Below are 454367 nucleotides of genomic sequence, written 5' to 3'. Positions count from 1 at the left end.
TGCCGCCTGTAGCGAGGATGGCGATCAGCCCGCGAAACACCCTTGGGTCCTCGGGCAGCGGCGGCACGCCGAGTGAACCGACCGGACGTCGCTTCCACCACATCACCCCGGCTGACACGGCAAGCAGCACGATGCCGAGGCAGGCGGCCAGCAGCACCAGCTGGTTGGCCAGCCCGAACTCCTGGCCCATATGCACCGATATGCCCCACTCCATCCATTTGCCGCCCAGGCCGTAGTCGGCGAAACCCATGTCGATCAGCGGCTCGCCGCTGTACTGGTCGAGATGGATCACTCGTTGCTGGCTTGCGTCATCAGGATAAACCGAGCCGGTGTAGACGCCCGTCGGCTTGCTCGGGATTGCAACCGCATAACCGCGATGCAGACCCACCCGATCAAAAGTCTCGACCGCCTTGTTCAGCCCGATCGGCGTGCCCGCGGCTTCGGACGATTCCGGCAGCTTCGCCTGCTCCAGCGACCACGACGTTTTCGAGACATGGTCGAGATGCTCGCCCGACATCGGCACGTCGACGCGCACGCCAGAGGGATAGCCGAAATTGCTGCCATTGGCCCATTCGTTGACCTTCTCGCCCCAGACGCCCGACCAGGGCATGCCGGTGATGGCCAGGAAGACGATGAAAAAGCCGACGAACAGGCCGGTCACCGCATGCAGGTCGCGCCAGAACATGCGGTTTTTCGGCTTGCCGCGCACGCTGACGACGCCGCCCTTCTTGCCGCGCGGCCACCACAGATAGATGCCGGTGCCGACCAACAGGATCGACCAGCCGCCGGCAAGCTCGATCAGAAGCCGCGCGCCGTCGCCGAAATATTTCAGGCTGTGCAGGTAACGGATCGTCCACATGATGGTGCCGCGGTCGGGCAAGGCGCCCAGCACAGAGCCGCTGTAAGGATTTACAAAGACGGCCAGCTTGCCGAAATCAGGCGTCGTCAAGGTGATCTCGGCTGAGCTCTCGGGCGTTGCCGGGTCGAGGTACTTCACCGCCGCGCCGGGATAATTGGCCAAGGCCGCATCCACCATGGCTTCCGGCGACACCTTGCTCTGCTCGATTGCGACGCGCTTGAGGTCGGAATAGACAAAATTGTCGATCTCGTCCTTGAACAGATAGAGCGCGCCTGACACGGCGAGTGTGATCATGAAGGGCAGCACCATCAGCCCGGCATAGAAATGCCAGCGCCAGACGGCTCGGTAGAGGTTGGACGCGGAGCGCACGACGGCATTCTCCCGTCCGAGGGTCGTATCGGACATTGTTGTCTCCATATCAGTGGAAGCGCGAGCCGGATGGCCTGCAGATTTCGACGTCAGACGGAGAAAAGCGGAGGCGCCCTCGCCTCGGCGATGAGACCGCGTTGGCCTTGAGGTGCAGGCTGCCGTTGCTCGGCAACGACTGTGCCATCAGCCTCGGGCCGCTCAAGAATGAAGGCAAGCTGCTCGCCCGGCAGGCCGGGCGTAGCCGCGACGGCAAGCTGGCAAAGCGTGCCGCAGGGGCATTCGGCAGGGCTGCGGGCGGGCTGATCGCCGCCAGCCGGGCCCATGCCCTCCATGGTGCAGATGACGCCGAGCGGATCGGCGGCGGAGGCTGCCATGGCGCCTGATGCAAAGCCCGAGAGCAGCGCCTGGAACAACAGCATGAAGGCGATGATGCCGGCGATGGCGCCAGCCGACAGCCTGTCCCGCAATAGGAGCCGCATCCCCTTCATGCCAGCGGAATGGCACGATTCCGAGCCAACGTCACTGCGGCAGAATCGATGGCGAACCAACTCTAGCTCTCACGCTCGACGCTTCGCCCGCTGCATTCGCTCCTGTAAGCGCGCTTCAGTCACTGCTTGAAGCGGGCCGCCTCCTCCGATCCGCGCGTGGCATCGCCCGCGCTGTAGGAATGCGCCCCCGCGCCGGCGAGCTTGCCACCGTCGACGATCAGATATTCCTCGCGGATCGGCCGGCCGGCAAACCAGCACTCGAGGATTTCGCGGGTGCCGGCGGCATAGCGTGCCTGGGCCGACAGCGACGATCCCGAAATATGCGGCGTCATGCCGTGATGCGGCATCGTCCGCCACGGATGGTCCCTGGGCGCGGGCTGCGGAAACCAGACGTCGCCGGCATACCCTGCCAGCTGGCCGCTCTCGAGTGCTGCCGCGACAGCGTCGCGGTTGCAGATCTTGCCGCGCGCCGTGTTCACCAGATAGGCGCCGCGCTTCATCCTGGCGATCAACGCCGCATCGAACAGGTTCTCGGTTTCGGGGTGCAGCGGCGCGTTGATGGTGACGACATCGCAGACCGGCACCATGTCGGCCGCCGTCTTGTGGAAGGTCAAGCCGAGTTCCTTTTCGACGGCCTCGGGCAGCCGGTGGCGGTCGGTGTAGTGCAGCCTGACGTCGAATGGCTTGAGTCGCCGCAGCACGGCACTGCCGATCCGGCCGGCACCCACCGTCCCCACCTGCATGCCCTCGACATCATAGGACCGGGCAACGCAGTCGGCGATGTTCCAGCCCCCGTCAACAACCCACTGATAGGACGGGATGTAATTGCGCACGAGGCCCAGGATCATCATCACCACGTGCTCGGATACGCTGATCGAGTTGCAGTAGGTGACCTCGGCCACCGTGATGCCGTGCTCCATCGCCGCCTGCAGGTCGACATGGTCGGAGCCGATGCCAGCGGTGATGGCGAGCTTCAGGCTGGAAGCCTTGGCGATCCGCTGCGCGGTCAGGTAGGCCGGCCAGAACGGCTGCGAAATGACGATCTCGGCGTCGACGAGCTCGCGCTCGAACACGCTGTCGAGGCCGTCCTTGTCGGAGGTTACGACCAATCTGTGCCCAGCGCCTTCGACAAAGCTTCGCAGGCCGAGTTCGCCCGACACGCTGCCGAGCAGCACGCCCGGCTCGAAGTCGATGGCATCAGGTGTGGGCAATGTCTGGCCACCGGGATAGCGCTCAAGTTTCGGCAGGCCGTCCCGCGCATAGTGCTTGGGGTAGCCATCCACCGGATCGTCGTAAAGGACGCAAACGACCTTGGCCATTTCGTATCTCCCTTCGTCTGGCTGACGAGGAAGACGCTTTCAAAGGTAACGCTGCCCGAAACCTTGGCGCGGACGGCGGGGTCAACTGGCCTTCGGGATTTTTGGTGGCCAGCCGGCCTGCCGCCTGGCGCTTCCTCGTTCGAGATGTTGCGCGTTTCACGAGGTAAGATGGCGGAGCGGGCCGCGGTTTCAAGACCGCGAGCCCGGCCCGGGCGTTACTTGTCGCCGGGCTTTCTCTTGCCGCTCAGCAGCGCATAGACAGCCATGGAATTGCCATGGCCGAGGCTGAACTCGTCACGCAGCCATTCGACGATCTGTCCGGCCTTGACCGTGGGCTTGAGCTTGCCGCCGTCGGAAAAGCCCTTGGCGTCGGCGAGTGCCAGCAGTTCCTCCGGTCCCTTGCCGGTCTTGGTCTTGATGGTGTCGAGATAGGCCTGGAAAGACATTCTTTTTCTCCTCGTTGAAGCTTGAATTGATCAGGCGCGCCGGCGGTTGGCCAGCACCCCGCCGGCGATGATCGCCGCCAGTCCCACGATCGACAGGATGGTCAGCACGTCGTTGAACAGGAAGGCCGCCAGCACTACGCCGAAGCCCGTGCCCCAGTAGCCGAGCTGGCTGAAGAACACCGGCCCGCCGATTTCCTGCAGACGGAAATTGAGCAGGTAAGACGAGGCCGAGGTGGCGACCATGCAGCCGATCCAGAACAGGATGTCGCGGTCAAGGAAGACCCAGCTCGACGGCGCTTCGAAAAACGGCGCCACCAGCGCAACCATCAGGCTGGAACTCAGCAGGATACCGCAAGAGAAGGCGAGCGCCGACGAACCCTTGGGCCAATAGGCCGAGCGGATGATGTTGCCGGCGGCGGCGCAGGCCGGGATGATGATGCCGAGCAGCACCCAGACGGTCTGCGAAAAGTCGATCTCGGCCATCTGCTGCTGCACCAGTGCAGCCATGCCCGCCAAACCTATGAGGATGCCGGCGAAACGCCTTAGATACATGCGCTCGATGCCGAGCCCGGCGGCGAAGCTCATCGTCAGCAGAGGCGACAGTGAATAGACGGTCGAGGTGTAGGCCGGCCCGACGCGGTCGACGATGTAGTAGCCGAGCACGGTCGGGATGGTGAAGCTGATGATGCCGAGCACCAGATAGAGCACAAGGTGGCTGCACTGGTGCGGGATGCCCTGCCCTGAAGCCGCCAACAGCGGCAGAAGGATCAGGCCGGCGCCGACATTGGCGACCAGCGCCAGCTGGAACGGCTGCATGCCGGCATTCAGCGCCGCCTTCGAAATCATGATGCGGGTGGCGAAGACGAGGCCGCACAACGCCAAAAGAACCAGCGGCGAGCGCGCCGCATATGCCACCGGCAGCCGAAGAACTTCCTGTTGCGTCATGGTCAACCTCCAGATATCTTACGATTAAGATAAATGATGGAATTATCTTAGTGTCAAGACATCTCGACGAAAATATCGGGGAGCTGGCTGGCGACGGCCTGCTGGACGGCATCGACGCGCGCCGGGCGCAGTGGGCAAGGGAGCTGCCCCATCTCGACACGCGCGGCATGGCGATCCTCGGCCGTGCCCGCTGGATCACGCTTGCCGCCCGGCCCAAGATCGAAGCGGTCTTCGCCTCCTACGGGCTCGACACCGGCGAGGCGGACGTCGTGTTCACACTGCTGCGCTCGGGCCCGCCCTATCGGCTGCGCCCGACCGAGCTCTACAAATCCATGATGATCTCGTCGGGAGGCGCCACCAACCGCATCGTCAAGCTGCTCAAGGCAGGCCTCGTCAGGCAGGTCAGTTCGGAGGGCGACGGCCGCAGCCTGCCCGTAGAACTAACGGAAGAAGGCCTCGCCCGCGCCCGCGAGGCCTTCGAGGCCGACATGGCGGTCGAGACGCTGATGCTGGAGGGCCTGACCTGGGACGAGCAGGCGCAATTGGCGGGGCTTCTGCGCAAGCTGGCACTATCGCTCGGCAGTTCGCCGTCGATGGAATGAAGCGCTAAGCCAGCCTCAGCCTGCCTCCACCTCGCGCGGCCAGTGGCGGTGCAGCGGATCGATGACGAAGCTATGGGCATGGCCGTGGCCATGGCGATGCCCGCCTTCGACCCAATGCGGATCGTCGTCGGCCAGATCGTGGTGATGATGGCCCAGGACGTCGGGATCGGCGACAGGCCAGACGACCAGCGCCGCAACAGTGGAAGCTGCCGCAACCGTGGCCATGACGGCAAAGGCGGCTGTCAGGCCGACGGTCGCACCCAGCCAACCGGCCAGGGGATATGTGATCAGCCAGCAGGCATGGGACAGCGCGAACTGCGCAGCAAACAAGGCGGGCCGATCCTCCGCCCGCGACGAGCGCCGGATCAGGCGGCCACCCGGCGTCTGGGCCAGCGAATAGCCGAGCCCGAGCGCGAACCACAGCGGCAGCAGCCCGTCATAGCCGCGGACCAGCGTGCCACACAGCAGCCCTGCCGCGACCAGTGCGATGCCCGCCAGCATGATCGTGCGGTCGGAAATGCGGTCGAGAAACCTCGGCAGCATCAGTGCCGCCACCATCGAGCCGCCGCCATAGGCCGCGAGCGCCATGGCGGTCGCCTGCTGGTCGAGGCCGAACTCGCCCTGGACAATGACGACGGTGTTGACGATCACCATCGCACCCGAGGCGGCCACCGCCATGCCGACGGCCAGAAGCCCCCGCAGACGCGGTGTCGCCAGATAGATGCGCAGCCCGCGCGTCGTCCGCTCGTAGATGCCGCCCTGCCCTGATGCCAGCCTGCTCGGCAACTTCACTGAAACAACAAGTGCCGCGGATGCGAGGAAGCCCACCACCGTGCCGGCAAACAGGCTATGGAAGCTCACCACCGTCAGCAGTGCCGCCGCCAGGATCGGGCTGACAAGGCTTTCGAGATCATAGGCGAGCCGCGTCAGCGACAGCGCGCGCGTATAGTCCTTCTCGTCGGGCAGCACGTCGGGAATGGTCGCCTGGAACGCCGGCGTGAAGCCGGCAGACGCCGATTGCAGCACGAAGATCAGCACATAGACCTGCCACACCTCCGATACGAACGGCAAAATCAGCACCACGCCCGCCCGAACGAGGTCGAGGCAGACCAGCATCAAGCGCCGCGGCAGCCTCTCGGCAAGTGCGGCGGCAACCGGCGCGATAACGACGAAGGCGGTCATCTTGATCGCAAGCGCCGTGCCAAGCACGACGCCAGCATCGGGCCCGGCCAGATCGTAGGCCAAAAGCCCCAGCGCCACCGTGGCGAGGCCAGTGCCGACCAGCGCGATCAACTGGGCGGCGAAAAGATGGCGATAGGTGCGGTTGGACAGGATCTGCAGCATTACAGGCGGCTTTCGGCGTCTGGCAAGGCAACTCGGCGGAAGCCGGGGCCATGCTCAGAGGTACTTGGTGATTTCCTTGAACTCGTCGATCGACTGCCGCTGCTCGCGCGGCAGCGGTCCGACCGCCTCCTCGAGGCAATGGTCGAGATGATCCTGGATCAGCGTGCGCTTGGCCTGGCCGACCGCCTTTTCGACGGCATGCAACTGCTGGGCGACATCCAGACAAGGCCGCCCGGCCTCGATCATGGCGATGACGCCGCGCAGATGCCCCTCGGCCCGCTTCAGCCGCTTGAGCGTCTCAGGATGGGTAGCGTGGGTATGCGTGTGATCGGACATGCATGATTGCTATCCCCCTGGAGGGGATAGAGTCAAACAGTTTTGTTGCTTCGGCAACCTCGGTCTCGGCCGGTTCGGCAACGAAAACAGCCGGCTACGCTGAATCTGGGCATCTGGCCATGCGCCCAGGCAAGCTGGCGCTATCGCTCGCCGGCTGCAAGGCGCCAGAGTGTCCGCCGGGAATCACCATGCTGGCAGCGATGCCGAGGGGAATTGCATGAACCGCGACGATCTTGCCGCAATGCTGGGCCGACAACCGGCTGCCATGGCTCTCTACGCTACCGGCAAGGGGCTCAAGCAACCCTGGGGCATTTCGTCAGGTATGGCCGACAGCGTTGCCGGCAGGCCGCTTACGGTGGACACGCCGCTGCGGGTGGCGAGCAACACCAAGACCTTCGTCGCCGCCACGGTCCTGCGCCTGTGGGAACAAGGCCTCGTCGACCTCGACGGCCCCATCGCTCCGTTGCTCACGCCCCTATTGAACGAGCTTCTCTCGGGCGCGGGATACCGAACGGGCAAGATTTCGGTCCGCCAGCTTCTGAACCACAGCGCCGGGCTGAACGACCATGCCGACGACCCTCGCTATTTCGAGACCGTCCTTCGCGAGCCGGCGCGTTTCTGGACGCGCGAGGAGCAAGTCCGCCTCGCGGTCCAATATTCGCCACCCTTGAGCGAGGCCGGCCGCCGCTTCCGCTATTCCGATACCGGCTACATCCTGCTGGGCGACATCATCGAGCGTATCTCGGGCGAGACGCTGGCAGCCACGGTTCGGCGCCAGATGTCATTCGACTGGCTCGGCCTCACTTCGACCTGGTGGGAGATCGCGGAACCCCAGCCGGAAGAAATCGAGCCCCGAGCGCACCAGTTTCTCGGTGAGATCGACGCAACCGACGTCAGCGCGTCGATGGACCCTATGGCGGTGGCGGGCTGGTCATGTCGGCGCGTGACCTTGCCACAGTCTTCGCCGCCCTGTTCGAAGGCCGGGTTTTCGACAGTCCGGCAACGCTTCGCCAGATGCTCTCGACCGGCCCCCACGAAGGGACCGAGACCTACCGCCTCGGCATCGCCGTCAGCCGCGTCGGCGAGGCCGATTGCCATTCGCATCTCGGCTTCTGGGGAACGGCGGCCTACTATTCGCCAGCCTCGGGCATCGCCATTTCAGGTTTCACCACCAACCGTGAAGCGCGCGGCGCCATGGTGTCCATCATGGAGCAGGTACTTGCCGAGACGCCAACCTTTGCCGCCATCGCCTGAGCCTTTGCCACCTACAGCCTCATGAACGAACCACACCCCACCTCATTCGCCGACCAACTCGCCCTTGGGCAGCGCTCGTTCAAAGGCCTGCAACTGGCAGGCAACGATCTTGCGCGGCTCGATCTCAACGGCTGCGAGCTCGCCGACTGCAATCTGACCGGCGCCGACCTGTCGGCGGCAACACTCACGGACACCCGTTGGCTCAACTGCCGCATGGCCGGCGCGCGGCTCACAGCCATCGATGCGGTCGACGCCCAGTTTCACGGCTGCGACCTCGCCAATACCGACTGGACCCGTTCGCGGCTGAACGCTGCACGCTTCAGCCAGAGCAAGCTCACTGGCGCAACCTTCGCCGACTGCTCGATGAACGGCATCGAATTTCAGGCGTGCCTGCTTGTCAGCATCTTCCTCTCAGGCGTTTCGTTTCGCCGGAAGACGCTCGAAAACATCGATTTCGGCGATGCCGATCTCAGGGACTGCGATTTCCGCGAGGCGGTCTTCGACGGCTGCAGCCTGCGTGGCACGGCCCTGCGGCTCTGCAACTTCCAGAAGGCGGACCTGCGCGGCTGTGATCTCGGCCCGCTGAAGCTCAACGAGGCTGCCTTCCTGAAGGGGGCGGTGATCTCGAAAGGCCAGGCCACCGATCTTCTGCGCAATCTCGGGCTGCAGGTACTGTAGAAAGCGCCTCGGCCAAACCGCAACAGCGACGGGGCCTCACCAACCGCGAAAGCGCGGCCAATGCGCCAGCCCGCCATCCGCCGTCAGCACCTCGAAGCCGTCAAACTGGGCGGCCGTCGCGCAGGCGTGGTTGGGCAGGATGCGCAGCATCGTTCCAACAGGGATATCCGGCACCGCGCCCGACGCTCCGGGCCTGAGGGTCACGATGCCATGCTCCTGGTTGGTGCCGGTGACGATCAGCCCGCCGAGCGCCCTGCCCTCGATATCGCAGACCACGCCATACCCCTGGTCGACCTGCTGGCTCGCCGTGCCGCGATCGCGCGACAGCGCCATCCAGCCGGCATCGATCATGATCCAGCCGCGTTCCCTCTGATGGCCGATCACGGTTGTCAGCACCGACACGGCGATATCCTCGAGCCGACAAACGCCGATGCCGGCCTGGACGAGGTCGAACAGCACATAAACACCTGCCCTCACCTCCGTCACGCCGCTCAGGTCGCGGGCGAAATGTGCTGTCGGCGTCGAGCCGACGCTGCGCACCGGGCAAGGCAGGCCGACGTCCTTAAGGGCGCGCGCGGCGGCCAGCACCGCATCGCGCTCGCGCTCGGCAAAGTCGACCAGCTCGGCCTCGCTGTGCGCGCCATAGCTTTCACCGGCATGGGTGATCACGCCGCGCAGTTCCGCGCCACCCCGGGCAAGCACCCGGCCGATCTCCACCAGCGCCGGGTCATCGGGGTTCAACCCGGAGCGGTGGCCGTCGCAGTCGATCTCGATCAGCACCGGGATCGCGTGGTCGGCGGCGCGCGAAGCCTCGGCAACGGCGTGCGCCTGCGCAAGCGAATCGAGGATCACGATCGCCTCGCAGCCCCTGGCATGCAGCGCCAGAACGCGCGGCAGCTTCTGCGGTGTTATCCCGACGCAATAGAGAATGTCCTTGATGCCCGCGTCGAAGAACACTTCCGCTTCCCGCAGCGTCGAGACGGTGGCAGCCTTCGCCTTGCGCATCACGCGCCGGGCGGCGTCGACCGACTTCACTGTCTTGAGATGCGGGCGTCCGGCGACGCCGAGCCGCGCCAGCTTGTCGTCAAGGCGGGCGATGTTGCGGAGCATGATCGTCTCGTCGAGAACGAGGCTCGGCGTCTGGAGGCTCGCCAGCCTGCCGGCTGCGTTCATTGCCGCCCCCATCGCCGTATCGTTTCGCCCGTACTCTCCAGCGTCGCCTCGAATTCGGGCGACACAAGCACCGCATGCATGTGCAACTGGCCCGTGCCGACGTTGCGGAAGCCATGCCTTTGGCGCGCAGGCACGACAAAAGACTGCCCCGCTGCCATGCGGAGCGACGTGCCGTCCAGCCACAGTTCTGCGTCGCCAACAATGACCATCAGCACCTCCTCGACAGAATGATGATGCGTCGGCGCGCCGGCTCCCGGCGCCACCCATTGTTCGAAGATGCAGAGTTGATCGGCCCCGGCCTGCGCCGACACCAGCATCCGCGTGCTGACGCCTTCGCGCCATTGCTCGATGGCATGGTCGGAATGAACGACAGCCTTCAAGAGAGCGTCCCCTTGTGTCCGTAGTTCAGGCTATGCGTGGGACAGGATATTCCTCGCCGCCCCTTCCGGCAACACGGACAATACCGGGACCGCGCCAAGTCCTTGTCTCGGGTTGTCGCCATCCATTTCTTCGTGCGAATAAGCGGCGGCAGAACAAGGCGAAGCATCGATGATCAAACATGCCAGAATAGAGGACGCATCCAGCCTGGCTGCCATCGGCATCGAAGTCTGGCTCAACACCTATATTCGCAATGGCGTGAACGCGTTCTTCGCCGACTATGCCCTCAGCCATTTCACGACCACCAATTTCGAAGCCATCTTGTCGAAGACCGACAACTTCATCCTGGTGTCGGAGAACGGCATCGGAATAGACGGGTTCGTTCACATGGCGCTGGGATCGCCGGCGCCGGTCAAAGGCTGCTCCGACCTGGAAATCGTCAAGCTCTATGTCCAGCCCCGCCACCAGGGGTCGGGCGCCGGCGGCCGGCTTCTCGCGGCGGCGCTGCAGTGGTGCACGTCCACTGACCGGCCGGATGTTTGGCTCGCGGTCAACGCCGAAAACACCACGGCAACCGACTTCTACCTGAGAAAAGGCTTCGCTAACGTCGGCGACACCGAGTTCCAGATCGGCGACCAATCCTATCCGAACCACGTCCTGCGATACGCATTGGCGTAGCCGCCGACAAGAGGTGGCTGTGAAGCCTCTTCAGTGCGGGAAGTCGAGTCCCATTTCGCGGTAGCGCTCGGGGTCGTTGCCCCAGTTCTCGCGCACCTTGACGAACAGGAACAGGTGCACCTTCTGTTCGAGGATGCCACCGATCTCCATGCGCGCCGCCTGGCCGATGGCGCGGATGGTCTCACCCTTGTGGCCGAGAACGATCTTCTTCTGGCTGTCGCGCTCGACATAGATGACCTGCTCGATGCGCACCGAGCCGTCGGGCTTTTCTTCCCATTTCTCGGTCTCGACATGCGACGAGTAGGGCAGCTCCTGATGCAGCCTGAGATACAGCTTCTCGCGGGTGATTTCGGCTGCCAGTTGGCGCATCGGCAGATCGGAAATCTGGTCCTCGGGGTAGTACCAGGGGCCCAGCGGCAGGCGCCTGGCCAGGAAGTCGAGCAGGTCCTTGCAACCGGAGCCGGTCAGCGCCGAGACCATGAAGGTGCGCTCGAAATCGACCTGCTCATTGGCAGCCGAAGTCAAAGCCAGAAGCGCTTCAGGCTTCACCCTGTCGACCTTGTTGAGGATCAGCATCTTGGGCTGGCGCACGTCCTTGAGACGCTCAAGGATGGCAGCCGCGTCACCGCGGATGCCACGCTCGGCGTCGATCAACACCAGGATCACGTCGGCATCCTTGGCACCGCCCCAAGCGGTGGTGACCATCGCCGTGTCGAGCCGGCGCTTGGGCTTGAAGATGCCGGGTGTGTCGACGAAGACGATCTGGGCGCTATCGTGGGTGGCGATGCCGCGTACGATAGCCCGTGTGGTCTGCACCTTGTGGGTGACAATCGACACCTTCGCGCCGACCAGCTGGTTGACCAGGGTCGACTTGCCGGCATTGGGTGCGCCGAGAAGGGCAACGAAGCCCGAACGCGTGGCGCCGGTTTCGGGTGTGGTGGTTTCGGGGGCATCGGTCACGATGCGGTCTCCTCGTTTTTCCAGACGCCCTCGCGCACGAGCAACGCGGAGGCCGCATTCTGCTCGGCTTCGCGCTTGGAGCGGCCGGTGCCCGTGGCGGGCGTAAGATTTCCAACCCTGACGCTCACCGAAAAGACGGGATCATGGTCGGGGCCGGTGCGGCTGTCGATCTTGTAAGCGGGAACGGCACCGGCTGCCTGGTGCGCCCATTCTTGAAGCTCGGTCTTGGGGTCGCGGCGCGCGGCGTCCACGGCCTTAGCCCTCGGCTCCCAGTATTTGTGGATGAAACGCTTGGCCGCATCCAGCCCGCCGTCGAGATAGATGACGGCGATCAGCGATTCCAGCGCATCGGCGCGCAGGTTGACGCGCTTGCGCTCGGCAAGGTTGCGCACTTCCGAGCCGGCGCGGATGAGTTCGGCAAGGCCGATCTCGTCGGCGATCTGGGCCAGCGCCTCGGCGTTGACCAGCGCGTTCAGCCGGACCGAAAGCTCGCCCTCGGGCGCGTCGGGAAAATCGGCCAGCAGCATGTCGGCAACGGCAAGCCCCAGCACCCGGTCGCCCAGGAATTCGAAGCGCTCGTAGTCGACGCCGGCATGCACACTGCGCGCACTGCCATGCGTCAGCGCCCGCTGCAGGCGCTGGTGGTCGCGGAAGACATGGCCGGTGCGAAGTTGCAGCGCATCGGCGAGTTCTGTGGCGGTGAGCCGCTTTGCAGCCATGTCCTATCTGACGAAGTTGAACAGGCGCGAGCCGCGCATTTCCGACGGCCACTTCCAGATTTCCAGCGGGCTAGCGCCCCCGGCGATCGAGAAGAAAATGATGTTGGCGCGGCCGACAAGGTTCTCGGCCGGCACATAGCCGACGTTGAAGCGGCTGTCGGTCGAGTTGTCGCGATTGTCGCCCATCATGAAGTAATGGCCTTCGGGCACGACGAATTCGCGGGTGTTGTCGCCGATCGAATTCGGCGTCAGGTCCAGCGTGTCGTAGGAAACGCCGTTCGGCAGGGTCTCGCGATAGACGTCGACCGGGCGGTTTTCCTCGGTGATGTCGGGATTGTCGATCTGGCCGACCTTCACCTTGGGCACGGCGACATCATTGATGTAGAGCACGCCGTCCTTCATCTGGATGCGATCACCAGGCAGGCCGACGACGCGCTTGATGTAGTCGAGCGAAGGGTTCGGCGGGAACTTGAAGACGACGACATCGCCACGCTCGGGATCGGAGCCGAAGATGCGGCCCGAGAACAGGTTGGGCGCCAGCGGCAGCGAGAAACGCGAATAGCCGTATGCCCATTTGGTGACGAACAGATAGTCGCCCTCGAGCAGCGTCGGGCGCATGGAGCCCGACGGAATCGAAAACGGCTGGAACAGGAAGGTGCGGATCACCAGGGCCAGCAGCAGCGCCTGGACGATAACGCTTACGGTTTCGCCAAGCCCACCGGACTTTTTCTGTTTTTCAGCCACGCTCATGTCGTCCTCGATTGCAGGTCGCGATGGTATAAGGGCTCGTTCGCCCCGGGGCAATGTCTCCAGGGCCGCCAAAACCTCAAGATAGTGGCCGTTGTTCGACCGGCATCGCCTCGATGATCACAAAGGCTTGTGCGAGCGGGAAATCGTCGGTGATGGTCAGATGGACGACGGCGTAGTGGCCTGCCGGCGTGATCTTTGCCAGGCGCGCCGCGGCTCCACCGGTCAGTTCCATGGTCGGCTGCCCCCCCGGTCGGTTGACCACGCCCATCTCGGTCCAGAACACGCCTTCGGCAATACCGCAGCCCAGCGCTTTGGCGCAGGCCTCCTTGGCGGCGAAGCGCTTGGCATAGGAGGCGACACGCCCTCGCCTGCCCTCGGCGCGTTCCTGTTCGGCTTCGGTGAAGATGCGCTTGATGAAGCGCTCACCATGACGCTCGATCGATTCCTCGATCCGCCTGATGTCGATGAGGTCGCTGCCGATGCCGATGATCATCTTTTCCCCTCCGGCGCACAACGCCGCAGCTGCCGATCTCCCTCCTTGCGGGGAAGACTGCCGGCAGGCCAGAGGGGGGCGAGCGGGCTCAACAGAATGCCCTCTCAGATGTTACGGCTGCCCGGCTTGATGGCCGGGATCGCCGCCAGTTCCGGCGGCAGCTGGTCGGCCGGATAGGCCGGCACCTCATATTCGGCAAGCGCAATCAGCGGTACGCCGACATCGGTCTTGCCGGCCGAGCGGTCGATGATGCAGGCGGCAGCCACCACTTCGGCGCCGAGCTCGGTCAGACAAGCAATGGTCTCGCGGATCGACAGCCCGGTGGTCACGATGTCCTCGACGATGACGACGCGGACGCCCTTCTCGATCTCGAAGCGGCGCAGGCGGAAGGTGCCCTGCTCGCGCTCGACCCAGATCGCCGGCACATGCAAGTGCCTCGACGTCTCATAGGCCGGGATCAACCCGCCGATCGCAGGCCCGACGACATAGTCGATGTCGCCCTTGACCTCGGCGGTGATCTTCTCGGCCAGCGCCTTGCACAGCGCCTCGGTCTTGTCGGCGTGCATGAAGACACGCGCCTTCTGCAGGAACACCGGGCTGCGCAGGCCCGAGGTCAGGATGAAATGGCCTTCCAGCACGGCACCCGCCGAGCGGAAGATGTCCAGAACGTCGCTTGTCTGCATTTTGTCTTTCCTGTCTTCGTCCAGCACGGACGCCGTCACCCGTTGACGCGACGGGCGTCACTGACGCTGGCATTTTCCTTGAGCTGCGAAATCAGCCGGTTCAAGTGCTTGAGATCCCAGACCTCGAGATCGAGCAGCATTTCGGTGAAGTCGGGGGCCGTGCGCACCATCGACAGCGAGTGGATGTTGGCATCGTTAGCCGCCACCACCTGCGTGATGTCGGCGAGCGAGCCCGGCGCGTTGATCGCCGTCACCGAAATGCGCGCCGGGAAGCGCTCCTTGGAACCCTCGTCGAGATCCCAGCGGACGTCGATCCAACGTTCCGGCTGGTCGTCGAAGGCCATCAGCGACGGCGACTGGATCGGATAGATGGTTATGCCCGAGCCCGGCTGCATGATGCCGACGATGCGGTCGCCAGGCACCGCACCTTCTGGCGCGAACTTGACCGGCAGGTCGCCGCTGACGCCACGGATCGGTACGGCCGGTCCCCAGCGCTTGGGCTCCTTGCGCTGCGGCGTCGAGGAGCGCCCCGGAATCTGGAACAGCATACCCGCGGCATTGCGGATCTTCGACCAGCCTTCTTCGCGCGGCTTGGAGGCTGCGGGCGTCGCCCGCTCTTCCTTGTAGTCGGGGAAGACGGCCCGCACGACGTCGTTGGACGACAGCTCGCCGCGGCCGACTGACGCCAGCACGTCCTCGATATCCTTGCGGGCGAGACGGTGAAGCACCGGCTTCAGCCCGTCCTTGGTGAACTTCTTGCCGGCGCGCTCGAAGGCGCGCTCGAGAATGCGGGTGCCGAGCCCCGAATATTGCTTGCGGATGGCGTTCTTGGTCGCCCGCCTGATTGCCGAGCGCGCCTTCCCGGTGACGACGATCTGCTCCCAGGCGGCAGGCGGCACCTGTGCCTTGGAGCGGATGATCTCGACCTCGTCGCCGTTCTTGAGCTCGGTCATCAGCGGCATGACGCGGCCGTTGACCTTGGCGCCAACGCAGGTGTCGCCGACGTCGGTGTGGACGGCATAAGCGAAGTCGATCGGGGTGGCGCCGCGCGGCAGCGCGATCAGCATGCCCTTGGGCGTGAAGCAGAACACCTGGTCCTGGAACAGCTCAAGCTTTGTGTTCTCCAGGAACTCTTCCGGATTGTCGCCGTCGGCCAGCTGTTCGATCGTGCGCCGGAGCCAGCCATAGGCGTTGGTGTCCTTGGAGATGGTGTGACCGGCGCCATTGGCCTTGGCGACTCCATCCTTGTAGATCGAATGCGCGGCGACGCCGTATTCGGCGATCTTGTTCATCTCGCGGGTGCGAATCTGCAGCTCGATGCGCTGGCGCGAGGGGCCGACGATGGTGGTGTGGATCGAGCGGTAGTCGTTCTGCTTAGGCGTCGAGATGTAGTCCTTGAAGCGGCCGGGAACCATCGACCAGGTGGTGTGGATGGCGCCGAGCGCGCGATAGCAGTCTTCCAGATTGTCGAGGATGACACGGAAGCCGAAGATGTCGGACAGCTGCTCGAAGGACAGCGCCTTGGTCTCCATCTTGCGGAACACCGACCACGGCTTCTTCTGCCGGCTCGTGACCACGGCCTTGATGGCATATTTGTCAAACAGCGCCGACAGTGCCTTCTCGATGTCCTCGAGCACGCCCTTGTTGCGCTCGGACAGATCCTTCAGCCGCTCCGTCACCGTCCGGTAGGCTTCCGGGTTGATGTAGCGGAAGGCGAGCTCCTCGAGTTCCTCGCGCATGCCCTGCATGCCCATGCGGCCGGCAAGCGGCGCATAGATGTCCATCGTCTCTTCGGCGATGCGCAGGCGCTTGCTTTCGGGCACATGGTGCAAGGTGCGCATGTTGTGCAGGCGGTCAGCGAGCTTGACCAGGAGCACGCGCACATCTTCCGAGATCGCCAGCAGGAGCTTGCGCAGATTCTCCGCCTGCTCGGCCTTCTTGGAGACGAGATCGAGCTTCTTGAGCTTGGTCAGTCCCTCGACCAGCCTGCCGATGTCGGGCCCGAACAGTTCATCGATCTCGGCGCGCGTCGCGCTCGTGTCCTCGATCGTGTCATGCAGCAGGGCGACCGCAATCGTCGCCTCGTCGAGATGCATGTCGGTGAGAATCGCCGCCACTTCCAGCGGATGCGAGAAGTAGGGATCGCCAGAGGCGCGGCGTTGATGGCCATGCTTCTGCATGGCGTAGACATAGGCTTTGTTGAGCAGCGCCTCGTTGACGTCAGGCTTGTAGCGCTGGACGCGCTCGACAAGCTCATACTGACGCATCATGGGCAGCTTCCTGGAACTCGAAATGAATCATGCGCCGCAAGGACTTGCGACGCATGTCATAGATAAACACTGATGTGGCGGCGCGGAAGTGCCGATCAGCCGGTTTGGCGCGCGTTTTGACGCGACGCGAGACCTTTTTGAGAATTCGCCCTGCCACGCCAGATGGCCGGCAGGGTCGGACTCACGATTGGCCTTAGAAATCGTCGCTCTTTTCGGGAGCCACGAGGCTCTCGATGCCGGCGAGCAGATCTTCTTCCGACATGCGGTCGAAGTTGATGTTCTCTTCCGGCTCGTCCGCGTCGATTGCCGAAGCGGTGGCCTGGTCCGCCGGCTCGGGAGCTTCCGGCTCCGGCTCGTCGACCTCGACATGCTTCTGCAGCGAATGGATCAGGTCTTCCTTGAGATCGTCGGGCGACAGCATCTCGTCGGCGATTTCGCGCAGCGCCACGACCGGGTTCTTGTCGTTGTCGCGCGGCAGGGTGATCTGCGCGCCCTGCGAGATCTGGCGGGCACGGTGGCCGGCAAGCAACACCAGCTCGAAGCGGTTGTCGACCTTGTCAATGCAGTCTTCAACAGTTACGCGGGCCATGAAGTGCCCCTTTCATGCATGGATTTGATGGAAAGCTGACGCGTGCATTAACCCGAATGGCCGGACAGTTCAAGCACGAAGCCCATTCACGCTCTGCGTAGCCAGTTCACCCGCATGGGTCCAACCACAGTTTTTTTACCGCCCCACGACCTTACCCCTCTTGGAATGACTCACTGTGGGCGATATCTGCCGGATTGGGGCAAGGAATTCTCCGGGGACGTAAACGCTCGAAACTGGCGTATTTGGCGATACCTATTTCAACAAGGATATTTTCCTATGTTTGATTCCCGCGAAAAAATCGCACTCTTCATCGACGGAGCCAATCTCTACGCTACCTCGCGCTCACTTGGGTTCGATATCGACTATCGGAAACTGCTCGCAAGCTTTCAGAAGCGTGGTTATCTGCTTCGTGCCTACTATTACACGGCACTCGTCGAGGACCAGGAATACTCGTCGATCCGTCCGCTGATCGACTGGCTCGACTACAACGGGTTCAAGGTCGTCACCAAGCCGGCGAAGGAATTCACCGACGCGACCGGTCGGCGCAAGATCAAGGGCAACATGGACATCGAGCTGACGGTCGATGCGCTGGAGCTTGCCGATGTCGTCGACCACTATGTCATCTTCTCCGGTGACGGCGATTTCCGCACGCTCGTCGAGGCGTTGCAGCGCCGCGGCCGCAAGGTCAGCGTGATCTCCACCATGTCGTCGCAGCCGCCGATGATCTCGGACGACCTGCGCCGCCAGGCCGACCACTTCATAGACCTGATGACACTCAAGGGCGAGATCGGCCGCGAGCCGTCGGAACGACCGGTCCGCAAGGCCGAGGCTGCCGACCAGACCGCCGAAGACATCTGAGCGATGCTGTTTTCGGCCTCAGCCCTACCAGTCGATCCCGACCGGAACTGCCCATTGTGCCCGCGCCTGCACGACTTCATCGCCGGCTGGCGCGAGCGTGAGCCGGGCTGGTACAACGCGCCGGTGCGCTCCTTCCTGCCCCCGGAAGGAGAGCAAGCGGTCACGTTTCTGATCGTCGGGCTTGCACCCGGGGTGCGCGGAGCAAACCGTACCGGCCGGCCGTTCACCGGCGACTACGCCGGCGACCTGCTCTATGCAACGCTGAAGAAATTCGGAATGGCGCGCGGCGAATTCCTGGCCCGTCCCGATGACACCCTCGAGTTGATCGGCACCGCGATCACCAATGCCGTGCGCTGCGTGCCGCCGGACAACAAACCGGTCGGCGCCGAGATCAACACCTGCCGCGCCTTCCTTACGCCAACGATCCACCGATTTCCCAAGCTCAAGGCCATTCTGACGCTCGGCTCGATAGGCCACCAGTCGACCGTTCGCGCCCTTGGCGCACGGGTCGCCGCGGTTCCCTTCAAGCATGGCGGCCGTCACGACATCGGCGGCATCACGGTGTTTTCGAGCTATCACTGCTCGCGCTACAACACCAATACGGGCGTCCTGACGGAAGAGATGTTCGTCAATGTTTTCCGCGACGTAGCCGAGTTCCTACAAAAATAGAAACACGCCTGGAACCGCAAAAATGCCCGGTTGCGCGCAAGGCAACAACCGGGCAAGGGGCATTCGCGACGGAGACGGCTGGCTATCGCGTCAGCCGCATAACCGGTCAGCTGAGCTGACCGTAGCTCCGACCGACGCGGCAGTAGCGCCAGCCGGTATCCGGGCCGAAACAGGCCGGGCGATTTCAACCGCGGGCCGACTTGCCGCTGGGGTAACCTCGGCCATCCGAGGTCGAAGACGGCTTGCCCGGCTTGCTGGGACCCGCCACGATCCGGATGGTCTCGCCCTGCTTACCTGGGGCGGCATCATTCGCGCCGAACATGGCTTTGCCGGGAGGCGAGCCCTTGCTCCCAGGAGCTGAAACAGCGCCGGTCCTGCCCGGGCCGGCGGCCATTTCCATGGTTGCGCCCTCGACCTGCTCATAGCTGATCGTCGTCGAAGCCACTTCCTTGGCCACAGAAACCGCAGCATGGGCCGCAGGCGTCAGCATCAGCGCCGCCGCGGCTATCATGATCGTCCTCATCTGTCTCGTCTCCTTCACCGGCCGTCCAGCCGCATTGCGGCGCACGATGGCACCGCTCCTCGCTTGGTGCTGGACCACGCCTGCGCCATGACGCGATCTGCCCTCAAGTATGGATGCAATCCCGCGACTTGGGCATACGGCAGATGGCGTATTTCGACCGCGAAACAGACCGATGTCGCATTTTCGCCGATGAGGGGTGTTGGAGGAAATGAGACGGTACAGAAGGAAATGCAGAAAGAGCGCGCACCCCAAAGGCCGCGCTCTGTCCAGCACCCGTCATCCGTCCCTTTCGGGGCACCTTCTCCCACAAGGGAGAAGGGATATTCGCTACCCGCGCTCTTTCAGCAGCCGCCCCTTTTCGCGGTTCCAGTCGCGCTGCTTTTCGGTCTCGCGCTTGTCGTGAAGCTTCTTGCCACGGCCGATGGCGAGCAGCATCTTGGCCATGCCGCGATCGTTGAAATAGATCTTCAGCGGCACAAGCGTCATGCCCTCGCGCTCGATGCTCTGGGCGAGCTTGGCCATCTCGCGCTTGTTGACCAGCAGCTTGCGGCGGCGCCGCGTCTCATGGTTGAAGCGGTTGGCCTGCAGATATTCCGGCACGTAGGAATTGATCAGCCACAGTTCCCCGCCCTCGAACGAGGCGTAGGAATCCTGGATGTTGGCCTGTCCCAGACGCAGCGACTTGACCTCAGTGCCGCTCAAGACCATGCCGGCCTCGAGCGTGTCGAGCACCTCATAATTGAAGCGCGCCTTGCGGTTTTCCGCGGCGATCTTGTTGTTGGGGTCGGATTTCTTGCCCTGGCTCATGACGTCGCTATGTGTTTGGTGCGTCCTGCGGCTTACCCGTCTGGCCCGCATCCCCGGATGAGGAGCCACCGGCATCCGAACCCCTGCGCAAACAGCGCCTTGGCTTCAGCTGCAGTGGCTGATTTCCCTCATCGCGAGGTGCGAATTCGAAGGGCTGGCGTCGAAGGAGACACAATCCCAAGAGCGCTTACATGGCTGCGAAGTGACAATTCCGCAAGCCTTTGGGCACTCAGTTGATGAGGCCGGCGTGCTTCATCGCAGCGTCGATCTTCTCTGCTGTCGCAGCTTCGACGGTGACCAGCGGCGAACGCAGCACATTCTCGATGCGGCCGAGACGCGACAGCGCGTATTTGGCGCCCGAAGCACCCGGCTCTATGAAGATCGCCTTGTGCAGCGGCATCAGGCGATCCTGCAGCTCAAGAGCCTTGGCATTGTCGCCGGACAGGCTGGCGATCTGGAATTCGGCGCACAGGCGTGGCGCAACGTTCGAGGTCACCGAAATGGCGCCAACGCCGCCATGGGCGTTGAAGCCGAGCGCCGAAGCGTCCTCGCCCGACAGCTGAATGAAATCGGTGCCGCAGGTGATGCGCTGCTCGGAGACGCGCTCGACCTTGCCGGTCGCATCCTTGACGCCGGCGATGTTCTTGAAGTCATGGGCCAGCCGGCCCATCGTCTCCGGCGTCATGTCGATGATCGAGCGCGGCGGGATGTTGTAGATGATGACAGGCAGGGTCGTTGCCTGGGCGACAGCGGCGAAATGCGCATAGAGGCCACGCTGCGTCGGCTTGTTGTAATAGGGCGTGACGACCAGCACGGCATCCGCGCCGACGGTTTCGGCAAACTTGACCAGCCCGACGGCCTCTTCGGTGTTGTTCGAACCGGCACCGGCAATAACCGGCACGCGGCCACGCGCAACCTCGACGCACATCTTCACGACGTGGCGGTGTTCGTCATGGGAGAGTGTCGGCGACTCGCCGGTTGTGCCTACGGGGACGAGACCCGTGGTGCCCTCAGATATCTGCCATTCGACGAGTTCGCGAAAGGCTTTCTCGTCGAGACGGCCATTCTTGTCGAATGGTGTCACGAGCGCGGTAAGTGAGCCTCTCAGCATGTCGTCCAACTCCAGGGAACCCTACGGTTTCGCGGTCTTTTTGATGTCGCCGGCTTTCTAGCCGAAAGCAGGGCCGCGCACCATAGTCTCGACATCAATTTGCGGCAAGTATGGCAACGGGCAAACAGGGGCATTGGGCAAGTGGGTTGTAATGAGCGCGCTAACCTTTCGTTTACCGCCTCTTCACAACCCGGGGCTAGCCTCCAGCTACCAACCCGACGCATCGGCCCGAAAGTCGGATTCGCCTTTCGGAACAGACGGTGCGCCAATTCAAAGTGCCGGAGCATGGCTGCGCCTTCATCGGGCGCGCGGCGTGCTCCAGGATAGTCATTGTAAGAGACAGGGAATGGCAAAGTTCATTCCGGCCCTCGGGCCGCAGCGTGTTGCGATTTTCAGCGCCGTCCTTGCGCTTTCGACCGGCATTGCCTCGGCTGCCGGACTCGACCAGGGCACGACGTCGGCCATCCCCTTTGCCTCGATCGGCAAGGGCGACGCCATGCGCGCTGCCTTTGCTTCGTCCGACCAGTTGAAAAGCGGCCTCGATGCGCTGTCGGGCGGCGACATCGACAGGGCACGCGCCGTGCGCGACGCCCTGCCCGCGACCGCGCTCGACCGCCACATCCTGATGTGGGCGATTGCGCTCAATGGCGGTGACAAGGTACCGAGCGCCGACATCGCGGCCGCAGCACAGGCCCTGCCCGGCTGGCCGGGTCTGGCCACGCTTCGGCGCAACAGCGAACGCGCCATGGCGCGCGAGAACCCCGGTCCGCGTATCGTCGTCCAGGCCTTCGCCGGCAGCGAACCGCAGACGATCGAAGGCGCCATATTGCTCGCTCGTGCCCAGATGGAGCTTGGCGACGCCAAGGCCGCACGTGCCACTCTCAGCCCCTACTGGCGCAACGAGAAGCTCGAGCCTCAGCAGGAAGCAGCTGTCATCAAGGAGTTCGGCACGCTGATTTCGCAGGCCGACCATCGTTTCCGCATGGAAAAGATGTTTTATGCCGACCGGGTGAATTCGGCGCTGCGCGTTGCCGATCTTGCCGGCGCAAAGGCGCTGGCCGAGGCTTGGGCGGCCGTCATCAAGGGCGACAAGAAGTCCGCGGCGCTGCTCGAAGCGGTGCCTGCCAACCAGCGCTCGGCCGGCTATTTCTTTGCCCAGTCGCGCAACATGCGCAAGAACGAGAAGTTCGCCGACGCCGCTGCCTTCATGTTGAAAGCACCAAGGGACAAGGCAGCACTCGTCGACCCCGACGCCTGGTGGGCCGAGCGTCGCGTCCTGTCGCGCGAACTCGTCGACAAGGGCGACGTCAAGACAGCCTACCGAATCGTCGCTGCGCACTCGGCCGAAAGCCCGACGAACGCCGCCGACGCCGAATTCCACGCCGGCTGGTACGCACTGCGCGGTCTCAATGACGCCAAGACGGCAGCACCCCACTTCGCCCGTATCGCGGAAGTCGCCGGCGGACCGATCTCACTGTCGCGTGCCTATTATTGGCTCGGCCGCGCCGCCGAGGCGGGCGGACCTGGCGACGCCAAGGACTATTATGCCCGCGCCGCCACCTATGGCACGACCTTCTATGGCCAGCTAGCGGCTGAACGAATCGGCCGCAAGGCGCTCAACGTGGTCTATCCGACGCCAAGTGCAGCCGACCGCCAGGCATTCTCGCAGCGCGAGGCGGTCAGCGCCATCAGCCGGCTCGAGGGTGCTGGCTATGCCCGCTACGCCGAGATGCTCTACCGCGACCTTTCCAACCAGCTGACCAGCCCCGGCGAACTGGCCCTTCTCGCCGTCATGGCCGAAAAACAGGACAATCATTATCTCGCGCTGCGCGTCGGCAAGATCGCGGCCCAGCGCGGCATCGATGTCGGCGCGCTGTCGCATCCGGTCGGCGTGATCCCCTCTTCGGCGAACATTTCCGGTTCGGGCAAGGCGCTTGCCTACGCCATCGCCCGGCAGGAGAGCGAATTCAACGTCGCGGCAGTCTCCAATGCCGGCGCACGTGGCCTGCTGCAGCTCATGCCGGGCACGGCCAAGGACGTGGCAAAGAAGGCAGGCCTGGCCTATTCGGCCGACAAGCTGACTTCGGATGCCGGCTACAACGCCACTTTGGGCGCAGCCTTCCTCGGCGAACAGCTCGGCCGCTTCAACGGCTCCTATGTGCTGACCTTCGCCGGCTACAACGCCGGCCCCCGCCGCGCCGACCAGTGGATCGCACGTTACGGCGACCCGCGAGGCAAGGATCTGGACACCGTCATAGACTGGATCGAGCGCATTCCGTTCTCGGAGACGCGCAGCTACGTCCAGCGCGTGATGGAGAACTATCAGGTCTACAAGATGCGCCTCACCGGCGGCTACGACATCGCCGGCGACTTGGTGAACGGCCGCTGACGCCCCCTGCCCTGCCTAACCTCGCCTGGTTTGACCTCGCCCGGGTTTGACCTCGTTCGGCCGCTTCGGTAGCTAATTCGCTGACGAAGCGAGGTCAGCAGGGACGCGCATGGACAACGGTTTCTCCGACTTTTTCTATCAGTCGCATGACGGCCTGAGGCTGCATGCGCGAATCTACGGCGAGCGCAACGCGCATCTGCCCGTCGTCTGCCTGCCCGGCCTCACCCGAAACAGCAGGGATTTCCACGAACTCGCGCGCTTCCTCGCAAGCGATTCGAAAACTCGACGTCGAATCATATGCTTCGACTATCGCGGCCGCGGGCAGTCGGCCTACGACCCGAACTGGCAGAACTACAATGTTGGCATGGAAGCAGCCGACATTCTGGCAGGTCTCGCAGAGCTGGGGATCGAACAGGCCGCCTTCGTCGGGACGTCGCGCGGCGGGCTGATCATGCATGTGCTGGCCGCCATGCGTCCCGGCCTGATCGAGGCCGCTGTTCTGAACGACATCGGCCCGGTGATCGAAGCCGAAGGCCTCGCCCACATTCGCTCATACCTGCAGAACGCCCGGCAGCCCGAGACCTTCACCGAGGCGGTCGAAATGCAGAAGCAGGTTCACGGCTCAGCGTTCCCGGCATTGACAGAAGCCGACTGGCAGCGCTTCGTCCGCGCGATCTACCGCGACAAAGGCGGCAAGCCTGTAGCGGACTACGATCCGGCCCTGATCAAGACCGTGCTGGCGATGGATCTGTCGAAGCCCCTGCCGGACCTGTGGCCGCAGTTCGAGGCTCTGGCCACCGTTCCAATGTTCGCGATCCGCGGCGCCAATTCGCGGCTGCTGTCGGCGGAGACACTCGATGAGATGAGAAGCCGCAATCCGCAGATGGAGGCGGTTACAATCGAGGACCAAGGCCATGCGCCGTTGCTGGAAACAGGTGAGTTGCCGGCCACAATCGCCACGTTTTTCGACGTGTGGATGCAGTCGGAGACTGAATCCTTCGCCTGAGCGGAGTGTGTATGGCGGCACGGACTACCCGACGTAGCACTGGATAACAAAAAACCCGGCGGTTGCCCGCCGGGTTCTCTCTAAGTCAGCTTGTGAACTGATTAGAACGAAGCGTCGAGGCGCAGGAAGCCCGAGAACACACCGTCGGTGTAGTTCTCACCGTCATTGTAGTTCACGGCGAGCTTGGCGTTCAGGTTGTCGACGATCTTGTAGTCGACAACTGCACCAATGGTCCAGTCGTTCTGGCTGTTGACGAAGTCGTCGGCGAAGTACTGACCACCGGCACCGATCGCCAGCTTCTCATTGACCTGGTACTTGGCGTAGCCGCCAACCGACCACTCGTAGCCGATACCGTAGAAGCTGTCGCCGGAATTGTAGATCGCCATTGCCTGAAGCGTAAGAGCGTCAGTTGCCTTGAACGAGGCGATTGCCTTCAGAGCGTACTCTTCTGCAGTCGCGTCGTAAGCTGCGAACAGGTCAACACCACCCCAGCCCTGAGCGATCGACACCTTGCCGGCGACGTTCGGGGTGTAGTCGTAGTTGGTGTCAGCTTCTTCGAGAGCCGCGCTGACGGCAATGCCGTTGCCTGCGTCGAACGTGTAGCGAACCGAGTTGATGAAATCGCCACCAGCGGAATCAAACTCGCCCGACAGGTCGCCGTCGAACAGCGTGTCGTTGCGACCAACCATCAGACCGCCGAGTTCGAAGTAGGCGTAGCGAAGCTTCACGGCTGTGGAGTCATAAGACGTCTGGTTCGCGAACTCGACTTCAATGTAGCGCTTGAAGGTGCCGTACTCGGTCTCCGAACGCGCGTCGAGCTTCAGACGAGCGGTGGTCTTCTTCTTCCAGCCGTCATCGTTGTCGGTCCAGTTGATCTGGTAACGAACGAGGCCGCCGATCTTGAGGCAGGTCTCGGTGCCCGGGATGTAATAGAAGCCGGCGCCGTAAACGTCGCAGATGCGGACGTATTCCATGGGCTCCGGCTCAGCGACGACGACAGCGTCGGCAGCGCGAGCGCCGGAGACTGCGAGCAGAGCCGCAGCGGAGCCGAGAAGAAGGCTCTTGATGTTCATTTTCTGACCTCCAGTCAGAATCGCGGCTGGAGGCGGAAAAACAGCGTGCAGAATCGTAGTTGGCGCCGATGAGGCGTGCGATAGCGCTTTGAAATGATTTGGTTTTCTGGAGATTGTCGGCCTCGATGGCCTGGGGATGGCGGAGAGGATGGGATTCGAACCCACGAGAAGCTTTTGACCTCTACTCCCTTAGCAGGGGAGCGCCTTCGACCACTCGGCCACCTCTCCGTCGAGGCGCTGGATAAAGAAAAGGCGCGGCACAATCAATAAGGCTTTGTGCCTTTAGACGTAAAAAGAACCGAATGGAGATTCGACCAGGCGAATCTCAGCCCCCCGGGAATGTCTCGGAGAAACCCAATCCGGTCGATTCCTCTGTCAGCGGAACGTCGAGCTCGACGATTCCATATACGATTCAACCCCTCCCAGGCGCCCAAACCTTAATGACTTCTTTATAGGGGGCATCAAATCGTGTCATTTGTGCAACATCGGTTGCGGATAGATTGCATCAGGGTGCCTGTTGGCGCTGTTCGTTGTTGAACCGCCCCGGCTCATCGGTAAATGTCGGCATCGAAGAAGGAACGCGGTGCGTATCTTTTTCAAACGGGGATGGGGCAGGGAACGCTGTCCTTCAGCAAAAAATACCCAGACCCTCTTTTGAAACTTTTGACTGGAGGTCAGAAAATGAACATCAAGAGCCTTCTTCTCGGCTCCGCTGCGGCTCTGCTCGCAGTCTCCGGCGCTCGCGCTGCCGACGCTGTCGTCGTCGCTGAGCCGGAGCCCATGGAATACGTCCGCATCTGCGACGTTTACGGCGCCGGCTTCTATTACATCCCGGGCACCGAGACCTGCCTCAAGATCGGCGGCCTCGTTCGTTACGAAATCGACTGGACCGACGAAGACAACGGCTGGAACAAGACGTCGCTGGCCCGCCTGAAGTTCGACGCTCGGTCGGAAACCGAATACGGCACGTTCCGCCGTTACATCGAGTTCCAGGCTGGCATCGGCGGCGGCGGCTGGGAAGGCGACGTTTGGACCGGTCTCAAGTCTGAAGGCAGCACTGCCCTTCGTCACGCCTACTTCGAACTCGGCGGCCTGCTCGTCGGTCACACCGACACGCTGTTCGACGGCGACCTGTCGGGCGAATTCGACAAGGGCGGCGGCGACCGCGTCAACCAGATCCGCTACACCTTCGACGCCGGCAACGGCATCTCGGTCTCGGCCTCGCTGGAAGAAGAGTCGGACAACTTCGATTACGTTCCGCTCGTCGTCGGCAAGGTGTCGATCGCTCAGGGCTGGGGCTCGGTCAACCTGTTTGCCGCTTATGACGATGCTTACGGCGAAGGCGCATTCAAGGCCATCGCCAACGTCAAGGCAACGGACGCTCTGACGCTCGAAATGATCGCGACGTATGAGACCGGCCCGTCCTACTGGAGCCTGAATACCGAGTATGACGGCTACACCTGGTCGGTCGGTGGCTACCTGAAGTACCAGGTCAATGAGAAGCTGGCTGTTGGCGCTGGCGGTCAGTACTTCGCTGATCGTCACATTGGCGGCGTGCTTCCCGGCTTCCTCGATACCGACAACAACGACTGGGCGATCGGCGCTGTCGTCGACTATCAGGTCGTTCAGGGTCTCGATGCCAAGCTCGCTCTCAACTACAACGACGGCGACAGCTTCACGGACGGCTCGTTCAGCGGCTTCCTCCGCCTCGACGCCTCGTTCTAATCGACTGACGTCGTAAGCAATAAAGGCAGCCCGGGTTTCGAAAGATACCCGGGCTGTTTTTCTACCGGCGGCAAACGCTGGGATGCCAGACAGCCAAGAAGGAGAAGAGACAGCGTTGTAAGGAAGTGGGTCAGGCGCAAGGGACGACATTGCCGTCCGCCCGACGACCATACCGAAACTGTAAACGTCATCTTGTCGAGCGACACCGGCTAAGATAGCTTTTTGCGACTCTTTGCCACCGGTTGCAGGCGTATTGTGAAAAAAGCAACTTCAAAGGATCAGGTTTTGAGCGGCCACCATTCAGCCGCCCTGTTGGCAAATTGCAAAGTTACTTATAATTTTAATAACTTAAAAGAAGTAAAGTCACACAGGGTTTTAGATCTTTTTGCGTCGTACAAAGATATTTTGTGGGATGACGGGAAGCACAAATACAACGTCAGCTCCTTCCTGGGCGAGATCGACGAGATTCTTCTAGGCGAACGCTTCAGTGCATTTTCCCAGGAGACACTCGACGGCCTTATAGGCTCCCTGCGCCAACGCGGTAACAGCAACGCGACCATCAATAGGAAGATGGCCGCTTTGAGCAAACTACTGCGTAAGGCCTACAAAATGGGAGATATCCATAGCCTGCCCGAGTTCCGCCGCCAGAAAGAGCGTGCAGGACGAATCCGCTTTCTCGAGTTCGAGGAAGAGGACAGGCTGTTTGCCGCCATCCGCGCCAAGAGCGAGGATTGCTACCGCCTCTCCGTCTTTCTTGTAGATACCGGATGCCGTCTCGGCGAGGCTCTTGGGCTGATCTGGAACGACCTGCAGGAAACGCGCGTCAGCTTCTGGATCACCAAATCAGGTCGCAGCCGTACGATTCCGCTGACGGCGCGCGCCAAGGAGGCGGCGAAGTGGCTGGCCGAACGCGGGCCGCGCCCGAAAGGGCCCTTCGCCATGCTGACGCAACCGCAGTACCGAGCCATCTGGAACGAGGCTAAGGCGGAAGTCGGTCTCGGTACCGACGACCAGGTCGTGCCGCACATCCTGCGTCACACATGCGCTTCGCGACTGGTCCAGGGCGGCATCGACATCCGCCGCGTGCAGATGTGGCTCGGACACCAGACACTGACCATGACTATGCGCTATGCGCACCTGGCGACAAACGATCTCGACCGTTGCGTGGTGGTGCTGGAGAGACACTGAGCGCAAACACCCGCGTGTCCGCGTCGACTGTCGCAAGCCGCCTCTAAGGAAATCCGCTTTCTGAGCCAGCTTTACGCGACGCCAAATCCGCGGTTGAGCCCGTGATCCGCCGGCTTCACGTTAAGGCGGAAGCGGAACAGCGGGCATTGATGAACGAGCGACCGGGTCCTGCGCGCCGGTCGGCGCATGCACCATTCGAACTCCCATATTGCGTGCCATTCGGCAAAGACCCTGCACTTCAGATCGATACCATCGACTGGCAATGCGTAGGCCAAGCGGAATGGACTCGCTGGCGGCGACCGCATCAACCAGGTCCGCTACACCTTCGACGCCGGCAACGGCATCGCGCTGAGCGCAGGCCTCGAAGTTGCCGAGAACAACCAGTCCTACACCCCGAACATCACCGGCAAGGCATCGGTTGTCCAGGGCTGGGGTGGCGTCGACCTCTTCGCCGCTTACGACTCGATCGCGGAAGAGTATGCTCTGAAGGCAATCGCTCGCTTCAAGGCGACGGATGCCATCACGCTGAAGGCAATCGCCAGCTACGATTCGGCCGACAGCTTCTACGGCATCGGCTACGAGTGGTCGGTCGGCGGCGACGTCGTGTACCAGGTCAACGAGAAGCTGGCGCTGACCGTTGGCGGCCAGTACCTCGGCGATCGCTACGACACCGCTCTGGTCACGGGCTTCGCCGGCGGCAACGACTGGGTCGTCGGCGCGGTTGTCGACTACAACATCGTCCAGAACCTCGACGCCAAGCTGGCCGTCAACTACACCGACGGCGACAGCTACAAGGCAACCGACGGCTCGTTCGCCGGCTTCCTGCGCCTCGACGCATCGTTCTAATCGAACGACACGTTTAGCCAAAAGACGGCCCGGGTTTCGTCGAGACCCGGGCCGTTCTTATTGCCTCAGTATGCGCCCAAGCGCTCAAGGAGGCAGCAAGGTCGGAAGGACCGGATCGCTCCCGTAGATTTCTTCCGCCAGCCAGCCATCAATCGGCCTTGCGCGCAGCACATGTTCGGGCCTCAAAAGCCGGAAGCAATTGTCACCCATCGTACAAAGCGCATGCAAATACCGCATTTTTTGTCGTATAGGCTCAAGCACAATCAACCTTGCCGCGCTTGAACGAGATGCGGCTCTCTGCCAGCCATAGAGTTCGACACCGATGCCCGTACGGCCGCTCCTCACTCCCGTCATCCGCGCCCTGCCCGTCACCGTGCCTTTTGTCGGGCCTGAAGCACAGGAGCGCGAGCGCGGCAGGCCGTTCCGAGCGCGCATGGGCGCCAATGAAAGCGGCTTCGGCCCCTCGCCGCGCGTCATCGCCCGCATGGAACAAGCGGCGGCCGAGATGTGGAAATATTGCGACCCCGACAATTACGACCTGAAGGTTGCGCTGGCCCGCCATCTCGGCATCGGCGCTGAAAATGTTGTCGTCGGTGAAGGCATCGACGGTCTGCTCAATCTCGTCGTGCGCATGTACGCCACCGAAGGCACGCCAGTCGTCACCTCGCTGGGCGCCTACCCCACCTTCAATTTCCACGTTGCCAGCGTGGGAGGGCGGCTGGTGCCGGTGCCGTTCCGCGACGACAAGGAAGACCTGCAGGGCCTTCTGGACGCGGCAAGGCGCGAAAACGCACCGGTTGTCTATCTTTCCAACCCCGACAACCCAATGGGCAGCTGGTGGGAGGCGAACGAGATCCTGCGTTTCGTCGAACAGCTGCCGGAAACGACGACGCTGATCCTCGACGAGGCCTATGGCGAGACGGCACTGGCCTCGGCGCTGCCGCCGGTCGACATTTCCCGGCCCAACGTCGTGCGCATGCGCACCTTCTCCAAGGCTTACGGCCTCGCCGGCATTCGCTGCGGTTACGCTTTCGGCGATGCCGAGGTGATTTCCGACTTCGAGAAAGTACGCAATCACTATGGCGTCAGCCGCATGGCGCAGATCGCAGGCGAGGAAGCACTCGCCGACCAGGCCTATCTGGCCGAGGTCGTCACCAAGGTGGACGCCGGGCGCAGGCGCATAGCCAAGATCGCCACGGACAACGGGCTGAAGCCGCTGCCCTCGGGTACCAATTTCGTGACCGTCGACTGCGGCGCGGATTCGAGCTTTGCGCTCGCCATCATGCGCAACCTACTTGCCCGCGACGTGTTCATTCGCAAGCCGATGGCGCCGGTGCTCGATCGATGCATCCGCGTCAGCGTGGGCCTGGATCACGAGATCGACATCTTCGCCGAGGAACTCCCGAAGGCGATTGCCGCTGCACGCGGCGCCTGACGACAGACGTCCTCAACCAGGGATACATGTCCGGCTTCACGCGGCGTCAGGCCGCGCGAAGATACATGCGCACATCCTAATTTATTCATTCGAGCGCCGCATCATCAACACACTTCCTGCCTAGGCCGGATGTCGGGCGGACGGGGACACTGGGGGTTCAACAGCAATCAGAACCAACGGGGAGACCCTATGCCTCAGCACAGCGCCAACGAGCAGTATTTGCTCGAGCTCATCAACGCGGAACGCGCCAAGGTAGGCGCCCAGCCTCTGGCATTCGACAACGACCTCAGCGAAGCGGCCGAAGGCCACGACCAGTGGATGCTGGCGACCGACACCTTCTCGCACACCGGCTCCGGCGGCTCGTCGCCGACGACGCGCATGAAGGCGGCGGGCTATACGCTCTCCGGCTCGTGGGCGACGGGCGAGAACATCGCCTGGGCGACAACGCGCGCACCGACAGGTTATGTCGACGAAGTGAAGCTGCTTCACACCAACCTGATGAATTCGTCCGGCCATCGGGCGAACATCCTCAACCCCAACTTCCGCGAGGTCGGCCTCGGCTTCGAGGTCGGAGACTACCAGGGCCGGCAGAGTGCCTTCGTGACCGAGGATTTCGGCAAGACCGGCTCCGACCTGTTCCTGACCGGCGTGGCCTATGGCGACAAGGACGGCGACCGCTTCTACGATCCGGGCGAAGGACTGGGTGCCATCACCATCACCGCCAAGAACGCCGCGGGCCAGACCTTCAAGACCACGACATCGGCGGCCGGCGGTTATGACCTCGTGCTGAAGCCGGGCACCTACACGGTGACGTTCGCCGGCGCAAACGTCGCCACGACGACGAAGACTGTGACCATCGGCACCAAGAACGTGAAGCTTGACCTGTTCAATCCGGCGGCGAAGTCGGGAACACTGGCCGCCACCGCTTCCGCGGACAATCCCGCAGGCGACATCGCCACTGCGCCTTCGACGCAGCCCGTCACGACCGACAAGACCGTTGCGGGCAACGCCGACGCCGGCAATACGCCTGTCAGCAAGCCTGGAAATGCCTGGCTGACCGACTTCTTCAAGAACATGGATGGTTTCGGCAACGACCACCACGCAAGCCGCGCGGCGAGCAAGTTTGCAACCACGACGGACAGTCCGGCCAAACACACGGTTGCCCTTCACGGCGACCAGTTCGCCTTCGGCGCCAAGGTGGCAAATCATGTGAACGCCGAGCATGCCGGCGATCTCATCGACGGCGGCCATGTCCACCAGGCCGTCGACCAGGCAATTGCCGCGCTGCAGGCGCACATGCCTGCCGATGTAATGACCGACGCCGGCGACGCAGCGCAGGCCACTGTCGCCAAGATTTTGGCGCAGATGGCCGCCCATCAGGGCCATCACCACGGCGACGTTGTTGCCTGACGCAAGCTGACTACGGCGGCCGGCGGGCGAACACTCCCCCGCCGGTCGCGCCCCAAGGCAATTGAGAGGGATCCCCCTGACCCAATCGTTCTCGACGGCGTCCCGTTCCGGACGTTCGGAACTCGGCTCGGCACTGGCCTCGTTCCGCGGCACCTTCATCGCTGTCGCCGGCTTCAGCGGCCTCATCAACGTGCTGATGCTGTCCGGCTCGCTGTTCATGCTGCAGGTCTACGACCGGGTGCTGCCGAGCCGCAGCGTGCCGACGCTGGTGGCACTGATCGTCATGGTGGCCGTGCTCTATGCCTTCCAGGGCGTGCTCGAAACTGTGCGCGCCCGGGTGCTGACGCGCGTTGGCGCCGGCATCGATGAGTTGATTTCGGGCCGCGTGTTCGACTGCATCGTGCGCCTGCCGCTACGCATTCGCGACCGCGGCGAAGGCCTGCAGGCGCTGCGCGATCTCGATCAGGTTAGCGGCTTTCTGTCCGGTGGCGGGCCGGCCTCACTCTTCGACCTGCCGTGGATCCCGCTCTATGTCCTGATCTGTTTTCTGTTCCATCCGTGGATCGGCGTGGCGGCGCTTGCAGGCGCCATCCTCCTGATCCTGTTGACTGTTCTGGCCGACCGGCTGGTGCGGGCACCAACAAAATCGATGTCCGACCTGAGTGCCCGGCGCGGCGCGATAGCCCAGGCAAGCGTGCGCAACGCAGAGGTGCTGACCGCCATGGGCATGGGCGTGAACCTTGCCAGGCGCTGGACGAGCGCGAACGGCGATTTCCGCGCCGCGCAGGAACGCGCCAGCGACATCACCGGCGGTTTCGGCGCGGTGTCGCGCATCCTGCGAATGATGCTGCAGTCGATGGTGTTGGCGCTGGGCGCCTATCTCGTCATCTACCAGCAGGCGACGCCTGGAATCATCATCGCCAGCTCGATCCTGACCTCGCGGGCGCTGGCGCCGATCGAGGCAGCCATCGCCCACTGGAAAAGCTTCCTCGCCGCGCGCCAGGGCTGGCAGCGGCTTGACGGCCTGTTTGCCGCCATGCCCAGGGCAACAGACGCAATGGCGCTTCCCGCGCCGAAGGCGGTGCTGGCGGTCGAAAGCATCGGCGTCGCCTCCCCCGGCGACCGACGGATTCTCATCCAGGACGTCGAATTCTCACTCACGGCGGGCTCCGGCATGGGAGTGATCGGACCGAGCGGTTCCGGAAAATCGTCGCTGGCACGCGCCCTGGTCGGCGTCTGGCCGCTGATGCGCGGCAAGGTCCGGCTCGACGGCGCCGCACTCGAGCAGTGGCCGGCAGGTTCGCTCGGCCGCCATGTCGGCTACCTGCCACAGGACGTCGAGTTGTTTGCCGGAACCGTGGGGCAGAACATCTCGCGCTTCGACGACGATTCGTCGCCCGAGGCGGTCATCGCGGCGGCCGAGGCGGCCGGTGCACATGAGATGATCCTGAGGCTGCCTGACGGCTACCAGACCGAGATCGGCGATGCAGGTGCTGCCCTGTCGGCCGGCCAAAGGCAAAGGGTGGCGCTGGCGCGCGCGCTCTACCGCGACCCGTTCCTGGTGGTCCTGGACGAGCCGAACTCCAACCTCGACGCATCAGGCGAACAGGCACTGACGCAGGCGATCGAAAAGATCAGGGCGCGCGGCGGCATCGTCATCGTGGTGGCGCACCGGCCGAGCGCGCTGGCCGCACTCGACCATTTGCTGGTGCTCGGTGGCGGTCGGCAGCAGGCGTTCGGCCTCAAGAGCGACGTTGCCCGCCAAGCAATGCAGCCAGCACCGTTGCATGCCGTGGCAAACGAACGCGCAGCGGGGGCATCATGAGCCTCTTAACCAGCACATCCGCCCAGCAGGGCTTGGCGAGGACACGCCAGTTGGTCGCTTCCGCCCAAACGAGCGCCCTTGCCCTGCTCGACCGCGGCGCCACGCCAGTTGACGGGGCGAGCCCGCAGCAGCAGAGATTGCGGGCGGCTATCCGGCGCAACGTCAGGCTCGGTGGATTCGCAGCCGTCGTGCTTGTTGGCGGGCTTGGCCTGTGGGCGGCAACGAGTTCGCTGTCCGGCGCCGTCGTCGCCGGCGGACATCTTGTGGTCGATTCCAGCGTCAAGGCAGTGCAGCATCCGCAGGGTGGCGTGGTCGGCGCGCTCAATGTGCACAATGGCAGCATGGTTTCGGAAGGTGACGTGCTTGTCAGGCTCGACGACACGGTGGCCAAGGCCAATCTGGCGGTCTTCGACAACGGCCTCGCAGAACTTGCAGCGCGACGGGCACGACTGATCGCCGAACGCGACGGAGCGGCCGAGGTCGCCTACCCCGCCGAACTGCGCGACCACGCCTCGGACCCGCAAGTCGCTCAGCTGATCGAAGGCGAGAACAAGCTGTTTACGCTCAGGCAACAGGCTCGCAACGGCCAAGTCTCGCAGTTGCGCGAACGGATTGCCCAATACCGGCAGGAGATTGCCGGCATCGAGGCCCAGCAGCAGAGCAAGCAGAAGGAAATAGCGCTTGTCGATGCCGAACTGGAGGGCGTCGAGGCGTTGTGGAAGAAGAAGCTGGTGCCGCTGTCGCGCCTGTCCGAACGGCAGCGGGCGCAGGCGCAGCTGACCGGCGAGGACGGCGCATTGACCGCCACCGCGGCACAGACACGCGGCCGCATCAGCGAGACCGAGCTGGCCATCATTCAGATCGACCAGGACATGCGCAGCCAGGTTGCCGGCGAGTTGCGCGAGATCGACGCCAAGGCGGGCGAGATGCGCGAGCGCCAGATCGCCGCCGAGCAGTCATTGAAGCAGACCGACATCCGTTCGCCCCAGGCGGGCCGCGTGCACCAGCTCGCGGTTCACACAGTTGGCGGGGTGATCGCGCCCGGCGAAGCCATCATGCAGATCGTGCCGACAGCGGATGCGCTGGTGGTGGAGGCGCGCGTGGCGCCGCAGGACATCGACCAGGTGCATGTCGGGCAGCCGGCGACACTCCGGCTCTCTGCCTTCAACCAGCAGACCACGCCGGAGGTCGAAGGCGAGGTGAACAGGATATCGCCCGACCTGATCGAGGACCAGAAGGCGGGCCTATCCTACTATGCCGTGCGCATCGCACTGTCGGCACCGAGCCTGCAGCAGGCAGGTTCTCTTGAACTCAAGCCAGGGATGCCGGCCGAGGTGTTCCTCAAGACCACCGACAGGACTGTGCTCTCCTACCTGTTCAAGCCGCTGACCGACCAGGCAAGCCGCGCCTTCCGCAGCGACTGAGGCGGCAAAGCCAGTCTCGACTCTTCCGGTCATCTCTTGAATTAATTTAACGTTCGTTTTATTACTCTTGTCATCGGGAGGATGCCCTATGGCGCGCACGGCAGGTTCGGACGGCGAAAGGACCGAAGCGGCGATCCGCGACGCCTCTGTGGCCCTTATTGCCCGCCACGGCTTCGAGGCCGTGACCATGCGCCAGCTGGCCGCCGAAGTGGGCGTACAGGCGGCGGCGCTCTACCGCTATTTTCCGACCAAGGAAGACCTGTTGTTCACGCTGATGCGCGAGCACATGGAGGCGCTGTTGGCCGAATGGGCGAACTCCCACCCCGACAATGACGATCCGGTGGCGCGGCTGACGGCGTTCGTCACCAACCACATCCGCTTTCATGTCGAGCGCCGGCACGCGACGCACGTGTCCAATATGGAGCTGCGCAGCCTTTCGCGTGACAATCTGACGACGATCCTGAAGCTGCGCACGGCCTATGAGAAGGAGCTCAGGACCATCCTGCGCGATGGCGCGGAGCTGCGGCTGCTCGAAGTTGACGACACCGGGCTGACGGCTATGGCGATCATCCAGATGATCACGGGCGTGATCGTGTGGTTCCGCCCCGACGAGCGGCTTTCGGTCAATGAAGTGACCGCGACCTACCTCGCAATGACGATGCGCCTGACTGGCGCCAAGACCAATACGGAGGAACGCCATGTACGACAGGACGCTGAACTTCGGGCTCGGTGAGGACGTCGACAGCCTGCGCGAAATGGTCCGGCGCTTTGCCCAGGAGCGCCTTGCGCCGATGGCTGCCGACATCGACCGGTCCAACGAGTTTCCTGCCGAACTCTGGCAGGAACTGGGCGCGCTCGGCCTGCTCGGCATCACCGCCGAAAGCGAATATGGCGGCTCCGACATGGGCTATGTCGCCCATGTCGTGGCGGTCGAGGAAATCTCCCGCGCCTCGGCCTCGGTCGGTCTGTCCTACGGCGCGCATTCGAACCTCTGCGTCAACCAGATCAAGCGTTGGGGCACGGCGGAGCAGAAGGCGAAGTACCTGCCAAAACTATGCTCGGGCGAGAATGTCGGCGCGCTCGCCATGTCGGAAAGCGGCTCGGGTTCGGATGTCGTGTCGATGCGGCTCCGCGCCGAGAAGCACAATGACGCCTATGTGCTGAACGGCTCGAAGATGTGGATCACCAACGGGCCGGACGCCGACACGCTGGTGGTCTATGCGAAGACCGACCCCGACCGGAAGTCGCGCGGCATCACTGCCTTTATTGTCGAAAAGACGATGAAGGGCTTTTCGGTCGCCCAGAAGCTCGACAAGCTCGGCATGCGCGGCTCCAACACCGGCGAGCTGGTGTTCGACAATGTCGAGGTGCCGTTCGAAAACGTGCTGCACCAGGAAGGCAGCGGCGTCGAAGTGCTGATGTCGGGCCTGGACTATGAGCGCGTGGTGCTGGCCGGCGGGCCGATCGGCATCATGGCGGCGTGTTTGGACGTTGCCGTACCTTATGTGCATGACCGCAAGCAGTTCGGCCAGCCGATCGGAGAATTCCAGCTGGTGCAGGGCAAGCTCGCCGACATGTATTCGACGATGAATGCGGCGCGCGCCTATGTCTACGCCGTCGCCGCCGCCTGCGACCGCGGCCAGACGACACGCAAGGACGCCGCCGGATGCGTGCTGTTTGCCGCCGAAAAGGCAACGCTGATGGCGCTGGATGCAATTCAGTTGCTCGGCGGCAATGGCTACATCAACGACTATCCGACAGGCCGGCTGCTGCGCGACGCCAAGCTCTACGAGATCGGCGCCGGCACAAGCGAGATCAGGCGCTGGCTGATCGGTCGCGAGATCATGGGGGAGTGACCCTGCGCGACAATGCCGCGCAGGGCTGATTTTCAATGCTCGACAAGCGTCACCCCCCTCGCCTGCGCCCAGCGCCCAAGAATCTGCAGTTCGTCCTGCCTGGCCGTCCGGTTGCCGAAGCCGCGGACCTGGACGGCGCGGTTGCGCGGGTCGAGCTCGATCGTCAGCATGCGATCCGCCCGACCGACGCCCTTCCGCCGCAACGACCAGATGGAGGCATGGCCGGCGATGCATTTTGCGGCATAGGTCCAGACGCAGTGATGCATGGCTCGGCTTTCGGCGACGAGGTCGTCCGCCTTGGTGATCTGCACCACCGCGAACTCCTCGCCACGGGTGCTGGCCTTTCTGTCGCTTGGACGCCAGGACCAGTTGGCAAGCGGCGAGCCGGCCCAGCCGCCTTCGTCCTGACCATTGCTGCCTCGCCGGATCTCGGCCTGCCGTTGGGCAGCCCTGATGCGGGCGACCATCGCGATGTCACGGTGCCAGTCCCGCATCTGGCGCTCCAGCGAGGCCAGCGTGCGCCCGCGCAGGCTGTATTGCCGGTCGCGCTCGAGACGCGCCGCGAGATAGTCGCAGAGGTCGTCGATCTCTTCGACCGGCAGCGGATTGACGACAAAGAAGCGCGCCGCCTCCCGCCAAAAGGCAAGCTCGCCTCTCGGCGTGCGCGAGATCTTCGATCGGGCAATGCGCTGGGCGACGCCGAGATCGTCGGCATAGGTGCGTGCGATCGCCAGCCAGAAGGTCTCGCAGAAGTCGAGCACCGCCGGCGGGTTGAGGAAGCAATGGACCTCCTTGCGCGTCAGCCACTCGCCGGCGCCGGCCTTGTACAGCGACTGTCCGCCGGCCGCGGCGACATACCAGCGCTTGCGCAGCCTGATCTCGTTGGCGTCGAGGCCGCCGCCGTCGAGCCAGATGTGCTCGAGATGTGCCGCCACGGGGTAGACCGCGAAAAGATGGCGCGCGGCAGCCAGCCGCAGCCGTCCGGGGTCACGCGTCTTGAGCTGCGGATGCCAGGCGTCGCGGTGGCGGATGGCGTTGCCAAAGCCGGCGAACGCCTCGTCCAGCGCCCGCTTGAAATCGGGCGGCTGGCGAAGCGGTCGGACGACCTGCCTGAGCGTCGCTTCATAAGCAGCAATTCGTTCGCGCTCGGCTTCGTGCCGGCGCCTTATTCTGGAACGTGCCATAGCCGTTCAACCTCATCGAGAACCTGTCAGCCGGGCGCAAAGCGACAACCGGCACGGAATGTGTCGATTTCGATCGCGCTGACATGACAGACCTCCTTGGGTTGAATGGGCGGGCTACATAGTCGCAGGGATTGCAGGACGCAAGTCATGTTGACGCATGGGAATGTCGAGAGCGATACAGTGTGGCAGGGATGCATCAGGGGCCTGGCCCGATCGCGCCCGATGGTTTTACGACGGACTCAATCTCGACTCGATGCCGTTCGACCATGAGCTTGCGGGCAAGTAGCGCGCCTACACCCAGCGCCTGTCACCGGGCGGCCGCGCCTGCCCGGCGCTGGTGATATTGAAGGAAAGACGAGGAAAAATGCCGACACTTCATTCCCAGCTGTCCCCCTCCTCCGAAAGCTTCAAGGTCAATGCGGCGCGGCTGCGCGGGCTGGTGGCCGACATCAAGGAGAAGGCCCGACATGTCGAGCTCGGCGGCACGGAAGATGCCCGCAAGCGACATACTTCGCGCGGCAAGCTCCTGCCACGTGAAAGGCTGGCACAGTTGCTGGATGCTGGCTCGCCTTTCCTCGAGGTCGGCCAGTTCGCGGCGTGGGGACTCTATGGCGGCGACATCGCGTCGGCGGGCGTGATCGCCGGCATCGGCCGGGTCGAGGGCACAGAGGTGATGATCGTCGTCAACGACGCCACGGTGAAAGGCGGCACCTATTATCCGATGACGGTGAAGAAGCATCTTAGGGCGCAGGAGATCGCGCTGCAGAACAATCTGCCCTGCATCTACCTTGTCGATTCCGGCGGAGCCAACCTGCCCAACCAGGATGAGGTTTTCCCCGACCGCGACCATTTCGGCCGCATCTTCTTCAACCAGGCCAACATGTCGGCGGCGGGCATTCCGCAGATCGCCTGCGTGATGGGCTCGTGCACCGCGGGCGGTGCCTATGTGCCGGCGATGTCGGACGAGACTGTCATGGTGCGAAACCAGGCGACCATCTTTCTTGCAGGTCCGCCCTTGGTGAAGGCGGCAACGGGCGAGGATGTGAGTGCCGAAGAGCTTGGCGGGGCGGACCTGCACACACGGGTATCAGGTGTCGCCGACCACTATGCCGTCGACGATGAGCACGCCCTGGCGATCGTCAGGCGTATCGTCAAAAACCTGAATCGGAAGAAAGACATCGGGCTCGTCTTGCAGAAATCGATTCCGCCGGTTCATGCGCCGGAAGAGGTCTATGGCGTCATCCCCGCCGACCTAAGACAGCCCTATGACGTGCGCGAGGTGATTGCGCGCACGGTCGACGGCTCGGAGTTCGACGAGTTCAAGCAGAACTACGGCACGACCCTGGTGACGGGCTTTGCCCATATCCACGGTATGCCTGTCGGCATCATCGCCAACAACGGCGTGCTGTTTTCGGAGAGCGCGCTGAAGGGCGCGCATTTCATCGAACTGTGCTGCCAGCGCAAGATCCCGCTGGTGTTCCTGCAGAACATCACCGGCTTCATGGTCGGCGCAAAATACGAGGCCGGCGGCATCGCCAAGGACGGCGCCAAGCTGGTGACGGCAGTGGCGACCGCGCAGGTGCCGAAGGTGACCATCATCATCGGCGGCTCGTTCGGCGCCGGCAATTACGGCATGTGTGGCCGCGCCTACTCGCCCCGTTTCCTGTGGATGTGGCCGAACGCCCGCATCTCCGTCATGGGCGGCGAGCAGGCGGCGACCGTGCTTGCCATGGTCAAGCGCGAGGGCATTGAACGCAAGGGCGGCACCTGGTCGAAAGAGGAAGAGGCCGAGTTCCGCGCCCCGATCCTTGAGAAATACGAGCGCGAGGGACACCCGCTCTATTCGTCGGCGCGGCTGTGGGACGACGGAATCATCGACCCGGCGAGGACGCGCGAGGTGCTGGCGCTCAGCCTGTCTGCGGCGCTCAACGCGCCGGTCGGCGACACCAAATTCGGCGTGTTTAGGATGTGACGGAAGTGCCGCACCCACGTGGAGCGGCACTTCGGGGAAGGATGCAGGAGCTTTGAGCGACCGCCCGCAACATTACGGTTCAGCCAGCCGCCTGCGGCAGATAGTGCAGGATGACGCCACCCGTCTTGAGCGGCGTGGTCTTGCCGAGCTTCATGGCGAGCCCGCGGCCGGGCTTGAACAGCGGGTTGCCGGCGCCGAGCACGACGGGGGCGAGGCAAAGCCGGTATTCGTCGACGAGGCCATGGGAGAGCAAGCTGTCGAGCAGGTCGGCGCTGCCGAAGACATAGACGTCCTTGCCGGGCTCGCGCTTGAGCCGCTCGATCGCTTCGGGCACGGCACCGTCGAGCAGGCGGCTGTTGTTCCAGGCCGCCTCCTTCAGCGTGCGCGAGGCGACGATCTTTTCGAGGCCGTTCATCATGTCGGCGATGGCGCCGGTTTCCTTGGACCAGTAGCTCGCCATGCCTTCATAGGTCTTGCGGCCGAACAGCAGCGCACCGATATCGGCGCCCTGTTCCAGCGAGAAGGCCTCGAGCTCTTCACCCCAGACGCTAGTGTGGAAGGCGAGGTCCCAGGGGCTGGTCCCCTCGAAGTAGCCATCGAGGGTCATCAGGTTCCAGGCGATAATCTTGCACATGCTGGCTCCCTTATGCTTTCAAATTGCAACCGGTTGCTGGATCGCATAACCGATCCATTTTTGCAATCAGTTTTGCTTTTCACTGCCGACATCGGGTGTCAGCGTGAAGTTCGTGCACCCCATTGTGGCGCCCGGGAGGCACGGGCCGCATGACACAGCGCGTCTCGATCATCGTCGCCGACATCACCACGCTCGACGTCGACGCCATCGTCAACGCAGCCAACTCGTCGCTGTTGGGCGGCGGAGGCGTCGACGGCGCGATCCACCGGGCCGCAGGCCCCGATCTGGAGTTTGAATGCCGGATGCTGAATGGCTGCAAGGTCGGCGAAGCCAAGATGACCAAGGGCTACCGGCTCCCCGCCAAGTTCATCATCCATACGGTTGGCCCCGTGTGGAACGGTGGCAAGAGCAGTGAGCACGCGCTCCTGGCCTCTTGCTACGCCACCTCACTTCAACTCGCAGCGAAGCACGCGCTTGATACGATCGCTTTTCCGTCCATCTCGACCGGCGTCTATCGTTTTCCGGCGGAGGCGGCTGCAAAGATCGCCGTTGGCACGGTTGCCGCATTCCTGAAAGAATCGGCCAAGCCGTCGCATGTCACCTTGTGCTGCTTCTCGCCGGACGCCGCCGCTCTTCATCGCGCAGCACTTGCCGCTCTTGGGAGCGAGCATGACTAGCGCGCTCCTTTTGTTGCTTCACTTCATTTCGGGGGAATGATGTTCTCGAAAATCCTCATCGCCAACCGGGGCGAGATCGCCTGCCGTGTCATCCGAACCGCCCGCAAGCTGGGCGTGAAGACGGTGGCCGTCTGTTCGGATGCGGATGCGCGCGCACTGCACGTGGCGATGGCCGACGAGGCCGTGCATATCGGCCCCTCTCCCGTGGCAGAAAGCTATCTCCGCGGCGACGTCATCATCGCGGCTGCCAAGGCGACGGGCGCGGAAGCCATCCATCCGGGTTATGGCTTCCTGTCGGAAAACCCAGATTTTGTCGACCAGGTGACGGCGGCAGGGCTGGTCTTCATCGGCCCGTCGGCGGCCTCGATCCGCGCCATGGGGCTGAAGGATGCGGCCAAGCGGCTGATGGAAAAGGCCGGCGTACCTGTTGTGCCCGGCTATCACGGCGAAGCGCAGGAGATCGTCATCCTTGCCAGCAAGGCGCGCGAGATCGGCTATCCCGTGCTGATCAAGGCGCGTGCCGGCGGCGGCGGAAAGGGCATGCGCCGCGTCGACCATCCCGACGATTTCGCCGACGCGCTGTCGGGGGCACGGCGCGAGGCCAAGGCAGCCTTCGGCGACGACCGGGTGCTGGTCGAGAAATATGTCGACAAGCCGCGCCATATCGAGGTGCAGGTGTTCGGCGACAATTTTGGCAACGCCGTGCACCTGTTCGAGCGCGACTGCTCGGCCCAGCGCCGCCACCAGAAGGTGATCGAGGAGGCCCCTGCTCCCGGCATGACGGCCGAGCTGCGCGCGGCGATGACCAACGCCGCCGTGAAAGCCGCCAAGGCAATCAACTATTCGGGCGCGGGTACAATCGAATTCATCATCGATGCCTCGGATGGGCTGAAGCCCGACCGGTTCTGGTTCATGGAGATGAACACGCGCCTACAGGTCGAGCATCCGGTGACCGAGATGGTGACCGGCGTCGATCTCGTTGAATGGCAGCTGCGCGTCGCTTCCGGCGAAGTGCTGCCTGCAACGCAGGATGACATCACGCTCTCCGGCCACGCCTTCGAGGCGCGGCTGTATGCCGAGGATCCGGCCAAGGGGTTCCTGCCGGCGATCGGCACGCTGCACCATCTCAGCTTCCCGACGGAGGCGGCGCCCGGAACCGCATTGCGGGTTGAAACCGGCGTGCGCCAAGGCGATGCCATCCCGCCCTACTACGACCCGATGATCGCCAAGCTGGTGACGCATGGACCTGACCGCGCAACGGCGCTGGCAGCACTTGCTCAAGCGGTGCAGCGGACGGAGGTAGCGGGCTGCGTGACCAACGCCACGTTCCTCGCGGCACTCGCCACCGATGCGGACTTTGCCTCCGGCGATGTCGACACCGGCCTGATTGGCCGCAAGCAGGAGGCGCTGACGACGACTGCGGTGCCGAGCGGCCGGGCGGTTGCGCTGGCAGCACTTGCAGCAAGCGGGGCGAAGGCGCTGGAAGCGGAAAACAACCCTTGGGCCAGCCTGCCGGGCTATGCCCATTTCAACCCGATGTCGCGGCGCGTTTCGCTTGCCTATGGCAGCACCGACATCGTCGCCCACGTCGCGGCACGGCCGGACGGCCGTTTCGAGGTGACATCAGAGGGCAGCGACGGGTTTGTGCTCAAGGCCGGTGTCAACGACACTGCTGGTGCCACCGTGGCTGTGTGGCCGGGGCATGTCACCGTGTTCGAGAACGGCCGCTCCTTTGACTTCGCCATCAGCGATCCCTTCGCCCGCGCCGCCGAAATCGGCGAAGGCACGTCGAGCATGCGCGCGCCGATGCCCGGGTTGGTCAAGCTGGTGCGTGCTGCCAAGGGCGACAAGGTGAGCAAGGGCCAGCCGCTATTGGTGCTGGAGGCGATGAAGATGGAGCACACCATCGCCGCTACCCATGACGGCGTGATCCAGGAGATCGCCACCGAGGGCGCGCAGGTGACCGACGGCACGGTGCTGGTGCGCTTCGAGGACTAGCCGACAACCATTGCGTCTTGCGCATGACAGACCGGCCCGGAATTCGGTACCGATTTTCGGGCCTGTGCCTTATTGCTGCGACGCAGCAGACATCATCAGGCAAGCGCAGTGACCAATATCGACAAAAGTGACGCCCTTCCGCACCGCCAATACGAGGACGTGCTGGCCCTGCTCACCGGCACCATGCTGGTGGCGCTGGGGTTGGTGCTCTACACCCATGCGGGGCTGATAACCGGCAGTTCGGCAGGGCTTGCGCTGCTGATCCAGTATGTGACGGGCTACGGCTTCGGCACGGTGTTCTTCGTCATCAACCTGCCCTTCTACTATCTCGCGGTGAAGCGCATGGGATGGCCGTTCACGCTGCGCACCTTTGCCGCTGTGGCGCTGATTTCGGTTCTGTCGCGGCTGACGCCCGACTGGATCAGCATCGCCGAAATCAACCCTCTCTATGCCGCGGTTGCTGGCGGCGGCCTGATGGGCATGGGGCTGCTGGTTCTGTTTCGTCACCGCGCCGGGCTCGGTGGCTTCAATATCCTGGCGCTCTATTTGCAGGACAATTTCGGCATCCGCGCCGGCTACTTCCAGCTCGGCGTCGATCTCGTCATCCTGGTGGTCTCGCTGTTTTATCTCGACTGGACAAATGTCGCGCTGTCGGTGGCGGGCGCTGCGGTGCTGAACCTGATCATCGCCATCAATCACCGTCCGGGCCGCTATGTCGGCATGAGCTGACGCTAGAGCGCTTCCGCTTTTCTTCAAATCGCGGAATCCCTCTATCTCTTTGTTTTTGCGCAATTCCGGACGGAAAACCGCTGCGCACTTTTCGTGGAGTTGCTCTAGACAAGCAAAAGGCCGCGCGTGGCGCGGCCTTCGATCACAGGCGCTGAAGTGGCTCAGGCCGTCGGCTGCTTGGTCTTCCTGAGGTAGGGCAGCACGCGCTCGAACGAACCGAAACGCTTGATGGCGTCCTCGTCCGACACGGCGGCGGTGACGATGACGTCGTCGCCCTGTTTCCACTGTACCGGCGTCGCCACCTGGTACTTGGCGGTGAGCTGGATCGAGTCCAGGGCGCGCAGGATCTCATCGAAGTTGCGGCCGGTGGACATTGGGTAGGTCAGCGTCAGCTTGATCTTCTTATCGGGGCCGATGACGAAGACCGATCGCACGGTGGCGTTGTCGGCAGGGGTGCGGCCCTCGGAGCTGTCGCCGGCGCTGGCCGGCAGCATGTCGTAGAGCTTGGCGACGGCAAGCGTCGGGTCGCCGATCATCGGATAGTCGACCTTGTTGCCCGACAGCTTCTCGATATCGGCCTTCCATTTGTGATGGTTCTCGACCGGATCGACCGAGATGCCGATCATCTTGGCGTTGCGCTTGGCGAAGTCGGCCTTGAGCCCGGCCATGTAGCCGAGTTCGGTGGTGCAAACCGGCGTGAAATCCTTCGGATGGGAGAACAGGACCGCGTAGCCGTCGCCGATCCAGTCGTGGAAGCTGATCGGCCCGTCAGTGGTGTCGGCCTTAAAATCCGGGGCGGTGTCGTTGATACGAAGACTCATGTTCGGATACTCCCTTGATGGCAAACACGCCCCCGCACCAGCCGAACGGCCGCAACCCTGCCTAGAAGCGCGTTTCCGGCATTGTGCTCCAGCCCACCCAAAACGACAATGGCCGGGACGAGCCCGGCCATTGCAACAAATCCAGCTTTTGCAGAAAAAGCTTACTGCGCGATCGGCGCGTACTTGCCGTCGTGCCACTGGTTGATGTCGTAGCTGGCGTTCTTGAGATCGCCCTTTTCGTCAAAGACGACATCGCCGACAACAGTATGGATCGGCTCGCCGTTCTTGAGGACTTCGGCGACCTTCATCGGGTCGTCGGTGCCGGCGCGCTCGATGCCCTGGGCGAAGGCCTGGACGACGGCGTAGGAGAAGAGCGTGAAGCCTTCCGGCACGAAGCCGCCGGCCTTGATCTTCTCGACCGCTTCCTTGGCCTCAGGCTTGGCCTGCGGGTCGGACGGGAACACGAACATCGTGCCCTCGCCGGCAGGACCGGCGATCTGCCAGAATTCGGGCGACGCGATCGAGTCGGGCATGATCAGCTGATATTTGAAGTTCTGCTCGGCCGACTGGCGCAGCATCAGGCCAGCTTCGGGGTGGTAGCCGCCGAAATAGACGACGTCGGCCTTGAGTTCCTTGAGCTTGGTGACGAGCGCCGAATAGTCCTTTTCGCCGGCGTTCAGGCCTTCATAGAGGATTTCCTTGAGGCCGTTTTCGTTCATCGTCTTGCGGACGGCATCGGCCACGCCCTGGCCGTAGGCGCTCTTGTCATGAAGGATGACGACGTTCTTGCCGGCATACTTCTTGGCGATCCACGGGCCGATGAAGGCGCCCTGGGCGTCGTCACGGGTGTAGAGGCGCATGATCGTCGGCCAACCCTTGGCGGCGGCATCATCGGTCATGACCGGATTGGACGAGGCCGGGCTCATCATCAGCGCGCCGCTCTCGGCGTAGACAGCCGAGGCCGGAATGCTCGAGCCCGAGCAGGCGTGGCCATCGACGAACTTGATGCCGTTGGCAACGATGCGGTTGGCGACCGAAACGGCCTGCTTGGGATCGCAGACGTCGTCTTCGATCGACAGCTTGATCTGGCGGCCAAGAACGCCGCCCTTCTCATTGATGGCCTTAGCGGCAGCCTCGGCACCCTGCTTGAACTGGTCGCCGATATTGGCGAGCTGGCCGGTCATCGGACCGACGACGGCAAAGGTGATGTCCTCGGCGAAGGCCACACCGGCGCTCAGCGACAGCGCGAGCAACGCGCCAACAGTACGTTTCAGATGCATATTCCCTCCCTGTGGACGCGCCTGACGTCAGGAATCGCGCCGCTAGCCCAGATATCCAATGCTTTTCGCCTGCGCCAGTGCCCCTCTTGGAGCATGGGCAGCAAGCCATTGTGCCTGTATCGACACACATGTACGGAGACAATCACGTAACTGGCGGAATGGCAACGTCTGGCGTCAGCCACCCTGCGGCCTGAGGACGTTGGGCGAAGTCAGCCAGTTCTGGTAGCTGCGGTCGGCCTCGATGACCTTGTTCCACTGATCCCGCTCGGCCACGGTCCTGGTGGCAGCCCACTCGATCCCGGTGCCTTTCAGGCCGTTCATCTGGGACGCCTCCACCAGATAGGTGTCCGGCAGCATCTTCGGCAGGGTCTCCTGGGCGATGCCGATGTTGCTGAGCTCGACAGCCTTCCAGCCGCCTGTGGTCTTGACCAGCCCGCCCTCCGCCTTGACGCTGGCCACGACCTGCTGGGAGTTGCCTTCGATCGGCACCAGCAGGCCGAAATCGGTGAAGTTGGTGCGGGCCTCGGTCGGGCTGTAGCCGGCGAAGGTCGTCGCCCCGTCGACCATGGCCTTGAGCTGCTCGACGCCTTCGAAGGTTGCCGGGATCTCGCCCGTCGCCGTCAGGTCGATAACCTTGCCGTCGGTATCCTGCAGCGTCTTGGCGATCGCCATCAGCTTGCTGACGAGGAATGTGTCGCGCTGGTCCTGCGCCAGGGCCGCCGCCCTGATGAAGATGTCGAATTTTCGGGACGGGGAAGACATCTGGGGAGCAGGCGCGGCGGCGGGCTTCGGACCGGCGTCCGTCGATGGCAGAAGCGAGCCGAGCTCGTCGAAACAGTTGGTGCCGTCGTTGGCGAGCGACTGCTGCGTCAACGACCAGTCTGGACCGCCGAGCCTGACGGCCGAATACATGAGCCACGCCTGCCAGGACGGCGTGTTGTTGGCCAGCATCGCGTAATAGAAATTGCGGTGCGTGTCGTGTGCGGTGCGCGTTTGGGTGCAGCAATAATAGTCATGGACGATCGACGCCGGGAAATACGGACCGTCATAGTTGTCGCCGACGATCAGCTCGAACAGCCAGGGAATGGTCGCGCCATCGGTGTAGCTTCCCGCCGGCACGGTCCAGCGAAGTCCGTTCGGGTCATCGAAGTTGACAGCCTTGGTGGTCCTGAACGGCTTTGGCGAGGCATCCGTCCGGTTTTCCAGCCCGATCGGAAGATCGATGAACTTGCCATAGTAGTCCTGGGCCCAGGACATATCGGCTGCAAGCAAGAGTATGAGCGTAGTCGAACTGCGAAGCAAAGTCCTGCGCATGCCACCCCCCATTTTTGCTGATTTTGCAAAGCAAACGATAGCATGTTTCAGCAACAACGAAAAAGCCGCGCCGATCTTGTCTCGATCGGTCGCGGCTTTTTTCGTGGAGAGTTCCCGCGAGCATCTTCGGCCCGTCGGAAGTTCGCCTGCCCTGTCTAACTGCTCTGTCCAATTGGTGGGGACATGCTGGAGATCATGTCCCTGGCGCGCCTTGCCCGTCCTTCAAGCCGTCGCGCTTCTGTTGTTGGGGGCTGCCATCCCGGCGTCCCCGTTCTTCCCCCGAAGAAATCTTGTCTTGCTGGTGCATGATCCGTTCCGAAAATCCAAGCGATTTTCGGGGCATGCACTAGTGCATCGTCATCCATTCGCGCGCTTCGCGCAGCGCCTTGACGATGTCGGTCTTGGACATCGTGACCGACAGCTCCGAGCGCAGTTCAGCAGCGCGGGCCGAGCCCTTGATGGCGGCGATGTTGAACCACTTGTGGGCGGCAACCACGTCGATGTCGCAGTCGCGGCCGGTGGCATACATCATGCCCAATTCCAGCAGAATATCAGCCTGAGCGGTGGTGCCCATCGCGCCAAAGCCGGCTTCAAAGATTTCGAAACGTGCCATTTTCTTGTCCCCTGTCCGTCTCCTGGAGCGGGCCTGCCTGGGTCACCAGGAGCCGCCCTTCGATGCTTCCGAAGATGCCGGGGAGCCTTGAATCTGCCGTTAAATGGCTTGCTTAACCCGAAGAAAACAAAGTCAAAACAAAGGGTAAAGCTTGGATTTCGTTAAGGATAGGAAGCCTTGGGCTGCCTGGGATTTGAAGAAAATGCGATGAAAATTCGCCTGTCTGCGGCTAAGTCTTTGATAACCACGCCCGACATCCGCTGATGGTGGGAGATGAACTTTCGGCGGCGAAAGGGACTTTTTCGGGCCAGAAAAAAGCCGGCAACTTCCCCAGCGACACCGCTTTTGTTTTGGCGAAGGCTGCATTACGCTTACGTTTGCGTAAACGTCACGCGGGGGAGACGCCTGTGACACCAACCGGGAGGACTTCAATGTTTCGCAAGATGAGCATGGCCGTTGCGGCTACCCTGATGCTGGCGGGCGCGGCCTATGCCGATCCGATCGAAGGCAACTGGAAGACGGAAGCCGGCTCGACGGCCGCGATCGCAACGTGCGGCAGCGGCTTCTGCATCACGCTGAAAGACGGCAAGCACGCCGGCAAGCAGATCGGCACCTTCAACGCGGACGGCGGCAATGCCTATTCGGGCAAGATCACCGACCCCGCCAATGACAAGACCTATACCGGCAAGGCCTCGGTGGCCGGCTCGAACCTGAAGATGAAGGGCTGCGTGCTCGGCGGCCTCATCTGCAAGAGCCAGAACTGGACGAAGCTGTAAGATCGAATAGGGAGTAGTGAGTAGCGAATAGAGGGGAAGACCGAGGGCTTCGACGCCACGTGTTCCCTGTTCGCCACCCACTACTCCCTATTCGCTGTTTTCACGCCCTCGCTCGCTGACCGAACAGCACCTTCTGGGCTTCCTTGTCGTCGGCGAGATTGCGGCGGTGGTCTTCACCCACGGCGATGCCGCGGACAACGGCCGGACGGGCCAGCAGCGTTTCAAACCAGCGCTTGAGGTGCGGGAAGTCCTCGATGTCCTGGCCCTGGTTCTTGTACGGCTTCACCCAGCCAAGCGCTGCCATGTCGGCAATCGAATAATCGCCAGCCAGGAATTCGCGATCGGCGAGGCGCTTGTTCATCACACCGTAGAGGCGGTTGACCTCGTTGGTGTAGCGGTCGACGGCATAGCCGATCTTTTCGGGCGCATATTGCCGGAAGTGATGGGCCTGGCCGGCCATAGGGCCGAGGCCACCGACCTGCCAGAACAGCCACTGGTCGACCTCGACACGCGTGCGCTCGTCGGCCGGATAGAATTTGCCGAACTTGCGGCCGAGATATTGCAGGATCGCCCCTGACTCGAAGATGGAGATGGGCGCTGCCTTGCCGTCGACGGCCGGACCTTCCGGATCGACGATCGCCGGCATACGGTTGTTGGGCGCGATCTTCAGGAATGACGGCTCGAACTGCTCGCCCTTGCCGATGTTGACGTATTTGATCGTGTAGGGAACGCCAAGTTCCTCCAGCATGATCGAAATCTTCCAGCCGTTGGGCGTCGGCCAATAATAGAGGTCGATCGGCAAAGTCTGCGTGGTCATTCCGAACTCTCCGTGTTGTGCACTGCACAGGAGATATGTGCGGGTGGCCGGAACGCAACCCTGAGCCCCTGTTAAAGACCGTCAATAGATTTGAACCGAGGATGAACGGAGGTCTCAGAACCCGTTCAGCAGGGCTTTGGCATATTCCGCTCCATCGAAGGGGATACACCAATGCTTGCTCGTCGCTTCACCATCGTATGCCTGCTCAGCGCCCTGTTTGGCATCGCCTTCGCAACCCTCGTCGCCGAGGTGAGCCGTCCGGCCCATTCCTGGGAAATCGGCAGCGTGGTGCCCTGCGTGTTCGAAGAAAACATGAACTGCAAGCCGCCCTTGAGACACTAACCGACAAAAGAGACCGATCCGCTCCAGCACGAAAAGAAGAAACGCCGATGACCCGCCCCGCTTCCCACATCGCAAACATGGTTCGTATCGCCTTGCGGGCGGCGCTCATCCTGCTCGTTCTGGCTGCCCCCGTTCTCGCCGTGCCGCAGCTGCGCGGCGACGCCGGCAATACCATCGAAGCGCCAGCCGCACGCAAGAACGGCGTCGGTTTCGTGCTGTTGGTCAGCCTGCAGCGGGCCTGACGCGACGATTTGGCGAGGCTGTAATACGAACCTCTCCCAACCGTCACAATTGATCTCTATAATGGGTCATGGAAAAGCGAATCTATCCTGAACCCATCGAATCCATCACCACGCCGGAGCCTTATTCCCGGCAGAGCTTCACCGACGCCCATGAGGCAGTGAAGGCGCTCCAGCAGCTCTACGACCGCAACACGGCCTTCCTGCGCGACGCATTTGCATCGCTCGCGCACGGCACGCCGCCGCAGCGTTTCCGGGCCTGCTATCCTGAGGTCGGCGTCGTCACCTCGTCCTATTCGCAGGTCGATTCCCGCCAGGCTTACGGCCACATGCCGACGCCCGGCCTGTTCACCACCACGATCACCCGGCCCGACCTGTTCGAGAGCTACCTGGTCGAGCAGCTGAAGCTGATCATGCGCAATCACGGCGTCTCGGTCACCGTGTCGGAATCCTCGACGCCAATCCCGCTGCATTTCGCCTTCCTCGAGGGCACCCATGTCGACGCGGCCGTCGCCGAGCGCATCCAGCGCCCGATCCGCGACCTGTTCGATGTGCCCGACCTCGATGGTACCGACGACCACATCGCCAACGGCACCTTCGAGATTCTGCCGGGCGAGCCGCGACCGCTGGCAGTATTCACCGCCCAGCGCATCGACTATTCGCTGCACCGGCTGGCGCACTACACGGCGACCACGCCGCAGCATTTCCAGAACTTCGTGCTGTTCACCAACTACCAGTTCTACATCGACGAGTTCGTGGTGCTTGCCCGCGAGCTGATGGCCAAGGGCGGCGGCGGCTACACGGAGTTCGTCGAACCGGGCGGCGTGGTGACCAAGGCCGGAGAGAGTGCGCCATCAGAAGGCAACCCGCCGCCACGGCTGCCGCAGATGCCGGCCTATCACCTGAAGAAGGCGGGCCATGGCGGCATCACCATGGTGAATATCGGCGTCGGCCCCTCCAACGCCAAGACCATCACCGACCACGTCGCGGTGCTGAGGCCGCATGCCTGGCTGATGCTCGGCCACTGCGCCGGCCTACGCAACACCCAGGCGCTGGGCGACTATGTGCTGGCGCACGCCTATGTGCGCGAAGACCACGTGCTCGACGACGACCTGCCGGTGTGGGTGCCGATCCCACCACTGGCCGAGGTACAGGTGGCGCTGCAGGAGGCCGTCGCCGAGGTGACCGGGCTGTCCGGCTACGACCTCAAGCGCATCATGCGCACGGGCACGGTCGCCACCATCGACAACCGCAACTGGGAACTGCGCGACCAGCGCGGGCCGGTGCAGCGTCTGTCGCAGTCTCGGGCGATCGCGCTCGACATGGAATCGGCGACGATCGCCGCCAACGGCTTCCGCTTCCGCGTGCCCTACGGCACGCTGCTGTGCGTCTCCGACAAGCCGCTGCACGGCGAACTCAAGCTGCCCGGCATGGCCTCGGAGTTCTACAAGCGGCAGGTGGCCCAGCACCTGACCATCGGCATCCGGGCGCTGGAAAAGCTCGCCGAAATGCCCAATGAAAGGCTGCATTCGCGCAAGCTGCGCAGCTTTGCCGAGACGGCATTCCAATAGGGCCCGGAACGGGCACCCGATATCATCAATGAGCCGCAATTGTGCGGCCATGAAGCAGACATGACGACACCGGCCTTGCTCATGATCGCCAAGATCGCCTGTTTTTCGGCGATGCTGCTCATTTCCATTCCGCTGGTCGCCGGCTTTTTCGGCGCCTGGCATCCGGCGCTGGATTCGTTTGCGCATTTCCGCGTGCATCTGGCGGTCCTGATGATGGTCGCGGCGCTGCCGCTTCTGGCCACCTCGATGCGCTGGCCCGCGGTTACAGCACTCGTGTTCGGGGCTGCAGCCCTTGCCACGACCTCGCCTTCCATACCCGGCATAGGCTCGGTGCACGCGGCCTTCGAGCCACGCCAGGGCAACCGCCCTGTCTACAAGATGCTGCAGATGAACCTGCGCTTCGACAATGCAGAGCCGGCCAAGGTGCTGTCGCTGGTCGGGCGCATGCAGCCCGACGTGATCACCTTCGAGGAAGTGTCGAGGATGTGGACGCGCAAGCTCGAACCGCTGTTTGCGCGCTATCCCTACCGGATGATTTGCCCTTATCCGAACAATGTGTTTGGGGCAGCGATCCTGTCGCGCCGGCCCTTCGTCGAGGGCAGCGAGCCGCAATGCTACGGCGGCGGGGCACTGGCTGTCGCCAAAGTCGATTTCGGCGGTCGCGCCGCCGATGTCGTCGCCCTGCATCTCGGCTGGCCCTGGCCGTTCGAGCAATCGAGCCAGATCGATGCGCTGAGCCCGATTCTGGCCGGGCTAGACCAGAACGCCATTCTGGGCGGCGACTTCAACGCGACGCCCTGGAGCAATTCCGTCAGCCGCGTCGCCGAAGCCGGCGGCATGACGCTGATGCCCTCGGCCGGGCGCACATGGCTGACATTCATGCTGCCCGACTTCATGCGCTTTGCCGGCCTGACCATCGACCATGTGATGGCCAAGGGCGAGATTACGGTGCACTCGGTCAAGATGGGCGACGACGCCGGTTCGGATCACCGGCCGCTGCTGGTGGAATTCTCCTTCAAGGACAGCGTACCGGAGCCCGAAGACGTCGAACCGCAGACGGTGCGGCTCGAAACGCCGCCGGCGCCGCGCGGCTAGACCAAAATCTTCGCCACGAACAGAAACGGCCCGGAAGTCGATGACCTCCGGGCCGTTGAATTGTTCATTGGCTGCGGAGCAGCTTACATGTTCGGGTAGACAGGCCCCTCGCCGCCCTGCGGCGGCACCCAGTTGATGTTCTGGTTGGGATCCTTGATGTCGCAGGTCTTGCAGTGGACGCAGTTCTGCGCGTTGATGACGAACTTCGCATCCGCATGGCCGGGATCGCCGGCGATCGAATTGCCGTCGGCATCGACCCATTCATAGACGCCGGCCGGGCAATAGCGGCTCGAAGGCCCGGCAAAAACGCCGTATTCCGAACGCTTCTGAAGTTCCGCATCCTTGACCTGGAGGTGAACCGGCTGGTTCTCCTCATGGTTGGTGTTGGACAGGAACACCGACGACAGGCGATCAAAGGTCAAAACGCCATCGGGCTTGGGGTAGTCGATCTTCTTGTGCTTCGAAGCCGGCTCAAGCGACTGGGCGTCCGTCTTGCCGTGCTTCAGCGTGCCGAAGGGTGAGACGCCGAACAGGGTGTTGAGCCACATGTCGAGGCCGCCGAGGCCGACGCCGAGAATGGTGCCGAAACGCGACCACAGCGGCTTGACGTTGCGGACCTTCTTCAAATCCTTGCCGATATCGGTGGCGCGCCAGGCCGCTTCGTAGGCGGCAAGCTCGTCATTGGCGCGGCCGCCGGCGATGGCCTCCGCGACATGTTCGGCAGCAAGCATGCCCGAGAGCACGGCGTTGTGCGAACCCTTGATGCGCGGAACGTTGACCAGGCCGGCCGAGCAGCCCATCAGCACGCCGCCGGGGAACGACAGCTTCGGCACCGACTGGTAGCCGCCCTCGGTGATGGCGCGGGCGCCATAGGACAGGCGCTTGCCGCCCTCGAAGGTGCCGCGGATCGCCGGATGCGTCTTGAAACGCTGGAACTCCTCGAAGGGCGACAGATACGGGTTCTTGTAGTTGAGGTGGAGGACGAACCCGACCGCCACCATGTTGTCTTCGAGATGGTAGAGGAACGAGCCGCCGCCGGTCTTCATGTCGAGCGGCCAGCCGAAGGAGTGCTGAACGAGGCCCGGCTTGTGCTTTTCGGGCGCGACCTGCCACAGCTCCTTGATGCCGATGCCGAACTTCTGCGGCTCCTTACCGGCGCCGAGGTCGTATTTGGCGATCAGCTGCTTGGCGAGCGAACCGCGCGCGCCCTCGCCAATCAGCACATACTTGCCCATCAGCGCCATACCAGGAGCGAAGGACGGACCGTGCGAACCGTCGCGTTCGACGCCCATGTCGCCGGTGTAGACGCCTGTTACCGCGCCCTCATCATTGTAGAGCAGGCCTGCGGCGGCAAAGCCCGGATAGATCTCGACGCCGAGCGCTTCGGCCTTGGTGGCCAGCCAGCGGCAGACATTGCCGAGCGAGACGATATAGTTGCCGTGATTGCTCATCAGCGGCGGCATCAGGATGTTCGGCAGCTTGACCGAACCTGCCGGCCCGAGCACCAGGAAATGGTCATCGGTGACGGGGGTCTTGAACGGATGGTCGGCGTCTTCGCGCCAGTCGGGCAGCAGGCGGTTGATACCGATCGGGTCGACCACCGCGCCTGACAGGATGTGGGCTCCGACCTCGCCGCCCTTTTCGAGCACGACCACGGAGAGCTCGGGATTGACCTGCTTGAGCCGGATCGCCGCTGCCAGACCCGCCGGCCCAGCGCCAACGATGACAACGTCGAATTCCATGCTCTCGCGCTCGATATCGCTCATCAATCCCTCCGCGTTGGCTAACCCTGTCCCAAGGGCAATCTTTTGGCTACGCGCTGCATAGCGCATCAGTCGGAAACGTCAAACCGGACCAATCCGCACATCGGCTGTTTGGCCTAGCTGCAGCCCGTCCAAGTCGAGAATTATCTTACGTTAACGTAAAGGTCAAAATATTTCGCTTTCCGCCCCGATGTGACAGGGTAGTGTCGGCGGCAGGTTGCCCATCGCTTTTCGTCCATTGATTCTTCATGCGCCAATTCGTGCCTTGCAAGACCGGACTGAAACGCTTCAGCCCCACAAGCCACATGCTGGCGGTGGTCTCCCTTCTTATTGCGACGTGTTTGGCCGGCGAAGGTCGTTCGCAGGAAACCGCGGACGGACAGAAGCTCTGGACCAGCGGCGCCTATTCGTTTTCAGACGAGCTCGGCGGCTTCCGCATCACCTCGGTCTCGGGCATCGGCACGCGCGAGGACCCGCTTGTCATCAGGGAGGAGCTGGAGTCGTCGTCGCCGGTGACGCTGACCATCCGCACCACACGACCGATCAGGCCCTTCGACACGTCCGGGCTGTACGCCAACGGCATCATGTTCATGCGCATCGAGGCGCTCAACAACAGCGGCCAGGCATGGATCGAATTCGAGTTCGAACTGCAGGAGATCGAGGGCAAGCCGAGCGACTTCGGCGATGGCCTGTCCTTCGACCAAAGGCGCGGCGACAGCGCCAACATCTCGTCGAGCAGCTTCTCCAAATATGTCAGGGATTTCGAGCCCTATGACCGGCTGCGCTATACCGAAGGCAAGATAGACCCCGGCGAGGCCGCCGATTTCAACTTCCTGATCACCGACTACACGCCGCGCTGGCGCTTTTATATAGTGCAGGACCCGCGCATTCCGTCGTCGTGAACTTGCAAATCGGCGTCCGAACGCCGAAAAAGAGCCATGGCCTCCATTTCGGGAAATGAACGTCCGGATCTGCGCGATCTGCTCGCCTTCTATGCGGCGGCGGGCGTGGACGAGGCGTTGGCCGACGATCCCATCGACAGGTTCGCCGAAAGCGCGGCGGCGCGACAGGCAGCGCCGGCGACGCGTGCTGCCCAGCCGGGCCTTTCCCGGCCAGGCGTATCCGCTGGGAGCGACAGAACAGCTGCTGCGCCGCCGCCACGGCCCGTTGCGGCTGCGGTGCCTGATGAAGCGCAGGCTGCCGCGGCACGCGAGGCCGCCTCGAAAGCCGCCTCTCTCGACGAGTTGCGCCAGATTCTCGAAAGCTTCGACGGCTGCAACCTCAAGGCTACGGCCAAGAGCATGGTGTTTGCCGACGGCAACCCCGAGGCCGACCTGATGCTGGTCGGCGAAGCGCCGGGACGGGACGAGGATCTGGAGGGGCTTCCCTTCGTCGGCCGCTCGGGCCAGCTGCTCGACCGCATCCTCACGGCCATCGGCCTCGACCGGAAGTCGGCCTATATCGCCAACGTCATTCCCTGGCGTCCGCCCGGCAACCGCACGCCGACACCACACGAAACGGAAATCTGCCGGCCGTTCATCGAACGCCAGATCGCGCTCGCCAATCCGAAGGTGCTGGTGTCGCTCGGCGGCCCGTCGGCCAAGCTGTTGACCGGCGCGCCCGATGGCATCCTGCGGCTGCGCGGTAACTGGAAGACGCACAGGACGGCCGACGGAACGGTCATTCCGGTCATGCCGACGCTGCATCCGGCGTATCTGTTGAGAAATCCCGCCCACAAGAAACTTGCGTGGCGGGATTTCCTGGAGATCAAGGCCAAGCTGAGGGAACTCGGCGGCCTGTAGGGCGCAACCGGTTCAGGCGACGGCGACCGTACCGGCACGGCGGATTCCAATGAACTGCAATTCGGCGAAAACTGCGACGGCGAGTGCCTGGACTACCACGAAGGCGATGCCAAGAGCGTTTGGCGCAACGGCACCCGACAAGAGCAGGACGAAGCTGCCGATTACCCAGAGCATGTTCAGTACGATAATGACGGGGAGCAGGCCGCGCGGCACGCTGTCACGCCGGGCTATGACGACCAGCATGGCGACGAAGGGGATGAGCAGCAGGCCGGCCCAGAACAGCAGCGGCTCGGGCAATTCGAGAAGGCCCGCAAGCAGCGGCGCGCCGAGCAGCATCAAAAGTGCTGTGGCTCCGCTGGCAAGGGCATCAAGGTAAAGCGTGTTGCGGAGGAACATGGTGACTGTCATGGCAGGCTCCTTTGGGTTTGTCTTGGCGGAGGCTTCGCTTGCTGCGTCCGCCTTCCTTGAGGCAACATCCCACTGCGCCAGCCTTGATGCGATTACGCTTGAGGTAATAGAAACGAGAAAGTTGTCGCGCTAGATTGCAGGCATGGACACAAACACGGTCGGCGGCCTGATCCGCGAATGGCGCACAAAACGGCGCATGAGCCAGCTCGATCTGGCCATGGAGGCCGAAATCTCGCAGCGGCACCTGAGCTTCATGGAGAGCGGGCGCTCCCTGCCCTCACGTGACATGGTGCTGCACATCGCCGAGCAGCTTGCGATCCCGCTGCGCCAGCGCAACCAGCTGTTGCTCGCCGCCGGATATGCGCCGAGCTTCAGCGAAAAGCCGCTGGATCACCCCTCGCTCACCCCCGCGATGGACGCAGTGCGCATGGTGCTGAAGGGCCATGAGCCCTATCCGGCCATTGCCATCGACCGACACTGGAACCTGATCGAGGGCAATGCCGCGCTCGGCCAGCTTTTGGGTGGGGTGGAAGATGCGTCGCTGCTGGAGGCCCCTGTCAATGTGCTGCGCCTCAGCCTGCATCCGAACGGCGTGGCGCCGTATATCGTCAACCTGCATGAATGGCGAGCGCACCTGATCGAGCGGCTGAAGCATCAGAATGACATAGCCGGCGACCCGGTGCTGAAGGCACTGGAGACGGAACTGCTCGGCTATCCCGACGGCCCCCGCCAGGGCCGGCCGATCCAGGGCAACGCCAATGCGATCGTGCACCCGCTCAGGATACGTGTCGGCGACGTCGTATTGTCCTTTATCAGCACGACGACCGTGTTCGGCACGCCGCTCGACGTGACGCTGTCGGAAATCGCCATTGAATCCTTCTTCCCCGCCGATGAGGAAACGGCCGCCCACCTCAGGGCCGGACAATAGTCAGCGGCTGCCGTAGGCGGTCCAGCTCGAATGGAGCCGGATCGGGAAAGATGGTTTCCAACGCCGTCCGCATCTCGATGGCGCGGATGGCGGCACGGGCGTGATCCTCGATCTCGTCGTTGAGGCAGAAGAACTGAGGCGGTCGCTCGACCAGACGCGCCAGCGCCATGCCGAACTGGACATCGTCGCGCAGCGGGATGACATGTTCCCGGTCCAGCCGGACAAGGCGGGCGCCCGAGCTGCGGTTGCGATCACGTTCGGGAACGGCATTTATGTAGAGTATGCGTGCGAGCGCGTCGGTGCGCTGGCGGAAGCGATGGCCTGCGGTGCGGCGCAGCCAGACGCGGAAGCGGCGATGCAGCCAGTCCAGATCCTCGATGTCCATCAAGAGCGGCACGTGGGCCGGATAAGCCCATTTCCGACGGCGGAAGGCGACCGAAAGCAGCAAATTATTGAAGGCCAGCGTGTGCTGGTAGCGGTCGACGCCGAACCTGAAAGCGGGCAAGCCGCACTGCAGGGCATGCAGCCGCTTGCCGCCGTCGGCCCCGACATATTCCCCGCGATCCACCGGCTGGCCAACGAAAAAGTCGTCGTTGAAGAGCAGGAAATGCCTGGCGACGCCGGCCTGGCCGATGCGGTGCAGGTTGGCCTCGATGGCGCTCGAGCTGAACACCGGCAGCCGCTCGGGCCTTTCGAAAAAGAGGTCGTGGGTGACGAGATTGACCTTGGGATGCTCCAGATCGAGCCAGCGCGGCGCCTGGCCGTTGGTGACCAGATGGATGGTACGCACCCACGGCATGTTCAGCTGGATGGAACGCAGCGCGTAGCGCAGCTCGCCATTGTCGCGAAAACGATAGCGCGCCGGCTGTAGCCATGGCTGCCACGGCCAGCGTCGCTCGAGTTCGGCACGGTGGCCGGGATCGCTGCCATCGACCCACGGCATGACCACATCGATCGGAAACGCTTCGTCCATGCCCGCTCCGGCCACGACGCGGCCGACCTTTCGGTTGTGGAGCGGGCAGGCTCCGGTTGCTTCGTTCGCGCCTATTGCGGCGTTGTGGCCTTCTTGGCGGCGCGGCGTTCGATTCCAAGACGCCGTTCGCGCCAGATGATGAAGATGCCGGCGCCGACGACGATGACGCCGCCGACCAGTGTATGGATGGTCGGCAGGTCGCCGAAAACGAGATAGCCGACAACGATGCCCAGCAGCAAGGAACTGTATTCGAACGGGGCGACCGTGGACGCTTCGGCGTGGCGATAGGCCTCGGTCATGAACAGCTGGGCGATGCCGCCGCAGAAGCCACCGGTGACCAGCAGCGCCGTCTGTTCCCAGCTGAGCGCCTGCCAGCCGAACGGAATGCTGAACAGGGCCATGACGCTGGCGGTCAGCGAGAACCACAGCACGATCGTCGCGGTGCGTTCGGAATGGACGAGGTTGCGGACCAGGAGCATTGCGATGGCCGACAGCGCCGCACCGATGATTGCAGCCAGCGCGCCCATCGCCGCCTTGTCGCTGACGCCTTCGGGCGAAGTGAACAGCGTCAGATTGGGCCACGAGACGATCAACACGCCGACAAGGCCGATAGCGACCGCCGTCCAGCGATAGGCACGGACGTTTTCGCCGAGAATGAGGGCGCTGAAGACGACGACCAGAAGCGGCTGGGCGTAATTCAGCGTGATCGCCTCCGGCAATGGCAGCTGCGTCAGCGCGAAGAAGCCGAAGCCCATGGCGGTGACGCCGGCCAAGCCGCGCATGATGTGTCCGAAGGGCCGCTTGGTGGCGACCGCAGTGCGCAGCTCGCCGCGAAAGGCGAGAAAGGCCAGGATCGGAAAAATGGCGAAGAATGACCGGTAGAAGACGATCTGGCCGGCAGGCACCTGGCCGGCCAGCTTGATGGCCGTCGACATGCCGACGAAGATCGCCACCGAAATGACCTTGAGCGCGATGCCCGTAAGTGGCGATGACGCCGCCTGAACCACCTGATGCTTCACTGCTGCCGGGCCGCCGCGATGGAAGCCCAGATGCGCGCCGGCGTTGCCGGCATCTCGATATGGCCGATGCCGTAGGCGCGGTAGAGCGCATCGGTCACCGCATTGAGCGCGGCGGGCGTGGAGCCGATGGTGCCCGCCTCGCCTGCCCCCTTCATGCCCATGGCGTTGGTGGTCGAGGGCACATTGCGCGTCTCGAAATGAAAGGACGGCACGGTGTCGGCGCGCGGCATGGCGTAATCCATGAAGCTTGCGGTGATGAGCTGGCCGTCCTCGCCATAGACCGCCTCTTCCGACAACGCCTGACCGATGCCCTGGACGACGCCGCCATGGACCTGGCCGGCGAGCAGGATGGGGTTCACGGTGGTGCCGAAATCGTCGACGATAGTGTAGGCGACGACCTCGGTGGACCCGGTCTCCGGGTCGATCTCCACCTCGCAGATATGGGTGCCGTTGGGATAAGTTGCCTCGTCCTGAACAAACTCTCCCATCGCCTTGAGATCATCGGGGTTTTTCGCCGCGGCATGGAGGTCGGCGAAGGAGATGACGCGGTCAGTGCCGACGATGCGCGCTTCGCCATTGTCGAGGTCGATGTCGGCGGCTGCTGCCTCCAGCTCGTCGGCGGCGATCTTCTTCAGCTTCTCGGCAAGGGCTGCACCTGCGCGTGAGGCCGAGACGCCGCCGAGCGGGATCGAACGCGAACCGCCGGTGCCGCCGCCTTTGGCGAGCTGGTCCGTATCGCCCTGATGCACGCTGATTCTGGCGACGTCGAGATTGAGCTTCTCCGAGACGAACTGAGCGTAGGCCGTGGCATGACCCTGGCCGTTGGACTGGGTCCCGATGAACACGGACACCGAACCATCGGCGTTGAGTTCGACACGTGCCGGCTCGGACCCGGCGAAGGCGCAGGCCTCGATGTAGGTGGCCATGCCGATGCCGCGGATCTTTCCGCGTTGCCAGGCTTCGGCCAGCCGGTCCGGGAAGTTCGCCCAGCCGGCGCGGTCCATCGACTGGTCCATATGGGCCTCGAACTCGCCGACATCGTAGAGCCGGCCGGTCTGCGTGCGGTACGGGAACTGCTCGGGGCGGATGAAGTTGCGGCGGCGGATCTCATCGACCGAAAGGCCGAGCTCGCGGGCGCAGGCGTCGACCAGCTTCTCGACCAGAAGTGCGGCTTCCGGGCGCCCCGCGCCGCGATAGGCATCAACAGGGCAGGTGTTGGTGTAGACGCCCAGGATCGTCACATCGAGCGCCTGGATATCGTAGACGCCAGTCGACATGCTGGCGCCGATAAAGGCGATCACGGGTCCGAACTGGGAAATGTAGGCACCGGCATTGGACAGGAGATGGACGCGCAGGCCGAGGAAGCGGCCATTGCTGTCCATCGCCATCTCGGCGGTCACGACATTGTCGCGGCCTTGTGCGTCGGTGAGGAAATGCTCGGTGCGGTCGCTTGCCCACTTCACCGGGCGGCCAAGGCGCTTGGCGGCCTCCATCACCAGCGCGTGCTCGCGATAGACGAAGACCTTGGTACCGAAACCGCCGCCGACGTCGGGGGTCACGACGCGAAGCTTGTCGGCATCGATGCCGAACACCTGGCCGGTCAGGATGTTGCGCATCGAATGCACGCCCTGCGACCCCGTGGTCAGCACGAAGCGGTCTTCGTCCTTGCGCCATTCGCCGATGGCCGAGCGCGGCTCCATGTAGTTGCAGATCAGACGGTTGTTGACGAATTCGATACGGGTGACGCGGTCTGCCTTGGCAAAGGCGGCATCGGTCCTGGACTTGTCGCCGATATGATAGGTGAAGGCCTTGTTGGAGCCCAGCTCGGGCCAGACGAGCGGCGTGTCATCGTCAAGTGCGGTCGCCGTGACGGCTGCCGCGTCCTCGCCATCATAGTCGACTTCGATGAGTTCGGCGGCATCCTGCGCCAGTGCCCTGGTGTCGGCGACAACGAAGGCCACGGCATCGCCGACATAGTGGACGCGGTCGCGGCAGAGAATCGGGATGTCACGGGTTGGCGCCCGCGTGCCATCGGGCTGCTTCTGCATGACCATCGACTTGAGGTCGCCGAGATGGGCGATATCGGCCCCGGTCAGCACCAGATGGACACCCGGCGCGGCGCGCGCCGCCTCGAGCGAACCCAAGGTGAAGGTCGCCTTGGCGACGGGCGAGCGCAGCACATAACCATGCAGTTGAGAGGCCGGCGCGATGTCGTCGGTATAGCGGCCGCGGCCGGTGATGAAGGCACCATCCTCGACCCGCAATACGGACGCGCCCATTCCGAATTTCGGCGTGACGATTGTCATGATTGCCTCGTGGGATTGGTTGAGCAGCGCAGCAAATGTGCGGTCCCGGACAGTTTTGCCGAGGGGGCGTTTCGTGTAAAGAGCAGCCGCCGCATATTTATTCTGCCAACGCGCAACAGGCGTTGGACGTCGAGGAAGGCCAATCGCATGCGCACAGATACCGGACAGGTTTTTCGCCTGGAGGACTACCGACCCAGCGACTACCTGATCCCCAGGACCGAACTCGATTTCCGCCTCGGCAAGGACAGCACAAAGGCAGTAGCGCGGCTGACCATCGAGCGGCGTGACGGCGTTGACAAGCCGATCCCGCTCGAACTCGACGGCGACGGGCTGACGCTGCGCCGCATCGAGATCGACGGCGAGGCGGTGGACGCCGCCAGCTTCGACGCGACGCCCGACAAGCTGGTGATCCACAACCCGCCAGCGTCCGGCCGCTTTACGCTTCTGATCGAGACCGAACTTGCCCCGTCGATCAACGAGGCGCTGATGGGCCTCTATCGCTCGAGCAAGGTCTATTGCACCCAATGCGAAGCCGAGGGTTTCCGCCGCATCACCTACTTCCTCGACCGGCCGGACATCCTCTCCGTCTACACGGTGCGCATCGAGGCCGAGCGCGCCGAGGCGCCGCTGCTGCTCGCCAACGGCAATCCGGTCGAGCATGGCGACCTTGGCGGTGGCTGGCACTATGCCGTCTGGCATGACCCCTTCCCCAAGCCGTCCTATCTGTTTGCGCTGGTCGCCGGCGACCTCGGCTGCATCAAGGACCGTTTTGTCACCGCTTCCGGCAAGCAGGTGGAGCTCGGCATCTATGTCGAGCACGGCAAGGAGAACCAGGCGGGTTACGCCATGGACGCGCTCCGCCGCTCGATGAAGTGGGACGAAGAGGTGTTCGGCTGCGAGTACGACCTCGACGTCTTCAACATCGTCGCCGTGTCCGACTTCAACATGGGCGCGATGGAAAACAAGGGGCTCAACATCTTCAACGACAAGTATGTGCTTGCCGACGAGGAGACCGCGACGGACGCCGACTTCGCCAATATCGAGGCGATCATCGCGCATGAGTATTTCCACAATTGGACAGGCAACAGAATCACTTGCCGCGACTGGTTCCAACTCTGCCTCAAGGAAGGGTTGACCGTTTTCCGCGACCACGAATTCTCGGCTGACCAGCGTTCGCGGCCGGTCAAGCGCATTGCCGAGGTGCGCACGCTGCGCGCCCACCAGTTCCCCGAGGACCAGGGGCCGCTGGCCCATCCCGTCCGCCCCAGGCGCTATCGCGAGATCAACAACTTCTACACCGCGACCGTCTACGAAAAGGGCTCGGAAGTTGTGCGGATGATCCGCACCGTGCTGGGCGCGGAACTGTTCCGCCAGGGCATGGACCTCTATTTCGAGCGTCATGACGGCGACGCCGCCACCATCGAGGACTTCCTCAAGGTGTTCGAGGACGTGTCGGGCAAGGACCTGTCGCAGTTCGCGCTTTGGTACCATCAGGCCGGCACGCCCAATCTCAGCGTCAGCACCAACCACAATGCGGCGACGGGACAGTTCACCATCGAGATCGAGCAGTCGGTGCCGCCGACGCCTTCGGAAAGCCGCAAGCGGCTGATGCACATTCCTCTCGCCTTCGGCCTCGTCGGCGCCGACGGCAAGGACTTGGCCTATGGCGCCGTGGAAGGCGCCACCGTCGAGAACGGCGTCATCCATGTGCGCAAGCGCAGGCATGCGGTAACCTTCTCCGGCGTGACGGAACGGCCGGTGCTGTCGCTCAACCGCGGCTTCTCGGCGCCGGTCACGCTGACGGTCGAGCAGCGGGCCGAAGACCAGATGTTCCTGGCCTCGCATGACAGCGACGCGTTCTCGCGCTGGCAGGCGTTCAACACACTTTTGACCGATGCCAACATAGCTGCCTTCAAAGGCATCCTCGGCGGCAAGCAGCCGGCCTTCAGCCCAGACCTGGCCAAGCTCGCCGGCCGCATCGCCGGCGACAAGACGCTCGAGCACGCGTTCCGGGCGCTGGCGCTCGCCCTGCCCGGCGAAGCCGACATAGCCCGCGAGATCGGCAAGAACATCGATCCCGACGCGATCTTTGCCGGGCGCGAAGCGCTGGCCGGGACGATCGCCGCGACCAATAGCGGAGTCTTCTCCGAGCTTTACGCCGATCTGCTGAAGTCGGGTGCGTTCTCACCCGATGCGGCGAGCGCCGGACGGAGGGCGCTGCGCAACACGTTGCTCGACTATCTCGCCACCCAGCCAGGCGGCGCAAAGCTTGCCGCCGAGCATTTCGCCGCCGCCGCCAACATGACGGACCGCGCGGCGGGGCTTATGGTTCTGGCGCATCGCCATGCCGGCACGACGGAGGCCAAGGATGCGCTCGCGGAGTTCGACAAGCGTTATCGCAACGATCCGCTGGTGATGGACAAGTGGTTCGTGATCCAGGCAACTGCGCCGGGCGCGGGTGCGGTCGACGCCGTCAGGGCGCTGATCGAGCATCCCGCCTTCTCGATCGCCAACCCGAACCGGGTGCGCTCGCTGATCGGCGGTTTTGCCAGTGCCAACCAGACCGGCTTCCATCGCGCCGACGGCGCCGGCTACACGTTCTTCGCCGAGACGGTGCTGACGGTCGAGAAGCGCAACCCGCAGGTGGCGGCACGGCTCGCAACCGCACTCCGCTCGTGGCGGTCGCTTGAGCCCAAGCGCCAGGCCAAGGCCCGTGCGGCGTTGGTGTCGATGCAGGCCAAGGAAGGCCTGTCGGCCGACCTGCGCGACATCATCGACCGCACGCTCGCCTGATCGGCGGGCCTCAGGCCCGACAGACTGACCAAAAGCGGCGGCCTCGGCATCGGGGTCGCCGCTTTTGCTTGGTCGATCGGTTGCGGGCAAATTCGGCTGACTTTTAGGCAACTTTTAATCTTTTTCGTCCGGCCCACTGGACAAGGCGAATCAGCTTTGATTCTTTAGTGACGATTCGGATGTGCGGTTTTGCCGGATCGGCCATTTCAAAACGGGATTTCGGGGAGCCATTTATGGCAAAGGCGGACGCGTGGGGCGCGCCCGATGAGACGACTGTTGTCCGACGCAGGCAGGCGCGCGGCGCTGCCCTGTCGGGCAACGCACGTCTTTTCGCGGAACCCGCCTACCGCCGCCTGCTGGCAGCCGAACCGCTGCTGCGCCGCTCGATCCCGACGCTGATCGTCATCTTCCTGGTTATCGTCGCCGGCACCCGTTTCCTGTCGCTGATGGCCCAGCGCGACGATGTCGAGCGCAACGCCAAGGCGATCCTGTCGCTGGCCGCCGGCGAGCTTGTCAGCTCGCTGATGGTCGAGGCCAACAAGCAGGAGCCGCTCGCCGCCGCCGGCCTGGACCTGCTCGAACGCACCAGCCAGCAGGGCACGCTGAGCCGCAGCCATGTCGTTGCGCTTACCGATCAGAATTTCCGCGTCATCGCTGTGAGCCCGCAATCGACGGGCTGGCAGGGCCAGGCGCTCGACGCGATCGTCAGCGGCGGGCAGCCGCTGTTCATGTTCGGCGACCGCGCCGGCGTGATGAGCGTGCGCGTCGGCGGCCAGGACTGGTTTGCCGCAGTGAGCCTGGCAGACGGCAAACGGGCTGCTGCGGCGGCAATGATCCCGCAGGAGGCCGTGTTCGCCGAATGGCGCAAGACGGTGTCGCTGAACGTGTCGCTGTTCGTCATGACAGCTGGCGTGCTGATCGTCATCCTGTTTGCCTATTTCGGCCAGGCGGCGCGGGCACAGACCGCCGACAGCATCTATTTCGAGGCGCACCAGCGCATCGACCTGGCGCTCGTGCGCGGCAAGTGCGGCCTGTGGGACTGGGACATGGTGCGCGGCAAGATGTACTGGTCGCGCTCGATGTATGAATTGCTGGGCTACGAGGCCTGCGACGGCATGCTGTCGTTCGGCGAGGTCGCCCGTATCATCCACGCCGACGACGGCGACCTGTTCGAATTGGCCAACCAGGTGGTGGCGCGCGAGATCGACCATATCGACCGTGTGTTCCGCATGCGCCATGCCGATGGCCGCTGGGTGTGGATGCGCGCCCGCGCCCAGGTCATCGACCCGGAGGCGCCGGAAATCCAGATGACCGGCATCGCCGTCGACATCACCGAGCAGCGCCACCTCGCCATGCGCTCGGAGACGGCCGACCTTCGGCTGCGCACTGCCATCGAGAACATCACGGAATCCTTCGTCTTGTGGGACGCCAACGACCGGCTGGTGATGTGCAATTCGAAATACCAGCAGGACAACGGCCTGAACGACCGCGACGTGCTGCCCGGCACCGAGCGCGAAGATCTCGAAGAGCGCATGGTCGCCCTGATCTCCGAGCGCAGGCTGGCCACCGCCAACGGTCCGCGCGCCGGCGCCAGCTATGAGCGGCAACTGGCCGACGGCCGCTGGCTGCAGGTCAACGAGCTGAAGACGCGCGACGGCGGCACGGTGTCGGTGGGATCCGACATCACCCAGATCAAGCAGCACCAGGACAAGCTGATGGAGAGCGAACGGCGCCTGATGGCGACGATCCACGACCTCAGCCTGGCGCGGCGCGCCGAAGAGGAACGCGGGCGTGAGCTGGTCGACCTCAACCGCAAATACATGAAGGAAACCGAGCGCGCCGAGGCCGCCAACCGGGCCAAGTCGGAATTCCTGGCCAACATGTCCCATGAGCTCAGGACGCCGCTCAACGCCGTCATCGGCTTCTCGGAGCTGATGGAAGGCAAGCTGTTCGGGCCGCTGGGTTCGCCGCGCTACGAGGAGTATGCCCGCGACATCAATTCGAGCGGCAAGTACCTGCTGGGCGTGATCAACGACATCCTCGACATGTCGAAGATAGAGGCCGGCCAGTTCTCGATGGACCGCGAAGAGATCGACCTGTGCCCGCTGATCCGCGAGACTGTGCGGGTTATCTCGCTGCAGGCGGCGCAGAAGCAGATCACGCTCGAGACCCAGATCGCCGACGAGATGACACTGTTCGCCGACCGCCGCGCCATCAAGCAGATCGTCATCAACCTTTTGTCCAACGCCGTGAAGTTCACCGGTCAGGGCGGCCGAATCTCGGTGCGCGCCCGCAACGCCTCGGGGGCGCTGACGCTGTCGATCGAGGACAATGGCTGCGGCATTCCCAAGCACGCGCTGGGCAAGCTCGGCCGGCCGTTCGAGCAGGTGCAGAACCAGTTCTCCAAGAACCACGAAGGCTCCGGCCTCGGCCTCGCGATCTCACGCTCGCTGGCCGAATTGCATGGCGGCGCCCTCAAGATCCGCTCGACCGAAGGCGTCGGCACCATCGTTGCCGTACGGATCCCGGTGCGCAGGAACAGCCGCGTCATGAAAAAGGCCGCGTGACGCGGCCTTGAGAGGAGGCCCGGCGGCTGCCCGCCGGGGTGGCGTGTCGCCGCTTCAGAGCTTCATCGAGCCCTTGCCATGCGGACGCTCGTGGTGCTTGGCCTGGCGCTGGGGCATCTCGTCCTTGACCAGCTTGCCGTCGTCGTTAACGTCGAGAAGTGCAAACAGCTTCTTCTGCCTGTTCTCGATCTCAGCTTTGGTCAGTACGCCGTCGCCATTGGCGTCGTAACGCTTGATGATGCGTTCGGCCATGCGCTCGGCCCGCTTCTTGTTGTGGATCTGCTCGGCCAGTTCGCCGACAGTGATCTTGCCGTCGCCATCGGCGTCCGCCTTGGCGAAGCGGTTGTTCATCAGGGCCGCGAATTCCTCGAAGGTCACGTCGCCGCTTTTGTCGGTATCGGCCCTTTCGAAGCGTGACAGCTTGTCGTTGCGTCCAGGTCCGGCCTGCGTGGCAGCGTGCGCGGTGGCCGCAGCACCCGCAAGCGAGATGAACGCGATGGCCATCTTGAGCGTCTTCTTCATGGTCTTTCCTTCTGCATCGTTACCCCCGATGCCTTGCGAAGCCGGCGAGGCGTCCCCTCACCTCACCTACGCTTCGCACGAAGCAGACGGTCGAAATCAACTCGAGCCTTCTGCGACGTTTCCTTGAGATGTGCCTCGAGCACGCTGAAATCGGGCAAGTCCGTCGCCGCAAGCAACAGGTCGGAAAGCCCCGGCGGAACGTCGTTCCGCTCGAACGCGCCGGTGAGGCACAGCCTCGTCATTTGCATGATCGCCGAATAGAGTCCGTAGGCGTCGACTAGGTCCTGGCGCAGTTGCGCATCGGCAAAGGCGGGTGCCAGTCGATGCAGCACATCGACGGTTCCGGTCGTGCGATCCCTGCCCTCGATCCCGCCCGTCAACACGGCCACCTGGGCGATGAATTCGAGATCGATGAGCCCGCCGGGCACGAGCTTGATGTCCCAGAGGTCGTGTGGCGGCTTCTCTTCCTCGATCAGCTTGCGCATGTCGCGCGCCTCGGTCGCCACCTTCGCGGCATCTCGCGGCAAGGCTATGATGCCTGCCACTTCGGCATCGACCTCGGCGCACAGGGAGGCGTCGCCAGCGATGGGTCGGGCGCGGGTCAGCGCCATGTGCTCCCAGGTCCAGGCGTCCTCGCGCTGGTATTTGCGGAAGGACGAAATGTGCGTCGCAACCGGCCCCTTGTTGCCCGACGGGCGCAGCCTGAGGTCGAGTTCGTAGAGCACGCCTTCGGCCGTGGGCGCCGAGACGGCGGCGATCAGGCGCTGGGTCATGCGGGCATAATAGTGCGACGGCGCCAGCGGCTTGTCGCCATCCGACTCCTCGGCATGCTCGTCGTGGTCGTAGAGCAGGATCAGGTCGACATCGGAGCCGGCGGTGAGCTCTCGGCTGCCGAGCTTGCCCATGCCAAGGATGGTGACGCGCCCGCCTGAAATCCGGCCATGGCGCAGGGCGAACTCGGCCTGGACCGCGTCGAGTGCGGCTCCCACGGTCAGGTCGGCGAGATCGGAAAAGGCCTTGCCGGCGCGCGAGGCGTCGATGGCACCTGCGAGCAGGCGGACGCCGATCAGGAACTTCTGCTCGGCGGCGAAAATGCGCAGGCGATCCAGCACCTCCTCGTAGAGCCTGGTGCTTTCGAGGAAGGCCTGCAGGCGCGCCGCAAGATAGGCGCGATCGGGCAATTCGGACAGGAGTGCGGGATCGAGCAGGCCGTCGAAGACATGCGGCCTGCGCGTGATGATGCCGGCCAGCCGGGGTGCTGCTCCCATGATGGTGGCGAGCAGCTTGAGCAGTGCCGGGTTCGACTGCAGCAGCGAGAACAGCTGGATGCCGGCGGGCAGCCCCGCCAGAAACTCGTCGAAGCGCATCAGCGCCTCATCGGCCCGGCGCGTCTTGCCGAAGGATTCGAGCAGTGCAGGCGTGAGTTCGGTCAGGCGCTCGCGTGCTTCCGCCGACTGGGTGGCGCGGTAGCGGCCGAAGTGCCAGCTGCGGATGACGCGGCAGATGTCGGACGGGCGCTGGAAGCCAAGTTGATGCAAGGTGTGAAGCGTGTCGGGATCGTCGACATCGCCGGTGAAGACTAGATTTCCAACGCCAGACGACAGCTCGGGCGCCGTCTCGAACAGCGCCGCGTAGTGACCCTCGACTTCCTGGAGCGAGGACCTGAATACCCTGGAGAAGATCTCGGCGTCGGCAAAGCCGAGCATGTGGGCTATGCGCTCGATGCCCTCGTCGTCCTCCGGCAGCGTATGGGTCTGCTCGTCGGCAACCATCTGGATGGCGTGCTCGACCCGGCGCAGGAACCAGTACTGGCGCTCCAGCGCGTCGCGGGCCTCCATGGTGATCCAGCCACGCACGGCCAGTTGGTCGAGCATCGGCACCGTGGCGCGGCCGCGCAGTTCGGGGAAGCGGCCGCCGGCAATCAGTTGCTGGGTCTGGACGAAGAACTCGATCTCGCGGATGCCGCCACGGCCGAGCTTGACGTTGTGGCCCTTGACTGCCACCTCGCCGTGGCCCTTGTGGGCGTGGATCTGGCGCTTGATCGAATGGACGTCGGCGATGGCCGCATAGTCCATGTATTTGCGCCAGACATAGGGCTGCAGCTCCTTGAGGAAGGCTGCTCCCGCCGCGAGGTCGCCGGCCACCGGGCGCGCCTTGATCATCGCCGCGCGCTCCCAGTTCTGGCCGCGGCTCTCGTAATAATGCAATGCTGCGTGAACGGATATTGCCAGCGGCGTCGAACCGGGATCGGGCCGCAGCCGGAGATCGGTGCGGAAGACATAACCATGCTCGGTGCGGTCCTGCATGATGCGGACCAAGCGTCGGGTGAGCCGGGCGAACAAGTCGCCCGCTTCGAACGGTTCGACGATCGCCGGCGCCTCAGGATCGAAGAACACCACAAGGTCGATGTCGGATGAAAAATTGAGCTCGTGGGCGCCGAGCTTGCCCATGCCGAGCAGAATCCACCCGGACCCAGTGGACGGGTTGTCGGGATCGGGCAGCTTGAGCTTGCCCTGATTGTGGGCATCCCTGAGCAGGAAGTCGACTGCAGCACCGGTGCAGGCGTCGGCGAGATCGCTCAGCCTGACAACGCTTTGCGACGCATCTGCCTCGCCCGCGAGGTCGGCAAGCGCAATGAGGAAGTGCGCCTCCGACTTCAGGCGCCGCAGCCGCATCATCAGGACCGCCTCGGTGAGGCCGTCTTCGCGCAGCGTGCCGGCAATCGCCTCGCCGATGGCCTGAAGCCGTTCCTCGACGCTCTGGTCGAACAGGCGATCCAGTATCTCCGGCTGGCGGCGGGAGCTGTCGCGCATGAACTCGGAAAGGTCGAAGATCGCCGCAAGGAAGCTCTGCTGCGGCCCGCTGGCCTCGAGGAATGCGGCGAGCCGGTCGAGCCCCTCCTCCCTGGCCTGCCCGGCTAGCTCGGCCAGTTCGCTGCGGGCACGCTCGGGATCGAGCGGACTGAGCTCGACAACCGGGGCCAGCCGCCAATCGGAGGCTGCCTTGCTAGCCGCCACTTTTGCCATCTATTCGTCCTTCGTCCCCGGGAATCCCATCAGGACCGATAATCCGGGATTGCCAGGCAGAAGATCAAGCCGGCCGTTGTGAAACTTCATCACGGCCTTGGCGAGGCTGAGGCCGAGGCCTGAGCCTGGCTGCGAGCGGCTCTTCTCGAGCCGCACGAAACGCTCGGTGGCACGCTTGCGGTCGCCCTCGTCGGGAATGCCCTGGCCATTGTCGGAGACCAGCAGGCGGATTTCGCCGGCGTCGCGCTGCAGGCCGACCTTCACCTCAGGCTTCTCGCCCGAGCCGGCCGAATATTTGATGGCGTTGTCGACGATATTGGACAGCGCCTGGGCAATCAGTTCGCGGTTGCCGTTGATGACGCAGCTGCCGGCAACCGTCGCCTCCAGGCCGACGCCCATCTCTTCGGCGGCAGGCTCGTAGAGCTCGACGACGTCGCGAACCACCTCGGCGAGATCGACCTTGGCCAGCGCCTCGGCGGAATAGCCCGCCTCGAGACGTGAGATCATCAGGATGGCGTTGAAGGTGCGGATGAGCTGGTCGGATTCGGCGATCGTGCCTTCCAGCACCTCGCGATAGTCGGCCGCCGTCTTCTTGCCGGCCAATGCCGCCTCGGAACGGTTGCGCAGCCGCGTCAGCGGCGTCTTGAGATCGTGGGCAATGTTGTCGGAAACCTGCTTCAGCCCTTCGTTGAGATGGGCGATGCGGGCCAGCATGGCGTTGAGGTTTTCCGACAGACGGTCGAACTCGTCGCCGGCGCCGGTGACCGGAAGGCGACCGCTGAGGTCGCCGCCCATGATCCGACGGCTGGCTTCGGAGACGCCGTCGATGTGCTTGAGGGCGCGGCGGCCGACGAAATACCAGATCAGCAGGCCACCTAAAGCCATCATGCCGAGCGCCGCCATCAGGGCGCGCTGGACGACGCTTCTGAAGCGCTCCGGTTCGCCCAGGTCGCGGCCGACGAGCAGGATCATCTGGTTGGGCAGGCGCAGCACCACGGCGATGGCGTTGTGCCTGATGTCAGGAGACGGCTGTTCGGCAGCGGGCTCGGTCGCCAAGGGCGGACGCCTGCCGGTGTTTTCGCCATAACGTTCGTAGGAGAACGGCAGCTCGGTCCAGCCCTCGCGCTGCAGCACGCCTGGCTGGATGCTCTGGACGTTGCCCGACAATATCTGGCCATTGGGATCGGCGAGCAGGTAGAGGTTCGCGCCGGGCTGGCGCGACCGCTGCTCGACGACACGGACGAGCACGGGGATGCCGCCGCGCTGGTAGGCCGCGGCGAGGCCGAGCACTTCCTCGTTGATGGTGTCCTGGGTCTGGGCGGTCAGCATGCGGGCCGACAGCGAGGTCATGTAAAAGACCAGCAGCACCGCACAGATGGCAAACAGCAGCAGGTAGAGCGCCGAAAGGCGCGCCGCAGTTGTTTTCATGATGGCCGGCAGTCTGGGCGCCATCACCCCGCCTTGAGCATGTAGCCGGCACCGCGGATCGTGTGCAGGATCGGCTTTTCGAAGCCCTTCTCGATCTTGCCGCGCAGACGCGAGACGTGAACGTCGATCACATTGGTCTGCGGGTCGAAATGATAGTCCCAGACATTCTCGAGCAGCATGGTGCGTGTCACCACCTGGCCGGCGTGGCGCATCAGATATTCGAGCAGCCGATATTCGCGCGGCTGCAGCGTGATTTCCTGTGACGAGCGGCGGACGGTGTGGGACAGCCGGTCGAGCTCGAGATCGCCGACGCGGTAGAGCGTCTCGGATTCGCGCGCCGGTGCGCGGCGGTTGAGCACCTCGACGCGGGCAAGCAGCTCGGAGAAGGCATAAGGCTTGGTCAGATAGTCGTCGCCGCCGGCGCGCAGGCCGGTGACGCGGTCGTCGACTTCGCCGAGCGCTGAAAGGATGAGAACGGGAGTGGTGTTGCCGCGCGAGCGCAGGCCGGCGATCACCGAGAGGCCGTCGCGCCGGGGCAGCATGCGATCGACCACCATCACGTCATATTCGCCGGCATCGGCCAAAGCGAAGCCGGAATCGCCGTCGCCGGCGACATGGGCGGTATGACCCGCCTCGGCGAAGGCCTTCTGCAGGTAGTCCGCCGCTTCGCGATCATCTTCGATGACGAGAATCTTCATGCCGCCGTTATACGCGATTTTCCGGGATAGCAGAGGCGACATGTTGCGGTCCTCCAGACATTCGAGCGGCAGCGGGAGATAGGGGATCCCGCTGCCGCCTGGCCGAACGCGACGAGTGACAGACGCTTTCGGCACAGTCTCGGCCATCGCGCAGCCCGGGGGTGATGAAACCGCGCGATGGGAGAGACCGGTTACTCCATTCAGCCCTGGTTGATGGGCAATGCGACGAAGCGGTTCGAGTTCTCGCGGCTGACCTGGAAGAGGACGGCCTTGCGGCCCGCCTTTTCCGCGTCGGCAAGCGCCTTGCCGACATCAGCCGGGTTCTTGATCTCGACAGAGTTCACGGCGGTAATGATGTCGCCGGCCTGGATGCCGCGATCGGCAGCGCTGCTGGAAGGATCGACGTCGGTCACGACGAGACCGGCGCCGCTTTCATTGCGCGTGACAGTCAGGCCGAGATCGGCAAGCGAGGTGGCTTCGGAGGGCGCCGACTGCTCGTCGGCCGACGCCTTCTTGTCCGAACCTGGAAGCGTGCCGAGGTCGACGCTGATCGCCTCGCTCTTGCCGTTGCGCCATACCGTGACGTCGACCGCCTTGCCTGGTGTGACAGCGCCGATCAAACGGGCGAGCTCCCTCGGAGAGGCGACCTCCTGACCGTTGACCTGGGTGATGACGTCACCTGCCACGATGCCCGCCTTCTTGGCCGGGCCGGTGTCCTGGGCACTGGAAACCAGTGCACCCTTCTCGCCCTTGAGGCCGAGGGACTCCGCAATATCAGTGGTGACCGGCTGGATTTCCACGCCAAGCCAGCCACGCTGGACGCTGCCGTTCTTCATCAGGTCCCCGACGACCTGCTTGGCGGTCGAGGCCGGGATGGCGAAGGCGATGCCGACGCTGCCGCCCGACGGCGAGAAGATCGCAGTGTTGATGCCAACGACTTCGCCGTTGAGGTTGAAGGCCGGACCGCCCGAGTTGCCGCGGTTCACCGCAGCGTCGATCTGGAGGAAATCGTCATATGGGCCGGCGCCGATGTCGCGGCCACGGGCCGAGACGATGCCGGCGGTGACTGTGCCGCCGAGACCGAACGGATTGCCGACCGCCACGACCCAGTCGCCGACACGGACCTTGGCATCGTCGGCAAAGGAGACATAGGTGAACTTGGTGCCTGCGGCGTCGACCTTGAGCACGGCGAGATCTGTGCGCGGATCGGTACCGATCAGCTTGGCGTCGAATTCCTTGCCGTCATTGGTGACAACAGTATAGGCGGTGCCGTCCTCGACGACGTGGTTGTTGGTAACCAGGTAGCCGTCATCGGAAATGAAGAAGCCCGAGCCCTGGGCGACCGGACGCGGCTGCTGGTTGCCACGGTTGTTGCGCTTGAAGCGCTGACCGCCGTCCTGACCACCCTGGCCATCCGGGCCGCCGAACTGGCGGAAGAAGCGCTTCAGCGGATGGTTGTCGGGGAGGTTGTCAAAATTCTGCTGGTCTGAGAAGGGCGAGGAGCCGGTGTCGGCGGCCGGATCGATCCGGGCCTTGACCTGGACGCTCACAACGGCGGGCGAGACCTGGTCGACAACGTCGGCGAAGCTTGAAATCTGGGGTGCATTGACGCGCACGGCGTCGGCATAGGAGGGGATCGTCCCGCTGGTCATGGCGCCAAAGCCGATCGCACCTGCAAGGGCGACGGATGCGGCAGCGGCCATGAAGCGCTTGCGGGAACGCGAAAGGGGAGAATGTGCGCTGTTCATTGTCTCTGATCCTCTTGAGCGGGATGCTTTCCATCCGCATCCGATGACTCAAGAGATAGAGAGGCTCACATTACAGCTCCATTTCCGACGGATGAAACTTTCGTAATGTTTGAGAAAATCAGCTTTCCTTGCGCAGGATAACGTCGAGCGCATCCTGCTCTTCCTTGCTGAGTACAGTCGTTTCTTGCCGGCGACGCGAACGGGCAGACATGAAGACGAAAGCCCCGCCCGCCAGCAGGATGAGCACCGGCGCGCCCCAGAGCAGCGCGTTGCGCAGGTTGAAGGGCGGTTTCAAGAGCACAAACTCGCCATAGCGGGAGACGATGTAGTCCATCACCTGCTTGTCTGTATCGCCTGCCATGAGGCGCTCGCGCAGCAACACGCGAAGGTCGGCAGCGAGCTCCGCGTCGGATTCGTCAATGGACTGGTTCTGGCAGACCATGCAGCGCAGCTCTTCCGAGAGCAGCCGCGCCCGGGCCTCAAGCTTCGGATCGGCCAGCATCTCGTTCGGCTTCACCGCGAGCGCCGTGCCTGCAAGAAGGAGTGCGCCCAGGAAGGCAGCTGCTGCCGGCAGTTTCTTGATCATGAGGTCACCGGGCTCGCTTTGGCCTCAACCGTCTTGCGCCGTGCCGGCGCACCAACCCGCAGGCGACGGTCCATCAGCGACACGAAACCGCCGACCATCATCACCAGCGCGCCGCCCCAGATCAGCGTCACCAGCGGCTTCCACCAGACGCGCACGACAACGGAGCCGTCCGCCGTCTCGTCGCCCAGCGCGACATAGAGCTGGCTCAGCCACATCGTGCGGATGCCTGCTTCCGTTGTCGGCATCTGGCGCACCGGATAGAAGCGCTTGGCCGACATGATCTCGGCGGTCGGCTTGCCATTGTCGTCGAGCAGCGAGAAGCGGCCCTGGTCTTCGGTGAAGTTCGGGCCACGCACCGGATGCAGGCCGTCGAAACGCAGATGGTGTCCACCGATCTCCAGCACCTGCGCCGGCTTCATCACCAAGATCGCCTCTTTCTGGAACGACAGGACCGAGACGATGCCGAGCAGGGTCAGCCCAAGCCCGAGATGGGCAAGTGCGGTGCCGAAGACCGAACGCGGCAAGCCGAGGAAGCGGCGCAGGGCGATGCGCGGTGTCACATTGCCGAGACCCGACTTCAGCACGAGGTCGGTCAGCGACCCCAGAACCAGCCAGGCCGACAGGCCGGCCCCAAGGGCTGCGAAGACCGACGCGCCATCGACGAACAGGAAGGTGACGAGCACGGCCAGAAGGGCTGCGCCAAACGCAAACATCAGGCGCTGCGAGGCTGCGGCGATGTCGCCGCGCTTCCAGGCAAGCAGCGGGCCGAAGGGTACCAGCAGCAGCAGCGGCAACATCAGCGGGCCGAAGGTCAGATTGAAAAAGGGCTCGCCGACCGAAATCTTGTCGCCGAACAGGGCCTCGACCAGCAGCGGATAGAGTGTGCCGATCAAGACCGTCGCGGTTGCCGTGGTGAGGAACAGATTGTTCAGCACCAGCGCGCCTTCACGCGAGATCGGATGGAACAGGCCGCCCGCGGTGAGCGACGACGCCCGCAGCGCGAACAAGGCCAGCGAGCCGCCAATGAACAGCATCAGGATGCAGAGGATGAAGACGCCGCGGCTGGGATCGCTGGCAAAGGCGTGGACCGAGGTCAAGACGCCCGAGCGCACAAGGAAGGTGCCGAGCAACGACAGCGAAAAGGTCAGGATGGCAAGCAGCAGCGTCCAGATCTTCAGCGCCGAGCGCTTTTCCATGACGATGGCCGAGTGCAGCAGTGCCGTGCCGGCGAGCCAAGGCATGAACGACGCGTTTTCGACCGGGTCCCAGAACCAGAAGCCGCCCCAGCCGAGCTCGTAATAGGCCCAGTAGGAGCCCATGGCGATGCCGCCGGTCAGGAACACCCAAGCCATCAGGGTCCACGGCCGCACCCAGCGCGCCCATGCGGCATCGATGCGCCCCTCGATCAGCGCGGCGACGGCAAAGGAGAAGCAGACGGAGAAGCCGACATAGCCGAGATAGAGTAGCGGCGGGTGTACCGCGAGGCCGAAGTCCTGCAGGATCGGGTTGAGATCCTTGCCTTCGATGGGAGCTGGCACCAGCCGCGTGAACGGGTTGGACGTGATCAGGATGAAGAGCAGGAAAGCCGTGCCGATCCAGCCCTGGACGGCAATCACATTGGCGCGGAGCGTCGCCGGCAGATTGCCGCCGAAGGCCGCCACGAGCGCGCCGAAGAAAGCCAGGATCAGCACCCAGAGCAGCATAGAGCCTTCGTGGTTGCCCCAGGTACCGGTGATCTTATAGAGCAGCGGCTGCAGCGAGTGGGAGTTTTCCCAGACGTTGACCAGCGAGAAGTCCGACTGGACATAGGCGGCCGTCAGCACTGCGAACGACAGCGCGATCAGCGCGAAGCCGGTGACCGCCACCGGCCCGCCCACGGCCATCAGCCGGGCATCGCCCTTGTGGGCGCCATAAAGCGGCACCAGCGACTGCACCAGCGACAAGGCAAGCGCCAGGATAAGCGCAAAGTGACCCGTTTCGACCATCTCAGCCCCGCCCGCCAATCATTGAGTGGTTTCCTGTTGCCAGACGCCCTTTGCCTTCAGGCTGTCGGCAACCTCCTTGGGCATGTAGTTCTCGTCGTGCTTGGCCAGCACGCTGTCGGCGACAAACGTTCCGTCCGCAGCGAAGCTGCCCTCGGTAATGACGCCCTGCCCTTCTCGGAAAAGGTCCGGCAGGATGCCGGTGTAGCGCACCTTCACGGTCTTCTCGGAATCGGTGACGCCGAACGCCACCTCGGTCCCCTGCCCGCGCACGATCGATCCGTTCTCGACCAACCCGCCGAGACGTATGCGCTGGCCGGGCTCGAGGGTCGCCGTCTGCAGGTCGCCTGGCATGTAGAAATAGGAGGCCTTCTGGCCGAGCGCGTAGAAGGTCAGCGCCGTTGCCGCGCCCAGGAAAACCAGCGCGCCAGCAATGACAGAGAGGCGTTTCTGTTTGCGCGTCATGGCCTACTCCGTAACCTTTAGGCCAAGCGAGCCGGCCAGTTCGGTGAGCTTGCGGCCGTCGTCGCTGTCACGGCCAAGGGCCGTATAGGCGCGACCCAGCGCGTCCTGCGCCTGGTCGGTCTTGCCCAGCACCTGATATGAACGAACAAGCCGCAGCCAGCCTTCCGTGTCGCGCGGGTTCTGGCGCAGCTTCTCATCAAGCGTGGCGACCATGCCCTCGATCATCACCGTGCGGTCGCCCGCCGACATGGAAGCCGCGGCATCGATCTGGTCCTGGCTGGGCGCAGGTGCGCCGGCTGTCTGGTTCTGTTGCGGCACGCGGCCTTCCGCCTGCGCAATTGCCTGCTCGACAACCGAACGCCACGGCGAATCCGCAGGCACTCCGTCGGCCAACTGACGCCATACGATGGCCGCGTCGGCCGTCTTGCCTTCCTGGGCCAAAGCGATGCCAAGGAAGTAGCGCGCCTTGGGATTGGTCGGGTCGCTCTTCAGCGCATCCTCGAATGCCGAACGCGCGTCGGCGGTGACGATGCCGCCGGCGGCGGCAGCTATCGCTTCGCCAAGGCCGGATTCGCGCGCCGAGGACGAGCCGAGCAGCCGGATCGCATTGCGATAGGCAGTGACCGCGTCATTGGCGCGGCCCATGCGCATGTAGACAGGCGCCAGTACGTCCCAGCCACGGCCATCGGTGGGGTTGGCGACAAGATGAGCCTCGGCGCGCGCGATCAACTCGTCGACCGAGCTGTTGGCGGGATTCTGCGACAGGCGCGCGCTCAGCGGCTGCGAGGGAATGTCGGGCGAGCCGATCACCGTATAGACGCTCCAGCTCAACAGCGGCACTGCGAGCACGGCAACGACACCAACCAGCCGCGGCGCCAAGGACGGGCCGCTTCGCGGTGCGCTCGTGCCTTCGGCATCCAGCCTGATGATGCGGCGTGCGATCTCGGCGCGCGCCTGCTCGGCGTCGGGCGCGGCGATCAGGCCGCGCGCGGCGTCGCGCTCCACCTCCGCCAACTGGTCGCGATAGACCTCCAGGTCATGGCTCTTGTCGGCGTCGCCTTCGGCTTGGCGCGTCAAAGGCAGCAGAACCGCGAGGCTCGCACCCAGTGTCAGAAGAGCGGCAACAATCCAGAACAGCATGGCCATCTAAATAGCCAGCAGCCATCAAACTGCCAACATGGACGGGCTGCGGCTTATTGACGATTCAGCACTGAATTTCAGGCAATTGTAGGATTGTGCCTCAGGTCAGCGGCGACCAGCTGCCGTCGGCGTTGCGGCAGGCCGTTCCGCGCGAGGTCAGCGGAGTTCCGGTGGTGAACACCGTCTGCGAATATTGACGGCAGTCCTGCGAGCCGACGCGATAAGGCTGAGCCGCGATGACTTCGCCGGAGCGGCCATCGCCCTTCCAGCCAATCGCCTGGCCACCCTGGCCGTATTCCAGCGCGCGGTACTCCGCTTCCAGCGCCTTGCGGCGATCACTGTCGCTCAGGCCACTGCCGATCGAACCGCCGATCAGGCCGCCATTCATGGCGTTGATGTTACGCGCTGCGACCCTGCCGCTGGAATTTGCAGTGTCGGCGCCGGAGGACGACGGAATGATGCCGCCGCCGCTGCCCAGACCAGTGGTCGTGCAGCCGGAAACGGCAATCAGTCCCGCCACCAGTGCAACCCGCAGTCTCATATCCATCACCGGTCCCGAATTCGCTTCCACTTACAATGGCTTGGCGTCGCGTTAGTTTCCATCTTTGGCCGAAATGGGGCCGATTCGGCCAGCCATTTCTACTGCACTCCGCGCAGTTCGACGACAGCCTTCAAGCCGCCCATCGCCGAGCGCTCAAGCCGCAAGGTGCCGCCATACTCCTTGACCAGGTCGGCGACAATGGCGAGCCCCAGCCCGGTGCCCGGTTTTGTCTCGTCGAGACGCTTGCCGCGCTGCAGTGCCTCGCGCGCCTTGTCCTCGGGAATGCCCGGTCCGTCATCCTCGATCAGGATCGAAAATCGCGGCGGCTCCTCGCCAACAGGCACTGCCGTTTCGACAGACACCCTGACCGCACTGTGCGCCCATTTCATTGCATTTTCGAGGAGGTTGCCGACAACCTCCTCGAGATCTTCCCGCTCGCCGGCAAAGACGACGTCCGCCGGCGGCGTGGCCAGTGAAATGCCGGTGCCACGAGACAGCTTGTCCATGACGCGCACCATGCGTTCAAGCAGCGGCGTGACCGGCGTGCGATAGACGACGCTTTCGCGTTGCGCCGCAACACGCGCGCGCTGCAGATAATGATCGATCTGCTGCTGCATCGCCGCCGCGTGGTCGGCGATCAGTTGGCCCTTGGGACCACCCAGAGCACGACCCTCGTTGAGCATCACCGCCAGCGGCGTCTTCAGCGAATGGGCGAGATTGCCAACCTGTGTACGGGAACGCTCGACGATGCGCCGGTTGTTTTCGATCAACGCATTGGTCTCATTGGCAAGCGGCTGGATCTCGGCTGGAAAGCGCCCGGTCAGCCTTTGCGCCGTGCCTTCGCGCACCATGGCAAGCGCGTTGCGGACGCGTGCGAGCGGCTGCAGGCCGAGCAGGATGGCGATGGCGTTGATGGCGATCATGCCGAAACCGAACAGCGACAGGTAGGAAAACAGGCGCCATTCGAAGCCCGATATCTCGTCTTCCAGTTCGCTGCGATTGCCCATGACGCGAAAGCGCGCGATGCGGTTCTGCGAATCGAGCACAAACTCGCTCTCGAACACCTCGAGTTCCTCGCCGTTGATGCCGGCAATGCGGTAGTGGCGCTGGAACTCCGAATTGAACGGCGCCTCGTTGATGCTGGGCGAGGCGATCGGCTCGGTCATCGACGACGAACGCAGCTGGCCGACCAGCCCCTTCGACACCGGCTCCACCGACCAGTACCAGCCCGACTCCGGCTCCGAGAACCTGAGGTCACCCAGATCGGGACCGCCGGTCAGGGTGCCGCTGTCCGACACACCGACCGATCCGATCAGGTTGAACAGATGCGCCGACAAGAGACTGTCGAAGCCGCGCTCGCTGGTTTGGCGATAAAGCGAACCGATCACGGTGAAGATGAGCGCAAAGGCGAGGATCGCCCAGATCGTCGAAAAGGCGATGACGCGAAACGCCAGGGAGCGCGGGCCGAGGCTCAGCCCGTACCGCTTCCAGCGCGCCAGTCGTTTGCTGAGCTGTTCCGCCTTACGCCTCCGGCTCGCGCATGCGGTATCCCATACCGCGGACGGTTTCGATCATGTCGATGCCCATCTTCTTGCGAAGGCGACCGACGAACACCTCGATGGTATTGGAATCGCGGTCGAAATCCTGGTCGTAGAGGTGCTCGACCAGCTCTGTCCGCGAAACCACCTCGCCCATATGATGCATGAGATAGGCAAGCAGGCGGAACTCGTGCGAGGTCAGCTTCAGAGGCACGCCGTTGACATCAGCCTTCGAAGCCTTGGTGTCGAGCCGCACAGGACCGCAGGACAGTTCCGAGGAGGCGTGGCCGGCAGCACGTCGGATCAGGGCGCGCAAGCGGGCCAGCACCTCTTCGATGTGGAACGGCTTGGTGACGTAATCGTCAGCGCCAGCGTCAATGCCGGCCACCTTGTCGCTCCAGCGGTCGCGCGCCGTCAGCATCAGTACAGGCATCTTGCGGCCACCGCGGCGCCATTTTTCCACGACGCTGATGCCATCCATCTGCGGCAGACCAATGTCGAGGACCACGGCGTCATAGGGCTCGGTATCGCCGAGGAAATGTCCCTCCTCGCCGTCGAAAGCCTTGTCGACGACGTAGCCGGCATCGGTCAACGCCTCGGAAATCTGGCGGTTCAGGTCCTTGTCATCTTCGACGACGAGTATGCGCATGCTGTTTTACGACCAGTGGTAAGCTGCAGAAGATATAGGCGATTCCGGCCTTTCGGTGAAATCGCCGTCAGTTGGCGGGGACCACGACCTGCACGCGGCGCGGGCGCTGGCCGTCTTTCGCCGGCACGAGCACCACGATCACGCATACCGACTGCCCGCCCTGGTTGGATTCGGACGCCCTCGCCAAAGTACCACCATGCTCGTCGGCTACCTGCTGGCCGATCGCGTAGCAATCCGCAGCGGCTACAACATACTCGCCTTCGCGAGGCGGCATCTGTTCAGCCGCCGCCGCGCTGGCGAACAGGCCCGCCGCGCACAGCGCAGTCATGGCAGACCGGAATATGGAGCGAAGCGTTTTCATGCCGGGACTTCTAATACAGCAGTGCTGAACGTGGAATGAACAATGAGTTCATGCAATTGCTGCCATTGCAAGCCTTCTACTTGATGCCGGTCCGCTCCATGGCACTTAGCCTGCTGAGAATCGCCACAAGCCCCGAAAATGCTGTGATTGCCGGCAAGGCAGCGTCGCATCCGCTTCCGCGCCTTCGTAAAGCGCGCGCAACGCGCCAGCCTCCGTTCGCCTTCACGTCCAAGATGCCTCCCGATGACTGAAATGATGGACGTCCGCCGGAGTATCGGGTCTGCCCGCAACACTTTTTCGACGATATAGAAACACCAGATCACAGCCACGGCAAAAAGAATACATTCCTATAATTTCGCTTTTTCCGGATAGCTGTCGATGATGGCGCTGCCCCCTTGTCCCGTCGGGCAAAATCGGGGACAAGTCGTTCATGGGGCCGAGGGACGCGTGCCCTTAATTCGCCAGCAAGGCCAAATAAGTATATTCTCCAGGCACGCGTCGGACCTTTGCGCATGGAAAGCCCAATCGAACCCCGCAAGAAAAGAAGCCGTTTCGCCGCTGGGCTTCTGGCCATCGACGCCTGGCTCGATTCCACCCTCTATGAGTTGCGCTTCCGCGCCCAGCAATTCTGGGAAAGCGCGACGATCTTCTTCCGCCGCTTTCGCGTCAAAGGCTGGCGCCGCGGCGTCGTCGAGATGCTGAGCGAAGCCTTCACCATGGGCGCCGGCGGTTCGGTCGTGATGCTGGCGCTGGCCATGCCCGCCTTTCAGGAAACGGCAGGCGACTGGCGCAACCGCGACGACTTCGCCGTCACCTTCCTCGACCGCTACGGCAACGAGATCGGCCAGCGCGGTATCATCCAGCGCGATTCCGTGCCGGTCGACGAGATGCCGGACCATGTCATCAAGGCGGTGCTCGCCACCGAAGACCGTCGCTTCTTCGAGCATTACGGCATCGACGTCCTCGGCCTGATCCGCGCCATGTCCGAGAACATGCGCGCCAACTCAGTGGTCCAGGGCGGCTCCAGCATCACCCAGCAGCTCGCCAAGAACCTGTTCCTCACAAACGAGCGCACGGTCGAACGCAAGATCAAGGAAGCGTTTCTGTCGCTGTGGCTGGAATCCAACCTGTCCAAGAAAGAGATCCTGCAGCTCTATCTCGACCGCGCCTATATGGGCGGCGGCACGTTCGGCATCTCTGCTGCAGCCAATTTCTACTTTGGCAAGCAGGTCAAGGATCTCAACCTTGCAGAGGCGGCGATGCTCGCCGGCCTGTTCAAGGCCCCGACCAAATACGCCCCGCATATCAATCTGCCTGCAGCCCGCGCCCGCGCCAACGTGGTGCTGACCAATCTCGTCCAGGCCGGCTTCATGACCGAGGGTCAGGTGCTTTCGGCGCGACTCCACCCGGCCAACGTGGTCGACCGCGGCAAGCAGAAAAGCCCTGACTATTTCCTCGACTGGGCCTTCGACGAGGTCAAGAAGATCGCCGCCAAGTCGGGCGTTCATTCGCTGGTCGCGCGCACCACCATCGACATGAACATCCAGAACGCGGCCGAGGAGTCGGTCGAGTTCCACCTGCGCCAATATGGCAAGGAATATCACGTCAGCGAGGGCGCCATCGTCGTCATCGAGACCAACGGTGCGGTCCGCGCTCTCGTCGGCGGACGCGACTACGGTGCCAGCCAGTTCAACCGCGCCACCAAGGCGCAGCGCCAGACCGGCTCGTCGTTCAAGCCTTATGTCTACTCGACGGCGATGGAACACGGCTTCACGCCGGAATCGGTGATATCGGATGCGCCGATCAGCTGGGGCAACTGGTCACCGAAGAACTACACACGCGGCTATTCCGGGCGGATGACGCTCGCCACAGCTCTGATCAAGTCGATCAATACCGTGCCTGTGCGTCTCGCCAAGGAACACCTGACCATAGCGCCGATCAAGGCCATGGCCGAGGCGATGGGTGTCGAGTCCCCTGTCAGTTCACACAAGACGATGGTGCTCGGCACCTCCGGCCTCACCGTCATGGATCAGGCAACAGGCTACAGTGTGCTGGCCCAGAATGGCCTCGTCGGCACCCGTCACGGCATCACGCAGCTCGTCACCCATTCCGGCAAGTTGATCTATGACTGGTCCAAGGACGGCACGCCGCCGCATCGGGTTCTGTCGGAACAGGCGGTTTCGTCGATGAATTCGATCATGGTCCAGATCCCGGAGACCGGCACCGCGCGAAAGGCCGCCCTGCCCAACATCCGCTCGGCGGGCAAGACCGGCACCACCCAGTCCTATCGCGACGCCTGGTACATCGGTTTCACCGGCAACTACACGGCCGCCGTCTGGCTCGGCAATGACGACTTTTCGCCAACCAACAAGATGACCGGCGGTTCGCTGCCTGCAATGGTCTGGCAGCGCCTCATGGCCTACGCCCACCAGAACATCGATCTGAAGCCGATACCGGGCATCAAGAACCCGTTCGTCGATCCGGCCCAGATCGCCAAGGCCGAGGAGGCGGCAAAGGCTGGAACCGACCAGGCCGCAGCAGACGCGGCCGACCGTCCACCCGTGCTGTCGAGCACGACGACGCGGACGCTGCGCGAGATCGCCGACTTCTTCCACAACGCGCCGGCAATCGAACCGCCAGCCGAACCCGAGACGCTTTCGGCGCTGTGACCTTGCGGGCGGCCTCACAGCAGCAGTTCCCGTACCGGTTGCAGCCGTTCCCGGCTTGCCTTCCCGGCGCGAGGCAGGATATTCCTCCGCCAACTCCAGTCTGCGGCGGCTCATGCTGAAACAATCGATCCTGATAGGTCTGGCGCTAGCCATCGCCATCGGCGGAGGTGCCGCAAGCGTCGGCATGATCCTGAAGTCGCAGGAAGGCATCGGTGCCGTGTCGATCGGGCCCTGGACGGCCTTCCCGGACAGCGGCACGCCCGACGCCGATCCCTACTCCAAGGCTCGCGTGGCGCGTGACGGCATCCTCGCGCTCGGCCGCGCTGAGGGCCTCGCCTTTGTTGCCGAACGCGATTCCAGCGGCACCCATCTCAAGCGCGAATGCAGCTACCGCGTCGAAGGCGGCCTGCCGGTCGCGCGCTTCTGGACGCTCTACGCCTCGGACAAGGACCAGATGGCGCTGAAGTCGGGCATGCGCCGCGACGGCGAGCTGCATTCGCTCGAAGTGCTGCGCCAGCCCGACAATTCGGTCGAGATATCAGTCGGCGCCAAAGCCGTGCCGGGCAACTGGCTCGCGGTTTCAGGCGTCGGCGACATGAACCTGGTGCTCACGCTCTACGACACCCCGATCGCCAGCAGCACCGGCCTGTCCGATATCGAGATGCCGCGCATCGTCAGGGTCCAGTGCAATGCTTAGGCTCCTTCATGCGCTCGTCATCGGCCTTGTCGGTGCGGGCATTGCCCACATCGTCATCCTGCTCTTGGTGCCCAGTTTCTCTGAACGGGACGCCTGGTCTCGGCTTGCCATGGTCGCTGGTCCCAACAAGATCGTGCGCCTCGACCAGGAAGTCGGCGGCGCGCCGGTCGTGAAGTCTCTCGATCCGTCGTTCTTCGAGGCCGCCTGCCGCTTCGACCTCGCCGAGGGCGTCGTTCGCATCGACAATGCTGGCAAGGTTCCGTTCTGGTCGGCCTCGGTCTACGATCGCAGCGGGCAGAACATCTACAGCTTCAACGATCGCACCTCGCCGGACGGCGGCCTCGATTTCGTCGTGCTGACCCCGGCCCAGATGATCGAACTGCGCAAGGAACTGCCGCCGGAATTCGAGAAATCGATCTTTGTCGAAACGCCAATCGACGAGGGTATCGTCGTCGTCCGCGTCTTCGTGCCCGACGACAGCTGGAAGCCCGAGGTGTCGCGCTTCCTCGACGGCATCAACTGCGAGATCCAGTAACCCTGCCCGTCCGGATCAGTGTCGCGGCAGAGGATCGTTGCGGCGCGGAGCACTGGCCCGGCCGACGCGTTCGACACCAGTAACGGCGTCCTTGACGCGCTCGTAGCGAACGCCCGGAAAAATGATGATGGATGCCGAAGTTTCCGCTGATCTCGGGGATTTGCGGACGGCCGCACGGCGCGGCATGAATGACACAACGCTGCCCATGGTTGGCGATTTCCCTCTCGGTTTTACCGGAGCAAGCACGCAACGCCTCCGTCTCGATAAGGCCAGCAGAGAGTTAACGTACTGCTAACAAATCGCCGCTAAGTTTATGTTCATCTTCGGGGACATCAGAAACGCAGCGCCGTGGCCGGGGTCGCTTCCGAAGCAGTATCGAGTTGTGTCAGGCGTACCGTGTCAGCATCGGACTTCAGGCAAATCGCCATAGGGCGCGAGACCGGCAAGCCCGAGCGGCTGTTCCGGGCGGCGGTATCCGCTTTCTGCGCGTTGCCGCGTCCATCGCGCCGCGAAATCTCCCAGCTCGAAGACCTGACCCTGCCGTTGTTCGAGAACGTGTCGGTCGAGGCTCGTCGCTTCGTTGCAGCCGCCCTGTCCGAAAGCGAGTATGCACCGCCCGGCCTCGTGCGCCGGCTTTGCGACGACAGCGTCGATATCGCAGCCCCGCTGCTGATCCGCTCGCCACTTCTGTCGGACGTGACACTCATCGCCCTGATCGGCCGTCACGGGCTGCCGCATGCGCGCGCTATCTTCAGGCGTCCCAATCTCAACCCGACCATCGCCGACCTGATCCGGGTGCTTGAAAAGCCACGTCTCGTCTATCCGGAAACGTCCCCGGTGGAATCAGCTTCCCAGCCGGAACGGGGACAGGCCGCCGCGGCAGCTTCGCTCAGCCACGATCCCCTGCCCGGCGAACTGGCGGAGACCGTGCGCCGCAGATTGCGCTCGATGATGGCGCCAAACGACGGCCACGAGCTCTCGCAGCCCGAAACGATCGTCCGTCCTTCGTCCTATGAGAAATTGAAGACGACCGCCCTCACCGGTAACAATGCCTTCTTCCAGACGGCACTGGCCGATGCCCTTGAGATCGATTTCCAGACAGCCCGCGCCATCACCGAGAAGGCAGGCTATTCCTCGCTTATCGATGCACTGAAAGCGCTCGACCTGCCTGAAGAACATGCCTTCCTGCTCGCATCGGCAACCTTCCCCGGCCAATTCGCCCATGCCGAGGCAATTCGGTTGTTCCTAGACCGCTACCGCCTGCTGCACCGTGACGTTGCCCTCGACCGTGTCAGGGACTGGAAGGCAGCGGCCGTCGGCGCGCGCATCCGCAGCAACGCCGAGCGCCTGCAACGCAGGGCGGCCGGCGATCCGCCGAAAGGCGACCGGCTCAGGGCGTCGTAAGCGCCAGAAGGTCCTTGATCTCGGTCTTTCCGGCCTCGATCTCGACGACCCAGATATCGGGGTCGAAGCGCCGCTCGCGCTCCAGCCGCTTTTCGATAGCCTCACTATCGTCATTGCTGTCGAGAAGGCTGAACTGGCGTTCGTCGGGCCGTGCGGTGTCGTAGCTCGACTGCGGCGCGGGCCCGTATAGGCTTGTCTGGCCGAAGCGGTCGCGCGTCAACACGAACACGGCGCCCGCTTCGGTCGCCCCCTTGCTGATTATGGCGCCAAAGCCGCCATCGCCGAACACCCTTCGCAGAAGAGCCGATACCCAGAAATCGGTGGTTACGCGCATGTGCCGGCCCGTCGCAGTTTCGATGGGCCTCTATACCGCCCATCCGGCGACGCGGACAGGCTTGATGCGCAAGCTAATTGGTCAGGCCGATCTCGCGCATCTTGGCGTAGACAGCCTGGTCGGGTTCCCCCGTCTCGGGCAGGCCGAACAGCGCCTGGAACTCGCGGATAGCCGATTTGGTCCTGGCTCCGATCACGCCATCGACGTCGATGCCGTCATTGCCGAACGCCTTGAGTCCCACCTGGATCTTCTTGATGCGCGCATCGAGATCGACTTCCCTAGCGGGTACGGGCCGTGCTGGCGCGGAGGCCGGCGTCACCAGACTGCGCGGTGCAGGCGCCTGCGCCTGCTCCACCCTGGGCTTCGGCGTCGGCGTAATCCCGGCAGTGGTATCTCGAGCCCCGAGTTGCTGAAGCAGCGACTGGTCGATCTCGCCCGTCGCAGCTAGGCCGACCTTCTTCTGATAGGCCTGGATGGCGCTGCGTGTTGCAGGCCCGTTGAGGCCGTCAACCGTGCCGCCGTAGAAATTGAGGTCCTTCAGAATGCTCTGAACCTGCTCGACCGCAGGATTGCCCTCGGGCAATTGCGCCGTCTGCGCCGGTTCCGGACGCTCGATCTTGATCGTCGTTTCCGAGGCGTCAGGCGCCATGTCAGGAAACTGGACGGCTTCGCGGGTGGAGAAGAATGCGCCCTTGTGTGCGTAAGGCTGATACCAAAGGGCGTTGGCCGAAACATAGAACAGCGCAACCAGGAAAGCGGTCGAGCCGCCGACCAGCACCGGATTGCGCGCGATCATGCCGCCGAGAGCCAGCGCGCCGTCCTGGAGGGCGCTGCGTTCCTCGACGACCTTCCGCTTAGCTTGCTTTGCGGAGCGAGCCATCGTGCTTCTCCTTGGTCCTGCCGGCCGGAAGGCGCATCAGTTCGCCCTTCGCCTCCTGCGAGGGGCGGAAAGCCGGGCCTTCGATCGGCAAGCTGATGGTAACCGTGGTGCCCTCGCCCGGCGCGCTCTCGATCGACATCGTGCCGTCGTGCAAGGCCACCAGTCCCTTGACCAATGAGAGGCCAAGGCCAGTGCCTTCGAAGCGGCGGGTGTAGTCGTTCTGGATCTGCATGAACGGCGTGCCCAGTCGCGACAGGTCCTCCTCGGCGATGCCGATGCCGGTGTCGGACACCCAGAAATGCAGGCGCGAGCCCAACCGCTTGGCGCCGATGCCAACCCGGCCGCCATCGGGCGTGAACTTCACCGCATTCGACACGAGGTTGATCAGCATCTGCTGGATCGCGCGCCGGTCGGCCTTGATCTCGCCGATGCCAGCGGCAACTTCGACCGCCAGATCAAGCGCCTTGGCCTCGGCCTGCAGCGTCATCATCGAAGCGCACATGTCGACCGCCTCGCGGAACTTGAACGGCTCGGGATTGATGGCGTAGCAGCCGGATTCGATCTTGGAGACGTCAAGGATCGAGTTCACGACGTCGAGCAGATGCTGGCCCGATTCACGGACGATGCCGACATATTCCTTCTGGCGCGGCTCCTGGAGCGGGCCGAACATCTCGTGCAGGAGCATGTCCGAGAAGCCGATGATGGCATTCAGCGGTGTCCGCAGTTCGTGGCTCACGGCGGCCAGGAAATTGCCCTTGGCAAGTTCGGCGCTCTTAACAGCATTGGCGGCGGCGGCAAGCTCGCTGCGCAGTTCTGCCACGGTGTCGTTCTCGCGCACGACCACGACGATCGACTGCGCCTCGCCCTTCATCATTTCCAGGGCGAACGGGCGGAAGTTGTCGACGGTGTCGTTGTCGTTGAACTTGGGCAGGCGCAGGCGCAGTTCGACGCCGCGCATCTCGGCGCCGTCGCGCATGTCGGCCAGCGCGCAGAGATAGGCAACCCGGTCGGCGACATGAATACGGTCGAACAGCGCTGTACCCAGCAGCAGCTCGGGCTGCAGGCGCAGCATGGCGCGCGCCTGCTCGGAAACGTCGACGACGTCGCCATTGTGGCCGATCCGCAGGACCACCGCCTTGAGTATCTGTTCCAGAGCATCTGCGGGCGCCTTGACGTGTTCGTCCGCGCCGTTGCCGACAAACTCCATGGCCCTAACCAGATAGACCGCAGCCCAGGCAGCAGGCAGCAGCCACTGCCAGACCGATGCTGTCGCACCCTCTGCAAACGACATGCTGCCGAGCAAGCCCTGAAGCATAAGTGCCGCGACCGCGGCACAGACGCCCAACAGGGCCGCCTTGCGCGTCCGCCAAACCCAGAGTGCCTCAAGCGGCAAGGCTGCAACCAGAAGCGTTGCAGGTGACGTCAATCCGCCGGCGGCAGCGACGATTGCGGCAACCGCAACCGCGCCGCCGAGCAGCGCAGTCACGCCGATCTGGGCGGCTTTGCCTGTCGCTGCGATGCTCAGTGCGGCAAGCCAGCTCAGGCTGAAGGCAGCGAAGATCACGGCGAAGATGGCGGCAGCACCAAGATTTGCGGAGACCAGCACAACGCCGGCGCCGGCCACGATAAAGGGAGCGCCCAGCAACAGGCCGACGAGCCGCCGCTGGCGCAGCCGCTCGGAACCTTCGATCGACGGATGGACCAGCCGGTCGCAGCCGCCGGCCATCGCGCCGGAAAACTCACCGTATCTGGACATGAAAAAACTCAACGCTACGCACTCTTCCGTGGTCCGCTTTGCGGCTCTTGTCTGGTTGGTCCCCAAACTCGCATTGAGCCTTTAATGAAGCGATAAAGCTGGCTGACCAGAACCGTGGCTCACGGCGAATATCGGGACGATTGGGCCGACATTCGAGAACAGTTCTTGCCATGGTAAATGGAGGGTTATTTGCCGAGCGCCGGCAAATGATCGACCAAAACCCTGCCTGCGCGCGCCATTGCGTCCGTTTTTTAATTTAAATCAATTGCTTACAATCTAGGCCCAAAATCGCCGCCGCCAAGCAACACGGAGCCGTCGTTCAACCGTTAAACTTTGGTGAAAAGGCAACTGGAAATGCAACCGTTTGAATCAAGCGCTCCTTTCCTCGTTCGTGCCATTGTCTTCGTCGACAACAACGAGGCCGCCACAACAAGAGCGGCCCGGCTGCTAACAAGAGGCACTCCATGGGCTTTCTCATAAGGACCGCATTCTGGTTCTCGCTCGTCCTGCTCTTTCTTCCGCTCGGCACCGGCCCGGACGGAGAGAGCCGGGTGAGCCCGTTGCAAGCCCTGTTTGCCGCGCGTGAAGCCGTCGGCGACATCGCCGCAATCTGCGAGCGCAAACCCGAGGTCTGCGAGACCGGCAAGGCAGCGATGCAGACCATCGGCGAACGAGCCCGCGAAAGCGCCCGCATCGCCTACGAAGTTCTCGACCAGAATTTTGGCAAGCCTGATACCGCGACCCAGACCGGCAGCGTGCCCGCGGGCGACGATGCGCCTGCCCTGCCCGCCGAAGCGGCTCCCCTCCCGGCCAAGGCTCCGGTTCTTCCGGCCAAGACGCCGGCGCATTGATCTCAACAATCGGAATTTCCAGAATTGGCCGCTAGGCCCCACCGCAGGCGGCTTGCCTCCGCTGCCTGCGGTGTTTCTTTTTTCGTGACGGATGGCGCCCCTGCGACTATATGCAGAGCACCATGACGACCTCGATCGACACGATCCGCGACGACTTTTCCTTCCTTGAAGAATGGGAGGATCGTTATCGCTATGTCATCGAGCTAGGCGAGGCTCTTCCGACCTTCCCCGAGAGCGAGCAGACCGACGCCAACAAGGTCCAGGGTTGCGTCAGCCAGGTCTGGCTCGTCACCCACAAGGGCGACGGCAACGATCCGGCGATCCGCTTCGAGGGCTATTCCGACGCCCATATCGTGCGTGGCCTTGTGGCCATCATGCTGGCCCTGTTCTCCGGCCATCGCGCCAGCGAGATCCTCGCCACCGATGCGGAGGCGACGCTGAGGGAGCTCGGCCTCAACGAACACCTGTCGCCCCAGCGTGCCAATGGCCTGCGTTCGATGGTCAAGCGTATCAAGCGCGACGCCGAGGCAGCGCTGCACCAGCTCGCCTGAGCCTCAGCCCATCCTCGGGCTGCAAGCGCCCCCAATGCAGAACCTTGCGACTGGCGCCGGCATTGGCCTGCGGATTGTGCGCGCCAGCCCGCCCAGCGCCGACGTACCGTCCAGCCGCGCTCCATCTCCACAATTTCCAGCCTCTTGAGAAAACAAGCAAACGTCGATCAGGACGCCTGAAAGCTCGGGGCCAACCGCGCGGCATTCAGGCAAAACAGGCTCGTCGAACTAACCGACGCACGCCGGCGGGCGGCATTGCAGCTCCGCTGCGGCATCGAGCCCACCGACGCGCTGTCAGGCGAGCAGGCATCGACGCGGGCCTTGCTAAAGCGCCTCGAACGGGCGATCGAGCGCGAGGGATCAACCGCCGCTGGAGCTACGACCTCAACAGTCATATCGCACTCAAGCAGGTGCGCGACCGCCTGCAAGGCGAGGCCCCTGGCGGACCGGCGCGCCCGTCGCTCAAACCACGACGGCGACGCCCCAAAAGCAATACGGCGCCCAAGGGCGCCGCTCGCTAACGCATCGGCCCGAAAATCGAAAAACGATCTCCGGAACGCACAATGCTCAAATTCAACAGGCTAGAGCGCCGTTTGCGCGTCCGTCAGGACGTTCGGCGCTCCAAAACAGTGACGCGGGCTTTTACTTGCCCTTGCGCTTGCGCCCCAAACCCATCTTCTTGGCCAGCTGCGAACGGGCGGCCGCATAGTTCGGCGCCACCATCGGATAGCTGGCGTCAAGGCCCCACTTCTCGCGGTACTGATCCGGCGTCATGTTGTAGTGGGTCATCAGGTGACGCTTGAGCGACTTGAACTTTTTGCCGTCTTCAAGGCAGATGATGTAGTCGTCATGCACAGACCGCTTGGGATTGACGGCCGGCTTCTGCTTGTCGGCGGGCGGCGCCTCGGCGACATTTCCGACGCGGCCGAGAGCCGCGTGGACATCGGCGATAAGTCCCGGAAGTTCTCCCACCGGAACCGGATTGTTGCTGACATAGGCTGCCACCACATCGGCGGTCAGTTCGATCAGCGTTTCGTTGTTTGTTGCAGGCGTTTCGGAAGTATCCATATGCTTCAGGCCCCAATGTGACTGATTGTTTTTTTGCCCGATGTTTCGACCGGGATGCGGCGCGTTTTTGTATCGCAAACTGCCTTTACGACTCGCGCTCAGACACTTTAATGAGCCCGTATCCAATACAAGTCAATTCACTATTCTTTGCGAATCCAAGAACAATGAGCTCATCACTTCTCTAACAAATGAACCTTTTTGACGACTCTGGGCATTCGGTTGAGATCAATTCACACAACGGCGACAGATCAGCCACAGCCTCATTGCCAGCGTTAAGAGCCGGAAGGACGGTTCTTCTTATCCGCTGCCGCAATTTGGGACATATCGTCGATCACCGAGCCCTGCCACATTCGATAACCGGCTGAATAAGCCGCTTTTGCCAGAAGATGAGCAGCGATCGGCGCAGTCAGAAGAAAGAATACGACACCTGCCACAGCCCTGAGCGCCGTGGCCAATTCTCCAGTATGAACCGCCAGCGCAATCAGCATCAGGCACGATCCAAGCGTACCGGCCTTCGATGCTGCATGCATGCGCGTATAAACATCGGGAAGGCGCAGCAACCCAATGGACGCGGTCAGAGCAAACAACGCACCGACCACGATCAAGGTTCCGGCAATATAGTCGGCAATGCCGCCAATCATGCCTGCTCCTCCTCGGCGTCCTGTTTCTTGGCGTCGACACCGCCGCTGAGCACAAAACGCGCAAAAGCAACTGTTGCCAGGAAGCCGACGAGACCAAGTGCTATGGCAACATCGACATAAAGCGTGAAGCCGGAACGCACGCCAAGCACGGCAATGAAGCCGATGGCGACGGCCACCAGCATGTCGAGCCCAAGTATCCGATCTGGCAAGGTCGGCCCCTTGACCACACGCCAAACGACAAGAAGAAACGAAATGCTGAGAATACCGAGTGCGAACAGGGCACAAATACTCAGGAACGAGGCTCCCGACATCATCTGAACGCCTCCATGATCCGGCGCTCGAAGCCATTGCGGATCTCGCGGCGCGCCTGCTCGGGGTCCGAGCAATCCATGCCATGCACAAACAACGTCTGCCGGTCCTCGGACACGTCGACCGAAAGGGTTCCCGGTGTCAGGGTGATGAGATTGGCAAGCAGGGTGATCTCGAAATCACGCGTCACGGTCAGCGGATAGGCAAATATCCCCGGCTTGATGTCCATGCTAGGCGACAGCACGAGCCTTGCCACCCTGACCGAAGACAGAAGCAGTTCCTTGACGAAGAGCAAGAAGAGCAGAAGCGTCGGCCAAGGCCGGATCACGACCCGCGTCGCCGGCAGCTGATCACGCACCAGGAACAGCACCGTCCAGCCGATGGCAAAGCCGAAGACCAGGTTCGGCAGCGTGTAGCTCCCTGAGATCGCGACCCAGATAAGCGCCAGGATCAGTTCGTTGCGATAGGGGATCATTGACCGCCTCCCGCCGGGAAAACCGCCTGGACATAGGCCGACGTGTCGAGCAGCCCGCCTGCCGCAACATTGGCAGCGCGAATGAAGGGCTCAGGCGCAAATCCTATCGCCAGCATGACTGCGACAAGCGAAACCAGGGCTACGCAGCCTGCGACCGACATCTTGCCGGCGACAGCTCCAGTCGGATCAACGACCTCATTGCGCCAGAAGGCAAGGATGAACACGCGCCCGAGGGCGATCGTCGTCAGGAAGCCGCTCACCAGGATGGCGCCGGCCAGTTGCCACACGCCGGCATCGAGTGCTGCCCGCACCAGCATCACCTTGGGCCACAACCCCGAGCCTGGCGGCAGGCCGGCGACGGCCAGCGAAATGAAGAAGGCGAGCAGCGTCAGGAAAGGGCTGGCGCCGTAGAGCCCAGCCAATGAGCGAAGGGAAAAGCTTCCGCCCAGCTGCTTCATCAACCCGCCGAGCAGGTACAGTGCGGAAAGGGCGAGCATCGAATGCAATGCATAGAATATCGCGCCTGAAAGCCCGGCTTCGCTGCCGAGCGCGATGCCGGCCAGCATGATCCCGACGCCCGAAATAACCAGGAAGCCCGAGATGCGGCGGATGTCCGATTGCGCCAAGGCCCCCAGTGCACCGACAAGCATGGTCGCTACCGCGACCCAGCCGATCAGACCCGCCAACTCCGCGCGCTGGATTGCGAAGATCATCACCAGCGTGCGCAGCAACGCATATATGCCCACCTTGGTCAGCAATCCGCCGAAGAGCGCGCCAGTGATGACGGGTGGCGTATGATAGGACGCAGGCAGCCAGAAATTGACCGGAAAGGCAGCCGCCTTCATGCCAAAGGCGAGCAGGAACAGCGTCGCCAGCGTCATCAGCGGCGCGGTCTCGCCCACCTGCCCCACCTTTACCGCAAGATCGGCCATGTTGAGCGTGCCGAAAGTGCCGTAGAGATAACCCGTCGCGATCAGGAACAGCGTCGTGCCGACCAGGTTGAGGATGGCGTATTTGGTCGCCCCGTCGATCTGCGGCTTTTCTGACCCGAGGATCAACAGGCCGAAGGACGAGATCAGGAACACCTCGAACCAGACGTAGAGGTTGAACATGTCGCCGGTCAGGAACGCACCGCTGACGCCCGCCATCATCAGGAGCAGGAACGGGTAGAAGCCATAGCGCCGGCCCGTCGCGTCGACGTCCTGCACCGAATAGGCACAGCAGGCCAGCGCCACCAGTGAGCCAGTCAGCGAGAAGACGGCACCCAGCGCGTCGACGGTGAACGAGATGCCGAAGGGCGGCAGCCAGCTGCCCATGGTCATCGACATCGGGCCGTCCGACAATACGCGCCCCAGGAGCATGGCGTTGGCAACCACCATCGCCGCAAGCGCTGCGAGCGCCACCAGCGCATGCCAGCGAATGTTGTGGCGGATCATCAAAAGCAGCGCGCCGACGACGATCGGCAGCAGCACCGGCAACACGACCAGCCAGTCGCTTGCGGTCACGGGTGCCGCGATCATGGCAGCAGTCTTGTCGACCAGATCTCCTTGCACCGCCATGGTCAGTATCCCATCGGCGGCAGGCCGTCGTCGGCCGGTTCTGCGACCCGCATGCCGTCGGTGTCGTCGGTGCCGATCTCCTGGTAGGCGCGATAGGCCAGCACCAGCAGGAAGGCGAAGAACGAGAACGAGATGACGATCGCCGTCAGGATCAGCGCCTGCGGCAACGGATTAGCCACCGCGCCGGCGGGCACGTCCAGCGCCTCGGCAATCACAGGCGGCACCTCGCGGGTCAGCCTGCCATTGGTGAAGATCAAAAGGTTCACCGCGTTGCCGAACAGGGCGACGCCGAGCAGGATGCGGATGATGTGCCTAGACTGCATCAAGTAGATCGCTGCGGCAAAGAAGATGCCGACAAGGATGGCAAAGACGGCTTCCATCAGTCGTGCTCCCTGTCCTCGAGCGCCAGCGCGATCGAGGTGATCGAGCCGACGACGACCAGGTAGACGCCGATGTCGAAGACCATGACCGTCGACAGGTCGACGCTGATGCCCAAAAGGCTCGGCGAAGCCCATAGCCCGGTCAGGAAGGGCAGGCCATAAGCCAGCGACGGCAAGCCGGCGAGTGCTGCGATGAACAGGCCAAAGCCCGAGATCGCCATCGGATGGAAATAGAGCGAACGGCGCACCGCCGGCACGCCAAAGGCAATACCGTGAATGGCAAAGGCGGAAGCGGCGATCAGTCCGCCGGTAAAGCCGCCGCCCGGCTCGTTGTGGCCCCGCAGTAGCACAAACACCGAAAACATCAGCATCAGCCCGGTGAGATAAGGCGCAAGCGTGCGGAAGATCAGCGTCTGCATGTCACGCCTCCCCCGACGGGGCCTGGGCCGGCTCCGGCTTTTTCGAGCGGACGCGGATCAAGGCAAGAATGGCCAGACCGGTGATCATGACGACGGCGATTTCACCCAGCGTATCGAGCCCGCGGAAGTCAACGATGATGACGTTCACCACGTTGCGGCCATGGGCGATGGTCTTCGAGTATGTATTGAAGAACTGCGACAGCCGGTCGTCGAACGGCAATTGCGTGACCTTGAGCAGCAGCAAGGCGAAGCCCGTACCGCAGGCCACAGCAATGGCGCCATCCAGCAGCTTCTGGGCAAGCGGCCGCCGGTCGGCAGGCGCCAGCCGCAGCCGCGTCATGACAAGCGCCAGAATGACCACGGCCAATGTCTCGACCATGAACTGGGTGAAGGACAGGTCGGGCGCACCGAACAGCATGTACAGCAGGGCGATAGCAAAGCCCTGGATGCCGAGAGAGACGATCGCCGTCAGCCGGCTGCGCGCATGCACGACGGCGGCAATGCCGATGACGGCGATTGCCAGAATCGTCCATTCGTAAAAGCGGAATGATGGCCAGGCCGGCATGGCCGGCAGCTCGTCGAACATCAACATCGGCAACAGAAGGGCCGCCGCGATGGCAACGAAGGTGACCGTCAGATAGATGTCGAGGCGGCCGCTATGGACGATACGCGTGACGCCGAACGAGACGCGCAGCAGCCCACGCAGCGCGTGGTCGAACCCACGGTCCGGCCCCCAGCCGATGGCTGCGAGCACGCCGGCCATCATCGTCCGCAACCGGTCAAGACGGAGATAGGCGGCAATGCCAAGCGCCACGGTCAGCGCCGACAACAGCAGCGGCACACCCAGATGCGGCACCGTCGTGATCTCGACCTGGATCGGCTTGCCGGCGATGGCGCTGGCCATCGGCGAGGACAGCAGTTCATGCGCCACCGGAGTAGCGAGCGCCGCCACAAGGCCGGCGATACCGAGGACGATCGGCCCGAGCCACAGCGAAACCGGACCTTCATGCGCAGGCTTGGGCGTCGCCGCAGCCGCACCGACGAAAGGTCGCAGCGCAACCGCAAAGCCGATGGCAAACATCAGCGCGTTGCCGGCTACGGCCACAACGATCAGCAGCGCTTGCCAGCCTTCGGCGAGGCTGTGCGCATAGTAGATTTCTTCTTTGGCGAGGAAGCCGAAGAACAGCGGCAGGCCTCCCATCGAAAGCGCGGCAAGCATGGCGGCAGCGAAGGTGACCGGCATTGCCCGACGCAGCCCGCCCAACCTGGTGATGTCGCGGGTACCGGCCTCGTGGTCGATCAGGCCGGCGACCATGAACAGCGCGCCCTTGAACATGGAATGCGCCATCAGATAGAGCGCCGCGGCCTCCACCGCCTTGTCCGACCCCATGCCGGTCAGCATGACAAGAAGGCCGAGCGAGGCGACCGTCGTATAGGCCAGCATCAGCTTGAGGTCGGTCTGCCTGATCGCAAGCAGCGTGCCGACGGCAAGCGTAACGCCGCCGAACAGCGGCAGCACCGCTTCCCACGCCACCGTATCTCCCATAACCGGGTTCAGTCGCATCAGCAGATAGACGCCGGCCTTGACCATGGTCGCCGAGTGCAGATAGGCCGACACCGGCGTCGGCGCCTCCATGGCGTTGGGCAGCCAGAAATGGAACGGAAACTGCGCCGACTTGGTGAATGCGCCGCCAAGCACCAGTACCAGCGCCGCGACATAAAGCGGGCTCTGGCGCAGCGCATCACCTGAGGCGAGCAAGGCGGAAAGCAAGTCCAGGCCCGTCGCCTGGGTGATGACAAGCAACCCCGCAAGCAACGATAGTCCGCCAAGTCCCGTGACAAGAAGCGCCTGGAGTGCTGCACGTCGCGACGCCTCGCGCTTGTGGTCGAAGCCGATGAGCAGGAACGACGTGATCGACGTCAGTTCCCAATAGACGAAAAGCATCAGGAACGAGTCCGAGACCACCAGTCCCAGCATCGCGCCCATGAACAGCAGCATGAAGGAGAAGAACCGCCCCTGTTGCGGATGTCCCTTCAGGTAACCGCCGGCATAGATGACGATCAGCGTGCCAATCCCGGAGATCAGCAAGGCGAAGGTCAGTGACAGCCCGTCGAGAAACCAGGAAAAGCGGAGACCAAGGCTCGGCGCCCAGTCGAACCCACCAGAGATCGAATGTCCTCTGCTGACCGCGTCGAGCATCCCGGCGAAATGCAGGAATACGAGCAGAGGAATGGCGGCAAGCAGCCAGCCGGCATTGTGTTTCATCACGCGGACGAGCACAGGGGCAAGCAACGCCCCGGCAAACGGCAGCATGAGCATCAGGAAGGTCAGCGGACGGGCCCTCTTTGTATCTCACGTTGTTGTCGAAGGGCATAAACGGCCGGCAGCCGAGGGGCAAGCGTTATCGGGCCTTGTCAACGGCTGGCGCCCCGCAGCCCCTACGGAAGCTGCGACAAGATTGCTTCAACAACGCGTCAGTAGGGCGTGATGTAACGGCCATAGACCCAGCCTGTCACGTAACGGCCGTCCTGTGCGGGGTCGTGCCAGACCTGGCACCAGCTGTAGCGAACGCGCTGCTCCTGCTTCCATGCCGGCAGGTGGCCGATGTCACGCAGATCGACCCCGCCTGTGCACCTGCCAGTCATCTTGAGAACGTTGCCGTTCGGATAGGCGGCTTGCTTCTGAGAGCCATTGGACGGGAACTTGCGAATGTTGAGCGTATCGCCCCAGCGCACCTTGCCAACTTCCCAGGCAGAGAACGCTGCCGCGCGGGACTCTGCTGCAAAAACGGCGACAGTCGAGGCAATGGCCAGTGCGGCGGCAGTTTTCATGAGCATCTTCATCTTCTCCTTGGGCATGGCCGGTCCCATATTGGTTGCCGCTGCACTGCAACTCTGCTCTTGAACCCGCCCTGATCGATGTGTTCATTCGGCATTCAAGATTCAGCCCAAGATCCAGATACGCGAGACGCAATGACCCGACCCAAGATCTTCGCCGACATTCCCGCGCCGACCACCGCGCAGCGTCCGGTTTCCGACACGCGCCACGGCATCACCCGCGTCGACGAATATGCCTGGCTGCGTGCCGACAACTGGCAGGAGGTGTTCCGCGATCCGAGCCAGCTCGACCAAGCGATCCGCAGCCACCTTGAGGCCGAAAACCGCTACCAGAACAAGCTGATGGCCGACACGGCGGATCTCAGGAAGACGCTGTTTGAAGAGATGAAGGGCCGCATCAAGGAAGACGATTCCTCCGTACCGATGAAGGATGGGCCTTATGCCTACGGCTCCTCGTTCAGGAAGGGAGGCGAGCAGCCGCGCTATTTCCGCATTCCGAGTGAGGGCGGTGCCGAAGAGATCATCCTCGACGGCGACAAGGAAGCCGAGGGCCACGCCTACTTCCGTCTCGGCGGCATCGACCACTCATCCGACCACAAGCGCCTGATCTGGGGATTCGACGACAAGGGCTCGGAATTCTACACGCTGCGCGTACGTGACGTCGCCAGCGGTGCGGAACTTGACGACGTGGTCGGCGACACCGGCGGTTCGGGCTCTTGGGATGCAGCTAATGCCGGCTTCTTCTACTCCCGCCTCGACCCCAACCATCGCCCGTCCAAGGTGCTCTACCATGCACTCGGCAGCGATGCTTCGACCGACCGGCTGGTCTACGAGGAGACCGATCCCGGCTTCTTCATGAATGTCGGCGGCACCCGCAACAACGACTGGATCATGATCTCGATCAGCGATCATGAAACCTCAGAGTACCGCCTGTTCCCAGCCAGCGATCCGCTCGCCGAGCCGAAGCTTGTCGCGGCACGCGAAATCGGCCTGCAATATGACCTCGAGGAAGGCGGCGACATCTTCTTCGTGCTGACCAATGCCGACGGCGCCAAGGACTTCAAGATCATGACGGCGCCCATCAGCGACCCTCAGCGCGCCAACTGGAAGGAACTCGTCGCCCACGAACCCGGCCGTCTGATCCTGTCGGTCATGGGCTTCAAGGACTTCATGGTCCGCCTCGAGCGCAAGGAGGGCCTGCCGCGCATCGTCGTCCATGAGCGCGCCACAGGCGCCGAGCACCTCATCTCCTTCGACGAGGAAGCGTTCTCGCTCGGCCTGTCGGGTTCCTATGAATACGACACCGACATCATCCGCTTCAGCTATTCGTCGATGACCACGCCGGCGCAGGTGTTCGACTACAACATGCGCACGCGCGAGCGCGTCCTGCTCAAGACCCAGGAAGTCCCCTCGGGCCACAACGCCGACGACTATGTCACGCGCCGCCTGATGGCCCCCGCCCACGATGGCGAACTGGTGCCGATCTCGCTGATCCACCGGCGCGACACGCCGCTGGACGGCTCTGCTCCCTGCCTGCTCTACGGCTACGGCTCCTATGGCATCACCATCCCTGCCTCATTTAACACCAACTGTCTGTCGCTGGTCGACCGTGGCTTCGTCTATGCCATCGCCCATATCCGCGGCGGCAAGGACAAGGGTTACGCCTGGTATGAGGACGGCAAGCGGGCGGCGAAGCAAAACACCTTCACCGATTTCATCGCCTGCGCCCACCATCTCGTCGCCGAGCGCTACACCTCGCACGACCGCATCGTCGCCCAGGGCGGTTCGGCCGGCGGCATGCTGATGGGCGCGGTGGCCAATATGGCGCCCGATGCCTTCGCCGGCATCATCGCGGAGGTGCCCTTTGTCGACGTGCTGACCACCATGCTCGACGACACCTTGCCGTTGACGCCGCCGGAATGGCCCGAATGGGGCAATCCGATCGCATCTGTGGCGGATTACCAGACCATCGCGGCCTACTCGCCATACGACAATGTCGCCGCACTCGACTATCCGCCGATCCTGGCGGTGGCCGGCCTGACCGACCCGCGCGTCACCTACTGGGAGCCGGCCAAGTGGGCCGCCCGGTTGCGCGAACGCAAGGCAGGCGAGAGCCCGGTGCTCTTCAAGATCAACATGGATTCAGGCCATGCCGGCGCTTCGGGCCGTTTCTCCAGACTGGAGGAGGTCGCCTTCAACTACGCATTCGCGCTGAAGGTGGCGGGCATCGCCTGACCATAGGCTCCGACACCAAAATGAAACGGCCCGGAACCATAAGGTCCGGGCCGTTTTCATTGATGAATCTGCCTTGGATATCAGTCGGTAGGCTTCGGCTGCGGCGCAGCAAAACCGTTGGGATGCCCCGGTATCGTCTTGAGATAGGCGGCGATCGCCTCCCGGTCGTCGGCGCTCAGCCTGGCCATGTTCTTCTGCACTTCGACCATGGTGCCGCCGACGGAATCGAATTCGGGGGTGAAGCCGGTTTCGAGATAGCCGGCGATATCGCCCTCCGACCATCCGCTGATGCCCTTGCCCTCGGGCGTGATGTTGGGCACCACGCCGCCACCTTCGGCGGCCTTGGCGCCGGCGAGCCACTGGCCCTTCTCCGTGCCGCCGGCAAGACTACGCGGCGTATGGCACTCGCCGCAATGTCCGGCACCTTCGACCAGATCTCTCCCCCGAAGCACCTTTTCCGGAGTGCCGTCGGCCATCGCCACCACCGGTTCGTTGCTGAGGTAGAGTTGCTTCCACAGCCCGAGCCCCCGACGGACGCTGAACGGGAATACCAATTGGTGGTCGGCCGCCCTGCCCTGCACCGCAGGAAGCGTCTTCATGAAGGCATAGAGATCGGCCACGTCAGCCGGCTTCATGCGCGCGTAGGATGTGTAGGGAAAGGCCGGATAGAGATGGTCTCCGTTTCGCGCCACGCCTTTCAGCATGGCGTTGGCGAAGTCCTCGATCGACCAAGCGCCGATCCCATCATTGGGATCGGACGAGATGTTCGGCGCGACGAAAGTGCCGAAATCGGTCTTGAGTTCGACACCACCGGCGAGCTGCAGACGGGCGTCGCCGTCAGCCTTCGGCTTGGCATGACAGGAGGCGCATCCGCCGGCATCAAAGATGCGTTGCCCCCGCATCGCATCACCCGTACCGAGTGCCGCAACGGTCTCCGGCGCGAGCCTTTCAGGCACTGTCAGCCACCAGAATGCAACGGCTCCGACGCCGCCAAGCGCCAGAGCCGCGATTGCAAGCTTCTTGATGATAGCCATCCGAAGGCGATCAGCCCTTCTTCACGCGGTAGGTTTCGTGGCAGGCGCCGCAGGTCTGGCCAATCGTGCCTACCTGGGCCTTCAGCGCATCGATGTCCTGGGCGGGCGCTGCGACTGCGGCTGCGGTCACTGCCTTGAACTTGTCGACGGCTGCCTGGAAGCCTGCTGCGTCTTCCCAGATCTTCGGCGAGGCTGTTGTGTCGCCCTTGTCGCTGCCGACGGGGAACGACGCCGCAACATCGATCTTCTGGACGTTGTCGTTGAGCGCGGTCAGCGCCGCCAGGACGGCTGCCGCATCGAAGGGAGCTTCGCCCTTCACCATCTTCACGAGCACGCCGACATCCTTGGCATTCTCCTTCATGACCGCCTTGCGATCAGCGATGATATCGGCAAACGCCGCCGTGGTAACGAGCGCGAGCGCCGCGACGGCAAGTACGATCTTTTTCATAAGGTCCTCTCCGGGTTGCAACAATGCTGCCTTGAGCCAACGGGGAAACTGGCCCAGTTCGTCCCGGAATTCTCTTCACGCTTCCGTGACTGTTAGTCTTTTTCAGACATTCCCGGAAAGCCCGTTCTAAACGCAAAAACCCCGGCCGTGGCCGGGGTTTCGGAAAAATGTCAGGTCTTCACCGGACCGCATCACTGGATGCGGCCTGGAAAAACGATCTGGGCTCAAGCCTTTTCGTAGAGCTCGAGCACGTAGTCCCAGTTGATCAGGCTGTCGACGAACGCCTCGAGGTACTTCGGACGGGCATTGCGGTAGTCGATGTAGTAGGAGTGCTCCCACACGTCGACGCCCAGGATCGGGGTCGCGCCGTGAACCAGCGGGTTCTCGCCGTTCGGGGTCTTCGAGATTTCGAGCTTACCGCCCTTGACCGAAAGCCAGGCCCAGCCCGAGCCGAACTGGGTGGTGCCGGCAGCGATGAAATCAGCCTTGAACTTGTCGTAGCCGCCGAGATCCGAGTCGATCGCCTTCTGCAGGGCACCCGGCAGCTTGTTGCCACCGCCAGCCTTCTTCATCCACTTCCAGAAGTGGACGTGGTTATAGTGCTGGGCAGCGTTATTGAACAGGCCGGCATGCTTGCCGAACGACTGCTTCACCACCTCTTCGAGCGACAGGTTTTCCATGCCGGCTTCCGCTGCCAGCTTGTTGCCGTTGTCGACATAAGCCTTGTGGTGCTTGTCGTGATGGAATTCCAGCGTCTCCTTCGACATGAAGGGCTGCAGCGCCTCGTAGTCGTAGGGCAATGCGGGCAATTCAAAAGCCATGGTTCATACTCCCTTGCTGGCAATTCACGGCATGTCTATGCCGGGTAGAGATAGGTTGCCACAGGATGCGGCAACAGATGCGAAACGGGTTTTTTCTTTGTCTGCACTCAGGCCTTGCCGGTCGAGTGGGCCCACTCCCAATATAGCTCGCGCGACTTTTTTGCTACCGGTCCGGGCTGGAGAATTCGATCTTCGATACGGGTGATCGGGACCACCTTGGAGTGGTTGCCGGTCGAGAAGATTTCGTCCGCCTCAAGAAACTCGCGCACCGACAGCGTCTTCTCGACGACCGTCATGCCCTTTTCGGCAAGCAGCGACATGGCGCGGCTGCGCGTGATGCCCGACAGAAAGGTCCCGTTCGGCGCAGGCGTAAACACCACGCCATTCTTGACCAGGAAAATGTTGGAGGAGCCGGTCTCGGCGACATTGCCCAGCATGTCGAGCACCAGCGCATTGTCGAAGCCGCGCATCTTGGCTTCCAGGATGGCGCGCCCGTTATTCGGATAGAGGCAGCCTGCCTTGGCATTGGTGGGCATGGTTTCGAGCGTCGGCCGGCGGAACGGCGAAAGGCCGATCGAGAAGCCCGTCGGCTCCATCATCGGCGACTCGTAAAGGCACAGGCAAAAACGCGTCGAAGCCGGATCGGCCGGCACGCCCATGTAGCCGCCATGCTCGGCCCAATACATCGGGCGGATATAGACCGCCGTCTTGCCGTCGAATTTCTTGAGGCCATCCCAGGTCAGGCCTGCAATCGTCTCAGGCGACATGGTCGGCTTGAGGCCGAGTGCTATCGCCGAGGCGTTGACGCGGCGCGAATGCGCATCGAGATCGGGCGCCACGCCCTCGAACCAGCGCGCGCCGTCGAATACGGTCGAGCCAAGCCACATGGCGTGACTGCGCGGCCCGACGATCGCCACGTTGCCCTCGTACCAGTCACCGTCGACATAGGTCCAGGTGGTCGATTGTGCAGCCGCCGCTAGCGTCATCTTGGTTGTCCCGTCATTTCCTTGATGGCTGCAATGGAAGAGACTTTGGCCCGCCCCGTCAACGGGCAGGCCGCCGATTTGTTGGAGCCAGTCGACAGTTCGGCTTGCACTGCGCGGCAAGTCGTTGGAAAACCACGAACATGCGCCACTCTGCCTACATATTCGACGCCTACGGCACCCTGTTCGACGTCCACGCCGCCGTCCGCAGGCACGCCCAGGACATCGGGCCCGACGGCCAGCTGCTGTCCGACATATGGCGGGCCAAGCAGCTCGAATATTCCTGGGTGCGGACGCTGATGGGCGCCTATAGCGATTTCTGGCAGCTTACCGAACAGGCCCTCGATTTCGCCTTCCGCAAGGTGCCCTCAGCAGACCCGGCGCTGCGCAGCAAGCTGCTCGATGCCTATTGGCAGCTCGACTGCTATCCGGAGGTGCCTGCTGTCCTGCGCAATTTGAAGGACAATGGCGCCCGGCTCGCGATCCTTTCAAACGGCTCGCCGGCGATGCTGGAAGCTGCAGTGCGCTCGGCCGGCCTCGATCTCATCCTCGACGAGATCTTCTCGGTCGATGCCGTGCGCCGCTTCAAGACGGACCAGTCGGTCTACGACCTGGTCTGCAGCAGCTGGCGCCTCTATCCCGATGCCGTGTCATTCCAGTCGTCCAACCGCTGGGACATTGCAGGCGCTTCCAAGTTCGGTTTCCGCACTGTCTGGATAAATCGCAGCGACCAGCCCGACGAGTATCGGGATCTTCCACCGTCGCTGATCCTGCCCTCACTGGAAGGTTTAGTTACAATTGGTTAGCCATCCATAGGACAGCATTGTTGCCATAACGCAACAGTGATTGGCCTGTCACACCGTCGCCATGCTTTGTCCACCCTAAGGTCTGATTTGGACCCGCTTATCACCGTGAGCGTTAAGGGGACGCAGACAGTTTCCTTTTAATTCACCATTCCTTTCGAACGGAAGCCCAGATCGCAGTCATGCCCATTATCACCGAGCCATCCCGTAGCCTGACCCGCCGCGGATTCCTGAATCTTGCAGCGGCTGGAGCGGCAACCGCCGCACTTTCCGCCTGCACCACCGTCAATAGCGGTGGCCAGATCGTCGACGCGCCGCAACCGGCACCGCCGCCCGTCAACATCGATCCCGGTTTCGGTGGCGACTATGTCAGCATGTACGGCCCGGTCACCGATGAGGGCTATGAAGTGCCGGGCATCCCGGTCAAGAAGGTGAAGCCGCAGTTCCTTCGCCAGATCGTTGCAGACCCCACCGGCGAGCGCCCCGGCACGCTGGTCGTCGATACCTCGACGCACTACCTCTATCTCGTGCGTGAGAACGGCCAGGCCATGCGCTACGGCGTCGGCCTCGGACGCGCCGGCTTTGCCTGGCAGGGCCGCGCCGTCATCCAGTGGAAGCGCACCTGGCCGAAGTGGACCCCGCCAGACGAGATGATCGGCCGCCAGCCCGAACTCGAGAAGTACAGCGCCCGCAATGGCGGCATGGCCCCGGGCCTGAACAACCCGCTCGGCGCCCGTGCGCTCTACATCTTCCAGAACAACGAAGACACGCTCTACCGCGTCCATGGCTCGCCGGAATGGTGGACCATCGGCAAGTCGGTGTCGTCGGGCTGCGTGCGCCTGATGAACCAGGACATCATGGATCTTTACGACCGCGTCCCCAGTAAGACGCCGATCCTGGTCACCAACGGCCTCAGCATGGCCTGACCGCGCAACAAGCGGAACAGTGAAAACGGCGCGTCATCGACGCGCCGTTTTTGTTTCTGCAAGCCGGGAAGCTTGCTCAGAAGCCCTTCTTCAGGCTGCCGAGGATGCCGCGCACCAGCGCGCGGCCGACCGAGGAGCCTACCGAGCGCACCACCGACTTGATGGCAGCTTCGGTCACAGTCTGGCGATTTGACGTACGCGGACGCGGCGCATTTCCACCCGAGGTCTGGGATCCGCCATCATTGCCGAAGCCGGGGATCGTCCAGCCGCTGCCACCGCCGGTGTTGGCCTGCTGAGCCTCCTGCTGCGCCTGCTGAGCGGCAGCCGCCTTCTTCTGCAGCATCTCGAACGCCGACTCGCGATCAACCGCCTGGTCGTACTGGCCGGCGACAGGGCTTTCGTTGATCAGCTTGCGGCGCTCTTCCGGCGTGACCGGGCCCAGGCGCGATGCCGGCGGACGGATCAAGGTCCGCTGCACCATAGAAGGTATACCCTTGGCCTCGAGCGTCGAGACCAGAGCCTCGCCGGTGCCCAACTGGGTGATCGCGGTGGCGCAGTTGAAGTCGGGGTTTGGCCGGAACGTCTCGGCAGCCGTCTTCACCGCCTTCTGCTCGCGCGGCGTATAGGCGCGCAGCGCATGCTGGACACGATTGCCGAGCTGGGCCAGCACGGTTTCGGGAACGTCGAGCGGGTTCTGGGTGACGAAATAGACGCCCACGCCCTTCGAACGGATCAGGCGTACCACCTGCTCGACACGATCGACGACGATCTTCGGCGCCTCGTCGAACAAGAGATGCGCTTCGTCGAAGAAGAACACCAGCTTCGGCTTGTCGGGATCGCCAACCTCAGGCAACACCTCGAACAGTTCCGACAGCAGCCACAAAAGGAACGTCGCGTAAAGGCGCGGGTTCATCATCAGCTTATCGGCGGCCAGCACGTTGATCGCGCCACGGCCGTCGCGCGTGGTGCGCATGATATCGGAAATCTTGAGCGCCGGCTCGCCGAAGAAGTGATTGCCACCCTGCTGTTCCAGAACCAGCAGCGAGCGCTGGATCGCGCCGACCGACGGCTTGGTGACATTGCCGTAGCGCGCGCCGATCTCCTCGGCCCGCTCGGCGATGTTGGCGAGCAGCGCCTGCAGGTCCTTCATGTCGAGCAGCAGCAGGCCTTCCTCGTCGGCAATGCGGAAGGCGATGTTGAGCACGCCCTCCTGCGCCTCGGAGAGGTTCATCAGGCGCGACAGCAGCAACGGCCCCATCTCGGAGATGGTGGCGCGGATCGGATGGCCCTGCTCGCCGAACAGGTCCCAGAAGATGACGGGGAATTCCTGGAATTCGTAAGGATCGAGCTTCACCGCCTGGGCGCGGGCGACCAGGAAGTCCTTGGCCTCGCCCATCATGGCGATGCCCGAAAGGTCGCCCTTGATGTCGGCACAGAAAACCGGCACGCCTGCATTCGAGAAGCCTTCGGCCAGGACCTGCAACGTCACCGTCTTGCCGGTGCCGGTGGCGCCGGTGACGAGACCGTGGCGGTTGCCGTATTTCAGCAGCAGTTCCTCGGGCCGTTGATAGCTGTCATCAGGCTTGCGGCTGGCACCGATGAAAATGCTGTCGTCCTGCGCCATGGGCGTTGTCTCCGGCAATGCTGTGTCCCGACCGCGACGCGGCCACCCCAAAGGTATAGTGGCCGCCCTCACATGCCACAATGGCTCATCCGGTCAGCGCAGCGGACAACTGTGAGCTTGATCTTTTTTTGATGGGCGTCGCCGCAGTCGAGATCGATGAAGCCGGGGCGGCCGCGTTCTTCCGCGACCACGCGGTTGCAATTGAAGGCTAGACGCGGATCTCGACGATTTCCCAGTCGCGGCCGTTGACGGTGGCGACCTCGCCTACCCCCTTGCCAAACATTGCCTGCGCCATGGGCGAGACATGCGAGATGCTGCCCTTGGCCGCGTTCGCCTCGTCCTCGCCGACGATGCGCCAGGCGTGGCGCTTGCCGTCATCGTCCTCGATGCTGACCTTCATGCCGAAGCGGACGACCGTGCTGTCGGGCTCGGGCACAGAAACCTCGGCGTTTTCGCGCCGCGCCTGCCAATAGCGCAGGTCGCGCGAAACGGTGGCGATGCGCTCGCGGTCTGCCTCGCCTTCCGCCTTGGCCAAATCCTCGCGCAATCGGCCCAACTCGGCTTCGATCTGCGCCAACCCATGCTCCGTCACCAGGTTGCGGTACGTGCTCACCGGTCGCTCGCCGATGTCGGCGATCTGGTTTTCACTGTCGTCTTCGCGGGTAAAAGCTCTGCTCATAAGAAGAACCTAGGCCTTCATTCCGCCGATAACAAGCCAGCTAGACTGACCGTATCTCCACCGCGATCAGGCGAATACTACGGTCGGCCTGAGCGAGGCGACCTCGATCCCGTTCCAGTTCTTCAGGACCGGATTGGCCGCTTCGTTCATCTTGGCTGCCAGCCCGCTGTCGGCGGATACCAACTTGGCCAGCACTGCCGCAATCATGATCTCCGCCGCCCGGCCAGCGCCGTCATCACACTTGAGCGCGATGCCGTAACCGAGTTCCGGCAGCGCGGCACAGTAGACACCTTCAGCGCCGACCTTGACGAAGATTCTTCCAGGGGCAGCCTGCATCAACTCGGTATCCGCCCTTCCGGTTCCGGCCACCATGAAAGGTTCTGCCATGCAGGCCGACATCAGCCGTCTGGCCGCCTTCGCACGCTCGGGAGCGAGGCCCTGGCCGCTGACCATCCGAGCGAATCCTAGCGCCAGGTTCTTCAGCGGAACGGCGAAAGTCGGGATAGAGCAGCCGTCGATGCCCATGTTCGTCTCGTTGTGGGGAGCACCGGTAACCGCCTCCATCGTTTCACGGATCATCTCCTGAAAACGGTGCTCGGGCCGCACATAGCCGAGATGATTGATGCCGAGGTGATGACAGGTGCAAACGAAGCCGGCGTGCTTGCCCGAGCAATTGTTGTGCAAGGCGCTCGGGGCCGCACCGCTTCGGGCAAGGTCGACAGTGGCGTTCTGGCTTGAGGGCCAATGCGCACCGCATTCCAGAGCGTCGGGTCCGAGACCGGCCTTCGCAAGCATCGCCTTGGCGAGCTCGGCATGGGCGGGTTCGCCCGAATGCGAGGCGCAAGCGATCGCCAGTTCGCGTTCGCCGAAACCGTAGGCGTCGGCCGCACCGCTCTCGACAAAGGGCAGCGCCTGGATCGCCTTCACTGCCGAGCGCGGGAAAACCGGCATGTCGGCGTCGCCGGCAGCAAAGACCGTCGTGCCGTCGGCATCGACGACGACCACCGCACCGCGATGTGCGCTTTCGACGAGTTGGCCGCGCAGGACCTCGACCAGAACCGGATTTGTCATTGTGGGGAAGCCTTCGTGCACCTGCGGGGGATCAATCGTCCGTCGACGGCGACCAGCCTATCAGACCAGCCAATCTCATGGACGGGCAATCGATAGCCCAGAGGCAAGGAATCCGCCATCCACCGCAAGTGTGTGACCGTTCACATAGCTGGCCTCTGATGACAGCAGGAAGGCGACCGCGGCAGCAACCTCCTCAGGCTCGCCATAGCGCCCTTGCGGGACAAGCCTGGGTTCGACCCGGCCATTGCCGACGCCGTCCGCCCCCGTGAAGCCGGTGGCAACCGCATTGATGCGAACACCGCGATTGCCGCATTCCAGCGCCAGGACCTCGGACATCAGCTTGAGCCCCGCCTGGGACGCTGCCGTTGCCAGTTGGCCGTGGTGGGCACGCAAACCGGCAACCGAGCCGACGCTCACCACCGACAACGACGCGCCCATGCGCTCCAGCGCAGCCTTCGCCGCGATGAAGGGCGCGACGAGATTGACCTCCAGCGCCTCGCGCAATGTCTCGGCGCTGGTGTCCTCGACGGATGCGTTTCGAGCAAAGCCGGCCATCGAGACGAGCCCACCGATCAGGCCGAGCCGGTCGACCACCTCGTCGAAGGCTTCTGCCATATTGTCCTCGTCAGTAGGGTCGGCCTCGATGAACACGACTTCGTCGTTGTCGATCTGGTCCTCCGCCGCTTCAAGCGCGCCGCCGTCGTCATCGATGACAGCCACCGGCCATCCATCCGCGATCAGGCGCTCGGCCACTGCAAGGCCGACGCCCGACGCACCGCCGATGACCACGGCGGAATGCCTCATCTGATGCGGTCCAGGATCGACACGTAGTTGGCGACCGCGGCACCGCCCATGTTGAAGATGCCGCCGAGCTTGGCATCCTTGACCTGGATACCGCCGGCCTCGCCTGCAAGCTGCATTGCGGTCAACACATGCATCGAAACGCCGGTCGCGCCGATCGGATGACCCTTGGCCTTGAGCCCGCCCGAGGGATTCACCGGCAGGCGGCCGTCTTTGGCGGTGATGCCTTCCATGGCGATACGGGCACCCTCGCCGCGCGGCGCAAGCCCCATCGCCTCGTATTCGATCAGTTCGGCGATGGTGAAGCAGTCATGCGTCTCGACAAAGGACAGGTCGTCGAGCGACACGCCGGCCGACTTCAGCGCCTTGTTCCACGCGACCTCGCAGCCTTCGAACTGCAGGATGTCGCGCTTCGACATCGGCAGGAAGTCCTGCACATGCTCATTGGCGCGGAAGGCGATCGCGCGGCGCATGGCCAACGCCGTCGTGCTGTCGGTCAGCACCAAGGCTGCCGCGCCGTCGGAGACCAGCGAACAATCGGTGCGCTTCAGCGGTCCGGCGACGAAGGGGTTCTTTTCGCTTTCCTGACGGCAGAAATCGAAGCCGAAATCCTTGCGCATCTGGGCATAAGGATTGTCGACGCCGTTCTTGTGATTCTTGGCGGCAATCATCGCCAGGGCGTCGGACTGGTCACCATAGCGCTGGAAATAGGCCTGGGCGATCTTGCCGAACACACCGGCAAAACCAGCCGGGGTGTCGCCCTCCTCGGGCAGATATGACGCGCGCAAAAGGTTTTTGCCGATTTCCGGTCCCGGCGTCGTGGTCATCTGCTCGGCGCCGACCACCAGCACGATGCGCTGGCCGGAATTCACCGCGCGAATGCCCTGGCGCACCGCCGCCGAACCCGTGGCGCAGGCGTTCTCGACGCGCGTCGCCGGCTTGAAGCGCAGACGGTCATCGGCCTGCAGCACGAGGCTCGCGGTAAAATCCTGTGCGGAGAAGCCGGCGTTGAAGTGGCCGAGCACGATCTCGTCGACGTCGTCAGGCCCGATGCCGGCATGAGCCATCGCCTCGTTGGCAACCTGTGTAATCAGGCTTTCCAGCGTCTCGCCTTCCAGCTTGCCGAAGCGCGAATGCGCCCAGCCCACGATGCATGCGGTCATCTTCGTCTCCATCGGCGGTTCACATGTTGCGCCATTTGCCGGGCGATTCCAACGCCCTTCAATTCCGTTCAAATATGAACAGTTTTCGGCGACTTTCAATGGCCCAGATGGGGGTTCCATGGCGCATTCGAGACGAGATGCGCCGTGTTTTTTATTGATTGACGAGTCAATTAAAAATACCCTGAAGACCGGAGGAGACTGGATGCCCAAGGTCGGAATGGAGCCGCTGCGCCGCAAGGCGCTGATCGACGCGACGATCTCGGCGATCGGCGAACGCGGCAGCCTCGACGTGACCATGTCAGAGATCGCCGGCCGCGCCGGCGTTTCGTCTGCGCTTGCCCACCACTATTTCGGTGCCAAGGACGAGCTGCTCGCCGCCACCATGCGGCACCTCCTGTCCGAACTTCTGACCGACACGACTTCGGCACTGCGTGTCGCCGAGACACCGCGTGCCCGTGTTTCAGCTGTCATTGCGGTCAATTTCTCGGACAAGCAGTTTCAGTCGGAGACAATCGCCGCCTGGCTCGCCTTCTATGTCGAGGCGCAGAAGTCGCCGGCACTTCGCCGCCTGCTGCGGATCTATGCCCATCGCCTGCACTCGAATCTGATGAGCGGTCTTACCCGCCTGCTGCCACGTCATGAGGCAGAGCGCGTCGCCGAAGCGACAGCGGCCATGATCGACGGGCTCTACATTCGCCGGGCCCTGCGCGACGGCATACCCAATGCGGCGTCCGCCATCGCACTGGTCGAAGACTATCTCGAAGCCAAGCTCTCGCAGGCGGGCAACGCATGAAGACCACGCAGCCCAACATCCTCATCGTCATGGTCGACCAGCTGGCCGGCACGTTCTTCCCTGACGGTCCGGCCGACTTCCTGCACGTACCACATCTCAAGGCACTCGCCGCGCGTTCGGCGCGCTTTGCAAACAATTACACCGCCTCGCCGCTCTGCGCGCCGGGCCGTGCCGCCTTCATGTCGGGGCAATTGCCGTCGCGCACCGGCGTCTATGACAACGCCGCAGAATTCGCCTCGTCCATCCCGACCTTCGCCCACCATCTGCGCGCCGCCGGCTATCATACGGTGCTGTCAGGCAAGATGCATTTCGTCGGGCCTGACCAGCTTCACGGCTTCGAGGAGCGGCTGACGACCGATATCTATCCCGCCGATTTCGGCTGGACGCCCGACTATCGCAAGCCAGGCGAACGCATCGACTGGTGGTACCACAATCTCGGCTCGGTCACCGGCGCGGGCACGGCCGAGATCAGCAACCAGATGGAGTATGACGACGAGGTCGCCTTCCTCGCGACCCAGAAGCTCTATGATTTCGCCCGCGTTTCCGACCAGGCCGAGCATCGCCCGTGGTGCCTTACCGTCTCCTTCACCCACCCGCACGACCCCTATGTCGCCCGTCGCCAGTATTGGGACCTCTACGAAAACTGTCCTGCACTGGATCCCGAAGTCGGCTTCATCCCTGCCGATCAGCAGGACCCGCATTCGCAGCGGCTTTATCTGGCCAGCGACTATGCCAGTTTCGACATCACGCGGGAGCAGGTGCGCCGCTCGCGCCGCGGCTACTTCGCCAACATCTCCTACATCGACGACAAGGTCGGCCAACTGCTGTCGGTGCTTGAGCGCACGCATATGCTCGACGACACCGTCATCCTGTTCTGCTCCGACCATGGCGACATGCTTGGCGAGCGCGGCCTGTGGTTCAAGATGTGCTTCTACGAGGGCTCGGCCCGTGTCCCGCTGATGGTCGCCGGGAAGAGCCTGCCATCCGGGTTGATCGAGGCGCCGACCTCTAACCTCGACATCCTGCCGACACTGTGCGACCTAGCCGGCATTGACCTTTCCGATATCGCTCCCTGGACCGACGGCCAGTCGCTGCTGCCGCTGGCACAAGGGGAGCAACGCGCCGTCCCGGTGCTCATGGAATACGCGGCCGAAGGCTCCTACGCACCGCTCGTCGCCATCCGCGACGGCCGTTTCAAGTTCGTCCACTGCGAGATCGACCCGCCGCAACTGTTTGATCTGGAATCGGATCCCCAGGAGCTCAGCAACCTCGCCGCCGACCCCACCCGTGCCGGTCTGGTGGCAAGCTTCATGGCGAAGGTCCGCGCCCGCTGGGACATGGCGGCCTTCGACGCGGCCGTGCGCGAAAGTCAGGCGCGCCGCTGGGTGATCTACCCCGCGCTGCGCAACGGCGCGTACTACCCATGGGATTTCCAGCCGCTGCAGAAGGCATCCGAGCGCTACATGCGCAACCATATGGACCTCAACGTGCTCGAAGAGAGCAAGCGCTTCCCGAGGGGTGAATGATGAGCACTAAGGTTCCAGGCCTCGACCGGCTTCGCCAGGCCTATGCCGAGACATCGAAGGCAACGCAGCTGACACCGCTGCTCGAATCCGCCGTCCTCGCCCGCGAGACCGGTGCGTCGCGTGTCTTCGTCAAGGCCGAGTCGCTGCAATGGGCCGGGTCGTTCAAGGCGCGCGGCGCCTATTGGCGGCTGAAGCAGCTCTCGGCAGACGAAGCCGAGCGCGGCGTGGTCGCCTTTTCCTCCGGCAACTTTGCCCAGGGCCTCGCCGCTGCCGGCCAGTCGCTCGACATCCCCGTCACCATCGTCATGCCCATCGACGCCCCCGCCGCCAAGCGCGAAGCGACCAAGGGCTATGGCGCGCGCGTTGTCCTGACCGAGCATGGCGACCGCGCCCGCGAAGAGGTCGCCGCTGCCAGAGCACGCGAAATCTCCGAGACCGAAGGCCTTGTCCTGCTCCACCCGTTCGACGATCCCGAGATCGTCGCTGGCCAGGCCGGCGCCGGCCTTGAAGCGCTCGATCAGTTGGCAACCAAGGGTGTGGGGGCCGACATCGTGCTCTGCCCGGTCGGCGGCGGCGGGCTCATCGGTGGCATCTCGCTTGCCTTCCATCACCTTTCACCATCGACGCAGGTCTTCGCGGTCGAGCCCGAAGGCTTCAACGGCCTGGGCGCCTCGCTGGCCAATGGCGCGGTCTCGGCCGTGCCATTGGCTGAGAATTCAATCTGCGACGGCCTGATGGCGCGCCGGCCGGGCGAAGCGCCCTTCGCAGCGGTCACCACCACCAATGTTCGCGCGCTGACCGTCGACGACGCCTCCGTCCGCCGAGCGATGACCACAGCCTTCGAGCGGCTGAAGCTCGTGCTCGAGCCGTCGGGCGCCTCGTCGCTGGCGGCGCTTCTGGGAGGAAAGGTCGACGTGGCCGGCAAGACCGTGCTCGTCGTCGCAACCGGCGGCAACGTCTCGCTCGCCGATTTTATGGTTCATGTGAACAATGCTTGAAGCAGATTTCGTAATCGTCGGCTCCGGCTCCGCCGGCTCGGCCATGGCCTATCGCCTGTCGGAGGACGGCAAGCACTCGGTGATCGTCATCGAGTACGGCGGCACCGACTTCGGCCCGCTGATCCAGATGCCGTCGGCGCTGTCGATCCCGCTCAACATGAGCCGCTACGACTGGGGCTATTCCAGCGAGCCCGAGCCGCATCTCGGCGGGCGTGTGCTGGCCACCCCGCGCGGAAAAGTGCTCGGCGGCTCGTCCTCGATCAACGGCATGGTCTATGTCCGCGGCCACGCCCACGACTTCGATCACTGGGCCGAACAGGGCGCGACCGGCTGGGGCTATGCCGACGTGCTGCCCTACTTCAAGCGCATGGAGCACTCGAATGGCGGCGAAGAAGGCTGGCGCGGCACCTCGGGTCCGCTCAACGTGCAGCGCGGTCCGCGCAAGAACCCGCTCTACCAGGCCTTTGTCGACGCCGGCCGGCAGGCCGGTTTCGAGCTGACCGAGGACTATAACGGCTCCAAGCAGGAAGGCTTTGGGGCCATGGAGCAGACCATCCATGGCGGGCGCCGCTGGTCGGTCGCCAACGCCTATCTGCGTCCAGCGCTGAAACGCGGAAATGTCCGTGTCGTCAATGGTTTCGCCAGGCGCGTGGTGATCGAGAATCAACGCGCCGTCGGCGTCGAGATCGAAGCTCGCAGGAAGATTCAGGTCGTTAAGGCAAGACGCGAGGTGATCGTCGCTGCCTCCTCGATCAATTCGCCGAAACTTTTGATGCTCTCGGGCATCGGCCCGGCCGAGCACCTGAAGAAGCACGGCATCGCGGTGCGCGCCGACAGGCGCGGCGTCGGCCAGAATCTCCAGGACCATATGGAGCTCTACATCCAGCAGGAATCGACCCAGCCGATCACCCTGCATTCGGTCTTCAATCCGTTCTCCAAGGCGCTGATCGGAGCCGAGTGGCTGCTGTTCAAGACCGGCCTCGGCGCAACCAACCATTTCGAGGCGGCGGCCTTCGTGCGCTCAAAAGCCGGTGTCGATTATCCCGACATCCAGTTCCACTTCCTGCCGGCAGCAGTTCGCTACGACGGCAAGGCGGCGGCCAAGTCGCATGGCTTCCAGGCTCATGTCGGCCCGATGCGGTCGAAGTCGCGCGGCGCGATCACCCTTCGCTCCGATGATCCGTGGGACAAACCCGAGATCCGCTTCAACTACATGTCGCATCCCGACGACTGGGCCGATTTCCGCCACTGCATCCGGCTGACCCGCGAGATATTTGGCCAGTCCGCCTTCGATCCGTTCCGCGGCAGCGAGATTTCGCCAGGCAGCCACGTGCAGTCGGACAAGCAGCTCGACGACTTCATCCGTGAGCACTCCGAAAGCGCCTATCACCCCTGCGGCACCTGCCGCATGGGCCGGGCCGACGATCCGACCAGCGTCGTCGATCCGGAATGCCGGGTGATCGGCGTCGAGGGCCTGCGTGTCGCCGATTCCTCGATCTTCCCGCGCGTGACGAACGGCAATCTCAACGGCCCGTCGATCATGACCGGAGAGAAGGCCGCCGACCACATCCTTGGCCGGACGCCGCTTGCGCCGTCCAACCAGGAGCCGTGGATCAATCCGCGCTGGCAGGTCTCCGACAGATAGAGCATCATCCGGCCAACTCGCCCGGAACATCGAAAATAAACTGGAGCAAACGCATGCGCGCCCAGCCCAAAGCCTCGCATTATGTCAATGGCCGCTACATAGATGATGAACGCGGGGCGCCAATCCCGGTCATCTATCCGGCTACAGGCGAGATCATCGCCGAGTTGCGGTCGGCAACGCAAAACATAGTCGAGCTTGCGCTGGAAGCCGCGCGCGAGGCGCAGCAGGCATGGGCCCGCCTGAAGCCCGTTGAACGCGGCCGCATCCTGCGCCGTGCTTCCGACATCCTGCGTGCCCGCAACGAGGAACTGTCCCGGCTGGAGACCCTCGACACCGGCAAGGCGATCCAGGAAACGCTGGTAGCCGACGCGGCATCCGCCGCCGACTGCCTCGAATATTTCGCCGGGGCGGTCGCAGCCTCTAACGGCGACTATGTCGACCTCGGCGGTCCTTTCGCCTACACCAAGCGCGAGGCGCTCGGCGTCTGTGTCGGCGTCGGCGCCTGGAACTACCCGATCCAGATCGCCGGTTGGAAGTCCGCCCCCGCGCTCGCCATGGGTAACGCCATGGTGTTCAAGCCCTCCGAGAACACCCCTCTCTCGGCACTGGCGCTGGCCGAGATTTACACCGAGGCCGGCCTGCCCGACGGGCTGTTCAATGTCGTCCAGGGTTATGGCGACGTCGGCGCGGCCCTCGCCGCGCATCCAATCGTCGACAAGATCTCGCTCACCGGCTCGGTGCCCACGGGCAAGAAGGTGCTGTCGCTCGCCGGCTCGCACATGAAGCACGCGACGATGGAACTCGGCGGCAAGTCGCCGATCATCGTCTTCGACGACGCCGATCTCGAAAACGCTATCGGCGGTGCCATGCTCGGCAATTTCTACTCGACCGGTCAGGTCTGCTCCAATGGCACGCGGGTCTTCGTCCAGAAGGGCCTGCACGATCGGTTCGTCGAACGTTTGGTCGAACGCACCAAGTCGATCCGCATCGGCGATCCCCTCGACCCCGAGACCCAGATGGGCCCGCTGGTCAGCAAGGTCCAGCACGACAAGGTTCTTGATTACATTGCCGTCGGCATGAATGAGGGGGCGGAGCTGCGCTGCGGCGGCGGCACGCCCTCGCTGCAAGGCTTCGAGGGCGGCTTCTTCGTTGAACCGACCGTTTTCACCGGCGTGAAGGACAACATGCGCATCGCCCGCGAAGAAATCTTCGGCCCGGTGATGAGCGTGCTCTCTTTCGACAGCGAAGACGAGGCGATCGCGCGTGCCAACGACACCGAATTCGGCCTCGCCGCAGGCGTCTTCACCAAAGACATTGTGCGTGGACACCGCGTCATCGGCGAGCTCAAGGCCGGCACCTGCTGGATCAACGCCTACAATCTGACGCCAGTCGAAATCCCCTTCGGCGGCGCCAAGCAGTCGGGCATCGGCCGCGAGAACTCGCTTGCGGCCCTCCAGCATTACTCGCAACTCAAGACTGTTTATGTCGAGACAGGCGACGTCGCGAGCCCGTACTGATCCTAGGTATAGTGGATTGAGGCCTGGAAGCTCTGCTCGGCCTGGATAGCAAAAGCCGGCCAATTGGCCAGCTTTCTGTTGGCTCGAAGTTAGTGCGCGACGTCTTCGGTCTTATCGAGATACTGCGTGAGCGCCGTCACCAGGTGATAGAAGATGCTGGCCGGCACTTCCTTGGCCAGCGAGCGGCCGCGCTCGTCGATCTGGTCGATCCACAGGCCCTGCGGCGCCGGATCGATGTGCCAGCGGAACAGGCGGCCGACGCGCGCCTCGATTTCGGGTTTGAGGTCGGGACCGCCGGTGCCGTCGAGAGCAATGGCAGCCTTGATCGCTTCGGTCTGCGGCCAGCTGCGCGAGATGCGGTCCAGCGGCAGGCCCTGCCGCGAAACAGCACCGTAAGCCAGCCCCGTCGCGCGGTTGAGGCCGTTGGCGACAGCCGAGGCATAGAGTTTGCGCCCAAAGGCAACAAGGTCTTTCTGGCCGCTCTTGTCAGCGAAATCGACCAGCAGCGAGGCCCACTCGAAATGGTGACCGGGTTCGGTCCACTGACCCTTCTCACCTGATGCCGGATGCCAGTCGCGGTCGAAGAACTCGCCCAGCGTCCAGCTGTCCACCTCGAAGAAGTGGCTCCGGAACAGATCGATGATACGGGCCGCCCGGCGGAGGTAGGCCCGGTCGCCCGTCACAGCATGCCAGGCGAGGAAAGCCTCCAGCAGGTGCATATGCGGGTTGGAGCGCCGCACGCCCTCGCCATCAGGGCTTTCCATGAAGCCCGTCATGCGCTCGTCCTCGAGGTGCTTGTCGAGGAAAGCGAATGTTTCGGCGGCGAGACCCAGCGCCTCGGCGTTGCCTGAGCGATGCGCATGAGCCAGCGCCAGGAGCACGCAGGCATGGTCATAGGCGTCCTCAACCGGGTCGAGCACGCTGCCGTCGGGGTTCAGCGTCCGCACCCACCCGCCGCGTTCGGTACGGCCCCTCCCGGCCATGAAGCGTATGCCGTGCTCGATGAGCTGGTCGGCCCGGCCGTCCCAGCCGCGCTGCTTGGCGACCGCGAAGGCGTAGACCTGGCGCGCCATGGTGCGCATGCGCTTGGGCTTTGCCAAAGGCCTGGCATCGAAGCCGAGCGCCTCGTAGAAGCCGCCGAACTGCTCGTCGACACCCGATGTCGACCACAGCGGCAAGGTTTCATCCATCAGCCAATGCTGCACGCGCTGGCGCCAGGCGCCGTTGGCGATCACACGGCCATGTGCCGGCGTGAACTTGGTCTCGAGACGGCCGCTCTTTTCAAGCTGCTCGACGATCTTCTTGACGTTCTGGCTATGGCTGACCGGTGCAACGAAGGTCGCATCCGAGGTCGAAACAATGGCGACGTCCTTGAGCCCGATCGCCGAGAGCAACCGTCCATCGCCGCGCAGATAGGAGTTCTCGCAATCGATGGCGACGACGTCGCCGACAATGACATTGCCGTCCTTGTCGGAGGGACTGACGTCGAGCAGCGACTGCCATGAACCGAGATCGTTCCAGCGGAAGCTCGCCGGCACCATGGCGATGCCACTGACGCGCTCCATAATGGCGTAGTCGATCGAGATGGACGGAATGCCCTGATAGAGCTCGAGCGGCATGTAGACGCCCGACAGGTCGCTTGTCGCCGCCTTGAACGCCGCCTCGGCCCTCTCCCAGATCTCCTGATGGTGCTTCAGGAAAGCGTCGCGCATGGCGCTTGCCTTGAACAGAAAGATACCGGCGTTCCAGAAGAAGTTGCCGGCAGCGAGATAGCCTTCGGCGGTCTTGAGGTCCGGCTTCTCGACGAAGCGCGTCACGTCGGAGACGCCGCTGCTCTCCGCACCGGCCTCGATATAGCCGTAACCTGTCTCGGGTGCAGTCGGGCGGATGCCGAACACCACCATGCGGCCGGCTGCAGCTGCCGGCACGCCACGCTCAACGGTTTCCCAGAACTGGCGTTGCGTCGAAATCTCATGATCCGACGGCACGACCAGCACGATGCCGTCGCCATAGGCCGAGATCGTTTGGAGGGCAGCGATAGCTACGGCTGCCGCGGTGTTGCGGCCAGTCGGCTCGAAGATTGCGCCGCCGCCGGCAAGGTCGATTGCGGCAAGGTCGTCGCGCACGCGCGCGGCATGACGCTCGGAGGCGATCAGGTAGATCGGGGTCTCGCCCTCGTCCCGCGCCGCAAGCCGCTTCAGCGTCTTGACCAGCATCGAGCCGTCGCCTGACAGATCATGGAACTGCTTCGGGTTATCCTCGCGAGACAACGGCCAGAGCCTGGAGCCCACGCCGCCGCTCATGACAAAACTGACAATCCTCTCAGTCATGCCCGCTCCTCTCAGAAGGTCTGATTGTAGGCGCCGACAGACGGGTTGCGCCGGAGCACCGCATCTACCGCTTCGAACATCTCGCGCCGACGCTCTGATGAAACCGGGCTTTCCACCACCACGACCAGTTCCGGCTTGTTCGATGAAGCACGCACCAGCCCCCAGGTGCCGTCCTCTGCAACGACGCGAACGCCGTTGACGGTGATGAGATCGACGATCTTCTGGCCGGCGAAGGTCTCGCCATTGCGCTTCATCGCCTCGAAATCGGCAACCACCTTGTCGACGACGCCGTATTTCAGCTCATCATCGCAATGTGGCGACATGGTCGGCGTGCCATAGGTCAGCGGCAGGTCGCGATAGAGATCGGCCATCGACTTGCCGGGGCTGCGATCGAGCATCTGGCACACGGCGATCGCCGTGACGATGCCGTCGTCATAGCCGCGGCCGATTGGCGGGTTGAAGAAGAAGTGACCTGATTTCTCGAAGCCGGCGATCGCGCCAAGTTCGGCAACGCGGCGCTTGAGATAGGAATGGCCAGTCTTCCAATAGTCGGTCTTCGCACCATTGGCGGCCAGCACCTTGTCGGTGTTGAACAGGCCCGTGGACTTCACGTCGACGACGAAGGTCGAGTTTGGATAGAGCGCCGAGATGTCGCGCGCGAGCATGACGCCAACCTTGTCGGCGAAGATCTCGTTGCCCTCGTTGTCGACAACGCCGCAGCGATCGCCGTCACCATCGAAACCAAGCCCGACATCAGCGCCCGTCTCCAGCACCTTGTCCCTGATCGCATGCAGCATCTGCATGTCCTCGGGGTTGGGGTTGTAGCGTGGGAACGAATGGTCGAGCTCGACATCGAGCGGGATGACCTCGCAGCCGATGCGTTCGAGTGCCTCGGGTGCAAACGCACCCGCCGTGCCGTTGCCGCAAGCGGCGACAACCTTCAGCTTCCGGGTGATCCGTTTGCCGCCCACCAGGTCGTCGATGTAGGTCTTGCGGAAATCCGGCACGAACTCGTAGGAGCCGCCGCCGATCAGCTCGAAATCGCCGTTGAGCACAATTTCCCTGAGCGCAGACATCTCGTCCGGGCCGAAGGTCAATGGCCGCTGCGCGCCCATCTTCACGCCGGTCCAGCCGTTCTCGTTGTGCGAGGCAGTCACCATGGCGACCGACGGCGTATCGAGCGCAAACTGGGCGAAGTAGGCCATCGGCGACAATGCCAAGCCGATGTCCTTCACCCGCGCGCCCGCAGCCAGCATGCCCGAGACGAGCGCCAGCTTGATCGACATAGAGTAGGAGCGGAAATCGTGGCCGGTGACGATGTCCGGGCCAGCGCCCAAGCGACGAATCAGCGTACCGATGCCCATGCCCAGCGCCTGCACGCCAATCAGATTGAGCTCCGGCTCCTTGCTTGAACTCGGATGCCCGAACCACCAACGGGCATCATATTCGCGAAATCCCGTCGGCTTGACCAAGGCTTTGGTCTCGAATTCGAATGTATTGGGAGCTGCATGGCCCACGGGCTTGATATTCACTGCTCTACTCCATCGGCGCAAAGGCTGCGCATACACTCTAGTCGGAACCGATTACCGCAAGATTGAGGCGCTGTCCCCTCCCGAAAATGCAGCATAAAGGCGCAAAAGCTCAGCAAGATTACCGACTTGCGAAAAATTGCGCCAGCCGAACCTTTGGTGCTTGCAGTACGCCCAACCGGCAGCTATAAGCCCGCCCACTGGTCACGGAGTGTAGCGCAGCCTGGTAGCGCACATCGTTCGGGACGATGGGGTCGCAGGTTCGAATCCTGCCACTCCGACCAGAAAAATCCCGACATCTTAATACCTTAGCAAGCAGCCTGATCGGAAGGGCTGTTCAGGTCTGTCGCGCTGCGCATCGACGCTGGTGGCGATTGAACGTATTCGCACCGGTTCCGGCTGCCGTCGCGCATTGCATCGTTGCAGAGCCCAATTTCCTCCCCGTTCATTGAGCGTCGCCGCAATCATACAATCGGCCCCGTCTCGCTCTCCTTCCCGGGATCTGACTTAACTTTCAAGTTGCAACTCATTTTACGTGGTTTGTTATCAGTTTCTTGAACTTTCCTTTGTCATCGACCCTCGCCGAAAGTCACATTAGCGAATTGGTAATTCTCGGCGCGCACGCTGTTATCGATATTTGCAATACATGACTTAAATCTGCAGATATCTTGGCATTTGCCAAGAAGGTGGCGCATGAATATATACAATTACTTTGCATACAAACGATCTTACAGGATGGCGGCGTCGCCACCGCAGCGTTTCACGCTTCGCCTGCGGCATATCTCGCGGCTGTTGCGCCCACTCGAATCGGTCTCTTCCAAGCCATTCACGGAACTCATCGAGGCCAGGAGCAATCGGGGCAGATTGCTGCCTCGAAGTCGACCGCCCGATCCCCGTCTCTTTTTCCGAAACACCTCCGGCACGTCGGCAATCGAATTTGCAATCGTCGCGCCGGTGTTCGTCCTGCTGATCTTCGGGATGATTGCCTACGGCATCTATTTCGGCGCCATGCACTCCGTCCAGCAGATGGCAGCCGACGCAGCCCGCACCGCAATTGCGGGTCTCGACCAGACAGAGCGCAAGACGCTTGCGCAGCGCTACATCGATCTCAATGCGGACGGCTACATCTTCATCGACAGAAGCAAGCTCGTCGTCAACGTCCAAGACAGCACCCAGGACAGCGAACAATTCGTGGTCTCGCTCCGCTACGACGCAAGCCAGCTTCCGATATGGAACCTCTTTCCGCTCCTACCGCTGCCGGAAAAGACAATCGCCCGCAGTTCAACCATTCGGGTGGGGGGTATCTGAATGCGTTTCGTGGAAAAACTTCGCGGCTTCCGCCGGTCGACCAAGGGCAACTTCGCGACAATGTTCGCGCTGTGCCTGCCCATCGGCCTCGCCGCTGCGGCATTCGCGGTCGACGAAGGCTCGCTCTATGTCGAGCGCCGCGAGGCTCAATCGCTTACCGACCTGGCCGCCATTTACGGCGCAGCCAACATCTCCAAGGCCGATCTTGCCGTGCTGAAGGTGTTCAGCAACAACGGGCAGAGCGGTGTCAGCCTGACGACGAATTTCGGCGTCCTGCCGACGATGGCAGGCTACACGCAGGTAAGGGTCGAAAAGGGTCGATACACACCGGACCCGACGATCGAGGCAGGCAAACGGTTCGTCGTCGATGCAACGCCCTACAATGCGGTTCGCGTTACATATCGCAAGGACGGCACGATCTACTTCTCCAACCTCGTCACCGGCCAGCGCCAGATCGTGACCACTGCCGTCGCCAGCGCCCCCGCGGAAGCGGCATTCTCCATAGGCTCGCGCCTTGTCAGCGTCGACACACAGCGGAGCGCTCTGCTCAATCCGCTTCTGGGTGGACTGTTGGGAACCAATCTCTCGCTCAAGGCGATGGACTACAACGCCCTGCTGGCAACCGACGTGAACGCCCTGCAGTTCATGGATGCTCTGGCGACAGAGCTCAAGGTGACCGCCGGCACCTATAATGACCTGTTGGCAGCGGACGCGACTGTCGGGCAGATCGTGTCGGCATTGTCAGCGACGACCAAAAACAAGAATGCCAGCGTGGCGTTGGCTCAACTGCTGGGCGCAAAGATTCCAGGCACCCTGAAAGTCCCGCTGTCGCACTTCATCGACCTTGGCCAGGTCGGCAAGCTCGCTCTGGGGCATGGCGCTTCGGCTTTCGACGCCAAGGTTGGCTTGATGGAAATCATCGGGGCCGCCGCAGCCATCGCAAACGGCAAGAACCAGGTGGCTGCGGATATCAATACCGGCATTCCCGGCCTGGTAGCAGTCAAGCTCAATCTGGCGGTCGGCGAGCCCCCACAGGGCGGCACCTGGTTCGCGATAGGCGAGCCCGGCAAGATCATCCGAACTGCCCAGACGCGACTGCAGATAGAAGCCACGGTCGGTGGTGCCGGCGGTTTGCTCGGCGGCGTTCTCGGCGCCACCGTCAAACTGCCCCTGTATGTCGAGGTCGCCTACGCGGAGGGCCAGCTCAAGAGCGTTTCTTGTCCCACCGGCAAGCCGGCCAGCGCTGTTGTGACGGTAGCGGCAAAGCCCGGTATCGCCGAAGTCTGGCTTGGCGAAATCAACCCGGCCGACCTCAGGATTTTCACCAAAGAACCGGTAGTCAGACCGGCGGAACTGGTCAACGTCAACGCAGTCGGATTGATCAAGGTCGAGGTCAGCGGCAGCGCCAATGTCGACATAGGCAACACCACCCCCAAGACCCTGACGTTCAACAAAACCGAAGTCGACAACCGGACCATCAAGTCGGTTTCCACCTCCAACCTCGCCCAGTCGCTGACAGCTTCGTTGATAGGGGGACTGACGCTCAAGGCCGACGTTAGCGTCCTGGGCTTGGGCATCGGCATACTTTTGCCGTCGGAAGCAGCCGTGAAGACGGCCGTCACGAACCTGCTGTCAGGCGTTACCGCACCCGTCGACAATCTGGTCTTCAGCGTACTTACCTTGCTGGGCGTAAAGGTCGGCGAAGCAGATATCCGTGTTCACGGCGTCTCGTGCGGACGTTCCGTCCTCGTGCTTTGATCTTTCGCAGGAAAAGAAAAGCGCCAGCGGTGACCCGCTGGCGCTTTCGTTTTCAGATGCCAGCAGGCGCCGGCTAGACCACCTGGCGGAACTTGGTCTCGTCGATGGCAGCTGCCATCAACGTCTTCGTATAGGCCTCGCGCGGATCGCCAAAGATGGCCTCTGTCAGTCCCTCCTCGACGATCTTTCCCTGCTTCATGACGATGATGTAGTCGGACATCGCCCGCACGACGGCAAGATCGTGGCTGATGAACAGGTAGGACAGGTCGTGGTCGGCCTGCAGCTTGCGCAACAGGTCCACGATCTGCTTCTGCACCGAGCGGTCCAAGGCCGAAGTCGGTTCGTCCAGTACCACCACCTTGGGCTTCAGGATCATTGCCCGGGCAATGGCGATGCGCTGACGCTGACCGCCCGAGAACTCGTGCGGATAGCGATTGCGCGCCGCCGGATCCAGACCGACCTCGCGCAGCGCCTCGACGGCGCGGGCGTCGCGGTCCCTGGCAGAAAGCGACGGCTCGTGCACAAGCAGACCTTCAGTGATGATCTGGCCGACCGTCATACGCGGCGACAACGAGCCGAACGGGTCCTGGAAGACCAGTTGCAACTCGCGGCGCAGCGGCCGCATTTCGCTGCGACCCGCCTTGGACAGGTCGTTGCTGCCGAAGCGGATCGTCCCCTCGCTCGGCAACAGCCTCAACAGCGCGCGGCCAAGTGTCGACTTGCCCGAACCAGACTCGCCGACGATGCCGATGGTCTGGCATCGCTTCAGTGATACCGAGATACGGTCGACCGCCTTGAGCAGCATTGGCGGACCGGAGAGGAAGCCGCCACCGATCTTGAACTCTACCTCGACGTTGCGCCCTTCCAGAAGGATCGGCGCATCGTCTGGCGGCGGCGCCTTCCGGCCTGTCGGCTCTGCCGCCAGCAGCATCTTGGTGTAGTCGTGCTGCGGGTTGGCAAAAAGCTCGTCGGCCTGGCCTTCCTCCACCACCTCACCCGAGCGCATGACATAAACCCGGTCGGCGAAGCGACGGACGATGCCAAGGTCATGGGTGATGAAGACGATGGCCATGCCGAGCTTGCGCTGCAGCTCGGCCAGCAGCACCAGGATTTGCGCCTGGATGGTGACGTCGAGTGCGGTCGTCGGCTCGTCCGCGATCAGGATGTCGGGATTGTTGGCAAGCGCCATGGCAATCATGACACGCTGGCGCTGGCCACCCGACATCTCGTGCGGATAGGACCTCAGGCGCCGCTCCGGATCCGGAATCTTGACCAGTTCGAGCAGCCTGAGCGCCTCGGCGCGGGCCGCCCTGGCGTCGAGGCCCTGATGGCGCCGGATCGGCTCCATCAGCTGGTTGCCGATCGTGTAGAGCGGATCGAGCGAGGTCATCGGCTCCTGGAAGATCATGCTGATCTTGCGACCGCGGATCTTGTTAAGTTCCGACTTGGGCAGACCAAGCAGGTTCTTGCCACGATACTCCACAGCCCCCGTCGCCTCGCCGTTTGAGGCGAGCAGGTTCATCGCCGCCATCATCGTCTGGCTCTTGCCCGAGCCGGACTCGCCCACAACGGCAACGGCCTCACCGGCACCGACGTTGAGGTTGATGCCCTTGACCGCTTCCACCGCGCCATCAAGCGTGCGGAAGCGGACGCGCAGGTCCTTTACCGAAAGGATTGTTTCTCCAGCCATCTCACCTGTCCTTCGGATCGAGCGCATCGCGAAGTCCGTCGCCGATGAAATTCAGCGCGAACAGCGTCGAGACAAGGAAAAACGCGGGGAACAGGAGCAGCCAGTTGGCCGTGCCGATGTTCTTTGCGCCGACGGAAATGAGCACGCCCCAGCTCGTCATCGGCTCCTGGACGCCAAGGCCCAGGAACGACAGGAAGCTCTCGAGGATGATGACCTGCGGAACCAGCAGTGTCATGTAGATGACAACAGGCCCGAGCAGGTTGGGGATGACGTGCCGCTGGACGATGCCCCGCGAGCGGACACCGAGCGCCTCGGCCGCCTGCACATATTCTTGACGCCGGATCGACAGCGCCTGTCCTCGCACGATGCGCGCCATGTCTAGCCATAGGACAGCGCCCACGGCCAGGAACATCAGCACGAAATTTCGCCCGAAGAAGACGACCAGCATGATGACGAAGAAGATGAAGGGCAGCGAATAGAGCACATCGACGATGCGCATCATCACTTCATCGGTCTTGCCGCCCATGAAGCCGGCGGTCGCCCCGTAGACCACGCCAATCACCACTGCGACGAAGCCGGCGAGCAAGCCGATGGCCAGTGAGATACGCCCTGCCATCAAGGTGCGTGAGAGCTGGTCTCTGCCGACATTGTCGGTGCCGAAGAAGAAATACTGCTGCTTGATCGAAGCGCTGACGACCATCGACAGGCCGTCGGCCGACTTGTTCTCCAACTTGCCGTCGTCGAATGTGTCGGAACGGTCGATGTAACGGATGTTCCGCTCATCGATGGGCTTGGTCGAAACAAGCGTCATGAACACACGCTCGTCTTCCTGTTTCCATTCCTTGAGATCGACGCGCATGCGCTTGACCACGTCGTTCAAGGCAGTCTCGATCATATCCGGCTTCGGATATGCCGACAGGCTTGGCGGCGTGCGCACATAGTCCGAATAGATCGTGGTGTACTGGTGCGGCACGAAAAATGGGCCCACCACGCAAACCACGGCTATGGCGATCAAGTAGAACAGGCTGAACATGGCAGCCTTGTTTGCCTTGAGGCGTGCCCACGCATCGCCCCAAAGCGAGCGCCCGACGACGGGCGCCGCGATAGTTGTATCAGTCATAGCGCACCCTCGGATCGAAGAAGGCGTAGAGGACGTCGACGATCAGGTTGAACAAGATCGTAAACAGGGCGATCACGACGACCGTGCCCATGACGAGCGTGTAGTCGCGGTTGAGCGCCGCATCGACGAAGTAGCGGCCAATGCCGGGAATGGCGAAGATCGTCTCGACGATGATCGACCCGGTCAGCAATGCCGCTGCCGCCGGTCCGGCATAGGACACGATGGGAAGGATAGCGCCGCGCAATGCATGCTTGACCACGACCGACCAGTCGGAAAGGCCAAGGGCCCTTGCGGTGCGGATGTGATTGGAGCGCAGGGACTCGATCATCGAACCACGCATCAGACGGGCGACGATGGCAATCTGCGGCAATGACAGCGTGATGATCGGGCCGATCTTGTTGATCAACGCACCATCACCCCAGCCACCGATCGGCAACAGCATCCAGGTCAGTCCGAACAGCAGCTGAATGACGGGAGCCACGACAAAGGTAGGGATGGTGCTACCGGCCGTCGCCACTGCAATGACCGAATAGTCGCCAAGCTTGTTCTGGTTGAGCGCGGCGATCACGCCGAGCACGGTGCCGATCATCAGCGCCAGAACCAGAGCCGAAGCGCCAAGCTGGATGGAGATCGGAAGACCCTTGGCAAACAGCTCTGTGACCGTGAAGTCGGGCAGGTTGTAGCTCGGGCCGAAATTGCCGTGCAGCAGGTTCTTCAGGTAGTTGCCATACTGAAGCCAGAGCGGGTCGTTGAGACCGAACTGCGCTTCAAGGTTTGCTTTGATTTCGGGGCTGAGGCCACGTTCCTGGTTGAAGGGGCCGCCTGGCGCGACACGGATCAGGAAAAAGGCCAGCGTGACGATGACGAACATCGTCGGAATGGCGGTCAATAGCCGCCGGAATACATATAGAAACATTGGACCTACGCCTTCGCAAGTAAGTCGGATCCGCCACCCCCTTTGCAGGGGATGGCGGCGCTACCGAGACTATTCCTTGCTGACGAAGCGCGAGGGGTGCACGTCCATGACGTTCTCGTCAAAGCCCTTGATCTTCGGGGAGACGAGGTTCTTGTAGCTATAGTAGAGCAGCGGGATCTGGCCGACGTCGTCGATCAGGATGCGCTCGGCCTCTTCCATGTCCTTCATGCGGGCCTCAGGCTTGCCACCGTCGGCAGCAGCCTTGTCCATGGCAGCTTCGAACGCCGGGCTGTTGTAGTTCGAGTAGTTGTTACCCGAAGCCTTGCGCGAAATGCCGAGGAAGCTTTCCGGATCCTTGTAGTCGGCGATCCAGCCGGCGCGGGCGACGTCGTAGTCACCCTTCTGCTCGAGATGGCCGTAGTGGGTCTTGGTGTCGGTGTTGAGCAGGGTCACCTCAATGCCGAGCGGCTTGAGCTGTTCCTGGATCGCGACCGCCGTGTTCTTGTGGTTCTCCGATGTGTTGTAGCGGATTTCCATCTTCAGCGGCTTGCCCGGGCCGTAGCCGAGCTTCTCGAGGACCTTCTTGGCTTCGTCCTCGCGGTCGATCTGCGACATCTCGGCGAACTTCGCGACCGAAGGCTTGTAGCCCTCGATACCAGGAGGCACCATCGAGTAGCCAGGCAGCATCGAGTTCTGCCAGACCTTCTCGGCCAGGAAGTCGCGGTCGATGGCCATGGACACGGCATTGCGCAGCTCGACATTGTCCCACGGCGCCTTGTCGGTCTTGATGGCGTAGTAGTAGGTGCCGAGATAGGCGCCGATGCGCAGCTGGTCGCCGAATTTGGCCTTCAGATCAGCCATCTGCTCGGTCGGGATATCGTCGTTCGAGTCGAGCTCGCCGGCCTCGAACCGCTTGATCGCGGTCGAGCGGTCTTCCGTCGGGAAGTAGTTGACGGCGTCGAGCTTGACGTTGGCTGCGTCATGGAACTTCGGGTTCTTGACGAGCTTGATGTGGTCGTTCGGGACGAACTCGGCCAGCGTGAACGCACCGTTGGAAACCAGGTTGCCCGGCTTGATCCAGTCGGCGCCGAGCTTTTCGATCGCAGCCTTGTTCACCGGATAGGTGGACTGGTGGGTCAGCATCTCGAGGAAGTAAGGCGTGGCCGACTTCAGCGTGACCTCGAAGGTGTTGGCGTCGACAGCCTTGACGCCGAGCTCTTCGGCCTTGGCCTTGCCGGTGTTCACGGCTTCGCCGTTCTTCACGACGTAGAGCATCGAGGCGTATTCGGCCGCAGTGGCCGGGTCGAGCAGGCGGCGGAACGAGTAGACGAAATCGTCAGCCGTCACCGGGCTGCCGTCCGACCAGGTGCCGCCCTGACGCAGCTTGAAGGTATAGACGGTGCCGTCATCAGAAACGGTCCAGCTCTCGGCCGCGCCCGGAATGATCTCGGCATCCTTGTCCTGCATCACCAGACCTTCGAACAGGTCGCGCAGGATGTGAGCTTCATAGACAGTCGAGGTCTTGTGCGGATCAAGCGACTCCGGATCGGCCGAATTGCCGCGATTGTAGACGACCTCCGCGAAGGCAGGCATCGACAGCGCGCCCGCCGTCAATGCAAGCGTCGTAGCGAACACAGTCGCTTTCAGCATGTTTTTAAGCATGAGTTTCCATCTCCCAATTAGGCGTGTTCCCCGTAAAACACGGCCTCGCCTGGTTAGCGCCCGAATGCCGGAATTCCCGGTTTCGTTGAGCGGGCCAGCGGCTCCCTACCGCCAGCGGTGGCTGACACTATTCGCGACGAATTTTTATTTCAACACGACTCATGCTCACCTAAAGTCAACTTAAGCAGGTTCAAACCAAGCGACCGATAAAGTACCCCAGCGGCATCAGGGGGATGCGCCCCGTCTCGACATCGGTTCCGGCCTGGGGAAAACCGACCGGCACGACCTCGCCGAGTTCGTCGGGAACCGCCCAGAAAGCAGCGGCATCTGCAAAATTGAAGACGCAGAGCAACTGTTCACCTTCCGCCTCGCGAACGAAAGCCAGCACGTCGTCCTTCGCTTCGAGCAGCCTGATCGAGCCGTGGGCAAGCGGCAGATGCAGCTGTCGCGCTGCCAGCACGGCCCGGTAGTGCGAGAGCACGGAACCTTCGGCGCGATCCTGCCTGTCGACCGCCAGCGCGCGATGTTCCGTCGGTATGGGCAGCCACGGCTTGCCGTCGGAGAAGCCGCCCTGTTCGGCCTGTGCCTCCCACACCATCGGCGTGCGGCAACCATCGCGCCCCTTGAATCCCGGCCAGAAGCGGATGCCGTAGGGATCGCGCAGATCCGCGAAGGCGAGCTCCGCCTCGCCGAAGCCGAGCTCCTCGCCCTGATAGATGCAGATCGAGCCGCGCAGGCAGGCGAGCAGCGCGATCGAGAATTTCGCCATCGCCTCCGGGTCGCCGCCAGGCCGCGTCCAGCGGGTGACATGGCGGACCACGTCATGGTTGGAAAACGCCCAGCACACCCAGCCGTCGGTGACGGCTTTCTCGAAATCGGCGATGCATTGGTGGACATGCTCGGCCGAGAATTTCGGCCCGAGCATGTCGAAGGTGTAGCACATGTCGAGCTTGTCGCCGCCTGAGGTGTAGCTCGCCACCGTCTGCAACGAGCGCTCCCCGTCGCCCACCTCGCCGACCGAGGCGCGCGCGCCGTATTTGTCGAGCAAAGCTCGGAAACGCTTGAGGAATTCGAGGTTCTCGGGCCGCGTCTTGTCGAACAGGTGGTCTTGATATTCGTAGGGGTTTTTCTCGTCGATCTCGCCGGAAACACTCTTTTCCAGCGGCGGATTGTCTCGCAGCCACTTATCGTGGACGTAGAAGTTTACCGTGTCGAGCCGGAAGCCGTCGACGCCGCGCTCGAGCCAGAAGCGCACGGTATCGAGCAGTGCGGCCTGCACCTCGGGATTGTGGAAGTTGAGGTCAGGCTGCGAGGCGAGGAAGTTGTGCAGATAATACTGTCGGCGGGTCGAATCCCATTCCCAGGCCGGCCCGCCGAAGATCGACATCCAGTTGTTGGGCGCGGTTCCATCTGGCTTCGGTTCGGCCCAGACATACCAGTCGGCCCTGGGATTGTTCCGGCTGGCGCGGCTCTCGACAAACCACGGGTGTTTGTCGGACGAATGCGACAGCACCTGGTCGATCATCACCTTGAGCCCAAGGCGGTGGGCCTCGGCGATCATGGCGTCGAAATCGGCGAGCGTTCCGAACATCGGATCGACGTCGCAATAATCGGAGACGTCGTAGCCCATGTCGGCCATCGGTGACTTGAAGAAGGGCGACAGCCACACTGCATCGACGCCAAGCGAAGCTATATAAGGCAGACGGCCGGTGATGCCGGCAAGATCGCCGCTGCCGTCGCCGGTGCTGTCCTGATAGGAGCGTGGATAGATCTGGTAGATGACGCAGCCACGCCACCATTGGTCGACGTCAGACTTGCCCTTGGCCATGCTCACTGTCCCTTTTCCCGACCGGTCACCGGCAATTCACGCATGAAGCAGACACTGCGGCCTGGCACTGTGATGTTTTCCGCCACAGGCCAGGAACCGTCAGATGTCTGCTGCCATGCAAATCCATCGCGTAGCGGCAATGCGAATGGAGCGATGCGCCTCGCCCCGTTGAACAGGACCGCCAACCGGCCGCCTTCACGTGTCCCGTTGCCAAGCAGCATGGCCAGCCGATGCCGGTCGGGCTCATGCCAGTTGGCGTCGTTCATCGGCCGCCCCGCTTCGGTCAACCATTCGATATCTGCGACCGGCGCACCGCTGCGCGCCGCCCCCTGAAGGAACCCCAGGTCCTGAAAAGCAGGTGTTTCCCACCTCAATCTGGAAAGCACTGCCACGAAGTCTTCCAGGCCAACGTCGCGCTCGGCCCAGTCAAGCCAGGTCAGCTCATTATCCTGGGCATAGGCGTTGTTGTTGCCGTGGTGACTGCGGCCGAACTCGTCGCCGGCAGTCAGCATGATCGTGCCTCGCGAGGCGAACAGCGTGGCCAGCAGGGCGCGCATGTCGACCTCCCGTTCGGCCGCTGTCTCGCGATCACTGCTTTCGCCCTCGACGCCATTGTTCCAGGAGAAATTCTCGTTGTGGCCGTCATGGTTGTGCTCGCCATTGGCCTCATTGTGCTTACGCTCGTAGCGGACGAGATCGGCGAGCGTCATCCCGTCATGGGCGGCAATGAAATTGACCGTGCGTGTGACCGGCCCGCTGCCGAAAATATCGGATGAGCCGGCAAGCCGGGTCGCCAGCGCGCCGACAGTGCCGCGGTCGCCGCGCCAGAAACGCCTGACGTCGTCGCGGTAGCGATCGTTCCATTCAAGAAACTCCTGCGGAAAACCACCGAGCCGATAGCCGTTGTGGCCGATGTCCCAGGGCTCAGCGATCAACACGCGGTCGCCGATCACAGGATCGTCGCGCATCGCCTGAAGCAGCGGCGCATTGGCGTCGAACTTGCCGCCGACCCGGCCGAGAACCGGGGCAAGGTCGAAGCGGAAGCCGTCTATGCCCGCATGGCCGACGAAATGCCGGAGACTGTCGAGGACCAGATCCTTCGCCACCGGATGGTCGCAAGCGACGGTGTTGCCGGTGCCGGTGTCGTTGGCGTAGCGGCCGGGATCGTCGGCAGCCAGGCGATAATAGGCGGCGTTGTCGAGCCCGCGCAGCGACAAGGTCGGGCCAAGCTCGTCGCTTTCGGCCGTATGGTTGAAAACGAGATCGAGCAGCACGCTGATGCCCGCGTCATGCAGCGCGGCAACCGTTTCACGGAGATCGGCCAATCCACCGGGCGCGAGGCGCGGGTCGAGCGCCATGAAGGTCACCGGATTGTAGCCCCAGGCATTGGCAAGGCCGAGCGGCGGCAGATGGCGCTCGTCCATGACGGCCGTGACCGGCATCAGTTCCACGGTCGAGACGCCGAGCTTAAGCAAATGCTCGATGATGACAGGCTGAGCGAGCGCCCGGATCGTGCCACGTAGTCGCTTCGGCACATCAGGGTGCCGCATGGTGAAGGCCCGCACCGGCACTTCGTAGATAAGGCCACCCGGCGTGCAGAGCGGCAGTGCAGCCGCTGTCATCGGCTGCGTTTCCGCCACTGCCTTTGGCATCAGCCCGGCGGTATCTCCGCCCTTCCCACGCAGCGCCGTCAGTCGTGAGTCGTAACGATAGGCGCGATCGATCCTGACGGCATATGGATCGACCAGCAGCTTGTCGGGATCAAACCAGAACCCGTCCTCAGGCGCATAGCGGCCATCGGCACGAAAACCGTAGCGGGTGCCCGCACTCAGGCCCGGCACAGACAGGGCAAAGACGCCGTCATCCTCTCGGTGCAGCTGCAGCCGGTCGGTTTCGGCGTTGCCGTCGGCGTCGAAGATCGACACCCACATGCGTTCGGCCGTGCCCGACCATGCGGCAAAGCGAATGCCACTGTCGGTTACGGTCGCGCCGAACCGCGGCCAGTATCCAGCCGCGCCTTCTGTCATCAGGTGATGACGCTCGGCTTGTCGCGGCCGGTATGGGCACGGATGCCGGCGATGTCCTCGGCCGCCTGGATCAGGTCGGCGAGCGCTTTCTGCGTGTCGAGATCGTGGCGTGCCGGGTCGGGTTCGAAGCGCTCGATGTAGACGCGCAAGGTCGCACCCGACGTGCCGGTGCCGGAGAGGCGGAACACGACGCGCGAGCCGCCCTCGAACAGGATGCGGATGCCCTGGTTCTTGCTCACCGAGCCGTCGACCGGATCGTTGTAGGCAAAGTCGTCGGCACTGGCGATCTTCATGCCGCGAACGCTGGCGCCCACCAGCGCGGCGAGCTTGCCCCTGAGTTCGTCGACCAACGCGTTGGCGCGATCGGTCTCAACCTCTTCATAGTCGTGCCGCGAATAGTAGTTGCGGCCGTAGGTCGCCCAGTGCTTGGCGGCGATCTCCCTGGCGCTTTCGCCGCGCACAGCCAGGATGTTGAGCCAGAGCAGAACCGCCCACAGCCCGTCCTTCTCGCGGACATGGTCGGAGCCGGTGCCGGCACTCTCCTCGCCGCAGATCGTCGCCATGCCGGCATCGAGCAGATTGCCGAAGAACTTCCAGCCGGTCGGCGTCTCGTACATTCCGATGCCGAGCTTTTCGGCCACCCGGTCGGCGGCGCCGCTGGTCGGCATCGAGCGGGCGATGCCCTTGAGGCCGGCTTTGTAGCCCGGCGCGAGATGAGCGTTTGCTGCAAGCATCGCCAGAGAATCCGACGGCGTGATGAAGATGCCGCGGCCAATGATCAGGTTGCGATCGCCGTCGCCATCGGAGGCAGCGCCGAAGTCGGGCGCATTCGGCCCCATCATCTCGTCATAGAGATGCTTGGCGTGCACCAGATTGGGGTCAGGATGGTGGCCGCCGAAATCCTCGAGCGGCACGAAATTGCGGGCGGTGCCGTTGGCTGCGCCCAGCCGGCGCTCCAGGATTTCCTTGGCGTATGGTCCTGTCACCGCGTGCATGGCGTCGAAGCGCATGCGGAAGCCCGACTTGAACAAGGCGCGTAGCGCGTCGAAGTCGAACAGGCTCTCCATCAGCTCGGCGTAGTCGGTCACGGGGTCGACGACCTCGACCTTTATGCCGCCAACCTCGAAGGTACCCAGCTTGTCGAGATCGACCGCATCCACGTCGGCGATCTTGTAGCTGCTGATGACCTTGCTGCGGGCATAGATCGCATCCGTCAGCTTCTCGGGCGCGGGACCACCATTCTCGGCATTGTACTTGATGCCGAAATCCTCGTGCGGGCCGCCTGGATTGTGGCTGGCCGACAGGATCAGGCCGCCGAAGGCCTTGCGCTTGCGGATCAGGTTGGAGGCGGCGGGCGTCGACAGGATGCCGCCCTGCCCCACCACCACGCGACCGAAGCCGTTGGCGACCGCCATGGCGATCACCTTCTGGATCACCTCGCGATTGTAGAAGCGGCCGTCGCCGCCGACGACCAGCGTCTTGCCAGCGAAACCCTCGAGCGCATCGAACACCGACTGAACGAAGTTCTCGACATAGTTCGGCTGCTGGAAGACGGGCACCTTCTTGCGCAGGCCCGACGTGCCCGGCTTCTGGTCGTTGTAGGGTGTGGTGGCGACGGTGCGAATCATTCAGGCAGCCCTTTTTGCGAGAAGCTTGCGATAAAGTGCGGCGTATTTCTGGGCACTACGGTCCCATGACACATCGGACTTCATCCCCTGCTTTTGGATGGCGGCCCAGGCAGCCGGGTCGGCATGGAGCGCATTGGCCCGGAGGATCGCGTGGTGGAAGGCGCCGGCATCCTCCGGCGCGAACTGGACACCCGTCGCAACGCCCGCCGCAACCGCCGCCTCATTGGCGTCGATGATGGTGTCAGCCAGGCCGCCGGTCCGCGCCACCAGCGGCACGCAGCCGTAACGCAGGCCGTAGAGCTGGGTCAGACCGCAGGGCTCGAAGCGCGATGGGATCAGGATGCCGTCGGCACCGCCCTGGAGCAGGTGAGACAGCGCCTCATCATAGCCGATGACGACGCCGACACGGCCGCGATGGCGGGCGGCAGCTGCCAACAGCGCGCCTTCCAACCCCGCGTCGCCCGAGCCGAGGATCGCCAGCCTGGCGCCTGAGGCCACCACTGGATCGACGATTGCCGAGAGGATATCGATGCCCTTCTGCCAGGTCAGGCGGCTGACCACGCAATAGAGCGGCCCTTCGTCCTTATCCAGCAGCATGCGCTCCTCGATCGCGCGCTTGTTGGCCTTGCGCCCCTTCAGGCTTTTCGCCGAATAATTCACGGCCAGATGCGTGTCGGTCTCGGGGTTCCAGATGTCGTCGTCGATGCCGTTGACGATGCCGTGCAGGTCGGGCGCGCGCAGGTTGATGAGCCCGTCGAGCCCCATGCCGAAAGCCGGCGACCGGATTTCCTGCGCATAGGTCGGGCTGACAGTTGTGATCGCCCACGCTGCCTGCAAACCTGCCTTGAGGAAGCCGATACCACCGTAATATTCGACGCCGTCGAGCGCCATCGCCTGCTGCGGCAGGCCGAGGCCCGCGAAGATGCTGGCGCCGAACTGGCCCTGGAAGGCGAGATTGTGCACCGTCATCACCGACGGCACGTCAGACGCCTCACCGTAACGCATGTAGGCCAGCGTCATCGCCGACTGCCAGTCATGTGCGTGCACGATATCGGGCTGGTAGTCCTTGATCGCGCCTGCGGCGATGTCGGCGCCAGCCCGCCCAAGGGCCGCGAAACGCCTCCAATTGTCCTGCCAGTCGGCGCCCTTGGCGTCGCCATAAGGCCCGCCGGGTCGGTCGAACAGATGCGGCGCGTCGAGCACAAGCAGGTCCAGGCCCGCGACCTCCGCGGCATGGACCGTCGCCTTGCCGCCCTGCAGCGCCGCATAGTGATGCACCGCCTTCTTTTTCTTGAGCGCGCCCAGCACCACAGGATAGCCCGGAACCAGGCTGCGCATCCGAACGCCCAGCCCGACCAGTGCTTCCGGCAATGCCCCGGTCACGTCGGCCAGCCCGCCGGTCTTGATCAGCGGAAAAATCTCGGGCGTGACCGAAAGTACCTGCACCGGCTAAAGCTCCAGCCTGTTGATCATGTCCTGGGTGATCAGGCAGATGCCCTTTTCGGAGACCCGGAAGCGCTTGGCATCCAGCACCGGGTCCTCGCCGACGACCAGCCCTTCGGGGATGTGTACGCCGTGATCGATGACAACTCTTTTAAGATGGGCATTGCGGCCGACATGACAGGCCGGCAGCATCACCACGTCCTCGAGCGAGGCGAAGGAATTGATGCGCGCACCTGTGAAGATCAGGCTGCGCTTCAGCGATGCGCCTGACACAATGCAGTCGCCGGAGACAAGCGAAGAAATCGCCTGTCCGCGCCGGCCGTCCTCATCGTGGACGAACTTGGCCGGCGGCGTCAGTTCCGCATAGGTCCAGATCGGCCAGTCGCGATCATAAAGATCAAGTTCCGGCGTAACATCGGTCAGGTCGATATTGGCTTCCCAATAGGCGTCGACTGTTCCGACGTCGCGCCAGTACGGTGCAGCCTCCGCCGTCGAGCGCACGCAGGACTTGGTAAAGCGGTGCGCCACTGCCTTACCGTGCTGGACGATGTAAGGGATGATATCCTTGCCGAAGTCGCGGCTCGAGTCCGGCTCGGCGGCGTCGCGGCGCAACTGCTCCATCAGGAACTTGGTCTTGAAGACGTAGATGCCCATCGAGGCCAACGCCAATTCGGGATTGTCGGGAATGCCGGGCGGATCGGCCGGCTTCTCGATGAAGGAAATGATGTTGTCCTTCTTGTCGACATGCATGACGCCGAAACCGGTCGCCTCCATGCGCGGCACTTCCAGGCAGCCAACGGTGACGTCGGCGCCGGCATCGACGTGCTGGCGCAGCATCAGCTCATAATCCATCTTGTAGATGTGGTCGCCGGCGAGGATGACCATGTATTCGGGGCCGTAGGCCTCGATGATGTCGATGTTCTGGTACACCGCGTCGGCGGTGCCTTCGTACCATTGCGTTTCCGAAACACGCTGGCTGGCAGGCAGGATGTCGAAGCTTTCGTTTCGTTCCGGCCTTAGGAAGTTCCAGCCGCGCTGCAGATGGCGGATCAGCGAATGCGCCTTGTACTGGGTGGCGACGCCGAGGCGGCGGATGCCGGAATTCAGCGCGTTGGACAGGGCGAAGTCGATGATGCGCGTCTTGCCGCCGAAATAGACCGCGGGCTTGGCGCGCCGGTCGGTGAGCTCCTTCAGCCGACTGCCACGGCCACCGGCCAGCACATAGGCCATGGCATCGCGGGCCAGTGGCTGGTTTCTCTTCAGTTCCATGGCATCCTCCCTGCTCAGTCCGCCACAAATTCCAGCATGACCGTCGCCAGCGGCGGCAGAAGCAGCGTCGCGGCCGCCCCTCCTCCATCCGCCTGGCTGGCCGTGACCATGCCGCTGTTGCCCTTGCCGGACCCGCCATAAACGAGCGCGTCCGAATTGAAGATTTCCCGCCACTTGCCGGCCTGGGGCAGCGGCACGCGATAATTGTCACGCGGCACCGGCGTGAAATTGGAGATCACGGCGATCGGCGCGCCGCCGGGCGCCTTGCGCAGCCAGGCAAAGACCGAATTCTTGGCGTCGTCGACGATCAGCCACTCGAACCCCTCTGGCTCGCAGTCGCGGGCATGGAGCGCCGGCCGCGAGCGGTAGAGATAGTTGAGGTCGCGCACCAGCTGCCGGACGCCACGATGCGGGGCGAAGTCGAGCAGGTTCCAGTCAAGCGCCCTCTCCTCGCTCCATTCCGAGCGCTGAGCAAACTCCTGCCCCATGAACAGCAGCTTCTTGCCGGGATAGCCCCACATGAAGGCGTAGTAGGCGCGAAGGGTCGCAAATTTCTGCCAGTCGTCGCCAGCCATCTTGTTGAGCAGCGTGCCCTTGCCGTGGACCACCTCGTCATGGGACAGCGGCAGCACGAAATTCTCGCTGAAGGCGTAGAGCAGACCGAAGGTGATCTCGTTGTGGTGGTGCTTGCGGTGGACCGGCTCCTTCGACAGGTACTCCAGCGTGTCGTGCATGAAGCCCATGTTCCACTTGAAGCCGAAGCCCAGTCCGCCCTCATGCACCGGCTGCGACACCTTCGGCCAGGAGGTCGATTCCTCGGCGATCGTCATCACGCCGGGGTGGGCGCCATATACAGCTGCATTCATCTTCTGCAGGAAGCGCACCGCCTCCAAGTTCTCGCGGCCGCCGAATTCGTTGGGGATCCACTCGCCTTCCTTGCGCGAGTAGTCGAGGTACAGCATCGAAGCCACCGCATCCACGCGCAGGCCGTCGACATGGTATTTTTCGGCCCAGTAGAGCGCGTTGTTGACGAGGAACGAGACCACTTCGCGACGGCCGAAATTGTAGATCGCCGTGTTCCAGTCGGGATGGAAGCCCTGCCGCGGGTCGGCGTGCTCGTAAAGTGCCGTCCCGTCGAAATGCGCCAGGCCATGCTCGTCGACAGGGAAATGCGCCGGCACCCAGTCGAGGATGACGCCGACCCCGGCGCGATGGGCGCCGTCGACGAAACGGGCGAAACCGTCGGGGTCACCGAAACGGGCGCTGGGCGCGTAGAGCCCCGTCGTCTGGTAACCCCAGGACGGATCGTAGGGATGCTCCGAAATCGGTAGAAACTCGATATGGGTAAAGCCGGTCTCGATCACATAAGGGATAAGCCTGTCGGCCATCTCGTCCCATGACAGGAACGAGCCATCGTCGCCGCGCTGCCACGAGCCGGCATGAACCTCATAGATGCTGATCGGCTCGCGGCGCTGGTCGGTGCTGCGCCAATAGGCGCGGTGCTTGTCGTCGCCCCATTGGTGATCCAGGGGCGCTGCGGTCACCGAAGCGGTCGCAGGCCGCAGTTCCGAGCGGAAGGCGAACGGGTCGGCCTTGAGCGGCAGGCGCACACCGCGCGCGCCGATGATCTCGAATTTGTAGGGCCTGCCCGGGCCGATATCGGGAATGAATATCTCCCAGATACCGGTGTCCTGGCGATTGCGCATCGGATGGCGACGGCCGTCCCATTCGTTGAAATCGCCGACCACCGACACGCGATGCGCATTTGGCGCCCAGACGGCGAAATGGGTGCCGCTTGCGCCCTCATGCGAAATCAGATGGGCGCCAAGCTTGTCGAACAGCCGCCGGTGCGACCCTTCGGAGATGAAGTAGTCGTCCATCGGTCCAAGCACCGGGCCGAAGCTGTAGGCGTCAGTGACCCACCAGTCGCCGCCGGCATTGCGGGCATGATATTTGAGCGGCTGGCGCTTGCGGATCGAAAGCTTGCCTTCGAAGAAGCCGTCGTCACTGACGCGCTCCAGCTCACCGCATGCCTTGCCTTGCAGTGTATGCGCAGTGACCGTCTCCGCATGCGGGATGAAGCAACGCGCAATGAAGGCCTTGCCTGCCTCCTGAAGCCCGAGCACCGCGAAAGGATCGCCATGAGTGCCGTTGACGATCGCCTCGATATCGCCCTTTGAAGCTCTTGCGAACTCCGGCTTGGTCTCGGCGGCCGCGCGCGGCTTGTTCATGTTGAGGCGTCCCCTCCCAAGGATCGTCGCGAGGTTAGGTCATGCAATCACATCAGGCGGGTACGTTCCAGATTTCTTTCGCATATTGACGAATGGTCCGGTCCGAGGAGAACCAGCCGACGCGGGCGACGTTGCGGATGGCGCGGGCGTACCAGTCGGGACTGTCGCGCCAGACCGTGTCGACCTGCCTCTGCATCGCCGCATAGGCGTCGAAATCGGCAGCGACCATGAACCAGTCGTGCTGGTAGAGGCCGTCCATGAGATCGCGATAGCGGCTCGGATCGTCAGGCGAGAACACGCCTGACGAAATCGCCGCCACCGCCTGCTTGAGCTCCGGCGACGCATCGATCACGGCGCCCGGCTGGTAGCCGTTGCTGCGACGCTCGGCGACTTCCTCAGCGGTCAGGCCGAAGATGAAGATGTTGTCGTCGCCGACATGCTCCTTGATCTCGACATTGGCACCATCGAGCGTGCCGATGGTCAGCGCCCCATTGAGCGCGAACTTCATGTTGCCGGTGCCCGACGCCTCCATGCCAGCCGTCGATATCTGCTCCGACAGGTCGGCCGCCGGCATCAGGATTTCGGCCGCGCTGACATTGTAGTTCGGCACGAACACGACCTTCAGCAAGCCGCGCACCGAGGGGTCGTAATTGATGACCTTGGCCACGTCATTGGCCAATTTGATGATCAGCTTGGCGTTGTGGTAGCTGGGTGCCGCCTTGCCGCCGAAGAACTTGACGCGCGGGATCCAGTCGCGCTCTGGATGCGAGCGGATCTGATCGTAGAGCGCCACCGCCTCGATGATGTTGAGCAACTGGCGCTTGTACTCGTGAATGCGCTTGATCTGGATGTCGAATAGCGCCGACGGATCGACCCTGATGCCCAGCCGTTCGGCAACAAGGTTCGACAGGCGCTCCTTGTTGGCCCGCTTCACCGCCGCGAACCTCTCGCGGAAGGCAGCGTCGCCCGCAAGCGGATCGAGATCGCGGATCGCATCGATATCGTCGAGGAAACGGTCGCCGATCGCCTCGCGCGCCAATCCGGTCAGGCCGGGATTGCACTGGATCAGCCAGCGGCGCGGCGTGATGCCGTTGGTCTTGTTGTTGATGCGGTCGGGATAGAGCCGATGCAGGTCGGCGAACACCGTCTCCTTCATCAGTTCGGTGTGCAGCGCTGACACGCCATTGACGCTGTGCGAGCCGACAAAGGCCAGGTTGCCCATGCGCACGCGCCGGCCGCCATCCTCCTGGATCAGCGAGATGCGGATGATCTGGCCGTCGTCGAACTTGCCCGTCGCCCGCGCTTCGAGCAGCACCTCGGCGTTGATCGCATAGACGATCTGCATATGGCGCGGCAGCAGGCGCTCGAACAGCGGCACCGGCCAGCTTTCCAGCGCCTCGGGCAGCAGCGTGTGGTTGGTGTAGGCGAAGGTACGCTTGGTCAGGCCCCATGCCGTGTCGAAGTCGAGGCCGTGGACGTCCATCAGCAAGCGCATCAGCTCGGGAACGGCGACCGCGGGATGGGTGTCGTTCAGATGGATCGCCGCCTTTTCCGGCAGCGACAGCAGATCGCCATACTGGCTGAGATGGCGCTGGAGGATGTCCTGCAGCGAAGCGGTCGAGAAGAAATACTCCTGTCGGAGCCTGAGCTCCTGGCCCGCCGGCGTCGCATCCGCCGGATAGAGAACGCGAGACAGGGCGTCAGCCTTGTTGCTCTCGGCGAGTGCACCGATGTGATCACCGGCGTTGAACTTGTCGAGCAGGATGGGATCGACCGGCATGCCCGACCACAGGCGCAGCGTGTTCACCCGCGCGCCGCGCCAGCCGACGACAGGTGTGTCATAGGCAACCGCCAGCATATGTTCGATCGGCTTCCAGACATGGCGCTCGAGCCGGCCGTCCTTTGATGTGATCGATTCCACCGAACCGCCGAAGCCGACCTCGAATGCGCGCTCGCGGCGCTCGAACTCCCAGGGGTTGCCGTGTTCCAGCCAGGTCTCCGGCAGCTCGACCTGCCAGCCGCCATGGATTTCCTGACGGAACATGCCGTTGGCATAGCGGATGCCGTAGCCATGGGCAGGAACATCGACGGTCGCCATGCTCTCCATAAAGCAGGCGGCGAGCCGGCCGAGGCCGCCGTTGCCGAGTGCGGCATCGGGCTCGAGCTTGGCGATGACGTCGAATTCGACGCCGAGCGAGGCCAACGCTTCGCGCATCGCCTCCATCAGGCCGAGATTCGAGAACGCGTCCCGCATCAGGCGGCCGATCAGGAACTCAAGCGACAGGTAATAAACCCGCTTGGCGCTCTTTTCGTAGGATTCCTTGGTCGAGGAAATCCATTGGTCGACGATGCGGTCGCGGACGACCTTGATCGAGGCGGTCAGCCAGTCGTGGTCAGTGGCAACCGTGGCGTCCTTGCCGAGCCGGTATTTGAGAGCCTGGAGGATTTCGGCGGCGAGCGCCTCGGGACTGGTGTTTCCCAGCGGTAACCGGGTGATTTCAGGGGTCTCTGCGCGGGTCATCTTGCCTCTCGCGTAGTTAGCCAGTTGGGCAACCTTGTCACTTACCTCCCTCGCCGACACCTATCCTCCCGATCTCATCTTAGATGCAACGAATACAATTCCAATCGATTTAAATCTCCGCGTCAATCCCGCGACGCGGAGATTTCAGGTTGTGGTCAGGCAGCGAGCGCGGCCTCCGGCGGCTTCTTGGCGCCGGTCATGAAGGCGACTGCATCCGACATCGTGTACTCCTTGGGATCGATGACGGTGAGACGCCGCCCGAGCCGGTGGATATGGATGCGATCCGCCACCTCGAAGACATGCGGCATGTTGTGCGAGATCAGCACGATCGGCAGACCACGGCGCTTGACGTCGAGGATGAGTTCCAAAACCCGGCGGCTTTCCTTGACGCCGAGGGCCGCTGTCGGCTCATCCATGATGACGACCTTCGAGCCGAAGGCAGCGGCACGCGCCACGGCGACGCCCTGGCGCTGGCCGCCCGACAACGTCTCGACGGCTTGGCCGATGTTCTGGATGGTCATCAGGCCGAGCTCGGTCAGCTTGTCGCGCGCCCGCTTTTCCATCGCCGAGCGATCGAGCATGCGAAACCAATTGCCCAGGATACCTGGCTTACGGATTTCGCGACCGAGGAACATGTTGTCGGCGATCGACAGCGCCGGCGACAGAGCGAGGTTCTGATAGACCGTCTCGATGCCGGCGTCGCGCGCCTCCATCGGCGCCTTGAAGTTGACCACCTTGCCTTCGAGGCGGATCTCGCCTTCGTCGGGCGTGATGGCGCCGGAGATCGCCTTGATGAGCGACGACTTGCCAGCGCCGTTGTCGCCGATCACAGCGAGTATTTCGCCGGGATAGAGGTCGAAATCGGCCTGATCGAGGGCGGTCACGCGACCATAACGCTTGACCAACCCGCGGGCGGTGAGAAGAGGTTCGGTAGACATCAGCCTGCAACCTTTCTGATCCACTGGTCGACGGCAACGGCTGCGATGATGAGCACGCCGATCAACAGGTAGGTCCATTGCGGATCGGTGCCGATCAGGCGCAGTCCGAGCTGGAAGACGCCGACGATGAGCGCGCCGAACAGCATGCCCAGGATCGACCCGCGTCCGCCGAAGAGCGAGATACCGCCGATCACCACGGCGGTGATGGATTCGATGTTGGCGAACTGGCCGGCGGTCGGCGAAACCGAACCGATGCGGCCGATGAGAACCCAGCCACCAAGCGCGCAGATCAGACCCGAAATCACATAGACCGAGATCAGCACTTTCTTGACGCGCACGCCGGACAACTGTGCTGCTTCAGGGTCGTCGCCGATGGCATAAACGTGCCGACCCCAGGCGGTGTGGTTGAGCACATACCAGAGCACGGCCACCAGCAGCACCATGGCGACCACGCCATAGGTGAAGACGGCATTGCCCACCCTGAAATTGTGAGCGAAGAACTGGAGGATCGGCGCCTGCGCCTCTATGTCCTGCGAGCGGATCGTCTCGTTGGCCGAGTAGAGGAAGTTCGAGGCCAGCACGATCTGCCACATGCCGAGGGTGACGATGAACGGCGGCAGCCTCATGTAGGCGACGAGCGCGCCGTTGATCCAGCCGCACAAGGCACCGACGCCGAAACCGCAGAGGATGGCGAGTGACGGCGGCAGACCGTAGCGGAAGGTGAACTGGCCCATCACCACCGACGACAGCACCATGATCGCGCCGACCGACAGATCGATGCCGGCCGTCAGGATGACAAGCGTCTGCGCCGCACCGATGACGCCCGTGATAGCCACCTGCTGGAGGATCAGCGTCATCGAGAAGGCGGAGAAGAATTTTGTGCCGATGATGAGGCCGAAAGCCGCCAGCGAGGCAACAAGCACGATCAGCGGCACGGCAGCCGGGTTCGAGTGCAGGAAGTGCTGGATCTTCTCGACCGTCGAGCGGGTATGGGTGTCGAAACTTGCCACCGACGTGTCGCTGCCCGAGAGAACCTTCTCGAACTCTTGCGGCCGCCTGGCATCTGCCGAAGCGTCAGACATATCGAATTCCTCCCGTTGAGGGACTTTGCATCCCTCTTGCAGGAAGGGCGACCAAGGGGACTGGCCGCCCTCCGTCTGCAAGAGAGTGTCACGCCGTCAGGCGATCAGATCAACCCCAGCACTTGGACAGGCCGGTCTTTACGTCGATCGACTCGACACCCTTGGCGGGCTTGTCGGTCACCAGCGCCACGCCGGTGTCGAAGAAGCTCTTGCCTTCGGTCGGCTTGGGCTTCTCGCCGCTGTCGGCGAACTTCTTGATCGCCTCGATGCCGAGCGATGCCATCAGCAGCGGATATTGCTGCGAGGTGGCACCGATGACGCCGGCCTCGACGTTCTTGACGCCTGGGCAGCCGCCGTCGACGGAGACGATCAGCACGTTCTTTTCCATACCGACAGCCTTCAGCGCCTCATAGGCGCCGGCAGCGGCAGGCTCGTTGATGGTGTGGACGACGTTGATGGAAGGGTCCTTCTGGAGAAGGTTTTCCATGGCCTTGCGGCCGCCCTCTTCGTTGCCGTTGGTGACGTCGTGACCGACGATGCGCGGATCGTCCTCGTCGCCGATCTTGTTGGGGTCCTTCACGTCGATACCGAAGCCCATCATGAAGCCCTGGTCGCGCAGCACGTCGACCGTCGGCTGCGACGGCGTCAGATCGAGGAAGGCAACCTTGGCGTCCTTGACCTTGTCGCCGAGGGTTGCGGCCGCCCACTGGCCGATCAGCTTGCCGGCTAGCAGGTTGTCGGTGGCGAAGGTGGCGTCGGCCGAGTCAGCCGGCTCAAGCGGAGTGTCGAGTGCAATGACCAGGATGCCGGCGTCGCGCGCCTTCTTGACCGCAGGCACGATGCCCTTGGTGTCGGAAGCAGTGATCAGGATGCCCTTGGCGCCGTCGGCAATGCAGGTCTCGATGGCCGCGACCTGGCTCTCGCTGTCGCCGTCGATCTTGCCGGCGTAGGTCTTGAGATTGACGCCGATCTCCTTGGCCTTGGCGGTCGCACCTTCCTTCATCTTGACGAAGAAGGGATTGGTATCGGTCTTCGTGATCAGGCACGCGCCGACATCGGCAGCCGATGCAGGTGCAGCAATGCCTGCGAGCGCGGCAACCGCCGCACCAAAGACAGTCGTCTTCAGAACTGAAAATTTCATCGGGTACTCCTCCCAAAAACAAACCATGCGGCCCCATCATCGGGGCACCGCCCAGGACACTCATGCACTCTTCCCAGTCGAGTATCCGGCACCAACGAAACACCAATCGAACGAGTGAGTCAATAATTAAATCACTCTTATTTATTATTGACAGGATTGCATGCCAGCCGCATTCTGCCCCAAAAGAACACTGCGGATTTTTGAGGCAGAACCGCGGGAATGACGGAGGAAGCCGGTGGAGGCCGGGAGCATTAAGTACGGTTCGCCGGAGGCGATGGAGGGCCAGCATTTGCGCGGCACCAACCAGAGCGGCATGCGCGACCACAACGAGCGGCTGGTGCTGTCACTTGTCCGGCAGAGCGGCGCGCTGGCCAAATCCGACATTGCGCGCATGACCGGCCTGTCGGCGCAGACCGTCTCCGTCATCATGCGCGAGCTGGAAGTCGAAGGGCTGCTGCTGCGCCAGGAACCGATCCGCGGCAAGATCGGTCAGCCTTCCATTCCGATGGCGCTCAACCCCGAAGGTGCCTTCTTCATCGGCCTCAAGATCGGCCGCCGCAGCGCCGAACTCGTGCTCATCGACTTCCTCGGCAACATCAGGGCGATGCTGCAGAGCTCCTATCGCTACCCTGCCCCGCGCGACACGATCGAGTTCGTCCGCTCGGGCATCGCCCAGATGCGGGCCAGCCTGACGCGCGAGCAGGACAAGCGCATCGCCGGCCTCGGCGTGGCCATGCCGTTCGAACTGTGGAACTGGGTCGACACGGCGGGCGCGCCGCGCGAAGTGATGGAGGAGTGGCGCAACCTGGACATGCGCACCGACCTGCAGGCACTGGTCCCCTTCCCTGTCTACCTTCAGAACGACGCCACCTCGGCCTGTGGCGCGGAGCTTGTGTTCGGCGACATCGGCACTCTGCGCGACTTCGTCTATTTCTACATCGGCGCCTTCGCCGGCGGCGGCGTGGTGCTCAACGGCAGGCTGTACAGCGGCCCGTCGGGCAATGCCGGTGCGCTGGGCTCCATGCCCGTGCCCGGCCCCGGCGGCAGACCGACACAGCTTATCGATGTCGCCTCCATCGCCATGCTCGAAAAGGCGCTGAACGATCAGGGCACGGATGCCTCGCACCTGTGGTCATCGCCCGAGGAATGGGGCGAACTGGGCCCGGCACTCGACGACTGGCTGGCGAGAGCAGGCGATGCGCTCGCCTACGCCATCGTCGCGTCCGCCTCCGTCATCGATTTCGATAGCGCCGTCATCGACGGCTGGATGCCCACCACCGTCCGCGCTCGCCTCGTCGAAGCGGTGCAATCCGCCATCGGCAGGATCGACGTCGAGGGCCTGCGCCTGCCCTCAGTGCGCGAGGGGACCGTCGGCATCCACGCGCGCGCCCTCGGCGGCGCAAGCCTGCCACTTTCCGAGCGCTTTCTGGTCGGCGCGACCGCTCTTTCCCGGGGACCTTGAGCAATGCTGATCGGAATCCCGTCCGTTCTCGGTCCCGAACTGCTGTTCACCCTGCGCGCCATGGGCCATGGCGACGAGATCGCCATCGTCGACGGCAACTATCCGGCATTGGAGCATGGCCGCCGTGTCATCCGTGCCGACGGACTTGACCTAATCCCTGTGCTCGATGCGGTGCTTCAGGTGCTGCCGGTCGACGATTTCGTGCCCCAGGCGATCTTCCGCTCGTCGGTGAAGGGCGATCCTACGCTGTCCGATCCGGTGCATGGCGAGATCGAAGCCGTGTGTGCGCATCGTGTGCCCGGCTTCGCCGTGGTGCCGCTTGCCGGCAACACCTTCTACGAGCGTGTAAAGGCGGCGCACACGATCATTGCCACCAGCGAGCCGAGGCTCTACGCCAACGTCATCATCCGCAAGGGTGTCATCTATCCAATGGGGACTGACAAGCCATGATCCTGTGCTGCGGCGAAGCGCTCATCGACATGCTGCCGCGGCAGAGCACAGCGGGCGAACCGTCCTTCGCGCCCTATGCCGGCGGGGCGATCTTCAACTCGGCAATCGCGCTTGGCCGCCTCGGCGTGCCCACGGAATTCTTCTCAGGGCTGTCATCGGACCTCTTCGGCCAGCAGATCCGCGACGTGCTGGCTGCAAGTAATGTCGGCTCGCGCTACGCCAATCTCTCTGGCCGACCGACGACGCTTGCCTTCGTCCGGCTCGACAACGGCCACGCCACCTACACCTTCTATGACGAGAACACCGCGGGACGGATGCTCACCGACGCAGACCTTCCGGCACTCGGCGACGACATCGACGCCATGCTGTTCGGCGCGATCAGCCTGATCCCCGAGCCTTGCGGCGCGGCCTATGAAGCGCTGATGCGGCGCGAGCACGGAAAGCGCGTCGCCATGCTCGACCCCAACATCCGCCCGGGCTTCATCCAGGACAAGCAGCACCATCTCGAACGCATGCAGCGGATGATCAAGATGGCCGATATCGTCAAGCTGTCCGACGAGGACCTCGCCTGGTTCGGCGAGACGGGCAGCCAGGACGACGTCGCCGCGCGATGGCTGGACAGCGGCCCGAGGCTGGTGATCGTCACCGCCGGCAGCAAGGGCGCAACCGGCTACAGCCGCCGCCACAAGGTTTCGGTGACGCCCGACAAGGTGACCGTGGTCGACACGGTCGGCGCCGGCGACACCTTCAATGCCGGTGTGCTCGCCTCGCTGCACGACCAGAAGGCGCTGACCAAGGCTGCCATTTCGGAGCTGTCGGAACAGACGATCCACGGCGCACTTTCGCTCGGGGCGAGGGCTGCCGCGGTGACTGTTTCGCGGGCGGGCGCGAACCCGCCCTGGCGACGCGAATTGGCCTGATTCAGGCGTTTTCCGACGGTTTTCGCGATCACTTTATGTTTCGTTTCGGCAAGCCGGCTCATCAGCCGGTTCGCTGGAAGTCCAGCTTTTCCGCCAAATTCCACGCGAAATCGTCGCAACCGAAAGTAACAAGAACGCAAGCCGCGCCTGACATGCCGCAGGCCGCTCGCCTTTTTCGCCAACTGCAACTCTGCTATCCAGCAGCCGAACAAAATCAAAGGGTTTGGGGCGAGAATGCAGTTTATCGATCTCGGCGCGCAGCGCGAAAGAATCCGCGACCGTCTGAAAGCGGCCATCGACAAGGTGGTCGACGACGGCCGCTACATCCTCGGTCCTGAAGTCACCGAATTCGAGAACCAGCTGGCCAAATATATCGGTGTCAAGCATGTCGTGGCCTGCGCCAATGGCACCGACGCACTGCTGCTGCCACTGCTGGCTTCCGGCATCGGTCCTGGCGACGCGGTGTTTGTGCCGAGCTTCACTTTTGCTGCCACCGCCGAAGTGGTTGCGCTCGCCAAGGCCGAGCCGGTCTTCGTCGACATCGAGCCCGACACCTACAACATCTCCATCGAGAGCCTCGAAGCCGCGATCGCCATGATCAAGGCCGAAGGCCGCCTCAAGCCCAAGGCGATCATTCCGGTCGACCTGTTCGGCACCGCGGCCGATTACGCGGCCATCGACGCCATCGCCAAGCGCGAAAACCTGCTTGTCATAGAGGACGCCGCCCAGTCCATCGGCGGCTCGCAGGACGGCAAGATGTGCGGCGCCTTCGGTCATGTCGGCGCCACCAGCTTCTATCCGGCCAAGCCGCTCGGCTGCTATGGCGACGGCGGTGCGATGTTCACCAATGACGACGCCTTTGCGGCTCGCCTGCGCTCTTTCGCCTTCCATGGCAAGGGCGAGACCCAGTACGACAACATCCATGTCGGCCTGAACTCGCGCCTCGACACGTTGCAGGCCGCGATCCTGATCGAAAAGCTCGCGATCCTGGAAGACGAAATGCAGGCGCGTGCTCGCGTTGCCCAGCGTTATGCCGACGGTCTCGGCGATGTCGTCCAGGCGGCGAAAGCGCCCGCAGGCGGCCGTTCGGCCTGGGCGCAGTACGCCATCGAGACCGCCGACCGCGACGGCCTGAAGAAGCACCTGCAGGAGCAGGGCATTCCCTCGGTCATCTATTATGTGAAGCCGCTGCACACGCAGGTCGCCTACAGCCACTATCCGCGCACGCCGAACGGCCTGCCGGTGTCGGAAGCAGTGCCGGGCACCATCCTGTGCCTGCCGATGCACCCCTATCTCAGCGAAGCCGACCAGGACCGGATCATCACCACGATCCGCAACTACGTCGGCTCGAACTCGGCCAAGATCGCGGCCGAGTAAGCGCCGAGCGACGCAGGACGCTCCAGGTTATGAAACATGCAACGGCCCGAAAATCGATCTCGATTTTCGGGCCGTTGCATTTGGTTGGTTCAGAAGATGAAGGCCGGGTCGACGATCAGGCCGCTCGAAACGAAATGCGGATTGGCGAAATCCGCATCGTCGGCCTGGTTGCGCTTGCCATAGACGAGCGGCGCACCATCAAGCGTGTGGGTGGTGCCGCCGGCCGCGCGCAGCACGGCATCGCCGGCCGCCGTATCCCATTCCATCGTACGGCCGAAGCGCGGATAGAGATCCGCCTCCCCTGTCGCCAGCAAGCAGAATTTCAGCGATGAGCCGACTGACACGATCTCGGCGGCATGCACCCTCTTGATGAAGGCTTCCGTTTCCGGCGTCAGGTGCGAACGGCTGGCAACTATGGTCAGCGGCTCTCGGCCCTCGCGCACATGAATCTGGTGGCGCCCGGTCGGAACGCCATCGATCACCTCGAACGCCTCGGCCCATCCGGGACGGCCGGCAAAGAAGCGGCCGCTGCACGGTGCGTAGACGACACCGATTGCAGGCACGCCATTGCGGATGAGCGCGATGTTGACTGTGAAGTCGGTCCGGCGCTTGACGAACTCCTTGGTGCCGTCCAGCGGGTCGACGAGCAAGAACAGGCCTCCGAGATCGGGCGGCACGATGCCTTCCTCGATCTCCTCCTCCGAGACGCAAGGGACGCTGGGCAGCGCCGCGCGCAGGCCCGCGAGAATAACCTTCTCCGCTGCCTTGTCGGCCTGGGTGACCGGCGACGCATCCGATTTCTCGGTCACCTCGATGTGGGAGTCGTAGACCTCCATGATCGCGCGCCCGGCGTTGATCGCCAGGCGCTCGAACAATTCCAGGATCGCTTCGTCAGATGCCGCCGCCGTCGTCGTATTGGTGCTCTGCGAAGTCACGCTCATTCAGCCAGTTCTCGACAATTTCGACCATCTCTTCGGGCGTCTTGCCGAGAGTCTGCAAATGAATCTCAGGATTCTCCGGTGTTTCATAGGGTGAATCAACGCCGGTGAAGTTCTTGATCGCCCCGGACAGCGCCCGCGCATAAAGCCCCTTCGGATCGCGCTTGGCGCATTCCTCGAAGGGCGTGTCGACGAACACCTCGACAAATTCGCCCTGCCCCAGCAACTCGCGCGCCATGCGGCGCTCGGCCTTGAAGGGCGAGATGAACGAGACGATCACGATCAGGCCGGCATCGGCCATCAGCCTGGCAACCTCGGCCACGCGCCGGATGTTTTCCACCCGGTCCTGATCAGTGAAGCCGAGGTCGCGGTTCAGCCCGTGGCGGACATTGTCGCCGTCGAGGATGTAGGTGTGCTTGCCGGCCGCGTGCAGCTTCTTTTCAAGCAGGTTGGCGACCGTCGACTTGCCCGAACCCGACAGGCCGGTGAACCACAGCACCGACGGGCGCTGGTTCTTGAGGTCGGCCCGCGCCTTGCGGGTGATGTCGAGCGACTGCCAGTGGATGTTGCCTGCCCGGCGCAGCGGGTTCAGGATCATGCCGGCGCCGACGGTGGCATTGGTGATGCGGTCGATCAGGATGAAGGCGCCGGTGGTGCGATCTTCGGCGAAGTTGTCGAAGGCAAGCGGCGACTGGGTCGAGATGTTGCAGACACCGACCTCGTTCATCTCCAGCGACTTGGCCGCCTCATGGGCGAAGTCGTTGACGTTGACGCGGTACTGCAGCTCGGTGACCGTGGCACTCGCCTGGTCGGTCTCGGTGCGCAGTATGTAGGAACGACCGGGCAGCATGGCTGCCTCGTCGAACCAGACGACATTGGCGGCAAACTGGTCGGCGACATGCGGGCGGGCGTCGGGCGTCACAAGCACGTTGCCGCGCGACACCTCGACCTCGTCGTCGAGCACCAGCGTGACCGCCTGGCCGGCGACTGCGGTTGGCAGATCGCCGCCATGGGCAACTATGCGCCTGACCTTGGAGGCCTTGCCGGACTTGGCCACGACGATCTCGTCGCCCTGCGAAATCGCGCCCGAGGCAATTGTTCCGGCAAAGCCACGGAAGTCGAGATTGGGCCGGTTGACGTATTGTACCGGGAAACGGAACGGCCGCTCGGCCACCTCTTCCTCGACCACGACAGTCTCAAGATGCTCGATCAGCGTCGGGCCGGCATACCAGTTCATCTTGTCGGAGCGGCGGGTGACGTTGTCGCCATAACGCGCCGACATCGGGATCGGTACGATTGACTTGAAGCCGAGGCTCGCGGCAAAGGCCTGGTACTCGGCAGTGATGCGGTGGAAGACGTTCGGGTCGAAGCCGACAAGATCGATCTTGTTGATGGCGACGACGATGTTACGGATGCCCAGCAGCGAGGCGATGATCGAATGCCGACGCGTCTGGCGCAGCACGCCCTGGCGGGCGTCGACCAAAACGATGGCAAGGTCGGCGGTCGAGGCGCCGGTCGCCATGTTGCGTGTGTACTGCTCATGGCCGGGAGTATCGGCGACGATGAACTTGCGCTTCGGCGTGGCAAAGAAGCGATAGGCGACATCGATGGTGATGCCCTGCTCACGCTCGGCTTCGAGCCCGTCCACCAGCAGCGCGAAATCGACGTCATCGCCGGTCGTGCCGTGCTTGCGCGAATCGCGCTCGAGCGCCGCAAGCTGGTCCTCGAATATCTGCTTGGTGTCGGACAGGAGGCGGCCGATCAGCGTCGACTTGCCGTCGTCCACCGATCCACAGGTGAGGAAGCGCAGCAGCGACTTCTGCTCCTGGGCGGCGAGGTAATCGCGGACGCTTTCGACGGCATCCGGCTCGGGTGCAACTGCATGCAGCATGATCAGAAGTACCCTTCGCGCTTCTTCTTTTCCATCGAGCCGGCTTCGTCACGGTCGATCAGGCGACCCTGCCGTTCGGAGGTGCGGGCGGTCAGCATTTCGCTGACGATGGCTTCGAGGCTGTCGGCATCGGAGTCGATGGCGCCGGTCAGCGGGTAGCAGCCAAGCGTGCGGAAGCGCACCAGCCGGTTCTCCACCACCTCGCCGGGGCGCAGCTTCATGCGGTCATCGTCGCGCAGGATCAGCATGCCGTCGCGTTCGACCACAGGGCGCTGCTTGGCGTAATAGAGTGGCACGATCGGGATGTTTTCCTGCAGGATATACTGCCAGATATCGAGCTCGGTCCAATTGGAGAGCGGAAACACACGGATCGACTCACCCGGTGAAACGCGGGTGTTGTAGATCTTCCACATTTCCGGCCGCTGGTTCTTCGGGTCCCAGGCATGCTGGGCGTTGCGGAAGGAGAAGATACGCTCCTTGGCACGCGACTTCTCCTCGTCGCGGCGGGCGCCGCCGAAGGCCGCGTCGAAGCCATATTTGTCGAGCGCCTGACGCAACCCGACCGTCTTCATCACATGCGTATGCGTGTTCGAACCATGATCGAACGGGTTGATGTTGTCGCGCACGCCGTCGGGATTGACGTGGACCAGGAGATCGAAGCCGAGCTCGCGCGCCATCTGGTCGCGGAACTCGATCATCTCGCGGAACTTCCAGGTCGTGTCGACATGCAGGAACGGGAACGGTGGCTTGGCCGGATAGAAGGCCTTCATCGCCAGGTGCAGCAGCACCGAGGAATCTTTGCCAACGGAATAGAGCATCACCGGCTTGGAAAAGGTGGCCGCGACCTCGCGGAAAATATGGATCGCCTCGGCTTCGAGACGGTCCAGATGCGTCAGTCTGGCAAGCATTGAGGAGCCTTCGAAATAGGTCTGTTCGCGGGACGATTTCGCCCGCATGTCCACTTGCGCGCAGTCTCCCAGAATTCCCTGCTGTCTCAAGGCGAGGCAGTCCAAAATGGACGCCGGGGCAAGTCTGTTTTGCCCCTATCTCGCGGCTGGCGAGAATGCATTTCCAAACGCGGCCAAACATTCAGCCAGGCAGCAAGAATGGCGACTAAGGCGCGCCAGCCCCGCAGCGGCAACTCGGTGTCGATTTTCACCTGGCAAGCAGGGATAGATTCGCGTGTTTGTTCACGCCTCGCCGGGCAGCCTTATCATTGGCCAACGCCAATCGAAGCAGCCTGCCCTGGAACAAACGACCAACCTGGAATGCCCCTCGTCATGCCATCGCAGACGCCGAAGCATGTCACTCACTCCCGCACCCCGTCGTTCGTAACAACCTTCGCTTCGTACGGGAGCGGCGCCGGGCAATGTCGCCGGCAGCGCCGGGCGCCGGCGGCCAGTATTTCTACCCGTCAAAGCGCTATTGCACCTTGTGATAACGCCCGTACCAGTCGACAAAGCGCAGCAACCCGTCCTCGATCGGCGTATGCGGCAGTTCGCCGATCAGTGCTTCAAGGTCGCTGACATCGGCCCAGGTGCTGAGCACGTCGCCGGGCTGCAGCGGCAGGAAGCGCTTCACCGCCTCGCGACCGGTTGCGCGTTCGAGGACGCGGACCATCTCCATCAGATGTTCCTTGCGGCGGTTGCCGATATTGACCACCCGATGTGGCGCCCAGCTGCCCGACGCGCCGCCTGCAGCAACATCGTAGTTGGGGTCGGCAACCGGAGGCCGGCCGAGCAGGCGCACGATCCCTTCGACAATGTCGTCGACATAGGTGAAGTCGCGGTACATGTCGCCATTGTTGTAGATGTCGATGGCCTCGCCAGCGAAGATCGCCTTGGTGAACTTGTAGTAGGCCATATCGGGCCGGCCCCACGGGCCATAGACGGTGAAGAAGCGCAGTCCCGTCGCCGGTACGCCGAAGAGATGGCTGTAGGTATGCGCCATCAATTCGTTGGCCTTCTTGGTGGCGGCATAGAGGCTGACAGGATGGTCGACGCTGTCGCGCGGCGAATAGGGCTGCTTCTTGTTGCCGCCATAAACCGAGCTGGATGAGGCATAGAGCAGATGCGTGGGCGCCGTCGCCCGGCAGTTCTCGAGGATGTTCAGGAAGCCGGTGACATTGGCGTCGACATAAGCCTGCGGATTTTCGAGCGAGTAGCGCACGCCGGCCTGCGCGGCGAGATGGACGACGAATTCGGGTTTGCAGGCAAAGGCCGAACGCACGGCATCCGCATCGGCGAGATTGGCTTCGATGAAGCGAAAGTCCTTGTGGGCGGCCAGCAGTTCCAGCCGCGCCCGCTTCAACGATGTGTCGTAGTAGTCGGTGACGTTGTCGAAACCGACTACCTCGTAGCCCTCGGCCAAAAGACGCCGGGCGACATGGAAGCCGATAAAGCCGGCCGTGCCGGTGACGAGAACGGTCATGAATTCACTGCTCTTCAAATGCAAAACGCCCCGGCCTTTCTAGGGCCGGAGCGTCTGCAAATCCATCGCTCGATTGAAGCGATCAGCCCTTCTTGGGCATCAGCGCCCAGATCGCCGGCACGGCGGCGGCGGCGAGCGCAACCTTGATCAGGTCCGGCACGATGAACGGCACGACGCCGAACTGCCAGGACTTCTCGGCGCCGATGAGCAGCGAAAGCCAGGAGAAGCCGAGCGCCATCATCACGACTTCGGCCACGAGCATCGCGCCGAGCATCTTGACGATGCTGCGGCCCCAGCCGCGGTCGACTGCCCAGCCGACGATTGCGGCCATGGCGACAAAGCCCAGCAGATAGCCGCCGGTCGAGCCGAGCATGTAGGCGATGCCAATGCCCTTCTCAGGCGTGCTCTGGAACACCGGATAGCCCATGGCGCCCTGGGCCATGTAAAGCATCAGCGTTGCGACGCCGAGACGGAGGCCGAAGGCTGCGCCGATGCCGAGAACGGCAAGCGTCTGCAGCGACATGTCGACCGGGCCGAGCACGACCTTGGTCTTGGCCGAAGCAACGAGCAGCAGCGAGCCGGCAACGGCCAGCAGAAGCTGGGTCGCAAGGCGCGTCGCACCCTTTTCGGGCAGCGCGGCAGAGATGAGCGCGGTGGAATTGCTGGATGCAACGGCCATGTAAATCCCCTTGTGTTCAGAGCGGCGGGCAGGCCCGACGTGGTTTTCCCTATATTGTCTTCCGTGCTAAGCGGCAAACGAATTTGCCGTCGGGCTGAGCAACACACAGATATAGGCAGGCCATGTCGCTTGATTTCGATACACGCTTCGAGCCTGCCTATGGCGAAGCCGTCGCCATCGCCAAAGGGGTGGCCCGGATGACCGTCAACAATCCCAGCCCCTTCACTTTCCACGGCACCAACAGCTATATCCTGGGCACCGACACGCTTGCGGTCATCGACCCAGGCCCCGACGACGATACCCATCTCGAAGCGCTTATCCGGGCAATCGCGGGCCGTCCAGTCAGCCACATCTTCGTCAGCCACACCCACCGCGACCACTCTCCGCTCGCCGCCCGGCTCAAGGCGCTGACCGGCGCCAGGACGGTCGCCGAGGGCCCACACCGCTCGGCGCGTCCGCTGCATCTCGGCGAGGTTCCGGCAATGGACGCCTCGAGCGACACGGACTTCATGCCTGACATCGTCGTCCGCGACGGCGAGGTGGTCGAGGGCGACGGTTGGCGCATCTGCACCGTGCTGACCCCGGGCCACGCGGCGAATCACGCGGCCTTCGCGCTCGAAGGCACGGGCATCCTGTTTTCGGCGGACCATGTGATGGCGTGGTCGACCTCGATCGTGGCACCGCCCGACGGAGCAATGTCCGATTACATGGCCTCGCTCGACAAGCTGATCGAACGCAACGACCGCATCTACCTGCCTGGCCATGGCGGTCCTGTCACCGCGCCTAAGAAGTTCGTGCGCGGCCTCAAGGCGCATCGGAAGATGCGCGAGCGTGCCATCATCGAGCGATTGAATGCCGGCGACCGCACCATTCCCGACATCGTCAAGGCGATCTACCGCGACACCGACCCACGCCTTTATGGCGCGGCCGGCCTGTCGGTCTTCGCCCATCTCGAAGATCTGGTCGAGCGCGGCAAGGCAACGTCAGACGAGGCTCCATCGCTAACCGGCATCTATCTGCCGGCAAGATAGGCGCTGAAGCAACTCCAGAAACGGGCGGCGCGGTTTCCGTCCGGCATTGCGCAAGAAAAAGAGATAGAGCGACCTTGCGCTTCGAGGAAAGCGGAAATGCCCTATTGCGCTGGTGCCGGCGTGGCGGTTCCGGCCTGGGTTGCGATTTCCTGGTCGAGTTGAGTGAGGAAGTCGATGATGCGCTGGGCGTTGTCGCCGAGGTCGTGACGGCCGTAGCGCGAGGCAGAGCGCATGTCGACGAAGGTGGAATCGCCGTCGTCGACGAGCCTGATCGCAATATCCGACGGCAGCGACAGGATGAAGCTGCGCGCCACTGCCTCGATGTCGACCTCGCCCTTTGCCTGCTCCGACGGCGGCGGCGGCACGACGATCTGCCAGCCTTGCCGATTGAGCACCGTCACAAGGCTGTCGAGCACGCGGTCGAGCGACAGATCGTAGCGCCTGCCGGCAACGAGCGGATAGGCCTGCGCCTGCAGTGTGCGCTCGCCAAGCGTCATCGGCTCGATGCGGTTCATGTCGGGTGTGCGCAGCGAGGCGGCCGCCGTCAGCGCAGGCGGATCGTCGGTGTCGGACGAGATGTCGCGCAGCATCGGATAGGCGGCGATCTGGTAGGCGGTCAGCGCAAAGGGCGCGAGCACGACAAGTGCCAGCAAGGCGCCGATGGTCAGGTCGTGCCCGCCCTGGTCGCCGAACTTCCACAGGCGCGAAAACGCAAAGCCTGACAAAAGCAGCGCAAAAGCGGCAAGCAGAGCGACGATGCCGAGCACCCAGAAGAAGGCAACGGTGTCGATCAGGCCGCGGCGATGACCGAGCACGGCGGTGATCAACAGGACGGCGGAAAACGAGGCCATTCCCCTGGACAGGCCGGCGGCGCGCGTGGTGCGCGGCTCCAGATATCTCGACTGATACTCAACCATAGACCCGTTACCCACCCCACGGACGTCAGGGCGCCGCCTCCCTAGGCGATGCGGCGCCGTCAGTGGAAACTAGAAGGATTCCGCCCGAGGTTGAAGTGGAAAGGCGGGGAGGTCAGCCTTTCCACACATGAGACGTGTCAGGCGCTATCGGTGGGCAGGCGATAATCCCTGAAGCGCTCGCGCAACTCCATCTTCTGTATCTTGCCCGTTGCCGTGTGCGGTATCTCATCGACGAAGGCCACGTCATCGGGCATCCACCACTTGGCAACCTTGCCATCGAGGAAGGCCAGGATGTCCGTCTTCGCCGGCTCCTTGCCCTGCTTGCGCACGATCACCAGCAACGGCCGTTCGTCCCAGCGCGAGTGCCTCACGCCGATGACCGCCGCCTCCTGCACGTCGGGATGGCCGACAGCCAGGTTCTCCAGCTCGATCGAGGAAATCCACTCGCCGCCCGACTTGATCACGTCCTTGGAACGGTCGGTGATCTGCATATAGCCATGTTCGTCGATATGGGCGACGTCGCCGGTATCGAACCAGCCCTCACGGTCGAACTGCTCGGCGCTCGCCCCACCGAAATAGGACGCCGACACCGCCGGCCCCCTCACCTTCAGGCGCCCGAAAGTCTTGCCGTCCCAGGGCAATTCCTTGTTGTCGTCGTCGGTGACCTTCATCTCGACGCCGAACGGCGTGTATCCCTGCTTCTGCTGGATGCTCAGGCGATCGTTGCCCTCCAGTTCCTGATACTCCGGCTTGATGGTGCACAAGGTGCCGAGCGGCGACATTTCGGTCATGCCCCAGGCATGGATCACCTCGACCCCGTAGTTGCGCTCGAATTTCTCGGTGACGGCGCGCGGGCAGGCCGAGCCGCCGATGACGACCCTGTCGAGATGCGGCAGCTTCTTGCCGGTCTCCTCCAGATGCTGCAGCAGCATCAGCCAGATCGTCGGCACCGCCGCCGTGAAGCTGACGCGCTCCGTGTCGAGCATCTCGTAGATCGAGGCGCCGTCCATCTTGCCGCCGGGCATGACCATCTTGGCGCCGACCATCGGCGTGCTCTGCGCGAGCCCCCAGGCATTGGCGTGGAACATCGGCACCACCGGCATGACCACGTCGCGTGCCGAGATGCCCATGGCATCCGGCATGACCGCGATCATCGCATGGAGAATGTTGGAGCGGTGGCTGTAGACCACGCCCTTGGGATCGCCCGTCGTGCCCGAGGTGTAGCACATGCCGGCGGCGGCATGTTCGTCGAGGTCCTTCCAGGCAAAGTCGCTGTCGGCCTCGGCCAGCCACTCCTCATAGGCCACGACATTGGGCAGCGCTGTCGGTGGCAAATGGGCGGCATCGGACAGCACGATGATCTGGCGCAACGAGGCGATATGCGGCGCGATCTTTTCGACCAGCGGCATGAAGGTGAGATCGACGAACAGCGCCTGATCCTGCGCATGCTTCATGATCCAGACAAGCTGTTCGGGGAAAAGGCGCGGGTTGAGCGTGTGGTAGACTGCCCCCATGCCCATGATGCCGTACCAGGCTTCCATGTGGCGGGCGGTGTTCCAGGCCAGCGTGGCGATGCGGTCACCGACCTTGTGGCCATCACGTTCGAGCCTCTGGGCGACCTTCAGCGACCTCGTCCGAAGCTCGGAATAAGTCGTGCGCACGATCGGTCCCTCGACCGACCTCGACACGACCTCGCGGTGCGGGTGCTGTCGGGCGGCATGGTCCATGATCTTGTGGCACAGCAGAGGCCATTCCTGCATCAGTCCGAGCATGTCGATCCTCCCAAATCGTCTTGAGCATCTTTGGTCCCAATGCCGGGATTGTCCAGTGCGACGAAGACAGGGCGAAGCCGGCAAAGCGGCACTGGCCTTATTGCGGCCACGGTCCCGGTTAACCTTCATTAATGGCTGGCGGGGCAAATAAGATATTGTGAGGGATCTCATGGATACGCATCCCCGCGCGGAGGACGAGAGCCTGCCGCAGCACGAAGCGTTGGCGCAGCAGCCGGAGGATGTTCCGGGCGCTGTTGCAGAATCGATCGAGCAGGATCTGGTCGCCGCTGAAAAGGTCCTGGTTGGCGACAGCATCGCCGAGGGATCAAGCAGCGACGTAACCATCCTAGCTGATGACTCCGGCCCGGTCGCGGAAGGCACCGACGAGATCGAACTCTCAGCTGAAGACCTGTTGGAAGATGCGATCTCCGAGGCCGTCGAGGCTCCCGTCGCAGCAAGCGCAGAGCCCCCGGTTACCGAGGAGCCTGCGGTTGCTGCCGTGACCATACCGGCGCCGTCCATTGCCGCAGATTGCGTTTCGGAATCGGAATTCGCCCACATGGTCGACGACGCGCTGGAAGCTGTCGGCGGCATCCTGCTTTTCAAGATGCGTCTCGACGAGGCCGGTGAAGACAAGCATGTCGCTGCCGCATCGATCGGCGACGGCGCGAGGCGCCAGTTCCTGCTGCTTTCGCTGCCCGCCACCGGAGGCAAGCTCAAGGTCGAGTCGGCCAGCCGCAGCACGAGCCCGCTGGCCAAGCTCGCCGAAGCCTATGTCGGGGTGGTCGAAGCCTTCCGCGCCGCAGCCTGATTTAGCGCGCCGCCTTCCTTGTGTCGGCGAAACGCCCGCACTTCTACGCTGACGCAATTCCGGGACGGAAAACCGCTTCGCACTCTTCGTGGAACTGCCTTGGCGGCACGACGGCGTCAGTTCGTCGTGTCGTCGGTGCCGTCGTCCTCGACATCGTCCAGCCGCACGAAGTCATAACCCTTGGCCTTGAGCGCCAGCAGGCCCTTGACCAGCCCGCCGCCGGCCGCGTGGGTCGGCTGGTTGATGTGGGCGATGATGACGTCACCGTCCTTGGCGGAGGCGACACGCCTTTCTGTCTCGCGTGCGCCGAGCAGCGAGCCGCCGTCGCCATTGACCGAATAGCCGGCGATGCGGAAGCCCATCTGGCGGATCAGCGCGATCGAGGTCGGACTGTATTGCGCCGTGGCGCCGCGGAACCATTTCGGTGCAGGCCCGCCACGTTCGGTCAGCGCCAGCGCACCGGCCTCGACTTCGGCCTGCACCGCCTCGACGCTGCCGGCGCTCTTCAACCCATAGATCTTGTGCGGGGTGTCGACGGCGGGAATGTGCCGAGCGCCATGGTTTTCGAGTTCAAACAACTCGGGATGCGCCTTCATGATGGCAAAGGCCGCCGCATTGCGCTTCAGCCACATGCCGGTGACGAAGATCGTCGCGGGGATCTTGTTGTCGACGAGCGTGGAAAGAATGCGCGCATCGGTCGCTCCGCCGCAGGCATCAAGCGTCAGCGCCACCCGCGGTCGCGCTTCACCCGACGGCTTGAGATGCAGTCTCGGTTCCAGCAGGGCTGCGGCGGAAGCCTGAGATGCCAGAAGTGCGGCCAGAGCCGCACCAATCAAAAACCTGCCGGGCATGCGCATGCAAAATTCCAAACATCGTCGTCCGAGATGGCGCTCACTGGCGCTCGAATCTTGGCGCGATGATGACGGCAATGAAATACCTACGTGGAATGCCCACGTAGGGCTTCAAGGCCGATGTTCCATCAGCGCGTTTGACACGGCGACCCGCGCCCGGAAATTTGCTCCGGGCACAGCCTGGCAAGACCGAGGCGCTTACCCCTTCGCTTTCACCGCCGCTTGCGCAGCCGCAAGCCGGGCGATCGGCACGCGGAAAGGCGAGCACGAGACGTAGTCCAGCCCGACGCTTTCGCAGAAACGGATCGAGGCCGGATCACCGCCATGCTCGCCGCAGATGCCGAGCTTGATCTCGGGCCGCGTCGCCCTGCCCTTTTCGGCAGCGATCTTCACCAGTTCGCCGACGCCTTCGATGTCGAGCGACACGAACGGATCCTGCTCGATGATGCCCTTCTGCCGGTAGGTTTCGAGAAAGGACGCCGCGTCGTCGCGCGAAATGCCGAAGGTCGTCTGCGTCAGGTCGTTGGTGCCGAAAGAGAAGAACTCGGCCGCCTCGGCAATGACATGCGCCCGGATCGCCGCACGCGGCAGCTCGATCATCGTGCCGGTGAGGTAGTCGATCTTCGTGCCGCTCTCCTGCATGACGCTCTGGGCGACCTGGTCGATGCGCGCCTTGACGTAGTCGAGTTCCTTCATCAGGCCCACCAGCGGCACCATGATTTCGGGAACGACGGGGCTTCCGGTCTTCTTGCCGGCCTCGACGGCCGCCTCGAAGATAGCGCGCGCCTGCATCTCGGCGATCTCGGGATAAGAGACAGCCAGGCGGCAGCCACGATGGCCGAGCATCGGGTTGAATTCGTGCAGGGCCTCGGTGCGCTGGCGCAGCTTGTCGGCCGGCACGTTCATCGCCTCGGCCACTTCTGCGATTTCCTCCTCAGTCTTGGGCAGGAATTCGTGCAGCGGCGGATCGAGCAGGCGGATCGTCACCGGCAGGCCAGCCATGATCTCGAACAGCTCGAGGAAGTCCGAACGCTGCATCGGCAAAAGCTTGTCGAGCGCCTTGCGGCGGTCCTTCTCGGTGTCGGCGAGGATCATCTCGCGCATGGCGATGATGCGATCGCCATCGAAGAACATGTGCTCGGTGCGGCAAAGCCCGATGCCCTCGGCCCCGAAGGAGCGTGCCATGCGCGCATCGGCAGGCGTCTCGGCATTGGTGCGCACCTTCATGCGCCGCGCTGCATCGGCCCATTCCATGATGGCAGCGAAGTCGCCCGACAGCTCGGGCTGCAGCATCGGCACGGCACCCTTCAGCACCTGGCCGTTGGCGCCGTCGATGGTGATGATGTCGCCCTTGCGGAAGACCTTGCCCATCACCGTCAGCGTGCCCTGACGATAGTCGACACGCAGCGAGCCGGCACCGGAGACGCAGGGCTTTCCCATACCGCGGGCAACGACCGCCGCGTGGCTGGTCATGCCGCCGCGCGTCGTCAGGATGCCTTCCGAGGCATGCATGCCGTGGATGTCCTCGGGGCTGGTCTCGATGCGGACGAGGATGACCTTGCGGCCCGCCGACTTCATCTCCTCGGCTTCGTCGGACGAGAACACGATCTCGCCGGTGGCAGCACCGGGCGAGGCCGGCAGACCGACCGCGATCACCTCGCGCTGGGCCTTGGGGTCGATGGTCGGATGCAGCAGCTGGTCGAGGGATGCAGGATCGATCCGGCCGATCGCCTCTTCCTTTGATATCAGCCCCTCTGCCGCCATCTCGACGGCGATCTTGAGCGCGGCCTTGGCGGTGCGCTTGCCCGAGCGGGTCTGGAGCATCCACAGCTTGCCGCGCTCGATGGTGAATTCGAGGTCCTGCATGTCGCGGTAGTGCTTTTCGAGCCGCTGCGAAATCGCGACGAAATTGGCGAATGCCTCGGGCATCAGCTTCTGCAGCGACGGCTTGTCGGAGCCGGCGGCGATGCGTGCGGCCTCGGTAATGTTCTGCGGCGTGCGGATGCCGGCAACGACGTCCTCGCCCTGCGCATTCACCAGGAACTCGCCATAAAGCATCTTCTCGCCGGTCGAGGGGTTGCGGGTAAAGGCGACGCCAGTGGCCGAGGTGTCGCCCATATTGCCGAACACCATGGCCTGGACGTTGACGGCCGTGCCCCAGCTCTCGGGAATGTCGTGCAGGCGGCGATAGGTGATGGCTCGATGGTTCATCCAGCTCGAGAACACCGCACCGATGGCACCCCACAGTTGCTCATGCGGATCTTGCGGGAAGGACCGGCCGAGTTCTTCCTCGACCTTGGCCTTGTAGAGCGAGATCACGTTCTGCCATTCGGCGGCGGTGAAATCGGTATCGAGTTCGTGACCCAGCCGCCCCTTCTCGTCTTCCAGAATCTCCTCGAAGACCTCGTGATCGAGGCCCAGCACCACATCGGAATACATGGTGATGAAGCGGCGATAGCTGTCATAGGCGAAGCGCGCATCGCCAGCGTCGCGGGCAAGCGCCTCGACGGTGACGTCATTGAGGCCGAGATTGAGGACCGTGTCCATCATGCCCGGCATCGACGCGCGCGCGCCGGAACGGACGGAGACGAGCAGCAGCTTCTCCGGGTCGCCGAAGCTGCGGCCTGTCAGTGCGCCGATATGGTCGAGCGCTTCGCGGACATCCACTTCCAGCGTCTTTGGGTATGCGCGGCCGTTGGCATAATACCAGTTGCAGGCCTCGGTGGTGACGGTAAAGCCAGGCGGCACCGGCAGACCGAGACTGCACATCTCGGCGAGATTAGCCCCCTTGCCGCCGAGCAGATTGCGGTCGCCCGCGCGCCCTTCCGCAGCACCATCGCCAAACCTGTAGACCCACTTGGTCATGCCCTCTCCTCGCCGACTGAGTGTGGTAGCGGACAGTGGCCCCCATCCGCCTGTTGCCTGTGCGATAAGATGCTGCGCTGCGAAAGGCAAGGCAGAGTTCCCGAACGTCACGTCCTACAATCGATTAATCGGCTTGAGCTACCTGCCTATTGCCCACGGCATCCGGCCCATATAGAACATATCAGGAACAATTTCAGGAGACGACGATGAAGAAGACCGGCAAGCTCGACTATCTCGAAATGGCCGCCGGCGGCGGCACGCTCGACAGCGTCAAGTCTTTCTACAGCGCCGCTTTCGGCTGGACCTTCACCGACTATGGCCCCGGCTATTCGGCCTTCGACGAAGGCATCGAAGGCGGCTTCCAGTCGGATGCGCCGTCGGCCAAGCCGCTGCCAGTGCTCTATTCGGAAAAGCTCGAGGACACCCTGGCAGCCGTGCTGGATGCCGGCGGCAAGATCGTGCAGCCGATCTTCCCGTTCCCCGGCGGCCGGCGTTTCCACTTCATCGACCCGGCCGGCAACGAGCTCGCCGTGTGGGGTGAATAGGCCCATCCGCGGCTTTGGAAAAGCGGCAAAGGCGCGTTGTGCTTTTGCCGCGCACTGCATATAAGGCGGCGATCGATTGACTCGCCTGCGGCTCACCACTTGAATGCCTGCGGCTTGTTGGGGCGTCGCCAAGCGGTAAGGCATCGGTTTTTGGTACCGACATTCCCAGGTTCGAATCCTGGCGCCCCAGCCACCCTGTCCACAAACGACTGAAATCATTTGCAGATTTTCTGCGAATCCTTGTTCGCCTCAACTCAGCCCGCCACAATGCATGGATGGTACAGAGTTACGTTCTAAGAGCACAGCCTCAGGTGTGTCGCTCAACTACGGCACACTGATCGCTGACACTCCACGAATTCCCGGCGTCTTCATGTCGTCGACGGCCTGCGTCTCATCAAGCTTCCACAGAACGGAAGCCCCTCCCACAAGCTCGCCGGTGTGACCGACTTCTCGGCATCCGCGTTGTCGACGGGATTCAGAGGTTGCCGTTGTATTGGCTGCCAGGGATTGGCGTTGGCGCACTCGGCGATCATCAAGAACGGTCGGATGATGGTCGACAAGCTGGGCTCATCAGGTTGAGCGGAAGCCTGCGGGACATGACGAAAAAAGGCCAGCGGGAGGCCATGGTCCATCCATGCCCCCGCCAACTTGTGATCAGGCCTCGGCCATTTCGACTTCGGCGCGGCGGCCGATGCCGGTCATGAAGTCGACATAGTGCGGCATCGCCACGATCTGTCGGCCATAGTGGCGGCGGAGCGCTGCGACGAGGCTGCCGCGGCGGCCGAGTTGTTCGTCGGCGAGGCGAACCATCAGGGAACTCGGCCATGCCTGGGGACGGATCGCAGCAAGCCTGGCAAACAGGCTCTCGGCGTCCTCCTCCGGGCTGGCTGCTGCCATCAAGGTGAGCATCGCCGCCGTCGAGCGCGAAATCCCTTTGTGGCAATGGACCAGCACGTGTCCGCCTTCGGCGTCTGCCTTCAGATGCTCGGCAAACCGGATGACGTCGCCGACATGTTCGGGTTGCGGCATCAGCTTGTTCGGCTCGGGATCGATGATGTCATGGAAACGCAGCGTCGTGCGGCTGTGGGCCGGATAGGCGTCGAATGCGTCGACCCCGGGATGGTTCGGGTCAAGGATCGACAACACATGCGTCACCTTGCGGCCGCTCTGGTCGGGCAGTTCTTCAATTCCGCAAACGGTCAAGGCTGGGAAAGTCATTGTTGCCACAATTGTCCTTCGGCATCTGGTGTTGAAATGGGGCTGTCAGAACGGTGGCCGCCCGAACCGGTGGCAGGAGCACCCCGGCGGCCGCGTTCATTCATCGTAGCTGGCTGCTCGGCTGCGCCATGCCCGCCTTGATGGCGGAGCTTTCGACTGATGTTTCGAACAACGCATCGCGCAGCAGATGCCAGCTGTCTTCGTCGGGCGCGCACAGGATCCCGCCGCTATGCGTTGCCGCGTTGTAGGGCGAGGCATCGAAACGGGCGGCAAACCCACCAGCTTCACGATGGATCAGCCAGCCGGCGGCGTGGTCCCACGGCATGATCTTGCCCTGCAGCAGGAAATGATAATGCCCGGCCGCGATCATCCGATACTCGTGCGCGCCGCAGCGATAGCTGGGTGCCGCCCGCACCTTGGCAAGATTGGTCAGCAGCGTCGTCTTGACCGGCTCGACCAGCTGGTTCCAGGCAACGCAGCCGACCATGTCATGCAGCGGTGCAGCCTTGGCCACGTGAAGGTCGTTTTGCCTGCCATCGGGCATCTCGATCCAGGCGCCCTCCCCGCGCAAGGCGATGGCGACGTCGTCGCCGACAGGATCGAGGATGAACCCGGCGATTACCTCGCCCCGGCAGGCAACTCCGATGATGACGCCGAACAGCGGCAGTCCGGCCGAAAAATTCTTGGTGCCGTCAATCGGGTCGACGATGAAGGCGAACTCAGCTTCCGACAAACGGTCGAGCAGTGCGGGATTGGAAGCTGCGGCCTCCTCGCCGATGACGGTGGCATCAGGGAAACGCTCGCGCAGCTTTGCCGTGATGGCTCTCTCAGCTGCCTCGTCCGCGTCCGTTACGATGTCATGGATCGACGTCTTGAACCTGATCGCGCCTGGCGACAGATTGCGCCAGCTGGGCAGGATTTCGGTTCGCGCCACTTCGCGCATGATGTGCACGACGGCTTCGGCGTCGCCGCTGGAAAAGATCATAGGCATATTCCCGTTGTTGGGCGCCGGCCGCGACCTTGGCCGCGGCCCGAATGGGCTGCCGGCATGGCAGCTGCTTTGGTGGGCGTTCCTGCGGCTAACCGCCAGCCTGGCGCCGGTAGTCCCGAAGCGCGACAGACATGTTCCTGCGGCACAGGCGCTGGTCCTTGTCGAAGACCAGCATGTGCTCCGGACTGAAGGACACCCACACCTCCGTCTGTCCAAGATCCTGGGCAAACTTCGGGATCAAGGCTGTGATGGGACGTCCGTTGACCGTGAGCGAGACGATCGTCTGCGAGCCCATCGGCTGGACGATCTCGACGACCGCCGCGACTGAGCCCGGGACGGCCTTGGTGTGGATCTCGACATGTTCGGGCCTGATGGCGAATGTCACCGGACCTTCGACGTCGAACCCTTCACCGAGTGGAATGCTGAAGTCGGCCAGCATTGCCCTCGGCCCCTGCCCGTCGCCGCCGATGTGCCCAGGCAGAAGGTTGATCTTCGGATCGCCGATGAACTCGGCGACGAACAGATTGGCCGGTTCGTGGTAGAGTTCGTGCGGCGTGCCCTTCTGCGCAATGACGCCGTCCTTCATCACCACGATCACGTCAGACATGGTCAGCGCCTCGACCTGGTCGTGGGTAACGTAGATCGTCGTCGCATCGAGGTCGGCATGCAGCCGCTTCAGCTCCTTACGCATTTCTGTGCGCAGCTTGGCGTCGAGGTTCGAAAGCGGCTCGTCCATCAAAAGGATGGAACTGCGCGCCGCGATCAGCCTTGCGACCGCGACACGCTGCTGCTGGCCACCCGACAACTCGGAGGGGTAACGGTCCTCCAGGCCCTTCAGCTGCACCTTGGCAAGGGCATCCTCAAGCCGGCTGCGCACCTCGCTTGCCGGCATGCGCGCCTCCGTCAGCGCCAGCGTGATGTTGCGGGCCACCTTCATGTTCGGCCACAACGCGTAGCTTTGAAAGATGAACCCCAGTCCACGCTTTTCAGGCGGCACGAAAACGCCATCGGCGCTTGAGTAGACGCACCGCCCGCTGAGCGAGAGCGAGCCGGCCGAGGCCTGTTCGAGCCCGGCAATGATGCGCAACGTCGTCGTCTTGCCGCAACCCGAGGGACCCAGCAATGTCACGAAACTGCCTTTCGCGACGTCCAGGTCAAGGCCAGGGATGGCCAGGTGACCGCCGTAGGTCTTGGTAACAGACCTCAATTCAATCTCGTTCATCGAGGTTCCCCCAGGTTGTCAGGTTCATCTTAGTTGGCGCGCTGCAGCCAGAAGTCGTTCAGCTTGGCGACATTGTCGCGAACGAATTCAGGCGATGCCTGCCACTTGGTCACAACAGGCCACTTCTCGGCGTTCGGCGGCATCGGCACGTCGTTGCGCGGCGAGAACGTTCCGATGCGGAAGAAAGGCCCCATGCCCTGCAGCAGCTTGCCCGCGTCGCCCTCACGGAACGGCGCCTTCAGCTGTGTGTCCTTGTTGAGGTCCTTCGACCCCATCATGAAGGCGATAAACAGCTTGGCGGCGTTCGGATGCGGCGCCTGGCCGCCGACGCCGACGAAGTTCGGGTAAGTGACGATGCCCGACGGCATGAGATCGTAGGCCGGCACGTTGACGTAGCCATCGGTGTCGTTACGGGTCAGATAGGCCATCGGCGCGAGCGTGATCGGCGGCGTCTTCTGGCCGGCCTTGCCCGATGCCTCAGCGATCTTGCCGCTGTTCGACTGGATCACGACGTCGTTGGCGAGGATACGGTGCAGGAACTCGTATCCGGCATTCTCGACGCCCTCGGACAGCTCGATCTTCTTGCCGGCGTAGGCTTCATAGGCCTTGTCCAGATCATCGGAGTGCTCGACAAAGGCGGCCAGCGCTGTCGTCGTCGTTGCCGATCCGATCGGCGCCTTCATCATGAAGCGCCCTTTCCACTTGGGCTCCGTGAGTTCCCAGATGTTCTTGATCGGCGGCGCTGTGTTCACTTCGCCGTTGTAGGTGATCGCGAAGGCTTCGATGTTCTGTGTCAGCAGCGGCTCGCGATACTTCTCGTCGATACGATCCTTCAGGTAGGCGGGAACGTAGTTGACGATGTTCTGGTTGGGCAGCAGGTCGTAGACCATCTGCTGGGTGCCACCGGAATAGACCACGTCGACGGCGTAGATGCCGGCCTGATGCTCGCTCAGCACCTTCTCAATGGTCTTCTCCGAGCCGAGCGGGAACACCTGCACCTTGATCTCGGGATAGGCCTTGGCGAAATCCTCGCCGGCGGCCGTCATCGTCGTTGCCGAGGAGTAGACGGTCAGCGCCCCTTCCTTCTTCGCAGCTGCCGTGATCTCGTCCCAGTTCTCCTCGGTCTGGTGGGCACCAAGCTTGGACGCCTTCAGCCAGGCCTCGAACTCCGGCGAGCTCTGCGCCCAGGCGCCGCTGGCTGCGGCCGGCGCCAGGCCAATCCCCAGCAAGAGTGTCAGATGTCTTGCTTTCAAACGCATGCCAAATCTCCCTATTTTGGCGTTGAAATATCTGATGTCGCGCGAGCTCAGATCACGTCGATCCTGGCTCTGCGTGCGATTGCACGGGCGATGAAGTTGATCGAAATGACGAGGACGACGAGCAAGGTGGAGGCGACGCCCACCAGCTGCTCGAGCCCGCCGATCTGGTAGTTGTAGATCGCGCCGGCAAGCACGTTGGTCGATGGCGTCACCAGAAGGATGATCAGCGACAGTTCGCGCATGACGCTGACGAAGGCCAGCAACATGCCGGAGAACAATCCGCCGGCAATGATCGGCACGACGATGCGGATCATCCGCTTGACCCAGCCTATGCCCTGGACCTGTGCTGCCTCTTCCAGCGACTTGTCGAGCTGGAGCAGTGTCGAGATGCTGGTCCGTGTGATGATGGGCAACATCTTCACCGTGCAGATCAGCACCAGCAAGGCGAAGGTGCCGTAGAGTGCCGGTATCGGGCCGATCGGCCGGGCAAACAGGCCGATGTAGATCGCACCGAAGGCGAGTGCGGGGAAGATGTAAGGCATGAAGGCGATCGTCTCGAGCGCCCGCGAACCGAAGGATCCCCTGGTGCGAACCACGACATAGCTGATCAGCGCGCCGAAGAACCCTGCCCCAAGTGCCGCAAAGAACGAAAGCTTGAGGCTGTTCCAGGTCGAGGCGATGATGTCGGCGTTGTCGACCAGCGACGGCTGATTGATCGCCATGCCCTCGGAGTTGCCGCCGATCCAGTAGTAGAGCGTAAGGTTGGTCAGGTCGTAGTTGCCGACCTGCCTGATCAGCGACTGCAGCACGAGCAATCCGAGCGGGAAGACGACCGCGGCCAGGAGCAGGAACCCGATCAAAAGCAGGGCCGGCCAGCGCCACCAGCCGAGCGGCGTGGTGCGGGTTCGGAAGCCCTTGCCCGTCAAAGTCACGAAGCTCTTGCGCACACCGACCAGCCGCTGGTTGATGTAAATGAACAGGCCGGCGAGCAGGACCAGGACGAGCGCCAGAAGGAAGCCGTCGCCGATGTTGCGCATACCGATGGCGGCATAGATCTGCGTCGGCAGGACATAGAAGCGCACCGGCATGCCAAGAACCGCCGGCGTGCCGAACGACCCCACGACGCGAATGAAGGTCATCACGACGGCCGAGCCGATGGCCGGCAACAGCAGCGGCATCGTGATCATGAGCAACTGCTTGCGTCGCGACAGGCCAGCCATGGCTCCCGCCTCCTCAAGCTGGCTGTCGACATTGGCGATCGAAGTCGAAACGGTGAGGTAGGCGTAGACATAATAGTGCAGCGAAAGGCAGATCACGATTGGCACGGCGCCATAGGCAAGCCAGTCCGGCGGCTGCATGCCAGTCAGATAGGCGAACACGCCGGGCGAGCCGCCGATGCGCTCGTTCTTGAAAAAGATCAGCCAGCCCAACGCCATCACCCAGGACGGCAGCATGTACGGGATCATCACGATGGTATGGAGCGTGCCGCGGAAAGGAATGTCGGTGCGAACCACCAGCCACGCCAGGGTTCCGCCCAGCGCCAGGCAGACAACCGTGGCCGCAAATGCCGTAATCAGCGAATTCAGGAACGGCTTGAAAAACAGCGCCATGGACAACTTGCTGTTGAACACGCGCTCATAATGGAAAAATGTGAAGTCTCCAACTTTCGCGCCTGGCAGGTAGACCCGATCATACTGCTGGACCGTAAAGGTCTCACGGATCAGCTCCGCCAGCGGAACGACGATGAGAGCGACAAGGGCAAGCGTCAGCGCGAATCCGAGCCATTTCTCGACCGAAATCCTGGAAAACCAGAAGCGTAACGCGACAAAGGCCGACATTGCCCGGCCAGCATCGCCCCGCGCAATTGTTTGCTGGTCGAGCATGATCCCCCCAATAGATGTACAGCGGCGACCGCTTAGTTTCCCCCTGCCGCCTTGGTGAAGAACAATGTACGCGATTGCAAAACCTGTCAATCAGAGACAGAGGTGAAATGGCATCAACATCGATATTTTCTGCAAATCGGTCGAATTAGGCCGACCTCCTGCCGAAATAGGAACGATTATCGGAACAATTTTGCGCGAAAGCGCGCCCGCCGAGTGTACGCGATTGCAAAATACAAAAGATCAAATCACGCGATAGGCAGAGTCAGCCCTGATCAGACGGGGTCTTTGCGGTGCTGCGCTCGACCAGTTCCACCGGAATTGAGCACAGCAGCGGCGCTCCACTGGCATCGTCGCGCTCGATCGCCTCGAGAATGGCCTCGGCGATGGCGTTCTGCTTACGGCGGATCGTTGTCAGCTGGTAGGCGTGCCAGTTCGCCTGGGGGATGTCGTCAAAGCCGATCACGCTGACGTCTTCGGGGACACGCCTGGACAGGGTGCGCGCCGCGTCGAGCATGCCGATGGCAAGCAGATCCGTGACGCAGAACACGCCGTCGATGCCGCCATTCTGAAGCAGCTCGAACCCGGCACGCTTGCCGGCATCGTAGCTGGGTTCATCCATGGCCCAGGGGATCGTCTTGATCCCTGCTTTTTGCATATGGGCGATGAACTCCGTGCGGCGACGGAACTGGCTCGACGTCTTGCGGGCGCTGACGACGGCCACCTGGGTGCAGCCGGCAGCGATCAGCCGGTCAGCGGCCAGGCGGGCGCCATGGGCGTCGTCGCTGACGATGTTGTCCACGTCGTCATGATGACTACGGTCGACCAGCACCATCCTGACGTTGTTGCTCTTGCACTCCTCGATGATCGACTCGGGCGGCGTCCCCGACAGGATCACGACGGCACGAACACGGAATTCCAGTATAAGTTCAATGAGTTGGGAAATGTCGCCCGAGATGGCCGAGGCATTCAGCAGCAGGCATTGCAGGCCGCGCCGAAGAAGGGCACCGCTGAGCTGGTCCAGCTGATGCGACATATGCGGGCTGCTCATGTTGGCAACGACGATGCCAACCAGGTTGGAATGGCCGCCACTGAGCGTTTGCGCCAGCCGGTTGACCCGATAGCCGAGCGCTTCCGCCGCACGGATGACGCGCTGGCGCGTCTCCGCCGAGACGCTGGCCCCGTAGGTAAAGGTGCGTGACACGGCCGCGCGCGAAACCCCTGCCAGATCAGCCACATCCTGTGCGGTGACAAAAGCCTGGGACTCTCTGCGGCCGCCAGCGCCTGACGGCTTCCTTTTCATTGGGGCATCCATGAACAGACAGTACAACACCCTTAGGGATTGAGAATGGCTGCTGTCAATCTGGAGTGGGCCGTTGATGCCCTACGAGGACAAGGCATCGCCCTCCCTCGACAATGACCACACCTCGACAACGCCTGAAATGCTCTGAACACCATAAAATGTACGCGCGTACATTGCACGCGCGTACAATCCGTGCAAACTGCCGGAGGGTACGTATGGGCCGACAGCTCGATACGCGCATTGCAGCACAGCACAACGATCAGGCAGGCACCGCATCCGGCCGGAGCGCTCCGCCCTGCACGAACGTGCGCACCGGCTGCCCAGCGCCAGGGAGGGGATACGCAAGGCATGGGACTGGTTCGCCTGAAATCGTACTTCATCGACACCGTCATGCCCCGGTGGCTTGAGGCGGCGTTCGATGAAGGTGCGCAACAGTTCATCGAAGGGCTGGACCTTGACGGCACGCCGGACAAGTCCGGCATCGTGCGGGCTCGCACCGCGGCCCGACAGATCTATGTTTTTGCCCATGCACATTCCCTCGGCGTCGCACCTGACGGTGCCCTTGCCAAGGCCGAGGCGGCGTTCGCAAGCCTGAGGAAGATCGCCTGGTCTAACGACAGCCCGCGCGGTTATGCATCGGCGATCGACATCGCCTCGGCGACCGTCACCGATTCGCGGCGCGACCTCTACGACCATGCCTGCGTCTTGCTTGCACTGGCTGCCCTTTCCACGGCGACAGCCAAGGCTTGTTACCGCGATGCGATTGCCGATGTCGTCGAGGTGCTCGACACCACGCTCGATGGTCGCTTCACCGGCTATGCCGAAGACGAACGCGGCACCCTGCCTCGTCGCCAGAACCCGCATATGCATCTGTTCGAAGCGTTTCTGGCTTTGTGGGAAGCGTTTCCGGATTGCCGGCATGCGGCGCGCGCAGGCGAACTGTACCTGTTGTTTCAGGGGCGGTTCTTCGACGAAAGGTACGGCCTGCTGCGGGAGTATTTCGGCCCAGAATGGGAGGTCTCGACCGAATTCGACTCCGACCGCCTGTCCCCCGGCCACATGAGCGAATGGGTATGGCTGCTTGGACGCTATGAAAAGCTGTCGGGTCGCGACCTTTCCCGGGAAAAGCGGCTGCTGTTTGCCAATGCCCTGCGCGGCAAGGCCACCGGCTGGCCCTTCGTCATGGACGAAATCGATCCCGGCGGCACATTGCTGAGCGACAAGCGCCGGCTCTGGCCGCAGGTGGAATTCCTCAAGGCCAATCTCGCGATGGGCGATGCCAACCACGAGTTCGCTGAGCAGGTCGCCGGCGCACTGTTCGAAAGCTATCTGGCTGACACCCCGCCGGGCACATGGAGGGACTGCTTCGACCTCAATGGCCGCCCTACAGCGCGAACGATCCCAGGGAGCTCCCTCTATCACCTCTGGACCGCCGTCGCCGAGTTGCTGAATCGACCGGGCGCCACACCCCGTGTAGCTGCCTTTGCGACACCCTGACCCGCTTGCCTTGAAATCGAAGTACCAGACAGCGGCCCAAACAAGACCGCCAAAGCGTCAGGCGATGATGGATGCCAATCATCACCTGGCGCGGCTAAGTCACCTCAGAGCCGATGACGCGGTCAAACGTGGCCGGCGACAGCCTTCGGGCCGTAGGACGCTTCCATCTCGGCCACGTCTGCGTCCGTAAGCTCGATGTCCAGTGATGCGATCGCATCGTCGAACTGGCGCAGCTTGGAGATGCCGACTAGCGGCGCGGAAATGCCGGGACGCGAGGCCACCCATGCGTAAGCGATCTGTGCCATCGGCTTGCCGTGCCGCTCGGCGACCTTGCGCACGGCGTCGATCACGGCATTGTCCTGATCGCGCGTGCGATCGTAGAGCGCCTTCGCCGTGGCATCGGTCTTCGCGCGGACGGTGGCCGCTTCATCGCCGGTGCGACGGCCGGCCAGCAGACCGCGCGCCAGCGGGCTCCACGGAATGACGCCGACGCCTTCCGAACGGCAGAGCGGCAGCATCTCGCGCTCTTCCTCGCGGTAAATCAAATTGTAGTGCGGCTGCATCGACACGAACGGGGCCCAGCCGTGCTGGCGCTGCAGGCCAATGGCCTTCATGAACTGCCAGGCGTGCATCGACGACGCACCGAGATAACGGACCTTGCCGGCGCGGACGACGTCGTCGAGCGCATCCAGCGTTTCCTCGAGCGGCGTCTCATAGTCGAAGCGATGCAGCTGATAGAGGTCGATATAGTCGGTGCCCAGTCGCTTCAGGCTGGCATCGACCGCCTCGAATACATGCTTGCGCGACAGGCCACGGTCATTCGGATCCGCGCTCATCGGATTGTAGAGCTTGGTCGCAAGCACCAGCTTGTGTCGGGGCACCAGCGGCTTGAGCACCTTGGCAACGACCTCCTCGCAGGCGCCGGCCGAATACATGTCGGCCATGTCGAAGAAATTGATGCCGTGCTCGACCGCCTTCGAGATGATCGGCGCCGACGCCTCTTCGTCGAGCACCCAAGGCGCCCATTTGGACGAACCGAACGACATGCAGCCCAGTGCGATCCGCGAGATTTTCAAGCCGGAACGGCCGAGATTGACATATTGCATTAGTACACCTTTCCAGCCGATCGCCCGGGTCTGATTTTTACGATTATTGCCATCTGAGATCTCTTTATGGCTACGAAATATCTGAGATCAATAGGTTTTCGGCAGATTCAAAAAAATCAGCGCATTCGCAAATTAGCATCTTGCGCAGCACGATCTCGGTGTTATCGTTCAGTGTATCAATTGGATAGTACACGTGTTCAGCATCGACGCGTCCAGTATCGACAAGTCCCTGCCCGTCCCCGTCGGGACGCAGCTTCATGGCCTGCTGAACTATGCGCTGTCGTTCGGAGACCTGCCCCACGGCACCAAGCTGCAGTCGGTCCGCCAGTTGGCTTCCGATCTCGGCATCGCGCCGATGACGGTCGCGGCGGTCTACCAGCGCCTGCGCGATGCGGGCCTCATCGAGATGCGCCAGGGGCTCGGCGCCTTCGTTGCGCACAAGACCTACAACATCGTGGCCGACACGGCGCCGGCATCGGCCCTGCGCATCGACATAGAGGTGTTGCTTGGCAAAGCCGAGCGGCTCGGCGTGCCGACAGCGACGCTGGTGTCGATGCTCAACGCCCAGTCGCAACTGCGCAGGCCCAAGGCCGGCCTCAATGTCGTCTTCGTGGCGATGTTCGAGGGCCCCGGCTATGACTACATCGAGCAGATCCGGCCGGTGTTTGCTTCGGGCGATACGATTTCGCTTCTGACCATGGACGGGCTGCGCGCCGACGAAGCGTCGCGACAAGCCTGCCTCGAAGCCGACCTGGTGCTGACCTTCCTCAACCGTGAGCTTGAGCTGCGCGAGATCGTGCCTGAGGCCAACATCCTGGCACTGCGCTTCATCCCGTCGGGCCAGACGCGGCAGGCGCTGGCGCTGCTCGACCCGCGCTCTCGCGTCGCAGCGATCGCCCAGCTGCAGGACTACATTGCCGTCATGCGGCCGAGCGTGCGCGAATACGCCCCGCACGTCTCCGAGATCAAGGTGACCTGGTCTGCCGCCCCCGATGTCCGCGAGATCATCGCCGGCTCGGATGCAGTCATCTACGCAACCGGTGCCGACCATGTCGCCGAACTCGTGCGGCCCGGCATCCCGTGTTTCGAATATCGTCATGCGCCCGATCCCGCGTCGGTCGAGAACCTGCTCGTTCCGTATCTGAGCGAGCTGAGACAGGCAAAAGTTGCCGGCAACGACGGCTCGGCCGAGCCCTCCGGCAAGTGAGCAAAATCCAAACGCAAAACAACAAGGTTGGGGAATGAGAACTTTTCTGTCGACTGTCAGCGCCATCGGCCTGACGATAGCTGCACTTTCAATCGGTGCCGGCTCGGCCTTCGCTGCCGGCACACTGGTGGTGGGAACCGACGTTGACGCCGGCACGCTCGATCCGCGACTGGCTCGCGACTCGACAGCCTATCGCGCTGCCGATCTCGTCTATGCCGGCCTGGTCCACATCACGCCCAAGCTGGAGCCGGTTCCCGACCTGGCCGAAAGCTGGGAGACGCCCGATCCGCAGACCTTCATCTTCAAGCTGCGCCCTGATCTCAAGTTCTCCGACGGCTCGCCGCTGACAGCCGACGATGTGGTGTTCACCTACACGACCTTGCTGAAGCCCGACTTCAGCTCGCCGATCCGCGCACTATTCACCCCGGTCAAGGCGGTTACCGCTGTCGACGCCCAGACGGTCAAGTTCGAGCTGTCGGCCCCCTATGCGCCGCTGCTGACCTATCTCGACGTCGGCATCGTCTCGAAGAAAGCTGCCGAAAGCGGCCAGGACATCTCGACCAAGCCCGTTGGCGCCGGTCCGATGAAGCTGACAAGCTGGAACCGCGGCAGTGAGATCGTGCTCGAGGCCAATGCCAACTACTGGCGTGGCGCGCCGACGGTCGACAAGGTGACGCTGAAGATCATCGGCGACAACTCGGCCCGCGCACAGGCTTTCGAGGCCGGCGATCTCGATGTGATCCAGTCGCCGCTGTCGCCACAGGACATCACCCGCCTGGCCGGTGACGACCGCTTCGGCAACATCAAGATGGCAGGACTGGGCGTTACCTACCTCAACTTCAACACCAAGGACCCGCTGCTGGCCGAGCCGAAGATGAGGCAGGCACTGTCAATGCTGGTCGACCAGCAGACGATCGTCAACGACATCTACCAAGGCGTCGACCAGGTTGCCTCGTCGCTGATCCTGCCGGCGTCATGGGCCTACTCGGCCGAGATCAAGCAACCGACCTTCAATGTCGAAGGCGCGGTCAAGCTGCTCAACGAACTCGGCTGGAAAGACAGCAATGGCGACGGCATCCTGGACAAGGACGGCAAGCCGTTGACGGTGACCCTGGCCACGCACAGTGAAGACCCCAATCGCGTCCAGACGCTCGAGTTCATGCAGGCGGTGTTCCAGCAGGCCGGCGTCGAAGCCAAGGCGCAGATCTCCGACTGGCCCAGCTTCTCGACCAACTACGTACAGCAGGGCAAGCACCAGATCGCCCTGCTCGGCTGGCTGAACATCGTCGATCCTGATCGGCTGATGTATGCCCAGTTCACCACTGGCGGGCCGACCAACTGGGGCGGCTATTCCAACCCCGAGGTGGACACGCTCCTGAACGCCGGGCGTTCGACGCTGGACCAGGCCAAGCGGATCGAAGCCTACCAGAAGGCGGCGACGATCCTGGCCAAGGACCTGCCCTACTTCGTGGTCTCCGATCAGGGCTACCAGATGTTCTACCAGAAGAAGATGCCGACCGAGGTACAGGCAACGCCGCGTGGCTATCTGCGCGGACTGATCGGCCTTGCCGACTGAGCCCGATCGCCGGCCAGCGCGTCTGCGCTGGCCGGCGATCGACCGCAGCGAAGGGCAACGCCGCGAATCCGTGCTGCAAATGGCGGCGACGGACTTTTGCCCGGACTGACTGCCAGTCCGATCAAGCGGGCTTGCCGGTCTCTGGCTGGCCACAACCGGACAGCCACGACCATTGACGTCTGACCGGAACAACGCCTTTCCGGCGCCGGACAAAAGGACCGACACCATGATTGCCTACATCATACGCCGGCTGCTGCTGTTGATACCGCTTGCCATCGGCATGGTGGTGGTAACCTTCGCCCTGTTGCTCATCATCCCCGGCGATCCTGCCTCGGTTCTGCTTGGACAGGAAGCAACGCCGGAAGCCATTGCCACGCTGCGCGCCAATCTCGGCCTCGACGACCCGTGGTACATCAGGCTGTGGGACTATTTCGCGGCGCTTGCGCATGGCGACATGGGTCAGTCCATCTTCCAGAACGAGGCCGTGTCCACGATCATCGCCGGCCGGCTGGCGGCGACGATCGAGCTGGCTGTGGTCTCCCTGCTGCTGGCGACAATCATCGGGCTGGTGCTCGGTGTCATCTCCGCGATCTGGCAGGGTTCGATCATCGACACGGCGACGATGCTGCTCGCCCAGCTCGGCGTTTCGATGCCGGTCTACTGGCTCGGCCTGCTGCTGATGCTGCTGTTTGCCGTCAATCTCGGCTGGCTGCCGGCCATCGGCCGTGGCGAACCGTTGCTCGACGCTCTCGCTGCCGCCTTCTCGGGCAGGCCGGAGGTGCTCGTCAAATCGCTGTCGCACATTGCGCTGCCGGCATTTGCGCTTGCGGTCAATTCCGCAGCGATCATTTCGCGGCTCGTCAGGACATCGATGCTCGAAATCCTGCGCGAGGACTTCATCCGCACCGCCTATGCCAAGGGGCTTCGGCGGCCGCGCGTCATCGTCCGGCACGCCCTGCGCAACGCCTTGTTGCCGGTCCTCAGCGTCATCGGGCTGCGCTTCGGCGCCCTGCTCGGCGGCGCCGTGCTGACGGAAACGATCTTTGCCTGGCCGGGCCTCGGCCAGCTGACCATTTCGGCGATCTCGCAACGCGATCTCCCGCTCATCCAGGGCATCGTGCTGACCTTCGCCATCATCTTCGCGCTGGTCAATCTGGTCGTCGACCTCCTTTACGCCGCGGTCGATCCGCGCATTCGCCTGGGTTGATCCGATGAAGCTGCCAAAGGCCCTTAGCAACACGTCCCTGGTGGTCGGCGCGGCCATCACCGTGACGATCATCCTGCTTGCGATCTTCGCCCCTGCTGTCGCCACCCATGGCGTCGAGCAGATGGACATGCGCAACCGCTTTGCCGGACCGTCAATCCAGCACCTGCTGGGAACCGACAATTTCGGCCGCGACCTCTGGTCTCGCCTGGTCTGGGGCGCCCGCGTCTCGCTGACCATCGCCATCATCGCCGTAACATGTTCTGCCATCCTCGGCACGATCGTCGGGCTTGTGGCCGGTTATTTCGGCGGCTGGGTCGACCTTGTGCTGATGCGCATCACAGACATCTTCCTCGGCGTCCCGGCGATCGTGCTGGCGCTCGCCATCGTCGCAATCCTCGGGCCGGGCGTCATCAACGTCGCGCTCGCGCTGATCGTGGTTGCGTGGACCGAATATGCACGCGTCGTTCGCGCCACCACGCTTGTCCTGCGCGAGCAGAATTATGTTCAGGCGGCGCGCGCACTCGGCGCACGGCCAAGCCGCATCCTGTTCAAGGAAATCCTTCCAAACGCGATCGGCCCCATCATCGTGCTGGCATCGCTGGGGCTCGGAACCGCGATCATCGCCGAATCCGCGCTCAGCTTCCTCGGCTTCGGCCTCCCGCCCCCCACACCGACCTGGGGCTGGACGCTTGCCTACGGCACCAAGTTCATCCGCGACGAGCCATGGCTCTCCATCATTTCGGGCGCGACCATCATGGTCACCGTGCTCGGCTTCAACCTCCTCGGCGATGGTCTCAGGGATGTCCTTGATCCTCGCCAACTCTCCCGCGGCGGCAAATCCTGAAGTCCCGACCGCAGCAAAAACCAAGGAAAGTGCTTATGGCTAACAAGATCAACACCGTGGTGCACAAGTTCACCACCCACGCCGACGGCTCCGATGCAGCGCTCTACATGCAGGAGCTGGTCGGCGAGCAGGACGGCCCCACCGTCGGCCTGTCGGCGTCCATTCACGGCAACGAAAACGCCGGCTCGCAGGCAATACTGGAACTGTTCAGGATCCTCGTCGACACGCCGCTGAAGGGCAGGATCCTCATGCTGCCCGTTGCCAATGCCCGCGCCATGGCTCTCAACCGTCGCTTCACGCCGCTGGACGAGCTCAACCTCAACCGCGAATTTCCCGGCAACGCGCGCGGCACCTACACGCAGCAGCTGGCCAAGGCCATCAGCGAGCATTTCCTTGAGAAGATCGACCTCCACATCGACCTTCATTCCGGCACCGACCGGCCGACCGTCGACTACATCTACATTCTCAATGACGAGGCCCTGTCGCGCTCGTTCGGCTCCAAGGTCCTCTATCGCCCGACCGAGTCCAAGGAAGGCACGTCCTTCGACGGCACGACCAAGGCCGTGACCATCGACCAGCGCGGCATTTCTTCTGTCGTCGTCGAGCTCGGCGGCGGCATCGTCGACCAGACCCCGTATGTGAAGCGCACCGTCGACGGCGTGCTGAACATGCTGCGCCACAAGGGTGTCATCCCGGGCGACGTCAGGCCTGCGCCCAAGCAGATTGTCGTCAACGAGATCGCCGGCATCCGCCCCACCCAGGCAGGATGGCTCGAGCCCCTGTCGCCGGCACTCGGCGAAACGATCAAGAAGGGCGAGTTGCTCGGCCGCGTCGTCAGCCCCTACACGTTCCAGACGCTGGAAGAGATCCCGTCGCCTTACGACAACGGCGTCATGATCCTCTCGCACCTGTCGCGCAATCTGGTCGAGTCCGGCGATTACGGCTTCATGGTCGGCAATCTGGAAGGTGCGACCGACTGACCGGCGAAGACCTCGAAAGCGGGGAGCGCCGTCGGGCCCTCCCCGCTTCACCAGCAAGGAACGGAGCAAGATGAGCCACACGTCCGCCATCAGTCCCCAGCCAGCATCCACGGTGCTGGCGCGCCCGGTGCTTACCGTGCGCGACCTTGAGATCAGCATTCGAACCAGCCAAGGCTCGTTTGCTGTTGTCTCCGACATGGCGCTGTCGGTCGCGCCGGGTGAGACGGTCTGCATCGTGGGAGAGTCCGGCTGCGGCAAGTCGATGACGGCGCTGTCATTGCTGCGTCTGCTTCCGGAAGCGGCACGCGTGACCGGCGGCAGCATCGTGATCGACGGGGCGGACCTGCTCGCGCTCGATCGGCGAACCGTCGAGGACTATCGCGGCGAAAAGATCGCGATGATTTTCCAGGAGCCGTTGACGGCGCTCAATCCTGTGCTGACTGTCGGCGAGCAGATTGCCGAAGCGGTTCGCCAGCACCGCAATCTCGGACGGCGCGCGGCTTTCGAGCGCGCCATCGAAGCGCTTCGCCTGGTGCAGATGCCCGATCCGGAACGCCGTGCCCGTCAGTATCCGCACGAATTGTCCGGCGGCATGCGCCAGCGCGCCATGATTGCACTTGCGCTGGTCTGCGAGCCACGCATTCTCGTGGCTGACGAGCCGACCACGGCCCTCGACGTGACCATCCAGGCCCAGATCCTGGGGCTCATCTCGGACCTTCAGAAGCGGCTGGGCACGGCTCTGGTGATGATCACCCATGATCTCGGCGTCGTTGCCGAAGTCGCCGATCGCGTCGTCGTCATGTATGCCGGCCGCCGGATCGAGGAGGCGTCGGCCACCGACCTCTTCGACAACCCCATGCATCCCTACACGCTCGGCCTGCTTGGCGCCATTCCGCGGTCGCACGCCGGCGCTGCCGTCGGCGATCGCCTGGTCGACATAACAGGCACCGTGCCGCCGCTCTGGGATCTGCCTTCCGGCTGCGCCTTCTCTCCACGATGCCCCAAGGCCACAGAGCGCTGTCATCAGCAGCGGCCGGAATTCGAAGAAAAGCAGCCAGGCCACTTTGCCGCCTGCTGGGAGGTCGCTCATGCCAATGGCTGAAACATCCGCACCGCTGCTGGCAGTCAGTGATCTGAAGGTGCATTTCCCCATCCGTGGCGGTGTGTTCAGCCGCGTCGTCGGCGCTGTCCGCGCGGTCGATGGCGTCAGTTTTTCACTTCGCCGTGGCGAGACGCTGAGCCTTGTCGGCGAGTCAGGCTGCGGCAAGTCCACCACCGGCCTTGCCTTGATGGGGCTGCAAAAATCCACCGGCGGCAAGGTCGAATTCGATGGCCAGACGGTCAGCGGCTTCCGCGGCGCCGCGCTCAAATCCTACCGCAAGCGGGTACAGATCATCTTCCAGGATCCGTTCTCGTCACTCAATCCGCGTCATCGCGTGCGAGACATCATCCGCGCGCCGCTCGATATCCACCAGGTCGGAACGCCCTCGGAGCGCGCAGCGCGTGTTGTCGAACTCATGGAACGGGTTGGCCTGCGTCCCGATCAGGCCGGCAACTTCGCGCATCAGTTCTCCGGTGGCCAGCGCCAGCGTATCGGCATCGCACGTGCACTTGCTCTCAACCCCGACGTCATCGTCTGTGACGAGCCGGTTTCGGCGCTCGACGTGTCGGTCCAGGCGCAGATCCTCAACCTGTTGTCCGATCTGCAACGCGACCTCGGCATCTCCTTCCTGTTCATCTCCCACGATCTCGGCGTCGTCGAATACCTCTCCCATCGCGTCGCGGTGATGTATCTCGGCAAGATCGTCGAGATCGCCGACAAGGCCGCGATCTTTGCCAATCCGACGCACCCCTACACCGAGCTTCTCATTCGCTCGGCACCGTCGCTCGACCCGCGCAAGCGCCATCAATTCAAGGCGTCGAACGACGACATTCCTAGTGCCACCAACAAACCTTCCGGCTGCGCCTTCCATACGCGCTGCCCGCTGGCATCGGAGGTTTGCCGCACGACCGAACCACAGCTCGGCATGCGCGATGACGGTCGCATGCTGGCTTGCCACCACCGCTGATCCAAACTGCCGGAACGACATCCATGACCCAGACCTATCTCTTCACCGGCGGCAAGGTTCTCGACGCCGTCGACGGCAAACTTCTCGACGGACTTGCGGTGCTGGTGGGCGGCGGCAATATCCTTGAGGTCGCGCCCTCAATCGCCGCCCCTTCCGACGCGCAGGAGATAGAACTCGGCGGCCGCACGCTGATGCCGGGAATGATCGACTGCCACATGCATGTCGTGGCGGAATCTCTTGATCTCTGGTCAAACGCCATCGCGCCGTCATCGCTCGCGGCATTGCGTTCGGCACGAGTGATGACCGAAACACTCATGCGCGGGTTCACCACGATCCGCGATCTCGGCGGCGCCGATCACGGACTGGTGCGCGCCGTGGAAGAAGGATTGATCGACGGGCCGCGGCTTGTCATCTGCGGCAAGGGGCTGTCGACGACAGGCGGCCATTGCGACCTGCGCCAACGCACCGACGACCGTCCCGGCATCATGTCCGACCGCCTGGGCTCGATGGGCATCATCGTCGACGGCGTGGACGATGTGCGCCGCGTCTCAAGAGAGATGATCAAGAGCGGCGCCCGCTTCATCAAGGTCATGGCCAATGGCGGGGTTTCCTCACCCAACGACCCGATCCACTCGCTGCAGTTCTCGCGTGCCGAACTGGAGGCAATCGTCGAAGAAGCCGACAATGCCGGGCTCTACGTATCGGCCCATGTCTACACCGACGCCGCCATCCGCCGCGTCGTCGAGCTCGGCGTCCATTCGCTCGAGCACTGCAACCTGATCACCGCGGATACCGCCCGACTGGCTGCCGAAAAAGGCTGCATCGCTGTGCCCACGCTGGTTGCCTATGACGCGCTCGCCCTCGATGGCGAAGAGTTGGGCCTGGGTGCCGACGAATTCGCCAAGATCGAGATCGTGCGCCAAGGCGGGCTGCGTTCGCTCGAAATCATGCGCGATGCGGGACTGCCAATGGCCTTCGGTTCCGACCTGCTCGGCCAGTTGCGCAAGTATTACTGCATGGAGTTCGAGCTTCTCGCCAAGGTTCTCTCGCCTGCGGAGATCATCCGTTCGGCGACCGTCGTCGGTGCGGAATTGTGCCGCCTGACCGGCAAGGCCGGCGTGATCGCTCCAGGCTCTTATGCCGACCTGCTCGTCATTGATGGCGACCCGCTGGCCGATATCGGGCTGCTCCAGGGCGACGGCGCGCATATGAGCGCCATCATGGCCAACGGACGCCTGGTCAAGAACCGGCTCTGATCGAGCTGCCACCGCTGCGAGCCCGCAGGGCTTCGGATTTGTGAGGAATGTGATGCTGTTGGGACATGAACTTGCCGCGATTACCGCCGGCGTCGACCGGCTGTACAGGACAACGCCGCGCGGCGACGGTTTCCTGAACAAGGAAGGCCTCATTCCTGTCGCCGTGGCAAACGTCGAGCCCTTGTCGTTGCGCAGCTACGCAGAGGCTGCCCAGGCACTCCATGACCTCGCCCTTCGCCTGCCTGGTGAAGCTGAAAGCGAACTGCGCCGGGCCTACCTCGCGGAGATGATCGACTCGCTGTTGGCGCTGGTGACCACCTTTGAGGAGAAGGAGATTTCCTTCGCCGAACGCCTGCGGCGCCAGCTTCGCGTCGACACGCAGATGGTGCCGCAGTCGGTGCTCGACGGCTATGTTCGAACGATCCGGGAAAAGCTGGACGAGCTTGGTTACGTCGGCTCGTCGCTGGCGGAAGATCTGGGGCGCTGGGAAGAAGACAACAGGGTTTCTCCTGACGGCGTCCTGCAGGTCTTGCGCGGCTATGGCGAAGAGGCGCGCAGCCGAACCAGCGCCCTGATGTATGACATGCAGCAGGAATGGCTCGAACCGGTCGCGGTCCAATCAGTCCCGTTCTCGGCCTATTGCGACTACCCGGCGCGTCGGCTGCTGCTCAACCTGGACTTTCCATACACGCGATACGCCCTCAAGCATCTGGCCTGCCACGAAGCCTTCCCCGGACACCTCGTCCATCTTGCCCTGCGCCAGCGATACGTCGCCGAAGGGCGGATGCCGCTCGACGGCGCCCAGGTGGTGACCAGTTCGGCCAGCAGCGCCCTGTTCGAGGGCATTGCCGACAATGGCCTGTTTTTCCTCAACTGGGTCGACACGCCTGATGACGAGCTGGCCGTAACGCTGCAACGACTGCGAAGCGCCCTGCGCTGCAATGCTGCCTGGATGCTGCACCACATGAACAAGACGCTCGACGAGATCGTGCCTGTCATTGCGGAGGCCGGGTTCCAGACCGAGGCCACCGTCCGAGGGCGGCTCTCCTTCCTCAACCACGGCCTGCGGGCGCCGTTCGTCTACGCCTATTGGTGCGGCGAAACCGCAGTGTATGACGTCTGGAAGTCAGTTGAGCGCGAGCGCCGTCCCGAATTCTGGCACTACCTCTACGCCAACATGCACACGCCGGAAACGCTGCGCACGTTCTGGAAGAGCTGAACGGCAGGCAGCCAGCTCTGCCTACCGGCTAGCCAAAAGAACCTTGCGCTAAGCCAGACCGAGCCGACTTTTCCGCCTGGCTGCCCAGGCCGTGATTAGCTGGTCTGCGGTGAGTCCCATGAAGGCCACGCAGAGGCCGAGCACAAGGCCCTTGCCGGCATCATTGAAGGTCAGCGCCCGGAAAATTTCCTGGCCGATGTCCTTGGTGCCGATGAAGGCCGCGATGATGACCATGAACAGAGCGAACATGATCGTCTGGTTGATGCCGAGCATGATCTCCGGGAAGGCGAGCGGCATGCGGATGTTCCACAGCAGTTGGCGCCGGGTGCAGCCCGACGTGATGCCGGCTTCGACGATATCCTCGGGCACGTTGCGCAGGCCGAAGATGGTGTAACGCACGATCGGGATCATGGCATAGATGATGATCGCCGAGATCGCGGCGACGTCGCCGACCTTGAACAGCATGATCACAGGGATCAGGTAGATGAAGGATGGAAAGGTCTGGAAGGTGTCGCACAAAAGCTTGACGATGCCGGTACGGCGCTCGCTGTGCGATGCCCAGATGCCGATCGGCAGGCCGATCAGGATGCAGATCAGCACGGCCACCGTCACCATGTAGGCTGTTATCAGCGACCGCTCCCAGTAGCCGGCGAAGGCGATGAACAGAACGAAGCCTGCGACGACGAGCGCCAGGCGCAGCCCCCCCAGCGACCAGCCGGCGGCCGCGACCAGCGCGACCATCGCCGTCCAGGGAATGCTCTGAAACAGGTCGCGCACGGGGATCAATACATAGAGCAGCATGGCATTGCGCAGATATTGCAGCGGGTCGTAGAGCGTGACCGTGACCCAGTCGACCAGCGCGTCCCAGAAGGGTGCTGTGCTGAGAGCAAGGTTTGACGGCCAGGCCTGTGCATAGGGCGTCAGCTGCGCCAGCACGAGCGAACCGACAACGACCAGCGCCGTGGCGCTGAGAAATGGAAAGCGTTGCAGGAAGGTGGCGTCGGGCGCCACATGCGAGGGTTGTTTGTAGGCGGCCGCACGGCTCAGCTGGTCGAGCGTGATTGCCATCAGGACGATCGCCACGCCGCTTTCCAGCGCCTGCCCTATCTTCAATGCCTGCAGCCTGAACAGGAGATCGTGTCCGAGACCGCGCGCACCGACGAAGGAGGCAATGACCACCATGGCAAGACACTGCATGATGACCTGGTTGACGCCGACCAGCAGCGACTGGCGGGCCGACGGTATCTCGACCAGCCACAAGGTCTGGAAGCGGGTGCAGCCGGCCATCTTGCCCGCCTCACGCACCTCTTCGGCGACGCCTTTCAGCCCAAGGATGGTAAGCCGGGCCATAGGCGGGATTGCGAAGATGACGGTGGCGATCGCACCGGCCTTGTGGCCGACCCCGATGAACACGGCGATGGGGATCAGGTAGGAAAAATGCGGCAACGACTGCAGCACGTTGAGCAGCGGCACGATGAGCGCTTCGAACCACTGTTTCTTCACTGCGAGAATGCCGATGCCGAAACCGATGAGACCGGCTATGGGGGCCGCGACCAGCACCACCGACAAGGTGATCATCGACAGCTCCCACTTGCCGAAGATCGCCATATAAGCGACGCAGATCGCCGCCAGTGCGCCAAGCCGCCAGTCCCTGAGGTAGCAGCCCAACACGCCGGCCAAGCCTGAGATCATGACCCATGGCAAGGCCGCGACGCCGATCTTCGGAAAGCCCGAGACGAAGATGCCTTCGACGAAGGCCAGCGGCCAGGTGATCAGTTCGGCTACGCCGCGCGTCAGGTCCCTGAACGAGAACAGCCCAAAGATGGCGTCGTCACGGAGATGCCCGATCAGCGTATTGGCCCAGTCGACAAAGGGGATCGTCCAACCCTTGGGCACCTGCACAGCCCAGCCAGGCAGCCGCGAGGCGACCAGCAGCAGCACGACGAAGGGCAGAACCACGAGCAGCGGCTTGGTTAGAGTGGCCAACGGCTTGCGCGGCTCGACCTCCACCGGTCGGGACAAAGCCGCCGCGCTCATGCGCACTGCTCCTTGCCGTAGAGAGCGTCGATCAGGCTGTCCCGGCTGAGCGAACCTACCAGCGCACCTTCATCGTCGATGACGTCGACCGGGCGCTCGGAGCACAGCACCTGGCGGGCGACGTCGGCCAGAAGCGCCTGGGCTTGAACTGCCGCCCCATCGGGCGTGCGGGACGACGCAGGTGCCATGACCGACCGCACCGACAACAGGCGGTCGTGGGGAACGTTGCGCGTGAATTCGGCGACGTAAGGCGTGGCCGGGCAGGTGACCAGCTCTTCCGCGGTGCCAAGCTGTTCGACGACACCATCCTTCATGATGGCGATGCGGTCGGCGACGCGGATCGCCTCGTCGAAATCATGGGTGATGAAGACGATGGTCTTGTTGAGCACCTTCTGCAGGCGCAGGAACTCGTCCTGCATCTCGCGGCGGATGAGCGGGTCGAGCGCCGAGAACGGCTCGTCGAGGAACCAGACGTCGGGGCCGACGGCAAGCGAGCGGGCGATGCCGACACGCTGCTGCTGGCCGCCGGAAAGCTCGCGCGGATAGTAGCCCTCGCGACCCTTCAGCCCGACCAGCTCGATGACCTCGCGGGCGCGGGCCTCGCGCTTCTGCCGGTCCGTACCGCGGACCTGCAGGGGAAAGGCGACATTGTCGAGCACGGTGCGATGCGGCAGCAGGGCGAAATGCTGGAAGACCATACCCATCTTGTGGCGCCTGAGGTCAATCAGCTCACGCTCGGACGCGGCCAGGATGTCCTGGCCTTCGAACATGACTTCGCCTGAAGTTGGCTCGATCAGGCGGGCAAGGCAGCGCAGCAGCGTCGACTTGCCGGAGCCCGAAAGGCCCATGACGACAAGAATCTCGCCAGGCATCACCTCGAATGAGACGTCGCGGACTGCAGGGATGTAACCTTCGCCGCGGATGGCTTCGACCGACGGCGTGTCGGCCTGGCGGCGCAGGAAGCCGGCAGGATCGGAGCCATAGAGCTTCCACAGGTTGCGGCATGCGATTTTCGCTTCGGACATGTCGGTGCTGCCTCTCGCCAGGGGCCGATGGGTATGCGCGGCAAGGTGGCGCCCGCATTTGCGCGGGCGTCACGACGCCATGACAGGACGGATGGATGCGGGATCAGCTGGCCGAACCCAGCCAGGCCTTCCAGCGTGCCTCGTTGTCGGCCAGCCATTTGTCGGCCGCCGCCTCGGGCTCCATGTTGTCGATGTCGGCGAGCTTCGCCTGCACGGCGATGTCCATGTTGGAGAAGTTGATCTTCTGCAGAATGGCGTAGGCCTTGGGCCACTTGGTCGGGAATTCCTTCCAGGCGGCGATCTTCAGGTAGCCGTCCTTCGGGTTGCCGCAATCGTAGCTCAGCTCCTTGTTGGAACCCCAGGACGGATCGTCCTTGCACTTGGGATCATAGGCCGGGAACTCGACGAACTTGCCGTCGTAGAGCGCTTCGACGAAGTTCGGCGTCCAGTTGAACAGGACGATCGGCTCCTTGCGCTTGACCGCCGAGTCGAGTTCAGCCCACAGCGCCGCCGACGACCCTGCATTGACGACCTCGAAGTTCATGCCGAGTGCCTCGACACGTTCGGCGTCATGCTTGAGCCAGTCGACGGGGCCACCGAGGAACCGGCCCTTGGGCGCGGTTTCGGCGGTCGCGAACTTGTCGGCGCAGGCGTTCAGTGCCTCCCATGCCGGCAGGCCGGGGCACACTTCCTCGACATAGGTCGGGTACCACCATTCCTCGCGCGTCTTGGCGTCATGGGTGGCGGCATCGATGACGCAGCCTTCCTTGACGACCTTCTGGAACGCGACGCCGAAGGCGCCTTCCCAGACTTCGTGCACGAGGCTGACATCGCCTTCGCAGAGCGCGGTGTAGACGACCTGGCTGTCGGCGGAGACGTATTCGACCTTGGCGCCACCCTTCTCGAGCAGCTTGCCGACGATATGGGCACCGACGATCTGGCTCGACCAGTTGTGGGTCGGGATCTTGATGACGTCGGTGGAATCCTGGGCGAATGCTGTGCCTGCCGCAAAAGCCATCATCGTGGCCATAGTTGCGGACTTGGTGAAATTCGTCATTGAACCTCCCGTTCCTGTGTGTTGCGATTGTTCCCATGGAAGGCGGGGTGCTGGCCTCTTCGTGCCGGGTCGTTTCCGCTCCATTCCCGCAAGATAGCGGCGAGAAGTGAACCGGTGTCGCCCGGGGTGTAAAAGTCGTGAGCCGACTTGTGAAATAATGTTAACAAAGAGCCGGGTCAGGTCATGCGACGAAGCCCCCAGACCATTTTTCCAGCCGAGGGCTAGGACCAGCGCGGAAGCGCCATCATCTTCGCATTTTTATATTCGAGACTGCCGGACAGTCCTTGGCTTGCAACCGCACGCTTCGATACAAGAAGCTGATCTCGGCCATCTACAGGCATGTCTTCTTGGTGATCGCTCTATGAACCCCAACATTCTCGTTGTTGATGACGACCCGGACATCCGCAACGTGATCGGCATTGCGCTGGAAAGAGCGGGCATGCACGTCCAGCAGGCTGCCAATGGGCGCCTGGCCCTGGAGCAGTTACAACGACACCACGCCGACCTGGTGGTGCTCGATATTGGAATGCCTGTCATGGGAGGCATCGAATGCTGCAAGGCCATCCGCGCAAACTCACATGTTCCAATCGTCTTCCTGACAGCGCATGACGACGAAGTCGACCGGATCGTCGGATTCGAGCTTGGGGCGGACGACTATGTCAGCAAGCCGTTTTCGCCGCGAGAATTGCTGCTGCGGATCAAGGCCATACTGGCAAGAGGCAAGCAGGCAGGCGGCATCGTGAGGCACGGCGACCTAAGCCTCGATAGCGGACGCCACATCTGCTCTCTTGCCGGCAAGGATCTGCCGCTGACGGCAACGGAGTTTTCGGTTCTGGAAATCCTGTCGGCGCAACCCGGGATCGTCGTCGGCCGTGGAACCATGATCGACAAGGCTTATGGCGGGAACAACACCTTGTCAGGACGCACGGTGGACAGCCATGTGCGCAACATCCGCGCCAAGGCCGAGCTCCTTGGTTATTCCGATGTGATCGAGACCGTAAGAGGCGTGGGCCTGCGGCTTGGCAATTGCGTTGCCGGGCCCGGCGCAGCGTGAGCAGGATAGCACGCAAATGGCGGCCATCCATGCCACAGGTCGTGTCGATCGTCTGTGCAAGCCTGCTTGCGGTGCCGATCGCGACGACGCTGGCGTTGCAGATCGGAACAAACCGGCTGGTCAATGAGACGGAGGCGTCGCTCATCAAGCAAGCGGCCATCTATGCCGGCGCCTATGTCGTCGCTTTCGAGGCCGCTTCGCCTGAAGGCGAAGCGCTCATACCAGGATACTATCTGCCGCCGCCCAAGCGCATATTCTGGAGCGCCAGGTCACGAACCTTTCAACCGCTCCTGAACCTTCGTCAGGATGTGGTCGAGCCTGTCCGTCCAGATGCCGTGCCCACCACGGAGCAACTCGACCCGCGATATCTCAGGATTGCGCCTGAGCTGGGTGCCTTGGCCGACAACGCCAGCCGGACGACGCTTTCGACGGTCGTTTTCCTGGACCATCAAGGCATTGACATGCTCGCGCCCGCGCCTGCGAGCTTTGCCACGGTGCCGGAAGTTCGACAGGCGCTGCAAGGCGATGTCGGCGCTGCCCTGCGCTGGCGGAGCGACGCGGGCTCGCGGTTTCGCCTGGCTGTGCTTGGCGGCGGGACGGGCTTCAGGGTGATGGTTGCCTATCCCGTCATCAGCCACAACAGGGTCATCGGCGCGGTCTATTTGTCCAGGACCGCTCCCAGGTTGTCGGAGTATTTCGCCGGAGAGCGCATCGCCTTGATTGTCCTGGCGGCCGTGACGCTGTTGAGCGCCGCTGTCGTCGGAACGTTGCTGGTGCGGACGATGCTCCGGCCGATCCGCGCCCTGCGCGACCAGTCAAGAATGGTCGCCGATGGCGGCCATTCCGAGCTTGCTCCGCTCGGCCACTACGGCATGCGGGAGATTGCCGAACTTGGCGAGGCTGTCATCACCATGGCTGGCACGCTGTCGCGGCGCAGCAAAGAAATCGGCATCTACACCAACCACGTCACCCACGAGCTGAAATCACCGGTGACCTCGATCATGGGTGCTGCCGAGTTGCTCGAGGACGGCCACCTGTCCGATGAAGCACAACAAAGCCTCGTAAGCAGCATCAAGACCCAGGGGCAGCGGATGGATCTGCTGCTCCACCAGCTCCGCGACATGACGAGGACTCGCGAAAGCGCGCGCGGCGAGCCCGGCCGGGCGAAGGACATGTTGCCAGAGATTGCCGGGCTCGACATCAACCTGGCTCCCCCGGATGCCATCCTGCCGCTGTCGGTTGCGCATGGACAGACAATACTGGCGCACATGGCGGGGAATGCCCGCCATCATGGGGCGACCAGGCTCGAGCTGAATTGGGATGGCCGGGCACTTCGACTTTCAGACAATGGCGAGGGATTTGCCGACATCGATCTTGGCCGGTTGACTGAACCGTTCTTCACCACGCACCGGGAAGACGGCGGGACGGGCCTTGGCCTGGCCATCGTGGTGGCCATCCTGGACCTTTATGGCGCGCGGCTGACGCCGGTTGCTGCTCCGGGCGGTGCCGTTTTCGAGATCGCGTTCGGCTAGCTCCCGTCGGAGGCTCTGCACAGTATCTGCACGCGGGTTGCACCACTTGGACGGCGAAAGCGCCTCATCCACAAACTAGACATTTGAGGGCAAGCGGGCCTTCAGGCCCCGATCCACTCAAGGGTAGACCTATGAAGTTGAAACGTCTTCTTGGCGCTGTCGTGACGCTTGGCGCCGCGATTGCCGCCACATCCTCGATGGCCTGGGACAATCCCGCCAATCGATACGAGAACGCCTACAAGCAATACACTGATGCGGCATGTCCGCTGCCGGCGGACAAGATCGAGCATTTCGTCTACTTCAGCCGGGATCGCGAGGCGATCCGCGACCATGCCTTCCTGAGCAGCAATCGCTTCACTGGTGCGCAGATCATGTATGTGTGGCGCCAGCTTGAGCCGACTGAGGGACAATACGATTTCTCGCTGATCCAGTCCGACATCGACTACCTCACCAAACACGGCAAGCGGCTTTTCATCCAGTTGCAGGATGCGTCGTTCTCTCCCGAGTACAAGCCGGTGCCCGACTATCTGGTGAAGGACGAATATGGCGGCGGCGTCACCGCGCAACGTAGCGACGATGGAGCCGTCGAAGGCTGGGTTGCCAAGCGCTGGAACGCCAGGGTCCAGGCGCGTTTTGCGGCATTGCTTGCAGCGCTCGGCAAGCAGTTCGACGGTGTTGTCGAGGGCATCAACCTTCAGGAAACGGCAATCGGCGTTACACCGGAGACGGATTCGTCCTTTACCCCGGACAAATATGTGGCAGCGCTCAAAACCAACATGCAAGCCATGAAAGCCGCCTTCCCAACGTCGACGACCATGCTCTACGCGAACTTCATGCCCGGCGAATGGCTACCGTGGGAGGACAAGGGATATCTGCGCGGGATCTACGAGTTTGGCGACAAGATCGGCGTCGGCATGGGGGCTCCTGATCTCATGTACAAGAAGAAGGGCCAACTCAACCATGCTTTGGCGATGATGCATGAAGGCAAGTTCACCGTGCCGCTCGGCATTGCCGTGCAGGACGGCAACTATGTCGGCGAAACAGGCTCGACCAACATCGTGGCAAAGCGCTTGAACCTGGTGCCAAGCCTCCATGCCTTTGCGCAGGATTTCCTCAAGGTCGGCTATATGTTCTGGGTCAACCAGGAGCCCTACTTCGAAGAGGACGTCCTGCCCTGCTTCTCGGCAAAGAAGGGCTGACGTGACAGATCACAGGCCGTGATGGCAGAAGCCGGCGACGCTATGACAAGTGCGGCGCTGGCTCCTTCCGCCGTTGCCCGCGTGGCCCGACTTGTGAAATGATGTCAACAAAAGTCGGGAGGATAAGATGGCATGCGGGTTCAGCATCACATCGTGATCGTCGAAGACGACCCGGTCACGCGGGCGAAGCTTGCCGGCTACTTCCTGGCCGAAGGCTACAAGGTCAGCGAGGCGGGCGACGGCGAGCAGATGCGCGCCATCATGGGCAGGCACCCGGCCGACCTTTTGATGATCGACATCAACCTGCCCGGCGAGGACGGTCTCAAGCTCACCCGCGAACAGCGCGAACGCTCCGATGTCGGCATCATCCTGGTCACCGGAAGAACAGATACCGTCGACCGCATCGTCGGGCTAGAGATCGGGGCTGACGATTACGTCACCAAGCCGGTCGAGCACCGTGAATTGCTGGCCCGGGTGAAGGGGCTGCTGCGCCGCGTCGGCAAGGGACGGCTGCCGCCGATGGCATCAGGCACGCGCCATTTCTACGGCTGGACGCTGGAGGTGGCGCGCCGCACACTGCAGGCATCCGACGGCACCTTCGTCGAACTGACAGGTGCCGAGTTCAAGCTCCTGGCGGTGCTGACGGCCAATCCGGGGCAAGTTCTGTCGCGCGAGCGCCTGCTGCACGAGATTTCCAGGCGCGAATGGGATGCGAGCGACCGCACCGTCGACGTGCTCGTCAGGCGTCTGCGGCAGAAGCTCAAGGACAATCCGCGCACGCCGCGCATCATCGTCACGTCCCATGGCGAGGGCTACTTCTTCGCCCCGGACGCCGCTCAGCACGCCCTGGGAATGAACTGATCCCAGGTCCTCAGGCCTGATGCGCCGGATCAGCAACAGTCTCCAGCATCGCTTCCCATTGCCGCGAGCCCTCGACAAAGGCCGCTTCGCAGGCTGCGACCATGCCGCCCAGATCGCCAACGGGCGATTGCGCGGCAGCGGCCTCCAGCCCTTCCGCCGCCTTCATAAGGCGCGGAAAGCCGAGTGAACCGGCGGTGCTGCGCGTGGCATGAGCAAGATCGCGCAAAGCCTCGCGATCGCCTAAGGCAAGCGCATCATGCATCGACTGGAAACGGCGCGGCAGGCTGTCATGGGCAATGCGGTGAAGCCGCCATACGGCCTCCGAACCAAGCGCCTTCACGTCGGCCTTGCAGGCAGCGACATCGATGGCGGCCACATCGGGACCCGCGGGCGGAACCGTGCGACCGGCCAGAGACGCCACCGCATCGAGCAGATGTTCATGCACGATGGGTTTGGCAACAAAAGCATCGACACCGGCGTCCAGATAACGCTCGATGTCGGTCTTGAACACATGCGCGGACATGGCGATGACGGGCAATTCCGGCGACGACAGTTCTGTCCGGATGCGGCCCATGGTCTCGATGCCGTCGATGCCGGGAAGGCTGACATCCATGACCACGACATCCGGTCTGAACTCGCCGATCGCTTCGAGAGCCAGATAGCCCGAACTCACTGCCGTCACATGGTGACCGGCCCGGGTCAGCAGCGTCGTCGAGACCAGCCGCGTCGCATCGTCGTCCTCGACGACGAGGATTTTGCATGCCGTCGGCAACGTCTTGCGCGCATGGCGATGCTTTTCCGCTGACAGGGTGGCGGCCTTGGCCTTGCGCAGAGGCATGTCGAGCGTGAACGTGCTGCCCGATCTGGGCTGCGAGGCGACCGCAAGCTCCGCCCCCATCAGACGGGCAAATTCGCGGCTGATAGCAAGCCCAAGCCCCGTCCCGCCGAAGCGCCTCGTGATCGAGGCGTCCATCTGGGTGAAGGGCTGGAAGACGTCTTCCTGTCGCTCGCGGGAAATGCCGATCCCCGTATCCGAGACGGCGAGGCGCACCGTCTGCGCTTCCTTGCGATTGGCCGCCACCTTGACCCCGACAAGGACGTGGCCATGCTCGGTGAACTTGATCGCGTTGCTCACCAGGTTGAACAGGATCTGACGTATCTTGCCGGCATCAGCCGTGAAGGCTGCGCCGAGCTTGGGATCGATTTCCAGCCTCAGCTCGAGGCCTTTTTCGATCGCCATCGGCCGCATGAAGGCGACCACCCCCGTGACTAGTTTCGACAGGTCGAAATCGACCTTCTCGATCTCGACATTGCCCGACTCGACCTTCGAGTAATCGAGAATGGCGTTCAAAATGCCGAGCAGTGCTTCGCCGGAGCTGGCCGCCACCGACAGATGCTCGCGCTGCTTGGGGCCGAGCTTGCTGTCGGCCAGCAGGCGCATCATGCCGAGCATGCCGGTCATCGGCGTGCGGATTTCATGGCTCATGGTGGCCAGGAAGGCCGACTTGGCGCTGCTCGCCTGCTCGGCGCGGGCTCTTGCCTCGCCATGGTCGACTGCTTCCTGGCGCAGGCGCCTGTTGGCCAGCCGGATCTGCTCGGTCTGTTCTTCGACCAGTTGTTGCAGCTCTTCGCGGTGGCGCCTGAGTTCGTCGGTAATTCGCTCGCGATCCTGCTCAAGCTCGAGGCGCCGTCGCGACTCGTCGCGGAACTGGTTGACGGCGACCGCCATGGTGCGCAGCTCATCGTCGCCCGTATCGGTGACCGTGACGTCGAGATCGCCCGCTGTCAGCCGCTGCATTGCGCGTGACAGCCCGCTGAGACGGCGGACGAGATTGCGCTCGACATAGAACCAGACGATTGCGCCCGAAGCCAGGATCGCGACGAGCAACGTGACAACGAGCACGACAACGCCGATACGGACCGCGTTATCGGCGCGTTCGGCCGTCGTCCTGGCAAACTCGTCGGAACGGTCGAGAATGTTCCTGGCAACCTGGTTCTGCGTCACCGCAAGATCGCGGTTGGCCTGAGCCATGGCGTCGAGGCTGCCGGCGAGATCGACGACCCGCTGGCGACGACCGAAGATCGAGCCTGAAACGGGCACATCGCCCGCTGCCGCCTCGATTGCGCCAAACAGTTCTACGCCCTGCTTGCGCCGCACCGGGTCGTCGATGCTGAGGATGCGTCGCCGGATGACCTTTACATGGTCCTGGAAAATGCCGCTGATCTCATTGATTTCGGCCTTCGATTCAGCCCGGCTCAGCCGGTTGATCAAAAGGCTGACCTGGGCGCTACGGTGGCGCAATTCGTACATGCGCTCCATCAGGTAGATGTCGTGCTCGATCAGCCGGTCGAGGGCGGTGTAGGCATCCTCGCGGCGCGTCGGGTCGCCGATCAGCCCGTAGAGATTTGCCGTCACCGCCGATGCGCCGGCAGAAGCGTTGGAAATCAGCGTCTCCGACAAAAGCAAAATCGACTGCGCCGCAGCCGCGGCCGCCTCGGCGCCGTCGCGATAGGCCTTGTCTTCGTCGAGACGCTGGCGCACCAGCTCGTTGTTCTGCTTCAGGTTCGCCAGCATCTTCTCGACCGAACCGGCGAAGGTCTCGACAAGGTCAGGGTCGATAGCAAGCTGCCTGACCTCGGCGAGCGACTTGACGATCTCCTGTGACAGCGTCGCAAGCTTGGCCTGCTCGGCCAAAAGCTCGTCGCGCGAGCGCACCGCGGCAAGGGCGGGTGCTGTGGCGATCAGTTTGGCGCTGAGTTCGGCGGTGCGCTGGGTCGCCGCCACCGCCGGCAGCGCCTGGGCGTTCACCACGGCCTGCGCATCGGCAATGTTGCGCAGGATCAGCCAGCTGACGATGCCGGAGGTCAGGGACAGGCCAGTGATGCACAGGAAGGCGAGAAACAGCCTCCCGCCGATGCCGAACCTATGAAGCATGGCTCATATAACCATGGTTTGCGCTGCCTGCGGAAGGTGTCTAGCGTAAGGCGATGTACGCATCTCCTGGCTGCCAGCGTCTGAGCCTGTTCGCGACCGCCCTCCTGGCATGCGGTATTGCCCATTCTGCCGGAGCGGCGGAGACGAGCTGGACGCTCAATGCCTGGGAGCCGCCATTCGACTATTCGAGACAACCGGCAACCATCGACTACCAACCGGTCGCCAAGGCGGCAAAGCCATGGCGCATCTGCGCCTCCTACCCTCACCTCAAGGATTCCTACTGGGTCAGCGTCAACTATGGCATGGTCGAGCAGGCGCGTTCGTCGGGCGTCAAGCTGACCGTCGTCGAGGCCGGCGGCTATCCCAATCTCGATCGCCAGATCGAGCAGATCCGCAATTGCAGCGCCAATGCCGATGCACTCATCGTTGGCACAGTATCCTATGAAGGGCTGACGCCGACGATCAAGGAGATCGCCAAGCGCATCCCTGTCATCGCCGCGGTCAACGATATCGACGATACCGGGATTTCAGCGAAATCGGGCGTCTCCTGGGAGGAGATGGGGCAGTCCATCGGCGCCTATCTGGCCCGGCTGCATCCCGCCGGCTCCATGCCGGTCAGCGTCGCCTGGTTTCCTGGACCGAAGGGAGCGGGATGGGTCAAGTTCGTCGAAGCCGGCTTCCAGCGCGCGCTGAAGCAGAGTTCGGCAAACATCGCCGCCGTCAAATGGGGCGACACCGGCGTCGAGATCCAACTGTTGCTGATCGAGGAAGTGCTCGAGGCCCAGCCCGACATCGACTACATCGTCGGCAGCGCCCCAACGGCCGATGCCGCCGTCAGTATCTTGAGAGCCCAAGGCCGGGCGAACCACGTCCAGATCCTTGCCGACTATTTCACCCACGGCACGTTCCGCGAAATCAACCGGGGCAAGGTGGTTGCCGCGCCGACGGACTCTCCGCCCCTGCAAGGCCGCATCGCCATCGACCAGGCCATCCGTGCGATCGAAGGCACTTTGCGTTATCGCCATGTCGGTCCGCCGGTCCAGGTGATCGACCGGACGAACGTGCAGTCGCTCGACCTGGAACGCAGCCTCGCCCCCGCATGGTTCAAGCCGACCTTCGACGTGCAGTAGCCGGTCACATTTTTTCACAACAAGCATGGCTAATTTCACGTATCTCGGCGGACTGGTTCACAGCCGGCCGCTAGCCTGATGCTGAGGATTTTGCGGAAGCTGCGAGGAGGCAGTGACGGCCATGACAGGTGACACCTACCCCGCCGTACGCTCGGGTCCGCCGCAGCCGAGCTTGATCCTTCAGCCAGGGCTGCTTTTGCCTGGCATGGAGCGCTATCATGTGCCGGGTCGGGGGGCGGCGCTGATCGACATCGAGGCGGGCGACCGCGTGAGCGTGCGCAATCTCGAGGGCGGCCAGGCCTGCGAATTGGTGGCGTTCGACGCTGCCGGCCGCGCCGATCCGGGCATTCTGGGCACGCGTTCGAACAGCGATGCCGCGGGCCTGAAGGCGCTGCTTGTGGATGGCGACGACAGCCTGCAGAAGTTCCGTCTGGGTCTCGCCCGCCGCAAGCTCGAGCTTGGCCGGGCCGAAGCGGTGCGCTTCTTCGATGGCTCGACGCCCGCCGGCACCGAAGAGAGCTTTGTCGTCACACGCCCGGGGTCGCTGGTGGTTGCCGCGCCCGGCAGCCCGATGGCGGTCGACGGCCAGGACACCTCGACGCCGCTGGTGGTGATGATCAAGCGGGCAACGGTGCGGGCCGCCTCCGGCCGTTCCGACCTGCCCGATCCGCTCGCCGAGCCGGTGCTCGATCTCAGGGTCAAGTCGAAGACGGCCGAGAGCTTCTTCGTCAAGGCCGGCGACTACATCCAGATCATCGACGTCGACGGCCGCCAGTGCACCGACTTCCAGTGCTTCTCGGCCCGCAAGCTCGACAAGGGCCGCGACCTCGCGCTCGACGTCACCGCCACCCGCTCGCTGATGGGCCATGCCTATCCGATGCCGGGCCTGCATGCGAAGTATTATGATCAGGATTTCGAGCCGCTGGTCGAGGTCATCCAGGACACCTGCGGCCGCCATGATGCGTTTGCGCTCGCCTGCTACGCCAAATATTACGACGACATCGGTTATCCCGGCCACGTCAACTGCTCGGAGAACTTCAACGGCGCACTCACGCCCCATGGGGTCAATGCCCGCGCTGGCTGGATGGCGGTCAACTTCTTCTTCAACACCGGCATCGATGCCCATGGCGTGATGTATTCGGACGAACCCTGGTCGCGGCCGGGCGACTATGTGCTGCTGCGCGCCCTGACCGACATCGTCTGCGTCTCCTCCGCCTGCCCCGACGACACCACGCCATCCAATGGCTGGAACCTCACCGACATCCACGTCCGGACCTATTCCGGCGCCAACACATTCCAGCGCGCGATCGCCCGACGCACGACCCCGGAGGCCGAACCCAAGATGACCCGCGAGACCGCCTTCCATCAGAGCTTTGCCAAGCACACCCGCAACTTCATCGAATACAAGGGTTTCTGGCTGCCGCAGGAGTTCGCCAAGGAAGGCGCCATCGAGGAATACTGGGCCTGCCGCACCAAGGCGGTGGTGATGGATCTTTCCGCCCTGCGCAAGTTCGAGGTCACCGGCCCCGACGCCGAAGCTTTGATGCAGTACACGCTGACCCGCGACGTCAAGAAGCTCGGCGTCGGCCAGGTCGTCTACACCGCCATGTGCTACGAGCATGGCGGCATGATCGACGACGGCACCTTGCTCAGGCTCGGCAAGGACAACTTCCGCTGGATTTGCGGCGACGACTATTCCGGTGTGTGGCTGCGCGAGGTGGCGGAGAAGCTCGGCCTCAAGGTGCTTGTCCGCTCCTCCACCGACCAGATGCACAACATCGCGGTACAGGGTCCCAACAGCCGCGATATCCTGAAAGAGATCGTCTGGACGCCGCCGCACCAGCCGGCACTGTCCGAACTCGAATGGTTCCGCTTCACCATCGGTCGCATCGGCGATGCGACGGGTGTGCCCATCGTCGTTTCCCGCACCGGCTACACCGGCGAACTCGGCTATGAGGTCTGGTGCCATCCGCGCGATGCCGAAAAGGTCTTCGACGCGGTGTGGGAAGCGGGCCAGCCGCATGGGCTGAAGCCGATGGGTTTTGCCGCCCTCGACATGGTGCGCATCGAGGCCGGCCTGATCTTTGCCAATTACGAGTTCTCCGACCAGACCGACCCGTTCGAGGCCGGCATCGGCTTCACCGTGCCGCTGAAGACCAAGACCGACGACTTCATCGGCCGCGACGCGCTGATCAAGCGCAAGGACAATCCGATCCACAAGCTTGTCGGCCTCGACATCGACGCCAATGTCGCTGTCGGCCATGGTGATTGCGTCCATATCGGCCGCGCCCAGATCGGCATCGTCACCTCGTCGATGCGCTCGCCGATCCTCAACAAGAACATCGCACTCGCCCGCGTCGAGGCACACCATGCCGAGGTCGGCACCGAGGTCGAGGTCGGCAAGCTCGACGGCCAGCAAAAGCGCCTGCCGGCAAAAATCGTGCCCTTCGCCCACTACGACCCCAAGAAGGAACGCCCGCGGTCCTAAGCCAAACAAACCTCTGGCCAACAACCAAAAGCCCCGCAAACGCGGGGCTTTTTTCTTGCAGGATGATTGGTGGAACCAGGGCGCTGGCCAAATGTCTGGCTACCTTCGTATAGTATTCTTCACTGCGCCGCGCCGCGAGGTCTGAAGCTGCACGAGGGAGGCAAATTTGCCGTCTGCCGTTGATTTGGAACGCTGGCCCGACCTTCCTTACGCCACCTGGAAGGACACCTATGAAACGCTCCATCTGTGGACCCAGATCATCGGCAAGATCCGCCTGACGCACGAGCCCTGGCTGAACCACTCCTGGCACGTGCCGCTCTATGTGACTGTCCGCGGCTTGACGACTTCGCCTATCCCTGTTGGCGGGCGGGCACTGCAGATCGATTTCGATTTCATCGACCATCTGCTGTGGCTGAGAACGAGCGACGGCCATGTCCGCCAGGTCATGCTCGCCCCCAAGACCGTCGCCGGATTTTACGGCGAAGTGGCGATGGCGCTTGTCGAACTTGGTCTCGAAACGCAGATATTCACCCAGCCATCCGAGATTGCCGACGGCGTCCCGTTCGAAGAAGACAGTGTCCACTCTGCTTACGACCGCGACCACGCCAATCGCCTCTGGCGCATCCTGCTCTCGACACAGCAGGTCTTTTCGCGTTTCCGGACCGGCTTCCTCGGCAAGGTCAGCCCGGTGCATTTTTTCTGGGGCGGCTTCGACCTTGCTGTGACACGTTTTTCGGGCAGGCGAGCCCCGCTGCATCCGGGCGGCATTCCGCGCCTGCCGGACCCGATTACCCGCGAGGCCTATTCCCACGAAGTGTCCAGCGCAGGGTTCTGGCCGGGCGGCGGGCCGATCGACTATCCCACCTTCTATTCCTACGCCTATCCGGCCCCCGAAGGCTATGCCTCGGCCGCAGTCCAGCCTCAGCAGGCGTTCTTCTCCAAGGAATTCGGCGAATTCCTGCTGCCATACGATGTGGTGCGCAATGCGCAAGACCCAGACGCGACGCTCATGGCGTTTCTGCAGAGCACCTATGAGGCGGCGGCCAATCTCGGCAAATGGGACCGTGACTCCCTAGAATGCACCATCGGTGTGCCCTGCCGACCACGCCCGCTATAGGCCGTGGGTCACTGTCGCCCACGGCGGCGCGATAGACGCAAAGGCCCGCTGAGGATCGGCGCGCTAGGGACAACAGCTTCGCTGCCTGAAGGAAGCTATTGCCGACAAGCGCTCGCGCAGCCATTATCAATCGGAGGTTGAGTCCAGATTTCACAGGTTCGGGAGCCGCATGAACGAAGCAGGCCTGCTTGCCACGCTCAAATTCGACACGCGCGAATTGCCGGTCGAGCATCAGTTCGAGGCATGGCGCACTTTCCACTCCTCGGTGATCGACGTTTCCATCAGCCCCGAGGCGCGGCAGGGCTTCATCTTCGAACAGCAGGTCTGGGACCTAGGCAAGCTTGCCTTCACCTCTTCGCGCATGCCAGGCCCGAAGGTGCCGCGCAATTGGCACCATTTTGGCAAGGATCCGCTCGACCATTGGTGCTTGGTGCTGCCGGAGAGCGCAATGCACGCTGCGCAGGATCCGAATGCGCCGCCACGTCAGGTCCATTTCCGCTCGCTCGGCCGCCCCTATGACGGCGCTGCGGCGGATTCGAGCGTATCGACCGTCTACATCCCCCGTGACCTGCTGCGTCCGCTGGCTGGCGTGCTCGACAAACATCCCGGCAGCGTCGGGCCTGACGGGCTGGGCGGGCTGCTCGCCGATTTCCTGGTCTCGTTCGAACGCCGGCTGCCACACATACCGGCGCATGAGGTGCCACATGCCGTCGAGGCAATGCGCGCCATGATATCGGCCTGCCTCGCCCCGACCGCCGATCGTGTCGCCGAAGCACAGGGCCACATCGCGGCCACAATGCTCGAGCGCGCGCGACAGATGATCCATAAGGAGCTGCAAGCTCCCGATCTCGGACCGGCAAAGCTGTGCCGACAACTCGGCATCTCGCGCTCCAAGCTATATGTTCTTTTCGAGCCGTTGCACGGGGTGGCGCGCTACATCCAGCGGCAGCGGCTGCTGGCGGCCTACAAGGAACTGTCCGACCCCAACTCACTGACCAGCGTCTCCAGGATCGCGGAAAAACTCTGCTTCGCCGATGCCGCGACCTTCAGCCGGGCGTTTCGAAGCGAGATGGGATGTGCACCGAGCGAGGTCCGGGCCGCCGCTGCCATAGGCCTGCCCCTGTCGCCAAGGCGGCTGCCGCTCAAAGTGCTCGACGAGGTGGTGAGCCTCGGCGAAATCCTCCAGTATCTGCAGACATAGAGTGCCGGACGCTCCGTTGGCCGGCTCTCCAGCAGCTTAATGCAGCACCATCTAATGGACGCAATGCGTACCAATGGGATTCCCTGCCGATCACAAGCGGCTGCCGATCGCCTATGCTGGCGACAGATATTCCGATTGCGCGGGACATTCGGTTCGGACGCATGATGGCATGGCATCTTGCCCCGACCACACCAGTCGTCCCAAGCGAGCGGGCGGCAGCTGCCAGGTCTGCCGCCCGCGCTTCTTCCTTGCGATCTGCTCCGCCATTTGCGTTAGCATAGGCCGTTCCCTCGGCAACGACATGACGGGTATCTCCGACATGGGCCTCGGCTTCGCCATCGCGGTTACACACTCATTTCCGGGACGCAGCGACTAGAGTTGGGATTTCCTGCCCATCACGGCCATGTCGGCATCGGCTAGATTTCGACAATGGGCGCTTGGGCCCGAGACGTCGACTTCAGCCGGAACGAAACACGATGAAGAAGCTCGCATTGGCAATGATCTGCACGGTCGCACTGGCAGGCTGCACCACGACCGAACGGGATGTGGGCACGGGTGCGGCACTCGGCGCCGCGACGGGCGCTGCAATCCACGGCTCTACAGAAGGTGCGGTCGTCGGCGCAGCCGTTGGTGCCACCGCCGGACTGCTGGTTCGAAATCTGCGCAACGGCTATTGCCAATATCGAAATCCGCGCACCGGACATCTCTACACGGCGAGGTGCTGAGGTGCCGGCGACGTGACCTCGGCCAGTTTCTGAACAGCAATCGACAAGTTCGCGACCTCAACGTCTGTACTATTTCGCAAATGGATGACAGCCTCACCAAAGATGTCCGCTGCTCATGACATCATTCCTGGGGGCTAATGCCAGCTCGCCTGCGCTTTTCGCTGCTGTATGCGGCGCTGTTCTTTGAACTCGGCATCAACTTGCCGTTCTTTCCGGTATGGCTGCGCTCTCAACATCTCGACGATGGCCGCATCGGTATCATACTGGCTATGCCGCTTCTGGCGCGCGTGCTTGCCAATCCGGTGGTCACGGCAGTTGCCGACCGGCAGGAGCGCCTGAGCGGAACACTCCTGATATGTGCCGCAGCGGTTGCGATCGCCACGCCGCTGCTCGGGACCACAAGCACGTTCCTGCCGATCCTGTTGCTTGTCGCAGCAATCGGCCTCGCCCAGGGACCACTTATCGCCCTTTCGGATGCAGTCACGTTGCGCGCCACGCGGGCGACAGTGCCGACAGTCGACTATGGACGCGTCAGGCTGTGGGGATCCATCGCGTTTGCCGTGGCCAACATTTCCGGTGGCATCCTGCTCATGTGGTTCGAGCCGGACATGATCATATGGCTTCTCACCGCCTCGGCCCTGCTGACGGCCCTGACCGCGTTGACCGTCGCAAGGCTGCCGTCGACGCCGTATCGCGAGCGCCGCGCCTCCCGACCAGCCGGCAGAGCCGGCCTGCTTATCGTCCTCGTCGTGGTGGGTGCAGCCTGTGTCCAGGCAAGCCACGGGCTGATCTACGCCTTCGGAACGTTGCACTGGCAGTCTTCGGGCATTGGCAAGAGCATGACGGGAATGCTCTGGGCGCTTGGCGTCGTGTCGGAGGTCGCAGTATTCGCAGTCGCCGGACGCCTCGTCGGCAATGCCAAGGCGGCGATGTTCCTGCTGCTGCTGGGAGCGGCAGTTGCAACCGGTCGATGGCTGTTCATGGCATTCGACCCCAATGTCGAGTTACTCGCCGTTTTCCAGCTAACCCACGGCTTCACATTCGGCGCCACGCATGTGGGAAGCATCGTTGTCCTGTCGCAACTGGCAGCACCCGGCATGCAGGCACAGGTCCAGGGATGGCTTGCCGGCGCTTGGGCGGGCCTGATGGCATTGCTGACAGCACTCTCGGGGCAGGTCTATGCCAGCTGGGGCGAGCGGACCTATCTTGTCATGGCTGGCGTGGCAGCGACCGGATTGGTGCTGATCGCAGTGGCCGCGCTTTCCTCGGCAAGCAGCCGGCGGCAGGTGCAGGCCTTCGAGGCCTAGAGCATCTGCGGACACATTTCCCTGGAATTTTCTAGCTCTGGAGGCGCCGCAGAAGATGACCTAGGCGCTCCACCGGTTCGAGCGACGCCAGGTCGGCGACCGGCCTTGCCGGGATCGCACCAAGGCCGCGCGACCTGACTTCGCTCGGGCTATAGCCGAACTCACGCCGGAAGGCCCGGCTGAATTCCGCTCCGTCGTTGAAGCCGCGCTGCTCGGCAATCTCGAAGATACGGCGGGTCTCGGTCGGGTCGGCAAGCTTGGAATGAGCATCGACAAGACGGCGGTGCAGGATGTAGCGCATGACCCCGCCGCTGGGCTCGAACAGCCGGTACAGCCTGGTGCGCGAAATGCCGAGCGCTCGACACAGCATGTCGTTGTCGAGGCTCGGATTGTAAAGATTGGCATTGATGTATTGCCGCGCCCGCTCCAGCAACATGTTCGATATCGGCGCCCTCGCCTCATCGAGATGATCGGGCGAAGGTGTGATGCAGGCCAGGATCATGGCTCGCGTCGCCGCTGCCACGCCGGGGAGGTCGGCAATCGTCAATGTCGGCAGGCGCTTGGCAAGCCCAATGATGTAGTCGGCGAGCAACGAGCCCATGCCGCCACTCAGCGTCGAGAACTCCGCCAGGCTCAGCGCGCCGGAATGCTCCTGGAAGAAATCCCTCGGGATCAGCAACATCAGCATGTGGCTGTCGGTGACGTGCCCGTCGAAAGGTTGTCCCAGCGAATGGAGTTGCACCGTGCCGGCGCCGCCATGGAATGACCTTTGGCCGGCAATGGTGCTCGCTCCCCCATCGAGGAACAGCGTCATCATCCAGTGGTCGAGGGCATCCCCGCGCACATGGCCCGGCAGACCGGCGAAGTTCAGCGCTCCGGTGCTGATCGAGGTGAAGGCGAGACAGCCGAGGTCCCATATCACCTGCCTGCCGTCGATCGTTTCTGGCGAATTGCCTGTGGGCGTGAGGTCGAGCATCGTCGCAAAATTGTGCCGCCAGGCATCGAACTGATCGGCGCGCGCCACATCGTCGGTCGAAAACTCGAAATGGGGAATGGGCCCGTCGTGCTGACCGGCCGAGGCGAGAAAACCGTTCGGGTTCTCCTGCGCAAAGCTTGTACCAACTGCAACCATGCCACCCCCCTCTTGGGGACGTGCACGCACGTCCCGGTGGCGTTTTCAGGTGCTGTCTGCGGCTGGCTTGAGACTTACGTCCCTGCTCAAGCTGGCGCGGACACACCTGCAGTCATGATCCTTCGCGTTCACATATCATAGCGCTCGCGAAGGTTTGTTCAACGAGGCCGGAAAATGACAGTTAATGCCGATGGTTGGCCGGCTGGTGCAGCAGGCAGCGCCGACTGCCTCAATCCTTGTGTTCGGCCTGCGCTTCCAGCATTTCCGTCTTGCCGGACGCGAGCAGGGCCGCGATCCAGCGCGACGACGGCGACTGGGCGCAATAGACGATGAAGGCGATCAGGATCGGCACGCCGATGAAGGCGCCCGAGATGCCCCACATGAAGCTCCAGAAGAACACCGAGAATATGACCGCGAAGGGCGAGATCGCCAGCGAAGCCCCCGTGAGGATCGGCTCGAGATAGCTGCCGATCATGAACTGGATCAGGTTGAGGCCGACGAACACCACAAAGGCCATCTGCCACGATTCGAACTGAGCGATGGCAAACAGGGTCGGGAACATCGTTGCAAAGAATGGTCCGAGAAACGGAATGTAGTTGAGCGCGAAGGCAATGGCGCCCCATGCCGCCGCGAGTTCGAGCCCGGCCACCAGGGCGAAGCCCCAAACCACAAGTCCCGTCAGCACGCTGGCGAAGGTGCGCACGGCCATGAAGCGGCGCAGCTTTATGCCGATCTCGCGATTGGCGGCGCGAATGCGGGCGCCATATGGCTGGGCCGCGGAAGATTCCAGGCGCCGGTTGAAATCCTCGACTTCGAGCAGGCCAAGCATCACCAGCACGAAGACCAGCAGTGCCAGCCCGGCGAAGCTGTTCAGACGACCGGCGACGCCCTGGGTGAAGCCAACCAGCCAGTTGACGTCGAAACGATCGGCGAGCGGACCGGCAACGGCGACGCCGCGCTCCTCCAGCCACTGGGTCCAGTCGACGTAGATCGCCTGGAAACGGCTGGCATTGACGAACAGCCATTGGCCGAGCCGGCCGAAGCCCCAGACCACCGACGAGCCGACAGCAAGCACGATGGCGATCGTCGCGCTGAGGGTGATGAACAGCGCCAGCAGCCGTGGCAGGAACCGCTGAAGCGCTGCCTGGATCGGCCAGACCAATGCGATGATGAACAGCGAAACGACGAGCGGAACGAAGATCGAATCCCCAACCCGCAGCAGTGCGAGCACCAGGATGCCGGTGGCAAGATATACGTTCATGCGGCCGTCGCCCCGCGCCTGCTGCCCATTGCCCAATTTCAACTGCCTCGATCGGATCATTTCGATGCACTGCCGTCAACGGCAGCCGCCTTGATGCAAGACGCGGAAGTTGTCGGCACGCGCCAGACAGCTGTTGGAGAATGTGCGCCACCTTGCACCGTTGACGGCGCAGACCGGCATGTAGATCGCTGGGCACGCAGTCTGCTGCTCGGGCCTGCGGCACTGGCCGTTGTGGATCACGCGGAAGCCATCGGCGCGGGCCATGCAGGCATTGGAGAAGGTTCGGGTTCGGTCGCCGCGCTGTCCGCAGACGGGGGCATATTCGAATGTGCATGCCTGTGGCCGCGACGGTCCGGGACCAGGCCCCGGCGATTGGGGAACGCAGGCCGTCAGCATGCCCAGCGCCATGAGCATCAGTGCGACAGGATTTGCAAGCAGGCGGTTCATGATGGCCAACTCCCCCGTATCAAACAATCAGACGACCAGTTCCGCGCTGCATGGCAACGGACGATGCAACGGGCCGACCTGCGGCCCATTGCGACTTCCAGGTCAAGGCAATCAGCTGGCAGGTGCGGCGGAAGCCTTCTGCAAGGCGTCGCGCAAGGCCTGCTCCTTCGTATCGTCAAGCGAGGTCTTGAGCACGACGCCACCGTAGCCGGCGATCTCCTTCAGCACCTTGTCGGCGGTCATTTCCTTGACCAGCACGAACAGCGCGCCATTGCCGGGCTGCAGGCTGCCCGAAAGCTCCTTCATGAAGGCGTCGTTGATGCCGAAATCGCTCATCGCACCGCCGAGCGCGCCAGACGCGGCACCAACGGCGACACCCAGAAGCGGATTGAGGAACAGCACGCCGACGAGCAGGCCCCAGAAGCTGCCGGAGACAGCACCGGCGGCAGTGGTGTTGACGAGCTGGTTCAGCTTGATCTTGCCGGCGTCGTTCTTGGTTGCGATGACGGCGTCGCTGAGCGTAATGAGATACTGCTTCTGCAGCTCGAACAGGCGCTCGCGCACTTCTTCGGCCTTGGCTTCGGTCGGATACACGATGACGATCAGGTCGGACATGGTAACTCCTTTTGCTTCAAAACCGGATGATGCGAAGCGTGTTGCGCAGCAGCATAGCCTGCGGGCAATTGCCGGGGATTAGCGGTGCGTCCCAACGCTTTGCATTGCGTTTCATTTTGAGCGCCTCGACTTAAGGTCAAGGCCTTCGCCATCAGGCGTGTCGTAGAAACTGACGCTCACGCGGGCTTCGGCCAGGCGCCGATACAACTTCTTTTTTTGAGCAATCGGCCACCAGTCGTAGAGAAAGATCTCGAGCGGCCGCCATAGCGCCACCCAGCCGACGATGATGAGGCCTTCCTCGACGAAGTGCCCGATGCTCCCATAGGATGTGACGGCAACAAACAGCTGGCCCAGCAGCAGGCACAAGCCGAGCACGGCCAGCCCGATCAGCAGCGCCCGCCGGCCCATGCGGAACTCGTCGGACAGTTCGCGCGTCACGACGCCGGCGCGGTAGTCGAAATAGTTGGACAATGACGCGCCGAGGCCACGAACCTCGGCACTGCCGGCTGCCCCCGCAGGCAGGTGGATCCTGATTTCCAGGGGCCGGTCGGCGGGCAATTCGCCGGCCCAACCGCAAATGTATTCGTCCGCGTCCCGCGCCAGGTCGCGTTCCCGGAACGGAAACGGATCCATCGTCTCGAACAGTTGCGACACGTCCTCGAGACGGATCTCGATGGCGCCGCCCTGCCCGTCATTCGGCAAGCCGTTGGTCTCCATGCGGATGCTCAGGCAGGCACACCGGCAGGCTGGGCCGTTGCCTGCGGTGCAGGCGATGCCGGCCGTTCCTCCGGAATGCGGAACCAAAGCACGTAGAGAGCGGGCAGGAAGATCAACGTCAGAACGGCAGCCACCACCAGGCCGCCGATGACGGTGAAGGCCAGCGGCGCCCAGAACGGATCACGGATGATCGGCAGCATGCCGAGAATGGTCGACCCTGCAGTCAGAAATACCGGACGCACGCGTTCGGCAGTGACGTCTATGACGCTCTGCCAGCACATGCCGCTGCTCTCCAGCCGGCTGTCCATCTGGTCTATCAGCACCACGGAGTTTCGCGTGATCATGCCGATCAGGGCGATCATGCCGAGCACGGCGATGAAGCCGACCGGAATGTTGGTGATCAGCATCACGAGCACGACGCCGATCAAGCCGAGTGGCACCACACTGATCACCAGCAGAAGCTTCTGGATGCTCTGGAGCTGGAACATCAGGATGATGACCATGACGATCGCCATCAGCGGGATCATCTCCAGAACGGACCCCATGCCGGTCTCGGCCCCTTCGACGGAGCCGCCGACCTCGATCCGGTAATTCGGATTGTCGTGGCGCAACTGGTCGATCTTGGCTGAGGCCTGGTCGACAACACTGTCGGCCATCACGCCCTCAGCCACGTCGGCCTGCACGGTGATCGTGGTTTCGCGGTCGCGCCGCCAGATGATCGGCTGGGTGGTGCGATACTCAATGTTGGCGATGCTTGCCAGCGGGATGGTCTGGTTCGGCCCTATCGGGATCTGCAGCGAGCGCAACGTTTCGACATTGGCGCGTTCGTCGGCCGCAGCACGGGCCACCACGTTGACCAGGTAGATGGAGTCGCGGACCTGCGTGATCGGCAATCCCGACGCCGTGGCAAACAGCGTCTGACTGATGGCGGCCGAGTTCAGGCCGACGAGGCGTGCCCGATCCTGGTCGACCTCGATGACTACCTTCCTGATCGGCTCGTTCCAGTCGAGATTGGGGCTGATAACGCCGCTGACGCTGCCGACCGCGTCGGCGACCTTCCAGGCGAGGCTGCGGACACCGGCGACGTCGGGGCCGATCACGCGATACTGGACGGGCCAGCCCACGGGCGGCCCCATCTCCAGCGGCGAGACGCGGGCGATGATGTCGGGGAACTGCTGGTCGAGTTCGGCCTGCAGCCTTGCCTGTAGCCCGTCACGCGCCTCGACGCTCTTGGCGATCACAACGGCCTGGGCACGGAACGGCGCCGGCGCCTGGATGTCCATGGGCAGGTAGAAGCGGATGGCGTCCGAGCCGACATAGAAGCTCCAGTCGACGACGTCGCTGTCGGAAGCGAGCAGTTTTTCGACTTTGTCGACCTCCGCCGAGGTCGCCTGCATCGATGCGCTTTGCGGCAGCACCAGTTGCAGCATCAGTTCCGGGCGATCGGACGGCGGGAAGAACTGCCGCTTCATTAGCGGCGCAGCGAGCAGAGCCACGACGAACAGCGCGACCGTGGCGGCGACGACGATGTAGCGCATGCGGATGCAGGCATGCAGCAGCTTCTTGAAGCCTCGCGCAAGGCCGCCCTCGCCCTTGTCCGTGGCCTTTGCGCCCGACTTCAGAACGGCCAGACCGACGATCGGCGTCAACAGCACGGCGATAAGCCAGGAGACGATGAGTGCTACGGCGATGACCACGAACAGCGAGCGCGCATATTCGCCCGAAACGCTTCGGGCGAGCCCGACGGGAATGAAGCCGGCGATGGTGACAAGCGTTCCGGCAAGCATCGGAAATGCCGTCGACGTATAGGCATAGGAGGCAGCCTTCACGCGGTCGTAGCCCTCGTCGAGCTTGGCCATCATCATTTCGACCGCCACCATGGCGTCGTCGATCATCAGTGTCAGCGCGATGATGAGAGCGCCGAGGGACACGCGTTGCAGGGCGATGCCGCTTATTTCCATGGCCAGGAAGGTCATGCACAGGACAAGCGGGATCGAGACCGCGACGGCGATGCCGGCGCGGAAGCCAAGCGCCAGGAAGCTGACGCCGAGCACGATGATGACGGCCTGCGTCAGCGAGACGGTGAAGCCCCTTATGGCGCTGGTGACGACCTCCGGCTGGCTGGCGACATGAACGAGGTCGATGCCTACTGGCAGGTCGTGCTCGAAGCGGGTCATCACCTGGTCGATGTTGCGGCCGAGTTCGAGAATGTCGCCGCCCGACGCCATGGAAACGGCAACGCCGATGGCGGGCTTTCCCTTGACGCGGAACATCGGCTGGGGCGGATCGACGGTGCTGCGCGTGACGGTGGCGATGTCTCCCAGCCGCACGAAACCCGAGGCCGTCGGTATGTTGATCTCGCGGATGTCGTTTTCGTCGCGAAGGTCGCCCGACACTTCGAGGATGGTGCGGTCGGCCGCCGACGTCATGGTGCCGGCCGGCATCACCGCATTCTGCGCCTGAATGGTGCTCATCACCGTTGCAGGGCTGATGCTCAGGCTCGCCAGACGCTGGGTCGAGAACTCGATGTAAATGGTCTCGTCCTGCGTGCCAAGCATCTCGACCTTGCCGATATTGTGGACGCGCAGCAGCCGGCTGCGCGCCTCATAGGCCCAGTCGCGCAGCTCGCGATCGCTGAAGTCGGTCGACTGCAGCGCATAGATGATGCCAAAAGTGTCGCCGAACTCATCGTTGAAGAAGGGGCCGCGCACGCCTGATGGCAAGGTGGCCTGGATGTCGCCGACCTTCTTGCGAACCTGGTACCAGATGTCTGCGACCTCGTCCGGCGCGGTCGAATCCTGGAGCGAAACATAGATGATCGACTGGCCGGCACTGGTCAGGCTGCGCAGCGTGTCGAGTCGCGGCACTTCCTGCAGCGTGCGCTCCAGCCTGTCAGTCACCTGGTCGACCGTCTGCTCGATGGTGCCGCCCGGCCAGACCGCGTGAACCAGCATGGTCTTGACGGTGAAGTCGGGATCTTCGCTGCGACCGAGGTTCAGGAATGAAAATGCCCCGGCGATGGCGCCGAGGACCATCAGGAAGACGATGAGCCCCTGCCGCTTGATGGCCCATTCCGACAGGTTGAAGCCGCCCTCGTTCATTTGCCGGCACCGTTGAGGAGGCGCACCGCCATATCGGGGCGAAGCTGCTGAACGCCGGCCACCACGACATTGTCGCCCTCCTGCAAGCCCTTGGCGACGAGGAAATCGCTTGTCTCGAAGCGCTGCACCTCGACCGACACCAGCTTGGTGGTGTTGGTCTTGGGGTCAACCACCCACACCGCCGGCTGGTTGCCCTGGTTGAACAGGGCCGTCATCGGCAGCCTGGCAACCGGGTCTCCGGCAACCTGCACGGTACCGCGCACGGCGCTGCCGAAGCGGAAATCGTCAGGCACGGCCTCAAGCCCGACCCGGACCGTGAAGTTGCGCGTCACCGGATTGGCGACGGGCGAAATCTCGCGGACGGCACCGATTGCCTTGCTGTTCGGATTGCTGAGTAGGCGCGCCTCGACGCGGACATCGCGGCTGGCCGACTGGATGGTCGCCTCCGGCACCTGGAAGACGGCGTCCTTTTCGACGAGCTGCGCGACGCGCACGATCATCTGTCCACCACCAATGACCTGGCCGACATCTGCGCCCACCGCGGTGACCACGCCGGCGGCATTGGATTTCAGCACGCGGTTGTCGAGATTGTTCTGGGCGACGCGCACTGCGGCCTGCGCCGCGTCGACACCCGCCCGTGCTGCGTTTGCCTGGGCGGTCGCCGCATCAAGTGCAGCCCGGCTGATGGTGCGCGGATAAAGCTGTTCCTGTCGGCTGCGCGTCTGGTCGGCATTGTCGAAGTTCGATTGCGCCGCAAACAGATTGGCCTCGGCCTTGCGCACGGCATCCTGCGCGTCTTCGGTATCCAGCCGCGCCAGCACGGCGCCGACCTCGACGCGGTCTCCGACATCCACGTCGCGCTCCCTGATCTCACCGCCCTGCCGGAACCCGAAATTGGTTTCGGTGCGCGGCTGCACGTCGCCGACGAGTGAACCGAACGTATCCTCGGGGCTGAAGGAGACGGCAACCGTCTTGACCGGACGCGGTGGCAGCTCGACAGCGTCCTCGGCCCGCTGGCAGCCGGCGACAAGCAGCGAGGTTGTGGCTGCGGCGGCCAGCCCAAGGAGGCGCCTGCTGGTGGAAGACGAACGTGATGCCATTTCGGGTTCCTCATCGACCCAAAACCAGCGCACGGCTTTCGCCGCACGCTGGAGGGACAAGCACAGACGATGACGCTCAGTAGTCGACTGCGTCGCGGATGATCGGGCAGGTCATGCAGTGACCGCCGCCACGGCCACGGCCAAGCTCGGCACCGGTGATGGTGATGACCTCGATGCCTTCCTTGCGCAGCAGCGTGTTGGTGTAGGTGTTGCGGTCATAGGCAAAGACGACGCCCGGCGAAGCGCAGACGAGGTTGGCGCCGCTGTCCCACTGGGTGCGCTCGCGCATGTAGTCGTTGCCGCCGGTCTCGACGACGCGCATCTTCTTGAGGCCGAGCGAGTCCCGCACCGTCTCGACGAAGCTGCCCTTGTCCTTGTGCAATTCGACACCGCCCTTGCCGTCGGGACGATATGAGAAGGCGCCGATGCCGTTGACGATGTCAGGATAAAGCAGCACGCAGTCGCGGTCGGCGAAGGTGAAGACGGTGTCGAGATGCATCGCCGCGCGCAGCTTGGGCATCGCCGCAACGATCACGCGCTCGGCAGCCCCCTTCTCGAACAGCGCTGCCGCAACCTGGCTGATCGCCTGGCGCGAGGTGCGCTCGCTCATGCCGATGAGCACGTTGCCCTTGCCGATCGGCATGACGTCACCGCCCTCGAGCGTGGCGAGACCCCAGTCCTTGGTCGGGTCGCCCCACCAGACATTGACCTTGCCTGCAAAGTCGGGGTGGAACTTGTAGATCGCAGTGGTGAGGATCGTCTCTTCGTGACGCGCCGGCCAGTAGAGCGAGTTGAGCGTCACGCCGCCATAGATCCAGCAGGTGGTGTCGCGGGTGTAGAGCGTGTTGGGCAGCGGCGGCAGGAGGTATTCGTTGACGCCGGCAGCGTCGCGGATCAGCGCCAGCTGCTCGCCGCCGATGGCCTCGGAGAATTCATGGGTCGAGAGGCCACCGATCAGGGTTTCGGCGAGCTCGCGATTGGTGAGCCCTTCAAGGTAAGAGCGGACCTCGTCGAGCAGGCCAAGGCCGATCTGGTTCGGCGAGACCTGATGGTCGAGAATCCACTTCTTGGCCTCGGGATTGGCAACCGTTTCAGCAAGCAGGTTGTGCATTTCGACCACTTCGACGCCGCGGTCGCGCATCTTGGTCATGAAGTCGAAATGGTCGCGCTTGGCGTTGTCGACCCAGAGCACGTCGTCGAAGAGGAGATCGTCGCAATTGGAGGGCGTCAGACGCTGGTGCGCCCGGCCGGGCGCACACACCATGACCTTGCGAAGCTGGCCGACTTCGGAATGAACGCCGAGAGGAGTGTTGTTTGTCATGACGTTTCTGCCTTTCTGTTCAATGTGTGATGGTGCCGGTCAGCAGACCGTAGGCGCCGACCAGTCCGGCAATCAGGGTGACGGCGAACACAACGAGTTCGGTCGAGGTGAACAGCTGCAGTTTCTGTTCACGGCGTGCCCAGAAGTAGAGGATCGTGCCGGGTACGAAGAGGACGGCAACGAGCAGCACGTATTTCAGGCCTGCGGCGATGAACATGAAGACCGTGTATATCGCCGCGATCCAGGCGATGACCTGGTCCCGGCCGCGATCGCCCGGAGATGTTTCGTAGCCTTCTCCACTGCGCGCGATCAGGATGCCGTAGCCTGCGACCAGCAAATAGGGCAGCAGCGCCGTCACGCTCGTCATGTCGAGCATGAAATTGAAGGCGTCGCGGGACCAGTAGGTGGAGATCACGAACAGCGACACGACGATGTTCGTCAGCCACAGGGCGTTGGCCGGCACCCGATTGCCGTTCTGCGCGGCAAAGAGCTTCGGCATGTCATTGGACTTGGCGGCGGCAAAGAGCACTTCCGCGCAGATCAGCGACCAGGCGAGGTAGGCGCCCAGCACCGACACCAGCACACCGATGGAAATGAAGACGGCACCCCAATGTCCGGCGACGGCCTCGAGAACGCTCGCCATCGAAGGCTGCTGGACGCCTGCGATCGCCGATTGCGGCATCGATGCGTAAGGCAGCAAGGTCACCGCCACCATCAGGCCGGTGACGCCGACGAAACCCAGGATCGTCGCCCTGCCGACGTCGGAGCGTTCCTTGGCGAAGCGTGAGTAGACGCTGGCGCCCTCAATGCCGAGGAAGACGAAGACGGTGATCAGCATGGTGTCGCGCACCTGAGCGATCAGCGACTTGGCCGGCATGTCTGCGCCGCCGAAGAAATTCTCGGAGAACTGGGTGTAGTTGAAGGCGAAGACCAGCACGAGGATGAACACCAGGATCGGCACGATCTTGGCAATCGTGACGATGGTATTGATGAAGGCGGCCTGCTCGACGCCGCGCAGGATCATGAAATGGAAGGCCCAGATGCCGATCAGCGACACGATGATCGCGGTGGCGCTGCTGCCGTCGCCGAAGGCGCCGGGAAAGAACCGCCCCAAGGTCGAACCGATCAGGACCCAGTAGAAGACGTTGCCGAGGCAGCTGCCGAGCCAATAGCCGAAAGCCGACAGGAAACCCATGTAGTTGCCGAAACCCGCTTTGGCATAGGCAAAGACGCCGGAGTCGATGTCTGGCTTTTTCTCGGCCAGCGCCTGGAACACCCGCGCCAGCATGTACATGCCCGTTCCCGCGATCGCCCAGGCGATGATGGCACCGAACGGACCTGTCGCAGCCCCGAAACGACCGGGCAGGTTGAAGATACCGGCGCCGACCATCGATCCCACGACCATGGACGTAAGTGCAAACAGCGACAGCTTCTGATTATCGCTTGAAGCCATGGTCTTTTTTCTCCTGTCAGCGAACCCAGGTTCGCGATCGAGATGCGAATGAAATTCAAGGAGAACTATAGGATTGCAGGGGTGGGGCTGTGATCAGCATGGAATCCCATGTCTATGCTCCGCGTCCCAAAGTTGTGCAGCGCAAAGGGTCGGGCAACCAAAACCGCCATCCGGAAAAGATCGCGCTTATCAAACAGATGCTCGAATGACGTACAGTTGCTTGTGAAAGTGCGCTGCCAGCCATGGCCATGCCGAGCGTCTTGCGCCTGCGGCATCGCAACCACCGAGCGATGGCAGCGCCGAGGCTGCTGCCGGCCTTGCCTAGACGGCGATGAGGCCAGTGGCGATCGCGTAGATCGCTGCCACCGCTCCGACAGCCGCAACAGCGAACATCACCATCTCGGCCGGCGTGAACACCCTGCGCCCCTGCTCTATGCGCGCCATGAAGAAGAGGATCGTGCCCGGTCCGTAGATGGCGGCCGAGAGCAGCAAATGCTTGGCGCCTGCCGCATAGATGAGAAAGGCAGTATAGGCCAAGGCGATCGCGGCAACGGCGAACTCGCCGCGCCGCGCCGCCGGTTCTTTTTCATAACTCTCGCCGGTCCAGGCCAGCTTGAAGCCGTATGCGGCGACCAGAAAATAGGGAATGAGGATCATCGAACTGGTCAGTTCGAGCGCCAGCCTGAAGGCATACTGGGCAAAGAGCGTGAGGATCAGGAAGGTCTGGACGACAGCATTGGTGAGCCACAATGCGTTCGACGGCACGCCGTTCTTGTTCTCATGCGCGAGGAAGCGCGGCATGGTTTCATTGCGGGACGCCGTGAACAGGATTTCCGCCGCCAGCAGCACCCAGGACAAATAGGCGCCGGCAACCGAGATCAGCAGGCCGATGCTGACGAACTTGGCACCCCATGGTCCGACCACCGCCTCCAACACGCCGGCCATGGACGGGTTGCGCAGGGCAGCGAGATCGGGACGCAGCATGACACCATAGGACAGGATCGTCACCAGCACGAGCAGGCAGAGAACGCCGAGAAAACCGAGCAGCGTCGCCACGCCGACGTCGCGACGGTTACGGGCGTAGCGCGAATAGACGCTCGCGCCCTCGATGCCGACGAAGACGAACACCGTCACCAGCATCGTCCCCCGGACCTGGCTCGCAACGCTGCGCAGACTAACGTCCTCGCCGCCCCAGAAGTTTGCGGCGAAGATGTCGGCGCTGAAGCCGTAGACGACGAAGACGATGAACAGGAAGATCGGGATAATCTTCGCGAAGGTGACGATGGTGTTGATCGCTGCCGCTTCCTTGACGCCGCGCAGGATCAGCGAGTGCACGGTCCACAGCAGCATCGACGAGATGACGATGGCCGTGATGGTGTTGCCGTCGCCGAACACCGGAAAGAACAGCCCGAGCGTCGACTTGATCAGCACGAAATAGGAGACGTTGCCGAGAAGTGCGGCCGACCAATAGCCGAGAGCGGAGAGGAAACCGAGATAGTTGCCGAAACCGGCCTTGGCATAGGCGTAGATGCCGGCATCGAGATCGGGCTTGCGGCGCGACAGCGTCTGGAAGACGAAGGCCAGCATCAGCATGCCGACGCCGGCGATGGCCCAGGCGATCAGCGCGCCGAACGGTCCTGTCTCGCGACCGAAGGCCTGCGGCAGCGAGAAGATGCCAGCGCCGACCATCGAGCCGACGACCATCGCCATCAGGGTCCAGACCGAGAATTTCTGCTGAGTGGCTGAGTTCATCGAATCGTGTCGTCAACAATTGTTTTGGCCGGCGGCAGCCCCAACAAGTCCTTCCGCCCTCAGAGCAATCTAGCCCGAGCCCGACGACCATGTGATTGGCATGGAATCCCGAGGATATGCTTGGCGTCCCAATCCTTGGCCTCGGTCCGTTTCGCCCGTTGCCGCCACGCGGATTTGCTGCTTCTGATCACGCGTAAGCTTGCTGGATCGAGGCATGTCGGCGAAGCGTCTGTTTTCCGTTCTGTTGATGGCAGTGCTGCTCGCCGGCTGCGGCGGCCCCCGCGCCGTGCTTGGCCTTGGCGTGGCGACCGACAAGGCCGCGTCAGCGGCGGTTGTTCCCGTCTATGTCGCCACCACACGGGCCCGATCCGACAACCTGTCGCTGCCCTATTCGGCCGAGCGCTCGCAGACGCTCAATTTTGCAAAGCTCGACATCGGCATACCCAGGAACCATGTGCCCGGCGATGTCGAGAAGACCGGCCGGACGCCTGATCCGGCCAGGCATTTCGTGGCGCAAAGCTACCAGCAGATCGCCAGCCGCAAGCAATTCGTCGCCCAACTCGATGCCGCCCTGGCCCAGCGTCCGCCGCAAGAGCGCGAGATCTTCATCTTCGTGCACGGCTACAACAACAACTTCGCCGACAGCGTCTTCCGGGCCGCACAGATCGCCCATGACTACAATGTCCGCGCAGTGACACTGCACTATGCCTGGCCCTCCGGCGGTTCCTTACCGCTCTATGTCTACGACCGCGACAGCACGGTGGTGGGGCGCGGCGGTCTGGCGGAGACGATCGAGATCGCGGCCCAGACCAAGGCCAACCGCGTGATCCTCGTCGGCCATTCGATGGGCGCCTATGTTGTCATGGAGGCACTGCGAGAACTGGCGCAGACCGGCCGTAGGCAAGCCCTCAAACGCCTCGGCGGCGTGGTGCTGGCAGCACCCGATATCGACATCGACGCCTTCCAGAGCCAGGTCCGCGACATCGGCGAATTGCCCATGCCCTTCGCCATCGTGGTGTCGCGCCGTGACCGCGCGCTTAGCATTTCCCGGCGCATCGCCGGCGGCCACCCACGCGTCGGCAGCGGCTCCGATATCGCGCTGTTGCAGCAGAAAAACATCACCGTGCTCGACGCCTCCCAGGTCGATGGCGGGTCGCACAACATCTTCGCCAGTTCCCCGACATTGATCGCCTTTGCCGGGCAAAGCGGGCTGCTGCGTCGGTTGATCGAAGGCGGCGACGCCAGCGCTGGCGAGACCCTGTTGGCCGATGGCGGTTCGGCCATCGAAGGTGCCGCAGCACTGGTTGTCTACCTGCCCAGCCGAATCCTCGGCGGCGTAGCACTTGCGGGTCGCCGATGAGCGAAGGGCAAAGGATAGGTGGCCTACCGGTGCTTTGGCTGCTGCTCTTCATCCTCTGGCTGATCGTCAACGCCTCGTTGGCCACGCCCATCCTCGTCACCGGCGCCATCATTTCCTTTGCCATCGCCTGGATCTTCGCGCGCCGCAGCAAAGTCTGGCACATCGCCGTCACACCGCGCAGCGCCTGGCACTTCCTCGTCTATACCGGCGTCTTCTTCACCGAGCTGGTGAAGGCCAATCTCAGCATGCTGCGCTACGTCTATGCGCCGCGCATCGACATCCACCCCGGCATCGTCAAGGTCCGCATTCGGCTGAAATCGCCAATCGGCAGACTGGCGCTGTCGAACTCGATTGCGCTGACCCCGGGTTCACTGGTCATGGATGTCAGGGGCGAAACGATGTTCGTCCACTGGCTCGACGTGAGGGCGACCGACCCGGAGCAAGCGACAGAAATGATCGTGGCTCCGTTCGAAAAGCACCTGGAGGCGGTCTTTGGCTGACCTGCTGCTTCAGATCGCCGGCGTGCTGATCTTCTTTGCCATCGTCTTCGGCGTAGCACGGCTGGTGATCGGCCGGACGGCAGTCGACCGTGTCGTCGCCATCGACATGCTGACGGTCGTGTCGATTGCACTGATCGCACTCTACGCGCATGTCTCGGGCCGCTTCGTCTACATCGACGTCGCCCTCGTCTATGGCCTGCTCAGCTTCCTCGCCGTGCTCGCCATCGCCCGCTTCCTCGAAAAGGGGCCGTGACGATGCTCGAGCTTCTCGTCATCCTGATCTGCGGCAGCGTCCTCGTCAGCGGCGTGCTGGCCGTCTGGCTCGAAAACCTGATGGCGGCGATGGTCAGCGCCGGGCTGGCGAGCCTGTTCGCCGCCGTCTCCTATGTGCTTCTCGCCGCCCCCGATGTCGCAATGGCCGAGGCAGCAATCGGTTCGGGCCTGTCGACCCTCATCTTCCTCTACGCAATCCGCCGTACCGGCGGCGGGAGGGAGTGACCATGGAGTTGATCGGCAGCATCCTTGTGCTTGCAGGCGCCTTTTTCCTGTTCTCCGCCGGGCTCGGCCTGCTGCGGATGCCCGATACCTTCACCCGCATCCAGGCCGGCACCAAGGCCTCGACGCTGGGTAACATCCTCGTTCTCGCCGGGCTCGGCTTCCATCATCCGGACTGGGCGTTCAAGCTTCTGGTCGTCGCCTATTTCGTGCTGATGACCAACCCGCTCTCGTCGCATGCGCTGTCGCGAGCCGCGCACGCCATCCGCACGCCGATGGCGCCGTCGACCATGGTCGACGCGCTGCGCGAGGAGGACGACCGGCAAGGCAACGGAAACGCACCATGAAGACGATCTTCTCCCTACTTGCCGTACTGCTGTTTAGCGCAGTCTTCGGCGGCATCGTCGGCGGCTATGCGGAACGCGAGAGCGTATCCGCGCTCGCGGAACAGTATCTAACCATGGTGCCGCGCGACCTCGGCGCGCCCAATGTGGTGACCGGCATCCTGATCACCTATCGCGGCTTCGACACGCTCGGCGAAGTGGCAGTGCTGTTCATGGTCGCGGCCGGCGTCGGCGTGCTGCTCGGCGGCAAGGATAGCGCGACGGCGGCTGATCCCGGGATGGAGCCACGTCGTCCGAGCGAACTGGTCGGCAATGGCGCGGAAATCAACCTGCCGCTGATCTTCCTGTTCGGCGCCTATGTCATCAAGAACGGCCACCTCTCTGCCGGCGGTGGCTTCCAAGGTGGGGCGGTGGTTGCCTCCGGGACCATGCTTTTGATGCTCGCCTTGCCGGCAACCAAGCTCAACCACGGCTTTCTCGGCGTGACGGAATCGCTGGCCGGTGTCGTCTATGTCGGCATCGGCATCCTCGGGCTGATCTTCGCCGCCGGCTTCCTCGACAGCCACATCCTGCCACTGGGCGAGTTCGGCACGCTTGTCAGCGCCGGCGCCATCCCGATCATCTCGGCGCTGCTGGGCGTCAAGGTCGGCGCCGAACTCAGCGTCATCATCGACCGTTTTCGAAACTGAACGGGGACGATCATGGGCCTGCCTGTCTCCACGCTTCTCATGACCACCGGCTTCCTGCTGGTGCTGATCGGCATGTGGGGCATCCTGCGCCACCGCAACATCCTGCGCATCATCATCGGCTTCGGCCTGGTCGACACCGGACTGCACATCGTCATGGTGGCGACCGGCTACATTACCGCCGGCACGGCGCCGATCATCGACGCAGGCCTAGGGATCGAGCAGGCGACCACGCGGGCAGTTGACCCTGTGCCCTCGGCGCTGGTGGTCACCGCGATCGTTATCGGCTTCTCGGTCACCGCCATCATGCTGGCCTTCGCCATCCGCATCCATGATGCCAGGAAAACGCTGTCCATCGACGCGCTGACGGAGTCCAAATGGTAGAGGCGCTGTTCCAGCCGCTGAACATCTTCCTGCTCGGCCTCGGAGGCGGTTTCCTCATCCCCCTGCTCTACCGTATCGCCAAGCCGCTGCCGGCGCTGGCCTTCATTGCCGCCCTCTGCGGCATCGCCGCGATCTCTGGCATCAATTTCTGGGCGCTGCGCAACGGCCAGCCGGCCATCGAGGTCTATACGGCCGGCGCCACGCCACCCATCTCGATCAATCTGCGCTTTGGGGTTTGGGAAGGCTTCTTCACCTTCTGCGTCAACGTCGCAGCACTGTTCGGCGCCTGGCAGCTATGGCCGCGGCTCCGCGACAGCTACGCGGCACTGCTGCTCTACCTGATCCTCGTCATGGGCATCAACGGCATGGTGATGACCCGCGACCTGTTCAACCTGTTCGTCTTCCTCGAGATCGTCTCGATCGCGACCTATGGATTGCTCGGTCTCGAGCGCAACCCGGCAACGCTGGCGGCAAGCTTCAAATACATCATGGCGACGGTGCTTGCCTCGTCATTCCTGCTGCTCGGATCGGTGCTGCTCTACCATGTTACCGGAACGCTCAACATCGACGAGTTGATCGCACGGCGCGAGTTCATCGCCGGGCCTATCGGCACCACGGCGCTGGTCTTCGTCCTCGCCTGCCTGATTCTCGAACTGAAGCCGTTTCCGGCCAATGGCTGGGGGCTCGACGTCTATGAGACAGCGCCTGCAGGCATCGCCGCGCTGGTATCGGTCGGTGTGTCGGCGGGCGTGTTCTTTGCACTGCTCAAGCTCCTGCCTCTGTTCGAAAGCCACCTCTCGCTTATAGCGGTGGCGGGTGGGGCAACCTTCCTGTTCTCCAATCTCGCCGGGCTCAAGCAAACCAACGTGCAGCGCATGCTCGGCTACTCCTCAATCGCCCAGATGGGGCTGATGATGCTGGCGCTGGCATTGCTGCAGAAGCAGGGCGCAGCAGCCTCCATGCCGCTGGTCATCGGCGGCTTGTTCGCCAATCACCTCTTCGCCAAGGCCGGATTGTTCTGGCTGGCCGGTGCGGTACAACGCCAGGAGGTCGCCGATTGGTCGGCGATTGCGGGGCGGCCGCTCGTGCTGCTCGTCTTCGCGCTTCTGCTTGTCGCCATTGCCGGCCTGCCGCCCTTCCCCGGTTTCTGGGCCAAGTGGGAGCTGATCATGCAGCTTTCCGGGTCCCAGCTCTATGTCTGGATCGCCCTGATCCTGCTCGGCTCGCTGCTGGAGGCGGCCTACATGTTCGGCTGGTTCAAGCAGGCGACGCGAGCCATGCCCGAAGACCTGCCTTTATCCATCACGACGCGAGGCCTGCTGCCGGCCGCAGGCAGTGCAGTGTTGCTTGCTGTCGGCAGCTATCATGGGGCGCAACTGTCAGGTGCTGCCTCGCTCTGGCTGTTTGCGCCGCTCATCGTCGGCATCGTCTTCTATGCGCTCGACTGGCTGCCGGGGCGCGTCAAATGCGGCCTGATGATGCTGGCCGTGCTCGGCGTCGGCAACTGGCAGATATCCGGCACAACAGGCATATCCGGGCTCTTCGCCACCGTGCTTTTGGCCGGCGGTCTGGTGGTGGCGTCGGCGGCACTCTACCGGCGGGATTCCCGCCCCGGCTACTATCCGCTGATGGCGGTCCTGCTGCTTTCGATTGCCACGATGATGCGCGCGCAGACGAGCCTCGAGTTCTTCTTCGCCTGGGAACTTATCACGTTGTCGTCCTACTTCATGATCGCGCAGGGCAGGCACGCCCATCCGCATGCCCTGCCCTTCCTGCTGTTCTCGCTGACTTCAGCCTTCTGCCTGCTCGCCGGCTTTGCGCTCGCCGATGCGGCCAACGGCACCTCGCTGCTGCAGGCATTCAGGACGGGCGGGACGGATGCTGCGTCCGCCTTTGCACTGCTGGCGCTCGGCTTCCTCATCAAGGCTGGTGCGATCGGCTTCCATGTCTGGCTGCCCGGCTCCTATGCCGAGGCCGACGACGACCTCTCGGCCATGCTGTCATCGGTGGTGAGCAAGGTCGCCATCTTCGGCCTGTTCATGGTCACCTATCTTGCCATCCGCTCGCAGGCAGGACTGGACCTTGCCCATATCATGGGCTGGATCGGCATGCTGACGACGGTGATAGGGGCTGGCCTCGCCTTCAGGCAGGACGACGTCAAGCGGCTGCTCGCCTATTCGAGCATGAGCCAGCTTGGCTACATCATCACGGCAATCGCGCTGATGAGCCATCTCGGCTGGGTCACCGCGCTTTATCTCGTCGCCAACCACCTGATGGTGAAGGGTATCCTGTTCCTCGCTGTCGCAGGCGTGATCCTGCGTTGCGGCACACGGCAGCTCGACAAACTCGGCGGCCTCGCTCGCCGCATGCCCGTGACCTTTGTCGTTGCGAGTATCGCCCTCGTGTCGATGTCCGGCCTGCCGCCGCTCGCCGGCTTCGGCGGCAAATGGCTTTTGCTCAGCGCCATGGTCGACAAGGGATGGTACGGGCTCGCAGCAGCAGGCGTCCTGGCAACGCTCATCGGCCTGCTCTACATGTTCCGCCTCGCCCATACACTGTTCTTCGCCGCACCGCAGGCGGCGACCATCAACGCCCGCGAAGCTCCGGCACAGTTGCTCCTGCCGCAGGTCGTGCTTGTCGCGGCAATCCTCGTGCTGTCCTTCATGCCCAAGCTGTTCATGGATCCGGTGTCGGCGGCAATCGACCCGTATTTCGCCTCGACGCTGGTGTGGCAAGGCATGTCGCTAGAGACGATCTACGGCTACTGGAACCCGGTTCCCGTCATGGCCACCTCGATTGCCGGCGCCGGCGTGCTGTTCCTGATCGCCTGGACGGCCTACCGCCTGGATCGCGGCCGCAAAGCCGCCAAGGGCATCGCCGAATTCTATCGCTATTACATCCGCCTGCCGTTGCCATGGTCCAGACCGTTGGCAACGACATTCTGGAGCGGCGTTGCACAGTTGGGCTCGGGATCGGCCGAAACAGTCCGTAGGGTCTACACCGGCAACGGCCAGACCTACGTGCTCTATGTGCTGTTCTACGTGCTGTTTCTGAGAGCGGCAGTCTCTTAGCCCGTCCACAAGGTACACGGTAGCCGCCCCTCGCGCCATCTCCGGCAAGCCTGCAGGCAAAAGCTCGCTATCGAATCGTCTGATGTTTCGCATCCTGACGATTGGCGACCGCGACGATCCAGGCGCGCAGTGCTGCGCCATGCGGTTTCTGCAGTGCGGATCGATCCCATGCCAGGAAATACGGATCGGGAAGGCGCAGCGGCACGTCGAACGGCACCACGAGGCGGCCGGAGGCTATGTCGTCGCCAGCCATGGACATCTGCGCCAGCACGAAGCCGCGGCCATTGATGGCCGCATCAATGGCAGCGCTCGACAGCGAAAACGCCATTTCGCCCGACGTCCGCCGGTAACTGATGCCCAGGCTTGCCGCCCATTCGGCCCAGGTGGGCGGCGAACGATGGTCGCTGGCCCATTCGATGCCAAGCAGCGGGCATTCGAGGATATCGGCCGGTCGCCGCAAGGGCCGGCGCTCCAGCAAGGTTGGCGAACAGGCCGGGACGACCCAGTCGGTGAACAGCGCGGCGTAGTGGTCGTATTCACGCATCTTGGCGCCGTAGGAGACGCGGAAATCGACCTGGTCTTCGCCGAACCTGACTTCGGGTTCGGCGCCGATCAGCCGCACGGTGGCGCCAACATTATGGGCCTGCCAGTCGAACAGTTGCGGCGCGAGCCATTTGCTTGCAAGCGAAGGCAGACAGGACACGGTCAGAGCACTTTCCGAACGGGCTCGATCGAGCATGTTGCCGGCTTCGCGAATGCGATCGAAGCCGTCCGAGATCGCTGCATGATACCGGCGCCCCAGCGAAGTCATCGTCACTGTGCGGCCGCGCCGTTCAAGTAGCGAGGCACCGAGTTCGTCTTCGGCCTTACGGATTTGCTGACTGACGGCGCCCGGCGACACGCCGAGTTCGTCGGCCGCGGCGGTCACGCTGCCAAGCCGCCCGAAGGCTTCGAACGCCTGGATGGCGCGCATGGGTGGCGAGTTTTTCACGTTCATCTGGTCCGGCGGATTCTTGTTTTAGTTTTTCTAAAATAGAACACAGCTGCAAGCCCTTTTTGCGTACCGGCACCTTCGCTAGCGTCCTCCCATCAAAACGAGGTCTCGACGGAGGAAGCGGCCATGTTTCTCAGGAATTGCTGGTACGTGGCAGCGTGGGACCATGAGGTCGGCCATGGCGAGCTGAAGCCGACAAAAGTTCTGGGCGAGGACATCGTCCTGTACCGCAAGACCGACGGCGTGGTCGCTGCCCTCGAAGACGCCTGCCCGCACCGCAAGCTGCCGCTGTCGATGGGCCGCATCAAAGGCGACAATGTCGAATGCGGCTACCACGGCCTGACCTTCGACTGCACCGGCACCTGCACCCGTGTTCCCGGTGCCGAGAAGATCCCGCATGTCGCCCAGGTGCGCAGCTACCCGATATCAGAGCGCTACGGCCTGCTCTGGGTGTGGATGGGCGATGCAACCCAAGCCGACCCGGCCAAGATCTTCGAAGTCGATCACTGGGGCGATCCGGCCTGGGGCGTGAACCGCGGCGAGTCAATGACGCTCGACTGCAACTACCTTTACATGACCGACAACCTGCTCGATCCCTCGCATGTCGCATGGGTGCACCAGTCGTCATTCGGCAATGCGGCGGCCGAGGAAGCGCCGCTTGAAACCACCGTCGGCGAGGATGGCGTCACCGTCTGGCGCTGGATGATCAATGTCGAGCCAGCGCCCTTTTACGCGCCTTACCTGAAATTCCCGGGCAATTGCGACCGCAAGCAGCACTACGAAGTCCGCTACCCGAGCAATGCCATCATCAAGGCGATCTTCCTGCCGGCCGGCACAGGTGGCGAGGGCAAGCCCTACCATGAAGACGTCTTCCTCATGGACAGCTACAATTTCATGACCCCGGTCGATGAGAACCAGACCAAATATTACTGGTTCCAGATGCGCAATTTCGCGCCCGACGACGCCGAGATTTCACGCCAGTTCGCCACGTCGGTACGCGGCGCCTTCGACGAGGACCGAGTCGTCCTCAATGCAGTGCACAAGGGCATGGCCAACAAGCGCACCCCCAATCTCGACCTCAAGATCGATGTCGGCCCGCTGCGCTTCCGCCGCAACCTGGCCAAGCTGATCGCCGCCGAGGACCAGCAATTGCAGGCGGCCGAATGAACGCTTTCGCCGCCCCCGTCAGTGCGCACCGGAGCAGTTTCCGCGAGCTCAAGGTGATTGCCAAAGTGCGCGAGAGCGCCGTCATCACCTCGTTCCACCTTGAGCCGGTGGAGCCAGGGGGATGGCGTGCATTCGAGCCCGGACAGTTTCTGGTTTTCCGCATGCCGGTACCTGAGGGCAAGGAATTCGTGTTCCGGAACTACAGCGTCTCCTGCTCGCCCGAGCGCAGGGACGGCTATCGCATCACGGTCAAGCGAGAGGCAGCACCGGTCGCCGGCGTGCCGAACGGCCTAAGCTCCTGCTACCTGCATGACCAGATCGAGGTCGGCGACGTGCTTGTCGCCGAGGGGCCGCGCGGCGACTTCGTGCTCGACAGCGCCAGCCAGCGCCCGGTGGTGCTGCTCAGCGGCGGCGTCGGGCTGACCCCGCTGGTCTCGATGCTGCACGCGCTGGCGACAACCGACCGCCGGACCTTCTTCATCCACGCCTGCGACAATGGCGAGGTGCATGCCCTGCGCGACGAGGTCGAGGCGCTGGCAACCTCCCGTCCCGGCATGATCGCCCATTTCTGCTACCGCTTCCCGACAGATGCGGACAAGGCCGGCGGCCGCCACCACAGCGAAGGCGTCATCACCCGCGACCTGCTGCAACGCCTGCTGCCACTCGACGACTACGACTTCTACCTGTGCGGCCCCTCGCCCTTCATGCAGGCCGTGCACGGCTTGTTGCGCGGGCTGGGTGTCCCAAAGCAGCGCATCGCCTACGAGTTCTTTGGCCCCGCGACCCTTCTCGAGCCTGCAGCCGAGAAGCCGGTGCCGCCGCTAAAGCAAGCCTTGCCGACAGATGCTGCCGAAGGTGCGACCATTGTCGAGTTCCGCAGATCAGGCGTGACGGTCGCGTGGGACGCCAACGCGGAATCGCTGCTGGCCTTCGCCGAAGACCAGGGGCTGGCGCCTGAATTCAGCTGTCGGGCCGGCATTTGCGGCACCTGCAAGTCGCATCTCGTCGCCGGCGAGGTCGCCTATTTCGAGGAGCCGCTCGACGAACTCGCTTCAGGCGAGGTGCTGTTGTGCTGCTCCCGGCCGAAAGGGTCGGTCGTCTTGGACTTATGACGGCGGCGCGCCGCAACAGGTACGAACTCCAGGCAGAACCCAGAGAACGGAAACATTGGCGTGGACAACTCGGTCAAGACCGCTTCGAGCAACGGACTGGCATTCAATCCTGATGTCGCCGCCCTGCCGCCCTACAATGCCGGCATGAACGTCGCCATCGCCCGCTCGATTTCGGGCCGCAACGACATTGCCCGTCTCGCCAGCAACGAAAACCCTGATGGCTGCTCGCCTGCCGTATTGGCGGCACTTGCCTCGCCCGACCTGGAGCCTTGGCGTTATGCCGACCCGGCCTGCACCACCCTGCGTGGTACACTCGGCCTCAAGCTTGGCGTCGACGCAGACAGGATCGTCATCGGCAACGGATCGGAGGAGATGATCGCCGCAATCTCGCGCGCCATACTGGTGGCAGGCGCCTCGGTGCTCACAGTGGTGCCGAGCTTCGGCCTACATGAGATCGAACCGCTGGCGCAGGGCGCGACCGTCGCCAAGGTGGCAATGACGGAAGACCTGGGCTTCGACCTTACCGCCCTCGAACAGGTGATCTCTCAAGGCCCCCGCGTGGTCTTCCTGTCGTCACCGTGGAACCCGGTCGGGCCGGCGCTCGACAGGCCGGCGCTGGAGCGCTTGATCGCGGCAGTCAGGCCGGGAACGCTGCTGGTCCTCGACGAGGCCTACTTCGAGTTTGCCGATGCGTCCTGCCCGAATGGGCTGGAGGTTCTGCGCCAGAGCAACATTCCCCATATCGTGCTGCGCACCTTCTCCAAGGCCTATGGGCTTGCTGGCCTGCGCGTCGGCTATGCCATCTGCTCCGATGCCGATCTCGCCCGCGTGGTTGCCGCCGCCAAGACGCCGTTCAACGTCAATGCCGCGGCACAGGCAGCCGCGATCGCGGCGCTCGGCGACGAGGCATGGATGCAGGCTTCGGTGGCGCGGCTGCGCGGCGAGCGCGAGCGTGTTGCGGCAAGCCTCGATGCCCTTGGATTCAAGGTCGCGTCCTCCCAGACAAACTTCCTGTTCTTCGACTGCCGCGGCGACAGCGCCACGCTCGCGGCTGCCCTTCTCCAGGAAGGGATCATCGTCAAGGCATGGCGGGAAAGGGGTTACGAGCGATACCTGCGCGTGACGATCGGCACAGCGGAAGACAACGACCGCTTGCTCCGGGCGCTGGAAAAGGCTGCGCGCCGATGACCAGCGCCACGGCCAGAGCGGAAAGACGGGAACAGACGGCGGTGCCTGCGGCGCTTGTCCTTGCAATGCGCAGCGCCATCGGCGCGCAGCATGTGCGCACAGGCGTGGCGGCCGCAATCGACCCCGGCACCCATCCCGACAATCTCGCCGCCGGCATCGTCGCATCACCTGCCTCTACCGAAGAGGTGTCGGCCATCGTCCGCCTGTGCCGCAGTCACGGCGTGCCGCTTGTGCCCCAGGGTGGCCGCACCGGCCTCGTCGGCGGAAGCGTCTCGCAGCCCGGCGAAGTGGTGCTGTCGCTCGACAGGATGAACCGTATTGAACGGCTCGACCCGGTCGAACGCACGGCCGTCGTGCAAGCCGGTGTCACCCTCGAAACCTTGCAGGCTGCGGCCCTGGAGCATAGGCTCGAACCCGGCATCGACCTTGCCGCGCGCGGCAGCGCCACCATCGGCGGCATGGTGTCGACCAATGCCGGCGGCGTCATGGCCTTCCGCAACGGCGTCATGCGCCACAGGGTACTCGGCCTTGAAGCGGTATTGGCCGACGGCACGATCTATTCGGACCTGACGCGCGTGGTGAAGAACTCCGCCGGCTACGACCTCAAGCACCTGTTCATCGGGGCGGAGGGGACGCTGGGCATCGTCACCAGGGTGGTGATGAAGCTCGAGCCTGTGCCGCTGGCGACGGCCACGGCCCTTTTCGGCCTGCCCTCGGTCACTGCAGCACTTGACCTCATCCGCCTGGCGCTCGACGGTGAGGCAGGCCAGTTGCGCGCCGCCGAGGCACTGTGGCAGCCCTACATCCAGCTGACCGCATCCGCCCAAGACTGGTCGGAGCCGGGTTTCGATCTCGACCTGCCCGTCTATTTGCTGATGTCGCTGGGCGGAGCACGGGAGGGCGAGTTGCGCGAAGAGTTCGAGCGGCTCTTCGCCGAGATCATGGAGCGCTTCGACGAAGCCACCGGCATCGTCGCCAGCTCGCAACGCCAGGAAGAAGCGTTGTGGCGGCTGCGCGAGGACACCGACGTGCTTTATCGCACGCACAAGACCGCCCCTTCCTACGACGTGTCGGTGCCCCTGTCCGAAATCGACCGTTATGTCGCAAGGATCGCCTCCGGCCTCGCAGCAGTCGAAGCCGGTCTCAATCCTTACCTCTTCGGGCATCTGGCCGACGGCAACCTGCACATCGTACTCAATCGCGCCGGCCCCCTGCCCGAGGCGATGTCGGCTGCCGTCGAACAGGTGCTTTACACCGGTCTCACCGAGATTGGCGGGTCGTTCTCCGCCGAGCATGGTGTCGGGTCCAAGCGCATCCATGCGCTCGCCGCCACAGCCGACCCCACCAAGCTGAACCTGATGATGCGCGTCAAGGACACGCTCGACAGCCACGTGCTGATGAACCCGGGAAAGGTGCTGCCACTTGCTTCACTACCTGCCAACGAGCACGGAGGCCAAGCCCATGCGTGACGTGCCCTCGCAGCGATCCTACTCGGTCGATTTCACCGAGCTACGCCAGCGGTTCCGCAATGCCGCCCAGCGCGCCGGTGCCGAACTCACTGAATATGTGCATCCGCTGCATGGCCCGGCCGGCGAAGTGCTTGCCACCGACGTAGCCCTGATCGGCCGCCGCAACGCCTCCAAGCTGATGGTGATGATCTCGGGCACCCATGGCGTCGAGGGGCAGTTCGGCTCGGCCTGTCAGGCGGCATGGCTGGAGGAAAACGCGCCGTGGCGACTGCCCGAGGACACGGCGATCCTGGCCATCCACCTTATCAACCCATGGGGCACGGCCTGGTCGCGCCGGGTCAACGAGGACAATGTCGACCTCAATCGCAACTTCATCGACTGGCAGGCATCTGCTCCAAAGAACGAGAAATACGCCGAATTGCATGAGGCGTTCGCCTGCCACGAATGGGAGGGGGCGGACCGCGACAAGGCCGATGCAGCGCTTGCCGCGGCAAAGCAGCAGCTCGGTGGCCATGCCGGGCTCGCCCCCATCGTCGAGGCCGGCCAGTACCAGTTCCCGGACGGGCTGTTCTATGGCGGCGACGGCCCGGTCTGGTCGAACCGCACGCTCAAAGACATCCTCGACACCTTCGCTGCCGAAGCGCACCAGGTCGTGGTCTTCGACCTGCACACCGGTGCTGGTCCCTATGGCTATCCGGCCCTGCTGTCGGTTGCGGAAATCGAACATGACGGGCTCGCCTGGGGCAAGCAGGTGTTTGGTCCCGCCTTGTCCGTCGTGTTGACCGGCCAGGATGCCACCACCGATACCGGCATTGCGGCTACCGCCACAGGCTATGTCTCGGCCGCCATGCGCAAGGCCATGCCGCATGCGCGGGTACTGCCGCTGGTGATCGAATGCGGCACGCTCGACGGTCCCGCCGTCATGGACGCCGTCCAGGCCGACAACTGGCTGCATCTCCACGGCAAGATCGACTCGCCGCTCGGCCAGCGCATCAAGGCGACATTGCGCTCCGCCTTCATTCCGGAAGACCCGGACTGGCAATGGAATTGCCTCGCCAGCAGCCTGCGCTATTTCGACCGCGCCTTTGCCGACCTGCGGGCAGTGGATGCCTCGTCCGGCGGCAAGCCCGGGCCAGGTCCGAAAGTTACGGCCACGACCATCGTGCAGCCGCATCCAGTGGCAGCCATGCTGCGCCAGACGCCCGCGGTCGAGGTGGTCGAGCTGCACAAGAGCTTCGGCCAGCTCGAAGTGCTGAGCGGCGTCAGCCTGCAGGCAAGTGCTGGCGAAGTGGTGTCGATGATCGGCTCGTCCGGGTCGGGCAAGAGCACCTTCCTGCGCTGCATCAACCTGCTCGAGCAACCCAATGGCGGGCGCATCATCGTCGACGGCGAAGAGATTCGGATGAAGAAGACGTCCGACGGGCGCACCCATCCAGCCGACATGCGCCAGGTCGAACGCATCCGCGCCCGCGTCGGCATGGTGTTCCAGAACTTCAACTTGTGGCCTCACCTGACGGTGCTCGAAAACATCATTGAGGCGCCGGTGCATGTGCTGAACGAGCGTCGCGACGAGGCGGTCGACCGCGCCCACGCGCTGCTCAAGAAGGTCGGCCTGTCCGAAAAGCACGACCAATATCCTGGCCAGCTCTCCGGCGGCCAGCAGCAGCGCGCAGCAATTGCCCGCACGCTCGCGATGCGACCCAAGGTGATCCTGCTCGATGAGCCGACCTCGGCGCTCGACCCAGAACTCGTCGGCGAGGTGCTGCGCGTCATTCGCCAGCTCGCCGAGGAAGGCAACACCATGATCCTCGTGACGCACGAGATGCAGTTCGCGCGCGAGGTGTCGCACAAAATCCTCTTTCTCCACCGCGGCAAGGTCGAGGAAGAGGGAGCGCCGGCGGAGCTGTTCGCCAATCCGCGCTCGGAACGCCTGCGCCAATTCCTGGCGAGGACGCTCTGACCGCTGGCGCAACCACGGAGCAACCGGGCGCCAAGCCCGATGCAAAACCAAAAACGTTCAACAATGGGGAACTGAAAAATGAAACTGAAAGTCCTGTCGCTGCTCGCCTGCCTTGCCGCGGGAATGAGCAGCTCGTTTGCCAGCGAAGGTGAGCTGTCCATCGGCACCGAAGGCGCCTATCCGCCCTGGAGCATGGCGGATGCCGCCGGCAACGTCACCGGCTTCGACGCCGATGTCGGCGCGCTGCTCTGCGCCAAGCTGGAGAAGAAGTGCCACTTCGTCGTGCAGGCTTTCGACGGCCTGATCCCGGCACTGAAGGCCAAGCGCTTCGACATCATCATCTCCGGCATGTCGATTACCGCCGACCGCAAGAAGGAGATCAACTTCTCCGTTGGCTATGCCGAGCTCGCCAACATGTTCGTCGCGCCCAAGGATTCCGACCTTGCCGGCATCAAGGACATCGACACGCTGCTGAAGTCGCTCGACGGCAAAAAGGTGGGCGTCCAGGCCGGCACCACGCATGCGCATTTCCTCGAGAAGCGTGTGCCCGGCGCAGACCTCAAGACCTACGACACGCTCGACCAGATGCAGATCGACCTGGCGACGGGACGCGTCGACACGGCCTTTGCCGATGCCTCGGCGCTGCAGGACTTCCTTGCCAAGCCCGACGGCAAGAACTTCCAGTTCGTCGACGTGAAAATCCAGAGCACCTTCGATCCTTCGCTCGGCGAAGGCATCGGCGTCGGCATCGCGCAGGAAAACACCGCGCTCAAGGCCGATATCGACAAGGCGCTGTGCGCGCTGGTCGCCGACGGCTCGATCGGCAAGGCGAGCCAGAAGTGGTTCCAGACGGATATTTCCCGTCCGTGCCAGTAACGAATGTCGGGACGGCTATCCGCGCCTGATGGCGCGGGTGGCCGCTCGAGCCGCACGGCTCGGCCTTGCGGAAAACCACCAGTGACAGCTCAGGCGGTTTCGATGGAATTCAGTCTTTGGCAGGTGTGGACAGACGGCTGGTTCGGCGCGATCCTGCGTGGCGCGACGATCACCATAGCCGTAGCGCTTTCCGCCATGGTGGGCGGCTTCGTCGTCGGTGTCGTCTGCGGCCTGATCAAATGGGGTCGTATCCGGCCGCTGACCTATGTCGTCGATGCCTATACCGCGCTGGTGCGCGGCGTTCCTGAACTGCTCATCATCTATCTGCTGTTCTTCAGCTCCGTCGAGTTCGTCACTCGCGTTGCGACCGCCTTCGGTTATGCCGGCATGGCAGACAGCGGGTATGCCTTCGTTATCGCCGTCATCGCCATCGGCGCGATCTCGGGCGCCTATTCGACTGAGGTCGTTCGCGGCGCGCTGGCAGCCATCCCGCAGGGCCACATCGAGGCCGCGCGGGCGCTCGGCATCCCGGGGCTGCGCATATTCCGCCGTATCATCCTGCCGCAAATGCTGCGCATCGCCATACCCGGCATGAACAATGTCTGGCAGGTCACCATCAAGGACACGGCGCTGGTTTCGGTCGTCGGACTGCAGGAACTGATGCGTGTTGCCTTTATCGGTTCCAACACGACGCGCCACCCCTTCATCTTCTACCTCATCGCCGCGGTGGTCTATCTCGTCATCACCCTGGTCAGTCAGGCCGGCGTCGACCTGGCCGAAAGCCGGTTCCGGCTGCGCGCAAGGAAATAGCCCGATGGATCTCGAACTTCTCCAGCAAGCGGTGCCGGTCCTGCTCAAGGGGCTGCGGGTCACCTTGATGCTCACCTTCCTGTCGGTGCTGATAGGCTTCAATCTCGGCCTCGGGCTTGCGATCATGCGGCTGTCGTCGAACCGCTTCATCGCCGGTTTCGCCAAGGGCTACAGCACCGTGTTCCGCGGCACGCCGCTGCTGGTCCAGATATTCCTGTTCTATTACGGGCTCGGCCAGCTTTCCGTCGTCAAGGACAATGCCGTGCTGTGGTGGGTGGTCAGCGACGGCGCCCGCTGCGCGGTGCTGGCGCTGGCGCTGAACACAGCCGCCTACACTTCCGAGATCCTGCGCGGCGGGCTGATGTCGGTTCCATCGGGACTGGTCGAGGCGGCACAAGCCTGCGGCATGTCGCGCGTGCTGCGCTTCCGCCGCATCGAGTTTCCGCTCGCCATACGCCAGGCCCTGCCGGCCTATGGCAACGAACTGATCCTGACGGTCAAGGGCACCAGCCTCGCCTCGACCATCACCGTGCTTGAGGTCACCGGCTACGCCAAGCGGCTGATGAGCCAGACCTATGCAGTGTTCGAGGTGTTCGCCGTCGCAGGAGCGCTTTATCTGGTGATCAACCTGATGCTGATCACTCTCATCCGAACCCTAGAGCGCTACCTGACGCGCCATCAACGCTCGCGACAACCGGCCTAGGGCGTTGGAGCGGCCACCTGCGGATACAAAAAAGCCCCGGATCGCTCCGGGGCTTTTTGGTTTCACATCGTCGCCTTCAGTGGTGGGCAGCTTCTGCCATCTGTTTGGCATCTGGCAACTCGACATGGGCCTTCAGCTCCTTGCGGGAGATGTAGGTGTAGAACATGGGCACCACGAACAGCGTGAAGATCGTGCCGACGATCACGCCGAAGAAGATCACCAGGCCCATCGAATAGCGGGCGGCAGCGCCCGCGCCCGACGCCAGGATCAGCGGCACGACACCGAGCGCCATGGCGGCCGTGGTCATCAGGATCGGGCGCAGGCGGACCTTGGCCGAGGCGATGATCGCTTCGCGCGCGGTCATTCCATGCTCTTCACGTTGCTGGTTGGCGAATTCGACCAGCAGGATGCCGTGCTTGGTGATCAATCCTATCAGTGTGATGAGACCCACCTGGGTGTAGATGTTCAGCGTGCCAAGCCCGAGGTTCAACGGCACGATGGCGCCGAAGATCGACAGCGGCACCGACATCATGATGATGAGCGGATCGCGGAAGCTCTCGAACTGCGCCGCCAGAACCAGGTAGATGACGACGATGGCGAGCGCGAAGGCAATCAGGATGGTGTTGCCCTGCTCGCTTTCGAGACGCGACTGGCCGGAATAGTCGATGAAGAAGCCAGCCGGCAGAAGCGGCCGGGCGATGTCTTCGATCGTCTTCAGGCCATCGCCCGTCGTCACGCCGGGAACCGGCAGTGCCGCAATAGTCGCCGAGTTCAGCTGGTTGAACTGGTCGATCGATGCCGGCGAGGCGTTGGTGCTGATCGACACCACCGCCGACAGCGGCACCATCTTGCCGTTGACGCTGCGGACGAAGAACTCGCCCAGCTTCTCGGGGTTCTCGCGATATTGCTCGGGTACCTGCATGATGATGTCGTAGCTGTTCGAATCGCGGTCGAATTCCGCAATCGAGCCGCCGCCGACAAGCAGGCTGAGCGTCGTGCCGATATCGCGCACCGACAGGTCGAGCGCTGCCGCCCTGTCGCGGTCGATGGTGACGGTCACCTGCGGCGCGTTGAAGGACAGCGAGTTCTGCACCACGATGAAACGGCCGGAGGCCTGCGCCTTCGTCTTGATCTGCTCAGCCACCTCATAGACCTGGCTCGGATCACCCGTCGACTGGACGACCAGCGAGATCGGCAGGCCGCCACCCGCGCCGGGCAGCGACGGCGGCGCAAAAACCAGAGCCTCGACACCGCTGACCTTCGAGAGCCGGCCCTGGATGTCCTGCTGGATCTGCTTTTGCGAACGGTCGCGGTCGGCCCAGTCCTTCAGCGCCCAGACAGAGAAGCCCGAATTGGTTTCCCCGCCCATGCCGACGATCGAGAAATTCGTCTTGAGTTCTGGCAGGTCCTTGGTCAGGTCACGGATCTGGTCGGTGTAGAGGCTGGTGTATTCGCTCGTGGCATAACGTGGAGCTGTGACCAGCGAGAACAGCGCGCCTGAATCCTCTTCAGGCGCCAGTTCGGTCGACGTCTTGAAGAACATGAAAGCGGTGACAGAAACCAGCGCGATGACGACGAGAAGCGTGACCGGCCGATAGTTCAGTGAACCGGCCACCAGCCGCTCGTAGCGATTGGCGACACGCTCGAAGGTGCGGTCGACCAAGGCGGCGAAGCGGCTGTGGCTGCCAGACTTCAGGATGCGCGCCGACATCATCGGCGTGATGGTCACAGCGATGATACCCGACAGCACGACCGCACCAGCAAGCGTGACCGCAAATTCGCGGAACAGCGAACCGGTCAGGCCGCCGGTGAAGGCAAGCGGCGCAAAAACCGCGGCCAGCGTGATGGTCATCGCCACCACCGGACCGAAGATTTCGCGCATGCCCTTGAAGGCCGCCTGCATCGGCGTCATGCCCTCTTCCATGTGACGGTGGATGTTCTCCACCACCACGATGGCGTCGTCGACGACGAGGCCGATCGCCAGCACCATGGCCAGCAGCGACAGCAGATTGATCGAATAGCCCATCATCAGAAGGATGAAACAGACACCGATCAAGGACAGCGGGATGGTCACCACAGGCATCAGCACCGAACGGAACGAGCCGAGGAAGAGCAGGATGACGACGATGACGATGGCGACGGCTTCGGCGATGGTCTTGAAGACCTCGTCGATGGAGGCGCTGATCGTCTCGGTCGAATCGTAGACCATGGTAATGGTCATGCCTTCGGGCAGGCTCGCGCTGATGCCGGGCAGTTCCTTGATGACCGCAGCAGCAGTGTTAAGCGGGTTCGCCGACGGTGTTGGGAAGATGCCGATGAAGGTGCCCGGCTCGCCGTTGAAGTTGACGACCGTATCGGTGCTTTCGGCGCCGAGTTCGACATTGGCGACGTCACGCAGACGCACGACATTGCCGTTCTCGGATTTGAGCGGCAGTTCGGCAAACGCTTCAGGCGTCTGCAGCGTCGACTTCATGGTGATCGAGTATGTGACATACTCGTTCTTGGTCTTGCCGGGGGCCGACAGGAAGTTCGAGGCGTTGATGGCTTGCAGCACTTCGGCTGCGGTCAGGCCGCGTGCCGCGAGCTTCACCGGATCGATCCAGACACGCATCGAATAGTTGGCCGCGCCCAGAACCTGGACTTCGGCAACGCCCTCGATGGTCGACATGCGCGGACGGATGACACGCTGGATGTATTCGGTCAGCTCCTCGGCGCTCATGTTCGGGTTCTGCATCGCCAGGTACATGATGGCGAACTGCATGCCCGTGCCCTTGACGATCGTCGGATCCTTGGCGTCGCTCGGCAACTGGCCGCGCACCTGCTGGACCTTGGACATGACCTCGGTCAGCGCGGTGTCGGGATTGGAGCCGAGCTTCATCTGCACGGTCACGATGCTGGTCGACGGACGGCTCTGAGACGTCACGTAGTCGACGTTTTCGGTCGTCGACACAGCGGCTGAGATCGGTGCGGTGATGAAGCCCTGGATAAGGTCGGCGCTGGCGCCGGGATAGACGGTGGTGATGGTGATCACCGTCTCCTCGACCTCGGGATATTGCCGGACTGACAGATTGAAAATGCCCTGGAAACCCAGGAGCAGGATCATGAAGGCGAGGACCGTCGAGAGGACGGGGCGCCGGATGAAGATGTCAGAGAAACTCATTTCGTGGCCGCCTTCGCATCGGTCGAGGGTACGGGCGAAACCGTGTTGTCGATCTTGACCGGGGTGCCGTTCGAAAGCCTGTTCTGGCCTGCGACCACCAGTTCATCGCCGCCCGAGACGCCTTCGAGGATTTCGACGCGGCCCTGCGAGCGGCGGCCAACCTTGACGAAGATCTGCTTGACGGCCAGCGCCTGCTCGGCTTCCGGCTTGGCGTCTGCTGCCGCGGCCGGAGCAGCCGGCGCTGCCGGCGCTGCCGACGCCTGCGCTTCGGGCTTCTCAGCGGGGCGCACGACATAGACGAAGTCGCCATAGAGGCTCGAGGTCAGCGCCGTCAGCGGAACCGCGACGACATTATCTTCCTTGGGCAGCTCGACACGGACGCGGACGAACTGACCCGGGCTCAGCTTGCCCTCAGGGTTGGTGATCTCGGCGCGGACCGAAACAAGGCGGCTCTGCGGGTCGACCTTGGGGTCGATACCAATGACCGAACCGTTGAACGGCATGCTGTCGGACGAGACGCCGAAATTGACCGGCTGTCCGATCTTCAGCTGAGCGAGCTGCTGCTCCGGAACGGCGAAATCCGCGCGCATCGTCTCGAGATCCTGCAGCGTAGCAATGACGTTGCCGGGAGCGACATACTGTCCGATATCGACTTTCGGGATACCGATGGTGCCGGAGAACGGCGCACGCAACTGCTTCTGGTCGAGCACGGCCTGGAGCTTCTGGACCTGGGAAGCCGAGGTAGAGGCCGTTGCCCGCGCCGCATCCAGCGTCACGTCGGAACCAACGCCACGGCGGCGCAATTCGGTTGCCCTGTCGAGCGCCTGCTGGTCGAGATCGGCCTGGGTCTTGGCCGCCGCCAGATCCGCCTGCTGAACGGCATCGTCCAACTGGATCAGCACGTCACCCTTGTTGACGCGCTGATTGGCGGCGAACTTGATCTCCTTGACGATGCCAGTCGCCTCGACCGTCAGGTCCACGCCCTGCGAGGCGCCGACAGTACCGATCGTTTCGATGCCCGGTGTCCATGGACCCGGCTCGACTTTCGTGGTCGCAACCGTAACCGACGCAACGGGCATATTGGCGAAGTACTGCTTGATGCCGTTGTCACGCATGATGTTGAAGCCGACGATACCGCCGCAAACGAGGACGAGCAGCACGATAGCGATGATGAAGCGCTTGATCAAAGGAGACCCCAGTCGTTTGGAACCGCACACACCCGGACGGGTTGCGGTGCACAATGAACCCATTTTGGGAAAAACCCAAGGGCAGCGCGCTTACTGTACCGTCTGGACGGTATTGTCAATCCACGATAAAGTGAACGGCATTGGAGGTACCGTCATGTCTGGTCACAGACCGAGTTCACGCGAGAAGATCCTCGCCGCCGCAGCCGAGCTGGCCGATATCGTCGGCCCGGGCAACATCTCGCTCGACGCTGTCGCCCAGCGCGCCGGCGTGTCGAAGGGCGGCCTCCTCTACAACTTCCCCTCCAAGGCGAAGCTGATGCAGGCTCTGGTCGAGGAATATCTCAAGAGCTTCGAACAGGCCCTTGCCGCCAAGTCGGCAGACCAAGGTGCGGCCTCCCCCAACAGCCTTGCCGCTTATATCGAACTCTCCGCTGAAGAATGCCAGCACCATCAGCCCTCGGCCGCCGGGGTGCTGGCGGCACTGTCCGAAGACCCTGACTTCCTCAATCCGGTCAGGGACTTCAAGCGCAACCTGCTCGACCGGCTGAAGGCGGAAAACCCCGATACGGCCAAGCTGCTCGTGGCGTTCCTCGTCATCGAAGGCCTGCGCAGCATGAACCTGTTCGACATGGACATTCTCCATGAGGACGAACGCGACATGGCGATTTCATACCTGCTCGACGAGGCAGGCAGGGGATAAATCAGAGCGAGTTGAAAAAGCCCTTTCTAATGCAATAAATAGTTTGTATACATTTGACATGATGCAACCTGAGCGTATATGAGGTTGTCGTCATTCACGTGGCTATCCTGCCCAATACTGCGTGTAGTTCTAGTAGTCCTCATTCATGAGAGAGACGCTATATGCAGTTTAATGAGCCGCTCACGCTGGTCGTGACCGTGGATTCAGAATCCGGCCCCCGTCGCAATTCGACCCGGGCGCAACTCAAAGCGCTTGCCTGGCCCTTCACCTTCGTCGACGGGCTCACCACACAGTCTCCTGAAGTCGCCGCAATCTATGACGCAAGGCAAAACCGTCGAAAGTCGAAGCGTCCGCTAGCCCCGGCTGAAGTGGCGGCCTATGCCAGCCACCGCAAGGCGATGGGCGAGTTCCTCGCAACCGATCACAAGGTCGCGCTGATCCTTGAGGACGACTTCCATCTGATCGACCCCGGCAGGTTCGCCAGCCGCGTCAAGGCGCTGATGAAGGCGCCGGTCGTGTGGGACATCCTCAAACTGTTCGACTTCCAGGAACGACCTGTCGTGGAGTCGATACCTGTAGGCGACGTCAAAATCGTCTCGCATGGCAGCCCAACTGCCGGCATGGTCGGCTACCTGATCACACGCCGCGGTGCCCAGCGCATGCTGCGCCGTCCGACGGTATTCCGGCAGATCGACGAGGACATCAAGTTTTTCTGGGAACTCAAACTACGGGTGCTGTCCGTGCAGCCCAACCTCATCGCCGACATTGGGCACGAACTCGGCGGCAGCCTGATCGAACCCGAACGCCTCGAGGTCAGGAAGCAGCGAAGCTGGGTGATTTCGCTGAAAGGGCTTGCGCACACCGGTTTGCGCAAACTCAATTATCGGCGTCACCGCAAAGACTACTGCCTCACGCTGAAAAAGGCCGGACGCAGCTCATAGGGCTGACCTTGTATCAGAGGCGGCGGAGATCGCTCCTGACTAGCTGGCCTCGCGCAGGGCCTCGGCCGCCTGCAGGTCGACCGAAACCAGCTGGCTCACACCTTGCTCGGCCATGGTGACGCCGAACAGCCTGTTCATGCGCGCCATGGTGATCGGGTTATGGGTAATGACGACGAAACGCGTCTCCGTCGAAGCGGCCATTTCGTCCATCAGGTTGCAGAAGCGCTCGACATTGTGATCGTCGAGCGGCGCGTCGACCTCGTCGAGCACGCAGATCGGCGCCGGATTGGTCAAAAACACCGCAAAGATCAGCGCCATCGCTGTCAGCGCCTGCTCGCCGCCGGACAAAAGCGTCATAGTCTGCGGCTTCTTGCCGGGCGGGCGGGCAAGGATTTCGAGGCCGGCCTCGAGAGGATCTTCCGACTCGATCAATTGCAATTCGGCGGTGCCGCCGCCGAAGAGATGCGTGAACAGCCGCTTGAAATGCCCGTTGACCAGATCGAACGCGGCCAGCAACCGTTCGCGTCCTTCGCGGTTCAAACCCTGGATGCCCTGGCGAAGCTTGCGGATTGCCTCGATGATGTCCTCGCGCTCGGAGACGATCGCCTCCAGCCGCTCGGACAGTTCCTTCTGCTCTTCCTCGGCGCGCAGATTGACGGCGCCCAGGCGCTCGCGCTCCAGCTTCAGTCGCTCCAGGGTCCTTTCGATCTCGACCGGGTCGGGCATCGGGCTGTCGGCTTCGAGGCCGGTGTGGCGGATGACGAGATGGGGAGCCGTGTTCAGCACTTCCTGGATGCGCGCTTCGATCTCGCGACGGCGCTCGTCGGCAGCGGTCAGCCGCTCCTCCGAACGCGCACGTGCCTCGCGGGCCTCCGCAAGCCCCTGGATGGCAGCTGTCGCCGCCTTGTCGAGCACAGCCTGCTTGGCCTCGGCTTCCTGCAAGCGGTCTGAAACCTCCTTGCGCTGCGCCTCTGCCTGGTTGAGCTGCGACATCAGCGAGCGACGGCGCGCGTCCAGTTCATCCGGCGCCTCCGCAAGCGCCTCGCGCTCGGCTCCGGCTTCCTCGCGGCGCTCGGTCAGGGATTCGATCTGTTCGGCCGCGCTTTCGGCGCGCAGCACCCAGCTCTGGCGTTCGGCGCCGATCGAACCCAGCCGGCGCGACCGCGCTTCCGCCTCGCGGTTCAGGCCATCATGGACGGCGCGCGCATCGGCCAGGGCCGAGCGCTCTCGTGCGACCGAAGCCGAAAGCTGGTCGAGACGCTGCTGAAGATCGCCGAGGTCGGCGGCAGCGCCAAGCATGTCCTCCGCCTCGACATAGACGGCATGCGCTTCCTCATGCGAATCGGCAACGCGGCTGCGTGCCTCATCGAGTGCTGCGCGACGGCTGCTCAATTCGCCAGCGGCCCGCTCGGCCTGGGCGAGCGCATCGCGCGCCGCACTCACCTGATGCTGCGCGTCTCGCCCCGCCTGTCTGGCCAGCCGTTCGGCCTCAGCGCTTTCGCGCACGGCAGCTTCGGCGCGCGCCAGTGCTTCCTCGGCAGCGCGCACGATGAGCGTAGCCTCAATCGCCTCGGCATCGAGTTCGGCCAGGCGGTTCTTCTGGGCAAGACGAAGCGCTGCCGCGGTCGGCGCATCGGCGCTTGCCGTCAGCCCATCCCAGCGCCACAGGGCGCCTTCCTTGCTGACGAGCCTTTGGCCCGGGGCCAACAATGGCTGCAGCAGCGGGCCGTCGGCCGCATCGATCACGCCGACCTGGGCAAGGCGGCGTGCCAGCTGCTGCGGAGCGCGGACCATTTCGGCAAGGCTGCTGGCGCCCGCCGGCAGTTTCGGATCGGTCGGCGCCGGCTTGGCGCCGCTCCAGTGCACCGGTGCTGCGCTGTCGAGCGCTGCTTCGAGATCATCGCCGAGGGCAGCGCCGAGTGCGGTCTCAAAGCCGCGGTCAACGCCGATCTGCTCGAGCACTGCCGGATAGGCATCGCCCGATACGGCGGCGATGATCTTGGCCAGCGTGCGCGCCTCAGTCTCGATGCGGGCGAGCTCGGCCTTGGCCTCCTGCAGCGGCTGGCGGGATGCCGCTTCTGCCTGGCGCGCCTCGCCAACCGCGCGTTCAGCCTCGGCCGCGGCATATTCTGCTTCTTCCAGCGCTTCCTGGGCGGCTTCGGCCAGCATGCGCTTTTCAGCCGGATCGGCGAGTGCTGCGATCCGGGCAGCGATCTCGCCGGCCTCGCGGTCAAGCTCGGCGAGCTGGCGCGCAAAACGGTCGCGGCGTTCGGCGGCATCGCGCATGGCGCGTTCGGCCTGGCTGCGTCCCGCAGCCGCCTCGGCGCGCTCGGCGGTCGCCCGGCCAAGCTCGGCCTCGGTCTTGGCCAGCGTCGCCATTGCTTCGTCAAGTGCCGCGCGGGTCTCCGCCTCGCGGTCGGCCGCGCCGTCGTTCTCGTCGCGCAGCGACCGCTCTTCGGCATCAAGCCGCGACAGGATCGCGGCGTTGTCGCCGATCATCCGCTGCTCGCGGGCAATGTCCGCATCGAGCTGCTGCAGGCGGCGATCAAGTTCGCTCTGGCGCGAATTGATGCGGCCAGCCTCTTCCTCGAGCTGCGAGCGGGCAATCGACAGCCGCTGCAGGGTCGCGGCTGCCGAGGCATCGGCCTCACGCATCTCAGGCAGCTTATGGGCGCCGATCGCCTGATCCTTGGCCGCCGCCATCTGGGAGGCGGCACGTTCGGCAACGAGCGAAGTCGCGACGGCCAGCGCCGATTGCGCCTCGCCTTCCTGCGTCTTGGCAAGCGTCCAGCGCAGGTGCAGCAGCGTCGCTTCCGCCTTGCGGATGTCGGCCGACAGGTTCTTGAAACGCGACGCCTGGCGCGCCTGGCGCTTCAGGCTCTCGATCTGGCCTTCCAACTCGCCGACGACATCGTCAAGGCGCTCCAGGTTCTGCTCGGCGGCGCGCAGGCGCAGTTCCGCCTCATGGCGGCGCGTGTGCAAGCCGGAAATACCTGCCGCCTCTTCGAGCAGGGCGCGGCGCGCCTGCGGCTTGGCCTGGATCAGCTCGCCGATACGCCCCTGCCCGACCATCGAGGGCGAACGTGCACCCGTCGACTGATCAGCGAACAGAAGTTGCACGTCCTTGGCGCGGGCTTCCTTGCCGTTGATGCGATAGACGGAACCGGCCTCGCGCTCGATGCGGCGCGACACCTGGAGTTCGTCGGCGTCATTGAAGGACGCAGGCGCGGTGCGGTCGGTGTTGTCGAGGAAAAGCGTGACTTCGGCGGTGTTACGTGCCGGCCGGGTGCCCGAACCCGAGAAGATGACGTCGTCCATGCCCGAGGCGCGCATGTTCTTGTATGAGCTTTCGCCCATCACCCAGCGCAACGCTTCGACCAGATTGGATTTGCCGCAGCCGTTCGGCCCGACGATGCCGGTCAGGCCGCGTTCGATGACGAACTCGCCGGGCTCGACGAAGGATTTGAAACCGAGAAGGCGGAGGCGCGAAAACTTCATCCGCGCCAACCCGCGCAAAAGGGAGCGCCGAAGCTCATCCGCTTCGGCGCTGCGAACCTATCAGAGCATGCCGTCGATAATCGCCGACATTTCGTCAATCGTCATCGCCCCTTTGTAGACTTTCCCGTTGATGAAGAAGGTCGGCGTCGAGTCGACCTTGAAATCCTTCTCGCCGCGGGCGCGCACAGCCCTGATATCGTCCAGAAGCTTCTGGTCAGTCAAGCAGGCCTCGAACGACTCCTGTGTAAAGCCGGCCAGCTTGGAAATCTGAAGCAGCGCGTCCTTCGGGTTCTGCGAAGCGGCCCAGTTCGACTGCTGCTTGAACAGCACGTCGACCATCGGGAAGTAGTTGTCCTTCGAGCAGCGCGCAAGCATGAAGCCCGCTTCGGCCAGCGGATCGAACGGGAACTCGCGGTAGATCAGGCGCGCCTTGCCGGTGTCGATGTACTTGGTCTTGAGCGCCGGCAGCGTCGTCTCGTGGAAATGCGCGCAGTGCGGGCAGGTCATCGAGGCGTATTCGACGATGGTCACCGGCGCGTCGGCCTTGCCGAGCACCATATCGGGCAGCGTGCCGGCCTCGAGCAGCTTGGCCATGTCGACCGTGCCCTGCGCGTCGGGAGCCTTCACCGCCTGGACAGGCGTCGCCGGGGTGGCCGGGGCTGCAGGCGTCGCAGGTTCGGCAGGCTTCGGCGTCGCCGCCTTGGCTTCCTCGCCGGAGTCGCTGCAAGCGGAGAGCAGTGCTGCGGCCGAAACGGCTGCCAGCCCGGTAAGTGCGGTCCTGCGGGAAATGGAAGGGAACATACGAATCACCTGACGATGGTTGGATTTTGCAATGCGGATTTACGTGAAGGCGAGAGTTGGCGCGAATTAAGGCATGGCTGTCCCCAAACCAATCGCAAATTTCCGCACTTTCAATCACGAAAGCGCGAGATTCCCGGCATTTCTACTTGCGGGAGGCCAATATCGTCGCACCCAGCTTCTCCAGCGATGCCTTCAGCCCCTCATCTTCGATCAAGCTTACAGTTCCGGCAATCTTCGACTGCTCGGCATCGGTGAGCTTGCGCAGGCGCGGCCGGACCGGGCCCGCATGCCGCGAAACCGGCTTCTGGACGATGCGGATGCGGCCAATCGCGTTGAACCCGAGAAAGGAATTGACCCGGCCGATGATCTCGCCGGTTTCGTGCTGCAGATGAAGTGCCGCCGACCCCGAGCAGGCAACCACCAGCACCGCCGGCTCGAACGGATCGTCCTCGTGCATCCGGCGCGGCCACTGGATCTTCTCCGGCCGCGAGTTCAGCGCCAAGCGCGGCCCGACGATCTCCTCCCAGGACTGGACGAGCCCCACCGATATGCCGGTGCGCTTGCGCAGCACGGGATCGAGGATGGCGCTGGCGAGATCGCTGACCGGGACGGGATTGCCCGTCCACCTTTTACCTGCCATGTCGTGCTCCAGAGATAACCTTGTCGACATGTAACGCCGAAGGCAGTTCCGACCACCAATGGCATCCCCAGCACAGACCCGCAAGCATGCCGATGACGCAGACATCCGGATCGCCTCGGGCCTGCTCGCCTGGTACGACGCAAACCACCGGGAATTGCCGTGGCGGATGCCGCCGCGGGAGCTGGCCAAAGGCCTGCGACCCGATCCTTACCGCGTCTGGCTGTCTGAAATCATGCTGCAGCAGACGACGGTCGAAGCGGTCAAACCCTATTTCCGCACCTTCCTCGAAAAATGGCCGGACGTCGGCTCACTCGCCGCGGCGGATGCAGAGGATGTGATGAAGGCCTGGGCGGGGCTCGGCTATTATTCGCGGGCCCGTAACCTCAAGGCCTGTGCCGAAACGGTCGCCGCCAAACACGACAACCGCTTTCCCGACACCGAAGACGGCCTGCGCGAATTGCCTGGCATCGGTCCCTACACGGCTGCAGCCATCGCCTCCATCGCCTTCAACCGACCGGCGGCCGTGGTCGACGGCAATGTCGAGCGCGTCGTCACGCGCCTGTTTTCGATCGCAACACCCCTGCCCGAGGCCAAGCCGGTAATCCGCGCCCATGTCGAGCGCATGCTCGCAGCATCTCGTCCCGGCGACTTCGCCCAGGCGATGATGGACCTCGGCGCCACCATCTGCACACCCCGCCGGCCGCGTTGCATGCTCTGCCCGCTGCGCGAGGACTGCAGCGCGATCGTCAATGGCGATCCCGAACTCTATCCGGTCAAGCCGCCCAAGGCCGAGAAGCCGCAGCGGCGTGGCGCCGCCTTCGTCGCCGTCACATCGGATGGTTCGGTGCTGCTGCGCAAACGCCCCGGCAAGGGCCTCTTGGGCGGCATGACCGAGGTGCCGACAACGGGCTGGACGGCGCGGATCGACGGCGCCACCGGCACAGAGAGCGCGCCCTTCCCCGCCAGGTGGCAGCGCGCCGGCAGCATCAACCACGTCTTCACACATTTTGCGCTCGACCTCGACGTATTCCGGGCAGATCTGCCCCAGCGCGTCGAGTTCGACGGCCACTTCTGGTCGTCCGCCCACGAGCTCAATGGCGAAGCCTTGCCAACCGTCATGAAAAAAGTCATCGAAGCTGCCATACCGGGTGCAACGAAAAGAGGACGCTAGGGAATGAGCGAGATCCGCCACATCGTCTATGACATCGGCAAGGTGCTGATCCACTACGACCCTGACCTTCCCTTCAGCCGCATCATCCCCGATCCGGTCCAGAGGCGCTGGTTCTTCGACAATGTCTGCACCAGCGACTGGAACATCGAGCAGGACCGCGGTCGCACCTGGGAAGAAGCCGAAGCCCTGCTGATCGTCGAACATCCCGAGCACGAGAAGAACATCCGTGCCTTCCGCGAAAACTGGCACGAAATGGTGCCGCATCACTACCAAGACAGCGTCGCGCTGATGGAGAGCCTGGTCGCTGCCGGCCACGACGTCACCATGCTGACCAATTGGGCGTCAGACACGTTCCGCGAAGCACGCGGCCGCTTCCCGTTCCTGGAGACGCCGCGCGGCGTGACGGTTTCCGGTGACGTCGGCCTGATCAAGCCCGACCGCCGCATCTACGACCTGCATGTCGAGACCTTCGGACTCGACCCGAAAGCCTCGCTGTTCATCGACGACAGCCAGAAGAACGTGAACGCCGCCATCGACGCCGGCTGGCAGGCAGTGCTGTTCACAAACGCCAAAACGCTCGAGGCGGACCTCGAGCGTCTCGGGATCGGGCGGTGACTGGAAACCGACCGACCAACGAAATCCGAAGCCGCGAGGCCAAGAATTTCAAACTGTTTTACAGGACCGCTTGAGTTCCTGAAGGGCCAGATGGCACAAGCCATGGAGCCTGATCCGTCGCGCCTGACTATGAGGCGCGACCGGTGATCGCATGGGTGGTTATGCCCCTGCCTTTTCCATGCCGACGCGAACGATGCGGCGCAGTTCGTCGATCTGGGTGAGACCGCCTGCCCGCTCATAGTGCCAGAAGGTCCAGCCGTTGCAGGCATCGAACCCCTGGACTGCGGCGCCGACGCGATGGATCGAGCCGGCATTGTCGCCGGCCACCAGCGTGCCGTCGGCGCGAACCGTGGCCGAATGGCGTTTCTTGGCATCATAGAGCTTGGCGCCAGGGGCCAGCAGGCCCATGTCGATCAGGCTGATAAAGGCGACCCGCGGCTCGGCGCGCTTGCCGGTCAGCACGGTGAGTTCAGGACCGTCGAGCGTACGCACCGAGGCGATGCGCTCCTGGGCGGCATCGATGTAGGACTGCTCGCGCTCGATGCCGACAAAGTGGCGGCCGAGGCGCTTGGCGACCGCACCCGTCGTGCCCGAGCCGAAGAACGGGTCGAGAATGACGTCGCCCGGCTTTGACGAGGCCAGCATGATGCGGGCCAGCAGTGCTTCCGGCTTCTGGGTCGGGTGCAGCTTGTTGCCGTTGTCGTCCTTCAGGCGCTCGCCACCGGTGCAGATCGGGAACAGCCAGTCGGACCGCATCTGAACGTCGTCGTTCGACGCCTTCATGGCTTCGTAGTTGAAGGTGTAGCCCTTGCCCTTCTGGTCGCGCGAAGCCCAGATCATCGTCTCGTGTGCGTTCTGGAAGCGCCGACCGCGGAAGTTCGGCATCGGGTTGGTCTTGCGCCACACCACGTCGTTGAGGATCCAGAAGCCGATGTCCTGCATCTTGGCGCCGACACGGAAGATGTTGTGGTACGAGCCGATCACCCAGATCGTGCCGTTCGGCTTGAGCACTCGGCGCGCCGCCAGAAGCCAGGCACGAGTGAAGGCATCGTATGCCTCGAAGCTCTCGAACTGGTCCCAGTGGTCGTCGACAGCGTCCACCTTGGACTGGTCGGGACGGTGCAGCTCGCCATCGAGCTGGAGGTTGTAGGGCGGGTCGGCGAAGATGACGTCGACCGATGCCGACGGCAGCTTGTCGAGCGCGGCGATGCAATCACCCTTGATGATTGTGTCGAGCCATTCGGACGGCTGAGGCGTGCGGGAAAGCTGGCTAAGAGGACGCACTGCTGACATTCTGATACCCGGATGACGCGTTACTGTTTACTCGCCATTATGGTTACCGATCAGCGTAAACAATTGATGAAGCAGGCGTCCGAATTTGCGGTTCGGACCGGAATGGTGTATTCGCGGCGCCTTGAGTTGCCCGGCCGCGCTTTGCACCGGCCCATTTTTCCCGGACCGTCATGAACCAGCCAGATCTAGTCATTTTCGATTGCGACGGCGTGCTCGTCGATTCCGAAATCATCGCCGCCCGTATCGAGGCCGAACTGCTCACTCAGGCAGGCTTCGAGATCTCAGCCGAGGAGATCGCCGAGAGCTATGCCGGCCTGACTTTCAAGGACATCATGCTGAAGATCGAGGAGAAGGCGGCCATCCCCTTCCAGGCCTCGCTCATCAGCCAGGCAGAGGAAATGGTCGACCGCCGCCTCAAGACCGAAGTGCGCGCCATCGAAGGCGTGCATGAAGCTGTCGCCGCCGTCACCGCGCCGCGTTGCATCTGCTCCAATTCCACCAGCGAGCGCATCGAGATGATGCTGGATCGCACGCGCATCCTGCCGCTGTTCAAGGGCCGTATCTTCTCGGCCCTTGAGACTCCGAGCCGCAAGGCAAAGCCTGCGCCTGATGTGTTCCTGCACGCCGCCAAGACGCTCGGCGCCAACCCGGCCAACACCTTCGTCATCGAGGATTCGGTGCACGGCATTTCCGGCGCGGTTGCCGCCGGCATGCGCGTCATCGGCTTCACCGGCGGCGCGCACAGCTATCCGGGCCATGCCGACGCGCTGACCGAGGCAGGTGCTGAAACCGTGATCCGGCGCTGGGCTGACCTCGGCGGCGTGCTCGCAGCACTCAGCATGTGGTCTGAAAACGCCTGACACGCGTAACCGTGCCGGCCCGGCAAGGGCCGGCTCGACTGTCAGGGCCGGATCCAGGTCCGGTCGACAAAATCGGCGACCAGCGGCACGATTTCGGGCAACTTCTCCTCGAGCGCGAAGTGCCCGGTTTCGAACAGATGCAGCTCCGCCTCGGGCAGATCGCGCAGATAGGCGTGCGCGCCCGGCGCCGGGAAGAACGGATCGTCCTTGCCCCACACGATCAGCGTCGGCGGCTGATACTGCCTCAGCCAGGCCTGCCATTCGCAATAGCGCGCGACGTTGCTGTGGTAGTCGAAGGCGAGGTCCACCTGCGGCTGCTTGCGGCCCGGCAGGTCGAGAAAATGCTGGTCCAGCGTCCAGCCATCCGGCGCCAGCAATTCCTGCTGCCCGACGCCGCTCTCATACTGAAAGCGCGTGCCTGAAAGTGTCAGCAGATCGAGGATCGCCTTCTCCGCCTCGGGTTGATCGGGCCGCAGCGCGATGAAGTTGCGCGCACCGTCCGACAGCCCTTCATCATAGGCATTGCCATTCTGCACGATCAGGCCTGCGAACCATTCGGGATGCCGCACCGCCAGGCGGAAACCGACAGGCGCGCCGAAGTCGAAGAGATAGGCGACGAAGCGGTCCAGTCCCAATCCCTTGATGAACCCCTCCATCGTGTCGGCGAGGCGGTCGAAACTGTAGACGAAGCTGCCGCCAGCGCTCGCGGGCTGCGGCACGTCGCTGTGGCCAAAGCCGGGATAGTCGGGCGCAATCACGCGGTAATGGCTGCCGACCGCATCGATCAGCCGGCGGTACTGGTGCGAAGCCGAGGGAAAGCCATGCAGCAAAAGGAGCACGGGCTTATGCACGCTGCCGTCGGCGGGTACCGACTCACGGTAGAAAATGCGCACGCCGTCGACGTCGAGATGACGATGAACCACACGGGGTAACGTTGCGATTGCCATTTCACATGCTTTCTATCTAAGATTATGCATTAGCAACATTCGCTTGATTGACTAATGTGTCAATCTCCAATTTTGGAATTAGCATGAGCATCGACATTCTTCCGCTGACCGGCGAGCCTCTTGGGCTGGACCTGGTCAACACACGCGCCCGCAGCGGCACTGAGGGCATCGACCATTTGGCGACGCCTGATGGCCTGCGGGCCTGGGTGGCGCTCCAGGCAGAACGTTTGGAGGAATATGGCGGCGATGCGTTGATCGCCGTGTCACAAGGCGATCTCGCCGCCATTCACGCCGTGCGCGAATGTGCGAGCCAGCTCGTCGACCATGCCAGGCACGGCAGGACGCCGCCTGAGCCAAGCCTGCGCGAGCTCAACCAGGCGCTGGCGGCAGCGCCGGTTCATCTCGAACTTCGGTGGACCGGATCATCGCTGGCGGTGCAGCGTATGCGCACCGGGTCGGTTGTCGCCGACCTCGCAGCGCGTCTCGCGGAAGCGGTGGCAAGCGTGCTCACCGACCCGGCTGTCGGCACGATCCGCAAGTGCGAGGCCGAGGATTGTACGAAGCTGTTTCTGCCGGCGAGCAGCCGCCGGCGCTGGTGTGCCGCGACGCGCTGCGGCAACCGCATGCGCGTCGCCCGCTACTACCAGAGGCACAAGGACAGCTGACTGCTGTCCCCGTCGCCTTACTGTTTCGCCGGCTTCTTGGCCGGGCCTTCGTCGAAGCCGGCAAAGACCTGCACGTCGCGTGCGGTCGGCACCGGAATCACCACGTTCGGATCGGTGAAGACGAACTGGGTGGCGGTCGACGGATCGGTCACCTGCACCGAATTCTTGTGAAGCTGCGAATAGAGCACTTCGCCGTTGCGGACGACGGCGATGCGGATCGGCATGTTGACTGTACCGGGGCCACCTGCGGGGCCGACCACCACCTTGCCTGCGACGCCGACCTTGATGGTCATCTGGCCGTCGGCACGAGTGCAACTGCGGGTGACGTCGGTGATCGCCGACTGGTGCACCAGCTTGGACGGATCGTCCTGACCGCCCTTGGCGTAGCTGTTGAAGAAGGACGTGCCGTCACGCAGCACAACGTTCGGGCAATAGGCGAGCAGCTCGCTGGCCAGGATCTTGCCCTCTTCGGCGGCTACGACCTTGGGGTCCTTGGGCTGGCTGGGGCCGAACAGGCCGCCCGCGCCGCCAGATTGGCAGCCGGTGACGGCGAGCATAAAGCAGGAGGTCGCCATAGCCGCCATAAAGCGACCGTCGATCTTACGAAACAACATGAACTGCACTTCCCTCTCGCAAAGCAGTCGTTCTATATCAACCGCACGGCAAAAATGCGACTGATGGAGCGCAGTTTTCCCCGTCCCGCCGATTACCGGCAGGTCCTTGCGCCTTGGAACGGATAGATATGCACTATGTGAGTACCCGTGGGGAAGCGCCCACGCTTGGATTTTCCGATGCAGTCCTGGCCGGCCTCGCACGCGACGGTGGCCTCTATCTCCCGGCGGAATGGCCGACCGTCAGCCCGGCCGAGATTCGCGCCATGCGCGGCCTGCCCTACGCCGACCTCGCGATCCGGCTGCTGGCGCCCTTCCTCGGCGGTGAGATCAAGCCCGACGTGTTCGAGCGCCTGGTGCGCGAGGCCTATGGCAGCTTCCGCCACGAGGCCGTCTGCCCCCTGATCCAGACCGGCGCCAACACCTTCGTGCTTGAGCTGTTCCATGGCCCGACGCTGGCCTTCAAGGACGTCGCCATGCAGTTGCTGGCCCGCCTGATGGACCATGTGCTGGCCGAACGCGGCCAGCACGCGACCATCGTCGGCGCCACCTCGGGCGACACGGGCGGCGCGGCCATCGAGGCTTTCGCCGGACGCGAGCGTACCGACATCTTCATCCTGTTCCCGCATGGGCGCGTGTCACCTGTGCAGCAGCGCCAGATGACCACCTCGACCGCCGCCAACGTGCACGCGCTGTCGATCGAAGGAAATTTCGACGACTGCCAGGGCCTGGTGAAGGACATGTTCAACGACCACGGCTTCCGCGACCGCGTGCGGCTGTCGGGCGTGAACTCGATCAACTGGGCCCGCATCATGGCCCAGATCGTCTACTACTTCTCCTCGGCCATCTCGCTCGGCGCGCCCGACAGGCCGGTATCGTTCACTGTGCCGACAGGCAATTTCGGTGACATCTTCGCTGCCTATGCCGCCAAGCGCATGGGCCTGCCGATCGATCGTCTCGTCATCGCTACCAACGACAACGACATCCTGGCCCGCACGCTGAAGAGCGGCGAATATCGTCAGACCGGCGTGGTCGCCACCACCTCGCCTTCGATGGACATCCAGGTGTCATCCAACTTCGAACGCCTGCTGTTCGAAGCCTCCGACCGCGACCCGGCGGTGGTGCGGCGCTACATGGCCGGCCTCAAGCAGTCGGGCGCGTTCACTATCGAGGCCAAGGCGCTGGCCAGCATTCGCGCCGAGTTCGGCGCCGGTCGCGCCGACATGGACGAGACCGCGGCCACGATCCGCAAGGTGCTTGATGCAAGCGGCTATCTGCTTGATCCGCATACCGCAACCGCGATGCATGTTGCTGCGGGCGAACCGGCCAGCGACGTGCCGATGGTCGTGCTTGCCACCGCCCACCCGGCCAAATTCCCCGCCGCCGTCAAGGCAGCCTCCGGCATCGAGCCGGCTTTGCCGAATTGGCTGTCGGGATTGATGGAACGTAAGGAAAACTTCACGGTACTTCCATCAGAGATAAAAATGGTGGAAGATTACATTAGCCGCCGCACACGGGCGGCGCGTTAGGGAGTACGCAGGAATATGAGTGTTGAGGTAAGCCGTCTGTCGAACGGCCTGACAGTAGCCACCGAAACACTTCCGAGCGTCGAGACCGTAGCTCTAGGGACATGGGTCAAGTCGGGAGCGCGCAACGAGCGCGACGACGAGCACGGCATGGCCCATCTGCTCGAGCACATGGCGTTCAAGGGCACGAAGAGCCGCAGCGCCTTCCAGATCGCTTCGGAAATCGAAAATGTCGGGGGCGAGATCAACGCCGCCACGTCGGTCGAGACGACTTCGTTTTATGCCCGGGTGCTGTCCGACGACGTGCCGCTGGCAGTCGACATCCTGTCCGACATCCTCCAGGATTCCGAGTTCGATCCCGATGAGCTCGAGCGCGAGCAGCATGTCATCCTGCAGGAAATCGGCGCCGCACACGACACGCCCGACGACATCGTCTTCGACCGTTTCACCGAAACCGCCTTCCGCCACCAGACGCTCGGCCGCTCGATCCTCGGTACGCCCGAGACGGTGAAGTCCTTCACCTCGGCGCAGCTGCACGACTTCATGCAGCGCCAGTACGGCGCCGAGCGGATGGTCGTGGTCGCCGCCGGCGACGTGAAGCACGATGAATTCGTCCGTGAGGTCGAGAAGCGGCTCGGCAGTTTCCGCACCAAGGCAGAAAGCGCCATCCCCCAATACGCACAGTATGTCGGCGGCGACTTCCGCGAAGATCGCGACCTGATGGACGCGCAGATCGTGCTCGGCTTCGAAGGCCGCGCCTATCATGTGCGCGACTTCTACGCCTCGCAGGTGCTGTCGATGATCCTTGGCGGCGGCATGTCGTCCCGCCTGTTCCAGGAAGTGCGCGAGAAGCGCGGCCTGTGCTACTCGGTCTACGCCTTCCATTGGGGCTTCTCCGACACCGGCATCTTCGGCATCCACGCCGCCACCGGCCAGTCCGACATCGCCGAGTTGCTGCCGGTCATCATCGGTGAGCTGCAGAAGGCCGGCGAAGACATCCTCCAGGAAGAGCTCGATCGTGCCCGGGCGCAGTACCGAGCCGGCCTCATCATGTCGGCCGAAAGCAGCTCCAGCCGCGCTTCGCAGATCGCCCGACAGCTGCTGCTGTTCGGCCGCCCGATCGCCAAGGAGGAGCTGATGGAGCGACTGCAGGCGCTGACCACGGAGAGATTGACGGACCTGGCCTCGCGGCTGTTCTCGACCCGCCCGACAATCACTGCCGTTGGCCCAGTCGGCACGCTCGCGCCCTACGAATCGCTGCTGGATTCGCTGCCGGGCGGACAGGCGGCCGCCCGCAAGCTTGCCGTCTGAGCAGCCATTGCAGCCATGTTCTCGCTCTCGCTCTTTCGCCGCGAACCTCCGGCGCTGAAAGGCGAACGCGTCACACTCAGGCTGCCCAACTGGCGCGATTTCCACGAATGGTCGACCCTGCGGTCCGACAGCCGCTCGTTCCTCGAGCCGTGGGAGCCGCGTTGGGCGCCAGATGAGCTGGAACGCTCGGCGTGGCGGGTACGTCTCGCCCGCTACCAGGACGAATTCATCCAGGGCACGGCCGCCGCTTTCTTCATCTACGACAACGCAACCCGCAAGCTGGTGGGTGGAATCACACTCGGCAACATCCGCTACGGCGTCGCCCAGACAGGCCATATCGGCTACTGGATCGGCGAGCGTTACGCCGGCCAGGGCTTCATGGTCGATGCCGTCAGATTGGTGGCCCGCCACGCCTTCGATACGCTCCGGTTGCACCGGATCGAGGCTGCCTGTATCCCCAACAATACGCGTTCAGTGCGCGTGCTTGAAAAAGCCGGATTCCGGCGCGAAGGACTTTTGCGATCCTATCTCAGGATCAACGGCGAATGGCACGACCACTATCTCTACGCGTTGATTGCGGACGATCCGCACGCCGTCACCATGAAGGGCTGAACTTGTCGAAGCATTTCCTGCTGGCGCCCCTGTTTGCGCTCATCGTTTCGGTCATCGCCAGCATGTGCGCGGTGTCGCAGGCATTTGCCGTCGAGCCCATCAAGATTTCCCGAGACGACGTGGCGCTGAACCTCACGGGCGCGGTCGAGATCTACCGGAATCAGGGCGAGAATTTCCAGGTTTCCACCGCCCCCGGCGCCGACGGCATCGTTCGCCGCATCGAGGTGGAAGCCAACGACAAGCGCTCCAGCGGCGACTGGGCGGTGTTTGCGCTCGCCAACACCACCGACCAGCAGCTCGACCGCCTGATCGTTGCGCCGCATTTCCGCCTGGTCGGCTCCGGCCTGTTCTGGCCCGATCTCGGCTCGAGCCGCCTCGCCGCGATCACGCCGTCGGAAGGCTTCGCGCTCGACCGCCAGGCGAGCCCCGACGCCGACGTGTTCCTGGTCACGCTCAACCCCGGCACAGTCGTCACCTTCATTGCCGAGCTCGCCTCGCCAAAGCTGCCGCAAGTCTATCTGTGGGACCCTGAGTCCTACAAGGACACGGTCAATTCCTACACGCTGTTCCGCGGCATCGTCATCGGCATCGCCGGCCTGCTGGCGCTGTTCCTGACCATCCTGTTCGTGGTCAAGGGCACCTCGATGTTCCCCGCCACCGCAGCACTTGCCTGGGCCGTTCTTGCCTATATCTGCGTCGACTTCGGCTTCCTCAACAAGGTGATCGAGGTCTCACCCGGAAACGAGCAAATATGGCGAGCGGGAACGGAGGTGTCGCTTGCGGCAACATTCGTTGTCTTCCTGTTCGCCTATCTCAATCTCAACCGATGGCACGGCCATTTCAGCTACGGCGCCTTCGTCTGGATATTCGGCCTCGTGCTCATCGCCGGCGTCGCCATCATCGACCCGGCCGTTGCCGCAGGCATCGCCCGCATCTCGTTTGCCGCCACTGCCATCACCGGCCTCGGCCTGATCGTCTATCTCAGCATCCGCGGATACGACCGCGCCATCATGCTGGTGCCCAGTTGGGCGATGGTGCTGATCTGGCTCGCCGGCTCGTGGATGGCCATCACCGGCATTCTGGACAACGACATCGTCCAGCCCGCGCTTGGTGGCGGCCTGATCCTGATCATCCTGCTCATCGGCTTCACGGTCATGCAGCACGCCTTTGCCGGCGGTGCCCTGCACCAGGGCCTGTTCAGCGACATGGAGCGCCAGGCGCTGGCGATCTCCGGCTCGGGCGACATCGTCTGGGACTGGGACGTGCTGCGCGACCGCGTCGTCACCCGCCCCGATGTCAGCCTGCAGCTCGGCCTTGCGCCCAACAGCCTGGGGGGCGCTGCCCGTAACTGGCTGCCGGTGTTGCATACCGACGACCGCGACACCTTCCGCACGACGCTAGACGTGGTGCTGGAGCATCGCCGCGGCCGCGTGTCGCAAAGCTTCCGCCTGCGCGGCGCTGATGGTCATTACCACTGGTTCCAGCTCAAGGCGCGGCCGGTCATCGGCTCCGACGGTGAGGTCATTCGCTGCGTCGGCACCATGGTCGACGTGACGGAGCAGAAGAAGTCCGAAGAGCGCCTGCTGCACGATGCCGTGCATGACAACCTGACCGGGCTGCCCAACCGCGAACTGTTCATGAACCGGCTCGAGGCGATCATCTCCATCGCCCGCACCGAAGAGAAAGTGCGCCCATCGGTCTTCGTCATCGACATCGACCGCTTCAAGCAGGTCAATGACGGGCTCGGTATCTCGGCCGGCGACACCATCCTGTTGACCATCGCGCGCCGCCTGCACCGCCTGCTCAAGCCCAAGGACTCGCTGTCGCGTTTTGCCGGCGACCAGTTCGCGCTCCTGCTGCTGTCGGAACAGGATCCGTCGCGCATCGCAGCTGTTGCAGACGCCATCAAGCAGGCGATCAAGGCGCCGATCACCTTTGCCAAGCGCGAGATCGTTTTGACCGCGTCGGTCGGCCTTGTCACCTGGAACACCGCCCAGGGTTCGGCCGAGGACATGGTCAAGGACGCCGAGCTTGCCATGCACCAGGCCAAACGCTTCGGCGGCGACCGCATCGAGCCGTTCCGCCCGGCATTCCGCACCGTCGGCACCGACCGCCTGCAGCTCGAATCCGATCTGCGCCGCGCCATCGAGCGCAAGGAATTCACCCTCGCCTACCAGCCGATCGTGCGGCTGGAGGATGGCAGCGTCGCCGGCTTCGAAGCACTGCTGCGCTGGGATCACCCGCGCCGCGGCATGATCCCGCCAGGTGACTTCATCCCGGTCGCCGAAAGCTGCGGCCTGATCGTCCAGCTCGGCCTGTTCGCCATGCAGCGCGCAGCGGAAGACCTCGCCGACTGGCAGAAGCAGATCGGCGATGCGCCGCTGTCGGTGTCGGTCAACCTGTCGAGCCGCCAGCTCATCCGCCGCGACCTCGTCAGCGACGTGCGTTCGGTCATCGCGCGTGCCAACCTCAAGCCGCGCTGCTTCCGGCTGGAGCTGACGGAATCGCTGGTGATGGACAATCCCGAGCAGACCAACCACGTGCTGACCAAGCTCAAGCAGCTGGGCATCGGCTTGTCGCTCGACGATTTCGGCACAGGCTATTCGTCGCTGTCTTATCTGACGCGTTTCCCCTTCGACACGATCAAGATCGACAAGAGCTTTGTCGACGATACCTCGCCCAAGCGCGCGGTGCTGATCAAGTCGATGGTCAACATGGCGCACGAACTGGGCCTGTCGGTGGTGGCCGAAGGCATCTCCGACGAGAGCGATGCGCTCGAGTTGCGCCAGATGGGCTGCGAATATGTGCAGAGCTTCATGTTCGGCGCGCCGGTTCCCGGCGAGCAGGCGCTCAAGATGCTGAAGGAACAGTACCCGCTGGCTCAGGCGTGACCGGCGGCGCCGCTTAGCCTGACGAGATCGATGCCGAGAGTTGCCAGCACGCGGTCGTATTTGCGGTCGATGTCGGTATCAAACAGCAGCTCCGGCGTCGCCGGGCAGGTCAGCCAGCCATTCTCGGCGATTTCGCTTTCGAGCTGGCCCGCACCCCATCCCGAATAGCCCAGCGCCATCAGTGCATGGCGCGGCCCGCGCCCTGCCGAGATCGCGCGGAGGATATCGACGGTGGCAGTCAGGCAAATCTCTTCCGACACCGGCAGCGAGGACTCGACCTTGTAGTCGTCGGTGTGCAGCACAAAGCCGCGGCTGCGGTCCACCGGACCGCCATTGCGGACGATGAAGTCCTTGGCCTTTCCCGGCAGGCGGATCGCCTCCTGCTCGTCGAGAATGCCAAGCTGTACAAGAAGATCAGGGAACAACAACGGCTGCACCTGATTGATGATCAGCCCCATCGCGCCTTCGTCACTGTGGGCACAGATGTAGATGACCGCGCGCGAAAACCGGTCGTCCTTCATGCCGGGCATGGCGATGAGGAACTGGTCGTCGAGAAAGCCGCGCTGCGAGGCGCCTTTTTTCTGGCGGAGAAGGTCCATACCTCGATGCTACCGCGTTTTCCCTTGCCTTTAAAGAGCGACGCAATGGCCGGCGCGGTATCCGGGGCCTATGACGTCACGCAAAAATGATGCTGAAGTGACGCTTGGGCATGTTGCGATGACGACGGGAGACGATCAAATCAGCGCCATGACTTTTGCCGCATCTTCCATCGCTGCGCTTGGCATCGCCATCCTGGCAACAGGGCCTGCGCTTGCCTCGTCTTCGGCCTGGTACGAGACCGATGGCGGGCGTTTCCGGCTCGTGACAACTGGCAAGCCCGATGCCTCGGGCAAGCTCCAGGGCGTGCTCGACATCGAGCTGAAGCGTGGCTGGAAGACCTATTGGCGCGACCCCGGCAGTTCTGGCGTACCGCCGCAGATCGACATCTCGACAAGCACCAACGTGTCGGCGGCGGAGTTCGCCTTTCCCGCACCGCAGCGTCACGACGACGGCTATTCGAAATGGGCCGGCTACGACTACCCGGTGCGCCTGCCGGTGAGCTTCACCGTGGCCTCGCCCGATGCGCCGACCGCAATCACGGCCAACATATTCCTCGGCGTCTGCGAGACCATCTGCGTGCCGGTGCAGGCGAAGCTGGTGCTCGACCCGGCGTCCGACCCCGACAATGCCGAGAATGCCATGCTCGTTCGCGAGGCCCTTGCAGCGCTTCCCGCGCCCGCCAGCGCGGATTTCGGCGCGCAACTGGCAGTGGGCGAAGGCGAGAAGATTTCGATCGATGCGACCGCGCCGGGAGCGCAGGAAGCGGTCGACATCTTCATTGCAGGCACCGATGGCTACATGCTCGGCACGCCCGAGCGCCACGAACAGGACGGCAAGCTGTCCTTTTCGGTCAAGGTGCTGGACCGGCCGACGTCAAAACCCTCGGGCAAGGGCCTGCCCTACACGCTGACGTCGAACGGCAGCGCCGTCGAGGGTTTCCTGCCCTACCCCTGAGCGAAGAAACGCTGCACCAACATCAGCCCGTTGGACTGGCCAGCCATTTCGGCTAGGTGTCGCGGGACGATCTTTCGAACACCACATGCGAGGAACCTCATGACCATCTCGATCGGCGACAAGCTGCCCCAGGCCACCTTCAAGACCATGACCGCCGATGGCGCCAAGAACATCACCTCCGACGAGCTCTTCGCCGGCAAGAAGGTCGTGCTGTTTGCAGTTCCAGGCGCTTTCACACCCACCTGCAGCAACAACCACCTGCCCGGCTATGTCGAGAACTTCGATGCCATCGTCGCCCGCGGCGTCGACACCATCGCGGTCGTCTCGGTCAATGACGTGCATGTCATGGGCGCCTGGGCCCGCTTCAGCGGCGGCGAAGGCAAGGTGCTGTTCCTCGCCGACGGCAGCGGCGACTTCGCCCGCGCCACCGGCCTCGACCTCGATCTGTCGGCCAACGGCATGGGCCTGCGCTCGAAGCGCTATTCGATGATCGTCGAGGACGGCAAGGTCACGCACCTCAACCTCGAAGGCACCCCGGGCCAGGCGATCGACTCGGGCGCTGCCCGCATCCTCGAACAGCTCTGAAATTAAGAAGAGGCGCGCAGCCTTCTGGCTGTGCGCCCCGCTCGGCCTCTACAGCAGCTCAGGCCTATGCCTTGCGTCCGTTCTTGAAGGGCGCCATACCCTCGCGTGCCAGCTCGTCGGCCCGCTCATTCTCGGTGTGGCCGGCATGGCCCTTGACCCAGTGCCACGTCACCTTGTGACGCCTGTTGGCCTCGTCCAGGGCCTGCCACAGCTCGCCGTTCTTCACCGGCTTCTTGTCGGCCGTCTTCCAGCCGTTCTTCTTCCAGCCGTGGATCCACTTGGAGATCCCGTCCATCACGTATTTGCTGTCGGTGTGGAGGTCGACCTCACAGGCCTCCTTCAGCGCGTTCAGCGCCGAGATGGCCGCCAGCAGTTCCATGCGGTTGTTGGTCGTCTCGGCTTCGCCGCCCGACAATTCCTTGGTCTTGCCGTTGTAGCGCAGCATCGCGCCCCAGCCGCCCGGCCCTGGATTTCCCGAGCAGGCACCGTCGGTATAGATTTCTATATGCTTCATTTCAGTCCGTATTCCTGCGGCGACCTGATCGCCCTGTGGAAGCGCAGCCGGCGGATGTATTCCATCGGGTCGCGTTTCATCACCAGACCGCCGTCGGGGATGGTCAGCCAGTCGTAGAGCCTCGTCAGCATGAAGCGCAGGGCCGAGCCCCGCGCCAGCATCGGCAGCGCTGCCTTCTCCGCCTCACTCAGCGGCCTGACACTCTGATAGCCTTCGAGCAGGGCCGTGCCCTTGGTCAGGTTGAAGGAAAAGTCCTTCTCGAAACACCAGGCGTTGAGGCAGGTGGCAAGGTCGTAGGCGTAGAGATCGTTGCAGGCGAAATAGAAGTCGATCAGGCCCGACAGCTCGTCGCCGAGGAAAAAGACATTGTCGGGAAACATGTCGGCGTGGATCACACCTGCCGGCAGATCGGCCGGCCAGCTCTCCTCGAACTCGGCGAAATCGGCATCGACTTCCCTGGCGAGACCGGGTTCGACCTCGTCGGCACGGCCGCGGGCCGCATCCCAAAGCTTGCGCCAGCCGTCGATGGCGAGCGCATTGGGCCGCGTCATGGTGAAGTCCTGGCCGGCGATGTGCAGCTCGGCCAATGCCTTGCCGACTTCACGGCAGTGCACGACCTGCGGCTTGCGCAGCCACATGCCCTCAAGGAAGGTGATGATGACGGCGGGGCGTCCGGCCAGCGTGCCAATGACGTTGCCGTCCTTGCCGTCGACCGGCAGCGGGCATGAAATGCCCTTGTGGGCGAGATGCTGCATCAGTCCGAGAAAGAACGGCAGGTCCGCCTTCTCGACCCGCTTCTCATACAGCGTCAGGATGTACGATCCCGACGTTGTATGCAGCAGAAAGTTGGAATTCTCGGTGCCCTCGGCAATGCCCTTGTAGGAAAGCAATTCGCCGACAGGATAGTTGCGCAGGAAGGCCTGGAGTTCGCCTTCGGTGACGTCGGTATAGACCGCCATCAGCGCGTACCGTTGACGAAGGCCATGTCGGCTGGCGTCAGCTCGACGTCGCGCAATACCCGCATGACCGGAAAGTCCTCCGTCTCGGTCGCCGTCACGGCGAGTTCCACGGTCACTTCAAAGCGCTCGCGGAAGGCGTTGATGATCTCGTCGACGATGATCTCGGGTGCCGAAGCACCTGCCGACAGACCAAGCGTAGTGATGCCGCCGATATCGTTCCACGGTATCTCCGACGCGCGCTGAACAAGGAGCGACATCTTCGCCCCGAAACGCTCGGCGACCTCGACGAGGCGGCGCGAATTGGACGAGTTCGGCGCACCGACGACCAGATAGAGGTCGGCGCCCGGCGCCGTTTCCTTCACCGCATCCTGGCGGTTGGTGGTGGCGTAGCAGATGGACTCCGCCGCCGGCGCCTGCATCGCCGGGAAGCGCTCCTGGAGCGCCCTGAGGATGCCGGCCGTGTCTTCCACCGACAACGTGGTCTGGGTGACGAAGCCGAGCGCTTCGGGATTGGCGGGCGCAAGCTTGGCAGCGTCCGCCTCGGTCTCGACCAGCGTCACCGCGCCATCTGGCAATTGCCCCATCGTCCCGATCACCTCGGGGTGGCCGGCGTGGCCGATCAGGAGCACGTGGCGCCCCTGGCGCTGGTGGCGCATCGCCTGCTTGTGCACCTTGGAGACCAGCGGACAGGTGGCATCGAGATAGAACAGATTGCGCGCCTGGGCGTCGGCCGGAACCGATTTCGGCACGCCATGGGCGGAGAAGACGACAGGCGAATCGTGATGCTCGTCGGGGATCTCGCTGAGTTCCTCGATGAAGACGGCACCGAGATTCTGCAGCCCTTCGACCACGTAGCGGTTGTGCACGATTTCGTGGCGGACATAGACCGGCGCGCCATATTTCTTCAGCGCCAGGACGACGATCTGGATGGCGCGGTCGACGCCGGCGCAGAAACCACGCGGCTGGCAGAGCCTGATGGTCAGGGGCGGTTTCGTCACGGTCTGAAGCATGGCATCCGTTCTTGGTTCTGTGCCGAAATGATGTCTGCGCCCCCTACCTGTCAAGGGCGGCCGACGCATCGGACCGAAATCTGGAACCGGATTTCGGAAAGCACGACGCGAAAACTGAAAACGGTTGGAACGTCGTGCGTCTGCCGAGACTCACGTCTTTCCAACAGTCATTTCGGCTCGGGCCTGCGCAGCAGCCAGAAGCCCATGACGCCCAGCAGCGCTGCGGCCAACCCATACCAGGTCGCCGCGTATTGCAGGTGGTTGTTGGGCATCTCGACCATGGTTACGCCACCGACAGGCAGGCCACCGGGATTGGGCGTCTTGTCGGCATCGACGAAGAACGGCAGCACGACAGCATCCGCTGGCAGGCCGGCGGTCTTGGCCATCGCATCGCGGTCCTTCCAGTAGAAGATGTTCTTCGCCGTGTCGTTGTCAGGCAGCAGCGAGCCCGGCTTGGCGTCGAGCGGATTGCGGGCAAGACCGGTCACCGTGACGTTGCCCTCGATCTGTCCGGTCGGACGCTTGGCTGCGTCCTTCAGCTCATAAGGCACGAAGCCCCTGTTGACGAGAACATAGCGCCCGTCGTCCAGCTTCAATGGCGTATAGATGTAGAAGCCGGACTGCCCTTCCCAGGTGGCGAAGAAGTGTCGTTCACCGGCGTGGTCGAAAGTGCCGGTCAGCCGCACCGGCCAATAGTCGACGTCACCTGTCGCGCGATACTTCACTTCCATCTCGGCCAGCGGCAGCGGCTCAGCCTGCGTGCGTTCCGCGATCTGGGCGACGAGCGCATCCTTCCAGTGCAGGCGCTGCACCTGCCAGGTGCCGAGCGCGATCAGGATGGCGAAAGCGATGGTGCCGAGCACCAGCATGAGCAGGACGCCGCGGCGCCGCGGCGCCGCCGGCATGGCGTTGTCTTCGGTCATTGGCCCTGGTCCAGGCGCCCTTCGGCTGCCTTGTTGCGGTATTGCAGCGTGATGAGCACGCCCTTGATCAGCCGGAGCGCACCAAGGCTCAGGACCACCGTCAGCGGGATCCACAGCACCAGATGCAGCCACAGCGGCGGCGACAGCGTCACCTCCATCCACAGCGCCAGCCCGACGACGATGAAGCCGATGATAAGGATGACAAAGACGGCTGGCCCGTCGCCGGCATCGGCGAAAGAGTAGTCGAGGCGACAGACGCCGCATTGCTTGCCGACCGTCAGGAAGCCCGAGAACAGCTTGCCCTCGCCGCAACGGGGGCAACGTCCCTTCAAGCCGGCCGCAACAGGCTCGACGGGCGGCCAGATCGCCTTGTCGCCGCTCATGGATTTATCTCGATAGGAGTGCCGTTTTCGACCATCTGCCAGATCTCCGCCATGTCCTCGTCGCTAACGGCGATGCAGCCGTTCGTCCAGTCGAACATCTGCAGCAGCCACGACCACCAGCCATATCCGTTCGGTTGGCCGTGGATCATAATCATTCCGCCGGGATCGACACCTGCCCTCTTTGCCGCAGCCTCGTCGTTGGCGTCGGGATAGGAGACGTGGATCGACCGATAGTAGCCGCTGCCCGCATTGCGCCAGTCGAGCACATAACGGCCTTCGGGCGTGCGCTCGTCGCCCTCCTGGAGCTTATGGCCTTCCGGGTTGGCGCCGAGGGCCATTGCGTAGCTTCGCACGACCTTGCCGCCCGCCATCAGTTCAAGCCTGCGCTCCGATTTGTCGACCTTCACCAGGTCGACAGGCTCGGCGCGGACACCGCCGACGGAACAGAAGATGGCGATGGCGGGAAGAACGAAGCGTCTGGTCAGCATGGCGGAGGCTTGCCGCAAGAAAGTGCCAAAAAAGAGAAGGCGGCCGCGTTGCCGCGACCGCCTTGCTCGAAAAAGTGCCGGTGTCAGTGGCCGGCTGCGATGGTGCCGCCGGACGAACCCCAGATGTAGATCGCCGCAAACAGGAACAGCCAGACCACGTCGACGAAATGCCAGTACCAAGCGGCCGCCTCGAAGCCGAAATGCTGCTTCGGGGTGAAGCCGCCGGCCATGGCGCGGAACAGGCAGACCAGCAGGAAGATGGTGCCGACGATGACGTGGAAGCCGTGGAACCCGGTCGCCATGAAGAACGTCGCACCGTAGATCGAGTCCTTGAACGCGAACGGAGCGTGGATGTACTCGTAGGCCTGCACGAACGAGAACAGGATACCGAGGCCAACGGTCAGCGCGAGGCCGTTGATCAGGCCCTTGCGGTCGTTGTGCAGGAGGGCGTGGTGCGCCCAGGTCACGGCCGTGCCCGACAACAGCAGGATGATGGTGTTGTAGAGCGGCAGGTGGAAGGGATCGAGAACCTCGATGCTCTTCGGAGGCCACACACCACCGGTAAACTCGCTACGCAGCACCTGGTGCGGCTCGGCCGGGAACAGGGCGACATCGAAGAAGGCCCAGAACCAGGCAACGAAGAACATCACCTCGGAGGCGATGAACATGATCATGCCGTAGCGCAGGTGCAGCGAGACGACGCGGGTGTGATGGCCCTCGTTGCCTTCCTTGATCGTGTCGTGCCACCAGCCAAACATCGTGTAGAGCACGATTGCGGTGCCGATCGCGAAGATCCAGTAGTTGGCGTTGGCGATGTTGTAGCCGAACACCGGGAAGACCGAACCCTTCATGTGCTGCATCCAGGCGACGCCGCCGAATGCCATGAGGAGCGCGCCCACCGAGGCAAGGAACGGCCACGGGCTGGGATCGATGATGTGATAGTCGTGTTGTGGTTTGGCGTGCGCGTCTGCCATATCAGCCCCCGGCTTTTCCGTCGGAATTAACGATTGTCGCATCGGCGCCGAACTTGGGCGCGGCTGCTACAGGCTTTGCCCCATCAATGGGGAAAAAGGTATAGGACAAGGTGATCGTCTTGATGTCCTTGAGTTCGGGCACGTTGATGATCTCCGGGTCGACAAAGAAGACCACCGGCATGTCGATCGAGGCGCCCGCCTCGAGGGTATTGTCGGTAAAGCAGAAGCACTCGACCTTGTTGAAATAGGCGCCGGCCAGATCGGGGGTGACGTTGAACGTCGCCCGGCCCGAAGTCGGCTTGTCGAACACATTCTTCGCAGTGTAGTGCGCCTGCGTGGTTTCGCCGATCTTGATCTTGACCTCGCGCGCCACCGGCTTGAAATCCCACGGCAGCCCGCCCGAGGTGTTGGCGTCGAAGCGGATGGTGATCTCGCGGTCGAGAATCTTGTCGGAATACTGCTCGACGCGCTGCGTCGTGCCACCGTATCCGGTGATCTTGCAGAACATGGCATAGAGCGGCACCGCCGCATAAGCCATGCCGACCATGCCGCCGACAAAAGCAACGCACATGCCCGCAACCATCCGGTTGGAGCGCTGCTTCTGCTTGTCCTGCTGTTCCTGGGTCATGCCTTCGCTCATAGTGGACGGTCCAGGATGGATGGGCCGAACTTGGCGATGGTGGCGATGTAGAAGATGATCACGAGCGCGCCCAGCGCCAGGCCAATGGCGATGTTACGGCTGCGACGCGCCTTCTTCTGCTTGTCGGTCATGGTGACCAGGTCGTTGTTTGTCATGTTCATGCACCTCCAAGCGCAAAGACGCGCTCGATGACACTGTCGGCCAGGTAGGCTGCAAAGATCACGAACAGATAAAGCAGCGAATAGGCGAACAGGGCCTTGGCCGGCTTCATCACGCGATCACTGTCGGGCATGCGCAGCACCTTCCAGGCATACCAGACGAAGCCGATGCCGAGGGTGAGCGAAACGATACCGTAGCCGATGGTGGTGTAGCCGAGCATCCAGGGCAGCACGCCAACAGGGGCGAGCAGCAGCGAATAGGCGAAGATCTGACGACGCGTCGAGGCCTCGCCCGCGACGTTCGGCATCATCGGGATGCCGGCGCGTTCATAATCCTGCGACTTGAACAAAGCGAGCGCCCAGAAATGCGGCGGCGTCCAGAGGAAAGTGATGAGGAAGAGCACGAAGCTCTCCAGGCTGACCGAACCGGTGACGGCAGCCCAGCCGATCATCGGCGGCAGCGCGCCCGCCGCGCCGCCGATGACGATGTTCTGCGGGGTCCAGCGCTTCAGCCACATCGTGTAGATGACGGCGTAGAAGAAGATGGTGAAGGCAAGCAGTGCGGCCGACAGCCAGTTGATGAGGACGCCAAGCGTCATCACCGAAAGCACCGACAGGACCAGACCGAAGGTCAGCGCTTCGCCCGGCTTGACCCTGCCCGCCGGCACCGGACGGGTGGCCGTGCGGGTCATGATCTTGTCGATGTCGGCGTCATACCACATGTTGAGCGCGCCCGAGGCGCCGGCGCCGATGGCGATCGCCAGGATCGCCACCACCGCGAGGAACGGGTTGATCGTGTTGGGCGCCGCCACCATGCCGACGAACGCGGTGAAGACGACCAGCGACATGACTCGCGGCTTCAGCAGGGCGAAGAAATCGCCTGCCGTCGCTTCCGACATGCGGAAGGTCTGGTCTTCAAAGCTGTTTCGGACAAGGGCCATGCGTACTTACGTCCAGTCGTTCCGTTTGGCAGAAACCGCCGGATTGACCGGCGGCTTCGTTTTTCAGTCAGTGCCTTACTTGATCTTCGGCAGCTGTTCCCACTGGTGGAAAGGCGGCGGCGAAGGCAGCTGCCATTCGAGAGTGGTCGCACCCTCGCCCCAGGGGTTGGCACCAGCGACGCGCTTCTTGGAGAAGGCTTCGAAGACGCCGAACAGGAAGATCAGCACGCCGACGGCCGAGATGTAGGAGCCGTAGGACGACACCATGTTCCAGCCTGCATACGCATCCGGATAGTCGATGTAGCGGCGCGGCATGCCGGCGAGGCCAAGGAAGTGCTGCGGGAAGAAAATCAGGTTCACGCCGACGAACGTCACCCAGAAGTGCGTGTTGGCGATAACCGACGAGTACATATAGCCGGTCATCTTCGGAAACCAGTAGTACCAGGCCGCGAAGATCGCGAACACGGCACCCAGCGACAGCACGTAGTGGAAGTGCGCAACCACGTAGTAGGTGTCATGCAGCGAGCGGTCGAGGCCGGCATTGGCCAGCTGCACGCCGGTGACGCCACCAACCGTGAACAGGAAGATGAAGCCGATCGCCCACAGCATCGGCGTCTTCATCGAGATGGAGCCGCCCCACATGGTGGCGATCCACGAGAAGATCTTCACGCCCGTCGGCACCGCGATGACCATCGTGGCGAAGACGAAGTAGCGCTGCGTGTCGAGCGAAATGCCGGTGGTGTACATGTGGTGGGCCCACACGACGAAGCCGACTGCACCGATGGCGACCATGGCGTAGGCCATGCCGAGATAACCGAAGATCGGCTTGCGCGAGAAGGTCGACACGATGTGGCTGACGATGCCGAAGCCCGGCAGGATCAGGATGTACACTTCAGGGTGACCGAAGAACCAGAACAGGTGCTGGAACAGGATCGGATCACCGCCGCCTTCCGGTGCGAAGAACGCCGTGCCGAAGTTACGGTCGGTGAGCAGCATCGTGATGCCGCCGGCCAGAACCGGCAGCGACAGCAGCAGCAGGAAGGCGGTGATCAGCACCGACCAGGCAAACAGCGGCATCTTGTGCAGCGTCATGCCCGGAGCGCGCATGTTGAAGATCGTGGTGATGAAGTTGATCGCACCGAGGATCGACGACGCGCCGGCGATGTGCAGCGACAGGATCGCCAGATCCATGGCCGGACCAGGCTGCCCCGAGGTCGAGAGCGGCGGATAGATCGTCCAGCCACCGCCGACGCCGTGGGCGCCCGGAGCGCTCGGCATGAACGCCGAGAGGATCAGCAGGATGAAAGCCGGCGGAAGCAGCCAGAAGGAGATGTTGTTCATGCGCGGGAACGCCATGTCAGGCGCGCCGATCATGATCGGAACCATCCAGTTGGCGAAACCACCGATCAGCGCAGGCATGACCATGAAGAAGATCATGACCAGGCCGTGGGCCGTGGTGAAGGCATTGAACATGCTCTTGCCGGCGTCGATGGCCGCATCGCCTTCTACGCCGTAGACCATCGAGGCCAGCCCGTGGAAAATCTGGATGCCCGGCTCAGCGAGCTCCCAGCGCATCATGACGGACAGGAATCCGCCGACGCAGCCCGCCATGATCGCGAAGATCAGATAGAGCGTTCCGATATCTTTGTGGTTGGTGGAGTACACCCACCGGACCCAGCCAGTCGGCCTGTGGTCGTGGTGGTCGTGAGCTGCAGCGCCTGCCATATTCCGCTCCGTTCCCTGATCTTATTCCGCCGCGGCTTAGTTGCCGGCGGCCGCGACCTTGGCCACGCCGTCCGTCTCGGCCATCAGCGCCTTGTTGGCGCCCGGCAGGTCGGACTTCGCGGCGGCCAGCCACGTATTGTACTGAGCGTCGCTGACGACGCGGATTGCGATCGGCATGTAGGCGTGATCCTTGCCGCAAAGCTCGGAGCACTGGCCGTAATAGAGGCCTTCCTTGTCAGCCTTGAACCAGGTCTCGTTGATGCGACCCGGAACAGCGTCGACCTTGATGCCGAAGGCCGGCATGGCGAAAGCGTGGATCACGTCCGAAGCTGTGACCAGAACGCGAACGACCTGACCAATCGGAACGACCACTTCGTTGTCGACGGCGAGAAGACGCGGATAGACAGCCTTGTCTTCCTTGCCGGCAGCGGCGCGATCGGCGTCGGTCAGCATGGCCGCGTTGAACGAAAGCGGCTGCTCGACCTGGTATTCGTAGTCCCAGTTCCACTGGTTGGCCGTAGCCTTGATCGTCAGCTTCGGCTCCTCGACGGGCGAATACTGCGCCGTCAGAAGCTGGAAGGACGGAATGGCCAGGAACAGCAGAATCACAACCGGACCGACGGTCCAGACGACCTCGATCAGCGTGTTGTGGCTGGTGCGCGACGGCGTCGGATTGGCGCTCGCCCGGAACCTGAAGATGCAATAGGCCAGCAGGAACAGAACGAACAGCGTGATCGGAACGATGAACCACAAAGTGTAGTGCTCGAACCAGGTGATCTGTTCCATGATGCCGGTCGCGGCCGGCTGGAAAGTGGTTTGCCAAGGCGTCGGCTGAGCCGCATAGGCCGCGACGCTGGCAAGGGAAGCAGTCGCCGCGACGGCGCTAGCAAAGATCTTTCTCATCGCCCTCAGTATCTCCCATTTCCGTGCGGGCGTAGCCGCAAGGACATCGTGCCGCTCCGGAATGGGAATCCCGGAGACGTTCGGTGGTTCAAACCATACTCTCTTTATAACCGCAAGGAAGCAGAGGCGTAACTCATGCGGCATTTTTGCGCGCAAGCTCGCGGGCTGGCGCCGCGACCCGTTTGGCGCTAGTTGGTTGTCACGCGCGTGCGGACGAGGCAATTTGCCCGCATGTTTTAAGCTATGCCCAAAAAAGGCGTCGCAATTCGGGCCAAATTGACCCCGAATGAATGGAAAAACCGAGTTAGCAGGATGGCGAAGCGGCCGTCTTGTTATTTACTTGCAGACCGCACGACCTGAATTGTCGTGATTCGCAATGGAGCCGTCATGAAGTCTGGGCTGTTTGGAACCTTGGCGAAGGTGTTGGTCGCTGTCGCCTTCCTGGCACCTGTCAGCGCCGGCGCCCAGCAGCAGCAGAGCGGCACGGTCAAGTCCACCCATGGCGCATGGTCGATCATCTGCGACAGGCCGGCGGGCGCCACCAACGAACAATGCGTGATGATGCAGAACGTCATCGCCGAAGACCGCCCGGAAATGGGCCTTTCGGTGGTCGTGCTGCGCACCGCCGACAACAAGGCCGAAATCCTGCGCGTGCTCGCGCCGCTCGGCGTGCTGCTTCCCAACGGCCTGGGCCTCAATGTCGACCAGAAAGATATCGGCCGCGCCTATTTCGTCCGCTGCTTCCAGGACGGCTGCTATGCCGAGGTGATCCTCGAAAAGCAGCTGCTCGACACGCTGAAGACCGGCAAGTCCGCCACCTTCATCGTCTTCCAGACCCCCGAGGAAGGCATCGGCATCCCCGTCGACCTGACCGGCTTCGCCGAAGGTTTCGCGGCACTGCCGTAAACACCTGGCGCCGGAGACATTGTCCGGAGCCTCCGCGTCGCCTACATCGGGACTAATCAGTTCCCCGTTTCGGAGGCGACGCGCCATGACCACCCTGCTCAGCCAGTTCGACATTTCAGAAGACCGCGTGCGCAAGATCGTCGCCGAGACGATCGAGGGCGCCGATGACGGCGAACTCTTCGTCGAATATCGCGAGGGCGAGGCGCTGATGTTCGACAACGGACGTCTGAAGACCGCCAACTTCAACACCGACCAGGGTTTTGGTTTGCGCGCGGTTGCCGGCGAGGCCACCGGCTACGCCCATTCGAGCGACCTGTCGGAAGCGGCACTGCTGCGCGCTTCGGATGCGGTCTCGGCCGTCAAGGGCGGCTATAGCGGCACGCTCGCCGCTGCTCCGGCCCGCACCAACCGTCATCTCTACGGCGAAGAGAACCCCATCAACTCGCCCGGCTTCGAGGCCAAGGCCAAGCTGTTGCAGGAGATCGACGCCTGGCTGCGCGAAAAGGATCCACGCGTCCGGCAGGTCACCGCCTCGCTCGCCTCGTCCTGGCAGCATGTCGAGATCCTGCGGGGCGACGGCCAGGTGGTGCGCGACATTCGCCCGCTGGTTCGCATGAACGTGTCGGTGATCGTCGGCGACGGCGACCGCCAGGAGAGCGGCTCCTATGGTGCGGGCGGACGCAAGAATTTCGACGAGTTCCTGACCGAAGACAGCTGGCAGACGGCCGCCAGCGAAGCGCTGCGCCAAGCACTGGTCAATCTCGAAGCCATCCCTGCGCCGGCCGGTACCTTCGATATCGTTCTGTCCTCCGGCTGGCCGGGCGTCATGCTGCATGAGGCCGTCGGTCACGGCCTCGAAGGCGACTTCAACCGCAAGAAGACCTCCGCCTTCGCCGGACTTCTGGGCCAGCAGGTCGCAGCCAAGGGCGTCACCGTCGTTGATGACGGCACGATCGCCGAGCGCCGCGGCTCGTTGACGGTCGACGACGAGGGCACGCCCAGCGCCCGCAACGTGCTGATCGAGGACGGCAAGCTGGTCGGCTACATGCAGGACCGGCAGAATGCCCGCCTGATGGGCATGAACGCCACCGGCAACGGCCGCCGCGAATCCTACGCGCACCAGCCGATGCCGCGCATGACCAACACCTACATGACCTCGGGCGACATGACGCCGGAAGAGATCATCGCTTCGGTCAAGAACGGCATCTATGCCGTGTCCTTCGGCGGCGGCCAGGTCGACATCACCTCGGGCAAGTTCGTGTTCGGTTGCACCGAGGCCTACATGATCGAGGACGGCAAGGTGACCCAGCCGATCAAGGGCGCGATGCTGATTGGCAACGGTCCCGACGCCATGCATCGGGTCACCATGGTCGGTAACGACATGAAGCTCGATACCGGCATCGGCATGTGCGGCAAGGCCGGACAGGGCGTGCCGGTCGGCGTCGGCCAGCCACACCTGCGGATGAACCAGATGACCGTCGGCGGCACGCGGGTCTGATCGTTTCGGCGGCGGATCGTCCGCCACGGCGCAGATTCAAGCACTTGGAGCGTCGGTTCGCACGCGCGGCGCCCCAAGCCCTCTGGACCGAATCTCTAAACCAGTATTCAAGAATATCCTGATACATCTGGGGCCGCAGCCGCCGGAGCATTTGCGATGCTTGATAGTGTGCCGATCGGAGCATGGTATGCCGCCAGCCTGGCGGCCGCCATCTTGATTGCCTATCGCATCTATTCGCGGCGGGCGAAGGAACAGGCGCGCCGTTCGTTTGCCGAACGCCGCGCCGCGATCAGCATGCCACAACTCTCGATCGGCGGCGGGCAGGCCAATTCGATCATTCCTTGGGCAATCCAGCAGGCGCGCGGCGACCGGCCGTTCTCGCCGGACAGGCTGACGCGCGAGGAGGCCCGTCTTGCCGAACTTGCCCAGGCGGCCATAACACTCGACGATCGCTCGTTCCGGGCAGCCTGCCGCACCGTTTCCGAGAGCGAGCGGATGATCCTCGAATATATCAGGAGGATGGTCGGCGAGGATTCCAGCGTCACGCTGGATCAACCTGTAAGCGACGAGCCGGATGCGCGGACAAGCCATGCGGTCGTGCCGCTAACGGACAGCGCTCAGTTGACGACGCAGGCACAGCCCCCGGAAGGCCACGCCGCGCAACTGTTCAAGCCGGTCGACCAGATCGGCGAATGGCTGCCGGGCAACGGCGACCCGGATCTCTGGCACCTGCTTGCCGGTGGACTGAGCTTCGACCACGGCGCAACGCTCGACATCATCGACTGGATCGTCAGGCAGCCGGATTGCGACCGCGCCACCGCGGCGCTGACCATTGCCCACATCGGGGCCTATGCCTACAAGCAACTGGAGACCATGGAGCAGAACGAAGACTGGTCCCATCATGTTCAGGCAATCGTCAGGACGGTCTGCGAGCGCTCCGAAGTCGGGTTGTATCCCATTTCCCGCCTCAATCTCTCCTGCGTCGGCCATGACAACGACCAGCGTGCGACCCTCGACATGCTGGTGCGTCGCGCAGCCGAACTCGACGCGCGAGGACACATTGTTCCGTGGCCGCAGCCGGTCCATCTGCTTTCGACACCGTTCGAGGGACGCGACGCGCTTTCGACGCATTATGAGGTCCGTGAAGACGGGCTCTATCTCGTCCGCTGAGAGGTTTTCTCAGATCAGCGTCGGCGCTTCAGCTTCTCCAGCAATGCCACCGCTTCGACATGATGCGACCAGAGGAACTGGTCGATGGGCGTGACGCTCTTCAGCGTGTAACCGCCGTCGATCAGAATACTGAGATCCCGCGCGAGCGTCGCCGGATTGCACGACACAGCCGCGACATAAGGCACGTCGGACCGGGCGATCTGCTTGCACTGGTCTTCCGCCCCTGCCCTCGGCGGATCGAAGGCGATACCGTCGAAGGCATTGAGTTCCTTGAAGGTCATCGGCCGACGGTCGAGGTCGCGGCGCTCCACGGTCACCCGCTTGAGTCCGCCGGCGAAGCGGAAGCCGCGATCGAGTGCCGCAAGCGAAGCCGCATCGCCCTCCACTGCATGGACCTCCGAATTGGCGGCAAGCCTGAGCGAAAAGGTGCCGCTGCCGGAATAGAGATCGGCGACCTTCTTGGCCTTGCGCAGATGCCCGGTAACGAGCGAAGCCATCGTCTGCTCGGCATCGGCCACGGCCTGGACGAAACCACCGGTTGGCGGCGTCACCACTGCCGTGCCGAATGTCAGCACCGGCTTGACCGGCTCGACGATGATCTCGCCGTCGATGGAGAGCCTGGCAATCTTCGACTTGATGACGAAATCGGTTGCCGCACGGCGGATCGCCTCGGTCGGCTTGCCGCAATCGCTGGCGGCAACATCGAAGCCTGACTCGGTCGAGGTGACCAGGAATCTGAAAGGCTTCGACGTGTTGGCGATGATCCCGGCGAGATGGCGAAGGGTGCCGGCCGCCTCGACGATGCCAGGCAGGAGCACCGGACATTCCTCGATGTCGACAAGCGTGTGGGAAAACGCCTTGTTGTAGCCGAGATGCATCCCGGTCTCGGTGTTGCGGGCGGTGAACGCGGCGCGCCTGCGGCTGCGCGGCGGACAGGCGACAAGGTCGCCAACCGGCGTCTCGATGTCCCTCGCCTTCAGCGCATGGGCAACCAGCCCGCGCTTCCATTCGCGATAGGCACCGTCTTCGAGATGCTGGATGGCGCAGCCGCCGCATTCGGTGAAGTGGCGGCAGGCGGGCTCGATGCGCTCCGGCGACGCCTCGAGCACGGCGAGCAGTTGCGCGCGATCCTTGTCACGAGAGGCCGTCACCGTCTCGCCGGGCAGCGTGAAGGGAATGAAGATGTGGCCACCATTGGCATCGACGACGCCGTCGCCATGCGCGCCAAGACGCGCAATCTCGAACCTGGTCGTCATCGATCCTTCACTCCACCGAGCAGAAATTCATGATTGCCGTCACCGCCTTCGACCGGCGAAGCGCAGATGCCGATTGCACGCCAGCCGGGCACGGTGTCGAGCCAGGCACGAAGCTCCTCGGCGACACGCGGTCCGTCGGCCGGGTTCTTGAGCAGGCCGCCCTTGCCGATCGCCTCGCGCCCAGCCTCGAACTGCGGCTTGACCAGGAACACGCCTTTTGCGCCTGGCGCAGCCAGCTCGAGCGCATTGGGCAGCGCCAGGCGCAACGAGATGAAACTGACGTCCGAAACCAGGAAATCGGGCGTCCGGCGGCCAAGATCATCAGATGTCAGGCTGCGCGCATTGAGACCCTCGAGGCAGGTCACGCGTGGATCGGACTTCAGACCGGCGCCCATCTGGCCATGGCCAACATCGATCGCCACGACATGAGCGGCGCCGCGTTCGAGCAGCACCTGCGTGAAACCGCCGGTGGAGGCACCAATGTCGAGCGCCTGGGCACCAGTCGGATCAAAGCCAAAACGGTCGAGCCCCGCGATCAACTTGAGTGCTGCGCGCGACACATAGGCCTGTGCGGGATCGTGGACCTCAATCTCTACATCAGCCGAAACGGTCTGCCCCGGCTTTTTCGCCGGTTGGCCATCGACGGTCACGGCCCCGCGCGCCACCGCATCGCGAGCGCGCGAGCGGCTGGCAAACAGCCCGCGGCTGACGAGCAGCTCGTCGAGCCTCAGGCTGGCGATTGCTTGCCTAGAGTTGTCCATGGCTTTCAATGACGAATGCGCGACCGCAACGCAAGCGCCGGTCAGGCGCGCGCCGCCTGTGCCGACTTGCCAAGAGCTGCGAACACGGCACGCACGATGCCCGCCGAGTCCAGTCCGGCATCGGCATACATCTTGTCGGGATTGGCATGATCGACAAAGCGGTCGGGCAGCGTCATCGGACGCACCTTGAGGCCACTGTCGAGCAAGCCATTGCGCGCAAGGAAGTCCAGCACCTGGCTGGTGAAGCCGCCAACCGAGCCTTCCTCGACCATGACCAGCACCTCGTGCGAGCGCGCCAGGCGACGGATCAGCTCCTCGTCCAGAGGCTTGGCGAAGCGCGCGTCGGCAACTGTCGTCGACAGGCCGGCAGCGCCGAGTTCTTCGGCGGCGAGCAGGCAATCCTTGAGACGGGTACCGAAGGACAGCAGCGCCACCTTGGTGCCTTCCTTGACGATACGGCCCTTGCCGATCTCCAGTACCTCTCCCCGCGCGGGCATGTCGACGCCGACGCCGTTGCCTCGCGGGTAACGGAACGAGATCGGGCCTTCATCGAACTCGGCCGCGGTGCGCACCATGTGGCGCAGTTCAGCCTCGTCGGCGGCCGCCATGACGACAAAATCCGGCAGCGAGGCGAGATAGGCCGTGTCGAAGGCGCCACAATGGGTCGGCCCGTCAGCACCGACGAAACCGGCTCGGTCGATGGGGAAGCGCACCGGCAGCTTCTGGATCGCCACATCGTGGACCACCTGGTCGTAGGCCCGCTGCAGGAAGGTCGAATAGATCGCGACGAACGGTTTGAAGCCCTCGGTCGCAAGCCCCGCGGCGAAGGTGACCGCATGCTGCTCGGCGATGGCCACGTCGAAGGTGCGCGACGGAAACGCCTCGCCAAACAGGTCGAGCCCGGTGCCCGAGGGCATAGCAGCGGTGACCGCAATGACCTTCTCGTCCTCGCGCGCCTCCTGGATCAGGCTCTCTGCAAAGACCTTGGTGTAGGCGGGCGCGTTGGCCGGCGCCTTGGCCTGCGCACCGGTGATGACGTCGAACTTGTTGACGCCGTGATATTTGTCGGCGGCGGCTTCCGCGGGTGCGTAGCCCTTGCCCTTCTGGGTCACGACATGGATCAGCACCGGCCCGGTGCCATTGTCGCGGACGTTCTTCAGCACCGGAATCAGGTGCTCCAGATTGTGGCCGTCGATGGGGCCGATGTGGAAGAAACCCATCTCCTCGAACAACGTGCCGCCGGTGACGAAGCCGCGCGCATGCTCGACGGCGCGGGTGATCGCCCGGTCGACGCGGCGGCCGAGATAGGAGGTCAGCTTCTTGCCAAGCTCGCGCACGCCGGCATAGGTGCGGCCGGACGCAAGGCGCGCCAGATAGGCGCTCATCGCACCCGCCGGTGGGGCAATCGACATGTCATTGTCGTTGAGGATGACGATCAGGCGCGCGTCGAGCGAGCCGGCATTGTTCATCGCCTCATAGGCCATGCCGGCGGACATGGCGCCGTCGCCGATAACCGAGATGACGTTGTTCCTGCCACCCTGGAGATCGCGCGCCACGGCCATGCCGAGGCCGGCCGAAATCGAGGTCGAGGAATGCGCGGTGCCGAAGGGATCGTATTCGCTCTCGCCCCGCTTGGTGAAGCCGGAAAGCCCGCCCTCCTGGCGCAGTGTGCGCATGCGGTCGCGCCGGCCGGTCAGGATCTTGTGAGGATAGGCCTGGTGCCCGACATCCCAGATGATGCGGTCGCCGGGCGTGTCGAAAACATAGTGCAGCGCCACCGTCAGCTCGACCACACCAAGGCCCGCGCCGAGATGGCCACCGGTCTGCGACACGACGTCGATCAGCTCGGCGCGCAGTTCGCTGGCAAGCTGCGGCAGTTGGGCTTCGTTCAGAGCGCGCAGGTCGGCCGGCAGGCGGACCTTGTCGAGCAGGGGCGTTTCGGGCTTCGCGTTCATCAATCCGCACCAGTTGAACTTCGGCAGATACGGCCATGGGCTGCGAAAGTAAATGCGTGGAGGTGCCGCGCCCTGGGGCTGGCGTTAGCCCTCGGGCAGCGGGATGAACTCCTCCTCATCTCCTGGAACGATATCAAAGCGGCCGGTCTTCCATTCGTTCTTGGCCTGCTCGATGCGCTCCCGCGACGACGAGACGAAGTTCCACCAGATGTAACGCCTGGTGCCGAGCGAAGCGCCGCCGAACAGCATGAAATGAGCGCCAGTCTCCGACGAGACAACGATCTCGTCGCCCGGACGGAACACCAGCAGGCGCTCGATGGGAAACCGGTCGCCGAGAATGTCGAGTTCGCCGCCGAGCGTATAGATGGCGCGCTCCTCGGCGTCGGCGGGGATCTTGATCTTCGCGCCCGGCGCCAGCTTGATATCGGCATAAAGCGTGTCCGATGCCTGGCGCACCGGTGACTTCAGGCCCTTGAACTCGCCGATGATGAGACGGCCGGAAGCGCCGTCGGCATCGAAGGTCGGCAGCACCGCGGCAGCGGTGTTCTCGAACATCGGCGCGGTCTCCTCCTTGGCGTCGGGCAAGGCCAGCCAGGTCTGCAGGCCCGATATCGACATCGGCGCGCCGCGCAGTTCTTCCGGCGTGCGCTCGGAATGGACGATGCCGCGGCCGGCGGTCATCAGGTTCACGTCACCGGGCGCGATCACCATCTCGGTGCCGAGCGAATCGCGATGCCTGATCTTGCCATCGAAAAGATAGGTGACGGTGGCGAGGCCGATATGCGGATGCGGGCGCACGTCGAGCGCATGCCCGGCCCGCAGGATCGCCGGCCCCATACGATCGAAGAAGATGAAGGGCCCGACCAGCCTGCGCCTTGCCGTCGGCAGCGCGCGGCGCACCTGGAAGCCGTCAATGTCCTTGGCGTTGGGCACCACCATCAGCTCGATCTGATCGCAGGAAAAAGCGTCGCCCGGTGTCGGGTCTTCGGCCGGGAAAAAACTCATGACTGTATCCTCAGCTGATTGAAACCTGTCCGCCGCCCGTTCCGCCCGCTCAGGCAAATCTCAGCGCCGAGCGCGCCTTGGCCTTGGCGGCCTCTTCCTCGCGGTTGCGAGGGTGCTGGTGTGTTTCCATCGAATGCAGCAATTCGTGCGCCGCTTCGGCAATGGTGTCCACTGCGCGGTGAAACGCCTCTTCGTTTTTCTTCGACGGTTTTGTCGTCCCGCTCAGCTTGCGGACGAACTGCAGTGCGGCATCACGGATTTCGTCATGCGTCGCCGGCGGATCGAAATTGAACAATGTCTTGATGTTGCGGCACATCGCCTGCTCCCGGGCTTCATGAACCGTATGGGTATGCCAAAACTGGGCGCAACGTGCCGCGAGGTCAAGCCATCCGGCTGCCGCTGCCGCGGCAGCTCGGACTGTATTCGCTCACTCCGCGTCGAGCGGCTCGGTGCCGACAGGCTTGCCGTCACGCGACAGGCGGATCTTTTCGACCTTGTCCTCGGCCGACTTCAGCAGCCGGTCGCAATGCGCCTTCAGCGCTTCGCCACGCTCGTAGATCTTGATCGACTGGTCGAGCGGCACGTCGCCACGCTCGAGGTCATCGACGATCTTTTCAAGAGCAGCCAACGCCTGCTCGAAGCTCATCGCCTTGATTTCGTCATTGGGCTCAACGGCCATGGTTCATCCTTTCATCAGGCGGGTCACGTGGGCGGCAACGGAGAAGGCCAGCCCTTGCAGGTCATAGCCGCCCTCGAGCAGGCTGACGAGGCGGTTTGACGAATGCCTTGCGGCACGGTCCATCAATTGCCCCGTCGCCCAGTCGAAATCGGCTTCGGTGAGGTTGATCTCGGCCAGCGGGTCGCGATGATGCGCGTCGAAACCGGCCGAGATGATGATCAGGTCGGGCGCAAAACTGTCTAGCGCCGGCAGCACGCGTGAGCGGAACGCCTCGCGGAAATGGTCGCTGCCGGTGTCGGGCGACAGCGGCGCGTTGACGATGTTGCCGACGCCTTCCTCGCCTTTGGCGCCGGTACCGGGAAACAGCGGCATCTGGTGGGTCGAGCAATAGAGCACGCTCGCATCGTCCCAGAAAATGTCCTGCGTGCCGTTGCCGTGGTGCACGTCCCAGTCGACGATGGCGACACGTTCGGCGCCATGCCGCTTCTGAGCATAGCGGGCGGCGATGGCTGCGTTGTTGAACAGGCAAAAGCCCATCGCCGTGGTCTTTTCGGCGTGATGCCCCGGCGGGCGCGAGGCGACAAAGACATTGTCGGCCTTGCCGGCAAAGACATCGTCGACGGCAGCATTGGCGGCACCGATCGCCGTCAGCGCAGCCTGCCAGCTCTTGGGGCTCAGCACAGTGTCGCCGTCGATCCGCGCCATGCCCTCCTCCGGCACCTTGCGGCGAATACCTTCGACGAATGGTTCGGGATGGGCATAGAGAATCGTCTGCTCATCGCCCTCAGGCGCCTCGACGCGGTCGAGCCTTTCGAACGGCTCGTCGTCGAGCACGCGCTGGATGGCGCGCAGCCTGTCTGGCCGCTCAGGGTGGCCGGCGGGCGTCAGGTGTTCGAGATAGATCGGATGGGTGTAGAGCCGCGTGGTCATCACCCCACCTTATCAGCTATGGCCGGCCAGACCACGCAATACCTGTCAAAGCCCTGGGGAAAATGGGCGGGATTCATGATGCTCCAGCCAAGGCCTGCCAGGACAAGGCTCGCATTCAGACCGTCGTCCTGCCGTCTACCAGCAGCCCTTCCATGAGCGCACGGAATGCCGGAACTGCCTTCTTCGACGTCGCATCGGGGTCGTCGGAAGTGGCGATCCACTGCGCGGCGTAGAGCGAAGCACCGCTTATCAGGCGCGCCATCGCCTCGGGATCGATGTCGCGCAGGACACCTTCTTGCTTCAGCGCGACAAGGTTGCCCGTGATCGACAGGATGCAGGCGTTGGCGTTGGGCCACTGCGCCGGGTCGCCGAGAACCGCCGGACCGTCGCGCAGCACGATGCGCTGGATTTCGGGCTCCAGCGCCATTTCGACGTAAGCGATGTTCTCATCGACAAAGCCCTGCCAGCGCGTCCTGGCCATGGCGGAGATGGCGGTCAGGCGCGAGGACATTTCATGGTCGATCTGAGCCAACACGGCTTCGAACAGCCCCTTCTTGTCGCCAAAATGGTGATAAAGCGCGCCACGTGTCAGCCCGGCTTCGGCCGTGAAGTCGTCCATCGAAGCGTTTGCATAACCCACTGTCGCGAATGCCTTGCGCGCGGACGCGATCAGCTTGGCGCGCGTTTCGGCAATCATCTCGCTACGGGGTTTGTGCGCTGGCTTCATGGCTTCTTCCTCGTCGGATCTCATTCACATACGTGGCGTATATTTCTTTCACATACGAGGCGTATGGTAATTGACATACGGCGCGTATGCAATTAGCTCTTCACATACGCCGCGTATGTAAATGGCGAGTCCTCGAATTTCCAGGAGTGCTCCGATGCACAATCCGTATGGTGAAATCTTCAGAGTCCCGGGGGCCAAAGGCTTCGCAGCGGCAGCCTTCGTCGCCCGCCTGCCGATCGCCATGGCCCCTATCGGCATCGTCGCAATGCTGTCGCAGACGCGCGGCGAATATTGGCTGGCCGGCGCCGTCTCGGCCACGTTCGCCCTGACCAACGCGTTCGCTGCCCCGCAAATCTCGCGCCGCATCGACCGGCTTGGCCAGACAGCAGTGGCCCTGCCCACCACTGTCATTTCCGTCCTCGCCTTTGCCGCCTTGCTCATTGCAGCCCATTATGACTGGCCGGCCTGGACGCTGTTCGTCGCCGCTTTCATCGCTGCGGCAATGCCGAGCGTGCCCGCCATGGTCAGGGCTCGCTGGACTGAAATCTTCCGCGACCGCCCCGAACTCAACACGGCCTTCGCCTTTGAATCTGTCGCCGACGAAATGGTTTATATTGCCGGCGCCTCACTGTCCGTTGGCCTGAGCGTGGCCCTGTTCCCCGAAGCGGGCATGCTCGCCAGCACGCTGTTCCTGGCTTTGGGCATGGCGGCTTTCATCCTGCAGAGGTCGAGCGAACCCAAGGTAAGACCATCTGAGCTCGCGAGCGGCGGCTCGGCCATCATGCTGCGCCCGGTCCAGATCATCACGCTGGCGCTCATCTTCGTCGGCTCGATCTTTGCCACCGCCGAAGTCAGTGCCGTGGCGATCACCAAGGAGCTGGGACAGCCCACTGCCGCCAGCCTCGTCATCGGCGTCTATGCCGCCGGCTCGCTCATCGTCGGCCTGATCGTCGGCGCGTTGAACCTCAAGGCACCGAAGCAGCGCCTGCTCGCCATCTCGATTGCCGTCGTGGCGCTGACAACGTTGCCCCTGCTGGTCGCAGACACGGTGCCGTTGCTGGCGCTTGCCATCTTCGTCAGCGGCGTCGCGATCTCGCCCACCTTCATCATGGCCTTCGGCCTGATCGAACGCCGGGTTCCCGAGGCCATGCTGACCGAAGGCATCACCTGGGTGATGACCGGCATCGGCATCGGCATGGCCCTGGGCGCTTTCGTGGCAGGCTGGGTCGTCGACACCTTCGGTGCCCAGAACGGCTTCTGGGTGTCGATCGCCGCAGGCACGATGTCGTTCCTTGTGGTCCTGCTCGGCCAGAAAGCTCTCGCAGGCGGTCCCGAAGTAGAATTGATGGGCGCTGCACCACAGGCGGCGGAATAAGCCCCCGCTCGGCAAGGAACAACGTTCTGTCAGCATCAACGAGCCGCCAGGTCTGGCGGCTCGACTGCCTTTGAAATCTCGGATATCTCCGTCCCCGGTGACAAAAATGCGCAATCCATATAGCGAAATCTTCAAGGCGCCCGGCGCCAAGGCCTTCTCCGCCGCCGGCTTCGTCGCGCGCGTGCCCATGTCCATGGTCACGCTCGGCATCGTGACCATGCTGTCGGAGGCCCGCGGCGAATACTGGCTTGCCGGCGCCGTCGCTGCCGTTTTTGCCCTGTCCAGCGCTGTCGTCGCGCCGCAGGTCGCAAGGCTTATCGATCGTTATGGCCAGGTCCGCATCCTGCTGCCGAGCGCGGCCATCGCGGTGATCGCGCTGTCCGGGCTGATGCTCGCGACGCGCTACGACGCGCCCAACTGGGTCCTCTTCGCCTTCGCGATACTCGCAGGCGTCACCCCGATCATGGGCGCCATGGTGCGCGCGCGTTGGACCGAGATCTACCGCGACACGCCACATCTACACACGGCCTTCGCGTTCGAATCGATCATGGACGAGGTGATCTTCATGACAGGTCCGATCGTTGCCATCGGTCTCAGCGTCGGCTTCTTCCCGGAGGCCGGCCCTCTGGTCGCGACCGTGTTGCTGGGCGTGGGCAGCCTGCTCTTCGCCGCCCAGCGCTCGACCGAACCGCCTGTTCATGCGCAGGATCGCAGAGACGGCAAATCCGTGATCTGGCTCGGCCCCGTCCAGATTCTGGTGCTCACGCTGATTGCCATCGGCGCCATCTTCGGCACAGCCGAGGTCACCGCCGTGGCCTTTGCCGAGGCCCAGGGCAACAAGGCGTCCGCGGGCTTTGCGCTTTCCGCCTACGCTGCCGGCTCGCTCGTCGCCGGCCTCGTCTTCGGCGCCATGAAGCTCAAGATGCCGCTCGCGCGGCAGCTATTGATTGCGATCGCGCTCGCGGCCCTGACGACTCTGCCGCTGCTGGTGGTCGACAACGTGACCGTGCTGTCAGTCGTGCTGTTCCTGGCGGGCGTTGCCGTGTCGCCGACCATCATCCTGTCGATGGCGCTGGTGGAGAAAGTCGTCCCCTCCTCCAAGCTCACCGAGGGCATGACATGGGCCGTCACCGGCATCAGCATCGGCATGGCCGCAGGCTCATCAGCCTCGGGCTGGATCATCGATCATATGGGCGCGAGCAGCGGCTTTATGGTCTCGCTGGTCGCGGGCTTCATTGCGCTGGTCGTTACCTTCCTCGGCCAGCGGTCGCTCGGCCGGTCGCTCCGCATCGCACCTGCTGCAGCTCAACCGGCGGAATGAAGGAAGTGGGTCCGCAGAGCAGTCGCTCGCGCGGACCGTTTTCCGACGTAGTCAGGCGCGGCGGGGCGCGCCGTCCCAGCGCGAGGCCTCGCCCGAGCCGAAGGCCTTTTCCTTCAACTCGCGGAACTTGGACGAAACCTCTTCGAGCTTGCGATCCCATTCCGGATTGGGCGCCTGCCCCTCGATCACCTTGAAATAGACCTGCATCAGCGACGCCACGGCAAAGGGCTCGATGATCGCCGCCTTGAAGGCCCAGGCGAAGACGATGGCCAGCACGAAGCCCCAGCCCGCCATCTCGCCCGGCATGAAGTAGAGAATGGCGCCGGCAGGGGCCAGCATGAACAGGAAAATCAGCAGCGACAGCGCCCAGACGACGAGCGACAGCCAGATCGCGTTCTTGACCATCGTCTTGCCGTTCTGGGCATAGAGCACGATGCCCTGGCGCGCCGTCTGCCACGGCGAATTGCTGCCGATGCGGATGTTGTAGCCGAGGATGATCTCGTCGACATAGGTCAGCGACATGCGGATCACCGTGTTGGCGAACCTGACCAGGCCGTCGAGGCCGGGAATGGGCAGGAACGCGGCGATGCCGCCGATCAGGCCGGTGATCGCGCGCACCGCGCCCTTGACCAGTTGGTCGAGCACGAACAGCACGCTCGCTTCGGTGAAGCGTTCGGTGACGACCTCGCGCGCATAGACGATCTGGTTCTGGCCGCCGGGAATCTCGCGGCCGTCGATCAGATGGACCATGGCGGCGATATGGCCGGCCTTGACCAGATAGAGAATGTATTCGCGGACCCAGTAGACCGCGACGGAAACCACGCCGAAACCGGCAATGCCGCCCCAAAGCGCGAAGGACACCGGACCGTCGGGATCGGCCATCACATGGCCGACGCCGTAGCCGATGCCGGCCCCTGCGCCCATCGCCACGATGTAGGCGAGCGTGATGCCGAAATAGACGACCATGCGCAGCACGATGAACGGCCAGGTACGTACCATGATCGACAGGCTTTGGCCTATGCTGAAGTCCCACATACCCGACTCTCCCCCAAGAGAGAGCAAGAGAATGCGCCGCGTCCAGAGGAAGTCAACCGCAGCGCCGGCACCGTCCACCGGACTGCATTGTGCGCCGCAAGGCGATTGCGCCTTGCAGCAAGACGCTAGCGGATTTCGGTCTTCGCGATGCGGATGCCGAAACCTTCGAGGCCGACATAGTGACGCTCGCGCGAGGCGATCAGGTTGATCGACGAAATGCCGAGGTCCTTCAGGATCTGCGCGCCGAGACCGATCTGGCGCCATTCGTCCTCGCGGCGACGCGCCTCCTCGTGGTCCTCGCGCTCCGCCGAAGGCCGATTGCGGCCGAGATTGGACACGCCGACCGAACCTTCGCGGAGATAGACGATCACGCCGCGGTTGCACTCGCCGAAGTTCTTCATGATGTCGGCAAGCTTGTTGCTGGTACCGAACACGTCGGTGACGACGTCCTCTGTGTGCAGGCGCACCGGCACTTCCTCGCCGTCGCGGATGTCGCCGAAGACGATGGCGAGGTGGTGCATCGAGTCCCACGGCAGCGTGTAGGTGATCGCCTTGGCCTTGCCGGCGGGGGTGTCGATGTCAAAGGTGCTGACGCGCTCGATCAGCGTTTCCTGGCGCTGGCGATAGGCGATCAGGTCGGCGACGGACACCTGCTTCAGCCCGTTCTTCTCGGCGAAGGCAGCCACTTGCGGGCCACGCATGACCGTGCCGTCGTCATTGACCAGTTCGGAGATGACGCCGACCGGCGGCAGGCCGGCGAGCTTGCACAAGTCGACCGCTGCCTCGGTATGACCCGAGCGCATAAGCACTCCACCCTCGCGAGCGATCAGCGGGAAGATGTGGCCAGGGCGGACGAAATCGCCACCGCCGACATTGGGGTTGGCAAGATTGCGCACGGTGAGCGTGCGGTCGTCGGCCGAGATGCCGGTCGTGGTGCCGTGCTTGAAATCGACGCTGACGGTGAAGGCCGTGGTGTGGGCCGAGTCGTTGTCGGCGACCATCGGCGCAAGGTTGAGCCGGCGGGCGTCTTCCTTGAGCATCGGCGTGCAGACGATGCCGGAGGTATGGCGGACGATGAACGCCATCTTCTCGGGCGTGCAGTGCACGGCGGCGACGATCAGGTCGCCCTCGTTCTCGCGCCCGTCGTCATCCATGACGACCACGATTTCGCCGCGCTCGAAAGCCCTCAGCGCTTCGACAGTTTTCTTCTGGTCGTATGGCATGGCGTGCTCGCTTCGCTCGTTCTGGCGAATAGGGAATAGTGGGTAGCGAATAGAGCGAAACCGCACCATTCGCTACTCACTACTCGCCATTCGCTCACTTTCCCGTCTGTCCTCGATGGCGCAGATAGTGGTCGGCAATGGCGCAGGCGACCATGGCTTCACCGATCGGCACCGCGCGGATGCCGACGCAGGGGTCGTGCCTGCCCTTGGTCATGACGTCGACTTCCTTACCGTCCTTATCGATCGACTTGCGCGGCGTCAGGATCGACGAGGTCGGCTTGACCGCGAAACGCGCGATCACATCCTGTCCCGTCGAGATGCCGCCCAATATACCCCCGGCATTGTTGGACATGAACATCGGCCGGCCGTCATTGCCCATGCGCATCTCGTCGGCATTCTCTTCACCGGTGATACGTGCCGCCTCGAAGCCGTTGCCGATCTCGACGCCCTTAACGGCGTTGATCGACATAAGGTTGGAGGCGATGTCCTGGTCGAGCTTGGCGTAGATCGGCGCGCCGAGGCCGGCTGGCACGCCTTCGGCAACAATCTCGATGACCGCACCAACCGACGAACCCGCCTTGCGGATGCCGTCGAGATAATCGGCGAACACCTGCACAGAGGCAGCATCAGGGGTGAAGAACGGATTTTCCGCGCTGCCGATGAAATCCCAGTCCCAGTTGGCGCGATCTATATCCTTGGTCCCCATCGACACCAGAGCACCGCGCACGACGAGGCCCGGCACGATCTTGCGGGCGATGGCGCCGGCAGCGACACGGGCAGCCGTCTCACGCGCCGAGGAGCGGCCGCCGCCGCGGTGATCGCGCAGGCCATATTTCACGTCATAGGCGTAGTCGGCATGTCCCGGACGATATTGCCTGGCGATCTCGCCATAATCCTTGGAGCGCTGGTCGACATTCTCGATCATCATCGAGATCGGCGTGCCCGTGGAGATGAGGGTCTCACCATCCTCGTCGGTGATGACACCCGACAGCACCTTCACCTCGTCGGGCTCGCGGCGTTGGGTGACAAAGCGCGACTGTCCGGGCTTGCGCTTGTCGAGCTCGTCCTGGATGTCCTTCAGCATGAAGCGGATGCCGGGCGGGCAGCCATCGACCACGCAGCCGAGCGCCGGTCCGTGGCTTTCGCCCCAGGTGGTGACGCGGAACAGATGGCCGAAGGTGTTGTGCGACATGGACAGGCCCTTCCCGGCTCCTTGCCGGCATATGGCGGGGTTCTAGCGCATGACCTGGAAAAGTAAAATTGCTTTTCGGACGAGATCATGCGCCACAGGGAAATGGAGCGTCGCTTGCGCTACGACAAAGATGCGCCACGCCGGATTGGCCCATATTAGCGGTGGTCAAACTGTGATCGCAGGCGATTTAGTTTTGACACATTCGCTTGGTTTCTGCTTCCTTCCTGCCCGCTCATCAATCGTTCGCCTTGGGAGAGGCGCAGAGGAAAAGAGGACGATAATGCGTACCCTTATTGGCGCCGTTGCCGCCGTGCTCATGATGTCAGGCGCAGCGTTCGCCGCCGAGGCCGAAGGCCAGGTCAAGTCCATCGACAAGGACAAGGCGATCATCACCCTGGATAATGGCAAGTCCTACAAGCTGCCGGGCGAGTTCGACGTCGACAACATCAAGCCAGGCATGGACGTGCTCCTGGCCTATGACGTGGTCGGCGGCGAGAACCTGATCACCGACATGCAGTTGCCGCAGTAGGCAGCCCACCGGCCGACGGCTCAAAGCCAGTCGAGGCGGCCGTTTTCGACTTTCAGCACGCGGTCCTGGGGAATCTCCAGGGCCGCGGCTTCGTTTTTGGGCATGGATCCGACCAGCCGGAAGATGGCGCGCAGCACGCCGCCATGGGTGACGCAGACCGTCGGCTGGCGAACAGCTTCGAGCCAAGGTCGCACGCGCTCGGTCAGCATCGCGTAGCTTTCGGCATAGTCGCCGGGCGGCACGAAATCCCACTTGTCGTGGCGGCGCGCCTGCGAAGCGCCGGGCGAGCGTTGCTCCAGCTCGGCGAATGTGTAGCCTTGCCAGTCGCCGAAATTGACCTCGACCAGGCGCGTGTCGGTCCGGTAGACGCCGGGGTCCAGCCCCATGCCGCCGCGAACGCGCTCCATCGTCTCGCGCGTCCGACGCATCGGGCTTGCGACGAAGTCGAAGTTTTCCGGATCGGCGATCAGCTCGGCCAGTTTCGCACCGTTGCGGTCGGCCTGTTCGCGGCCGAGCGCATCGATGTCGGTGTCGGCCTGGCCCTGCAGGCGCTGCTCTGCATTCCAGGCCGTCTGGCCGTGGCGCACAAAATAGATGAGCGGTGTCATACCGGGCAGGGCAAGGGCTGAGCGGTTGCTGTCGGATCAGTCCTTGACGGTCGAGATGTCGGGCGCGTCGACCGCCTTCATGCCGACGACATGGTAGCCCGAGTCGACATGATGCACTTCGCCGGTGACGCCGCGCGACAGGTTCGACAGGAAATACAGGCCAGAATCGCCAACCTCGTCGATCGACACGGTGCGGCGCAGCGGCGCGTTGTATTCGTTCCACTTGAGAATGTAGCGGAAGTCGTCGATGCCGGACGCTGCGAGCGTCTTGATCGGACCGGCCGAGATCGCATTAACGCGGATGTTCTTCGGCCCAAGGTCGACGGCCAGATACTTCACGCTCGCTTCGAGCGCCGCCTTGGCGATGCCCATGACGTTGTAATTCGGCATCACCTTCTCGGCACCGTAATAGGTCATGGTCAGAAGCGAGCCGCCGTCGGTCATCAGCTTCTCGGCGCGCTGGGCGATCGCCGTGAAGGAGTAGACCGAAATGTCCATTGTTTTCAGGAAGTTGCCATGGCTGGTGTCGACATAACGGCCCGTCAGCTCTTCCTTGTCGGAAAAGCCAATGGCGTGGACGACGAAGTCGAGCTTGCCCCACTTCTTTTCCAGCGTCTCGAACACGGCGTCGATGCTGGCCATGTCGGTCACATCGCAATGGCCACAGACGAAAGCGCCGATTTCAGCTGCAAGCGGCTCGACGCGCTTCTTCAGCGCATCGCCCTGATAGGTGAACGCCAGTTCCGCACCCTGGTCGGAACAGGCCTTGGCGATGCCCCAGGCAATCGATCTGTTGTTGGCGACGCCGAGAATAAGGCCGCGCTTGCCGGCCATCAGGCCCTGTCCACCCGCCATGTGAGCGCACTCCAATGCTTGAATTGTTTTGGAGAGCCTATCGCATAGGCAATCTTGACCTTCAAGCTTTCATGCGCCCAAGGCTGTGAGGCCAGCAAAAACTCGCTGGCCCGACATCAGTCGGCAAATTTGCGCACCAGTTCTTCCAGCGCGGGATCACCGCCCTCGGGCAACATCACCCGCACATGGGCATAGAGGTCGCCATGGCCGCCGGCCTTTTCCGGCAGACCACGCCCCTTGATGCGCAGCACCTTGTCTGAGCTCGACCATTCGGGAACCTTCACCGCAAGTCGGCCGGTCGGCGTTTCCACCGCCGCCTTGGCGCCCAGCACCGCGTCCTTGAGGCTGACCGGCAGGTCGACATGAAGGTCCCTGCCCTCGATCCTGTAGCGTGGATGAAGGCGGAACCTGATCTTGACCAGCGCGTCGCCGGCGCCGCCGAAGCCCTGCTCGCCCTGGCCCTTGAGGCGGATCGTCTGGCCGTCCTCGACATATTCAGGAAGCTTGACGGCGATCTTGCGCCCGTCGGGAAACTGGGCCGTCACCTTGGGCGCGGTCGCAGCTTCCTCTATGGTTACGTCGAGGCTGACATTGATGTCGGCTCCTGGCTGAGCCCGCTGACCACTGCCCATGCCGGCACCTGGATGCGCGCCGGCACCGGCACCACCGCGCTGACCGAAGGCATCGCCGAAAATCTGGCTGAAAATGTCACCGGCGTCGAACGAACCGCCGCCGCCTGGCCCCGACTGACGGAACTCGAAGTGGCTGGCGCCCGGGCCGCCCTGCTGGCGGCGGAAACCGCCAAAGGGATCGCCGCCGCCGGCACCCTCGAAGCCATGGAAGCGAGGCTTGCCCTCGGCATCGATCTCGCCACGGTCGAAAGATGCCTTCTTCTTCTCGTCGCCGAGAATCTCATAGGCCTGGTTGGCTGCCGAAAAACGCTCCTTTGCCTTCGGATCATCCGGATTCTGGTCCGGGTGATGCTTCTTGGCGAGCTTGCGGAAAGCCGATTTGATGTCCTTGGCCGAGGCGTTCTTGGCAACGCCCAGCACCTCATAGGGGTCGCGCATGCAAAGTCCCACGCAAATTGAAAGGGTTGGCTCTTCTCTATATGCGCTTGCCTAGGAACAAATTCCAGAGGCTGCAGCGACGCTATTCTCAGGCAGGCTCGAAGGCCAGCATCTGCCAGGTTCCGGCGCCCGCCGCGCAGATTTCGCCCTTGAACAGGGTGACGCCGTCGAAGCTCTCGCGGGAGGCGGCGAATTTGCGGCACAGGACGCCGCGTTCCATGGTCTCGGCGAGTGCCGTGATCTGCCCTCGCGCGCCGGTATCGGTGTTGGCCCAGGCAATCGGCTGCCCAGCGAGTTCACGCACATCGGCGGACGAAACCGCGTTGCGGATCGTTGCCTGGTCGGAGAGCCGATTCGCATCGGGAAGCGTGTCGGTTGCCGGCACCTTGCTGGTCAGCAGGCTGCGGTCCACCTCCGCCTTTTCCAGGCTGAAGCCGCCGACGCCACATGCCGTCGTCGTCATCAGACCAAAAAGCACCGCTACCTTGAGGCATCGGAACCCGATTTGCGGGTGGCAAAGGCCTTCAAAGGCTTGCGCGGGGCGCGACAATAGGCATTCTCCCGGTCGGCATTGGCAGGTCGAGTAAGAGCTATGACGGACACAGAGTTAACAACGGGTGACTTCACTGAAAGCGCGGAGCCATATCGGCTCTTTGCGGCATGGCTGAAGGATGCGACGGCCAGCGAGCCGAACGACCCCAACGCGGTGGCGCTGGCGACCGTCGACACCGACGGCCTGCCCGACGTGCGCATGGTGCTGCTCAAGGGCTTCGACGAGCAGGGCTTCGTCTTCTACACCAACTTCGAAAGCGCCAAGGGCCGAGAGATCCTGGCGACGATGAAGGCCGCGATGTGCTTCCACTGGAAGTCGCTGCGGCGCCAGGTGCGCGTGCGCGGTCCTGTGGAAATCGTCACCGACGCCGAAGCCGACGCCTATTTCGCCTCGCGTCCGCGTGGCAGCCGAATCGGGGCCTGGGCCTCGAAGCAGTCGCGTCCGCTGGAAAGCCGCTTTGCACTGGAGAAGGCGGTGGCCGAATACACCGCCCGCCACGCCATCGGCGAAATCCCGCGGCCGGCGCACTGGTCGGGCTTCCGCATCCGGCCGAGCCAGATCGAATTCTGGCACGACCGGCCCTTCCGCCTGCACGACCGCATCGTCTTCACCGCCAACGACAAGGGCGATTGGGACAAGGACAGGCTTTATCCGTAGGTTCCTGGCCTCCCTTGATGTGGGGAGGCCAACCAACTCACTTCTTGCGCGTCATGAAGGCGACGAGAGCGGCGCGCGCCTCGTCGGATTTGAGGCGGGCACGGAAATGCTCGCCTTCCTCCTTGATGCGGGCGACGAGCTCAGACCGGTCGCCGCGCATCAGGTCACGCGCGATCTTCAGCGCTTCCGGTGGCTTGGCAGCAATCTCGCGTGCTGCCGCAAGGGTGGCAGCCTCAAGTTCGTCTTCGGACACCACCTTGTAGATCAGCCCGGCCGCGAGCGCCCGCCCGGCCGGAAAACCCTCGCCCAGGCCGAGCAGCGCAAAGGCCCCCTGCTGGCCGAGCACGCGCGGTGCAAGCAGGCTCGAGCCCGCTTCGGGAACCAGGCCGAGATCGACGAACGGCGTGCGGAAGGTGGTGCGCGGCGTGGCGAAGGTCAGGTCGCAATGCAGGTTGATGGTCGTACCGATGCCGACCGCAATGCCGTCGACGCCCGAGACGATCGGCTTTTCGACCAGCGCAAGCGCCCCGAGAAATTCCCACACCTCGGCGCCGCCCTCGCCGCCGGTGGCGATCGCCATGAAATCGGCGAGGTCGTTGCCGGCCGAGAAGGCACCGGGCACACCGAGAAAGACGTGCACGCGTACTGCCGGATCGGCGTCGCCGGCCTTCAGCGCTGCGGCCATCTCACCATACATGGCGCGCGTGATGGCATTCTTCTTGTCCGGACGGTTCATCCGGATGATCTGAACGGCATCCTGCCGCTCGATGACAATATGGTCGCTCACGTCAGACTGTTCCTCGTCCCAGATTCTTATACCGAAACCAGCGCCTTGGCGGCTTGGTGCAGGCTTGCCGCGCCGCCGGTGACGCGCTCCTTCAGCGCCGTAGTCTCGCCGAGCAGGTTCTCGGCAAAGAACCGGCACAAGGCGATGCGCCCCGCGTCGCCCTCGGCCACGGCCGCGCGCGCCAGATAAGAGCCGCCGGCGGCCAGCGCGAACAGCCTGAGATAGGGCGTGGCGCCGGCCAGGGCATCGTCCGTTCGGCCGTTCTCGATTTGCTTTTGCAGGAAGCGCGTGGACTGCTGCAATTCGTCCAGCGCCTGCTCCAGGCAGATCGCGGTGCGGCCATAGTCCTCGCTGTTGAGGGCCGCGACCGCATTGGCGGCGGCATCGAGCTCGCCGATATAGTCGAAGACATGGTCGCCATTTCCGAGCGGCAGCTTGCGGACGACCAGATCGATCGCCTGGATGCCGTTGGTGCCTTCATAGATCGGGGCGATGCGAGCATCGCGCAGCAAGCGCGCCGCTCCCGTCTCCTCGATGAAGCCCATGCCGCCATGCACCTGTACGCCGAGCGAGGCGACATCGACACCGACGTCGGTGGCGAAAGCCTTGGCGATCGGCGTCAACAGGTTGGCGCGGTCCTGCCAGTGCGCCTTCTCCGTGCCTTCGGAGATGCGCGCCATGTCGAGCGCGTGGGCGCAGGCATAGGTGATGGCGCGCGCCCCCTGGGTCAGCGCCTTCATGGTCAAGAGATTGCGCTGCACGTCGGGGTGATAAACGATCGGTGCCATGCCTTCGCCGGTGTAGCCGGAGGCCTTGCCCTGGCGGCGGTCGTTGGCGTAAGCGAGCGCCTTCTGGAACGCGGCTTCAGCCACCGCCACGCCCTGCATGCCGACCGACAGGCGAGCATTGTTCATCATCGTGAACATGCAGGCGAGGCCCCTGTTCTCCTCGCCGATCAGCCAGCCCACCGCACCCGGCTCACGGCCTTTGGCGAAGCCGTCGCCATAGATCATCGTGCAGGTCGGCGAAGCATGGATGCCGAGCTTTTCCTCGATGCCCGAGCAGAACACATCGTTGCGCGCACCCGGCGTGCCGTTGTCATTGAGCAGGAACTTGGGCACGAGGAACAGCGAGATTCCGCGCGTACCGACCGGCGCGTCCGGCAGCCGGGCCAACACCAGATGCACGATGTTGTCGGTCAGGTCGTGCTCGCCATAGGTGATGAAGATCTTCTGGCCGAAGATGCGGTAGGTGCCGTCGCCTGATCGTTCGGCGCGAGTGCGCAGGGCGGCGAGATCCGAACCGGCCTGCGGCTCGGTCAGGTTCATCGTGCCCATCCACTCGCCGGAGATGATCTTGGCGAGATAGAGTGCCTTCAATTCTTCCGATGCATGCTTTTCCAGCGCCTCGATCGCCCCCATGGTCAGCGTCGGGCCGATGCCGAAGGCCATGGAGGCCGAGTTCCACATTTCGAGTGCGGCAACACCCAGCATCGTCGGCAGGCCCTGGCCACCGTACTCCTCAGGACCGTTGAGGCCGTTCCAACCACCCTCGGCCCAGTGCTTGTAGACGTCCTTCCAGCCGGGCGGCATGGTCACGGCCGCATCCTTGAGCTTGGCCCCGACCTTGTCGCCGATCTCGTAGAGCGGCGCCACTTCCTCGCTGGCGAAGCGGCCTGCCTCGCCCAGGATCGCGTCGACCAGGTCTTCACCAAGGTCGCCGAACCTGCCCGCGTCGAGCGCTGCCTTCAGGCCCGCCACATGCTTCAGCGCAAAGGCAATCTCTTCCACCGGGGCGCGATACATGACGCTTCCTCCTGCTGATGACGTGCTATCGCGGCCTCACCACCGCCTGCCGCCCACACTAGCCGCGTTCCTTCAGCGAGGGAAAGTGACTTTTTACGTAAACGTCAAATTTTTGGCCGAACTCGAAACCAAAACAGGGCGTCGTCACCCATCGCTGCTATAGCGACACCAGCGGCAACCGGTTCAAATAGGCTGACGCTTCAACCCTTGGGTGCTGGAGCTTCATCAGTATTTCCTTAACCATGACGGTTCACGATCGGCTATCGATCATCGGGGATCGCCGCTTGAGGGGACTGGTGTCCAGGTTTCGCAGGCTCACGCTTTCAGCGCTTGCCGCGGCGTGCGCCTCCCTCCCCGTCGCCGCCCTCGCTTCCGACTTCTCCGAACCCTGGAAGAAACCCGACCGGGCGCTGGTCATCGACGCCTACGAATACAATTCCATCGACTGGCAGAAGCTGTCAGGCGACAAGCGCATCGTCGGCTTCATCAACAAGGGCTCCGACGGCCTGCCTCCGCCCTATTTCTGCTCCGGCACGGAAACCGAAATCCGCCTGTGCAAGGCATTGTGGAAGCGGCACGCCGTGGCGCGCGAGCTGTTCCACACCCGCAAGGTCGTCGCCAAGGCGCTCGGCCTCGAATGGGGCGCCTACCATCTCGGCCGCCCAGGCAATCCGATCGAGCAGGCGCAGAATTTCCTCGATTTCGCCGAGCCTGGTCCCGACGATCTGATGGCGCTCGACATCGAGGAGAACGATCCCGACAAATGGATGTCGCTCGAGGATGCCGAGATCTTCGTGCGCTACATCTTCCAGCGCACGGGACGCTACCCGATCCTCTACACCAACGGCACGACTTCGAAATACATCGCCGACAATCGCTATCGCTACCAGCTGCTGTCGCGGCTGCCGCTCTGGTACGCGCGCTACAAGCCCGAGATCGGCATCCATTTCCCGAAAGGTAACTGGCAGGGCTACACGCTGTGGCAATTCTCGGCGCAGGCCAATTGCGGCGAGCGCCGCTGCCCCTACCGCGTCGCCGGCACGCCCAATGACATCGACGTCAACGTTGCACCGATGGATGCGGAGGCGCTGCGCAAGGCCTGGCCGTTCGGCCAGCTCATCGAAACCACTGATGTGTTTGTGGCGAGCGTGCCGGTGCCGATCGCCCGCGACGACGGCGTGAAGGGCGAAAGCCAGATCCGCTATGCGTCAGTCGCCTATCCCGTAAGGCTCGACCTGCTGGCCGAGGCGTTGCAATCAAGCTGGAACAAGGCCGTCATCGGCACGGTGCCGGCGATGAAAGCGCCCGGCAGCCGTCATGCCTACGGCATGGCCGAATATGCGGCGGCGAAGCTGGAACGACGCGAGCGCGCCCTTGCCGACCGCAGAGCCGACCTCGACCCGGTTTCAACCGCATCCACAGAACTGGACAAGCCTTAGGCCTGCTCACGCTCGACGGCGCGCCAGCCGATGTCGCGGCGGCAGAAGCCTTCGGGCCAGTCGATCAGGTCTACCGCCGCATAGGCCTTCTGCTGTGCTTCGCTGACGGTCTTTCCGGAGGCGGTGACGTTGAGAACGCGTCCGCCATTGGCAACCAGCTTGCCGTCCTTCTCCGCGGTGCCGGCATGGAAGACCTGTGCACCCGAGGCGACAGCCTTGTCGACATCAGAGATGACCGAGCCCTTTTCCGGTGTGCCGGGATACCCCTCGGCGGCCATCACCACAGTGAGCGCCGCCTCGTCGCGCCAGCGGGCGGAGACATGCGACAGCTGGCCGTCGGCGGCAGCGTTGAGCAGGACGAGCAAGTCCTCCTTCAGCCGCATCATCAGAACCTGGCATTCGGGATCGCCGAAACGGGTGTTGTATTCGATCAGCCTCGGGCCTTTGTCCGTCAGCATCAGGCCGGCGAACAGCACGCCCGAGAATGGCGCGCCCATCTCGGCCATGCCGCGCATGGTCGGCTCGACAATCTCGCGCATGGTGCGCTCGACCGTCTCCGGATCCATCACGGGCGCAGGCGAATAGGCGCCCATGCCGCCGGTGTTGGGACCGACGTCGCCGTCGCCGACGCGCTTGTGATCCTGCGCCGTGCCGAAGGGCAGCGCCGTCTTGCCGTCGCACAGGCAGAAGAAGCTCGCCTCCTCGCCGGTCATGAATTCCTCGACGACAACGGATGCACCGGCGCCGCCGAACGCACCTTCGAAGCAGGCGTCGACAGCATCGAGGGCCTCGACCAGGGTCATCGCGACAGTCACGCCCTTGCCCGCGGCAAGCCCGTCGGCCTTGATAACGATCGGTGCGCCCATCTTCTCGACATAGGCGCGGGCGGAGGCCGCGTCGTCGAAACGGCCATAGTCAGCGGTCGGGATGCCGTAGCGAGCGCAGAGGTCCTTGGTGAAGCCTTTCGAGCCCTCGAGTTGAGCCGCGGCCTTGGACGGGCCGAACACACGGATGCCCTGAGCGCGCAGATCGTCGCCGATGCCTGCAACAAGAGGCCCCTCGGGCCCGACGACGACAAGATCGATGCCCTTGTCCTTGCAGAAGGACGCAACCGCTGAATGGTCGGCGACATCGAGCGCCACCAGTTCCGCCTCCTGGGCGATGCCGGGATTGCCGGGCGCGGCATAAAGCTTGGTCAGCATCGGCGATGCCGCGATCTTCCAGGCGAGTGCGTGCTCGCGACCGCCGGAACCGATGAGAAGGACATTCATCAGGCAATTCCTCGTCCTGCAGAAACCGCCTCTCCGCTATGGCCGATGTCGCCACGGGTCAAGGCTTGGAAGCCGCTTTTTGCTGCCGACTCGATCATCAATCGCTGCCCCGCCCAGAGACCATCCGTCGTCTTGACGACCGCGTCCGCGCCTGCCACTCCACAGCGATGGAAACCATTCAGTCAAAAGCCGGCCAGGGCCGGGTCGCCGATGCGCCGAGCGGGCATTGGGTCTACCGCGCCTTGCCGCGCAAACTCTGGCCTTATGCACAGCTGGCCCGCTGGGACAGGCCGATCGGCTGGGTGCTGTTGCTCTGGCCATGCTGGTGGTCAGCCGCGATGGCGGCAAGCGCCTATGCCCGCCCCGAGGACAGCCTGATCTCCCTGCTGCCCTCGCCCTGGTATCTGATCCTGTTCCTGATCGGCTCCATAGCCATGCGCGGTGCCGGCTGCACCTACAACGACATCGTCGACGAGAACATCGACGCCCAGGTCGAACGCACGCGTTCACGTCCCATGCCGTCGGGACAGGTCTCCAGGCGCCAGGCCTGGATCTTCCTCGTTGCGCAGGCGCTCATCGGACTGGTCGTGCTGCTGCAGTTCAACAGCTTCGCCATCCTGCTCGGAATCTCGTCGCTGGTGATCGTCGCCATCTACCCGTTCATGAAGCGCTTCAGCAACTGGCCGCAATTCGTGCTCGGCCTTGCCTTCTCGTGGGGCGCGCTGATGGGCTGGGCGGCGGAATTCGGCGACATCGATCCGCCGGCGCTGCTGCTCTATTTCGGCTCGATCCTGTGGGTGATCGGCTACGACACGATCTATGCCCACCAGGACAAGGAAGACGACGCGCTCGTCGGCGTGAAGTCGACCGCGCGCTATTTCGGCGAGAACACGAAGTCCTGGCTGATCGGGCTCTACGGCGGCGCGCTGATGTTGTTCGCCACGGCCTTTGCCATGGCGCAGGTCCCGATGCCGGCGCTGGCCGGCCTGGTGGCGGCCGGCGCGCACATGGCGCGTCAGATTGCCGTGCTCGACATCGACAATCCAGACCAGTGCCTCAAGCTGTTCAGGTCGAACGGCCAGATCGGTTGGATGATCTTCATCGGCCTGATCTGCGGCGGCGCCTGGGTGGCGCTGAAGCCGCTGATCTGATCCTGGCAATCAAGCGCGGGCGATGATCTCTTCGCCCGCGATGACGAGACGCACACCAAGCGAACCCGATTTGCGACGGGCAAGGAAACGCGGCCGGCGCATGCGCGACACCCGGCCCTTGCGGCGATCCAGCGGCGGCTGGGTCTTGATCGCGGCCCCGAGCGACTCTTCGAGCGTGCGGGCAACACCGTCGGCCTCGATCAAAAGCATCGGCAGGCTGTAGAATTCGGCCCAGGCACGCCAGTCGGCGGCAACATCGTCGAGATCGTCGGCAACCAGCAGCGGCACCGAGAGCATCGGGTCGTTGTGCAGCAGCTCCAGCGTCACTGTGACATTGCCTTCGTCGTCTTCCATGGCCCGAGCGGCGACGCCGCGGAAGGCACGAGCCGGCAAGGCGATGGTCAGCGGAAGGCCACTCTGCTCGAGCAGTCGGCGGATGACCGCGCCGCGATGATCGATGGTGAAGGTGACATCGCCCAGGTCATCGCGCGTGGCGTAGCTGACCATCTGCGGCAAGCGGAATGGGTCGAGGCGCATGTTGCGTCCCGCCCAGACTGGCTTCAGTCCGGTGTTCATGTTGTGCCTTCCTGTTTCTCCTGAGAGCCGTTTTCCGGTCTCTCCGGACCAGTTTTCCCGGTCTCGTTTGTAGGAAGGACACTAGCGGGGGGACCTTACCGCCCCGCTTAAGAAAGTCGGTTAAATTTTGCTGATCTCTCCGATGGTTATCGGAATCCCACCAAACTGCATCAAATCACCTTGCCGGGGTTCATGATGCCGGCCGGATCGAAAACGGTCTTCACCCGACGCATCAAGTCGATGGCGACGGGCGGCGCGGTTGCGATCAGTTCGTTGCGCTTGAGCTGGCCGATGCCGTGCTCGGCCGAGATCGAGCCATTGAAGCTGCGCACCACGTCGTGCACGGCATCGTTCATGCGGCGGTAGAGCGCCAGGAACTCGGCGCCGTCCATGCCGACCGGCTGCGAGATGTTGTAGTGCAAATTGCCGTCGCCCATGTGGCCGAAGCAGACCACCCGTGCCTCCGGGCAGACGCCCGCCACGGCAAACCCTGCCTTTTCGATGAAGGAAGGAATGCTGGCGATCGGCACCGAGATGTCGTGCTTGATCGAGGCGCCCTCGGCCTTCTGCGTCTCCGGCAGCATCTCCCGCAGGCGCCAGAATTCATTGGCGTGGCCGACGCTCGCGGCAATCGCGGCGTCGCCGACCTGGCCGGCCTCGAAGCCGGCGGAGAGGATGTCCTCCATCAAGGTCCTGGCATCCTCGGCCGAGCGGCCGGAGGAGATTTCCATCAGCACCTGCCAGGCCCAGTCGCCTTCCAGCGGCGGGCGGGCATCAGGTATATGACGCATGGCGAACTCCATCGGCAGGTGGCCGATCAGCTCGAATGCGGTCAGGGCGCTGCCGCCGAGGTCCTGGGCGCGGTCGAACAGGGCAAGCGCCGCCTCAGGCGTTTCAAGTCCGACCCAGGCCACCTCCCTGCCCTTCGGCTTGGGAAACAACTTCAGCACGGCGGCCGTGATGATACCCAGCGTGCCCTCGGCACCCACGAACAGGTTCTTGAGGTCGTAGCCGGTATTGTCCTTCTTCAGCTTGCGCAGGTCGTCCAGCACCTCACCGGAAGGCAGCACCACCTCGACGCCGAGACAGAGTTCGCGAGCATTGCCATAAGCAACGACACCGGTACCGCCGGCATTGGACGACAGGTTACCGCCGATCTGGCAGGACCCTTGCGAAGCGAGCGACAGCGGAAACAGCCTGTCGACCTCGTCGGCAGCCTTGTGCAAGAGGTCGAGCACGACACCCGCTTCGGCGACCAGGGTGTTCGACACCGGATCGACTTCCCGGATGCGGTTCAGCCGCGACAGCGACACCACCACCTGCCCTCCAGAGCGGTCCGGCACCTGGCCGCCGACGAGGCCAGTGTTGCCCCCCTGCGGCACGACTGGGGTGCGCGTCTCGTTGGCGAGCTTCATGATCGCGCTCACCTCCTCAACGCTGCCCGGCCTGAGCACCAACGACGTTGTCCCCGTGAACAGCCCGCGAGGCTCATGCACATAGGGCTCGATGTCGGAACTCTCGCGAACGGCGTAGCGCTCGCCAACGATCGCGGAAAAGCGCTCGGCAAGCGCGGGGTCGAGGCCGATTGTGTTCTGTGTCATGGGAGCAGCCAGGTTCGGGGCCAGATTCACATATGGGGAATGTCGCGCGGTGCCGCAGCCCGGACCAGCCGGTCGTTGATCGCCTCGCCCAGTTCTTCCGACGGAATGGGCTCGACGGCGATCAGTCCGGCACCGCTGCGGTCGAGTGCCTGCAGATGCGAAAACAGGTTGGTGGCGGCTTCACGAAGGTCGCCGGTCTCGGACAGGTTGAGGAAGGCGCGCGCCTTCTGCCAGCCTTCGGCACGCAGCGCACCGAAACCAAGCAGCGCCTCGCCAGCCTCGATACGGTCCGCGTCGAGGCGCATGGCAGCGCCCGGCGCATAATGCGACGCAAGCATGCCGGGGGCCTCGATACCAGCGGTCACGCCGCGTAACAGCGGCGATCCCAAGACCGCTTCGATATCGCCGGCAGCAATGCCGCCCGGACGCAGCAGCCGTGCCCTGTCGCCCTCGACCTTGACGATGGTCGATTCCAGGCCGACCGATGTCGGACCGCCATCGACGACAAGCGGAATGCGCCCACCGAGATCGGCAGCGACGGCCTCTCCGCTGGTCGAACTGATCTTGCCCGACGTGTTGGCGCTCGGTGCCGCGAGCGGCCGGCCCAGCCGTGATATCAGCTTGCCGCCGAAACCCATGGGCATGCGCAGCGCGATCGTGTCCAGCCCTGCGGTGACAAGCGGGTGGATGCCAAATTCGAGCCTCAACGGCACGACCAACGTCAGCGGTCCCGGCCAGAATGCGTCGGCCAGCTTGCGCGACAAGGGATCAAACACGCCGATGCTTTCGGCCATGGCCATGTCAGCGACATGGGCGATCAGCGGATTGAAGCGCGGGCGGCCCTTGGCCTCGAAGATGCGGGCGACAGCATCGCCATTGGTCGCGTCGCCGGCAAGCCCGTAGACGGTCTCGGTCGGAATGGCCACGACCTCGCCGGCACCCAGCAGGGCAAGGGCTGCGTCCATCGCCTCATCGGCCGCGATCAGTTCCGTCACGTTAAAGCTTCCTTTTCGTGTCCGGTCGATAGCGCGCATGGCGCCATGCGACAAGGCCACCCCCCCAGGAATCGCGGCGATGGCTAAAATGCGCGGCATCTTCGCAAGCCCGCCGCAACCGGCGGCATATTATGAGGGCCTGATAGATCGATTCAAAGCCGGGGGCCAAATGCGTCTTTTTGCTGCGTTTCTCGTTGTGGGCATGGCTGCGGCCGGCGCCACGCAGGCATCGTCTCTGGTCTTCGTGCCCGACAGCGAGACAAGCCCATCCTTGGTCGAGGTCGGGGCTCCGAAGGTTGCGGTCTCGATCGTGGCCCTTGGTGCGTCGGCGGTCGATACGAGAAACGTCGCGGCAATCGCCGCCGCATCCGCGCCCCGGATGCGACAGGACGTGATGGTCATTCGCAGTGGCGAGATCGGCGACGCATCTGCCGATCCGGCGCCGGCCGCCCAACCGGCACAGGCATCGGCGGCGCCCGCCCAGCAGCAGGCGGCGGCAGATGCGCAGCCCGCTCCCGCTTCGATGAAGGAGCCCGCCGCCACGCCGGCGAAGGACCTGGTTCACTAGACCTGCAGCCCTGCGCGTCCTCCCGGACGTGCAAAGGACACTGCAGCCGTCAAACCTAACCCGCGATCTTGGAGAAGTCGGCGACCTGATCGGTCGCCGCACGGATGCGGGCGAGCAGCGCAAGGCGGTTGGCACGCACCGCCACATCCTCGTCGTTGACCAGAACCTTCTCGAAGAACGTATCCACCGGTTCGCGCAGGGCGCTGAGCGCCCGCATGGCGGCGGCGAAGTCTTCGCGATGGATTTCCTTGCCAGCATTGTCGACGGCCTGGCTGACCGAAGCGAACAGTGCGCTCTCGGCAGGTTCGCGGAACAGCTTTTCGTCGATGGCTGCGGCCACGACGGTACCCTTCTTCTCTTCGGCCGCCAGGATGTTGGCGCCGCGCTTGGTGCCAGCGAGCAGGTTCTTGCCCTCCTCGCTGTCGAGGAAATGGCCCAGCGCCTCGACCCGGCGGGTCACGGTCAAAAGGTCATCGGCGTCTGGCGAAATCACCGCGTCGATCAGATCGTGGCGGGCGCCGAGTTCGCGCAGATAGACTTTCAGGCGGTCGTGGAAGAAAGCGAGCAGGTCGGCCTTCAGGGGCGCTGCCCGCTCAATCGTCTCGCGGCGCAGTTCCGCCTCATAGGCGGCGAGCGCATTGTCCACGTCCTGCTCGCCGTCGACGTCACCGGTGTCGAGCTTGGCTTGCGCGGCCTCGAACTCGGCCAGACGCTTTTCAATCGACGTCTCGGCCAACTGGGCAAGCGCCGCATCGAACAGCTTGGTCAGCGGCAGCTTGCCACGTGCTGCCAGCAAGATCCTGACAATGCCGAGCGCAGCACGACGGAGTGCGTAAGGGTCCTTTGAACCCGTCGGCTTCTCGTCGATGGTCCAGAAGCCGACCAGCGTGTCGAGCTTGTCGGCCAGCGCCACCGACACCGAAACCGGATCGGCCGGCACGCGGTCGGACGGGCCCTGCGGCCTGTAATGCTCCTCGAGTGCAGCCGCCACCGACGGGCTTTCGCCCTGCAGCAGCGCATATTTGCGGCCCATGGCGCCCTGAAGTTCGGGGAACTCGCCGACCACTTCAGTCTGCAGGTCGGCCTTGGCCAAAACGGCAGCGCGCTCGGCGAGCTTCGGCTCGGCGCCGACCAGCGGCGCGATCTCGCGAGCAAGCGCACGGATGCGCTGGACGCGGGCGCCCTGCGTGCCGAGCTTGGCGTGGAAGGTGACGCCGAGATGGTCGAGACGGGCCATGCGCTGGTCGAGCGGCTTGGCCAGATCGAGGCCGAAGGCCGAGGCCGATTCCTTCAGCGTTTCGAGATCGGGCAGGTCGCCCTGGTCGGTCTTCCAGAAATAGAGCGCGTCGGAGAGACGGGCGCGCACCACCTTGCCGTTGCCGTGGACGATCTCCTTGCCGCCGTCCCTGGCCTCGATGTTCGAGGTCAGCACGAAGTGATGCGACAGCGCGTCCTCCTTGCCTTGCGGGCGGGTGACGAAACACTTCTGGTTGGCGCGGATGGTCAAGCGGATAACCTCGGCCGGGATTTCGAGGAAGGCATCCTCGAACTGGCCCATCAGCACGACCGGCCACTCGACGAGGCCCGAAACCTCTTCCAGCAGGCCTTCGTCTTCGACCAGCTCAAGCCCACTGGCGAAGGCCAGGTTGCGGGCATCGGTGACGATGATCTCCTTGCGCCGGTCGGCGTCAATGACGACCTTGGCGGCCTCGAGCTTGGCCGCATAGTCGTCGAAGCGGCGTACTGATATCGCTTCCGGGGCGTGGAAGCGGTGGCCGTAGGTGACGTTGCCGGAGCGAATGCCGTCGACCTCGAAGTCGATGACGACGGGCTCCTCGGTCTCGGGGCCGAAAGTGCAGACGATCGACTGCAGCGGGCGCACCCAGCGCAAGCTGCCGGGCTTGGCCGAGGCCGGGCCCCAGCGCATCGATTTCGGCCACGGGAACGACTTGACGATCGCGGGCATCAACTCGGCGACGATCTCCTCGGCCGAGCGGCCGGGCTTTGAGATGTGCGCGACGTAGAAGTCGCCCTTCTTGGGGTCGCTATGGACATGCGCCTCGGAAATCGAGTTCAGCCCGGCGCTGCGTAGAAAGCCCTGGATCGCCGCTTCAGGCGCCTTGGTGCTTGGGCCTTTGCGGTCCTCGTGGATGTCCTTGGAGCGGGCGGTGAGGCCGCGAATGTCGAGTGTCAGGCGCCGCGGCGTCCAGTACTCGCGCGCTGCCTCGTAGGTGAGACCGGCTTCGACCAGACCGTCGGTCAGCATCTTCTTCAGATCGCCGGCCGCCTTGCGCTGCATGCGGGCGGGGATTTCTTCGGAACGCAACTCAAGAAGCAGATCGGGCATCGGACAGGCTCACGCGGAAAATGGTCCGCGCGGCATAGCAACTCAGCCGCCCGCTGTCACCTCCAGTGCAGCAGGCGAAATGCCATGGGCATGCAGCGACAAGCCTGCGCAAGACCGAAGATTTCCGTGAACCGAACGCTGCGCCGAAGCGACCGACGTTCAGGCAGACACCTGTTGGCTCGATGGCGATGAAAATCCTGACCGCATCCCTGCATGTCCTGGCACTCAGCGCCCTGCTCGCAGTGCATGTCGCCGCACCCGCTGAACTCAAGCTGCCGGGCGTGCGCAAGGCGCTGCAAACCATCGACGGACAGGCGGTTCCATCCGCATCGTCGTATGGTACGGCAATCGCCCAAATCGCCTAGCTCAGGCTCTCGCCAATCAGCGCCGCCAATCGTGTCGCCGCAGTATCCGCCGTCGGGTTGGTAAGGTCGATCACCAGCGCCCGGCCGGCGCCGCCGGGTCAGTCGTTGAGGTGAACAATGGTGTGGGCGAAAGCCGTCAAACCGACATGCCGCCCGCTTCCGTCAGCAGGAAAGCCTCGCCGCAAGCCTTGGAAAGGTTGCGCACCCTGAGGATGTAGCTCTGGCGTTCGGTCACCGAGATCACGCCGCGAGCGTCGAGCAGGTTGAAGACATGGCTCGCCTTGATGCACTGGTCGTAGGCTGGGAACACCATCTTGTGCTGGGCGAGATTGCCGCCCTCGGCCGGCGCGCCGGCTGCGAGCAGCGCCTTGCACTCGGCTTCGGCGTCCTCGAAATGCTTGAGCAGCATCGCGGTGTTGGCGTGCTCGAAATTGTGCCTGGAATATTCCTGCTCGGCCTGCAGGAAGACGTCGCCATAGGTGACCTTGTCGTCGCCTTCGAGACCGTTGAAATTGAGGTCGTAGACGTTGTCGACGCCCTGAACGTACATCGCAAGGCGCTCGAGTCCGTAGGTCAACTCGCCTGCGACAGGCGCACATTCGATGCCGCAGACCTGCTGGAAATAGGTGAACTGCGACACTTCCATGCCGTCGCACCAGCATTCCCAGCCAAGGCCCCAGGCGCCCAGCGTCGGGCTTTCCCAGTCGTCTTCGACGAAGCGGATGTCATGCACCAGCGGATCGAGGCCGATGGCGGCCAGCGAGCCGAGGTAAAGTTCCTGCAGGTTCGACGGGTTCGGCTTCAGGATGACCTGGTACTGGTAATAATGCTGCAGCCGGTTGGGGTTTTCGCCATAACGGCCATCCTTGGGGCGGCGCGAGGGCTGCACATAAGCGGCGTTCCAGCGCTTCGGGCCCAGTGCGCGCAGCGTCGTTGCCGGGTGGAACGTACCGGCGCCCACTTCCATGTCGTAGGGCTGCAGGATGATGCAACCATGCGCGGCCCAGTAATTGTGCAGCGTCAGGATCAGGCCCTGGAACGAGCGGCTGGGGTGCATATGGGCGGGCATGGTGTTGGTCACGGGCAACGCTCGATCATTGGCGCGCCCCGCAGCAAAACGGGGCCAGAGAGGCCCCGTCCTATTCTGCCCGAAGATATGGGTCAAGCAGCGGCATCCGGCCGCCGCCCACGCTGCCGGGTCAATTGCCCGGCAGGCGCAGTTCCTGTCCCGGCGCCAGGCGGGCCGGATCACCGCGCAGCTCGGGGTTGAGATCGAGGATCTCGCGATAGCGGTCGCCATTGCCGAGCACCTCATTGGCGATCGACCACAGCGACTGGCCGCGCTGCACCTTGTAGGCCGCAGGTACGATCTGCGCCGTCTCCTCGACCGGGTTATCGACCTCGCCCTTCTTCTGGCTGTCGGTCGCAGGCGCCACCGGCTGCACCGGCTCTGGCTTGGCCGGCACTTCCTGGGCGGCGGTCGGCTTCTCAGGCAGCGGCTCCAGACCCTTGGCCAGCTTCTTTTCGACCTCAGCCAGAACGTTTGGCTCGGGCTTCATGTCGCGCGTGTGGCTCCACTGGAATGTGGCCTCCAGCTTGCGCCCGACACGCCAGTAGGCATCGCCGAGGTGATCGTTCAGCACCGGATCGTCAGGCTTCAGCGCCACCGCGCGTTCGAGTTCGCGCACGGCGTCGTCGAACTTGCCGAGACGATAATAGGCCCAGCCCAGCGAATCGATGATGTAGCCGTCGCTCGGCCTGAGATCGGCAGCCTTCTTGATGAGGTTGAGGCCCTCATCGAGGTTGATGTTCATGTCGACCCAGGAATAGCCGAGATAGTTCAGCACCTGCGGCTGGTCCGGGAACAGTTCCAGCGCCTTGCGGAAGTTCGGCTCGGCCTTTGGCCATTCCTTCAGCCGCTCATAGGCGATGCCGCGCTGGTAGAAGAGGTTCCAGTTGACGTTGGTCGGCGTCTTCAGCTTTTCGACCGCCTTGTCGTAGACATCGGCGGCGGCACGGAAATTCTCGGTCGACGCATAGACGCCGCCGAGCGCGAGATAGCCGCGCATATCGTCGGGATTGGCCTCGACCAGCGCCTTCAGGTGCTTGATCGCCTCGTCGTGCTGCTTGAGGTCGGCGAGGTTGAGGCCGAGCTGCAACTCCGACAGCCGCTTCAGCGGCGAGCTTTCAGGCACGCGGCGGTAGAGCGCGATTGCCTCCTCGCCGTTCTGCTGCTGCTCGGCGATCGAGGCGAGCTGCACCAGCAATTCGTCGCTGTATGGCTTCAGGGCCAGCGCATATTGCAGATAGAGGCGAACGAAGGGTTCGCCGCCGCCGCGGTTCAGCGCCGTCGACAGGTTGAGCAGGATTTCGGCGGCGCCATCCTGCGGGTTGGCGACCAGAGGCGCAATCTTGTCGCCCTTGTTGATCTGCTCGCGCAGCGCCGAAATCGGCAGCTTGCCAGGCGCGAACTCGTCAGCCTTGTCGAGGACAGCGAGCGCCTCGGCCTTCTTGCCACCGCGTGCCAGGAACCCGGCATAGGCTTCGGCGGCACGCATCCATGTCTCGGGCGCAGCACTGCCGGCGCCGAGATTGTTGATCGTTGCCTTGAATATCTCGTCGGCCTTGTCCTTCTGGCCAGCTGCCTCGGCGATCAGGGCGCGATGATAGGTCTTGAACAGCTCATACCATTCCGGCCCCTGAAGCTTGTCGAGGAACTGCAGCGCATCGGCCGAGCGCCCTTCGCCCTGCTTCGCCCAGCCGGTCATGACACCTGTTATCAGCCGGTCGAGGTCGGATTCGAGCGCCAGCTTGAGCCAGTTCTCGGCACCCTGGTAATCCTTCTTGCGGATGCTGTCGACGCCGAGCGCCAGCCGCGAGAAGCGCTCCACGTCGGGCACGGTCTTCAGCATCTGGGCGTAGGGCAGCGATTCGTCGAAGCGCCCCTGCGCGATCAGCGCCAGCATCAGGCTCTGCTGAAGGGCCGCGTCTTCGGGATCAAAAGCCAGCGCGCGCTTGTAATAGGCAATGGCGCTGTCGAGATCGTTGTCTGCTTCGGCGGTACGCGCCGCGAGATAAGCGCCCGAAAAGGAGTTGATTTCGACCGGCTCGGAAACCGTTTTGGCATAGCCCGGCTGCGTCAGGGCGGTGAAGCTCGTGAAAGCCGCCAGCCCGAGGAGCCAGAGTGCGCGTCGCTGCCGCATGAAAGTCCTTCCTGGTCAGGTCCTACGGTCAAGACACCCGCTGTGCGGGATCGATGGTCGCAACCGCTTGTCGGTTCGAAGCATGGCCTTTTTGGGGTCACGCATCAATCCGGTCCGGCATTACAATCCGACAACCGGCTCAAGACTTGCTTAAGGGCAACACTGGCGTGTCGCCTCGGGCGACAATCACACGACGCGGCTGATGCAGAAATCGATGACGTCGATCAGGGCCGTCTTCTGCGGCGTGTTGTCGAGCGGCGCCAGCGCATCGCGGGCGATCTCGCCGAAATGGCTGGCGCGGCCGATCGTGTCGGAGATGGCGCCATGGCGCGTCATCAGGCCAATCGCCTTTTCGAGCGCGGTATCGTCGCTCCCACCATCCTCGATCGCGCTCTTCCAGAAGGCGCGTTCGGCGGTGCTGCCGCGGCGATAGCTCAGTATCACCGGCAGCGTGACCTTGCCTTCGCGGAAATCGTCACCGACATTCTTGCCGAGGTCCTTGCTGGAGCCGCCGTAATCGAGGGCGTCATCAATCAACTGGAAGGCAAGACCGAGATTCATGCCGTAGGAGCGCAGCGCCGCCTTGTCGTTCTTCGACGCGCCGGCGATGACCGGGCCGACCTCGGCAGCGGCCGAGAACAGGGCCGCCGTCTTCGCCTTGATGACAGCGAAATGCTCGTCTTCGGTGGTCTCGAGGTTCTTGGCGGCCGCCAGCTGCATCACCTCGCCTTCGGCGATGATCGAGGCAGCCGATGACAGGATGTCGAGCGCTTCGAGCGAGCCGACCTCGACCATCATGCGGAAAGCCTGACCAAGCAGGAAGTCGCCGACGAGCACGCTCGCCTGGTTGCCCCAGATGGTCCGCGCCGTCTTCTTGCCGCGACGCAGGTCGCTTTCGTCGACGACGTCGTCATGCAGCAGCGTCGCCGTGTGCATGAATTCGACCGAGGTCGCCAGCTTGACGTGGTTTTCGCCGGAATAGCCGAACATCTGGGCGGCTGCGAGCGTCAGCATCGGACGCAGGCGCTTGCCGCCCGACGAGATCAGGTGGTTGGCCACCTCCGGGATCATCTCGACGTCAGAACCGGCCTTGGAGAGGATCAACTCGTTGACCCTGGCCATGTCGGCCGAAGTCAGATCGATCAGTTCCTTGATCGAAGCGGCGTCCCGCTTTCCCTTCTCGATGTTGAGAACGACACCCAAGGCCAACACTCCAATTACACGGGCGCGTTGTCGCGCGCGTAGCTCTTAATCGATTCTAGGGCGCTATGCACCACACCGGCAAGTGGCGAATTGGCGCGGCGAAAGGTGTGGCGTTTACTTCGCCCGCTCAAACTGCGAATTTCCAGAGATGATCGAACTCATGCGCACCAACGACCCCGTCGTCCTGTCCTTCGTTCAATCGCTTCTGCGAGACTCCGGCATCGGCTGCTTCATCGCCGACCAGAACATGAGCGTGCTCGATGGCTCGCTGGGCATCCTGCCGCGGCGCGTCCTGATCGACGAAGACGATGCCAGGGAGGCGCGACAGCTGCTTACCGACGCCGGCATCGAGCACGAAATCCGCCTGAAGTGACCTCTGCCCCTTTAGAGATTGCCGGACCGAAGCTGCCGCCGCATACGGTGGATGCCTTCCATCGCGGCGACTTCTTTGTGGTGCAGCCGAAGAAGGGCGGACATCGCGCCGGCATGGACGCGATGATGCTCGCGTCCTCTGTCCCATCGACATTTGCAGGCCGGCTGGCCGATTTCGGCGCAGGCGCCGGTGCTGCCGGCCTTTCTGTTGCGTCGCGCTGCAGGTCGGCTCATGCGCTGCTGGTGGAACTGACGCCCGAGATGGCGGCCTTTGCCGAGGCGACGCTCGCGCATCCCGACAACACATCGCTCAAGGGGCGCGCAACCGTGCTGATGGCCGACGTGGCGCTATCGGGCAAGGCGCGCGCCGAGGCCGGACTTGCCAACGGATCGCTCGACTGGGTGATCATGAACCCGCCGTTCAACCCTCAACACCATCGCCCGACGCCCGACGCGCTGAAGCGGCAGGCGCATGTCATGGACGACGGGCTGTTCGAAAGCTGGATCCGCAGTGCCGCAGCCGTGGTCAAGCCGCGTGGCGGTTTCGCCATCATCGCTCGCCCGGAATCGCTGGTGCCCATCCTCAACGCCATGGAAGGCCGCTTCGGCAATGCCGAGGTCGTGCCGATCCACCCGCGCGCCGACGCGTCGGCGATCAGAGTCATCGTAAGGGCCGCGCGTGCCTCGCGCGCGTCCATGCAGATCTGCCCGCCGCTTGTACTGCATGAAGAAAACGACAGGTTCTCGCAACGCGCCGACGACATAAACAGCGGCCGCTCTTCGCTTTTCGGCGATTGAGCTCGCCTCAGACATTGCGGATGGCTACGGAATACATACATCCGGCATGTCCGGCGCGTCGGCCCGAAAGTAGAGACTTTCGGAACGAACGATGCGCAGATTGGAAAGGCTGGAGCGTATGTCATGCGTTCATTCGGACGCATTGAGCTCCAGAATCGGAGACGTGACGCTGTGAAGAAATTTTTCCGTCGCCTGCTGCCCAAGTCGATGCGCTCTGGCGACGTCACCATCCCCGTCCTGCGCCTGCAGGGCGCGATCATGGCCGGCGGCAGCCAATTCCGACCAAGCCTGTCTTTGGCTTCCACCGCCGGCCTGATCGAGAAGGCCTTTGCCATTCCCGGCCCGGCCGTCGCCATCTCGATCAATTCGCCCGGCGGGTCGCCGGTTCAGGCGCGGCTGATCTACAAGCGCATCCGCGATCTCGCGGCGGAGAACAACAAGAAGGTGCTGGTGTTCGTCGAGGACCTGGCGGCATCAGGCGGCTACATGATCGCGATCGCCGGCGACGAGATCATCGCCGACCCCTCGTCCATCGTCGGCTCCATCGGCGTCATCTCGTCGTCATTCGGCTTCACCGAGCTGATCAAGAAAATCGGCGTCGAGCGTCGCGTCTATACCGCGGGCGAAAACAAGGCGACGCTTGACCCGTTCAAGCCGGAGAAGGCCGAGGACATCGAGCGGCTGAAGAAGCTGCAGCTCGAAGTGCACGAAACCTTCATCGACATGGTCAAGGAGCGGCGGGGCAAGAAGCTCATCGACGATCCGGAGCTGTTCACCGGCCTGTTCTGGTCGGGCAAGAAGGGCCTCGAACTCGGCCTGGTCGATTCCCTCGGCGACATGCGCACCGTGCTCAAGGATCGCTACGGCCCAAAGGCCGAACTCAAGCTGATCACCCCGCCGCGCGGCCTGTTCGGACGCCGACTCGGCATGTTCGGCTCGTCGACGCCAACACTCGGCCCCGATGTCGCGTCTGCGTTCGCCGCGGGCATGGTGGATGCGGCGGAAGAGCGCGCGTTGTGGGGCCGGTTCGGCCTTTGAAAATGCAGGGACCGCGGATTATGATCGCGGAAAATCCCTGCCCGGCCGGACACATCAGGCGCCGGCGACCCAAGGGAGGAGAATGACATGCCGCAACTGATCTTCTTCGCGCTCGTGGTCGTGGTGGCCTGGTACGGCTACCGCTCCTTCATCCGCGAGGCCGAACGCGTCACCGCCAAGGTCCGCCGCCACGAGCGCCAGCGCCAGTCGGGCACGGACGGTACGCTGGTCAAGGATCCCAAGACCGGTGAATACCGGCTTGAAAAGGACTGACGGCCGCCCGTGACGCTGAACACCGCGCCGCTCGCCGAATTCGCCCCGGCCAAGATCAACCTCGCCTTGCACGTCACTGGCAGGCGTGACGACGGCTATCATTTGCTCGAGAGCCTTGTCGTCTTCGCCGAGCTGGGCGACCGCATCGCAGTTTCCACCTGTGAAACAGACAGCTTTGCCGTCAACGGCCGCTTTGTATCGGACGTGCCGCTCGACGGCGGCAACCTGGTGCTCAAAGCTCGCGACGCCCTGCGCGCCGCTTTCCCCGGCCATGCCCGCCCCGTTTCGATCGCGCTCGAAAAGAACCTGCCGGTCGCCTCGGGCATCGGCGGCGGCTCGAGCGATGCGGCCGCAACGCTGCGGGCGCTCGCCAGGCTTTGGCGTATCCCGGTCGGCGAGGCCGAACTTGCACGGCTGGCCCTGCCGCTCGGTGCCGACCTGCCGATGTGCCTTGCCGGACGGCCGCTCATGGCGCGCGGTATCGGCGAACATCTCGAACCGGTAGAAGATTTCCCCGCCCTGCCGATGGTACTGGTCAATCCCGGCATCGCCATATCCACGCCTGAGGTCTTCCGAGCGCTCACCCGCCGTGACAACCCGCCGCTCGCAGCCCTTACGCATGCCTGCGACATGTTCGAATGGTTCGCGGCGACGCGCAACGATCTCGAACCGGCCGCCATGTCGATCGTGCCTGCGGTCGGCGAAGCGCTCGATGCCCTGCGCCAGAGCGGCGCTGCCTTTGCCCGCATGTCGGGCTCCGGCGCCACCTGCTTCGGCATTTTCGCCAGCCAGGCGGCAGCCCAGCGTGCTGCGAATGCAATCGTCAGCAGGCAGCCCGGCTGGTTCACCGCCGCCACCAAGTCCATGATCCAGGAGCCAAGGCGATGAGCGAGCCCCGCGCCTTCATTCCCGTCGGCATTGCCGTGCTCACCGTCTCCGACACCCGCACGCTCGCAGACGACAAGTCGGGGCAGACGTTGGCCGACCGCATCGTGGCCGAGGGCCATGTGCTGAGGGCACGCGACATCGTCACCGATGACAAGGATAGTATCCGAGAGCGCGTCACCACATGGTCGTTAGACAAGGACATCGACGTCATCATCACCACAGGCGGCACCGGCTTCACCGGCCGCGACGTGACGCCTGAGGCGCTGGAGCCGATCTTCGAGAAGCGCATGGACGGCTTCTCCGAAGTCTTCCACCGCATTTCCTACGACAAGATCGGCACGTCGACGATCCAGTCACGCGCCACAGGCGGCGTGCTCAACGCCACCTTCGTCTTCGTGCTGCCTGGCTCGCCCGGCGCCTGCCGTGATGCCTGGGACGGCATCCTCAAGCCGCAGCTCGACTATCGCCACATGCCGTGCAATTTCGTGGAGATCATGCCGCGCCTCGACGAGCATCTTAGGCGCGGCGGCACCAAGTCAGCCTGAGCTATCTCCGCCCTGCAGCGACGGTGATTTCAGCTTCCAGCGTCTTCATCGCCAGCCCGCGTGCAATGCCCTCGGCATCCGCGCCATTGCGGGCCTGAATCGCCGCCTGCTTCCTAGTGATGACCAGCCCTTGCTCCAACGCCCGGGGCCGCGACGTGATGCGCTGCCACAACGGCCTGTTGCTCGCCTTCGCGCGGGTGAAGCGCGCGCCCATCGTCAGCTTGGCCGTGTGGCGCATGACATCGTCTGTCCAGCCGTCAGCCAGCCGCGCCCCTGGCTCGAGCAGAAGCAGCCAATCGCCCTTCGCCTGCGCGATACCCGCCTTTATGCCACCTTCGGCCAGGAACACGCAGCCGGCATGCTCGGCGACATAGTGGGTCTGGTCGGTCGAGCCTTGATCGCAGACGATCACCTCGCGCACGACGCCCTCAACGGCACCGCCGACCAGCGACGCCAGCGTCCGGGCCAGAGCTTCCTCGTCGTTTCGCGTTTCGATCAGCACGCTCAGCATCCCTAGCCGCATATCCGAAAGCAGGCCGATGCGCCAGCGCGGTCGAGCAAACGACAAAGTTCTTGCTTTGTTCTCATTTAAGAAATAGGAATAGTTTCATGTCGGGCGAATCGACGGCCGGCCATTCCCACCGGGAGACAATGAGATGGAACCCATTGCACGGGCCGATGTCGCAGCTTTCAAAGGCGGTGGCGCGACAATGGCCAACGCGATGATCGAAGAGAGTGGCCTGCGCATCAATCACGAGCGCCGGCGCGGACGTGGCTCCGGCGTCAACCCCTCCGGGCGTTTCGAACCGACGACGCGTCATGTCTTCGACGACGGCTGGAGCACCATCGAAGAACTGCCGCCTTTCAAGACCGAAGTGCAGGTGGAAAAGCCGCGCACCATCATCACCCGCAACGACTCCCCCGACATCTCCTTCGACCGCTCGATCAATCCCTATCGCGGCTGCGAGCACGGCTGTGTCTATTGCTTCGCCAGGCCAACCCACAGCTACATGGGCCTGTCGGCAGGACTGGACTTCGAGGCGCGGCTGTTCGCCAAGCCCGATGCGGCAAAGCTGCTCGACCGCGAGCTGTCGAAGGACGGCTACCAGCCGCGCACCATCGCCATCGGCACCAACACCGATCCTTACCAGCCGATCGAGAAGAACTGGCGCATCATGCGCGAGGTCCTCGAGGTGCTGGAGGCGCGCAACCATCCTGTGGGCATCGTCACCAAGTCGGCGCTCGTGGCCAGGGACATCGATATCCTGGCACGCATGGCGGAGAAGGGTCTCGCCAAGGTGGCGCTGTCGATCACCACGATGGACCGGCTGCTTGCCCGCACCATGGAACCACGTGCGGCGACACCGACCAGGCGGCTTGAAGCCATCCGCCAGCTGTCGCAGGCCGGCATTCCCGTCTCGGTCATGGTGGCGCCGATCATCCCCGGCCTGACCGACCAGGAGATCGAACGTATACTCGACTCGGCCGCCGCCGCCGGTGCGACCGGAGCCGGCTACGTCATCCTGCGCCTGCCGCTCGAAGTCAGCCCGATCTTCAAGGACTGGCTGTTGCGCCACTATCCCGACAGCTATCGCCATGTGCTGTCGCTGATCCGCTCGATGCGCGACGGCAAGGACTACGACGCTGAATGGGGCAAGCGCATGCGCGGCAAGGGCCCCTATGCCTGGCAGATCGGTCGCCGCTTCGAGATGGCCGCCAAACGGCTTGGCCTCAACTCCGAGCGCACCCCGCTCAGGACAGACCTGTTCAAGGCCGCCCCGAAAGACCAGCAGCAGTTGATGCTGCTCTGACCCTACAAGAGAATCCCGTCCGGCCTCCCCCGTGGCCAGCTGACGGTGCCTTCCCGAGCCGCCGCCCCATACGGACGGGAAGGTCTTGCGGAGAATCGGAGCCGATGCGAGCATCGCCGCACTATGGCTCGCCCGCGTTCCGATTCTCCGCCCCTCTTCGAGATCGTCGAGAAACCCGACTTCTCCTTCGAACAAAAGGCGATGAAGGCCGGGCAGTGGCCATGCGCCGGCATGGATGAAGCAGGGCGCGGCCCACTCGCCGGCCCTGTCGTGGCTGCGGCGGTCGTGCTCGACCCCGACAACATCCCTGCCGGCTTGGACGATTCCAAGCGTCTCAGCGCAGCCCAGCGCGACGCATTGTTCGACGAGATCCTGAGCAAGGCGCTGGGTGTGGCAGTGGCGTCGGTCTCGGCCGACAGCATCGACCGCAGCGACATCCGCAAGGCCAGCCTCGAGGCCATGCGGCGCGCGCTCGCCGGACTGCCGGTCGTTGCCCAATCGGCGCTCGCCGACGGCCGCGACGTGCCTCCCGGCCTCGCCTGCACCTGCAAGGCGCTGGTTAAGGGCGACCAGCGCTCGCAGTCGATCGCCGCAGCGTCCATCGTCGCCAAGGTTACCCGCGACCGGATGATGACGGCCTGCGGCGCCAACGATAATCGCTACGGCTTCGAAATCCACATGGGCTATGCGACCGCACGCCATCGCGCGGCGATCGTCGAACATGGCGCATCCATCCGCATCCACCGCGTCTCCTTCGCGCCGTTCAAGGACTGACGCCGTCCGCGGCCGGCGGTCCGTTGCGCAGATCTTTTCAAGCCCGGGGCCGCAGTCTCATCGCTGGTGACACTTCCCCGGTGCGACCGCAGGGCGGCTCATTGTTTCCTCCAACAAAAAAGCCGCCGGAAATTCCAGCGGCTTTCTCATATTGGGTAAGTCCAGCTCGACTTAGTTGAGCTTGGCCTTCACTTCCTGGACCGAGCTCTTAAAGCGGTCGGTGCTGGTCTTGGCGTCGAACTTGCTGCCCAGAATCTGGCGGGCGGCTTCGACGGCGAGGTCCACTGCGTTGGCGCGGACTTCGTTGATCGCTTCCTGCTCTGCCTGGCCGATCTTCTGCTCGGCGAGCGCGGTGCGGCGCGCGACATATTCTTCGGTCTTGGCATGCGCCTCTTCGGCGAGCAGGCCAGCTTCACGCTTGGCGATCTCGACGATTTCGGCTGCTTCCTTTTCCGCTTCCTTGCGCTTGCGCTGGTACTCGGCCAGCAGCTGCTGCGCTTCTTCACGCAGCTTGCGTGCATCCTCGAGTTCGGCGCGGATGCGATCCGCACGGCCGTCGAGAGATTTCGCCAGCATGCCGGGCACCTTCAGGTACACGATCAGCGCAACGAAGAGAAACAGAGCGACTGTTGCCCAGAATGTAGCGTCCATCGCTTGTCTCCTACTTGCCTGCGGCCTTGACGGCAGCGGCGATGTCGGCCTTTTCGACCTTGCCTGCGCCAAGCGCCTGGACGATCGCCTGGGCGGTGTCCTCGGCGATGGTGCCCACTTCCTTCATGGCGTTGGCCTTGATGGTGGCGATGCGCGCCTCGGCGGCAGCGAGCTTCTGCTCGAGACCGGCCTCGACTTCCTTGCGCTTGCCTTCAGCTTCGGCCTTGGCCGCGTCGCGGGCCTCCTGGCCAATGGAATTGGCCTTACCCTTGGCCTGGGCCAGTTCCTGCTCGTAGGCAGCAACCGCTGCGTCCGCCTCGGACTTCATCCGCGCGGCCTGATCGAGGTCGCCGGCGATGCGATCACGGCGAACTTCCAGCGTACCGCCGACACGCGGCAGAACGACGTTCTTCAGGAAGAGGTAGAACAGGCCGAAAGTGATGGCGAGCCAAAGGATCTGCGACGGATAGGTCGTAGAATCGAATGGCGGAAAAACGCCGCCGCCGTGCCCACCAGCTGCTTCCGTGTGCGCCTGAGCGGCACCGGCATCAGTGGTGTGAGCATCTCCCGCCGCAGGCGCTACTTCCTCGGCGTAACCCGGTGTCACAAACATCTCATTCCCCTGTCCAACCCGACCGGCCGCCTGTGGCGACCGGCACAATCGTCAGCGTGGCTCTTATGCGAAGAGCAGCAGCAGGGCGATGAGCAGCGAGAAGATGCCCAGAGCTTCGGTCACGGCGAAGCCGAACACCAGGCGGCCGAACTGGCCGTCAGCAGCCGACGGGTTGCGCAGGGCGCCCGAGAGGTAGCTGCCGAAGATATTGCCGAGGCCGAGGGCCGTACCAGCCATGCCGAAACAAGCCAGACCGGCGCCGAGATACTTTGCTGCTTCTGCGTCCATTTTAAAACTCCTTGTTGGAACTGTTGATTTCGTTATGCGACGGGCGAGCCCGCCGTATCTGGATCAGTGTCCGGGATGGACAGCGTCGTTGAGGTACATGCAGGTCAGAACTGCGAAGACATAGGCTTGCAGGAACGCGACCAGCACTTCGAGACCGGTGATTGCAACGGTCATGAACAGCGGCAAGACCGAGCCGGCGATACCCACGGCGCCCATGGCGCTCAGTGAGGTAACGAAACCGGCGAAGACCTTCAGCGTGATGTGACCGGCCAGCATGTTGGCGAACAGACGAACCGAGAGGCTGACCGGACGCGACAGGAACGAGATCACTTCGATGATGACGACCAGCGGCACCAGCAGGCCCGGAATGCCGCTCGGCACGAACAGCTTGAGGAAGCCGAAGCCATGCTTGGCGAAACCGTAGACAATGACGGTACCAATCACCAGCAGCGCCAGCGCGAAAGTGACGATGATCTGGCTGGTGACGGTGAAGAAGTAAGGGAACAGGCCGAGCATGTTGGCAACGAGCACGAACATGAACAGCGAGAAGACGAACGGGAAGAAGCGCATGCCCTGGGAGCCCGCGGCATCTCTCAGCATCGACGCCACGAATTCATAACTCATTTCCGAGACCGACTGCAGGCGGCCGGGAACGAGGCCACGGCTGGTGGTCGTCAGGAACAGGAAGGCGCTGGCGACCACGACGGTGGCAACCATGAAAGCGGCCGAATTGGTGAAGGAGAAGTCGAGACCTCCGACCTCAATCGGAATCAATTTCGAAATCTGAAACTGATGGATAGGATCGTTGGCCACGTGGCCCCCCTTCGCCTAAATTGCGCCTTGCGGCGCTGCTTACTTCTTGCCCTGGTCGTCCGACCGCCCGTCCGGCGGCCTGATGCCAGCATCTGTAACAAGCCCTGCCGAACGCAGGACATTCAGTACACCGGCGCCAAAGCCGAGAAGCAGGAACACGATCAACCCCCAGGGCGACGTGCCTGCGAACCGATCGACAAACCAACCAAGCCCCACACCTACAGCTACACCGGCGATGAACTCGCTCGACAGCTTGAGTGCCTGACCGTAGCCAGTCGTACCTTTCGACTCTGTACCTTCATCCCCCTCGTCACGCTGTGGGCGCCTTGCTGCCAACGAGGCTTCAAGATCGCGCCTGCGGCGCTCGAGTTCGTTGTCGCGAATGTCGTTTTCGGCTCGATTTTCAGGCCGGGTGTTTCCAGTTTCGCCTGGCCTTGTTGGCTTGGCCATTGCAAACTCCCGCCCGGTCCGAGCGTCTCCGTCCGTCCGCTTCAAAGTCGCCGGCAACATAGTTAGAGGGTGCCTGCCCGTCAAGCCACGGGGGCACCCATCAGCAGAAGTATTTAATGCTGTTAAATCAGAGGCTTGGCGAAGTGCGACATCCTGCCCAAGGCTCCACCCTGCCCTCCCCGGGCGAATCCCCTGACAAACGGGGTTCAGCGCGGACTACCGGGCCAAGCCTTGAGACAGGTCAGCTCCAGCCACCGCCATAAGTGCGGTAGAAGATGTGGAGACCGATTTTGGTCATCCGCTTCATGCCCCTCGCCCACCCCGGATTGACGTAGTTGGCGTAATAATGGGTCGACGAGCCGATCTCCGGCAGGAAGATCTTTCCGGCGGTCACGGCCATGGCCACATCCTGGGCGATCTTGTAGTGCGTCGGGCTGGTGACGCGGTCCTTGATGCCGTCGCAGGCAAAGGAGAACTGGCAGCGGTTGAACCAGCCGTCGTTCTGGTAGACCACGCCGCAGATGCTGCCGGGATAGGTCGGATTGCGCACGCGGTTGAGCACGACCTGGGCAACGGCTGCCTGGCCGCGCAGCGGCTCGCTCTGGGCCTCGAAATAGATGGCGTTGGCCAGGCAGGTCTGTTCGGCCTTGGAGAAGACGCTCGCCGGCAGCGGGTTCTGCAGCCAGGAGTGGTCACCCTTGCCCATCGGTGGGATGAAACGGCCCGACGCCTGGTCGTCGTCGCGCAGCAACGCCTCGAAGGGCGACGCCTTGGCATAGTCTGGCTCGGCCGGGGCATAGGCGGTGGCGAGAATGTCGGCTTTGTCGCTGGTGACCAAAGAAGCAAGCATAGAAGGCACGTCGCGATCGCGCTTCTTCGTCTCCTTGACGTGGAAGGCCGCGGCGATCTCGACCTCCTTGCCCTTGATCTCGGGCTTGGCAAAGGTCAGCTTCATGCCGCTATCGGCGGAGGGGCGCAGGAGCAAGGAACTGGTGCGCTGGAACACCGAACCGGCGGTAAAGTTCCTGGGTGGCGCAACCGGGGTCACCTCGACGACGCGGCTGCGCTTGTCGACGCGCACGACCCGGTCCTCGTCGGGCAGCTTGGAAGCAGCGCCGATCTTGCCACGGAAGGCGACCGTTCCGACGCCTGAAATCTTCATGCCGGAGCCCGACATCGGGCCGGTGACGATGCCATCGAGGAAAGGCATTTCGGCCGCATGCACTGAACCGGCGGCAGCGCGCTCGACATAAGAACTCCAGCGGGCGTTCTGGCCCTCGAGGCCGGAAACGAAGCTGGTCATGTCCTGATAAGCGGCAACGGTGGGGAAGCCGAGCCAGATCCCGAGGCCGACGATGGCGGGTGCCAGGAACGAACGCTTTCCCTCGCGGGCGGCGGCAGGCCGCCGCGACTCAACTGGTCGATGCACGAAAACTCTCCAGGACGCTACACACCCACTGGAGAGAAAAATGAAGCATTAACCTTGATGGAGCGTTAACGCACGCAACCTTCGCGCAATGCGAAAAGGGCCCGCAATTGCGAGCCCCCGGTTCATTTCTTCTTCTTTGCGCGTCCCGCGAACGGGTTGTCGGATGTGCGCAGCGCCATGCGGATCGGCACGCCGGGCATCTCGAAGGCGTCGCGCAGATTGTTGGTCAGATAGCGCACATAAGATTGCGGCATGGCATCTGGGCGCGAACATGAGACGACAAAGCCCGGCGGTCGGGTCTTCACCTGGGTGATGTACTTGACCTTGAGCCTGCGGCCGGCGACAGCGGGCGGCGGGTGGTGGGCGATGATGCCCTCCAGCCAGCGGTTGAGCTTGCCGGTCGAGACGCGACTGTTCCAGACGCGGTGGGTGCGCAGGACCGCATCCATCAGCTTGTCGAGGCTACGGCCGGTTTCGGCCGACACGGGCACGGCCTGCAAGCCCCGCACCTGCGGCAACAGCCGCTCGGTCTTTTCGCGCAGCTCGGCGAGCGCTTCCTGCGGATTGTCGATCAGATCCCACTTATTGAAGGCGATGACCGGGGCCCTGCCCTCGCGGATGATGAGGTCGGCGATCTGCAGGTCCTGCTTCTCGAACGGGATCGTCGCATCGAGCACGATGATGACGATCTCGGCGAAGCGGATGGCGCGCAGGCCGTCCTGAACGGAGAGCTTCTCCAGCTTCTCCTGCACCTTGGCCTTGCGACGCATGCCGGCCGTGTCGAACAGCTTGATGCCGCGGCCCTTCCAGTCCCAGTCGACCGATATCGAATCGCGAGTGATGCCGGCCTCGGGGCCCGTGAGCAGGCGTTCCTCGCCAATCAGCGCATTGATAAGTGTCGACTTGCCGGCATTCGGACGGCCGACGACTGCGATACGCAGCGGCTTGGTCTCGTCATAGGCATTGACGTCTTCGGCGTCGGGGTCGGCGATGTCCTCGCCGATCAGCACGTCGCTTTCGGCAACGAGTTCGGCTTCGTCGTCACCGTCGTCCTCGAAGACGCGCTCGTGCCCGAGCGCTTCGACAACGGCGTCGCGCAAATCGGGCATGCCGATGCCATGCTCGGCCGAAATCTGCACGGGCTCGCCCATGCCGAGTTCCCAGGCCTCAAGCGCGCCGCCCTGGGCGCCGCGTGCCTCGGACTTGTTGGCGACGAGTACGGTCGGCTTGCCGGAACGGCGCACGATCTCGACGAAGGTGCGATCATCGGGGGTCAGGCCGGTCTTGGCATCGACCATAAAGAAGATCAGATCGGCTTCCTTGATGGCGATCTCGGTCTGCTGGCGCATGCGCCCCTGCAGCGTGGCGGCGCCCGCATCCTCGAAGCCTGCCGTGTCGATGACGTCGAAGGCGAGGTCGTAGAGCTTTGCCGCATGGACGCGGCGGTCACGCGTCACACCAGGCGTGTCGTCGACAAGCGCGATCTTCTTTCCGACCAGCCGGTTGAAAAGCGTGGATTTGCCGACGTTGGGTCGGCCGATTATGGCGATCTTGAATGCCATAGGGCCCGCGTTACGATCCGTTGCCCGAACCGCGGATCAGTTCGGCCATGACATTGGCACGCTGACGCGCGTTGCGCGGCGCGACTTCGTCGTTGGAAATCTGTTCGAACAGCTTCATCGCGTCGGTGAACTTGCCTTCCTTCCAGGCCGAGAGGCCAAGCGCCTCGCGTGCCGAATGGCGCAGCGGATTGGTGTCGGCGGTCAGCGTCTCGACGCGGCTCGACACCTCGGCATAGGTACCGTGGTCGACGAGCAGGAGTGCCGCGCGCAGGCGGGCCATGTCGCGGATGACGGCAGGAATGGCAGTGTCGGCGGCCACTTCATCGAAACCCGCGACCGCGCCCTTGAAGTCGCCCTTGTCTGCGAGAACGGTGGCGGCACGCATACGGGCGAGCAACGGATAAGCGCCGTAGCCATCCTTTTCCAGCGCCTCGAACGCAACCAGCGCCTCGTCAGTCTTGCCCGAATTGGCGAGCGTCAGCGCCTGCGAGAACTGGTCGCCCGAGGCGTTGGCCTTGGTCTCGACCCAATATTCCCAGGCGACGAACAGCCCAGTGCCGATGACCACCAGAACGGCGAGCACGATCGCCGCGGGGCCATAACGGTCCCACAGGGCCCTGGCCTGCTCCTGGCGAATTTCCTCGTTTACTTCGCGGAAAAAGCTGTCGTCCGACATTCCATCCAACCGGTTGCGGCCCTCGGGCCTCTCGTGAGCCTGCGTTTTAACGGAATTTCGCCGCCATGGAAGGGGGCGGGGTGGAAATTCGGTGGGCGGGGAGTCCCTCGCCCCGATTACGGGGAGAAGGGGCCGAGTTTCTTCACTGCCACGCCCCGTTTCCGGTCTGGCCATTGTCAAAGAACGCTTCCGCGTTCGGGAGAGAAATTCGAGAAGCGGAGCGCGAGGCCGTGCCTTCCGATAGATTGATGTGGTGCAACGTTCGCAGACCAGAGAGGGTGCGAAGGATAGCGATGGCAAAGAGAGGCAGCATCGAAAAGTGCCCAAGCCTCGCCCAAAAAGTCGTCACACCGTGGAACCCCTCTCCCCGCCTGTCCAAACGGAGGCATTTGAGACAGAACGCATCCGTGCCACATTTCGGCCTTAACCGCCTGACGTCGCCAAGTCCCCGTAATTGCATCGAAGTTCGACATGACCAAAGCGTTTAGCGTCTGTGCCCTTATTTCCGCATCGCTCGCCGCCGGGCCGGCGGCAGCGAGTCCTGCCCCCAAGGTTGACGAGGTGAAGCCCAAGCAGATCGTGCTGATCTCCTTCGATGGCGCCCATGACCTTGCGCAGTGGCAGCGCAGCCGAAACCTTGCGGCCCGCACCGGCGCGCGCTTCACCTATTTTCTCTCATGTGTCTTCCTGCTGTCGCGCGAGACCAGGGGCGAATATCTGGCGCCAGGCAAGTCGCCCGGCCGCTCAAACGTCGGCTTCGCGCAATCGAAGCAGGAGGTGGTCGACCGGCTCGAACAGATCAATCTCGCCGCGGCCGAAGGCCACGACATCGCCAGCCATGGCTGCGGCCATTTCGACGGCGGCAAGTGGAGCAAGGCCGATTGGACGAAGGAATTCGACGCCTTTTCCCAAATCATGCGCGACACCTACAAGATCAATGGCATTTCGCCGGAGCCATCGAACTGGGCCCATATCGCCGCCTCGGTGAAGGGATTTCGCGCACCATATCTGTCGGAGAACAAGGCGCTGACGTCGGTGCTGCTGGACAAGGGCTTTGCCTACAACGCCAGCGGCGTGTCGCGCGGGCCGGAGGCGCCAAAGCCGGATCGCGGCATGATGGAATTTGCCTTGCCGCAGATTGCCGAGGGTCCGTCCGAGCGGCGCATCATCGCCATGGACTACAATCTCTATGTCCGCCACTCGGGCGGGGTGGAGAAACCTGGGGAAGCACCCATTTACGAGAAGCGCGCCTATGACGCGTTCAAGGCGGCTTTCGACAAGCAGTTCGATGGCAGCCGCATCCCGCTGCAGGTGGGTTTCCATTTCACGCTGATGAACGACGGCGCCTACTGGCGCGCGCTGGAGCGTTTTGCCGGAGAGGTCTGCGTGAAGTCGGATGTCGAGTGCATCAGCTATGCCGACTATGTCGGGCGACAGAAGGACGCTGCGCCGGTGCAGACCGGCGGGTGAATGCAGGACGTTTTCGATTTCAAGCAGGACGATGACGCCCCTCCTCCCTTGTGGGAAGGACAGAAAGCGGGGCGTTAGCTTAAAGACGGCAAGCGTCGAAGCTTGTGCCTTGCCCTCACCACCCCGCCCCTCTTCCTCCTGGGAAGAAGGCTGTCGACGTCATGACACCATGATCATGCCACCGGCTGATCTTCCGGCCTCATGCCAGCCTTTTCCCGCTCGAGATATCGCTTATCGATGTCGGGCAATTGGTCGCCGGCGAGCGTCGCCTCAAAGGCGCGAAGGCGCTTGTAGACCGACAAAAGCTCGACGATCGTCGACCATGAATTGACCAGGAACTGGAACGAGCTGGTGACCTGCGAGAATGCGTAGCTGATCTGGTTCATCAGGCCGAGCGTCAGCTTCTGGGCCGCGACCGATGGAACCATGACGATCAGCGAAAAGATGTTGTTGGCCTGGAGATAGGTGTAACGGACAACATTGAAGTAGACGTAGTGGAAATAGAGCCGAAAATAATTGCGGCGAACGTTTTCGAACAACTCAGCAACCGTCGCAGGCTGGGCACGATCTTCATGATCCTCGCCATAGACCAGCTCCTTGCGGTAGGCTGCCTCGACACGCTGGTTGCGGAACTGCAGGCCTGGCAGTTTGTAGCCCGCCAGCGCCAAGCTGATTGTGCCGAACAGCGACCAGGCGATCGCGGCAACGAGTAGCGGTTGCTTGACTTCACCCAGTAGCGGCAGATGGGTGATGTGCGTCGACAGTTGGATAAGCACAGGCGTGAACGCAATGAGCGTCATGATGGAATCGATGAAATTGACGCCCAATCCCTCCATGATCTGAGCGAAGCGCATCGTGTCTTCCTGCACGCGTTGAGCGGCGCCTTCTATGTGGCGCAACCGACCCCAATGCTCCATGTAGTAACCGTTCATCGCCATACGCCAACGGAAGACCCAGTGGCTAACAAAGAAGGCATTGACCACAGCGACATTCATGCCGACCAGCGCCAGGCCGGCAAAGCTGGCGATCTGCCAATAGAGCTGTTCGTCGGTCGCCGTCGTTGTCTTGGACAGGACATTCTGGATCAGGTCATAAAACGGACCGTACCAGTTGTTGACGGCGACACTGACCTGGACCTGGAAGTAGACCACGAAGAGAATTAGGGCCGTACCAAGGATCGACCAGCGCTGCCAGGGATGAGGCGAATACCAACTCCAGAAGGCATAGAAGACCACGACGCCGAAAAAGAAATAGATATAAAACCACAGAAAGGGCGGCGACCAGAATACCGAGATACCGATGATCTTGGGCGCGTCCGCCGCTGCAGGCGGCATGCCGAAAGCAGCGCCCAACTGTTCGCCGCCGAAGAACCACAGGAGCACGAGCACCAGGCTCCAGACAGCAGCCGAGGTGAAAAACAATTTCGGCTGCGGGAAGAAGGATACGAACACGCTTCCGGGTTCCTTTCGGCGTTCAGCGGCATATGCGATTTGCCGCATGAAGTCATACTTCGCGCCTGATGGGAATCCCAGTGGGCGCGCATATTGCATTGCGCCCGAGATCGTGGCGATTTTCGGCTCTTGCAGATTACACTTAGGTAACGTGGGGACGCCATGAACCAGTCAGCCCTTGCCGCAGCAGCCCTCTATGCGGCGCTCAATGCCCTGATCCTGCTGTGGCTGACGACGGCAACCGCGATGGTGCGGCGTAAGCACATGGTGCTGATCGGCGACGGCGGGGTTGCGCATCTCGGTCGGACGATGCGTGGCCATGCCAACGCCATCGAGAACATCCCCGTCATGCTGGTGCTGCTTGGATTTGCCGCGGCACTCGGAGCGCCAGCTGTGGCAATCCATGTGCTGGGTGCTGGCTTCACCTTCGGCCGCGCCGTGCATGCCTGGCATTTCACCCACGCCGAGGCGTCGCAATGGCAGCGCGCGACCGGCTTCGGACTCAGCGTGCTGACGATTGCGACGGCAGCGCTCGGCGTGCTCGGCCACGCATTTCTGTTGCTCTAGGCACGGCACTCGCCGGGCGCCGACAAAACCGGCCTGGAGCCGCGACCGAGCGGCAGGTCGGCGAGCGCGCGTTCGTCCATGCGCGCGATGTCGGGATGGGACAGCGGATCGTGCAGCCAGGCGAGGAAACGCTCACTGTCGATGCCGTTGATATCGTGCTGGCCTTGCAGCAGGGTAGCGAGGCTTGAGAAAATCTTCATCTGACTTCTCCTGAAAGCGTTGGTCCTTTCACTGTATTTTCGCTAAAAACGCTCACTCATCAATCAAGATTGCCGCAGACGGAGTTTAGAAAATCTCAAGTCAGGCACTCAATCGTGTGCATCTGAACGGGCTCCGTGCGGTCGAGAGCGTCGCGCGCTGTGGCTCACTGGTCAAGGCGGCAGAGGAGCTCGGTGTCTCGACCAGCGCGGTCAGCCAGCAGATTGGCCGCACCGAAGCGCAGCTTGGCCGCGCCATTTTCCAGCGCACCGGCGCGAGACTAGCGCTGACCGGCTTCGGGGCGGAGTTTTGCACGCGGCTGACAACTGGTTTCCAGGAACTCGGCCGCGCGGTGGCGCTGGCCGAGGAGACAAGCTCGAACGTGCTGGTGGTGTCGGTGGCGCCGGCTTTCGCCTCGCGCTTCCTGGTGCCCAGGCTCGCCCGCTTCAACCAGCGCCACCCCGAGATCAAGCTCAGGATCGACGCTTCGACCGGGCTGGTCGATCTCGACCATACCGACGTCGATCTCGCGATCCGCATGGGCGACGGCACATGGCCCGGCGTGCGGGCGGAGCTGCTTCTGGCGCAGGAGGTTTTTCCCGTCTGCGCGCCGGCTCTTGCCGCGAAACTGAGGGAGCCTGCCGATCTCGCACATCTGCCCGTCATCGCCGACGAGAGCACGATGATCAGCTGGGAGCGCTGGTTCGAGGCGGCGGGGCTGCAGAAGCCGTTCCCGGTGCAGCGGGCGGGGCCATCCTTCACCGACCCGATCCTCGGCATCGACGCGGCGGTGGGCGGACAGGGTGTGGCGCTGGCCTGGCAGCTCTTGTCGGCCGATGCGCTGGCCGACGGGCGGCTGGTGGCGCCGTTCGGCATCACCGTTGCCAGCGGGCTGGGCTATTATCTGGTCAGCTCGAAGATGGATCGCCCGGGCCGCAAGGTGCGCGATTTCACAACGTGGCTGCGCGAGGAGGTGGCGGCGACAATGGCGCGGTTCGGCACAAAGGCGAAATAGCCGGCGGCCCGAGAGCGCGGACATTGTCCACCGGCAGCGGCCGCGTCCATTATCCCGGGAATGCGGCCTCGTAGGCCTCAGGCTTGAAGCCGACGAGGCGGCGGCTGCCGAGATCGAGCATCGGGCGTTTGATCATCGAGGGCTGCGCGAGCATCAGGGCGATCGCCTTTTCGGCATCGAGGCCTTCCTTGTCTGTGTCGGGCAGCTTCTTGAAGGTGGTTCCGGCGCGGTTGAGTACAGTCTCCCAGCCGAACTCCTTGACCCATTTTTCCAAGCTCTTGCGGTCGATGCCGACGGCCTTGTAGTCGTGGAAGTCGTAGGCGACGCCGTGCCCCTCGAGCCAGCTGCGAGCCTTCTTGATCGTGTCGCAGTTCTTGATGCCGTACATGGTGATGGACAAGATCGGGCCTCCGCAAGCGCGGCCGGCCGGGCGGACCCGACTCGGCCAATTTTTGGCTAGCGGCTAGGTTCTACACCGCAGGCGGTTTGGCAAGCGCGTGGCGCCAGGCGACCGCCTCGACCTCGACCATGATCTCGGGCAGGACGAGTGCCGTGACGACCATAGCGGTGGTGGCCGGCGGATTGTCGGCGAAGATGCGGTTCTTGACCGAAGCATAGGCCTGGTAGGCGTCCGCGCTGGTCAGATAGCAGCGCAGCGACACGACATGACCGAGGTCGAGACCTGCCTCGCCCAGCACCGCCTCGATGTTGCGGAACACCTGTTCGGTCTGCCCGGCGGGATCGCCGACACAAATGATCTGTTTGTCCTTCAGGGCCACCTGTCCGGAGACCAGTACGAAGTCGCCGCAGCCGACGGCCTGGCTCATGCCGGGGAACGCCATGCCTGGTGGGTTGAGACGTGCGACGTTGCTCATGGCCGTCCTGCTCCCGGCGCTGGCGCGCGGACGACGTCGATGCGCCCTCCCCTCAGCTTGGTGGTGATTTCAGGGGCGTGGTGCGGGGCGACGCAGATGAAGAGGTCGCGGCCATCCGCACCGCCGAGCATGCAGGAATAGGGGCTGGCATCTGGGATGACGATGCGGTCGACGATCTCGCCGGCAGGGCTGACACGCAACACCATCTTTTCATAAGGCGAGGCCGCCCAGACATGGCCTTCGGCGTCGAGGCAGATGCCGTCGGGCACATGGCCGTCGAGCGCTGCAAACAGCCGGCGGTTGGACAAGCTGCCGTCAGAGCCTATGTCGAAGGCGGTCAGACGTGCAGCCATCGACTCGGCGATAACGAGTGTGCTGCCATCAGCTGTGATGACAGCGCCGTTGGGACACATAAGCCCATCGGCTGCTATGCCAACCTCGCCATCCGGCGAAACCGTAGCGAGCACCGTCGGCGCCGGCGGCTGGCCGGCATAGAAGTCGAAGCCGATGTTGCCGACATAGGCGCGGCCCTCAGCGTCGACGATCATGTCGTTGGAGTGGAACGGGTGGACGCCGGCGAGATCGGCATGAAGCACCAGCTTGCCATCCCCAAGCCGCCGAAACAGCTTGCGGTCGTTCATCGAGACGACGAGCAGGTCGCCATCCGGCAGCCAGCCCATGCCGGATGGGCCGCCGGGAACGGCGAAGTTGTCGCGACGCGTGCCGTCGCCATCCAGAACATGGACGAGACCATCGTGCTGATCGGCGAACCATAGCTGGCCGTCATGCCAGCGGGGGCATTCGGGATAGACAAATCCCCCCGCGATCGTGCGAACCGAAATCGTCATGCCGGAACCCTGGCGCAGGCGCTGAGGATTTCGCCGAGCTTCCTGATACCGCGCTCGATGATGTCTTCGCTGACATGGCTGTAGGCGAGGCGCAGGAACTGGCGACCGTCGGTCTCACCCATGAAACGTTCGCCGGGACGGAAGAAGATGCCCTCCTTGGCCGACAGCTCGGCCGCGCGCTGCCAGTCGACACGCTCGTCGATCTCGAGCCAGAGGTAGAACGAGCCCTGCGGCATGCGGAAGGTGACGTAGTTGCCGCAATGATCGCGTACCGCGCGCGCCGCCGTCTCGGCCTTGCTCTTGTAGACCTTGTTGACCTCGGCGATGTGGTCCTCAAGCAGGCCGTCGGCCATGAACGAGGCCATGACGCGGGAGTACCACTGGCTGACGCCAAGGTCCTGGCGCACGGCGGCGATGGGTTCGATGGCCGCGGCCGGACCGGCGATCCAGCCGAGGCGCAGCGCCGGAGCCACGATCTTGGAGAAACTGCCGCACTGGATGACGCGGTCATCGGTGTCGAGGCTGAGCAGGGTTGGCAATTCCTCGCCGGCAAAACGCAGATCGCCATACACATTGTCCTCGATGATGAGGAAGTCATGCTCCCTGGCAAGCTTCAGCAGCTGCTTGCGGCGCGGTACCGACATTTCGGTGCAGGTCGGTGTCTGGAACGTCGGGATGGTGTAGACAACCTTGACCTTCTTGCCCTCGGCCTTGACCTTCTTGAGCAGGGTTTCGAGCGCATCGATGTCCATGCCATGGTCGTCCACTGCCACAGTGCGCAGGTCGCCGCCGGCCATCTGCATGAAGCGCAGCGCATAGGGAAAGGATGCGGCCTCGGCGACGACGACATCACCGGGATTGACGTATCCGTTGGCGGCGAGCGCGATGCCCTGCACCGAGCCAGAGGTCAGGATGACGCCGAGCGTGCCCAGCTGCTTGCCCTGGGTGCGCTCGATGCGGTCAGCGATTTCCTTGCGCAGGCCCTTGTAGCCGAAGACGAGTTCTTCATAGCCAGTGGCCGGGTCGAAATAGTCGAGCACCTTGGCGCCATGCTCGTCCAGCGCCTTGCGGGCGAGACGAACGAGGTCGTCGGTTGGGAAGGTCTCGGGTGCTGCCAGGCCTTGGTCGAAATTGAAGATCGCCGGCACTTCGGGGTCCGGAAAGAACAGGGCTGGGCCGGAGCCCGAGAGCTTGGCGCGCAGATGATCGACAGACATGGTTTCCTCCTTGGTGATTGTTCTCAGCTTGTCTTGGTGTCCGCAACGAAGGTCCCCGAGGTGATCGGGCTCTCCCGGTTGCGGCGTTTGAGCGAACGGGCGAGCGTGCCGCGGAAAGCGGTCCAGCGTTCGCGCCAGCTGGCGGCAAGGCCTGATTGCACCACGCGCAACGCGCCATAATCGGGATAGGGCTGGCCGGTCAGGGCGAGACCAGCAAGCCGCCACAGGACCGAGCGCTTCTTGGCGCCATGGTCGTCGTGCATGGCCTCGAGTTCGGCGACTGAAAACGCCTCCTCGTGGATGTAGCCGGCGACGACAGCATCCTCGATCAGTTGCCTGCCGCGCTCGGTGCGGGCGATATGCATGTTCCAGCCGTCGCCCGCCTCGCGGTGGCTTGGCCTGTCACCTTCCATGACCCAGCAGTCGCCGGCGACGACATCGGCATGCTCGCCTGTACCGTCGGCGCAGATCTTGCAGCGGAACATCAGCTCGTAGGTCAGGTTCGAGAACCAGGTTTCGTCATAGGTCTGGCTGTGCTCGCGCCCCTGCTTCACGCGCAGATAGGTCGGGCCGGGCCAGCCGTGGCCGCGATAGCGGAACTCCTCGACATCGCGGTGGTCCTCGCCGAAACGCCTGACGATGTTATAGGTGGCGGCGATGCTGGGATTGCCGCCGCAGACCATAGCCAGCATGTGAGGGATTTGCAGGTCGACGCGCGGGTCGACGCGCGCCAGATTGCGCAATGTGGCGACATCGCAAGGCTTACCGATGAAGGCGAAGCGCCTGCCGCTGTCGAGCAAGGCGCCGACATCCTTGAGCGGCGCCGACGGCCCGTAGCGGGAACCCGACGAGGCGACGACCTGCTCGCGGGTGGCGTTGAACCTGGCTTCGTTGAGCAGCGGGTTGTCGGCGGAGACACCGACCTGAAGGATGCCGTCCACCTCACCGCTTTCGACAAGATAGACCGCGAGCGCGGTGAGTACACCGCCGGTGGCGCTCCTGAAGCGGATTTCCGGGTCGGTCGCATGGCCTTTGGCGAGATGCAGCATGGTGCCGAAGATGCGGTGCGGGACTGTCTTGCCCGTTGCAAGACCGGTTTGGCTGCGTCCGGCGCAAACCTGCATCACCGCCTTCTGCTCGTCTTGCCGCAGCGGGCGCTGACCACGCGGGCGCATAAAACCTTCGGGCGAAAGGCCCATACGCAGCACGTCCTTACCCAACAGGCTTTCGCAGGCGCCGCAGCCGGTGCAGAGTCCGCGCTCGACGATCGTCTCGATGCTATCGGCAACACGCATGCGCCATCCTCCCGGCGACGGCCTCGCGGCCATCGCCCCAGCGACAGGTCTTCGATCTCAGGTGTTGGCTGCAGTTATAGGGCGGCGGCGTCAGCCGGGACAAATTGCCATTCGGAATGACCGACATCAGCCTGAGTGATCCTGCCCCGTCTCGGGCGGCGGAAAACAATCGTCGAGCACGCTGCGCACCCAGTCATGCGCCGGGCTGCCTTCGGAGGCCGGGTGCCAGTAGAGCCAGGTCTGCAACGGCGGCATGCGGAATGGACGAGGCAGTGCGACGAAACCGTCTTCGGGAAGGAAATGGCGGACGAACGAGGTGGGTATTGTGAGGCAGAGGTCGCTGCGCGACAGGATGGCAGCGGCTGCCAGACAATGTTCGAGATGTACCGCCACCTGCCGCTTCAGCTTCATCCGGGCCAGCGCCCCGTCGACCAGGTTGGCGAAACGCGGGCGGTTGGAGATGTGGAGGTGGCTGAGCGTCATGTAGCGGTCGATGGTGAACGGCTCGGTAGCCGCCGGATGGTCCTTGCGCATAACGCAGACGAATTCGTCGCTGAACAGCAGCCGTTGGCCGAAACCATCCTCGGCAAGGGGATGCGACTCGACGGCAAAGTCGATTTCGCCCGAGGCCAGCCCGGGGAAGAGATCGCGCTCGGCCAGAAAGCGGTTGCGGACAATGAGCCTCGATCCCATCCGGTTCAACTCGCCGACGAACGGGCCAAGGACGACCGCCTCGGCGTAATCGCTCATGCTGAATGAGACGATGCGTTCGGAGGCCAGCGGGTCAAAACGCTCGTGCCGGGCGAGCGTACGGTCGAGCGCGGTGAGCGCTTCGCGGACGGGGCCGATCAGCGTTTCAGCGAGCGGCGTCGGTGCAATGCCCTGTCGTGCCCGCACAAACAGCTGGTCGCCGAAGATGTCGCGCAGGCGCGCCAGGCTGTTGGAGACCGCCGGCTGGGTGACGTTGAGCGTCTCGGCAGCGCGAGTGATGCTCGCCTCGCCGTAGACGGCTTCGAAGACATGCAGCAGATTGAGGTCAAGCTTCGCCAGGTTGCGCAGGACCATCGCGTCACGTCCCCTGCTCTTCGACCGGCAACTCGCCCTCCCGACATCGCGCGGAACCGCACGCTGTCGGCATTAGGTTTCGCGGCTGGCCGCTTGGCCTCGTCCGAAGGGACTATAGATGATTGACAATCAGGCCTTGCATCGCATGCTTCGGAAAATTAAATAGGATGCTAATAATATCTTTCCTAACGAATGGGTGGGCACCATGAACTCCGATGCGGTAAAGGCCGAATTTTTCGACGAATTGCTCAAGGTCAACCGGAAGCTCCGAACCATGTTCGACGCGCAGGTGAAGACCCAGGGGCTGACGCTGGCGCGTGCCAGGCTGATGATGCACATTGCCAAACACGAGGGCGAGACGCAGGCCGAGCTCGCCGAGCACATGCAGATCGAACAGCCGTCGCTGGTCGGCCTGATCGACGGGCTGGAAAAGAAGGGTCTGGTGGTGCGCTGCACGACCGACGAGGACCGGCGCGCCAAGCGCATCTTCCTGACCCCTGCAGCCCGCCGCGAGGCTGACGGCATGACGGCCTTCGTGGCAAACTTGCGCAACCAGGTGCTTTCAGGCGTCGATGAGGCCGACATCGAAAGCGCGACCCGCGTGCTGAGCACGATTGCCAGGAATGTCGGCGACGTCTCCGACTGCTGAAGGCCACGGCGATGCAGCAAGACCAGGAGCCGGAGCAACGGAGCGAGACCAAGGAAGCGCTCGAACCAACAGCGCCGGCTAGCCGTCCAGCCGTCGCCTCCGCGCAGGCGGACGGAAACACGCCAGAGCCGGCTGCGCCTCCACCCTTCGTGCCCAAGCCGCCGCTGCTGGCGGCATGCTACATAGCCGCAGCCGTCACACTTTCCCTGGCGCAGAGTCTGGGCATGAACCTGATCGCCTCCAACATCCAGCAGATCCAGGGTTCGATCGGGGCGACAGTCACCGAGACGACATGGCTGCTGGCCGCCTACATGGCGCCGAACGTGTCGCTGTCGCTCGCGCTCATCAAGATCAGGACGCAATACGGCTTGCGCAATTTCGCCGAGCTCAGCCTGCTCGGCGTCGTCATTGCCTGCCTGCTCAACCTGTTCATCTCGGATCTGCAATCGGCGCTGGTGGTGCGCTTCATGAGCGGCATCGTCGCCGCACCGATCTCGTCGCTGGCCTTTCTCTACATGCTGGAATCGTTCCCGCCCGAAAAAAAGCTCAACGTCGGCCTGCCGATGGCGCTGACGACCATCCTGCTCGGCCCTCCCCTGGCCCGGCTGATCTCGCCGGCCCTGTTCGACATCGGCGGGCTGCACGCCGTGACCATGTTCGAACTCGGCATGGCGATGATCGCGTTTGCGCTTGTCTATATGCTGCCGCTGTCGCCGCAGCCGCGTGCCAAGGTGATCGAGAGGCTCGATATCGTCAGCTACCTCTTGATCGCCACGGGTTTTGGCTCTGTGGCGATCGTGCTGGTGCTCGGCAGGCTATACTGGTGGCTGGAGGCGCCGTGGATCGGCATGCTGCTGGTGCTGGCAATTGCCTGCGTCACCGCTGCCTCCGTCATCGAGCTCAACCGCAAGAACCCGCTGCTCGACATACGCTGGCTGGCAAGCCCGCCGATCCTGCATTTTGCCGGCGTGCTGCTGATCTTCCGGCTGGTGCTGTCGGAACAGACGCTGGGCTCGTCGAGCCTGTTCCAGGCACTGGGACTGACCAACGAGCAGACACGCTCGGTCTACTGGGCGATCCTGGCGGCGTCGATTGCCGGCGGCGTCACCTGCGCCATGGCAATGCGGCACGGCAAGGAGGACCGCATCCACGCGGTAGCCCTGGTGCTTATCGCCGTCGGCGCCTTCATGGACAGCCGCGCCACCAGCCTGACCCGACCCGAGCAGGTCTATCTCAGCCAGGCGATCATCGCCTTTGCCGGCGCCCTGATCCTGCCGCCGGCGATGAAGAGCGGGCTGATGTCGGCGCTGAAGAAGGGGCCGAACTACATTCTCAGTTTCATCATCGTGTTCCTGACCACGCAGAGCCTCGGCGGCCTGCTGGGGTCGGCGGTGTTCACCACCTTCGTCACCATCCGCGAGCAGTTCCACCACAACGTGCTGGTCGAACACATAGCGCTGACCGATCCGCTGGTGGCGCAGCGCGTGGCTCAGCTCGGCGGCGCCTATTCGCGCGTCATCACCGACAAGACCCTGCTCAATGCCGAGGGGCTGCAGCTCTTGTCCCAGCAAGCGACGCGCGAGGCCAATGTGCTCGCCTACAACGACGCCTTCCTTCTGATCGCCTGGATTGCGCTAGCAGCGCTGGTCCTGCTTCTCGCCCATACGGCCGTCGTTGCCCTGCGCGACCGGAAACCCGCACTCCCAGCCACCGCGTGACCCCAGATGTTGTCCAAGCTCATTGATATCCTCCGCTCCGCCAGCACGCTGCTTGCGCTCGCTCTCGGCGCCGCCGGCATCGCCACCATCCTCTATGTCTGGGAGCTGCCGCCGTTTCGAAGCGCGGTGCAGGTGACGGAGAATGCCTATGTCCGCGGCCAGGTGACGATCCTTTCGCCGCAACTGTCGGGCATAATCGCCGAGGTGGCGGTGCAGGATTTCCAGGACGTGAAGGCCGGGCAGCTGCTGGTGCAGATCGACGACCGCATCTACCTGCAGAAGCTGGCGCAGGCGCGCGCGACGCTGGCGAGCCAGGAGGCAGCGCTGGCCAATTCCGAACAGCAGCGCCATTCGGCCGAGGCCAAGGTCAAGTCGGCTGAGGCACAGGTGGCGTCGGCGCAAGTCGCCTATGACAACGCCCAGGGCAATTGGGGCCGGATCGAACCGCTGCTGCAGCGCGGGGTGACGACGCTGAGCGAGGCCGACAAGGTGCGTACGACGATGGAGCAGGCGCGCGCCGCCCACAGCCAGGCTGAAGCAGCACTTGAGGTAACGCGGCAGGATTTGCAGGCGACGATCGTCAGCCGCCAGTCGCTCGAGGCCGCGGTGTCGGGTGCCGAGGCGGCCGTCAATCTCGCGGAAATCGACCTCAAGAACACGCGCATCACAGCCCCTGAAGACGGACGGCTGGGCGAGATCGGCGCCCGGCTCGGACAATACGTAGCGCCGGGAACCCAACTGATGGCGCTGGTGCCGAAGCGCATCTGGGTGGTGGCCAATTTCAAGGAAACGCAGCTTTCGGGCATGCAGCTGGGCCAGCCGGTCAGCTTCAAGGTCGACGCGCTTGGCCATGCCGAGCTCAACGGTCGCGTCGAGCGCTTCGCGCCGGCAACCGGTTCGGAATTCTCGGTGCTCAGGCCCGATAACGCCACCGGCAATTTCACCAAGGTAGCACAGCGCGTGCCGGTGCGGATCAGCATCGATCCGGGCCAGGCTATGGCCGAAAGATTGACGCCCGGCATGTCGGTGGTGGTGAGCATCGACACCAATTCGAAGCCGCTGGCGCAAACGGCAAGCCAGTGAACAGGAAGACAGGCGCCGTCCTGCGCATCGATGTCACCCGGGTTGTCAGGGACCTCGGGTAAACAGCGCGGACGGCGCCCTTTCATGCCAGGCACCGGGAGATGTGCCCTTGGGAATGCCCCGCGGGCGGATGGAAACCCGCGTAGAGCCATCAGAAAGTGCGGCAGCTCGTCAGGCATTGTCAACAAAAATTGTCGACAAATTTGTTGACTTGATCTCTGATTGGGATTGAATTGGGGTGGGCTGGCGAATTGGCCCGGGAGGAGGGTTGGATGGACGCCGAAACCGCCAAGCGGCAGATCACCGATCAGCATATTTACGAGAAGATCTGGAACGCCATCGCCGAAAGGCAGGTCGGCCCCGGCACGCGGCTGAAGGAAGAGCAGCTTGCCGAAATCTTCTCGGTCAGCCGGGCGCGCGTGCGTCAGGTGCTACAGAACCTCGCCCGCGACGGGCTGATCACGCTCGTACCCAATCGCGGCGCCTTTGTCTCGACGCCGTCGATCGAAGAGGCGCGCGACGTGTTCTTCGCCCGCCGCACCATCGAGGAGCGGCTGGTGGAGCGGCTGTGCTCGACCATCGGCGCCGACGGCATCGAGCGGCTGCGCAACCATGTCGACCAGGAGCGCAAGGCACATTCGAGCGGCGACGTGGCGACCGCGATCCGGCTGTCAGGCGCGTTTCACATGCTGATCGCCGAGCTCGCCCAGTCGCAGATCCTCGCCGGACTGCTGCGCGACCTGGTTTCGCGCACGTCGCTGATCATGGCGATGTACCAGCAGAAGGATGTGCTGAACTGTGGACCCGACGAACATGCGGCGATCGTCGAAAGCATCACCAACCGCGACGCCAAGAAGGCGCTTGCCGTCATGCACCATCACCTCGCCCATATCGAGAACCAGTTGGACCTCGAAAGCGAACGCGTGATGGCGCGCGACCTCGAAGACATTCTCGGCCTCTAGGCTCGGGCGGAAGGCCAGCAAGACATGACACGGGCAGACATACTCCTGCGCAACGCGACACTGGTCACCGTCGATTCCCACCGGCGCGTGCTCGACTGCGCCTGGCTGGCAATCACCGGCGACCGCATCAGCGGCATCGGCAGCGCCGCCGAACCGGAGCCCGAAGCATCGGAAGTGATCGACTGCAGCGGCATGGTCGCCCTGCCCGGCCTGATCGACAACCACTCGCATGCCGGCCACGGGCTGGTGCGCAATGCCGGCGCCGGCCTCGACACATGGTTCGACGCCTGCGAAGAGATCTACGCGCGCGGCTCGACGCCGGAATTCTGGCGCGCCGAGGCGCGCATGGTGCAGCTCGAACGGCTGCGCGGTGGCGTGACCACGGCGATGACGTTGCTGGGCGGCGGCGCAGATATCTACCGCACCGACGATCCGGCCTTCGGCGACGCCCATAACGAGGCGACGGTGGAGTCGGGCCTGCGCACCTTCCTGGCCGTCGGGCCTGGCCGCCCACCCTTCCCGCGCCGCTATCGCACGCTGGGCAGCGACGGCGCCTGGAACGACCGGGAGATTTCGTTCGAGCGGCAGCTCGAGGTCAGCGAAATGCTGATCAACCGCTGGAACGACGTGCTGGGCCGCGGCACCGGCATCTGCCTGGTGATGCCGGTCTACTACGCCGCGCAGGTGGCAACGCCCGAAGACCGGCGCCAGGTGGTCGACATGGGCGAGGCAATCATGGATTTGCGCCGTCGCAAGAGCGTGCTGTTCACCCAGGACGGCCACCGCGACGGCTCGATCGCGCTGGCGCGCGATCTTGGCGTCCTCGGTGAGTTCGCACTGCTGGGCCACAGCGTCGACCTCACCGAGGACGATTTCGCAGCGCTCAAGGAGACGGGCGCGTCGATCATCCACAACCCCTCTGCGATCATGTCGATCTATGGCCGCTGCCCGGTGCCGGAGCTGATCGAGGCCGGCATCAATGTCTGCATCGGCTCGGATGCCGCCGCGCCCGACCGCGGCTACGACATGTTCCGCCACATGGCGCAGTGCATGCACTACCATCGCCGCCATTTCCGCGACCCGGCTTATCTGCCGCCTGGCAAGACGCTGGAGATGGTGACGATCGACCCGGCCAAGGCGCTTGGACTGGCGCATGAAATCGGCTCGCTGGAGGTTGGCAAGAAGGCCGACATCGCACTGGTCGACATGCGCAAGCCGCACCTCTACCCGCCGGTCATGCCGATCACGCGCATTGCGCATTTCGCCAACGCCGCCGACGTCGACACCGTGATCGTCAACGGCCGCGTTCTGATGCGCGGCCGCAAAACCGGCCATCTCGATACAGAGGCCATCCTCGCCGACGCCGCCGAACAGGCCGCACTTGCCTTCGAGCGCGTCGGACTCAGCCGCCTGCTCGAAGAACCGCAGGATTTCTGGCGGCTGGCGCGGCAGCCATTGCCGGGCTGACCCTGTCAACCCAGCAAAGGCCAGCTACCAACACTCCGGCGAAGCCGCCCGTTGTCCGAACGGTGCAGGAGATGAAATGTCGTGACCGGGACGATGATGGGTCGGTCGAGACGCATTTCCGGAACGAGCTTGCTGTCGTAGAGCAGCGTACAGTGGGGTACGAAGCCGGCGCGACGAGGAACCAGGAGCCCTATGCCGTTCAACGCTTCCACGATCCGGCGTTCAAGGTCGATCACCTGATCAGCGCCCTCTCGACACAGGAGCACCAGCGGTTTCGTTTCACCGTTCCGGAAACTGACCATGCGGTCGAAGGTCAGGTCGAATGCTTGTGCCCTGACTGTGGCAGCCGCCGCTGCGGCGCTTCGCTCCGTGGCTTCGTCGCGGCGTACCCCCACCAGCGAGACGTGGAGCTGATCAGCGCGACGTGGCTTGCCCGTCAGGCCATGGGTGCGACGCGCACGATGGGCTGCCGCCTCTATCAGCTCGACTGGCGACGGATGGATGCGAAACAAGAGGCCATCGGACTTGGACCATACCTGTCTTGCCCGCCGCCCCGGTGGGCGCAAACCAAGCGAAGTTGCTACGAAGTCGAATTGCAATTGCTGGGACATGGCCTTCTCCATTCAATGGAACAAAGAAGGAACATCCTAAGTTTATTTTCCTAGACAGGCAATCCTGCGTTCAGCGTCCGCCGGCGGAGATCTATCCTTGCTCTCTCAACCAATCGGCCAGTGAAGGCCGAAAATGCCCTGATCGGCCGTGCATTGCCTCGGCTGAACACATCGAGTTCACCACTGCCTCCTCAGTCGCCTCGGCTGCTGCGCGGAACAGGCGGTCGATGCGGTTTTCGTTGAGAGCGGACATGGCGACGAAATCGGCGCGTGCGTCGTGGTCGAAGGTCTGGGCGGTCGAGAAGCCGAGCGCGATGTCGCCGCTGCCATGGCCCCAGTAGGCACCCAGCCGGGCGAGGCCGACGCCGCAGCGGCGCACCACGCGCTTAAGCTGGCGGTGTTCCATGGCAATGTCAGTGGCGAGGATGACAATGACCGAGCCTTTTTCAGCCTCCACCTTGGAACGCGGATCGGGGCGACGGCCATCCGGCAGGATCAGGTCACCGGCGCGGCCGAAATTGGTGAGCACCAGCACGCCGAGATGATGGTCGCGGCCGCCAAGTTCGATGCGGCGCGAGGCTGTGCCGATGCCGCCCTTGAAGCCGAAGCAGCTCATGCCGGTGCCGGCGCCGACATTGCCCTCGGCGATGGGGCTTGACGCCGCTGCGGCCAGGGCAGCGCGGGCATCGTCCTCGGTGACGGCAAGCGCCTGGATGTCGCTGAGATGGCCATCGTTGCACTCCATCACGACAGGATTGACCGTCGACGTCTCGCGGCCGATGTCGGGATTTTCCGAAATCGCTGCGCGGATCAGCGCGTTGGCGCAGGTGCCGACGCCGAAGGTGTTGGTGAGCAGGATCGGCGTCTCGAGCATGCCCAACTCCTCGACCTGCATCAGGCCGGTGCTCTTGCCGAAGCCGTTGATGACATCGCAGGCGGCCAGCACCTTGCTGCGGTAGAGATTGCCGCCATGCGCCAGGATGGCGGTGACGCCGGTGTTGAGATCGCCTGAGCGAATGGTGCGATGGCCGACGGCCACGCCCGGCACGTCGGTGATGGCGTTGAGCGGCCCGGTCCGGGACGCGCCGAAGGAGACGCCGAGTTCGCGGGCGATGTTCGACATCGTGGCTAGACTCCACGCAGCAGGTGAAGCGCTGCGTATTGCAGCAGCATGATGGTCTTGCCGTCGCAGATGCGGCCGTCGGCGACCATGGCCAGCGCCTCGTCGATACCGATCTCCAGCACCTCGATGTCCTCACCCTCGCCCGGATGGCCGCCGCCTTCGGAGACACGGTCCGACGGTTCATACTCGCCGACGAAGAAATAGATCTTCTCGGTGACGGCGCCGGGGCTCATGAAGGCTTCGAAGACGCGGCGGACATGGTGGATGCGGAAGCCGGTCTCTTCCTCGACCTCGGCGCGGATGCGCTCTTCGGGTGCTGCGTCGTCGAGCAGGCCGGCGGGCGTCTCGATCAGCATGTCGTCATAGCCGCTGACGAAGGCCGGATAGCGGAACTGCTTGACCAGCACGACGGTCCGGCGCGCGGGATCATAGAGCAGGATGGTGGCGCCGTTGCCGCGATCATAGGTCTCGCGGCTCTGGACCTGCCATTCGCCGTCGCCGCGGCGATAGGCGAATGTGGTTTTCTTCAGAACGTACCAGTCGTCGGAAAGGGTTCTGACGTCCTGGACGCGGATGCGGTCGGCAACACTCATCTGGCACCTTCAATACAGGCCCGTGGGGGCCGGAGATTCGGGCGTCAGAATAGGCGGGGCCGCACCGAAGCGCGACCCCGTGTGACGAACCCTCAGCGCACCGGCGGGGCGTACATCAGGCCGCCGGCGTTCCACTGGGCATTGATGCCGCGGTCGATCTTGAGCTGGCTCGATTGGCCGAGATTGCGCTCGAAGATCTCGCCGTAGTTGCCGACCTTGGAGATGACATTGTAGGCCCAGCGAGGATCGAGGCCGAGCTGCTGGCCGCTGTCGCCTTCAGCGCCCAGGAAGCGCTTGATGGCCGGGTTGGCCGAGGTGAGGCCGGCTTCGGCATTGTCCTTGGTGATGCCGAGTTCTTCCGCCTCGATCAGCGTAAACAGCGTCCATCGAACGATGCTGAACCATTTGTCGTCGCCTTGGCGCACGGCCGGTCCGAGCGGCTCCTTGGAGATGATCTCGGGCAGTACGGTGTAGTTGGCCGGGTTGGTGAGCTTGAGACGCTGGGCGTAGAGGGCAGACGCGTCGGTCGTATAGATGTCGCAGCGACCGGTGTCGAAAGCCTTGATGATGCCGTCGGCGGAATCGATGACGACAGGCTCGTATTTCATCTTGTTGGCGCTGAAGTAGTCGGCGACGTTCTGCTCGGTGGTCGTTCCCTGCTCGGTGCAGACGGTGGCGCCATCGAGCTTGAGGGCGCTGTCGACGCCGAGGTCCTTGCGTACCATGAAGCCCTGGCCGTCATAATAGGCGGTGCCGACGAAACGCAGGCCAAGGCTGGTGTCACGCGACAGGGTCCAGGTGGTCTGCCGCGACAACAGGTCGACCGTGCCCGACTGGACAGCGGTGAAGCGCTCCTTGGTGGACAGCGGCACATAGCTGACCTTGTCGGCGTCGCCGAGGACGGCGGCTGCCACGGCGCGGCAGACGTCGATGTCGAAGCCCGACCATTTGCCGGCATCGTCAGGCGCCGAGAAGCCGGCGACGCCCTGGCTGACGCCGCAGGTGACGGTGCCGCGCTGCTTGACGATGTCGAGCGTGTCGGCCTTGGCAGGCACAGCAATCGCTGCCGTGCCGAGCAGAAGTGCTGAGATCATATGTTTCATAGGTCCTCCTCCCTTGGTTCGAGGCAAAGCCCCTTCGTGCCGCCGGCGCAGAGCGCCGGAAGTCGGTCATGTCTTTCTTTCGAATGCCACCGCGCGCCATTGCCCGCGGATACTTCCCTGTTTGTCGCAATTCCGGACGGAAAACCGCCCTGCACCTTCCTGGAATTGCTCTACTCGCCGCCAGCCTCCACGGCGGCAAAAGTCTGCTCGAGAACGCCGACCAGATGATCGGCATCGCGCCTGGTGAAGATCATCGGCGGACGCATCTTGAGCACGTTGTCGTGCGGCCCCTCGGTGCCGATGAGCACGCCGCGCGCACGGGCGCCGTCATTGACCTTGCGGGCAAACGCGGTGGCCGGCGCCTTGGTCTTGCGGTTGGTGACCAGCTCGATGCCGAGGAACAGGCCCATGCCCCTGACATCGCCGATGACCTCGAAGCGCTTCTGCATGTCGCGGAAGCGCTCGACGAGATAGGCGCCGACTTCGGCTGCATTGTCGCGCAGCCGATCGCGCTCGATGACGTCGAGCACGGCGAGGCCCGCTGCACAGGACACCGGGTTGCCGCCGAAGGTGTTGAAATACTCCATGCCGTTGTTGAAGCGGTCGGCGATGTCGCGCGTGGTGACCAGCGCCGACATCGGGTGGCCGTTGCCGATGGGCTTGCCCATGGTGACGATGTCGGGGACGACGCCCTGCGTCTCGAAAGCCCACCAATGGCTGCCGACACGACCGAAGCCGACCTGCACCTCGTCGGCGATGCAGAAGCCGCCGGCGGCGCGGACCATGGCGTAGACTTCCTTGAGGTAGCCCTCGGGGAGAAAGACCTGGCCGGCAACGCTGGGGATGGATTCGGCGATGAAGAAGGCCGGCGCACGGCCTTGCTTGCGCATCGTCTCGATCTGCTCGGCGATGCTTGCGGCGAAGCGCCTGGCATGTTCCTCGACCGGCCAGTCGTCGGGCGCGCGGTAGCTGTCGGGAATGGTCGCCTCGAAGACATGGGCCGGCCGGCCCTTGCCGCCCTTGCGCTTGTATTTGTAGGGGCTGAGGTCGATCAGCTCCTGGGTGGTGCCGTGATAGGCCCAGTCGAGCACCAGCGCATCGTTACTGCCGGTCAAGGTGCGCGACATGCGCAGTGCCAGGCTGTTGGCCTCGCTGCCGGAACAGGCGAAGGAGGCAACCGACAGGCCCTCTGGCAGGGTCGCTGTCAGCCGTTCGGCGTAGGTTACGATGGCATCGTGCAGATAACGCGTGTTGGTGTTGAGTTTTGCCGCCTGGGTGGCGATGGCCTCGACGACATCAGGATGGGCGTGGCCGAGGTGGCAGACATTGTTGAAGCAGTCGAGGTAGGCGCGGCCGCGATCGTCGATCAGCCAGGCGCCTTCACCACGGACGAACTTGATCGGCTGTGAGTAGGAGATCGACAGGTTGGGCAGGAGCGACGTCTTGCGCGCGGCGACGATCTCGGGCCGGGTGCGGCCGGTCTGGTGGAAGGTCTCGGGCGGGATGCCGGCAAGGGTTGCGGCATCAGGGAACAGCTCGGCCCAGACATCGAGATAACGCGCCTCGCCGACGCCGAGGATGTCGCGGGCGGCGAGATCGGGATCGGTCGAGATCTGGAAATGCAGATGCGGCGCCCAGCCACCGTTTTCGGCGGGCGCACCCATTTCGCCGACCAGCGCGCCGGCGGCGAGGCGCTGGCCGGGCTTGAGACGCGTCATCGCCTCATGCGCCATGTGGCCCCAGAGCGTGACGAAGGCCGGGCAGTCCTCGGGCGCATGTTCGAGTGCGATCAGGCAACCATAACCAAGCGGGTCTTCCTCGACCTCGACGCTTTTCACGGTTGCCGCGAGCGGGGTGTAGACCTTAGTGCCAGCCGGCATGAACAGGTCGAGGCCGAGATGGTGGAGGCGGCGGGCGCCTTCGACGAAGCGCGACCAGAAGATGTCGGAGGTGTAGACGGTGCGTGCCTCGCCCCAAGGGCCGATGCCAAGGGCGATGCCGTTTTCGGCGCACCAGGCATCCCACCAGGCAGTGGCCTTGTCCGGCTGCTGGCCGGCCGAGGTGACCGTCATCGGATGGGCCGGATCGCCATAAGGCACCAGCGCCTTGGCGAGCGTCGCGGGATGGCGATCGAGCACTGGCGCGAAGCTTTTCCTGTTGGCCTCGATCCAGGCGCTGACGGCCCGGGCGCCAGGCGCGGCATCGAAGCCGCAGGCATGGCGCAGGATCGCCGTGGCGAACCGCCGGTTCATGGCGTCGAGGCGCCGGAGCAGCCGCCAGGCAGGCGCTTCCGATATTGCGAGATAAGGATTGTCGCCGACCTGCGCCTTGCGCACCGCCGACAGTGAGACGGAGATGACAAGGCGCGCAACGATGAGGTCGAACAGGAGGTTGATCTCGTCTTCGCGCAGCGGATACTCGGCGTGGAAGCCGGCAGCGAGCGCGGCGGCAGCGCCAATCGGATCCTCGACGTCGAGGATGGAATAAGCGCAAGCGACTGCTACTTCGGCGATGACTGGCGAGTGCAGCGCGTCGCCGAAATCGATGATGCCGGCGATGCGGCCGTGGTCGTTGTCGTCGACCAGCACGTTCCAGTCATTGGCGTCGTTGTGGATGACCTGGGCGCGCAAGGACGGAAGCCTGGGCGCGACCTCGGCGTCGAACCGATCGAGGAAGCGTTCGAGCAGCGCGCGGTCGGCTTCGTCGGCGACATGGGCTAGGCGGTCGCGTGCAGCACTGGCCTGGCGGATGTCCCAGTCGAAGCTTCTGAGCGCACCTGGATGGATGAAGCCCTGGAGCGCGCGGTCGAGCTTGCCGAGGGCAGCACCCAGGCCGGCCAGCACCTGCGGGGTGCGGGCGACTTCCGCCAGCGGCAGGCCGGGCAGCCAGGAAACGAGGCGAAGGGCGTGCTCGCCGCCAGCGGCCGACGCATGAGCAAGTGGCGTGCCTTCGCGCGTCTTCTTGAGGCCCGGCACCGCGACATCGGCACCCGAGCGGGCGAGATGGTCGAGCAGAGCCGCCTGGAACTCGCTTTCGTGACGCGGCTCGGAGGCATTGACGATCTTGAAGATCCAGTCGCCTTCGGCCGACATCAGCCGGAAATTCTGGTCGCGCTCGCTGTCGAGCGGGGATGCAACACCGCCGACGCCGAAATGACTGGCGGCGAGCGCTGCCGCCTCTTCACGTGAGAATTGCGGTGCGGGGTGGTTTACGTCGGTCATCGGCAATCCGGGATTTCTGATGCCGGAGCTTGGCACGACCCGAAAAATGAGGCATCCGGCAATATGCCGGTTGCACCGGCACTTCGCGTGCATTGACCGGCACATTCACGGCGAGCGACGGAAGCGAACGATGAAGGAACTCGACGCCAAGGACAGGGACATTCTCGGCATCCTGTCGAAGGAAGCGCGCATCCCGATGAAGGCGCTGGCGGCGCGCATCGGGTTGTCGCGAAGTGCTACGACCGAGCGCGTAGCGATGCTGGAAAAGAGCGGCGTCATCAGAGGCTATCGCGCCGATATTGGCCAGATGGACCAGGGGCTGGTCTCGGCCTTCCTGATGGTGACGCTGGCGCGGACACCGGCCATCGGCGTGCTGGACCAGTTGGCGCGGCATTCGGAGGTGCGACGCGTCTCCTCGGTCTCGGGCCAGCTCGACCTCATCGTCGAGGTCGAGGTGCCGTCGATCGACAGGCTCAACACCATGCGCGACGTGATCGCGACGCATCCGAGCGTCGAGGACCTGACGACGCTGATCGTGCTGCGGCGGGATATCGAACGGGCGGAGTGAACAAGCTTAGCCGCGCTGCCAGGCGCGGCGCGCCTGCGGCTCAGCCGTCAATAGAGGCGTAGTTGGCGACGATGCTGGAGATCTGAGCCTCGCCGCTGCGATAGTCCAGCCGTCGCATCGACAGGCCGTAAAGTTCAGACAGCTTGGCTTCCGTGCACATCGAGGCGACGGGCCCCTCTTCGCTTCGGGAAGAACCGTGAAGCAGCACCGCCCTGTCGGCGATTTCGAGCGCGTGGGTCGGCTCGTGCGTCGTCATGATGATGGTGAGGCCGCGCTCCAGCGACAGCCGGCGCAGCATCGACAGAACGACCGCCTGGTTGCGGAAATCGAGTGCCGAGGCGGGTTCATCGAGAAGCAGGATGTCGGCTTCAGACGCGAGTGCCCGGGCGATCAGCGCGAGCTGTCGCTCACCGCCGGACAAGGTGCCGATGGCGCGATTGGCAAAAGCCTGCAGGCCGACCAGCTCCAGGGCTTCCGTCGCGTGCCGCCTGTCATGGGTCGTCGCATTCGAAAACAGCCCGACATGGCGCGCCCGCCCCATCAGCACGACATCGGCGACCGAATAGGCGAAAGGCGACGCGAAATGCTGCGGCACATATCCGACGGTCCCATCGCTGCGGATCGCACCTGTCGTCGGGGCGACGAGACCGGCCAGGCATTTCAGCAGCGTTGTCTTGCCGCGCCCATTGCGCCCGAGCAGGGCAAGCGTCTGGCCCCGATCGAGCGAAAAGGACAGGTCGCGAAACAGCCACGCTGCGCCTGTGCCATAACGGAAACCCACTGATTGCGCTGCAATCATCGCTACCAGCCCTCATTGTGAGTGCGATGCAGCAGCACCATGAACACCGGCGCACCGACGATGGCAGTCAAAACGCCAAGCGGGATTTCGGCCGGGATCAGCGACCGCGCCACGACATCGACAAACAACATGAAGCTCGCGCCGAGCAGCGCTGAGGCCGGCAACAGGCGGCGGTGATCGGGACCGACGAGCGAGCGGGCGAAATGCGGCACCACCAGGCCGACCCAGCCGATGATGCCGGAATTGGCGACGCTTGCCGCCGTGATGCCGGTGACGCAGCACAACACCAGCCAGCGCGTGGGCTCGATCTTGAGGCCAAGGCCACGGGCCTCCTCGTCGCCGAGCGACAGGATGTTGATGCGGAAGCGCATCAGCATCAAAGGCAGGGCAAAGACGGTAACGATGGGCAGCATGTATAGCGCGCGTTCGGGCGTCGCACTGGCAAACGATCCCATCAGCCAGAAGACGATGGCCGGCAGCGTGTCGTTGGGATCGGCGAGATAGGTGGCGAGCGAGACCAGTGCCGAGAACAGGGCGGAGATGACCACGCCCGACAGCACCAGCATCAACACAGAGGAACGCCCCGACTTGCGGCTCATCAGGACGACGAGCAGCAATGCGACGAGCCCGAAGGCAAAGGCCATCGACCACAAGGCGGCAGCACCGAAGCCAAGCAGGATGGCAAAGACACCGCCGAAGGCAGCGCCTGAGGAAACGCCGATGACATGCGGATCAACAAGCGGATTGCGGAACACGCCCTGAAGCACGGCGCCAGACAGGGCGAGGCCCGCACCAACGAAGCCGCCGATCAGCATGCGCGGCACGCGCACAAGCTCGACCACCCGCCACACCGGCTCGGCAACGCCCACCCTGCCCGGCCCGATGCCAAGCCACCCCAGAAGAAGCGTCGAGAGATCGCCAAGACCGACGCCATATCGGCCGATCGACAGCGACCCGACTATTGCCGCCAAAAGCAGTGCGACCAGGGCCGGCATGGCGAAGCCCGTGCCGCTCTTGCGCATGTTGGCGACGGCAGTCGTGGCGTCGTCGTCGACCACTGATGACATCACGCGGTCCCGGCCAGTGTCGGGCGATAGGGTTTGTGATGCGCTGCGGGTTCGTCGGAGAAGACCAGGGCTTTCAGGATGTCCTGGAACAGATTGGGCTGATAGCGCGGGTCCGAGCAGAACTGCTCGATATGGTCGCCATTGTGCATGAACACCTTGCCGCCGCCAGGCATGCGCCAGACCCAGTCGACCGGGCCTTCGTGAATGGTGCCATCGGCCGTCGGCCCACCGATCAGGCACAGCCACTGCGCGCCATCGGGCGCGTCTGCATAACCGCGCGAATATTGGCCCAGGATGCCTTCATGGCGATGGAAATTCTCGAAATCCATGCGGCCGAAGTAGCCGCCCGGTTCGGCCGGGCGGATCATCCAGTTGGTGAAAGGCTTTGGGCTGACCGCCTTGAACGGCGACAGGCACGGCAGCCACGGAATGATGATGTGGCCGTTGATCAGGAAATGACCACCGGTGGCGAGATAGTCGACGAGCCTGGCTTCGATCGACTTGAGGAAAATCTGGTCGTGCATGCCCGACAGCATCAGGACGTCTACTTCGCCGAGATTCATGTCCTCGAGCTCGTAGATATCGGCGTCGCTGTAGCGCCAGTCCTGTGGCGCCAGACCGCCGATGCGGTCGATGTTGTAGCTCCTGGTCGAGCGGACATAGAGCAAATGCGGCTTGTTTCCGCCGCGAAAGGTCTCAGCCACGGGTCTGAACCTCCGCCTTGAGCCAGGGGTAGAAACCGTTGAGGAAACGCGTGGTCGCCGGCATGAAGCGGCGGCCATGGTGGGTGTGCGGATCGATCGTCGAGGCGATCAGCCGGCCGCCGCCGTCGACCGGCAAGTCGAACATCAGGCAGCCCTCGTCATTGTCGAGATTGAGGATCGGCGTCGCTGCCTCGGGGAACCGGAACGCGCCGAAGAAATGCCAGCACATGTCGGCGAGCGGGATCGCCTCGGCCATCGGGTGAAGTGGCTTGGGCTGGTAGGCCTCCATGCGGCCACCCGGCCGCATCCACCACTTCCAATCCTCGGTCTCGCGGCTGAACCACTGGATAGAGACGACGTCGAGCCATTCGTCCATGCGGTTGGGCTCGAAGACGATCAGGAAACCGCCCTGCGCCAGATAGTCATTGAGCTGGCGGGCATGCCGGCGCAACAGGTCCTGGTTGGAGAAGTCGGGGACGACGATCGCCTTGAACGCGCTCAGGTCGACGCGGTCGATGAAGCGGAGGTAAATCTCTTCATCGAGCAGGGCCTTGTAGTCCTGAAAGCACTGCAGATGCGCGCCATCGCCCGAGGTGACGAAACCGATATCCTTCACGTCCGTCGCTCCCGGCCCTTACTTGGCCGCGCCGAAGCTTTTGGCATAGCCCGCGCTGTTGCCGTTCCAGTCCATCTGCATCAGCCGGTCGATCTGCTCCGCGCTCAGTTCCTTGCCGTACAGGAACTTGAAGCCGTCGAAGACGGCCTTGCGCATGTCGGTGTCGAACAGCTCGGGATAGCCGATCTCGGCGAACCACTGGTAGGCGAGTTCGCCACCGGCGGCTGTCGCCGGATCGATGGCGGGGGTCTTGTAGACACGCGCGTTCTTGACCGCGTCGAGGCTGCCGAGAACGGGATGGCCGAGGATGTCGGCCGGCTTGATGGTGTCGTTGTAGTAGTTGACCAGGATGATGTCCGGGTTCCACTGCAGCAGGGATTCGGCACCCACCTTGACGGAGCCTTCGGTGAAGCCGGCTTCGGTTGCGGCATTCACCAGCCCCGAGGCCTTGAAGTAGGCTTCCTCACGGCCGAACACCACGAACTCATTGTCGTTCATGCTGTCGATGAAGACGATGCGGGGCTTCTTGTGGTCGGTTGCCGCGAGAACGGACGAGATATCGTTGACGGTCTTGTCCTCCCAGTCGAGGAACGCCTGGGCACGCTCCTGCTTGCCGAGGATCTGGCCGAGCATGGCGACGTAGCCGCGCCGGGTCTCGCGCGATTCCGTGCTGACGGTCGCCACCTTGATGCCGGCGTTTTCCATCGGCGCGACGCGCTCGTCGCCCTTGGCCTGCCACTGCAACACCACGTCGGGGCCGGCCTTCAGGATTTCCTCGACATTGAGAATGAAGTTGGGCGCCACCAGATCGGTGCGGATGTTGGCGATCTCGGGGAAGAGCTGGCCGATGACGCCCTTCATCAAAGCGCTCTGGGCGCGCGGGTTGATCGCCATCAGGCGCTCGGTGCCGCCATCGATGGCGATCAACGCCTCGGGAATGGGCAGCGGAAAGATGGCGACGTTCTTGACCGGCTGCGCGATCTGGACCGACTGGCCACGGGAATCCGTGATGGAAACCGTCTCCGCCTGAGCAAAGGTGGATGTTGCGATCAACGCCGCGAAACCGAGGGCCACAGCGGAATATCTTGTTGTCGTCATCTGAAATCTCCTGCCGCCCTGCCGACGGACAGGCATTCGGATAATAATCATGACAATAGCAGTCAAGTTTTTTCTTGAGCCGGGCTGACATGGCAGGCGCGAGCGGAGGTGGATGCGCATCTCGAAGCGAAATGACGCCGCGACGGCCTGTCAGGAAAACAAGGGGCACTAAGGGTTGATGCGGCTTGCCTCTTGCGAGCAACCGGCCGGATCGGGAGGGGGAAAAGTGGGCATGTCAGCCCCTCCGTCCGGTGAGGCGCACGACGCGAAGTGCGACTAGCACGCAGAGCGCGGGAGCGACGGCGAAGATCGCGCCCAGCCAGACGGCGGCATTGGACGCCCCCTCCGCGCCGCCTGGTTCGGCGATGCCTGCGAAATTTGCCACCATGCCAGCGCAGGCAGTGCCGAGGGCCATGAAGAACAGTTGCACCGTCGTCATGCCACCGGCGGCGAGATCCTGCTCGGCGGGCGGCGCGCTCTGGAAGATGCGAGTGACGAGGCTCGGCCAGGTGACGCCAACGCCGAAGCCGATGAGAAGCAATCCAAGGCAGATCGGCAAAAGCAGCGTTCCGTCGCCACCGCCATGGACTGGCATGAACAGCGCATACAGCACCAGGCCGGCCAGCACGAGCAGCGGACCGAGCACCATCAGGCGGTCGGCATGCGCCTGCCAGCGTGAACTCATGAACGACGCGATGCTCCAGCCGAGCGACATGACGGCCGCGATGTAGCCGGACCAGAGCGGCGACTGGCCATGCAGGTTCTGCAGCAGGTAGGGCACGAAGATTTCCGGCTGAATGGCCAGCATCAACAGTGCGACGGTGACGTAGAGCGCGCCCAGCGGGGTTGCCATATTGAAGGCTCCGCGCGGCAGCAGGCGTGCGCTGGCCCGGGCATCAACGCCGGAGATCAGCATGATGAGCGCAAGGCCGGCGCCGAGCCCGGCGAGGTTCCATGTCAGCTGCAACGACAAGCTGCCGGCGGAGACGGCGAGCACGGCCACGGTGAGCATGACGAGTTGCAGGAACGGCACAGCGACGCGTTCGTTGGTGTCCCAGCTCTTCTTCGGCAAGGTGACGTAGGCGACGACGGCGAAGGCGAGGCAGAACGGCAGCAGGGAGGAAAAGGCCAGCCGCCATGCGCCATACTCGGCAAAGATGCCGCCAATCGCAGGGCCGACCAGCGTGGCAACACCGAACATGGCCGAGGTGAGGCCGATGGCCCGTGCCCAAAGATGCTCCGGCAGGACAATGCGGGTCAAGGCGTAGGCAAGTGCGAACAGGAAGCCGCCGCCGAGACCCTGGATGGCGCGGCCGACGAGCATCACAGGCATACTGGGCGCGAGCGCACAAGTGAGCGTGCCCAGAGCGAAGATGGAGGTGGCCAGAACATAGGCGCCGCGTGGGCCGCTAGCGTTGAGCAGCTTGGCCGTCAGCGCCGAGCCGAGGATCGAGGCGACCACGAACAGGGTCGTTGTCCAGGCGTAGAAATCGAGCCCGCCTATGTCGGCGATGACCGACGGCATTGCCGTCGTTGCGATGTACATGTTGACGGCGTGCAGCGTGACGCCGCCGGCGAGCGCAAAGGTGTAGATGCCGTGCCTGCCATTGAAGAGATCGACCCAGCCGGCGGGTTTGGTCGCAACCGCTGCGGTCGCAGTGCCGGCCACGGCAGCCGGCTGTTCAAGATCGAAGTTCATGTCGGCCTTTCCATTTTTTTCGAGCCGACACGGTCTGTAGAACCTCAAGCGCTATTGAGGTCAACAGTCGAAAAGCAAATGGATGCGGCCTGCTGGCAGGAACGAGCCTGTCCGTGGGCTAGAGCAACGCGCCGAAATTATTCGCAACGTGGGCAGCTATAGCTGGCCACAGGCTGCCGGTCCAATGGCGCAGCCACCCGCAGGCCGCGCCGATGAGAAAGACCGAGGTCATTGTCGTGGCGTCAGGCATGGCCGGCAGCAGCACCCACCCCGGAAAATGGATACCAAGGAAAGCGACTGAGGTGACGCCGATGGCCGAGACAGGGCGCCAATACCGAACCAACCGGGTCTGGATGATGCCCCTGAACACCAGTTCTTCAACGGCTGCAGCGACGACGACCCAGCCATATTCAGCTGGCGGCAGGGCCGCCAGCTGGCCAGTGGAGCCGACGGCGCGCACGCGCAGCACGTTCCAGCCCAGCACAATGGCAAAGGCCAAGGCAGTGAATGCGCCGACGCGCGCGGTGACCGGGGCCAGGCCGAGCCAGTTCCCGGGTTCTTGCGGGCGCTGCCACCACAGCCAGACGATGACCGCAACACACCAATAAAGGGTGCGATACCAGGGACGGGCCGGCTCAGGGAGCAGACCAAGCTGCCAGACCAGGACAACTGAAGCGGTCCAGCCTGCGGCAAAAATGGCAACGAACAGGACGAGAGGGCCGATAGAACGCGTGTCGGACATGCGATGGACCGGCCCCGGTGGATATGGCGCCAAACGTAGTTGCTCGCGTGCCGAAGTAAAGGTCGGCGGTTGGCAGGGCGACAAGAGGCCGGACTACCAGCGATGCCAATCATTGCTGGAATGATGCCGCCCCCTGGATGCCTTGCTGCTCAGGCGAGCCCGAGATGGGTGGCAAGTTCGCGCGCAGCGGCGGCGCCAGCTCGGTTGGCGCCGATGGTCGAGGCAGAGGGACCGTAGCCGACCAGATGGATGCGTGGGTCGCCGGCGACCTGTGTCGCAAGGCGGCCGGACATGGTGATGCCGCCGCCCTCCTCGCGGATCTGCAGCGGCGCCAAATGGTCGAGCGAACTGCGGAAGCCGGTGTTCCACAAGATCACGTCGGCGCGCTGCTCGCTGCCATCGGCCCAGCGCACGCCGTCTTCGGTGATTTCGCTGAACATTGGCAGGCGATTGAGCACGCCGCGCTCGCGGGCGGCCTTGAGCGCCGGTGTCCACGGGATGCCGGTGACCGACACGACCGAGCCGGGGACGAGCCCGTGCCGTACCCTGTCCTCGACGAGGGCGACGGCGGCGCGACCGTCCTCCGACGTGAACGGGCGGTCGCGGAACTGTGGCTCGCGGCGCGTGACCCAGGTGGTCGACGCGACGCGCGAAATCTCGTCGAGCAATTGCAGCGCCGAGATGCCGCCGCCGACGATGACGACATGCAGACCGGCGAACTCCTGGGCGTTGCGATAGTCGCGGGTGTGAAGCTGCCGCCCCCTGAAGCGCTCGGCCCCGGGATAGTCGGGTATGATGGGCGTTTCCCAGGTGCCGGTGGCGTTGACGATGCCGCGGGCCGAGAAGGTCTCGCGGTCGGTCTCGACGCGCAGCCGCTCGCCACGGTCGCAGACAACCTTGACCGTCACCGGCCGGTAGACCGGCAGGCCGAACTCGCGCTCGTAGGCGGCGAAATATTTCGGCACGGCGACCGATGCCCTGACCTCGGTGGCGCCTTCCTCGACGACGTCGGCGAACTGCATACCAGGCAGGTCGTGGATGCGGTTGACGGTCGACAGCGTCAACGATGGCCAGCGATATTGCCAGGCGCCGCCTGCCCCTGATGACTTGTCGAGGACGACGAAGTTGCGCCCGGGCTCAAGGCCGAGCTTTCTCAGATTGTAGGCGGTGGAAAGCCCTGCCTGCCCCGCACCGATGACCACGATATCGGTCTTGTAGGCGGTACGGACGTCGCCGCGGGCGGGCGACGGTTCGGATGCGGGGATTTCGGCTGCTTGGTCGGACATGGCCGAGCAGAGATAGGCAGCCGCAGCGAACGGCGCAACGGCCAGTGCATGGGCGCGCCTGCGGCAGCACAATCCTTCCAGCATAAGGTGAGCACCCGCACAGCCCGACAACCATTGCTGGCGCGTCAATATTTCGCATGTGATTTCAATGTGTTGGCGGAAACCGAAAATGAACCATTTGGGGCCTAGCCAGCGGTTCAGCATTCGCCGGCAGCGAGATCGCGCAAGCGCCCGGCCGCCGGCCACCCCAAAGGAAGAAAAATGTCCGATCACGCCATCACCCCGGACGCCGCAATCGCCCGCCGCCTTGCCTTCGTCCGTTTCGACGCCGAAGCGCACGAGGCCCTGAACGCCGTCCGGCCGGCAATCGAGGCGGCTTTGCCCAAGGTGATGGAAACCTTCTACGGCCATATCGCCGAATTCGAAGAGGCGCGCCGCTTCTTCGGCATCGGCAGCGGCGGACGCGAGAAGATGCAGGTCGCCGGCGGACGCCAGATCAAGCACTGGAGCGCCATCGCGGCCGGCGACTTCGGCGACGACTATGCCCAGTCCGCACAGCGGATCGGTCGTATCCACGCCGATATCGGGCTCGAGCCACGCTGGTATGTCGGCGGCTACACGCTGATCATCGACCAGTTGGTGTCGGTCATCCTCGAGCAATTCTGGCCGAAGGGCCTGGGTATCCAGGCGCCGGGGCTGGTGCGGGCGAGCCAGGCGCTGAGCGCCCTGCTCAAGGCCTCGCTGTTCGACATGGAGCTGGTGATCTCGACCTATCTCGAAACATCGGAGCAGCGCCGCCTTGCTGCCGAGGCCGCCCGCGAGGCGGCGGAAAAGGAGCAGCGCAACGCACTCGCCTCGCTGGCCGAGGCCATCGACCAGCTCGCCAAGGGCCGGCTCAGCCACCGGATCGAGGGCCTCGACGCATCGAACTACGAGCAGATCAAGACCGACTTCAACCGCGCCATGGAGCTGCTCGAGGAGGCTGTCGGCCGCATTCACGGCAATGCCGGCGCGATCCGCGACGGTTCGGCCCAGCTTGTCCAGGCTGCCGACGACCTGGCGCGGCGGACCGAACACCAGGCGGCCAGCCTGGAAGAGACTGCCGCCGCTCTCGAAGAGATCTCGCAGACCACCGCGCAGACGACCAACGGCGCGACCCGGGCGGATGGCGTGGCGCAGGACGCCCGGTCAAGCGCCCAGTCGAGCAGCCAGGCGATGCGGGACATGATCGTTGCCATGGGCGACATCGACAGCTCGGCCAGGCAGATCGGACAGATCGTCTCGGTCATCGACGACATCGCCTTCCAGACCAACCTCCTGGCGCTCAACGCGGGCGTCGAGGCGGCTCGCGCAGGCGACGCCGGCAAGGGCTTTGCGGTCGTTGCCGCCGAGGTGCGCAGCCTGGCGCTGCGCTCGGCGGACGCCGCACGCGAGATCAAGGCGCTGATCGCGTCCTCGGGCGAACGCGTCGCCGCCGGCGTGCGGCTGGTCGGCCAGACCGGCGATGTGCTCGAAGTGCTGACCGGCAAGGTGACCGAGATCAGCGAACTGGTGGCCGAGATCGCCAATTCGGCCAAGGAGCAGTCGGTGGGCCTTTCGGGCATCAACAACGCGGTAAACCAGCTCGACCAGGTGACGCAGCAGAACGCCGCCATGGTCGAGGAATCGACCGCCGCATCGCACGCGCTTGCCGAGGAAGCGTCAGCGCTGGCAACCAGCGTGGCTCATTTCGAGATCACCGAGCATTTGCCTCGCGGCACTTCCGGCCCCCGCCACCGCAGGCCGCAACCTTCGCTGAGGGTGGTGGGCACCGGTAAGCCCAATCCCTCAAGGTAAGTTACGACGCCGTCACCGACTCGCTCGTGCGGGCGATGCGGGCGTCGAGTTCCTGCAGGCGACGGGCTGGCCCGGCATTGCCGGGTTGAAGGGCCAGCGCTTCGACAAGCATGTTGCGCGCGGTCGCCAGTTCGCCGTCGCGGATGTGCTTGTTGGCCCGGTGGTAGAGGTAGTTGCCCCGCTGCACCGGCGAGAACGTCTCGGCGAACCGTTCGTAAAGCCGGTCGGCCCAGGCGGGATGACGGACAATTGCGGTGAGCGCGATCTGATAAGGCCGCATGGCGGCTTCGATCCTAGCTACGCGAACGAGACCGCGCAGGCCTGACGCATCGTCGGCCCGGCAGGCTTCGATGAGCGCAAGCGCGCGCGCCGTCCTGGTGAAGGCCCTGATGGTGCCGTGGCCGGTCATGTGCACCGGGACAAGCCGTGTACGTTCCTGCCGTGCCGCGATCCGCTCCGCGTGTTCGCGATCGACGGCATGAAACGGATCATGGAAAACATAGGCGCGGCCGGCCGCGTGCTCGGGCGCGATCTCCATGCCGTCATGAAGCGAGGGCGCGAAGTGGCGCGTGAAGCGGCCGTCGAAGGGGACAGTCTTGGGATCGATGGAAATCTGCGGACAGAAGGCGATCACGACATCGGCATCAAGAAGCCGCCGGAAGCGGAGTGCCGCGTAGCCACCCTGAGAGTGGCCGTAGAGGATGCGTTCGGTTGCCTGCCGCAGGATTGGCGCGACAGCAGCGCTCGCTTTCACCATGCTCGCCGCCGGGAACCAGTTGGGCCGCCGGCTGATGAAGCCGAGAGCGGCGATGTCAGCCTTCTCGCAAAACCGCTGTCCCCAGAAGCGGCTGCCGTTTGCCTGCATCTCCATTTCGTTGAATGTTGCAAGAACATAGCCCGACGATCCCGGTCTGTGAAACACCTCTAGGTTTTCGTCGGAATAGATAAGCAAGTCCTGTTCCTGAATTTTGGAATACTCCGGCAATACGCATTGCCGCTACATTAAATTTTCCGCCTGCCGAAGCATGCTCCGCTCAAGGCGCAACGGCCCGCGGCTCCTTGGCTCCGGCCGGTGCGACGGCCAGCGCCCCCGCAGGGCTCAGCCGGCCGCAACGCCACAGGCTGTATGAATTCTCGGTATCCCAATCGTAGTAGTAGGCCGCCGTCAGCCGCCCTTCGTCCATCAGCTGCTGGAAGACCGTGCGCACGGTCCGCACGGCATCTTCACGCTTCCGGTCGTCTACGGGGCAGTCGCGCGCCGTATTCGCGATCCCCCATTCCGTCACCCAGCAGGGCCGGCCATCATTGTCCGTGCCGCAGAAGTCGAGGATGCGCCTCACCTGTGTCGAAAGGGCCGGCGCCGGCTTCTGTCCCGGATAGACGTGGATGCCGTAGGCATCGACCAGGCTGTCGAGGCCACGTTTGCGCAGCAGCGCAATGACCTCGTGCGGATCGAGCCGCTCCATGCCTCTCCTGTCGGCCCAGCCGGCGCTCAGGTCGGACAGACCCGCCGAGATGATGGCGGCGTCGCTGCTGTGAACGGTACGCCGCACCTCTTCGCGGGTGACCTTCACCGCCTCCAGATACTTGTCGAGCCCCTGTTCGAAGGCCGCCCGGCCCGCCAGGTCGGCGATGCTGCGCGGGGTCGGTTCGCCAGGGCGATGATAGACAAGGAGGTCACCATTGTAGGCGCTGAAGTTGATCTCGTTTCCAGGCTCGACCGCCTCCAGACGAATGCCCAGGGCATCGATGCGGCTGAGGGCGTCGCGCAATCCCGTGCGGTACAGGTCAAGGTCGAGTTCCGAGAGCCGGTTGACATCCCAGATGCGGCCGAAGCCGCTGCGGGGGCGAGCCGTCTCTGGATAGTAGCTCTTGTTCGTCAGCTGGATCTCGAGAAGAACCCGCATTCCAAGGCCGTTTGCAATCTCGAGGGCCTCGATGCTCTTGTTGATCGGTCGCGACAGCGAAAGACGGGCGTGGGTGATGCCGTTTGCCGCCATCTCCGCAAGCACCCTCTCCTGGCCGTCTTTCGACAGCCAGGCGAGATTCATTCGGTTGACCCCGATGCGGGCGCCTTGCGTCTCGCCGGCATCGGCAACCGGCGCTGCGGCGACGCCCCAGACAGCCAGCAGCAGGCCAAGCAGAAGCCTGATTGGCCTTCTCCTTGGACTGAAACTACAGGCCCACATGGCTAAGTGCGCTTCGGAAATTGGCTTCGCAGGCCGAGTAGCGGTCGGTCACGGCCTGCGTATCGATCTTGGAAAGGAAGTTGGCGAGATAGGCCTTCTTGTCGACCTCGCGGTTCCACGTCGCCGCTTCCATGTAGGGGAAGCCGACGAATTCCAGCATTTCCCGCATGCGGTCGTCGACGGCGATCATGAGCGCCGGCACCCCGGCCTGCATGCCGATGATGCAGCCATGGAATCGGCGGCCGAAGCAGAGATCTCGGGTGGCGATCCAGCTTCGCCACTGGTTCGTGTCGAAGAAGACCACGAGCTCATGGTCCCGCTGCCACTTTTCGGAATGCTTGTAGGAGGTCGCCCCGGTAATGCGGCCGCTGGCCTTGTCATAGACCGGCGCGTGATCGTCACCGGACAAGGACAGATTATAGGCGATCACCTCGTCCTGGATGACATAGCTTGCGACGCTTGTCGGCTTGAGCAGCGCATGCGCGTCGACGATCGTATCGGCAACGCTGCCGAGATAACCGCCGAAGGCGATTTTCTGGGCGTTCGCCAGATCGGGATTGGCGAGGGCGCCCAGCGAGCGCTGCATCCCCGCCGGGTTGAAATAAAGCGACGGGCAGCCTGTCGGCTTCACGAACTTCATGCCCTGCTCCCTCAGGAACTCGGCAGTGAAATAGCCGCGCGTCAGGAAGAAGCTCTCCTTGCGCTTGAGGACATCGAGGAATTTGAGGGTGCCGGCAGGCAGGTTCTCCTTGAGGCCTTCCTTGCGTTGAATGCCGATGCCCATGACCACGACCGGCATCTTCAGCCTCTCGAACACTTCCGCTTCCAGATCTGCGGAGTAGCCCGGCCGGAGCAAGTTTGCAGAGGCGAAGACGCAGATGTCGAACTCCTGGTTCAGGCGCTCGTAGGCCTCCGCCGAATCGCAGCTGCGGGCAAGGTGCCAGAACGGCACATAAGTCACGTCATGCGCCTTCAGGCTGTAGGCCGCGCCCTCCCCGATCAGATAGTTGCCGGTGTTGGCGATTTTCCTGACCTGCTCGATCAGATCCGCCTTGGTGCGGATGTCGTCGAAATAGGGCCTGTGGCGAACCTCCGCCCCGGACACGCTCGCCACGGTTCGCTGCAGATATGATGGGATGCCCGTAAGCAGGATGCGCATGATGTTCCCTGAAATAGTGCCTGAGACTTTTGGGGCGGCTAATGGCCGATGCCGATCTCGCGCAACGCCGTGCGGAAGTTGCGTTCGCGATCGGAGTAGCGGTCGACCAGTTCGGACGCGTTGAGACCGGCCAGATGATCGGCGACAAACTCGGCCCGGTTTTCGGCCTTGTCGACATCGGTTGCGTCGATGGACGGCAAGCCGGTGAAGCCCAGCATTTCGCGCATGCGGTCGTCCACCGCCACCATGAGGCTCGGCACCCCTGCCTGCATGGCAATGATCGAGCCATGGAACCTGCGGCCGAAATTGAAGTCCATCGACGAGGCCCAGGCGCGCCATTGGTTGTTATCGAAGAAGGTGCGCACTTCGAACGGCTTCTTGAGCCGATCGGTGCCTGGATAGGCGAGATCGCCGATCATCTTTCCGGAGGACGAGTCGTAGACGCGCCCTTCGGCATTCGGCTCCACCCTCATGTCGAAATGCAGGAACTCGTCCTGGACGACATATTGGGGAACCGAATCCTGCGGCTCCAGCGCGTTGGCGTCGATGATCGCGTCCTGGTTGCCGCCGAGGTAGCCCGAGAAGATGGTCCGCGCCTTGCCGACCTGCACGCCGGGCAGCTTCCTCAGCGACCGGCGCATGTTGTCGGGCATGAAATAGACGGATGGGCAGCCGGTCGGCTGGACGTTGGAGAAACCCTGGTCCTTCAGGAAACCCGTGGTTTCAAAACCGCGCGTCAGGAAATAGTGCTCCCGCTCCTTGAGGATGCTCAAGAGCCGCTTCGTGCCCTCGGGCAGCGCATTTTCGAGGTCCTTGCGGTTCTGCTGACCGATGCCGAGCATGACGATCGGCATCTTGAGCTTGCTCAACACCTCAGCTTCCGCGTCGGCGGACAGGCCCTTGCGCAGCAAGTTGGCGCAGGTGAAGACGCAGATGTCGAAGCTGGAATTGAACTGGTCGAAGCCCTCCCCGTTGCGGCTGCAATTGTAGAGATGCCAGAACGGCACCTGCTTGGCATGGGGCGCCAGCGCGCGCAAAGCACCCTCGCCGATCAGGTAGTTGCCGGTGTTGCTGATGTTGCGCAATTCCTGGAGGAACTCGTCCTTCGACTCGGGTTGCTTCTGCCGTTCCGAATAGGAGACGGCCAATCCGTTGGCGCCGTTTGCAAGGCGCGAATAGTGGCCAGGAATGCCCGTCACGAGGATCCTTGGACGCATACAACTAGACCTTTCTGCTTGATAGAACTGGTGGACGCGCTTCAGCCCGCCGCCGCGACCTCAACGTCGGCCGCCTCTGGCCGGCGCATGATCGATGCGCGCGACAGCGATGAATTGTTCACCGCGCCGTCACACCAACCGAGGAATTCCGAAAATGAACTTGTCCACGACCTTCGAGCCGCCGAGTTGAGGCAGCCCTCCATGAGCGGAACGAGCTTGCGGCGATCGCGGGCAACTTCCTCGATCACCCCGACCATCTGCCGCACCACCTGGGAATCGACGTCGGCATCGATGAGGATGCCGTCTTCGCCATGGATGATGAGTTCGCCCACGGCACCGACGCCGGTGGCGATGGGAACGCAGCCGAGTTGCTGGGCTTCAGCAATCATCAAGGGAGCGCCTTCCCACCGCGAGGGCATGACCAGCACGTCGGCCCAGCCCAGCGCCTTGATCAGTTCCTTGCTGGCGAAGACGGGCGGGTGCACGTCGACGCCGAGGTCCTTCAGCTGCTCAGTCCAGGAAACGGCGGAATCGGCGAGAATCTCGCCTCCGATCGCCCTGATTTCGACGGGAACGCGCGCGGCGTGCAGCTCTGCGATCGTCGCAGCAAGGCGGTCGATGCCCTTTTGCTGGTCGAACCGTCCCATATAGAGGATGCGGAGCCGATCGTCCTTGCGCTCTCCCCGTCTTGCCGACACCACTTCGGCAAGCGCCTTGGGAGGCACCGAAAAGCTCGCGCCATTGGCCACGGCGAAGACCTTTTCGAGAGGCACGCCGAAACTGCGAAGGTAGATCTTGAGCTGCTCCGAGCACGTCAGGAAAGAGTCGTAGCAATGTTCATGGGCGATTGCCGCGAAGGGCTGGCCGGCCGGTCGCTTGAACGAGGTGTTGTCGACGACGTGCAGATAGCAGGCGGTGCGCGTTCCCTCCGAGCGCAGCCGCGCGATCAGCGGATGAACCGACATGACGTGGTTGTTGATGACAAGGTCGAAGCCCGAGAGCTGGCCCTTCAGCGCGCCCCAGTCGACGTCGTGGTGCTCGGCGATGAAGTCCTGGCCAAGGAACTGGCCCGAACCTCCCCAGGCCGGAATGCCCTCATTCCAGAAATGGATGTGATCGAAGCTAGCATCGAACTCGTCGATGACGTCCATGCGCTGGGTGCCGAGCACGAAAAGATGGGTCTCGAACCCGGCCTTCTTCAGCTCGCGCGCAGCCGCATAGACCACCTTCTCGGCACCGCCGAACGAGGCATTGGGCACGAGCAGCGCAGCAGTGCGCTTGCCGTCACTGTGGCCGAGCGGCAGGACGGGTGAGCCGCCGATCTCCTTGCGCAGCGACTTGTACAAATCGGCGAAAGGCACAAGCCGCGCCGGCCGCCATGTCCAGCGCGCACCGGCTGTCTGGCGCAACGGGCTCGTTGCAATGGCGTTGACGCAGTTGATCATCACCTGCTGGGGCGTGATCAGCGACCGCCGCGGCCGGCTCCTCGGGAACGGGAACCGCACCTTCAGCACGGCCGAGGTGGGCCAGACTTGCTGGTTGCCGATCGAGGCGAACCAGTCGAGCGCGTTGTTCTGGATCACGTCACGCACGAGCGACGTCGGAATGAAGATGAGGTCCGGAGAAGCAGCCTGGGAGGTGCCCGACTCCAGGATCACCGGTTCGATCTTGCGCTGCGTCGCATCGTTGCCGAGTTGGACGAAGACGATGTTCGCCTTCTCACTCAAGCGCTCCAGGTGGCAAAGCACATTGGGCAACATGCGCGACCGTCGCAAAAGGTCGAGCGTCGCGCCGCTGCCGGCGATCAGGAAAGGCGGGAAGTGGACGTTGTCGGGTTCGCCGATGCTAGCCCAGAAATCCGGGATGATGTCGTCGAGGCGAAGCATCTTCGGCGGCTTGGTCGGGTCGGTGAAGAATGAGATGGCCGCATCTTCGGTGCGCGCGAATAGATAGCGCGGGCATTCCTCATGCTCGAATTCGACCAGCATCGGACGCTGGAAAAGCGCCTTGTGGCGCTTCCTCAGGAAGCTGACCGAAGTGGCACGTTCGCGATTGGCTTCCTTGAAGCGGCTTTCAGCCCGCAACCGATATTCGAAGGTGGTGTCGTGCGAGGGGACGCCGACGAACCCATGTTCGATGCAGGAAAGCCAGAACTCCCAATCCTCGAAGCCGTTCTGCCGGTCGTCGTTGAAGCGCACGCCGGCCAGGAAGACGTCGATGGAGATCATCGAGCCGGTGTCGCAGATGTTGTCGGTGATACAGTGGACAAGCCGCGAATAGCGGTTGCCGTAGTGCGCGCGCCAGTTCACCGAGAAGGTGTCGATGTTGGTGTAGACCCAGCCGCAGCCGCTTGTGAGCAGTTGCTCGTAGAGCGTCTCGATGGTGCCCGGCAAGACCCTGTTGTCGGCATCGAGCAGATAGAGCGCCTTGGCCTCAGGCAGGTTTTCAAGCACGTAGTCGATCGCGCGATTGCGCGCCCCGCCCGGCCCCGCATTGGGGCCGAACACCACATGTATCTGCGGATGGCTGGCTGCATAAAGCAGCAGCAGGTCGAAAGCCTCGTGCCGCGGGTCGCCGTCGACCGACACGACAATGGCGATCCGGCAATTGGCAACAGTCGAAGCCAGGACGGATTCCAGCGCCTCCATGGCCAGCGCGGCATGGCCGTAAAGCGGCATCGCCACGACAATCAGATCGTGCTTACCGGCGGGCATTGATCGCCTCCCCCGACTGCTTGACCAGCCGGAAGCCCGATACCTTGAGCCAGGAGAAATCGACCGAACCGGTGACGGCGCGACTCAGGATCATCAGATCCATATGCGCACGCACCGGTTCGTCCATGTGCATGTTGATGTTGATTGACTGATCGGGGCCGACCTCGCGCCAGCCGCTGAAAAAGGCCGACGGTTTTGCCGAACCGGTACGCACCAGCTCCGCCACTTCGGAGCGAGCGTTGGCATTTGCCGGGGCAAGCAGGAAACTGACGGCCGCCGGAGCGCCTTCCGGATGGTCGATCACAGCATTCGCCGAGAACGAAATGGTGCCAGGCTCAACCGCGCGGCTGACGGCGCCGGCGGAAATTCCGCTCGGCAGCGGATGGCACACAACCGCGTGCTCATGCTCGAGGAAGCGGACGGTCTGGAACTCGGGGACTACAGGAGAGACCGAAACATCGACGATGCGGCTCAAGAGATCCGGCGCCAGGCGATAATCTTCGATGAACTGGCCGTCGAGCAGATCGGTGGGCGCAATCATATTGGGCATGCGGGCCGGCTTGACACCGGGCAGTCCCGTGAACACGCGGAATGCCAGCGGCCTGAAATCGAGGTCGGGATGCGACGTTTCCGTCCGCGCCGTGTAGCGCTCGCTGGCAATCGGGAAACCGAGCGACAGCCCGATCATCTCGTGGCCCGTGGTCGACACCCGCAGCCGCAATGTCTTCGCCCCCAATCCACAAGCTCGGGGCAGCGAGAAGAAATTCCAGCTCGCGACGAGCTTCGAGGCGGGAACGCTCCACTCGGCCACGCCCTCTCGGCTCTCGACATAACTCATCGTGACGACCAGTTCAGCACCATCCTTCGGCACCGAATGGAGATGAAGGGCGATGCCGGCGACGCCCTGGCTGGAGACAGGCAGAAGCTGCTCGACATAGGCGCTCGACAGCAACTGGCCGATGCCTTCGTCTTTGGGGTCGACGTATGGGTCGTGACCGAAAACTTCCGTCGTCGGCTCCCAGTTGCGCGCCTGGAATGCGTCTTCGAGCGCGCGGTAGTTTTCGAACAGCACTTCACGCTCCCGACGAAGCATGGCGAGTTCTGAGGACATTGAGGCGGTGAACCGCGACAGCCGCCCCAACCCACCCTCGGCCAGCGCAACAATGAGCGCGCACATCTCGGCCCCGTTTCGGGCATCGAGCCGCTGAATGGGGACTTCCGGCACCGTTGCAAGCCGCCTGAGCGCAACGAGACCATCCTTCAGATCAGCTTCAGCCTCGTCCGAAAAGGCTACGGCAATGAGAGGAAAGGTGTTCTTGAGGATTGGCTGCGAGCGAATGCCGTCGCCGAGAAAGACGACGAGATGGTCAATTCCAGCCTTTTGAAGATTGTCCCGGTCAATATCCGACGCGGCAATCAGTTTTATACTCGCCGTCGATTGCTTCCCGCCAGAAGACATCAACATTTGCACGCATCACCCTCAATAAAAACAATATAATTCGAAATCTGAATTTACTCAGATACGAAAATCATTGGCAATCATTCGAAGAGACACGTAGCAACAATCGAAGCTGCGGACAATAATAAAAATTAGGAATTTACTTCCAACTATACTTCAAAAATTGAAGTAATAATCACACAATCCGAACTTCAAGAACAGGAGCAAGGTCTATCCCGTCATTTTCGCAATCAGGCCAGCCTGACTGGCGATGCACTCACCCAGCCTGAAGCGCTGCTCGATCGTCCGGCGCGCGGCGATCCTGAGGTCGGAGAAGCCGTCGGGACTCTTCAGGACATCGAGGATCGACTCGGCAAGAGCGTCCGTATCGAAGAACGGCACCAGGATGCCGTTGCGGCCCGAGCTGATGACCTCGCGGACGGGAGCGGTATCGGAACCAATGACAAGCGCACCACAGGCCATCGCCTCGAGGACCGACCAGGAAAGGACGAACGGGTAGGTCAGATAGAGGTGGGCCGCGGAAATCTGGAAGAGCTGACGCAAGACCGCATACGGAACCGGGCCTGGGAAAATCACCCTGCCCTCCGGAAGATCCAGCGACGCGAGCAGATGCTCCTTCCACGATACCCCGCCGGGAGCCGGCGCGCCGTAACTCACGCCGTTGCCGCCGACGAAGACGAACAGGGCGTCGGGGTGTTTGCGGATGACCTTGGACGCCGCCTCCAGTGCCTGCGGAAAGCCACGGTAGGGCTCAAGGTCGCGCGCAACAAAGGTGACGATGGGAGGGTTGCCGGCCTTGAGCACGCGTCCGTCCGGCAGCTTCAGGGAGGCGATCGGATCGGGACGCATACGCTGCGTATCTATCCCCTCGTGACACACGGTGATGCGCGCTTGCGCATCCGCCGGATAAAGACCCCTCTGCCACTGGGTCGGACTTATGCCACCCTCAAGCGCCTCAAGCGAAATGAGCTGCGCCATGTTGCGAAGCCTGATCCGCTTGCGCGTTTCGAGGTCGGGCTGGCTGTCCGGGGCAAATCCGATATCCGCTCCATCTGCCCGATAGAAGAATTCGCAGTAGCCGAGTGCCGGCACATGTGGCAGCACGTCCTTCACGAACATCATGCTGCCCCAGCCGATGTGGCCGATGACGATGTCAGGGCTTTGACCCTGGCGCGCCATCGCGTCGAACGTCTCGGCGACGCGATGGCCGATCCGGGCATGGTGATCGGGTATGCCGAGATGGCGGGCCATCTGCGGATGCGCCCGCGGGCCCGGCTCCGACCGGTGGCGCACGACACGCACCGACGGAATCCGCTGATCCACGGCCTCAGTTACCAGGCTCACCTCGTTTCCGGCCTGCGCCAGATGCGCAGCGAGGGCGGCGAACTGGCCAAAGCCACGCCGATGCACGAAGGCTACGTGCATGACGTTCAGCCAGCCTGCGACGAGGAACCGACCCTCAGCCGCACATCAAACGCCGTAGCGCGCGGCATTGGCCCACACCAGCTCGAGCCGGTGCAGCGCCTGGAAGGCGGTTGCGAGATCCCTCAGGTCCTGCTCCCCGCAAAATGCCCGTTCAAAGGCCTTCGCCGCTTCCCGCAGATCGGCGCAGAGTTGCCTGCCCCTCTCCGTCAGCCTGATTCGAGCCGAGCGTTTGTCGCGCTGGGAGGTGACCCGATCGATGTAGTCGCCATCGGTCAACTGCTTCAGGTAGTACGAGATGTTCGAGCCGACATAGTTGCCGCGATCGAGCAGTTCGCCGACCGAGAGCTCGGTGTCGCCGATGGCCAGCAGAACCATCACCTGGGCAGGACCGATGTCGTCGACGCCCAGCCGCGTAAGCTCCGCGCTCACCAGGCCAGAGAAGCGCCGGCTGGATCGCTCGAGCAGCCGAGCCAGGTCGAAACACGAGACCTGCGGAGCATCGCTGAGCTGTTGCTCGCGCTGAGGCTGATCGCGTCGCGGCTGGTCAGGGGCGACGTGCAGCCTGTCGCCTCCGTTCCGCATTAATACAACGTCTTCCAGACCCATGGATGGGTAGAGAAGTCCTTGTGTCATCCCTCTCTCCTATTTTTGTAATTTACTTCAAAACTTGAAGTAAAATTCAACAACGTCCCACCCCGGATTCCCGCCCTTGAGAGTGTTATATTTTTTGTGTCACACTGACGACAGCGATGTTGCAATATGCTCTGCATGAGATGCAGATAATAACCTCAAATCACGAAACACGTAAGCCCCAGGCCAAATCGCCCATGTTCGATACTGTTCGAAAAAAGCCAGTTGGCAAGACCCAAAATGGGGCAGCTGCCACCCAAAACGGGACACTCAATCCGAGGTTGCTCGTCCTGCAGGCAAGGCGTGTATTTGGCGTGACGCTCCTTTATGCGGCCTTGCTGAGCGCCTGCATCAACCTGCTTCAGCTGACGATGCCGCTGTTCATGCTGCAGGTACACGACCGGGTGCTAAACAGCCAGAGCATCGATTCCCTCGTCATGCTGACGGTTCTGGCGGTCGGCGCGCTGGTAATCTACGGCGTGCTCGAGTTCATCCGTGCCATGTCGTTCCAGGCGATGGCGAGTGCGGTGACGCGATGGCTGAACCTGCCGCTGCTGGCGGCTGCGGTTCAGGCCTCCGTCGACCAGGGGGTTTCGCGCGCAAGCCAGTCGCTGCGCGATCTGACGGAGCTGCGCGGCTTCCTCACTTCGTCGGCCGTCAGCGCACCTCTCGATGCCGCCTGGTCGCCGATCTTCCTGGGCGCACTGTTCCTGCTGCATCCCCTTTTCGGCATGGTCGGCGCGATTTCGGTGGCGCTGCTGCTGGGCTGCGGTGTCGTTACAGACCTGCTCACGCGCCAGCTGATGAAAGAGGCAAGCCAGACCAACACTGAGTCGGTGTCGAAAATTGCCGGATCGCTTCGTCACGCTGAGGCGATCGAGGCGATGGGCATGTTGCCGGCGCTGGCTCGGCGATGGCGCGGCGCACAGATGCATGCGCTGGAAGCGCTCGAAAGCAGCGGCAGCAGAAGCAGGGCGATGTCGGCGATCACCCGCGTGCTCCGCTACGTGATTCAGGTCGTAACACTCGCGGCAGGCGCGCTGCTGGTGCTAAAACAGGAAGTCAGCCCCGGCGCCATGATGGCGGCAAGCATCCTTGTTGGCCGGCTGCTGGTGCCCTTCGATTCCATCATCGAGAACTGGCGGCAATGGGTCCTGGCGATTGCCGGCTGGCGGCGGCTCGAGGCAAGCCTGAACGAGGACCTGGCGGTGCGCCAGGCGATGCCGACGCCACATGCACATGGCGACCTCGTCGTCGACAAGCTGGTCTACGCTGCGCCCGGTATGGACGTGCCAATCATAAAGGGCATTTCCTTCTCCCTTTCCCCCGGCGAGGTGCTGGGCTTGGTCGGCCCCTCCGCAGCGGGCAAATCGACCTTGGCGCGGCTGCTGGTCGGCGTGCTCAAGCCGACGTCGGGCGGCATCTTTCTCGATGGCAACAATGTCTATCTCTGGGAGCGCGGCTCGTTTGGCCGGGTGGTCGGTTATCTTCCACAATCGGTTTCGCTGCTTGAAGGGACGATCCGGGACAACATCTCGCGAATGGAAGACAGCGACCCGCACAGGGTACTCGAGGCCGCACGGCTGGCGGACGTCCACGACATGATCGGCCGCCTGCCCCTTGGCTACGACACGCCGGTCGGCGACGGCCAACTGACCCTGTCGGGCGGACAGAAGCAGCGCATCGCGCTTGCCCGCTGCCTCTACGACCGTCCCCGGCTGATCGTGCTGGATGAGCCCAACGCCAATCTCGATGCCGTCGGCGAGCGCGCGCTCGTCCGTGCGATCGAAAAGGCCAGGGACGACGGCGCCATTGTCGTGATGATCGCCCACAGGCCGACGATCATGGAAGTCGCCGACAAGCTGCTCGTCCTTGAAAATGGACGCATCACCCAGTTCGGGGAGCGCACTGATGTGGTCGCCTCGATGAGGTCAGCCCAACCGTCGCGCGAGGTGGTGGCATCATGATGCACAAATCGACATCGTCGGCACGGGCCGAGATCCAGCCTGTCAGCAGGCCCGCAATCGCGAACCATCAGCCACGGCCGCCGCTGCCCACAAGCGCGATGGAGCTGGAGATGGCCGAGGGCAGAGCCCGCTCGCCGCTCCGTCGCCTCGTCATTGCGGGGTTGACGACGATCCTGGTGTCGTTCGGCGGATTTCTCGGCTGGGCATTCTTCGCCGACCTCAGCAGCGCCTCGGTGGCTAGCGGCACGGTCGTCGTCGATTCGAAACGCAAGACGGTCAGCCATTTCGAAGGTGGCGTGCTGAGCCGAGTGCTGGTGCAGGAAGGCGACCAGGTCGCGACCGGCCAGCCCTTGATAATGCTTGAGGACACGCGGGCCCGCGCCGATCTGCAAGGCCTGGAGAGCCGGCGGATCGGCCTGAATGCCAAGCTGGCGCGACTAAAGACGGAACAGGCTGGCAGCGAGGTGATTGGCTTCCCCGACGAATTTGCCGGCAGCAGCGACGCTGCGATCCAAGACGCCATGGCGGCCGAACGCGCATTCTTCGACAAGCGCCTGGAGTCCAAGACCGGGCGCAACGGCATCCAGCGCACGACGATCGAGGAATATGCCGAGCGATCCAAGTTCCTGACCATCCAGGTCGATGCAATCGACCGGCAGATCGGCCTCATCAACGAACAGAGATCGGCCATCGCAACGCTGGTGGACAAGGGCTTTGCCCAACGCTCCAAGCTAATTGAGATCGATGCGCGGCTCAACGAGCTCGCAGCAAGACGCGGAGAGCTTGCCGGCCAGAGAGCCCAGGCCGAAAAGGCCGAGGCAGGCGCCGAACTTGCGCTGACGGGAATCGAACGCGACTTCCAGTCGGAAATTGCCGGCGAAATCACCACAGCCCGCCTCGAGCTTGCTGACGTCGAGGAGAGAATTGTCGGTGCCAAGGACGTATTGCGCCGCCTCGAGATTCGCTCGCCGCAGGCTGGCATCGTCACCAACATCCGCGTGCGCACGCCTGGAAGTGCCGTGACACCAGGCGAAGCGCTGCTCGACATCGTGCCGGAAAGCGAGCCGCTGCTCATCGAGATGCATGTCAGCACGCGCGACATCGACAGCATCGCCGTCGGCTCGCAGGCGCAGATCCGGCTGACGGCATACAATCAGCGCTCGCATCTGCCCGTGGCAGGCAAGGTCATCTATGTGGCCGCCGACCAGTCGGTCGATGAAAAATCGAACATGGCCTATTTCGTCGCGCGAGCCCAGGTCGACCCGAACTCGCTGGCGGCGAACCCGGACATGCGGCTCTATCCCGGCATGCCGGCGGAGGTGCTGATCGTGCACAAGCCACGCCGGGCGATCGACTACCTCGTCTCTCCCGTCACCGACAGCTTCAATCGCGCCTTCAGGGAAGATTGATCCCAACTCGGCGTGAGTTAGGCCGGAAAATGCCGGCCATGCCCAACGCTGCCTGTTCGCCTTCCGGCGCCTGCCGGAACACGAACCGGCGGAGCATGGAGCGCTGTTCAAATACGCCCGAATTTAGTTTGAATTTTGAAACAAACTGCGTGAAATACAGAATTACAATCCTTTTATTGTTCATATATTTTCTGTTTTAATTGCTGATATTTACTTGTCTTTAGCAATTTTTTATCAAAAATCATCATTTTATGCTTCTGCACATGTTGCGAATATCTTCTTTGCGCCGCACAATGATCTCGCGTAATCCTCGGATCCCACCGACGATAGGCGCGTTCAAAACGGCTAAGAGGAGAAGCAGATGGCCACATTGGAAGGCGGCGCATATGACGACGTCCTGTTTGGCTCCCGCTTTGACGACATCATTCGCGCCCTTGGCGGCGATGATCTCGTCAAAGGAGGCAACGGAAACGACATCATCTACGGGCATGGCGGCGATGACGTCCTGTTTGGCGACAATGGAAATGACACTCTGTTCGGCGGCGACGGAGCGGACATCCTTTATGGCGGAAACGGCAACGATATCCTGAACGGCGGTCCCGGCGACGACATGCTGTTCGGCGACAACGGTGACGACATCCTCCATGGTGGCGACGGCAACGACATCCTGATGGGCGGCAAGGGTAACGACTTCCTGTTCGGCGGTGCTGGAAACGACATCCTCAACGGCGGCAAGGGCGACGACATCATGGTCGGCGGCAAGGGCAACGACCTGTTCGTCTTCGATGGCGGCGGCGGCAACGACGTCATCCTCGACTTCACCCCCGGCGAGGACCTGCTGCAGATCTCGAAGCACATCAACGGCCTCGACATTTCCTCCCCCGACGATCTGGCTTCGCGCATCACCCAGGTCGGTGGCAATGTCGTGATCGACCTCGGCCATGGCGACACGCTGACGCTCGTCAATGTCGATGCAAAGGACATGCAGGCCAATCCGGACCACTATTTCACCGTCCATTGAGCCTGACACGGCGTGCCCTGAACTCCCCCTGCGGGGCACGCCGCCCCTCTCCAACAGATCCAAAGGACCAACGCGTGACGTCCGACCGTTCGAAGGTCGCCGGCGGCGGCTCCAGCCTGGCACAGGCCTTCCAGCTTTGCTCGGAGGTGGCTGTCGTGGCCTGGGACATCCCCGCGCAACTACCAGCCTTGGGCAAGTTCACCCTGGCCATGCAATCCCGACCGGTCCCGCTCGTCAGCATGACGCTTCCGCGGGCCGACGGCGGGCAGTGCGTGCTGTGGGCAGTGAAGCCGGGATACGACGCAGAAGATGTACAGATCGCCACGACGGACGGAAACGCACAGCAGGCGTTGACGCTCAAGCCGGCCGCACGGCTGCCGCTTCTCGACGTGGAGACGCTGCTGGGCAACCTTTCGCCGGAAGGCCGCGTCAAGTTCCTGAACAATCTGCTGACCGTGTGGCGCAGCGCATTCCGGCTGTCGCGCGACGAACTCTTCGGCAGTGTCGTCGAGGATGCCGTCTTCAGTCTTGTGCCGGCGCCGCGGCTTGCCAGTTCCGTCTGCCAGATCGCGCCCCGCCGCTATCTCATCGAGACCGACATGAGCCCTGACCTGGGCGACATCACCGGCATTTATGCCATCGGCGCCGGTTCGGTTCTGCGGCTGCCGCTACAATTCGTCGTCGGCAGCGGTTCGGAGCGCGGTTGGCAGTCCTGCCATTTCATTCTCGACACGCCCCAGCCTGCCCGACCGTTCCACATCATGTTCCTGGGCAAGCGGGGCATCGCGGTCCGCAACCTGCCGAACTGCAATCCGCGCCACCCCGATTTTCAAAAATGGTGGGCGGAACAGCGCGGCGGCACGGGGCTGCGCGAGTTCGTCGTGCGGCAACTGTCGACGATGGCCGGCAGCGGCACGGCAGCCGCAATCGACCTCCAGCAGCGGGCTCCGCTTCCGGCCCGGCAAGTCGCCAGGCCCCAGATGCATGCCGCCGTCGACCTCGCGCTTGCCTTGCCGGACGGCCTGCTCGCCGGCGGCTGGACCAACGATCAGACTTCAACCCTTGCCGGCATCGACTATCTCAAGGAGGACGGCACGGCCCTGCCCCTCGACGGCAACTGGTACGAGTTCGCGGCCTGGAGCCGGGAAGCAAAGACCAATACCAAGACCGCAGTGACAGGCTTTGTCGCCTGGCTTCCGTTGAACGAGCCGCTTGGCCCGCTGCTCCAGCCCCGGTTCCAGCTGCGGCTCGCGTCCGGTGCGGTCAAACCGCTCGTGCCGAAGCCGCAGCCCGTCGAACCAGGAGCGCAGCGCAACCACATCCTGCGCGCCGTGCCCCCGCAGCATGCAGTCGACGATGCGTTCCGGACCATTCTGGCCCCGGCCCTCCAAAGCGTCGAGCGCGCGTTGGGCCGGACCATCAGCGTCGACCACACCAAGGACTATGGCGAGCCACGCAAAGCGCCGCTCGTCTCGATCGTGGTGCCGCTCTACCGGGTCCTCGATTTCCTCCGTTTTCAACTGTCCGGCATGGCTACCGATCCGTGGCTGGCGGAAAACGCCGAGATCATCTTCGTTCTGGATTCCCCCGAGATCGAGGACGAGACGAAGCACATGCTGGGTGGGCTGCATATCCTGCACGACCTGCCGATGAAGCTCGTCGTGATGAACCGCAATGGCGGCTACGCCCGGGCCTGCAACGCCGGCGCTCGCTTTGCGCGTGGCACGGTTCTGGTGATGCTCAACTCCGATGTCGTGCCGCGCGACCCGGGCTGGCTCCAGTTGCTGACGCGACCGCTCCTCGAACAGCGCAAACTCGGCGCCATCGGCCCGAAGCTGATCTTCGAGGACGGCTCGCTGCAACATGCCGGGCTCTATTTCGGCCGCGACCAGCGCGGTATCTGGCTCAATCACCATTTCTACAAGGGGATGCCCGGACGCTATCCGCCGGCACAAGGCGCACGCAACGTTCCCGGCGTCACCGGAGCTTGCCTCGTAACGCTCAGGGAGACCTATGAGCGGGTCGACGGATATACCGAGGACTATGTCATCGGCGACTACGAAGACAGCGACCTCTGCCTCAAGATTCGGCGGCTGGGTTTGGAAATCGCCTACGAGCCTGCGGCCTGTCTCTATCATTTCGAGCGCCGGTCGATCAGTCGCAGCCAGGACTACATGCGCGGCGTCGCCAGCCAGTACAATTCCTGGCTGCACACCGAGCGTTGGGAAAACGACATCGCCGCGCTGATGCCTGCCTATTCCCACGGCGCCCGCGCGAATGACGCCTCCATGGACATCGAAGCGACGAAAAGGAACGCCGCATGAGCGAAGCGGTTCTCCGCCATGAGACCCGGCCTGCCCCAACGGCCCAGAGGGTTCGCGTCAGTTGGCTGACGGAGGCGGTCCTGAACAACCGCTTCCTGCCGCAGCCAGATGCAGGCAGCGTGTTCGTCGGCGACGGCGATTTCCGGGCCGTCGGGGCGGAGTTTCTTGGCCATTTCATTCGCCTGGGTGGCCTGCGGCCGGAGCATCGCGTGCTCGACATAGGCTGCGGCATTGGCCGCATGGCCGTTCCGCTGACGCAATATCTTGATGTCGGCAAGGGACGCTACAGCGGGCTCGATCCGGTCGAGGGCGGCATCGCCTGGTGCCGGCGTTTCGTCACCCCTGTCTATCCCAATTTCACCTTCCAGCGGCTCGACATCGCCCACAAGCTCTACAACCCTCAGGGCAAGATCAGCGGCGAGGCGCTGAAGCTTCCTTATCCCGAGCGGCAGTTCGATTTCGTGATCATGACATCGGTCGTCACGCACCTGCCGCCAGACGAAGTTCTCGTCTACCTGAGAGAGGTCGCCAGGATGCTCAAGCCGGGCGGACGCTTGTTCATGACCGCCTTCGTCGTCGACGAAATCGCTGCGGCAAACGCGTCCGGCAGGCGCGATCCCAGGCTCGGCTTCGTGCGCGACGGCGATGGACCCTGCTGGCACGTTCCCGAAATGCCGCCGCTTGCAGCCGTCGGGTTCGACGACGGCTTCCTGGACCAGGCGCTGGAGAAGGCCGGGCTTGTCGTCAGCCTGAAATCCCTCGGCCACTGGCGCGGTCAGGACGCCGACCACTACCAGGACCTCTATGTCGCCGAATGCCGCGGAGCCCAGCGGTAAGCATGCGCATCCTTGTAGCGGCGCACAACCATCCGGCCCTCCATCCCGGCGGCACCGAGATCTTCGCGCACGACCTTTTCCGCGCCTACCAGCGAGCCGGTCACGAGGCGCTTTTCCTCGGGGCAACGAACCAGGTTCATCGCCAGATCCGGCCCGGCACGAGCTTCCAGGGGCTCGGCGACGCGGCCGACGAAGTGCTGCTGTGGTCGGGCCATTTCGACCGCTTCTACATGAGCCAGGTCGACCTCTACGGCGTCGTTCCGGACCTGGTGGAACTGCTGTCCGACTTTCGGCCGGATGTGGTGCATATCCATCACCTGCTGCTGATCGGCGCCGAGTTTCCACACATCGTCCGCCGGACGCTGCCGGACTGCCGCATTGTCATGACGCTGCACGACTACTATCCGATCTGCCACCACGACGGCCTGATGGTCCGGACCAGCGGCAAGGAGCTCTGCCACACCGCTAGCCCGGACCGATGCCACGCCTGCTTCAAGGACATTCCGCTCGATCGGTTTGCGTTGCGGGAACGCCATCTTAAGGCGCTGCTGAGCACGGTCGACCACTTCGTCGCGCCAAGCCGCTTCCTGCGGCAGCGCTACGTCAACTGGGAGCTTGCCGAGGACGCCATAAGCGTGATCCCCAACGGCCTGCCGGTCCGACCCAAGCCAATAGCCACGCCAGATCGCGCCGGACGTCCGACGGTATTTGGATATTTCGGCAATCTCAATCCCTGGAAGGGAACGACGGTCCTGCTCGAGGCGGCCCGACTGCTGATCGAAGAAGGCCTCGAATTCGAACTGCGCGTCCATGGCGGCGTCCCGTTTCAGAGCGAAGTCTTTGTCTCGGAGGTCGACCGCCTTTTCAGCGAGACGGCACCGACTGTGCAACGGCGCGGCCCCTATCGGCGGGAGGACGTCGCCGAACTCGTTGCCGCCGTCGATTGCACGGTCGTGCCGTCGATCTGGTGGGAGAATGCGCCGCTGGTAATCCAGGAAGCCCAGGCACAAGGGCGACCGGTCATCGCCAGCAACATCGGCGGCATGGCCGAGCTGGTCGAAGACGGGGTCAACGGCCTGGGGGTTTCGCCCAACGATCCACGCGCGCTCGCTGGCGCCATGCGCCGCATCGCCGAGGCGCCTGAGCTGCGGCACAGGCTTTCGGGGAACGCACGCCAACCCGACGACATCGATACGACCGCCCGGCGCTACCTCGAGCTGATCGAGGCGATCAAGCCGGCGCGTGTCCAAGCAGCATGAGGAACAGTTGAATGCCCGTTGGTGCCGAGAAACCAAGCGCTATGGCCGAGCAGAACAACACCAAGCCGGTGAATGGCCGCGTCGACGCCATAGATCAGGGCTGCGTCTTCGGCTGGGCCTTCGATCCCGCCGAGCCGAACAAGCGGCTGGCGATCCGAGCGACGCTTGATGGCAAGACGATTGCCGAAGCGGTCGCCGACCGCGAGCGTCCCGATCTCCGGCGCAACGGCATCGGCGACGGCAAGCATGCCTTCGAAATCATGCTGCCGGAGCCGGCGGCCTCGCGAGCTTCCGACCTCGTCGTCATGGCAGTGAGCGGCACAGGCAACGAGCAGGCGCTGCGCGTCCCCCGCCCCGACGAGCAGGCCGCCGGAGCCCTGATCGCCGCACCGCTCACCAAGGTGCTCGACAGGCTGGACGTCCTGATGGCGGCACAACGGCAGTTGCAGGTCTCCCAGCGTTCCTTCCTGCGCACGCAGCAGGTCGACGACACCGGCGAGGCTGAGGCCGTCGGTCTTGCCGATATCAGCACCGCCGTCACCAGCTTGCGCACCGAAATCACGCAGCGACTGAGCGATCTCGACGTCCACCTGATGCGACTCGACGGCGTGGTGGCCCGGATGGAGAAGACCCTTGGCGGACTGCAGAAGCGATCCAACGGGGACCTGAAGCCGTTGCTGCTGCTGCTTTTCGTGCTGGTGGGTTTTGCAGCGGGCGCCGCCATGGCGCTGATGGCACGGGGCTGAGGCACGATGCTGGCCGTGGACAATGGACCTCCCCCATCTCTGACCGCCACGTCCCGGCCCGCCGGCAGGCTCCCCAGGGCCGGAAGAGTGACGGGTTGCCCGATCGGCAGCTCCGTCCTGCTCGTGATCGGCACGGGCGGCGCGATACCCGACGCGGCACTGGCCACACTCAATGACGATCCCATCGCGGTCTCACCTTGCGCTATCATCAGCTGGCGATTGGCGACGCCGTCGCCGAGCGCCACGCACGGCTTCGCGGCCCTGCTGTCCACGGGCAGCGCTGATCGCACATTCGCGACCGTACAGTTCGAGCGGGAAGGCGCACCCAGGCGCTATGTCTTCATGCCTCGAACGGTCTCGATCAACGAAGCCGCGACGCTGCTGGCCGAGCTTTGCGGCAATCAGTTGGCCGCCACCATCGACGCCCTGGCGGATTTGCTCATCGCTTTGCCATCCGACCCTAACAGACTGTCGGCGGCCGTCACCCTGATCAAGGCCGCACATGGGAGCTGCGGCTTCATCGAGTTGCTTGGCGAAGGCCAGGACGGAGAGATTTTCCTGCAAGGCTGGGCCAACGACGTCATGCCTGGCATGGGCCGGGTGGTGGTCGACGGCGACAGGCCCGCGGTCGCGGAATGCGCCCTTGCCGCCTATGCGCGGCAGGACATTCCGCAGGGTGCCTCGGCCTTCGCCGGACTTCTCGATATGGATGGGGCGATCAGTCCCGGCGGCATCCAGGGCCTCGTCTGGCGCGGCCGCCACGGCTGGCGCCATCTGGCCGTCCACGACCGCAAGCTGATTGCCGGGCCGCTGGAAACGGCCGGCCACGCCCGCGCGGCGGTGCTGCGGGCACACAGCACGCCGCAAATCCTGCTGCGCCTGCGCATGGCCGCCAACAGCTTCGACGGCACCGAGACCGTGTCGAGCCTGCCGCTTCCGGTTCGCATGGGCGTGGACGACGTTTTCCAGGTCGAGGGCGCGGGCTTTCTCGTCTCCGGCTGGCTGCTTGACCCCAACGATCATGTCCAGAGCGTCAAGTTGCGCCGCCACACCAGCGAAGCACGGCTCGACGAGGGCTGGGGCCGGCTTGAGCGCAGCGATGTGACAGACGCCTTCACAGATCATCCGGCCTTCTCCCGCGCATTTGGCGATGGCGGCCACAGGCATGGCTTCGTCGCCCATGCGCAGCTCCCCGACGGTGACCAGCCTTCGCCGCTCTACCTGGAACTGACACTGCGCGACACCCGCCGCGCTTTCATGCCGCTCGCGCCACTGCGGACGGCGGCCCGCCTCGCCGCGCTACGCCAGATACGCGCCATCGACCCGTCCGATTGGGCGCTGCCGGAGGTCATGGACCGGCACATCGTTCCCCTTCTCTGCGCCTCCGAAAGGGTGTCGCCGACGGTCAAGGCCGTCGTCGATGCCGGTCCGTTCGAGGCAGCGGCCGGTCCGCCGATCGTCATCAGCGTCGGTGAAGGCGAAGAGGATGGCGTCGCGCCCCTTCTCGCCTTGCTGGCGATCGACCCGGAAACCAAGCGCGCGCCGATTGCGCTGGTCATGACCTCGGAACGCTTCCACCGGCAAGTGGCCCGTATGGGAAAGCTCGCCTCGTTCTATGCTCTCTCTCTCAGGCTGGTGTCGGCCGGGGAGGCAGCCGATGCCTATGACCTGCTCGAAGCTGGAGCGCGGGCACTGTCGTCGGACACGATGGTCCTGCTTGCAGGGTCGTTGATCCCGAACAACAACGGCTGGTATCGCAAGCTTGTCGGCACCCAGGCAGCGCTCAAGAATAGTATCATCTCCCCTACCCTTGCCTATGAAGACTATTCTGTCCGCTGGGCGGGAACCTGGCCCGCGCGCCGCTACGAAGGCTACCCCATCAGCGCGGTGACCGGGTTCAAGCTGACGCCGGTCACGGCAGCATCGCTGGACTGCTGTGTGATGCCGCGCCAGGCTCTTCTGAAGGCCGGCGGATTTGCCGGCGGGTATCTCGGCTCGCGGGACAAGGGGTTTGATCTCGGCCTTCGCCTCGGCCGCGCCGGCTTTGCCTGCTACTGGCTGCCATCGGTGCAGATGCTTGGTTCCGACGAAGCGTCGAGCGCGGGCACATCGAAGATGGGCTCTCTCGTGCAGAGCATCGACCGCAAGATCCTCGATATCAGGGGCATGGCTGCGCCAACCGGCAACACAAATCCATCGGAAGGCCCGCGCGCATGACCGAGCAGCTTCGGGTCCTTGTCGTCTCGCATGGGCATCCGGCACTTGCGTTGGGTGGCGCCGAGATCGCGTCCCACAACCTGCACCAGGGCCTGAATTCGCTGCCCGACGTAGAGTCCGTCTATCTGGCCCGCGTCGGCCACCCACTTCCCCGACATGGTGCTTCGGCGCTCATGAGCCTTGGCCCGACCGAGGACGAGCTTCTGTTTCATGCCGACGACTACAACCATTTCTTCCTTTCGAATGGCGATACCGAGGCTCTGCAGCGCGACCTCGTGCGCTTCGTTCGCGACGCACGGCCCCATGTGGTCCACTTCCATCATGTGCTGGGCCTCGGGATGGAAGCGCTCTACGCAGTACGCGATGCCCTGCCGCGATCTGCCATCCTGGTGACGTTCCACGAATATCTGTCGATCTGCCACAACCACGGCCAGATGGTTAAACGGCCGACCGGCCAACTCTGCAAAAAAGCATCCCCTATCGCCTGCCACGGATGCTTTCCCGAAATCCCCGCCTCCAATTTCCTCAAGCGCGAGCGGTTCGTGCGCGGAATGCTCGAACTGGCCGACGCCTTCGTTTCCCCCAGCGTGTTTCTGGCCGAGCGTTACGCCGAATGGGGGATCGAGGCAGACAAGCTTTCGGTCATCGAAAATGGGATCGCCATGGGAGAAGCCGTGCCGGCGCGCGAGCTTCCGCCCCATAGCCCCTACCGGAACCGCTTCGCCTATTTCGGACAATTGACGCCGTTCAAGGGCGTCGACGTGCTGATCGACGCGGTCTCGCGGGTGCCCGAGAACATCTGGGGCGACGACGCCTGCCTGATGATCTTCGGCGGCAATCTCGAGCGCCAGCCGCCCGAGTTCCAGGAGCGCCTGAAGAAGCTTATCGACGATGCGGGTCGACGCGTTCGCTTCTACGGCGCCTACCAGAACGCCGACATGCCGCGCCTGATGCGGTCGGTGGATTGGGTCGCAATGCCGTCCACCTGGTGGGAAAACTCGCCGTTGGTCATCCAGGAAGCGCTGCACCACCGCAGGCCCCTCATCTGCTCCGACATTGGCGGCATGGCCGAAAAGGTGCGCGACGGAAAGGACGGGCTGTATTTCCGCGCCGGCAGCGCACAGGATCTCGCCGATCGCATGGCCGAGGTGTTGAGCGATCCGCAGGCCTGGGACCGCTTGCGGGCGTCGATGAGGCAGCCGACGAGCCACCTCGATTGCGCCCGCAAACATGTCGAGCTCTACCGTCAGCTGCTGCGTCGCGATCATGGCGGCGTCTCCGGCGGCCGGACCAGCCTGCTCTCGCAGGCGGGATAGGCAGCAGATGGCCCGCGCTTTCATGACCTGCCGCGAAATGCCCGATTTCCCGACAGAAGCCGGCATGGCTCGCCAGACCGTCGGCACCGGCAACCCCCAGACTATTTCCGCTCACAAAGTCGCATGAACAGGAGGGCTACCGCCATGCACCAGAAAATCCGCAAAGCCATCATTCCTGCCGCCGGTTTCGGAACGCGCATGCTTCCGGCGACCAAGAGCATTCCCAAGGAGTTGCTGACGATCGTCGACCGCCCCCTGCTCGACTACATCGTCGCAGAGGCCTTCGCCTCGGGGATCGAACATGTGGTCATCGTCACCGGGCGCATGAAGGGCGCGATCGAGGACCATTTCGACCAAGCCTTCGAACTCGACGTCAGCCTGCGCAATGCCGGCAAGCTGCCTCTGGCCGACCGGATCGCGCAGGACACACCTGCTGCCGGCACGATCTCCTTCGTGCGGCAGCAGCAGGCGCGGGGTCTCGGCCACGCCGTGTGGACCGCCCGCCACATCATCGGCGACGAGCCCTTCGCGGTGCTTTTGCCCGACATGCTCATGGTCGACGACAAGCCATGCCTGAAATCCATGGTCGATCTCTATGAACGCCATCGTGACAATGTCGTCGCGGTGGAGAGATGCGCGCCCGAGGACGCCCACAAGTTCGGCATCGTCTCGCTCAAGCCCACGGCCGACGGCCCTGTCGTGACCGGGCTCGTGGAAAAGCCGGCTCCTGGCACGGCACCCAGCAATCTCTTCATTTCAGGACGCTACATCCTGCAGCCCGAAATCTTCGCCATCATCGAGCAGCAGGCGCCGGGAGCGGGCGGTGAAATCCAGCTCACCGACGCCATGCTCACACTACTGGAAACCCGCAACATCCGGCCCTTCGAGTTCTGCGGCCACACCTTCGATTGCGGCGTTCCAGCCGGCTTTGTGACCGCCAACCTGCACATGGCGGCACAGCGCGCCGATCTTGCCCCTCATATCGGGACCGCGGTGGATGCGCTCTACCCGGCACGACGCGCGGTTGCGTGAACGTGCTGCCGGGTGCCCCACGCCAGTGAGGCAACCGGCTCGACCGGCGGTCGAATGCAGGCCGTCCGCCGTCAGGCTTCGGTCGGGGTGTCGTCGTCAGCTCCAGACCCGGCCAGTTAGCAGGTGTCGGTTTCGCGCTGTATCTGCTCCAGCTCTGTCGCCGCACTGTCCATCGCGCGGTTGAAGACAGCGACCATGGTCTCGATGTCATCGGCCGAATGGGCCGCCATGACCTGGAAGCGAAAGCGTGACTGCCCCAACGGGACGGCCGGAAACTCCACCAGATTGGCAATTCCGCCGTATAGGGAGAGGTATTTCGAGGCCAGCCGTCCCAAGCCTTCGCCGCCGACGCGTACCGGCACAATGGGAGAAGGCTCCCCCAGCACCTCGCGGCCGGAGCGTGCCATGGCTTGGCGCAGATGGATTACGTTGTCCCGGAGCTTGCGCCGCAGCTCCTTGCCTTCGTCCGACCGGATGATAGCAAGCGCTTCCATGATCGTGGCCGCCTGAACCGGCGACAGGGCATTGGAGAAGGTATGCGGGGCACTGTAATATCTCAGATATTCGGCCGCCGCCCGCGTTTTGACCGCCACGAAGCCGCCGTTGGAGGCAAAGGTCTTGGAGAAGCTGCCGATGACTATGTCTATGTCGCCGAGCATCTCCTGCGCGCCGATATGGCCAAGGCCATCCTCGCTCATGCAGCCGAAATCATGCGCGCAGTCGACCAGCAGGCTTGCCCCGTAGGCATCACAGATATTCCGAAGCGCCCTGAGATCAGGCGTTTCCGAATGCATTGAAAACAGGCTTTCTGTCGCGACCAGGATGCCGTTTTGCGTGTCCGTCGCGCGAATATTCGCCAGCTTGCGGACCAGCGCATTCTGGTCGAGATGCCGGAAGTAATGCACGTTCCCGGTGGCGGCGGATGCTCCGGCCTGGAGGCAGGAATGCGCCAGAAGATCCATCACGACATGATCGTCCGCACGGACGAAACCCTGGATGGCGCCATATCCGGCAGCCCATCCAGTCGGATAGAGCACGACCTCGCGGCCACCGACGAATTCCGAAAGGGCTTGCGACAATTGCAGTGAGTAGGCAGTGTTGCCGAGCAGGGCAGCGGAGCCTGCGCTGTGGACGCCGTAAGCGTCGATCGCGTCCCGTGCCGCTGCCTTGATCCTGGGATGGGAGGACAGGCTGAGATAGTCCTGCGACGCGAAATTGACGCCCGAGCTGGCCTCGCCAGCGTCCGTGCGGATGTCCGATCGCGGCCGGGGTGCAGATGAGGTAGATCGGGCATATGGCCACAGGCCATGCTGACGTCGGAGATCCTGCCAGCTGAAAAAGTTCTCTGCGCGCGCCATGAGGCCGCTGTTCTTCAGCGCGCGATAGTCCTTCAGGCTCCCGGAAAGTGCAGCCTTGGGTATTGGTTTCATCGGCGACGTGTCTCTCGTTCGGTACGAAGGTTTCTGGCGAAGCGTCCTGGCCGATTCCTGGAGCGACGGGCCCGCCGCTCCATCCATCTTCTTGGCCGCATTTGTGCGACGCCGGACGTTGCCGTCAGGCTGCAAAATGCTCAGAACTTGAAACTCAGCCGTGTCTTCACGAGATCGAGCTGGCCGTCGATCAGCGTTCCGTCGAACCGATTGAACTGCATGTGGTCCCAGCTCACGCCGGCGACGATGTTGTCGCTCAGCAGGTAGTCGGCGCCCAGGCCTGCCACCCAGCCCCAATCCTCCAGGCCGATGTTGGTGGTGATGTAGGTGGCGCCAGCATGGCCTGTCAGCAGCAGGCGATCAAACGCGAAGCCGGCGCGCGCCTTTGTCGCGAAGGCGCCTTCGACGTCGATGGGGAAGCCTTCGAAATTGATGTCGAGCCGCGTGTATTCGGCTTCGCCTCCGAGGACGAAGGCGCCGAATTGGTGGAGATAGCCGACTTGGGCGCCAAACACGACGCCGTCTCCGGACGAGCGGAGCGGCGGCGTAAACTGACGGTCGACATCGCGAAGCCAGCCATAGCCGGCCGAGATACCGACATAGGCTCCGTTCCAGTCAACGGCCGGCTGCCCGACCAGGTCGGCCGCTTCGCCCACGTTGGCTGAAAGCATCAAGGTGAAAATACCGAATATCTGCGCTCTCATAGTGACCCTAATCGAATCTCATACAAATGAGAACGCAGTAGATGGCTTTCCGCACTGCATTCAAGCTGCATCGGAAAGGATAATTAATTTTTCTTTAAGTATTTTTCTAGCAAAGTATCCGCAAATACAAACAATCAAAAAATTTAATATTATAAAGATATCAAATAATACTAGCCGACTACTAAAAATTATTCAAAACTAAATCCGACATGTATAATGACATATATCACATCCCGACATGCTGGCAACGGAATAAGGCCGGATTTTCGCGCCGATGGAGACTTGTTCACGGGTTTCCGCCTTCATTGGGAGCTCCGGTATCGTCGCTGTCATGCAGCAAGACGCACAGGGCATCCAAGCGTCGCCCATTTCCGACCGTCGGCCAGGCGCCCAGCAACTCACCCATTCTCGTCTCTGAAACGAGCTCTGGAGACAACCGGCAGAGAGCCTGTTAGGCCACTGGAATGATGCGACTGGCTAGGCTGATTGCGCCCTTCCGGTTGGCCACTCGCGAGTGCCGCGGGACGTCGGCGCCCTCGCAGCCGCACTTCCAGTGTCACCACAGAGCTGTGACATGGTTCACGTGGCAAAGATCTATCGTGACCTGCTCGACGGACACGAAGCGCCCCTGGCGCCCGCGTCCTGCTGTCCTGTCTCGAACTGCTCGGCAAGATAGCGGATGGCTTTGTCCATGGCAGCCCCCCGCGGCCGGCCGGTCGCCTTGCTGTGGAGGCGACCGGCAATGCTCTCGTCAGCGGCCGCTGCCGCAGCAGCAATCGCAGCCGGAACCGTCCTTGCGGCCGATCTCTACACGCCAGACCTCTGGCCCCTGTTCCAGATACTCCCAAGTCAGTTGTTCCGGAAACGCCATTTCGAGCTGGTAGTGCAGAGGTCGCGGGTCGTGGTCGCTGGCAAGCTCGAACATCGCGCCGGGGGCCAGTGCGTCGACGATAGCGAAAATCCTGGGGTGGCGCTCCATCCGGGGAATGGTCCTGACATCGACGACAGGGATGGTTCCGGTTTCGGCAGTTGCCATGTCGTTGTTCCTTCGGGCCGCGACAGAAAAAACGGGGCGAGCGGCCATCCTCCCCAAGCATCTGACCCTAATGCGGGGCCAGGGACGCCAATTTGCCGAAGCGCAAACAATTCCCGAACACCACATCGGATTGGGATTTCGCAAAGAGGGTGGGCAGAGCCGCAGCTAGAACCATCGCAGACAATGGCGACAGAACTGGAAAATCCGATGTCCGAATCCATACTGGAGAAATATGGCGAGGCGCGCCTGCCCCGCTACACGAGCTATCCAACGGCGCCGCGTTTTTCGCCGGCAATCGCGTCCGGCTCGTATGGTGACTGGCTCGAGCAGTTGCCGGCAAATGACCCGGTATCGCTCTACCTGCACATTCCGTTCTGCCGATCGATGTGCTGGTATTGCGGCTGCCATACGACGATCACCAGGCAGGATCGCCCGATCCTCGACTACCTCACCGTGCTGCGCGACGAGATTCGAATTGTGGCCAGGCGCATTCCCCATCATCTGCCTGCCGGCGAGGTGCATTTTGGCGGCGGCACGCCGACTATCATCTCGCCGGTGGAATTCCTGTCGCTTATGGACCTGCTGCGCGACTGCTACGGTTTTTCGGACCGCACCCGCGTTGCCATTGAGATCGACCCGCGCCGCCTTTCACCCGAAATGGCCCGAACTCTGGGAGAAGCGGGCGTCACCCGTGCCAGCCTCGGGGTCCAGAGTTTCGATCCGGTAGTGCAGAAAGCAATCAATCGCATCCAGACGCAGAGGCAGACGGCTGATGCGACCGACAACCTGCGCCGATCAGGCGTCGGCAGCATCAATTTCGACCTGATCTATGGTCTGCCGCACCAGACCGTGCAGTCCTGCATCGACACGGCCAAGGCAGCCATCGCTATGCTCCCCGACCGCTTTGCGGTGTTCGGCTATGCCCACATACCCTCATTCAAGAAGCACCAACGCATGATAGACGAGGCCGCCTTGCCCGACAGTGCTGCCCGCAACGCACAGTCTGAGGCGATCGCCGCGACGCTGGCCGCCGCCGGCTACCGGCAGATAGGCCTGGACCATTTCGCCTTGCCCGACGACGACCTCGTCAAGGTGCAGGGAGCCGGAAGGCTCCGTCGCAACTTCCAGGGCTATACGACCGACAACTGCGAAACGCTGATCGGCTTCGGTGCGTCCGCGATCGGCCGCATGAAGGACGGCTACGTGCAGAACGAGGTGGCACCTGGCCTCTATGCCCAACACATCGTTTCAGGACAGCTGGCTACCGCAAAGGGATATCGCTTGACCGGCGAAGACGCGTTGCGGGCCGAGATCATTGAGCGACTGATGTGCGATTTCAGGGCCAATGTCGGTGCGATCTGCCGTACGCATGGCGTCGACCCTTCGGAGTTGCTTGCCGGCAATGGCAGGCTGAAGGAGCTGGCCGAGGACCGGGTGGCGACGATTGCCGATGGAGTGGTGCATGTCAGCCTCGAGCACCGCTTCGTCGTCCGTGCGGTTGCCGCGGCCTTCGACGCCTATTTCGATCAGTCAATGCGCACGCACAGCAAGGCAGCCTGACTGTCCTGCATGTTCGGAAGCAAAAAGGCCCGGCGTGGGAGCGCCGGGCCTTTCGCCACCGCAGCCTTGTTCCCCTATCCTGCAAGGCTGCGGTAGATAGAAGGAAGAGCCGCAGGCAGCTTCGCGATGTTGCCGACCACCGCAAATCCATTGTGGCCGAACAACGTCGGTATGTAGGATTTCGCTTCCCGGTCGACCGTCACGCCAAAGACCTTGAGGCCGCTCTGCCTTGCCTCCATCACCGCGCGGCGGCTGTCTTCCAGTGCAAAGCGACCCTCATAGTGGTCGAGATCGTTGGGCTTGCCGTCGGTCAGCACCAGAAGCAGCTTCTTGCGGTTCGGCTGCCGGGCCAGCTCGGCGCTGGCATGTCGGACGGCGGCCCCGATCCGAGTGTAGTAGCCCGGCTTCAGCGCGGCGATGCGAGCTTCGACCGCAGCACCCATAGGTTCGTCGAAGGCCTTGACTGTCTCCACGCGGACCCAGTCACGCCGTCGCGACGTGAAGGTAAGGATAGAATGGTTGTCGCCGCAGACAGCGAGCCCATTGGCCAGGATCAGGAGTGCCTCTTTCTCGACGTCGAGGACCTGACGATCGTCGAACCAGGCATCCGTCGAGAGCGACACGTCGACCAGGATTGTGACGGCGAGATCATGCGCCTGCGGCCGACTCATCAAGTGGATGCAGTCGCTGCCCTGGCCACCGGCGGCCAGATCGCAACGACTGCGTACGACAGCATCGAGATCAAGGTCGGCGCCATCGAATTGAGCGCGCAGCATCTCACGTCGCGGTCGCAGCACCTCGAACTGACGGCGTACCTTGCGGATGATGCGCCGAATCTCGAGGTCAGGTTCCTCGACCGTTCCAGTTTCCGCTGCAGGCGCGGCCAGCACCCGACAATGGCCGGTCAGATAGGTGCCGGTCCGGAAATCCCATTCGGGATAGGTCAGTTCCGCCGTTAGCGGCGTCCGATCAAGCGCTTCCGGCGGCAGGTCGAGGTCGAAGCGGAATCGTGATGCCGGGCGTCCCTTGCGCTCGCCGAGCGTCATATTGTCGAGGTCCTCGGCCGCCTTGGCATCATCGTCACTGTCATCAGAGGGACGATCGACATTGACCATCTCGGCCATCGCCAGGATCTTCTCGAAGCGGTTGAGGATGAACGGACTGCGGTCGTCCTTGCGATCCTCCTGATTCTCGCGCACCGCAACCTGGCGCTCGATCTCGGCGCCGCCGGCATCTCGGCCTCCAGTAGCCGGTTCGTCCTCGTCGCGGCGGGAGGCGGTCTCGGGCCGCAACAGCGCGTCTGGCCACAAGGGTGTGGGCAGCATCGGCAGGTACCCCGCCGGAGCGCGGGGCGGAAAGATCGCCGCCAGGGTGTCGTCGGGCAAGCCTGCGTGCCGCCGGAGCAAGCTGGTTACCCTCCGCTCGACATGCGCCTCGACCGATGGCAATGGGCCGCGATGACGCGCGGCGAGCGTCGCCTCGGCCAGTCGTCGATAGCGGCGGCCCAACCCCGGAAAGACTTGCATCACGCTTGCAACCGTCGCCTCGGCCCGTCGCAAGACCGCAAGGTCGCGCAGCAGCGGGTCCACATCCAGGACCGGATCGAGCGGCATGAGCGCCATGTAGGCGGAAAGCCAGACATAAAGATCGCGGTTGAGCTGACGATCTGGAAACAGGTCGATCACCGCAGGCAACATCAGCGACCATCCGTCACGAGCCGGCTGGGCGAGCTTCTCTTCGCCAAGCCCCATGCGCTGGCGCCAGCCGAGGCGATGGCCCGATGTCTTGCCGCGTAGAGTTGCGATCTGGATGGCCCCTTCGCCGCCAAAGCCCCGAAAACAGACGGCCAGCATCGGCTGAATGGCGGCCAGATGCACCGCATGCTCAGGACAACGCGGCCAAGTCTGGACATGGCCGATCAGGCGATGCCAGGCGCGGCCGACTGTCTCTTCCAGCTCGAGAAGATCAAGCATGGCCGGTCTCAACGGATCAGGGAATCGGCAAGCTCGACCAACGCCGCCTTGACGTCGGGCTCGTCGGTCAGCGGTTCGATCAAGGCTGCGAGCACGGCTTCCCTGGCGGGCAGCCCGGCGTCGATCAGGGTGGCGCAATAGACGAGCAAGCGGGTGGACGCGCCCTCCTCCAGATCGTGCCCCTTGAGCGCACGGATGCGCCGGGCGAGTTCGACCAGCGGAGCGACCTGGTCTTCGGCCAGTCCGCTTTCCGTCGACACCACGGCGATTTCTTTCGCCCTGGGCAGGAAGTCGAATTCGATGGCGACAAAACGCTGGCGGGTGCTTGGCTTCAGGCTTTTCAATAGGTTCTGGTAGCCGGGATTGTAGGAAACGACGAGCATGAAGCTTGCCGGCGCCGCCAGCTGTTCGCCGGTGCGCTCGAGCGGCAAGATGCGACGATCGTCGGTCAGCGGGTGCACCACCACTGCAACGTCCTTTCGCGCCTCGACGATCTCATCGAGGTAGCAGATGCCACCTGCACGCACTGCGCGTGTCAGCGGCCCATCGACCCACACGGTGTCGCCGCCCGTCAGGAGATAGCGTCCGGTAAGGTCAGCGGCGGCGAGATCGTCATGGCATGAGACGGTAGAGAGCGGCAGGCCGAGCTTTGCCGCCATGTGGCTGACGAAGCGGGTCTTGCCACATCCGGTCGGGCCTTTGAGCAGCAGCGGCAGTCGCCGCGCCCAGGCGAGCTCGAACAGGGCGCACTCGTTGCCGGAGGGATTGTAATGGGCCGGGCTGTCGGCAACGGGACGGACGTTCGGCAATCTAGTCGTCATAGGGGCGATGGTCATCGGGGGAACTCCGTGGGGAAACGGCTTCAGGTGCGGAGCCGACCCCGGACGAGCCGGGGCCGGAAAACAGGGTCATTCGGCGGGCTGGAGAATGCGGGCCGACTTTGAGCGGTGTTCGTGGCCGGGAACGAGAACCGCCCACATGAACATCAGTGCCGAAATGACGACCACGACACCGGAACCGAGGCGTACCCAGTAGAACAGGGCTAGCTGGTCCTGCACGTCCATGTAGCTCTCGCCCAGCACGCGCTGGAGGTGCACCTGGACAACGCCTGCGAAGGTGAGCGCGAAGGTCATCACCGACATCGCCGTCACCATCATCCAGAAGCTCAAGATCGAGAGCCACTGGTTGTAAGGCGCTCGCCCCTTAATCTCGGGGATGGCATAGGCCATCATCGCCAGATTGAGCATCACATAGGCGCCGAAAAATGCGAGGTGTCCGTGCGCCGCCGTCACCTGCGTGCCATGGGTGTAGTAGTTCACCGACGACAGCGTATGCAGAAAGCCCCAGACGCCGGCGCCAAAAAACGCCATGACGGAGCAGCCGATCGACCACAGCAGTGCTGCCTTGTTGGGATGGTTGCGGCCGGCCTTCCAGGTCATGTGGAAAGTAAACAGCACCATCGAGAAGAACGGCGCCACTTCGAGTGTTGAAAACAGCGAGCCGATCCATTGCCAGTAGCCAGGCGCGCCAATCCAATAATAGTGATGGCCGGTGCCGAGGATACCCGAGAACAAGGCGAGGCCGACGATAACGTAGAGCCACTTCTCCACCACCTCGCGGTCGACGCCGTTGAGCTTGATCATCAGGAAGGCGAGCACCGACGCCATGATCAGCTCCCACACACCCTCGACCCAGAGATGGATGACGTACCACCAGTACATCTTGTCGAGCGCGAGGTTTGACGGGTTGTAGAACGAGAACAGGAAGAAGATCGCCAACGCCCAAAGCCCGAACAGAAGGATGTTGGTGACGGCGGTCTTGCGCCCCTTCAGCGCCGTCATGGTGATGTTGAACAGGAACATCAGCACGACAACGACGATGCCCACCTTGATGATGAAGGGCTGTTCGAGGAATTCGCGGCCCTCGTGAATGCGAAACAGGTAACCGACCACGGCGATGCCGGCCGCTATGAAGAACATCCAGAACTGGAGGATCGCCAGCTTCGGGCTGTAGAGTTCGGTCTCGGTCTCTTCGGGCAGCAGGTAGTAGGTTGCGCCCATGAAGCCCATCAAGAGCCAGACCACCAGCGCGTTGGTGTGGATCATGCGGATGATGTTGAAAGGCAGAAGCTCGGACAGGGTGTTGGGCAGCACGTAGATCGTGCCCGCGAGCACGCCGAAGGCGACCTGTGCCAGGAACAGGACTAGCGCGCCGTAGAAATAGGTCATTGCGATCTTTTGCGTTTGGTACTTCATGTCTCTCTCCTCGCGCTCAGCCGGCCTGGTTCGGTGGCCAGTTCTGGGTCTTGATGCGGCTCGTCCACTCGAGGAAGTCGGCGAGGTCGTTCAGTTCCTGGTCGGTGAGGTTGAACTGCGGCATCTGCCGCCGGCCCTCGATCCCCGAGGGCTGCGCGGCCATCCACGCCTTGAACGTTTCGCGGGCACCGGCGGGATCGGTGTCTCCGCCATAACGTTTCCAGACATTGCCGAGCTCGGGCGCGAAATAGGCCCCCTCGCCCAGGATGGTGTGGCAGTTGATGCAGGAATTGCGCTCCCAGACATGCTTGCCGCGCGCTACCGAGTCCGTCAGCGTCTTCTCGTCGGTCGAGGTGGTGCGCATGTAGAAGTGGCTGTGGGCGGTAAGCCCCACAAAGATTGCGAAGAAGAAGATCGAGCCGCCGTAAAAGACGTTTCGAGCCCCCGTTTTTGTGAGGCGTTCTGCCATCACGCGTTCCTTTCCCAGTCAGATTCCCGCAGATGCCGAACGATTCATCCCCGACGGGCAGGCCGCCGCTCTCCGGATCAGTTCCGGGCCGGAACCTTCTATGAATTCGGGGGGAACGGTCTTTGCGATTTGGCAAACAAAGCAGCTCAGCCGACAGCGAGCTGGATGATTGCGACCTTTGCCACTGCAAGCACGGCAAGGATCGCGCACCACCCGACAAGGGCGCGACCGACAGTCTTACTGCGGCGAAGCCCCATGAAATCGAGGACGACGAGGCGGGCCTTGAGCATCGCCAGTGACAATACGAAGCCAAGGCCGACAAGGCTGCCGGCGAAACCCACTGCCAGCGCGCTCGCGGACGTCAGACCAAGAAGCACGAGCCAGACCCGCAACAGGTGCTTTTCGGTGCCGCTACCCATGCCGGTCACGCCAGGTAGACGATTGGGAACATGACGATCCAGATCAGGTCGAAGACGTGCCAGAGCGTGGTGATGAGGATTATGTTCGACTGCTCCATCTTCCATCTGACGAGCAACAGCACCGCGGAGCCGAAGAGGACATGCAGCAGGTGGAAGCCGGTCAGAAGGAAATAGAGTTCGAAGAAGGCGCCATAGGCTTCACCTCCGACATGGGCGATCTCGCCGCTATATTCGAACAGCTTGATTGCAACGAAACCGAGGCCCAGCAAGGCAGCGCGCACCAGCGACCTTTGCCTTCGCGCCCGTGGCATACCTGGACGGGCAGCGCGGGCGGCCTGCCAGCCGCTGGTGAGCAGCACCGCGGTATTCAGGGCAGCAAGCGGCGTATTCAGATGCAATCGTGCCGCGGCAAACGCCTCCGCCTGGAAGATACCGGCGACCATGAAGGCCGCGAGCAGGATGCCGAACGCGGCAAGTTCGCTCCAAACCAGTATCCAAAGCAGGAAATCGCCCGCGTCAGGAGCCTCTTCTTCCTTGGTGGCCACTGTCATATCCATGCCGCTTCATAGGCGGGCGGCGGCAGCGTTTCTTTGCGTTTGCGCAAGGTGGCAGGGGCGAAAAGCTGCAAGATCGGTTCATCAGCATCAATCCCGTGGAGCCGGCGATGAGCAGCGCACAGTTCGGACTTTCCGTCGCCACACCGATCATCATCGGTTTCGCGCTGCTGCTCTATCGTATGGGCGTCCTGCAGCGCACGGGTGCAGCTTCCGCCGTTCTCGCATCGGTCGCGATTGCCGCGATCCTATTCCTCAATCAGTAGCCTGCTCCAGACAGCCCCGATGAACCGCCCGACAGCATCCAACCGCTTAGCCTCCCTTGAGCTGCTGTACGGCCGGACGCTTCGCATCTGCGACGAACTCGAGGAAGTCGCCGACACCCTGCCCAATCCCGACCGCCGTCTTTGCCGGCGGCTGGCGGTCGATCTCGTAGAGAGCGTTTCAGTCGTGACCCGGCGCGAAGAGCAGTATCTGTTTCCCCTCCTCGTCACCCCGGACGAAACGGCCATTGTTACGAGGCTGCGCGAGGAGCATGCGCAAGACCGCTCGACCGCAACGGCTATCGCACGCGCCCTCATCAATCTTGCTCGCGGCCGCGCCGTCGGTTCCCACGAGGCGATCGGCTACATGTTGCGTGCCTATTTCCTCGGCGTCCGTCGCCACGTTGCCTTCGAACTGACGCTGCTTGCCTCAGTCAAGGCCACCGCCGGCCGGAACTGACTGACCCTCCACGCCCTGGTTCCGGATCTCCGAAGACTGAGACCGTCGCTGTCATCTGCGGCAAGTTGCAGTCAAACACTTGCTAAATTGTCGCACTGCAACATCTGTTTGCGCTGCAACAAAGAAGGATTGCCGACAAGCGCCTAATCTCCTGACCGTAACAACAGGCAACATCACGCAGAAGGAGATCTAGATATGTTGACGCGACGCGAAGCACTCTTGGGTACGGCCACAGGTGCGGCAGCGGCCGCGCTTCTCGGTTCGGTCCTGGCGACCCCGGCTCTGGCGCAGGCCAAGGTGGCCGATGTCGCCGGCTTGCCGAGGATCAAGGTCGACCTCGTCGCCCCGCCGTTTGCCCATGCTCATGACCAGGTCGCCAAGGGCGGACCCAAGGTCATCGAATACCGCATGACCATCAAGGAGCAGCCCATGGTCATCGACGGCGAAGGCACCACGCTGAGGGCAATGACCTATGAAGGTTCCATGCCCGGGCCGCTCATGATCGTGCATGAGGGCGATTATGTCGAACTCACGCTGGTCAATCCCGAAACAAACGAGATGCCGCATAACATCGATTTCCATGCAGCCACCGGCGCGCTGGGCGGTGGTGCCCTCACCCACGTCAACCCGGGAGAGCAAGCGGTTCTGCGCTGGAAAGCGACCCGCACCGGCACCTTCGTCTACCACTGCGCGCCGACCGGCATGATTCCCTGGCACGTCGTCTCCGGTATGAGCGGCGCGGTCATGGTCCTGCCGCGCGACGGACTGAAGGACGAGAATGGCAAGGCGCTTAAGTATGACCGCATCTTCTACATCGGCGAGCACGACCTCTACGTCCCGCGCGACGAGAACGGCAAATACAAGAAATACGACAGCCTCGGCGACAGCTATGACGAGACGCTGAAAGTGATGCGGGGCCTGATCCCGACCCACGTCGTCTTCAACGGCAAGGTCGGTTCGCTGACCGGCGACCACGCCCTCAAGGCAAAGGTTGGCGAGACAGTGCTGTTCATCCACGCCCAGGCCAACCGGGACAGCCGTCCTCATCTGATCGGCGGCCACGGCGACCATGTGTGGGAAGAAGGCAAGTTCGCCAACGCGCCGGCCAAGAACCTCGAAACCTGGTTCATTCGCGGCGGATCTGCGGGTGCGGCGCTCTACACCTTCCTGCAGCCAGGGGTCTACGCCTACGTCAACCACAACCTGATCGAGGCTGCCGAACTCGGCGCAACGGCTCATGTGGTCGTCGACGGCGAATGGGATGACGACCTGATGAAACAGGTTGCAGCACCCGGCCCGATCCCGACCAACTGACCGGCGGTAAACCTTCACTGTCCAATTCGGCCCGCCGGCGCGCACGCCTGCGGGCCGTTTTTTTTCAAGGGGCTAACAGGAGCCCAACAATGAAACCACGAAATCTGCTTCTGGCTTCGGCCGCGATCCTTCCAGCACTTGCACTGTCGGTCTATTTGCCTCTGCACGTGCCTGCCCGGCCGTCGGCCTTGCCTGACATGGCCTCTCCCCAGACGGTAGTCGTTGCCCCGGGGCAGTTGACCTACAGGCTGCCGGGCGAATTCCAGAACGCCGACCTGCCCGTCGATGCGCCTGAGAAGCGGGTCCGCTTCCGCCGCTCGTTCGACATCATGACCTATCAGGTGAGCGCCGCCGACTATGCTCGATGTGTTGCCGATGGTGCTTGCGAGGCAGCCGATGGCGCCGTCGAACGAGCTGGCGACCTGCCAGCCACCGGCGTCAGCTTCCGCGACGCGAACGCCTATGCGCAATGGCTGTCCGATAAGACCGGCGCGACATGGCGCCTGCCAACCGATGAGGAATGGGCTTTCGCCGCGGCCGAACGCTTCAGCGACCGGGGACCGGATCTGGCCGGCGGCGACACCATCGCACGCTGGCTGGCGCGCTATCGAAGCGAGTCCGAAGCGGCGAAAGGGCGCGACCCCGAACCCAAGCCGCAAGGGCATTTCGGCGTCAACTCCAACGGTCTCCGTGACGTCGGCGGCAATGTCTGGGAATGGACGACGACGTGCTACCGCAGGGTCGCCCTCGGCAACAATGGGCGCATCGACACCAGCACCGACAATTGCGGCGTGCGCGTCGTCGGGGGCAAACATCGCGGCTACATGTCGTTCTTCATTCGCGATGGCAAGAGCGGCGGCTGCGCGGCAGGTCTTCCACCAGATAATCTCGGTATCCGGCTGGTGCGGGAGCGCCCGTCGATGCTCTCTTCCTTCAAGGCGCTCTGGCGTGGCGCCGCAGGCTAGCAGATGCCGACAATGAGGCCCGGATTTCCCATGGAGATCCGGGCCTTTGTATTTCCGGCAGTTCGGGACGTCCTTACGACGACGCGGGATTGGGATGTCGTGCCCGCAAGCGCGGACGCAGCAGAATGCCGCCGTAAACTGCGGCATAACCGAGGAAAGCGAGTGTCCAGGCGGCGGCCGACAAATGCAGCAGCGATGTCATGGCGGGCAGGAAGGCATAGCCAATTCTGAGGATTGCCGACGCGATCACGGCAACGAAGACCATGCAGGTGGCATTGCCGGCATGCAATTCGCGCCCCGTATGCCCCAGTGTTGCCCGGGCCATCACCGCCAAGGTCATCGTGCCGATGGCCCCTGTTCCGAAAGCGTGCAGGCCTGCGGCCGGAGCCACGACATCGGGCAATGCGACTGCAAGCCCGGCCAACGCGAACCCGACCGGCACGAAGGCATAGGCAACATGCAGGACAAACACCAGCGGATCGCGCAAGGTGCGGTCACCGGCCCAGCGAGCGAGCCGTACCACGTTCAGCCCTGCTGCGACTGCCAGGACTGCACCGCTTGCCGCATGATCCGGGAAACAGGTCCAGGCCAAAAGGGCGACCGCCGAGCCTACGATCGTAACGGCATCGAAGCTGTTGAACGGCACCGGCAAGCGCCCTTGCCCGTGGCGCGCCAGCCAGTTGCGGGTGAAGCTCGGGATGATGCGGCCCCCGATAATCATGATCAGCACCACGGTGGCGCCGATCCCCAGCCGGCGAGCGATATCGGCCTCGCCGTTGAAGTGCACTTCGAGGTGGTAGACGACATTGGCTGCAAACATGACGCTGACCGGTGCGAGCACTTTGAGGTTGCGCCAGTTGCGGCCGGCGATGATCTCGACTGCGGCTGCGACGGCTACCGCCAGCAGGAAGGAGCTGTCGATCATTGCGGCCGCGAGCCAACCAATGCCGACCGAGAAGAACACCGCCAAGCGGCCGGCCAGCCAGATAGCCACCAGCGCCGCGAGCGCCCCCCCCTGCACCGGCAGCCGGCCGGTCCAGTTGGGAATGGCCGTGAGCAGGAAGCCGGTTACAATGGCCGCGACATAGCCAAAGATCATCTCGTGGATGTGCCAGTCAACCGGCGCAAATGTGCTCGCCGTCGCTAGACGCCCGTAAATCATCGGCAGCCATGCCAGTATGGCCAGTCCTGCAAAGAGCGAGCCAAGCAGGAAGAACGGGCGGAACCCGTAAGACAGAACGGCGGGATAGTTGCCTGGCCGGACACGGGGAATGGCCATTGTGCACTCCTTTCCAAGAAAGCAAAAAAGGCCGGGCAGAACCTGTCTACCCGGCCTTGTCTGGGAAATTTCGGGCGTAACCGCCACGGCTCAGTTGGTGGGCACCTGTGCCAGCAACCCTTCGAACACTTTCTTGGCCTTGCCGGTCTGCTTGACCGCCTTTGCCTGTTCGAGATTGCTCGGCTTGCCGACCACGATCAATGCCACCATGCCCATGCCGTAATGCGGCGTGCACTTGACGCCGTAGACGCCTTCCTTGTCGAGCGTGACGGTGATCTGCTCGTTCATCTTGCCCTTGAAGGGCGTTGCCCCCTCGGGGATCATGTCCTTGATGCTCTCGGCATCGTGGGATTTGTCTGTCGGCACGAAGGTGACGGTATCGCCTGGTGCCGCGACGATGAAATCGGGCTGGAACACCATGGCCCCCTTTTCGCCCTTGTTCAGCATCTGGACCTGATGATCGGCTGCCTGTGCGGCGCCGGCCAGAAGGGCCGCTGCAAAAGCGGCCGCAACAACAACTGCATGTCTCATCGTCTTTTCCCATGTTCTTGCATGACGGCTCCAGCCGTCAGCCCTCTGTAGGGTCCGCCCGTGTCGAGAACTTTGATCCAACGCAAACTTGACCGGGATTTCAGGAATATTGCGCTGCTTGTGTCAGTCCGATGGCCTGTGACATTCTGGCGCTCGACAGCGAATGCCGATTTGGAGCACTGGGCTCGGCACTGTCAGGAGATACGGAATTGAGCCGACTCAATCGCTCGCTGATTGCAGGCATGCCTATATTCCAGGGAATGGCCCCTGCCGAGCTGGATGGCATGCTCGTGAAAGCGCGCTCGCTGCGCATCGCCAAGGACCAGACGGTGTTCGAACAGGAAGGCGAGGCCCACTCCTTCTTCCTGCTGCTCAGCGGCCATGTGCGGGTTGTCAAGACTACGCCCGACGGCCAGCAGGTCATCGTCCGCTACATCAGCCCGGGTGAACTGATGGGCATCGCCCATGCTTTGGGGCGCACCACCTATCCGGCCAGTGCTGTCGCCGCCGTCGACTGTGTCGTGCTGGCATGGCCCGGCCATCTGTGGCCCGAAATGGCCGCAAATTTCCCGAATTTCGGCGCCGGAACCTACAAGACCGTCGGCGCTAGGCTGCAGGAAACGCAGGCGCGCGTCGTCGAACTCGCCACCGAACAGGTCGAACAGCGCGTTGCACATGCCCTGCTGCGGTTGGTCAAACAGACGGGCCGCAAGACCGAAGAAGGCATCCTCATCGACTTCCCGATTTCGCGGCAGGACATTGCCGAAATGACGGGCACCACATTGCACACGGTCAGCCGCCTGCTCACCGCCTGGGAAGAAAAGGGGTTGGTCAAGAGCGGGCGCCAGAAGGTGACCGTGATCGAACCACACCGGCTGTTTGCGCTGGCCGAGGGCCAGGCTGACAAGGGCTGATCCAAGAGCTCATTTCATCAATTTCGTCAGGTCCGCGACCAGCAAATCTTCATCGAGAAGATGCTCTCGTGCGGCATCAGACACCGTATGGAACGAGGCGATCGGGCAACCGACGCAAAGCATGCCATGGCCCAGAATGACCCGGATCGAACCGGGCCACCGGCGCATGATGGTGTCCATCGTCATGTCGTGGTCGAAACGTGACTTCATTGTCGGGCTACCCGATTGTCGGGCCCAATCATGAGCTGGCCGGCGCGTTCCATCATTGCGCATGGACAAAGAGACCGACGATCGCAATGTGCCGGCATCGCGAACAACAGATTGTCGCGGTCTGAGCGTTTGGCGGGCAGCTCCGGGGCGTCCTCGCCATCTCGAAGAGGGCGGCCTATTCGATCCGGCTGGAGCCAGCCGCCCAGAATGTTTCGCATCGCGCGCATGACTATTCTCGATCCGATCGGGATCAGATCGTCACGAAAGTCATGGTCTGGATTGTAGTGTTGGATATTGCTCGCCTGCCCCGAGGAAGAACATCACCGATGCTGCGCTGTGGCCAAACAGGCCAAAGTCTTCCGATGCGTGCATCGGTCGCAATGCTTGTGACCGACATGCGGCGCGCAGCAGACCTCGCGACTGTGCACGCTATCCCAGGCTACAGCCCTCTCCTCCAGCACTTCACTAGATCTGGAATATGGTCGCAGGCCGGGCTTGCGGGATCGGGAAAAGAGAATGGCAGTTCAGCGGAAGTCTGACTGGTGCACGAAACCTTTGCGCCGGCAAATATCGCCGCCGAAACTACGTTGTTGCCGCGGTTTTCCCTCTACTCCCACTCGATGGTGCGCCCTATGGGCTAACCACTTGAAAAACAAAGCGGAAAAATTTTCTTGAGGGGCCATATGCCGCCGCAGCCACCGTCAAAAAGCTATCGCTCTTGAAATCATTAGCTTTTTTCGGCTGATCGGCTCGAAAAAAAATTCGTCATCTATCGCCGGTGACGGTCGTCGCTTCAGTTCGAGGAACAGACAGCGAATGTCTTCGCAAGAACTACATCATACCGACTCGCGGTTCCATTTTCCATCCTACTCAGGAGATTCGGGAGCCGTTCAAGGGAATAGTCTGATGAGGGGAAAGCCTTCCCCTGCGACCGAGCCAAGGTCTCGCCGACCCCTTCTGCGGGGAGACCCCGCAACGCCCCCTGTAAAGCGGCGGGAACGTACGCCATGAAGACACACGATCTTGAAAAGCCGGGCTTGATCGCGTACATCTTGAACAAGTACGATCTTCAAGGATGACGGAGATGCCCCAAGCAGCCGTGGATGACAACAAGCGCATGAACCTGCGGGTTTCGCCGGAGACCAAGGCCAAGCTCGTGCGCGCCGCTGCACTGCGCAACACCGATCTGACTAACTTCGTGACGCAGACCGCCTTGCGCGAAGCCGAGGCTGTCATCGAAGCGGCCGAGGTCGTTCGCCTCTCGGCGCGCGATCATTCGCGTGTGCTTGAACTCTTGGAAAATCCCCCCAAGCCCAATGTGAAGCTGCGGGCAGCGATAGCGGCGTTGCCTGATACCCTATGAGGCTTCCGGCCTGGAAAGAGGAAGCAATCGCGAAATCGCATGATCGCCAGTCCTTCGACTGCGGCGATCCCGCGATGAACGATTTTCTTCGACGCTTTGCGCGTCAGAGCCACGAACAGAACGCCTCAAAAACCTTCTGCGCAATCGACGTTGCCACGGCCAACCGTGTCCTCGGCTTCTACACGCTCGCCCCCTCTGCCGTGGCGCATGAGGACGTGCCGGCGTCGATGACGAAAGGGCTGGCTCAGCACGAGGTCTCGGGCTTTAAGTTGGCCCGGATCGCAACGGATGTCACAGTCGCGGGCCTCGGCCTGGGCGGTCAGCTTCTCGCAGCCGCGGCGCTTCGTTGCCTGCGCATCGCGTCCGAAGCCGGCGGCGTGCTGCTGATTATCGACGCCAAGGGCGAACGTGCGGCTCAATGGTACGCCAGTTACGGGGCTGAGCCGCTTCAGAGTCGGCCGCTCACATTGGTCATGCCGCTCGCCACCTTCGCCGCCGATCTCAAGGGTAAGGGTCTTCTCTGACGGTCGTTCACCGACGTAAAATGCTTAAGATGAGTGGGAGAAAATGCCGGCAACTGCGTTCTCAGTAAGGTTCGCGCGCGAGCTTGATGTTGATCAACTGGCAATCTTGATGACCGGCCAGCAGCCGACGTCAGCACGCGACGGAGCTGAACTCCTCAGCGCTTCTGGCGATGCGATCCGCTCCGATATTCAGTGTTCATCGTGCGGAAAATTCGGTGCGCACATTGTTCGCTCCGCAAGGTCGCGGGCGTCTAAGGCGATTCTCCGACAAGCACACTTCAGGTTTGTCGATCCGAATGGCGGCGACGCCCACCATCCATTCTGCGAATTCCACGGGAACGACGAAACTCGTTCGACCCAAGATAGCCTCCTCGACTTCGGATCGGAAAAAAGCGCGGAAACAAGAGCCATACGGCTGCTGGTATGTAAGGGTATCGAGCAATGCATATTTGACCAGCGTCGTATCAGGGACATGCGGCAGTGGTTCTTCGATCTTAAATCCGCCACCCGCTTCACGGTATCAATGCCGTTGGAGGCTATCTCTTGGGCCCATGCACTTCAGCGCCATCCCTACTACCAGCGCTGGCAGTTCCACCCATCCCAAGCAGAGATGCCCGCCTTCGACTGGAAAGCCGCCGCAAAAAAACAGTTCACCGAAGAGCACCTTCACCTGTTCGAACTGGTGAAGGGCGGATTGCTACCGTTCGAGGACGCGACGTGGCGGCAAGCGAGTGAACTTGCCCAGAAAAATCATGGGCGCGAGGTGTTCGACGTCACCAAGCTCCAGCCGTACTACGAGGCCGCGATCTCACTGTGCACCTTCGTCGCCGCGAATGGCGGCGTCGATTTCGGCAAGCGGCAGCCCGAAATCTATCGATGGAAAGGTGCGCCACCGGCATTGCTTGCCCTATGCGCGCTTGTGCTGTTCGTCTCCGATTGGGACATGAACGCGGCGATCGCAGCCTTCGCCAAGCTGCTGTGTGCGCCGGAACCAAGCGACGTCGCGCTCGGTAACGTCATCGGACTCAACCCCTTTCACGAGTACGGCGCGTGGCGCCTCGTTATCGCCTCCGGCGAGGTCGCCGCCAAAAGCCCGAACGGACTGGATTACAACGCCCAGCTTGCCGCCATCGAGGCTGCATTGCGCGAGCAGCATCGGCAGTGGAAGGAAAACCAGCACTAGAGTCGCCGCTGCCTTTAGGCGATTAGTTCTATCTCGCCTGGCTCGAACCACTCCTGCCGTATCATCGCGTCTCGTGCCAGCGTCGGATCAGCAGTGTAGTAAACGACGGCGAGGCTTTGCTCGGCGCGGCTGCACGTCACGTAAAATAGTCGCCGCGTCCGATCGATGGTCGTCTCCTTCCCGGCCGCTTCATTCTCAAGATCCGTCTTGCTCTTCGTCTTCGTCGCGAAGAGCTTGTCATAGGCGAACATGAAGCCACGGGCTTCATCGTCGCTAACGACAACCATTACCCTCGGAAATTCTAGCCCTTTTACCCCCTGGTGCGTGTCGAACTGCGAGATGCCACGAACGTAGCGATCATATCGCTCGATCTGGTCGAAGGGTGCCTCCAGTGCCAAGCGCCAGCCGCCCAACTCGCTTTTGACATCGACTTCCTCTTCCTGGTCGCCAGCGTCATCGGCTGCGTCAATCTCGCCTTCCGAGCCGACGGCATCGGCGGCGGAAAACGGGACCAGCACCTCGGGGATCGTGAAGAGATTGGTTTCGGCGACATAGCGCAAGACCGAGCGCGCGGTGGGTTTCTGACCCCTATTCACCAAGGCCAGCAGGCCATCGCAGGCAGCCTTGACCTTGCTGAGAATGTCGACCTGCTTCTCGCCGGCAGCCTCAAGCGCTTTACGCTCGAGAAGTGGCGATGTGTGCCGAACGACTGCTGCGACGGCAAATCGATCTCCGGCGCGCAGGGCCGCGACCAGCGGCAATATTTCGCGGGTGAAAAGTCCAATGCCTGCACCTGTCCCTTGCAGAAAGCTCGTGCGGATGCGCTCGACCCCGTAGAGAGGCTCGAAGAACTGTTCAAAGCCAAACCGGCGCGCGGACATCAGGTGCTCCAGCGCCAGCGTCTTGATCGCGTCGGCTCCCTCCGCCCAATTCCGATCGCCGGTGATCTCCGCCATTCGTGCAGCGACGGAGGCCTCGGCCGCGGTCTTGTCGGCTATCGCCTGCGAGATGACGAACAGCCGAACAACGCCCTGCTCAGCATCGCTGCGCGGCTGCTGTTCCTCTCCATCCTCATCTCGTCTAATTTTGTTGATGAGCGTGATGACCCGTGTGGGGCAACGATGGTTCATCCGCTTCCTCGGCCTGGCCCAGACCTGCGGGATCGCCTCCGCTAGACGCTCCTTACCATCGGCGTAGATACGCTGCATCGTGTCGCCGAAAAGTCCGAGGCAAAAGGCGTCGCGATAACGCGCCTCGACATCGAGCAGCGCATCCATGAGCCTCCGGCTGGTATCTTGGCTCTCGTCGATCAACAAAATTGGGAAGCGGGTCACCAGCAGCCGGCGCAAACCCGGCTTTGCGCTGAGAAAATCGGCGGTCATGGCGATGACCTCAGCGTGGCTCAGGGAATCCCGCGTACGGTTGTCGCCGGTAGGGCTGTAAACGAATCGCGTAATTCCGGCGAGGTTCTCGCGGCGACGCCGCTTGCTTTCTATAGAGCGAGCGCGGTCGGACGCAGCCTTGCTGTTTGCCCGCCCCTTCGCCTGTGCCACTTCCAGCTCGGCGATATCCGCAAGGAGCCTGGTCGACAGCCACTCTCGAATATCACCGTCATAACCAGCAATCAGCGACCACGCGAACGCGTGAATGGTTGATACCTCCACGCGAGGATCGAACTCGAGCCGTTGCTTGATCTCGTCGCAGGCGGCATTAGTGTAAGTGATCACCCCGATCTTCTGACCGGATAGCGATAACCGCCGGCCCTGTTCCTTACATACCGTTCGGATCGCCTCGACGAGCGACCGCGTCTTGCCCGATCCGGCGCCAGCGTAAAGAAAGAAGCTCCTAGGCTTCTCGACGTTCAGGCAGGCCAGGATCGTTTCGTCTGCTTCGGAATCAAAGTGGTCGTCAACCGCGCTCATGCGTCGGCCCCTTCGATTTCTGCGACGACGAGCTCTTCGACCGGCGGGTTAACCTCGACCTCTTCCTTGGGCGGCGCTTCCTTAACCAGAGGCAGAATCTCCACCTGCTTTTTCTTAAGCTGTGCGAGTAGCCACTCAAGCCCCTCGGCGATGTAGCGCGGCACGACGATCGTGTCGAAGTTCTCAGCCTCCATCACGTCAAGCGCAAACTCGGCCTTCTTGCCGCTCTTGAGGGCGAGATACATTTGCTCGCCGACAGCGGCCGCCCCGCCACCATTCGCGATGGCATCGCGAAACTTGCGGACCAGGCCAGTGCCATCCAGTGCGGAGAAGAAGTTAAGATTCTCGAACGCCAGCGCATCCTCAAATGTATACGGATATGCGACCTCCGGCCCCACGATACCCGGGGACGTCACGCCCAACGGGATCTGATACGCGGCCCGCACAGCAAAGAGCGGATCGTCGTCTTCATGCAGCGTCTTCGTCGCGCCGTCTGCTCGCATTAGCTCATCAATGTCGTCGAGCTTTGGCACCCACGTCTTCAGCGTGGCATTATTGGTTTTCTGGCCAGAACCTTTCGCGGGTTGGACGGAGGCGCCGCCCGTTCCATCCAGCGTATCCAAGTCAGTGATAATCAGGGTGAGCAGACCGAGGTGATCGATCAAGGGCTTGAGACGGTGCGCGTGGCTTCCGCCGATCTCAAGCAGGGTGATGTAACACTGATTGAGCTCGTCGTAGTGCGCTCGAATGAAATTCGGGACGAGCATGCGTTCGGCCGGGCCCTCCACCAAAATGGCCGCGTCGGCAAAGAACAGGTCAGCGTGTTGGGCTCGAAGATAGCGAGTCACGAAACGTTCGGTCTCACTACCCGGACCAAAAACCTCTGACAGATTGATAACAGTGGAGACCGGCACTTTCGCGGCCATACCCGCAGGCAGCCGCCGGAAGTAGCGCAGGCAAGAGAACGACGTCTCATGCGCGACATGGCTCGAATGGGTGCTAACCACCAACTGCGTGCGCAGCTTTTGGCTGTTACCGAGGTCCTCGTGCGCACGCAGCACCGCATAAGCCTTCTTGATGAAGACTTGCTGGACCTGCGCGTGCAAATGCGCTTCCGGCTCCTCGACCAGGACAAGGTGGAGAGGCTCGGTCGTGGTCACTGTCACGCCTGTTGATGCCTTACCGACACGCATCCAAGCATCACGAAAGCTCATCAACCGGAATATCATGGAGATGAGGTTTTGATAGCCGAGGCCGTTATTTGCCTCAGGCAACCGCAACACAGGCGTCGTCGCGCCGTCCTCGGCAATGACGTCTACCTCGAAACTGATCGCCGCGTTGTGGTTGAGACCGTCGATAGCTTTTAAGCGTGTCGAAACGCGCGGGCGTGGATCGGTTACACCAGGGTATCCCATACCCTCGACCTCGGTGAATGCCGCCTTGAAACTCTCGGTTAGGCGCTTGTCGAACGCGTCCTGGGCGGCTTCTATTGCCTGCAACGCGCCAAGGTCCTTCGGATCAGGTCCCTTCGTCGGGTCGAGGTGCTTGGCGTAGTAGCTTCTGAGCTGGTCGGACAGGCGACTCCCGCTCGCCGCTGCGGGAGCATCATCATCCTCCGCAGCCTGCTGCTCCTCACCGAAGCCCCTCTGCGCCGGTATGTCATGAACGCGGATCAAGCCGCTCAGCGGGTCGCCATCGATTGGCCGAGAACCGCCCGGAAGGGCCTGCGGACGCGCCAGAGATTTTGCAGGAGCGACAAGCTGACCCGGGTCTAGCGAATAGGCCCGAATGGTAAAGTGCGTTGACAAACGCTTGCTCAGGAAATCGATCAAACTCTCCGGCCAGATCGTAAGCTTGGGCGGAGTAGGCGGCGGATCAGCGTCGGGATTCTCTGCGATGGCGGCCGTGTTCGCCGCCGTCCTCATCGCCTCGGCGTCGCTCACCGCGCCCATGTACTCTTTGTACAAGAGCGCAAGGTCTTTCGGCTCGTAGCGAAGCCGAACGCCGAGTCTTCCTCCCTCCCAATCCAAGGTCGGAATGAGGTCACGGACGTGATGCATCTCCCCCGCCTCGACGTGCAACCACAGGTCCAAAGTCGGCAGGGCGCTAACCCACGGGTCGACGACCAGATCAACGATTTCCTCCGCGTTGCGGGCAGCTATCCACGCTTCGCCTAACGCAATGATTGTGGGCCAATGGCACAACGTGAAATCGTGCATCTCGAATGGACAGCGGCGCGGCGACAGGAAGCGACGTAGCGCAAGCATGGCCGAAGTCTTGCCGCTGTTATTCGCTCCCACGAAGAGTGTGGTCGCGTCCGAAAGGTCGACCCGCGTCGACAATAGCTTCCTGAAATTGGCAATCTCTAAAAATTCAATATGCATTATCAGCGCCCCACCCCGAACCGCGGCAACATTAATGTGTGACTGCTTCGCAGGAGCCTCCGAAATTCGATTTCGGATAGTCCGAACTTATGAAGTCCATTCTCACGACGAGACAAAATGTGTCGGCCGGTAGGAGCGATCGGCCGCGACGCCAAGTGTTGCGCCGCACCGATCCTAAGAGAAAGCTGGACAAAAGCGTCAGCCATAAGCAGCCTTTCCGACGCTCTGTGCGAGCCACGTCGGAAACTGCGGCGCGGCCGCAACCAGTTCGCCGAACGCAATGGCCGGCAGCTTTTGCTTCAACGTCTTGAGCGCGGTTTCAGCCTTCTCCGGGCCGAGCCAGGCCAGTGCCCGGACAGCTTCTCCCGCCGGCCGGTTAGCCAATGCTAATTGCCAGCGCGGCGCGTGCCGCAATTCGACGACCTGCTTGCCGAGGTGCATCTTTCGGCTGCGCCCGGATGTCAGATAGACCGACCGCACCGGCACCTGTGTCGTCAGGCCCAGAGCGTTTGCCGCCGCAGCCCCGTTCGAGACGATAATCTCACCCTTTTGGGTTGCCAGCGCCTCGACCGCCTGCTCGACCGAAGGTGCTCGCGCGCCGAAGCGACTTGCGACGGGGCGAAGATAGACGCCCCGACCAGCGCGGATGAGTTGACCGCGTTCGGCCAAGCGCGACAAAGCCTGATCCACAGCGGCGCGATTTCCGAGGTGAAGCAAGCCCTTGGCAGAAATAGGAGCGCCTTCGGGCAACTCCGTCGCATACGTCTGAATCTGTTCGGTCAGCCGAGTCATCATCATTCTCCTGTCAGAAAAATACGCAGTTTTCTGACACTTTTCAAGGAAACCCTCTTGCAGAGGGCGGTTCGATGAGGGGAAAGCGCTTCCCTGCGGCCGAGCCACGGTCTCGGCCGAGCCACGGTCTCGGTCGACCCTTCTGCGGGAAACCCCGCAACGCCCCTCTCCTGGTGAGAGTGTGGCGATCAGGATGCCGCTGGTCCACGCCTTCTGGGTATTCACATCCTGATCCGGTCCTTGCGCCCGGCCGCCGCTTCGCTTTGGCCGGGCCGGTTGCTTGGGGGCTCTGCCCCCTGGCGCGGCGCAAGGGATCGCTGGCGCTCGACCGGGACGGTCTCCCCAGCCTTCCGCGCGGATGCGTGTTTCTCACTCTCGCCGATAGCTTCGATCCGCTTGTGCAGGCCGGGTGATCCCCCTCCGTCCCGGTCGCCCTTGCACCTTGCACCCCCCGGTCTCGCCGACGGGCAGGGTTGCAGCGCAGCGCTGCGCTTCAACCCAAGCCCATAGGAGCAAAGACCATGACCACGACCGACAACACCGCCCCGACCGTTGAACACGGCACGACCGTCTTCATCCCGCTCAACAAGCTCAAGAAGCATCCGAAGAACGCCCGCAAGACCCCGCACAGCGAGGCGTCTATCGAGGCGAAGGCGGCGAGCATCGCCGCCAAGGGCATCCTGCAAAATCTGGTGGTGGAGCCGGAAACGGACGCCGGGGGCGAGCCGACCGGCTTCTATCTCGTCAGCATCGGTGAAGGCCGCAGGCTGGCGCAGATGCTGCGCGTGAAGCGCAAGCAGATCAAGAAGACCGAGCCCATGCGCTGCGTCATCGACACGGCGAACGATGCCGCCGAGATCAGCCTTGACGAGAACGTCACGCGTGAAGACCTCCACCCCGCCGACCAGTTCGAGCGCTTCCGCGAGCTTTCCGAGGATCGGGGATGGGGCGCGGAGGAAATCGCCGCCCGGTTCGGCGTGACCGCCCATGTCGTCAAGCAGCGGATGCGTCTCGGCGCTGTCAGCCCGAAGCTGTTGCAGGTCTATCGCGATGGCGACCTGACCTTGGATCAGTTGATGGCCTTCGCCATCACCGACGACCACGCGCGGCAGGAACACGTCTATGAGAACCTGTCCTATAACCGCGATCCGTCCATCATCCGGCGCGACCTGACCAAGATGAACGTGGCCGCGACGGATCGCTGCGCGGTCTTCGTCGGCGCGCAAGCCTATACCGATGCAGGCGGCACCATCATCCGCGACCTGTTCACCGAGGATCGCGGCGGTTTCTTTGAAGACCCCGCGTTGCTGGACCGGCTTGCCGTCGAGAAGCTGGAATGGATCGCGGCGCAAGTGCAGCAGGCCGAGGGCTGGAGGTGGACCGCCGCCTATCTCGACTTCCCCCACGCCCACGGAATGCGCCGTGCCTATCGGCATCCGGTGGAGCTTTCCGAGGAAGACGCCACGGCCTACGACGCGGCGCAGGACGAGCTTGAGCGTCTGAACGCGGAATGGGAGGGCGCCGATACCGACCTCCCGGACGAGGTGGATGCGCGCCTTGCGGAGCTTGAAGCCGAGATCGAGCGGATCGACGCCAAGCGCAACGCCTTCGATCCCAACGACATCGCGCGGGGTGGCGTGTTCGTCGTCGTCGCCCATGATGGTGATGTTCGGATCGAGCGCGGTTTCATCCGGGCCGAGGACGAGGCCCCGGAGCCGGAACCGGAGGGAGCCGAAACCGTCATCGACGGGGTGCGCGTCAACGGTGACGGCGAAATCCTCGACAGCGAGGACGGCGAAGGCGACGACCTTCCCGAAACCGAGCAGGAGCCGGAGGAAGAGGCCGGGGATGCGGGCAAGCCGCTGCCCGACTCGCTCATCCGCGACCTGACCGCGCATCGCACCCTTGGCCTGCGTCTCGCCCTTGGCGAGCAGCCGGATATGGCGTTGATCGCCGTGGTCCATACGCTCGCCGCGCAGACCTTCTATCGGGGCGGCAGCACGGCCCATTGCCTCGAAATCAGCCCGACCAGCAATTATCTCGCCGCCCACGCGGACGGCATCGAGGACACGGCGGCGGCGAAGATGCTGACGGATCGTCATGCCGGATGGGCGGCGGACATGCCGCGCGACGTGGCGGACCTCTGGGAATTCATTGCCGGTCTGGACCATGCGAGCCTCATGGCCTTGCTCGCGCATTGCGCCTCGCTGACCGTCAATGCGGTGAAGCTGCCTTGGGAGAGCGGCAAGCGCCGCGCCCATGAGACGGCGGACAAGCTGGCGACGGCGGTGACGCTCGACATGACGGCGCACTGGACCGCGACCGCGCGCAGCTATTTCGGGCGCGTCACCAAGGCCCACATCCTCGCCGCCGTGCGGGATGCTCTTGGCGACGAGGCAGCGGAGCAGATCGCGGACAAGAAGAAGGTGGAGATGGCCGAAGCCGCCGAGCAGCTTCTGGCCGGAACCGGCTGGCTTCCGCCCGTGCTGCGCACCGCGCGCCCCGAATGGCTCGACCAGCAGGCCGAGGCGTTCGCCCTCGATGCCGTAGAGCCCGCATCCTCGCAGGAAGCCCATGATGACCATTTCGCCATCGCAGCGGAATGAGGAAGGCAGGCCGGGGGCGCGCAAGCGGCCCCGGCTTTCCTCTCGTCCGAAAAAATCGCGGGCCGCGCAGTCGCGCGGCCCGATCACCTCGACCGCCGCCACGGTCGCAATCATCGTGAAGGAAGAGAACCATGGTTGCCGTGATGCTGATGAGCGTCGTGCTGATCGCCGGGCTTTGCGTCCTGGCCTATACGCTCGCCGTCTATGCCTTACCCTTCATGCTCGGCATCACGGCCGCGCAGTTCGCCTATCAGACCGGCGCGGGCTTCATCGGGGCGGGCCTCGTCGGCTTCGTCGCCGCCATCGCCGCCTTCGGCGTTCTCGCGCTGCTGTTCGACACGCTGCGCTCGCCGATCCTGCGCCTGATCGTGGCGCTCCTCTTCGCCGCGCCCGCCGCCGTTGCCGGTTACGCACTTGTCCACGGCGTCACCAAGGAGGCTGCGCCATCCGAAACCTGGCGGCAAATCTGCTGCGTTTTAGGTGGCGGGTTTGTCGGCGTGTCCGCGCTGTTGCGACTGGCGACGCCAGCAGCACCACGCTCTGCCTGATGGCTCGCGTCGACGGCCAAAAAACCCGCTGTGCAATGTCGCAAAAGTTGGTCGCGAAACTCTGACTTTTGCGAGCGAGTTTCGCGACACGGATTGCCGAGCAATTTCAGCCGGCCGTTGTCCATGCTGAAAAATCAGGAATTTTGCGACAGACGGCGATTTCAGATGCCAGCCCGAAGCCCACCCATGCCAGATAGGTAACGGGTTCGACGCACGGTTGAGGTCATTTTCTAAGGGTATCGAAGTCGATCAAATTTGCGGGCCCGATGGGCGGCACATCGGAGCCCGCGTTGAGCGGAAACCACCCGACCTGCCGTGATATCCATGGCAGGGTGTTTCTTATGCCCCGCGTCACCGCGTCATCGGTAATCTCAATCGTCACACGCGCGAGTCGGAAGCCCGGGCCGAAACTCTTCGCCAAATCGGCTGGATCGACAAGTTCGGCCGTCTTTGGATCGTTGATATCGCGAAAGCGCAGGAAACGCGGATAAAGCCTATTCGGCAAAACGACGGGGCCACGCCCCCTCGCCGCCTGAACGCGTTGGAATGCGTCAGGCGACCAATAAAACCTCTCATCGCCGAGAAGTTTTGGCGCTATCAAGCCGGTATCGGTCGGCTCCTGGCTATGCTGATAGCCCAGGATCGCAAACAAGAACTGTCCCCCGCCGAGGTCAATAGTCGTCGCCTCGCCTCGCAGCGCCAGGTGAAACAGTGCGCCGCCCCAGCCTCCCGAAAAGAAATTCTTGCTCCAGGAGACGCCGACGACAGAAGCCCCCGAAACATCGCCCCTAGGAGTCGTCACTGTCACCGTAAGCTTCTGGTTCCAAGCATGGGTCGGGTAATTGAACTTCCACCACATTACCAGCGCCAGAGCAAAAGCGGTCAGGATCAGTAACCCTTTTGCTAGTCGGTTCATGCAGCAATCTCCGCCATTCTACTTCCAAGCCAATCAAAATCTCTTTCCGTGACCGAGTGTATCGAGTAGGTGTGAAGCTTCCGTCACTTCTCTTGTAATAAGCGAGCACCTGAAGGTGCTGTCGCAAAACTCCCGAAACCCGCGACAACAATCTAGGATTTCTGCGAACGCCGCCCTTATCGTACCGCAACCGACCATCCAGCCAGCGCCGAGGCCGTAGCAGCTTGGACGCTCAGTAAATGTTCAAAGCGTCCATTGGAGATTAATAGAGCTAGTCGCATGGTGTTAATGCGAGGCAGCGGAGGGGAAAACGCGGTGAGCACCGAAGACGACGCAGACGGAGATGCAATTCCCAAATTCATGGACTGGTTGAAAGACCAGCCGGAGGATGTCTGGTTTGATTGCGCTGGACGCTTTGCATCCCATGATCACGGCCTATGGATATTGCTTGCTATGGTCGATCATCCGAGATGCACAAAGCAGGTTGCGGCTAGTATTTTTTGGCGAATGGGAGCCTATGATGCTGCTAGCGATCTGTTGAAAGGCGGAAAACTTAACCCTAATTCTGAAGGTGACATGATAATAGACCGGATTCTTCGCAAATGGCGCAGCGGCTTTTATCAAGTCGGAGAAATAGAATTTGCGGCCCCTGGAGACCTCTATAGACGGGACATTCTCAAAGAAGGCTCAGCAGACCCCCTTAACATTCCAGCGGATTTGCTCGGGGATTTCGAGGGTCGGAAGGCCGTTGTAGATTCCAAGAATCCACCCTTTGGGAACCCACGGTTTTGGGATTCATATGCTTCGCTTGGGTTGGACTATGCGTCGCGCCCTGGCGCATCCACTGATGATCAACCGAAAGCGGGTATCCCCGGACGCGATGCGGCTGGAAAATCGCTGTCAGCCAAACCGCTAAGGCCCGCCAACGCCCATAGGGCGCGACATAAGCTCGGCTTTTTTGGTATCATCGGCTGGATGATCATCGGTGGAGCGGTGATCGTGGGCCTAGCCCTGATCGCGCATCGACTCAGGACCGGGCAATGGTAGCCATCGCAAAAATCCCGATTAAAGCGAGAATTTCGCGCCTGTTTTTTGCTGCGTCGCAGAATAGCGATATTTGCGACGGTTCATAGAAGCTAGTTTCTCTCAGCAAGCATCGTGGCGTCGCCCTTCGGGCCGCGCTTTCGGCTGCGCCGGAACCACGCTTTGCAAGCGCGTTTCCGCCATACGGCTTCAATCGCTGACGCAAGGGGCGGCGGTTGCCATTTCGCGGACGCCCCGCAGCGGCGAGGCTACCAAGGGGCCGGTCTCAATCGCCATGACACCGACGCCAGCGAGGATCGGGCTGCTGCGCTCGAATGCGGCGAGCTGACATAGATAGGCCGGGAGACACCGCGCGTCCGCATAAGCGGAGGACATCGGGGCGGCGGTGCGCGGGTGGACGTTCGGCAGCGTCGTGCGCGGATCATGCCGCAATGGTGCGGGAACAGGGCCGCATGGGCATACGTCTCGCCCAAGGCCGAGGATGGGCCGTGGCGGCGAGGATCAGGGTGGTGTGCATCGGCCAGCGGGGCCAGCACCGTTTCCGTTCTCGAGCCGTGACGCGCGAGGGACGGCCGCCATTGCCGTATTCCCCCGATTTCCCGAGACGGGCGCTCCATCCGCGATCTCGATTGGCATGGGTCTGACCGAAGACTGGCTGCGCCTCGCTCGTCTCCCGCAACGTCCGCCGCCAGCTTCTTTCCGCCGCGCGCGAGCGCGCTTTGCATCGCGAAGCAAAAAAGCCGTCGCCGGCCGCCTTCCACTTCGTTCCAGCCCTACGGGTGCAGGGCCGAGCGTCCCCGGTCTCACGACCCCCATCGAGGTCGCAATGGAGCGGCTCGACAGAAAAAGGGAATACGGCAATGGCGACCATCGGCACCTTCACCAAGAACGAAAACGGCGCGGGCTTCACCGGCGCGGTCAAGACCCTGACCCTCAATGTCAAGGCCAAGTTCGTCCCCTCCGAGGGCGAAAGCGAGCGCGGCCCCGACTTCCGCATCTTCGCCGGCGCGACCGAGTTCGGCGCAGCCTGGAAGAAGACCGCCCGCGAAACCGGCCGCGAATACCTCTCGGTCAAGCTGGACGATCCGAGCTTCCCGGCCCCGATCTACGCCAGCCTGGTCGAAGCCGAGGACGGCAGCGGTCACAACCTCATCTGGTCTCGCCGCAACGGCGACTGAGCCAGCCCCTCAAGAAGCCCCGCCGCGGCGGGGCTTCTTCATGCTCATGACCGCCGCCGTCAAGGAACAAGGAATCGGGAGAACGGGACTCCCGATCGGATCTCGTGCCCGGCTTCCGCTCCGCTCTCGCCGGGCGGCTTGCTTGGGGGGCTCCCCCCGGCGCGGCGCAAGGGATCGCTGGCGCTCGACCGGGACGGTTTCCCCGGCCTTCCTCCACGTCGTTCCGCCGTTCCGTGCAGGCCGGGTGATCCCCCTCCGTCCCGGTCGCCCTTGCACCTTGCACCCCCCGGTCTCGCCGACGGGCAGGGTTGCAGCGCAGCGCTGCGCTCCAACCCACGCCCACGAAAGGAAAGACCATGTATCACCAGCTCGCCACCCGATTCGGTCGCAACGCCCATCAGATCAGCGGGCGCGAGCCGCTGGATAACGAGGCGCTTTATCGGTACGTCCCCTCGATCTTCGCCAGCGAGGCGCATGACAGCCGTTCCGAGCGTTACGTCTATGTCCCCACCATCGACATCGTGGAGGGCCTGCGCCGGGAAGGATGGTTCCCGTTCTTCGCCGTGCAGTCGGTTCCGCGCGACGGTTCGCGTCACGGCCACGCCAAGCATATGCTGCGCCTGCGCCGGGATGGCGGGATCGGCAAGCCGGAGGCGGCGGAAGTCATCATCGTCAACAGCCATGACGGGACCAGCGCCTATCAGATGTTCGCCGGGATGCTCCGTTTCGTCTGCACCAACAGCATGATTGCGGGCGAGCGGTTCGAGGAAATCCGCGTTCCCCACAAGGGCGGCATTCAGGATCAGATCATTGAGGGCGTCTATACCGTCGCGGAGGACTTCCCCCGCCTCATCGACGCGACAGAGACCATGAAGGAAACGCGGCTTTCGCGGGACGAGCAACGGGTTTTGGCCGAGGCCAGCCTTGTCGCCCGCTACGGCGAGGAGGAAAGCCCGGTTCAGCCGGATCAGATTATCATGCCGCGCCGTCACGAGGATGCAGGGCAAAGCGTCTGGAGCACGTTCAACGTCATCCAGGAGCATTTGACCAAGGGCGGCTTGCGCGGCCAGAAGCGCAATGCCGAAGGCCGCATCCGCCGCAGCCAGACCCGCGCCGTCAACGGTATCGACCAGAATGTGACCCTCAATCGTGCGCTCTGGACGCTGGCGGAGGGAATGCAGAAGCTGAAGGGGTATTGACCGCCAAGGCGACAGGGCCGCCGCCGTTGCGGCCCTGTCCCTCATCAGCAGGCGCAGGCACTTCCAAAAAATCGCGCCGATCCGGCGAGCGGATCGGCGGTGCAGCCATGCTCACGAACATGGCCGCGCTCGCCGCGCTACGCCCGGCTCGCAGAATCACCCAAGCACTGTTAAGACTAAAATAACCAAGCGATTGATCGCGTTAGCTGCTTCAGTTATCGCGACAGCGCGACTACAGTTACTTCCAGAGATATTCAAATCTTTCTATCCGGGCATTGCTTCGCATCTGCCCACATAGAGAGGTAACGCCATGCTGAGCATCGACTGGCGTTCACCGGCGGCATACAGATTTGCCAAGAGCATTCCCGCTGCCGGTTTCGCTTGGGAATATCTTCGCCGCGACGACGAGTATCGTCGCGAGTTTCAGGCCATCACGACTTCGCGCGAGCCGGACCACCAGCGCCTGGAAGCCTTCGTGAAGCGCTGGGGGCTGCGATTTTCCGACCGATCCTGAAACACCATCCGATCGGCAAACCCTGTTCTGGAGCCCGAGCCTTCAGCCGCAAGCAATACGGCTCGCCCCGCTGGAGCACCATGACAGCGAGACCGAGCCCATCATCACGCTCGCGCATCTCGACGGCCTCGACCTGCGCCAGGCCGAGGATGGCTGGCACGGCATCTGGCAGGTCGATGGCGTCGCACACCAGTTCTGGTTGCCGCACGCTATCCCCGATGCGGCAGCTTTCTACGGCACCGTCCTGCCGGCAGACGCCTTCTACGATCTCCGCTCCCATGCTGCAAAGCGCCTGGTGAAAGCGCTACAGGGCCAGCGGCCGGGCCGCGATTTTCGCGCATTGCCCGTACAGCTCCGGCAATGGCACATCCTTTCCCTGCGCGCGCTGGACGCCCGCCTGCGCGGTGAAAGCTATCGCACCGTTGCCGAAGTCCTGCTCGACTTCCGCGGCACCAAGGAGGATTTCGAGGTCGATCCGCGCAAGAACAAGGCTCGCCGCCTTGTCGCCCACGGCATCAAGATGATGCGCGGCGGTTATCGGCTCCTGCTGCACTATCCGATCAAGGCACAGGGCAAACAAGCCTAGGCACGCCCCCCGCGCGCAGCGGTGGCAACTGCCTGTTCCAGAATGCGCCGGTAGCCCGAGCCGGAAAGCCATTGCGCGCGGGCCAGATGGCTTTCCCAGCAATGCCGGCTGCGCGCTTCCTCCGTGACCGGATCGCGGTGCAGAACGATACGGGCCACATCTTGCCAATCCGCGCCGTCGCGGCTGGCATCGAGAAGGCGCAGATAGGTGACATAGTGCTGTTCGTCATAGGGCGTGACGACGTTTCCGCTCGGCGCTTCGTCCGCCACGTCGGGATCGAGTTCAACCGCAACTCGCATAGCTACTCCCCAACTGCGAGGAGGTTTGGTCTGCGGTGCGCCCCCGCAAACATCCTCTCTGACTCTTGGTGATCGGGGAGTTCGAAACCGTCACGAAACGGCCCCGTGGCCTTTAGTTCGGGTGAACCTGTTGCATACGCCACAGGCTCCCCGACCATAAGGTCAAGGAGTGTGGTGCTGTAACGGCCAGCACCAACCGTTCGTGAGGGGTTTCGACGCCCCGAAGCAGCGCGTTCCTGCTCCGTCGCCAGTCATAGCGGAACCGCGCGGGAATGTCTTTGCCGAATCCATCCCATCGGCAATGACCCGCTGAATTCCCTCAACTTCTTCCCTTCGTGATGCCTTCTTAGGGGGTGCCGCCAGCGTATAGGCGCAAATGCGGCACGCTACCTGCCGCCGATGCCTCGCCATGGTTCGCCGTAGCTCGCCGCCGTCACTGGCAGCGCGCGCCAACCAACGAACCTGGAGGTGATCCCATGGCCATCCGCCCCAACGCGGATATGCCGCCGCGCTTGCTGCGCACTCAGGAAGCCGCGCGCTTCCTCGGCATTTCCATCCGTACCCTTGAAAAGCACCGGACCTACGGCACCGGCCCGACCTATCGCAAGATCGGCGGCCGCGTCCTTTACACCGTCCACGATCTCGAAGCCTGGTCCGAAATCGGCTCCCGCAAATCCACCCGCGACACCACCGCCGGCACCGTTTTCCCCGCGCGTCCGCTGACGCCGCAAGAGCGGGGTGAGTGCTGAATGCTGCGCGACGACGATCACAACTTTGCGCAACCGGCCGACACGAGTGAGCGCCGCCACCTCAACCCCTTCGTGGTCGCGACCGGCGATGCCGCCCCGCGCGACCAGCGTGACTTGATGGAGCGGCCCTTCTTCTCGCTGGCGAAGAGGCCGCGCACCAAGCCCATTCTCTACAAGGCGACCGATGTCGAGGTGCAGGTGCTCGCCATGCCCGAACACGGCATGGCGACCATCTGGGACGCCGACGTGCTGATTTGGGCGGCCTCGCAGATCGTGGCGGCCGAGAACGACGGCCTGCGCACATCGCGCTTCTTCCGCTTTACGCCCTACCATTTGCTGCGCGCCATCGGGCGACCGACCGGCAACCGCCAATATGTGCTGCTGAAGGCCGCGCTCGCACGCCTGCAATCGACCGTCATCGCCACCACGATTCGCAACGGCCCGCATTGGCGGCGTCGGCAATTCTCCTGGATCAACGAATGGGAGGAGATGACGACGCGCGCCGGCCGTGTCGAGGGCATGGAATTCGTCCTACCTGAGTGGTTCTACAACAGCGTCGTCGACCGCTCGCTCGTCCTCACCATCGACCCGGCCTATTTCCGGCTGACCGGCGGCATCGAGCGCTGGCTGTACCGCGTCGCCCGAAAACACGCCGGCCACCAGTCGCACGGCTGGCTGTTCGAGGTCGCGCATCTCCATGTGAAGTCCGGCAGCATGGCGCGCGTCTCCGACTTCGCGCTCGACCTGCGCCGCATCGCCGCCCGTCAGCCGCTCCCCGGCTATCGCCTTCAGATCGAGCGGGAGCATGGCCGCGAACTGCTAAGCATCCGTCCCGAAACCTTGTTCACAGTGCCTGTGGATACGCCTGTGGAAACCATCGGCACATCAGGCGCACGCGGTATCGGCACATCGGGCGCAGCCCTATCGGCACATCAGGCGCACGGACCGCAGTTAAGCCTTTGGCCTGAAAAGCGGAATCCGACTGCTAACTTAGAGTCTAACAGAGAATCTAACTCTTCTTCTTTGACGCACGCGCACGCGAGGCGTGGTGCCGGTGACGCCCGCTCCATCGCCGACGTGCTGCGCGACATGCTCGCCGCCGATGACCGCCATGGAGGCCGGTCATGAGCGACAGAGCTTCCCATCGTGCGCATGGCCGTCCGTTGCCGGACGGGCCAGCGCCGTTCACCACCCTGGTCGAGCTGACCTTCGATAAGCGCAAGGTCGAGCACTGGATCAGGTTCGGCCGCAAGAGCTACGAACAGATCCTTGACCGCCGCCGCAGCGTCGTCGGCTTCGCGCCCGACAGCATCTTCGCCTTCGTTCGCTGGGCGGCGGGTGAGCATGGCACGATCATCTCGCGTATCGACATCGTGCGCGCCATCCGCCGCGGCGAGCCGTTCCAGACGCTGCCCTTTGTCCGGCCTGGCGGCGACATCCTGCTCAGGCTCGACGGCTGGCCCAAGGTCCAGCGCGCGCTCGCCGCCATCGACGCGGTGGAAGCGCTCGGCCTCGATCCGGCCGACGCATCGCCCGATCACTGGCGGCACGTCCATAACCGGCTTAGCGCCGGGCTGGAACCGAACGCCTACACGCCCGAGCGCCATGCCGCGTGGATCGGCCGCCGGAGGATCGAGCCATGAGCCGCCGCCGCATCCTCGCGGTGACGCTGCTCGCCGTGACCGGCATCGCCGCCACCAGTGCCGTCGAGACACCGACGAAACTCATCTGGAACGCCACCGCCAGCGCGCCGATCGGCTTCTACACCATCGAACCGGCCGACCGGATCGAGGTGCCGGAGCTGGTCGCCGTCATGCCGGCCGAACCGCTCGCCGGCTTCATGGTCGATCGCGGCTATGTCGGCCGCGGCGTGCCGCTGTTGAAGCGCGTCGTCGGACTTCCCGGCCAGCGGGTTTGCCGTTTGCGATCCGCCATCACGGTCGACGGCGTGGAGATGGGCGACGCGCTCGACCGTGACCGGATCGGCCGCGCTCTGCCCGTCTGGCAGGGCTGCCGCGTCATCGCCGACAGCCAGCTTTTCCTCATGAACATCGACGTCCCCGACAGTCTCGACGGCCGTTACTTCGGCCCCATCCCCGCAAGCTCCGTCATCGGCCGCGCGCTGCCGCTCTGGACCGATGAAGACGGCGACGGCCGCTTCGTCTGGCGCGCGCCGACGCACTGAATTCCCCACCACAACACCAGCAAAGGAGACTTCCCATGCCTCAGATCGGTCAATTCTCGCGCGACGCATCCGGTTTCGCCGGTGAGCTTGTCACGCTCATCCTCAAGCGTGAACTCGTCATCGTTCCCGCGGAACATTCGGATGCGGAGAACGCGCCGGACTACCGGGTCCATGTCATCGCGCATGACGGCCCGGAGGTCGGCGCGGCGTGGAAGCGCACCGGCGAGAAGGCGGGCGAGTATCTTTCCGTGCTTCTCGACGATCCCACCTTGCCGCACCCGATCCGCGCCAATCTCTTCCGCGACGACGACGAGGGATCGTCATGGTCGATGCACTGGACGCGCCTCAAACCGCGCGAAGAGCGGGACTGAAGCCATGCGGTCCCGTGTCATCATCGCGCTCAAAGCCTCAATTCCTTTGTTCGCGGGAAAGCCGTCTCATTCCTTCGTCCCGCTCGACCATAAGTCGGCCGGCGCGCGCAGCGAAGGTCAAGGGCGGCCTCCGGCCGGCGCTTTGCGCGCACCCTTGACCGCAGCGAGCACGCTGGCAGGCTGGTGGTTCGGCGGAGAAAGGCGGGTGCGGCGCTATGCCGTTATCCTGCTCGCCGGCGGGCTTGCGCTCGGCGGAGGATCGGCGACCGCCTGGGCGCAGTCCGCGCCAGTCGCCGCCGCTCCGTATGGCAATCACATCACCGACGCGTCGCAGCGCTTCGGCATTCCCGAGCACTGGATTCGCGCCGTGCTGCGCGCCGAGAGCGCGGGCGACGTGCGCGCGATCTCGTCGGCCGGCGCGATCGGGCTCATGCAGGTCATGCCCGACACCTGGGCGGGCTTGCGCGTCCGTTATCGTCTCGGCCGCGATCCCTACGATCCGCGCGACAACATCCTCGCGGGCACCGCCTATCTGCGCGAGATGTGGGATCGCTACGGCAATGTCGCGGCGATGTTCGCCGCATACAATGCCGGTCCCGGCCGCTATGACGAGCACCGCGCGACGGGCCGCCCGCTGCCGGCCGAGACCCGCGCCTATGTCGCCACGCTCGCACCGGCGCTCGGCGGCGCGGTCGTGGCCGGGACGCCGGAGAAGCAATCCGCGCCGCCGCCCGATTGGCGCGACGCACCGCTCTTCGTCATGAGCCCGACCGGCGCGCGAACGGCCGATCCCGTGCAGACTATCGGCACATCAGGCGGCGCTCGACCGACCGCTCCGGTGCGCGTGCGCCGCGATGCGGAGCCGCGTGGCGGCAGTATGTTCGTCGCGCGCGCCGACGATGGGAGAGCGCCATGAGGATGGCGTTCCCGCGTCCGCTCGCGTCAGTTCCGGTGTGCAGTCAGGCAGGGTCGCGCCTGGCTGCATTCCCGGTCGGAAGGGCAGAAAGGTCAGAAAAGGCGGAGGGCAAGATAAAGGAAACCGGCACCCCATCGGTCCGGTTTCTGGGCAAGCCCTTGTCTGCACACTGTTTTGGGGCGGCGCTGACGGCACCTTGGTTTTGGACGCCGCGTGCCGCGTCGTGGCGCAAAGCCTTGGCTTTGCGGGGTTTTGCGCGGCACTATAGGCCGAGATCGCCCGTTTTCCGTGGGTTTTCCCCGGAGGCGCTGGCTTGAGCGACGACGAGGAATTCCGCTTCCGCCCGAGGCCGGGCCGTGTGCGCGCCGATGCACCCAAGCTCGGCAAGGCCAAGAGCTTCTTGACCCAGGCGAAGAAGATCGCCCGCCAGCATAGCAACAGCCCGTCACGGGGCTTCTCATCATCGTCATCGTCGCCGCGGTCCCGATCGCAGGGCGTCGGCAAGGGCGGCAAGAGCGCGCGGGCGAGCGGTGGGCCGGGCCTGAAACGGGGACGCGGCGCGGCCTTCGTGCGCTCTCGAACCCTGTCGGGCGGTTGGAAGCACAGCACGCCGGGCCAGCGCCGCGTCGTCGTCAAGACCCGCTACGTTCAGGGAGCGGGCAAGAACGGCAAGTCCGCCGCGCATCTGCGCTACATCCAGCGCGACGGCACCTCGCGCGAGGGCGAGCGTGGCCAGCTCTATTCGGCCGGCGAGGACCGCGCCGACGGTGCTGCCTTCGTCGAGCGCGGCGTCGATGATCGCCACCAGTTCCGGTTCATCGTTTCGCCCGAGGACGGCGCAGACTTGTCGGACCTCTCGGCCTATACGCGCGACCTCATGGCCCAGGTCGAAACCGATCTCGGCACCCGGCTCGATTGGGTGGCGGTGAACCACCACAATACCGGCCATCCCCATGTCCATGTCATCATCCGCGGCGTGGACGAACTGGGCGAGAACCTCGTCATCAATGGCGACTATCTCGCCAACGGCATCCGCGAACGCGCCAGCGATCTGGCGACGCTGGAGCTTGGTCCCGTCACCGGGATCGAGCAGAGCCGCAAGCTCACCACCGAGATCGGCCAGGACCGCTACACCCGCATCGACCGCGCCATGGCCGGGGAAGCCGAGGACCGTTTCCTCGACCTGCGCCAGGAGTCCGCCGACCCTCAGCACCAGCGCGACCGAACCTTGCGCCTGCGCCGTCTCGCCAAGCTGGAGAAGATGGGCCTCGCCACCGAGCACGCGCCGGGCGTTTGGGAATTGAGCGAGCGCATGGAACCGGCGCTGCGCGAACTGGGCGAGCGCGGCGACATCATCCGCAATATGCACAAGGCGCTGAAGGCCGATGGGATGGAGCGAGATCCGACGACGTTCCAGCTTCACGACGCCGCGCCCGAAGTCCCGATCGTCGGCCGCGTCGTCGACAAATATCTGACCGACGAGCTGGGCGAGAACCTGACCGTCGTGGTCGACGGCATCGACGGGCGCACCCATCATCTTCCCGGCATCGACCCGGCCCGCATCGAGGACGCGCGGATCGGCAGCGTCATCGAGGTCGGCCCGGCCGAGACCGAGAGCCGGCCATCGGATCGGACCATCGCGGCGATCGCCGAAGGCGGGGTCTATCGGCCGAGCCGCCATCTCGAACAGGCGAAGTTCGAGGGCCGCGTTCCGGGTGGCGACTATGACGGCTATGTCGACGCGCATGTCCGCCGGTTGGAGGCGCTGCGCCGCGCCGGTATCGCCGAGCGGATCGACGCCGATCAATGGCGCATCCCCGACGATTTCGAGAGCCGCGCCGCCGCCTATGACGCTGGGCGCAACAAGCAGGCCAATATCCGCATCCTCTCTGCCGCCCGGCTAGAACAGCAGATCGGCGCGGACGGCGCCACCTGGCTCGACCGGCGGCTCGTGTCGGCCGAGGCGTCCGACCTTGCACCGTCCGGCTTCGGCCTTGAGGTGCGTCAGGCGATCGACCGCCGCCGCGAGCATCATATCCACCAGGGCGACGCGACGCCCGGCCCGAACGGCGGCACGCTCTACCGGCGCAATCTCCTCGTCACGCTGCGCGCCCGCGAGATCGAGCGCATCGGCGGCGAGATGGCGGTGAGCAAGAACCTGCCATTCCGCGCCGCGAGCGACGGCGAGAAGATCAGCGGCAAGTTCACGGGGACCGTCCAGCTATCGAGCGGCAAGTTCGCCGTCGTCGAGCAGAGCCACGAGTTCACCCTTGTCCCGTGGCGCCCCGTCATCGACCGCCAGCTCGGGCGTGAGGTCAGCGGCGTCGTACAGGGCGGATCGGTGTCGTGGCAGTTGGGGCGGCAGCGCGGATTGGGGCTGTAGGCACCTTTTTGCATGGAGAGCGGCCAACTGCGATCAACGCCTGTGCAGCGCTATCTCAACTTTCCATCGGCCGGGTGGAGTTTCGACATCCCGAGCCAACTGCACATTTCCTGACATCCGATGTTCGAATTCATCGTTTTTGTGACAGAAGCGTCTCGACTAGGTTTTCTTCCGACGCGCAAAAGGTGATTTGAAGCCAGCGGTAGGTTTTCAGAGGCGAAACGAAACTGAAGACGCCATCGCTCTGATGGTCAACCCAATATGTTCCAGCAATTGGAGCCACAGGCCCCAAACGATCACCTGCGCCGTCTCCGAACACTCGGTTGGAGGAACGCATGACCATGAGCAGGAGAATCGTGACGGAGGCGCTATTTGCAGCAATGGCGCTCACGGGTGCAGCGGGAACCGCAGCAGCACAGAATCAGCCGCCCTCGCTGCTGACCCGAGCTGAACAGCTCGTCCAGCCTTTCCTCGATTCGACCAAGAAAATGGTCAGCATCGAATCGCCATCGCTCGATGAGAATGGTCTTCGTGCGATGGAAGTCGAGCTGTCGCGGCAGGTCCGCGAGCTCGGCGGTGAGGTGGAAACCGTTCCGGCTACCGTGGGGCCAGGCAAGCACGTCTTGGCTCGTTGGAAGGGGCGCGGGAAAAGCCGCATCCTTCTCGTGTCGCATATGGATACGGTCTATCCCGCAGGTATCCTCAAAACCTTTCCCTGGCGACAGGATGGCGACAAGGTGTACGGGCCTGGTGTCCTCGATGACAAGGGCGGTATCGCGCTTGCGCTCATGGCGGTCCGGCTGCTCAAGAATTCAGGTCGTGACGCAAATTTCGGCGCGATCACGCTGCTGAGTACGACGGATGAGGAGAAGCAATCCGCCGGCTCGAAGGATCTCATCAGGACCCTGGCGCGCGAGCACGACGTTGCGTTCGTCCTGGAGTTTGGCACACCTGACGACAGGATCGTCTTGTCGCGAAAGGGGATCGGCTATCTGCGCGTGGCCGTGAAGGGCAAAGCTGCTCATGCCGGCGCCGAGCCCGAAAAGGGCTGCAATGCAGCCATGGAGATGGCCTACCAGCTTATGCAGATGAAAGACCTTGGGAGAGCTGACAAGCAGACCTCGGTCAACTTCACTCTTCTGAGCGGCGGCGAGCGGAGCAATATCATTCCTGCCGAAGCGAAGGCCCAGGCCGATGTGCGCGTGCTCGATCCCGATGAATTCGACCGGCTGGAGAATGACGCCGCATTTCTGGCCGCGACAAAGCAGCTTTTCCGGTGCTCCAAGGTACAGACGAGCCTTGAGCGAGGACGGCCGCCGTTCCCGCTGAGCGAGGGCACGCAAAAGCTCGTGGATCAGGCGCAGTCCATCTATGGCGAAATCGGGCGTGAACTGAAAACAGAGGCGAGCGGGGCAGGAACGGATGGCAATTACACCGCCGCGGCCGGCACGACGACCTTGGATGGCCTCGGCCCCGTCGGAGGCGGTGCGCATACGACGGGGGAGGAATATATCCAGCTCAGCCTGATCGCTCCCCGTATCTATTTGCTTGCCAGGTTGATCGAAGAGGCATCGCGGACCAACGCCGCGAAATGATCGTGCTGGGTCTCGGGCGCGCTCGTGAACTCGACGGCGACATCGTGCAGCCAACTGCAAAATGTCGCCGCCTTCCTGTTCCGGCGGCGGCGTCGAAGCGCGACGTAATCCTGCCCGCTCTCGATAAAGCCAAAGGGCGCGACAAGCCTTCCTGCAGCAATGTCGTCGGCAACAAGGGGCCAGGGCGCGATGCACACGCCGAGGCCGCCTACAGCCGCTTCGAGCATGAAGTAGAAGTGCTCGAACTCAGTCACCGTTCCGGTTCCCGCTTCGATACCTGCGCGCTTGCTCCAGTCGGTCCATGCTGACCGGCGCGTCTGCGTTTGCAGCATTGGCAGTGCAAAAATATCGCTGGGGTCGACATCGACCGTCGCCGAATGCACCGGCCCGAAACGCTCGGCGAAAAGCGGGACCACGTCAGCCTCACTGGGCCATGGCCCCGCGCCGACGCGGACGGCGACATCGAAACTGTCCCGCGCAAAATCAACCTGCGTGTCTGCGGTGCTGACCCGGATATTGATGGCGGGATGGCTTTGGCGAAAGCGATGCAGGCGCGGGATCAGCCATTTCATCAGAAACGTGCCGAGGCAGGAAACGTCGAGATGACCTTCCTCCGTATCGGCGACGAGACGCACGGCCGCATCCATCTGGTCGAAGGCCGCACTCAGCGCCGGCAGCAATGTCCGACCTGTGTCGGTCAGCTTCGGAGCGTGTTTCGGCCCCTCGAATAGGCGAACGTCGAGAGTGGCTTCGAGGAGCTGGATCTGGCGGCTGATCGCGCTGTGGGTGACATGAAGTTCCTCGGCGGCCAGTTTCATCAAACCGAGGCGGCCCGCAGCTTCGAACGCGCGGAGAGAGTTCAGGGAGGGCAAGCGGCGCGCCATGTGCGGTTTCCTCACATTCTAAGTTCATACTTGTCGTTTTTCTATCGTCGATAGCCTGCATATCATCAGTTTATGTCTCCCGGTAAGTTCATAAAACTGGATTACCTCTTCGGTTTGAAGTCTTTTTGGCGCGCATTGATGCGATGGGCTGATCGCGCCAATCAGCGAAGAGATCTGGCCGAGCTTGAGCGTGATCGCTTGGACGATCTCGGCATCTCCCCGGAAGCGTGCAGACGCGAATGCGAGAAGCCATTCTGGAGGAAGTAGGATGTGCTCTGAAACCCGCCGCAAGAGCCCTCCCTGGGCTCGGAGCGATCAAGACGAGGAAAGACCACTTACCCGCGCCTTGAAAACAACAGCGCCGAGGGTGGCCGCAATTCTTGCAGAAGGCGGCAAGATGCGCCGGAGACTGTCATGAGCTATGGCGCGATCCTGCTTGTCGTGCTCGCTGCCTTCGTCCACGCAACATGGAATTTGCTGGCCAAGCGAGCTTCGGCTGTCGGCCCGATCTTCGTATTCGCTTACAACGTCGTCGCCTGCGTCGCTTATTTGCCGTGGGTGGCCTACTTGATCGCCGAGGGGGGAATCAAATGGAGCTGGCAGGGCGGCGGCTTCATCTTTCTCAGCGGCTTGATCCATCTGGCCTACAGCCTTTGCCTTCAGCGGGGATACCAGAAGGCTGATTTTTCCGTCGTCTATCCGGTCGCTCGCGGCACCGGACCGATGCTTTCGACTGTCGGTGCTGTGCTGATCCTCGGAGAAGCGCCGACGCTCCAGGTTTTCGTAGGTCTCATCGCGGTCGTCATCGGCATCGGCCTGATCGCGACCCAGGCTGATCTGGCAGCCTTTCGTAAGCCCGGGGGGCAGGCAGGTGTGAGCTGGGGCACCGCGACCGGCGGATTGATCGCGTCCTACACGGTGGTCGACGCCTATGCCGTGAAGGCGCTCGGGATTGCGCCCGTAGTGCTCGATTGGTTCTCGAATCTGCTGCGCTTCTTTCTCCTCGCGCCCATCGTCATTGCCGACCCGGCGCGAGCGCGAGCTGCGATGCGCGGTTATTGGCCGATCGCCATCGGCGTCGGCCTGCTGTCGCCGCTCTCCTACATTCTTGTCCTGACGGCGCTGAATCTCGGTGCGCCGTTGAGCGTCGTGGCTCCGATGCGTGAGATGTCGATGATGGTCGGCGCCGTAATGGGAATGCTGCTTCTTCGCGAAAAGGTCGGGCCGTGGCGCTTTTTCGGATGCGCGGTCCTGGTCGGTGGCGTGATCCTGCTGACGTCCGCCTGATGGATGGCATCACGATGGAAGCAAGCGGAAATCTAAGGGAGGTTTGCCTAATGCGCCGCAAACGTTTGATCAACCGCGTTCAACCGGGGCAGCCCCCGCCATTGCATGGTGGACGTATTCCAATGGCAGCGCTTATCCAAACATTGGCTGTCGCCGAATACTTGAATTTCCATCACGCCGCCAAGGCGCTCGGCATCAGCCAATCCAGCGTCAGCGCCCGCATACGGGCGCTGGAGGAAGAACTTGGCATCGTGCTTTTCGAGCGGAACACACGCGGCGTTCGGTTGACGGAAGCCGGTCGGCACTTCGTTGAGGGGATCTCGGCAGGTGTGGATCAACTCGACCATGCGGTTAAGGCCGCCAACTTGGCGGCGGTGGGAAAAGCCGGCCATCTGCGCATCGGCGTACACGGCCTGATTCCCGGTGGCTTTCTCGACAAACTGCTTGCGCGATATCGCGCAGATTACCCCGCCATCATTGTCGAAATCACCGAAGGATCAGCGCGCGATGCGCTCATGCACTTGCGGGCTCATCGGGTCGATGTCGCATTCCTCGTCGGCACGTTCGACCTGCCGGACTGTCACTCCCGCCCCATCTGGACGGAACCGCTTGTGATCGCGCTGCCGGAGAACCATCGGCTTGCGGCCCAGACTGGAGTCACTTGGGCCGATCTCGCATCGGAGCAGTTTCTTGTTCGTCATGGCGGCACAGGACCACAAGTCCATGATCATATCGTTCTGCGGCTGGCGGGCGGTTGGCCGCCGCCTGCGATCCAGCGCTTCGAGGTGGAGCGCGGCACGCTGCTGTCCATGGTCGCGCAGGGCTTCGGTATCACGCTCTTGGGTGCAGCAAGCCAACTGTCTCCGACTACAGGCGTCATCCTGCTGCCGATCGTCGACGAACCCGAGCCCGTTGTCTTTTCGGCGATCTGGTCGCCACACAATCGCAGTGCTGCGCTTCGCAACCTGTTCGCGATGGCGAGGGAAATGAGGCGATCAAACTGACCGCCTTGAACATTTGAGCTATGGGTGACCGCTGCCAGCGTCGACGTAGTTCATCCTATTTGCCGCCATTTCTATCCGGCGGCCCTCCAGCCACGTATCGGCTGTTGCACCTCCCGAAATCCTCCATTCTCTGATTGACTCCGACATTTTTGCCGCTTGGAGCCTGTATGCGTGGAGGCCGGATTCTCTGGGGTCAGATCGTTGTTGTTCTGACCATTGTTCTCATCACGACCTGGGCGGCGACCCAATGGACCGCATGGCGGCTGGGGTTTCAGCCGCAGCTCGGCGAGCCGTGGTTCGAGTTGGCGGGCTTGCCCGTCTATTATCCGCCCGTCTTCTTCTGGTGGTGGTTCTCCTACGACGCCTATGCGCCCGCGATCTTCACCGAGGGCGCGATCATCGCCGCGTCCGGCGGCTTCATCGCCATCGCCGCCGCCATCACCATGTCGATCATCCGGTCGCGCGAGGCGCGCAACGTCGCGACCTACGGTTCGGCGCGCTGGGCCGAGGACAGGGAAATCCGCAGCGCCGGCCTCCTCGGTCCCGATGGCGTCCTGCTCGGAAAATATGACCGCGACTATCTCCGCCATGACGGTCCCGAGCATGTCCTTTGCTTCGCGCCGACCCGTTCGGGCAAGGGCGTCGGCCTCGTCGTGCCGACGCTGCTCACCTGGCCGGGATCGGCCATCGTCCACGACATCAAGGGCGAGAACTGGACGCTGACGGCGGGATTCCGTTCCCGCCACGGCCGCGTGCTGCTGTTCGATCCGACCAATGTGAATTCCTCCGCCTACAATCCGCTGCTGGAGGTCCGGCAAGGGGAATGGGAAGTCCGCGACGTTCAGAACATCGCCGACATTCTGGTCGACCCCGAAGGGTCGCTCGACAAGCGCAACCACTGGGAAAAGACCAGCCACAGCCTGCTGGTCGGCGCGATCCTGCATGTCCTCTATGCCGAGCTCGACAAGACGCTGGCGGGTGTCGCAAGCTTCCTGTCCGATCCGCGCCGCCCGGTGGAAGCTACCTTGCGGGCGATGATGGAGACGCCGCATCTCGGCGAGGCCGGCGTGCATCCCGTCATCGCCTCGTCGGCGCGTGAGCTGCTGAACAAATCCGACAACGAGCGCTCCGGCGTGCTCTCGACCGCCATGTCGTTCCTGGGATTGTATCGCGATCCCGTGGTGGCCCGCGTCACGGCGCGTTGCGACTGGCGTATCGCCGATCTCGTCGGGGCCAAGAAGCCGGTCAGCCTCTATCTCGTCGTCCCGCCGTCCGACATCAACCGCACCAAGCCGCTCATCCGTCTGATCCTCAATCAGATCGGTCGCCGGCTGACCGAGGAGCTGACTGCATCGGGCAAGCGCCATCGCCTGCTGCTGATGCTCGACGAGTTTCCGGCGCTCGGCCGTCTCGACTTCTTCGAATCCGCGCTCGCCTTCATGGCGGGCTATGGCCTCAAGGGCTTCCTGATCGCCCAATCGCTCAACCAGATCGAGCGGGCCTATGGGCCGAACAACGCCATCCTCGACAACTGCCATGTCCGCGTCAGCTTCGCGACCAATGACGAACGGACAGCCAAGCGCGTGTCGGATGCGCTGGGCACCGCGACCGAGCTGCGCGATTCCACCAACTATGCCGGCCACCGCCTGTCGCCCTGGCTGGGTCATCTCATGGTCTCGCGGCAGGAGACGGCGCGGCCGCTGCTGACGCCTGGCGAAATCATGCAGCTCCCGCCCAATGAGGAAATCGTCATGGTGGCGGGCACGCCGCCGATCCGCGCCACCAAGGCCCGGTATTTCGAGGACGCGCGTTTGCAGGAGCGCATCATCGCGCCGCCCGAGCTGGTGGCCGCACCCGCGGACGCCCCCGCAACCGATGACTGGTCGGGCCGCGTCGTCGCGGCCCTGGGCCGGACCGGCGCGAGCAGCGGCGGCATTGACGGCGACGATCCCGCCAATGCCGGCATCCGTCGCGAGCCGGAATTGCCCGAACATGAAGAAATCCTGCCGCCGCCGTCGCCCGCGCAGGAATTCGAGCTTCTGGACGACGAGCCCGATGTCGACGCCGCGAAGGCCAACGCGATGCGCGCCCGGATGCGGATGGTCGCGCGGCAAGCCTCGCTCGATCCGGGCGACGGCATCGAGCTTTGAGGAGCCGCCCATGACCTCACGCACCCGCATGAACGTCTATTTCGACCCGGCCTTGCTTAAGCAGGTCGAGGCGCTGGCGCTCCGCCGCAACATCTCCAAATCCGCGATCGTCGAAGCCGCCGTGGCCTCCTTCCTGTCCGGCGACACCAGCGAGAAGCTGGAGGCCGCTATGTCGCGCCGGCTCGACCGGCTCGGCCGTCAGGTCGGCGCGCTGGACGAGGATCTCGCCGTGCTCGGCGAGACGCTGGCGCTCTTCGTCCGCTTCTGGCTGACCTTCACGCCGCCGATGTCGGATGCCGCCCAAGGGGCGGCGCGAGCCAAGGGCACGGAGCGGTTCGAGGGGTTCATGCAGACCCTCGGCAAGCGTCTCGCAACCGGCGACAGGTTCCTCAAGGAATTGTCGCGCGATATGGAGCCGGGCGCAGCCAAGGCCAATGAACTGGAATAAAATTCGACCTCTTTCAAGGTGCGCGTTCACCTAGATCTCGTCCAAGCGCGCGCTAGAGGTCGGCGAAGGAGGGAATCAAGCCCTAGATCATCATCAGCCCAAGGGTGGATAGTGTGGTTGCATCCTTGATCTGGCCAGTCGCGATCATGCCTTTGATCTGCGAGAACGAAAATGCCCTGCAGATCAGGCCATGCTCTTCCGGATCGAGGCTTTGCTCGCCTTCGGTCAGTCCGGTCGCGAGGAAGATATTGAAGCCTTGATTGGAGTAGCCATACGCCTGGAAGAGATGCCCCGCATGCTCAAGCCTTCCGGCTGCCAGGCCCGTCTCTTCCTTCAGCTCCGCTCTCGCAAGGTCCTCGGGCGCCTTGTCCGGCTCGTTTTCCCAACTGCCTTGAGGCAGCTCCCAATAGCGGCCCGCCACCGGATATCGGTATTGCTCGACAAGATAGATTCGATCGCCTTCGAGGGGCACGATGACGGCGTAGTCGGGCTTGCTGACGACGGCATAAAGACCCTGGGAGCCGTCCTCGCGAATGAATTCGTCTTCGCGGACCTCCATCCAGCGATTCTTGTAAGCAATCCGCGATGACTTCGTGTCCCACCCCATGGTCGTGCTCCAGCCGATATCCGCTATGCTTTGGCCGTGGCCAAGATGATCAAACCCAGGATCAGTAGCGAGATTGCCGCCGATTTCGCACGGATTCTGTCCTCCTTGAGTACGAACACAGCGAACAAGAACGCTGTCACGACGCTGACGCGGCGTAGCGCGGACAGGATGCCGATGATTGCGTCGGGGTTCAACAGCGCTCGAAAATAGATGAACTCGCCGAGCGACATGCCAAGGCCACCTGCGGCGATACCCCAATGCCAATGGGCCCCCCGAGCAGCGCCGGGCTTCAACCTCATGTGGCCTCCCACCGCAGCAGCCACGATGGCGAATCTGTAGAAGTCCGACAGGAACTGGATGTGGCGTGGATCGATGTCCCGGCCGGAAACAAGGGCTTTGTCCAGCAACAGGCTGATGCCCGCCAGCAATACCGCACCCGTCATCGCGGCAATCCATGCCATGCTGGCGCGAGCACCTCCCGACCGCAATCCCACGGTCGTATAGATCGTCAAAGCCCCCAGGATCAGAATGAGGCCGGCCCACTCCTGAGGTCTCAAGGACTCCTGGAAAAGAAGTATGCCGCCGATGAGCGGCCAGATCGGACCCGTCGCGCGAATGCCACCCGCCACGGAGAGGGGAAGATGCTTTATCGCGGCGAAAGCCAGCAGTGACGACGCTGCCAGGCACGAACTTTTCAGGAAGATTGCGAGATGGCTGGTGAATGCGATCTTGCCGATCGCGCCTAGCCATTCCATGCCTGAGCCTTGGATGAACATCCATCCGATCACGGGAATCCAGAATAGAACCGCAAATGCGAATGTTCCGGCTAAAACAAATAGGATGCTATTTTCTTCAAGTCCGCGTTTGGTAGCGACGTCCGAAAGACCAAATACCAGACCAGATAAAGCGCCAAGCGCGATCCATTGCATCTCAAGAAATCGCCAATTCTACAATGGCTTTTCGTATACCGCTCCGCGAAGCGAAAGCAATCTCTAGTCCCGCCCGACAGGAACGGAAGCGCGTGCAATGTGTGGTTTTGGAACGTATCTCGTTCAATAATGGCGCTTTTCAAGCTGTGTTGCATGCGGTCATTTCGGTTCATGTCGAACGAAGCCGAAAGAAAACCGCACGCGAATAGCTAGCTCGAAAGCTCTTTCGCTCCTTGCCCAACGGGATACCGAGATCTAGTCGTTTAGCTGGCGGCCGCCATGGATGACGGTCCGCTGGACATGTCAGGCAGGTTCCCAAATCTCTCGGTAACTCAAAGGTCTTTGGTGAGGATGGATCGTAAATCTGCGCTCGGGTTCGTGCTTCTATCTGCAATCCTGTTCGGTGGCTCCGGGGTTTGGGGTAAGGCGCTCTTCCGCACCGATTTGACGCCCGTTCAAGTGACAGGCTTCAGAATTATCGTCGCAGGCTTGTGCGTCGCGATCTTTGCAAGCCTTCGCGGCGCGAAAAGCTTTCATGTCACCAAGCCGCAATTTCTGTTCCTCGCCGGCTTTTCCGTCATGTTTACGCTGGTGCAGTTGTCGTTCTTCGTCGCTGTCGCGCTGACCAGCGTGGCCGTCGCGCTGACCCTGCAATACACGGCGCCGGCCTTCGTCGTGCTCTGGGAAAAGCTGCGGCATGGCCGCCGGATCGGATCGGTCCGATTGCTTTCGATGGTCGCCGCCCTCGCGGGCTGCGCGCTGATCGCGCAAGTTGGAAACGCGGCCTATCTCAACGACAACCTGGCCGGCATCCTCGCCGGATTCGCATGCGGGCTGATCCTCGCCGTCTACAACGTCATGGGCAACGAGGTTCCAGATCGGGGCATCAGCTCGGGAACGGCTGCCTTCTACTCATTCGGGCTGTCGGCGGTCGCATGGCTTGTCGTATTGCCGGTCTATGCGCCGGACAGCGGCAGTCTCAATGCCGAGACCATAGGTCAAATCCTGCTGCTCGGCGTTGCGGCAACCTTCGTGCCGTTCGTGCTGCTGATCGTCGGCCTCAGGCATGTGGCGGCGTTCGAAGCGACCATCATGGGCATGATGGACCCGGTTGCCGGTGGCTTGCTGGCCTACGCCTTTCTTGGCGAACATTTGACGCCGTCGCAGATGATCGGAATGGCACTGGTTCTGGTCGCGGTCATTACGCTGAGTTCAATGCCATCTTTGTCGCAGCGTCCTCTTTCACAGGAGCGAAAAGCGGCTATCCTGACATCCCGAGAGCAATGATAACTTTCGGGGGTTCCATGGATATTTCGACCTTACTCGCCTTCGCAGCGGCATTCTTCGTCTTCGCCGCCAGCCCCGGCCCGGACAACATGACGATCGTCGCCCGCACGATCTCGCACGGCGCGGCGTCGGGCATCGCCTACGGAGCGGGAACGGTCGTCGGCATCCTGTTCTTCCTCACACTCGCAGCGTTCGGCCTGTCGGTCATCGCAGCCGAAATGGGAATCGTCATGACGATCCTGCGCTATGCCGGCGCAGCCTATCTGATCTGGATGGGCGTGAAGCTCTGGACGGCTGAGCCTGTAGTGCCGGATTTGCTGCCCGTCTCAGAACGGCGCGGCCTGCTGAGCATTTTTGCGACCGGTGTCGCACTCAACCTCGGCAATCCGAAGATGCCGCTGTTCTATGTGGCTCTACTGCCCAATGTCGTTGGCGCATCGCTCACCCCCGGCCATATCGCTGCGCTCGCAGCCGTCATCCTCGCCGTGGAGATCGTGGTGATCGGCGGGCATGTCGTTCTCGCCGGCCGCGCCCGCAAGCTGCTACGGACGCCGACCGTGGTTCGCCGCGTGAATCGAACAGCCGGCGGCGTCATGATCGGCGCGGGTGTTGCGGTCGTCGCATCGAAATAAGCCGCCCCGACCAATAGCAGGAACTGACGAAATCATGAGCTCGGACGAGATATCGCAGGCCGCCGCGATCCTTGGTGAATTGCCGGTAGGATTCGTCCCACCCCTCCTGTTCCGCCAGTTCGCCCGCCTTGCGGTGCTGCCCAGCTTTGTTGTCGTTCCCTTGTTCCGTCGGAACTCCGAAACCTATGTTCGGCTGACGCAGCGGGACATGGGAGATCCCGATTATCCCGGTCAATGGCATCCCCCTGGCACGGTGATCCGCCCGACTGATGAAACCCTGCAAGCGTGTTTCGAGCGGCTTGCGCGCTCGGAATTGCCGGAGATGACCGTTATCGGCGGGCCTGTCTTTTTCGATATCGCCTTTACGCAGATCATTCGCGGAAGAGAGCTATCGCTGCTGCATTGGGTCGAGATCACCGACGACAACACGCCGGACTGCTTCCCCGTCGGCGATCTGCCGAGAGCTACGATCGACACAGACATGCCCAGGATTGAGGGAGCGGCGACGCACTTCGCGCAAACTCGGATGTCGTGCGCCGGCACAGTCGCAAACCCGAAACCGTGAATTTTTTTCTCGTTGCCGAAGCCGGCGCAACAGGATGCACCGATGATACTCTGCCATGACAGCCAAGAGGTTTACGCCAACAGATGGATGCGGGTGCGGGAGGACGCGGTCGAGTTCCCAGGCGGCGCGCGCGGCATCTATGGCGTTGTCGAGAAGCCGGATTTCGTTGCCATCGTGCCTGTGGACACCGCCGGCCGCGTTCATCTGGTGCAGCAGTATCGCTATCCCGTCCAAGGGCGATATTGGGAAATTCCCCAAGGATCATGGGAGGGCAGCCCCGGTGTGGACCCCGAAAAGATCGCGTTGGCCGAACTTCGCGAGGAGACGGGCCTGCGTGCCGGCCACCTGACACGGGTCGGTCATCTTTTCGCAGCCTACGGTTTTTCCAACCAAGGCTATCACCTCTACGTCGCGACCGACCTGGAACAGGGAGAGGCCGAAAGGGAGCCCACTGAGAGCGACATGATCTCGCAAGGGTTCACGGTTGAGCAGATTCGCCGCATGATCGCGGAAGGCCAGATCAAGGACGCCACCACCATTGCGGCTTTCGGGTATCTGCTCCTGGTTACCGATTTCGCTTCCGTCTTCGGCTAACTCTACGGTACCTCCGCATAGCCGCCGTTGCGTTGCAAAGATCTGTCGCGCATCTTCGGCTTTCGCAACTGGTTTTCGCGGCAATCGGCAGATTCTTTATATTCAAATGCATTGCTCAAAATGAGAAAATAAATCCAACCATGCAATCAAAGCTGCGCGTAGCAACAGTCCAGTTCCAGCACCGGGCGAGCGACAAGGACTATAACCTTTCGAGGATAGAGGCGTTCGCCCACAGTGCCGGCGAAGCAGGCGCTGAACTTGTTCTCATGCCGGAGATGTGCATCCCCGGCTACTGGCATGTCCCCAAGCTGAACACATCCGATCTGACGGAGCTGGCCGAACCGGCGGATGGCCCGTCGCTGCACAAAGTGGCAGAGCTCGCAGCGTCCATCGGGATCGCGATCGGTGTCGGCTGGCTGGAACGCGGCGAGGATGGCCGCCTCTACAACGCCTACCGGGTTTGCTTCCACAATGGCTCGGGCCATACTCATCGCAAGCTGCATGCCTTCGAGCATCCCCTGATCCAAAGCGGCGAACGTTACACCGTCTTCGATACGCCCTGGGGTGTTCGAATGGCGATCCTGATCTGCTGGGACAACAATCTGGTCGAGAATGCCCGCGCATGTGCCCTGTTGGGAGCGCATGTGCTCCTGGCTCCGCATCAGACCGGAGGAACGAACTCCCGCAGCCCCCATGGAATGAAACCAATCCCCGTGGAGCTTTGGGAGCGTCGATCGACCGACCCCGATCCGGTCAGGCAGGCTTTCGCAGGACCGCATGGGCGGGGATGGCTCATGCGCTGGCTCCCTGCGCGAGCGCACGACAACGGCATGTTCCTGATTTTCAGCAATGGCGTCGGGCGTGACGAGGACGAGGTTCGCACGGGCAACGCGATGATCCTCGACCCCTATGGGCGCATCGTTGCCGAGAGCACGGCCATCGAGGACGACATGGTTGTGGCCGACCTCGATCTCTCGCTCGTTCCCAATAGCAGTGGACAGCGTTGGATGACCGGACGTCGGCCGGAACTTTATTCCCTGCTCACGGAACGTCGCGGCGACGAACGTTCACCACGAGCGACGCGCTTTGATCTCAAGGAGTAGCGTGGTTTGTCGTGGGTTTCGGGATTTTCGCGACAGTTCTTCGGGTGCTCGCGTTTCTAGGAGAGAGGTGACGGAAGCTTCACGCCTGCCCGATACAATCGTTATGGAAAGTTTTCGCCATTAGCCTGGAAGTAGAACATGGGCAGGTCCACCATAAAACATCTCTATCGGGACGCCGCTCTGTGGCCCGAAGTGGAAATTGCGGCATGATGGCACGGCGGGGGGTGATGGGGCTGCTGGGCGGTCTGGCTGTGGTTACGGTCGCGGGCTGCGATCCGTTTGTGCGATCGGCGAGCTATCGTTTCAGGATGACGGTCGAGATCGAGACGCCGCAGGGTGTCAGGCGCGGCTCGTCGGTTATGGAGGTCGTGGCGCAGAAGGGCTCCTTCAGCCTGGGCGATACGACCGGAAACGGTGTCGGGCTCGCGGGAGAGGCGGTTATTGTTGATTTGCCGACAGGCTCGGTCTTCGTATTGCTGGAGTTGCCTGATGCAAGGGGACCGCTCGCCAGCGTGGCGACCGTGGCGTTAGCGCCCGATGCGCGCGGAGGCGACGGATCAAATTTCTTCAGCGCGGTCAAACGCCTGGGGGGCTGGTTTGGAAGCGCCAGCGCGGAACTTCCGCGCGAATCCTGGCCGATGATGGTGCGGTTCCGTGACATCAACGATCCCAAGAGCGTCGAGCCCAGCCAGATTGGTGTCAAACGGATTTTGCTCGAAACGACGAGTGAACCAGTGACAACCGGGATCAAACTGCGACTGCCTTGGTTGGTGTCACAGAAACAAGAGTCAAGTTTGGACGAAACCTTTACTTTTGCGATCAAGCCAACGTTGGCGCAAAGATTGCGGCACAGCAATTTCAGGCAAGGAGGCGCGGACTGACGGCTGTGCGGTCCGCTCTTTGATTACCTCAGCGTCGCACAACTCCTAGATTTCGCGGCAAAATCGGCTGCATTGAACTTCCAGAGAAATTTCTGTCGCAAAACTCCTTCGCAGAAGTCGGAATTTTGCGACCGAGTTTTGCGACACGTTGCCTGTACGCATCAAGACGAATCAGGACATGGCCACGGCCAGTGTAAGGACCGCCGCCGTACGCCGCTCCCCGATCATCGTCCTATTCGCCGCCGATAGCCGCCGCCTGCCGCACGGGCTCCGATAGTTGTTGAACAGGCCCGATTTCGGGCTCTTTTAATCATCCCCGATCGGGGAACTGTCTGTTGCGTCCCCTTGGCTTGGGACGGCATGGCGAACAATTCTCATCAGAAACCGGAGGCGATCCAGCGCGGCGCGCGCATGTTGCGCACCGCGCTCGGTCCGGCCATCGCGCGCTTTCTGGAAGACCCCGCCGTTGTCGAGGTGATGCTGAACCCAGACGGGCGCATCTGGATCGACCGTCTCTCCCAGGGACTGTCCGACACCGGCGAAACCCTGTCGCCCGCCGACAGCGAGCGCATCGTGCGCCTGGTCGCCCACCATGTCGGCGCGGAGGTTCACGCCCGCTCGCCGCGCGTCTCGGCCGAGCTGCCCGAGACGGGGGAACGGTTCGAGGGACTTCTTCCCCCCGTCGTGGCCGCGCCAGCCTTCGCGATCCGCAAGCCCGCTGTCGCTGTCTTTACGCTCGACGACTATGTGGCCGCCGGGATCATGTCGGCCGATCAGGCCGTGACCCTGCGCGAAGCCGTCGCATCGCGGGCCAACATCCTCGTCGCGGGCGGCACCTCTACCGGCAAGACCACGCTGACCAATGCGCTGCTCGCCGAAGTCGCCAAGAGCGGGGATCGCGTCGTCATCATCGAGGACACGCGCGAGCTGCAATGCACCGCGCCGAACCTCGTCTCCATGCGCACGAAGGAAGGCGTCGTCACGCTCTCCGATCTCGTCCGCTCCTCGCTGCGCCTGCGCCCCGACCGCATCCCCATCGGCGAGGTGCGCGGTGCTGAAGCGCTCGACCTCCTCAAAGCCTGGGGCACCGGCCATCCCGGTGGCGTCGGCACCATCCACGCCGGCACCGGCATCGGCGCGCTGCGCCGTCTCGAACAGCTCATCCAGGAAGCCGTCGTCACCGTCCCGCGCGCCCTGATCGCCGAGACGATCGACCTCGTGGCCGTCCTCTCCGGCCGCGGCTCCGTGCGCCGGCTCGCCGAACTCGCCCGCGTCGAAGGGCTCGGCCCCGACGGGGACTACCGCGTCACCGCAGCCACCCCCAGCAACACAGGAGACCCTTCATGATCCGCATGTCCATGCGCGTCCGTCGCACCGTCGCGACCGCCGCCGCCTTCGCCTATGTCAATCTCGTCCTCGTTCCCGCCGCGCACGCTTCCGGCTCGTCCATGCCGTGGGAAGCGCCGCTCCAGAAAATCCTCCAGTCGATCGAAGGCCCCGTGGCCAAGATCGTCGCGGTCATCATCATCATCGCGACGGGCCTCGCGCTCGCCTTCGGAGACACGTCGGGCGGCTTTCGCAAGCTGATCCAGATCGTCTTCGGCCTGTCGATCGCCTTCGCCGCCAGCTCGTTCTTCCTGTCGTTCTTCTCGTTCGGCGGCGGGGCGCTCGTCTGATGGCGGTTGCCTTCGAGCAACTCGACGTGCCGGGATTCACCGTCCCGGTTCACCGCGCGCTGACCGAGCACATCCTGCTCGGCGGCGCGCCGCGCTCCATCGCGATCCTCAACGGGACGCTCGCCGGGGCCGTTGGCCTCGGCCTGCGCCTCTGGCTGGTCGGCCTCCTCATCTGGGCCGTCGGTCACTTCGCGGCGGTGTGGGCCGCCAAGCGCGATCCGCTCTTTGTCGAGGTCGGCCGACGCCATCTGCGCGTCCCCGGCCATCTCGCGGTCTGAGGGAGGCGACAGCCATGATGAACCTTGCCGAATATCGCCGCACCGCCGCCCGGCTTGCCGACTTCCTGCCCTGGGTCGCGCTCGCCTCCGAGGGCGTCGTGCTCAACAAGGACGGCAGCTTCCAGCGCACAGCGCGCTTTCGCGGTCCCGATCTCGACAGCGCCGTCGCCGCCGAACTGGTCGCGGTCGCCGGGCGCATCAACAACGCCTTCCGCCGTCTCGGCTCGGGCTGGAGCATCTTCGTCGAGGCGCAACGCCATGCCGCCGAGACCTATCCGGCGAGCGAGTTTCCCGATCCGGCCTCCGGCCTGGTCGACGCCGAGCGCAGGGCCGATTTCGAGGAAGCCGGGGCGCACTATGTCTCCGGCTATTATCTGACCTTCCTCTATCTGCCCCCGGCCGAGGAAGCCGCCCGCGCTGAAAGCTGGCTCTACGAGGGCCGCGAGCGCAGCGGCGTCGACCCGGACGAGATCCTGCGCGCCTTCATCGACCGAACCGGCCGCGTGCTGGCGCTGCTCGACGGCTTCATGCCCGAATGCGCCTGGCTCGATGACGCCGAGACGCTGACTTATCTCCATTCCTGCGTTTCCACGAAACGCCACCGCGTCCGCGTGCCGGAAACGCCGGTCTATCTCGATGCGCTGCTCGCCGACCAGCCGCTGACCGGCGGGCTGGAGCCGCGCCTTGGCGATCAGCATCTGCGCATCCTTACCGTCATCGGCTTTCCGACCGCGACCACGCCCGGCCTGCTCGACGACCTCAACCGGCTGGCCTTCCCGTATCGCTGGTCCACCCGCGCGATCCTGCTCGACAAGACCGACGCCACGAAGCTGCTGACCAAAATCCGCCGCCAGTGGTTCGCCAAGCGCAAGTCGATCGCGGCGATCCTCAAGGAAGTCATGACCAACGAGGCGTCCGCCCTCGTGGACACGGACGCCGCCAACAAGGCGGCCGATGCCGACATGGCCTTGCAGGAGCTGGGTCAGGACGTGGCAGGCATGGCCTATGTCACGGCCACCATCACCGTATGGGACGCCGATCCGCGTCTTGCCGACGAGAAGCTGCGGCTGGTCGAGAAGGTCATCCAGGGCCGCGACTTCACGGCCATGATCGAGACCGTCAATTCCGGCGATGCCTGGCTCGGCTCACTCCCCGGACATGCCTACGCCAATGTCCGCCAGCCGCCCATCTCGACGCTCAATCTCGCTCACATGATCCCCCTCTCTGCCGTGTGGGCGGGGCCGGAACGGGACGAGCATTTCGATTCGCCCCCGCTGCTTTACGGCAGAACGGAAGGCTCGACCCCGTTCCGGCTATCCCTTCATGTCGGCGATGTCGGGCATACGCTCGTCGTCGGCCCGACCGGCGCGGGCAAATCCGTGCTGCTCGCGCTCATGGCCCTGCAGTTCCGCCGCTACGAGCGCTCCCAGGTCTTCGCCTTCGACTTCGGCGGCTCGATCCGGGCCTCCGCGCTCGCCATGGGCGGCGACTGGCACGATCTCGGCGGCGGATTGACCGAGGGGGACCAATTCTCCGTCTCGCTCCAGCCGCTCGCCCGCATCGACGACAGCTATGAACGCGCCTGGGCGGCCGACTGGATCGTCGCGATCCTGACGCGCGAAGCGATCCAGATCACGCCGGAGGTGAAGGAGCATATCTGGACGGCGCTGACCTCTCTGGCTTCCGCGCCGGTCGAGGAACGCACCATTACGGGCTTCGCAGTCCTGCTCCAGTCGAACGACATCAAGCAGGCGCTCCGGCCCTATTGCGTCGGGGGCGCCTATGGCCGGCTGCTCGACGCCGAGGCCGAACATCTCGGCTCCGCCGACGTGCAGGCGTTCGAGATCGAGGGGTTGGTCGGCACCGGCGCGGCGCCCGCCGTGCTGTCCTATCTCTTCCACCGCATCGGCGATCGTCTCGATGGGCGGCCGACGCTGCTCATCATCGACGAAGGCTGGCTGGCGCTCGACGACGAAGGCTTCGCGGGCCAGCTCCGTGAATGGCTGAAGACGCTGCGCAAGAAGAACGCCTCCGTCATCTTCGCCACGCAGTCGCTGTCCGACATCGACAATTCGAGCATCGCGCCGGCCATCATCGAAAGCTGCCCGACCCGCCTGCTGCTCCCGAACGAACGCGCGATCGAGCCGCAGATCACGGCCATCTATCGCCGCTTCGGCCTCAACGACCGGCAGATCGAAATCCTAGCGCGGGCCACGCCCAAGCGCGACTATTACTGCCAGTCCCGGCGCGGCAACCGCCTGTTCGAGCTGGGCCTGTCCGAAGTCGGCCTCGCGCTCTGCGCCGCATCCTCCAAGTCCGACCAGACGCTGATCGCCAACCTCGTCGCCGAACATGGCCGCGAAGGTTTCCTCGCCGCCTGGCTGCGCGCCCGCGACGCCGGATGGGCAGTCGATCTCATCCCGAACTTCCCCGCAGCCGAAAAGGAGACTTGACCATGAAGATCCGTACTTTCCGCACGCGCGCCATGGCGCTCGCCGCAACCATGCTGGCAGCCGCACCGATCGCGTTGTCGCCGATGGTGGCCACGCCGGCACTGGCATGGCGCATCGTCTATGACCCGACGAACTACGCACAAAACGTCCTGACCGCCGCGCGCACGCTGGAGCAGATTACCCACCAGATCACCTCGCTCCAGAACGAAGCGCAGATGCTCATCAATCAGGCCCGCAACCTCGCGAGCCTGCCGTTCTCCGCGCTCCAGACCTTGCAGCAGAACGTCCAGAAGACCCAACAGCTCTTGAGCCAGGCGCAGAACATCGCGTTCAACGTCCAGCAAATCGACCAGATGTTCAGCCAGAAGTACGGCAGCGTCTCCATGTCGTCGACGGACGCCCAGCTCGTCGCCAATGCCCGCGATCGCTGGAAGAACACAGTCGGCGGTTTGCAGGACGCCATGCGCGTGCAGGCCGGCGTTGTCTCCAACATCGACACCAACCGCACGCAGATGTCGGCGCTGGTCAACCAGAGCCAGGGCGCGACCGGCGCATTGCAGGCGACGCAGGCCGGCAATCAGATCCTCGCCCTGCAATCGCAGCAGCTCTCCGATCTCGTGGCGCTGCTCGCCGCGAACGGTCGCGCGGGCGCGCTGACCGAAGCCGAGCGTGCGGCCGCCGCCGAACAGGGGCGCGAACAGCGCCGACGTTTCCTGACGCCGGGCTCGGGCTACCAGCCGGGCAACGCGCAGATGTTCAACAACGGCAACTGAGGGCGTGACCATGGACGGCAAGATGCTGGCACGCCTCGGCGCAATCGTCTTCGTCGCCGTCGCCATCACAGCGACGGTGATCGAGCTGACCCGCAAAGAGGACGCGCCGGCATCTTCGCCGGTGCGCCTTCACCAACCCGCTTCCGATCCGCTGCGCGAAAGCCAGCGCCGGTGCCAGAAGCTTGGCCAGCAGGCCGCGAACGACACCGACTGCCTGCGCGTCTGGGCGGAGACACGCGACCGCTTTCTCGGCCGCACGCCCGCGCCGCTTTCGCCCACTCAGATCGAAGGACGCTGATCCGTGGGAGGCGCTGGCGTCATCGATAATTTCCTTGGGGTCTTCACCCGCTATATCGACTCCGGCTTCGGCCTGTTGTCCGGCGAGGTCGCCTTCATCGCGACCACGCTCATCGTGATCGACGTGACGCTCGCCGCGCTGTTCTGGTCCTGGGGCGCCGATGACGACATCATCGCCCGGCTCGTGAAGAAGACGCTGTTCGTCGGCGTGTTCGCCTATCTCATCGGCAATTGGAACAATCTGGCCAAGATCGTCTTCGACAGCTTCGCCGGTCTCGGCCTGAAGGCGAGCGGGACCGGGTTTTCCGCCGCCGACCTGATGCGGCCCGGCAAGGTGGCGCAGACTGGCCTCGATGCCGCCCGACCGCTGCTCGAATCCATCTCCGACCTGATGGGCTGGGTCGCCTTTTTCGAGAATTTCATCCAGATCGCCTGCCTGCTCTTCGCCTGGGCGCTGGTCATCCTCGCTTTCTTCATTCTGGCGATCCAGCTCTTCGTGACGCTCATAGAATTCAAGCTGTCAACGCTGGCCGGCTTTGTCCTCATCCCGTTTGGCCTCTTCGGGAAAACCGCCTTCATGGCTGAAAAGGTGCTCGGCAATGTCATCTCGTCGGGCATCAAGGTTCTCGTGCTGGCCGTCATCATCGGCATCGGCTCGACGCTCTTCAGCCAGTTCACCGCCGGGTTCGGAGGAGTAACGCCGAGCATTGACGCCGCCATGGCCGTCGTGCTCGCAGCCTTGTCGTTGCTCGGCCTCGGCATCTTCGGTCCCGGTATCGCATCCGGCCTAGTCAGTGGCGGCCCGCAGCTCGGCGCGGGCGCTGCCGTTGGAACGGGCCTCGCGGCAGGCGGCATGGTGCTGGCCGGCGCTGGCGCTGCCGGCCTCGCCGCCAAGGGCGGTGCAGCCGCACTTTCCACCAGCGCTGCCGCTGTGCGTGGCGGCGCGACCGCCGCTGGCGCGGCATCCGCCGCCTTCAGCCTCGGCTCGCTCGGCCAGTCCGGCGCGGCGGGCGTGGCATCCGGCATAGGCGGCGTCGGACGGGCGGCAGGCAGCGCGGCCTTGTCGCCGCTTCGCCGTGCGAGCTCCAGCGTCAAATCCAGCTTCTCCGATGGCGTTAAATCCGGCTTCAGCGCGACCGGCGGCTCCTCGACCATGGGAACGGTCGGCGGCGCGGCCGAGGCCGGACCCGACGTGTCCACCGCCCAGTCCGCCAAGGGGCAATCCGATTGGGCGAAGCGGATGCAGCGCTCGCAACGCCTTTCGCATGGCGTCCAATCCGCGGCTCATGCCGTCCGCTCCGGCGACAGCCATGGCTCCGGCTCCTCCGTCAACCTCTCTGAAAGTGACCGCTGATGAACCTCTTCAAAAGACCCGCCGCGCACTACGGCAAGACCCCGCAACCCGAGACACCTTATCAAAAGGCCGCCCAGGTCTGGGACGAGCGGATCGGCTCGGCCCGCGTACAGGCCAAGAACTGGCGTTATATGGCCTTCGGCTCGCTATTCCTCTCGGCGGGCTTTGCCAGCGCACTCGTCTGGCAGTCCATCCAGGGGACGGTGGTGCCATGGGTGGTGCAGGTCGATAACCTCGGCCAGGCGCAAACCATTGCACCTGCGACGGCCGACTTCCGCCCGACCGATCCACAGATCGCATGGCATCTGGCCCGTTTCATCGAGCAGGTGCGCAGCATTCCGGCCGATCCGGTCATCGTCCGGCAGAACTGGCTTCGCGCCTACGAGTGGACGACCGACCGCGGCGCGGGCGCGCTCAACGACTATGCCCGCACCAACGATCCCTTCGCCAAGGTCGGCAAGCAGCAGATCGCCGTCGAGGTCTCCAGCGTCATTCGCGCGTCGGCCGACAGCTTCCGCGTCGCCTGGACCGAACGCCGCTACGAGGATGGCAAGCTCGCCACGACGGAGCGGTGGACGGCGATCTTGACCATCGCCCTCCAGCCGCCCCGCGACGCCGACCGGCTGAAAGCCAATCCGCTCGGCATCTACGTCAACGCCATTAGCTGGTCGCGGGAGATGAGCCAATGAGCCTGGCCTTCAGCAAACCCACCGTCGCCGCCCTCATGCTGTCCGCGACCATGCTCGCCGGCTGCGCCACCTACAAGCCGCCTGAGATCAGCTACGATCAGAGCGTGCCACCATTGCCGGCTCTTCCGGCAGCGGCGATTGATCCGCAATTGCGCCTGCTGCACATACCGCCGGCCTGGACAGTCGCGCGCGGCGGCCAGATCGCCAGCACGGCGACGGCCCGCGTCGAGAACGCCAATGCCGCCGCCCGTGTACAGCCGCGCAGGGAGGGGTACTTCAACGCCATCCAGGTCTATCCGTGGTCGGAAGGCGCGCTCTATCAAGTCTATGCCGCACCTGGCCAGATCACCAATATCGCGCTCGAACCCGGCGAAAGCCTGACCGGCGCGGGACCGATCGCCGCCGGCGATACAGCGCGCTGGATCATCGGCGATACCGAATCCGGCTCTGGTGTCGCCCGCCGCGTGCATGTGCTGGTCAAGCCGACGCGCGCCGACATCACCACCAATCTCGTCATCACCACCGACCGGCGCACCTACATGGTCGAACTGCGTTCCGGCGAGAAGCCTTATATGCCGGCCGTGTCCTGGTCCTATCCGCAGCCGGCGGGCGGCGGGCGTCAGGCCGTTCCGGCAACGCCGGTCATTCCGGCCGTTGCCGCTCGAAACTATCGTTACGGCCTGACCGGCAGCAGCAATCCGCCATGGAAGCCGCTCGCCGTCTATGACGACGGCCGCCGCGTCTATGTCGAATTCCCGCGCGGCATCGTGCAGGGCGAAATGCCACCGATCTTCGTCATCGGCCCCGAGGGCGAGGCCCAGATCGCCAACACCCGCATCCATCAACACATCCTGATCGTCGATCGCCTGTTCAGCGCGGCCGAATTGCGCCTCGGCGCGAGCGACCGCCAGCAGACCGTCAGGATCGTCCGCACCGACGGGAGGCCGCAATCATGAGCGACACCGACACCAACGCCGCCCCAATGCGCCTGCGCGCCGAAGCACCCCGCGTCACGCGCCTGTCCCGCAAGATGCTCGCCAGCGTGGCGGCCGTCGCCCTGGTTGGGATCGGCGGGGCGCTGATCTACGCGCTCCAGACGCGCACGGGCGGCGATGGCGGGGAAGAACTCTATTCCACCGCCAACCGACAGACCGCCGATGGTCTTGCGAGCCTGCCGCGCGACTACACTGGCCCGGTTCTTGGGCCGGCGCTGCCCGGCGATCTTGGCGGCCCGATCCTCAGCGCGCAAAGCGCCGGTCAACCTGTCGCGTCGCCCGTCGTTCCGACGCCGGGTGTCGATGAGGCCGAGCAGCGCCGCCGCGCCGAGGAGGAAGCCGCACGCCTCAGCGCGGTCTTCTTCCAGTCGAGGCAGGGATCGACCGCGGCTACACCGGGCGCCATGCCCGGCCTTGCAGGCTTCGATCCCACCAGCGCCGCCACAAGGCAACCGACCGCGCAGGACCGGCAGCTTGCCTTCCTCAACGCCGCGGCCGACCGGCGCACGGTCACACCCGACCGCGTGACGCCGCCGGCGTCGCCCTTCGTGCTTCAGGCCGGCGCGGTCATCTCGGCCGCGCTCATCACCGGCATCCGTTCCGATCTTCCCGGCCAGATCACGGCGCAGGTCACGGAGAACATCTATGACAGCCCGACCGGCAGCATCCTGCTCGTGCCGCAGGGCACGCGGCTGATTGGCCAGTATGACAACAGCGTCCAGTTCGGGCAGCGCAGGGTGCTGCTCGTCTGGAACCGGCTCATCATGCCGAACGGCCGCTCCATCGTTCTTGAGCGCCAGCCGGGCGCGGACACGCAGGGCTATGCTGGCCTTGAAGATGGCGTCGATTACCACTGGTGGGATCTCGCCAAGGCCGCAGCGCTCTCGACCTTGCTCGGCGTCGGCGCGGAACTCGCCACCGATGACAATGACCGCCTGATCCGCGCCATTCGCGATGGCGCGCAGGACACGGTGAACCACGCCGGCCAGCAGATCGTCCAGCGCCAGTTGCAGGTTGCCCCTACGCTGACCATCCGGCCCGGCTTCCCGGTCAGGGTCATTGTCACCCGCGATCTCGTGCTCGAACCCTACAGGAGCTGACCCATGACCAAACTGAAACTCGGCCCCATCGCCGATGACAAACCCGTCAAGGTCATGGTGGAACTGCCCGCTGCCCTCCATCGTGACCTTGCCGAATATGGCCGTATCCTCGCTGATGGCGCCACGCCGATTGAGCCGGCCAAGCTGATCGTGCCGATGCTGGAACGCTTCGTTGCCACGGATCGCGGTTTCGCCAAGGCGCGACGGTCAACAGGTTGATCGCTCCAAGCCGATTGCCGGCGTGGAATGGCGCAAGCGCATGAAATGACTTGCGCCGCGGATGAACGGGGGTGCCGCAGACAGGTGTGCTTAAATACGGCACGCTATCGGCCAGCGATCTTTCGCCATGGTTCGCCAGACGCCGGGAATGCAGCCAAGTCGCTGACCCGGCCCCGTTGAACGAAGGAGGTCTGGCATGAACACATGGATTGGCGGGATCGGACGCGGCGGAGATGGACGATGAGCCAGTCGCCGCCCCCTCTTAGGAAACGCACCATCCGCAGGGACCAGCTTCGCGAGATCGTCCCCCTGGCCGACACCACCATCTACGACATGGAGCAGCGCGGCGAGTTTCCGCAACGCTTCTACCTGACCTCTCGAACGGTGGTGTGGGATCTCGGCGAAGTGGAGGCTTGGCTCGACGAACGGCGCCGAGCCTCCAGGGCGAAGACGGCCAAGCGTGCGCCGTCACCCGACGTCACGCTCAGGAAAAACCGTCCGGTCAAAGGCTAGGCTCCAGCGCCAGAAGGTCCATGGAGGCAGGATAGAGCGTCGGGGTGTATTTCTGGCCACCGACCCACGCGTCGATCAGATTGCCCCATTCCTGCATCATATGCCGGCGCTGGTGCTCATACTCGGCCTTGTTATAGACGCCGCGCGAAGAACGCCCGTCCTCGTGCGCCAAGCACTTCTCGATCCAGTCGCTGTTGAAGCCCAGCTCGTTGAGCAGCGTCGAGCCCGTGCGCCGAAGGTCATGCACGGTGAACGGTTCCAGCGGTAGTCCCGCCTTCTTGGCCTGTAAGACGACCGCCGTGGTGACGCGGTTGAAAGTAGCCCGCGACATCGGCGCATCCGCGTCGTAGCGCGACGGCAGCAGGTAGCGCGAATTCCCGGCGCAGGTCTTGAGCGCGACGAGAATATCGAGCGACTGTTCGCACAGATAGACGTTATGCGGCTTGGAGCGCTTCATGCGCTCCTTCGGGATCGACCACACGGCATTCTCAAAGTCGACCTCATCCCACACCGCGTCCTGCAGCTCGCTTTTGCGGACCATCGTAAGCAGGATCAGCTTCAGGCCGAGCCGGATCGTCGGCAGCGTCGCCACATGCTCAAGCTGGCCGAGCATGACCCGGATTTCGGCGGGCGAGAGCGAACGGTCCTTCGGAACGAACGTCGCGATCGAGGCAGGCCCGACCTCTTCAGCGGGGTTCGGCACCTTCTCGCCGTGCAACTTGGCGAATGCGAACACCAGCTTCACGATGTCACGGACATGGACGGCCGTGGCCGGCGCTCCCCGCTTCTTCACCTTATCGCACATCGCCCGGAGATCCTCGGGCGTGATTTCCGTCAGCAGCCGGTTGCGGAACGTCGGCAGGATGTCGCGCTCGTAGATCGAGCGCCGCATTGCGCGGGTGCTCTCCGCCATACGGTGATCTTGGAGCCAGCGTTCGCCGAACTCGCCGAAGCTCTTCGCTTCCTTAATGCGGCGCTTCTCGCGCTGCTTCTCCTGGGCGGGCGACCGCCCTTCCTGAATCGAGCGCTGTGCGTCGATCAATTTCTCCCGCGCACGGGCCAGAGAAAGGCCCGCCGGCCCGTATCGGCCGAGGGTCAAGGTCTCGCGTCGACCGTGCATACGGTAGTCATAGCGGAATACCACGGCACCCGACGGGTTCACGACGACATACATACCGTCACGGTCAGAGACCTTGTATAATTTGTCCTTTGGTTTCAGCGACTTGATCGCAGCATCAGTAAGCATCAGACCCTCCGAATTCGTTCAAGAAACGTCAGAGAGCCCCTAAAAATACCGTCAGGCCAAAATGGACCATTCCTGACGACAAATTTCCTTTTATTCTCAATGGAATAAGGTCAAAAAAATACCGTCACAAGCTCTCTAAGCCATGACGGTATATGCAATTCTACGATGTCACAAGACGCCCCATACCGTCAGCTCCGCCGTCGATCGCGAGGCTTGCCCGGCGATTGACGGCGAAAGATGGCGGAAAGAAATTTCTTTATTTTCAGCGTGTTATGGAGGGTTGTCGGCGGTAATCGGCGGCGATTGGGTAGGCCCGAATTATTCCCACTCGATCGTGCCCGGCGGCTTCGAGGTGACGTCGTAGACGACGCGGTTGATGCCACGCACCTCGTTGATGATGCGGGTGGCAGCCTGGCCGAGGAAGTTCATGTCGTAGTGATAGAAGTCGGCGGTCATGCCGTCGACGGAAGTGACGGCACGGAGTGCGCAGACGAACTCGTAGGTGCGGCCGTCGCCCATGACGCCAACGGTCTGGACCGGCAGCAGCACGGCAAAGGCCTGCCAGATGGCGTCGTAGAGGCCGGCCTTGCGGATTTCGTCGAGATAGATCGCATCCGCCTCGCGCAGGATCTCGAGCTTTTCGCGAGTGATGCCGCCGGGGCAGCGGATGGCGAGGCCCGGTCCGGGGAACGGATGACGGCCGATGAACGAGTCGGGCAGGCCGAGTTCCTTGCCGAGCACACGGACCTCGTCCTTGAACAGTTCGCGCAGCGGCTCGACCAGTTGCATGTTCATGCGGTCGGGAAGACCGCCGACATTGTGGTGCGACTTGATGGTGACCGAGGGGCCGCCTGTGAAGGAGACGCTCTCGATGACGTCAGGATAGAGCGTGCCCTGGGCGAGGAAATCGGCGCCGCCGAGCTTCTTGGCCTCTTCCTCGAACACCTCGATGAACAGCCGGCCGATGGTCTTGCGCTTCTTTTCCGGGTCGGACTCGCCTTCGAGCGCCGAGATGAAGCGGTCGGAAGCGTCGACGAGGATCAGCGGCAGATTGTAGTGCTCGCGGAACATGGCGACGACGTCAGCCGCCTCGTTCTTGCGCATCAGGCCGTGGTCAACGAGGATGCAGGTGAGCTGGTCGCCGACGGCCTCGTGGATCAGGAGTGCCGCAACAGACGAGTCGACGCCGCCTGAGAGGGCGCAGATGACCTTCTTGTCACCGACCTGCTTACGGATCGCCTCGACGGCATGCGCGCGATAGGCGTGCATGGTCCAGTCGCTCTCGATGCCGGCGATCTTGTGGACGAAATTGCGCAGCAGCTTGGCTCCGTCGGGCGTGTGCACGACCTCGGGATGGAACTGCACGGCGTAGAAATTGCGGGCCTCGTCGGCGATGGCAGCGAAGGGCGCGCCATTCGAGGTGCCGATGACGCGGAAGCCCGCGGGGATCTCGGTGACGCGGTCGCCGTGGCTCATCCACACCTGGTGGCGCGTACCCTTGGCCCAGACGCCGTCGAACAACGGGCTGTCGTCCTGGATCTCGAGAAAGGCGCGGCCGAACTCACGGTGGTGGCCGGCCTCGACCTTGCCACCGAGCTGGGCACACATGGTCTGCTCGCCATAGCAGATGCCGAGCACCGGCACGCCGGCGGAGAAGACCGCATCAGGGGCCCGGGGGCTGCCAATGTCGACGGTGGAGTGCGGGCTGCCCGAGAGGATCACCGCTTTGGGATTGATCCGCTTGAAGGCCTCTGCGGCCGACTGGAAGGGCACGATCTCGGAATAGACCCCGGCCTCACGCACGCGACGCGCAATGAGCTGCGTCACCTGGCTGCCGAAGTCGATGATGAGGACGGTTTCGGGGTGCTCGGAGTTCTTCATGGCGGGCGTTTAAAGAAAGATTCCCTTTCGCGCAATGGGCTCGATTGCATGGGTGACAAGTGCGAACTGCAATGGCGGCGCCATCAGGGTCGGCCAGTCACCTGGCCTGCGGCTTCGCAAGGCTGCGCAGCGCCGCCATCAGCGCCTCGAACGCCCCCTCGCCCAAGCGTTGACGATAGCTGCTCTCGATGTCGAGCTTGATGCGGTCGCCGTCGGCGAGAGCTGCAAGGCCTTTTTCGGTGTAATGGACGAGCTTGCCGCGCTTGTCTTCGGGGTCAGCAGTGCGCTCGATAACGCCCTCGGCCTCGAGCCCGTCAAGCAGCTGCTGCACCGCCTGCTTGGAGATGCCGGCGCGCTCGATGAGCGCCGCCTGCCTGGTGCCACGCCGGGCAATGTGCCCGAGCAGGCCGGCGCGGCTTTCGCTGAACCAGTCGTGGCCTGCCGCGCGCATCGCCTCGGCGAACTCGCCCTGCCAGGCGCGGCTCGCCTGCCACAGGCGCCAGCCGACATGGTCGGGCAGCTGCTTTGCTTCATTTTCGTCAAGCTTCTTGACCATCTTCTTAATCCCGCATATCGTCAAGGCACTTGACCAACCTGATATCCGAAGGAAACAACGATGGCAATTCTCAACCAAGCCGCGCTGAAGGTGCTGATCCCGGGCACGACCCATGTGCTCGACCGCAACGGCAAGGAGGCCTATGTCTATTTCGACACCGGCGACCAGGCGCACATGCTGCTCGACGATGGCGAGACGCGGAAAGGAAGCTGGGCGCTTGTCGAGGGCGGCTATGTGGTCGAGTGGAACAATGGAGCCGTCGGTCGCTGGACGCTCGACCATGAGGCCGGATCAATCAGCTATGTGAACCAGGATCGCGACCTCAAGGTGAGGCTCGCAGGCATCCTGTTCGGCAACGCCAAGGGCCTGCCGCGCAATGCTGCCTAGAGCGTGAACTCGCCGGCGTCGAACGCCTGGCCGAGCAGGTGCACAGCATGGGCCAGCTTTTCGTCGACGATGTGCAGATATTCGGTCCAATCATCGACATGGCTGATGTCGGCGGCACCGTCCGAGATGCCGCGCAGGCCGATCAGCGGCACGCCGAAGAGCTGGCAGGCGCGCAGAACGGCGAAGGTTTCCATGTCGACCATGTCCTCGGCGATCGCATCGTAGGCTGCGCCGGAGATGATGGTGCCCCCGGTGGACAGGCTGGCCTGCCTGACGCCGGGGATGCGAAGCGCAAGCGGCAGCGTGGCCGGCAGGTCGAGGAAGGGCGTCGTGCCTTTTTCAAAGCCGAGCGCCGAAGCATCCATGTCGCGATAGCAGACCGAAGTCACCTGATAGACCTCGGTCTGTTCCAGCCTGCGGCTGCCGGCGGAGCCCAGGCAGACAACGATGTCGGGCAAGGCATTGCCGGCGGCCAGCCGGGCGAGCTCGGCGCCGACCTTGACGCCAGCCTCGACAGGGCCGACGCCAGTCATGAACGGCACGAACAGCTTCTGCAGATGCGGGCCATATTCAGCTTCCGCTGCCATGATAAACAGGACGTTGCGACCGGCGAACGGCGTTGAAGGCATGATCAGTCCTCGATGCCCTGGCGGCCGGAGATGATCATCATCGTGCCGGTCATGGTGGCGATCAGCTTGGCTTCGTCCGATATGGCATAGGCCTGGCCGTCGGCGACGATGATGGTGCGGCCGGGCTTGGTGACCGAGCCGCGGAAGAGGAAGCGCTCACCCTTGCCGGGCGCCAGCAGATTGACCTTGAACTCGATGGTCAGGATGCTCGAATTGTCGCCAATCAGCGAAAAGGCGGCATAACCGCAGGCAGAATCGAGCGCCGTGGAAATGACGCCGGCATGAAGGAAGCCGTGCTGCTGGGTCAGCTGATCGGAAAACGGCATTTCGATCTCGACAATGCCTGGTGTGACCAGCGTCAGCTCTGCGCCGATGGTGGCCATGGCGCTTTGCCGCGCAAAGGACGACCTGACGCGATCCTCGTAGTCGGCCGCAGGTACAATCTTGGCTGCCATGCTCGAAATCCTCTCGAACCCGCTTATCGCAAAGCCGGCAAAGCCAGGCAATCTCTAATGCTGCGGCGCAGCAACGCTATCGATTGAGCCACCAGATCGAGAAGTTGAGCAGCGTGGCAAAGGCCACCCACAGCGCATAGGGAACGAACAGCCAGGCAGCGAGGCGATCAATCCGCCGCGCGAGGGCGACGAAGCCGATTATGGCTACCAGGAGCGCTATGATGACGACGAGGCCAAGGCCGGGAAGCTGCAGCCCGAAGAAGGTCGGCGACCACAGGAAATTGAGGACCAGCTGCACCCACCAGACGCGCATGGTCGTGCCGTATGGCGCGCGGCAGAAGATGCGCCAGCCGGCGATGGCGACGAGCATATAAAGCACCGACCAGACCGGGCCGAAGACCCAGTCGGGTGGATTGAAGAACGGCTTTTGCAGGCCGGCATACCAGGCACCAGGCAGATTGAGATAGCCGATCAGCGTGCCACCGCCGAGCACCAGCACCACGAAGCCGACAAGAGCAAGTGTTCTGTTCATCATACCTCCAGGCCTTTCACCCCCTTTGCCGAAACGGCTCCGGAGGCGGCTGGTTGCATGTTCATGACAGTGGTCGGTCAGCCGGCCTTGCGCATGGCGGCGAAATAGAAGCCGTCGGTGCCGCTGCGGGCTGGCGTGAGCGACAGCCCCTGCTGGCCGAAACGGACGGTGCCTTGCTTTCCAGGAAACCGGCCGTTCCACAGCGCAACATGATCGACTGAAGCAAATGCCTTGTCGCGGCCGAGGAAAGCCTCGACCTGGTCGGCATTCTCTTCGTCGAAGACTGAACAGGTGATGTAGACCATCAGTCCGCCCGGCTTCACATAGGCGCTGGCAGCGTCGAGGATGGCCGACTGCTCGGCCTTGCGCACGTCGAGCTGGCGCTGGGTCAGCCGCCACTTGGCATCAGGCCTGCGCCGCCAGGTGCCACTGCCGGTGCAAGGGGCGTCGATCAGCACGAGATCCATGTGCCCGGTCAGCCCTGAGAGCTCCGAAGGCTTCGACACGACCTGGACGTTGCGGTTGTCGGAGCGGCGCAGCCGGTCGAACATCGGTGCCAGCCGCGCCTTTTCGGAATCATGGGCGAAAATCTGGCCGCGGTTTTCCATGGCCGCCGACAGCGCCAGCGTCTTGCCGCCGGCGCCAGCGCAATAGTCCAGCACCTGCATGCCCGGCACGGCACCCGCAAGTTCGGCCGCAAGCTGCGAGCCCTCGTCCTGAACCTCGAACCAGCCCTTCTGGAAGGCGGGCTCGGCCTGGACGTTGGGGTGGCGGCCGCTGCCGTCGATGGGGGGAATACGCACGCCGTGCGGTGCAAGTGCGGTGGGCACAGCGCGCGTACCTTCAAGCTCGGCGATGACGCGGTCGCGGTCGGCCTTCAGCGTGTTGACGCGGATGTCCAGCGGCGGGCGGGCGGCAAGGGCAGCGCCCTCCTCCACCCAGTCAGCGCCGAAGGCGCGTTCGAGCAGCGGCGCGCACCAGTCAGGGCTGTCAGCGCGCACGACGTCGGGCGCATCTGTCAATTTGCGTTCGGCGATCGCCTTGAGTTCGGCAGCGCTGAGCGGCTCGGGTGCAAACTTGTCGCCGTCGAGGGCCTGGTTGAGCGCTGTGGCCGACTGGTTCCATTCGAGCAAGAGCGCGCCGAAGCCGAGCGCGCGCGAGGTCTCGTCGCCAAGCAGCCATCCGGCAGAGCGTTTGCGGCGCAATGCATCGTAGACGATGTTGCCGATCGCGGCGCGATCGCCCGCGCCGGCAAAGCGATGGGACAGGCCCCAATCCTTGAGTCCATCGGCAGCCGGCCTGTGCCGCCGCTCGATGTCGTCGAGTACTTCGATGGCCGCAGCCAGCCTTCCGCCAAGTCGCATATCGGTGATCCCTATTTCGGCTTACCCGAGGAACCGTCTGACTAACGCCGTGCGGTGGCGCGCACAAGCGCCCGCTAAGATTATTCGGCGCAAGTGCCGAACCTAAACATTTCGTAACCCGGGAACGGGAGGCCGACGACGCAACGTTATAAGGTTTTGAACCCCATTGAGGTCCAAGATGAGAAACCTGCTTCTTGCTTCGTTCGTCGCTGTCATGGCCGCATTCTCCGCCGGGGCACCCGCCCAGGCGGCAAGCCCGACCGCACCGGCCGTCACCAACGTCCGCTATGTCGAGTACATGCCGGGCTGGCGCTACCATCGTGCGCATTACCGGCACTATGGCTATCGTGGCTGCCACATCCGGAACGTCAGGCACGTTCGCCACGGTCGCGTCTGGTACCAGCCGGTGCGCGTCTGCCGCTGGTAGATCCCTACCCCTGAAACGACACAGGCGCGGATCGCTCCGCGCCTGACACTGTCTCGGCGTTCGTGCCGGCTACGGTTGGACGGCCGCCGAAATCGCTGCGTTGAAGCCGGCGAGCAAGGCCTCGTCCTCGGCGCTGCGTTTTTTGCGCGACTGCACCAGGCAGGCCTGCGAACGCAGGATGACGCCGTCCGACAACACCTTGAGATGATTGGCGCGCAGGGTCGAGCCGGTCGAGGTGATGTCGACAATCACATCGGCGGAACCGGCGGCGGGTGCGCCTTCGGTGGCGCCCAGGCTTTCCACGATGCGATAAACCTGAATGCCGTGCTTCTGGGAGAAGAACTGCTGCGTCAGCCGCCAGTATTTGGTGGCGATGCGAAGGCGGCGGCCATGGCGCTGGCGGAAATCGGCGGCGACATCGTCGAGGTCGGCCATGGTGTCGATGTCGAGCCAGATCTGCGGAACGGCAACGACCACATCGGCATGACCGAAGCCAAGCCGGGCGACGATCTCCGCCCTGCTCTCCCAGTCAGCCAGGTTCTCGCGGATCAGGTCTTCGCCCGTGACGCCGAGATCGACATGGCCCTGTCCGATCTCGCCCGAAATCTCGGACGCCGACAGGAACGCGATCTCGATGTCCGGCCGGCCTTCGATGGTGGCGCGGTAGCGGCGATCATCGTCGGGCAGGTTGACGGCCAGGCCGGCCTTGGCCAGCACCTCGAGCGCCTGCTCCTTGAGACGGCCCTTGGAGGGCAGTGCGAGCGTGATCGGCATCAGGCGGCCTCCCTCAGGGCTTCGATCCGGTCGAGCCAAACGGAGAAGCCGACGCCGGGG

Annotated in this window: 417 protein-coding genes, 3 tRNA genes and 2 pseudogenes (2 of these 422 cut by a window edge); 194 read left to right on the top strand and 228 right to left on the bottom strand. The window is 63.4% G+C overall.

The genetic code is table 11. From position 1 onward, the window contains the following. The 5 genes from B015_RS0107430 to B015_RS0107410 form a co-directional block, all read right to left on the bottom strand. A protein-coding gene (locus B015_RS0107430; protein WP_040456588.1) for a PepSY domain-containing protein crosses the window boundary here: on the bottom strand, positions 1-1264 show its 5' portion. The gene continues 89 nt to the left of window position 1, outside the view; 1264 of the gene's 1353 nt are visible here — the first part of the coding sequence; the start codon lies at positions 1262-1264; its stop codon lies beyond the left edge, outside the window. 53 nt (positions 1265-1317) lie between these two features. Continuing rightward, a complete protein-coding gene (locus tag B015_RS0107425) occupies positions 1318-1707 on the bottom strand; it encodes a DUF2946 family protein (protein WP_081623548.1) in 390 nt (129 codons plus the stop codon). Positions 1708-1835: 128 nt separating this feature from the next. Then, positions 1836-3035, bottom strand: a complete 1200-nt coding sequence (locus B015_RS0107420) for an NAD-dependent formate dehydrogenase (RefSeq protein WP_018427046.1) — start codon at positions 3033-3035, stop codon at positions 1836-1838. 215 nt (positions 3036-3250) lie between these two features. Continuing rightward, positions 3251-3481: a DUF4287 domain-containing protein gene (locus B015_RS0107415; protein ID WP_018427045.1), complete on the bottom strand. Its 231-nt coding sequence runs from the start codon at positions 3479-3481 to the stop codon at positions 3251-3253. Between the two features lie 30 nt (positions 3482-3511). Beyond that, positions 3512-4426: a DMT family transporter gene (locus B015_RS0107410; protein WP_018427044.1), complete on the bottom strand. Its 915-nt coding sequence runs from the start codon at positions 4424-4426 to the stop codon at positions 3512-3514. 50 nt (positions 4427-4476) lie between these two features. Between B015_RS0107410 and B015_RS0107405 the strand changes: the two genes are divergently transcribed. Continuing rightward, a complete protein-coding gene (locus tag B015_RS0107405; protein WP_018427043.1) occupies positions 4477-5028 on the top strand; it encodes a MarR family transcriptional regulator in 552 nt (183 codons plus the stop codon). A gap of 15 nt (positions 5029-5043) precedes the next feature. On the opposite strand, the gene B015_RS0107400 is transcribed toward B015_RS0107405, so the two are convergent. Together B015_RS0107400 and B015_RS0107395 are read right to left on the bottom strand one after the other, a co-directional pair. Continuing rightward, positions 5044-6372, bottom strand: a complete 1329-nt coding sequence (locus tag B015_RS0107400; RefSeq protein ID WP_018427042.1) for an MFS transporter — start codon at positions 6370-6372, stop codon at positions 5044-5046. 54 nt (positions 6373-6426) lie between these two features. After that, entirely contained in the window at positions 6427-6708 is a 282-nt protein-coding gene (locus B015_RS0107395; protein WP_018427041.1) for a metal-sensing transcriptional repressor, read from the bottom strand. Between the two features lie 891 nt (positions 6709-7599). Between B015_RS0107395 and B015_RS34065 the strand changes: the two are divergent. Together B015_RS34065 and B015_RS30585 are read left to right on the top strand one after the other, a co-directional pair. Further along, positions 7600-7962, top strand: a pseudogene (locus tag B015_RS34065) (serine hydrolase); the annotation flags it as partial. A 21-nt stretch (positions 7963-7983) separates the two neighbouring features. Further along, positions 7984-8640 (top strand): pentapeptide repeat-containing protein, encoded by a 657-nt coding sequence (locus B015_RS30585; protein ID WP_018427038.1) that lies wholly within the window; start codon positions 7984-7986, stop codon positions 8638-8640. 36 nt (positions 8641-8676) lie between these two features. Here B015_RS30585 and B015_RS0107375 read toward each other — a convergent pair whose 3' ends face one another. Both B015_RS0107375 and B015_RS0107370 read right to left on the bottom strand, forming a co-directional pair. Beyond that, the gene (locus tag B015_RS0107375; protein ID WP_018427037.1) at positions 8677-9813 is read right to left on the bottom strand and encodes a DSD1 family PLP-dependent enzyme; all 1137 of its coding nucleotides are present in this window, start codon (positions 9811-9813) and stop codon (positions 8677-8679) included. Then, positions 9810-10193 (bottom strand): cupin domain-containing protein, encoded by a 384-nt coding sequence (locus tag B015_RS0107370; protein ID WP_018427036.1) that lies wholly within the window; start codon positions 10191-10193, stop codon positions 9810-9812. Before B015_RS0107370 ends, B015_RS0107375 begins: the two co-directional genes overlap by 4 nt. Before the next feature lie 169 nt (positions 10194-10362). On the opposite strand from B015_RS0107370, the gene B015_RS0107365 reads away from it, so the two are divergent. After that, entirely contained in the window at positions 10363-10869 is a 507-nt protein-coding gene (locus B015_RS0107365) for a GNAT family N-acetyltransferase (protein ID WP_018427035.1), read from the top strand. A 30-nt stretch (positions 10870-10899) separates the two neighbouring features. Here B015_RS0107365 and era read toward each other — a convergent pair whose 3' ends face one another. The 7 genes from era to rpoZ all read right to left on the bottom strand — a co-directional run bounded on the left by era (position 10900) and on the right by rpoZ (position 17333). Beyond that, positions 10900-11829: a GTPase Era gene (era, locus tag B015_RS0107360; protein ID WP_018427034.1), complete on the bottom strand. Its 930-nt coding sequence runs from the start codon at positions 11827-11829 to the stop codon at positions 10900-10902. Then, positions 11826-12548: a ribonuclease III gene (gene rnc, locus B015_RS0107355; protein WP_018427033.1), complete on the bottom strand. Its 723-nt coding sequence runs from the start codon at positions 12546-12548 to the stop codon at positions 11826-11828. Before rnc ends, era begins: the two co-directional genes overlap by 4 nt. 3 nt (positions 12549-12551) lie before the next feature. After that, complete coding sequence (gene lepB, locus B015_RS0107350; protein WP_018427032.1) at positions 12552-13298, bottom strand: signal peptidase I; 747 nt, start codon at positions 13296-13298, stop codon at positions 12552-12554. A gap of 76 nt (positions 13299-13374) precedes the next feature. Next, positions 13375-13791 (bottom strand): holo-ACP synthase, encoded by a 417-nt coding sequence (gene acpS, locus B015_RS0107345; RefSeq protein ID WP_018427031.1) that lies wholly within the window; start codon positions 13789-13791, stop codon positions 13375-13377. A gap of 104 nt (positions 13792-13895) precedes the next feature. Further along, positions 13896-14474, bottom strand: coding sequence for an orotate phosphoribosyltransferase (pyrE, locus tag B015_RS0107340; protein ID WP_026226998.1), 579 nt, complete (start codon positions 14472-14474; stop codon positions 13896-13898). A 35-nt stretch (positions 14475-14509) separates the two neighbouring features. Then, a complete protein-coding gene (locus tag B015_RS0107335; RefSeq protein WP_018427029.1) occupies positions 14510-16744 on the bottom strand; it encodes a bifunctional (p)ppGpp synthetase/guanosine-3',5'-bis(diphosphate) 3'-pyrophosphohydrolase in 2235 nt (744 codons plus the stop codon). 193 nt (positions 16745-16937) lie between these two features. After that, positions 16938-17333 carry a DNA-directed RNA polymerase subunit omega gene (gene rpoZ, locus B015_RS0107330; RefSeq protein ID WP_018427028.1) on the bottom strand — a complete coding sequence of 132 codons (396 nt, stop codon included), beginning with the start codon at positions 17331-17333 and terminating at the stop codon, positions 16938-16940. Positions 17334-17609: 276 nt separating this feature from the next. On the opposite strand from rpoZ, the gene B015_RS0107325 reads away from it, so the two are divergent. Next, positions 17610-18191, top strand: coding sequence for an NYN domain-containing protein (locus B015_RS0107325; RefSeq protein ID WP_018427027.1), 582 nt, complete (start codon positions 17610-17612; stop codon positions 18189-18191). 3 nt (positions 18192-18194) lie between these two features. Beyond that, positions 18195-18860, top strand: coding sequence for a uracil-DNA glycosylase (locus B015_RS0107320; RefSeq protein ID WP_018427026.1), 666 nt, complete (start codon positions 18195-18197; stop codon positions 18858-18860). A 184-nt stretch (positions 18861-19044) separates the two neighbouring features. Here B015_RS0107320 and B015_RS0107315 read toward each other — a convergent pair whose 3' ends face one another. The 3 genes from B015_RS0107315 to dapA form a co-directional block, all read right to left on the bottom strand. Further along, positions 19045-19383, bottom strand: a complete 339-nt coding sequence (locus tag B015_RS0107315; RefSeq protein WP_018427025.1) for a hypothetical protein — start codon at positions 19381-19383, stop codon at positions 19045-19047. Between the two features lie 327 nt (positions 19384-19710). After that, positions 19711-20190 (bottom strand): SsrA-binding protein SmpB, encoded by a 480-nt coding sequence (gene smpB, locus B015_RS0107310; RefSeq protein WP_018427024.1) that lies wholly within the window; start codon positions 20188-20190, stop codon positions 19711-19713. 229 nt (positions 20191-20419) lie between these two features. Further along, positions 20420-21301, bottom strand: a complete 882-nt coding sequence (gene dapA / locus B015_RS0107305) for a 4-hydroxy-tetrahydrodipicolinate synthase (protein WP_026226997.1) — start codon at positions 21299-21301, stop codon at positions 20420-20422. Positions 21302-21647: 346 nt separating this feature from the next. On the opposite strand from dapA, the gene B015_RS0107300 reads away from it, so the two are divergent. Next, a complete protein-coding gene (locus B015_RS0107300) occupies positions 21648-23690 on the top strand; it encodes a lytic transglycosylase domain-containing protein (protein ID WP_018427022.1) in 2043 nt (680 codons plus the stop codon). A 109-nt stretch (positions 23691-23799) separates the two neighbouring features. Then, complete coding sequence (locus tag B015_RS0107295) at positions 23800-24696, top strand: alpha/beta hydrolase (protein WP_018427021.1); 897 nt, start codon at positions 23800-23802, stop codon at positions 24694-24696. Positions 24697-24797: 101 nt separating this feature from the next. On the opposite strand, the gene B015_RS0107290 is transcribed toward B015_RS0107295, so the two are convergent. Both B015_RS0107290 and B015_RS0107285 read right to left on the bottom strand, forming a co-directional pair. Beyond that, the gene (locus tag B015_RS0107290; RefSeq protein ID WP_018427020.1) at positions 24798-25769 is read right to left on the bottom strand and encodes a porin; all 972 of its coding nucleotides are present in this window, start codon (positions 25767-25769) and stop codon (positions 24798-24800) included. A 137-nt stretch (positions 25770-25906) separates the two neighbouring features. After that, positions 25907-25997, bottom strand: a tRNA-Ser gene (locus tag B015_RS0107285). A gap of 453 nt (positions 25998-26450) precedes the next feature. On the opposite strand from B015_RS0107285, the gene B015_RS0107280 reads away from it, so the two are divergent. From B015_RS0107280 to B015_RS0107240, 9 genes are all read left to right on the top strand, one after another. Continuing rightward, the gene (locus tag B015_RS0107280; RefSeq protein ID WP_018427019.1) at positions 26451-27494 is read left to right on the top strand and encodes a porin; all 1044 of its coding nucleotides are present in this window, start codon (positions 26451-26453) and stop codon (positions 27492-27494) included. Positions 27495-27803: 309 nt separating this feature from the next. Then, a complete protein-coding gene (locus B015_RS0107275) occupies positions 27804-28682 on the top strand; it encodes a site-specific integrase (protein WP_245262300.1) in 879 nt (292 codons plus the stop codon). A gap of 303 nt (positions 28683-28985) precedes the next feature. After that, positions 28986-29528 (top strand): porin, encoded by a 543-nt coding sequence (locus B015_RS32470; protein WP_081623447.1) that lies wholly within the window; start codon positions 28986-28988, stop codon positions 29526-29528. Between the two features lie 322 nt (positions 29529-29850). Next, on the top strand, positions 29851-30963 hold the full coding sequence (locus tag B015_RS0107265) for a pyridoxal phosphate-dependent aminotransferase (RefSeq protein WP_018427016.1): 1113 nt from the start codon (positions 29851-29853) through the stop codon (positions 30961-30963). A gap of 189 nt (positions 30964-31152) precedes the next feature. Beyond that, positions 31153-32373 (top strand): CAP domain-containing protein, encoded by a 1221-nt coding sequence (locus tag B015_RS0107260; RefSeq protein ID WP_018427015.1) that lies wholly within the window; start codon positions 31153-31155, stop codon positions 32371-32373. 70 nt (positions 32374-32443) lie between these two features. Continuing rightward, entirely contained in the window at positions 32444-34198 is a 1755-nt protein-coding gene (locus tag B015_RS0107255) for a type I secretion system permease/ATPase (RefSeq protein ID WP_245262296.1), read from the top strand. Next, positions 34195-35622, top strand: a complete 1428-nt coding sequence (locus tag B015_RS0107250; RefSeq protein ID WP_081623446.1) for an HlyD family type I secretion periplasmic adaptor subunit — start codon at positions 34195-34197, stop codon at positions 35620-35622. The genes B015_RS0107255 and B015_RS0107250 overlap by 4 nt, the downstream gene beginning before the upstream one ends. A gap of 88 nt (positions 35623-35710) precedes the next feature. Continuing rightward, positions 35711-36355, top strand: a complete 645-nt coding sequence (locus B015_RS0107245; protein ID WP_018427012.1) for a TetR/AcrR family transcriptional regulator — start codon at positions 35711-35713, stop codon at positions 36353-36355. Then, positions 36321-37478, top strand: coding sequence for an isovaleryl-CoA dehydrogenase (locus B015_RS0107240; protein ID WP_018427011.1), 1158 nt, complete (start codon positions 36321-36323; stop codon positions 37476-37478). Before B015_RS0107245 ends, B015_RS0107240 begins: the two co-directional genes overlap by 35 nt. Before the next feature lie 32 nt (positions 37479-37510). Here the strand turns inward: B015_RS0107240 and B015_RS0107235 are convergent, their stop codons facing one another. After that, on the bottom strand, positions 37511-38662 hold the full coding sequence (locus tag B015_RS0107235; RefSeq protein WP_018427010.1) for a PcfJ domain-containing protein: 1152 nt from the start codon (positions 38660-38662) through the stop codon (positions 37511-37513). Between the two features lie 364 nt (positions 38663-39026). Between B015_RS0107235 and B015_RS0107230 the strand changes: the two genes are divergently transcribed. Further along, positions 39027-40634: a carboxyl transferase domain-containing protein gene (locus B015_RS0107230; protein ID WP_018427009.1), complete on the top strand. Its 1608-nt coding sequence runs from the start codon at positions 39027-39029 to the stop codon at positions 40632-40634. Between the two features lie 79 nt (positions 40635-40713). On the opposite strand, the gene B015_RS0107225 is transcribed toward B015_RS0107230, so the two are convergent. Beyond that, the gene (locus B015_RS0107225; protein WP_018427008.1) at positions 40714-41268 is read right to left on the bottom strand and encodes a dihydrofolate reductase family protein; all 555 of its coding nucleotides are present in this window, start codon (positions 41266-41268) and stop codon (positions 40714-40716) included. 149 nt (positions 41269-41417) lie between these two features. On the opposite strand from B015_RS0107225, the gene B015_RS0107220 reads away from it, so the two are divergent. The 3 genes from B015_RS0107220 to B015_RS0107210 all read left to right on the top strand — a co-directional run bounded on the left by B015_RS0107220 (position 41418) and on the right by B015_RS0107210 (position 44672). Then, the gene (locus B015_RS0107220; RefSeq protein ID WP_018427007.1) at positions 41418-41945 is read left to right on the top strand and encodes an O-acetyl-ADP-ribose deacetylase; all 528 of its coding nucleotides are present in this window, start codon (positions 41418-41420) and stop codon (positions 41943-41945) included. Between the two features lie 39 nt (positions 41946-41984). Then, a complete protein-coding gene (locus B015_RS0107215) occupies positions 41985-43943 on the top strand; it encodes an acetyl/propionyl/methylcrotonyl-CoA carboxylase subunit alpha (RefSeq protein WP_026226994.1) in 1959 nt (652 codons plus the stop codon). A 108-nt stretch (positions 43944-44051) separates the two neighbouring features. Continuing rightward, positions 44052-44672, top strand: coding sequence for a YitT family protein (locus tag B015_RS0107210; protein ID WP_018427005.1), 621 nt, complete (start codon positions 44052-44054; stop codon positions 44670-44672). A gap of 161 nt (positions 44673-44833) precedes the next feature. Here the strand turns inward: B015_RS0107210 and B015_RS0107205 are convergent, their stop codons facing one another. From B015_RS0107205 to B015_RS0107190, 4 genes are all read right to left on the bottom strand, one after another. Further along, a complete protein-coding gene (locus B015_RS0107205; RefSeq protein WP_018427004.1) occupies positions 44834-45493 on the bottom strand; it encodes a peroxiredoxin in 660 nt (219 codons plus the stop codon). A 161-nt stretch (positions 45494-45654) separates the two neighbouring features. Continuing rightward, complete coding sequence (locus B015_RS0107200) at positions 45655-46773, bottom strand: ABC transporter substrate-binding protein (RefSeq protein WP_018427003.1); 1119 nt, start codon at positions 46771-46773, stop codon at positions 45655-45657. Between the two features lie 174 nt (positions 46774-46947). Then, positions 46948-48030 carry a DUF1353 domain-containing protein gene (locus tag B015_RS32120; RefSeq protein WP_157632694.1) on the bottom strand — a complete coding sequence of 361 codons (1083 nt, stop codon included), beginning with the start codon at positions 48028-48030 and terminating at the stop codon, positions 46948-46950. Between the two features lie 403 nt (positions 48031-48433). Beyond that, the gene (locus B015_RS0107190; RefSeq protein WP_018427001.1) at positions 48434-48700 is read right to left on the bottom strand and encodes a sel1 repeat family protein; all 267 of its coding nucleotides are present in this window, start codon (positions 48698-48700) and stop codon (positions 48434-48436) included. 431 nt (positions 48701-49131) lie between these two features. Between B015_RS0107190 and B015_RS0107185 the strand changes: the two genes are divergently transcribed. Next, a complete protein-coding gene (locus tag B015_RS0107185; RefSeq protein ID WP_018427000.1) occupies positions 49132-49476 on the top strand; it encodes a DUF2147 domain-containing protein in 345 nt (114 codons plus the stop codon). Between the two features lie 100 nt (positions 49477-49576). On the opposite strand, the gene B015_RS0107180 is transcribed toward B015_RS0107185, so the two are convergent. Then, complete coding sequence (locus tag B015_RS0107180) at positions 49577-50293, bottom strand: glutathione S-transferase family protein (RefSeq protein ID WP_018426999.1); 717 nt, start codon at positions 50291-50293, stop codon at positions 49577-49579. Between the two features lie 171 nt (positions 50294-50464). Here B015_RS0107180 and B015_RS33525 point away from each other — a divergent pair, with 171 nt between their 5' ends. The 4 genes from B015_RS33525 (at position 50465) to B015_RS0107160 (ending at position 53540) form a co-directional block, all read left to right on the top strand. Beyond that, positions 50465-50635, top strand: coding sequence for a hypothetical protein (locus B015_RS33525; RefSeq protein ID WP_018426998.1), 171 nt, complete (start codon positions 50465-50467; stop codon positions 50633-50635). Between the two features lie 47 nt (positions 50636-50682). Next, entirely contained in the window at positions 50683-50877 is a 195-nt protein-coding gene (locus B015_RS0107170; protein WP_026226993.1) for a hypothetical protein, read from the top strand. Positions 50878-50945: 68 nt separating this feature from the next. Further along, entirely contained in the window at positions 50946-52445 is a 1500-nt protein-coding gene (locus B015_RS0107165; RefSeq protein WP_018426996.1) for an AMP nucleosidase, read from the top strand. Positions 52446-52505: 60 nt separating this feature from the next. Beyond that, the gene (locus B015_RS0107160; RefSeq protein ID WP_018426995.1) at positions 52506-53540 is read left to right on the top strand and encodes an endonuclease/exonuclease/phosphatase family protein; all 1035 of its coding nucleotides are present in this window, start codon (positions 52506-52508) and stop codon (positions 53538-53540) included. 83 nt (positions 53541-53623) lie between these two features. Here B015_RS0107160 and B015_RS0107155 read toward each other — a convergent pair whose 3' ends face one another. Next, complete coding sequence (locus B015_RS0107155) at positions 53624-55306, bottom strand: electron transfer flavoprotein-ubiquinone oxidoreductase (RefSeq protein WP_018426994.1); 1683 nt, start codon at positions 55304-55306, stop codon at positions 53624-53626. A 338-nt stretch (positions 55307-55644) separates the two neighbouring features. On the opposite strand from B015_RS0107155, the gene B015_RS0107150 reads away from it, so the two are divergent. Further along, a complete protein-coding gene (locus tag B015_RS0107150; protein ID WP_040456579.1) occupies positions 55645-56205 on the top strand; it encodes a hypothetical protein in 561 nt (186 codons plus the stop codon). Positions 56206-56241: 36 nt separating this feature from the next. After that, complete coding sequence (locus B015_RS0107145) at positions 56242-57105, top strand: uracil-DNA glycosylase (RefSeq protein ID WP_018426992.1); 864 nt, start codon at positions 56242-56244, stop codon at positions 57103-57105. A gap of 12 nt (positions 57106-57117) precedes the next feature. Here the strand turns inward: B015_RS0107145 and B015_RS0107140 are convergent, their stop codons facing one another. Continuing rightward, positions 57118-57513 carry a hypothetical protein gene (locus tag B015_RS0107140; RefSeq protein WP_040456070.1) on the bottom strand — a complete coding sequence of 132 codons (396 nt, stop codon included), beginning with the start codon at positions 57511-57513 and terminating at the stop codon, positions 57118-57120. Positions 57514-57655: 142 nt separating this feature from the next. Here B015_RS0107140 and B015_RS0107135 point away from each other — a divergent pair, with 142 nt between their 5' ends. Beyond that, positions 57656-58441 carry a helix-turn-helix transcriptional regulator gene (locus B015_RS0107135; protein WP_018426989.1) on the top strand — a complete coding sequence of 262 codons (786 nt, stop codon included), beginning with the start codon at positions 57656-57658 and terminating at the stop codon, positions 58439-58441. Here the strand turns inward: B015_RS0107135 and B015_RS0107130 are convergent. From B015_RS0107130 to B015_RS0107120, 3 genes are all read right to left on the bottom strand, one after another. Beyond that, positions 58425-59414 carry a Stealth CR1 domain-containing protein gene (locus B015_RS0107130; RefSeq protein WP_018426988.1) on the bottom strand — a complete coding sequence of 330 codons (990 nt, stop codon included), beginning with the start codon at positions 59412-59414 and terminating at the stop codon, positions 58425-58427. The two genes, B015_RS0107135 and B015_RS0107130, sit on opposite strands and share 17 nt — an antisense overlap. A gap of 71 nt (positions 59415-59485) precedes the next feature. After that, a complete protein-coding gene (locus tag B015_RS0107125) occupies positions 59486-60433 on the bottom strand; it encodes a DMT family transporter (protein WP_018426987.1) in 948 nt (315 codons plus the stop codon). Then, positions 60430-62739, bottom strand: coding sequence for a xanthine dehydrogenase family protein molybdopterin-binding subunit (locus B015_RS0107120; protein ID WP_026226991.1), 2310 nt, complete (start codon positions 62737-62739; stop codon positions 60430-60432). The genes B015_RS0107125 and B015_RS0107120 overlap by 4 nt, the downstream gene beginning before the upstream one ends. 147 nt (positions 62740-62886) lie before the next feature. Here B015_RS0107120 and pepN point away from each other — a divergent pair, with 147 nt between their 5' ends. Beyond that, entirely contained in the window at positions 62887-65532 is a 2646-nt protein-coding gene (gene pepN / locus B015_RS0107115) for an aminopeptidase N (protein ID WP_018426985.1), read from the top strand. A 233-nt stretch (positions 65533-65765) separates the two neighbouring features. Then, positions 65766-68099 (top strand): PAS domain-containing sensor histidine kinase, encoded by a 2334-nt coding sequence (locus B015_RS0107110; RefSeq protein ID WP_018426984.1) that lies wholly within the window; start codon positions 65766-65768, stop codon positions 68097-68099. Positions 68100-68153: 54 nt separating this feature from the next. Here the strand turns inward: B015_RS0107110 and B015_RS0107105 are convergent, their stop codons facing one another. The 13 genes from B015_RS0107105 to B015_RS0107045 form a co-directional block, all read right to left on the bottom strand. Beyond that, positions 68154-68621 (bottom strand): EF-hand domain-containing protein, encoded by a 468-nt coding sequence (locus B015_RS0107105; protein ID WP_018426983.1) that lies wholly within the window; start codon positions 68619-68621, stop codon positions 68154-68156. A 62-nt stretch (positions 68622-68683) separates the two neighbouring features. Continuing rightward, positions 68684-71647, bottom strand: coding sequence for a bifunctional [glutamine synthetase] adenylyltransferase/[glutamine synthetase]-adenylyl-L-tyrosine phosphorylase (locus B015_RS0107100; protein ID WP_018426982.1), 2964 nt, complete (start codon positions 71645-71647; stop codon positions 68684-68686). Then, positions 71648-73099 (bottom strand): ATP-binding protein, encoded by a 1452-nt coding sequence (locus tag B015_RS0107095; protein WP_018426981.1) that lies wholly within the window; start codon positions 73097-73099, stop codon positions 71648-71650. It lies immediately after the preceding gene. Then, positions 73099-73773, bottom strand: a complete 675-nt coding sequence (locus tag B015_RS0107090) for a response regulator transcription factor (protein ID WP_018426980.1) — start codon at positions 73771-73773, stop codon at positions 73099-73101. Before B015_RS0107090 ends, B015_RS0107095 begins: the two co-directional genes overlap by 1 nt. Before the next feature lie 200 nt (positions 73774-73973). Continuing rightward, positions 73974-75521, bottom strand: a complete 1548-nt coding sequence (locus B015_RS0107085; protein ID WP_026226990.1) for a Do family serine endopeptidase — start codon at positions 75519-75521, stop codon at positions 73974-73976. 118 nt (positions 75522-75639) lie between these two features. Then, entirely contained in the window at positions 75640-76107 is a 468-nt protein-coding gene (locus B015_RS0107080; RefSeq protein ID WP_018426978.1) for a cytochrome c-type biogenesis protein, read from the bottom strand. Beyond that, positions 76104-78092: a heme lyase CcmF/NrfE family subunit gene (locus B015_RS0107075; protein WP_018426977.1), complete on the bottom strand. Its 1989-nt coding sequence runs from the start codon at positions 78090-78092 to the stop codon at positions 76104-76106. The genes B015_RS0107080 and B015_RS0107075 overlap by 4 nt, the downstream gene beginning before the upstream one ends. An 18-nt stretch (positions 78093-78110) precedes the next feature. After that, positions 78111-78554: a cytochrome c maturation protein CcmE gene (gene ccmE, locus B015_RS0107070; RefSeq protein ID WP_018426976.1), complete on the bottom strand. Its 444-nt coding sequence runs from the start codon at positions 78552-78554 to the stop codon at positions 78111-78113. A 3-nt stretch (positions 78555-78557) separates the two neighbouring features. Next, positions 78558-79694: a c-type cytochrome biogenesis protein CcmI gene (gene ccmI, locus B015_RS0107065; RefSeq protein WP_026226989.1), complete on the bottom strand. Its 1137-nt coding sequence runs from the start codon at positions 79692-79694 to the stop codon at positions 78558-78560. Between the two features lie 100 nt (positions 79695-79794). Beyond that, the gene (locus B015_RS0107060) at positions 79795-80235 is read right to left on the bottom strand and encodes a hypothetical protein (RefSeq protein ID WP_018426974.1); all 441 of its coding nucleotides are present in this window, start codon (positions 80233-80235) and stop codon (positions 79795-79797) included. A 98-nt stretch (positions 80236-80333) separates the two neighbouring features. Beyond that, positions 80334-81710, bottom strand: a complete 1377-nt coding sequence (locus B015_RS0107055; RefSeq protein WP_026226988.1) for an ATP-binding protein — start codon at positions 81708-81710, stop codon at positions 80334-80336. 46 nt (positions 81711-81756) lie between these two features. Beyond that, entirely contained in the window at positions 81757-82422 is a 666-nt protein-coding gene (locus B015_RS0107050; RefSeq protein WP_018426972.1) for a response regulator transcription factor, read from the bottom strand. A 67-nt stretch (positions 82423-82489) separates the two neighbouring features. After that, positions 82490-82783, bottom strand: coding sequence for a hypothetical protein (locus tag B015_RS0107045; protein WP_018426971.1), 294 nt, complete (start codon positions 82781-82783; stop codon positions 82490-82492). 35 nt (positions 82784-82818) lie between these two features. On the opposite strand from B015_RS0107045, the gene B015_RS0107040 reads away from it, so the two are divergent. From B015_RS0107040 to B015_RS0107015, 5 genes are all read left to right on the top strand, one after another. Beyond that, positions 82819-83034: a hypothetical protein gene (locus B015_RS0107040; RefSeq protein ID WP_018426970.1), complete on the top strand. Its 216-nt coding sequence runs from the start codon at positions 82819-82821 to the stop codon at positions 83032-83034. Positions 83035-83295: 261 nt separating this feature from the next. Then, on the top strand, positions 83296-85452 hold the full coding sequence (locus tag B015_RS0107035) for a PBP1A family penicillin-binding protein (protein WP_018426969.1): 2157 nt from the start codon (positions 83296-83298) through the stop codon (positions 85450-85452). Positions 85453-85564: 112 nt separating this feature from the next. Then, complete coding sequence (locus tag B015_RS0107030) at positions 85565-86149, top strand: DUF1214 domain-containing protein (RefSeq protein WP_018426968.1); 585 nt, start codon at positions 85565-85567, stop codon at positions 86147-86149. Beyond that, positions 86142-86684, top strand: coding sequence for a DUF1254 domain-containing protein (locus B015_RS0107025; protein ID WP_018426967.1), 543 nt, complete (start codon positions 86142-86144; stop codon positions 86682-86684). Before B015_RS0107030 ends, B015_RS0107025 begins: the two co-directional genes overlap by 8 nt. Positions 86685-87080: 396 nt before the next feature. Further along, the gene (locus B015_RS0107015; RefSeq protein ID WP_018426965.1) at positions 87081-88088 is read left to right on the top strand and encodes a hypothetical protein; all 1008 of its coding nucleotides are present in this window, start codon (positions 87081-87083) and stop codon (positions 88086-88088) included. Here the strand turns inward: B015_RS0107015 and B015_RS0107010 are convergent. The 3 genes from B015_RS0107010 to B015_RS0107000 all read right to left on the bottom strand — a co-directional run bounded on the left by B015_RS0107010 (position 88075) and on the right by B015_RS0107000 (position 91058). Continuing rightward, entirely contained in the window at positions 88075-88422 is a 348-nt protein-coding gene (locus tag B015_RS0107010) for a DUF1491 family protein (RefSeq protein ID WP_026226987.1), read from the bottom strand. The genes B015_RS0107015 and B015_RS0107010 overlap by 14 nt on opposite strands. Before the next feature lie 73 nt (positions 88423-88495). Continuing rightward, positions 88496-89302 (bottom strand): peptidoglycan-binding protein, encoded by an 807-nt coding sequence (locus B015_RS0107005; RefSeq protein WP_018426963.1) that lies wholly within the window; start codon positions 89300-89302, stop codon positions 88496-88498. Further along, entirely contained in the window at positions 89277-91058 is a 1782-nt protein-coding gene (locus B015_RS0107000; protein ID WP_245262134.1) for a PAS domain-containing sensor histidine kinase, read from the bottom strand. Before B015_RS0107000 ends, B015_RS0107005 begins: the two co-directional genes overlap by 26 nt. A gap of 464 nt (positions 91059-91522) precedes the next feature. Here B015_RS0107000 and B015_RS0106995 point away from each other — a divergent pair, with 464 nt between their 5' ends. Together B015_RS0106995 and B015_RS0106990 are read left to right on the top strand one after the other, a co-directional pair. After that, on the top strand, positions 91523-91909 hold the full coding sequence (locus B015_RS0106995; RefSeq protein ID WP_018426961.1) for a DUF5330 domain-containing protein: 387 nt from the start codon (positions 91523-91525) through the stop codon (positions 91907-91909). A 122-nt stretch (positions 91910-92031) separates the two neighbouring features. Continuing rightward, positions 92032-92460, top strand: a complete 429-nt coding sequence (locus B015_RS0106990; RefSeq protein WP_026226985.1) for a SufE family protein — start codon at positions 92032-92034, stop codon at positions 92458-92460. Between the two features lie 642 nt (positions 92461-93102). Here B015_RS0106990 and B015_RS0106985 read toward each other — a convergent pair. From B015_RS0106985 to B015_RS0106945, 9 genes are all read right to left on the bottom strand, one after another. Next, positions 93103-93528 (bottom strand): MucR family transcriptional regulator, encoded by a 426-nt coding sequence (locus B015_RS0106985; protein WP_018426959.1) that lies wholly within the window; start codon positions 93526-93528, stop codon positions 93103-93105. Between the two features lie 272 nt (positions 93529-93800). Then, entirely contained in the window at positions 93801-94169 is a 369-nt protein-coding gene (gene mnhG / locus B015_RS0106980) for a monovalent cation/H(+) antiporter subunit G (RefSeq protein WP_018426958.1), read from the bottom strand. Continuing rightward, positions 94166-94483 (bottom strand): cation:proton antiporter, encoded by a 318-nt coding sequence (locus B015_RS0106975; protein WP_018426957.1) that lies wholly within the window; start codon positions 94481-94483, stop codon positions 94166-94168. Before B015_RS0106975 ends, mnhG (B015_RS0106980) begins: the two co-directional genes overlap by 4 nt. Beyond that, positions 94480-94953, bottom strand: coding sequence for a Na+/H+ antiporter subunit E (locus B015_RS0106970; protein WP_018426956.1), 474 nt, complete (start codon positions 94951-94953; stop codon positions 94480-94482). The genes B015_RS0106975 and B015_RS0106970 overlap by 4 nt, the downstream gene beginning before the upstream one ends. Next, on the bottom strand, positions 94950-96512 hold the full coding sequence (locus B015_RS0106965) for a Na+/H+ antiporter subunit D (protein WP_018426955.1): 1563 nt from the start codon (positions 96510-96512) through the stop codon (positions 94950-94952). The genes B015_RS0106970 and B015_RS0106965 overlap by 4 nt, the downstream gene beginning before the upstream one ends. A 2-nt stretch (positions 96513-96514) precedes the next feature. Further along, the gene (locus B015_RS0106960) at positions 96515-96892 is read right to left on the bottom strand and encodes a Na+/H+ antiporter subunit C (RefSeq protein WP_018426954.1); all 378 of its coding nucleotides are present in this window, start codon (positions 96890-96892) and stop codon (positions 96515-96517) included. Then, entirely contained in the window at positions 96892-97311 is a 420-nt protein-coding gene (locus B015_RS0106955) for a Na+/H+ antiporter subunit B (protein WP_018426953.1), read from the bottom strand. The genes B015_RS0106960 and B015_RS0106955 overlap by 1 nt, the downstream gene beginning before the upstream one ends. A gap of 1 nt (position 97312) precedes the next feature. Continuing rightward, positions 97313-99631: a putative monovalent cation/H+ antiporter subunit A gene (locus tag B015_RS0106950; RefSeq protein ID WP_018426952.1), complete on the bottom strand. Its 2319-nt coding sequence runs from the start codon at positions 99629-99631 to the stop codon at positions 97313-97315. 155 nt (positions 99632-99786) lie between these two features. Further along, positions 99787-100149 carry an SH3 domain-containing protein gene (locus B015_RS0106945; RefSeq protein ID WP_323848098.1) on the bottom strand — a complete coding sequence of 121 codons (363 nt, stop codon included), beginning with the start codon at positions 100147-100149 and terminating at the stop codon, positions 99787-99789. A gap of 135 nt (positions 100150-100284) precedes the next feature. On the opposite strand from B015_RS0106945, the gene B015_RS0106940 reads away from it, so the two are divergent. Next, complete coding sequence (locus B015_RS0106940; RefSeq protein WP_018426950.1) at positions 100285-102384, top strand: S9 family peptidase; 2100 nt, start codon at positions 100285-100287, stop codon at positions 102382-102384. Positions 102385-102464: 80 nt separating this feature from the next. On the opposite strand, the gene B015_RS0106935 is transcribed toward B015_RS0106940, so the two are convergent. The 4 genes from B015_RS0106935 to B015_RS0106920 all read right to left on the bottom strand — a co-directional run bounded on the left by B015_RS0106935 (position 102465) and on the right by B015_RS0106920 (position 105673). Then, entirely contained in the window at positions 102465-103418 is a 954-nt protein-coding gene (locus B015_RS0106935) for a cytochrome c (RefSeq protein ID WP_018426949.1), read from the bottom strand. A gap of 10 nt (positions 103419-103428) precedes the next feature. Further along, the gene (locus B015_RS0106930; RefSeq protein WP_018426948.1) at positions 103429-103866 is read right to left on the bottom strand and encodes a cytochrome c; all 438 of its coding nucleotides are present in this window, start codon (positions 103864-103866) and stop codon (positions 103429-103431) included. A 224-nt stretch (positions 103867-104090) separates the two neighbouring features. After that, a complete protein-coding gene (locus B015_RS0106925; protein WP_018426947.1) occupies positions 104091-104687 on the bottom strand; it encodes a superoxide dismutase in 597 nt (198 codons plus the stop codon). A gap of 107 nt (positions 104688-104794) precedes the next feature. After that, positions 104795-105673, bottom strand: a complete 879-nt coding sequence (locus B015_RS0106920; RefSeq protein ID WP_018426946.1) for a branched-chain amino acid aminotransferase — start codon at positions 105671-105673, stop codon at positions 104795-104797. Positions 105674-105813: 140 nt separating this feature from the next. Here B015_RS0106920 and B015_RS0106915 point away from each other — a divergent pair, with 140 nt between their 5' ends. Continuing rightward, complete coding sequence (locus tag B015_RS0106915; protein ID WP_018426945.1) at positions 105814-106476, top strand: haloacid dehalogenase type II; 663 nt, start codon at positions 105814-105816, stop codon at positions 106474-106476. A 179-nt stretch (positions 106477-106655) separates the two neighbouring features. Then, the gene (locus tag B015_RS0106910) at positions 106656-107399 is read left to right on the top strand and encodes a L,D-transpeptidase (protein ID WP_018426944.1); all 744 of its coding nucleotides are present in this window, start codon (positions 106656-106658) and stop codon (positions 107397-107399) included. A gap of 76 nt (positions 107400-107475) precedes the next feature. Here B015_RS0106910 and B015_RS0106905 read toward each other — a convergent pair whose 3' ends face one another. Beyond that, on the bottom strand, positions 107476-109023 hold the full coding sequence (locus B015_RS0106905) for a helicase HerA-like C-terminal domain-containing protein (protein WP_018426943.1): 1548 nt from the start codon (positions 109021-109023) through the stop codon (positions 107476-107478). 80 nt (positions 109024-109103) lie between these two features. Between B015_RS0106905 and B015_RS34060 the strand changes: the two genes are divergently transcribed. Next, entirely contained in the window at positions 109104-109235 is a 132-nt protein-coding gene (locus B015_RS34060; protein WP_018426942.1) for a hypothetical protein, read from the top strand. Here the strand turns inward: B015_RS34060 and B015_RS0106895 are convergent. The 4 genes from B015_RS0106895 to B015_RS0106880 form a co-directional block, all read right to left on the bottom strand. After that, positions 109232-109702 (bottom strand): GreA/GreB family elongation factor, encoded by a 471-nt coding sequence (locus B015_RS0106895; protein ID WP_018426941.1) that lies wholly within the window; start codon positions 109700-109702, stop codon positions 109232-109234. The two genes, B015_RS34060 and B015_RS0106895, sit on opposite strands and share 4 nt — an antisense overlap. A gap of 66 nt (positions 109703-109768) precedes the next feature. After that, positions 109769-110773, bottom strand: coding sequence for an asparaginase (locus B015_RS0106890; protein WP_018426940.1), 1005 nt, complete (start codon positions 110771-110773; stop codon positions 109769-109771). Positions 110774-110848: 75 nt separating this feature from the next. Next, complete coding sequence (locus B015_RS0106885) at positions 110849-111577, bottom strand: SDR family oxidoreductase (protein WP_018426939.1); 729 nt, start codon at positions 111575-111577, stop codon at positions 110849-110851. Beyond that, positions 111574-112737, bottom strand: a complete 1164-nt coding sequence (locus B015_RS0106880; protein WP_026226983.1) for an acetyl-CoA acetyltransferase — start codon at positions 112735-112737, stop codon at positions 111574-111576. The genes B015_RS0106885 and B015_RS0106880 overlap by 4 nt, the downstream gene beginning before the upstream one ends. A gap of 202 nt (positions 112738-112939) precedes the next feature. Between B015_RS0106880 and betI the strand changes: the two genes are divergently transcribed. Genes betI through betB form a run of 5 tightly spaced genes read left to right on the top strand, consistent with a single transcriptional unit; the run spans position 112940 to position 119216 of the window. Beyond that, the gene (gene betI, locus B015_RS0106875) at positions 112940-113530 is read left to right on the top strand and encodes a transcriptional regulator BetI (protein WP_018426937.1); all 591 of its coding nucleotides are present in this window, start codon (positions 112940-112942) and stop codon (positions 113528-113530) included. Continuing rightward, positions 113527-115056 carry a choline-sulfatase gene (gene betC, locus B015_RS0106870; RefSeq protein WP_018426936.1) on the top strand — a complete coding sequence of 510 codons (1530 nt, stop codon included), beginning with the start codon at positions 113527-113529 and terminating at the stop codon, positions 115054-115056. The genes betI and betC overlap by 4 nt, the downstream gene beginning before the upstream one ends. Further along, positions 115053-116054 (top strand): threonine/serine dehydratase, encoded by a 1002-nt coding sequence (locus B015_RS0106865; RefSeq protein WP_026226982.1) that lies wholly within the window; start codon positions 115053-115055, stop codon positions 116052-116054. The genes betC and B015_RS0106865 overlap by 4 nt, the downstream gene beginning before the upstream one ends. Beyond that, the gene (betA, locus tag B015_RS0106860; protein WP_018426934.1) at positions 116047-117699 is read left to right on the top strand and encodes a choline dehydrogenase; all 1653 of its coding nucleotides are present in this window, start codon (positions 116047-116049) and stop codon (positions 117697-117699) included. Before B015_RS0106865 ends, betA begins: the two co-directional genes overlap by 8 nt. A gap of 53 nt (positions 117700-117752) precedes the next feature. Next, positions 117753-119216 carry a betaine-aldehyde dehydrogenase gene (gene betB, locus B015_RS0106855; protein ID WP_018426933.1) on the top strand — a complete coding sequence of 488 codons (1464 nt, stop codon included), beginning with the start codon at positions 117753-117755 and terminating at the stop codon, positions 119214-119216. A gap of 89 nt (positions 119217-119305) precedes the next feature. Here betB and B015_RS0106850 read toward each other — a convergent pair whose 3' ends face one another. Both B015_RS0106850 and B015_RS0106845 read right to left on the bottom strand, forming a co-directional pair. Continuing rightward, entirely contained in the window at positions 119306-121546 is a 2241-nt protein-coding gene (locus B015_RS0106850; protein ID WP_026226981.1) for a mannose-1-phosphate guanylyltransferase/mannose-6-phosphate isomerase, read from the bottom strand. An 11-nt stretch (positions 121547-121557) separates the two neighbouring features. Further along, a complete protein-coding gene (locus tag B015_RS0106845; protein WP_018426931.1) occupies positions 121558-123078 on the bottom strand; it encodes a phosphomannomutase/phosphoglucomutase in 1521 nt (506 codons plus the stop codon). A gap of 204 nt (positions 123079-123282) precedes the next feature. On the opposite strand from B015_RS0106845, the gene B015_RS0106840 reads away from it, so the two are divergent. The 3 genes from B015_RS0106840 (at position 123283) to B015_RS0106830 (ending at position 126141) form a co-directional block, all read left to right on the top strand. Beyond that, positions 123283-123359, top strand: a tRNA-Pro gene (locus B015_RS0106840). Between the two features lie 409 nt (positions 123360-123768). Next, on the top strand, positions 123769-124383 hold the full coding sequence (locus B015_RS30565; protein ID WP_343122970.1) for a TadE/TadG family type IV pilus assembly protein: 615 nt from the start codon (positions 123769-123771) through the stop codon (positions 124381-124383). After that, positions 124384-126141 carry a TadG family pilus assembly protein gene (locus tag B015_RS0106830; RefSeq protein ID WP_018426929.1) on the top strand — a complete coding sequence of 586 codons (1758 nt, stop codon included), beginning with the start codon at positions 124384-124386 and terminating at the stop codon, positions 126139-126141. A gap of 73 nt (positions 126142-126214) precedes the next feature. Here B015_RS0106830 and B015_RS0106825 read toward each other — a convergent pair whose 3' ends face one another. The 14 genes from B015_RS0106825 to B015_RS0106760 form a co-directional block, all read right to left on the bottom strand. Next, a complete protein-coding gene (locus B015_RS0106825; protein WP_018426928.1) occupies positions 126215-127831 on the bottom strand; it encodes an ABC transporter ATP-binding protein in 1617 nt (538 codons plus the stop codon). Between the two features lies 1 nt (position 127832). Then, positions 127833-128951: an ABC transporter permease subunit gene (locus tag B015_RS0106820; RefSeq protein ID WP_018426927.1), complete on the bottom strand. Its 1119-nt coding sequence runs from the start codon at positions 128949-128951 to the stop codon at positions 127833-127835. Further along, entirely contained in the window at positions 128944-129867 is a 924-nt protein-coding gene (locus B015_RS0106815; protein ID WP_026226978.1) for an ABC transporter permease subunit, read from the bottom strand. The genes B015_RS0106820 and B015_RS0106815 overlap by 8 nt, the downstream gene beginning before the upstream one ends. Positions 129868-129936: 69 nt before the next feature. Next, positions 129937-131529, bottom strand: a complete 1593-nt coding sequence (locus B015_RS0106810; RefSeq protein ID WP_026226977.1) for a peptide ABC transporter substrate-binding protein — start codon at positions 131527-131529, stop codon at positions 129937-129939. Positions 131530-131719: 190 nt separating this feature from the next. Beyond that, positions 131720-133357 carry an alpha-glucosidase family protein gene (locus B015_RS0106805; RefSeq protein WP_018426924.1) on the bottom strand — a complete coding sequence of 546 codons (1638 nt, stop codon included), beginning with the start codon at positions 133355-133357 and terminating at the stop codon, positions 131720-131722. A 2-nt stretch (positions 133358-133359) separates the two neighbouring features. After that, entirely contained in the window at positions 133360-135384 is a 2025-nt protein-coding gene (gene glgX / locus B015_RS0106800; RefSeq protein ID WP_018426923.1) for a glycogen debranching protein GlgX, read from the bottom strand. Continuing rightward, the gene (locus B015_RS0106795; protein WP_018426922.1) at positions 135384-137012 is read right to left on the bottom strand and encodes an alpha-D-glucose phosphate-specific phosphoglucomutase; all 1629 of its coding nucleotides are present in this window, start codon (positions 137010-137012) and stop codon (positions 135384-135386) included. The genes glgX and B015_RS0106795 overlap by 1 nt, the downstream gene beginning before the upstream one ends. Next, a complete protein-coding gene (gene glgA, locus B015_RS0106790; RefSeq protein WP_018426921.1) occupies positions 137013-138458 on the bottom strand; it encodes a glycogen synthase GlgA in 1446 nt (481 codons plus the stop codon). 3 nt (positions 138459-138461) lie between these two features. Continuing rightward, positions 138462-139724, bottom strand: coding sequence for a glucose-1-phosphate adenylyltransferase (gene glgC, locus B015_RS0106785; protein ID WP_018426920.1), 1263 nt, complete (start codon positions 139722-139724; stop codon positions 138462-138464). A gap of 14 nt (positions 139725-139738) precedes the next feature. Beyond that, the gene (gene glgB / locus B015_RS0106780) at positions 139739-141955 is read right to left on the bottom strand and encodes a 1,4-alpha-glucan branching protein GlgB (protein ID WP_018426919.1); all 2217 of its coding nucleotides are present in this window, start codon (positions 141953-141955) and stop codon (positions 139739-139741) included. A 52-nt stretch (positions 141956-142007) separates the two neighbouring features. Then, on the bottom strand, positions 142008-144476 hold the full coding sequence (locus B015_RS0106775; protein WP_018426918.1) for a glycogen/starch/alpha-glucan phosphorylase: 2469 nt from the start codon (positions 144474-144476) through the stop codon (positions 142008-142010). Between the two features lie 155 nt (positions 144477-144631). Next, positions 144632-145414, bottom strand: a complete 783-nt coding sequence (locus B015_RS0106770) for an ATP-binding cassette domain-containing protein (protein ID WP_026226976.1) — start codon at positions 145412-145414, stop codon at positions 144632-144634. Continuing rightward, a complete protein-coding gene (locus B015_RS0106765; RefSeq protein ID WP_018426916.1) occupies positions 145414-146496 on the bottom strand; it encodes an ABC transporter permease in 1083 nt (360 codons plus the stop codon). Before B015_RS0106765 ends, B015_RS0106770 begins: the two co-directional genes overlap by 1 nt. A 109-nt stretch (positions 146497-146605) precedes the next feature. Beyond that, positions 146606-147637, bottom strand: coding sequence for a sugar ABC transporter substrate-binding protein (locus B015_RS0106760; RefSeq protein ID WP_018426915.1), 1032 nt, complete (start codon positions 147635-147637; stop codon positions 146606-146608). Between the two features lie 235 nt (positions 147638-147872). Between B015_RS0106760 and B015_RS0106755 the strand changes: the two genes are divergently transcribed. The 4 genes from B015_RS0106755 to B015_RS0106740 all read left to right on the top strand — a co-directional run bounded on the left by B015_RS0106755 (position 147873) and on the right by B015_RS0106740 (position 151846). After that, on the top strand, positions 147873-149099 hold the full coding sequence (locus tag B015_RS0106755; RefSeq protein ID WP_026226974.1) for an ROK family transcriptional regulator: 1227 nt from the start codon (positions 147873-147875) through the stop codon (positions 149097-149099). 3 nt (positions 149100-149102) lie between these two features. Continuing rightward, positions 149103-149549 (top strand): RbsD/FucU domain-containing protein, encoded by a 447-nt coding sequence (locus tag B015_RS0106750; RefSeq protein WP_018426913.1) that lies wholly within the window; start codon positions 149103-149105, stop codon positions 149547-149549. After that, positions 149546-150469, top strand: a complete 924-nt coding sequence (locus tag B015_RS0106745) for a carbohydrate kinase (RefSeq protein ID WP_018426912.1) — start codon at positions 149546-149548, stop codon at positions 150467-150469. The genes B015_RS0106750 and B015_RS0106745 overlap by 4 nt, the downstream gene beginning before the upstream one ends. Before the next feature lie 234 nt (positions 150470-150703). Then, a complete protein-coding gene (locus B015_RS0106740; RefSeq protein WP_018426911.1) occupies positions 150704-151846 on the top strand; it encodes a DegT/DnrJ/EryC1/StrS aminotransferase family protein in 1143 nt (380 codons plus the stop codon). Positions 151847-151935: 89 nt separating this feature from the next. Here B015_RS0106740 and cysQ read toward each other — a convergent pair whose 3' ends face one another. From cysQ to B015_RS0106715, 5 genes are all read right to left on the bottom strand, one after another. Next, on the bottom strand, positions 151936-152787 hold the full coding sequence (gene cysQ, locus B015_RS0106735) for a 3'(2'),5'-bisphosphate nucleotidase CysQ (RefSeq protein WP_018426910.1): 852 nt from the start codon (positions 152785-152787) through the stop codon (positions 151936-151938). Beyond that, positions 152738-154675, bottom strand: a complete 1938-nt coding sequence (cysN, locus tag B015_RS0106730) for a sulfate adenylyltransferase subunit CysN (protein ID WP_018426909.1) — start codon at positions 154673-154675, stop codon at positions 152738-152740. The genes cysQ and cysN overlap by 50 nt, the downstream gene beginning before the upstream one ends. 2 nt (positions 154676-154677) lie before the next feature. Next, the gene (cysD, locus tag B015_RS0106725; RefSeq protein ID WP_026226972.1) at positions 154678-155583 is read right to left on the bottom strand and encodes a sulfate adenylyltransferase subunit CysD; all 906 of its coding nucleotides are present in this window, start codon (positions 155581-155583) and stop codon (positions 154678-154680) included. A 514-nt stretch (positions 155584-156097) separates the two neighbouring features. Further along, positions 156098-157105 carry an NAD-dependent epimerase gene (locus tag B015_RS0106720; RefSeq protein WP_018426907.1) on the bottom strand — a complete coding sequence of 336 codons (1008 nt, stop codon included), beginning with the start codon at positions 157103-157105 and terminating at the stop codon, positions 156098-156100. Between the two features lie 82 nt (positions 157106-157187). Then, positions 157188-157784 carry a biotin transporter BioY gene (locus tag B015_RS0106715; protein ID WP_018426906.1) on the bottom strand — a complete coding sequence of 199 codons (597 nt, stop codon included), beginning with the start codon at positions 157782-157784 and terminating at the stop codon, positions 157188-157190. Positions 157785-157906: 122 nt separating this feature from the next. Here B015_RS0106715 and B015_RS0106710 point away from each other — a divergent pair, with 122 nt between their 5' ends. Next, complete coding sequence (locus tag B015_RS0106710) at positions 157907-158815, top strand: MBL fold metallo-hydrolase (protein ID WP_018426905.1); 909 nt, start codon at positions 157907-157909, stop codon at positions 158813-158815. A 101-nt stretch (positions 158816-158916) separates the two neighbouring features. On the opposite strand, the gene B015_RS0106705 is transcribed toward B015_RS0106710, so the two are convergent. Both B015_RS0106705 and B015_RS0106700 read right to left on the bottom strand, forming a co-directional pair. Beyond that, a complete protein-coding gene (locus B015_RS0106705) occupies positions 158917-159732 on the bottom strand; it encodes a DUF1499 domain-containing protein (protein ID WP_026226971.1) in 816 nt (271 codons plus the stop codon). 137 nt (positions 159733-159869) lie between these two features. Further along, on the bottom strand, positions 159870-161504 hold the full coding sequence (locus B015_RS0106700; protein WP_018426903.1) for a long-chain-fatty-acid--CoA ligase: 1635 nt from the start codon (positions 161502-161504) through the stop codon (positions 159870-159872). 169 nt (positions 161505-161673) lie between these two features. Between B015_RS0106700 and B015_RS32115 the strand changes: the two genes are divergently transcribed. Then, a complete protein-coding gene (locus B015_RS32115) occupies positions 161674-162315 on the top strand; it encodes a hypothetical protein (RefSeq protein ID WP_018426902.1) in 642 nt (213 codons plus the stop codon). A 116-nt stretch (positions 162316-162431) separates the two neighbouring features. On the opposite strand, the gene B015_RS0106690 is transcribed toward B015_RS32115, so the two are convergent. Both B015_RS0106690 and ppdK read right to left on the bottom strand, forming a co-directional pair. Next, the gene (locus tag B015_RS0106690; protein ID WP_018426901.1) at positions 162432-163172 is read right to left on the bottom strand and encodes a polysaccharide deacetylase family protein; all 741 of its coding nucleotides are present in this window, start codon (positions 163170-163172) and stop codon (positions 162432-162434) included. Between the two features lie 192 nt (positions 163173-163364). Next, positions 163365-166031, bottom strand: a complete 2667-nt coding sequence (ppdK, locus tag B015_RS0106685; protein WP_018426900.1) for a pyruvate, phosphate dikinase — start codon at positions 166029-166031, stop codon at positions 163365-163367. A 206-nt stretch (positions 166032-166237) separates the two neighbouring features. Between ppdK and B015_RS0106680 the strand changes: the two genes are divergently transcribed. Next, the gene (locus B015_RS0106680) at positions 166238-166576 is read left to right on the top strand and encodes a VOC family protein (protein WP_018426899.1); all 339 of its coding nucleotides are present in this window, start codon (positions 166238-166240) and stop codon (positions 166574-166576) included. 118 nt (positions 166577-166694) lie between these two features. Continuing rightward, positions 166695-166769: transfer RNA gene (locus B015_RS0106675), tRNA-Gln, on the top strand. A gap of 461 nt (positions 166770-167230) precedes the next feature. Here B015_RS0106675 and B015_RS0106670 read toward each other — a convergent pair. The 6 genes from B015_RS0106670 to B015_RS0106645 all read right to left on the bottom strand — a co-directional run bounded on the left by B015_RS0106670 (position 167231) and on the right by B015_RS0106645 (position 174449). Beyond that, positions 167231-167794 (bottom strand): protein-tyrosine phosphatase family protein, encoded by a 564-nt coding sequence (locus B015_RS0106670; RefSeq protein WP_018426897.1) that lies wholly within the window; start codon positions 167792-167794, stop codon positions 167231-167233. Between the two features lie 100 nt (positions 167795-167894). Next, positions 167895-168779 (bottom strand): inositol monophosphatase, encoded by an 885-nt coding sequence (locus B015_RS0106665; RefSeq protein WP_018426896.1) that lies wholly within the window; start codon positions 168777-168779, stop codon positions 167895-167897. Positions 168780-168873: 94 nt separating this feature from the next. Further along, positions 168874-170007 (bottom strand): ABC transporter ATP-binding protein, encoded by a 1134-nt coding sequence (locus B015_RS0106660; RefSeq protein WP_018426895.1) that lies wholly within the window; start codon positions 170005-170007, stop codon positions 168874-168876. Between the two features lie 29 nt (positions 170008-170036). Then, positions 170037-171266: a substrate-binding domain-containing protein gene (locus tag B015_RS0106655; RefSeq protein WP_018426894.1), complete on the bottom strand. Its 1230-nt coding sequence runs from the start codon at positions 171264-171266 to the stop codon at positions 170037-170039. 47 nt (positions 171267-171313) lie between these two features. Next, a complete protein-coding gene (locus B015_RS0106650) occupies positions 171314-173149 on the bottom strand; it encodes an iron ABC transporter permease (RefSeq protein ID WP_198292847.1) in 1836 nt (611 codons plus the stop codon). Positions 173150-173411: 262 nt separating this feature from the next. Further along, positions 173412-174449 (bottom strand): LacI family DNA-binding transcriptional regulator, encoded by a 1038-nt coding sequence (locus B015_RS0106645; RefSeq protein WP_051091948.1) that lies wholly within the window; start codon positions 174447-174449, stop codon positions 173412-173414. Positions 174450-174797: 348 nt separating this feature from the next. On the opposite strand from B015_RS0106645, the gene B015_RS30550 reads away from it, so the two are divergent. Continuing rightward, positions 174798-175946 (top strand): AGE family epimerase/isomerase, encoded by a 1149-nt coding sequence (locus B015_RS30550; RefSeq protein ID WP_018426891.1) that lies wholly within the window; start codon positions 174798-174800, stop codon positions 175944-175946. A gap of 122 nt (positions 175947-176068) precedes the next feature. On the opposite strand, the gene B015_RS0106635 is transcribed toward B015_RS30550, so the two are convergent. After that, positions 176069-177052, bottom strand: a complete 984-nt coding sequence (locus B015_RS0106635; RefSeq protein ID WP_018426890.1) for an aldo/keto reductase — start codon at positions 177050-177052, stop codon at positions 176069-176071. A gap of 193 nt (positions 177053-177245) precedes the next feature. On the opposite strand from B015_RS0106635, the gene B015_RS0106630 reads away from it, so the two are divergent. The 9 genes from B015_RS0106630 (at position 177246) to B015_RS0106590 (ending at position 187410) form a co-directional block, all read left to right on the top strand. Next, on the top strand, positions 177246-178259 hold the full coding sequence (locus B015_RS0106630) for a GntR family transcriptional regulator (RefSeq protein WP_018426889.1): 1014 nt from the start codon (positions 177246-177248) through the stop codon (positions 178257-178259). A gap of 34 nt (positions 178260-178293) precedes the next feature. Then, a complete protein-coding gene (locus B015_RS0106625) occupies positions 178294-179835 on the top strand; it encodes an ABC transporter substrate-binding protein (protein ID WP_018426888.1) in 1542 nt (513 codons plus the stop codon). A 226-nt stretch (positions 179836-180061) separates the two neighbouring features. After that, positions 180062-181042: an ABC transporter permease gene (locus tag B015_RS0106620; RefSeq protein WP_018426887.1), complete on the top strand. Its 981-nt coding sequence runs from the start codon at positions 180062-180064 to the stop codon at positions 181040-181042. A 4-nt stretch (positions 181043-181046) separates the two neighbouring features. Further along, positions 181047-181886, top strand: a complete 840-nt coding sequence (locus tag B015_RS0106615; RefSeq protein WP_018426886.1) for an ABC transporter permease — start codon at positions 181047-181049, stop codon at positions 181884-181886. 35 nt (positions 181887-181921) lie between these two features. Continuing rightward, a complete protein-coding gene (locus B015_RS0106610; RefSeq protein WP_018426885.1) occupies positions 181922-182866 on the top strand; it encodes a succinylglutamate desuccinylase/aspartoacylase family protein in 945 nt (314 codons plus the stop codon). Between the two features lie 70 nt (positions 182867-182936). Next, positions 182937-183968: an ABC transporter ATP-binding protein gene (locus B015_RS0106605; RefSeq protein ID WP_051091894.1), complete on the top strand. Its 1032-nt coding sequence runs from the start codon at positions 182937-182939 to the stop codon at positions 183966-183968. Next, positions 183961-184935: an oligopeptide/dipeptide ABC transporter ATP-binding protein gene (locus tag B015_RS0106600; protein WP_018426883.1), complete on the top strand. Its 975-nt coding sequence runs from the start codon at positions 183961-183963 to the stop codon at positions 184933-184935. The genes B015_RS0106605 and B015_RS0106600 overlap by 8 nt, the downstream gene beginning before the upstream one ends. A 23-nt stretch (positions 184936-184958) precedes the next feature. Next, positions 184959-186191: an amidohydrolase family protein gene (locus B015_RS0106595; protein WP_018426882.1), complete on the top strand. Its 1233-nt coding sequence runs from the start codon at positions 184959-184961 to the stop codon at positions 186189-186191. 52 nt (positions 186192-186243) lie between these two features. Next, on the top strand, positions 186244-187410 hold the full coding sequence (locus B015_RS0106590; protein WP_018426881.1) for a hypothetical protein: 1167 nt from the start codon (positions 186244-186246) through the stop codon (positions 187408-187410). A 48-nt stretch (positions 187411-187458) separates the two neighbouring features. On the opposite strand, the gene B015_RS0106585 is transcribed toward B015_RS0106590, so the two are convergent. The 3 genes from B015_RS0106585 to B015_RS0106575 all read right to left on the bottom strand — a co-directional run bounded on the left by B015_RS0106585 (position 187459) and on the right by B015_RS0106575 (position 191529). Beyond that, entirely contained in the window at positions 187459-189447 is a 1989-nt protein-coding gene (locus B015_RS0106585; RefSeq protein ID WP_026226968.1) for an ABC transporter permease subunit, read from the bottom strand. Continuing rightward, positions 189444-190472, bottom strand: coding sequence for a glycine betaine/L-proline ABC transporter ATP-binding protein (locus tag B015_RS0106580; protein WP_018426879.1), 1029 nt, complete (start codon positions 190470-190472; stop codon positions 189444-189446). Before B015_RS0106580 ends, B015_RS0106585 begins: the two co-directional genes overlap by 4 nt. A 103-nt stretch (positions 190473-190575) precedes the next feature. Further along, positions 190576-191529, bottom strand: a complete 954-nt coding sequence (locus tag B015_RS0106575) for an ABC transporter substrate-binding protein (RefSeq protein WP_026226967.1) — start codon at positions 191527-191529, stop codon at positions 190576-190578. Between the two features lie 361 nt (positions 191530-191890). On the opposite strand from B015_RS0106575, the gene B015_RS0106570 reads away from it, so the two are divergent. The 4 genes from B015_RS0106570 to torR all read left to right on the top strand — a co-directional run bounded on the left by B015_RS0106570 (position 191891) and on the right by torR (position 196175). Further along, complete coding sequence (locus tag B015_RS0106570) at positions 191891-192583, top strand: response regulator transcription factor (RefSeq protein ID WP_018426877.1); 693 nt, start codon at positions 191891-191893, stop codon at positions 192581-192583. A gap of 29 nt (positions 192584-192612) precedes the next feature. After that, positions 192613-194115, top strand: coding sequence for a histidine kinase dimerization/phospho-acceptor domain-containing protein (locus B015_RS0106565; RefSeq protein ID WP_018426876.1), 1503 nt, complete (start codon positions 192613-192615; stop codon positions 194113-194115). A gap of 131 nt (positions 194116-194246) precedes the next feature. Continuing rightward, positions 194247-195314 carry a hypothetical protein gene (locus tag B015_RS0106560; RefSeq protein WP_018426875.1) on the top strand — a complete coding sequence of 356 codons (1068 nt, stop codon included), beginning with the start codon at positions 194247-194249 and terminating at the stop codon, positions 195312-195314. Positions 195315-195446: 132 nt separating this feature from the next. Continuing rightward, the gene (torR, locus tag B015_RS0106555; RefSeq protein ID WP_018426874.1) at positions 195447-196175 is read left to right on the top strand and encodes a two-component system response regulator TorR; all 729 of its coding nucleotides are present in this window, start codon (positions 195447-195449) and stop codon (positions 196173-196175) included. A 10-nt stretch (positions 196176-196185) separates the two neighbouring features. Here torR and torS read toward each other — a convergent pair whose 3' ends face one another. Further along, positions 196186-199110 (bottom strand): TMAO reductase system sensor histidine kinase/response regulator TorS, encoded by a 2925-nt coding sequence (gene torS, locus B015_RS0106550; protein ID WP_018426873.1) that lies wholly within the window; start codon positions 199108-199110, stop codon positions 196186-196188. 53 nt (positions 199111-199163) lie between these two features. On the opposite strand from torS, the gene torT reads away from it, so the two are divergent. The 6 genes from torT (at position 199164) to B015_RS0106520 (ending at position 207078) form a co-directional block, all read left to right on the top strand. Beyond that, positions 199164-200240, top strand: coding sequence for a TMAO reductase system periplasmic protein TorT (gene torT / locus B015_RS0106545; protein ID WP_018426872.1), 1077 nt, complete (start codon positions 199164-199166; stop codon positions 200238-200240). A 121-nt stretch (positions 200241-200361) separates the two neighbouring features. Continuing rightward, the gene (locus B015_RS0106540) at positions 200362-202728 is read left to right on the top strand and encodes an aminomethyltransferase family protein (protein WP_026226965.1); all 2367 of its coding nucleotides are present in this window, start codon (positions 200362-200364) and stop codon (positions 202726-202728) included. Positions 202729-202894: 166 nt separating this feature from the next. Next, entirely contained in the window at positions 202895-203845 is a 951-nt protein-coding gene (locus tag B015_RS0106535) for a DUF5996 family protein (protein WP_040456064.1), read from the top strand. Positions 203846-204014: 169 nt separating this feature from the next. Then, positions 204015-205046 (top strand): helix-turn-helix domain-containing protein, encoded by a 1032-nt coding sequence (locus B015_RS30545; protein ID WP_018426869.1) that lies wholly within the window; start codon positions 204015-204017, stop codon positions 205044-205046. 476 nt (positions 205047-205522) lie between these two features. Continuing rightward, on the top strand, positions 205523-205771 hold the full coding sequence (locus B015_RS0106525; protein ID WP_018426868.1) for a YMGG-like glycine zipper-containing protein: 249 nt from the start codon (positions 205523-205525) through the stop codon (positions 205769-205771). A gap of 137 nt (positions 205772-205908) precedes the next feature. Continuing rightward, the gene (locus B015_RS0106520) at positions 205909-207078 is read left to right on the top strand and encodes an MFS transporter (RefSeq protein WP_018426867.1); all 1170 of its coding nucleotides are present in this window, start codon (positions 205909-205911) and stop codon (positions 207076-207078) included. 31 nt (positions 207079-207109) lie between these two features. Here the strand turns inward: B015_RS0106520 and B015_RS0106515 are convergent, their stop codons facing one another. From B015_RS0106515 to B015_RS0106465, 10 genes are all read right to left on the bottom strand, one after another. Continuing rightward, entirely contained in the window at positions 207110-208210 is a 1101-nt protein-coding gene (locus B015_RS0106515; RefSeq protein WP_018426866.1) for an AraC family transcriptional regulator, read from the bottom strand. 229 nt (positions 208211-208439) lie between these two features. Next, positions 208440-209471, bottom strand: a complete 1032-nt coding sequence (locus B015_RS0106510) for an AI-2E family transporter (protein ID WP_040456571.1) — start codon at positions 209469-209471, stop codon at positions 208440-208442. Positions 209472-209546: 75 nt separating this feature from the next. Continuing rightward, the gene (locus tag B015_RS0106505) at positions 209547-209918 is read right to left on the bottom strand and encodes a Kazal-type serine protease inhibitor domain-containing protein (protein WP_018426864.1); all 372 of its coding nucleotides are present in this window, start codon (positions 209916-209918) and stop codon (positions 209547-209549) included. 111 nt (positions 209919-210029) lie between these two features. Further along, positions 210030-210533, bottom strand: coding sequence for a DUF1269 domain-containing protein (locus tag B015_RS0106500; protein ID WP_018426863.1), 504 nt, complete (start codon positions 210531-210533; stop codon positions 210030-210032). 111 nt (positions 210534-210644) lie between these two features. Continuing rightward, entirely contained in the window at positions 210645-211250 is a 606-nt protein-coding gene (locus B015_RS0106495; protein WP_018426862.1) for a hypothetical protein, read from the bottom strand. An 8-nt stretch (positions 211251-211258) separates the two neighbouring features. Further along, on the bottom strand, positions 211259-214351 hold the full coding sequence (locus B015_RS0106490; protein WP_018426861.1) for an efflux RND transporter permease subunit: 3093 nt from the start codon (positions 214349-214351) through the stop codon (positions 211259-211261). Next, complete coding sequence (locus B015_RS0106485; RefSeq protein WP_018426860.1) at positions 214348-215451, bottom strand: efflux RND transporter periplasmic adaptor subunit; 1104 nt, start codon at positions 215449-215451, stop codon at positions 214348-214350. Before B015_RS0106485 ends, B015_RS0106490 begins: the two co-directional genes overlap by 4 nt. Positions 215452-215527: 76 nt before the next feature. After that, entirely contained in the window at positions 215528-216772 is a 1245-nt protein-coding gene (arcA, locus tag B015_RS0106480) for an arginine deiminase (protein WP_018426859.1), read from the bottom strand. A 19-nt stretch (positions 216773-216791) separates the two neighbouring features. After that, entirely contained in the window at positions 216792-218225 is a 1434-nt protein-coding gene (locus B015_RS0106475; RefSeq protein WP_018426858.1) for a basic amino acid/polyamine antiporter, read from the bottom strand. 321 nt (positions 218226-218546) lie between these two features. Continuing rightward, a complete protein-coding gene (locus B015_RS0106465; protein WP_026226963.1) occupies positions 218547-219977 on the bottom strand; it encodes a basic amino acid/polyamine antiporter in 1431 nt (476 codons plus the stop codon). Between the two features lie 214 nt (positions 219978-220191). On the opposite strand from B015_RS0106465, the gene B015_RS0106460 reads away from it, so the two are divergent. Genes B015_RS0106460 through B015_RS0106425 form a run of 8 tightly spaced genes read left to right on the top strand, consistent with a single transcriptional unit; the run spans position 220192 to position 226817 of the window. Then, positions 220192-221337 carry an alpha/beta fold hydrolase gene (locus B015_RS0106460; protein WP_018426855.1) on the top strand — a complete coding sequence of 382 codons (1146 nt, stop codon included), beginning with the start codon at positions 220192-220194 and terminating at the stop codon, positions 221335-221337. Next, positions 221334-221837: a Na+/H+ antiporter subunit E gene (locus B015_RS0106455; RefSeq protein ID WP_018426854.1), complete on the top strand. Its 504-nt coding sequence runs from the start codon at positions 221334-221336 to the stop codon at positions 221835-221837. The genes B015_RS0106460 and B015_RS0106455 overlap by 4 nt, the downstream gene beginning before the upstream one ends. Beyond that, on the top strand, positions 221830-222090 hold the full coding sequence (locus tag B015_RS0106450; protein ID WP_018426853.1) for a monovalent cation/H+ antiporter complex subunit F: 261 nt from the start codon (positions 221830-221832) through the stop codon (positions 222088-222090). Before B015_RS0106455 ends, B015_RS0106450 begins: the two co-directional genes overlap by 8 nt. A 2-nt stretch (positions 222091-222092) precedes the next feature. Beyond that, positions 222093-222335 (top strand): hydrogenase subunit MbhD domain-containing protein, encoded by a 243-nt coding sequence (locus tag B015_RS0106445; protein WP_018426852.1) that lies wholly within the window; start codon positions 222093-222095, stop codon positions 222333-222335. Positions 222336-222337: 2 nt separating this feature from the next. Next, positions 222338-222679, top strand: coding sequence for a monovalent cation/H(+) antiporter subunit G (mnhG, locus tag B015_RS0106440; protein ID WP_018426851.1), 342 nt, complete (start codon positions 222338-222340; stop codon positions 222677-222679). Continuing rightward, the gene (gene mbhE / locus B015_RS0106435) at positions 222676-223365 is read left to right on the top strand and encodes a hydrogen gas-evolving membrane-bound hydrogenase subunit E (protein ID WP_018426850.1); all 690 of its coding nucleotides are present in this window, start codon (positions 222676-222678) and stop codon (positions 223363-223365) included. Before mnhG (B015_RS0106440) ends, mbhE begins: the two co-directional genes overlap by 4 nt. A 12-nt stretch (positions 223366-223377) precedes the next feature. Beyond that, positions 223378-223746 carry a sodium:proton antiporter gene (locus B015_RS0106430; protein WP_018426849.1) on the top strand — a complete coding sequence of 123 codons (369 nt, stop codon included), beginning with the start codon at positions 223378-223380 and terminating at the stop codon, positions 223744-223746. Then, the gene (locus B015_RS0106425) at positions 223740-226817 is read left to right on the top strand and encodes a proton-conducting transporter membrane subunit (RefSeq protein ID WP_018426848.1); all 3078 of its coding nucleotides are present in this window, start codon (positions 223740-223742) and stop codon (positions 226815-226817) included. Before B015_RS0106430 ends, B015_RS0106425 begins: the two co-directional genes overlap by 7 nt. A gap of 67 nt (positions 226818-226884) precedes the next feature. Here the strand turns inward: B015_RS0106425 and B015_RS0106420 are convergent, their stop codons facing one another. Next, positions 226885-227814: a LysR substrate-binding domain-containing protein gene (locus B015_RS0106420; protein ID WP_018426847.1), complete on the bottom strand. Its 930-nt coding sequence runs from the start codon at positions 227812-227814 to the stop codon at positions 226885-226887. A gap of 123 nt (positions 227815-227937) precedes the next feature. Here B015_RS0106420 and B015_RS0106415 point away from each other — a divergent pair, with 123 nt between their 5' ends. The 8 genes from B015_RS0106415 (at position 227938) to B015_RS0106375 (ending at position 237096) form a co-directional block, all read left to right on the top strand. Continuing rightward, on the top strand, positions 227938-228978 hold the full coding sequence (locus tag B015_RS0106415; RefSeq protein ID WP_026226962.1) for an aromatic ring-hydroxylating dioxygenase subunit alpha: 1041 nt from the start codon (positions 227938-227940) through the stop codon (positions 228976-228978). Further along, entirely contained in the window at positions 228975-230090 is a 1116-nt protein-coding gene (locus tag B015_RS0106410; RefSeq protein ID WP_018426845.1) for a 2Fe-2S iron-sulfur cluster-binding protein, read from the top strand. Before B015_RS0106415 ends, B015_RS0106410 begins: the two co-directional genes overlap by 4 nt. A 60-nt stretch (positions 230091-230150) precedes the next feature. Further along, a complete protein-coding gene (gene hisC, locus B015_RS0106405) occupies positions 230151-231278 on the top strand; it encodes a histidinol-phosphate transaminase (RefSeq protein WP_018426844.1) in 1128 nt (375 codons plus the stop codon). Further along, positions 231275-232747, top strand: coding sequence for an FAD-binding oxidoreductase (locus B015_RS30540; protein ID WP_018426843.1), 1473 nt, complete (start codon positions 231275-231277; stop codon positions 232745-232747). Before hisC ends, B015_RS30540 begins: the two co-directional genes overlap by 4 nt. Then, positions 232740-234707, top strand: a complete 1968-nt coding sequence (locus B015_RS34055; RefSeq protein ID WP_018426842.1) for a DUF2817 domain-containing protein — start codon at positions 232740-232742, stop codon at positions 234705-234707. The genes B015_RS30540 and B015_RS34055 overlap by 8 nt, the downstream gene beginning before the upstream one ends. Before the next feature lie 78 nt (positions 234708-234785). Further along, positions 234786-235583: a transporter substrate-binding domain-containing protein gene (locus tag B015_RS0106385; protein WP_018426841.1), complete on the top strand. Its 798-nt coding sequence runs from the start codon at positions 234786-234788 to the stop codon at positions 235581-235583. A 102-nt stretch (positions 235584-235685) separates the two neighbouring features. Beyond that, complete coding sequence (locus tag B015_RS0106380; RefSeq protein ID WP_018426840.1) at positions 235686-236393, top strand: ABC transporter permease subunit; 708 nt, start codon at positions 235686-235688, stop codon at positions 236391-236393. Positions 236394-236397: 4 nt separating this feature from the next. Next, entirely contained in the window at positions 236398-237096 is a 699-nt protein-coding gene (locus tag B015_RS0106375) for an ABC transporter permease (RefSeq protein WP_018426839.1), read from the top strand. A gap of 76 nt (positions 237097-237172) precedes the next feature. Here the strand turns inward: B015_RS0106375 and B015_RS0106370 are convergent, their stop codons facing one another. Together B015_RS0106370 and B015_RS0106365 are read right to left on the bottom strand one after the other, a co-directional pair. Beyond that, a complete protein-coding gene (locus tag B015_RS0106370; RefSeq protein WP_018426838.1) occupies positions 237173-240256 on the bottom strand; it encodes an efflux RND transporter permease subunit in 3084 nt (1027 codons plus the stop codon). Then, positions 240253-241443, bottom strand: coding sequence for an efflux RND transporter periplasmic adaptor subunit (locus tag B015_RS0106365; protein ID WP_018426837.1), 1191 nt, complete (start codon positions 241441-241443; stop codon positions 240253-240255). Before B015_RS0106365 ends, B015_RS0106370 begins: the two co-directional genes overlap by 4 nt. Positions 241444-241597: 154 nt before the next feature. On the opposite strand from B015_RS0106365, the gene B015_RS0106360 reads away from it, so the two are divergent. Both B015_RS0106360 and B015_RS0106355 read left to right on the top strand, forming a co-directional pair. Further along, positions 241598-242143 (top strand): TetR/AcrR family transcriptional regulator, encoded by a 546-nt coding sequence (locus tag B015_RS0106360; RefSeq protein ID WP_018426836.1) that lies wholly within the window; start codon positions 241598-241600, stop codon positions 242141-242143. Between the two features lie 161 nt (positions 242144-242304). Further along, complete coding sequence (locus B015_RS0106355; protein ID WP_018426835.1) at positions 242305-243084, top strand: glycosyltransferase family 25 protein; 780 nt, start codon at positions 242305-242307, stop codon at positions 243082-243084. 39 nt (positions 243085-243123) lie between these two features. Here B015_RS0106355 and smc read toward each other — a convergent pair whose 3' ends face one another. From smc to B015_RS0106340, 3 genes are all read right to left on the bottom strand, one after another. Beyond that, positions 243124-246582: a chromosome segregation protein SMC gene (gene smc / locus B015_RS0106350; RefSeq protein ID WP_018426834.1), complete on the bottom strand. Its 3459-nt coding sequence runs from the start codon at positions 246580-246582 to the stop codon at positions 243124-243126. A 60-nt stretch (positions 246583-246642) separates the two neighbouring features. Further along, positions 246643-247383: a DsbA family protein gene (locus B015_RS0106345; protein ID WP_018426833.1), complete on the bottom strand. Its 741-nt coding sequence runs from the start codon at positions 247381-247383 to the stop codon at positions 246643-246645. A 142-nt stretch (positions 247384-247525) separates the two neighbouring features. After that, positions 247526-248023, bottom strand: a complete 498-nt coding sequence (locus B015_RS0106340) for a DUF721 domain-containing protein (protein WP_018426832.1) — start codon at positions 248021-248023, stop codon at positions 247526-247528. Positions 248024-248081: 58 nt separating this feature from the next. Between B015_RS0106340 and mutY the strand changes: the two genes are divergently transcribed. Then, entirely contained in the window at positions 248082-249194 is a 1113-nt protein-coding gene (gene mutY / locus B015_RS0106335) for an A/G-specific adenine glycosylase (protein WP_018426831.1), read from the top strand. A 3-nt stretch (positions 249195-249197) separates the two neighbouring features. Next, complete coding sequence (locus B015_RS0106330; RefSeq protein WP_018426830.1) at positions 249198-249809, top strand: HAD family phosphatase; 612 nt, start codon at positions 249198-249200, stop codon at positions 249807-249809. Between the two features lie 159 nt (positions 249810-249968). Here B015_RS0106330 and B015_RS0106325 read toward each other — a convergent pair whose 3' ends face one another. Continuing rightward, positions 249969-251102 carry a site-specific DNA-methyltransferase gene (locus B015_RS0106325; protein ID WP_018426829.1) on the bottom strand — a complete coding sequence of 378 codons (1134 nt, stop codon included), beginning with the start codon at positions 251100-251102 and terminating at the stop codon, positions 249969-249971. A 170-nt stretch (positions 251103-251272) separates the two neighbouring features. Between B015_RS0106325 and B015_RS0106320 the strand changes: the two genes are divergently transcribed. Further along, positions 251273-251962 (top strand): HAD family hydrolase, encoded by a 690-nt coding sequence (locus B015_RS0106320; RefSeq protein WP_018426828.1) that lies wholly within the window; start codon positions 251273-251275, stop codon positions 251960-251962. A 41-nt stretch (positions 251963-252003) separates the two neighbouring features. Here B015_RS0106320 and B015_RS0106315 read toward each other — a convergent pair whose 3' ends face one another. Further along, entirely contained in the window at positions 252004-252909 is a 906-nt protein-coding gene (locus tag B015_RS0106315; protein WP_026226960.1) for an alpha/beta hydrolase, read from the bottom strand. A gap of 83 nt (positions 252910-252992) precedes the next feature. Here B015_RS0106315 and B015_RS0106310 point away from each other — a divergent pair, with 83 nt between their 5' ends. Then, on the top strand, positions 252993-253574 hold the full coding sequence (locus B015_RS0106310) for an ABATE domain-containing protein (RefSeq protein WP_018426826.1): 582 nt from the start codon (positions 252993-252995) through the stop codon (positions 253572-253574). A 17-nt stretch (positions 253575-253591) separates the two neighbouring features. Here the strand turns inward: B015_RS0106310 and B015_RS0106305 are convergent, their stop codons facing one another. After that, on the bottom strand, positions 253592-254188 hold the full coding sequence (locus B015_RS0106305; RefSeq protein ID WP_026226959.1) for a hypothetical protein: 597 nt from the start codon (positions 254186-254188) through the stop codon (positions 253592-253594). Positions 254189-254316: 128 nt separating this feature from the next. Between B015_RS0106305 and thrC the strand changes: the two genes are divergently transcribed. The 4 genes from thrC to B015_RS0106285 all read left to right on the top strand — a co-directional run bounded on the left by thrC (position 254317) and on the right by B015_RS0106285 (position 260525). After that, positions 254317-255714 (top strand): threonine synthase, encoded by a 1398-nt coding sequence (gene thrC, locus B015_RS0106300; RefSeq protein WP_018426824.1) that lies wholly within the window; start codon positions 254317-254319, stop codon positions 255712-255714. A gap of 15 nt (positions 255715-255729) precedes the next feature. Beyond that, positions 255730-257022, top strand: a complete 1293-nt coding sequence (locus B015_RS0106295; protein ID WP_026226958.1) for a pitrilysin family protein — start codon at positions 255730-255732, stop codon at positions 257020-257022. A gap of 15 nt (positions 257023-257037) precedes the next feature. Beyond that, positions 257038-257634: a GNAT family protein gene (locus B015_RS0106290; protein WP_018426822.1), complete on the top strand. Its 597-nt coding sequence runs from the start codon at positions 257038-257040 to the stop codon at positions 257632-257634. Between the two features lie 62 nt (positions 257635-257696). Next, positions 257697-260525, top strand: coding sequence for an EAL domain-containing protein (locus B015_RS0106285; RefSeq protein ID WP_051091945.1), 2829 nt, complete (start codon positions 257697-257699; stop codon positions 260523-260525). Here B015_RS0106285 and B015_RS0106280 read toward each other — a convergent pair. Further along, positions 260516-261124 carry a YqgE/AlgH family protein gene (locus B015_RS0106280; RefSeq protein ID WP_018426820.1) on the bottom strand — a complete coding sequence of 203 codons (609 nt, stop codon included), beginning with the start codon at positions 261122-261124 and terminating at the stop codon, positions 260516-260518. The two genes, B015_RS0106285 and B015_RS0106280, sit on opposite strands and share 10 nt — an antisense overlap. A 118-nt stretch (positions 261125-261242) precedes the next feature. Between B015_RS0106280 and B015_RS0106275 the strand changes: the two genes are divergently transcribed. Both B015_RS0106275 and B015_RS0106265 read left to right on the top strand, forming a co-directional pair. Continuing rightward, positions 261243-262079 (top strand): protein-disulfide reductase DsbD domain-containing protein, encoded by an 837-nt coding sequence (locus B015_RS0106275; RefSeq protein ID WP_245262133.1) that lies wholly within the window; start codon positions 261243-261245, stop codon positions 262077-262079. A 99-nt stretch (positions 262080-262178) separates the two neighbouring features. Further along, a complete protein-coding gene (locus B015_RS0106265) occupies positions 262179-262664 on the top strand; it encodes a peroxiredoxin (RefSeq protein ID WP_018426818.1) in 486 nt (161 codons plus the stop codon). 64 nt (positions 262665-262728) lie between these two features. Here the strand turns inward: B015_RS0106265 and rnhA are convergent, their stop codons facing one another. The 12 genes from rnhA to coxB all read right to left on the bottom strand — a co-directional run bounded on the left by rnhA (position 262729) and on the right by coxB (position 272282). Continuing rightward, positions 262729-263178, bottom strand: a complete 450-nt coding sequence (gene rnhA / locus B015_RS0106260; RefSeq protein WP_018426817.1) for a ribonuclease HI — start codon at positions 263176-263178, stop codon at positions 262729-262731. After that, complete coding sequence (locus tag B015_RS0106255; protein ID WP_018426816.1) at positions 263175-264137, bottom strand: homoserine kinase; 963 nt, start codon at positions 264135-264137, stop codon at positions 263175-263177. Before B015_RS0106255 ends, rnhA begins: the two co-directional genes overlap by 4 nt. Further along, on the bottom strand, positions 264137-265147 hold the full coding sequence (ispH, locus tag B015_RS0106250; RefSeq protein WP_018426815.1) for a 4-hydroxy-3-methylbut-2-enyl diphosphate reductase: 1011 nt from the start codon (positions 265145-265147) through the stop codon (positions 264137-264139). Before ispH ends, B015_RS0106255 begins: the two co-directional genes overlap by 1 nt. 167 nt (positions 265148-265314) lie before the next feature. Further along, positions 265315-266070 (bottom strand): SURF1 family protein, encoded by a 756-nt coding sequence (locus B015_RS0106245; protein ID WP_018426814.1) that lies wholly within the window; start codon positions 266068-266070, stop codon positions 265315-265317. Next, positions 266067-266453 carry a DUF983 domain-containing protein gene (locus B015_RS0106240; protein ID WP_018426813.1) on the bottom strand — a complete coding sequence of 129 codons (387 nt, stop codon included), beginning with the start codon at positions 266451-266453 and terminating at the stop codon, positions 266067-266069. The genes B015_RS0106245 and B015_RS0106240 overlap by 4 nt, the downstream gene beginning before the upstream one ends. Further along, positions 266450-266941, bottom strand: coding sequence for a L,D-transpeptidase family protein (locus tag B015_RS0106235; protein WP_018426812.1), 492 nt, complete (start codon positions 266939-266941; stop codon positions 266450-266452). Before B015_RS0106235 ends, B015_RS0106240 begins: the two co-directional genes overlap by 4 nt. An 83-nt stretch (positions 266942-267024) precedes the next feature. Then, positions 267025-267915 carry a cytochrome c oxidase subunit 3 gene (locus tag B015_RS0106230; RefSeq protein ID WP_018426811.1) on the bottom strand — a complete coding sequence of 297 codons (891 nt, stop codon included), beginning with the start codon at positions 267913-267915 and terminating at the stop codon, positions 267025-267027. 1 nt (position 267916) lies between these two features. Continuing rightward, positions 267917-268555 (bottom strand): cytochrome c oxidase assembly protein, encoded by a 639-nt coding sequence (locus B015_RS0106225; RefSeq protein ID WP_018426810.1) that lies wholly within the window; start codon positions 268553-268555, stop codon positions 267917-267919. Continuing rightward, entirely contained in the window at positions 268552-268710 is a 159-nt protein-coding gene (locus B015_RS33520) for a hypothetical protein (protein WP_040456565.1), read from the bottom strand. The genes B015_RS0106225 and B015_RS33520 overlap by 4 nt, the downstream gene beginning before the upstream one ends. A 2-nt stretch (positions 268711-268712) precedes the next feature. Then, a complete protein-coding gene (locus tag B015_RS0106215; RefSeq protein WP_018426808.1) occupies positions 268713-269654 on the bottom strand; it encodes a heme o synthase in 942 nt (313 codons plus the stop codon). 75 nt (positions 269655-269729) lie between these two features. Continuing rightward, positions 269730-271379 (bottom strand): cytochrome c oxidase subunit I, encoded by a 1650-nt coding sequence (ctaD, locus tag B015_RS0106210; RefSeq protein ID WP_018426807.1) that lies wholly within the window; start codon positions 271377-271379, stop codon positions 269730-269732. A gap of 36 nt (positions 271380-271415) precedes the next feature. Further along, complete coding sequence (coxB, locus tag B015_RS0106205; RefSeq protein ID WP_018426806.1) at positions 271416-272282, bottom strand: cytochrome c oxidase subunit II; 867 nt, start codon at positions 272280-272282, stop codon at positions 271416-271418. A gap of 387 nt (positions 272283-272669) precedes the next feature. Here coxB and B015_RS0106200 point away from each other — a divergent pair, with 387 nt between their 5' ends. The 3 genes from B015_RS0106200 to B015_RS0106190 all read left to right on the top strand — a co-directional run bounded on the left by B015_RS0106200 (position 272670) and on the right by B015_RS0106190 (position 275856). Next, positions 272670-273188: an invasion associated locus B family protein gene (locus tag B015_RS0106200; protein ID WP_018426805.1), complete on the top strand. Its 519-nt coding sequence runs from the start codon at positions 272670-272672 to the stop codon at positions 273186-273188. A gap of 85 nt (positions 273189-273273) precedes the next feature. Further along, positions 273274-274686: a metalloprotease TldD gene (gene tldD, locus B015_RS0106195; protein WP_018426804.1), complete on the top strand. Its 1413-nt coding sequence runs from the start codon at positions 273274-273276 to the stop codon at positions 274684-274686. Between the two features lie 156 nt (positions 274687-274842). Then, the gene (locus tag B015_RS0106190) at positions 274843-275856 is read left to right on the top strand and encodes a DUF4274 domain-containing protein (protein WP_018426803.1); all 1014 of its coding nucleotides are present in this window, start codon (positions 274843-274845) and stop codon (positions 275854-275856) included. Positions 275857-275870: 14 nt separating this feature from the next. Here the strand turns inward: B015_RS0106190 and B015_RS0106185 are convergent, their stop codons facing one another. The 8 genes from B015_RS0106185 to B015_RS0106150 form a co-directional block, all read right to left on the bottom strand. Next, the gene (locus tag B015_RS0106185) at positions 275871-277112 is read right to left on the bottom strand and encodes a class I SAM-dependent RNA methyltransferase (RefSeq protein WP_018426802.1); all 1242 of its coding nucleotides are present in this window, start codon (positions 277110-277112) and stop codon (positions 275871-275873) included. Then, positions 277109-277873 (bottom strand): TlyA family RNA methyltransferase, encoded by a 765-nt coding sequence (locus tag B015_RS0106180; protein WP_018426801.1) that lies wholly within the window; start codon positions 277871-277873, stop codon positions 277109-277111. Before B015_RS0106180 ends, B015_RS0106185 begins: the two co-directional genes overlap by 4 nt. Positions 277874-277914: 41 nt before the next feature. After that, a complete protein-coding gene (gene dxs, locus B015_RS0106175; RefSeq protein ID WP_018426800.1) occupies positions 277915-279828 on the bottom strand; it encodes a 1-deoxy-D-xylulose-5-phosphate synthase in 1914 nt (637 codons plus the stop codon). A gap of 84 nt (positions 279829-279912) precedes the next feature. Further along, a complete protein-coding gene (locus B015_RS0106170) occupies positions 279913-280833 on the bottom strand; it encodes a pirin family protein (RefSeq protein ID WP_018426799.1) in 921 nt (306 codons plus the stop codon). A 49-nt stretch (positions 280834-280882) separates the two neighbouring features. Further along, positions 280883-281149, bottom strand: coding sequence for a DUF2277 domain-containing protein (locus B015_RS0106165; RefSeq protein WP_018426798.1), 267 nt, complete (start codon positions 281147-281149; stop codon positions 280883-280885). A gap of 111 nt (positions 281150-281260) precedes the next feature. After that, a complete protein-coding gene (locus B015_RS0106160) occupies positions 281261-281512 on the bottom strand; it encodes an exodeoxyribonuclease VII small subunit (RefSeq protein WP_018426797.1) in 252 nt (83 codons plus the stop codon). A 3-nt stretch (positions 281513-281515) separates the two neighbouring features. Then, the gene (locus tag B015_RS0106155; protein ID WP_026226955.1) at positions 281516-282442 is read right to left on the bottom strand and encodes a histone deacetylase family protein; all 927 of its coding nucleotides are present in this window, start codon (positions 282440-282442) and stop codon (positions 281516-281518) included. Positions 282443-282557: 115 nt separating this feature from the next. Next, the gene (locus tag B015_RS0106150) at positions 282558-283169 is read right to left on the bottom strand and encodes a TetR/AcrR family transcriptional regulator (protein WP_040456057.1); all 612 of its coding nucleotides are present in this window, start codon (positions 283167-283169) and stop codon (positions 282558-282560) included. A gap of 154 nt (positions 283170-283323) precedes the next feature. Here B015_RS0106150 and B015_RS0106145 point away from each other — a divergent pair, with 154 nt between their 5' ends. Both B015_RS0106145 and B015_RS0106140 read left to right on the top strand, forming a co-directional pair. Then, positions 283324-284544, top strand: a complete 1221-nt coding sequence (locus B015_RS0106145; RefSeq protein ID WP_018426794.1) for an MFS transporter — start codon at positions 283324-283326, stop codon at positions 284542-284544. Positions 284545-284650: 106 nt separating this feature from the next. Further along, on the top strand, positions 284651-285865 hold the full coding sequence (locus B015_RS0106140) for an MFS transporter (RefSeq protein ID WP_018426793.1): 1215 nt from the start codon (positions 284651-284653) through the stop codon (positions 285863-285865). 51 nt (positions 285866-285916) lie between these two features. On the opposite strand, the gene B015_RS0106135 is transcribed toward B015_RS0106140, so the two are convergent. From B015_RS0106135 to aroC, 3 genes are all read right to left on the bottom strand, one after another. Beyond that, entirely contained in the window at positions 285917-286900 is a 984-nt protein-coding gene (locus tag B015_RS0106135) for a hypothetical protein (RefSeq protein ID WP_018426792.1), read from the bottom strand. A gap of 125 nt (positions 286901-287025) precedes the next feature. Then, the gene (ribB, locus tag B015_RS0106130; RefSeq protein ID WP_018426791.1) at positions 287026-288123 is read right to left on the bottom strand and encodes a 3,4-dihydroxy-2-butanone-4-phosphate synthase; all 1098 of its coding nucleotides are present in this window, start codon (positions 288121-288123) and stop codon (positions 287026-287028) included. Between the two features lie 94 nt (positions 288124-288217). Beyond that, positions 288218-289315 (bottom strand): chorismate synthase, encoded by a 1098-nt coding sequence (gene aroC / locus B015_RS0106125; RefSeq protein WP_018426790.1) that lies wholly within the window; start codon positions 289313-289315, stop codon positions 288218-288220. Positions 289316-289595: 280 nt separating this feature from the next. Here aroC and B015_RS0106120 point away from each other — a divergent pair, with 280 nt between their 5' ends. Next, positions 289596-289844, top strand: a complete 249-nt coding sequence (locus B015_RS0106120; protein WP_018426789.1) for a DUF1344 domain-containing protein — start codon at positions 289596-289598, stop codon at positions 289842-289844. A gap of 20 nt (positions 289845-289864) precedes the next feature. Here the strand turns inward: B015_RS0106120 and B015_RS0106115 are convergent, their stop codons facing one another. The 4 genes from B015_RS0106115 to B015_RS0106100 form a co-directional block, all read right to left on the bottom strand. Continuing rightward, positions 289865-290452, bottom strand: a complete 588-nt coding sequence (locus tag B015_RS0106115; RefSeq protein ID WP_018426788.1) for a histidine phosphatase family protein — start codon at positions 290450-290452, stop codon at positions 289865-289867. A 36-nt stretch (positions 290453-290488) separates the two neighbouring features. Further along, complete coding sequence (gene fabI / locus B015_RS0106110) at positions 290489-291307, bottom strand: enoyl-ACP reductase FabI (protein WP_018426787.1); 819 nt, start codon at positions 291305-291307, stop codon at positions 290489-290491. 116 nt (positions 291308-291423) lie between these two features. Beyond that, positions 291424-292377, bottom strand: coding sequence for a J domain-containing protein (locus B015_RS0106105; RefSeq protein ID WP_018426786.1), 954 nt, complete (start codon positions 292375-292377; stop codon positions 291424-291426). Between the two features lie 88 nt (positions 292378-292465). Next, positions 292466-292840, bottom strand: coding sequence for an RT0821/Lpp0805 family surface protein (locus B015_RS0106100; protein WP_085941113.1), 375 nt, complete (start codon positions 292838-292840; stop codon positions 292466-292468). 129 nt (positions 292841-292969) lie between these two features. Between B015_RS0106100 and pdxH the strand changes: the two genes are divergently transcribed. Further along, the gene (pdxH, locus tag B015_RS0106095) at positions 292970-293587 is read left to right on the top strand and encodes a pyridoxamine 5'-phosphate oxidase (RefSeq protein WP_018426784.1); all 618 of its coding nucleotides are present in this window, start codon (positions 292970-292972) and stop codon (positions 293585-293587) included. A 37-nt stretch (positions 293588-293624) separates the two neighbouring features. On the opposite strand, the gene B015_RS0106090 is transcribed toward pdxH, so the two are convergent. Next, positions 293625-294374 (bottom strand): crotonase/enoyl-CoA hydratase family protein, encoded by a 750-nt coding sequence (locus B015_RS0106090; RefSeq protein ID WP_018426783.1) that lies wholly within the window; start codon positions 294372-294374, stop codon positions 293625-293627. A gap of 26 nt (positions 294375-294400) precedes the next feature. After that, positions 294401-296179 (bottom strand): acyl-CoA dehydrogenase, encoded by a 1779-nt coding sequence (locus B015_RS0106085; RefSeq protein WP_018426782.1) that lies wholly within the window; start codon positions 296177-296179, stop codon positions 294401-294403. 296 nt (positions 296180-296475) lie between these two features. Here B015_RS0106085 and B015_RS0106080 point away from each other — a divergent pair, with 296 nt between their 5' ends. After that, entirely contained in the window at positions 296476-297618 is a 1143-nt protein-coding gene (locus B015_RS0106080) for a GH25 family lysozyme (RefSeq protein WP_051091944.1), read from the top strand. Here the strand turns inward: B015_RS0106080 and purD are convergent. After that, positions 297615-298889, bottom strand: coding sequence for a phosphoribosylamine--glycine ligase (gene purD, locus B015_RS0106075; protein ID WP_018426780.1), 1275 nt, complete (start codon positions 298887-298889; stop codon positions 297615-297617). The two genes, B015_RS0106080 and purD, sit on opposite strands and share 4 nt — an antisense overlap. 167 nt (positions 298890-299056) lie before the next feature. Here purD and ubiA point away from each other — a divergent pair, with 167 nt between their 5' ends. Then, a complete protein-coding gene (gene ubiA, locus B015_RS0106070) occupies positions 299057-300040 on the top strand; it encodes a 4-hydroxybenzoate octaprenyltransferase (protein ID WP_026226953.1) in 984 nt (327 codons plus the stop codon). A gap of 9 nt (positions 300041-300049) precedes the next feature. On the opposite strand, the gene B015_RS0106065 is transcribed toward ubiA, so the two are convergent. The 3 genes from B015_RS0106065 to B015_RS0106055 form a co-directional block, all read right to left on the bottom strand. Then, positions 300050-300616, bottom strand: a complete 567-nt coding sequence (locus B015_RS0106065; RefSeq protein WP_018426778.1) for a DUF6101 family protein — start codon at positions 300614-300616, stop codon at positions 300050-300052. Positions 300617-300786: 170 nt separating this feature from the next. Next, the gene (locus B015_RS0106060; protein ID WP_026226952.1) at positions 300787-302217 is read right to left on the bottom strand and encodes an FAD-binding oxidoreductase; all 1431 of its coding nucleotides are present in this window, start codon (positions 302215-302217) and stop codon (positions 300787-300789) included. Between the two features lie 26 nt (positions 302218-302243). After that, the gene (locus tag B015_RS0106055) at positions 302244-303212 is read right to left on the bottom strand and encodes an L-threonylcarbamoyladenylate synthase (RefSeq protein ID WP_018426776.1); all 969 of its coding nucleotides are present in this window, start codon (positions 303210-303212) and stop codon (positions 302244-302246) included. 88 nt (positions 303213-303300) lie between these two features. Here B015_RS0106055 and B015_RS0106050 point away from each other — a divergent pair, with 88 nt between their 5' ends. After that, a complete protein-coding gene (locus B015_RS0106050; RefSeq protein WP_018426775.1) occupies positions 303301-303780 on the top strand; it encodes a hypothetical protein in 480 nt (159 codons plus the stop codon). Between the two features lie 55 nt (positions 303781-303835). On the opposite strand, the gene glyS is transcribed toward B015_RS0106050, so the two are convergent. After that, the gene (glyS, locus tag B015_RS0106045) at positions 303836-306127 is read right to left on the bottom strand and encodes a glycine--tRNA ligase subunit beta (protein ID WP_018426774.1); all 2292 of its coding nucleotides are present in this window, start codon (positions 306125-306127) and stop codon (positions 303836-303838) included. Positions 306128-306315: 188 nt separating this feature from the next. Here glyS and B015_RS33220 point away from each other — a divergent pair, with 188 nt between their 5' ends. Further along, positions 306316-306492, top strand: a complete 177-nt coding sequence (locus tag B015_RS33220; RefSeq protein WP_198292845.1) for a hypothetical protein — start codon at positions 306316-306318, stop codon at positions 306490-306492. A 136-nt stretch (positions 306493-306628) separates the two neighbouring features. Here B015_RS33220 and B015_RS0106035 read toward each other — a convergent pair whose 3' ends face one another. The 3 genes from B015_RS0106035 to B015_RS0106025 all read right to left on the bottom strand — a co-directional run bounded on the left by B015_RS0106035 (position 306629) and on the right by B015_RS0106025 (position 310898). Continuing rightward, on the bottom strand, positions 306629-307573 hold the full coding sequence (locus B015_RS0106035) for a glycine--tRNA ligase subunit alpha (RefSeq protein WP_018426772.1): 945 nt from the start codon (positions 307571-307573) through the stop codon (positions 306629-306631). A gap of 118 nt (positions 307574-307691) precedes the next feature. Next, positions 307692-309695, bottom strand: coding sequence for a tetratricopeptide repeat protein (locus B015_RS0106030; protein ID WP_018426771.1), 2004 nt, complete (start codon positions 309693-309695; stop codon positions 307692-307694). Between the two features lie 186 nt (positions 309696-309881). Further along, on the bottom strand, positions 309882-310898 hold the full coding sequence (locus tag B015_RS0106025) for a polyprenyl synthetase family protein (RefSeq protein ID WP_018426770.1): 1017 nt from the start codon (positions 310896-310898) through the stop codon (positions 309882-309884). A 148-nt stretch (positions 310899-311046) separates the two neighbouring features. Here B015_RS0106025 and B015_RS0106020 point away from each other — a divergent pair, with 148 nt between their 5' ends. The 6 genes from B015_RS0106020 to moaB all read left to right on the top strand — a co-directional run bounded on the left by B015_RS0106020 (position 311047) and on the right by moaB (position 314812). Then, positions 311047-311271 carry a DUF2007 domain-containing protein gene (locus tag B015_RS0106020; protein WP_018426769.1) on the top strand — a complete coding sequence of 75 codons (225 nt, stop codon included), beginning with the start codon at positions 311047-311049 and terminating at the stop codon, positions 311269-311271. After that, entirely contained in the window at positions 311268-312068 is an 801-nt protein-coding gene (locus B015_RS30525; protein WP_018426768.1) for a methyltransferase, read from the top strand. Before B015_RS0106020 ends, B015_RS30525 begins: the two co-directional genes overlap by 4 nt. 171 nt (positions 312069-312239) lie before the next feature. Then, complete coding sequence (locus B015_RS0106005) at positions 312240-313106, top strand: S49 family peptidase (RefSeq protein ID WP_018426767.1); 867 nt, start codon at positions 312240-312242, stop codon at positions 313104-313106. A gap of 87 nt (positions 313107-313193) precedes the next feature. Beyond that, positions 313194-313379: a hypothetical protein gene (locus B015_RS0106000; protein WP_018426766.1), complete on the top strand. Its 186-nt coding sequence runs from the start codon at positions 313194-313196 to the stop codon at positions 313377-313379. Positions 313380-313388: 9 nt separating this feature from the next. Next, entirely contained in the window at positions 313389-314267 is an 879-nt protein-coding gene (locus B015_RS0105995; RefSeq protein ID WP_018426765.1) for a 4-(cytidine 5'-diphospho)-2-C-methyl-D-erythritol kinase, read from the top strand. Continuing rightward, positions 314264-314812, top strand: a complete 549-nt coding sequence (gene moaB, locus B015_RS0105990) for a molybdenum cofactor biosynthesis protein B (protein WP_018426764.1) — start codon at positions 314264-314266, stop codon at positions 314810-314812. The genes B015_RS0105995 and moaB overlap by 4 nt, the downstream gene beginning before the upstream one ends. Before the next feature lies 1 nt (position 314813). Here moaB and B015_RS0105985 read toward each other — a convergent pair whose 3' ends face one another. Then, positions 314814-315323, bottom strand: coding sequence for a glycosyltransferase (locus tag B015_RS0105985; RefSeq protein ID WP_018426763.1), 510 nt, complete (start codon positions 315321-315323; stop codon positions 314814-314816). 145 nt (positions 315324-315468) lie between these two features. Between B015_RS0105985 and B015_RS0105980 the strand changes: the two genes are divergently transcribed. Continuing rightward, a complete protein-coding gene (locus B015_RS0105980; RefSeq protein ID WP_018426762.1) occupies positions 315469-316623 on the top strand; it encodes a PA0069 family radical SAM protein in 1155 nt (384 codons plus the stop codon). A gap of 123 nt (positions 316624-316746) precedes the next feature. Next, entirely contained in the window at positions 316747-317397 is a 651-nt protein-coding gene (locus B015_RS0105975) for a ribonuclease HII (protein WP_018426761.1), read from the top strand. A 171-nt stretch (positions 317398-317568) separates the two neighbouring features. On the opposite strand, the gene B015_RS0105970 is transcribed toward B015_RS0105975, so the two are convergent. The 8 genes from B015_RS0105970 to B015_RS0105935 all read right to left on the bottom strand — a co-directional run bounded on the left by B015_RS0105970 (position 317569) and on the right by B015_RS0105935 (position 323879). Further along, entirely contained in the window at positions 317569-318048 is a 480-nt protein-coding gene (locus tag B015_RS0105970) for a F0F1 ATP synthase subunit B (protein WP_018426760.1), read from the bottom strand. Positions 318049-318058: 10 nt separating this feature from the next. Beyond that, a complete protein-coding gene (locus tag B015_RS0105965) occupies positions 318059-318661 on the bottom strand; it encodes a F0F1 ATP synthase subunit B (RefSeq protein ID WP_018426759.1) in 603 nt (200 codons plus the stop codon). A gap of 63 nt (positions 318662-318724) precedes the next feature. Then, complete coding sequence (locus tag B015_RS0105960; protein ID WP_018426758.1) at positions 318725-318949, bottom strand: F0F1 ATP synthase subunit C; 225 nt, start codon at positions 318947-318949, stop codon at positions 318725-318727. Positions 318950-319012: 63 nt separating this feature from the next. Beyond that, positions 319013-319762, bottom strand: a complete 750-nt coding sequence (locus tag B015_RS0105955; protein ID WP_018426757.1) for a F0F1 ATP synthase subunit A — start codon at positions 319760-319762, stop codon at positions 319013-319015. A gap of 39 nt (positions 319763-319801) precedes the next feature. After that, the gene (locus B015_RS0105950) at positions 319802-320212 is read right to left on the bottom strand and encodes an AtpZ/AtpI family protein (protein WP_018426756.1); all 411 of its coding nucleotides are present in this window, start codon (positions 320210-320212) and stop codon (positions 319802-319804) included. Positions 320213-320453: 241 nt separating this feature from the next. After that, positions 320454-321641 (bottom strand): cell wall hydrolase, encoded by a 1188-nt coding sequence (locus tag B015_RS0105945; protein WP_018426755.1) that lies wholly within the window; start codon positions 321639-321641, stop codon positions 320454-320456. 122 nt (positions 321642-321763) lie between these two features. Beyond that, entirely contained in the window at positions 321764-323203 is a 1440-nt protein-coding gene (der, locus tag B015_RS0105940) for a ribosome biogenesis GTPase Der (RefSeq protein WP_018426754.1), read from the bottom strand. 10 nt (positions 323204-323213) lie between these two features. After that, positions 323214-323879 (bottom strand): tetratricopeptide repeat protein, encoded by a 666-nt coding sequence (locus B015_RS0105935; RefSeq protein ID WP_018426753.1) that lies wholly within the window; start codon positions 323877-323879, stop codon positions 323214-323216. A 471-nt stretch (positions 323880-324350) separates the two neighbouring features. On the opposite strand from B015_RS0105935, the gene B015_RS0105930 reads away from it, so the two are divergent. After that, positions 324351-325349 (top strand): hypothetical protein, encoded by a 999-nt coding sequence (locus B015_RS0105930; RefSeq protein ID WP_018426752.1) that lies wholly within the window; start codon positions 324351-324353, stop codon positions 325347-325349. A 173-nt stretch (positions 325350-325522) separates the two neighbouring features. On the opposite strand, the gene sbmA is transcribed toward B015_RS0105930, so the two are convergent. Further along, entirely contained in the window at positions 325523-326800 is a 1278-nt protein-coding gene (gene sbmA / locus B015_RS0105925) for a peptide antibiotic transporter SbmA (RefSeq protein ID WP_026226949.1), read from the bottom strand. Positions 326801-326962: 162 nt separating this feature from the next. Here sbmA and B015_RS0105920 point away from each other — a divergent pair, with 162 nt between their 5' ends. After that, the gene (locus B015_RS0105920; RefSeq protein WP_018426750.1) at positions 326963-327367 is read left to right on the top strand and encodes an MAPEG family protein; all 405 of its coding nucleotides are present in this window, start codon (positions 326963-326965) and stop codon (positions 327365-327367) included. Here B015_RS0105920 and B015_RS30520 read toward each other — a convergent pair. After that, complete coding sequence (locus B015_RS30520; protein ID WP_018426749.1) at positions 327364-327567, bottom strand: hypothetical protein; 204 nt, start codon at positions 327565-327567, stop codon at positions 327364-327366. The genes B015_RS0105920 and B015_RS30520 overlap by 4 nt on opposite strands. 116 nt (positions 327568-327683) lie before the next feature. Here B015_RS30520 and B015_RS0105910 point away from each other — a divergent pair, with 116 nt between their 5' ends. Further along, on the top strand, positions 327684-328580 hold the full coding sequence (locus B015_RS0105910) for a LysR substrate-binding domain-containing protein (RefSeq protein ID WP_018426748.1): 897 nt from the start codon (positions 327684-327686) through the stop codon (positions 328578-328580). Positions 328581-328629: 49 nt separating this feature from the next. Here the strand turns inward: B015_RS0105910 and B015_RS0105905 are convergent, their stop codons facing one another. The 6 genes from B015_RS0105905 to B015_RS30515 all read right to left on the bottom strand — a co-directional run bounded on the left by B015_RS0105905 (position 328630) and on the right by B015_RS30515 (position 333880). Continuing rightward, positions 328630-328980: an ArsC family reductase gene (locus tag B015_RS0105905; RefSeq protein WP_026226948.1), complete on the bottom strand. Its 351-nt coding sequence runs from the start codon at positions 328978-328980 to the stop codon at positions 328630-328632. A gap of 70 nt (positions 328981-329050) precedes the next feature. Next, positions 329051-329455, bottom strand: coding sequence for a RidA family protein (locus B015_RS0105900; protein ID WP_026226947.1), 405 nt, complete (start codon positions 329453-329455; stop codon positions 329051-329053). Then, positions 329452-330303: an SMP-30/gluconolactonase/LRE family protein gene (locus tag B015_RS0105895; protein WP_018426745.1), complete on the bottom strand. Its 852-nt coding sequence runs from the start codon at positions 330301-330303 to the stop codon at positions 329452-329454. Before B015_RS0105895 ends, B015_RS0105900 begins: the two co-directional genes overlap by 4 nt. Next, positions 330300-331520, bottom strand: coding sequence for a PLP-dependent aminotransferase family protein (locus B015_RS0105890; protein ID WP_018426744.1), 1221 nt, complete (start codon positions 331518-331520; stop codon positions 330300-330302). The genes B015_RS0105895 and B015_RS0105890 overlap by 4 nt, the downstream gene beginning before the upstream one ends. 23 nt (positions 331521-331543) lie before the next feature. Continuing rightward, the gene (locus tag B015_RS0105885) at positions 331544-332815 is read right to left on the bottom strand and encodes a Coenzyme F420 hydrogenase/dehydrogenase, beta subunit C-terminal domain (RefSeq protein WP_026226946.1); all 1272 of its coding nucleotides are present in this window, start codon (positions 332813-332815) and stop codon (positions 331544-331546) included. 126 nt (positions 332816-332941) lie between these two features. Further along, positions 332942-333880 (bottom strand): LysR family transcriptional regulator, encoded by a 939-nt coding sequence (locus B015_RS30515; RefSeq protein WP_018426742.1) that lies wholly within the window; start codon positions 333878-333880, stop codon positions 332942-332944. Between the two features lie 205 nt (positions 333881-334085). Here B015_RS30515 and B015_RS0105875 point away from each other — a divergent pair, with 205 nt between their 5' ends. The 5 genes from B015_RS0105875 to B015_RS0105855 all read left to right on the top strand — a co-directional run bounded on the left by B015_RS0105875 (position 334086) and on the right by B015_RS0105855 (position 339759). Beyond that, positions 334086-334529: a MarR family transcriptional regulator gene (locus B015_RS0105875; protein ID WP_018426741.1), complete on the top strand. Its 444-nt coding sequence runs from the start codon at positions 334086-334088 to the stop codon at positions 334527-334529. Positions 334530-334540: 11 nt separating this feature from the next. Further along, entirely contained in the window at positions 334541-336247 is a 1707-nt protein-coding gene (locus tag B015_RS0105870) for an MFS transporter (RefSeq protein ID WP_018426740.1), read from the top strand. Positions 336248-336253: 6 nt separating this feature from the next. Continuing rightward, entirely contained in the window at positions 336254-337330 is a 1077-nt protein-coding gene (locus B015_RS0105865) for an HlyD family secretion protein (protein WP_018426739.1), read from the top strand. A gap of 272 nt (positions 337331-337602) precedes the next feature. Continuing rightward, positions 337603-338292: a GntR family transcriptional regulator gene (locus B015_RS0105860; protein ID WP_018426738.1), complete on the top strand. Its 690-nt coding sequence runs from the start codon at positions 337603-337605 to the stop codon at positions 338290-338292. Positions 338293-338316: 24 nt separating this feature from the next. Beyond that, positions 338317-339759 (top strand): amidohydrolase family protein, encoded by a 1443-nt coding sequence (locus B015_RS0105855; RefSeq protein ID WP_018426737.1) that lies wholly within the window; start codon positions 338317-338319, stop codon positions 339757-339759. A 5-nt stretch (positions 339760-339764) separates the two neighbouring features. Here B015_RS0105855 and B015_RS30510 read toward each other — a convergent pair whose 3' ends face one another. From B015_RS30510 to B015_RS0105830, 5 genes are all read right to left on the bottom strand, one after another. Beyond that, positions 339765-340370, bottom strand: coding sequence for a 2'-5' RNA ligase family protein (locus B015_RS30510; RefSeq protein ID WP_157632692.1), 606 nt, complete (start codon positions 340368-340370; stop codon positions 339765-339767). Positions 340371-340461: 91 nt separating this feature from the next. Further along, positions 340462-341493: a P1 family peptidase gene (locus tag B015_RS0105845; protein ID WP_018426735.1), complete on the bottom strand. Its 1032-nt coding sequence runs from the start codon at positions 341491-341493 to the stop codon at positions 340462-340464. Between the two features lie 5 nt (positions 341494-341498). Continuing rightward, positions 341499-342086, bottom strand: coding sequence for an NUDIX domain-containing protein (locus B015_RS0105840; RefSeq protein WP_018426734.1), 588 nt, complete (start codon positions 342084-342086; stop codon positions 341499-341501). A 92-nt stretch (positions 342087-342178) separates the two neighbouring features. Further along, positions 342179-343189: an amino acid ABC transporter substrate-binding protein gene (locus tag B015_RS0105835; RefSeq protein ID WP_026226944.1), complete on the bottom strand. Its 1011-nt coding sequence runs from the start codon at positions 343187-343189 to the stop codon at positions 342179-342181. Positions 343190-343359: 170 nt separating this feature from the next. Further along, positions 343360-346410: an aminotransferase class III-fold pyridoxal phosphate-dependent enzyme gene (locus tag B015_RS0105830; RefSeq protein ID WP_018426732.1), complete on the bottom strand. Its 3051-nt coding sequence runs from the start codon at positions 346408-346410 to the stop codon at positions 343360-343362. Positions 346411-346540: 130 nt separating this feature from the next. Here B015_RS0105830 and B015_RS0105825 point away from each other — a divergent pair, with 130 nt between their 5' ends. After that, positions 346541-346978: an Lrp/AsnC family transcriptional regulator gene (locus B015_RS0105825; RefSeq protein ID WP_018426731.1), complete on the top strand. Its 438-nt coding sequence runs from the start codon at positions 346541-346543 to the stop codon at positions 346976-346978. A 40-nt stretch (positions 346979-347018) separates the two neighbouring features. On the opposite strand, the gene B015_RS0105820 is transcribed toward B015_RS0105825, so the two are convergent. From B015_RS0105820 to B015_RS0105785, 8 genes are all read right to left on the bottom strand, one after another. Next, on the bottom strand, positions 347019-347777 hold the full coding sequence (locus tag B015_RS0105820; protein ID WP_026226943.1) for an ABC transporter ATP-binding protein: 759 nt from the start codon (positions 347775-347777) through the stop codon (positions 347019-347021). Positions 347778-347779: 2 nt separating this feature from the next. Beyond that, positions 347780-348844 (bottom strand): iron ABC transporter permease, encoded by a 1065-nt coding sequence (locus tag B015_RS0105815; protein WP_018426729.1) that lies wholly within the window; start codon positions 348842-348844, stop codon positions 347780-347782. Beyond that, positions 348844-349548 (bottom strand): hypothetical protein, encoded by a 705-nt coding sequence (locus B015_RS0105810; RefSeq protein ID WP_018426728.1) that lies wholly within the window; start codon positions 349546-349548, stop codon positions 348844-348846. Before B015_RS0105810 ends, B015_RS0105815 begins: the two co-directional genes overlap by 1 nt. Then, a complete protein-coding gene (locus B015_RS30505; protein ID WP_018426727.1) occupies positions 349541-350164 on the bottom strand; it encodes a hypothetical protein in 624 nt (207 codons plus the stop codon). The genes B015_RS0105810 and B015_RS30505 overlap by 8 nt, the downstream gene beginning before the upstream one ends. 18 nt (positions 350165-350182) lie before the next feature. Beyond that, positions 350183-351262: an ABC transporter substrate-binding protein gene (locus B015_RS0105800; protein ID WP_157632691.1), complete on the bottom strand. Its 1080-nt coding sequence runs from the start codon at positions 351260-351262 to the stop codon at positions 350183-350185. A 235-nt stretch (positions 351263-351497) separates the two neighbouring features. After that, a complete protein-coding gene (locus B015_RS0105795; protein ID WP_018426725.1) occupies positions 351498-352961 on the bottom strand; it encodes an MFS transporter in 1464 nt (487 codons plus the stop codon). A gap of 118 nt (positions 352962-353079) precedes the next feature. Beyond that, positions 353080-353703: a type II CAAX endopeptidase family protein gene (locus tag B015_RS0105790; RefSeq protein ID WP_018426724.1), complete on the bottom strand. Its 624-nt coding sequence runs from the start codon at positions 353701-353703 to the stop codon at positions 353080-353082. A gap of 149 nt (positions 353704-353852) precedes the next feature. Next, complete coding sequence (locus B015_RS0105785; protein ID WP_018426723.1) at positions 353853-355073, bottom strand: NAD(P)-binding domain-containing protein; 1221 nt, start codon at positions 355071-355073, stop codon at positions 353853-353855. Positions 355074-355250: 177 nt separating this feature from the next. Here B015_RS0105785 and B015_RS0105780 point away from each other — a divergent pair, with 177 nt between their 5' ends. Then, positions 355251-356825 (top strand): globin-coupled sensor protein, encoded by a 1575-nt coding sequence (locus B015_RS0105780; RefSeq protein ID WP_018426722.1) that lies wholly within the window; start codon positions 355251-355253, stop codon positions 356823-356825. 1 nt (position 356826) lies between these two features. Here the strand turns inward: B015_RS0105780 and B015_RS0105775 are convergent, their stop codons facing one another. The 8 genes from B015_RS0105775 to B015_RS0105740 form a co-directional block, all read right to left on the bottom strand. Next, entirely contained in the window at positions 356827-357777 is a 951-nt protein-coding gene (locus tag B015_RS0105775; RefSeq protein ID WP_018426721.1) for a hypothetical protein, read from the bottom strand. An 82-nt stretch (positions 357778-357859) separates the two neighbouring features. Next, the gene (locus tag B015_RS0105770) at positions 357860-359014 is read right to left on the bottom strand and encodes a hypothetical protein (protein WP_018426720.1); all 1155 of its coding nucleotides are present in this window, start codon (positions 359012-359014) and stop codon (positions 357860-357862) included. Beyond that, a complete protein-coding gene (locus B015_RS0105765; RefSeq protein ID WP_018426719.1) occupies positions 359001-360173 on the bottom strand; it encodes a polysaccharide pyruvyl transferase family protein in 1173 nt (390 codons plus the stop codon). Before B015_RS0105765 ends, B015_RS0105770 begins: the two co-directional genes overlap by 14 nt. A 38-nt stretch (positions 360174-360211) precedes the next feature. After that, positions 360212-361390 (bottom strand): polysaccharide pyruvyl transferase family protein, encoded by a 1179-nt coding sequence (locus B015_RS0105760; RefSeq protein WP_018426718.1) that lies wholly within the window; start codon positions 361388-361390, stop codon positions 360212-360214. Positions 361391-361431: 41 nt separating this feature from the next. Further along, positions 361432-364104 (bottom strand): glycosyltransferase, encoded by a 2673-nt coding sequence (locus B015_RS0105755; RefSeq protein ID WP_018426717.1) that lies wholly within the window; start codon positions 364102-364104, stop codon positions 361432-361434. Beyond that, positions 364091-365563, bottom strand: a complete 1473-nt coding sequence (locus B015_RS0105750; RefSeq protein WP_026226938.1) for a DUF6212 domain-containing protein — start codon at positions 365561-365563, stop codon at positions 364091-364093. The genes B015_RS0105755 and B015_RS0105750 overlap by 14 nt, the downstream gene beginning before the upstream one ends. A gap of 210 nt (positions 365564-365773) precedes the next feature. Continuing rightward, positions 365774-366988: a glycosyltransferase family 4 protein gene (locus B015_RS0105745; RefSeq protein ID WP_018426715.1), complete on the bottom strand. Its 1215-nt coding sequence runs from the start codon at positions 366986-366988 to the stop codon at positions 365774-365776. Between the two features lie 45 nt (positions 366989-367033). Continuing rightward, positions 367034-367621 (bottom strand): MarR family transcriptional regulator, encoded by a 588-nt coding sequence (locus tag B015_RS0105740; protein ID WP_245262131.1) that lies wholly within the window; start codon positions 367619-367621, stop codon positions 367034-367036. 194 nt (positions 367622-367815) lie between these two features. On the opposite strand from B015_RS0105740, the gene B015_RS0105735 reads away from it, so the two are divergent. From B015_RS0105735 to B015_RS0105690, 10 genes are all read left to right on the top strand, one after another. Further along, positions 367816-369585, top strand: a complete 1770-nt coding sequence (locus B015_RS0105735) for a type I secretion system permease/ATPase (RefSeq protein ID WP_026226937.1) — start codon at positions 367816-367818, stop codon at positions 369583-369585. After that, positions 369582-370994, top strand: a complete 1413-nt coding sequence (locus B015_RS0105730) for an HlyD family type I secretion periplasmic adaptor subunit (protein ID WP_018426712.1) — start codon at positions 369582-369584, stop codon at positions 370992-370994. The genes B015_RS0105735 and B015_RS0105730 overlap by 4 nt, the downstream gene beginning before the upstream one ends. Positions 370995-371355: 361 nt before the next feature. Further along, on the top strand, positions 371356-372015 hold the full coding sequence (locus B015_RS0105725; RefSeq protein ID WP_018426711.1) for a calcium-binding protein: 660 nt from the start codon (positions 371356-371358) through the stop codon (positions 372013-372015). A 74-nt stretch (positions 372016-372089) separates the two neighbouring features. Beyond that, positions 372090-374339, top strand: a complete 2250-nt coding sequence (locus B015_RS0105720; RefSeq protein ID WP_018426710.1) for a glycosyltransferase — start codon at positions 372090-372092, stop codon at positions 374337-374339. Then, a complete protein-coding gene (locus tag B015_RS0105715; RefSeq protein WP_018426709.1) occupies positions 374336-375175 on the top strand; it encodes a class I SAM-dependent methyltransferase in 840 nt (279 codons plus the stop codon). Before B015_RS0105720 ends, B015_RS0105715 begins: the two co-directional genes overlap by 4 nt. Before the next feature lie 2 nt (positions 375176-375177). Beyond that, positions 375178-376434 (top strand): glycosyltransferase family 4 protein, encoded by a 1257-nt coding sequence (locus B015_RS0105710; RefSeq protein ID WP_018426708.1) that lies wholly within the window; start codon positions 375178-375180, stop codon positions 376432-376434. 11 nt (positions 376435-376445) lie between these two features. Then, the gene (locus B015_RS0105705) at positions 376446-377180 is read left to right on the top strand and encodes a membrane protein (RefSeq protein ID WP_026226936.1); all 735 of its coding nucleotides are present in this window, start codon (positions 376446-376448) and stop codon (positions 377178-377180) included. 87 nt (positions 377181-377267) lie between these two features. Then, complete coding sequence (locus tag B015_RS30500; RefSeq protein WP_018426706.1) at positions 377268-379397, top strand: hypothetical protein; 2130 nt, start codon at positions 377268-377270, stop codon at positions 379395-379397. After that, the gene (locus tag B015_RS0105695; protein WP_018426705.1) at positions 379394-380713 is read left to right on the top strand and encodes a glycosyltransferase family 4 protein; all 1320 of its coding nucleotides are present in this window, start codon (positions 379394-379396) and stop codon (positions 380711-380713) included. The genes B015_RS30500 and B015_RS0105695 overlap by 4 nt, the downstream gene beginning before the upstream one ends. 144 nt (positions 380714-380857) lie before the next feature. Further along, the gene (locus B015_RS0105690) at positions 380858-381745 is read left to right on the top strand and encodes a UTP--glucose-1-phosphate uridylyltransferase (protein ID WP_018426704.1); all 888 of its coding nucleotides are present in this window, start codon (positions 380858-380860) and stop codon (positions 381743-381745) included. Positions 381746-381861: 116 nt separating this feature from the next. Here B015_RS0105690 and B015_RS0105685 read toward each other — a convergent pair whose 3' ends face one another. The 3 genes from B015_RS0105685 to B015_RS0105675 all read right to left on the bottom strand — a co-directional run bounded on the left by B015_RS0105685 (position 381862) and on the right by B015_RS0105675 (position 384915). Beyond that, the gene (locus B015_RS0105685) at positions 381862-383103 is read right to left on the bottom strand and encodes a pyridoxal phosphate-dependent aminotransferase family protein (protein WP_245262290.1); all 1242 of its coding nucleotides are present in this window, start codon (positions 383101-383103) and stop codon (positions 381862-381864) included. Between the two features lie 212 nt (positions 383104-383315). Next, a complete protein-coding gene (locus B015_RS0105680; RefSeq protein WP_157632690.1) occupies positions 383316-383846 on the bottom strand; it encodes an outer membrane beta-barrel protein in 531 nt (176 codons plus the stop codon). A 784-nt stretch (positions 383847-384630) separates the two neighbouring features. Beyond that, on the bottom strand, positions 384631-384915 hold the full coding sequence (locus B015_RS0105675) for a DUF2249 domain-containing protein (protein WP_018426701.1): 285 nt from the start codon (positions 384913-384915) through the stop codon (positions 384631-384633). A gap of 207 nt (positions 384916-385122) precedes the next feature. On the opposite strand from B015_RS0105675, the gene hemN reads away from it, so the two are divergent. Continuing rightward, positions 385123-386475 carry an oxygen-independent coproporphyrinogen III oxidase gene (gene hemN, locus B015_RS0105670; protein WP_026226935.1) on the top strand — a complete coding sequence of 451 codons (1353 nt, stop codon included), beginning with the start codon at positions 385123-385125 and terminating at the stop codon, positions 386473-386475. Positions 386476-386549: 74 nt separating this feature from the next. On the opposite strand, the gene B015_RS0105665 is transcribed toward hemN, so the two are convergent. The 6 genes from B015_RS0105665 to B015_RS0105640 form a co-directional block, all read right to left on the bottom strand. Further along, on the bottom strand, positions 386550-388448 hold the full coding sequence (locus tag B015_RS0105665) for a nitric oxide reductase activation protein NorD (RefSeq protein ID WP_018426698.1): 1899 nt from the start codon (positions 388446-388448) through the stop codon (positions 386550-386552). Positions 388449-388456: 8 nt separating this feature from the next. Next, positions 388457-389269 carry a CbbQ/NirQ/NorQ/GpvN family protein gene (locus tag B015_RS0105660; RefSeq protein ID WP_026226934.1) on the bottom strand — a complete coding sequence of 271 codons (813 nt, stop codon included), beginning with the start codon at positions 389267-389269 and terminating at the stop codon, positions 388457-388459. An 87-nt stretch (positions 389270-389356) separates the two neighbouring features. Beyond that, on the bottom strand, positions 389357-390703 hold the full coding sequence (locus B015_RS0105655) for a cbb3-type cytochrome c oxidase subunit I (protein WP_026226933.1): 1347 nt from the start codon (positions 390701-390703) through the stop codon (positions 389357-389359). Between the two features lie 16 nt (positions 390704-390719). Then, positions 390720-391172 (bottom strand): cytochrome c, encoded by a 453-nt coding sequence (locus B015_RS0105650; protein WP_018426695.1) that lies wholly within the window; start codon positions 391170-391172, stop codon positions 390720-390722. 146 nt (positions 391173-391318) lie between these two features. After that, positions 391319-391591 carry a cytochrome C oxidase subunit IV family protein gene (locus B015_RS30495; RefSeq protein WP_018426694.1) on the bottom strand — a complete coding sequence of 91 codons (273 nt, stop codon included), beginning with the start codon at positions 391589-391591 and terminating at the stop codon, positions 391319-391321. Positions 391592-391596: 5 nt separating this feature from the next. Next, on the bottom strand, positions 391597-392148 hold the full coding sequence (locus tag B015_RS0105640) for a cytochrome c oxidase subunit 3 (RefSeq protein ID WP_026226932.1): 552 nt from the start codon (positions 392146-392148) through the stop codon (positions 391597-391599). A gap of 107 nt (positions 392149-392255) precedes the next feature. On the opposite strand from B015_RS0105640, the gene B015_RS32995 reads away from it, so the two are divergent. From B015_RS32995 to B015_RS0105620, 4 genes are all read left to right on the top strand, one after another. After that, entirely contained in the window at positions 392256-392411 is a 156-nt protein-coding gene (locus tag B015_RS32995; RefSeq protein ID WP_018426692.1) for a hypothetical protein, read from the top strand. A 19-nt stretch (positions 392412-392430) separates the two neighbouring features. Continuing rightward, positions 392431-392868 carry a hemerythrin domain-containing protein gene (locus tag B015_RS30490; RefSeq protein WP_018426691.1) on the top strand — a complete coding sequence of 146 codons (438 nt, stop codon included), beginning with the start codon at positions 392431-392433 and terminating at the stop codon, positions 392866-392868. A 195-nt stretch (positions 392869-393063) separates the two neighbouring features. Beyond that, positions 393064-394182: a copper-containing nitrite reductase gene (gene nirK, locus B015_RS0105625; protein ID WP_018426690.1), complete on the top strand. Its 1119-nt coding sequence runs from the start codon at positions 393064-393066 to the stop codon at positions 394180-394182. 89 nt (positions 394183-394271) lie between these two features. After that, entirely contained in the window at positions 394272-395147 is an 876-nt protein-coding gene (locus B015_RS0105620; protein ID WP_018426689.1) for an SUMF1/EgtB/PvdO family nonheme iron enzyme, read from the top strand. A 73-nt stretch (positions 395148-395220) separates the two neighbouring features. On the opposite strand, the gene B015_RS0105615 is transcribed toward B015_RS0105620, so the two are convergent. Further along, complete coding sequence (locus B015_RS0105615) at positions 395221-396426, bottom strand: NnrS family protein (protein WP_018426688.1); 1206 nt, start codon at positions 396424-396426, stop codon at positions 395221-395223. Between the two features lie 90 nt (positions 396427-396516). Next, the gene (locus B015_RS0105610) at positions 396517-396957 is read right to left on the bottom strand and encodes a pseudoazurin (RefSeq protein WP_018426687.1); all 441 of its coding nucleotides are present in this window, start codon (positions 396955-396957) and stop codon (positions 396517-396519) included. A gap of 209 nt (positions 396958-397166) precedes the next feature. On the opposite strand from B015_RS0105610, the gene B015_RS0105605 reads away from it, so the two are divergent. Next, the gene (locus tag B015_RS0105605; RefSeq protein ID WP_026226931.1) at positions 397167-397871 is read left to right on the top strand and encodes a Crp/Fnr family transcriptional regulator; all 705 of its coding nucleotides are present in this window, start codon (positions 397167-397169) and stop codon (positions 397869-397871) included. A gap of 9 nt (positions 397872-397880) precedes the next feature. On the opposite strand, the gene B015_RS0105600 is transcribed toward B015_RS0105605, so the two are convergent. Beyond that, the gene (locus B015_RS0105600; protein WP_018426685.1) at positions 397881-398081 is read right to left on the bottom strand and encodes a DUF1858 domain-containing protein; all 201 of its coding nucleotides are present in this window, start codon (positions 398079-398081) and stop codon (positions 397881-397883) included. Between the two features lie 200 nt (positions 398082-398281). Then, positions 398282-398468: pseudogene (locus B015_RS33785) on the bottom strand (amidohydrolase); the annotation flags it as partial. Between the two features lie 697 nt (positions 398469-399165). Between B015_RS33785 and B015_RS0105595 the strand changes: the two are divergent. The 3 genes from B015_RS0105595 to B015_RS0105585 are packed head-to-tail and all read left to right on the top strand — an operon-like array spanning position 399166 to position 401151. Next, positions 399166-399444, top strand: coding sequence for a DUF1778 domain-containing protein (locus tag B015_RS0105595; RefSeq protein WP_026226930.1), 279 nt, complete (start codon positions 399166-399168; stop codon positions 399442-399444). Beyond that, complete coding sequence (locus tag B015_RS0105590; protein WP_018426683.1) at positions 399441-399968, top strand: hypothetical protein; 528 nt, start codon at positions 399441-399443, stop codon at positions 399966-399968. Before B015_RS0105595 ends, B015_RS0105590 begins: the two co-directional genes overlap by 4 nt. 43 nt (positions 399969-400011) lie before the next feature. Beyond that, on the top strand, positions 400012-401151 hold the full coding sequence (locus tag B015_RS0105585) for a hypothetical protein (protein WP_018426682.1): 1140 nt from the start codon (positions 400012-400014) through the stop codon (positions 401149-401151). 14 nt (positions 401152-401165) lie between these two features. Here B015_RS0105585 and B015_RS0105580 read toward each other — a convergent pair whose 3' ends face one another. From B015_RS0105580 to B015_RS0105570, 3 genes are all read right to left on the bottom strand, one after another. Further along, positions 401166-403073: a UvrD-helicase domain-containing protein gene (locus tag B015_RS0105580; RefSeq protein WP_018426681.1), complete on the bottom strand. Its 1908-nt coding sequence runs from the start codon at positions 403071-403073 to the stop codon at positions 401166-401168. Next, the gene (locus tag B015_RS0105575; RefSeq protein WP_018426680.1) at positions 403070-405457 is read right to left on the bottom strand and encodes an AAA family ATPase; all 2388 of its coding nucleotides are present in this window, start codon (positions 405455-405457) and stop codon (positions 403070-403072) included. The genes B015_RS0105580 and B015_RS0105575 overlap by 4 nt, the downstream gene beginning before the upstream one ends. A 198-nt stretch (positions 405458-405655) precedes the next feature. After that, the gene (locus B015_RS0105570; protein WP_026226928.1) at positions 405656-406249 is read right to left on the bottom strand and encodes an AbiEi antitoxin N-terminal domain-containing protein; all 594 of its coding nucleotides are present in this window, start codon (positions 406247-406249) and stop codon (positions 405656-405658) included. Between the two features lie 521 nt (positions 406250-406770). On the opposite strand from B015_RS0105570, the gene B015_RS0105565 reads away from it, so the two are divergent. Next, positions 406771-408855 carry a ParB/RepB/Spo0J family partition protein gene (locus tag B015_RS0105565; RefSeq protein ID WP_018426678.1) on the top strand — a complete coding sequence of 695 codons (2085 nt, stop codon included), beginning with the start codon at positions 406771-406773 and terminating at the stop codon, positions 408853-408855. 131 nt (positions 408856-408986) lie between these two features. Further along, a complete protein-coding gene (locus B015_RS0105560; RefSeq protein ID WP_018426677.1) occupies positions 408987-409403 on the top strand; it encodes a hypothetical protein in 417 nt (138 codons plus the stop codon). Positions 409404-409626: 223 nt separating this feature from the next. Here B015_RS0105560 and B015_RS0105555 read toward each other — a convergent pair whose 3' ends face one another. Further along, entirely contained in the window at positions 409627-410319 is a 693-nt protein-coding gene (locus tag B015_RS0105555) for a hypothetical protein (protein ID WP_018426676.1), read from the bottom strand. 315 nt (positions 410320-410634) lie between these two features. Here B015_RS0105555 and B015_RS0105550 point away from each other — a divergent pair, with 315 nt between their 5' ends. The 5 genes from B015_RS0105550 (at position 410635) to B015_RS0105525 (ending at position 414840) form a co-directional block, all read left to right on the top strand. Next, entirely contained in the window at positions 410635-411366 is a 732-nt protein-coding gene (locus tag B015_RS0105550; protein ID WP_157632689.1) for a hypothetical protein, read from the top strand. An 857-nt stretch (positions 411367-412223) separates the two neighbouring features. After that, positions 412224-412541, top strand: a complete 318-nt coding sequence (locus B015_RS0105545; RefSeq protein ID WP_018426674.1) for a DUF736 domain-containing protein — start codon at positions 412224-412226, stop codon at positions 412539-412541. 356 nt (positions 412542-412897) lie between these two features. Continuing rightward, positions 412898-413740, top strand: a complete 843-nt coding sequence (locus tag B015_RS0105535) for a DUF932 domain-containing protein (RefSeq protein ID WP_018426673.1) — start codon at positions 412898-412900, stop codon at positions 413738-413740. A 310-nt stretch (positions 413741-414050) separates the two neighbouring features. Next, positions 414051-414254 carry a DUF6499 domain-containing protein gene (locus B015_RS0105530; RefSeq protein WP_018426672.1) on the top strand — a complete coding sequence of 68 codons (204 nt, stop codon included), beginning with the start codon at positions 414051-414053 and terminating at the stop codon, positions 414252-414254. Between the two features lie 70 nt (positions 414255-414324). Beyond that, complete coding sequence (locus B015_RS0105525) at positions 414325-414840, top strand: DUF2285 domain-containing protein (RefSeq protein ID WP_026226927.1); 516 nt, start codon at positions 414325-414327, stop codon at positions 414838-414840. Here B015_RS0105525 and B015_RS0105520 read toward each other — a convergent pair. Next, positions 414837-415139, bottom strand: coding sequence for a DUF2285 domain-containing protein (locus B015_RS0105520; RefSeq protein ID WP_018426670.1), 303 nt, complete (start codon positions 415137-415139; stop codon positions 414837-414839). The genes B015_RS0105525 and B015_RS0105520 overlap by 4 nt on opposite strands. Before the next feature lie 476 nt (positions 415140-415615). Between B015_RS0105520 and B015_RS0105515 the strand changes: the two genes are divergently transcribed. The 8 genes from B015_RS0105515 to B015_RS0105480 all read left to right on the top strand — a co-directional run bounded on the left by B015_RS0105515 (position 415616) and on the right by B015_RS0105480 (position 423338). Continuing rightward, positions 415616-415888 carry a helix-turn-helix domain-containing protein gene (locus B015_RS0105515; protein ID WP_026226926.1) on the top strand — a complete coding sequence of 91 codons (273 nt, stop codon included), beginning with the start codon at positions 415616-415618 and terminating at the stop codon, positions 415886-415888. Further along, entirely contained in the window at positions 415889-417016 is a 1128-nt protein-coding gene (locus B015_RS0105510; RefSeq protein WP_018426668.1) for a replication initiator protein A, read from the top strand. It begins immediately after the preceding gene. After that, a complete protein-coding gene (locus B015_RS0105505) occupies positions 417013-417531 on the top strand; it encodes a DUF2840 domain-containing protein (protein WP_018426667.1) in 519 nt (172 codons plus the stop codon). Before B015_RS0105510 ends, B015_RS0105505 begins: the two co-directional genes overlap by 4 nt. Continuing rightward, the gene (locus B015_RS0105500) at positions 417528-418073 is read left to right on the top strand and encodes a S26 family signal peptidase (protein WP_018426666.1); all 546 of its coding nucleotides are present in this window, start codon (positions 417528-417530) and stop codon (positions 418071-418073) included. The genes B015_RS0105505 and B015_RS0105500 overlap by 4 nt, the downstream gene beginning before the upstream one ends. Before the next feature lie 35 nt (positions 418074-418108). Next, entirely contained in the window at positions 418109-418444 is a 336-nt protein-coding gene (locus tag B015_RS0105495) for a DUF736 domain-containing protein (RefSeq protein ID WP_018426665.1), read from the top strand. Between the two features lie 4 nt (positions 418445-418448). After that, positions 418449-419360: a lytic transglycosylase domain-containing protein gene (locus tag B015_RS0105490; protein WP_026226925.1), complete on the top strand. Its 912-nt coding sequence runs from the start codon at positions 418449-418451 to the stop codon at positions 419358-419360. A gap of 313 nt (positions 419361-419673) precedes the next feature. Continuing rightward, positions 419674-421743, top strand: coding sequence for a DUF3363 domain-containing protein (locus B015_RS0105485; RefSeq protein WP_018426663.1), 2070 nt, complete (start codon positions 419674-419676; stop codon positions 421741-421743). A gap of 335 nt (positions 421744-422078) precedes the next feature. Next, entirely contained in the window at positions 422079-423338 is a 1260-nt protein-coding gene (locus B015_RS0105480) for a glutamate carboxypeptidase (RefSeq protein WP_157632688.1), read from the top strand. Here the strand turns inward: B015_RS0105480 and B015_RS30480 are convergent. Then, positions 423284-424222, bottom strand: a complete 939-nt coding sequence (locus B015_RS30480; RefSeq protein ID WP_018426661.1) for a LysR substrate-binding domain-containing protein — start codon at positions 424220-424222, stop codon at positions 423284-423286. The genes B015_RS0105480 and B015_RS30480 overlap by 55 nt on opposite strands. Positions 424223-424294: 72 nt before the next feature. On the opposite strand from B015_RS30480, the gene B015_RS32990 reads away from it, so the two are divergent. The 5 genes from B015_RS32990 (at position 424295) to B015_RS0105455 (ending at position 429111) form a co-directional block, all read left to right on the top strand. Beyond that, on the top strand, positions 424295-424489 hold the full coding sequence (locus tag B015_RS32990; RefSeq protein WP_085941084.1) for a DUF1127 domain-containing protein: 195 nt from the start codon (positions 424295-424297) through the stop codon (positions 424487-424489). 147 nt (positions 424490-424636) lie between these two features. After that, entirely contained in the window at positions 424637-425509 is an 873-nt protein-coding gene (locus B015_RS0105470) for a DMT family transporter (protein WP_018426660.1), read from the top strand. Between the two features lie 122 nt (positions 425510-425631). Next, on the top strand, positions 425632-426513 hold the full coding sequence (locus tag B015_RS0105465; RefSeq protein ID WP_018426659.1) for a LysR family transcriptional regulator: 882 nt from the start codon (positions 425632-425634) through the stop codon (positions 426511-426513). Positions 426514-426680: 167 nt separating this feature from the next. Continuing rightward, positions 426681-428663, top strand: a complete 1983-nt coding sequence (locus B015_RS0105460; RefSeq protein ID WP_018426658.1) for a conjugal transfer protein TraG — start codon at positions 426681-426683, stop codon at positions 428661-428663. A gap of 10 nt (positions 428664-428673) precedes the next feature. Beyond that, the gene (locus tag B015_RS0105455) at positions 428674-429111 is read left to right on the top strand and encodes a CopG family transcriptional regulator (RefSeq protein ID WP_018426657.1); all 438 of its coding nucleotides are present in this window, start codon (positions 428674-428676) and stop codon (positions 429109-429111) included. Between the two features lie 82 nt (positions 429112-429193). Here B015_RS0105455 and B015_RS0105450 read toward each other — a convergent pair whose 3' ends face one another. Both B015_RS0105450 and B015_RS0105445 read right to left on the bottom strand, forming a co-directional pair. Then, a complete protein-coding gene (locus B015_RS0105450; protein ID WP_157632687.1) occupies positions 429194-429718 on the bottom strand; it encodes an NUDIX hydrolase in 525 nt (174 codons plus the stop codon). Between the two features lie 23 nt (positions 429719-429741). Continuing rightward, a complete protein-coding gene (locus B015_RS0105445; protein WP_018426655.1) occupies positions 429742-430647 on the bottom strand; it encodes an EamA family transporter in 906 nt (301 codons plus the stop codon). Between the two features lie 279 nt (positions 430648-430926). Here B015_RS0105445 and B015_RS0105440 point away from each other — a divergent pair, with 279 nt between their 5' ends. The 18 genes from B015_RS0105440 (at position 430927) to B015_RS0105355 (ending at position 446056) form a co-directional block, all read left to right on the top strand. Then, a complete protein-coding gene (locus B015_RS0105440; RefSeq protein WP_081623440.1) occupies positions 430927-431934 on the top strand; it encodes a DMT family transporter in 1008 nt (335 codons plus the stop codon). A 17-nt stretch (positions 431935-431951) separates the two neighbouring features. Further along, entirely contained in the window at positions 431952-432566 is a 615-nt protein-coding gene (locus B015_RS0105435; protein WP_018426653.1) for a LysE family translocator, read from the top strand. 34 nt (positions 432567-432600) lie between these two features. Next, a complete protein-coding gene (locus B015_RS0105430; protein ID WP_018426652.1) occupies positions 432601-433131 on the top strand; it encodes a hypothetical protein in 531 nt (176 codons plus the stop codon). 12 nt (positions 433132-433143) lie between these two features. After that, positions 433144-433725, top strand: coding sequence for an NUDIX hydrolase (locus B015_RS0105425; protein WP_245262129.1), 582 nt, complete (start codon positions 433144-433146; stop codon positions 433723-433725). 140 nt (positions 433726-433865) lie between these two features. Then, a complete protein-coding gene (locus tag B015_RS0105420) occupies positions 433866-434828 on the top strand; it encodes a nitrilase family protein (protein ID WP_018426650.1) in 963 nt (320 codons plus the stop codon). A gap of 206 nt (positions 434829-435034) precedes the next feature. Beyond that, positions 435035-435709, top strand: coding sequence for a hypothetical protein (locus B015_RS32110; RefSeq protein ID WP_018426649.1), 675 nt, complete (start codon positions 435035-435037; stop codon positions 435707-435709). 360 nt (positions 435710-436069) lie between these two features. Continuing rightward, the gene (gene trbB / locus B015_RS0105410) at positions 436070-437056 is read left to right on the top strand and encodes a P-type conjugative transfer ATPase TrbB (protein WP_018426648.1); all 987 of its coding nucleotides are present in this window, start codon (positions 436070-436072) and stop codon (positions 437054-437056) included. Then, positions 437053-437385: a TrbC/VirB2 family protein gene (locus tag B015_RS0105405; protein ID WP_018426647.1), complete on the top strand. Its 333-nt coding sequence runs from the start codon at positions 437053-437055 to the stop codon at positions 437383-437385. Before trbB ends, B015_RS0105405 begins: the two co-directional genes overlap by 4 nt. Then, complete coding sequence (locus B015_RS0105400) at positions 437385-437663, top strand: VirB3 family type IV secretion system protein (protein ID WP_018426646.1); 279 nt, start codon at positions 437385-437387, stop codon at positions 437661-437663. The genes B015_RS0105405 and B015_RS0105400 overlap by 1 nt, the downstream gene beginning before the upstream one ends. Positions 437664-437677: 14 nt before the next feature. After that, positions 437678-440116, top strand: coding sequence for a conjugal transfer protein TrbE (trbE, locus tag B015_RS0105395; RefSeq protein ID WP_018426645.1), 2439 nt, complete (start codon positions 437678-437680; stop codon positions 440114-440116). Positions 440117-440118: 2 nt separating this feature from the next. Continuing rightward, positions 440119-440889 (top strand): P-type conjugative transfer protein TrbJ, encoded by a 771-nt coding sequence (trbJ, locus tag B015_RS0105390; RefSeq protein ID WP_018426644.1) that lies wholly within the window; start codon positions 440119-440121, stop codon positions 440887-440889. Between the two features lie 10 nt (positions 440890-440899). Further along, positions 440900-441187 (top strand): putative entry exclusion protein TrbK-alt, encoded by a 288-nt coding sequence (gene trbK-alt / locus B015_RS0105385; protein WP_018426643.1) that lies wholly within the window; start codon positions 440900-440902, stop codon positions 441185-441187. 3 nt (positions 441188-441190) lie between these two features. Continuing rightward, the gene (gene trbL / locus B015_RS0105380; RefSeq protein ID WP_018426642.1) at positions 441191-442540 is read left to right on the top strand and encodes a P-type conjugative transfer protein TrbL; all 1350 of its coding nucleotides are present in this window, start codon (positions 441191-441193) and stop codon (positions 442538-442540) included. Further along, positions 442540-443229 (top strand): conjugal transfer protein TrbF, encoded by a 690-nt coding sequence (trbF, locus tag B015_RS0105375; RefSeq protein ID WP_018426641.1) that lies wholly within the window; start codon positions 442540-442542, stop codon positions 443227-443229. Before trbL ends, trbF begins: the two co-directional genes overlap by 1 nt. Next, complete coding sequence (gene trbG / locus B015_RS0105370) at positions 443226-444185, top strand: P-type conjugative transfer protein TrbG (RefSeq protein WP_018426640.1); 960 nt, start codon at positions 443226-443228, stop codon at positions 444183-444185. The genes trbF and trbG overlap by 4 nt, the downstream gene beginning before the upstream one ends. Then, the gene (locus B015_RS0105365) at positions 444182-445324 is read left to right on the top strand and encodes a TrbI/VirB10 family protein (RefSeq protein ID WP_018426639.1); all 1143 of its coding nucleotides are present in this window, start codon (positions 444182-444184) and stop codon (positions 445322-445324) included. Before trbG ends, B015_RS0105365 begins: the two co-directional genes overlap by 4 nt. 3 nt (positions 445325-445327) lie before the next feature. Then, positions 445328-445543 carry a DUF2274 domain-containing protein gene (locus tag B015_RS0105360; protein WP_018426638.1) on the top strand — a complete coding sequence of 72 codons (216 nt, stop codon included), beginning with the start codon at positions 445328-445330 and terminating at the stop codon, positions 445541-445543. A gap of 240 nt (positions 445544-445783) precedes the next feature. Beyond that, positions 445784-446056 carry an AlpA family phage regulatory protein gene (locus tag B015_RS0105355; RefSeq protein ID WP_018426637.1) on the top strand — a complete coding sequence of 91 codons (273 nt, stop codon included), beginning with the start codon at positions 445784-445786 and terminating at the stop codon, positions 446054-446056. On the opposite strand, the gene B015_RS0105350 is transcribed toward B015_RS0105355, so the two are convergent. From B015_RS0105350 to B015_RS0105340, 3 genes are all read right to left on the bottom strand, one after another. Next, a complete protein-coding gene (locus B015_RS0105350; RefSeq protein ID WP_018426636.1) occupies positions 446046-447302 on the bottom strand; it encodes an integrase arm-type DNA-binding domain-containing protein in 1257 nt (418 codons plus the stop codon). The genes B015_RS0105355 and B015_RS0105350 overlap by 11 nt on opposite strands. Positions 447303-447620: 318 nt before the next feature. Then, a complete protein-coding gene (guaA, locus tag B015_RS0105345) occupies positions 447621-449183 on the bottom strand; it encodes a glutamine-hydrolyzing GMP synthase (RefSeq protein WP_018426635.1) in 1563 nt (520 codons plus the stop codon). A gap of 97 nt (positions 449184-449280) precedes the next feature. Next, positions 449281-449739: a MarR family winged helix-turn-helix transcriptional regulator gene (locus B015_RS0105340; RefSeq protein ID WP_018426634.1), complete on the bottom strand. Its 459-nt coding sequence runs from the start codon at positions 449737-449739 to the stop codon at positions 449281-449283. Positions 449740-449799: 60 nt separating this feature from the next. Between B015_RS0105340 and B015_RS0105335 the strand changes: the two genes are divergently transcribed. Continuing rightward, positions 449800-450126 (top strand): hypothetical protein, encoded by a 327-nt coding sequence (locus B015_RS0105335; RefSeq protein ID WP_018426633.1) that lies wholly within the window; start codon positions 449800-449802, stop codon positions 450124-450126. Here B015_RS0105335 and B015_RS0105330 read toward each other — a convergent pair. The 4 genes from B015_RS0105330 to B015_RS0105315 all read right to left on the bottom strand — a co-directional run bounded on the left by B015_RS0105330 (position 450123) and on the right by B015_RS0105315 (position 453106). After that, positions 450123-450755, bottom strand: coding sequence for a 5'-methylthioadenosine/S-adenosylhomocysteine nucleosidase (locus tag B015_RS0105330; RefSeq protein ID WP_018426632.1), 633 nt, complete (start codon positions 450753-450755; stop codon positions 450123-450125). The two genes, B015_RS0105335 and B015_RS0105330, sit on opposite strands and share 4 nt — an antisense overlap. A 2-nt stretch (positions 450756-450757) precedes the next feature. Next, positions 450758-451210: a PaaI family thioesterase gene (locus tag B015_RS0105325; protein WP_018426631.1), complete on the bottom strand. Its 453-nt coding sequence runs from the start codon at positions 451208-451210 to the stop codon at positions 450758-450760. Between the two features lie 76 nt (positions 451211-451286). Beyond that, positions 451287-451745 carry a TspO/MBR family protein gene (locus B015_RS0105320; RefSeq protein WP_018426630.1) on the bottom strand — a complete coding sequence of 153 codons (459 nt, stop codon included), beginning with the start codon at positions 451743-451745 and terminating at the stop codon, positions 451287-451289. Between the two features lie 74 nt (positions 451746-451819). Further along, complete coding sequence (locus B015_RS0105315; protein WP_018426629.1) at positions 451820-453106, bottom strand: RsmB/NOP family class I SAM-dependent RNA methyltransferase; 1287 nt, start codon at positions 453104-453106, stop codon at positions 451820-451822. 178 nt (positions 453107-453284) lie between these two features. Here B015_RS0105315 and B015_RS0105310 point away from each other — a divergent pair, with 178 nt between their 5' ends. Further along, positions 453285-453533: a hypothetical protein gene (locus B015_RS0105310; RefSeq protein ID WP_018426628.1), complete on the top strand. Its 249-nt coding sequence runs from the start codon at positions 453285-453287 to the stop codon at positions 453531-453533. Positions 453534-453602: 69 nt separating this feature from the next. Here B015_RS0105310 and hisG read toward each other — a convergent pair whose 3' ends face one another. Together hisG and B015_RS0105300 are read right to left on the bottom strand one after the other, a co-directional pair. After that, positions 453603-454307, bottom strand: coding sequence for an ATP phosphoribosyltransferase (gene hisG / locus B015_RS0105305; protein WP_018426627.1), 705 nt, complete (start codon positions 454305-454307; stop codon positions 453603-453605). Continuing rightward, positions 454307-454367, bottom strand: the final stretch of a protein-coding gene (locus B015_RS0105300; RefSeq protein WP_018426626.1) for an ATP phosphoribosyltransferase regulatory subunit. The gene runs 1058 nt beyond the window's last position; the window shows 61 of its 1119 coding nt (coding positions 1059-1119); the start codon falls outside the window, past its right edge; the stop codon is at positions 454307-454309. Before B015_RS0105300 ends, hisG begins: the two co-directional genes overlap by 1 nt.

It is taken from the genome of Hoeflea sp. 108 (genome assembly GCF_000372965.1).
GTDB lineage: Bacteria > Pseudomonadota > Alphaproteobacteria > Rhizobiales > Rhizobiaceae > Aminobacter.
This window is presented reverse-complemented; position numbering and strand designations above follow the sequence as displayed.

What these genes read in the sequence shown, in the direction of transcription:
- B015_RS0107425 (WP_081623548.1), bottom strand. Translation starts at nt 1,707, where the DNA reads ATGCGGCTCCTATTGCGGGACAGGCTGTCGGCTGGCGCCATCGCCGGC.
- B015_RS0107420 (WP_018427046.1), bottom strand. Translation starts at nt 3,035, where the DNA reads ATGGCCAAGGTCGTTTGCGTCCTTTACGACGATCCGGTGGATGGCTAC.
- B015_RS0107415 (WP_018427045.1), bottom strand. Translation starts at nt 3,481, where the DNA reads ATGTCTTTCCAGGCCTATCTCGACACCATCAAGACCAAGACCGGCAAG.
- B015_RS0107410 (WP_018427044.1), bottom strand. Translation starts at nt 4,426, where the DNA reads ATGACGCAACAGGAAGTTCTTCGGCTGCCGGTGGCATATGCGGCGCGC.
- B015_RS0107400 (WP_018427042.1), bottom strand. Translation starts at nt 6,372, where the DNA reads ATGCTGCAGATCCTGTCCAACCGCACCTATCGCCATCTTTTCGCCGCC.
- B015_RS0107395 (WP_018427041.1), bottom strand. Translation starts at nt 6,708, where the DNA reads ATGTCCGATCACACGCATACCCACGCTACCCATCCTGAGACGCTCAAG.
- B015_RS30585 (WP_018427038.1), top strand. Translation starts at nt 7,984, where the DNA reads ATGAACGAACCACACCCCACCTCATTCGCCGACCAACTCGCCCTTGGG.
- B015_RS0107375 (WP_018427037.1), bottom strand. Translation starts at nt 9,813, where the DNA reads ATGAACGCAGCCGGCAGGCTGGCGAGCCTCCAGACGCCGAGCCTCGTT.
- B015_RS0107365 (WP_018427035.1), top strand. Translation starts at nt 10,363, where the DNA reads ATGATCAAACATGCCAGAATAGAGGACGCATCCAGCCTGGCTGCCATC.
- rnc (WP_018427033.1), bottom strand. Translation starts at nt 12,548, where the DNA reads ATGGCTGCAAAGCGGCTCACCGCCACAGAACTCGCCGATGCGCTGCAA.
- lepB (WP_018427032.1), bottom strand. Translation starts at nt 13,298, where the DNA reads ATGAGCGTGGCTGAAAAACAGAAAAAGTCCGGTGGGCTTGGCGAAACC.
- acpS (WP_018427031.1), bottom strand. Translation starts at nt 13,791, where the DNA reads ATGATCATCGGCATCGGCAGCGACCTCATCGACATCAGGCGGATCGAG.
- pyrE (WP_026226998.1), bottom strand. Translation starts at nt 14,474, where the DNA reads ATGCAGACAAGCGACGTTCTGGACATCTTCCGCTCGGCGGGTGCCGTG.
- B015_RS0107335 (WP_018427029.1), bottom strand. Translation starts at nt 16,744, where the DNA reads ATGATGCGTCAGTATGAGCTTGTCGAGCGCGTCCAGCGCTACAAGCCT.
- rpoZ (WP_018427028.1), bottom strand. Translation starts at nt 17,333, where the DNA reads ATGGCCCGCGTAACTGTTGAAGACTGCATTGACAAGGTCGACAACCGC.
- B015_RS0107325 (WP_018427027.1), top strand. Translation starts at nt 17,610, where the DNA reads ATGTTTGATTCCCGCGAAAAAATCGCACTCTTCATCGACGGAGCCAAT.
- B015_RS0107320 (WP_018427026.1), top strand. Translation starts at nt 18,195, where the DNA reads ATGCTGTTTTCGGCCTCAGCCCTACCAGTCGATCCCGACCGGAACTGC.
- B015_RS0107315 (WP_018427025.1), bottom strand. Translation starts at nt 19,383, where the DNA reads ATGAGGACGATCATGATAGCCGCGGCGGCGCTGATGCTGACGCCTGCG.
- smpB (WP_018427024.1), bottom strand. Translation starts at nt 20,190, where the DNA reads ATGAGCCAGGGCAAGAAATCCGACCCCAACAACAAGATCGCCGCGGAA.
- dapA (WP_026226997.1), bottom strand. Translation starts at nt 21,301, where the DNA reads ATGCTGAGAGGCTCACTTACCGCGCTCGTGACACCATTCGACAAGAAT.
- B015_RS0107300 (WP_018427022.1), top strand. Translation starts at nt 21,648, where the DNA reads ATGGCAAAGTTCATTCCGGCCCTCGGGCCGCAGCGTGTTGCGATTTTC.
- B015_RS0107295 (WP_018427021.1), top strand. Translation starts at nt 23,800, where the DNA reads ATGGACAACGGTTTCTCCGACTTTTTCTATCAGTCGCATGACGGCCTG.
- B015_RS0107290 (WP_018427020.1), bottom strand. Translation starts at nt 25,769, where the DNA reads ATGAACATCAAGAGCCTTCTTCTCGGCTCCGCTGCGGCTCTGCTCGCA.
- B015_RS0107280 (WP_018427019.1), top strand. Translation starts at nt 26,451, where the DNA reads ATGAACATCAAGAGCCTTCTTCTCGGCTCCGCTGCGGCTCTGCTCGCA.
- B015_RS0107265 (WP_018427016.1), top strand. Translation starts at nt 29,851, where the DNA reads ATGCCCGTACGGCCGCTCCTCACTCCCGTCATCCGCGCCCTGCCCGTC.
- B015_RS0107260 (WP_018427015.1), top strand. Translation starts at nt 31,153, where the DNA reads ATGCCTCAGCACAGCGCCAACGAGCAGTATTTGCTCGAGCTCATCAAC.
- B015_RS0107250 (WP_081623446.1), top strand. Translation starts at nt 34,195, where the DNA reads ATGAGCCTCTTAACCAGCACATCCGCCCAGCAGGGCTTGGCGAGGACA.
- B015_RS0107245 (WP_018427012.1), top strand. Translation starts at nt 35,711, where the DNA reads ATGGCGCGCACGGCAGGTTCGGACGGCGAAAGGACCGAAGCGGCGATC.
- B015_RS0107240 (WP_018427011.1), top strand. Translation starts at nt 36,321, where the DNA reads ATGTACGACAGGACGCTGAACTTCGGGCTCGGTGAGGACGTCGACAGC.
- B015_RS0107235 (WP_018427010.1), bottom strand. Translation starts at nt 38,662, where the DNA reads ATGGCACGTTCCAGAATAAGGCGCCGGCACGAAGCCGAGCGCGAACGA.
- B015_RS0107230 (WP_018427009.1), top strand. Translation starts at nt 39,027, where the DNA reads ATGCCGACACTTCATTCCCAGCTGTCCCCCTCCTCCGAAAGCTTCAAG.
- B015_RS0107225 (WP_018427008.1), bottom strand. Translation starts at nt 41,268, where the DNA reads ATGTGCAAGATTATCGCCTGGAACCTGATGACCCTCGATGGCTACTTC.
- B015_RS0107220 (WP_018427007.1), top strand. Translation starts at nt 41,418, where the DNA reads ATGACACAGCGCGTCTCGATCATCGTCGCCGACATCACCACGCTCGAC.
- B015_RS0107215 (WP_026226994.1), top strand. Translation starts at nt 41,985, where the DNA reads ATGTTCTCGAAAATCCTCATCGCCAACCGGGGCGAGATCGCCTGCCGT.
- B015_RS0107205 (WP_018427004.1), bottom strand. Translation starts at nt 45,493, where the DNA reads ATGAGTCTTCGTATCAACGACACCGCCCCGGATTTTAAGGCCGACACC.
- B015_RS0107200 (WP_018427003.1), bottom strand. Translation starts at nt 46,773, where the DNA reads ATGCATCTGAAACGTACTGTTGGCGCGTTGCTCGCGCTGTCGCTGAGC.
- B015_RS32120 (WP_157632694.1), bottom strand. Translation starts at nt 48,030, where the DNA reads ATGTCCTGGGCCCAGGACTACTATGGCAAGTTCATCGATCTTCCGATC.
- B015_RS0107190 (WP_018427001.1), bottom strand. Translation starts at nt 48,700, where the DNA reads ATGGCACGTTTCGAAATCTTTGAAGCCGGCTTTGGCGCGATGGGCACC.
- B015_RS0107185 (WP_018427000.1), top strand. Translation starts at nt 49,132, where the DNA reads ATGTTTCGCAAGATGAGCATGGCCGTTGCGGCTACCCTGATGCTGGCG.
- B015_RS0107180 (WP_018426999.1), bottom strand. Translation starts at nt 50,293, where the DNA reads ATGACCACGCAGACTTTGCCGATCGACCTCTATTATTGGCCGACGCCC.
- B015_RS33525 (WP_018426998.1), top strand. Translation starts at nt 50,465, where the DNA reads ATGCTTGCTCGTCGCTTCACCATCGTATGCCTGCTCAGCGCCCTGTTT.
- B015_RS0107170 (WP_026226993.1), top strand. Translation starts at nt 50,683, where the DNA reads ATGACCCGCCCCGCTTCCCACATCGCAAACATGGTTCGTATCGCCTTG.
- B015_RS0107165 (WP_018426996.1), top strand. Translation starts at nt 50,946, where the DNA reads ATGGAAAAGCGAATCTATCCTGAACCCATCGAATCCATCACCACGCCG.
- B015_RS0107160 (WP_018426995.1), top strand. Translation starts at nt 52,506, where the DNA reads ATGACGACACCGGCCTTGCTCATGATCGCCAAGATCGCCTGTTTTTCG.
- B015_RS0107155 (WP_018426994.1), bottom strand. Translation starts at nt 55,306, where the DNA reads ATGAGCGATATCGAGCGCGAGAGCATGGAATTCGACGTTGTCATCGTT.
- B015_RS0107145 (WP_018426992.1), top strand. Translation starts at nt 56,242, where the DNA reads ATGGCCTCCATTTCGGGAAATGAACGTCCGGATCTGCGCGATCTGCTC.
- B015_RS0107140 (WP_040456070.1), bottom strand. Translation starts at nt 57,513, where the DNA reads ATGACAGTCACCATGTTCCTCCGCAACACGCTTTACCTTGATGCCCTT.
- B015_RS0107135 (WP_018426989.1), top strand. Translation starts at nt 57,656, where the DNA reads ATGGACACAAACACGGTCGGCGGCCTGATCCGCGAATGGCGCACAAAA.
- B015_RS0107130 (WP_018426988.1), bottom strand. Translation starts at nt 59,414, where the DNA reads ATGGACGAAGCGTTTCCGATCGATGTGGTCATGCCGTGGGTCGATGGC.
- B015_RS0107120 (WP_026226991.1), bottom strand. Translation starts at nt 62,739, where the DNA reads ATGACAATCGTCACGCCGAAATTCGGAATGGGCGCGTCCGTATTGCGG.
- pepN (WP_018426985.1), top strand. Translation starts at nt 62,887, where the DNA reads ATGCGCACAGATACCGGACAGGTTTTTCGCCTGGAGGACTACCGACCC.
- B015_RS0107110 (WP_018426984.1), top strand. Translation starts at nt 65,766, where the DNA reads ATGGCAAAGGCGGACGCGTGGGGCGCGCCCGATGAGACGACTGTTGTC.
- B015_RS0107105 (WP_018426983.1), bottom strand. Translation starts at nt 68,621, where the DNA reads ATGAAGAAGACGCTCAAGATGGCCATCGCGTTCATCTCGCTTGCGGGT.
- B015_RS0107100 (WP_018426982.1), bottom strand. Translation starts at nt 71,647, where the DNA reads ATGGCAAAAGTGGCGGCTAGCAAGGCAGCCTCCGATTGGCGGCTGGCC.
- B015_RS0107095 (WP_018426981.1), bottom strand. Translation starts at nt 73,099, where the DNA reads ATGGCGCCCAGACTGCCGGCCATCATGAAAACAACTGCGGCGCGCCTT.
- B015_RS0107090 (WP_018426980.1), bottom strand. Translation starts at nt 73,773, where the DNA reads ATGAAGATTCTCGTCATCGAAGATGATCGCGAAGCGGCGGACTACCTG.
- B015_RS0107085 (WP_026226990.1), bottom strand. Translation starts at nt 75,521, where the DNA reads ATGAACAGCGCACATTCTCCCCTTTCGCGTTCCCGCAAGCGCTTCATG.
- B015_RS0107080 (WP_018426978.1), bottom strand. Translation starts at nt 76,107, where the DNA reads ATGATCAAGAAACTGCCGGCAGCAGCTGCCTTCCTGGGCGCACTCCTT.
- B015_RS0107075 (WP_018426977.1), bottom strand. Translation starts at nt 78,092, where the DNA reads ATGGTCGAAACGGGTCACTTTGCGCTTATCCTGGCGCTTGCCTTGTCG.
- ccmE (WP_018426976.1), bottom strand. Translation starts at nt 78,554, where the DNA reads ATGACGCGCAAACAGAAACGCCTCTCTGTCATTGCTGGCGCGCTGGTT.
- ccmI (WP_026226989.1), bottom strand. Translation starts at nt 79,694, where the DNA reads ATGCTGTTCTGGATTGTTGCCGCTCTTCTGACACTGGGTGCGAGCCTC.
- B015_RS0107060 (WP_018426974.1), bottom strand. Translation starts at nt 80,235, where the DNA reads ATGAGACTGCGGGTTGCACTGGTGGCGGGACTGATTGCCGTTTCCGGC.
- B015_RS0107050 (WP_018426972.1), bottom strand. Translation starts at nt 82,422, where the DNA reads ATGCGCATACTCGTCGTCGAAGATGACAAGGACCTGAACCGCCAGATT.
- B015_RS0107045 (WP_018426971.1), bottom strand. Translation starts at nt 82,783, where the DNA reads ATGAAAACGCTTCGCTCCATATTCCGGTCTGCCATGACTGCGCTGTGC.
- B015_RS0107040 (WP_018426970.1), top strand. Translation starts at nt 82,819, where the DNA reads ATGAACAATGAGTTCATGCAATTGCTGCCATTGCAAGCCTTCTACTTG.
- B015_RS0107035 (WP_018426969.1), top strand. Translation starts at nt 83,296, where the DNA reads ATGGAAAGCCCAATCGAACCCCGCAAGAAAAGAAGCCGTTTCGCCGCT.
- B015_RS0107030 (WP_018426968.1), top strand. Translation starts at nt 85,565, where the DNA reads ATGCTGAAACAATCGATCCTGATAGGTCTGGCGCTAGCCATCGCCATC.
- B015_RS0107025 (WP_018426967.1), top strand. Translation starts at nt 86,142, where the DNA reads ATGCTTAGGCTCCTTCATGCGCTCGTCATCGGCCTTGTCGGTGCGGGC.
- B015_RS0107010 (WP_026226987.1), bottom strand. Translation starts at nt 88,422, where the DNA reads ATGCGCGTAACCACCGATTTCTGGGTATCGGCTCTTCTGCGAAGGGTG.
- B015_RS0107005 (WP_018426963.1), bottom strand. Translation starts at nt 89,302, where the DNA reads ATGGCTCGCTCCGCAAAGCAAGCTAAGCGGAAGGTCGTCGAGGAACGC.
- B015_RS0107000 (WP_245262134.1), bottom strand. Translation starts at nt 91,058, where the DNA reads ATGTCCAGATACGGTGAGTTTTCCGGCGCGATGGCCGGCGGCTGCGAC.
- B015_RS0106995 (WP_018426961.1), top strand. Translation starts at nt 91,523, where the DNA reads ATGGGCTTTCTCATAAGGACCGCATTCTGGTTCTCGCTCGTCCTGCTC.
- B015_RS0106990 (WP_026226985.1), top strand. Translation starts at nt 92,032, where the DNA reads ATGACGACCTCGATCGACACGATCCGCGACGACTTTTCCTTCCTTGAA.
- B015_RS0106985 (WP_018426959.1), bottom strand. Translation starts at nt 93,528, where the DNA reads ATGGATACTTCCGAAACGCCTGCAACAAACAACGAAACGCTGATCGAA.
- mnhG (WP_018426958.1), bottom strand. Translation starts at nt 94,169, where the DNA reads ATGATTGGCGGCATTGCCGACTATATTGCCGGAACCTTGATCGTGGTC.
- B015_RS0106975 (WP_018426957.1), bottom strand. Translation starts at nt 94,483, where the DNA reads ATGATGTCGGGAGCCTCGTTCCTGAGTATTTGTGCCCTGTTCGCACTC.
- B015_RS0106970 (WP_018426956.1), bottom strand. Translation starts at nt 94,953, where the DNA reads ATGATCCCCTATCGCAACGAACTGATCCTGGCGCTTATCTGGGTCGCG.
- B015_RS0106965 (WP_018426955.1), bottom strand. Translation starts at nt 96,512, where the DNA reads ATGGCGGTGCAAGGAGATCTGGTCGACAAGACTGCTGCCATGATCGCG.
- B015_RS0106960 (WP_018426954.1), bottom strand. Translation starts at nt 96,892, where the DNA reads ATGGAAGCCGTCTTTGCCATCCTTGTCGGCATCTTCTTTGCCGCAGCG.
- B015_RS0106955 (WP_018426953.1), bottom strand. Translation starts at nt 97,311, where the DNA reads ATGCAGACGCTGATCTTCCGCACGCTTGCGCCTTATCTCACCGGGCTG.
- B015_RS0106950 (WP_018426952.1), bottom strand. Translation starts at nt 99,631, where the DNA reads ATGCTCATGCTGCCGTTTGCCGGGGCGTTGCTTGCCCCTGTGCTCGTC.
- B015_RS0106945 (WP_323848098.1), bottom strand. Translation starts at nt 100,149, where the DNA reads ATGCTCATGAAAACTGCCGCCGCACTGGCCATTGCCTCGACTGTCGCC.
- B015_RS0106940 (WP_018426950.1), top strand. Translation starts at nt 100,285, where the DNA reads ATGACCCGACCCAAGATCTTCGCCGACATTCCCGCGCCGACCACCGCG.
- B015_RS0106935 (WP_018426949.1), bottom strand. Translation starts at nt 103,418, where the DNA reads ATGGCTATCATCAAGAAGCTTGCAATCGCGGCTCTGGCGCTTGGCGGC.
- B015_RS0106930 (WP_018426948.1), bottom strand. Translation starts at nt 103,866, where the DNA reads ATGAAAAAGATCGTACTTGCCGTCGCGGCGCTCGCGCTCGTTACCACG.
- B015_RS0106925 (WP_018426947.1), bottom strand. Translation starts at nt 104,687, where the DNA reads ATGGCTTTTGAATTGCCCGCATTGCCCTACGACTACGAGGCGCTGCAG.
- B015_RS0106920 (WP_018426946.1), bottom strand. Translation starts at nt 105,673, where the DNA reads ATGACGCTAGCGGCGGCTGCACAATCGACCACCTGGACCTATGTCGAC.
- B015_RS0106915 (WP_018426945.1), top strand. Translation starts at nt 105,814, where the DNA reads ATGCGCCACTCTGCCTACATATTCGACGCCTACGGCACCCTGTTCGAC.
- B015_RS0106910 (WP_018426944.1), top strand. Translation starts at nt 106,656, where the DNA reads ATGCCCATTATCACCGAGCCATCCCGTAGCCTGACCCGCCGCGGATTC.
- B015_RS0106905 (WP_018426943.1), bottom strand. Translation starts at nt 109,023, where the DNA reads ATGGCGCAGGACGACAGCATTTTCATCGGTGCCAGCCGCAAGCCTGAT.
- B015_RS34060 (WP_018426942.1), top strand. Translation starts at nt 109,104, where the DNA reads ATGGCTCATCCGGTCAGCGCAGCGGACAACTGTGAGCTTGATCTTTTT.
- B015_RS0106895 (WP_018426941.1), bottom strand. Translation starts at nt 109,702, where the DNA reads ATGAGCAGAGCTTTTACCCGCGAAGACGACAGTGAAAACCAGATCGCC.
- B015_RS0106890 (WP_018426940.1), bottom strand. Translation starts at nt 110,773, where the DNA reads ATGACAAATCCGGTTCTGGTCGAGGTCCTGCGCGGCCAACTCGTCGAA.
- B015_RS0106885 (WP_018426939.1), bottom strand. Translation starts at nt 111,577, where the DNA reads ATGAGGCATTCCGCCGTGGTCATCGGCGGTGCGTCGGGCGTCGGCCTT.
- B015_RS0106880 (WP_026226983.1), bottom strand. Translation starts at nt 112,737, where the DNA reads ATGACCGCATGCATCGTGGGCTGGGCGCATTCGCGCTTCGGCAAGCTG.
- betI (WP_018426937.1), top strand. Translation starts at nt 112,940, where the DNA reads ATGCCCAAGGTCGGAATGGAGCCGCTGCGCCGCAAGGCGCTGATCGAC.
- betC (WP_018426936.1), top strand. Translation starts at nt 113,527, where the DNA reads ATGAAGACCACGCAGCCCAACATCCTCATCGTCATGGTCGACCAGCTG.
- B015_RS0106865 (WP_026226982.1), top strand. Translation starts at nt 115,053, where the DNA reads ATGATGAGCACTAAGGTTCCAGGCCTCGACCGGCTTCGCCAGGCCTAT.
- betA (WP_018426934.1), top strand. Translation starts at nt 116,047, where the DNA reads ATGCTTGAAGCAGATTTCGTAATCGTCGGCTCCGGCTCCGCCGGCTCG.
- betB (WP_018426933.1), top strand. Translation starts at nt 117,753, where the DNA reads ATGCGCGCCCAGCCCAAAGCCTCGCATTATGTCAATGGCCGCTACATA.
- B015_RS0106850 (WP_026226981.1), bottom strand. Translation starts at nt 121,546, where the DNA reads ATGACTGAGAGGATTGTCAGTTTTGTCATGAGCGGCGGCGTGGGCTCC.
- B015_RS30565 (WP_343122970.1), top strand. Translation starts at nt 123,769, where the DNA reads ATGAATATATACAATTACTTTGCATACAAACGATCTTACAGGATGGCG.
- B015_RS0106830 (WP_018426929.1), top strand. Translation starts at nt 124,384, where the DNA reads ATGCGTTTCGTGGAAAAACTTCGCGGCTTCCGCCGGTCGACCAAGGGC.
- B015_RS0106825 (WP_018426928.1), bottom strand. Translation starts at nt 127,831, where the DNA reads ATGGCTGGAGAAACAATCCTTTCGGTAAAGGACCTGCGCGTCCGCTTC.
- B015_RS0106820 (WP_018426927.1), bottom strand. Translation starts at nt 128,951, where the DNA reads ATGACTGATACAACTATCGCGGCGCCCGTCGTCGGGCGCTCGCTTTGG.
- B015_RS0106815 (WP_026226978.1), bottom strand. Translation starts at nt 129,867, where the DNA reads ATGTTTCTATATGTATTCCGGCGGCTATTGACCGCCATTCCGACGATG.
- B015_RS0106810 (WP_026226977.1), bottom strand. Translation starts at nt 131,529, where the DNA reads ATGCTTAAAAACATGCTGAAAGCGACTGTGTTCGCTACGACGCTTGCA.
- B015_RS0106805 (WP_018426924.1), bottom strand. Translation starts at nt 133,357, where the DNA reads ATGGCCAAGGGCAAGTCTGACGTCGACCAATGGTGGCGTGGCTGCGTC.
- glgX (WP_018426923.1), bottom strand. Translation starts at nt 135,384, where the DNA reads ATGACAGAAGGCGCGGCTGGATACTGGCCGCGGTTCGGCGCGACCGTA.
- B015_RS0106795 (WP_018426922.1), bottom strand. Translation starts at nt 137,012, where the DNA reads ATGATTCGCACCGTCGCCACCACACCCTACAACGACCAGAAGCCGGGC.
- glgC (WP_018426920.1), bottom strand. Translation starts at nt 139,724, where the DNA reads ATGGAACTGAAGAGAAACCAGCCACTGGCCCGCGATGCCATGGCCTAT.
- glgB (WP_018426919.1), bottom strand. Translation starts at nt 141,955, where the DNA reads ATGAACAAGCCGCGCGCGGCCGCCGAGACCAAGCCGGAGTTCGCAAGA.
- B015_RS0106775 (WP_018426918.1), bottom strand. Translation starts at nt 144,476, where the DNA reads ATGACCCGCGCAGAGACCCCTGAAATCACCCGGTTACCGCTGGGAAAC.
- B015_RS0106770 (WP_026226976.1), bottom strand. Translation starts at nt 145,414, where the DNA reads ATGTCTACCGAACCTCTTCTCACCGCCCGCGGGTTGGTCAAGCGTTAT.
- B015_RS0106765 (WP_018426916.1), bottom strand. Translation starts at nt 146,496, where the DNA reads ATGTCTGACGCTTCGGCAGATGCCAGGCGGCCGCAAGAGTTCGAGAAG.
- B015_RS0106760 (WP_018426915.1), bottom strand. Translation starts at nt 147,637, where the DNA reads ATGAAATTTTCAGTTCTGAAGACGACTGTCTTTGGTGCGGCGGTTGCC.
- B015_RS0106750 (WP_018426913.1), top strand. Translation starts at nt 149,103, where the DNA reads ATGCTGATCGGAATCCCGTCCGTTCTCGGTCCCGAACTGCTGTTCACC.
- B015_RS0106745 (WP_018426912.1), top strand. Translation starts at nt 149,546, where the DNA reads ATGATCCTGTGCTGCGGCGAAGCGCTCATCGACATGCTGCCGCGGCAG.
- B015_RS0106740 (WP_018426911.1), top strand. Translation starts at nt 150,704, where the DNA reads ATGCAGTTTATCGATCTCGGCGCGCAGCGCGAAAGAATCCGCGACCGT.
- cysQ (WP_018426910.1), bottom strand. Translation starts at nt 152,787, where the DNA reads ATGAGCGTGACTTCGCAGAGCACCAATACGACGACGGCGGCGGCATCT.
- cysN (WP_018426909.1), bottom strand. Translation starts at nt 154,675, where the DNA reads ATGCTGCATGCAGTTGCACCCGAGCCGGATGCCGTCGAAAGCGTCCGC.
- cysD (WP_026226972.1), bottom strand. Translation starts at nt 155,583, where the DNA reads ATGCTTGCCAGACTGACGCATCTGGACCGTCTCGAAGCCGAGGCGATC.
- B015_RS0106720 (WP_018426907.1), bottom strand. Translation starts at nt 157,105, where the DNA reads ATGACCGTTCTCGTCACCGGCACGGCCGGCTTTATCGGCTTCCATGTC.
- B015_RS0106715 (WP_018426906.1), bottom strand. Translation starts at nt 157,784, where the DNA reads ATGGCCGTTGCATCCAGCAATTCCACCGCGCTCATCTCTGCCGCGCTG.
- B015_RS0106710 (WP_018426905.1), top strand. Translation starts at nt 157,907, where the DNA reads ATGTCGCTTGATTTCGATACACGCTTCGAGCCTGCCTATGGCGAAGCC.
- B015_RS0106705 (WP_026226971.1), bottom strand. Translation starts at nt 159,732, where the DNA reads ATGGTTGAGTATCAGTCGAGATATCTGGAGCCGCGCACCACGCGCGCC.
- B015_RS0106700 (WP_018426903.1), bottom strand. Translation starts at nt 161,504, where the DNA reads ATGCTCGGACTGATGCAGGAATGGCCTCTGCTGTGCCACAAGATCATG.
- B015_RS32115 (WP_018426902.1), top strand. Translation starts at nt 161,674, where the DNA reads ATGGATACGCATCCCCGCGCGGAGGACGAGAGCCTGCCGCAGCACGAA.
- B015_RS0106690 (WP_018426901.1), bottom strand. Translation starts at nt 163,172, where the DNA reads ATGCGCATGCCCGGCAGGTTTTTGATTGGTGCGGCTCTGGCCGCACTT.
- ppdK (WP_018426900.1), bottom strand. Translation starts at nt 166,031, where the DNA reads ATGACCAAGTGGGTCTACAGGTTTGGCGATGGTGCTGCGGAAGGGCGC.
- B015_RS0106680 (WP_018426899.1), top strand. Translation starts at nt 166,238, where the DNA reads ATGAAGAAGACCGGCAAGCTCGACTATCTCGAAATGGCCGCCGGCGGC.
- B015_RS0106670 (WP_018426897.1), bottom strand. Translation starts at nt 167,794, where the DNA reads ATGACTTTCCCAGCCTTGACCGTTTGCGGAATTGAAGAACTGCCCGAC.
- B015_RS0106665 (WP_018426896.1), bottom strand. Translation starts at nt 168,779, where the DNA reads ATGATCTTTTCCAGCGGCGACGCCGAAGCCGTCGTGCACATCATGCGC.
- B015_RS0106660 (WP_018426895.1), bottom strand. Translation starts at nt 170,007, where the DNA reads ATGAACGAGATTGAATTGAGGTCTGTTACCAAGACCTACGGCGGTCAC.
- B015_RS0106655 (WP_018426894.1), bottom strand. Translation starts at nt 171,266, where the DNA reads ATGCGTTTGAAAGCAAGACATCTGACACTCTTGCTGGGGATTGGCCTG.
- B015_RS0106650 (WP_198292847.1), bottom strand. Translation starts at nt 173,149, where the DNA reads ATGCTCGACCAGCAAACAATTGCGCGGGGCGATGCTGGCCGGGCAATG.
- B015_RS0106645 (WP_051091948.1), bottom strand. Translation starts at nt 174,449, where the DNA reads ATGAAAAGGAAGCCGTCAGGCGCTGGCGGCCGCAGAGAGTCCCAGGCT.
- B015_RS30550 (WP_018426891.1), top strand. Translation starts at nt 174,798, where the DNA reads ATGGGACTGGTTCGCCTGAAATCGTACTTCATCGACACCGTCATGCCC.
- B015_RS0106635 (WP_018426890.1), bottom strand. Translation starts at nt 177,052, where the DNA reads ATGCAATATGTCAATCTCGGCCGTTCCGGCTTGAAAATCTCGCGGATC.
- B015_RS0106625 (WP_018426888.1), top strand. Translation starts at nt 178,294, where the DNA reads ATGAGAACTTTTCTGTCGACTGTCAGCGCCATCGGCCTGACGATAGCT.
- B015_RS0106620 (WP_018426887.1), top strand. Translation starts at nt 180,062, where the DNA reads ATGATTGCCTACATCATACGCCGGCTGCTGCTGTTGATACCGCTTGCC.
- B015_RS0106615 (WP_018426886.1), top strand. Translation starts at nt 181,047, where the DNA reads ATGAAGCTGCCAAAGGCCCTTAGCAACACGTCCCTGGTGGTCGGCGCG.
- B015_RS0106610 (WP_018426885.1), top strand. Translation starts at nt 181,922, where the DNA reads ATGGCTAACAAGATCAACACCGTGGTGCACAAGTTCACCACCCACGCC.
- B015_RS0106605 (WP_051091894.1), top strand. Translation starts at nt 182,937, where the DNA reads ATGAGCCACACGTCCGCCATCAGTCCCCAGCCAGCATCCACGGTGCTG.
- B015_RS0106600 (WP_018426883.1), top strand. Translation starts at nt 183,961, where the DNA reads ATGGCTGAAACATCCGCACCGCTGCTGGCAGTCAGTGATCTGAAGGTG.
- B015_RS0106595 (WP_018426882.1), top strand. Translation starts at nt 184,959, where the DNA reads ATGACCCAGACCTATCTCTTCACCGGCGGCAAGGTTCTCGACGCCGTC.
- B015_RS0106590 (WP_018426881.1), top strand. Translation starts at nt 186,244, where the DNA reads ATGCTGTTGGGACATGAACTTGCCGCGATTACCGCCGGCGTCGACCGG.
- B015_RS0106585 (WP_026226968.1), bottom strand. Translation starts at nt 189,447, where the DNA reads ATGAGCGCGGCGGCTTTGTCCCGACCGGTGGAGGTCGAGCCGCGCAAG.
- B015_RS0106580 (WP_018426879.1), bottom strand. Translation starts at nt 190,472, where the DNA reads ATGTCCGAAGCGAAAATCGCATGCCGCAACCTGTGGAAGCTCTATGGC.
- B015_RS0106575 (WP_026226967.1), bottom strand. Translation starts at nt 191,529, where the DNA reads ATGACGAATTTCACCAAGTCCGCAACTATGGCCACGATGATGGCTTTT.
- B015_RS0106570 (WP_018426877.1), top strand. Translation starts at nt 191,891, where the DNA reads ATGAACCCCAACATTCTCGTTGTTGATGACGACCCGGACATCCGCAAC.
- B015_RS0106565 (WP_018426876.1), top strand. Translation starts at nt 192,613, where the DNA reads ATGCCACAGGTCGTGTCGATCGTCTGTGCAAGCCTGCTTGCGGTGCCG.
- B015_RS0106560 (WP_018426875.1), top strand. Translation starts at nt 194,247, where the DNA reads ATGAAGTTGAAACGTCTTCTTGGCGCTGTCGTGACGCTTGGCGCCGCG.
- torR (WP_018426874.1), top strand. Translation starts at nt 195,447, where the DNA reads ATGCGGGTTCAGCATCACATCGTGATCGTCGAAGACGACCCGGTCACG.
- torS (WP_018426873.1), bottom strand. Translation starts at nt 199,110, where the DNA reads ATGCTTCATAGGTTCGGCATCGGCGGGAGGCTGTTTCTCGCCTTCCTG.
- torT (WP_018426872.1), top strand. Translation starts at nt 199,164, where the DNA reads ATGTACGCATCTCCTGGCTGCCAGCGTCTGAGCCTGTTCGCGACCGCC.
- B015_RS0106540 (WP_026226965.1), top strand. Translation starts at nt 200,362, where the DNA reads ATGACAGGTGACACCTACCCCGCCGTACGCTCGGGTCCGCCGCAGCCG.
- B015_RS30545 (WP_018426869.1), top strand. Translation starts at nt 204,015, where the DNA reads ATGAACGAAGCAGGCCTGCTTGCCACGCTCAAATTCGACACGCGCGAA.
- B015_RS0106525 (WP_018426868.1), top strand. Translation starts at nt 205,523, where the DNA reads ATGAAGAAGCTCGCATTGGCAATGATCTGCACGGTCGCACTGGCAGGC.
- B015_RS0106520 (WP_018426867.1), top strand. Translation starts at nt 205,909, where the DNA reads ATGCCAGCTCGCCTGCGCTTTTCGCTGCTGTATGCGGCGCTGTTCTTT.
- B015_RS0106515 (WP_018426866.1), bottom strand. Translation starts at nt 208,210, where the DNA reads ATGGTTGCAGTTGGTACAAGCTTTGCGCAGGAGAACCCGAACGGTTTT.
- B015_RS0106510 (WP_040456571.1), bottom strand. Translation starts at nt 209,471, where the DNA reads ATGAACGTATATCTTGCCACCGGCATCCTGGTGCTCGCACTGCTGCGG.
- B015_RS0106505 (WP_018426864.1), bottom strand. Translation starts at nt 209,918, where the DNA reads ATGAACCGCCTGCTTGCAAATCCTGTCGCACTGATGCTCATGGCGCTG.
- B015_RS0106500 (WP_018426863.1), bottom strand. Translation starts at nt 210,533, where the DNA reads ATGTCCGACCTGATCGTCATCGTGTATCCGACCGAAGCCAAGGCCGAA.
- B015_RS0106495 (WP_018426862.1), bottom strand. Translation starts at nt 211,250, where the DNA reads ATGGAGACCAACGGCTTGCCGAATGACGGGCAGGGCGGCGCCATCGAG.
- B015_RS0106490 (WP_018426861.1), bottom strand. Translation starts at nt 214,351, where the DNA reads ATGAACGAGGGCGGCTTCAACCTGTCGGAATGGGCCATCAAGCGGCAG.
- B015_RS0106485 (WP_018426860.1), bottom strand. Translation starts at nt 215,451, where the DNA reads ATGGCATCACGTTCGTCTTCCACCAGCAGGCGCCTCCTTGGGCTGGCC.
- arcA (WP_018426859.1), bottom strand. Translation starts at nt 216,772, where the DNA reads ATGACAAACAACACTCCTCTCGGCGTTCATTCCGAAGTCGGCCAGCTT.
- B015_RS0106475 (WP_018426858.1), bottom strand. Translation starts at nt 218,225, where the DNA reads ATGGCTTCAAGCGATAATCAGAAGCTGTCGCTGTTTGCACTTACGTCC.
- B015_RS0106465 (WP_026226963.1), bottom strand. Translation starts at nt 219,977, where the DNA reads ATGAACTCAGCCACTCAGCAGAAATTCTCGGTCTGGACCCTGATGGCG.
- B015_RS0106460 (WP_018426855.1), top strand. Translation starts at nt 220,192, where the DNA reads ATGTCGGCGAAGCGTCTGTTTTCCGTTCTGTTGATGGCAGTGCTGCTC.
- B015_RS0106455 (WP_018426854.1), top strand. Translation starts at nt 221,334, where the DNA reads ATGAGCGAAGGGCAAAGGATAGGTGGCCTACCGGTGCTTTGGCTGCTG.
- B015_RS0106445 (WP_018426852.1), top strand. Translation starts at nt 222,093, where the DNA reads ATGCTCGAGCTTCTCGTCATCCTGATCTGCGGCAGCGTCCTCGTCAGC.
- mnhG (WP_018426851.1), top strand. Translation starts at nt 222,338, where the DNA reads ATGGAGTTGATCGGCAGCATCCTTGTGCTTGCAGGCGCCTTTTTCCTG.
- mbhE (WP_018426850.1), top strand. Translation starts at nt 222,676, where the DNA reads ATGAAGACGATCTTCTCCCTACTTGCCGTACTGCTGTTTAGCGCAGTC.
- B015_RS0106430 (WP_018426849.1), top strand. Translation starts at nt 223,378, where the DNA reads ATGGGCCTGCCTGTCTCCACGCTTCTCATGACCACCGGCTTCCTGCTG.
- B015_RS0106425 (WP_018426848.1), top strand. Translation starts at nt 223,740, where the DNA reads ATGGTAGAGGCGCTGTTCCAGCCGCTGAACATCTTCCTGCTCGGCCTC.
- B015_RS0106420 (WP_018426847.1), bottom strand. Translation starts at nt 227,814, where the DNA reads ATGAACGTGAAAAACTCGCCACCCATGCGCGCCATCCAGGCGTTCGAA.
- B015_RS0106415 (WP_026226962.1), top strand. Translation starts at nt 227,938, where the DNA reads ATGTTTCTCAGGAATTGCTGGTACGTGGCAGCGTGGGACCATGAGGTC.
- B015_RS0106410 (WP_018426845.1), top strand. Translation starts at nt 228,975, where the DNA reads ATGAACGCTTTCGCCGCCCCCGTCAGTGCGCACCGGAGCAGTTTCCGC.
- B015_RS30540 (WP_018426843.1), top strand. Translation starts at nt 231,275, where the DNA reads ATGACCAGCGCCACGGCCAGAGCGGAAAGACGGGAACAGACGGCGGTG.
- B015_RS34055 (WP_018426842.1), top strand. Translation starts at nt 232,740, where the DNA reads ATGCGTGACGTGCCCTCGCAGCGATCCTACTCGGTCGATTTCACCGAG.
- B015_RS0106385 (WP_018426841.1), top strand. Translation starts at nt 234,786, where the DNA reads ATGAAACTGAAAGTCCTGTCGCTGCTCGCCTGCCTTGCCGCGGGAATG.
- B015_RS0106380 (WP_018426840.1), top strand. Translation starts at nt 235,686, where the DNA reads ATGGAATTCAGTCTTTGGCAGGTGTGGACAGACGGCTGGTTCGGCGCG.
- B015_RS0106375 (WP_018426839.1), top strand. Translation starts at nt 236,398, where the DNA reads ATGGATCTCGAACTTCTCCAGCAAGCGGTGCCGGTCCTGCTCAAGGGG.
- B015_RS0106370 (WP_018426838.1), bottom strand. Translation starts at nt 240,256, where the DNA reads ATGAGTTTCTCTGACATCTTCATCCGGCGCCCCGTCCTCTCGACGGTC.
- B015_RS0106360 (WP_018426836.1), top strand. Translation starts at nt 241,598, where the DNA reads ATGTCTGGTCACAGACCGAGTTCACGCGAGAAGATCCTCGCCGCCGCA.
- B015_RS0106355 (WP_018426835.1), top strand. Translation starts at nt 242,305, where the DNA reads ATGCAGTTTAATGAGCCGCTCACGCTGGTCGTGACCGTGGATTCAGAA.
- smc (WP_018426834.1), bottom strand. Translation starts at nt 246,582, where the DNA reads ATGAAGTTTTCGCGCCTCCGCCTTCTCGGTTTCAAATCCTTCGTCGAG.
- B015_RS0106345 (WP_018426833.1), bottom strand. Translation starts at nt 247,383, where the DNA reads ATGTTCCCTTCCATTTCCCGCAGGACCGCACTTACCGGGCTGGCAGCC.
- B015_RS0106340 (WP_018426832.1), bottom strand. Translation starts at nt 248,023, where the DNA reads ATGGCAGGTAAAAGGTGGACGGGCAATCCCGTCCCGGTCAGCGATCTC.
- mutY (WP_018426831.1), top strand. Translation starts at nt 248,082, where the DNA reads ATGGCATCCCCAGCACAGACCCGCAAGCATGCCGATGACGCAGACATC.
- B015_RS0106330 (WP_018426830.1), top strand. Translation starts at nt 249,198, where the DNA reads ATGAGCGAGATCCGCCACATCGTCTATGACATCGGCAAGGTGCTGATC.
- B015_RS0106325 (WP_018426829.1), bottom strand. Translation starts at nt 251,102, where the DNA reads ATGTCAGCAGTGCGTCCTCTTAGCCAGCTTTCCCGCACGCCTCAGCCG.
- B015_RS0106320 (WP_018426828.1), top strand. Translation starts at nt 251,273, where the DNA reads ATGAACCAGCCAGATCTAGTCATTTTCGATTGCGACGGCGTGCTCGTC.
- B015_RS0106315 (WP_026226960.1), bottom strand. Translation starts at nt 252,909, where the DNA reads ATGGCAATCGCAACGTTACCCCGTGTGGTTCATCGTCATCTCGACGTC.
- B015_RS0106310 (WP_018426826.1), top strand. Translation starts at nt 252,993, where the DNA reads ATGAGCATCGACATTCTTCCGCTGACCGGCGAGCCTCTTGGGCTGGAC.
- B015_RS0106305 (WP_026226959.1), bottom strand. Translation starts at nt 254,188, where the DNA reads ATGTTGTTTCGTAAGATCGACGGTCGCTTTATGGCGGCTATGGCGACC.
- thrC (WP_018426824.1), top strand. Translation starts at nt 254,317, where the DNA reads ATGCACTATGTGAGTACCCGTGGGGAAGCGCCCACGCTTGGATTTTCC.
- B015_RS0106295 (WP_026226958.1), top strand. Translation starts at nt 255,730, where the DNA reads ATGAGTGTTGAGGTAAGCCGTCTGTCGAACGGCCTGACAGTAGCCACC.
- B015_RS0106290 (WP_018426822.1), top strand. Translation starts at nt 257,038, where the DNA reads ATGTTCTCGCTCTCGCTCTTTCGCCGCGAACCTCCGGCGCTGAAAGGC.
- B015_RS0106285 (WP_051091945.1), top strand. Translation starts at nt 257,697, where the DNA reads ATGTGCGCGGTGTCGCAGGCATTTGCCGTCGAGCCCATCAAGATTTCC.
- B015_RS0106280 (WP_018426820.1), bottom strand. Translation starts at nt 261,124, where the DNA reads ATGGACCTTCTCCGCCAGAAAAAAGGCGCCTCGCAGCGCGGCTTTCTC.
- B015_RS0106275 (WP_245262133.1), top strand. Translation starts at nt 261,243, where the DNA reads ATGACGACGGGAGACGATCAAATCAGCGCCATGACTTTTGCCGCATCT.
- B015_RS0106265 (WP_018426818.1), top strand. Translation starts at nt 262,179, where the DNA reads ATGACCATCTCGATCGGCGACAAGCTGCCCCAGGCCACCTTCAAGACC.
- rnhA (WP_018426817.1), bottom strand. Translation starts at nt 263,178, where the DNA reads ATGAAGCATATAGAAATCTATACCGACGGTGCCTGCTCGGGAAATCCA.
- B015_RS0106255 (WP_018426816.1), bottom strand. Translation starts at nt 264,137, where the DNA reads ATGGCGGTCTATACCGACGTCACCGAAGGCGAACTCCAGGCCTTCCTG.
- ispH (WP_018426815.1), bottom strand. Translation starts at nt 265,147, where the DNA reads ATGCTTCAGACCGTGACGAAACCGCCCCTGACCATCAGGCTCTGCCAG.
- B015_RS0106245 (WP_018426814.1), bottom strand. Translation starts at nt 266,070, where the DNA reads ATGACCGAAGACAACGCCATGCCGGCGGCGCCGCGGCGCCGCGGCGTC.
- B015_RS0106240 (WP_018426813.1), bottom strand. Translation starts at nt 266,453, where the DNA reads ATGAGCGGCGACAAGGCGATCTGGCCGCCCGTCGAGCCTGTTGCGGCC.
- B015_RS0106235 (WP_018426812.1), bottom strand. Translation starts at nt 266,941, where the DNA reads ATGCTGACCAGACGCTTCGTTCTTCCCGCCATCGCCATCTTCTGTTCC.
- B015_RS0106230 (WP_018426811.1), bottom strand. Translation starts at nt 267,915, where the DNA reads ATGGCAGACGCGCACGCCAAACCACAACACGACTATCACATCATCGAT.
- B015_RS0106225 (WP_018426810.1), bottom strand. Translation starts at nt 268,555, where the DNA reads ATGAGCGAAGGCATGACCCAGGAACAGCAGGACAAGCAGAAGCAGCGC.
- B015_RS33520 (WP_040456565.1), bottom strand. Translation starts at nt 268,710, where the DNA reads ATGACAAACAACGACCTGGTCACCATGACCGACAAGCAGAAGAAGGCG.
- B015_RS0106215 (WP_018426808.1), bottom strand. Translation starts at nt 269,654, where the DNA reads ATGGCCCTTGTCCGAAACAGCTTTGAAGACCAGACCTTCCGCATGTCG.
- ctaD (WP_018426807.1), bottom strand. Translation starts at nt 271,379, where the DNA reads ATGGCAGGCGCTGCAGCTCACGACCACCACGACCACAGGCCGACTGGC.
- coxB (WP_018426806.1), bottom strand. Translation starts at nt 272,282, where the DNA reads ATGAGAAAGATCTTTGCTAGCGCCGTCGCGGCGACTGCTTCCCTTGCC.
- B015_RS0106200 (WP_018426805.1), top strand. Translation starts at nt 272,670, where the DNA reads ATGAAGTCTGGGCTGTTTGGAACCTTGGCGAAGGTGTTGGTCGCTGTC.
- tldD (WP_018426804.1), top strand. Translation starts at nt 273,274, where the DNA reads ATGACCACCCTGCTCAGCCAGTTCGACATTTCAGAAGACCGCGTGCGC.
- B015_RS0106190 (WP_018426803.1), top strand. Translation starts at nt 274,843, where the DNA reads ATGCTTGATAGTGTGCCGATCGGAGCATGGTATGCCGCCAGCCTGGCG.
- B015_RS0106185 (WP_018426802.1), bottom strand. Translation starts at nt 277,112, where the DNA reads ATGACGACCAGGTTCGAGATTGCGCGTCTTGGCGCGCATGGCGACGGC.
- B015_RS0106180 (WP_018426801.1), bottom strand. Translation starts at nt 277,873, where the DNA reads ATGGACAACTCTAGGCAAGCAATCGCCAGCCTGAGGCTCGACGAGCTG.
- dxs (WP_018426800.1), bottom strand. Translation starts at nt 279,828, where the DNA reads ATGAACGCGAAGCCCGAAACGCCCCTGCTCGACAAGGTCCGCCTGCCG.
- B015_RS0106170 (WP_018426799.1), bottom strand. Translation starts at nt 280,833, where the DNA reads ATGAGTTTTTTCCCGGCCGAAGACCCGACACCGGGCGACGCTTTTTCC.
- B015_RS0106165 (WP_018426798.1), bottom strand. Translation starts at nt 281,149, where the DNA reads ATGTGCCGCAACATCAAGACATTGTTCAATTTCGATCCGCCGGCGACG.
- B015_RS0106160 (WP_018426797.1), bottom strand. Translation starts at nt 281,512, where the DNA reads ATGGCCGTTGAGCCCAATGACGAAATCAAGGCGATGAGCTTCGAGCAG.
- B015_RS0106155 (WP_026226955.1), bottom strand. Translation starts at nt 282,442, where the DNA reads ATGACCACGCGGCTCTACACCCATCCGATCTATCTCGAACACCTGACG.
- B015_RS0106150 (WP_040456057.1), bottom strand. Translation starts at nt 283,169, where the DNA reads ATGAAGCCAGCGCACAAACCCCGTAGCGAGATGATTGCCGAAACGCGC.
- B015_RS0106145 (WP_018426794.1), top strand. Translation starts at nt 283,324, where the DNA reads ATGCACAATCCGTATGGTGAAATCTTCAGAGTCCCGGGGGCCAAAGGC.
- B015_RS0106140 (WP_018426793.1), top strand. Translation starts at nt 284,651, where the DNA reads ATGCGCAATCCATATAGCGAAATCTTCAAGGCGCCCGGCGCCAAGGCC.
- B015_RS0106135 (WP_018426792.1), bottom strand. Translation starts at nt 286,900, where the DNA reads ATGTGGGACTTCAGCATAGGCCAAAGCCTGTCGATCATGGTACGTACC.
- ribB (WP_018426791.1), bottom strand. Translation starts at nt 288,123, where the DNA reads ATGCCATACGACCAGAAGAAAACTGTCGAAGCGCTGAGGGCTTTCGAG.
- aroC (WP_018426790.1), bottom strand. Translation starts at nt 289,315, where the DNA reads ATGTCGCACAACACCTTCGGCCATCTGTTCCGCGTCACCACCTGGGGC.
- B015_RS0106120 (WP_018426789.1), top strand. Translation starts at nt 289,596, where the DNA reads ATGCGTACCCTTATTGGCGCCGTTGCCGCCGTGCTCATGATGTCAGGC.
- B015_RS0106115 (WP_018426788.1), bottom strand. Translation starts at nt 290,452, where the DNA reads ATGACACCGCTCATCTATTTTGTGCGCCACGGCCAGACGGCCTGGAAT.
- fabI (WP_018426787.1), bottom strand. Translation starts at nt 291,307, where the DNA reads ATGGCGGGTGGACAGGGCCTGATGGCCGGCAAGCGCGGCCTTATTCTC.
- B015_RS0106105 (WP_018426786.1), bottom strand. Translation starts at nt 292,377, where the DNA reads ATGCGCGACCCCTATGAGGTGCTGGGCGTTGCCAAGAACGCCTCGGCC.
- B015_RS0106100 (WP_085941113.1), bottom strand. Translation starts at nt 292,840, where the DNA reads ATGACGACGACGGCATGTGGCGTCGGCGGCTTCAGCCTGGAAAAGGCG.
- pdxH (WP_018426784.1), top strand. Translation starts at nt 292,970, where the DNA reads ATGACGGACACAGAGTTAACAACGGGTGACTTCACTGAAAGCGCGGAG.
- B015_RS0106085 (WP_018426782.1), bottom strand. Translation starts at nt 296,179, where the DNA reads ATGTATCGCGCCCCGGTGGAAGAGATTGCCTTTGCGCTGAAGCATGTG.
- purD (WP_018426780.1), bottom strand. Translation starts at nt 298,889, where the DNA reads ATGAATGTCCTTCTCATCGGTTCCGGCGGTCGCGAGCACGCACTCGCC.
- ubiA (WP_026226953.1), top strand. Translation starts at nt 299,057, where the DNA reads ATGGAAACCATTCAGTCAAAAGCCGGCCAGGGCCGGGTCGCCGATGCG.
- B015_RS0106065 (WP_018426778.1), bottom strand. Translation starts at nt 300,616, where the DNA reads ATGAACACCGGACTGAAGCCAGTCTGGGCGGGACGCAACATGCGCCTC.
- B015_RS0106060 (WP_026226952.1), bottom strand. Translation starts at nt 302,217, where the DNA reads ATGACACAGAACACAATCGGCCTCGACCCCGCGCTTGCCGAGCGCTTT.
- B015_RS0106050 (WP_018426775.1), top strand. Translation starts at nt 303,301, where the DNA reads ATGCGCGGCATCTTCGCAAGCCCGCCGCAACCGGCGGCATATTATGAG.
- glyS (WP_018426774.1), bottom strand. Translation starts at nt 306,127, where the DNA reads ATGCCCGATCTGCTTCTTGAGTTGCGTTCCGAAGAAATCCCCGCCCGC.
- B015_RS33220 (WP_198292845.1), top strand. Translation starts at nt 306,316, where the DNA reads ATGAAAATCCTGACCGCATCCCTGCATGTCCTGGCACTCAGCGCCCTG.
- B015_RS0106030 (WP_018426771.1), bottom strand. Translation starts at nt 309,695, where the DNA reads ATGCGGCAGCGACGCGCACTCTGGCTCCTCGGGCTGGCGGCTTTCACG.
- B015_RS0106020 (WP_018426769.1), top strand. Translation starts at nt 311,047, where the DNA reads ATGATCGAACTCATGCGCACCAACGACCCCGTCGTCCTGTCCTTCGTT.
- B015_RS0106000 (WP_018426766.1), top strand. Translation starts at nt 313,194, where the DNA reads ATGCCGCAACTGATCTTCTTCGCGCTCGTGGTCGTGGTGGCCTGGTAC.
- moaB (WP_018426764.1), top strand. Translation starts at nt 314,264, where the DNA reads ATGAGCGAGCCCCGCGCCTTCATTCCCGTCGGCATTGCCGTGCTCACC.
- B015_RS0105985 (WP_018426763.1), bottom strand. Translation starts at nt 315,323, where the DNA reads ATGCTGAGCGTGCTGATCGAAACGCGAAACGACGAGGAAGCTCTGGCC.
- B015_RS0105980 (WP_018426762.1), top strand. Translation starts at nt 315,469, where the DNA reads ATGGAACCCATTGCACGGGCCGATGTCGCAGCTTTCAAAGGCGGTGGC.
- B015_RS0105975 (WP_018426761.1), top strand. Translation starts at nt 316,747, where the DNA reads ATGGCTCGCCCGCGTTCCGATTCTCCGCCCCTCTTCGAGATCGTCGAG.
- B015_RS0105970 (WP_018426760.1), bottom strand. Translation starts at nt 318,048, where the DNA reads ATGGACGCTACATTCTGGGCAACAGTCGCTCTGTTTCTCTTCGTTGCG.
- B015_RS0105965 (WP_018426759.1), bottom strand. Translation starts at nt 318,661, where the DNA reads ATGTTTGTGACACCGGGTTACGCCGAGGAAGTAGCGCCTGCGGCGGGA.
- B015_RS0105960 (WP_018426758.1), bottom strand. Translation starts at nt 318,949, where the DNA reads ATGGACGCAGAAGCAGCAAAGTATCTCGGCGCCGGTCTGGCTTGTTTC.
- B015_RS0105950 (WP_018426756.1), bottom strand. Translation starts at nt 320,212, where the DNA reads ATGGCCAAGCCAACAAGGCCAGGCGAAACTGGAAACACCCGGCCTGAA.
- der (WP_018426754.1), bottom strand. Translation starts at nt 323,203, where the DNA reads ATGGCATTCAAGATCGCCATAATCGGCCGACCCAACGTCGGCAAATCC.
- B015_RS0105935 (WP_018426753.1), bottom strand. Translation starts at nt 323,879, where the DNA reads ATGTCGGACGACAGCTTTTTCCGCGAAGTAAACGAGGAAATTCGCCAG.
- B015_RS0105930 (WP_018426752.1), top strand. Translation starts at nt 324,351, where the DNA reads ATGACCAAAGCGTTTAGCGTCTGTGCCCTTATTTCCGCATCGCTCGCC.
- B015_RS0105920 (WP_018426750.1), top strand. Translation starts at nt 326,963, where the DNA reads ATGAACCAGTCAGCCCTTGCCGCAGCAGCCCTCTATGCGGCGCTCAAT.
- B015_RS30520 (WP_018426749.1), bottom strand. Translation starts at nt 327,567, where the DNA reads ATGAAGATTTTCTCAAGCCTCGCTACCCTGCTGCAAGGCCAGCACGAT.
- B015_RS0105900 (WP_026226947.1), bottom strand. Translation starts at nt 329,455, where the DNA reads ATGAGCAACGTCGCACGTCTCAACCCACCAGGCATGGCGTTCCCCGGC.
- B015_RS0105895 (WP_018426745.1), bottom strand. Translation starts at nt 330,303, where the DNA reads ATGACGATTTCGGTTCGCACGATCGCGGGGGGATTTGTCTATCCCGAA.
- B015_RS0105890 (WP_018426744.1), bottom strand. Translation starts at nt 331,520, where the DNA reads ATGTCTGTCGATCATCTGCGCGCCAAGCTCTCGGGCTCCGGCCCAGCC.
- B015_RS0105885 (WP_026226946.1), bottom strand. Translation starts at nt 332,815, where the DNA reads ATGCGTGTTGCCGATAGCATCGAGACGATCGTCGAGCGCGGACTCTGC.
- B015_RS30515 (WP_018426742.1), bottom strand. Translation starts at nt 333,880, where the DNA reads ATGGTCCTGCGCAACCTGGCGAAGCTTGACCTCAATCTGCTGCATGTC.
- B015_RS0105875 (WP_018426741.1), top strand. Translation starts at nt 334,086, where the DNA reads ATGAACTCCGATGCGGTAAAGGCCGAATTTTTCGACGAATTGCTCAAG.
- B015_RS0105870 (WP_018426740.1), top strand. Translation starts at nt 334,541, where the DNA reads ATGCAGCAAGACCAGGAGCCGGAGCAACGGAGCGAGACCAAGGAAGCG.
- B015_RS0105865 (WP_018426739.1), top strand. Translation starts at nt 336,254, where the DNA reads ATGTTGTCCAAGCTCATTGATATCCTCCGCTCCGCCAGCACGCTGCTT.
- B015_RS0105860 (WP_018426738.1), top strand. Translation starts at nt 337,603, where the DNA reads ATGGACGCCGAAACCGCCAAGCGGCAGATCACCGATCAGCATATTTAC.
- B015_RS0105855 (WP_018426737.1), top strand. Translation starts at nt 338,317, where the DNA reads ATGACACGGGCAGACATACTCCTGCGCAACGCGACACTGGTCACCGTC.
- B015_RS30510 (WP_157632692.1), bottom strand. Translation starts at nt 340,370, where the DNA reads ATGTCCCAGCAATTGCAATTCGACTTCGTAGCAACTTCGCTTGGTTTG.
- B015_RS0105845 (WP_018426735.1), bottom strand. Translation starts at nt 341,493, where the DNA reads ATGTCGAACATCGCCCGCGAACTCGGCGTCTCCTTCGGCGCGTCCCGG.
- B015_RS0105840 (WP_018426734.1), bottom strand. Translation starts at nt 342,086, where the DNA reads ATGAGTGTTGCCGACCGCATCCGCGTCCAGGACGTCAGAACCCTTTCC.
- B015_RS0105835 (WP_026226944.1), bottom strand. Translation starts at nt 343,189, where the DNA reads ATGAAACATATGATCTCAGCACTTCTGCTCGGCACGGCAGCGATTGCT.
- B015_RS0105830 (WP_018426732.1), bottom strand. Translation starts at nt 346,410, where the DNA reads ATGACCGACGTAAACCACCCCGCACCGCAATTCTCACGTGAAGAGGCG.
- B015_RS0105825 (WP_018426731.1), top strand. Translation starts at nt 346,541, where the DNA reads ATGAAGGAACTCGACGCCAAGGACAGGGACATTCTCGGCATCCTGTCG.
- B015_RS0105820 (WP_026226943.1), bottom strand. Translation starts at nt 347,777, where the DNA reads ATGATTGCAGCGCAATCAGTGGGTTTCCGTTATGGCACAGGCGCAGCG.
- B015_RS0105815 (WP_018426729.1), bottom strand. Translation starts at nt 348,844, where the DNA reads ATGTCATCAGTGGTCGACGACGACGCCACGACTGCCGTCGCCAACATG.
- B015_RS0105800 (WP_157632691.1), bottom strand. Translation starts at nt 351,262, where the DNA reads ATGACGACAACAAGATATTCCGCTGTGGCCCTCGGTTTCGCGGCGTTG.
- B015_RS0105795 (WP_018426725.1), bottom strand. Translation starts at nt 352,961, where the DNA reads ATGAACTTCGATCTTGAACAGCCGGCTGCCGTGGCCGGCACTGCGACC.
- B015_RS0105790 (WP_018426724.1), bottom strand. Translation starts at nt 353,703, where the DNA reads ATGTCCGACACGCGTTCTATCGGCCCTCTCGTCCTGTTCGTTGCCATT.
- B015_RS0105785 (WP_018426723.1), bottom strand. Translation starts at nt 355,073, where the DNA reads ATGCTGGAAGGATTGTGCTGCCGCAGGCGCGCCCATGCACTGGCCGTT.
- B015_RS0105780 (WP_018426722.1), top strand. Translation starts at nt 355,251, where the DNA reads ATGTCCGATCACGCCATCACCCCGGACGCCGCAATCGCCCGCCGCCTT.
- B015_RS0105770 (WP_018426720.1), bottom strand. Translation starts at nt 359,014, where the DNA reads ATGTGGGCCTGTAGTTTCAGTCCAAGGAGAAGGCCAATCAGGCTTCTG.
- B015_RS0105765 (WP_018426719.1), bottom strand. Translation starts at nt 360,173, where the DNA reads ATGCGCATCCTGCTTACGGGCATCCCATCATATCTGCAGCGAACCGTG.
- B015_RS0105760 (WP_018426718.1), bottom strand. Translation starts at nt 361,390, where the DNA reads ATGCGTCCAAGGATCCTCGTGACGGGCATTCCTGGCCACTATTCGCGC.
- B015_RS0105755 (WP_018426717.1), bottom strand. Translation starts at nt 364,104, where the DNA reads ATGCCCGCCGGTAAGCACGATCTGATTGTCGTGGCGATGCCGCTTTAC.
- B015_RS0105750 (WP_026226938.1), bottom strand. Translation starts at nt 365,563, where the DNA reads ATGTCTTCTGGCGGGAAGCAATCGACGGCGAGTATAAAACTGATTGCC.
- B015_RS0105745 (WP_018426715.1), bottom strand. Translation starts at nt 366,988, where the DNA reads ATGCACGTAGCCTTCGTGCATCGGCGTGGCTTTGGCCAGTTCGCCGCC.
- B015_RS0105740 (WP_245262131.1), bottom strand. Translation starts at nt 367,621, where the DNA reads ATGACACAAGGACTTCTCTACCCATCCATGGGTCTGGAAGACGTTGTA.
- B015_RS0105735 (WP_026226937.1), top strand. Translation starts at nt 367,816, where the DNA reads ATGTTCGATACTGTTCGAAAAAAGCCAGTTGGCAAGACCCAAAATGGG.
- B015_RS0105730 (WP_018426712.1), top strand. Translation starts at nt 369,582, where the DNA reads ATGATGCACAAATCGACATCGTCGGCACGGGCCGAGATCCAGCCTGTC.
- B015_RS0105725 (WP_018426711.1), top strand. Translation starts at nt 371,356, where the DNA reads ATGGCCACATTGGAAGGCGGCGCATATGACGACGTCCTGTTTGGCTCC.
- B015_RS0105715 (WP_018426709.1), top strand. Translation starts at nt 374,336, where the DNA reads ATGAGCGAAGCGGTTCTCCGCCATGAGACCCGGCCTGCCCCAACGGCC.
- B015_RS0105710 (WP_018426708.1), top strand. Translation starts at nt 375,178, where the DNA reads ATGCGCATCCTTGTAGCGGCGCACAACCATCCGGCCCTCCATCCCGGC.
- B015_RS0105705 (WP_026226936.1), top strand. Translation starts at nt 376,446, where the DNA reads ATGCCCGTTGGTGCCGAGAAACCAAGCGCTATGGCCGAGCAGAACAAC.
- B015_RS0105695 (WP_018426705.1), top strand. Translation starts at nt 379,394, where the DNA reads ATGACCGAGCAGCTTCGGGTCCTTGTCGTCTCGCATGGGCATCCGGCA.
- B015_RS0105690 (WP_018426704.1), top strand. Translation starts at nt 380,858, where the DNA reads ATGCACCAGAAAATCCGCAAAGCCATCATTCCTGCCGCCGGTTTCGGA.
- B015_RS0105685 (WP_245262290.1), bottom strand. Translation starts at nt 383,103, where the DNA reads ATGGCGCGCGCAGAGAACTTTTTCAGCTGGCAGGATCTCCGACGTCAG.
- B015_RS0105680 (WP_157632690.1), bottom strand. Translation starts at nt 383,846, where the DNA reads ATGCTTTCAGCCAACGTGGGCGAAGCGGCCGACCTGGTCGGGCAGCCG.
- B015_RS0105675 (WP_018426701.1), bottom strand. Translation starts at nt 384,915, where the DNA reads ATGGCAACTGCCGAAACCGGAACCATCCCTGTCGTCGATGTCAGGACC.
- hemN (WP_026226935.1), top strand. Translation starts at nt 385,123, where the DNA reads ATGTCCGAATCCATACTGGAGAAATATGGCGAGGCGCGCCTGCCCCGC.
- B015_RS0105665 (WP_018426698.1), bottom strand. Translation starts at nt 388,448, where the DNA reads ATGCTTGATCTTCTCGAGCTGGAAGAGACAGTCGGCCGCGCCTGGCAT.
- B015_RS0105660 (WP_026226934.1), bottom strand. Translation starts at nt 389,269, where the DNA reads ATGACGACTAGATTGCCGAACGTCCGTCCCGTTGCCGACAGCCCGGCC.
- B015_RS0105655 (WP_026226933.1), bottom strand. Translation starts at nt 390,703, where the DNA reads ATGAAGTACCAAACGCAAAAGATCGCAATGACCTATTTCTACGGCGCG.
- B015_RS0105650 (WP_018426695.1), bottom strand. Translation starts at nt 391,172, where the DNA reads ATGGCAGAACGCCTCACAAAAACGGGGGCTCGAAACGTCTTTTACGGC.
- B015_RS30495 (WP_018426694.1), bottom strand. Translation starts at nt 391,591, where the DNA reads ATGGGTAGCGGCACCGAAAAGCACCTGTTGCGGGTCTGGCTCGTGCTT.
- B015_RS0105640 (WP_026226932.1), bottom strand. Translation starts at nt 392,148, where the DNA reads ATGGATATGACAGTGGCCACCAAGGAAGAAGAGGCTCCTGACGCGGGC.
- B015_RS32995 (WP_018426692.1), top strand. Translation starts at nt 392,256, where the DNA reads ATGAGCAGCGCACAGTTCGGACTTTCCGTCGCCACACCGATCATCATC.
- B015_RS30490 (WP_018426691.1), top strand. Translation starts at nt 392,431, where the DNA reads ATGAACCGCCCGACAGCATCCAACCGCTTAGCCTCCCTTGAGCTGCTG.
- nirK (WP_018426690.1), top strand. Translation starts at nt 393,064, where the DNA reads ATGTTGACGCGACGCGAAGCACTCTTGGGTACGGCCACAGGTGCGGCA.
- B015_RS0105620 (WP_018426689.1), top strand. Translation starts at nt 394,272, where the DNA reads ATGAAACCACGAAATCTGCTTCTGGCTTCGGCCGCGATCCTTCCAGCA.
- B015_RS0105615 (WP_018426688.1), bottom strand. Translation starts at nt 396,426, where the DNA reads ATGGCCATTCCCCGTGTCCGGCCAGGCAACTATCCCGCCGTTCTGTCT.
- B015_RS0105610 (WP_018426687.1), bottom strand. Translation starts at nt 396,957, where the DNA reads ATGAGACATGCAGTTGTTGTTGCGGCCGCTTTTGCAGCGGCCCTTCTG.
- B015_RS0105600 (WP_018426685.1), bottom strand. Translation starts at nt 398,081, where the DNA reads ATGAAGTCACGTTTCGACCACGACATGACGATGGACACCATCATGCGC.
- B015_RS0105595 (WP_026226930.1), top strand. Translation starts at nt 399,166, where the DNA reads ATGCCCCAAGCAGCCGTGGATGACAACAAGCGCATGAACCTGCGGGTT.
- B015_RS0105590 (WP_018426683.1), top strand. Translation starts at nt 399,441, where the DNA reads ATGAGGCTTCCGGCCTGGAAAGAGGAAGCAATCGCGAAATCGCATGAT.
- B015_RS0105585 (WP_018426682.1), top strand. Translation starts at nt 400,012, where the DNA reads ATGCCGGCAACTGCGTTCTCAGTAAGGTTCGCGCGCGAGCTTGATGTT.
- B015_RS0105580 (WP_018426681.1), bottom strand. Translation starts at nt 403,073, where the DNA reads ATGAGCGCGGTTGACGACCACTTTGATTCCGAAGCAGACGAAACGATC.
- B015_RS0105575 (WP_018426680.1), bottom strand. Translation starts at nt 405,457, where the DNA reads ATGCATATTGAATTTTTAGAGATTGCCAATTTCAGGAAGCTATTGTCG.
- B015_RS0105570 (WP_026226928.1), bottom strand. Translation starts at nt 406,249, where the DNA reads ATGACTCGGCTGACCGAACAGATTCAGACGTATGCGACGGAGTTGCCC.
- B015_RS0105565 (WP_018426678.1), top strand. Translation starts at nt 406,771, where the DNA reads ATGACCACGACCGACAACACCGCCCCGACCGTTGAACACGGCACGACC.
- B015_RS0105560 (WP_018426677.1), top strand. Translation starts at nt 408,987, where the DNA reads ATGGTTGCCGTGATGCTGATGAGCGTCGTGCTGATCGCCGGGCTTTGC.
- B015_RS0105555 (WP_018426676.1), bottom strand. Translation starts at nt 410,319, where the DNA reads ATGAACCGACTAGCAAAAGGGTTACTGATCCTGACCGCTTTTGCTCTG.
- B015_RS0105545 (WP_018426674.1), top strand. Translation starts at nt 412,224, where the DNA reads ATGGCGACCATCGGCACCTTCACCAAGAACGAAAACGGCGCGGGCTTC.
- B015_RS0105535 (WP_018426673.1), top strand. Translation starts at nt 412,898, where the DNA reads ATGTATCACCAGCTCGCCACCCGATTCGGTCGCAACGCCCATCAGATC.
- B015_RS0105530 (WP_018426672.1), top strand. Translation starts at nt 414,051, where the DNA reads ATGCTGAGCATCGACTGGCGTTCACCGGCGGCATACAGATTTGCCAAG.
- B015_RS0105520 (WP_018426670.1), bottom strand. Translation starts at nt 415,139, where the DNA reads ATGCGAGTTGCGGTTGAACTCGATCCCGACGTGGCGGACGAAGCGCCG.
- B015_RS0105515 (WP_026226926.1), top strand. Translation starts at nt 415,616, where the DNA reads ATGGCCATCCGCCCCAACGCGGATATGCCGCCGCGCTTGCTGCGCACT.
- B015_RS0105510 (WP_018426668.1), top strand. Translation starts at nt 415,889, where the DNA reads ATGCTGCGCGACGACGATCACAACTTTGCGCAACCGGCCGACACGAGT.
- B015_RS0105505 (WP_018426667.1), top strand. Translation starts at nt 417,013, where the DNA reads ATGAGCGACAGAGCTTCCCATCGTGCGCATGGCCGTCCGTTGCCGGAC.
- B015_RS0105500 (WP_018426666.1), top strand. Translation starts at nt 417,528, where the DNA reads ATGAGCCGCCGCCGCATCCTCGCGGTGACGCTGCTCGCCGTGACCGGC.
- B015_RS0105495 (WP_018426665.1), top strand. Translation starts at nt 418,109, where the DNA reads ATGCCTCAGATCGGTCAATTCTCGCGCGACGCATCCGGTTTCGCCGGT.
- B015_RS0105490 (WP_026226925.1), top strand. Translation starts at nt 418,449, where the DNA reads ATGCGGTCCCGTGTCATCATCGCGCTCAAAGCCTCAATTCCTTTGTTC.
- B015_RS0105480 (WP_157632688.1), top strand. Translation starts at nt 422,079, where the DNA reads ATGACCATGAGCAGGAGAATCGTGACGGAGGCGCTATTTGCAGCAATG.
- B015_RS30480 (WP_018426661.1), bottom strand. Translation starts at nt 424,222, where the DNA reads ATGGCGCGCCGCTTGCCCTCCCTGAACTCTCTCCGCGCGTTCGAAGCT.
- B015_RS32990 (WP_085941084.1), top strand. Translation starts at nt 424,295, where the DNA reads ATGTCTCCCGGTAAGTTCATAAAACTGGATTACCTCTTCGGTTTGAAG.
- B015_RS0105470 (WP_018426660.1), top strand. Translation starts at nt 424,637, where the DNA reads ATGAGCTATGGCGCGATCCTGCTTGTCGTGCTCGCTGCCTTCGTCCAC.
- B015_RS0105465 (WP_018426659.1), top strand. Translation starts at nt 425,632, where the DNA reads ATGGCAGCGCTTATCCAAACATTGGCTGTCGCCGAATACTTGAATTTC.
- B015_RS0105460 (WP_018426658.1), top strand. Translation starts at nt 426,681, where the DNA reads ATGCGTGGAGGCCGGATTCTCTGGGGTCAGATCGTTGTTGTTCTGACC.
- B015_RS0105455 (WP_018426657.1), top strand. Translation starts at nt 428,674, where the DNA reads ATGACCTCACGCACCCGCATGAACGTCTATTTCGACCCGGCCTTGCTT.
- B015_RS0105450 (WP_157632687.1), bottom strand. Translation starts at nt 429,718, where the DNA reads ATGGGGTGGGACACGAAGTCATCGCGGATTGCTTACAAGAATCGCTGG.
- B015_RS0105445 (WP_018426655.1), bottom strand. Translation starts at nt 430,647, where the DNA reads ATGCAATGGATCGCGCTTGGCGCTTTATCTGGTCTGGTATTTGGTCTT.
- B015_RS0105440 (WP_081623440.1), top strand. Translation starts at nt 430,927, where the DNA reads ATGGATGACGGTCCGCTGGACATGTCAGGCAGGTTCCCAAATCTCTCG.
- B015_RS0105435 (WP_018426653.1), top strand. Translation starts at nt 431,952, where the DNA reads ATGGATATTTCGACCTTACTCGCCTTCGCAGCGGCATTCTTCGTCTTC.
- B015_RS0105430 (WP_018426652.1), top strand. Translation starts at nt 432,601, where the DNA reads ATGAGCTCGGACGAGATATCGCAGGCCGCCGCGATCCTTGGTGAATTG.
- B015_RS0105420 (WP_018426650.1), top strand. Translation starts at nt 433,866, where the DNA reads ATGCAATCAAAGCTGCGCGTAGCAACAGTCCAGTTCCAGCACCGGGCG.
- B015_RS32110 (WP_018426649.1), top strand. Translation starts at nt 435,035, where the DNA reads ATGATGGCACGGCGGGGGGTGATGGGGCTGCTGGGCGGTCTGGCTGTG.
- trbB (WP_018426648.1), top strand. Translation starts at nt 436,070, where the DNA reads ATGGCGAACAATTCTCATCAGAAACCGGAGGCGATCCAGCGCGGCGCG.
- B015_RS0105405 (WP_018426647.1), top strand. Translation starts at nt 437,053, where the DNA reads ATGATCCGCATGTCCATGCGCGTCCGTCGCACCGTCGCGACCGCCGCC.
- B015_RS0105400 (WP_018426646.1), top strand. Translation starts at nt 437,385, where the DNA reads ATGGCGGTTGCCTTCGAGCAACTCGACGTGCCGGGATTCACCGTCCCG.
- trbE (WP_018426645.1), top strand. Translation starts at nt 437,678, where the DNA reads ATGATGAACCTTGCCGAATATCGCCGCACCGCCGCCCGGCTTGCCGAC.
- trbJ (WP_018426644.1), top strand. Translation starts at nt 440,119, where the DNA reads ATGAAGATCCGTACTTTCCGCACGCGCGCCATGGCGCTCGCCGCAACC.
- trbK-alt (WP_018426643.1), top strand. Translation starts at nt 440,900, where the DNA reads ATGGACGGCAAGATGCTGGCACGCCTCGGCGCAATCGTCTTCGTCGCC.
- trbF (WP_018426641.1), top strand. Translation starts at nt 442,540, where the DNA reads ATGAACCTCTTCAAAAGACCCGCCGCGCACTACGGCAAGACCCCGCAA.
- trbG (WP_018426640.1), top strand. Translation starts at nt 443,226, where the DNA reads ATGAGCCTGGCCTTCAGCAAACCCACCGTCGCCGCCCTCATGCTGTCC.
- B015_RS0105365 (WP_018426639.1), top strand. Translation starts at nt 444,182, where the DNA reads ATGAGCGACACCGACACCAACGCCGCCCCAATGCGCCTGCGCGCCGAA.
- B015_RS0105360 (WP_018426638.1), top strand. Translation starts at nt 445,328, where the DNA reads ATGACCAAACTGAAACTCGGCCCCATCGCCGATGACAAACCCGTCAAG.
- B015_RS0105355 (WP_018426637.1), top strand. Translation starts at nt 445,784, where the DNA reads ATGAGCCAGTCGCCGCCCCCTCTTAGGAAACGCACCATCCGCAGGGAC.
- B015_RS0105350 (WP_018426636.1), bottom strand. Translation starts at nt 447,302, where the DNA reads ATGCTTACTGATGCTGCGATCAAGTCGCTGAAACCAAAGGACAAATTA.
- guaA (WP_018426635.1), bottom strand. Translation starts at nt 449,183, where the DNA reads ATGAAGAACTCCGAGCACCCCGAAACCGTCCTCATCATCGACTTCGGC.
- B015_RS0105340 (WP_018426634.1), bottom strand. Translation starts at nt 449,739, where the DNA reads ATGGTCAAGAAGCTTGACGAAAATGAAGCAAAGCAGCTGCCCGACCAT.
- B015_RS0105335 (WP_018426633.1), top strand. Translation starts at nt 449,800, where the DNA reads ATGGCAATTCTCAACCAAGCCGCGCTGAAGGTGCTGATCCCGGGCACG.
- B015_RS0105330 (WP_018426632.1), bottom strand. Translation starts at nt 450,755, where the DNA reads ATGCCTTCAACGCCGTTCGCCGGTCGCAACGTCCTGTTTATCATGGCA.
- B015_RS0105325 (WP_018426631.1), bottom strand. Translation starts at nt 451,210, where the DNA reads ATGGCAGCCAAGATTGTACCTGCGGCCGACTACGAGGATCGCGTCAGG.
- B015_RS0105320 (WP_018426630.1), bottom strand. Translation starts at nt 451,745, where the DNA reads ATGATGAACAGAACACTTGCTCTTGTCGGCTTCGTGGTGCTGGTGCTC.
- B015_RS0105315 (WP_018426629.1), bottom strand. Translation starts at nt 453,106, where the DNA reads ATGCGACTTGGCGGAAGGCTGGCTGCGGCCATCGAAGTACTCGACGAC.
- B015_RS0105310 (WP_018426628.1), top strand. Translation starts at nt 453,285, where the DNA reads ATGAGAAACCTGCTTCTTGCTTCGTTCGTCGCTGTCATGGCCGCATTC.
- hisG (WP_018426627.1), bottom strand. Translation starts at nt 454,307, where the DNA reads ATGCCGATCACGCTCGCACTGCCCTCCAAGGGCCGTCTCAAGGAGCAG.